This is a genomic window from Massilia sp. 9096, assembly GCF_000745265.1.
Lineage (GTDB): Bacteria > Pseudomonadota > Gammaproteobacteria > Burkholderiales > Burkholderiaceae_D > Telluria.
Window position 1 is genome coordinate 2,004,026 of record NZ_JQNN01000001.1, and the last position, 461,373, is coordinate 2,465,398.

Consider the following 461,373-nt stretch of genomic DNA (forward strand, 5'->3'; position numbering starts at 1 on the left):
AACGGCGCCGATCCATTCATAGCGGGCGGCAAGCAAGCGGGTCGCGCGCCCGAACAGCGCGCAAAACCCCAGCTCTCCGATCAGCGGCACCAATTGCTCGCCGATCCGCCGCCAGGGCGCCATCCACTGGCGCACCTCGTCGGCGGGTCCCGAGCCAGGGCCGCGACCGCTCGTTTGCCGCGTGTTCTCGTCTCTTTCCATTCAGGCCAGTGAACTGGTAGTTATTGATGCGGCATTAAAAGTCTGCCCAAAACGGCAGGTGCACGAATTATAGCGAGATCGACAAATACCCGGGTCCCGTTAGACACATTTATTTCGTGACAAGCCCGGCGTCCGTTCACATTTGCCGCGACGCATTCCGGCTGCTACCATCGGGTTTGCCTTGATACAACCACAACCCACCCAATGCCCCCTCTCCGCCCTGCCCGCCTGCCCGTCCTGTCCGCCCTATTCGCCGCCGCACTGCTGACCTGCGCCGCCTACGCGGCCCCGCAAGCCGCCGCAGTCAAACCTGCAAGCGCACCACCCGTCCTGGAAGCGCCGCTGCGCGCCCACCTGGCCTTCCTGTCAGACGACCTGCTCGAGGGCCGCGGCACCGGCCAGCACGGCGGCGCGCTCGCGGTGCGCTATCTCGAGACCCAGGCCGCGGCGGTGGGCCTGCAGCCGCTGCCGGGCGGCGGCTACCGCCAGAAGGTCGAGATGGTCGGCGAGAAGACCCTGCCCGGCTCGAGCCTGCGCTTGATGGCCGGCGGCAAGACGATCGACGCGCGCTTCGGCGCCGACGTCGTGTTCGGCAACGCCAACGGCCAGGCGCAGACGACCGTGGACGCGCCGCTGGTGTTCGTCGGCTACGGCATCGACGCGCCGGACGAGCGCTGGAACGACTTCGCCGGCGTCGACCTGAAAGGCAAGCTGCTGGTGGCGATGGTCAACGACCCGCAGCCGACCAGCGCCGAGCCGAACCGCTTCGGCGGCGAGTCGCTGACCTATTACGGCCGCTGGACCTACAAGTTCGAGGAGGCGGTGCGCCAGGGCGCGGCCGGCATCCTGCTGATCCATACCACTGCCTCGGCCTCGTATCCGTGGACGGTGCCGGCCAACAGCTTCACGCACGAGCAGTTCCACCTGGCCGGCCAGGGCAACGCGCTGCAGGGCTGGATCAGCGAAGACATGGCGCGCACGCTGTTTGCCGCCGCCGGCCAGGACCTGGACGCCTTGCGCGCCCGGGCCGAGGTGCGCGGCTTCCGGCCGGTCGACCTGAAGGCGACGCTGCAGGCCTCGTTCAAGAGCGCGGTGCGCACCATGGTCGAATACAACGTGGCCGGCATCGTGCCCGGCGCCGACCCGGCGCTGCGCGAGCAGGCGGTGGTCTACTCGGCGCACTGGGACCACCTCGGCATCGACCCCGACAACGGCAAGCCGGACCACATCTGGAACGGCGCCATCGACAACGGCTCGGGCACCGCCGCCCTGCTGGCGATGGCGCAGGCCGCGGCCAGCCATCCGGCGCGCCGCACCCAGATCTTCCTGTGGCCCTGCGCCGAGGAACAGGGCCTGCTCGGCGCCGCCGGCTACGTGCGCAACCCGGTCTGGCCGCTGGCCAAGACCGCGGCCGACCTGAACCTGGACAGCCTGAATTTCGTGGGCCGCACGCGCGACATCGGCGTGCCCGGCGCCGAGCGCAGCTCGCTATACGCCACCTCGGAGGGAGTCGCCAGACAGATGGGCCTCACGCTGGCGGCGCCGACCCCGGACCTGGGCGGCTCCTACTTCCGCGCCGACCACTTCGAGTTCGCCAAGGCCGGCGTGCCGGCCTTTAACGTCGGCTCGGCCGTGTTCTCGGGCGACGGCAAGTTCACCTTCGAGCACGACCAGGCCGGCTCCGAGGCGAAGATGCGCGCCTTTACCAAGGATTATCACCAGGTCAGCGACGAGTACCATCCGGAATGGGACCTGTCGGGCATGGTCCAGCAGGCGCAATTCACGCTCAACCTCGGCTACGCGGTCGCCAACGCCCCGGCCATGCCGACCTGGAAAGCCGGCGACGCCTTCGGCAAGGTGAAGCGCTGATGAAGAACCTGCCCATCATGACGCGCGCCATGCTCGCCGCCGCGGTCTCGGCCGCCCTCGCCGTCGCCTTCACCGCGACTCTCCCCGCGGCGCTGGCCCAGCCGGCGCCGGCCGCGAGCCCGTCCACGAACCCCGCCGACGCCCGCTTCCAGGCCATCTACAAGCAGGAATGGAAGTGGCGCGCCGCACAAGGCCTGGCCGACGACGAAGACCTCGAGCCCGAGGCGCGCGCCAATGCCGCATCGACGCTGCCGCACGTGGACGCGCGCACGCAGGCGGCGCGCCTGGCCTACTGGCAGGGCGTGCTTCGCCAGCTCGACGCGCTCCAACCCGCCGAGCTGTCGCCGCCCGAGCAGATCAACTATGCCGTGTACCGCGCCCAGATCGCCGCGTTTGCCGCAGCCCAGCGCTTTCGCGAGTACGAGCAGCCGGTCAACGCCGACAGCGCCTTCTGGTCCGACATCACCTACATCGCGCGCCATCCATTCAAAACCGAGGCCGAGTACCGCCGCTACCTCGCCGAACTGGCCGACATGCCGCGCTACTTCAACGAGGCGCTGGCCAACATGCGCGCCGGCCTGGCGCGCGGCTTCACCTCGCCCAAGGTGACCCTGGCCGGGCGCGAAGCCCCGCTGGTCGCCGTCAGCCAGGCCAAGCCCGAAGACACGGTCTGGTTCAAGCCCTTCCAGGACATGCCGGCGACGATTCCCGCCGCCGAGCAGGCGCGCCTGCGCGAACAGGGCCTCAAGGCGATCCGCGAATCGGTGCAGCCGGCCTACACCGCCGCCCTGGCCTTCTGGCGCGACGATTACTACCCGCACGCGCGCACCGCGCTGGCGGCCGAGAGCCTGCCCGACGGCAAAGCCTACTACCAGTCGAAGATCGTCGAGTTCACCACGACGTCATTGACCCCGGCGCAGATCCACGAACTGGGCTTGTCGGAGATGGCGAAGATCCGCGCCGAGATGCAGCAGACCATGGCGCAAGCCGGCTTCAAGGGCGACCTGCCGGCCTTCCTGGCCTTCCTGCGCAGCGACCCGCAGTTCTACGCCAAGACGCCGGACGAACTCCTGATGCGCGCCGCCTGGATCGCCAAGAAGTTCGACGGCAAGGCCGACCAGTACTTCGGCTACCTGCCGCGCCGGCGCTTCGCGGTCGTGCCGGTGCCGGCGGACCAGGCGCCCTACTACACCTCGGCGCGCGGCGGTCCCGGCATCTACCTGGTCAACACCTACAACCTGCCGGCGCGCGCACTGTATTCGCTGCCGGCGCTGACGCTGCACGAATCGGCGCCGGGCCACGCCTTCCAGATGCCGGTGGCGATGGAGCAGCAAGGCGTGCCGCCGTTCCGCCGCGCCTACATCTCGGCCTATGGCGAAGGCTGGGCGCTGTACTGCGAGCGCCTGGGCAGCGAGATGGGCATGTACGAGACGCCGTACGAGACCTTCGGGATGCTGAGCTACCAGGCCTGGCGCGCCGCGCGCCTGGTGGTCGACACCGGCATCCATGCGATGGGCTGGACGCGCGAACAGGCGCAAGCCTACATGATGGAGAACACCGCCCTGTCCGAGCACGAGATCGAGACCGAGGTCGACCGCTACATCTCCTGGCCCGGCCAGGCGCTGTCCTACTACCTCGGCGAAAAGGCGATCCTCGACGCGCGCCACAAGGCGGAAAGCGCGCTCGGGCCGAAGTTCGACATCCGCAACTTCCACGATACCGTGCTGCAGATGGGCGCGGTGCCGCTGCCGGTGCTGTCAAGCCGGATCGACCGCTTCATCGCCGAGGGTGGGCACAGTCCTTATTCCATCAAGTAGGCGCTCACGCTTGTTCTTCGTGACTTTTAAATACGTGCCGTCTGAATGAAACAAACCCAGTTTAAAAAAAAGAGGTTTTACAAAGGCCGCTCCCAAGGAAGAGGGTCTACTTCCCGCTCTACAGGACATCACTGGGCTCATCCCCAAAAGTACGGCGTTTTTTGTTGGATTGACGGGTTTCGCTTACTACAGCGGATGGCGCGAGGCGGACGCCTACTACTCCACACTGGGTGCTCAGTGGGTTGTCTCAAGTTTGCCGCCTTTTGCATTTCTTGTGCTCAGCGCCGGCACGATCACGACTATCCTTATGTGCTCATTCATCGCGCTACAGTTAATATCGACAAAAAAAGTGTCCGGAAGGTTTGTAGCATTTGCCGGTCTTGCAATCGTTCTCTTGGCTTTAGTCTCTCAGTTTTCCTATAAGCTTCTTCCAGCACGATTCAATACGCCTGCCACTGCATGGGAATTTGAACAAGCGCACGCATCGCTTTTGGCGGTAGCAGCAGGCATATTTTTAGCCGAGGCGGTATCGAAGTTTCAACGAGCAAAACAAGAATGGTCGCACGCCGTCGTCTATACGATGTATCTAGCGCTCCTTTACGGGCTCGACCAAGGCCCTGCCGATCACGGCAGAGACCGGGCACGTTATTATCTGTCGACCTCGTGCGAAGATTTGCCTATCGCAGTTACCAATGAATCCGTCCAGATGAAATGGCGACTAATCGACTTAGTGGGGCAAAATGCCTTGTTAATACAAATACCAATCACGGGAAAGCACCCAATCTTTCGCATGATACAAACTAAAGACATTATCGAGTTACAAACATCACCATCCGAAAAGAACGGCAGCGTGCGGTAAGCGCACCCTGACTTGGTAATGTCTGGTTAGCCGCCATGTGAAAACTTACGCCCGATCGACGACCGATATGGACCAGCGTTCGATTTCTCGTATAGGTTCCTCACGTAGGCACAGTTAACCGACCGCTACCATTGGATACGTGCGCTTTTGGCCGGGTGCGCTCGGTCGTATGGCACAGTACAGGAAAATTTTGCCATTTTAGAAATAAACTTGTTTTGTCAGACACGTTAAAACTACAGCCACCCCGTCCGCTGGCGTTGTCTTCATACTAAAATGATAGCGCCAACAACAATGACGAGGAGATACGATGATCGACAAGAATCGACGCAGTCTGGTCCTGGCCGCCGGCGGCGCGCTGGCGGCGGGCACGATGGGAAGCGCGGGAGCCTGGGCGCAGGCGGCGGGAGGCGGCGCCGAGCGCAAGCTGGGTTACGCGGTGGTCGGCCTGGGCTCGTACGGCCTGGGCATGATCATCCCGCAATTCAAGAACTGCAAGAACAGCCGCCTGGTCGGCCTGGTCAGCGGCGACCCGGCCAAGGCCAAGCGCGTGGCCGCCGAATACGGCGTCCCGGAAAAGAACATCTACAACTACCAGAACTACGACAGCATCCGCGACAACCCGGACATCGACATCGTCTATGTCTGCCTGCCCGTGTCGATGCACGCCGAGTACACGATCCGTGCCGCCAAGGCCGGCAAGCACGTGATGTGCGAGAAGCCGATGGCGGTGTCGTCCGCCGAATGCGAGGCGATGATCGCCGCCTGCCGCCAGGCCGGCAAGAAGCTGATGATCGGCTACCGCTGCCACTTCGAGCCGACCAATCTGGAAGCGATCCGGCGCGCGCGCGCGGGCGAGATCGGCAAGCTGCGCTACTTCCGCTCCGAACACGGCTTCAACTTCGGCAACCCGGACGCCTGGCGCCTCAAGAAGGCGATGTCGGGCGGCGGCTCGCTGATGGACATGGGCATCTATGCCCTCAACGCCTCGCGCTACATGACCGGCGAGGAGCCGGTGGCGGTGTACGCGGTCGAGAGTACCGACAAGAAGGATCCGCGTTTCCGCGAGGTCGAGGACCGCATCGCCTTCGAGCTGGAATTCCCGTCGGGCGTCATCGGTTCGTGCATGTCGATGTACAGCGCGGCCCAGAACCACATCCTGCTGATGGGCGACAAGGGCCGCATCGAGCTCGAACCGGCCACCGCCTACCACGGCAACAAGCTGTGGGTCGGCAACGGCCACGGCGACGACAAGAACGAAGTCACGCCGCCGCCCGGCCCCGGCGCGACCCAGTGGGCCGGCCAGCTCGACCACCTGTCGCAATGCGTGCTGCAGAACCGCGAGCCGATCGTCGGCGGCGAGGAAGGCTTGCGCGACATCCGCATCATCGAGGCGATCTACCGCTCGGCGCGCGAAAAGCGCCGCATCGCGCTCGGGCCGGACGCGCGCATGGTCTGACGCCGAGCATCTAACAAACCCTCAGGGCAAGGCGCGTCGGCGAAGACAGTACGCTAGTACGGCGAGACGATGCAACGCAGCCATGGGGGATTTGTTAGGGCTCAGTAAGGCATGCCGCTGACGGGCAGGTGTATCTGCCACAGGGCGCCGGCGCCGGTGATGTACAGCGTCTGGTGATCGATCCCGCCGAAGGCCGCGTTGGTGACGTTGGCGTCGACGCGGATCGTCGCCAGCTCTTTTCCCTGCGGCGAGAACACGCGCACGCGGCGCGCCGGGTGTTCGGCGATGTAGATGTCGCCGTGGCAGTCGATCGTCATGCCGTCGGCGCTGTCCAGGCCCGCGATCAGTTCCTTGCCCGCCTGCGGCACGCCGTTCACGATCGAATGCGCCAGCAGCTTGCCGTCGCTGGCGTTCACGTACAGCACGTCCCCGGCGGGGGACAGCGCGATACCGTTCGGGTTCTTGCGGGCGCCGTCGACCAGCGTCACCTTGCCGTCGACGCCGACGCGGTAGGTGCCGGTCACCGGCTGCCCGCCGGGCGCCGCGGCCTGCTGGTAGTCGGGGTCGGTGAAGTAGATCGTGCCGTCCTGGGCGATCGCGATGTCGTTGGGCGAATCGAACACCTGGCCCTGGTATTGACCGGCGATGGTGCTGCGGGTGCCGCCCGGCAGCGCGTAGCGGCTCAGCGCCTTGTACTTGTGGGTCGCGGCGACGATGTTGCCCTGGGCGTCGACCGCCAGGCCGTTGCTGCCGCTGTCCTCCAGCGCCGTGCTGACCGTGCCGTCGAGGGCCAGCTTGCGGATGCGCGAGGGGAAGCCGGGACCGAAGCCGAAGTCGGAGAAGTACAGCGCATCCTTGATCCAGACCGGGCCTTCGTACAGGCCGGCCGCGGTGCGCGACGGCTTGACCGCGGCGACGCGTTCGGCCTTCAATTCGCCCGAGGGCGCGGGGCCGCAGGCCGGCGCGGCCTGGGCCGCCATGAACGGAACGTTGGCCAGCGCGGCCAGCAAGACTGCGTTACGAAGAGCGCTCAAAACAACCTCACTTTCAGTTGGACGGAGATGCCGCCATACAGGCGGCCCTTGTAGCTCGGGACGATGCCGACGTTGACGCCGACCCGTTGGTACTCGTAGGTCGCGGTCGGGATCGCGGCCGGGAACCAGCCGCCGCCACGCATGCGCGGGTAGCCGTTGAAGGCCGCGAGCGCCGCGCCCAGCCGGATCGGGCCGAACGCGTACGGCTGCCAGATCACGCCCGCGTAGTCGGACCAGGCGCGGTCGCTGTTGACGAAGCCGCCGGCGCTGAGCGCCGCCGTGGTCGAAACCCGGTATTCGAAGGCGACGCCGCGGTTGCCGCCGTTGAGGTTGCGGCGACGGTTGAAATGCTCGGTGGCGAAACCGCTGTCGAGCCAGAACCCGCTGGCCTGCACGGCGTCGATCTTGTGAAACCCGGCGCCGCCCTCCCCCTGCGCCGGGTCTTGCGCCCGCGCCTGCGCGCACGCACACGCAGCCAGCGCCAGCGCGCAAGTCATGAGCCTGGCGCTCAATCGTCGGCCTTCGGATCGAGGTCGGGGAACATCACTTCGGTGAATCCGAAGCGGGAAAAGTCGCGGATGCGCATCGGATACAGGATGCCCAGCAAATGATCGACCTCGTGCTGCACCACGCGCGCATGGAAGCCCTCGACCTCGCGCCGGATCGGCGCGCCGTACTGGTCGAAGCCTTCGTAGCGCAGGCGGGTATAGCGCGGCACGCTGCCGCGCAGGCCGGGCACCGACAAGCAGCCTTCGAAGCCCTCTTCCATCTCATCCGAGAGGGGCGTGAGGGTCGGATTGACCAGCACGGTCTCGGGCACGGCGGGCGCATCCGGATAGCGCTGGTTCTTGCCGAAGCCGAAGATCACCACCTGCACATCGACGCCGATCTGCGGCGCGGCCAGGCCGGCGCCGTCGACCGCATGCATGGTCTCGAACAGGTCGGCGACCAGCGCATGCAGCTCGGGCGTGTCGAATTGCCGGACGGGCTGGGCGACGCGCAGCAGGCGCCCATCGCCCATCTTGAGGATCTCGCGGATGGCCATGCCGTCCTCCGGTCTGGTTACGGTTTGGGGGAAACCTGCAGGTCGGCGCACAGCTGCGCCAGGAACTCGCGGTAGCCTTCGGCGGTCTCCGGATGCTTCATGCCGATCGCCGCGGTCGCCTTCAGGTAGCCGAGCTTCGAGCCGCAATCATAACGCTGTCCGGCGTAGCGGTAGGCCAGCACGCGCTCCCTGGCCATCAATGCGGCGATGCCGTCGGTCAGCTGGATCTCGCCGCCGGCGCCGGTGCCCAGGTTTTCCAGGTGCTCGAAGATCGCGCCCGACAGCACGTAGCGGCCGACCACGGCCAGCGTCGACGGCGCTTCCTCGGGTTTCGGTTTCTCGACGATGGCGCCGACCAGCTCGAGGTCCTGGCGGTAGGGGCTGGCGCCAACGACGCCGTACTGGCGCGTATGCGCGCGCGGCACGTCCTGCACGGCCAGCACACTGCATTTTTCGTAGGCGTACACGTCGGTCATCTGGGCCAGCACCGGCTTGTGGCCATCCGCCGTGTCCATGAAGTCGTCGGCCAGCAGCACGGCGAAGGGCTCGTCGCCGATCACCGGGCGCGCGCACAGCACCGCGTGGCCCAGGCCGAGCGGCGCCGACTGGCGGATGTAGATGCAGTTGACGTTCTTGGGAATCACCTCCCGCACCAGCTTGAGCAGCGCGTCCTTGCCGGCCGCTTCGAGCTCGGACTCGAGCTCGTAGGCCTTGTCGAAATGGTCCTCGATGGCGCGCTTGTTGCGGCCGGTGATGAACACCATCTCGGTGATGCCGGCCGCGACCGCCTCCTCCACCGCGTACTGGATCAGCGGCTTGTCGACGATCGGCAGCATCTCCTTGGGCTGCGCCTTGGTGGCGGGCAGGAAGCGGCTGCCCAGTCCGGCCACCGGGAACACGGCTTTTTTAATCAAGGTCATTCTCTCTCTTTCCTTATGGTGATTCAAGTCGGCTGACCGGCGCGTTCGAGCACCGCCAGCAGGCCCGCTTCGTCCAGCACCGTCACGCCCAGCGATTCGGCCTTGGCCAGCTTGCTGCCGGCTTCCGCGCCGGCGACGACGTACGAGGTCTTCTTCGACACCGAACCCGAGACCTTGCCGCCCAGCGCCTCGATCATGGCGCCGGCCTGGTCGCGCGACATGGTCGGCAGCGTCCCGGTCAGCACGAAGGTCTGGCCGGCCAGCGGGCCGTCGGAACCGGCAGCATCCTGCGGCAGCTGGTCCAGCAATTCCTTGCGCAGTGCGCCCAGGGCCTCGAGCGAGGCGCGGTGCCCGTCACGGCCCATCCAGTCTTCCAGCGACGCCACCAGCGCCTCGGGCAGGCCGAACACGCTGAACACGCGCAGGTGCGCCAGCTCGTCCAGGGTACGTCCGTCCAGCAGCTGGCGCGCGCGCGGCTCGGTCAGCTTCGGGATGCCGGCCGCCGCCAGCAGCGCGACCTCGTCCAGGCGTTCGCGCAGCGCCGCGCGGGGCGCGTGTTCGCCCTGCGGCGCGACCCCGGCCGCCAGCAGCGCGTCGAGCGCCTGCTGGTTCTTCGGCTCGGCGAAAAAGTCGGCGATGGCTTCGGCCACGGTGCCGCCGATGTCGGGCAGCACGCGCAGCAGCGGCTCGGGCGCGCGCCGCACCAGCGCCAGGGTGCCGAGCCAGTCGGCCAGCGTCTTGGCGGTCGACTCGCCGACGTGGCGGATGCCGAGCGCGAACAGCAGGCGCTCCAGCGGCGGGCGCTTGCTGGCCTCGATCGCGGCGAGCAGGTTCTCGGCCCACTTGGTGGCCACCTTGCCGTTCTTGACGGTTTCCGGCGTGGTGCCGTCGCGCTCGTCGGCGACGCGCTTCATGGCGAGCAGGTCGTCGAGGTTCAGGCGGTACAGGTCGGCCACGCTGTGCACCAGGCTGGCCTCGACGAGGCTGTCGATGTAGCGGTCGCCCAGGCCTTCGATGTCCATCATGCGGCGGCCGGCGAAGTGGCGCAGCGCTTCCTTGCGCTGGGCCGCGCAGCTCAAGCCGCCGGAGCAGCGCGCCACCGCCTCGCCCTCTTCGCGCACCACGTGCGAGCCGCACACCGGGCAGGTCGCGGGCAGCGTGTAGACCGGCGGCGCGGGCGTCGGGCGGCGTTCCAGCACCACCGACAGCACCTCGGGGATGACGTCGCCGGCGCGGCGCACCACGACCGTGTCGCCGACGCGCACGTCCTTGCGCCGCACTTCGTCCTCGTTGTGCAGCGTGGCGTTGGTGACCGTGACGCCGCCGACCGACACCGGCGCCAGGCGCGCAACCGGGGTGATGGCGCCGGTGCGGCCGACCTGCACGTCGATCGTCTGCACGGTCGTCAGCGCTTCCTCGGCCGGGAATTTATGGGCCAGCGCGAAGCGCGGCGCGCGCGACACGAAGCCCAGCTCCGCCTGGTCGGCGATGCGGTTGACCTTGTAGACCACGCCGTCGATCTCGTACGGCAGCGACGGGCGCTTCTGCCCGATCTGGCGGAAATAATCGAGCATGCCGGCGCTGCCCGTGACCACCGCGCGCTCTTTCGAGACCGGCAGGCCGAGCCCCTCGAACCATGCGAGCCTGCCGGAATGCGTCGCCGGCATGTCGGCGCCTTCCAGCACGCCGATGCCGTAGGCGAAGAAGCGCAGTTTGCGCTCTGCGGTGATGCGCGCGTCGAGCTGGCGCAGGCTGCCGGCGGCGGCGTTGCGCGGGTTGGCGAATTCCTTCTGTCCGGCGTCGCGCTGGCGCTGGTTCAGGCGCGCGAAGTCTTCCTTGAACATCAGCACTTCGCCGCGCACTTCGAGCACCGTGGGGATATTCTCGCCATGCAGGCGCAGCGGAATCACGCGCACGGTACGGATGTTGGCGCTGACGTCCTCGCCGGTGTAGCCGTCACCGCGCGTGGCGGCCTGCACGAACACGCCGTTCTCGAAGCGCAGGCTGATCGCCAGGCCGTCGAATTTCAGCTCGGCCGAGTAATCAACCTGGGCAGCCGACGTCACGTCCAGGCCTTCGCGTACGCGGCGGTCGAAATTGTCGATGTCCTCGTCGCTAAAGCCGTTGTTCAGCGAGAGCATCGGCAGCGCGTGCGTCACCTGCGAAAATTCCGGGATCGGCGCCGCGCCCACGCGCGAGGTCGGCGAGTCGATCGAGACCGCCTGCGGGTAGCGCTCTTCCAGCGCCTGCAACTCACGGAACAGCTTGTCGTATTCGGCGTCGGGAATCGTCGGCGCGTCCAGCACGTGGTAATTGTAGATGTGCCGGTTCAGCTCTTCGACCAGCCAGGCCATGCGGGCCAGGTCGTCGGGCGCGTCCTGGGGCGACGCCGCTTGGGACACATTGGTCGCTTCGTTCATCGCTCGGCCCCGCCCTTCAGCTGAACAGGCGCAGCGCGCGGGTCGAACCGGCGGCGATGTCGGCAGCGTCCATCTCCTGGTAGAACTCGCGCACCTGGCCTGCGATCTCTTCCAGTGTCGCGTCCAGCAGCGGCTGGTCGAAGTCGTCGACGATGGCGGCCTCCAGCTTCTGCTCGAGCGACTTGGCGCAGGCCACCATCCGGCCGAAGCCGTCCCTGGCCGGGGCGACGCAGGGCACGTCCAGCAGCAGCGTCAGGCGCGAGGTGGTGTCGGCGCCCAGGGTCACGTTGGTCGATAGCGTAAACAGCACGGCGCCGGCCTCGTCCAGCATCGCGAAGCGGCCGTCCGGGCGTACGTCGAAGCCCTGGTTTTCCAGAGCGGCGATCAGCGTCGCCATTGCCCACGGCGCCCCTTTCGACGCCAGGTTCACGCCCAGCTGGGCGTCGTGGCCGGCGACGAAGCGATGCAGGTTCTTGGCTTCGCTCATCACTTCGATCATGTCCGGCACCTCCGGCTCTGCCTGGATCTCGTCGGCGAGCGCGCGCAGGCGCGTGACCATTTCGGAGTATTCGAGTTCGTTCAGCGCGGTGGTGCGGGTGGCCAGCTGGACGCCGGCCTGCAGCTTGGTGTACACGCCGCCGTGCACGATCGGTTCCCAGTCACCGTTGACGGCCAGGCCGACGAAGTGCACCGGCTTGTTGCCGACGCGGCGCAGCTTGAGCAGGACCGGCAGGATGCGCTCGCCGCGCAGCGCGCCTTCGATGTTCAAGGGGATCAGGCAATCGATCAGCGGGTCGACCAGGTTTTCGGCCAGCTGGGCCGGCGGGGTGTCGCGCGTGGCGCCCGGCAGTGCGGCGACCGGATCGAGCGCCGCGGCGGCCGCGCCGGCTGCCGCTCCACCCGGGGAGACGGCTGCGGCTGCGCCACCGACGGCCACGCCGGCCGGCGCGATCGCGTCGTGCTGCGCCGGATCGTGCGCCACCGGCTCGTGCAGCACCGGCTCGGCCAATGCGTCGCTGCCGACGTCGAACACTGGCTCGTGGCGCATCGCGGTCAGGTCCAGCGAGGGCTCGACCGGCTCGGTGACGCCGGCGGGCGCGGCGCCGCTCTTCATCAGCACGTCGTCGTGATCGGACGAGAAGGCGCGCTCGACGCTCTTCCTGGCCTTGTACTCCTGCCACTTGTTGTAACTCAGGACGCCGACGACGAAGACGCCGCCGGCAGCGATCAGGCTCATTTGTAAATCAGTCATGCTGCTTGTGCCTCAGTAGCGAAATTCGCGGCGGACTCCATGTCCACCGCCACGATGCGCGATACGCCTTGTTCCTGCATCGTCACACCGATCAGTTGATTGGCCATCTCCATCGCGATCTTGTTGTGCGAGATGAAGAGGAATTGGGTATGGTCCGACATCCGCTTGACCATGCGGCAGAAGCGCTCGGTATTGGCGTCGTCCAGGGGCGCGTCGACCTCGTCGAGGAGGCAGAACGGCGCGGGGTTCAGGCGGAACATCGAAAACACCAGCGCGGTCGCGGTCAGCGCTTTTTCGCCGCCGGAGAGCAGGTGGATGGTCGCGTTCTTCTTGCCGGGCGGCTGGGCCATGACCTGCACCCCGGCATCGAGGATTTCGTCGCCGGTCATGACCAGCTTGGCGGTGCCGCCGCCGAACAGGATCGGAAACAGTTCCGAGAAGTGGCTGTTGACCCGGTCGAAGGTGTCCTGCAACAGGTCGCGCGATTCGCGGTCGATGCGCCCGATCGCGCCTTCCAGCGTGGCGATCGCTTCCTGCAGGTCGGCGTTCTGCGAATCGAGGAAGCGCTTGCGCTCGGTGGCCTGGGCCAGCTCCTCGACCGCCGCCAGGTTGACCGCACCCAGCGCGGCGATGGCATTGGTCAGGCGCGTGACCTCGCCCTGCAGGTATTGCGGCTTCATCTCCGGGTTCAGCTTGGCGGACAGCGCGGCGATCGCCGCGCTGTCGGCGCCGGTGGCCGTGAGCGCCTCGTCGAACTGCTCCTGGTTCAGGCGCGCGGCCTGCTCCTTGAGCTGCATCTCGGTGATGCGCTCGCGCTGCGGCTGCAGGCTGCGCTCGGCCGCCATGCGCGCTTCCTCGGCCGCGCGCAGCTGCTGCGTCAGCTGGTCGAGTTCATGGCGCGCGTCGGACAAGGCCTGCTCCTGCCCGGTGCGGCGCGCCAGCAGATCCTGCAAGCCCTCGGCGGCGGCGCCCGATTCGAGCGAGGCCAGCTCCGCCTTGGCCGCGTCGATGCTGCCGGTGACCTGGAAGGCCTGCTGGCTGGCGGTGGCGATCGTGCGGCGCAGCTCTTCGATGCGCGAGCGGCCGGTCTTCTCGGCGAACACGGCTTCCTGCGCCGCGCGCTCGAGCACGCGCAGGCGCTCGCGCGCGTCCGCGAGGCCGCGCTCCTGCTCCTGGAACGCCGTCTGGCCATCCTCGTGCGCGCCCTGCAGCTCGGCCAGCTCGAGGTCGAGCTCTTCGAACTGGGCCTCGGCCTCCGCCCTGGCCTGGCGCTGCTCGGCTTCCTGCGCGGCGATCTCGTCCAGCTCGAGCCCGATCTGGCCGCTCCTCTGGTTGAAGCGCGCCTCGACTTCGCCCTGCCTGACCACGTCGATCTGCAGGGCGTGGGTCTCGCGCTGCAGCGTGGCGACGCGCTGGCGCCCTTCCTGCAGGCGGCGCTGCAGTTCGGCCACGGTGGCGTCGGCGCGGGCCGAACGCGCGCGCGCCTCCTCCAGCAGCAAGGCTTGCGCGCGCAGCTGCTTGCCCAGGTTGTCGATCTCGTGCTGGCGCGCCAGCACGCCGTCCTGCTCGGCGTCGGCGGCGTAGAAGCGCACGCTCGAGGCGCTGACGATGTGGCCGTGCGGCGTGACGAAGCAGCCGCCTTGCGGCAGGCGGGAACGCTGGGCCAGCGCGGTGCCCGGATCGTCGACGGCGAACACGCCGTGCAGCCAATCCTCCAGCAGGCCGCGCAGGCCGGGATCGTTCAGCTTGAGCAGGCTGGCGAAGGGTTTCAGGCCATGGTTGTCCGGCGCCCCGCCGCTGCCCGAAGACGGCGTGTACAGTGCCATCCTGCTGGGTGGCGCATCGCCGAAAAAGCCGCGCGCCCAGTCGAGGTTCGAGATTTCCAATGCGCCGGTACGCTCGCGCAGGACGGATTCCAGCGCGGTCTCCCAGCCGGCTTCGATGTCGAGCTTTTGCCACAGGCGCGGCAGTTTATCCAGTTCGTGCTTGTGCAGCCAGGGCTGGACCTTGCCCTGGGTCTGCACGCGCTCCTGCAGCTGGCGCAGCGCCGCCAGGCGCGCTTCCAGCTTGGCGTTGGCGCTCGCTTCCTGCTGGACCGCGGCCTGCGCCTCGCGCCGCTCCTGTTCGCTCGAGGCCTGGCGGCTGGCGGCTTCTTCCAGCATCAGGTTGTGCTCTTCCAGCTGCAGCTGTTTTTCTTCCAGCTGCGTGCGCAGGTTGTCGAGGTGGCCCGGGTCGGGCAGGTTCAGGCTCGATCTTTCCTGTTGCAGGCGCTCGCGCCGGGTGGCGAGCGTGGCCAGGATACTGGCCGCGTTGCGCTGGTGCGCCGAGGACAGTTCGATGCGCTGGTGGATCTGGGCGATGCGCGCGCGCGATTGGGTCGACTGCTCCTGCGCCGCGCGCCAGGCCGCTTCCAGGTCGGGCAGGCGCTCGTTCTGGGCTTCCACCGCGATCTGCGCGCCTTCGACGCGTACGGCCAGTTCCTCGGCCTGCATCTCGGCTTCCTCGATGCTTTCCTGGGTCGCGCTGGCCTGGTTCAGCCATTGCTCGCGCTGGGCGGTGAGCGTGCCGATCTGGTTTTGCAGGCGCGTGCGAGATTCGACCACGAACTTGATCTGCGCTTCCAGGCTGCCGATCTCGGAATTGGTCTGGTACAGGGCGCCCTGGGCGGTGTGCAGGCGGTCCCCTAGCTCGAAATGCGCCTGGCGCATGCGTTCGAGTTCGAGTTCGAGGTGGCGCAGCTTGGCGGTCTGCTCTTCGAGTCCGGTCTGGGCCTGCTCCATCTCGAGGGACCAGCGCGCCTGGTCGGCCTTGGCCTCGTTCTTGCGCAGCAGCCAGAGCAGCTTCTGCTTTTCTTCCTGGTCGGACTGCAGCTCGCGGTAGCGGTTGGCAACCGCCGCCTGCGCTTCCAGCTTTTCCAGGTTGGCGTTCAGTTCGCGCAGGATGTCTTCGACCCGGGTCAGGTTCTCGCGCGTGTCGGAAAGGCGGTTTTCGGTCTCGCGCCGGCGCTCCTTGTACTTCGAGACGCCGGCCGCTTCCTCCAGGAACACGCGCAGCTCTTCCGGGCGCGATTCGATGATGCGCGCGATCATGCCCTGGCCGATGATGGCGTAGGCGCGCGGGCCCAGTCCGGTGCCGAGGAAAATGTCCTGGATGTCGCGCCGGCGCACCGGCTGCGAATTGATGAAGTAGCTCGAGGTGCCGTCGCGCGTGAGGGTGCGCTTGACGGCGATCTCGGCGTACTGGCCCCACTGCCCGGCAGCCTTGCCGGCATTGTTGTCGAACACCAGCTCGACCGAGGCGCGCCCGGCCGGCTTGCGGTGCGTGGAACCATTGAAGATCACGTCCTGCATCGACTCGCCGCGCAGCTCGGACGCTTTCGATTCGCCCAGCACCCAGCGTACGGCGTCGATGATGTTCGACTTGCCGCATCCGTTCGGGCCGACCACGCCAACCAGTTGCCCCGGCACCTGGAAATTGGTGGGATCGACGAAAGACTTAAATCCCGACAATTTGATGGAGGATAGACGCACGTTTGCTTACGGTTGCAGGAAGTGTTAAGAAAGGCTGAATGATACCATCTGTTGCTTGCTTTCCAACCAAGATTTGCCCCGTCACGTACAGAGGTAGTCGAAGCGCACCCGCGCGCTCGCGCAGGGCGGTACGTACGGCCCCTGGGCCGGACCCCATTGCTCGCGCAGGTAGACCCGGTCGCGCCCGGACAGCTTGAGCGCGGCGGCGGTCAGCCACTGGTGCGCATCGAGCGGATCGGCGACCGGCAGCAGGATGGTGGCAGCCAGCAGCCCGAGCAGCAGCGGCTGCGGCGAAAAAAAGTCGCGCGCGGCGCGCGTGCGCGCGACGAACAGGCCGGCGGCGCCCAGCCCCAGCAGGCAGCCGGCCACGGCTTCGCTGGGCGTATGCGCGCCAACTTTCACCCGCGCCAGCGCCACCGCCACCGCCAGCAGCGCCCCGGACAGCAGCGCAAGGTAGTGCCAGCGGTCACGCACGCCGTCGGCCCGGCGGGCCCCGCCCCGGTCCGCCAGCAGGTACAGCGCCACCGGGAACACCGCCGCGGCGCGCGCCGCATGGCCGGAAAAGCCGGTGAAGGCGAGCGATCGGATGCCGACACCCCAGCCGATGAAGGCCATCTGGCTGGCCGCCGACAGCGCCAGCGCGGCGCCGAACAGCAGGCACCAGGCCAGCGCCAGGCGCCATGAGCGCGCGCCGACCAGCCAGGCGCCGATCGCCAGCGCCAGCAATGCCGTGACGTTGAGTCCGCCCAGGGCGGAAAGATGGGACCACCAGACCATGGTTGAAGTCGAGCTTGAACGGCGAGCTCGGTAGTCGACGGGGCTTGTCGGCTCGACTATAGCAGCTGGCCGGCGCGCGGCTGCGCACGCATCGACGCGTCGTTCGATGCCGGATCTGCCGCGCCCTGGGCCATCGCTTCGAGCAGCACCTGGCCGACCACGCCGTCGATCGCCAGCACGCGCGCGCGCCCGGCATGCAGCGCCTCGACCAGCTTGTCGGCGGCCAGCGAGAACGCTTCGCGGCGCCCGGCGCCGGAAAAGATGAACAGCGTGCGCAGTGGACTGACCCAGGCCAGCTTGACCTTGCGCGGCCCGTCGGCATGGCGAAACTCCAGCCACACGCCGCGCTCGAGCCCATCCAGCGGCGACAAGGCCTCGCGCTGGGCCTGCTGCTCGGCCTCGGCGCGTTTGGCGGCGGCGTTTTCCAGCTCGACCTGGCGCAGCGCGTCCTGCTGGGCCGCCTCGACCGCCAGTTCGAGCTGGCGCTCGGGCGACAATTCGATCGGCGCGCGCACGATCGAGGCATGGCACTCGGCCAGGCGGGCGAAGAATTGCAGGCGCTCGGCGTCCTGCCACTTGATCGCGTCCAGCCATTTGTTGAGCGTACCCAGCAGGCGTGGCAGGCGCGCGATCAGGCTCTTGCGCTGCTCCTGCGTGGGCTTGGGCTTGACGCTCCAGATCAGGTCGTCCATGGCGCGCGTGGCGTTGCCGACCGCGCCCGGCTTTTGCGCTTCGATGCTGTAGGCGAAGGTCATCACCGTGGTCCAGCGCTGCTCCAGGAAGCCGCTGACCACGTCGAACATGCCGGCCGCAGCGGCGGCCTCGATGCGCAGCGCCACGGCGTCGCGCGCCGCGCGCGTGGCGACGGCGAGGTTTTCCTGCTTGAGCGCGCTGGCGACCGGCGCGGAGATGGCGCGTTCGAGTGCGCTGTCTTCGAATGCCAGGCTGGCTTCGAGCTCGGCGACCGCGGCGCTGAAGCCCGCCAGCCTGCCTTCGGCGCCGGCGCCGGGCTCATGGCGGCTGGCCTGTTCGACGCTGCGGCGCATGGCCTGGAAGGTCGGGTCGGCATCGGGATCGGCCGCATCCGGGTGCTGGTCCCAGCCCATGCGCGACAGCAGGTCGACCAGGCGCCGCGCCGGGTGCGCTTCCTCGAAGAAGAAATTCTTGTCCAGCAGCGCCGCCTTCAGCACCGGCACCTGCAGCAATTGCAGCAGCTCGCGCGTGCGTGCCGGGATGCCGTCGTCCAGCAGCACGGTCTCGAACACGCGCGAAAGCAGGTCGAGCGTACGCTCGTCGCCGCGCGAGAGCGTCCCTTGCGGCAGGCTTTGCTTGAAGCGCGGCAGGTAAAACACGTTGGCGGCGGGCGCGAAAGCGGCGCCGCCGCTGGTGGCGCTCATGGCGGCGGTGGCGCCGGCCGGGCCACCCGCATGGGCCGGGGCAGTCAGCGTGGCCGGGTCGATCTGCGCCAGCAGCTCGAGCAGCGGCGCGGCCACGCCGGGGCGCAGGCCGGCCAGCATCGTATTCAAGGCAGCTTGTGCGGGGTCGGGCGCGGGGACGGAAGCGTGCAGCGGAGACTGCGCCGTGGGGGCGGCCCCGGCAAGGCTGGATGCCGCGTGGACGGCGCCCGCCTGTTCCGGATTTACGCCATGCATGGGCTGCGCCGCACCCGGCGCGGCCGGCGCGAAGCCGGGACCGGGATGCGCGGCGCCGGGTGCGCCGGCCGCGAAGCCAAGGGCGGCCGGCGCCACGCCCGCTGCCGCCCGGGCTGCACCCTGCGTTGCGTACAGGACGCCGCCCTGCCCCGCCTGCGCGCTGCCGGCCTGACCTGCGCCGCTCGCGCCAACCGCCCCGGCCGGCGCACCGCTGCCGGCTGGCGGCTGGCCCGCCTGCGGCGCGAGCGCAACGCCCTGTGCCTGGGCAGGCGTGCCTGGGGCGACGCTCGCCGTGGACGGCTCGGCCGGCGCAGCAGCGGATTCGAATCCCGCCACCCCGCTCGGGCGCCATCCGCCGCTCCCGGTCGGCAGACCCGGCAGATCAGGGATCAGCGGCACGCCATCCTCGCCGCCGTCGTCGCCGAACAGCTTGCGCAGCTGCTCGGCCAGCGCAGCGCGGCCGGCGGCGCGCGCCGCCTTGGCCGCCGCACTGTCGTCGGTTTTCTGGATGCGGTAGCTCTCGAGCGAGCCCGGCTGCCCTTCCTTGCGCATCAGCGCGGCGATGACGGCCTCGTACAGCGGCGCGAGATCGAACAGCGTCTCGGGCGTCAGCAAGCCCTGCACCAGGCAATGGGCATCGGGGTCCGGCTCGAATTCGCGCCAGGCGGCGTCGAGCGCGCGCAGGAAGACTTCCGGGCGGAACGGCTGGCTGTCGGCGCGCAGCACGCCGCGCCCGAGCAGCATGCCAAGGCGCACCGCCAGCGTGGCCAGGGCCTCCGAATACGCGATGTCGAACGGACGCGCCAGGGCGGCAAACGCGAGCCGGGTGTCGATTTCCTCCAGAGGCACCAGGCTGAGCGCTTCAGGTGCAACGCGGCGCGCACCGTGGGTGGGCAGCAGGCGCGCAAGTTCCTCGTGCAACGCCGCCTCGAGCGTCTTCGACGCCAGGTGCACGAAGGCGTAGCCGTTTTCCTTGAGCAGCTTGCCGGACTTGACGCGCCGGTAGACTTCCCTGGCTTCCAGCCCGGGCGCGCTGACGTCGACCAGCAGCCCGGCGAAGCTGGCGACGAGCGCCGGCAACTTCGCTTCTGCCTGCTTGACGGCGACTGCGACGAGCGCATCCAGCGTCGCCTGCTGCGACGGTGCGGCCGAACGTGCGGCCGGACTCTGGACGGGACTAGCTGACATGGTGTGGACGGGACTGGAAGACGCTACCGCTATTGTGGCACAGAATTTCTACATAGCAATAGGATTTTGCCGTGGCCTGATGAAGGCCGGAAAGACGCGAGCACAACGCGAAACGTTGCTTTAAGCCAGATTCTCAGAAGAACGTTCATTCTATTGCAGAGCTATCTCGACAGTAAAATCGAGCATTTGCACCGTCAATGACCCGCCGAGCGGAATATTATCGTTAAATTTAGCCGCCAACTAAGTAAATATATTTTTTGATACTAAGGTTCAGTCCTACAACGCTCCGGCTTGTGGTCCGATACACGCAAAACTGCCGGGCTCGCATGATTGCATCACTGGAACGCAACTGATCACAATGATTCAGCGAGTTTCTAGCAAGCAGGACATTTCCAATTTCACTGAAAGGAATGATCATGACTTCGAGCAAAAAAACCCAAGGCGGCACCCCGGAACAACACGCAGCGGCTGGTCGTCAATCGTCCGGCAACAAGCAATCCGCATCGTCGGGCTCCGGCTCGCGTTCGGGCGGCGGCGTCCAGGGCGGCACCCACGAGCAGCACGTGAAAGCCGGCCAGCAAAGCCACAAGAACGACGGCAACAAGCAGTCGGGTTCGGGTTCGAGCTCGCGTTCGAGCGGCGGCACCCGCGGCGGCACGCCGGAACAGCACGCCGAAGCCGGCCGTCAAAGCCACAAGAACGACAAGAAGTAAGATTGGCGCGCACTGGCCGGTAGTGGCGTCGGCGTCAGACGGCGGCGCCAGTACCGGCGGCAGTGGCAGCCATTCGAACCGTCCTTGAGCGTTCCCCGACAGGGCCCATGCGTGATGCGCACGGGCCCTGTCGCTCATTGTTCGCTGATCGGTGACTGGATGGCAGGCGCGGGCGTATCGCCGCATTGCCCTGGGTGCGTACGCCGGCGCGAAACGGTGTCCCGCCGCGCCGGCGCAGCCCGTATCAGATATTGCGCAGATACGCGCCGCGCGGCGGCGCAAAGTCGGCCACGTCGTTGACCAGGCCGGCTACCTTGGCGTCGCGCGCGTTCAGGTGCAGGTCGCCGTACTGGTGCACGCCCCACTGCTCCGGAGTCAGCTCGACGTGCTTGCGCAGGATCGACTCGGTGCGCGAATCGTCGGCGCGCAAGCCCTCGACGATGATGTTGAGCGCATCCGGGCGCGAACCCGGCGACGCGGTCGCGTGCGATTTGTGGATCATGAAGCGCGCGGTCTCGCTGGCGTAGCGGCGGGTGCCGGCCAGGAACAGGATCACCGCGATCGAGGCGACGGCGCCGCCGTTGTACATCACGAATTCGACCGGGGAATTGGCCATGAAGTTGTACAGGCACAGGCCGTCGCTGACGTAGCCGCCGTTCGACTGCACCAGTACGTGGGCGGTTTCGATGCCGTCCTCGGTCATTGCCGCGACCGCTTCGAAAACACGGTGCACCATGTCGCTGTTCACGTCTCCGGACAGGGTGAAGTACCCCTCCTTCTGCTGTTTTGCTTGGTCTTCGCTCATAGTGGCTCTCTTAAGTCACAAAGGTCGTAAGACAAGTGTAACAAATCACGCCCTCCACGCCGCATGGCTGCACTGCAAGAGTGCGCGCCCCCGCCGGGCGGCCAGTCGATTGACTTCCTGTGGCCTCTGGCATATCCTTCGCAGTCTTGACCGGGAGAGCGCAGCGCAAGGCTGCCGCCGAAGGGGCATCACCCAAAAACTCTCAGGCAACCGGACCGGTCAAGGGCGCGGCATTGCGATCAAACGCAGGCTGCGCTCAACTCTGGAGAGCGGCCCCGGCGGGGCCCACCGAAGGGGCAGGCGGCGCGACCGCTATCTCTCAGGTACCGAGGACAGAGGGGTGCGAACGGCATGCGCCGCGTGATCAGCACGCGCGTGTGCGCGACCCTTTTTGCTGTGCCTACCGTGCCCGAGGATTCTCCATGACGCTCAAAGCGACCCCGCTCAATTCCGTACACCGCGCCCTGGGCGCCAAGATGGTCGATTTCGGCGGCTGGGACATGCCGGTCAACTACGGCTCGCAGATCGCCGAACACGAGGCCGTGCGCGGCGACGCCGGCATGTTCGACGTGTCGCACATGTGCGTGGTGGACCTGCAGGGCGCGAACGTGCGCGCTTTTCTTCGCGGCCTGCTGGCCAACAACGTCGACAAGCTGCAGGCCGCCGGCAAGGCGCTGTACTCCTGCATGCTCAACCCGCAAGGCGGCGTGATCGACGACCTGATCGTCTACTTCTTCCGCGAAGACTGGTTCCGCCTGGTGGTCAACGCCGGCACCGCCGAGAAGGACATCGCCTGGATCCGCCAGCAGAACGACGCGACCAATTCGGGCCTGACCATCACGCCGCGCCGCGCCGACCTCTCGGACGACGGCATCGCGCTGATCGCCGTGCAGGGCCCGAACGCGCGCGCCAAGGTGTGGCAGACCGTGGCGCAGACCCAGGCCCCGTCCGAGCCGCTGAAACCCTTCAACGCCGTCATCGTGCCCGACACGGCCTTCGGCGAACTGATGGTCGCGCGCACCGGCTACACCGGCGAAGACGGCTTCGAGATCGGCGTGCCGGCAACACAGGTCGAAGCGCTGTGGAATGCGCTGGTCGCCAATGGCGTGAAACCGGCCGGCCTGGGCGCGCGCGACACGCTGCGCCTGGAAGCCGGCATGAACCTGTACGGCCAGGACATGGACGACGCCGTCTCGCCGCTGGACGCTGGCCTGGCCTGGACCGTCGACCTGGTGTCCGAGCGCGACTTCATCGGCAAGGCCGCGTTGCAGGCCCAGGGCCAGCAGCAGAACTTCGTCGGGCTGATCCTGCGCGAAAAAGGCGGCATCCTGCGCGCCCACCAGAAAGTCGTCGCCGCCTCCGGCAACGTCGGCGAGATCACCAGCGGCACCTTCAGCCCGACCATGCAGCAGGCGATCGCGATCGCGCGCGTGCCGATGGACGTGGCGATCGGCGACACCGTGCACGTCGAGATCCGCGACAAGAAGCTGGCCGCCTCGGTGGTCAAGCTGCCGTTCGTGCGTCACGGCAAAATCATGGCCGCTTGAGGCCCGCTCCGATCGCTGCACCGCAATAAGAACAAACTATACTAACGCCTCATCCCTCACTCGACACCAGGAGTCACGCATGAATATCCCAGCCGACCTGAAGTACACCGAATCCCATGAATGGGTCCGCCAGGAGGCCGACGGCACCCTGACCGTGGGCATCACCGAATACGCGCAGGACGCGCTGGGCGACATCGTGTTCGTCGAGCTGCCGCAAGTCGGCAAGACCTTCGGCGCCGGCGACGACGCCGCCGTGGTCGAGTCGGTCAAGGCCGCCAGCGACATCTACGCCCCGGTCGCAGGCACCGTCACCGAAGTCAACCAGCCGACCGCCGACGCGCCGGATTCGATCAACGCCGACGCCTACAGCGCCTGGCTGTTCAAGCTGCAGCCGAGCGATCCGAACGCGATCAACGGCCTGCTCGACGCCACCGCCTACGGCCAGAAGACCGCGGACTGATCGCTGACCCGGGCGCGTCCCGCTTACCGAGCGCGGCGCGCCTTGTTTTTCCCGAGTTGCACCCTATTTCCCTGGCTTCTTCCATCGGTTCCGGCGATCCCGGCGCCGGCACCCTTCCCCAGCCTTTGTCCAAGCCCGCTACCATGACCCGCACCAGCCTGACCCAACTCGAAGCACGCGACGGCTTCATCCCCCGTCACATCGGCCCGTCCGCATCCGAACAAGCAGCCATGCTGTCCGTCCTCGGCTACGATTCGCGCGCCGCGCTGATCGACGCCGTCGTTCCCGCCAACATCCGCCGCAAGGACAAGCTGGACCTGGGCCAGTTCTTCGATCCGCTGCCCGAAAGCGCCGCGCTGGCCAAGCTCAAAGGCATCGCAGAGCAGAACAAGGTCATGAAGTCGGTGATCGGCCAGGGCTACTACGGCACCACCACGCCGCCGGTCATCCTGCGCAACATCTTCGAAAACCCGGCCTGGTACACGGCCTACACCCCGTACCAGCCGGAGATCTCGCAGGGCCGCCTGGAAGCGATCCTGAACTTCCAGCAGGCCATCACCGACCTGACCGGCATGGGCATCGCCAACGCCTCGATGCTGGACGAAGGCACCGCCGCCGCCGAAGCGATGACGCTGATCCAGCGCGTCGGCAAGTCGGCCTCGAAGGTGTTCTACGTCGCCGACGACGTGCTGCCGCAGACGCTGGAAGTGGTGCGCACGCGCGCCGAGCCGATCGGCGTCGAAGTGCGCACCGTCGCCGCCGCCGATATCGAGAACCTGGCCGACGGCGGTTTCGGCGTGCTGCTGCAGTACCCGGGCGTGAACGGCGACGTGCGCGACTACCGCGCAGCGGTCGAGAAGCTGCATGCGCAGGGCACGATGGTCATCGTCGCGGCCGACCTGCTGGCCCTGACCGTCCTGACCCCGCCGGGCGAATGGGGCGCCGACGTCGTGGTCGGCAACAGCCAGCGCTTCGGCGTGCCGCTCGGCTTCGGCGGCCCGCACGCGGGCTACCTGGCCACGCGCGACGAATTCAAGCGCTCGATGGCGGGCCGCCTGGCCGGCGTCACCATCGACGCGCAGGGCAACCCGGCCTTCCGCCTGGCGCTGCAGACGCGCGAACAGCACATCCGCCGCGAAAAGGCGACCTCGAACATCTGCACCGCGCAGGTGCTGCTGGCCGTGATGGCCTCGATGTACGCGGTCTACCACGGGCCGAAGGGCCTGGAAAACATCGCGCGCCGCGTGCACCGCTACACCGGCATCCTGGCCGCCGCCGTCAAGCAGGCCGGCCACCGGATCGCCAACGCCACCTACTTCGACACGCTGACCGTCAGCGTCGCCGATGCGGAAAGCATCCATGCGAAAGCCGTCGCCAACGGCGTCAACCTGCGCCGCATCGACGCGCGCAGCGTCGGCCTGTCGCTGGACGAGACCACCACCCGCGAAGACCTGGCGCTGCTGGCCGACATCTTCGGCGCCGCGCTGGACATCGACAGCCTGGATAAGGACGCCGTCGACGCCTTCCCGGCCGCCCTGGCGCGCACCAGCGCCTACCTGACCCACCCGACCTTCAACCGCTACCACGCCGAGCACGAGATGCTGCGCTACCTGCGCGCCCTGGCCGACAAGGACCTGGCGCTGGACCGCACCATGATCCCGCTCGGCTCGTGCACGATGAAGCTGAACTCGACGTCGGAAATGATCCCGGTGACCTGGCCCGAGTTCTCCAACATCCACCCGTTCGCCCCGGACGACCAGACCGTCGGCTACCGCGAGATGATCGGCCAGCTCGAAGCGATGCTGCGCGCCGTGACCGGCTATGCCGGCGTGTCGCTGCAGCCGAACGCCGGCTCGCAGGGCGAGTACGCCGGCCTGCTGGTGATCCAGAAGTACCACCAGTCGCGCGGCGAAGGCCACCGCAACATCTGCCTGATCCCGTCCTCGGCGCACGGCACCAACCCGGCATCGGCCAACATGGTCGGCATGAAGGTCGTGGTCACCGCCTGCGACGCCAACGGCAATGTCGACCTGGCCGACCTGCGCGCCAAGGCCGAGCAGCACAGCGCCAACCTGGCCTGCGTGATGGTCACCTACCCGTCGACCCACGGCGTGTTCGAGGAAGGCATCAAGGAACTGTGCGAGATCGTGCACGCGCACGGCGGCCAGGTCTACGTCGACGGCGCCAACATGAACGCACTGGTCGGCGTGGCCGGCCCCGGCCTGTTCGGCGGCGACGTCAGCCACCTGAACCTGCACAAGACCTTCTGCATCCCGCACGGCGGCGGCGGCCCGGGCGTCGGTCCGGTCGCGGTCGCGGCCCACCTGGTGCCGTTCCTGCCAAACCAGCGCTCGGTCGGCTACCAGCGCGGCGAGCAAGGCATCGGCGGCGTCAGCTCGGCCCCGTACGGTTCGGCCTCGATCCTGCCGATCTCGTGGATGTACATCGCGATGATGGGCGCCGACGGCCTGACCGCGGCGACCGAGACCGCGATCCTGAACGCCAACTACATCGCGCGCCGGCTGGCGCCGCACTACCCGGTGCTGTACACCGGCCACGACGGCCTGGTCGCGCACGAGTGCATCATCGACCTGCGCCCGCTGCAGGATGCCACCGGCATCAGCAACGAAGACGTGGCCAAGCGCCTGATGGACTTCGGCTTCCACGCGCCGACCATGTCGTTCCCGGTGCCGGGCACCCTGATGATCGAGCCGACCGAGTCGGAGTCCAAGGCGGAGCTGGACCGCTTCATCGAGGCGATGATCTGCATCCACGCCGAGATCGTGAAGGTCGAGCGCGGCGAATACGACCGCAACGACAATCCTCTGAAGGGCGCGCCGCACACCGCCGAGGTGGTCACCAGCGACGACTGGCAGCACGGCTATTCGCGCGAAGTGGCGGCCTTCCCGGTGCCGTCGCTTCGCAAGAAGAAGTACTGGCCGCCGGTCGGCCGCGCGGACAACGCCTACGGCGACCGCAACCTGTTCTGTGGTTGTGCCCCGATCGAGGCTTATGAGTAAAAACCCAAGGGCCCTCGAGAAACCGTAGCGAGCGGCCGCAGTGGTGGTCGAGAAGCGCAGCCGTACTCACGGTACGGCCGGTCCGCCGTAGCGGAGCATCGTAGACCGCCACTGCAACGCGCAGCAGGTTTATCGAAGGTCCGTTCGGCTGCTCGCCAAACGCAGGTAGGGATGTCTGGCCCCGCCGTCACGCAGATCATGCGTGCCGGGCGGGGCTTTTTCTTGGGCGGTGTCGGGCGCCGCCAGCACCGCTTCGTCGAGCCGGAACGCCGACACCGCGCGCGACAGCGTCAACGCCTGCTGCTGCAGCGTGCGCGCGGCCAGCGCGGCTTCCTCGACCATGCGCGTGCCCTGGCGCGTCATCTCGTCCATGCGCACGATCGCCTGGTCGATGCCGTCCAGCTCGTGCGCGCGCGCGGCGCTGGCGCAGCCGATGCGCTCGACGATGTCGTCGACGGCCTGCACCGAACCGGCCAGGTCGGCCATGCTGGCGCCGGCCTGGGCGGCCCAGGCGCTGCCATGCTCGATGGTGGCCACCGCGTGGCGCGCCAGCGCGCGCGCCTCCTGCGCCGCCACCCCGGCCTGGCGCGACAGGCTGCGCAGCTCGCAAGCCGCGGCGGCGAAGTCCGCGCCCTGCTCGCCGGCCTGGGCCGCACGTACCGCCGCCGCCAGCGCCACGCGGCCGGCACGCTCCAGCGTCAGGTCGATCGCGGCCCCGATCTCGTCCAGCCGCTGCGCCGAGCGGCGTACGTTCTCCATCGTCGTCACCAGGCGGTGCACGGTGTCGCCGCCCTGCTCGGCCGCCAGCGCCGCGCCGGTGGCCAGCCGATGCGCCGCCTCGGCGCCGTCGGCCGCCCCGCGCATCACGCCGGCCAGTTCCTGCATCGACGCGCTGGTGCGTTCGACCGCCTCGCGCACGCCGGCGCGCGCGGGCAGCCCGGCGCGGTGCAGCGCGATCTCGCGCGAACTGGTGCCGATCGAGCGCGCCGACTCGAGGATGGTGCGCAGGTTGCCGTTCAGGTTGCGGATGCCGGCGTCCAGCGCGCGTGAAGTCGCGGCCAGCTCGTCGTTGCCGTAGACGCGCGGGCGGATCGTCAGGTCGCCGCTGGCCAGGCCGCTGGCGGCGGCTTCGATCGCGCCGAGCTCGGCCAGCAGCGCGCGCCGCACCGCCATCGTGATCGCCAGCGCCGCGGCGATCGACAGCACGATCACCACCGGCATCAGCGTCGCGGCCAGTTTGAGGTCCCCGGCGGCGTCGCTCGAGGCCCGCTCGGACAGCGCCTGCTCGTACAGGGCCAGCTCGGCCAGGCGCTGCGCCACCACGCCGAACGCACGCTCGGCCTTGGACATGGCGCTGGCGCTGACCGAATGGTCATGGCGCGCCAGGTCCATCACATCCTCCACTGCCGGCACATACATGCGCCAGGCCTCGCGCGCGCCCTCGACGAAGCGCAGTTCCTTCGGATTGGCGGCGGTATCGCGCTGGAGTATGGCCAGCGCGCGCTCGACGGCCGCGTGCTGGATGCGCACCTCGCGCACCAGCGGCTCGACGCGACGCGATGGAAAGCTGCCGCTGACCCAGGCCAGCACCTGGTAGGCGCCGGTCTGGGAGCGCTGGCTCGAGGCGACCAGGTCGGCCGCCGCGCGCATGCGCGCGGCACGCTCCTGCACGATCAGGTCGAGCGATCCATTCTGGCGTACCATGACGCGGTAGGCGCCGCAGGACAGCAATACCAGCAGCACGAGCACGACGCCGGGCGCCAGCAAGAGTTTGGGGCCGATACGCAGGCGGGACAGCATGTCAGGCCCTACCGTTCAGGTTGCGCGGCGTGCGTATTGCGGCGACGATAGCGGCGCTGACGGCAGCTCGGGTCATGGTGTTCTCCTGGTGATTGGATATTCCGGACGCGCCTGCTATATTTCCGGCGTGCATTAAATCAATGTACGCCCTTGCCCATGCCGGTCATTGCGACGTATCAAGCATGAATGCGGCCTGGGACAGGCTCACTCACAAGGAAACATGGATGAAGCGTAAAGGTGTCGCGGCCGCGCTGTCGGGCCTGGTGTTCCCCGGCGTCGGCCAGTATTACCTGGGGCGCAAGCTGCGCGCCCTGCTGTTCGTGGCGGTCGCCGCGGTATGCGGCATGATTTATTTTAATTACCAGCTGGACACCGCCAGCGCGATGGCCGAGCAGATCATGAGCGGCAGCGTGGGGCTCGATCCGGCCGCGATCGAAGCCAAGCTCGCGGCCCAGCCCGCCCCGCTGCGCGTCACGCTGGCCGGCATCGTATTCCTGCTGTGCTGGGCCGGCAGCGTGCTCGAGGCCTGGCTCGTGCCCCAGCGCTGACGCGGCACTGCCGACCTCGCGCCCCACCCGGCGCCATCCCGTGACGCGCGTACGCTCCGGCTCCGCCCGCTACTCTCGCGTGCAGGCATGAACCACCCCGACGCCCGGTCCGATCCAGCGTCGCAGGAGCGCTCACCGGATCGAACTCAGTCGAGCTTGGCCGCGTGCTCGCGGGTGGCGTGGAACTGCAGCTTGGGCCAGCGCTCCTGGGTCAGGCGCAGGTTGACGCCCGAGGTGGCCAGGAAGGCCATGTTGCCGGCGGCGTCGTAGGACACCTGCGGCGCGAGCGCGGCTTCGAAGTCCGACAAGGCCTTCTTGTCGTCGCTCGAGACCCAGCGCGCGCTGCTGATGCTGGACGATTCGAACACGGCGTCGACGCTGTATTCGTTCATCAGGCGGCTCGCCACCACCTCGAATTGCAACACGCCGACCGCACCCAGGATCAGGTCGCTGCCGATGACCGGCTTGAACACCTGCACCGCGCCCTCCTCGCCCAGCTGCTGCAAGCCTTTGTGCAGCTGCTTCATCTTGAGCGGGTTACGGATGCGCACCGTACGGAACAGTTCCGGCGCGAAGTACGGGATGCCGGTGAACCGCAGCATCTCGCCTTCGGAGAAGCTGTCGCCGATCTGCATGTTGCCGTGGTTCGGCAAGCCGATGATGTCGCCGGCGTAGGCTTCTTCGACCTGCTCGCGCGTGGAGGCCATGAAGGTCACCACCGAAGCCAGCTTGACTTCGCGCCCCAGGCGCAAGTGCTTGACCTTCATGCCCTTTTCGAAGCGGCCCGAGCACACGCGCAGGAAGGCGATGCGGTCGCGGTGCGCCGGATCCATGTTGGCCTGGATCTTGAAGACGAACCCCGAGAACTTCTGTTCCTGCGGCTCGACTTCGCGCACGGTGGCGTCGCGCCCACGCGGGGCCGGCGACCAGTCGACCAGTGCCGACAGGATCTCGCGCACGCCGAAGTTGTTGATCGCCGAGCCGAAGAACACCGGGGTCTGCATGCCGGCCAGGAAGCGCTCCAGGTCGAACGGATGCGAGGCGCCGTGCACCAGCTCGACTTCCAGCTTGAGCTGTTCGATCTCCAGCGGGAACATCTCGGCCAGCTTGGGGTTGTCGATACCCTTGATGATCTCGTAGGCGCCGTCGGCCTTTTCCTCGCCGGCCTTGAACAGCATGATCTCGTCGTTGATCAGGTGGTACACGCCGCGGAAGTTCTTGCCCATGCCGATCGGCCAGGTCACCGGCGCGCACTCGATCTTGAGCACCGATTCGACCTCGTCGAGCAGCTCGAGCGGGTCGCGCGTCTCGCGGTCGAGCTTGTTCATGAAGGTGACGATCGGCGTATTGCGCATGCGGCAGACGTCGAGCAGCTTGATGGTCTGCTCCTCCACGCCCTTGGCCGCGTCGATCACCATCAAGGCCGAGTCGACCGCCGTCAGCACGCGGTAGGTGTCTTCCGAGAAGTCCTGGTGGCCCGGGGTGTCGAGCAGGTTGATGACATGATCGCGGAATTCGAACTGCATCACCGAGGACGCGACCGAAATGCCGCGCTGCTTCTCGATTTCCATCCAGTCCGAAGTGGCATGGCGGCCGCTCTTGCGGCCCTTGACGGTGCCGGCCAGCTGGATCGCGCCCGAGAACAGCAGCAGCTTCTCGGTCAACGTGGTTTTACCGGCGTCGGGGTGGGAAATGATGCCGAAGGTACGGCGGCGCTGCACTTCGCGCGCGACCAGGGCGGCCGGCTTGGATGCGTTGGCGCCGTCGGCGCCGCTGGCGTCCTGGGCGTCGTTGTAGTCTGAATTGATGTCTGCGGTTTCGTTGGACATGGTCTCGCCCTTGCGGCGCTTGCAAAACTCTCGATTTTACCGGCTCCGGGCCCGCTTGTGTGAACCGCCTGCATCGCTCGATTTGCGACGCTTTTCGCGCCAGGGAACCGAGGTTTCGGTCCCGTTTGCGGCTGGCTTATGTACGCTAACCTGTAGGACGGTTCTGTAAGAACGGCTCAGTTCGCTTATCAGGCGCGTCGGATTACGGCTGAGCGGATAAGGTTTTTGTCGGGAAATAGCGGACGATATCGCCGCGTTGCGCGCATATGTCCGTGTAGAGTGGAATCTTAATGAACAGTCACAGAAACCGTGATTTTTCGCGATTTTCTCTAGTAGGACTGGACTGACAAAACATCATGCATCGAACCTACATGGGGGCGACAGCTAGTCTTATGTTCGGCAAGACACTATGGCATTAATGTACACACATCGCGATGAGGAAACCCATCCAAGCAATCGCCCAGTGATGTAAGTCAGAGATAAAGAGGAAATAAAATGAACAACGCTCAACTCGGTGTGACCGCACAAAAGAAGATGCAATCGGTTAACCAGATCTCGGCAATGACCGAAGAGTCGAAAGCGGTGCGACCGGTTGTCAGCTACAGCGGCACCCAACAGAACGAGCTGCTGGCAGCCCTGCCGCGCCCGGATCTGGAAACCCTGGTTGAGCACCTTGAGCTGGTTCCGCTGCCTTTCGGCAAAGAACTGTTCGAATTCGGCAGCAAACTCGAATACGTGTACTTCCCGACCACCGCGATCGTGTCGCTGCTGTACGTGATGGAAGACGGCGCCACCACCGAAATCGCCGTCATCGGCCACGAAGGCGCAGCCGGCGTGTCGCTGTTCATGGGCGAGCGCGCCACCTGCAGCGCGGTCGTACAGAGTGCCGGCTATGGCTACCGCCTGAAAACCCAATACCTGCGCGACGCCTTCACCAAGGGCGGCGCCCTGCCGCAGCTGCTGATGCGCTACACCAACGCCCTGTTCGCCCAGATGGCGCAGAACGCCGTCGGCGGCCGTCACAGCTCGATCGAGCAGAAACTGTGCCGCTGGCTGCTGGACCGCCTGGACCGCTCTGCCAGCAACGAGCTGAAAGTGACCCAGGAACTGATTTCGATCATGCTGGGTGTGCGCCGCGAGAGCATCACCGCCGCCGCCGGCAAACTGCAGGACGAAGGCCTGATCCAGTACCGCCGCGGCAACATCACCGTGCTGAACCGCCAGGGCCTGGAAGACTACGCCGGCGAATGCTACAAGGTCGCTAAAAGCGAGTATGACCGTCTGCTGATGGACGTCGCACGTGCATGATCGGCGCAGCGCCGCCCTGGGCCGATTGCGGCGCCTGGGCGGCCGAAGCGCCGTTCGCAACACCCGCCTCATCCGTTTGACCCGTACCACCTGCCTGGCCCAGCGCCGGCAACGGCAAGACCAGGGCGCCGCCTGACGCGGCCCCTGCAGTCCCTGCAGCCCCGAGCGTTTCGCCGCCCGGCGCCGCCAGCGGCACGCAAGCATGCACGCTGGTGCCGATGCCGTTCACACCGCGCCCCACCTGCAAGCTCCCACCCAACAGCAAAGCGCGTTCACGCATCCCAAGCAAGCCGTGCGATTTCGGGCGCCGCATCGCGTCGGCCGCAATGCCCACGCCATCGTCGCTGACTTCCAGCGCGAGCGCCTCGCCTTCGCGCGCCAGGTGCACGATCGCATGCCTGGCCTTGGCGTACTTGGCGATGTTGTTCAAGGCTTCCTGGGTGATGCGGAACAGCGCGATCGCCTGCATCGGACCGGCATCGTCGACGTCGTCGTCGATCAGCGCTTCGCAGTCGATGCCGGTCACGCGCGCGAAATCCTCGCAATAGCTCTGCAGCGCCGCCGACAGGCCGAGGTTGTCGAGCAGGCTGGGGCGCAGGTCCTCGACGATACGGCGCTTCAGTTGCACGGTCTCGACCAGGGTCGTGCGCGCGCCCGCGAGGCTGGCGGCCAGTTCCGGACGGCTGGCCTTGAGCTGCTCGCCGACCGTCGCCAGGGCCATGCCGATCGCGGTGAGGTTGGCGCCCATCTCGTCGTGCAGTTCGCGCGCCAGGCGCGCTTTTTCATCTTCCGACACGCGGATCAGGTGGCGCGACAGCACCGACAGCTGCTCGGTGCGGGCCGCCACCAGGCTTTCCAGGTGGTCGTTGGTCTGCTGCAGGGCGCGTTCGGCCTCGAGACGCAGGCGGAAGCCGCGCCGGATCAGGTTATAGAACAGCACCAGCACGAAGATCGCCGCGACGTTGATGCCGATGCCGAGCAAGGCAGTGCGCCGCACGTGCTCGTAAAAAGCGGCGCCGCGCGCAGCCAGCAGCTCGTTCTGCTCGCCGGCCATGATCACGACCTGCATGCGGATCTCGTCCATGCGGGTACGGTCTTCGCCCGCCCGCGCGATCGCGACGATGTCGTCCAGGCCGCCCTCGCGATACACCTCGAGTCCTTGCTGCATCAGCCCCAGGCGGCGCCGCACCAGCTCGTACAGCTGGGCCAGGTTCTTCGATTGCCCGGGGTCGTCGGCGACCAGGCCCTTGAGCTCGGCGAACTGGCCGTCGATTTCCCGCTGAGCCGTGCGCAAGGGGCCGAGATAGGTGTCCGAACCGGACAGGTAATAGCCGCGCAGACCGCTTTCGGCATCGGTCACGAGCAGGTTAAGGTATTGAAGCTTGGCGGCGACCCGGTCGGCGCGCGCCTGGTGGCTGTTGGCGGCATTCAAGTCGCCGAGGTTGCGCAACAGGCTGATGCCGTTGACCACGAGGATCAGGACGCAGACGATACAAAGCAGCGTCTGGTACGGCGGAAGGCTGCGTACCGGCCTGGAGGTGGGGTCGGTGGAGAAATACATCCTCTTCCTTTCGCGCGGCAAGTCAATCAGGGCCGATTATATGCCCGTGACATTGCCATGGAGCCGCATTGGCGCCCGAATCGCGCGAAACCGGGATAAATGTGGCAGAGGGACTACGCGCGACACGATCATCGCAATTGGATGACGACGCGGCAAAGGAGCATACCCGTCAGGGCATGCCGCCGGACACGGCTGCTCTCAGTCGAGCAGGTTGTTTTTCATGGCGTAATAGGTCAGGTCGCTGTTGGACTGCAGCCCCATTTATTCCATGATGCGGGTACGGTAGGTCGACACGGTCTTGATCGACAGCGAAAGCGCGTTGCCGATGTCCGAGACGGTCGCCCCCTTGGCCAGGCGCAGGAACACCTGGAATTCACGGTCGGACAGCTCGGTATGCAAAGCCGTGTTGGGGTCGCGGTCGAAGCTCTGGGCCAGCAGTTCGCCGACCTGGGAGCTGACGTAACGGCGGCCCTGGAAGACGGTGCGCACTGCGGTCTTGAGCTCGTCGGCGTCGCATTCCTTGTTCAGGTAGCCGTTGGCGCCCATCTTGAACAGGTTCAGTGCGTACTGCTGGGCCGGATAGCCGGACAGGATCAGCACCGGCAGGTTGGGCTGGCCCTGGCGGATCGTGCGCAGGATGTCGATGCCGCTTTGGTCGGGCATCGCGATGTCCAACAGCAGCACGTCGCAAATCTCGCGACGCGCGATATCGAGGGCTTCACGCCCGGTAGCGCCTTCGGCGACGACTTCGAATTCGCCCGACGAAGAAAAAATCTGTTTGAATCCTGCTCGAACTATCTGGTGATCGTCACAAATGGCAACGCGTATCATTGTCTTCCCTTAAATTTTCCTGGTACAGGAAAGAGCTGAGGCTGACACCTCACACCCCCGTTAGGTCATGCGTTTGAGTCAGCGACATTCGCAAGTGACATTCTAGCACCTCCGAGGTGCAGAACAACAGGAGCACGAACGCCTGAGCTCGCCGAGACGCCCCGCAAACCTACGGTTTTCGAAGCGGCTCTTTAAGTTGATTCAGGCGGCCTGGGAGCCGTGCTTGAGCAGGTCGAGGATCGCATGCAGCTCTTCGCGCAGCTGTTCGGGCGCGATGGTCGGCGCCGGCGGCGTGGGGGGTGCGACTTCGGCTTCTTCCACCGAAGCGCCTCGGCCGTCGAGGCGGTTGCGCGCGCCGCTGATGGTAAAGCCCTGCTCGTACAACAACTCGCGGATCCGGCGGATCAGCAACACCTCGTGATGCTGGTAATAGCGTCGGTTCCCACGGCGTTTGACAGGCTTAAGCTGGGTAAATTCCTGTTCCCAGTAACGCAATACATGCGGCTTGACCCCGCACAATTCACTGACTTCCCCGATCGTAAAATATCGCTTGGCCGGAATCGGCGGCAGCACGGTCAGTTCGGTCTTGTTCGGTCGGTCGGTCATGGGTCGTTACGGGCTGGTCAGGCTGCACGCGCCAGGGAATGGCTATCGGGGCTGTCCGGCTTGGCCGGATTCGCCTCTTCGACCATGCTTTTCAGCTTCTGGCTGGCGTGGAAGGTCACGACGCGGCGCGCCGTGATGGGGATTTCTTCCCCGGTTTTCGGGTTGCGGCCGGGACGCTGCGGCTTGTCGCGCAACTGGAAGTTGCCGAAGCCGGACAGCTTGACCGCCTCACCGCGCTCGAGCGCGTTGCGGATTTCGTCGAAGAAGGTTTCGACCATGTCCTTGGCTTCGCGCTTGTTCAGGCCGACCTGCTCGAACAGCAGCTCGGCCAGCTCCGCCTTGGTCAGGGTCGGCAACTCCTTTTGCGCTTCCTGACGTACCCGGTGGGCGGCCAGCGCCTCCTCGAGCACGGCAGAATTCAAGTCGTTGTTATTAATTTTCATCCCTCTATCGGTGGGAGCTCGATAAACCTGCTGCGCGTTGCATTTCGGGTCTGCGATGCTCACCGTACCGTAAGTACGGTTGCGCTTCTCAACCCGAACTGCGGCCGCTCGCGACGGTTTCTCGATGCTCCGTTACGCACGTAGCCTTTCGGCCAGCGACGTTTTTAACCACGGAGTTTGGCACCGTGTTTTTGTTGCGCGGCAGCAGCGATCGCGGCCATGATTGCGTCCACGGATTCGTCCTGCAGCGTCGATTGAGTATCTTGCAAGCTAAAGCGGAAAGCAAGACTTTTTTCATCCTGCTCCAACCCTTTGCCGCGGTATTCGTCAAACAAAACAACGGCTTGCACGAGATTGCCGTTGGCGTTCGACGCCAGCTCATTGTTAAATGCATCGAGCAAGGCTTGGGCCGGAACGTCCTGCTTCACCACCAGCGCCAGGTCGCGCGTGGCGCCCGGGAACTTGGAAATCTCGGTGTAGCGCGGCAGCGCGCGCGCGCGCAAGGCATCGGCGTCGACTTCGAACAGCACCGGCGCTTGCGGCAGCTCGTACTTTTGCAGCCAGCGCGGGTGCAGCTCGCCGACGAAGCCGATCTGCTCGCCGTCCAGCACGACCGCGGCGCAGCGGCCGGGGTGCAGCGCCGGGTGCTCGGTCTTCTCGAAGCGCAGCTGGCGCGGTGCGAACAGCGCTTCCAGGTCGCCCTTGACGTCGAAGAAGTCGACGGCGCGGCTGGCCATGCCCCACTGCTCGTCGGACGCCGGACCATAGGCGATCGCGGCGACGCGCTTGGGCTGGTCGAAGCCGGCGACCGCGAGCGGGCCGTCCTGCGCCTGCGGATTGCGCAGGAACACGCCGCCGACTTCGAACACGCGCACGCGGCCGGCCTTTCGGTTCAGGTTGTAGCGCACGTTGGCGACCAGGCTGCCGACCAGCGTCGAGCGCATCACGCTCATCTGGCTGGCGATCGGGTTCTGCAGGCGGATCGGATCGACGTTGTTGGCGAAGTCCGCCTCCCAAGCCTGCTCGACGAAGCTCATGTTGACGACTTCCTGGTAGCCCAGGTCGGCGAGCTGATGACGGATCGCAAACAGCGAGCGGGTGTTTTCCGGCTCGATCAGCATCGCGCTCGGCGCGACCGGCGGCAAGGTCGGGATGTTCTCGAAACCGTAGACGCGCGCGACTTCCTCGATCAGGTCTTCCTCGATCTCGATGTCGAAGCGGTACGAGGGCGAGGTCACGAAAAACTTGCCCGGCTCCTGGGTGAACGGCAGGCGCAGGCGCGTGAAGATGTCGGCGATCTGGGCGTCGCTCAGCGCCACGCCGATGACCTTGGCGGCGCGCTCGGTGCGCAGCATCACGGGCTGACGCTGCGGCAGATTGGCGATCTGGTCGTCGATCGGGCCGACCAGGGTCTCCGGCGTGCCGCAGATCTCGTTGATTAGCGAGGTGATGCGCTCGATGTGATCGACCGTGGTTGCATAATCGACGCCGCGCTCGAAACGGTGCGCGGCATCGGTCGAGAAATTGTAGCGGCGCGCACGGCCCTGGATCGCGTTCGGCCACCAGAATGCGGCTTCCAGGTAGATGTCGGTCGTGTCGAGCGTGACGGCGGTCGAGTCGCCGCCCATGATGCCGGCGAGCGATTCGATCTCTTTCTCGTCAGCGATGACGCCGACCCATTCGTCGACCTCGACAGTGTTGCCGTTGAGCAGCTTGAGCGATTCGCCCTTGCGGCCCCAGCGCACGTCCAGGCTGCCGTGGATCTTGGCCAGATCAAACACGTGCGACGGACGGCCCACTTCCAGCATGACGTAGTTCGAGATGTCGACCAGGGCCGACACCGAACGCTGGCCGCTGCGCTCCAGGCGGCGCTTCATCCATTCCGGCGTCGCGGCGCGCGCGTTCAGGCCGCGGATCACGCGGCCGGTGAAGCGCCCGCACAGGTCCGGCGCCGAAATCTTGGCCGGCAGGATTTCGTCGGTGCTCACAGCCACCTGACGGAAAGACGGCAGGCTCATCGGCGTGCCGGTGAGCGCGCTGACTTCGCGCGCCACACCCAGCACCGACAGGCAGTCCGCCTTGTTCGGGGTCAGCTTGATCGTGAATTTCAGGTCGTTCAGGCCCAGGTAATCGCGGATGTTCTGGCCGACCGGCGCGTCTTCCGGCAGCTCCATCAGGCCGCTGCCCTCTTCCGAGATCTTCAGTTCCTTGGCCGAACACATCATGCCTTGCGACTCGACGCCGCGCAGCTTGCCCAGCTTGATCTCGAACGGCTTGCCGTCCGCGCCCGGGGGCAGGACGGCGCCGACCTTGGCGCAGATCGCCTTCATGCCGGCGCGCACGTTGGGGGCGCCGCAGACGATGTTGAGCAGCGTACCGGTGCCGGCGTCGACCTGGCAGACGTTCAGGCGATCGGCGTTCGGGTGCTTGACCACTTCCTTGACTTCGGCCACCACCACGTTCGAGAACGGCGGCGCCACGGCCTCGACTTCTTCGACCTCGAGGCCAGACATCGTCAACAGGTGGGCCAGTTCGTCCGAATTGATCTTCGGATCGACCATGGAACGGAGCCAGTTTTCGGAAAATTGCATATTCGTTTGCCTTGTTGGGTTCGCGTTGTTCTTATTAGTTGAACTGCTTCAGGAAGCGCAGGTCGCCCTCGTAGAAGAGACGAAGGTCGTTGATGCCGTAACGCAGCATGGTCAGGCGCTCCAGGCCGGAACCGAACGCGAAGCCGATGAATTTTTCCGGGTCCAGGCCGAAATTGCGCACGACGGTCGGATGCACCTGGCCGGCGCCCGAGACTTCCAGCCAACGGCCCTTGAGCGGACCGGAACCGAAGGCGATATCGATCTCGGCCGACGGCTCGGTGAATGGGAAGTACGACGGGCGGAAGCGCACTTGCAGGTCGTCGGTCTCGAAGAAGGCCTTGACGAAATTCAGGTAGACGCCCTTCAGGTCGGCGAAGCTGATGTCTTCGCCGATCCACAGGCCTTCGACCTGGTGGAACATCGGCGAGTGGGTGGCATCGCTGTCGACGCGGTAGGTGCGGCCCGGCGCGATCACCTTGATCGGCGGCGTATGCGTGCGCGCGTAGCGCACCTGCATCGGGCTGGTGTGGGTGCGCAGCAGCAGCGGCTTGCCGGTGCTGTCGTTGCCTTCGATATAGAAGGTGTCCTGCATCGAACGGGCCGGATGGTTTTCCGGGCTGTTCAGTGCGGTGAAATTGGTCCAGTCGGTCTCGATTTCCGGGCCGTCGGCCACGTCGAAACCGATCGAGCGGAAGATCTGCTCGACGCGCTCCCAGCTGCGCATGACAGGATGGATGCCGCCGATCGAGCGGCCACGGCCCGGCAGGGTGACGTCGATGCTTTCCGCATTCAGGCGCGCCAGCAGCTGGGCATTGGCCAGCGCCTCGCGGCGAGCCGTCAACGCCTGTTCGATTTTTTCTTTGGCGGCGTTGATCAAGGCGCCCTGCGCCTTGCGCTGTTCGGGGTCGAGCTTGCCGAGGCCCTTCATCAGGTCGGTCACCTGGCCGGTCTTGCCGAGGTATTTCGCTTTTGCGTTTTCCAGCGCGGCTGCGTCTTGTGCGGCGCCAAAGTCCGACTGTGCCGAAACGACGAGTTCTTCGAGCGCGGGTTGTGCTTGCGGATCCATGCTTGTTCTGTTCCTGTTTTGAGGGCGCGGCTCATCGAGCCAACTGGGCGATCGGCGCCACAATCAAAAACGGGGCATAAGGTGATTAACCCTCTGCCCCGTCCTTTTTGCGCCCGGCGATGGCCGGGCGCTGTACTGCTGTGCAGTTCGCTCGCTTGAATTAAGCGGCAGCGACTTGCGCCTTGACGGTGTTCACGATAGCGGCAAATGCCGGCTTGTCGTTCACAGCCATGTCGGCCAGGACTTTACGGTCCAGTTCAATCGCGGCTTTCTTCAGGCCGTTCATGAATACGCTGTAGGTCATGCCGTGCGAACGCGAAGCCGCGTTGATACGGGTGATCCACAGTGCGCGGAAAACGCGCTTCTTGTTGCGGCGGTCGCGGTATGCGTACTGGCCAGCGCGCATGACGGCTTGCTTGGCAATACGGAATACTTTGCTGCGGCGGCCACGATAGCCTTTGGCAAGCTCAAGAACCTTCTTGTGACGGGCACGTGCAGTAACCCCACGTTTTACTCGAGGCATATTCGCTCCTTAGTGTGAGATTAGACGGCCGACGGCATCATGCGGTAGACGCTGGTGACGTCCGACGCATTGATGTTACGGGTGCCACGCAGCTGGCGCTTGTTTTTGGTGGTCTTCTTGGTCAGGATGTGACGCTTGAACGCCATACCCGATTTGACGGTACCACCCGGACGCACGCGAAAACGCTTCTTCGCGGAGCTTTTGGTTTTCATTTTCGGCATAGTCATCTGCCCTTTTATGGACAGCCTCATATGTAACAGGATTGCAGGTGGCAGCAACGCTGCTCTTGGATGCCTGCTTTCACTTGTTTCTGCAGCAGAAGCGAGTCCACTACAGTCTTGCAGCCCGCATCATGAGACACGGGAACCGAGGATTCTAGCACAGTTTTCATAAAATGTGCCCCCTCGGAGACTGCCCGGCGACACCGGACGGTGCCGGACGTTAAGAATATTCAAGGCGAAAAGGGTCGAGCCCGGGCCGCAGGACGCACCTGGGACCCGGGCTCGACCCGGCTCGACTGTCACGACCGGCGCGCCGCCCGTTGGGCAAGCGCGCGCGAGGCGAAGCGAAGAATTACTTCTTCTTCTTGGGCGCGACCACCATGATCATCTGGCGGCCTTCCAGTTTCGGGAACTGCTCGACCTGGCCATACGGCTCGAGGTCGCCGCGCAGGCGTTCCAGCATGCGTGCGCCGATATCCTGGTGGGCCATCTCGCGGCCACGGAAACGCAGCGTGATCTTGGTCTTGTCGCCTTCTTCCAGGAACTTGATCAGGTTACGCAGCTTGATGCTGTAGTCACCTTCGTCGGTACCCGGACGGAATTTGATCTCCTTGACCTGGATGATCTTCTGCTTCAGCTTCGCTTCGTGCGCTTTCTTCTGTTCCGAATACTTGAACTTGCCGTAGTCCATCAAACGGCACACCGGCGGGACCGCGTTCGGCGCGATCTCCACCAGGTCGACGTTCGCTTCTTCAGCCAGACGAAACGCCTCGGCCAGGCTCACAATGCCCAGCGGCTCGTTGTCCACCCCGTTCAGACGCATTTCCGGGTGGGTGATTTCGCCATTGATGCGATTCTGCGACTTGTCAGTAGCTATGTTGTTTCCTTTGAAAGTTAGGTAAATAGGGCCGTCTCAAGGCGAACCATGCAGGTTCTACGCTTACTTCGCCTTGGTTGCCACCTCGCCTTGGAGGCGCTCCAGCAATGCATCGATCGACATCACGCCGAGGTCGACATTGCCACGTGCACGAACGGCCACAGTATTGGCATCCCGTTCCTTGTCGCCAACAACCAGTATGTACGGCAGTTTTTGGACGGAGTGCTCGCGAATTTTATAGGTAATCTTCTCATTCCGCAAATCAGCGTGAACACGCAGTCCGGCCGCCTTGAGCTTGGCTTCGATCTGTTTCACGTAGTCAGCTTGCGCATCGGAAATATTCAAGATTGCGACCTGGACCGGCGCCAGCCACAGCGGCAGCGCGCCCGCGTAGTTCTCGATCAGGATGCCGATGAAACGCTCCATCGAACCGACGATCGCACGGTGCAGCATCACCGGCACCTTGCGGGTGTTGTCTTCGGCGACGTACTCGGCGCCCAGGCGGCCCGGCATCGAGAAGTCGACCTGCATGGTACCGACCTGCCACGGACGGCCCAGGCTGTCCTTCAGGTGGTACTCGATCTTCGGGCCGTAAAAGGCGCCCTCGCCCGGCAGTTCGGTCCACTCGACGCCGCAGCCGCGCAGCGCGGAGCGCAGCGCCTCCTCGGCCTGGTCCCAGACTTCGTCCGAGCCGATGCGGTTTTCCGGGCGCAGCGCGATCTTGACGTCGATGTTTTCGAAGCCGAAGTCGGTGTACACCTGCATCGCCTGCGCGTGGAAAGCCACCACTTCCGGCGCAATCTGCTCTTCGGTGCAGAAGACGTGACCGTCGTCCTGGGTGAAGCCGCGCACACGCATCAGGCCGTGCAGCGCACCCGACGATTCATTGCGGTGGCACTGGCCGAACTCGCCGTAGCGCAGCGGCAGGTCGCGGTACGAGCGCAGGCCGGCGTTATAGATCTGCACGTGGCCCGGGCAATTCATCGGCTTGAGCGCGTAGGTGCGGTTTTCGGACTCGGTCGTGAACATGTTTTCACGATAATTGTCCCAGTGACCGGTCTTCTTCCACAGGCTGACGTCGATGATCTGCGGCGCCTTGACTTCGTTGTAGCCGGTGATCTGGTAGGTCTTGCGCATGTATTGCTCGACCTGCTGCCAGATGGTCCAGCCCTTCGGGTGCCAGAAGATCAGGCCCGGCGCTTCTTCCTGGAAGTGGAACAGATCGAGTTGCTTGCCGAGCTTGCGGTGGTCGCGCTTTTCGGCTTCCTCGAGCATGTGCAGGTACTGCTCCTGCTCTTCCTTCTTGGCCCAGGCGGTGCCGTAGATACGCTGCAGCATCTCGTTCTTGGCGTCGCCGCGCCAGTAGGCGCCGGCCAGCTTCATCAGCTTGAACACTTTCAGCTTGCCGGTCGACGGCACGTGCGGGCCGCGGCACAGGTCGGTAAAGCCGCCTTCCGAATACAGCGACACGTCCTCGCCCGCCGGGATCGAGGCGATGATCTCGGCCTTGTAGTCTTCGCCGATCGACTTGAAGTAGGCCACGGCCTCGTCGCGCGGCAGCACCTTGCGGGTGACCGGCTCGTCCTTCTTGGCCAGCTCGGCCATTTTCTTTTCGATCTTTTGCAGGTCTTCCGGCGTGAACGGGCGCTTGTACGAGAAGTCGTAATAGAAACCGTTGTCGATCGTCGGGCCGATCGTGACCTGGGCTTCCGGGAACAGTTCCTTGACGGCGTAGGCCAGCAGGTGGGCGGTCGAGTGGCGGATCACGTCCAGGCCTTCGGGATCCTTGTCGGTGACGATCGCCAGGTCGGCGTCGCTCTCGATCAGGAACGAGGTGTCGACCACCTTGCCGTCGACCTTGCCGGCCAGCGCCGCCTTGGCCAGGCTCGGGGCGATACTCTGCGCCACCTGGGCGACCGTGACCGGGCCTTCGAATTGACGGCTGGAGCCGTCGGGGAGCCGCACGTTCAGCATATTGATCTCCATGTCGGCGTGTTCTTCGCCAGTGAGTATTAAAAAAATTGAAATATAAAGAGTCGGGACGAAAAAAAACGCGCACCAGGCGCGTTTCTTTCAGTGTTGTCGATCGATTGTTTACGACAAAAGCACACCGTACCGCGTCTAGCGATTCCCCCACAACATCGTTGTAGTTCGCGGTGTCATAACCGTACTGTGCCTTTCTCGCTCTTACAAAAGTATTCTGGTGGGCGGTGCAGAATTCGAATCTGCGACCCCTTGGATGTCGACCAAGTATTCTAACCAGCTGAACTAACCGCCCGTGTCCGAACATTATAGTGAGTTGGCGCCGCTTATGCAAGGCACGTCCGTGTTCCGCCGTGGAATCAGGTGCATGTTCATAAAGTCAGCAAAATCAGACAATAGAATCGGAAAATTCAGCAATAAAATAATTTCCTCAGTATAATCAACAAAAACAATCCAGCCTACCCATGAAGATCGCGCGCCTCGTCATACTCGGACAGTTCGCCGTCCCCACCTTCCCGCTCGCCGCGGGCGCACTGCTGCTGGCCAGCGCGACGCTCATGCTGTCGCGCTGGCTGCTCGGACTGGACGTCAGCCCGCCCGCGCCCCTGCACGGCGCCCAGATGCAGATGAAGGCGAATGCCGCTTTCGGCTTCGCCTGCCTGGCCTTGGGGCTGGTGCTGCTGGCGCGCCGCACGGCGCCGGCGTTGCCCATCGTGTTCGCGCTCGCCGCCGTGGCCGGCTTGACCGGCGCCCTGACCGGGGCCGAATATCTGTTCGACCGGAATCTCGGCATCGATTGCCTGCTGGCCGCCGACCCCGGCGCGATGGGTCCGCCCGGCCGCATGGCGCCGCTGGCCGCGCTCACGCTGGTGCTCGCGGGCGCCGCCCTGGCCTGCGCCAACGGCGGCGTGCGCCGTTTCGTGATCGCGTCGCAAGCGCTGGCGATCGCCTTCGGCAGCGCCGGCATGGCCACCCTGCTCGGCTACCTGTACGGCGCGCCGCGCATGCTGTTCCACGCCTACGAGCCGATGGCGCTCAGCACCGCCATCGTCACGCTGCTGCTGGCGCTGGCCATCCTCGGCCTGCATCCGCACGCCGGCGTGGCCGCGCCGATCTGCAGCGGCACCGTGGCGGCCAGGATGGGCCGGCGCATGCTGCTGTCGGTGTCGATCACGATGCCGCTGTTCGCCTGGATCCGCCTGCGCGGCGAAGCCATGCACCTGTACAGCACCGAATTCGGCGTCAGCCTGGTCGTCACCTGCTCGCTGCTGCTGATGATGGCGCTGATCGTGGCGCACACGGCGATCACCAACCGCGCCGAAACCCGCATCCATTACCTGAACCGCGTGTATTCGGTCCTCAGCGAAGTCAACGCGCTGGTGGCGCACGTCGATGACCGCGCCGCCCTCTTCGAGGAAGCCAGCCGGATCGCGGTCGAGCGCGGCGGCTTTCCGCGCGCCTGGTTCGGCGTGCTCGACGCCCGCGGCGAGGCGATCGAGCTGGTGGCCGGCATCAATGCGGCGCCGGACGCCGCGCTGCTCCAGCGCCTGTCGCTGTACCCGGCCAACGGCCGCCCCGGGCCGATCGCGCGCGCGTTCGGCTGCGCCCGTCCGATCGTGTCGAACGACGTCTCGCGCGAGCTGGACGACCCCTCCCACGCCGACATGCTGGCCCAGGGCATCCGCTCCTACGCGGTCTTCCCGCTGATCCTGGACGGCAAGGTCATCGGCATCTTCAAGCTGCATGCCGAGGTGCCGAACTTCTTCCACGCCGAAGAGCTGCGCCTGCTGAACGAACTGGTGGGCGACATCGTGTTCGCCATCCGCCACCTCGAGCAGCGCCGCCAGCTCGACTACCTGGCCTACTTCGACGCCCTGACCGGCCTGGCGCACCCGCGCCTGCTCGAGCAGCGCCTGAACCAGGCCATCGCCCAGTCGCGCCGCCGCGGCGAAGGATTGGCGCTGGCCGTTCTCGACCTGGCCGCGTTCAAGCAGATCAACGACGCCTTCGGGCGCGCGGTCGGCGACGACGCCCTGAAGCAGTTCGCGCGCCGCCTGTCCGAGGCCGCCGGCGAGGACCAGTGCGCGCGTCTCGGCTCGAACCTGTTCGCGCTGACGATGCCGGGGCTGGCGCTCGAGACCGAAGCCGCGGCCGCCTACGAACGCATCGCCGAACACTGCTTCGGGCGCGAGTTCGAGGCCATCGGCCAGCGGTTCGCCCTGTCGGCGTTCGGCGGCATCGCCATGCTGCACGATGACGACGCCAAGACCATGCTGGCCAACGCCGAGACGGCGCTCGAGCGCGCGCGCGCGCTGGGCCAGCGCTGCCGCTTCCACGACGACGACGGCGACGCGCGCGTGGCCGAGCGCATCAAGCTGCACTACCAGCTGGCGCAGGGCCTGGAGCGCGCCGAGTTCGCGCTGCACTACCAGGCCAAGATCGACGCACGCAGCGGCGAGATCAGCGGCGTCGAAGCGCTGCTGCGCTGGCACAATGCCGAGCTCGGCAGCGTCTCGCCGGCCCGGTTCATCCCGGTGCTCGAGGAAACCGGCTTGATCGACAAGGTCGGCGACTGGGTGCTGCGCCAGGCCGCCGCCGCCAGCCGCCACCTGCGCCAGAGCGACCCGGCGCTGCGCATCGCGGTCAACGTCAGCGCCGCCCAGCTGCTGCGCCCCGACTTCGTCGCGCGCGTGCGCGCCGCGCTCGGACCCGACCCGACCGAGGCAGGCATCGACCTCGAGCTGACCGAATCGCTGCTGATGACCGACATCGACGGCGCCATCGACAAGCTGCGCCAGCTGCGTGCGCTCGGCCTGCGCATCGCCCTCGACGACTTCGGCACCGGCTACTCGTCGATGGCTTACCTGGCGCGCCTGCCGCTGGACTACCTGAAGATCGACCGCGCCTTCGTCACCGGCTTGCCGGACGACCCCGAGAGCCGCACCATCATCTCGAGCATGATCAGCCTGGGCCACGCGCTCGGCCTGAAGATCATTGCCGAGGGCGTCGAGACCGGCGACCAGGCCGGCCTGCTGACCGCGCTCGGCTGCGACCAGCTGCAGGGCTTTTATTTCGCCCGGCCGGAGCCGCGCGCCGCCCTGGAAGAGCGCCTGCGCGCGCACGAGCACGCGCTGGTGTAAGGCGCCGCCGTCCACGACGAGGGCGGCGACGGCGGCGGCGAATTCAAGTACACTTCGGCGCTGCACGTTTTACGACCATCCGCCATGCCTGAACCGACCTCGCCTTCCGCCCACCTGCACGCCCACCTCGACGGTGACGCCCGCCACGCCCACACGATCGAAGGCCGCAGCCAGAAGGCGATGGGGATCGCGCTGGCGCTGGTGCTGGTGTTCGCGGCGATCGAGGCGGTCACCGGGGTGACCTCGAACTCGCTGGCGCTGATTTCCGACGCCGGCCACATGCTGACCGACGCCGCCGCCCTCGGCCTGGCCCTGATGGCCCAGCTGATCGCGCGCCGGCCGCCCTCGAGCCAGCATTCGTTCGGCTTCGTGCGCGCCGAGGCGCTGGCGGCCTTCGTCAACAGCCTGGCGATGCTGCTGCTGGTGTGCTGGATCGTGTACGAGGCCGCGCACCGCCTGCTGCATCCGCAGCCGGTGGCCGGCGCCACCGTGTTCATCGTGGCCGGCATCGGCCTGTGCATCAACCTGCTCACCGCCTGGGTGCTGTCGCGCGACGAGCAGAGCATCAACACCCGCGCCGCGCTGGTCAACGTGCTGGGCGACCTGCTCGGCTCGGTGGCGGCGATCGCGGCCGGCGCCATCATCTACTACACCGGCTGGCTGCGCATCGACCCGATCCTGTCGATCTTCGTGTCGCTGCTGATCCTGAAGTCGACCTTCGGCATCCTGCGCGAGTCCTACCACTTCCTGATGGAAGGCGTGCCGCACCACGTCGACTACCTGCAGGTCGGCGCGGACCTGGCCGCGATCGACGGCGTGCATTCGGTGCACGACCTGCACGTGTGGGACATGTCGCCGGGCGAGCCGGCGCTGATCGGCCACCTCGAGATCGAGGAGATGGGCGCCTGGCCGGAGGTGCTGCGCGCCGTGAAGGCGATGCTGCTGGCCAGGCACGGCATCGACCACGTGACGCTGCAGCCGGAACCCTACGGCGGCCAGCGCGACCTGCACTGCTGATCCTGCAGCTACGATTTACAGCTGAGTGTAAGCCTGCTCCCACCTGCCCGCGGCGCGCGCGCCGATAGGCCGTCCATACGGCGCTTGCCGATAATCGGATCATGCCTATCCAAGACCACGTGTACGACACCCTCATCATCGGCGGCGGCCCTGCCGGCCTGACCGCCGGCATCTACCTGCGCCGTTTTACCCGCAACGTCGCCCTGGTCGACAAGGGTCACAGCCGGCTGCGCCTGATCCCGGTCTCGCACAACTACCCCGGCTTTCCGGACGGCGTGCCCGGCCACACCTTGCTGGGCAACCTGACCGTGCAGCTGGAACGCTACGGCGGCCAGGTGCTCGCCGGCGAGATCGTCGCGCTGCGCATCGAGGACGGCCTGTTCGTCGCCGACTACCGGCCCAATCTCGAGCCCGAACTCGACGGCGGCGCGGAAGGTGCGGCGGGCGCCGCGCCGGTTGCCGAGCCGATGCGGATCCGCGCCCTCACCGTGCTGCTGGCCACCGGCGTGGCCGACATCGGCTTGCCGATCGAGAGCTGGCGCGAGGCGATCGCCTACGGCTCGGTGCGCCTGTGCCCGGTGTGCGACGGCTTCGACGTGATGGACAAACGCATCGCCGTGGCGACCTCGGACACCAATCCGGTCGGGCACGCGATGTTCATGCGCAGCTTCAGTTCGGACGTCACGCTGTTCGAGCGCAGCGCGCCGTCGGCCTTGAGCGACGAAGACCGGCGCCGCCTGGACGCCGCCGGCGTGCGCGTCATCGATTCGCCGCTGGTCTCGGTGACGCTGGACGCGTCGATGAAGCCGGTGCTGCACACCGCCGACGGCGAGGACCATTCGGCCGACACGTTTTATCCGATGCTGGGCGAAAAGGCGCGCTCGAACCTGGCGGTCGAGCTGGGCGCCAAGACCGCGCACTGCGACGAGATCGTGGTCGACGACCATTACGCCACCAGCGTGCCCGGCCTGTACGCGATCGGCGACGTCACGGTCGGCCTGAACCAGATCGCGGTGGCCACCGGCGGCGCCGCCAAGGCGGCGGTGCGCATCCACAACCAGCTGCCGCCGGCGCTGCGCCAGGTGCCGGTTCGCCCCGGCCAGGCCGCCTGGACCGCATCCTGACGCCGCAGTCCTGAAGCGCCCCGGCGCCGTCTCAGCCCTGCCGGGTCCTCCTCGGAAGCAATTCGCGCATGATCCGGGGCAGGAACAACCGGTCGATTTCGACCTGCCGGCCGCGCGACCGGCATTCAGGACGCGTCGATGCGTCGACGCGCCGCCGCCTTGCCGCGCCTGGCCAGCCGGGATCAGCTGTCGCCGCGCTCCATGCCGGCGCCTTCCGACGAATTCACGCCATAGCGGCCATCCTCGGCCGGGGTGCCGGGCACGCCGCCCTGGGCCGGCGCGTCCTGGCTGGCCTGCTGGTTGCGGCTGGCCTCGATCTGGCTGGCGACGCCGCCCGGGATCTCGTCACGCTCCTTGCCGGCGATGCTGCCGGCGCCGCTCTGCGGGGCGCCCGGCGCGTTCACCATGCTCTCGGGCGAGGCGTGGGCGAAATTGCTCTGGATGCCGCTGGTGGCTTGGCGGCTGCCCTGCTGGTTGCCGCTTTGGTCAGCACTTCGCTGGTTGCTGGCCTCATCCATGGTGAAGCCGACGCCGCCCTGGTCCGGCACGTTCTGTGCGCCATCTTTATTTCCACTCATCATTTTCTCCTTGTGATGGATAACAGTACTTCGATGGTAGCGTCCCAGCGCGCGCCACCAATAGGAGCACGGATGGCAGCCCTGTAGGACTACTCGCCCACCAGCGCGCGGCGGCGCCGGATCTGCTCGGCAGCAGCGACGTCGCCGGCGGCCTGGGCGCGCTGCTCCTGCACGCCGAGCCAGGCCAGCAGCGGACGGCGCCAGCCCTGCGCCGATGCGGTGTCGACCGCGGCCGCGATGTCGCCCGGTACGATGCGCCCGGCCTTGAGCAAGGCGCCGGCCGCGGCCAGGCGCGCCAGCGGATCGGCGACGCCGGCCAGGCTGCCGCTGGCCACCACGCTGCGGTGCTGCTCGGGCAGCAGGCTGGCGTCCAGCCCTTGCCAGCGCCCGTCCAGGTAGGCCGCGTAGGCGCGCTGGGCGGCGGTGGCGTCGCCGGCGAGCGCGGCATAGCCGGGGCAATCGTAGTCGAGCGCGGCGACCCGGGCCGCGCAGCGCACCAGCTCGGCCTGGGCGACCAGGTCGAAGCGGCCGGTGGCGGCGGTGGCGCGGCGCGCGCGCGCGAACTCGGCGTCAGCGGCGAGCGTGTCGCCGTGCAGCCAGGCATCCATGAAACCGTCCAGGCTGCTTCTGGCATCGGGCTGCCAGCTCGGGACCGGCGGCTTGCTGGCGCAGGCGCACAGCAGCGCTGCGGTGCAGGCGGCGGCCAGCCAGGCGCGGGCGGGCGCATGCGTACGCGCGGGTGCGCGCGTGGGCGAGAGTCGGGTCATGGCAGCTTGATCTCCGTGTCCTGCTTGAACGGCCACTTGCGGTTGATTTCGTCGACCAGGCGGTTCACCTTGCGCAGGCTGGCGTCGACCTCGCCGCGCAACCGGCCCAGGTCGGCGGTCGCGCCGCGCGCGTTGGCGCCCACCGCCTGGGCCTCGGCCAGCACGCCGTCGACCTTTTGCAGCGTGCCGCGCGCATCGCTCAGCAAGCCGTGCAATTCCCGGACCGAGGCCTGGGCGTCGTCCATCACGCCGTTGCGGCCGAACACGCGGCGGTCGGTCTTGGCCAGCAAGGCGTCGACGTGGTCCAGCGTCTGCAGCAGCTTGTGCGCCTGCTCGTCGCCGCCGAGCGCGGTGCCGAGCACGCCGTAGCGGCCGTTCAGCTTGCCCGTGAGGGTCTCGACGTTGGCCAGGCTGTTGCCGATGTGCGAGTCGGCGCGGGTCATGGTCTCGAGGTTTTCCAGCAGCGTGCGCGCCGTGGTCAACAGGCGCGGAATCTCGGCGCTGGCGTCGCCGCGCAGGACCGGACGGCGCACGCCGTCGGGCAGCGGCGGATCGGACAGCACGCCGCTGTAGGCGCGCAGGCGGGTTTCGCCGACCACGCTGCGCTCGAGCGTGTACACGCTGGTGGTGCGCAGCCAGCGGGCGTCGGCCTTCGGGATGTCGACCACGATGCCGACCTTGCCGTCGGCGGTCAGCTCGACCTGGCGCACGCGCCCGATCGGAAAGCCGGCGAAGGTCATGTCCATGCCCGGGATCACGCCTTCGGAATCCTCGGCGACCAGGGTCAGGCGCTGGGTCTGCTCGAACACGCCGCGCGCATACATCACGTACAGCACGAAGGCGACGATCAGCGCGCCGATCCCGATCAGGAGCAGCAGTGCCTTGGCTTCGACGTGGCGCGGCTCGTCGGGTCGCGGGTTCATTTCCTCGGGGCGCAGCGGGTCGGGCGGGGTATCGGGCATGCGGGATTCCTTCTCAAACTAGATGTAGCGGACGGCCAGGGAGCCGGCTTCGATCATCAACAGCACGAACAGCAGGCGCAGTGCGCCCGGCTGCACGTTCGAACGCATCTGCTTCGGGTGGCGCAGCAGCTCGAGCACCGCGCTGCTCGGGATCACGGCCACGGCCAGCCCGAACAGCACGGTCTTGAACACGAAGCCGATGGTGACGGTCGGATCGAACACCCGGCCCACGGTGCGCGTGTAGTCGGGCAGGCCCCAGTGCGACAGCCCGTAGACGTTCAGGTAAGCCAGCACCAGCACGATCACGCTGCTGACCATCGCCAGGCTGAGCACGGCGAAGGCGTTGGCGGCCACTTGCGGCACCAGGTCGCGCCGCAGCTTGTCCAGCGTTTCCGCGGTCGCGGCGCGGGCCGAGGTGATGCCAGGTGCGCCGCTGCGCGCCAGCCCCATCGCGTCGGCGTCGAAGGCCATGCCGGCGCGCAGCGCGGCGAACATCGCGGCCGACAGCGGCAGCAGTTCGAGCACCAGCACCCGCACCACCATCTCCAGCGCATAGCGCGACAGGCCGTAGCTCTGCGCCGTGACCAGCACGATGCGGATGATGACGAGGCTGAGCAGCGCGGTGAGCAGCGTGAACCAGGGCAGCACCTGCCAGGTGCTGGCGTAGATGTAGCGCGAGGTGGCCAGGCGATTGGCGCGGCTGTAGGTCGAGGGCGACATCGCCATCACCAGCGCGACCGCGCCCAGGTGCAGCATGCGCCACCAGCTGGCGGCGTAACGCACGGCGAGGCGGCCCCAGTGGCGCGGCTTGACATAGACGAGCGAAGTGAGCGGCATATTTACATGATACCGTGTCCGGCAGAGCTGGGGCGGTACGGTTGACCGCGTCGCGCCGGCGCAGGTCAGGTCCTGCGCGCTTCCATCACCCCGCCCACCTCGGCAATGGCCGCCAGCGCCCGCTGCAGCTGCCCGGTCGAACTGATCTCGGCCGTGAACACCATGCGCGCCTGGCCCTTGGCCGACTGGGTATTCACCCCGGTCACGTTGATCTTGGCGATCGTCAGCACTTCGGAAATGTCGCGCAGCAGGCCCTGGCGGTCGCTCGCCAGGATGAAGATGTCGACCGGGAACACGGTGTCCGTCCCGCTGCGGCCCCATTCGGTCTCGATCACGCGCTCCGGGTTCTTGGAGGCCATCTCGGCGAAGTTCTTGCAGCTGGTGCGGTGGATCGAGACGCCCTTGCCCTTGGTGACGAAGCCGACGATCGGGTCCGGCGGCGCCGGCTTGCAGCACTTGGCCAGCTGGGTCAACATGCCCTCGGACCCGACCACCAGCACGCCCGACTTGGCGCCCTGCTCGACGCTCGAGGCGCGGCTCTTGTTGACCACCGCCGTATCCTGCGGCGGCGCCGGCGGCGCGTCGGCCGGGTCGTGCAGCGCGGCCTCGACGTGGCGCAGGCTGAATTTTTCCTTGCCGACCGCGATGAACAAATCGTCGAGCTTGGCAAAACCGAGCTTGTGCGCCAGCGCTTCCAGGTTGACCGCGGTCTTGCCTTCGCGCTGCAGCGACTTCTCGACCAGCGCGCGCCCGTGCGCCAGGGTCTCGGCCAGTTCCTGCGCGTGGAACCAGGCGCGGATCTTGGTGCGCGTGCGGCTCGACACCGTGTAGCCGGGGCTGAGCCAGTCGCGCGACGGACCGGCACTGCCGGCCGGACCCTTGGCGGTGATGATCTCGCAGGTCTGGCCGTTGCGCAAAGGGGTGTTCAGCGGCACCATCACGCCGTCGATCTTGGCGCCGCGGCAGCGGTGGCCGACCTCGCTGTGCAGGTGGTAGGCGAAGTCGATCGGCGTGGCGCCGACCGGCAGCTCGAGCACGCGCGCCTGCGGCGTCAGCACGAAGATGCGGTCGTCCAGCGTGGTGGACTTGAGCTTTTCGACCCATTCGCGCTGCGCGTCCTCGTCGCCGCTGCCGGTGACGGCGTCGGCCACTTCGCTCTTCCAGGCCAGCAGCTGGCGCAGCCAGGCGATCTTCTCGTCGTACTTCTGGCTCTTGAAGTTCGAGCCGCCCTCTTCCTTGTAACGCCAGTGCGCCGCCACGCCGTACTCGGCGAAGCCATGCATTTCCTGGGTGCGGATCTGCACTTCGAGCGGACGCCCGTCCTCGGCCGTGACCACCGTGTGCAGCGACTGGTAGCCGTTGGCCTTGGGACGCGAGATGTAGTCGTCGAATTCCTTCGGGATCGGGGTCCAGATGTTGTGCACCAGGCCCAGCACGGTGTAGCAGGTCTTCACGTCGGCGACGATCACGCGGAACGCGCGCACGTCGTACAGGCCGCTGAAATCGAGCTCCTTGCCGCGCATCTTCTTCCAGATGCTGTAGATGTGCTTGGGCCGCCCGCTGACCTCGGCCTTGACGCCGGCGGCCGCCAGTTCCTGCTCCAGGCGCTCGATCGACGATTGCACGAAGCTCTCGCGCAGCATGCGCTTTTCTTCGAGCATCTTGGCGATGCGCTTGTAGGTCTCGGGCTCGATCATGCGGAAGGCCAGGTCTTCCAGTTCCCACTTGAGCTGGAAGATCCCGAGCCGGTTGGCCAGCGGCGCGTACAGGTCGAGCACCTCGCGCCCGTAGTCGTGCGTGACCGCATCGAACCGCTTCTGCTCGGCGAAGAAGCGCAGCGTGGTGACGCAGGACGCCAGGCGCACCAGCACCACGCGCATGTCGGTGGCCATCGCCAGCAGCATCTTGCGCAGCGTTTCGAGCTGGGCCAGCGCCTGCTGGGCGGCGTTCTTGCCGCGCCCGACCGGCGCCTGGCTTGCCGTCAGGTCGCGCAGGCGGATCAGCTGCTGCACGCCGCGCACCATGTCGCTCACTTCCTTGCCGAAGCGCTCCTCGATCCGGTCGATGGCGCCGGGCTCGAGCAGCCCCAGCTCGAACAGCAGGCCGGCGATGCGCGTCTCGGCGTCGGCGCGCAGCAGCGCCAGCGTGCCGCCCACGCCGAGCGAAAACTCGAGCGCATCCTGGCCGCGCCGGGTCTGGCGCTCGCCGTAGACCGCGGCGGCGAAGTCGAGCGCGTCGTGCACGCGGACGCAATCTTCGCGCCCGAGTCCGAAGATCAGCTGGGACGTGACGTCGCCGAGCGCGGCAATCGATACCATGGCGCCTCTACTATTGAAACGAAACGAAAACGGACATCAAGGCAGCGCCGCGACGACGACGATCTCGACCAGGCAGGCGGGATTGGCCAGCTTGGCCTCGACGGTGGCGCGCGGCGGGGTGTGGCCCGGGGTGACCCAGGTGTCCCAGACTTCGTTCATGCCGGGGAAGTTGGCCATGTCGGAAATGAAGATCTGGCAGCTCAGGATGCGCGTCTTGTCGCTGCCGGCCTCGCCCAGCAGGCGGTCGACGTAGCCCAGCACTTCGCGCGTCTGGCCGACGATGTCCTGGCTGGTGTTCTCGGCGATCTGGCCGGCGAGGTAGACGGTGCCGTTGTGGATGGCGATTTCGGACAGGCGCTTGCCTACGTGCAGTCGTTTGATTTCCATGGTGTTCCTGGTTGATGTGAAAAAGGTGTCGGGCCCGGGCCCGGTCGAGTACGCAGTCGAGACCTCAACCGAGCAGAAACGCGCGCGCCGCGGCGATCTGGTCGGGCTGCACGAAGGTCGGCGCATGGCCAACCCCGGCGAATTCGACCAGGCGGGGCTTCGGACCGCGCCGCGTCATCTCCTCGGCCGTGGCGCGCGACAGCAGGTCGGACTGGCCGCCGCGCACCAGCAGCGTCGGACAGCGGATCGCATCGAAGGCCTGCCACAGCATCTGCTGGTCCTGGGCCGCCTGCTGCGGCGTGATCGCGGCGAAGGGCTTGGCCAGGCCCAGGTCGTAGTGGCGCGTCCACTGGCCGTCGGGCTGCTGCACCAGCACGTCGCGCGCCAGCTTGTCCCATTGGGCGTCGCTGTGCGGGCCGAACGAGGCGGACACGTCGCGCACGTACCGCGCGCCGGCCTCGAAGCTGGGAAAGCGCACGTCCTGGCCGATGTACTCGCCGATGCGCGCCATCGCCGCCGGATCCAGCGTCGGGCCGATGTCGTTCAGCACGAGCCTGGTGATCGGGCTGTCCGGCAGCGAGGCCAGGATCAGGCCGATCAGGCCGCCCATCGAGGTGCCGAACCAGTGCACGCTGCTCTCGTCGCCCACCGCGGTGACGCGCGCGACCAGCGTGACCATGTCGGCGACGTATTGCGGCACCGTGTAGTGCGACGGGTCGCGCAGGCGCTCGGAACGTCCGCGTCCGGCCACGTCGGGGCATACCACGCGGTAATCGCCGCACAGCGCGCGCGCGAGCTCGTCGAAGTCGCCGGAGACGCGCGTGACGCCGTGCACGCACACCAGCACGCGCGGGTTGGCGGGATCGCCCCACTCTTTGTAGGCCATGCGGTGCAGGCCCGCGGGCGAGCTGCATTGCACGGTTTTCAGCCTCGGTTCGGTCACATGCGGCTCCATTCGACGCTACCACGGTTCGATTACTAAAGACGCTCGCGCGCTGCACGGCACGGGCGTGCGCCAACATTTTACCCGCCGGCGCGATTAGAATTCTACCAAGAGAACGCCTCCGCCACCCGGGCGGCCCACCATTCCAGAAAGGCAATCCATGCAATCGAAGATTTTGAGCGGCAAAACCGCCCTCGTCACCGGCTCGACCTCGGGCATCGGCCTGGGCATCGCGCGCGCGCTGGCCGAGGCAGGCGCCAACATCGTGTTCAACGGTTTCGGCGACGCCCAGCAGATCGACAAGCTGTACACCGACATCGGCCATGAATTCGGCGTGCAGACCGCCTACCACAACGCCGACATGTCCAGGCCCGAGCAGATCGAGGCGATGATGGCCTTCGCGGCGGACAAGTTCGGCGCAGTCGACATCCTGGTCAACAACGCCGGCATCCAGTACGTGGCCAACGTCGAGGACTTCCCGGTCGAGAAGTGGGACGCGATCATCGCCATCAACCTGTCGTCCGCCTTCCACACCACGCGACTGGCGCTGCCCGCCATGAAAAGCCGCAACTGGGGCCGGATCATCAACCTCGCCTCGGCGCACGGACTGGTCGCATCGAGCGGTAAATCGGCCTACGTCGCGGCCAAGCACGGCCTGGTTGGGCTGACCAAGTCGACCGCGCTCGAATGCGCCGCCACCGGCGTCACCGCCAACGCGATCTGCCCGGGCTGGGTGCTCACGCCCCTGGTGCAAAAGCAGGTCGACGACCGCGCGGCGCGCGCCGGCATCCCGAACGAACAGGCCAAGAAAGAGCTGCTGATGGAAAAACAGCCCTCGGGTGAATTCGTCACGCCGGAAGAACTCGGCGCGCTGGCGGTGTTCATGTGCAGCCCCGCCGCCAACCAGGTGCGCGGCGTGGCCTGGAACATGGACGGCGGCTGGGTGGCGCAGTGAGCTATCCGACCGACGACCCGATGGACGACCCGATGAACGACCCGATGAACGACCCGATGCGCGACGATGACGACGGCGAGCGCATCCACGCCCCCGGCCTGCACGAAGCCTGCGTCGAGCTGGCGCACGTGGTATTGGCCTCGGGCCAGCCCGACGTCTCGCGCGACATCCTGGAGACGCTGGCGGACCGCTTCGAGCGCGAGGCGCTGGATTTCGCGCTGCTGGTGGCCAATGCCGGACGCGACCCGGCCCTGCTCGGGCGCGCCGTGCACTACCTGACCGACGCGCATGCGCTGCCGCTGATGGGCACCGACATGGAATGGTTCCGCCAGGCGCTGGGCTGCCTGATCGAACTGGCGGTGCCGGGCATCGCGCTGTCGGCCAAGGGCGGCGCCTTCCTGCGCGACCTGCAGGTCGGGATCGAGCAGTCGCTGCAGGATATGGAGGAATAAATACGCAGGGAGGAATAATACGCAGCGCGGCACTTTGGTCGTCCGGCAAGTCCATGGGTTAAAATATGAGGCTCATTATTAATCCATGCCAGATGCCCGATCGTCCATCGATGCCCGCGCCGGCGAGCGTACGGGAAGCCGAGCTCCAGGCTGAAAACGAGGCCTTGCGCCGTGTATTGGCCGCCTACGAACGCACGCTCAACCCGGCGTCGAGTCCGGCCGCCAGCGATTCGCCGCTGTGGGCGGCGTCGCCCGATCTGCTCGGGGTCACCGACCTCGAAGGTATCTGGCTCGAGGTCAATCCAGCCTGGACCGATCTGCTCGGCTGGCCACCGGAACGCATCCTCGGCCGCACCTCGGACTGGCTGGTGCATCCCGACGACCTGGCCGCCAAGGCCATGCATCAGCAGCACCCTGCCCACGACGATCCGGATGCACGCGTCGAATACCGCTGCCGCACCGCCGGCGGCGAGTACCGCCTGATCAGCTGGGCGCGCGTGCAGGCCGGTGCGCGCTGGCATCACGCCGGCCGCGACGTCACGATCGAACGCGCGCGCGAGACGGCGCTGCGCGATTCGCTCGACTTCGCCCGGCTTGCCTTGTCCGCGGTCTCGGGCGTCGGGGTGTGGACCTACGACGCGGCCAGCGACCGCTTCTTTTGCGACGCCGGCATCGCCGAGCTGTACGGCATCGACCCGGAACAAGGCGCGGCCGGCATCCTGCGCACCGGCTTTCTGGCCAACGTGCACCCGGACGACCTGGCTGCGCTGCGCGCCACCATGGCCGGCGGCCTGGTGCGCAGCGGCGACCTCGAACTCGAATACCGCATCTGCCATCCGGACGGCTCGACCCGCTGGGTGCTGTCGCGCGGCCACACCTATTTCGACGACGCCGGCATACCGCTGCGCCGCACCGGCGTCGGTATCGACACGACGCGCCAGCGCCAGCTCGAACAGCAGCTGCGCCAGAGCCAGAAAATGCAAGCGGTCGGCCAGCTGACCGGCGGTATCGCCCACGACTTCAACAATATGCTGCAAGGCGTGATGGGGCCGCTCGACATGCTGCGCCTGCGCCTTGGCCAACTGTCCGATGACGCGATCCTGCGCTACGTCGACATGGCGCTGGCCGCGTCGCGCCGCGCCGCCACGCTGACGCACCGGCTGCTGGCGTTTTCGCGGCGCCAGCCGCTCGCCCCGCAGCAGGTCGACGTCAAGCTGCTGGTGCAGGGCCTGGCCGACCTGTTCCAGCGTACGATCGGCGAAAAGATCGAACTTGCGCTGGCCGTCGACGCCGCCGGCTGCCGCGCGCGCTGCGATGCCAACCAGCTCGAGAACGCCGTGCTGAACCTCGTCATCAACGCGCGCGACGCCATGCCCGACGGCGGCGTGCTGACCATTCGCACCCGCCTGGTCGAGATCGGACCCGAGCTGGCGCTGCAGCATGGCGCCCAGGCGGGCCCGTATGTCTGCCTGACGGTCGGCGACAACGGCGTCGGCATGACGCCCGCCGTGGTCCAGCAGGCCTGCGAGCCGTTCTTCACCACCAAGCCGACCGGCCAGGGCACCGGCCTGGGCCTGTCGATGGTGTATGGCTTTGCCGGCCAGTCCGGCGGCTTCGTCACGATCCACAGCAGCGTCGACAGCAGCGTCGGACGCGGCACCACGGTCGCCATCCACCTGCCCACCAGCGCCGACCTTGCCGAGACGATAGCGCCCGCCGCGCCGCCCTCCAGCGCGCGCAGCGGCGCCGGCGCCACGCTGCTGCTGGTCGAAGACGACCCATCGGTCATGGCGGCCTTGTGCGACCTGTTCGACGGCGCGCATTACCGCGTGCGCACCGCCACCAATGGTTTCGAAGCCCAGGCCGGCATCGAGGCCGATGCCGCCATCGATCTGCTGATCACCGATATCGGACTGCGTGGGATGAATGGCCGCCAGCTGGCGGAGGCGGCGCGCCGCGTGCTGCCGGATCTTCCGGTGCTGTTCATGACCGGCTACGCCGAGCTGGCCGCCGCCGCCAACGGCTTCATGGAACCCGGAATGGCGCTGATCGCCAAGCCCTTCGATCTCGAGGCGATGCTGGCGCGCGTGCGCACCATGCTCGACGGCGCGGGGCAATAGTTGGGCTGACAAGGCAAGCGCTTCAAGCTGCCAGATCAACCGATCGCGTTCTTTGCAACCAATCCGACGCGCCCTCGCGCGCGCAGGTACGTCCGCGCGCGAGGGCCTGCGCCGCGTGCGTACCTTACGCGCGTGCGCCCGCGCGGCGGCGGCGCAGCAAGGCGGCCGCGCCGCCGATGCCGAACAGCGCCAGGCTGGCCGGTTCCGGCACGGCGCTGGTAGCGCCGATCTGCACCGCCCCGTCGATGGCGGTGACGGCGATGTCGGCAGCGCTGCTGTCCAGGAACAGCAGATTGGTAAAGCCCAAAGCGGCGCTGCCGGCGGCCAGGGTATCGAACGTCAGCGTGGCCAGCACGCCGTCGCCACTGGCGCCCGATTGCACGCCGATGCGGCTGTCGAAGACGAAGTCCAGCGTACCGTCGGTCGGATCGGCATCGTAGAAACCGAACACGCTGGTGTCGCCGCCGGCGAGGAAGCTGCCGGTGACGACGTTATCGAACCGCAGCAGCGCCTTGTCGAAGTTGACGCCGAACTGATACGAGTAAAGGTCGCTGATGCCGCTGACACGCACGTCGACGGTCACAGGCGAACCGAGCGCAGCCGGGGCCGAAGCCGTCGAGAAGCTCAGGGTGGGCACGGCCCAGGCTTGGGCGCAGGCCAGGGTCAGCGCGGCGGCGCCGGCGAGTTTTTTCCATCCAATCATTGCATTGCTCCTGAAAACAAGGGTGTCCGGCCAGGCACCCTGCCCGGCCGGGAATTACTTATCAATTGCAGCTCATGCCCTTCGGCATGTGCTGGGTTTCGTAGGTCAGGTCGCGCACGTCGATCGCGCCATCCTTGTTGTAGTCGGCGCGGGCGTCGTAGCCGGCCTGGCCGCTGCGCTTGCCGAAGGCCGCCTTGACGATGCCGAGGTCGGCGCAGCCCACCTGGCCGTCGCCGTCGAGGTCGCCCACCAGGCGGATCGTGAAGTTGGCGTTCGAGACGTCGAAGAAGACGTTGCCGACCGCCGCCACCATGATGCGTGCGCTGCTGCTCGCGACCGCCGGCAGGACGACGCTGGCGCTGCCGTTGTTCGGCACGCTCTCGGCCAGCACGATCGGCCAGGTCTGACCGCCATCCGTCGACAGCGTGATCCTGACGTTGGCGGTGCTCACTGGCGCGACGTTGGTGTTGGCCACGCTCCAGGTCACCGTCTGGGCCGAGCCGGAGTCCAGCGTCACCGCGGTGTTGGGCGAGGTGACCAGGAACGGGCCGGCGCCGGGGGCCAGCACCAGCTGGGTGTTGGCGCTGCCGACGCCCCCGTGGCCGTCACGCGCGGTGAGGCGGAAGTTCAGCGAGGCCGGGCTGGCGTTCACGCCGGCGGCGCCGACATAGGCGGCGGTCGGCAGGTACTCCGAAAAGCAATCGATCTGGGCCGCGGTCGGCGTGCTCGATGCGGTCGGGCAGACCCCGGTCTCGGCGTTGGTGTTGTTGGCCAGGATCTGCGCCATGTCCGGGAAGGTGCGGCTGGAATCGGCGGTGGTGTGGTTTTCGCCGGGCGAGCCGTATTGCAGCGTCGCCGTGCTGCTGACCACGGCGCGGGTGCCGAACTGGCGGAACAGCGGGCCGTTGGTCTTGACGTTGCTGACCAGGCCGGTGCCGTTGCTGGTGCCAGTGGCGCCGCGGTCGTTCTGTTCCCACATGTAGGCCAGCGCCTCGCCGTCCGGGTCGAGCGCGCCGCCGGTCAGGACGAACGGGGTGCGCACCGGGATCGTGTAGCCGGCCGGGGTGGTGACGACCGGCGCGCTGTTGCCGGTGCCGGTGACGGTGCCATGGCGCGTGGTCGGGCCGCCGGCGGCGATCTCGCCGACGTAGCCGCTGCAGCTGGCGCAGTTGAGCAGTTGCAGCAGCGAGGTCTTGACGTTGGCCAGCGTGCCGCCATAGGTGACCGTGAACGCCGTGTCCGACACCGACGTGACGCTGACCGTGCCGCCGGCCGGCCAGCCCGGGATGGCCTGGATCGCTGCCGCGATGCCCGCCGCGGTGTAGTTCGAGCCGCGCACGATCGGCGCCGACAGGCTGCCGTTGTAGCTCAGCTGGAACGACTGGCCGTTGGTGGAAAACCCGGTCAGCACGCCCATCTGCACTTCGGCGATGCTGGTCTCGGCGCCCGAGGTGTAGGCGGTGATTTCATCGAAGCTACGCTGCGACCAGTAAGGATCGCTGTGGGTCTGCAGGTCGTCGGTGCCGCAGATGCCGGCATAGGCCATGACGGAGGAGCCGCTGCCCGGCTCGACCGAGGTGCCGGCGTTGCGGTTGCTGGTCGAGCAGTTCGCCTGCGTGCCGTTGAAGGTGTGGTTGCCGCCGAACTGGTGGCCCATCTCGTGCGCGACGTAGTCGACCGCGTAGAAGTCGCCGACCGGGGTCGGGATGCCGGTGCAGCCCTGCGCCTTGCTGTTGGCGCCGACCACGCCCAGGCTGGCGATGCCGCCGCCGTCCAGGCCCAGTGCGATGTGGCCGATGTCGAAGTTGCCGGCGCCGGCCAGCAGGCCCGCCACCACGCGGTTGCGGCTCAGGGTGCTGCTGCCGCAAGTGGCGGCCTGGGCCGCCGTGAAGCAGGCGCTGCCGCCGCACGGGCCGTTGGCGCCGGTCATCGCGGCGCTGGTGGCCAGGTTCAGCTTGTCGGTGGCGTCGATCAGCACCAGGCGGATCGAGGTCTCGCTCTCGTACACCTGGGTCACGCGGTTCATCAGCGTGACCTTGGCCGCCGTCACGTTGTTCGCGCCGAAGTAGCTGGCATACGACGGGTCGCTCACCAGCGCCACGCGGTAGGTGCGCAACTGGGTGCCGGTCGAGGTGTTGTTGGCCACCAGCGATGCGTCCAGCACCTGGAAGGCCGTGGTACTGCCCTTGGCGCCGTCGCTGGCGGTCACGTCATAGCTGCCCTCGCCGACACTGCCGGCGGCCAGGGTGACGGCGACGTTGCCGTCCTGGTCGGCGGTCGCGCCGACGGTCTGGACGGTTGCGCCATCGGACTCGGCGCGCACCTCGACGGTGATCGCGGCGCCCGGGGCGAAGCCGGAAGCGCGCACATCGATCGCATCGCCGGGGCCGTAGAAGCTGCGCGCCAGGCTCACTTGCGGATCGTCGACGGCGCCTTCGCGCAGCGCGCCATGGACGTTGACCAGGTCGGTGCGCGCATAGCTGGCGTAGGTGGTGGTGTCGTTGCGGTAGTACGGGTCGACGTAGTAGCCGCCGTTGGGCGAGCGCACCGAGGCGTGCAGGCCGAGCGGCGTGATGTCCATGCGCACGGTCGCGGCCGGGTCGTCGACGCCGACACCTTTATAGGTCTTGATCTCCGGGTGGGCGGCAGCCAGGCCGGGTTCCATGATCGGGCTTTCGACCAGCAGGAAACGCTGGAAGCCGCCATCCGGATGCGGCAGCGCGATGCTGAGCGTGCCCGGCTCGCGCGCGATGCTGGCGCCGATCCGCTCGCGCGGCGCGTCCGCGGTGAAGGCGCGCATGCCGGCCAGGTCGAGCGAGGCCGCGCGCAAGCGCTTGAGCTGCAGGGCGGGACTCTTGACGCCCGCCGCCAGCGACTGGGCCGCCAGCGTGCGCGTGGTCGTGCCGGCTGCGCTGGTGGCTGCCGCCGCGGCGGGTTCGGGCAGCGTCACGCTCTGCCAGAACGGCGCGGCCGCCTGGCTGGCCGCCGGCGCGGCCGCCGTCTGGGCCTGGGCGGCTGGGGTGGCGGCCGCCAGCGCCAGGCACAGACCGGCCAGGGTAAGGCTGGAAAGCTTGGTTCTCATGGGTTTCCTCGTTATTCACTGCGTATGAAGTGATCGTCGACGCCGCTTGCGCGGGCCATTCCTCGACGTGCCGAACACGACGGGAACCCATGGATACTATTAACAATATTTTATTAACACAAGACAAATATTTTAATACAACGAAATCTAATTCGGCGTTATGCGCTAGGCATCAACGATTTGTTTTGATGATGCACACAATGCACCGCAATAGTTCGGCTCACCAGGACGGTGCATGTCGAGTTGCCAAATGCACACCCATGGGCATGACTGTCCGCTATCATGTGAGTATCACGACGTCACCCTCTATATAAGAAGGAAGATTCATGCGGACCCGTTTCACGCGACTTGCCCTCACTCTTTCCCTGCTGCTCGGCGCCGTGCAAACGGCCGCGACGGCGACAGCCGCCGATGCCCCGGCCTCCGCGCGTCCCGTATTGATCACGCCCGAACGCGTCTGGACCGGCGACGGCGCGGCGCACACCGGCTGGAGCGTGCTGATCGAAGGGGGCCGGGTCCAGGCAGCCGGGCCGAGCGCCACGCTGGCGGTCCCGGCCGACGTCGAGCGCATCGCCCTGCCCGGCAAGACCCTGATTCCCGGCCTGATCGAACTGCACTCGCACCTGCTGCTGCACCCCTACAACGAGACCACCTGGGACGACCAAGTGCTCAAGGAAGCCCCGAGCTACCGCACCGCGCTGGCCGTGCGCCACGCCCAGGACACGCTGCTGGGCGGCTTCACCACCATCCGCGACCTCGGCACCGAAGGCGCGGACTATGCCGACGTCGGCGTCAAGCGCGCCATCGACGAAGGCCAGGTGCCGGGTCCGCGCATGTTCGTCGCCACGCGCGCGATCGTCGCCAGCTTCAGCTACGGTCCGGCCGAGCGCACTTACCGCCCCGACCTCGACATCCCGTACGGCGCGCAAGGCGTGACCGGGGTCGACGAGATGGTCAAGGCGGTGCGCGAGCAGTCGGCCCACGGCGCCGACTGGATCAAGCTGTACGCCGACTACCGCAGCGGCCCGGATGGCGCTACGCGCCCGACGCTCACGCTGGAAGAGATGAAGGCGGCGGTGACCGCGGCGCACGCCAGCGGACGCAAGGTCGCGGCCCACGCCAGCAGCGACGACGGCATCCGCAACGCGGTGCTGGCCGGCGTCGACACCATCGAGCACGGCTACGGCGCCAGCGACGCCACGTTCAAGCTGATGGCCGAACGCCATATCGCCTACGTGCCGACCCTCACTGCGCCGGAAGCGACCTCCGAATACTTCCAGCACTACGTGCGCGGCGGCGCGCCGACGCCGTCGTTGCAGCAGGCCGAACGCGCCTTCCGTCTGGCGCGCAAGCTCGGCGTCACGATCGGCAACGGCAGCGACGTCGGCGTGTTCGCGCACGGCACCAACGAGCGCGAACTCGAGTGGATGGTGCGCCTGGGGATGACGCCGGTCGAGGCCCTGCGCGCCGCCACAACGGTCGCGGCCGGCATCCTGGGACGACCTGAGCTCGGCCAGATCAAGCAGGGCGCGCTGGCCGACGTGGTCGCGGTCGACGGCGACCCGACCGCGGACATCGCGGCACTGCGCAAGGTGGGGTTCGTGATGAAGGGCGGGACCGTCTACAAGCATCCCTGAGCGGTTCGTCGCGGCGCCGCCTGTTACGTTTCGTTGCGGTTTTCCACAATAGATGGCCCAGATATTTTGCGCAATGATGACGGTATTACTGTTAGCGCATGAAGCCTCGTGATGAAAAAACCATTCTATAAAGTCCTTTATGTCCAGGTATTGTTCGCGATTATTATCGGTGTCCTGCTGGGCATCTTTGATCCGGGCATCGCCACCGCGATGAAGCCGCTGGGAGACGGCTTCGTCAAACTCATCAAGATGATCATCGCGCCGGTGATCTTCTGTACGGTGGTCGCCGGTATCGCCGGCATGCAGGACGTCAAGAAGATCGGCCGTGTCGGCGGCAAGGCCCTGCTCTACTTCGAGATCGTGTCGACCTTCGCGCTGGCCATCGGCCTGCTGGTCGCCAACATCATCAAACCGGGCGCCGGCTTCAACGTCAACCCGGCCACCATCGACACCCACTCGATCGCCGAGTACACCGCCAAGACCAAGGGCCTGTCGACCGTCGACTTTCTGATGAACATCATCCCGAACACCTTCGTGGATGCGTTCGCCAAGGGCGACATCCTGCAGGTGCTGCTGATCGCGATCCTGTTCGGCTTCGCGTTGTCGCTGCTCGGCGAGCGCGGCCGTCCGGTCACGCGTTTCATCGAGGACCTGTCGCACGCGATCTTCGGCGTGGTGAACATCATCATGAAGGCGGCCCCGATCGGCGCATTCGGCGCGATGGCCTTCACCATCGGCAAATACGGCATCAAGGCGCTGATCCCGCTGGCTTCGCTGGTCGGTTCGTTCTATCTCACGAGCGCGCTGTTCGTGGTGGTCGTGCTGGGCCTGATCGCCCGCTTCACCGGCTTCTCGATCTTCCGCTACCTGAACTACATCAAGGAAGAGCTGCTGATCGTGCTGGGCACCAGCTCGTCGGAGTCGGCGCTGCCGGCCCTGATGCGCAAGCTGGAAAAGCTGGGCTGCCCGAAATCGGTGGTGGGCCTGGTGGTCCCGACCGGCTACTCGTTCAACCTGGACGGCACCAACATCTACATGACGATGGCGGCCCTGTTCGTGGCCCAGGCGACCAACACCGACCTGACCCTGACCCAGGAACTGACCGTGCTGCTGGTGGCGATGCTGACCTCGAAAGGCGCTTCCGGCATCACCGGCGCCGGCTTCATCACGCTGGCCGCGACCCTGGCCGCGGTGCCGACCATCCCGGTGGCCGGCATGACGCTGATCCTCGGCATCGACAAGTTCATGAGCGAATGCCGCGCGCTGACCAACATCATCGGCAACGGCGTGGCCGCGATCGTGGTGTCGAAGTGGGAAGGCGAGCTGGACAAGGACCGCATGACGGCCGAACTGCGCAACCCGAGCCCGGACCTGGATGCCTCGCTGCGCACCGAAGCCGCTCACGAAATCGCCTGATTGACGACGGATTGATCCGATTCTCGTTCACGACGCCGGGTTCGCCCGGCGTTTTTTTTGGCAGAATGGGACTTTGGCGCTGCATCTATGCGATTCACGTATAGAATTGCCGCACGGTCATATCCCGGAACATCATGAAAAACTGGATCAAAGGCTTGATCGGCACCGACGGCGCCGCGGCCAAAGGCGCCCCTGCGCCGGCCCCGGCGGGCCCGGCGGCCGACGCGCCCGATTACCGCGCCGAGACCGAGGCCGCGTTCTACCGCTGGCTGACCGCATCGAACGGCTACGACGCCCCGAGCGAGGTCGAGCGGCGCATCCTCGACCTGGTGACGCGCCTGGCCGGTCAACCCGGCGAGGCGGCCAACCTGGTGCCGCGCGTGCCGGAAGCGATCCCGCGCATCCTGGCCAGCCTGGGCGACGAGGACGCCTCGGTCGGCGAGCTGTCGCGCCAGGTGGCCGAGGACGTGGTGCTGGTGGCGGAAGTCATCCGCGAAGCCAACAGCGCGTATTACCGCCCGATTTCGCCGGTCAAGAACGTCGAGGCGGCGATCATGATGCTGGGCCAGAACGGCCTGCGCATGCTGCTGGCCCGGATCGCGTTCCGGCCCCTGATCCGCCTGCAGGGCGAGGGCTTCGCGCGCCAGGCCGCGCCGCCGCTGTGGAATCAGTCGGTCGGCTGCGCGCTCGCCGCCAGCCTGATGGCGCCGGGTCTCTCGACCGGCGTGTTCGAATCCTACCTGGCCGGGCTGATGCAGAACGTCGGCCTGATGGTCGCGCTGCGCCTGTCGGACCGCGTCTGCGAAGCCCATCAGACGGGCGGCAAGGTGCCGGGCTCGCGCGAGTTCGGCGCCGCGCTGTTCGCCGCCAGCCGCGCTCTGTCGGGCGCGATCGCCGACTACTGGGCCTTCCCGCCCGAGGTCGGGCGCGCGATCGCCGCTGCCGCCGCGCCGGGCGACATTGCGGACAGCCAGCTGGCCCAGGCGCTGGCGCTGGGCGACCGCATTGCCAAGCTGCGCATCCTGATCGACGCGCGCGTGCTCCAGGAAGACGACGCGCTGGTGGCCGACGGCCTGGACGCCTTCCAGCGCCGCTGCCTGGGCAAGCTGGCAAATATCGACGCTTAGCCCTCGACGATATCGTATTCGTGCGTGTCGATGACCTTGCCGTCGACCGCGACGGTGACGCGGTAGTGGCCCGGCTCGAAATCGGCGCCCGGGATACGCCAGCTCAGCTGGGCCGGGCTCTTGTCGAATTTGAAGTTGCGCTTGCGCTGAGCGACCAGCTTGTCGCCGGTATACCAGGTCCACTCGACCGCGTGGCGGCCGCCGTCCGCATCCGCTGGCTCCCACTTCAGGTTGGTGACGACGACCACGGCATTGCGCCGCCTGACTTGTGTCACCGGCGTCGGATCGAAGGGGTAGCCGACGCGGGCGCTGGCGATCATGCCGTTGGTCACGACCATCTGGTCGGGGCCGATGGTCGTACATGCCTGCAATGCGCCGATGACCGTCACCGCCGACAACATCGCCAATACGCGTTTCGTGAACATGGTTGTGTCTCTATCCAGGGTTAGCCAAGCTTCACTCTAAGGTCGGCATTGCCTCAGAGACAAGTTAACATTTTGTTAGGAAGCGCGCCTGATGCCTAGCCGGCCGACGCGAACCGGCGCTGGCGCATCCACTTGGTGACGATCCACTTCTCGCCGCTGAGCGGGGTGGCGCCGGCATGCAGCGATTGCGGGTCGAGCTGGCCGGCCGCGTTGCAGTACTCGAACCAGAGCGCGCTGCCCTCGCGCGGGCTGGCCGCGAAACCGCTTTCCGGGAACACCGTTTCGCCGCCCTCTTCGACGTCGTTCAGGTACATCACCAGCGTCGCCACGCGCTGGCCGCTGCGGCTGACCGAAGCGCGGTTGGCGGCGTTGGACGGCATCAGGAAGTCGTAGTGCGGCTGGCTGGCCGCGCCGGGCGGGTAGCGCAGCACCTGCAGGCCTTCGCCGTTCTCGAGCGGCAGGCCCATCAAATCCGAGACGCGGCGGTCGATGCACGCCACCAGTTCATTTTCCTCGAGCCGGAAGAACATGCCCTCGCTGGTGCGCGCCGTGCTGACCGTGTCCTTGCCGCTGCCCGGGTCGACGATGGTCGATCGGGCCAGGCGCGGGCGCGCCAGCGCGATCAGCTGGGCGCACTCGTCGGGGTCGAGCACGCCGTCCAGCACCGCGCATGCGGGCGCGCCAGCATGCGGATCCAGGCGCGCGGCCACGCGCACGCGGCGCCCGCCGGCGTGCAGGGTCTGGCCCGGGCCGATACGCGGCGCGTCCGGCACGTAGCGCGCGGCGGCGACCTGCGCCGCCGTGAAGCCGCGCTCGGGAATCGCGGCGCCGGTCGCGCGCGCCATCCAGAAGGCGTGGATCAGGGCGTCGGCCAGGCGCGCGTCGAAGCCCTGCTCGACCATCGCGCGCGCCAGCGGCGCCGGCGGGATGCCGCGGTCGATGTTGTGCAGCGCCCAGTCGCGCAGCTGCGCGCTGAACGGGACGTCAGGCGGATTCGATGACGGGTTCGACGGCTGCGTCACAGGTCGCGCGCCTCCCAGCCGTTCGCGCCCAGCACCATGGTTTCCTTGAGCTGCAGGGTGCCGGCGCCGCGGATCAGCATGTCGACCATCGGGAACACCGCGCGCGCCGCCTGATCGGCAGTCCAGGGCGCCGGGTCGATCTTGTAGGTGTAGCTCACCACCGTCTGGTCTTTGACACCCTGCGCCGGCGCTTCCCAGCCGACCACCTTATCGAGCGACAGCCGGGCGGCGCAGAAGTCGTGGTCGGCATCGGCGAAGCGGTTGCCGGTCGGCCGTTTGTGCGGCGCGCGCGCCAGATAGTATTTCTGGCCTTCGGAGGTCAAGGCATAACGGCGTGCGTGCACCTTTTCCTTCTCGCCATCCTTGTTGTCCTGCTCGACCTTGGCGTCGCTGCCGGTGACGAGACCGAGGTGCTCCAGCACCGGCATCTGCAGGGCATTGCGCGAGCCGGCCTTCGACTCTTGCTCGGTGACGAACACCGGCCAGCTGTTCTTGGCCAGGCACAGGTCGCCGCGCTTGGCGAGATAGTCGTTCATCGCGCGCGTCATGTTGGCCCCGTTGAGATCGCGCTTGTGGTCGGAGCAGCCGGCAAGCATGGCCAGCGCGGCGAAGGGAATGGTGCAGAGGATCAGTCGTTTCATGGTTCGGTTCAGGTGCGGAAAGTCATGCTCAGGACGTCATTCGACGCAGGCGCCGGTCTTGGCCTGGGTCGAAGGCTGGTAGCCGTCGGTCAGCGTTTTGAGGAAACAGATCAGGTCCGCGATCTGGGCATCGGTCATCGGCGGCTTGCTGCCCGGCTTGCGCCCGTCGAGCGGCAGCTGGGTGTCGATGTTGCCGTGGAAGCGGGCCGGGAGGTCGTTGAACTTCTGGACCGTGCCGCCCACGTACTGGGTGGTGATCAGGCCATAGGTCGGGAAGTCCGGGTCCGGGGTCGCCTTGGGCGTGCCGCCGACGGTCGGATACCAGATCTCGGGGTTGGTGTCGCGCGTGTTGTAGAAGCGGATCACCTGCTCCAGCGAGTGCATCACGCCGTTGTGGAAAAAGCTCGTGCGGGTGGCGACGTTGCGCAGGCTGGGCGCCTTGAACATGCCGCAGAACGGGTTGCTGCCGTCCGCCGCGTCCGGATGGTCGGTGCGGTCCGGGCCGCACAGGCCCATGTCGAAGTAGTCCGGATTCTGGTTGGCGGCGATGCCCATGTTGCGCGGCACGCTGATCGCTTCGTACGAGAAGTCGGTGAACAATGCCGAGCTGCCGTTCAGGCCCGCGCCCTGGTAATGGCACGAGGCGCAGTTGGCGCCGTTGGCGTCCGAGAACAGCTTCAGGCCGCGCGTTTCGGCTGCGGTCAGCGTGCCGCCGATCTTGTTGCCGGCGTAAAGGTCGAACTTGCTGTCGTAGGGATGGAAGCTCACGTCTTCCAACTGGAAGGCTTGCAGGGCCTTGGCAGCGCTGGCGAAGGCCGTGCTCGGGTTGTCGAGCGAGTTGGCGCCGAAGGCCTGGCGGAACAGGTCGGCGTAGGCGCCGGCGCGGATCTTGGCGACCACGGCGTCGCCGCTGACGTTGGCCATCTCGTTCGGATCGAGCAGCGGCACGCTGGCCTGGTCGGCCAGGCTGGTCGCGCGGCCGTCCCAGGTCAGGCCGCCGCCGGGACCCGGGGCGCTGATGCCGTCCGGATTGTCGAGCAGGTCGGCGTAGGCCGGCGTGTATTCCTTGTAGCGCAGCGACGGGACGGCGCGCTGGCCCTGGGTCTTGAGATCGAGGCCGCCGAGCTGCACCGACAGGTCGTTGGGCGGACCGTAGGCATGGTCAGGGTCGTGGCAGCTGGCGCAGGACTGCTTGCCCGAGCCGGACAGGGTGATATCGAAGAACATCTTCTGGCCCACCTGGGCCGCCAGGCTGAGCTTCGACACCGGCGTCGCCGGGACCGCCGGGGCCGCCGGCGTGCTGCCCGTGCCGCTCGTGCCGGCGGAACCGGCGCTGGTGCCCGCCGGGGCGCCGGCCGCTGCCGAGGCGCCCTGGCCGGCTGCGCCGTCCGAAGAGCCGCCGCAGCCGGCCAATCCGAGCACCGCTGCCAGCATGGCGGCGCCGAGTCGTTTGAAGGATGTCGTCATGATGTCTCGAGGATGTGAAAAAGCGGCCCGCACCTCCCGGCGCGGGCCGCGTTGCGGCTCAAACGCTTACTTCTTCACCGCCCACAGGTTGGTCTGGGTGGCGTCCGGGCCGACTTGCGGGACCACGCCCGGCGCGATGTCCGACGACTGCTTCTGGACGTAGCCGGCCGGGATCACGTAGGCGTGATTCATCGGACGCACCGCGTCGAAGTGGGTGTCGGCGCTGCCCGCGTATTCCGGCAGGTTGGCGATGTTCTGCACGATGAAGCGCTCGGTGTACTTGGAGCGGTTCATGTACGAGGCGTCGACCTTCGGATCGGCCAGGCCGAACATGTCCTGCAGCGTACGCACGAAACTGAAGTGGCTGTAGGCGTCGCTGTCCGACTGGCCCTTGGGCGCGGCGGCCTGGTTGGTCAGCACGCCGTAGATCGACTCGCCGTGGCCGCGGTTGCCGCGGGTGTAGTTGACCACCGAAGTGTCCGGCGACCAGGTGCCGTCGGCGTTGCGCTTGAGCGGGTTGGCGATGGCCTTGCTGGCGGACGGGTTCCAGCCGCAGCACGAGTTCATGCCCGAGGTCGCGGTGCCTTCGTCGAACATGATGACGATCGCGACCTTCTTCTGCGGGTTCATCCAGTCCTTCGAGGCCTGGATCTTCTTGACCACGTAGTCGACGTAGTTGTCGCCGCGGGTGAGGATGGTATTGCCGCCGCAGTCGCTGGCCGCGACGCCGGTCTTGCCCGCGCCGTTGGTGCCGCTGACGGTGATGCTGTGCATGTCGTCGCACTGGTCCGGCACCACGAAGTTGATATTGCCCACCTTGCCCGAAGCCAGGTCGGTGCCGAACTGGTCGACGTCGTAGCCGGCCGGGACCGCGTACGCGCTGCTCTTGAGCAGCTGGGCATCCCACTGGCCGCCGCCCATGGTGCGGTTGCTGTACTTGAATTCCGGTGCGCTGCGCACGTTCTGGTAAGCCATGCCCGGGTGGTGCTTGGTCTTGTACAGGCCGGCCGGCATCGGCAGCTGCAGGGAGGCGTCGCCGATCGCGGCGCTGTTGCTGTTCAGGGTGCCCGGCGCATACACGTGGTCGGCGGCGACCACGGCGGCGTCGGCCACGCTGTCGGTGCGGAAGTCCTGGCCCGGGTTCATCGACTCGCTGTAAGTGCGCCAGGTCAGGCCCTTGGCGGTGAGCGCGTTGAACAGGTTCGGCGAATTCTTGATGTTGTGGTTGACGGCGGCGGTCTGGGTGCAGGTCGCGGCAAACGGCGATCTGGCCAGGCCCGGCTGGGTCTTGTCCGGCAGCGGCAGGTCTTCCGGTGCGTTGGCGCCGGTGGCGTCGCAGTTCCACTGGCTGTCGTCGGTGATGCCGAAGTCGTCGGCGCCGCCCAGCGCGGTGTAGTTCGGCTCGGACGGGTTGCCGGTCGCGTAATAGCTGGTGAACTGGTTGCCGGCCTTCAGGTAGGCGTTGATCTTCGGTGCGTACGGCGAATTCAGGATCGTCTGCGTGCCTTTGTTTTCCAGCATGACGATGAAGATCTCGTCGTAGCGCGGGATGCCTTCGATCTCGAACGCGGCCTGCTGCGACTGCTGGAAGGTGATCGCCTTGCGGGTTTCCTTGCCGCCGTTGGTGGCGGCGGTCACGCCGTTCACGCCGACCAGCTCCGGGTCGCCGCCCGGGTTGGTCAGCGCGTCCGGGTACATGTCGCCGCGGTCCAGCTTGGTGATCGCGTATTCGAAGCGGTTGCCCAGCGCGTTGGTCTCGGTCAGCATCGCCGCCCTCAGGCCGGCGTCGGCCACGCCGTTGACGTCGCTCAGGATCTTGTCGGCGCCGGTCGACAGGCGCGCCGCCAGGTTGGCCTTCTCGGTGGCGTAGGTCGAGCCGTTGGCTTCCATCATGCGCGTCACTTCCGAGGACAGCGGGCTGATGACGATGGCTTTGCCCTGCTCGGTGACCTGGTCGCCCGAGGCGCGCAGCACCGTGCGGGTGGCGACCTTGGCGCCGGTGGCGGTGTTGGTGGCGCCGGTACCGATGTCGGCGATCAGCGCGCCCATGCTGGCGGCGGTCAGGGAGAACGCGCCCTTGGCGTCGGTGGTCGCCTGCGCTTCGCCGCTGTCGCACTTGCCGTTGTTGTTCGCATCGATGCACACCACGGCGTTCTGGTAGTAGCCGCCGCTCAGGGTCGGATCGGTGGCGCTGCCCGGGGTGTAGCCGCTGGCGACCACGACGCCGGCCATGGTGACCGTTTGCGCGGCCTGCGCGGCCGGAGCGGGCGACGGCGAATTGTTGTCGGAGCCGCCGCACGCCGCCAGCAGGGCGGCAGCTGCCGCCAGGCTGGTCAGGACGAGTGCGTCGGTACGGAGGGTGTGGCGAAAGCCGGTCATAGCGATCCTTGATGGGGGTAGGAAGGGCTGAAACTGGCGGGCAGTGTCGCTGTTCCGTATGACCGGTTTATGACATTCGAGGCAACAAAATATGTCGCAATGTATCGTTATGTATCCACCTGCCCGCTCGACGATGCGGCCGCGCTCCATCACGGCGATCGCGTCGGCGTCCAGGATGGCGCCGCGGCCATTGCTGGCGGCGCCGGGTCGGGCGGGCGTTGCGGGTCCATCCCCTTTGGACAGGGATGGCCGCGCCGGGCTCCGTGACACCGCGCGCGGATTACTTGCGTTTGGCCGGGACCGGGCCCTCGATGCGGAAGATCGCGTCGACCGGCTGGCGCAGCTTGATCGCCTGGACCATCAGCAGCGTGTCAGGATCGGCGGCGTCGGCGCTCCGCGCATTGCTGGTGTTGCGCTGGTAGCGGAACTCGCCGCGGTCCAGCCCCATCGCGGTGCTCAGGTTTTTCAGTTCCTGCGGCGTGGCCCCCGCCAGCGCCCCCACCTTGCGGCCGTCGGCGCCGGCGATCACGGCGGCGCGGCGGCGCGCGTCCTGCACGGCTTCGGTCACGAGCTGGTCGGTGACCTGGTCCATCGCGCTCAGGTCGAACGACGACGCGAAACCGTCCAGGTTCGGCTTGCCGAGCAGGCCGCCGGCCAGCGCGCGCCAATTCGATACGTTGCGCACCTCGATGTGGACGTCGGCGCGCAACTCGTAGACCGGGCCGCCGGTGGCCGGCTGCCTGTCCTTCGGCTGGCTCTGGCGCACCTCGCGCACGATCACGTCTTCCGGATCCATGCCGAGCTGCTGCATGAGCGCGCGCGCCTCGCCCACGCGCGCGTCGAGCACGGCGCGCGCCGCGGCCGGGTCGGCGTCCAGCGCGACCGCTTCGAAGTCGAGCGCGGCGATGTCCGGCATCACCTGCTGGAAGGCGCTGCCGGTGACGTGGATGAAGGGATAGGCGGGCAAGGACTCGGCCGCGGCCGGCACGCAGAAAGTCGACAGGGATGCGGCCACGAGCGCGGCGCACAGCAGGGTACGGGACAGCGGGTGTTGTGGCATGGTGACTCCAGTTCAGGTCAGGTGGGGTATTCGGACAGGCGCGATCAGTCGCGCAACACCAGCGCCGGCGGCAGGCGCATCGCGCTGATGGCCTGGCGCAGGCAGGCGGCCAGCGCCGTCGCGCCGACGCCGAGCACGGCCAGCACCAGCGGCCAGGCGCCCATCGGCGCGCGCTCGACGAAGGGCGCCAGGTAGCGTTCGCTCCAGAGCCAGGCCGGGCCGCATGCCAGCGCCGCGCCCAGCGCCAGCAGGACCAGCCATTCGCGCGCGACCAGCAGGCCGATCTGGCGCCTTGATGCGCCGTGCAATTTGCGCAGCACGAACTCGCGCGAACGGCGCCGGATCGTGTAGCTCGACAGAACGAAGATGCCGCAGCCGGCCAGCGCGGTCGCGACCAGGCTGGACAGCGCCAGCAGCTTCGCCTGGCGCAGATCGTCGCTGTAGTTGGCGGCGAACACCGAGGTCGCCGTCTCGATCGACGCCACCTCGTCCGGGAAGTGGCGCTGCCACAGTGCCTCGGCCCCCTCGCGCGCGGGCGCGAGCGGCCCGCGCACGCGCGCGACCACCACGTTGCGCTCGTTCTCCTGCATGTACACGATCGGCCCGGGCTTCTCGCGCAGCGACTGGTAGCGCAGGTCGGGGGCGATGCCGATGATGCGGTTCTCCCGGTCGAGCATCTGGCCGACGGCCGCCTCGGGCGTCGCGAAGCCAAGGGCCAGCGCGCCCTGGGCGTTCAGCACCACGCCCGGCTCGCGCACGCGCGCGAACAGGCGGCCGGCCAGCGGGTGCAGGCCGAAGACCTCGAAGAAATTGGCGTCGACCGCCTTTTGCTCGATCTTCACGTTCTCGCCGCCGGGACGCTTGAAATTGCGGATGATCTTCATGCCGTCGCGGCCGGCGGCTTCGGACATCGCGGTCACGCCGTCGACGCCGGGCAGGTGTGCCAGTTCGGTCTTGAAGGCGTGGATGGCAGCCGGCCTGGCCTTGTCCGGCATGGCCAGCACCAGTTGCCGGCTGGCGTCGAAGCCCGGGTCGATGTGGCTGGCATAATCCGCTTGCCACCACACGGCCAGGCTGGCGGCCACCAGGCCGATCGCGGCGGCGAACTGGGCCACGCTCAAGACGCGGCGCATACGGTAGCCTTCACGCGTCTCGCCGGCGCGTCCGCCGAGCGCGCTGCTGGCCGGCACGCGCGCCGCCAGCCAGGCCGGATAGGCGCCCGCCAGCAGGCCGGTCCCGAGCCCGATGGCGGCCATCGTCAGCCAGGCGCTCCAGCCATCATCCGGCGGTGTGGTGGATCTCGAACCGCATCCGGCTGGAGCGCGAACAGATCGCCGACGATTTCGCCGCGCGCCACCTGGGCGAACCGCGCCGGCTGGCGCTGGCGCTGTCGGAACTGGAGCGCGTGCAGTTCGGCGCCGCCCGCCTGGCCCAGGCGGCCAATGGCGGCGACCTGCTGTTGCGTGTGCGCCGCCTGCTGCGTCCAGGCCCGCAGGCGATCGCCTGGCAGGCTGCGATTCCCGTGCTGGGCCTGGCGATCGCCTGCGCCACCCATGCGCATGTGAACGCGCACGCGGGCGCCGCACCGGTGCTTTCCGCGCTGGCGCAGGCGTCGACGGCGCGGATCACGCAAAGCGCCGTTGTCGATTTCGACACCTGCCGCAAGCCCGAGTATCCGCAGGCCGACCTCGACGCCGAACATGTGGGAACCGCGACGCTCGCGTTCGTGCTGGATGAGCGCGGCACCGTGCGGCAGGCGACCGTCTACAAGTCGAGCGGCTACGCCGGCCTGGACGAGGCGGCGCGCGGCGCCATCGCTCGCTGCCGCTTCCACCCGGCGCTGGCGGGCTCGCAGCCGGTGCCGACGACGGCCAGGGTGCAGTACGTCTGGACGCTGCAATGACGCCGGTTTGATGTCGCAAGCGGTGCCCTAGCCCACTGCAACCCTGCGCCCTCCGCTGTTCTTATCCGTGCCCGGCGCCATGGGCAGGGACGTGTTCACCCTTGACTTTTCAATGGAGGAAAATCATGTCACGTATTACCGCACGCCATACTGTCCGCAATGCCGCCGGCAAACCCGCCCAGCGCGCCATCCCGGCCCGTTCCCTGCCGCGCTGGCTCGCCGCCCTGCCCCTGGCCGGGATACTGGTCGCCTGCTCCAGCTTCGCGCAAAGCAACAACAGCGCCGACGCCGACCGCAGCGCGGTGGTCGACTTCAACAGCTGCGCCAAGCCGATGTATCCGCATGACGAACTCGCAGCCCACCACGAGGGGACGGTGTCCATGAAATTCCTGGTCAACGTCGACGGCACGGTCGGCGCTTCGCGCGTCGAGCGCACCAGCGGGTTCCCGGCGCTGGACCAGGCCGCGCTGGAGGCGCTGAGCAAGTGCCGCTTCACGCCGGCACGCAAGGCCGGCCAGCCGGCCCAGACCTGGCAAGGCATCCAGTACGTCTGGACCACCGAATAGCGCTGGCGCATCCGGGCCGGCGTGTCCGGCCCGGACATGAAAAGCGGCGACGCGGCGCTCACCGCGCACGGGCCGCCGCTGTCGGTTCCGCGGCTGATTCGGCTGCCGATCAGATTTGGATCACAGCGCCGAAACGTCGAGTTCGGCCGTGCTGGCCGCCACCACCTCTTCCTTGGTGACGCCCGGCGCCAGCTCCACCAGCTTGAGGCCGGTGTCGGTGACGTCGACCACGCCCAGGTCGGTGATGATGCGGTCGACCACGCCGACGCCGGTCAGCGGCAGGTCGCATTTCTTGAGGATCTTATGGCTGACCGAACCGTCCTTGGCGACGGCGACGTGCTCCATCACCACCACCACACGCTTGACGCCGGCCACCAGGTCCATCGCGCCGCCCATGCCCTTGACCATCTTGCCTGGAATCATCCAGTTGGCCAGGTCGCCCTTTTCCGACACCTGCATCGCGCCCAGGATCGCCAGGTTGATCTTGCCGCCGCGGATCATGCCGAAGGAATCGGCCGAGCTGAAGTAGGCCGAGCCCGGCAGTGCGGTCACGGTCTGCTTGCCGGCGTTGATCAGGTCGGCGTCCACCTGGTCGTCGGTCGGGAACGGGCCGATGCCGAGCAAGCCGTTTTCCGACTGCAGGAACACTTCGATGTCGTTGGGAACGTAGTTCGCCACCAGGGTGGGCAGGCCGATGCCCAGGTTCACGTAAAAGCCGTCCTGCAGTTCCTTTGCCGCGCGCGCGGCCATTTCATCACGAGTCCATGCCATGTTCTGTCTCCGGTCGTGTCAGGCTTGACGCACGGTGCGCTGTTCGATGCGCTTTTCCGGCGTGGGGTTGTGGACGATGCGGTGCACGAAGATGCTCGGGGTGTGCACGTGGTCCGGATCGATCTCGCCGACCTCGACCAGCTTTTCGACTTCGACGATGCACACCTTGCCCGCGGTGGCGACGTTCGGATTGAAGTTGCGCGCGGTCTTGCGGAACACCAGGTTGCCGGCGCGGTCGGCCATGTAGGCCTTGACCAGCGACACGTCCGGGGTCAAGGCACGTTCCATCACGTACATCTCGCCGTCGAACTCGCGGGTTTCCTTGCCTTCGGCGACGATGGTGCCGTAGCCGGTCTTGGTGAAGAAGGCCGGGATGCCGGCGCCGCCGGCGCGCAGCTTTTCCGCCAGCGTGCCCTGCGGCGTGAATTCGAGTTCGAGTTCGCCGGCCAGGTACTGGCGCGCGAATTCCTTGTTCTCGCCGACATAGGACGCGATCATCTTCTTGATCTGGCGCGTGGTGAGCAGCTGGCCGAGGCCGAAATCGTCGACGCCGGCGTTGTTCGAGATGGCCGTCAGGTTGGTGACGCCGGAGTCGCGCAGCGCCAGGATCAGCGCTTCCGGAATCCCGCACAGGCCGAAGCCCCCCACGGCGATGGTCTGGCCGTCCTGGACCACGCCTTCGAGTGCGGAGCGCGCATCTGGATAAACTTTATTCATACCCGTCCCTTTGATAGTTAAGCCGCGTCCGCAACCGGACGCCCTTTCTGTACAGCAGAGTAGAATTCGAGAATAAAATACCCCCTATAAAGCACAATACCGTAGAACTACCGGTGGGCGAGCCTTCGTGGAGACACTCGATTTGCATCAGAAGAACGCATCATACGCGATTGATTACGAGACGATTTTCCAGTATGCGCCGGTGGGCATGTGCATCTCGGTCGACCGTGTGATCCAGGCGTGCAATCACGCGCTGGCCTCGATGTTCGGCTACGACTGCGCCGCGCTGAACGGTCAATCGTTCGCGGTGCTGTATCCGACCCGAGACGAGTTCGTGCGCACCGGCGACCGCATCATCCCGATCATGAACGCCAAGGGGCGCTACTCGGACGAGCGCATCATGCGCCGCTTTGACGGCGAGCTGTTCTGGTGCCACGTGAGCGGGCGCGCGCTCGACCCGCAAGAGCCGCTCGGCGCCGGCGTCTGGACCTTCGAGGACGTCAGCGAAAAGCGCCCTGTGACGGCCGCGCTCACCCCGCGCGAGCGCGAGATCGCCGCTTTATTGGTGGAAGGGAAAACCAGCAAGATGATCGCGCGCGAGACCGACCTCTCGCCGCGCACGGTGGAGATGCACCGGGCCAAGCTGATGAAGAAGTTCTCGGCGTCGACCTCGTCGGAGCTGGTGCACAAGCTGGTGGGGGTCGTGCGCTGACGGCACCGAGGGACCACCTGTATAAAAACGATGCGCCGGGCTCGGGGCGCGGCGCATCGTCATGGCTACGACAGGGTCAGTTCGCGCGCGCGTAGGGACCGACCGGGATCGAGGTCGGCTCCATCGTCAGCACCTGCAGGTTGGCGCTCTGGGCCAGCGGCATGTAGTTCGGCTTGGCGCGCTCGAGCGCGGCCGAGACCGCGGCGGCGACCAGGTTGCCGATCACGCTGCCGGTATTCTGCTGCTGCGGCGTATACTGCATCTTCTTGTTCGCCTTCCACAGTTCGGTACCGTCCTTGGACACCAGGCGGTAGTCGAAATCGACGGTGACCGTGGTCGACACCACCGCGTACTGCGCGTCCCAGCGGTTGATCGTCACGAACAGTACGGCGTCCGCGCCGAACAGGCGGGCCAGCGCTTCGGGCGGCTGTTTCTGCACCTGGTCGCCGTCGTAGAACCCTTCCTGCTCGAGCACCGTCTTGGCGGTATGCACCGGGAACACGTAGTAGCCACGCTCGGCCAGTGGTACGGTCAGGGTGGTCAGCAGGTAGTTGGGCGCGTCCACGTCGAGCGACTTGTTGGCGGCCGGCACCACCAGGATCGAACGCGGCTTGGCGGCGTTGAAGGCGCTCAGGTCGCGCTTGGCCGCCGGCTGGGTGGCGCAACCGGTCAGCAGGACGGCCGCAGCCATGACAGCCAGCGCGGCCGCCTTCGAGACGAGTGCTCTCATGATTTCGCTTCCTTCGCTTTCGGCATCGCGCCGTTGTTGATCAGCGCGTCCATCAGGCTGGCGCTTTCCGGCCACAGCTCACGCTCCTTGCGGAAGTTGGCTTGCGCCTTTTCCTTGTCGCCGGCCTGCAGTTCCAGCGTGCCGAGATCGGCGTACAGCCCCGGCGGCACCTTTTGCTTGCCCAGCTCGAGCGCGCGGATATGCGCTTCGAGCTTTTGCATGTTGGCGGCGACCGTGGTCGGATCCTTGTACGAACCGTACAGCATGGCGTCATAGCCGCCCCAATCGTACAAACCCTTGTTCTGGGTGGCGCAGCCGCTCAGGACCAGCGCACACGCCGCCAGGCAAATCAATCGCATGGCATTCTCCTAGTTAGCGGTGATGTTGAAGGGACGGACGACGCCGTCGCCCAGGTAGGCGCGTTCCATCAGCAGCACATTGCCGCCAGCCTGCACCTTGACCACGTGGGTGCCCGGCAGGACACGCAGGCTGGCCTGGCCTTCCAGGTAATCCTGCACGGCGCCGACGTCGAGTTCGTCGACCAGCACGCGTGCGCCGGCCACGCGCTGGGCCTGGCCGTTGACGTGGAAGGTGATTTGCGGACGCTGGTCGACCACCGTCTGTTTTTCGGTCGGCATCTGGACGCAGCCGGCCAGCGCGGCCAGCATCGCGGCGCACAGCGCGCCGCTGGCCTTGTTCTTGAACGTGATCACATCGCCTCCTTTTCACGGACCGTCAATCCGTCGATCTTCAGTCCCTGCAAGGAACCGCTGACCACGCTGGTCGCCGCGCCTTCGCTCATCTCGGTGTCGCCGAACAGCGCGTCGACGCGGATCTGCGCGACTTCCTTGCCCGGCAGCGTGATTTCGAAACCGGTCTGGGGCGATTTGACTTTCTGGCCGACGGTCTGCACCGAGAACACCATGCCCGGCTTCAGGCCTTGCGCCTTGCCGCCGGAAATGAAGTAGCGGCCCTGCTCCATGCCGACGATCGAGGTCTGCCACGGCCGGCGGCTGAACTCGTTGGTGAGGCGGTTGACGACTTCCGAAATCGCCTGGCGGATCGAAGAATCGTTGAGGGTGCCGTCGTAGCTGGCCTGCGATCCGAAGCCGAAGGTGGACGCGGTCTGGGTCGACGATTCGCCCGCGCCCGCGGTGGCGAACAGGCTCTGGCCGCTGGCCACGTCGACCACGCGCAGGTCGATCTTGGCGAACGCCACCTGCTTCTTGCTCGACGAGACGAAGCCGGTCTCGCCGACCGTCTTGCGGCCGAACTCGGTCAGGGAACCGAGCACCAGCGCGTCCACGCCAACCAGGTCCTGCTTGACGCCGGTCAGCCGGTTTTCATCCTGGAGTTTGGACACATCGGTGCGCTCGAGCACGACGAAGGCGCCGGATTCGGTCAACGCCTTGCTCAGCATGTCGGCGATCTGTTTGCCGACCGGATCGCCGGCATTGTCGCGCAACAGCGACTTGCCGTAGGCGGTCTCGTTGGTGACGCGTCCAAGCGCGATCTTGCGCTTGAGGACAGGTTTGGTCGTGGCGGCGAGCGCCACGTCTTGTTGCATCTGCTTCTGGACTTGAGCCGATTGCGGCGCTTCCTTGACCACGAGCGGGGCCTGCTGTGTCGCGCATCCGGCCAGAGCCAGCGTCGATACCGCAGCCACCCACGCGGCCGTCGAGCGTACGGTTGATCCCATAGTTTCTCTCTCTTATATTGCCATTTTTAAATGGACATTTCCTAAGCTCAACGTTCGAGCCTGGACGCCACTGTATAGCTTTTGAGAAAGACTAAACTATCGAATTGTCACAATCACTAATTTGCCCGACGTAAACTTATAAGCGAGAATATTGCTGTCGCGCAACGGCAACAGCAACCGGGTCGGCGATCTCTCAGGCGTCCAGCGCCAATGCCTTCAGCGGCTCGGGCAAGGGCACCGACTTCTCGGCCGCGTAGTTGACCCAGACCACTTTCGCACCGCCTTCGGCATGGACCACCTCGGCCGCGCCGGCCTCGTCCACCAGGCGGATCTCGTGGGTGATTTCGACGCTCGAGCGGCCCGGCGCGCCCATGAAGGTGCGCACCTCGATCTGGCCCGGGTACTTCAGCTGCTTGGCGAAGGTGCAGTAGGCGGTGACGATCACCGGGCCTTCGGCGCCGACGTCGGTCGGGCCGGCGGCCTGTTCCAGGAAGGCGATGCGGGCGGTTTCCATGTAGCGGAAATAGACCGTGTTGTTGACGTGCCCGAAGGCATCCATGTCGCCCCAGCGGATGTCCTGGCGCATCGTGTGGACCAGCTTGCGCGGCTGCGCTCCGGTTTGCTTCTGTTCGCTCATACGCTTCGCTTCTCTGCCAAAAAGCCGCGATTCTAGCAAACCTCGCCGTCGACGATTTTTTCCAGCAGCGCGCAGAACGCGGCCGGGTCTTCCAGAATCATCAGGTGCCCGGCTTTCGGCTGCACCATGCTGGCGCGCGCCAGCGCCAGCACCCACTCCGGGATGTCCCAGCCACTGGCCGACAATTCGCCCCCGAGCAGGAACAAGGGTGTGCCGCGCGCCAGCACGCGCCGCACGCATTCCAGGTAGCCGGGCGCGCCGGTCACGTCCAGCACCGACTGCGCCATCGACGCGATCGTCGTGTAGGGCTGGTTCTGCAGGATTTCGCGTGCAAAAGCGATGCGTTCGTCGCCGGCCTCGATGCCGCTACGCTCCAGCCAGGCGGCCGGGTCGTCTTCCATCGCGCCGTATTCCGCCGCCCACTCCGCTTCCGGCAGCGCGGCGATGCGCCCGCACCAGAACGCGTCCTTGAGGGTGAAATTGCCCTCCACGCTGACCAGGCCGGCGACCAGCTCGGGCGCGCGGTCGGCCGCCAGCATCATCACGGCGCCGCCGACGCTGTGGCCGACCAGCCAGGCCGGCCGCCCGATGTCCTCGCGCAGCACGCGCACGATCTCGTCGGCTTGCGCGTGCAGGTCGATGCCGGCGTCGATCGAGCGCTTGGCGCCGTAGCCGAGCAGGTCGGGCGTGCGCACCTCGAACCGCGGCAGGTAGCGCTGCGGTTCGTAAAAGCCGCTCGAGCCGAGCAGGCCGTGGATCAGCGCCAGCGGCGTGCGCGCATCCGAAGCGCCACTCGTTGCGCCACCGAGTGCGCCACCGATTGCGCCACTCACTGCGCCGCTCATTGCGCGGTCATGCCGTCGTCGGCGGTGATGATGGCGCCGTTGATGAAGTGCGCTTCCTCGGCCGCCAGCAGCAACAGCAGCCCGTCCAGGTCTTCCGGCTTGCCGGTGCGGCGGCGCGGCAGCATCTCGATCAGCTTGCGGCCCTGCTCGGTCTCGAAATAATCCTCGTTCATCTCGGTGGCGATGTAGCCGGGACAGATCGCGTTGACGTTGATGCCGTAGCGGCCCCACTCGACCGCCATCGCCTTGGTCATCTGCACCACGCCGGCCTTGCTCATGCAGTAGACGCCGATCTGCGGCAGCACGCGCAGGCCGGCAACGGAAGCGATGTTGACGATGCGGTGCTGCTTTTTCGGGTCACCCTTGGCGCGCTGGATCATGCGCCTGGCGGTCTGCTGGGCCATGAAGAAGGCGCCGCGCAGGTTCGTGTCCATCACGTAGGCATAGTCGTCCTCGCCCACGTCGAGCAGGCGCTGGGTGGTCGACACGCCGGAATTGTTGACCAGGATGTCGATCGGGCCGGCTTCGGTCTCGGCGTGGGCGATCGCGGCCTTGATGCTGGAGAGGTCGGTCACGTCGAGCTCGACCACGTGGGCCGCGCCGCCGTCGGCCTCGATCTCCGCGCGCAGCTCCTTGAGACGCTCGATCCGGCGCGAGGCCAGCACCACTTGCGCGCCCGCACCCGCGAGCGCCTTGGCGAACCGTGCGCCCAAGCCGCTGGACGCACCCGTGACCATTGCGATCTTGCCTTCGAAATTGACTTCAATACCCACCTTGCGCTCCCAAGCCGTTTGTGGACCGGATACTATTCTGTTGCGACGACATAATGATTACACATTTCAGCTAATTCACGAGTTTAGATCGTGGGGTCTAATTGTTGCCCTACAATGGCGCATGACATTGCCAAGCGTCGCAAAAAAGTGCACACTCGTGCTTAAATTTTTTTACCATCATAAAACATGACCGAGACCAATAACCTCCTCGAAGAATACGGCCCGCGCGAGGCAATGGAATACGACGTGGTGATCGTCGGCGGCGGCCCGGCCGGCCTGTCGGCGGCGATCCGACTCAAGCAGCTCGCGGGTGAGCAAGGCAAGGAAGTGTCGGTCTGCGTCCTGGAAAAAGGCGGCGAGCTGGGCGCGCATATCCTGTCCGGCGCGGTGATGGACCCGCGCGCGCTGAACGAACTGTTCCCGAACTGGAAGGAACTCGGTGCACCGCTGAACACGCCGGTCAGCGAGGACCGCGTGCTGTTCCTGACCGAGACCAAGTCGTACGCCACGCCGCACGCGATGGTGCCGAGCGCCCTGAACAACACCGGCAATTTCGTGGTCTCGCTTGGCAATGTGGTGCGCTGGCTGGGCCAGCAGGCCGAGGCGCTGGGCGTCGAGATCTTCCCGGGCTTCCCGGCCGCCGAGGTGCTGTACAACGAGGATGGTTCGGTCAAGGGCGTCGCCACCGGCAACATGGGCGTGAACCGCCACGGCCAGCCGACCGAGAACTTCCAGCTCGGCATGGAGCTGCACGCCAAGTACACGCTGTTCGCTGAGGGTTCGCGCGGCCACCTGGGCAAGCAACTGATCGCCAACTACGCGCTGGACAAGGGCAAGGATCCGCAAACCTACGGCATCGGCATCAAGGAATTGTGGGAAATCAACCCGGCCAAGCACCAGCCGGGCCTGGTGATCCACACCGCCGGCTGGCCGCTCGACGCGGACACCTACGGCGGCTCCTTCCTTTACCATCTGGAGAACAACCAGGTCGCGGTCGGCTTCGTGGTCGGACTGGCTTACCAGAACCCCTACCTGTCGCCGTACGAGGAATTCCAGCGCTACAAGACCCACCCGGCGATCCGCGGCTTTTTCGAGGGCGGCAAGCGCATTTCCTACGGCGCGCGCGCGATCACCGCGGGCGGCCTGCAATCGCTGCCCAAGACCGTGTTCCCGGGCGGCGCGCTGATCGGCTGCGACGCCGGCTTCCTCAACGTGTCGCGCATCAAGGGCAGCCACGGTGCGGTCAAAACCGGCATGCTGGCCGCCGACGCGGCGTTTGCCGCGTTGCAGGAAGGCCGCCAGTACGACGAGCTGTCCAGCTATCCGGCCGCGTTCGAGCAATCCTGGCTGCGCGAAGAGTTGTATGTGGCGCGCAACTTCAAGCCGTGGATGGGCAAGGGCCTGAAACTGGGCACGGTCATGACCGGCATCGACCAGATCGTGTTCAAGGGCCGCGCACCGTGGACCCTGCACCACCAGCACGCCGACCACGAATGCCTGCGCCCGGCCGCCGACTACAAGCCGATCGTGTATCCGAAACCGGACGGCAAGCTGACGTTCGACCGCCTGTCGTCGGTATTCATCTCGAACACCAACCACGCCGAAGACCAGCCGGTGCACCTGCTGCTCAAGAACCCTGCCGTGCCGGTCGAGATCAACCTGCCCAAGTTTGCCGGTCCCGAGCAGCGCTACTGCCCGGCCGGGGTGTACGAATACGTCAAGACCGACGAGGGTAACGACCGCCTGCAGATCAACGCCCAGAACTGCGTGCACTGCAAGACCTGCGACATCAAGGATCCGACCCAGAACATCGTCTGGGTCACGCCGGAGGGCGGTGGCGGTCCGAACTATCCAAACATGTGATGCCTCCTCCGCGCGCGCGCATCATGCGCGCGCGCGGATCGGCGTGCTTGCCGGCGCCGTTGTCATTGCATCCTCTCGTCTGCGCGCAAGGTCAGCACGCGCACGCCGTGCCGGGTCACGGCCACCGTGTGCTCGAACTGCGCCGACAGCTGGCCGTCGCGCGTCACCACGGTCCAGCCGTCATCCTCGGTGCATACCGCTTCGCGGCCCTGGTTGAGCATTGGCTCGATCGTAAACACCATCCCCTCGCGCAGCGTCAGGCCGGTTTGCGGGCGGCCCCAGTGCAGCACCTGGGGCGGTTCGTGCATCTCGCGCCCGATGCCGTGGCCGCAATACTCGCGCACCACCGAGTAGCCGTGGCGGCGTGCGTGGCGCTCGATCGCGTGGCCGACGTCGCCCAGCCGGGCCCCCGGACGCACCGCGCGGATGCCCTTCCACATCGCCTCGTAAGTCACCTGCACCAGCCGCCTGGCGGCCGGGGCGACGTCGCCCACCATATAGGTCTTGCTGGAGTCGGCGATGTAGCCGTTCTTTTCCAGCGTGATGTCGAAGTTGACGATGTCGCCGCTTTCCAGGACGTCGGCGGGCGACGGCACGCCGTGGCAGACCACCTGGTTGCGCGAGGCGTTCAGCGCGTATGCATAGCCGTACTGGCCCTTGCTGGCCGGGCGCGCGCCCAGCGTTTCGACGATGAAGCGGTCGACCAGGTCGTTGACCTGCATGGTCGACATGCCGACTAACGCCAGACCGTCGAGCCGGGCGAAGACGTCGGCCAGCAGTTTGCCGGCCGTGGCCATCAGGGCGATCTCCTCCGGACGCTTGGTCATGCGCCCACCGCCTTCAGGCCTGCCGCCAGGTTTGGGCCGGAGCCCGGGGCGGCGACCCCGGCGGCGCGCAGTTCTTCCGCGAGGATTTCGCTGAAGCCGCGGGTCGGATTGAGTTCGCACAGCATGCCGATCTTGATCCAGAAGGCGGCCTGCGCATTGATCGAACGGCAGGACACGCCGCTCGCCTTGCGGATCTGGTCGTGCAGTTCGTCATCGATGTTGACAATACCCATTGATATGCTCCATATACGATTCGTACATGTAGTATATACCCAAGCCGGAAGCCAAGGCAAGACGAGGCAGATATGCGTTCGCAAAATATCTGATCCCGTTCCAAAACGTTGATCGGCTCGACAAGATATCGGTAAATTTTATGACGGTGATTGGAAATCAAAATTTGATCTATATCTCTTGGCGGCGTAAAGTGTCTTCATCGACGAACGAAAACACATTTGAGGATAAAGACCATGAACACCGCAACCATCGCCAACACCACCGTCACCACCGACAGCGCTTTCCGCCGCGCCCTGCGCGCTTTCCTGAGCGGCCTGCGCACCTCGCTCGAATTCACCGGCCGCGCTTACATGAACGGTCATCGTCCGCTGTAATCGGGCGCCAGTCGCACAGCGCGGCGGCTTAGCATCAGCCGCGCACCAATCGAAGGGTCAGCTCAGGCTGGCCCTTTTGTTTTCTGGGCCCACTGTTGTCGATGCGCGCTCGAAACGGCGCTCGAGGCGCCGCTGAGCGCCTTCGAACAACAGGCTCAGCCCCCAGTAGATGGCGGCGGCGTCCAGATACAAGGGCAGCGGCCGGAAGGTGGTCGAGATCAGTTCCTTGGTCACCAGCATCAGCTCGGTCACGGTGATCTGCGAGACCAACGAGGTGTCCTTGGCCATCGAGGGAACGGCAAACAGCACCGTGGGGCCGGCGCCGCGCAGCAGCTTCGACGCGGCGTCCTGGAACAGGACCAGCAAATCGACCAGTTGCGCCCGCAGTGGCTCCAGCTCAATGCCGGCTCAGGGCGCCCGGCTGGCGTCGACGCCGAACCACTTCATCGAAATCTGCTTCAGGCTGCCGTCGGCGCGTGCGCCGTCGAGCGCCCCGTCGAGCGCGGCGTGGAATTTCGGATTGCCTTTCTGGAAGGCGATGCCCGTGCGCGCCACAGCGCCCACGCGCGCGCCCGCGCGGATCGGCAACTGCGAATTCTTCAGCAGATAGGCGACCATCAGGCTGTCGTTCAAGGCCGCATCGATGCGCCCGAACGCCAGGTCCTGCAGGTTTTCCGGCGCCGCCGGGTAGCTGCGCACGTCGATGCCGGGCACCGCACGCACCTGCTGCTCGAACACGCTGCCCTGCCCCACGCCGACCTTCTTGCCCTTGAGGTCGTTCAAGCTCGTGTACTCGGCGGTCTCGTTGCGGCGCACGATCAGTTGCGGCGCTGAATAAGTGTAGGGGTGGGAAAAATCGAAGGCTTGCTGGCGCTTGGGCGTGATGCCGACCTGGCTGACGATGACGTCGTACTTGCCCGCGCCCAGGCCGGCCAGGATCGCCGACCATTCGGTGATGACGAAAGCGGGCTTCAGGCCGAGCCTGGCGGCGATCAGTCTGGCGACGTCGACGTCGTACCCGTCCAGCTCGCCCGTACGGGCATCGCGGAAATTGAACGGAGGGTAAGTGCCTTCGAGGGCGATGCGCAGCGTGCCACGCGCCCTGGCGGCATCGAGCAGGTCCGCCGCCTGGACCGGCAGCGTGCCCAGCGTGCAGGCGGCGACCACGAGCCAGGCACAGATGCTACGGCGATTGGAGTTCGGACCAGGTGTCGGACGGCGAATTCGCGCAGGATTCATGGCGTTCCAAATCAAACGGCAGAGTCTGATTTATAACCCAAACGCCGGCCGGCGCAAAGAACATTGCTATTAAAAAATACGCCGACCGTATTTGCCAAAGTGATGACCGGTGACGATCAGGCTCGAATCGATCAGCGTCGACAGGCCCAGCATCAATTGCACCAGCTTGTTGTCGGGCAGTATCCAGTAATTGCCCTCCGGCTGCTCGGCGCCGGTCGCGGCCATGACCAGCGGGGCGATCCAGGCGGCATCCGGCTCGACCTCGAGGATCACGGCATCGTCGGTGGTCTGCAGGTAGACGTCGCCGCCGGCCACCAGCGTGAAGCGCACGCCGACGCCGGTTTCCTGCGGCTTGATCATTTCCTGCATCGTGGCGTTGTGCTCGGCGATCCAGAGCTCCACGTCTTGCGGGGTTTCCAGCGGGGTCCAGGGAACCGGGCGGAAGCGCGGGCGTTCTTCTTTGTTATCTAGCGTCATGGCATGCAAATGGAATGGATTCTGGCGCGTATGCTAAGACATTTCCTATGTCGAGGCCAGCACTCATGCCAGCGTCACCAGGCGCGCACGTACCTGGCCCGCCTCGATCAGCAGCTCGCCGACGGCGATCGGCAAGCTGAAGCGGCGCCGGCCCGCGCTGCCCGGGTTGACGTACAACACGCCGCCGCGTTCGCTGCAAGCCGGTTTGTGCGAGTGGCCCGACACCACCACGCGCACGCCGAGCGCAGCCGGATCGGGCCCGAGGTGCGGGCGCAGCGCCTTGAGGTCGTGGATCGCGAACAGCGCGATGCCGCCGATCTCCAGGCGGACGGTTTCGGGAATCGACTGCGCCCAGACCGCGGTGTCGTTGTTGCCGCGCACGACGCTCACCGGGGCGATCGCACCCAGCCGTTCGAGGATGTCGGGGCCGCCGATGTCGCCGCCATGGACGATATGGTCGACCCCTTGCAGGAAGTCGAGCGCTTCCGGACGCAGCAGCCCATGCGTGTCGGATATCAAGCCGATGCGCAGCGGCGCCGCCATCCCGGCCTTAATGGTGATTGCGGCCCATCTTGGCCGCGGTGTAGATCGAATACAGCGCCGACAGGCCGACCAGCACGTAAATGATGCGGCTGACCGGGCTGCCCGGGCCGAACACGCTGGCGACGACGTCGACGTCGAACAGGCCGACCATCGCCCAGTTCAACCCGCCGATGATCAGCAAAGCCATGGCGATGTAGTCGACCGCCGACATCGCCGATTGCCCCTCTCGCACGGCGGCCCGCCGTTCGGGCAGGTGCCTGCGTTCCATGCTGGGTGGGTTCATGGTTGCCATCATGTCCTCCTTGGAAAGGTTGCTACGATCCGGCGCATGCGGTCGGATTTAAGATAGCAAATTCCCTTGGAGAGGTGCGCCGCCTATCCGTTCGGGAACGCGTTCAGCCTTTCCAGGTCCGGTTCAGGCCGGTGTCGGTGTGGATCCAGCCGCCTTTCGGACCGGAGCGGTAATAGAAACCGACGCCGCCCTTGCGGAAGCTCTGCACCAGGCCGCCGAGCACGTCCTCGGTCAGGCCGGCGATGCGCACGTCGGCCGCCTTGCCCGACATGTGCAGCGACTGGCGCGCCGCCGGCACGCCCTGCTCGCGCAGGTGCTGGTTCGAGGCCGGGGTGCGATAGCCGGACAGGATCTCGAGCGGATGGTCGAGGCCGTAGCGCGCGACGAAGGCCTGCGAGGCCCACAGCGTCTCGAGCAGCTTCGGATCGATCGGGATCGACGCCTTGCCATTGACGTCGCGCAAAATGTGACACAGTTCCTGGTAAGCGGAATCGATCACGTCGCCGTCTTTCCAGTACAGGACGCTGGTGCGCTCGCCGCTTTGCGGACGGATCAGGTTAAGGGTGCGCGGTTTGACCCAGAAGTCCATGTCGACCACCTGGGCGTCGAACAGGTCGGGCGGCGGCTTCAGGTTGGCGCCGTCGTTGTCCTGGGTGGAAATGTGGGCGTCGGCGTGCGCCGCGGCATCGGCCAGCGGCACCGCGACCAGGCCGAGCGCCGTCAGGCGCAAACCGTGGTGTAAGAAATCTCTGCGGGAAGCCATATCGAACTCATCGTTGCAAGCGGCATACTATATCGCAAGGATGGCCCGCACAAAAGAAGCGTTCATGTTACGTAATGTTTCACGCAACAAACGCACTGTAATCGCCTTATTGACTGCAGTTGCAGAAGCGCCTGCGCGCCGGCGGTGCGGTGGCGTCGACGGGTTTCCACAGGAAATCGCATTCCAGGCCGAAACAGGCGCGGTCCTTGCCCGAGTTGACGTAGCCGAGACGCTCGAAGAACGGGCTGGCCGAGGCTGGACTGTGCATGTGCAGCTTGCTGATGTTCCAGGCGCGCGCCTGGGTTTCGATCGCGTCCAGCAGCGCGCTGCCCACGCCATGGCGCAGCCAGGCCGGGTCGACGTAGCACAAGGCCAGGCGGCCGGCCTGGTTGACCAGCGCCAGGCCGATCAGCTCGATCACGCCATGGACCTGGGCTTGCGCGACGACCGCGTGATTGGTGGGCGAACCGAACCAGCTCGCCACGTTCTGCGGCGTCTTGTTGCCGAGCCAGGTTTGCAGGATTTCCGGACGCTCGGCGTGGTCGGCCGCGCACCCGTGTTCGATCGAACGGCGCAGCAGGGAGCAAGCCGCTGGCGCGTCGTCCGGTGTTGCCTGGCGAATTTCAAATCCCATGTATTTCAACTATATGACGGTGATGCAGCAGGCCGGACTATAACCCAAAGCGAACAGTTCTGCTTCATGTGGTGACGCAAACATCGGTTCCTTGGCGCAATCGCCTAGACGCCATGTTCGGAGCGCTGGCGCGACGCTTGCCGGAAGCCCGGGAAGCATCTAAACATATGATTAAAATGTACTTTTATTCTGGCATCGGTTCACTGATGATGCCATGGATTTCGCCCGGCTGCTTGGCCACTCAACTATTTACAGGAACAAAAACATGAACAATTCCCTGCCCTCCTTCGTGCGCCGCGGCCTGTTGGCGCTGGCGCTCGGCGGCGCGGTGTTACCCGTGCTGCCCGCGTTTGCCGCTCCGGCCGAACTGCTCAACGTTTCCTACGACGTCGCGCGCGAGTTGTACAAAGACATCAATCCAGCCTTCATCGCCGACTGGAAGAAGACCACCGGCGAAGACGTCGTCATCAAGCAATCGCACGGCGGCTCCAGCAAGCAGGCGCGCGCCGTCGCCGACGGCCTGGACGCCTCGGTCGTGACGATGAACCAGGCCAACGACATCGACATGCTGGCCGACCGCGGCCTGGTCGCCAAGGACTGGGCTAAAAAGTTCCCGAGCAATGCGGCACCGTATTACTCGACCATGGTGTTTCTCGTACGCAAGGGCAACCCGAAAGCCATCCACGACTGGGCCGACCTCGCCAAACCGGGCGTGCAAGTCGTGATCCCGAACCCCAAAACCGCCGGCAACGGCCGCTATACCTACCTGGCCGCCTGGGGTTCGGTCATCAAGACCGGCGGCAACGAAGCACAGGCGCGCAACCTGGTCGCCCGCATCTTCAAGAACGTGCCGGTGCTCGACACCGGCGGGCGCGCCGCCACCACCACCTTCACCACGCGCCAGATCGGCGATTGCCTGGTGACCTTCGAGAACGAGGTCAACCTGGTGCGCGCCGAATTCGGCGACAACTTCGAAGTCGTCTATCCGAAGATCTCGGTACTGGCCGAGAACCCGGTGGCGGTGGTCGACAAGGTGGTCGACCGCAAGGGCGTGCGTAAGCAAGCCACGGCTTACCTGAACTTCCTGTATTCGCCAGTCGGCCAGACGATCGGTGCGAAACACTTTTTGCGCGTGCGTAATGAGCAAGTCATGAAACAATTTTCCAGCAATTACAAGCCGATTCAGCTGTTCAGTGTCGACGACGTCTTCGGCGGATGGCGTGCCGCCCAGAAACGCCATTTCGACGATGGCGGCGAATTCGACAAGATTTACCAATCAAAATAAGCGGCGCATAAATGCTGTATAGGCATACAGGTGAATACTCAGCAGTATTGAAGTTGAGTGACTTTTTTGAGATTTCACCTTAAGTTTTTCTAAATTTCCGTTCATAAATAAGGCCTTGCGTCAACGCGTGGCCTTTTTTTCTTGTAGAATCTTGCCGTTGGTTTCGATTTTTCTCGAAAGACATTGATATATGTCAATCAGGATGCGCGGCCAATGGAAAAGTGGCCATATCGCCTGACGCGATCGTCCCCCACGTTTTGATGCTCCGCCGCCATTCGGCGCCCGACCATTAACCGTACCCATATAAAACCCATGATCAAGAAATTTCTTGCAGCCGTGCTGATGACTGTTTCCAGCGCGGCCGCCCTGGCTGTTCCTTTTGGTTCGCAATCGGTGCTGGTCGTCGAAGACCAGACCGGCAAGGTCTTGTTCGAAAAGAACTCCGCTCAATTGATGCCGATCGCTTCCCTGACCAAGCTGATGACGGCGATGGTCGTGCTGGACGCGCACCAGGACATGAACGAGCCGATCGAAATCGAAAAGCAGGACGTCGACATGCTCAAGCACAGCAGCTCGCGCGTGCCGGTGGGCGCCAACATTCCGCGCCGCGACGTGCTGCAGCTGGCCCTGATGTCCTCGGACAACCGCGCCGCCGCCGCGCTGGCGCGCACCTACCCGGGCGGCATCGAAGCCTTCAAGGGCGCGGTCAAGCGCAAGATCGTGGCGCTGGGCATGAACCAGACCGTGATCGAGGAGCCGACCGGCCTGAACCCGCAGAACCGTTCGACCGCCGCCGACCTGGTCAAGATGGCAACCGCCGCGTCGCAGTATCCGGAAATCACGCGCATCACGACCTCGCGCAAGGACTTGATCAACATCAAGGGCCACGAAGTCGAGTACCACAATACCAACCGCCTGGTCGGCGCCAAGGGCTGGGAGATCGGCCTGTCCAAGACCGGCTACACCCAGGAAGCCGGGCGCTGCCTGATCATGCGCGTGAAAGCGGCCGGCAAGAACGCGACCATGGTGCTGCTCAACGCCGGCGCCTCGTCGGTGCGCGTGCTGGATGCGCTCAACATCCGCCGCCACGTGCTGGGCGACGCGACCCCGATGTCGACCAGCGCCGCGGTCGCCCCGCGCGTGCGTGCCTCGGCCGCGGCGGCCCCGCGCATCCGCGCATCCGTCGGCGAGCGCGCCCACGCCTCGAACGGCCACGTGCGCACCCATGCGCGCCACGTGGTGCTGACGCGCCATCACCGCCATCACTGATCCGATCGCTTCAAGCGGATAGTCAAAAGGCCGGCACGGGTTTCCCCGTCCGGCCTTTTTTCATGCCCGCGGAACGGGGCGAGCTGCTGCGCTTCAGGCGCGCGCGTGCGCCTGCGCGCCCGCGACGCGCGCGAGCAGGTCCTGCAGCGCGCCCAGATCGGCCGGCTTGGTCAGGTGGTGGTCGAAGCCGGCGCCGGCAGAACGCATCCGGTCGTGCTCGGCGCCCCAGCCGGTCAGCGCCACCAGGCAGGGCTGGCGCACGGCGGGCAGTTTGCGGATCGCCTCGGCGGTCTGGTAACCGTCCATGCCGGGCATGCCGATGTCGAGGAACACCACGTCCGGCTGCAGCTCGCGCACCAGGCCGAGCGCTTCGCCGCCGCTGTGCGCCACGCGCGCCCCGTGGCCATCCATCTCGAGGATCATGGCCAGCGTGACCGCGGCGTCGACGTTGTCGTCGACGACCAGGATGCACAGGCCACCGGGCGCCGGCGCCGGGACGACAGCCGGAGTGCCCGCTGAACCTGACAGCGGCGCGCCGGGTGCGCTCGCGCCGGCCAGCGGCAGCCGCACCGTGAAGCGGCTGCCCTGCCTCGCGCCGGCGCTGGCCGCCGCCACGCTGCCGCCGTGCATCTGTACCAGCTGGCGCACCAGCGACAGCCCGATGCCCAGGCCGCCCTGCGAGCGGTCGATCTCGCTGCCGACCTGGCTGAACATGTCGAACAGGCCGCCCAGCGCGGCGGCCGGGATGCCGATGCCGGTGTCGAGGACCTCGATCAGCGCCAGGCTGTCGACGCGCCGCAGCGACAGCGCGATGCGCCCGCCGGCCGGCGTGTACTTGGCGGCGTTGTTGAGCAGGTTGGCCACGACCTGGGCGATGCGGGTCGGGTCGGCATCGACGAACAATTCCTCGGACGGCACGTCGATGTCCAGCGCGTGACGTCCGGCCTCGATCAGCGGCAGGCTGGTCTCGACCGCGTTGCGCAGCACGTCCGACAGCGCCACCCGGGTCTTGCGCAGGTTCAGCTTGCCGCCGCTGATGCGCGCGACGTCGAGCAGGTCGTCGATCAGGTGCACCATGTGCGTCACCTGGCGCTCCATCATCTCACGCACGCGCGCCATGGCCGGCGACTCGTCGCGGTTCAGGCGCATCACGCCCAGGCCGCTGCGGATCGGCGCCAGGGGATTGCGCAGCTCGTGCGCCAGCGTCGCCAAGAAGTCGGTCTTGCGGCGGTCGGCCTGGGCCAGGTCGTCGGCGAAGCTGCGCAGCTTGTCCTCGGCGGTGCGGCGCTCGGTAATGTCGCGAAACAGCGCCGCCACCTTGCGGCTGCCGGGACCGCCGACCCGCGTCAGGTACATGTCGTACCAGCGTCCCAGCGCCTGCGACACGTGCTCGACGCGGTGGTCGCCCCCGTCGCGCACCACAGCGCCCATGACTTCGAGCCACGAGCGGTCGCCGTCCGGCAGCATGTCCGAGCGGCGCCGGCCTACCGCATCCGGCAAGCCGGTATGCTCGGCAAACGCCGAGTTGGTCTGCAGGTACACCCAATCGCACGCCCGGCCTTCCGCATCGAACTCCAGCTCGATCAGGCAGAACGCCTGGTCCATCGAATCGAACAGCGTGCGGTAGCGTTCCTCGCTGGCGCGCAGCGCCTCGGCGTCGCGCTTGCTGGCGGTGGTGTCGAGCACGATCGCGACCAGGCCATGGCACTCGCCGGCGGCATTGCGCAGCGCGTTGACGCTCGAGGTGGCGGACATCAGCGTGCCATCGCGGCGCCGGTAATGCTTGTCGATGACCTGGCCTTCGCCAAGGGCGATCGTCCTGCGCACCGTCGCCAGGGTCTTCTCGACCGAATCGGGCGCGGTCACGTCCAGGATGCTGTTGCCGACCAGCTCGGCCTCGTCGTAGCCCAGCATCTGGCAGAAACGCTTGTTGACCAGCGTGACGCGGCCGTCGATGTCCATCTCGACCACGCCGGTGGCGGCCTGGCTGACGATCTTCTGGAAGCGCTCGCGGCTCTCGTGCAGCTCGATGCGCGCGAGCACGCGCTCGGTAATGTCGATATGCACGCCGACCCACTCGGCGACACTGCCGTCGTCCTCGAAGATCGGCACCGCGCGCACGCACATGTGACGGTATCGCCCGTCGGCGCGGCGCAGCCGGTGCTCGTGCTGTACGGTCTGGCAGCTGGCCAGCACCTGGCGCCAGCCCGTGACGGTGGCGGCGCGGTCGTCGGGATGGACCGCATCGAGCCAGCCAAAGCCGCGATACGCCTCGAACCGCTGGCCGGTGAAGGCTTCCCATCCGGGCTGTTCGGTTTCGAACTCGCCCGCCGCCGAGCAGTGCCAGACCATCGCGCTGGCGGCCGTGACCAGCGAGCGGAAACGCGCTTCGCTGCGCTCGATCTTGCGGCGCGCGTGATGGGCCTCGGTGACGTCGTGCGATACGGCGACCAGGCGCTCGAGCGCGCCGTCCGGCCCGCGTAGCCCGCTGAGCACGATACGCCACCACTTCGGCACGCCGCCGAGCGTCGGGCACATGGCGCTGAAGCGCACGGTCTCGCCGCGCCGGGCCGCATCGAGCGCCGCATCGACGGCGGGACCATACTCGTTCGGAAACAGCGCGCGCCAGGCCTGGCCTTGCAAGGCGTCCGGATCCTCGATCTCCATGCTGAAGCGCCCGCTGGGATTGATTGCGACGATGCAGCCGTGCGCGTCGAGCAGTTTCATGCAGTCGGGGCTGTTCTCGAACAGCTGCCTGCCAAGCATTGCCGCGTTTTCCGCGGACAGGAGTTCATCGATGTCCATCATGAGCGAGTGCGCTGCGCGCGCCAATATATAAACAGAATCGCAGGAAGTCCAGACCAGCCCTCCCCGTCAGATTCGTCATTTTACGCTCACTCTGGTTGATTTCAAGCAATTTTGTGAATTGTGTTGCTCAAATTGCCCAATTCATTGGTGCTAGCGCTCGATCATCCCGCGCAAGCCGCTGGCCCGGTGCGTGCGGCTCAGGATCGCCTCGCCGAGCACGGCCGGGGCCGGCGTCGTGAGGGTGAAGCGCCGGCTGGCGCGCGTGATGCCGGTGTAGACCAGCTCGCGCGCCAGCACCGCGCCGCCTTCTTTCGGCAGCGCCAGCACCGTGTGCGCGAATTCCGAACCCTGCGATTTGTGCACCGTCATCGCGTAGGCGGTCTCGACATGGCGCAGGCGCGTGGCCAGGACACTGCGGACCTTGTCGCCCTCCAGGAACCAGACGCGCAGCGAGCCCGGGCGCGCCGGGTCGGGCAGCGTCAAGCCGATGTCGCCGTTGTAGACGCCGGTGGCGTAGTCGTTGCGCGTGACCATGACCGGGCGGCCGACGTACCATTCGCCGCTTCCCAGCACCAGGCCGGCGTTTTCCAGCCGCCCTTCGATCGCGCCGTTCAAGCCTTGAACGCCCCACTCGCCCTCGCGCAGGGCGCACAGGATGCGGAAGGCCTCGAACTCGCGCAGCACCCGGCACACCCAGTCCTCGTGCGCCTGCCCAAGCGCTCCGGCGCGCAGCAGTTCCAGGTAGGGGCGGTAGCCTTCGACGGCCAGCGCCAGCAGCTGGGCGGGCTGGGCATGCTCGATCCAGCGCACGGCGGCATTGTCTGGCGCATTGTCGCGATGCGATGCGCCCTCGCGCAGAACCGCCACCGCCGCGTCGACGTCGCCGGCGTTCACCGCCAGCGCCAGACGCCCGATCGGGCCGCCGAAGCGCCGGCTGTGGCGCAGCATCACGGTCTGCTGGGCCAGCGGGCCGCCCTCGCCCAGGTACTCGGGCGGGACGATCTCGCCGCTGGCGGCGCGGATGTAGTCGAGCGTCTCGGCATCGTAGTTGCCGGCCTGGGCGCTGTGGCACAGGTCGCCCAGCACGGCGCCGGCTTCGACCGAGGCCAGCTGGTCCTTGTCGCCGAGCAGGATCAGCGTCGCAGTGGGCGGCAAGGCGTCCAGCAGCGAAGCCATCATCTCCAGGTGGACCATCGAGGCTTCGTCGACGATCAGCACGTCGACCTCGAGCGGATTGCCGCGGTGGTAGGCGAAGCTGCGCGTGTCGGGGCGCGCGCCCAGCAGACTGTGCAGCGTGCGCGCCGCGCCCATGCGGCCGGTCAGTTCGCGCAGCGGCAAGGCATCGCCGACGCGCTCGGCCAGCTCGCTCAAGGCCTTGTCGATCGACTGCTTCAGGCGCGCCGCGGCCTTGCCGGTCGGCGCGGCCAGGGCCACGCGCTGGCGCGCCGGGTCTTGCGCGGTGGCGAACAGCAGCGCCAGCAGGCGCGCCACCGTGTAGGTCTTGCCGGTGCCGGGGCCGCCGGTGATGATCGCCAGCGCCCCGCGCAGCGCCACCGCGCAGGCCAGCTTCTGCCAGTCGGGCTGCGCCGCGGCGCCGGCCAGGTCCGATTGCGCCGGGGATGAGAACAGCAGGTCGAGCCAGCGGCGCACGGCGGGCGTGTCCACGTCGCGCCGCTCGAGCGCGCGCGCGCGCACCGAGCCGGCGATCAGGGTCTCGTCGCGCCAGTAGCGGCGCAGGTAGAGGCGGTCGCCGTCCAGCACCAGCGGCTGGTCGTAGTCGAGCTGGCCGACCTGCCAGACCTGCTCGCAGGCGCCCAGTTTCTCGAGCCAGCCCTTGAGGCTGCGCGGCAGGGGCTTGGCGCTCCTGGCCAGGGCCTTCCAGTCATCATCCATCCAGTTCAGCAGCGCGTTGGCGTCGCCGGCCAGGTCGGACAGCAGCAGGCAGCTGTGGCCCCGCCCTTCGAGTTCGGACAGCACCAGCGCAGCCAGCAGCAAGGGCATGCCAACGCTGCCCGCCGCCGGGCCGAGCGTGGCGATGAAGCGCGCGAAGGCGCCGGACAGGCGGCGCAGCTCGCCGGCCTCGGTCAGGCGTTCGACCTCCATCCAGAACGCGGCCTGGCTCTCGTCCGGGTGGTACATCGATGGCGCGTTCATCGCGATTCTCCGTCGCCGAGCAGGCGGTCCATGCCCGCCAGCAGGGCCGGTTCCGGTTCGATCAGGTAGCAGCCGCGCGTGGCCGGATTGGCGATCCCGCGCAGGAACAGGAATACCGCGCCGCCCAGCTGTTCTTCCGGTCGATAACGTTCGCCCAGGCGCGCGCGCAGCAGGCGATGCAGCGCCAGCAGGTAGATCGCACCCTGGATGTCGTAGCGGTGCGCGGCCATGCCGTGCGCCATCGCGGTCCTGGTGTAGGCGGCGTCGCCGGGACCGAGCGCATTCGATTTGTAGTCGAGCACCCAGTAGCGTCCGTGGCACTCGAACACCAGGTCGGTAAAGCCTTTCAGCATGCCGTGCAGCTGGCGCTCCGGCAAAATCGGACGCGCCGTCTTGCCCAGCAAATGCTGGCGGCACAGCCGGTCGAGGGCGCCGACGTCGAGCCGGCGGCTGGGGAACCAGAATTCCATCTCGGGCAGCAGCGCCCCGCCCTGCGCGACCTCGGCCAGCGAGCAGCCGACCGGCGGCAACTCCGTCGTGACCAGCATGCGCAGCCAGGCCAGCGCGTCGTCCAGGCGGTTGCCCCAGCCGGCGCGCCCGATGCGCTGGGCCAGGCGCGCCTGCCAAAGCTCGTCGTCGATGTTGTCGAAACCTTCCTGCGCCATCCACTCGAGCTGCTCGTGCATGAAGTTGCCGGGCGTGGAGCCGCGCGGGAAGCGGTGCCAGGGCGCGTCCTCGGCCCGCTTGTCCTCGACCGTGCCGGGTTCCTCCTCCTCGAGCAGGTTCTCGTCCTGGGCGCGCGTGGGCGGCGCCATCGTGTGCCGGGTCAGCGAGGTGAACGAGCCGACCGCCCAGTTGCGCTCGAACTGGCCGTCGAACTGCGGCGCCTCGACCAGCTCGGGACGCACGTCTTCGCGCCGCAGCATCGTCCTGCCCTCGGGTTCCTCGAGCGTGTGCAGCTCGATCGCGTCCAGGCTGCCGCGCAGCTGTTCCCAGCGCTCCTGCATGAAGGCCGCCGGCAGCGGCTGGCCGCCGGTGAGCAGGTAGCCCAGCGCCGACTCGTGCAGCATGTTCTCGCCCTTCTTGCGCGCAGCCACCGCGGCCACGCCCAGCCACAGGAAGTGGCGCGCGCGCGTCAGCGCCACGTACAGCAGGCGCAGGTCTTCCTCGATACGCGCGCGGTCGACCGCGGCCTGCGCGTCTTCGGTCAACGCCAGGTCGATGTGGCGCGAGCCATCGTCGCCGACGTACTCGAAGAAGGCCCGGTTGCGCTTGTCGGTCTTGCGCGCGGTGACGGCGAACGGCAGGAACACCAGCGGGTACTCCAGGCCTTTCGACTTGTGCACGGTGACGACTTTCACCAGCTCGGCGTCCGATTCCAGGCGCAGCACGCGCTCGCTGTTGTCATCCCCTCGGCCTTCGCCCATGCCCTCGACCTGCTCGGCGAACCAGCGGATCAGCGCCTGCTCGCCGTCCAGTTCGCGGCTGGCCTCCTGCAGCAGCTCGGCCAGGTGCAGCAGGTTGGTGAGCCGGCGCTCGCCGCCGGCGGCGGCCAGCAGCTTGGACGGCAGCTGCAATTCGTGGATGAAGCGGCGCAGCATCGCCAGCACGCCCTGGCGCTGCCACACCGCGTGCAGCGCCTTGAGCTGCTCGACGCGGCGCTCCCATTCCAGCTCGTCGCCCGCCAAGCGCGCCAGCTCCGCGAGCGGCAGCGCGCAGGTCGCGGTCGCGAAGGCGGCGCGCGCCAGGCCGCCGTCGAGCGGATTGGCGACCGCCTGCAGCCAGCGCAGGACATCCTGGGCCTCAAGGCTCTCGACCACCGAGTCCTGGTCGGACAGGTAGACGCTGGCGACCTTTCTTTGCACCAGCGCGCGCCGGATCGCCCACGCTTCCTTGCGGTCGCGTACCAGGATCGCGATATCGGCCGGTTTCAAGCGCGTGAAGCCGCCATCCGGATGGCGAAAGCCGACCTGCGGGTCGTTCAGCAGGCGCACGATGTGCTCGGCGCAGTGGTGCGCGAAGAACTCGCGGTAGTCCTCGAGGCGCATGTCCTCGCGCGGGGTCGAGCACACGGCCAGCGCCTGGAACGGCCCCTCGACGCCGATGAGCTGCTCCTTGCGCCCGGCCGCATCGACCGCGTCGAACGGCAGCGGATTCTCCTCGCCGCGGCGGAAGCGGAAGGCGCCGGCCGCGTAGCCGGGATGGGCGCCATCGCCCTCGGCGTAGCTGAACAGGCGGTTCACGGCTTCGACCACCGCATGCGTCGAGCGGTAATTGGTGCCGAGCTGGTAGTGTCTGCCCGCGGTCGCGCGACGGGCCGACAGATAGCTGTGGATGTCGGCGCCGCGAAAGCCGTAGATCGATTGCTTGGGGTCGCCGATCAGGAACAGGCCATGCCCGGCATCGTTGTCGGCCACCCGGTACAGCAGGTCGAAGATCCGGTACTGGTCGGGCGAGGTATCCTGGAATTCGTCGACCATCGCGACCGGATACTGATCGAGGATGCGCTGGCGCAGCGCCGGCCCGTTGTCGCCTTCGAGCGCGTTCTTCAGGCGCACCAGCATGTCGGCGAAACCGAACTGGCGGTTGCGGCGCTTGAGCTCGGCCATGCGCCGCGCGATATGGCTGGCGGCGTGGCGCAGCAGCGCGTGCGCCAGCGGTTCGATCGCGTCCAGGCCCGCCTTCAGGGCGCGCGTGTGCTCGAAGGCGTCGGGCACCTGCGCGCTGAAGTCCTTGCTGAACGCATCCTCGATGCCCTCGGGCGTCAGGCGCTTCCAGGCGGTGTCGTTCAGGTCCGGCAGGTGCAGCGACGGTTCGTTGGCCCAGGCGCGCAAGGCGTCGAACCATCTGGCCAGCGACTCCGGCTTCATCTTGACACCGTTGAACGGCTTGGCGTGGCGCTCGCGCTGGGCCGCGATCCAGGCTTCCATCGCGTCCGCGCGCGCATGCCAGCCGTCTTTCAATGCCGCCAGCTGCGCCTGCTGCGCACGCTCGACCCTGGCGATCAGCGCGGCCAGGGGCCCATCGCCGTCGGCGCCGAGGCGCTCGGCGCGTTGCACCAGCTCGCGCACGGCGCGCTTCAGGGCGTCGACGTCGGCGAAGCTGTTCAGCAGGATCTTGAGTGCATGGCCATTGAGTGGATAGACCTGCTGGCGCCAGTAATCGTGGGCGGCATCCTCGAACAGCGCGCGCTCGTCGCTGACCAGTTCCTCGTCGAACAGGCTGCCGGAATCGAAGGCGTGCTCGCGCAGCATGCGCTGGCACCAGGCGTCGATGGTGAAGATGGCCGCTTCGTCCATCGTCTCGGCGGCCAGCACCAGGCGGTAGGCGGCGACCAGGCGCGCTTCCTCGGTGTCGTAGCTCTCGGCCAGCGACTCGAGATACGGATCCGCCTCGTACGTTTCGCCGCGGAAGTAGGCGGCCGCTTCGACCAGGCGCTCGCGCACGCGGTTGGACAGCTCGCGCGTGGCCGCGCGCGTGAAGGTCATCACCAGGATTTCCGGCGGCAGCAGCGGGCGTACGAAACCGGACGGCGCGCCGTCCCCGGTCGCGCCGCCATGCCCCAGCACCAGGCGCAGGTAGAGCGCGGCGATGGTCCAGGTCTTGCCGGTGCCGGCGCTGGCCTCGATCAGGCGCGAGCCGTGCAGCGGAAAGTGCAGCGCGTCGAGCAGCTGGCTCATGCCGCCGCCCCCAGGTCCGGGCCGAATCCGGCTTTGGAGGGGTCGCCGTGCTGGGTGACCGTCACGCCTTCCTTCAGCCAGGCAGCCAGCGGGCCGTACAACTGCTCGGCCACCGCCGGCCAGCCGCCCGATGCGCGCAGCGCCGAGAACTCGGGCCACAAGCGCGCCAGGCAGGCGTCGCTCTCGACTTCGCCGCGCAACTCGAAGCCGCCGTCGTAGATCTCGCGCGCGTCGTTGCCGGCCAGGTGCGCCAGCGCGGTCTTGCAGGCCACCGGCAGCGGTTGGTCGAGGTTGGCCTTCCACAGCTTGACCAGCTGGCGCAGCCCGTACAGCGCGGCTTCCTGCGGCAACGGCGCCATCTCGACCGTGGCGTCGCGCGCCACCAGGTAGCCGGTCACCGGCACGCCCATCGCGGCCGCCGCCAGCTGGCGCAGCCAGGGCGCGATCAGCTTGTCGCCGCGCGGCGCGCCCTTGCGGTCCAGCACGCGCGAGGAGATCTGCACCAGCCACACGGTTTCGACGGCGTTGCTGCGCAGGCGGTCGATCCAGTCTTCCAGCGCGACGCCGGCCAGATCGAGGCTGACCGCCAGCTTGGGCGCACTGTCCGGAAAGCGCGCGCCCAGCTCCAGCCAGCTCGAACGCACCGGCACCAGGTCGTCGACCAGCTGCTCCTGCCACTGCTTGCCGATCAGGCCGATCGGCAGCACGCCTTCGCGCGTCAGGCGCTCGGCGCGCGCGTTGAGCACGCGCCGCACTTCATGGCGCGGCTCGGGCGCGCCGCTGTCGTCGAGCAGCGTGTCTTCCAGCAGGTAGCGCTCGAGCGCGTCGAGCGCGAACGGCTCTTCGTCTTCGCCGACCACTTCGAGGTCGTTGAACTGCACCGCCAGGCGGCGCCGGAAGAAGTAGCGCGCCGGCTGGCGCAGGAACGAGGCCAGCTCGCCCAGCTTGAGGGTGGCGTCCAGCTCGAGTTCGAACGGCGGCAGGTCGTCGGTCACCTCGACTGCGGCCGCGTCCAGCGCGGTTTCCGGATCGCCTTCGACGCCTTCGCCGCCTTCGCCGCCTTCGTCACGATAGGCCGAGCGCCATTCGCCGGCATAGGTCAGCAAACCGCCCTCCTCGAAATAGCGGCGCGAGAACGGCTGCAGCGCGTGTACCGTGGTGCGCTCCTGCAGGTCGAGGTCCCAGCCCGCCGCCAGGTAGTCGCGCAGCTGCGAGACCAGCACCGAGGCCGGTTGCTCGGTGTTGTCGCGCACGTTGCGCCCGACCCAGCTGACGTACAGCTTGTCACGCGCGGCCAGCAGCGCTTCGAGCATCAGGTAGCGGTCGTCGTCGCGGCGCGAACGATCGCCGGGACGGCCCATGCCCGGCATCATCAGGAGGTCGAAGTCGGACGGCTGGCTGCGGCGCGGGAAGTCGCCGTCGTTCATGCCGAGCAGGCACACCACGCGGAACGGCACGGCGCGCATCGGCATCAGCGTGCAGAAGGTCACGCCGCCCGAGACGAACTGCTGGGTCAGCGCCGGCTGGTCGAGCTCGCCCAGCCAGGCTTCGCGCATCACCGCGAGCGGCACCGGTTCCTCGAACAAGGCGTTCTCGCAGATCTCGAGCCAGCATTGCAAGGCCTCTTCCAGCTGGTTGAGCATCATGCGGTCTTCGTCGTCGGACGCGCGGAAGAAGCGGCTCACCAGCGCACGCGCGCGTTCGCCCCACTCCACCGGGGTGAGCGTCGCGTCGAGCAGTTCGCGCCAGGCCAGCAGCGCCTCGACCAGCTCGGCCAGCGAACCGGCCAGCGCCGCATCCAGCCCGCCGACTTCGGCATACGGCTCGATGCCCGCGAAGCTGTTGCCGGCGCCGCTGGCATAGCCCAGCAACATGCGCCGGATGCCGAACAGCCAGGAGTTCTGTTCGCCGGCCGAGCCCAGGCCCAGGCCTTCGCGGTGCTTCGCGTCCAGGCCCCAGCGCACGCTGGCGCCTTCGATCCAGTGGCCGAGGATGGCCAGGTCGTTTTCCTCGACGCCGAAGCGGTGCGCCAGCGCAGGCACGTCGAGCAGGTCGCGCACCTCGCTCTGGCGGCAGCGCTGCTGCGGCAGGCGCAGCAGCCATTCGAACGCCACCAGCAGCGGGTTGACGCTGCGGTCCTTGACGTCGCCGATCTCGAACGGGATGTAGCGCGCATCGTTGCGCCGGTGCTGGTCGAACACCGCGTGCACGGCGGCCGAGAAGGTGTCGATGTCGGGCACCATCACGACCACGTCGCGAGGACGAAGCGGGTTTTCAGTGTCTTCTGCGAACCAGGACAGCAGCTGGTCGTGCAGCACCTCGACCTCGCGCTGGGCGCTGTGGGCGATGTGGAATTCGATCGAGCGGTCCTCTTGCGGCGGCGCGAAATGCGGATGCTCGGACAGCGGCTGCAAGTCGCGGATCGCCGCCTGCACCTGGCCGAGCAGCGTTTCGCCGGGATCCTCGTCGAACAGGTCGACGCGCATGTTGGCGTACTGCGCGCCTTCGCCGTTGTCGAATTCGTCGAGCATGCGCACGAAGTCGCGCCCCTGGCGGCCCCAGCTCGCCAGCAGCGGATGGCTGTGCGCGTGCAGCTGCTCGACCGGCACGTCGGCCAGTTCCTTGCCCTCGCGCGGCTTGTGACGCTTGGACGCCGCCTTGAGCAGCTCGCGTCCTTCGATGATGTCGCCCCAGTAGAACTGGCACGGGTTCGGCACCGCCAGCAGCACCTGCGTATGGCGCGACAGGCCGGCCAGCGCCTGGATGGTCTGGTAGGGCAGCGTCGACATGCCAAACAGGATCACGCGGCGCGGCAGGCGCAGCACCGGCTTGCGGTCTTCCTCGACCGCGGCCATGAACTGCTGGTGGATCGTGGCGCGGCCCGACCAGCGCCGCTCCGGCGGCAGGCTGGCGTGGATCTCGCGCCACAGGCAGGCCTGCCAGCACTGGTCGTGCGTGAGCGCGACCGGGTCGCCGCTGGGCCGGCGCAGCTGGTCGCGGCCTTCGGCCCAGTCGGTCAGCCAGTCGGCGCGGTAGACCTGGTACTGGTCGTACAGGTCGGCCAGGCGCTCGGCCAGCTGCAGGCGCCGCTCGGGGTCGGGGTCGCGCAGGAAATGGCGCAGCGGCTCGAATTTTTCCTTCTGCAGCAGTTCGGGCAGCAGGCGCATCAGGCGCCAGGTCAACGCGTCCTTGTCGAACGGCGAACGCTTGGGCACCCGTTCCGGCCCCAGCATGCCGCGGTAGGCCTCCCACTGGAAGCGCGCCGGCAGCGCCACGCGCGTGGCCGCGCACACGCCGAGGTCTTCGGCCAGTGCGATCTTGAGCCACTCGGCCACGCCGTTGGACTGCACCAGCACGATTTCCTCTTCGAGCGGCCCGAGCGGATGCTGGCGCAGCCAGTCGAACACGGCGGCGCGCAGCAGCTCCATCTGGTTGCCGTGCAGGATGAGGAGACCGGGGGTGATGGTGGTAGGCATGACAGGAGATGACGCATCCGGGGAGACTCGCGCAGGATACACCGGGCGGCAGCGAAAAGGTAGGCACATGGCTGAGTAATCGGCATGAATTCGCGGCTGCTCCACGCGCGCGGGTGCATGCGGGCGCGGGCGCGCGCGGGATCGTTGCTAAGATGACGCATTCATCACGCATTCATCACATCGTAGCGGCACATATTCACGAGGAAGCAGCATGCAAGAACAACAGGATCCGAACCTCTGGCTGGAAGACATCGACTCGACCCGCGCGCTCGGCTGGGTCGGCGACCGCAACCGCGAGGCCGAGGCCGAACTCACGGCCGATGCGCACTACGCGCCGCTCAAGACCGAACTGAAGACGATCCTCGATTCCAAGGAGCGCATCCCCTACATCGCCATGCACGGCGACTGGTATTACAACTTCTGGAAAGATGCCGAGCACCCGCGCGGCCTGTGGCGCCGCACGACGCTGGACGAGTTCCGCCGGAGCGAGCCGCGCTGGGAGACCGTGCTCGACCTCGACGCGCTGGCGGCAAGCGAAGACGAGAACTGGGTCTGGGCCGGCAGCCAGAAACTGCCGCCGCGCGGCGACCGGGCCCTGGTCTCGCTGTCGCGCGGCGGCGGCGACGCCCACGTGGTGCGCGAGTTCGACCTCACCACCTGCGCCTTCGTGCCGGCCGAGGAAGGCGGCTTCGCGCTGCCGGAAGCCAAGTCGAGCGTCGGCTGGATCGACCACGACAGCATCTTCGTGGCCACCGATTTCGGCGAAGGCGCGATGACCACGTCGGGCTATCCGCGCATCGTCAAGCAGTGGCGGCGCGGCGCGCCGCTGGCTGCCGCCGTCACCGTGTACGAGGTGGAACCGGACGATTTGTCGGCCTCGGCCTGGCAGGATGCGACGCCCGGCTTCGAGCGCCAGTTCGTGCAGCGCCAGATCGACTTCTACAGCAGCGAGATGTTCCTGCGCACCGCCGCGGGCGAGCTGGTCAAGATCGACAAGCCCGAGGATGCCAACGCTTTCACGGTGCGCGACCAATTGATCGTCGAGCTGCGCTCGGACTGGCAGGTCGATGCCGCTGCCGGCGGGCATACCTACCCGCAGGGTGCGCTGCTGGCGATGGATTTCGAGCGCTTCATGGCGGGCGAGCGCGCGTTCGAACTCCTGTTCGTGCCCTCGCCGACCACGTCGCTGGACGGCGTCGCCGCCACGCGCAGCATGCTCCTGCTGACCATCCTCGACAAGGTCAAGAACCGCATCGTCGAGCTGCAGCATGTAAACGGCGCCTGGCAACGGCGCGAGGTCGAGGCGCCCGGCATCGGTTCGCTCGACGTTTCCGCTGTCGACGAGTTCGAGTCCGACCACTACTTCCTGAACGTCACCGATTTCCTCACGCCGAGCAGTTTCTACCTCGCGCACGCGGGCAGCGACCGGCGCGAGCTGCTCAAATCGATGCCGGGCTTTTTCGACGCCGGTCCCTACGCGGTGCACCAGCACGAAGCGGCGTCCGCCGACGGCACCAAAGTCCCCTATTTCGTGGTGATGCGCAGGGATGCGCAGCCCAACGGCACGAATCCGACGCTGCTGTACGGCTACGGCGGCTTCGAAGTTTCGCTGACGCCGTTCTACAGCGGCGTGACCGGCAAGGCCTGGCTGGACCAGGGCGGCGTCTACGTGCTGGCCAACATCCGCGGCGGCGGCGAATTCGGCCCGCGCTGGCACCAGGCGGCGCTCAAGGAAAACCGCCAGAAGGCGTTCGACGACTTCATCGCCGTGGCCGAAGACCTGGTGCGCCGGCGCATCACCAGCGCTCGCCACCTCGGCATCATGGGTGGCAGCAATGGCGGCCTGCTGGTCGGCGCGGTCCTGGTACAGCGGCCGGAATTGTTCAACGCGGTCGTGTGCCAGGTGCCGCTGCTGGACATGCAGCGCTACCACCTGCTGCTGGCCGGCGCATCGTGGATGGGCGAGTACGGCGACCCCGACGACCCGGCGGAGTGGGAAGCGATCGAGCGCTACTCGCCCTACCAGAACGTGTCGAGCCAAGGCCGCTACCCACGCGTGCTGTTTACCACCTCGACCCGCGACGACCGTGTCCACCCCGGTCACGCACGCAAGATGGCGCAGCGCATGCGTGACCAGGGCCACGACGTGCTGTATTGGGAAAACACAGAAGGGGGTCATGCCGGTGCGGCAAATAACGAACAAACTGCGAAAATGTGGGCCCTGACATACACCTTTCTATTGAGGCAGCTCAAATAAACATAGCCTATGCACGGCGGTTCCCTAACCGGCGTGCAATCATTCCTCCGGGAACTAGCAGTATTGCTAGGCGTCTAAATGAATGATGCATGGAATACTTGTTTTCCACACATCTTTTTACGGAGGAGCGGCGATGGCTAATGATTTCGTTACCGAAGCAACCCTGCAAGAACCCGCACTGAACGCGGTCAAGCTGCAGGTGTCGTCACTGGCGCTCTCCGTCAGCGACCTGAAGAAATACCGGATCAGCAAGCGCGAAAGCCAGGAAAAGTTCTGGGGACGCTTTGGCGTCACCCAGTCGAGCGGCAGCCGCTTCGAGACCGGCCTGGCGATCCCGGCGCCGGTTGCGCTGCTGTTGAAGCTTTACGTCAACGGCAAGCTTAACGATGGTGATCTTCTGGAGTGATCAGGCCGAGGGAAATCGCCCTCACCACCGCCTGTTGCCGAGTGTTGACGTTGAACTTCTGCCGGATATTTCCCATATGGAAGTTCACCGTCGCCTCGGAACAGCCGGTAATTTTTGAAATTTCCCACGACGACTTGCCTACCATGACCCAATTGAGCACTTCCAGCTCGCGCGGGGTCAGGCGTGGGGCCGGCTCGGTCGATGCCGTCGGGCAGAATCGCACGCCCGAAGCGAAGGCATAGTCACGGATCAAGGCCAGTGTCGGCAGGATCGCGGCGACCGTGCGCAAGAACTGCGCATCGGGCTCCTGGTCGACCGCAAAGTTCAGCAAGCCAAACTCCCCGTTCGGCCCGTGCATCGGGAAGGTCACGCCGGCGCGCACGCCATGGCTGCAGGCTTCATCATATAGCGCACGCTGCGGAACACTGCGGAACAATTCCGGCTGCCAGATCAGCGGCAGCGTGCTCGTCATGCAATGGCTGACGACCGGGTCGACGTGGGCGAAGCGCTCGGTGTCGTAGCGCTCGCGCCATTTCGGGGGATAGTTGGTCTGGACAAAGGCATTGTCCAGGCGCGAATGACGCGTGCCCGACATGCCGAACAACACTTTGTCAAAACCGTGCTGGCGTCCCAGCGCGAACAAGGCTTCGCCCCAGCTGGACGCTGTCTCTTGTTGCAGCAACTCGCCCACTTCGACTGTCGTCGCCATGTATGCCTCGCGCTGTTGTTGTAATGACACCCACTATGCTAGTTGAGTTGTAACCGAATAGCACGAGAAATTATCAAAATATCCACCATGCTTACGCTGGACCATTTGAATAGTTGTCGCGCCGACACAACTCCTTTGCCGCCGAACGTCAATCGTGCGCGTCTCGCCGTCGATTTTCGTTATGCTCGCCCGGATTGTCCGTTCAAAATTGCAAATATGCAAGTTTATGCATGCAGCGGTAACACCCGTGTTGCATTACGCGCCTCGATGCTTGACTTGAACCGGCACAAGAGTATCTTTGCGGCTTTGCCGCATGCGCCTCAAAAAAATACCAAGCAATCAACAAAAAGCGTCCGTCCAGATCATCCCCCGCACGTGACTACCTTACCGTTCGCCAGCAATTCCTTCACGGCAGCCATGCGGCCGACGCAGCGCCCTCCTCATCTATTTAATTTCCAAGGACTCCAAGTCAATGAACAACATGACTGACATGGCTGAACAGCTGGATGTCAAGCTCCTGCTGTCCACCCTGATGGCCCTGAAAAAAGGCGACTTTTCCGTACGCATGCCATCCGAGTGGACTGGCGTGTCCGGCAAGATCGCCGACACCCTGAACGACATCATCGAGACCAAGCAGAAGATGGTCGAAGCGGTGACCGAGGTGTCGCGCGTGGTCGGCCGCGAAGGCCACCTGACCCAGCGCGCGGTCGTGCCGGGCACGGGCGGCGGCTGGAGCACCATCATCAGCTCGGTCAACACGCTGATCGACGACCTGGTGCGTCCGACCACCGAGATGGCGCGCGTGATCGGCGCGGTGGCGAAAGGCGACCTGTCGCAGACGATGGCGCTGGAAGTCGACGGCCACCCGCTCAAGGGCCAGTACCTGCGCGCGGCGATGACCGCGAACACCATGGTGGAGCAGCTGTCCTCGTTCTCGTCCGAGGTGACGCGCGTGGCGCGCGAGGTGGGTACCGAGGGTAAGCTGGGCGGCCAGGCCTACGTGCCGGGCGTCGCGGGTACCTGGAAGGACCTGACCGACTCGGTGAACTCGATGGCGGGTAACCTGACGTCGCAGGTGCGTAACATCGCGGAAGTGACCACCGCGGTGGCGAACGGCGACTTGTCCAAGAAAATCACGGTGGACGTGCGCGGCGAGATCCTGCAGCTGAAGGACACCATCAACGTGATGGTGGACCAGCTGCGTTCCTTCGCATCCGAAGTGACGCGCGTGGCGCGCGAGGTGGGTACCGAGGGTAAGCTCGGTGGCCAGGCTTACGTGCCGGGCGTCGGCGGTACCTGGAAGGACTTGACCGACAACGTGAACTTCATGGCCTCGAACCTGACCGGCCAGGTGCGTAACATCGCGGCGGTGACGACCGCGGTGGCGAACGGCGACCTGTCCAAGAAGATCACCGTGGACGTGAAGGGCGAGATTCTAGAACTGAAGAACACCATCAACGTGATGGTGGACCAGCTGTCCTCGTTCGCATCCGAGGTGACCCGCGTCGCCCGCGAAGTGGGTACCGAGGGCAAGCTGGGCGGCCAGGCGCAGGTGAAGGGCGTCGCGGGTACCTGGAAGGACTTGACCGACTCGGTGAACTCGATGGCGGGTAACCTGACCGGCCAGGTGCGTAACATCGCGGACGTGACCACCGCGGTGGCGAACGGCGACCTGTCGAAGAAGATCACCGTGGACGTGAAGGGCGAGATTCTCGAGCTGAAGAACACCATCAACGTGATGGTGGACCAGCTGAACTCGTTCGCATCCGAGGTGACCCGCGTGGCACGCGAAGTCGGTACCGAGGGCAAGCTGGGCGGCCAGGCGAACGTGCCGGGCGTCGCCGGTACCTGGAAAGACTTGACCGACGGCGTGAACTTCATGGCGTCGAACCTCACCGGCCAGGTGCGTAATATCGCCGAAGTGACCACCGCGGTGGCGAGCGGCGACCTGTCCAAGAAGATCACCGTGGACGTCAAGGGCGAGATTCTCGAGCTGAAGAACACCATCAACGTGATGGTGGACCAGCTCTCGTCCTTCGCGTCCGAAGTGACCCGTGTGGCGCGCGAGGTGGGTACCGAAGGCAAGCTGGGCGGCCAGGCCTACGTGCCGGGCGTCGGCGGCACCTGGAAGGACCTGACCGACAACGTGAACTTCATGGCCTCGAACCTGACCGGCCAGGTGCGTAACATCGCGGCGGTGACGACCGCGGTGGCGCGCGGCGACCTGTCGAAAAAGATCACCGTGGACGTCAAGGGCGAGATCCTCGAACTGAAAGACACCATCAACGTGATGGTGGACCAGCTCTCGTCCTTCGCATCCGAGGTGACCCGCGTGGCGCGCGAGGTGGGTACCGAAGGTAAACTCGGCGGCCAGGCGAACGTGTCCGGCGTGGCCGGCACCTGGAAGGACTTGACCGAGAACGTCAACCAGCTGGCGGCGAACCTGACCAACCAGATGCGCGCGATCGGCGAGGTGGCGACCGCGGTGACCCGCGGCGACTTGTCGCGTTCGATCCAGGTGGAAGCGCGCGGCGAGGTGTCCTACCTGAAGGACAACATCAACGAGATGATCCGTAACCTGCGTGAGACCACGCAGAAGAACGCGCAGCAGGACTGGCTGAAGACCAACCTGGCGCGCTTCACCCGACTGCTGCAGGGCCAGCGCGACCTCGAGGCCGTGACCAAGCTGATCCTGTCCGAGCTGGCCCCGCTGGTCTCGGTGCACCACGGCGTGTTCTACATGATGGATGCGGAAGGCGCCGATTCGCGCCTGCGCATGATCGCCTCCTACGGCTACCGCTCCTCGCGCAAGCTGCCGACCTCGTTCCTGCCGGGCGAAGGCCTGGTGGGCCAGTGCGCGCTGGAGAAGACCCGCGTCTGGCTGACCGACGTCCCGCGCGACTACATCGCGGTGTCCTCGGGCCTGGGCGCGGCGCCGCCGAACAACATCGTCGTGCTGCCGATCCTGTTCGAACAGCAGGTCAAGGCGGTCATCGAGATCGCGTCGCTCGACCGCTTCACCGAAACCCACCTGTCCTTCCTCGACCAGCTGATGGAATCGATCGGCGTGGTCTTGAACACGATCGAGGCGAACAGCCGTACCGAATCGCTGCTGACCCAGTCGCAGTCGCTGGCGCAGGAACTGCAGCAGACCAACCAGGAACTGGCCGAGAAGGCGCGCCTGCTGTCCGAACAGAACATCGAGGTGGAACGCAAGAACCGCGAGGTGGAGCAGGCCAAGCTGGCGCTGGAAGAAAAAGCGACCCAGCTGGCGCTGTCCTCCAAGTACAAGTCCGAGTTCCTGGCGAATATGTCGCACGAACTGCGTACACCCTTGAACTCGCTCCTGATCCTGGCGCAGCAGCTGTCGGACAACCCGGAAGGCAACCTGTCGAACAAGCAGGTGGAGTTCGCCAAGACCATCCACGGCTCCGGCTCCGACCTGCTGACCCTGATTAACGACATTCTCGACCTGTCCAAGATCGAGTCGGGCACCGTCACGCTGGACGTGTCGGAGTACCGCTTCTCGAACCTGCGCAACTACGTCGACCGCACCTTCCGTCACATGGCCGAAGCGAAGCACCTGGGCTTCGGCGTCGAGCTGGCCGACAACCTGCCGACCGCGCTGATGACCGACACCACGCGATTGCAGCAGGTCTTGAAGAACCTGCTGTCGAACGCGTTCAAGTTCACCAGCCACGGCCAGGTCTCGCTGACCATCAGCCTGGTGACCTCGGGCTGGACCGCCGACCACCCGCACCTGCTGCATGCGGACGCCGTGCTGGCGTTCTCGGTGCAGGACACCGGCGTGGGCATCCCGTCCGACAAGCTGCAGCTGATCTTCGAGGCGTTCCAGCAGGCCGACGGCTCGACCGCGCGCAAATACGGCGGCACCGGCCTGGGCCTGTCGATCTCGCGCGAACTGGCGCGTCTGCTGGGCGGCGAGATCCGCGTCGAATCGACCATCAACGTCGGCTCGACCTTCACGCTGTACCTGCCGTACAACCGCGCCGGCTTCATCAACTACGAGCAGACCCGCCAGCCGCAACCGGCGCGCCTGGCCGCGCCGCAGCCGGCGCCGAGCGCCCAGCCGGCGCCGACCGCGCTGCTCGAGTCCGAGCTCGAGGCCGACACCGTGGTCACCACCACCGCGATCGCGGTGCCGGACCCGGCGACCGGCGTGGTCGAATACGCCAGCATGCTGGACGACCGCGGCCTGATCGTGCCGGGCGACCCGTCGGTGCTGATCGTCGAGGACGACGAGCGTTTCGCCAAGACCCTGCTCGACTTCGCGCGCGAAAAGAACTTCAAGGGCGTGGTCACGCATCGCGGCGACTCGGCCCTGTCGCTGGCGCGCGACTACCTGCCGTCGGCGATCCTGCTCGACATCGACCTGCCGGACATCGACGGCCTGACCGTGCTGGACCGCCTGAAACGCGACCCGAGCACGCGCCACATCCCGGTGCACGTGATGTCGGCCCTGCGCGAGCGCGAGCGCGCGCTGCGCCAGGGTGCGATCTCGTACATCAACAAGCCGGTCAGCCGCGACATGCTGCAGGAAGAATTCAAGCGCATCCAGAAGTTCCTGATGGGCGGCAAGCGCTCGCTGCTGGTGGTCGAGGACGACATGGCCCAGCGCGAATCGATCGTGTCGCTGATCGGCGACTCGGACGTGCGCATCGTCACGGTCGAAACCGGCGCCGCCGCGCTCGACGCGCTGGCCGGCCAGCACTTCGACTGCATGGTGCTGGACCTGACCCTGCCCGACGTCTCCGGCTTCGACCTGCTCGACCAGATCGGCAAGCTGCCGGCGGTGCGCGACCTGCCGATCGTGATCTACACCGCGGCCGAATTGAGCCGCAAGGAAGTCACGAAACTGAAGCGCTACGCCAAGACCATCGTGGTGAAGGACGCACGCTCGCCCGAGCGCCTGCTCGACGAGACGGCGCTGTTCCTGCACCGCTCGCAGGCCAGCCTGCCGGAAGTGCAGCGCAAGATGCTGGAAGAGATCCACGCCCTCGACGGCGGCCTGGCCGGACGCAAGGTGCTGATCGTCGACGACGATTTGCGCAACATCTTTGCCCTGTCCTCGCTGCTCGAGCGCCAGCAGATGCAAGTGCTGTTCGCCGAGAACGGCCGCGACGGCATCGAGGTGCTGGAAAAGGATCCGGGCATCGAGATCGTCCTGATGGACATCATGATGCCGGAGATGGACGGCTACGACACGATGCGCGCGATCCGCCGCATCCCGAAGTTCAAGTCGCTGCCGATCATCACCCTGACCGCGAAAGCGATGAAGGGCGACCGCGACAAGTGCATCGCCGCCGGCGCGTCGGACTACATCACCAAGCCGGTCGACGTGGCGCAGCTGCTGTCGATGATGCGCGTCTGGCTGCATTGATGGCTGCATCGATGCGCACGTCAAAGGTGAATGCATGAACGCCTGGACCGGCCTGGCGGCCGGGCTGGCGATCGAGGATCTGGAAACCGAGCTGCTGCTCGAAGCGCTGTTCCAGCGTTTCGGCCACGATTTCCGGGCCTACGACCGCCCCGCCCTGCGCAGCAAGTTCGCGGGCGTGATGCGGGCGCGCGGGGCCGCGACCCTGTCCGGCCTGCAGGAAAAGGTGCTGCACGACGCCGAGGCGGCGGCCGGTGTGTTGCGCGCGCTGTCGGTGGCGCCTTCGGCGCTGTTCGACAACGTCGAATTCGCGGCGCGCCTGCGCGGCGTGCTGGCGCCGGCGCTGCGCGGCTGGCCGCTGCCGCGGGTCTGGATCGCCGAATGCGCCGGCGTGGGCGATGCCTGGACGCTGGCCATCGTGCTGGCCGAGGAAGGCGTGCTGGGCAAGCTCGACATCCACGCCACGCTCGCCAACGAAGAGCTGGTGGCGCAGAACCAGGACGCCTGGCTGCCGCTGGCCGAGCTGGAAGCGGCCGAGGCGCGCTACCGCGAAAGCGGCGGCGCCGGCACGCTGCTGTCCTACTTCGAGGTGCGCGACGGCATGGCGCGCCTGCAGGCGCAGCTGCGGCGGCGCATCACCTGGTCGCAGTACAGCCTGGTGACCGACGCCTCGTTCAACGAGTTCCAGGCCATCCTGTGCTGCCACGCGCTGTCCGACTTCGGTCCGGTGCTGCGCCAGCGCGTGCTGCGCCTGTTCCACGACAGCCTGGCGCGCTTCGGCGTGCTGTGCCTGGACCGGCCGCTGTCGGTGTCGGACGCGCACGCCGGGTCGTACCAGGGGGTCGAAGGGGATCGGCCTTGGTACAAGCGGGTGGGCTGAGCCCAGTTCACTTCACATCGCCTGCGCGCTCGGCCTTTCCGCGATCCGGTCGCGCCAGGCCTGCAGGTGTTCCATCCCTTCCCGCCCCGGCTGGAATTTCATCAAGCCGCGCGCGAACTCGAGCGCGCAGAACGCCGTGATGTCGGCGATCGTGAAGCGTGCGCCGGCCACGTAAGGCTGACTGGCCAGCACGCCGTCCAGCCAGCGCGCAGGTTCCCTCATCTTTTCTCCCTGCGACGCGCCGAAGTCGGCGAACTGCGGCTGCTCCAGCGCCGCCAGGCCAGGGTGGGTGTGGCGAACGGCGTTGGCGATGCGCAAGGTCAGCTGCAGCTCGCAGCGGCGGTCCATCATCTCGATGAAGGCGCGCTCCTCGAACCCCTCGCCCATCAGGTTCGGCTGCGGCTGCAAGCCTTCCAGGTAGGTGCAGATCGCCCGCGATTCGGCCAGCTGGCGGCCATCGTCGAGTTCGAGCAGCGGCACCTGGGCCATCGGATTGAGGCCCACGAAGCCCGGCGCACGGTGCTCGCCCCTGGACAGGTCGACCTCCACCATCTCGATGCCTGCGATGCCTTTCTCGGCGATGAACATGAGCACGCGGCGCGGATTGGGCGCGCGCTGCCGGGTGTAGAGCTTCATGGTGTCTCCTCGTGCTTGCGGTGTGTGGACAGGACGCGCTCGATGATAGCCGATCGCGGCCGATCGAAGCGGCGGCCTCGGCCACATTGCCGCATTGACATGGATCCCGTTTTGCCCGTAGATTCTCAGGCTGGCCTTGCGCGACCCGCCGCAAGTTCCGCGTACCGACCCACGTACATACAAGACAAGGCAACCCATGCAACGTAGTCTGCTTTCCGCCGCCGTCGCGCTCGCGCTCGCGGCGCTCCCCGCCCTCCACGTCCAGGCCGCACCGGCCGCATCGGCCAGCGCCGCCGACGCCAGGACCCAGGAAGCCACGACCCAGCTGCCGCGCGGCGTGATCCCGAGCCATTACGACATCTCGCTGACGCCCGACGCGACCGCCGGCAGCTTCGCGGCCAAGGCCGCGATCACGATCAACGTGACCAAGGCCACCAGCAGCATCACGCTGAACGCGGCCGACCTGCAGTTCGCCAACGCCACGTTGACGCCGGCGGGCGGCAGTTCGGCAGGCGCGCAAGCGGCCAAGGTCACGGTCGACGCGGCCAACCAGACCGCGACCTTCGCGTTCGCGCAGCCGGTCAAGCCCGGCATGTACCGCCTGGCGATGGATTACACCGGCAAGATCGGCACCCAGGCCGTCGGCCTGTTCTCGCTCGACTACCCGGACAAGGACGGCAAGCAGAAGCGCGCGCTGTTCACCCAGTTCGAGAACTCGGACGCGCGCCGCATGATCCCGTCGTGGGACGAGCCGGCCTACAAAGCCACCTTCACGCTCGACGTCACCGCCCCGGCCGGCCAGCTGGCCGTGTCGAACATGCCCGCCGCAAAGACGGAAACACTGCCGGACGGCCGCCAGCACGTCAGCTTCGCCGCCACGCCCAAGATGTCGACCTACCTGCTGTTCTTCGGCATGGGCGACTTCGAGCGCGCCACCGTCAAGTCGGAAGGCACCGAGATCGGCGTGATCGCGCGCCGCGGCGCCGTCAACCAGGCCGACTTCGCGCTGAAATCCGGCGCCGACATCCTGCGCGACTACAACGACTACTTCGGCGTGAAGTTCCCGCTCCCCAAGCTGGACAACATCGCCGGTCCGGGCCAGAGCCAGTTCTTCGGCGCGATGGAAAACTGGGGCGCGATCTTCACCTTCGAATACTTCCTGCTGCTCGACCCGGCGATCTCGACCCAGCGCGACCGCCAGGGCATCTTCTCGACCGCCGCGCACGAGATGGCGCACCAGTGGTTCGGCGACCTGGTCACGATGCGCTGGTGGGACGACCTGTGGCTCAACGAAGGCTTCGCCTCGTGGATGGAAAGCCGCACCACCGCGCGCCTGCACCCGGAATGGAACACCAAGCTGTACGCGGTCGGCGTGCGCGAAGGCGCCATGCGGCGCGACTCGGTGGCGGCGACCCACCCGGTGGTGCAGCACATCGAGACCGTCGAGCAGGCCAACCAGGCCTTCGACGAGATCACCTATTCGAAAGGCGAGTCGGTCATCCGCATGCTGGAGGCGTACGTCGGCGAGAACGCCTGGCGCAACGGCGTGCGCGCGTACATGAAGGCCCACGCCTATGGCAACACGGTCTCGGACGATTTGTGGAAGCAGGTCGAGAAGGCGGCCGGCAAGCCGGTCACGGCGATCGCGCACGACTTCACGCTGCAGCCGGGCATCCCGCTCATCAAGGTCGGCGAGCCGGTGTGCAAGGGCGGCAACACCACCGTCACGCTGACCCAGGAAGAGTTCTCGCGCGACCGGCCGGACAAGAAGCCGCTGGCCTGGCGCGTGCCGGTGATCGCCCAGATCGGCAACGGTAAAACCGCGAATGCCCTGGTCTCCGGCGGCAAGGGATCGATCGCGATCCCCGGCTGCGGCGCGGTGGTCGTCAACGCCGGCCAGACCGGCTACTTCCGCACGCTGTACGCGCCGGCGCAGTTCGCCCAGCTGGCGCAGAACTACGCCAGCCTGGCCCCGATCGACCAGATCGGCCTGCTGGCCGACGTCAGCTCGCTCGGCTGGGCGGGCCTGCAGCCGGCGACCGACCAGCTCGACTTGGCCAAGGCCGCCCCGCTGAGCGCCGATCCGGTGCTGTGGTCGAGCATCGCCGGCCAGCTGGCCGGTATCCACGAGCGCTACAAGGGCGACGCGGCACGCCAGCGCCGCTTCGACGCCTTCGCGATCTCCCGCCTGGCGCCGGTGATGGCGCAGATCGGCTGGAGCGCGCGCGACGGCGAGAACTCGAGCGTGGCCAACCTGCGCGAGCAGCTGATCGATGTGCTGGGCGACCTGGGCGACACCGGCGTCATCGCCGAAGCGCGCCGCCGCTACGCCGCCATGAACAGCGACCCGAGCGCCGTGCCGACCGCGCTGCGCAAGGCGGTGCTGGCGGTGGTCGCGAGCCACGCCGACGCCGCCACCTGGGACCAGCTGCACGCCAGCGCAAAGGCCGAGAAAAATCCGCTGGTGCGTGACCGGATGTACGGCCTGCTGGCCGCGCCGCAGGACAAGGCGCTGGCGCAGCGCGCCCTGCAGCTGGCGCTGACGGACGAGCCGGGCCTGACCAACAGCGCCGCGATGATCTCGCAGGTCGCCAGGGAGCATCCCGACATGGCGTTCGACTTCGCGCTGGCCAACCTGTCCAAGATCAACGAGCGCGTCGACGCCAGCTCGCGCAGCCGCTACATCGCGCGTCTTGCCAACGGCTCGTCGGATCCGGCCATGGTCGACAAGTTGAATGCCTACGCCGGCGCCAACCTGGCCGCGACCTCGCGCGGCGACGTCGAACTGGCCATCGCCGCGATCAAGGACCGCGTCAAGGTCAATGGCGCACGCCTGCCGGAAATCGACGCCTGGCTGGCCAAGAACGGCGGTTGATTCTCGGCCTTCCCGGCCGGTCGGCAGGGCTTGCTGCATGCCCATGTCGGCCGGCTGGGTTCAGGTGGCGGCCGAAGCCGCCGGCGCTGGTGCGCATGCGGTCGGCGTGCTGGCCCCAGCCGGTCAGCGCGATGGTGCGGATGCCGTCGTAGCGCTACGGGCGCGGCTCGGGCAGCGCACTGCCCTCTTCGATCGGCCCTGGTGTTGAACCAGGACCCGCGAAGCCGTCCGGAGACGCCGGCGCCTCGGTGGAGCGCTGCAACGGCGCCCACGCTTGCTCTTGTTTGTCCACGCAAACCGGTACCTCGGAGACTCGTCCGGCTGCTGCAATAACGACAATCGTGTGATGGAACGGTCCAGAACAACGTGTCGTTTTGTCGTTACGGCGCAAAAATTCCGGCAAATTCGAAACGCATCCGTTTCAAAAATCGGGAGGTCCTTCTCAACCGCGCGCCGCGCTTGTACCATTGGCTTCATGCAGTTCGACTGCAGCTCGACCCTTCAAAGGCTTCCATGACCGTCTCCCTTTTCCCGCGCGCCGCCTGCCTGGCGCTGCTGGCCGGCGCCTGCGCCCTGGCTTCGATTCCACCGGCCCATGCCGACAGCGCCGTCTCGTCGGCGTCCAGCGCCGGCTCGGCATCCTCGGGCAGTATTTCCGATTCGATCGGCGCATCCAGCAACAGTTCCAACAACGACCGCCGCGTCGCCGCCGGCCCCTACCGCGTGATCCAGGTGGCCCAGGCGCCGAACAAGCCGGGCGCGACCCGCATGGTGCTGCGCGCAGCGCTCGAACCCGGCCGCGAATTCACGCTCGACGTGCCCGACCGCGCCCTGGCCGCGCGGCGCGTGCTGGCCGGCGACACCGTCCAGGTCAGCGAGCGCGTGTATGGCTACGAGTTCGCCTACGCCGACACCGCCCAGCCTTTCTTCCTGGCGCTGCAGGACGACTGGTATCGCGAGCTGACCTCGCGCAAGGTCGCGATCTGAACCCCATCCACCGGTTTTTTCGGCGCTCGCTGGCGGGCGCGCTCGGCCTGGCCGCCGTCTTCGCCTGCGTCGACGCGCACGCCGGCCTGCCGGTGCTGTGCGAGCGCGGCAAGGAGATCAGCGCCGCCGAGCAGGACCGCGTGCTGCGCTTCGCCGGCGCCGTCAAGGCCGAGCTCGACCGTTCAGGCGCTTCGGTCGCACTGGTGGCGCGCTCGGGCCTGGACCTGAGCCGCTTCAAGCTGCTGTATTCGCACGCCGGCATCGCGCTGGCAGGCAACCCGGGCGGCCGCTGGGCCGTGCGCCAGCTGTATTACGCCTGCGACGAGTCGCGCCCGCGCCTGTTCGACCAGGGCATGGCCGGCTTCGTGCTGGGCGCCGATTCGCCCGCGCGCGGCCACATGGCGCTGCTGTTCCTGCCCGAGGCCGATGCGGCGCCGCTGCAGCGCGCCGCGCTCGACGACCGGCTGGCGCTGTCGCTGCTGGCCGCGCGCTACAGCGCCAACGCGTATGCCTTCGGCACGCGCTACCAGAACTGCAACCAGTGGGTGGCCGAGCTGCTGGCTGGCGCCTGGGGCGGTATCGATCCTGTTCCCGATGGTGGCCCCGGCGCCGGCGGCGCGGGGGCCCTGCGCGCCCGTGCGCATACGGACGCGCGCGCGCAGGCGCAGGCGTGGCTGCGTGCCCGGGGCTATGACGCCGCTCCGGTCGAGGTACCTTCGCACTGGATGATGTTCGCCGGCCAGTTCGTGCCGCTGGTCCACCTGGACGACCACCCGCTCGATGATATCTACGCGCTGGCCCTGCATACCAGCGTGCCGGCCACGCTCGAAGCCTTCGTGCGCGCCCGTGCGCCCGCCGCGCGCCGGGTCGAACTGTGCCACGACGCCAGGCGCATCGTGGTGCACCGCGGCTGGGAGCCGCTCGGCGTGGAATGTGAGCCGCTGCCGGGTGACGAGCTCATCGACCTGACGCGCTGAGCGATCAGGATGCCGCCACGCTGCCGCGCCGTTGCCCGGCCCGGCGCGCGGCCAGCCAGGCATCGAGCCGCAATGCGGCGCCCGGCGCCAGGTGCAGGCCCAGCTTGCTGCGCCGCCACAGGATGTCCTCGGCTTCGAGCGCCCATTCCTGGCGCACCAGGTAATCCGCTTCGACCTCGAACAAGCCCGGCACGATCTCTTCGCCCAGATCGGCCGGCGCGCGGCAATGCGCCAGCATGGCGCCGAGCCGGGTGCCGTAGGCGTGCGCCCAGCGCGCCAGCAAGCCAGGGGGCAGCCAGGCGTACTGGTGCTGGCGCGTCTTGAGCCAGGCGTCGAACTCGAGCACGGCGCGCGCGCTCGGCGCCTTGCCGTAGACGTCGCCGCCGGGCAGGCAGGCTTGCGCGGTCCAGCCCGCGACCGGCCGGCCCAGCTTCGAGGCGATCCAGTCGACCGCGTCCTCAGCCAGCTTGCGGAAGGTCGTCACCTTGCCGCCGAACACCGACAGCAGCGGCGCGCCGACGCTGTCGGTGGCGAGCCGGTAGTCGCGGCTGGCGCCGGATGCGCTGGACGCATCCGCGGCGCCGTCGTCGCCGATCAGCGGACGCACGCCGGCATAGCTCCACACCACGTCGTCCGGTCCGACGCGGCGCGCGAAGCAGCGATTGACGGCATCGATCAGGTAGGCGGTCTCGGCAGGGTCGATCGCCAGGCGATTGCGGCCGAGCTCGCCGACGAACTCGACGTCGGTGGTGCCGACCAGCGTGAATGCGCCCTCGAACGGCAGCGCGAACACGATGCGCCCGTCGGGCTGCTGCAGGATGTAGGCCCGGGCGTGCTCGAACAGGCGCGGCAGCACGATATGGCTGCCTTTCACCAGGCGCAGTCCCCCGTGCCGGCGCTCGGGCGGCAGCGCGCTGCTCTCGCCCAGGAAGCGCGCGGCCCAGGGCCCGGCGGCGTTGACCAGGCAGCGCGCATGCACCAGGCGCTCGCCGCCCGGGCCGGCCAGGCGGGCCGACCAGCGCCCGTCCTCGCGCCGGGCCCCCGCGCAGCGCGTGCGCGTGAGGACGGTGGCTCCGCGTTCGCGCGCGTCGAGCGCGGCCAGCACCACCAGGCGCGCATCGTCGACCCACGCGTCGGAATAGGCAAAGGCGCGCGTGAAATGCGGCTGCAGCGCTGCCCCGGCCGGGTCCGCTCCCAGGTCGAGCGCGCTCGAGCCCGGCAGGAAATCACGCCGCGCCAGGTGGTCGTACAGGAACAGGCCGGCGCGCAGCATCCAGGCCGGGCGCTGGCCGCGCGTGCGTTCGGCCGGCGCATACGGCATCACGAAGCGCAGCGGGCGCGTGATGTGGGGCGCGCTGCGCAGCAGGATCTCGCGCTCGGCCAGCGCCTTGCGCACCAGGCCGAACTGGTACTGCTCGAGGTAGCGCAAGCCGCCATGGATCAGCTTGCTGGATGCGGACGAGGTATGGCTGGCCAGGTCGTCCTGTTCGCACAACAGCACGCGCAGGCCGCGTCCGCTGGCGTCGCGCGCGATGCCAGCGCCGTTGATGCCGCCGCCGACCACGAGTACGTCACAGTCGAACCGTTTCGGAATGTCGCTCATTGCAGCTCCTCATTGCAGCTCCTCATTGCAGCGCCTCATTGCAGCGCCTCATTGCAACTCTGCCTCGATCCGCATCCAGTCTAGCGGTGCACGCGCGGCCGATGTTCGGCCATGTCAATTCGGCGGAGCCCGGCGCGACCAGGCGTGCGGCTGGACGGCGGCCGCGTGTAGAATCGCTGCATGACGATTTCCAGCGCATACCGTTAAATGGCGCCCGAGTTGCGCGCCTGGGTCCGCATGCCCTCCGGCAAGCGACTCGACCTGCTCGATCCGACTCCGTTCGACTGGGACGACGCCGACCTCGCGCTCGGCCTGGCCCGCACCTACCGCTGGGGCGGACACTCGGCCTGGCCGCTGCCGCTGTCGGTGGCCCAGCATTCGATCGCGGTGATGCTGCTGCGCCGCGCGGCGGCGCCGGCGCCGCTCGATCCGATCGTCGAGCTGCGCGAACTGCTGCACGACGCCGAGGAAGGCTTGCTCGGCTTCGACGCGGTGTCGCCGATCAAGCCCTTCCTCGGCAAGGGTTTCGCAGCCCTCACCCGCCGCCTCGAGCAGGTCGTGTTCCTGCGCTACGGCTTGCCGGCCTGGACCCCGGCCGAACACGCGGCGCACAAGCGTGCTGACCGCCTGGCCGCCGCGAGCGAGGCGGTGCACGTGGTCGGCTGGAAAGTCGACGAAGTGCGCAGCACGCTCAAGATCCGCTCGGCCGTGCTCGAGCGCGACCCGCTGGCCGCGCTCTACGATTGCACCCCATGGGAACCGTGGCCGCCGCTGCTGGCGGCCGAGCGTTTCCTGGCGATGCTGGAAGCGACCAAGCGGCGCATCGACGGCGGCGCGGCGGCATGACGATGGATCGCGGCCCGGACGCCGCCCTGGCCCATGCCGCCGCCGTGCTGCGCGACGCCGATGCCCTCTTCATCGGCGCCGGCGCCGGCATCGGCGTCGATTCCGGCCTGCCGGACTTTCGCGGCGGGCATGGCTTCTGGAAGGCCTATCCGCCACTGGCCCGGCTCGGTATCCGCTTCGTCGAGATCGCCAACCCGCGCAGCTTTGCCTCCCACCCGGGCCTGGCCTGGGGCTTTTACGGGCACCGCCTGGCGCTGTACCGCGCCACGGTGCCTCATGAGGGCTTTTCCATCCTGCGCGAGATCGGCGCGCGCATGGCGCATGGCGCGTTCGTCTTCACAAGCAACGTCGACGGCCAGTTCCAGCGCGCCGGTTTCGACGACGCCGGCATCGTCGAGTGCCACGGTTCGCTGCACCACCTGCAATGCACGCGCCCGTGCAGCGACGCGATCTGGCCGGCCGACGCGCTCGTTCCCGACGTCGATCCCGCCACCTGCCTGATGCGCCCGCCACTGCCCACCTGTCCCCGCTGCGGCGCCCTGGCGCGGCCGAACGTGTTGATGTTCAATGACGGCGCCTGGATCGATACCCGCACCGAAGCACAGTATGCCCGATTGGCAAGGTGGCGTGCACGGCCCCGGCGCCTGGCTGCGATCGAGCTCGGCGCCGGCGTCGACGTGCCGTCGGTGCGCTGGATGTGCGAACGCCAGGATGCTCCCCTGATTCGCATCAATCCGCGTGCACCGGAAGTGCCATCCGACCGGGATGTCGGCATCGCGTCCGGCGCGCTCGACGGCTTGCGCCGCTTGCGCGCTCTGCTGGCTTGAAACATGCGCCATGCATGGCGTACTGATCCAGCAAGAAACTGATTGCTGGGCCAACGCAAACCTTGGCTGCATGAAAAATCTAGAGCCGAGATCAAGTTGATGACCTAAGGCATTGATTCCACGACGTTTATTTTAATATCCACAAGAAATGTGGATAACTGTGTGGACAAGTGCCTCTTGACAAGCCGGAAGCGCAGTACTGATGCGGGTTCCAACAAAATGCCCATTCAACAGGCAGATTTCCAACCCTTTATGAATCAAGGACTTGCATGCATACGGCATCAGTGTGAAATTTGGCCACGCGGCAAAATCCTACAAAACAGCTTGGACGGGGATAACTCGTCACGGCGGAGGTTGCATATATGTCATTCCGCCGCTTTTGTGCCGCGATTCCGGCCCGCCTGGCGGGTCGCCGCATGCGCGGCTCAGTGCTTCGTGCTCAACCATATCGGCTGGCGGCCAGGCCGACTGGAGTACGGAGGCGGGGCCGCAGTCTTCATTTCCAGGCATTGCGCGCCCGCTCGCGCACCAGCATCCGTACGCTGTCCGGCATCGGCTTGCGGCTGTGCGGCGTTTCGGCGTCGATCCACACGCACTCCTCGTAGTGCTTGAGCATCGCCGGGGTAACGAAGCGGCTGCGCTGGGCGTACACGTGGCGGTCGCCCATCTGCGCCTGCTGCTTGATGAAGAAGCGGTTCGGCACGATCAGGTGCAGGTGCTCCTTGGCGCGCGTCATGGCCACGTACAACAGCCGACGCTCTTCCTCGATCTCTTCGCCGCTGCCGGTCGACATGTCCGACGGAATGCAGCCGTCGACCACGTTCAGCACGTGCACCGCCTTCCATTCCTGCCCCTTGGCCGAATGGATCGTCGACAGGATCAGGTAATCCTCGTCGAGCAAGGGCGGGCCGGCGCGGTCGCTGGTCGCCTCGGGCGGGTCGAGCGTGAGTTCGGTCAGGAAGGACTCACGCGAACCGTAGCCGCCGGCCAGCGCCACCAGCTGCTCGAGATCGGCGGCACGCACCGGCGCATCGTCATGCAGCCGCTCCAGGTGCGGCAGATACCAGTCCTTGACCAGTTCGACGTCCAACGGCCAGCGCAAGCCCGGTGTGCGCAAGGTGCGGAACAGGCCGACGAATGGATCCCAGTCGCCACGCGCGCGCGCGGGCACGTCGAAGGCCTCGAGCGCCGCCACCGGCTCGGCGCTGGCCGCCACCGCGTCGAGCAGGCGTGCCGCCGTGGCCGGGCCGATGCCGGGGATCAGTTGTGTCACACGAAAGCCCGCCAGGCGCCCGCTCGGGTTCTGGGCAAAGCGCAGCATCGCCAGCAGATCCTTGATGTGCGCCGCCTCCAGGAACTTCAGGCCGCCGAACTTCACGAACGGGATGTTGCGCCGTACCAGTTCGAGCTCCAGCGCCGCGCTGTGGCTGGCGGCCCGGAACAGCACGGCCTGCTGGGTCAGCTTGATACCGGATTCGCGCTGCTCGAGCACGCGGTTGCAGACCCAGCGCGCCTGCTCGGCTTCGTCCGGGATCAGCACCAGTTGCGGCTTGGCGCTCGACACCTTGTCGGTCCACAGGTTCTTGGCGTGGCGTTCCAGCGCCCCTTCGATCACCGCGTTCGACGCGTCCAGGATCGGCTGCGTCGAGCGATAGTTGCGGTCCAGCGTGACGATGCGCGCCGGCTGCGAGAACTGCTGCGGGAAGTCGAGGATGTTGCGCACGGTCGCGCCGCGGAAGGAATAGATCGACTGGGCGTCGTCGCCGACCACCATCACGCCGCGCCCGTCCGGCTTCATGCCCTGGATGATCGCAGCCTGCAGGCGGTTGGTGTCCTGGTACTCGTCGACCAGCACGTGGTCGAACAAATCGCCGAGCGCCGGACCGAGCTCTGGATCGGCCGCCATTTCAGCCCAGAACAGCAGCAAATCGTCGTAATCGAGCACGTTCTGTTCCTGCTTGGCGTCGACATAGGCGCCGAACAGTCGTTTCAGCTCGCCTTCCCACTCGCTGCACCAAGGGAAATTTGACTGCAGCACCTGCTCGAGCGGCGCGCGGCTGTTGACCACGCGCGAATAGATCGCCAGGCAAGTGCCCTTCAGCGGAAAGCGCTTCTGGCCCGCGCTCGTCTGCGCGCCCGCGCCCAGGCCGATATCCTGGCGCACCATGCCCATCAGGTCTTCGGAATCGGCGCGGTCGTGGATCGTGAACGAGGCTTCCAGGCCGATCCGTCCGGCATGCTCGCGCAGCAGGCGCGCCCCGATGCTGTGGAAGGTGCCTGCCCACGGCAGGCTGGCGACGGCCTGGCGCGACACGCCGAAGATGCGTTGCAGGACGCCGGCGGCGCGATGTCCCATTTCGCCCGCGGCGCGGCGCGAAAAGGTCAGCAGCAGCAGGCGCTGCGGATCGGCGCCGGACTGGATCAGGCGCGCCACCCGGTGCGCCAAGGTGTTGGTCTTGCCCGATCCCGCCCCGGCGACCACCAGCAGCGGACGCGGCGCCGCCACGCCGATATCGTGTTCGACCGCCGCGCGCTGCTCGGGATTGAGGCTGTCGAAAGGATCGACGCCGGTGGGGGCCGGGTGGTCGGGGATCGGGTCGCGGGTGGTGGCGGCGGCGGACATGGATGAGTTAAGGACAATGTGGCTCAACTGTACATTTGTCCAGTATCCCGGCGCAAGGGGTAACCGGCCCGCGTTTGCGCGCTGTCGCGAAACGACATCAAGCCATCCGTCGCCCACGTTATGTGGGCTTGGTTTGATAAAAATCAGCGCGTATCAAAGCGTTATGAGATATCCACAAAACTTGTGCATAAGCTTGTGGAAAAGCACCCCCTTGACATGCCGGAACCCGGCTGGAATGCGGCTTTCAACACATTGCCCATCGGGTGAGCAAGGCCGGAATTATGCAAAATCAATGGCTTACGGCGCTTACCCAGCACGATTGGGATCCGGCCCGCCCGCTTACCCGGCCCAGGAACGCCTGCGGCCGGGCTCAGTCAAAACGCGTTCGATGACATCGTGGCCGACGTCTTGCGAACGCAGGTATTCGACGGCTGACATGGTATTGCTGCGCTGCTGCAGGGCAATACCGAGGTCGACGACGTCGCGCCGGTGTGTATCGCGCCGTTGGTAGGAAATAAGGAGTTCACCGTCGGCTTGGTCGAGAGTATCTTGATTCATCGCAGTCCTGACTTTGATGGAAGATAAGGGGATACCGCTACAGGAGTATTTGCCAGCACGAGCTAAAGTCAAGCAAATTTCTCATGAATGCATGAAATGCCGATGACAAACATGGCAGGTCCAGGCGGGAGCCTCGCGTCCGGACGTGCGCCACGGCCACGCGGCTCGGCCTAGAATGGCTGCGTGATCCTATCGAACGAGGCAGCCATGAGCGCATATCCCGATCCAGACCTGAAGCCCGGCGATGAAGCCGAACCGGGGACCCCAGGCGCAGGCGAAGACCTGTGCGAAACCTGCGGCGGCAGCGGCAAGCTGGCCGGCGGCAAAACCTGTCCGGAGTGCGAAGGCTCGGGCCGCGTGATGCGCGGTATCGGCGGCGGCTGACACCTGTCCATGGACAGTGGACCGGCCACGGCGCGATAATCGCCGGATGACGCCTGCTTCGCATTCCGCTTCCGATACCGTCCCGCCATCCGAACATCCGCGTCCGGCTTCGTTGACCGACTTGTTTGTCTCGTTCACGCTGCTGGCCCTGCAGGGCTTTGGCGGCGTGATGGCGGTCGTCCAGCGCGAGCTGGTCGACCGCAAGCGCTGGCTGACCCAGGAAGAGTTCATCGAAGACTGGGCCGTCGCGCAGATCATGCCGGGGCCGAACGTGGTCAATTTGTCGCTGATGATCGGCGGACGCTACTTCGGCCTGCCCGGTGCCCTCACGGCCCTGGCCGGCCTGCTGGCCGCGCCGCTGGTCGTGGTGCTGACGCTGGCCGTGCTGCGCGACCGCTTTGCCGACAACACGGCGGTGGCCGGGGCGCTGCGCGGCATGGCGGCCGTGTGCGCCGGCCTGATCGGCGCGGCCGGGCTGAAGCTCTCGAACACATTATGGAAAAGTCCGCTGCCGCTGGCCTGGTGCATCGCCATCGCCGCGCTCGGCTTCATACTGGTGGCGCTGTTGAAATGCCCCCTGCCCTACGTGCTCTTCGGCCTCGGCGGATTGGGCTGCGTGCTGACTTATCGAAAGTTGAAAGCATGAGCGCTCCGGCACAGATGATCCCGCCAGCGGCGCTGCACCTTGCACCGCATCTCGTCTTGAGCTGGCAGGACTGGCTCAACCTGTTCGGCCATTACCTGCTCCTGTCCGCGATGTCGCTCGGCGGCGCGATTTCGACCTCGTCCGAAATGCACCGCTTCCTGGTCGAGCAGCATCACTGGCTGACCCAGGACCAGTTCAACCAGTCGATCACGCTGGCCCAGGCCGCCCCCGGCCCCAACGTGCTGTTCGTGGCGCTGATGGGCTGGCACGTGGGCATGAACGCCGGCAGCACGGGCGCGGCGCTGTTCGGGGTGCTGGTGACGATGGTCGGCATCATGACGCCGTCGACGGCGATCACCTACACCGCCGCGCGCTGGGGTCACCGCAACCGAGACCTGCGCACCGTGCGCGCCTTCAAGCAAGGCATGGCGCCGGTGGTGATCGCACTGCTGCTGTCGACCGCGTGGATCCTCGGCACCAGCAGCAGCGGCGGCGGCGGCGGCAATGGCGGCAGCCTTGCCGAATGGCGCCTGTGGCTGCTGTCGGTGGCGGCCTGCCTGCTGATCTGGCGCACCCGGGTGCACCTGCTGTGGCTGCTTGCCGTGGGCGCAGTGCTGGGCGCGTTCGGACTGGTATGACGCCAGATCGGGCATGCGCTGGCGGCGAACCTGCCGAACGGGCATACTTGTGTCCTGGTTAACAATACGGATTCCGCCATGTCTGAACTCCTCAGCGAGCACGCCTGTTTCGGCGGCGTGCAGCGTTTCTATCGATTCGACTCGGCCGCGATCGGCCTGCCGATGCGCTTTTCGGTCTACCTCCCGTCCGGCGCCGAAGGAAAGCGCCTGCCGGTGCTGTTCTATCTCGCCGGCCTGACCTGCACCGAGGAGACGTTCATGATCAAGGCCGGCGCCCAGCGCGTCGCCGCCGAGCTGGGCGTGATCCTGGTCGCGCCCGACACCAGCCCGCGCGGCGCCGACGTGCCGGGCGAAGCCGACAGCTGGGACTTCGGCGTGGGCGCCGGGTTCTACGTGGACGCGACCCAGGAACCATGGTCGCGCCATTACCGCATGTACAGCCACATCCTCGAGCTGCGCGAGCTGGTGCTGGCCGAGCTGCCCGCCGACGGCGCCCGCGTCGGCATCTTCGGCCACTCGATGGGCGGCCACGGCGCCCTGATGCTGGCGCTGCGCAACCCCGAGCTGTTCCGCTCGGTCTCGGCCTTCGCGCCGATCGCCGCGCCGATGCGCTGCCCATGGGGCCGGAAAGCGTTTGGCGGCTACCTAGGTACGGACGAATCGGCCTGGCGCGCCTATGACGCCACCGAACTGGTTGCACGCGCCGGCCAGGCCGTCTTCCCCAAGGGTATCCTGATCGACCAGGGCCTGGCCGACAAGTTCCTGTCCGAACAGCTGTACCCGGAAGCCTTCGAGGAAGCCTGCAGCGCCGCCGGCCAGCCGCTCGAACTGCGCCGCCACCCGGGTTACGACCACGGCTATTACTTCATCTCGACGTTTGTCGAAGACCACCTGCGCTTCCACGCCGAACGCCTGGCCTGACGCGCGCTCCACAAATGCTGCTCACCGGATCAGACGCCGGTGCGCAGCGTAAATTCCCCTGATCGAAACGCGAACTGGCCTGGATCAAACATCGGTTCGCCAACGCGCACCAGAAGCGGGACGCCGCTTGAAATCGGTTCGGCGCTGCCGTCCTGGCGCGGTGGAGGATCAGTTCGGCCGCATGGTCGAGAACATATTCCAGGACTTCTTCAGCCCGGTGGCGCAGGGCAGCCTTTGGCGCGACGACGGGCTGGGCATGCCGCGCCTGGACGTGCGCGAGACCGAGAAAACCTTCGAAATACAAGCCGATCTGCCGGGCGTGCGCAAGGAGGACATCAAGGTCTCGATCGACGGTCCGCGCGTCACGATCGAAGGGGAATGCCAGCAGGCAAACGAACAGCGCGAGGGCGAACACGTGGTGTATTCTGAACGCTCGACACGCCGCTACCAGCGCAGCTTCAGCCTGCCGTCCGAAGTGGACGATGCGTCGGCCGAGGCCAGGCTCGAGGACGGGGTGCTGAAACTGACCCTGCCCAAGAAAACCGGTGGTTCGGCGCGCCGGCTGACGATCCAGTAGGACGTGAACGGACGGTTCAAGGACCGCGCCCAAGCCGGCGAGCTGCTGGCCGGCCAGCTGGGCCGCTACGCGCGGCAGGCCGACGCGATCGTGCTGGCCCTGCCGCGTGGTGGGGTCCCGGTCGCCATGCCATCGCGCGCCGGCTCGGCATCGCACTCGGCGTCCTGGTGGTGCGCAAGCTCGGCACGCCCGGGCAGGCGGAATTCGCGACGGGGGCGGTCGGCAGCGGCGGCGTGCGCGTGCTGCAGCCGGGCGTGCCCGGCCTGATGGGCGTGACCGCGCGCGACGTCGATGCCGTCGCCGCGCGCGAGCTGGCGGAACTGGCGCGGCGCGAACAGGCTTACCGCGGCGTGCGTGCGCCGCTGGCGATCCCGGTGACGCCGCCCGAGGCCGTGCGCGCTGGCGGCGCACGCTGGTCTGCCTGCTGGCGCCGCCGCGCTTGCGCTCGGTCGGCCAATGGTACGACAGCTTCGACCAGACCGACGACGCGCAGGTACAGCACCTTTTGGCCGATGCCTGGCGCAGCCGGCAGGCCATGAAGACTCAACCTGGAGGACCCGATCATGAAACAGACGACCGAAGCAGGCTTTGAAACAGGGGTTGACGCAGGCCTCGAACTGGCCATGTGGCTGGGCGCCGCCGCCGCTGGCGCGCTGCTGATGTACATGCTCGACCCCGACCGTGGCGGCGCGCGCCGCGCGCAATCGGCGGCTGCGGTGCGCGGAGCCGGTTCACGCACGTCGAGCGCGCTCGGCAACGTCTGGCGCGGCGCCGGCGCACGTGTGGGCGGGCTGGCCTCCGCCAAGCCCGACGGCGCGGCCGGCAAGCTCGGCTCGGCGCTTTCACGCGTCGGCCAGGCCGCCGGCAGCATGCTGGACGACACCGTGTCCAAAGCCAGGAGCGCGATCGGACGCGCCGGCGAAGCCGCCGAGGACAGCCGCTCGCAGGCGAAAAGCGCGATCGCGCGCGCCAGCGACAGCGCAGCCGAGGCCTACGAGCAGGCCAGCCGCGGCGCAGGCCGCATCGGGGGCAAGGTCTCCGAGGCCTGGCGCGACGGCGCGAGCGGTCCGGACGCCTGGACACCGGCGCTGCGCAATTCGGCCCTGATCGGCGGCGGCCTGCTGGCCCTGACCGGCCTGATGCGCCGTTCCCCGATCGGCCTGGCGCTCGGCCTGGCCGGCGCGGCGCTGCTGGCCCGTGGCGCGAGCAACCGGCCGCTGGGCAAGCTTGCCGGCGGCCTCGCAGGCGGCCTGACCGGCGGGCGCAGCTTCAACCTGGGCACCGGGCTGGGCCTGAACCAGACCATCGACCTGGAAAAATCGATCCACATCGATGCCTCGCCGGAAGAGGTGTACGACCTGTTTGCCAACCACGAGAACTTCCCGCGCTTCATGTCGCACGTGGTCGAAGTGCGCGACCTGGGCCGGCGCCGCTCGCATTGGACCGTGCGCGGCCCGGGCGGCAGCGCGTTCGAATGGAACTCAACCATCACGGAACAGAGCCGTCCGCACCGCCTGGCCTGGCGCAGCGAACCCGGCGCCGAGATCCCCCAGACCGGTTCGATCCAGCTCGAGCCGCACCACGGCGGCACCGACGTCACCGTGCGCATGTCCTATACCCCGCCGGCCGGCGCCCTCGGCCATGGGCTGGCGACGCTGCTCGGCGCGGATCCGAAGTCCCGGCTGGACGAAGACCTGGCGCACATGAAGGCGTATATCGAGCGCGGGTCCGATTCGGACGAGACGGGTCGCGGCGTGGCGCGCGGCGGCGCCCAGCCGCGCAGTGGCAGCCGCTTCCTGCACTGACTTATCGCATCGAGGATTGCATCGACCATGGCAGACAAGGATCCGATCAGCGCCATCCGCGCAGGCGCGCGCCCGCTCACGGGCGGTGCGCGCGACTACGACGACCTGCTCGAGCTGGTCGGCGACGCCCGCTTCGTGCTGCTCGGCGAAGCCACCCACGGCACCCACGAGTTCTACCAGGAGCGGGCGCGCATCACGCAGCGCCTGATCGAGGAAAAAGGCTTCCATGCAGTCGCCGTCGAGGCCGACTGGCCGGATGCGTATCGCGTCAACCGCTACGTGCGCGGCCAGGGCGCGGCGGGCGATGCGGCTTCGGACGCGGACGCCGATGCCGGCGCGGCCCTGTCCGGCTTCACCCGCTTCCCCAACTGGTTGTGGCGCAACACCGACGTGGCCGCCTTCGTCGAATGGCTGCGCGGCCATAACGGGCGCACTGCCCAGGGCGGACGCCAGGTCGGCTTCTACGGCCTGGACCTGTACAGCCTGTTCACCTCGATGCAGGAAGTGCTCGGCTATCTCGACAAGGTCGACCCGCAGGCGGCCAGCCTGGCGCGCGAGCGCTACGCCTGCTTCGACCACTACCAGGAGGACAGCCAGCACTACGGCTATTCGGCCAACCTGAACTTGTCGGCGTCGTGCGAGGAAGGCGTGATCGAGCAGCTGCACCAGCTGCACCGGCGCCACTACGATTACGTGCAGAAGGATGGCGGCGAGGACGCCTTCTTTTACGCGCAGCAGAACGCGCGCCTGGTCAAGAACGCCGAAGAGTATTACCGCACCATGTTCCGCGGCCGGGTCTCGTCGTGGAACCTGCGTGACAGCCACATGGCCGAGACGCTCGACGCGCTGGCCAAGCACCTGTCGAAAGACGGCGAGCCGGCCAAGATCGTGGTGTGGGAGCACAACTCGCACATCGGCGACGCCCGCGCCACCGAGGTCGGCGAGCTGGGCGAGTGGAACGTGGGCGAACTCGCACGCAAGGCCTACGACGGCCAGACCCGGCTGATCGGCTTTTCGACCTACGAAGGCTTCGTGACCGCTGCCTCGGAATGGGATGGGCCGGCCGAACACAAGCGGGTGCGTCCCGGCATGCCGGGCAGTTACGAGGAATTGCTGCACAACACCGGCATCGAGCGCTTCCTGCTGCCGCTGCGCGGCGACAACCCGGCGCGCGAGGCGCTCATGACCCGCAGGCTCGAACGTGCGATCGGCGTGATCTATCTGCCGCGCACCGAGCGCCAGAGCCATTATTTCTCGGCGCAGATGGCGGTCCAGTTCGACGCCGTGATCCACATCGACCGTACCACCGCCGTGACGCCGCTCGATCCGGGCGGCGGCTGGCATGGCGACGAGCCGCCGGAGACTTATCCGGGCGGGCTCTGAACTTGACGTCGGCGTGCGGCCAGCCCAACGGCCCGCGCCGCCGCAGCAACCGGACGTCCTTCATCGCCGCCGGGCGGCCAGCCCCCGCCTCGTACCTCACGCGCTCGCACACGCGCGCTGCGCACCTGCGCGCCCGAGCACTCGATCACCTGCACAACTGAGCACCTGAGCACCCGCGCACCCGCGCCACAAGAACGCCTGCACGCAGGCGTCAGCGCATCGCCCGGGGCGCCTGGGGGACGCGTACGTGGTTTCCCAAGCCCGACGATGCATACAAAACACACAATCGGGCGCACCAAATTCACAAAATGCTTGGTCTTGACGACCCGCTTTGGTTTACGATGTGCATCGTTGAGTTTTTGCAAGAAATTCCTAACCTAATCCGGCCACCGCGTCGGCGCGACTGCATCAACGATGAGTAAATACAATCTGAACATCAACGGCAAAGCCCATGCCGTCGACGTCGAAGCGGACACGCCGCTGCTGTGGGCGCTGCGCGATTCCATGGGCCTGGTCGGCACCAAGTATGGCTGCGGCATCGGCGCCTGCGGCGCCTGCACCGTGCACCTCGACGGCCAGCCGGCGCGCGCCTGCCAGTTGCCGGTCTCGAGCGTCGGCAAACGCAAGATCACGACCATCGAAGGTCTCGACGCCCACGCCATGCACCCGCTGCAGCAAGCCTGGCAGGAACTCGACGTGCCGCAATGCGGCTATTGCCAGGCCGGCCAGATCATGAGCGCCTGTTCTCTGCTCAAGCAGCATCCGCGTCCGACCGACGCCCAGATCGACGAGGCGATGGCCGGCAACCTGTGCCGCTGCGCGACCTACACCCGCATCCGCGCGGGCATCCATCGCGCCGCCGAAATTTCCGCCACGGGCGCCGCCAACGGAAAGGCCAGGAAATGAAGCGCGACGATCCGACCATCGCCACGACCATGGACGCAATCCCGGCGCGCCGCCGCTTCCTCAAGCAATCGGCCGGCGTGGCCCTGGTGCTGGGCGTGCAGGCCAGCGGCCTGGTCGCCGCGGCGCCCGACGCCGCCTCGGCCGGCGGCACAGGCAATGCCGAATTCGCGCCGAACGCCTTCATCCGCATCGGCCAGGACGGGCGCGTGACGCTGGTATCGAAGCAGCCGGAGATCGGCCAGGGCATCAAGACCTCGCTGCCGATGGTGATCGCCGAGGAACTCGAGGTCGACTGGAAAGACGTGCGCATCGTCCAGGGCGACCTGAACCCGATCTACGGCTCGCAAGGCGCCGGCGGCTCGACCTCGACCCCGACCAATTACGAACCGTTCCACAAACTGGGCGCGACCGCGCGCGCGATGCTGGTCGAAGCGGCGGCCCGGACCTGGCAAGTGCCGGCCGCCGAATGCCGCGCCGAGCATGGCCAGGTCGTGCACGACGCCAGCGGCCGCAAGCTCGGCTATGGTGCGCTGGTCAAGGTCGCGGCGACCCTGCCGGTGCCCGATGCCGCGACGGTGCAGCTGAAGGATCCGTCGACGTATCGCCTGCTCGGCACCCGCGTCGGCGGCGTCGACAACGGCCTGGTAGTGGCCGGCAAGCCGCTGTTCGGCATCGACACCCAGCTGCCGGGCATGCTGTACGCGACCTACGTCAAGTGCCCGACGCTGGGCGGCCGCCCGGTCGGCGCCAACCTGGACACGATCAAGGCGATGCCGGGCGTGAAGGACGCCTTCGTGATCGAAGGCACCGACAACCTGAACGGCTTGCGCCCGGGCGTGGCGATCGTCGCCAACTCGACCTGGAACGCGTTCCGCGCGCGCAAGCAGCTGCAAGTGCAGTGGGACGAAGGCGACGGCGCGCAGCACAGCTGGGCCGGCTTCATGGCGCAGGCCCAGGCGGCCAGCAAACAGCCGGGCGCGGCGATCTTGCGCAAGGATGGCGACGTCGAGTCCGCCCTGGCCGGCGCCGCCCGCACCGTCGAGGCGGCCTACACCTACCCGTTCATCTCGCATGCGAGCATGGAGCCGCAGAACTGCACGGCCTGGTTCAAGCCGGCCGATAACTCGGTCGAGCTGTGGGCGCCGACCCAGAACCCGGGCGCCGGCCAGGCGCTGGTCGCCTCGACCTTCAATATCCCGAAAGAGAAGATCCTGCTGCACATCACGCGCAGCGGCGGCGGCTTCGGGCGCCGGCTGTCGTCCGACTTCATCGTCGAGGCGGTGGCGATCGCGCAAAAGGTCAAGGCCCCGGTCAAGCTGACCTGGATGCGCGAAGACGACCTGCAGCAGGACCATTTCCGCGCCGGCGGTTTCCACTTCCTGCGCGGCGGCGTCGACGCCCAAGGCAAGCTGCTCGCCTGGCACGACCATTTCGTCACTTTCGCCAATCGTGTCGAGCGCAAGGCCCAGGATGGCTCGAGCGAAGGCAGCGTGCTGCAGCCCGGCAGCGGCGCGTCGCTGTCCGGCGACGAGTTCCCGGGGCGCTGGCTGCAGAACTGCCTGCTCGAGCAGACCCCGATCGAGTGCCGCATCCCGATGGGACCGTGGCGCGCACCGGGCAGCAACGTGTTCGCCTGGGTATTCCACAGCTTCATCGACGAGCTCGCGCATGCGGGCGGGCGCGACCCGGTCGAGTTCCGCCTCGAGATGTTGGGCGACAAGGACAGCGTGCCCGGCACCGGCGAGCGTGGCGTTCCCTACAACGTGGCGCGCATGCGCGGCGTCTTGAAAGCCGTGGCCGAGAAGTCCGGCTGGGGCCAGAAGAAGTTCACGCGCGGGCAAGGCGCCGGCGTGGCCTTCCACTTCAGCCACCGCGGCTACGTCGCCGAGGTGGCCGAGGTCACCGTGACCAGGGACGGCCGCCTGAGCGTCGACCGCGTGGTGGTCGTCAGCGACATCGGCGCCCAGATCGTCAACCTGTCCGGCGCCGAAAACCAGGTGCAGGGCGCGGTGATCGACGGCCTGTCCACCTTGATGTACCCGGTCCTGGACGTCGAACACGGCCGCATCGTGCAGACCAACTTCCACGAGTACCCGCTGCTGCGCATGCCGGACACGCCGCCCAGGATCGAAGCCCACTTCCTCAAGACCGACTATCCGGTCACCGGCCTGGGCGAGCCGGTGTTCCCGCCGCTCGCGCCGGCCGTGTGCAACGCGATCTTCGCCGCCACCGGCAAGCGCGTGCGCGAGCTGCCGCTGTCCAAGGCCGACCTCAGCTGGAGTTGATGGCCGACGTCGATGACGAACGTTGATGACTAAGGCGAACGCCCTGCTCCAGCAAGCCGTGCACCTGCACCAGCAGGGCCGGCTTGAACCCGCCCAGGACCTGTACCGCCAGGTGCTCCTCCTCGAGCCGCGCCAGTTCGACGCCCTGCACCTGCTGGGCGTGATCGAACGCCAGCGCGGGCGCGCGCGCGAGGCCGTGGCGCTGATCGAGGCGGCGCTGCAGGTCGATGGCAAGCAGGCGCGCGCCCACTGCAACCTGGGCGCGGCGCTGCAAGACCTCGGCCAGCCCGAACGGGCGCTGGCCAGCTACGACAGCGCGCTGCGCCTCGATCCGCACTACGCGCTGGCCTGGAACAACCGCGGCAACACGCTGCGCCGCCTGGGCCGCCCGCAGGAAGCACTCGACGCCTACGAGCGTGCGCTGACGCTGCGCGCCAACGACCCCGATGCCTGGTGCCACCGCGCCATCGTGCTGCTGGAACTGGGCCGCCCGGCCGACGCCGCCGCCAGCGCCGAGCGCGCCCTGGCCGCGCGTCCCGACTGGCCGGAAGCCTTGCTGGCGCTGGGCAATGCGCTGCAGGCGCTGGACCGCCTCGGCGATGCGGTCAAGGCCTACGACCGCGCTCTGGCCCAGGACAAACAGGACGAGCGCGCCGACCTGTGGTGCGCGCGTGGCGCGGCGCTGAAGAAATCCGGCCGCCTCGACGATGCGCTGGCCAGCTACGACCGGGCGCTGGCGGCGCGCCCCGACTATGCGCTGGCCACGCACTACCGCGCCAACGTCCTGCGCGCGCTGGGACGCCGGCAGGAGGCGGTCGACAGCTACCGGCGCGCGCTCGAGCTGGGCGCCGATGGCGACGAGATCCGCTTCGCGCTGGCCGCCCTGGGCGAAGCGGATGCGCCGGCCGGCGCGCCGCAGGCATATGTGAAGGAATTGTTCGACCAGTACGCCGGCCACTTCGACCGCCACCTGGTCGAGGTGCTGGGCTACCGCACGCCGGCCCTGCTGGGCGCGCTGCTGGCGCGCCACGGCCTGGCCGCCGGCGAGCTTGATGTCAGCGGCACGCTCGACGTGCTCGACCTGGGCTGCGGCACCGGCCTGTGCGCGACGATGCTGCGCCCGCTGGCGCGCCGCCTGGGCGGGGTCGACTTGTCCGGCAAGATGCTGGACAAGGCGCGCGAACTGCAGCTTTACGATCAACTCGACTGCGCCGAGATCGGCGCCTATCTCGACGGCCAGCAGGCCGCCTGGGACCTGATGGTGGCGGCCGACGTGCTGGTCTACTTCGGCGACCTGGCGCCGCTATTCGAGCAAATCAGAAAAGCGCTGCGTCCGGGCGGCCGTTTCGCCTTCTCGTGCGAGACGCCCGAGGCCGCCTCGAGTGCGGGCGACGGCACGGCTGGCAAGACCAGCCCGGCCGGCGCCCCGCGCGGCTACGCCATCACGGCCTCGAACCGCTACGCCCACGCGCGCGCCTACGTGGAAGCTACCGCGCACGCCGCCGGCTTCGATCTCATCGAGGCCGAGGCCGCGGCGCTGCGCCGCGAACACGGCGTCGAGGTCGCCGGACAGCTGTTCCTGCTGCGCGCGCGGTCCGCTTCGTAGCCGTCCCGCTCAGGCCACCGACAGCGCCGTCATCCCCAGCTCGCCCAGCCGCACCGGCACCGCGCCGCGCGCCACCATGCGGTCCTGGGCGCGCGTACCGTCACCCGGCTCGACGTCGACCGCGCGCATCGCTTCCGGCACGATGATCGTGTCGAAGCCTTCTTCCAGCGCGTCGGTGACGGTGTTGAGCACGCAGTAGTCGGTCGCCAGGCCGCACACGGTCACGCGCATGACCTCGCTCGCGCGCAGCTGGTTCGACAAATCGGTGCCGGCGAAGGCCGAATAGGCGTCGACCGCCGCCGTGTCGGCCTTGGAGATGATCACGGCGTCGTCCGGCAGCGCCAGCTCGGCCGAGAATTCGGCGCCCGGCGTGCCGGCCACGCAGTGCGGCGGCCATGGCCCGCCCTGCGCGCCGAACGAGCAGTGGTCTTGCGGGTGCCAGTCGCGCGAGGCGAACACCGGCAAGCCCTGCTCCCTGAACAGTTCGATCAGGTGATTGATCGGCGCGATGACTTCATGCCCGTTGGTGACGCCGAGCGCGCCGCCCGGCAGGAAATCGACCTGCATGTCGATCACGAGCAGCGCGTCGCCCTGCTCGAGGTGAATTGCACTCATTTGCTGTCTCCACAAATCCGAAAATAGCCGCGGCGCCGCTGACCGCTCGCCGGCCGCGATCGCCTATTGTCGCGCAATTCGCTTCTTTTCGGCAGCAATCAGTGCGGCAACTGCGAACCGCTGCGCGCGGCGGCGGCGGCGGCCGGGTCGGGATTGAAGCCGCCGTGGCGTTCCAGCACGGCGGCGATGCGCTCGGCCTGGGCGTCGTCGGACGCGTTGACCGTCAGCTGGCAATCGCGCACGTCGTCCTGCGCCACCGGGGCGTAGGTATGGGTGTAGGCGGTCTTGCCTTCGACCTCGGGGCTGTCGCCGACCGTGAAATTACCCTGCACCGGGCCGGTTTCGTCGATGCGCACGTTGATGTCGACCGCGTCGGCCGGCACGCCTGCGGCGAGCAGCTCCGCGCGCGCCTGTTCCGCGCTGGTCACGTGTTTGAAGGTGCGAATGATGGGGGTTTGCATGACTGCCTCCTGCTAAAAATGGGTCAGGTCCACCGTAACAGAAACCGCGCCGGGGCGGCGCTCAGGTGTCCAGCCCGGCGGTGGCGCGCACGATTGTGACGCGGAATGCATGTTTCTGTGAAATTAGTACAATTAGGAAACATTGCGTCTTATCAAGCGTAGCCCCCCTGTTTCGGTCATTCAGCCATCACGAAAGAAAACAGCAATGAAAATATCAGCCCGGATCGCCAAGTCGCGCCCGCTCGCCACCACTGCCATGCATGGCCGCGTCGAAGCCCTGCGCAACGAAGGACGCGAGGTGATCGACTTTTCGATCGCCATCTCGCACTTCTCCGCCCCCTACACGGTGCTGGATGCGGTCGCCGCCGCGGTCGAGCGCCAGCGCACCATGCCTTATACCAGCGTGGTCGGGGCGCTCGACGTGCGGCGCCGCCTGGCCGCCAAGCTGCGCCGCGAAAACGGGATCGAGGCCGCGCCCGACGAGATCATCGTCACCAACGGCGCCAAGCAGGCCTTGTACGAGACGCTGTACGCGCTCAGCGATCCGGGCGACAGCGTACTGGTGTTCAAGCCGCACTGGCCGGCCTACGTGGCGACCTCGCAATTGCTGGGCCTGCACCCGATCCTGGCCGACCTGCCCGGCGAGATAACGCGCGCATGGCTGGATGGCCTGGGGCGGCCGAAGCTCGTCATCATCAATAACCCGCACAATCCGACCGGCAAGGTGTACACTCGCCGGGAGTTGGAAACCTTGTGTGCATGGGTGCAAGACATCGAGGCCCGGGTGATCGTCGACGAGAGTTACGAACATCTGGTGTTCGAGGGCGAGCACACCAGCCTGGCCGCCCTGTGCGACTGGCGCAGGATCGGCGCGGTCACGATCTTCTCGGCCTCGCAGAGCTACGCGATGATGGGCTGGCGCATCGGTTTCGCGCTGGCGCCGGCCCAGGTGGTCAATGCGATGCAGACGCTGCAGGGGCCGATCACGGCCGCGGCGCCGCACTTGTCGCAGGTGGCGGCGATGGCGGCGTTCTCAGGGGAAGGCAGCGAGTACGCGGCGCACATGATGCGCGAATACCGTACCCGGCGCGACCTGGCCGTGCGCGCGTGCGCCGAGGCGCCGTGGATGGTCATGCAGGCGCCGGATTCGGGACCGTACCTGTGGGGGGACGTGCGTGCCTTGACGCTGGACACGGTCGGCTTCGCCGAGGCGCTGCTGGAAGAACAGAAGGTGGCGGTGATGCCGGGCGATGCGCTGGGGGTGCCCGGGTTCATCCGCCTGGGCTATATTTGCGACGACGTGGCGACGCTGCGCGAAGGCATCCGCAGGATCGTCGAGTTCGGAAAAAATAAAAAGTTATAGACAAGTCGACAATGAAATCCGGTTTAGCCCGCGGGTCGGGCCGCCTCAAGCTCAACAGCCTGCGCAGCCGGCTGATGCTGCTGGTGGCATTGGCCATCACTCCGCTCGCGGTGATGACGATCCTTTCCGGGATCCGCGAGCGCGAGCACGCGATCCACCAATCCGAAGACAACCTGCGCCGCCTGACCGGCATGGCGGCGGCCAACGAGGCCCAGTCGATCGAGGGCGCGCGCCAGATCCTGGTCGACCTGGCCAGCGTGCCCGACCTGATGGGCGACACCGCCAAGTGCACCTCGGTGCTGTCCGACGTGCTCGACCGCAACGACGGCTTCGTCAACTTCGGCCTGATCCAGCTGAACGGCGACGTCACCTGCTCGGCCGTGCCGCTGCTGCACCCGGTCAACCTGGGCGACCGCAGCCACTTCCAGCGCGCGATCTCGGAGCGCCGCTTCATCGCCGGCGACTACGTGTTCGGGCGCGTGATCAAGAAGCACACGATCAACCTCACCTACCCGGTGATCGACCGCACCGGCAAAGTACTGGCGGTGGTGTTCGCGGCCATGGACCTGGAAGGCCTGGACACCTTCATCAACGACATCAGCCTGCCGCCCGGCTCGGTGCTCGCCACCGCCGACGCGCGCGGCACCATCATCTCGCGCCGGCCCGATCCCGAGCGCTACTTCGGCACCCGGCTGTCGAACGCCACGCTCGAGGCGCAGGCCAGCGCCGGCCAGCGCGCGGTGACGATCCGCGACGAGGACGGGGTCGAACGCCTGCACACCTTCGCGCGCGTGGGCGGGCCCGGGCTGTCCGAGTACACGGTCACGATCGGCATCCCGCTCGAGGACATCCTGCGCGCGGCGCGCCACGACCAGATCATGTCGCTGCTCGGGCTTGGCGCGACCACGCTGCTGGCCCTGCTGGCGGCCTGGCTGGTCGGCGACGTGCTGATCGTGCAGCGCGTGCGCAAGCTGATGGGCACCGCCGAGCGCATCGCCGCCGGCGACCTGGAAGCACGCACCGGGATCGACTACGGCAGCGAAGAGATGGGCAACCTGGCCCAGGCGCTGGACCGGATGGCGGCCGCGCTGCAGAAAAAGGAAACCGCGCGCTCGCTGGCCGAACGCGAGCTGCGCGCCGCCGACCAGCGCAAGGACGAGTTCCTGGCCATGCTGGCGCACGAGCTGAGAAATCCCCTGGCGCCGATCAGCACCGGCGCTCACCTGCTCAAGCTGCTCCACTCGGACAATGCCCAGATCACCCAGACCTGCTCGATCATCGTGCGCCAGGTCGACCACATGACCAGCCTGGTCGACGACCTGCTCGACGTCTCGCGCGTCACGCGCGGGCTGGTGTCGCTGTCGACCCAGGTGCTGGACATCAAGCGCGTGATCGACGACGCCACCGAGCAGGTGCGCCCGCTGGTCACTGCGCGGCGCCACCGCGTGGTGCTCGAGCTGCCGCCCGGCGCGGCCTGTGTCAAGGGCGACCACAAGCGGCTGGTGCAGGTGGTCGCCAACCTGCTCGGCAACGCCACCAAGTACACGCCTGAAGGCGGCAACATCCAGCTGCATCTGGAAGCCGACGGGCTTGACTACGTCCTGAGCGTATCGGACGACGGCATCGGCATGGAAAGCGGCCTGGTCGACCGTGTGTTCGACCTGTTCACCCAGGCCGAGCGCACGCCGGACCGCTCGCAGGGCGGCCTGGGGCTGGGCCTGGCGCTGGTGAAAAGCCTGGTCGAGCTGCACGGCGGCCGCGTGAGCGCCTACAGCGCGGGTCTGGGACGCGGCTCGACCTTCACGGTGCGCCTGCCGCGCTTCACCCAGGACGTGGCGCCGGCCAGGGAGCCGCAGGTCGCGTACGCGCGCGCGGACGGCGCGCCGCTGCGCATCCTGCTGGTCGACGACAACGTCGACGCGGTGCACACGCTGCAGCTGTTCCTGCGCTCGGGCGGGCACCAGGCCGAAGTCGCCTACTCGGCCGGCGACGGCATCGAGCTGGCCAAGGTGCTGGTGCCGGAAGTGTGCCTGCTCGACATCGGCCTGCCCGACTTCGACGGCAACGAGCTGGCGCGCCGCCTGCGCCAGCTGCCCCAGACCGCCGGCGCCACGCTGGTCGCGATGACCGGCTACGGACGCCAGCAGGACCGCGACGCGGCGACCGCCGCCGGGTTCGACCATTACATGGTCAAGCCGGTCAGCACCGCCCAGCTGGCCGACATCCTGGCGGCGGTGGCCGACGCCGGGGTCAAGCGCTGAGCCGAGCCGCGGCCGCCGGCAAGGCGGCCGCGGCATCTTCCGCCATCTCGTCTATACATCGTATAAAACGCGCTCTTCTTTACATTCCCTATATCATCGGGTTTTGATTGCGGGGGGTATGGATGGAGACAGTGGAACTGGTGCTGGCGATGTTGCTGGCCGTGATCGTCAGCGGCTACGCGGGCCGGATACTGCCGATCGCCATCCCCCTGCCGCTGATCCAGATCGTGCTGGGCGCCGTGCTGGCGGGCGTGTTCGGCCACGGCGTGCAGCTCGAACCGGACATCTTCTTCCTGCTGTTCCTGCCGCCGCTGCTGTTCGTCGACGGCTGGCGGATTCCCAAGATCGGCCTGTTCCGCGACAAGCTCACCATCCTCGAGCTGGCCCTGGGCCTGGTGATCTTCACCGTGGTCGGCGCCGGCTTCCTGCTGCACTGGATGATCCCGGGCATGCCGCTGGCGGTGGCCTTCGCGCTGGCCGCGATCGTGGCGCCGACCGATCCGGTGGCGGTGTCGTCGATCACCGAACGGGTGCCGATGCCGCCGCGCCTGATGCACATCCTCGAGGGCGAGTCGCTGCTCAACGACGCCAGCGGCCTGGTGTGCTTCCGCTTCGCGGTGGCGGCCGCGCTCACCGGCCAGTTCTCGCTGGGCAAAGCCAGCCTGACCTTCGTCTGGCTGTTTGCCTCCGGTATTGCCATCGGGGTGCTGGTCACCTTCGCCATCACGCGCATCCACGGCATCCTGCAGCGCCGCTTCGGCGAAGCCGACGGCGTGCCGATCCTGATCAACGTGCTCACGCCCTTCGCCGCCTACCTGGGCGCCGAGCACGTCGGCGGCTCGGGCATCCTGGCGGCGGTCGCGGCCGGCGTCACCATGAGCTACCTGGAGCTGAGCGGTTCGGCCTCGCCATCCACCCGCATCCGCCGCAACGTCATCTGGGACACGCTGCAGACCACGCTCAACGGCATCATGTTCGTGCTGCTGGGCGAGCAGCTTCCCGAGATCGCGCACGGCGCGCTGCACACCGACGCCAACGGTCCGGCCTTCGATCCGTGGTGGCTGGCCAAGGTCGCGCTGGCGTTCGCCTTCGGCCTGGTGCTGCTGCGCTTCGTGTGGGTATACATCTCGCTCCAGCTGACGCTCCTGAACCGCAAACGCCTGGGCAAGCAGGTGTTCAAGCCGCGCATGCGCCTGATTTTGGCAGCCTCGGTGGCCGGCGTGCGCGGCACGCTGACGATGGCCGGCATCTTCACGCTGCCGCTGGCGATGCCGAACGGCGGCCCGTTCCCGGCGCGCCAGCTGGCCATTTTCCTGGCCAGCAGCGTGATCATGGTTTCGCTGATCCTGACCAGCGTCGCCCTGCCCGCCCTGCTGCGCAACCTGGAAACGCCGGAGGAAGACGAGCCGGAGGGACGCTACACACCCGACCAGGCGCGCCACCAGGCGATGCTGTCGGCGATCGCGGCGCTGGAAAAGGCAAAGCGCGAACTCGACGACCACCCGCCTGCGGATGCGCACGAGCGCGATATCCGCGACCAGGCCATCGCCCACGTGCTCAAGCTGTACCAGCACCGCTTGCCGATCGCCGGCGAGGGCGCCGACCAGCCCGCCAGGCGCGGCGCGCGCAAGGCCGAGCGCGACGTGCGCCTGCTGGCCCTGGGCGCCGAGCGCGACACGCTGCTGCGCATGGCGCGCCGCATGCGCATCTCGGACGAGGCCGCGCGCCGTCTGCTGCGCAACGTCGACCTGCTGGAAGCGCGCTACCGCCAGGATTGACGGGGCCATGCCCGCACGATGCCGCGCACAACGTGCGGTCCCGTACGGTGCGCCTGCCGCATGCGCGTACACTGGCTCGACGACATGCCAAGCCCGCCCATGACCACGGTGACACCATGAAGAACGACCTTCCAGCCGCACCCACCGCGATACCGAACGCCGACCCGCCCGCCGCCGCCCGCGCGGCCGGCCTGCGCTACGTGCACGACGACCGCCCCGGCATCCGGCGCGAACCGGCCGAGGGCGTCGACGGGGGCTTCCGCTACGTCGACGCGCACGACCAGCCGGTCGAGGACGAGGCCACGCTCAAGCGCATCCGCGCGCTGGCGATTCCGCCCGCCTACACCGACGTCTGGGTCTGCCCGCAGGCCAATGGCCACCTGCAGGCGACCGGGCGCGACGCGCGCGGGCGCAAGCAGTACCGCTACCACGCCAAGTGGCGCGAGGTGCGCGACGAGGTGAAATACGAACGCATGATCAAGTTCGGCAAGGCGCTCCCGCAAATCCGCAAGGAAGTCGACCGTGCGCTGTCGCTGCCCGGGCTGCCGCGCGAAAAGGTGCTGGCCACCATCGTCTACCTACTGGAAGCGACCATGATGCGCATCGGGAACGACGAATACGCGCGCGAGAACAAGTCGTACGGCCTGACCACGCTGCGCAACCGCCACGTCAAGATCCAGGGCAGCGACGTCGAGTTCCGCTTCCGCGGAAAAAGCGGCGTGCACCACGACGTCAAGGTGCACGACCGGCGCGTGGCGCGCATCATCCAGCGTTCGCGCGACCTGCCCGGCCAGCACCTGTTCGAATACGTCGACGAGCACGGCCAGCCGCACACGGTCGACTCGGGCGACGTCAACGACTACCTGCGCGAGATCACCGGCGAGGAATACACCGCCAAGGATTTCCGCACATGGTCCGGCACCGTGCTGGCCGCGATCGCGCTGCACGAATTCGAGAAGTTCGATTCCGAAGCCCAGGCCAGGAAGAACGTCGTGCGCGCGATCGAGTCGGTCTCCGAAAAGCTGGGCAACACGCCCTCGGTGTGCCGCAAGTGCTACGTGCACCCGGCCGTGCTCGAGGCTTACCTGGACGGCGCCATGATCGAAGGCTTGCTGGCCAGCGCCGAGCAAGAGCTGGCCGAAGACCTGCACGAGCTCGAGCCCGAGGAAGCGGCCGTGCTGGCCATGCTGCAGCAGCGGCTCGAACACGAAAGCGCCGCCGCGCGCAACGAGCTGAAGGTCAAGCGCAAGGCGGCCTGATCCAACAGGTCCCACAACGACAAGGAACGACGATGACAGCCTCACCCACTTCCCTTGCCCGGGCCACCCGGCCGGGCGCCTGCACCATCGAACTGGTGGCCGAATTCGGCCATCAGGTGACTGGCAACTCGGTGTCCGAGACCGGCCGCATCTTCGTCAACTTCCCGCGCTGGACCGAGGACAGCGCGGTCTCGGTGGCCGAACTGGTCGACGGCGAGGTCAAGCCTTACCCGGACGAGGAATGGAACGCCTGGCGCAACGCCAAAAAGGACGATGTCACGCCGAACGACCACTGGGTCTGCGTACAGAGCGTCGTGTGCGATGGCCGCGGCAGCCTGTGGGTGCTCGATCCGGCCGCGCCGGCCCAGGCCCACCTCGTGGCCGGCGGCGCCAAACTGGTGCGCATCGACCTGGCCACCGATAAAGTGACGCAGACGATCGCCTTCGACGAGGACGCCGCGCCGCAGGGCTCGTACCTGAACGACGTGCGGTTCTCGCCGGACGGCAAATACGCCTACATCACCGATTCCGGCGTGGTCGGCGCGCTGCTGGTGGTCGACATCGCCGCCGGCAAGAGCGCGCGCGTGCTCGACGGCGACCCGTCCACGCAGATGAAGAAAGGCTTGAACGTGACCGCCGACGGCAAGGTGCTGCGCCGCCCGGACGGCCGCGGCGTCGAGTTTTCCGCCGACGGCATCGAACTGTCCGGCGACGGCCAGTTCCTGTACTGGCAGGCGATCAAGGGCGAGGACCTGTACCGCATCCCCACGGACGCGCTGACCTCCGCCCTCGGCGAAGCCGGCAAGGACCTGTCCGGCCAGGTCGAACCGTTCGGCAAGAACGGCCCGGCGGACGGTCTGCTGATCGGCCGCGGGACCGAGCTGATGTACCTGACCTCGCCGCAGGACGATGCGGTCAAGGTGCGCGACCTGGCCGCCGGTCCGGACGCCCAGCCGCAGATCGTCGTGCAGGATGCGCGCCTGCGCTGGCCCGACACCTTCAGCCAGGGGCCGGACGGCACGATCTACGTGAGCACCTCGCACATCCAGGATTCCGCCTTCTTCAAGCCGGAGGCGCCGGCGGCGCTGCCGACGCAACTGTGGAAGCTGAAATTCGAGAACTGATGCGCTCGCGCGGCTATACTGAGGCGATCGCCATCACCGGAGACCGCCCATGCTAGAGGACCGCAGCGCCGACTCGCACGCCCACGAACGCCAGGTCATCGGCCTGATCGGCGGCATGAGCTGGAAAAGCTCGGCCGAGTACTACCGGCTGATCAACGAAGGCGTGCGCGGCCAGCTGGGCGGCCTGCATTCGGCGCGCTGCCTGATGTGGTCGTTCGACTTCGCCGACATCGAAGCCTTGCAGCGCACCGACCGCTGGGTCGAGGCGGCGCAACTGATGGTCGACGCCGCACGGCGGCTCGAGCGCGGCGGCGCCGACTTCCTGGTCATCGCCACCAATACGATGCACATCGCCGCGCCGCAGGTCGAGGCGGCGGTGCAGCTGCCGCTGCTGCACATCGCCGATCCGACGGCCGAACGCATCCGCGCGGCCGGCCTGCGGCGCGTGGCGCTGCTCGGCACCGCGTTCACGATGGAAGGCGATTTCTACAAGGGCCGCCTGATCGAGCGGCACGGCCTGGATGTGCTGGTGCCGGACGCCGACGACCGCGCGGTCGTGCACCGCATCATCTACGAGGAGCTGGTGCAGGGCCGCATCGTCCAGGCCTCGCGCGAGGCTTACCGGGCGGTGGTCGCGCGCCTGGTCGCGCGTGGCGCCGAAGCGATTATCCTGGGCTGCACCGAGATCATGCTGCTGCTCAGGCCGGAAGACAGCCAGGTGCCGCTGTTCGACACCACGGCCCTGCACGCCGAAGCAGCGGTCGCGCGCGCCTTGGGCGCACGCGCATGAGGGCGTTGGCGCCCTCATCCACGATGAGAGGCTGACGCCTTACGCGGCGTAGAACGTCAAGCGCCCTTCGATCGAATCGTCCAGCGTCTTGCCGATCATCGCGCCGACCGCGACCTTGGCGCCGGCTACCAGGTTGCCGTGCTTGTTGTCCCAGTAATAACCGGCCTGCGGCGTGAAGCGGATTGCGGTGATGCGCGGGTCATCCTCGCCTTCGGTGAACCAGGTTTTCAGCATCGGATTCCACAGTTCGTGGATGCGCACCTTGTCGCGCGAGACTTCGGCGCGGCCTTCGAGCTCGAGGAAGCCGGCATGGTGGCCGACCTGGAAGTACAGCTTGACGTCCGGGTTGGTCGCCAGCTCGTGGTTCTTGTGGCTGTCGTCGGCGCTGAGGAACCAGACGTTGCCGGCGTCGTCGGTCTGGCGCACGCTCATCGGGCGCACCCCGTTGGTTTCGCCGGTCTTGGCGGCGGTCACGAAAAAGCAGGACTCGGCGGCGTCGGCCATGTCCTTGACGCGCTTGACGGCGTCCGCGCCGCTCAAGTCCTTGCGGTTGTTTTCGGGTTGGTTCTTGTTGATGGAATCCATGGTCATCTCCGATGGAAGGCCAGCTGGCCGATGCTTGCCACTTTAACCAGCCGCGTGCGCGCCGACTGTGCGTCGACGCACCCCGCGCAAGCGATTCCCGTTCGAACCCGGGTCAACCGGAGCATGGCCGTATCACGCATCCGACCGGATGTTGTGGTTCAGGCGGAACATGTTATGCGGTTCGTAGCGCCGCTTGGCCTGCACCAGGCGCGCGCAGTTGGGACCGTAGGTTTCCTGGTTGCGCGCGTCGTCGGCCGTGTCGTTCCAGCGGCCATGCACATTCATCGCGAACTGGACGTCGCGCTGCGGGTAGGCGGTGGCGTCCGGCAACGGCAGGTTGGCGCGCCCGCCGAGCAGGCCCAGGAAGATCTCGCACTGCGGCGTCGGCAGCGACGCGGCATAGCGCAGCACGACGTCGGTCGCCTCGTCGGATAGCGCCGTGAAATTGTGCGATTTCCAGTAGTTGCGTGCGCCCGGCGCCAGCAGCGGATCGAAGATCTTTTGCCAGGCCGCGTACGGCATTGCATCGACGTGCTCGCCGAGCACGGTGCCGAAGCCGCGCAACAGACTCAAGATTGGCATCGCACGGTCCGGCGGCATGGGCGAGAACACCGCCAGCGCGACGATGTCCTGGCCGTGCACGTCGGCCGGGAGGAACGGCAGTGGCGGCGCGCGGCGCAATACCGCCCACACCGCCAGCTCGTCCGGCAAGCGGGCCGCGAGATCGCGGTACTGGCGCATCACGGCGCGCGCCTGCGCCGCCGGGAACACGACCAGCCCGGCCGTGACCATCGGCCCGACCGGATGCAGCGCGAACTCGAACTGCGTCACTACGCGAAATTGCCGCCGCCACGGATTGCCCAGAACAGTTCGGGCTCGCGCGTGGGGCCGATGCGGCGGCATTGACCGTCGGCGGTGACGATCTCGGCGCCCACCAGGTTGTCAACGCTCAAGCCATGCATGCGGCTGAGCCAGCCGAAGCCGCCGCCCAGCGTCAGCCCGGCCACGCCGGTGGTCGAGCTGATCCCGAGCGGGACCGCCAGGCCGAACGCCTGCGTCTCGTGGTCGACGTCGGGCAGGATCGCGCCGCCGTCGACCCACGCCCGGCGCGTCGCCGGATCGATGTGCACGCCGCGCATGGCGGACAGGTCAATCACCAGCCCATCGTCGCAGATCGCGCTGCCGGCGCAGCGCGCAAGCAAGGCCGGACGGCGTTCGATCATCGCGTTCCAGATCCGGCGCGCTTCGTCGTAGCCGAGGTCGGCCGGCTGCAGCACCGGTCCGCGCAAGGCCGACCGCAAGCCGGCGACCACTTCGCTCCTCATGTCCGTCATCGTGCACCTCCACAGGCTGGCCCGTTCAATGCAGCATAGGCGGCGGCGCGCGATGTGCAAGCTAGCTCGGCCTTGCGCGCGCGTCACGCGGGCGCACGCGCGAGGCTCACGGCCGGGTCATCCGGCGCTCACTGCACGAAATAGCCCGAGACGCGCCAGCTGCCGTCCGGCGTGCGCATCGGAATCACGGTCTCCAGCGCGCTGCCGTTGGCGAACTCGGTGTCGTACTGCAGCACGACGTAGTCGCCATCCGGCGCGCCCGGCATCTTGTGGGTGAAGGTGACCGAATGCGGGTGGCGCGCCGTCATCTTGCCCAGTTCGTTACGCACGGTGTGCAGCGAGTCGGCGAACGCGTCCCTGGCGATCTGGCCTTTCACGGCCGGCGCCAGCGCTTCCCAGCAGGCGTCCCAGTTGTCGGCATCGTCCAGCGCCAGCCAGGCCTGGGCCGCCTGGCCGGCGGCGTCGGTGGCGGCCTTGACCGCCGGGTCGGACGCATTGGTGACGTTGCCCGCGCGCGGCGCGCGCTGCGCCTGGCCCGGCGCTGACGAGGGCGACGGCGACTGGTTCCGGGCCTGGGCGGCGAACGAGGCCGCGGCAGCGGCGGCCAGCATGAGGACAGCGATCGGTTTCACATGGACTCCTTTGCGGGTGACGAACTTGGATGCGGAGTCTACACCCCCAAGCACGGCCGTGTCGGCCACTTGGCGGCGCGGACGCGGGGCCGCTTACAGCCGGGCGAGCCGGCCGCCGTCGACGCGCAGCTCGGCCCCGCACACGAAGCGCGCGTCGTCGCTGACCAGGAAGGCGACCGCGGCGGCGACGTCTTCCGGCTTGCCGACGTCGGCCTTGTCGATCTTTTCGGCGCCCGACTTGACGTTCGGGTTATCCCACAGCATCGGCGTGTCGATCGCGCCGGGCAGGATGACGTTGGTGCGGATGCCTTTCGGACGGCCTTCGATCGCCGACGAGCGCGTCAGCGACAGCAGCGCGGTCTTGGCTGCCGCGTAGGGCGCGACCAATGGCTCGGTCTCGACCGCATGCACGCTCGAGATGTTGACGACCGCCCCGCCCGGCTTCATCTGCAGGAATGCCTGCTTGATGAAGTAAAAGGCGCCCATCAGGTCGACGTTGAGCACGCTGAGCCAGTCGTCTCCGCTTTGCTGCTCGAGCGGCTTGAAGTCCATCAGGCCGGCATTGTTGACCATGATGTCCCAGCCGTCGAAGCGCTTTTGCGTGGCCTGAACGGCGGCAATTACCTGGTCTTCCTTGGAGACGTCGCACTCGACCGTGGCGATGCGCTGCGCGTCGAATTCCTTGACGAGCTCCGCGCTGACGGCGTCGAGCTTGTCCTGGTGGTGCCCGGCCAGCATCACGCTGGCGCCGTCCTGCAGCAGGCGGCGCGCGGTGGCCTTGCCGATGCCGCCGGAGGCGCCGGTGACGATGGCGATACGTTGATTCAGCTTCATGTGCGTTCTCGCTACGTTAATGATGAAGTCAGCATACCGCTTTCCGGAAACGAAGCTCGCCCGCCTCGAACGTATCGGCGCCCCGCACAACCGCAGCGAGCGGAAGGCATGGTGTTCGCGAAGCGCAGCCGGTTGGGCGGGGTTCCCTCAGATATGCTGATCGAACACCTGGCGCAAATACGCAATAAAGGTCTCGTCGGTCGAGAACCCCTTGCCCGGCGAATCGGACAGCTTGGCCACCGCCTGGCCGTTGCAGCGGGTCAGCTTCATGACGATGTTGAGCGCCTCGTTGCCGGTGTCGTTGGTGAGCTGGGTGCCGATGCCGAAGCCGGTCATCACGCGGTCGGCGAAGTGGCGGTACAGGCTCAGGGCCTTGGGCACCGTCAGTGCGTCCGAGAACACCAGGCGCTTGGTGCGCGCGTCGATGCGCAGCTTGGCGTAGTGCACGATCGCCTTCTCGCCCCACTCGACCGGGTCGCCCGAATCGTGGCGCAGGCCGTCGAACAGCTTGGCGAAATACAGGTCGAAGTCGCGCAGGAAGGCATCCATGCCGACCACGTCGGTCAGCGCGGTGCCGAGGTCGCCGCGGTATTCCTGCACCCAGTCCTCGAGCGCCTTTTTCTGGAAGTCGCGCAGGCGCACGTCGAAGGACTGGAAGGCCTGCATGTACTCGTGCGCCATGGTGCCGATCGGGACCATCCTGAGTTTCTTGGCCAGGTAGACGTTCGAGGTGCCGCGGAAGAACTGCGGCAGCTCGCGCCCCAGCGTGGCGACGACTTCCTCGTGCCACTCGCCGGAAAAGCGGCGGCGCACGCCGAAGTCGAAGAATTCGAAGGGGTTCAGGCGCGTGGGTTCCTGCTCGAAGGCGCGCAGCTCGTCGATCTTGCGCTGCAGGCGCACGCGCGCCTCGGCAATCGCGGCCTGCTGGTCGAAGCGGCGGAAGTGCAGCTCGTTGACGATGTACAGCACGAAGATCTCGAAGCCCATCACGTGCACGATCGGGCCGGTGGCGCGGATGCGCAGGTGCGGGCCGTCGGTGTCGACGTGGATGAACTTGCGCTGGAAGCGGAACAGGGTCAGGAAGTCCGCGAAGTCGCTCTTGATGAAGCGCAGGCTGCGCAAGTAGTCCACCTCGTCCTCGGTAAACATCATCTCGCACAGGTGGTCCAGCTCGCGCTCGACCTCGTCCTTCAGCTCGGCCAGCGGATAGGCCGGCGTATTGCGGCACTTGAATTCGTACTCGCCGATGGCGTTCGGGTGCATGTGCAGGAAAGCCTGCCACATGGTGAATTTATAGAGATCGGTCTCGAGCAGGCTGCGGACGACGGGTTTCATGGGCGCGTACATGTTGTTGTTGGACATCGACATCTTACCGGGCGCCGCGGTTTCGTGCTTACACCGGATGCCGGGCCGCGGCGCGCTTGCGGCGCTTCGGGGCCAGCATGGTGCCGCTGCAGGACGGCGCGCCGCAGCGGCAGGCGAACAGGCGCTTCAGGGCCGGCGTGTGGCGCTCGTCGTAGATCAGCGCGTAGTCGTAGTTGAGTTCCTCGCCGGCGTCGATGTCGCGCAGCGCGTGGATGTAGACGCGGCCTTCGTCCTCGTAGGCTTCGCAGTTCGGCTCGCAGGCATGGTTAATCCAGCGCGCGTCGTTGCCGCGCTTGCCCCCGTCGATCACCTGGCCGTCGGCCAGGCTGAAATAAAACGTGTGGTTGACCGGACCGCCGCGCTCCTCGGCGCGCCGGGTGGCGTCCGGCCAGCTGATGCGCTCGCCGCGATATTCGATGATGCGTTCTCCCGCCGCGATGGGGCGCAGGGCGAACACGCCCTTGCCGTGGACCGGGGATTGCCTGACTTCGTACGGTGCTGCCGTTTTTGCGGATGGGCTCATTAGGCTCGGGACTGGGTGGGGTCGATGGAAGGTTGCTGATCCAACCTATTATTGCCCGAATTGCAGCATGGCCGCCGCACCGGACCCTGGCCACTGCCGAAGCGTGGGAGCGAGCCGTGCGACCGCGGCGGCGCCAGCCGGGCATCATGGCATGACAACCATCAGCGAAAGGGCTCTGCCATGAAACGAACCAACTTGCGCGTCGTGATCACCGGCGCATCGAGCGGCATCGGCGCCGCCACCGCGATCGCGTTCGCGCGCGAAGGCGCCAGCCTGGTGCTCGGCGCACGCGGCCAGGAGGGACTGGAAGACGTGGCCCGGCGTTGCCGCAAACTGGGCGCCGATGCCGAAGTGCGCGTGGTCGACGTGACCGACGCCGACGCGGTCGCCGCCTTCGCGCGTGAAGCCAACGCGCTGCTGGGCGCGATCGACCTGTGGTTCAGCGACGTCGGCATCGGCGTGGTCGGCAAATACGCCGACGTGCCACTGGAAGACCACCGCCGCGTGATCGAAACCAACTTGATCGGCCACATGAACGACGCCCATGCGGTGCTGCCGATCTTCCTCGAACAGGGCCGCGGCACCTGGGTCAACATGATATCGCTCGGCGGCTACGTCACCACGCCGTTTTCGGCCGCCTATGCCGCCAGCAAGTTCGGCCTGCGCGGCTTTGCCGCGGCCTTGCGTGGCGAGCTGTCGCGGCATCCGGACATCCACATCTGCGACGTCTACCCGACCTTCGTAGACACGCCCGGCTTCGCCCATGCGGCCAACTACACCGGCGCCAGGCTGTCCTACCCGCCCGGGGTGCTGGCGCCGGAAAAGGTGGCCGACGCCGTCGTCAAGCTGGCCTACCAGCCGCGCGCGACCACGGTGATCGGCATGCCCTCGCCGCTGCTCAAGCTGATGGCGCTGGCGAACCCGGTCAACGCCTCCCTGATGAACCGCTTCCTCGAAGCCTGGTCGAAACGCGCACAGCGCGTGCCCGATACCGAAGGCGCGCTGTATGCGCCCGCGCCGGGCGCGAGCGGCGTGCACAGCCACGGCGACACCAACGGCGGCGCGCGGCCCGCTCGCCAGGCGCATCCGGCGCTGCTGCTGGGCGTGGCGGTGGCGGCCGCGGCGGTCGGCCTGCAGCTGTTCCGCAAGCGCTAGCCGGGCAGGTCTTCCTCGCGGTATTCGATGCCGGCGCGCGCGCCGGCCGCCTCCAGCCGGCGCAGCTCGACGCGGCGGATCTTGCCCGAGATCGTCTTGGGCAGTTCGGCGAACTCCAGCCGGCGGATGCGCTGGTACGGCGCCAGTCGGGCGCGCGCGAAGGCCAGGATCGCCCGCGCCAGCGCGGGGGTCGGCTCTACGCCCTGGCGCAGCGCGACGAAGGCCTTGGGCACGGCCAGCTTGACCGGATCGGGACTGGGCACGATGGCCGCCTCGACCACGTCCGGATGTTCGATCAGCACGCTCTCCAGCTCGAACGGGCTGATACGGTAGTCGGACGACTTGAACACGTCGTCGTTGCGGCCGACGTAGAAGTAGTAGCCGTCGGCGTCGACCAGCGCGCTGTCGCCGGTGTGGTAATGCCCGGCGCGCATCGCCTCCGCGGTCTTGGCGGCGTCGTTCTCGTAGCCGAGCATCAGGCCCAGCGGCGCCTGGCCGTCCAGCGCCAGCGCGATCTCGCCCTCTTGCGCCGGACCGTCGTCGAGGTCCAGCAGCGCCACCCGGTAGCCCGGCAAAGGACGGCCCATCGAGCCCGGCTTGATGAGTTGGCCAGGCGAATTGCCGATCTGGCAGGTGGTTTCGGACTGGCCGAAGCCGTCGCGGATGCGGATGCCCCAGGCGCGCTCGACCTGTTCGATGACTTCCGGGTTGAGCGGCTCGCCCGCGCCGACCAGTTCGCGCAGCGGCAGGCGCCAGCCGGACAGGTCTTCCTTGATCATCATGCGCCACACGGTCGGCGGCGTGCACAGCGAAGTCACGCCGCAGCGCGCGATCGTCTCCAGGCAGGCGCGTGCCGAAAAGCGCGCATAGTTGAAGATGAACACGGTGGCGCCGGCGTTCCAGGGCGCGAAGAAACAGCTCCAGGCATGCTTGGCCCAGCCGGGCGAACTGATGTTCCAGTGGACGTCCCCTGGACGCAGCCCGATCCAGTACATCGTCGAGAGGTGGCCGACCGGATAGCTCTGGTGGCTGTGCAGCACCAGCTTCGGCTTGGCCGTGGTGCCGGACGTGAAGTACAGCAGCAGCGGGTCGGTCGCGCGCGTGGGCGCGTCGGGCACGTATGCCTGCGCGGCCGCGTGGCTGGCGGCGAAGTCCTGCCAACCTGCGGGGATGGCGGCGCCCTTGTCATCCGCGCCGACCGCGATGCGGGTGTAGTCGCCGGGCAGCTGAGCAAACTTGTGCGCCTCGCCCGCCTGGGCGATCACGTGCTTGACCTGGCCGCGCTGCAGGCGGTCTTGCAGGTCGCTGCTGGAAACCAGCATGGTGGTCGGCACCAGCACCGCGCCCAGCTTGATCCCGGCCAGCATCGCCTCCCACAGCTCGACGCGGTTGGGCAGCATCAGGAGTACCCGGTCGCCGCGCCGCACGCCCAGCCCGCGCAGCCAGTTGGCCACCTGCGACGAGCGCGCGGCCATGTCGGCGTAGCTGATCTTGCGCTCGCTACCGTCTTCTTCCACCACCCACAGCGCGGGCGTGACGTTGCTTTCGGCCTGGACGTCGAAATAGTCGAGCGCCCAGTTGAATTCGTCGAGCTCGGGCGCGCGGTAGTCGCGGTAGGCGGTGTCGTAGTCGCTGCGGTGCCGCTGGAGGAAGTCGCGCGCCTGGACGAAGCGCTGGTAAGGCGACGGCTGCGGCGATGCATGAGCGGATGCGGTCATCGGTGTCTCCTGAACGTGGTCGGCGGAACTCTGCGGTTCCTGGGATGCGGAGACATTCTGCCACGGGGCGCGCCAGCGCGCCCCCTCGGCACGTGCGCCAGCTCAGGGTTTCAGCATGGCGGCGAGCACCTCGCCCGTCGACATCGAACGGCGCCCCCCGAACGCGACATGGGCTCGTCCACCAGCGCGCGCGGCCGTCATCGCGGCGCGGGCCGGAACGGGCGGCCAGGCGGAGCCGTCCGGACCGGCGCCGAAGATCAGAAGCGTTTCAGCTCGTGCACGCCGCCGCCCGCCGGGGCCGCGCTCACCCGGTCCTCGTCCTGCAGCATCATGTCGACCACGCGGCAGTCGCCGCACATGCGCATGCGGTCCAGGTGGCCGGCAAACGCCGGGTGACCGGCCAGGCGGCCCAGCATCGATTCGACCATCTTGAGCGTGCCGAACGGCTTGTCGCAGCGGATGCAGTGGAAGGGCTGGGTCTCGCTGACCACTACGGGCTGCTTGCGCGACTCCAGGAAGGACAGGCGCGGGATCAGGGTGATCGCGTTTTCCGGACAGGTGTCGGCGCACAGGCCGCACTGCACGCAGTTCTTCTCGATGAAGCGCAACTGCGGCGCGTTCTGGCCGTCGTTCAACGCCGCCGCCGGGCAGGCGCCGACGCAGGCCATGCACAGGCTGCAGTTGGCGTTGACGTCGACCGCGCCGAACGGGCTGCCGGCCGGCAGCGCAATCTCGTCGACCGGCGTCGGGGCATGGCGCGACAGATGGTCGAGCGCATAGTCGAGCGTGTTGCGCTTTTCGGTCGAGACGTTGAACAGCGCGCGCTTGCTTGGGGCCTCACCGCGCGGCGCGAGCTGCAAGGCCAGCGCCAGCTCGTCCGGCGTGGTCGCGCGCAGCAGCTGGAAATGCGGCCCGGCGTAACCGAGCCCGCTCATCACCGCCTGCGCGATGCCCATCTGCGCGTCGAGCGCGGCCGCGTATTGCGGCGCCTCGGCCTCGGTCATCAACACGGTGACGCCGCCGGCGCCGTAGGCCAGCGCCGCCAACCACAGGTCGATGCCGGTCGAGGCGGTGTGCTGCAGGCCGAGCGGCAGCAGGCGCGACGGGACGCTCCCGCCCAATGACTCGAGCAGCGCCGCGCCTTCCGCACCGTGCAGCAGCAGCACCGGGTCCTGGCCGCCGCCTTCGAAGTAGGCTTGCAGCGCGGCCTTGACGCGCGCGCCGTTGTGGGTGACGGCCGGGTAGACGTAGCGCATCGCGCCGGTCGGGCATACGGTCGAGCAGGCGCCGCAGCCGGCGCACAGGTAGGGGTTGACCTTGACCAGGTCGCCGTTGCCTTCGATCGCGCCGGCCGAGCAGATGTCGATGCAGGCGTTGCAGCCGGTGCGGCGGTTGCGGCTGTGGGCGCAGATGTTTTCCTTGTAGGCGAAGTACTTGGGCTTTTCGAACTCGCCGGTCATCTCGCACAGCGCTTCGAGCGCTTCGGCGCGTGCGGCTTCAGTCACGCCCGGCGCGTAGTAGCCGTGCGGCTTCTGGTGGTGCACGATCTGCGGGCTGGCGCCCAGGTCCAGCACCAGGTCGAAGTTACCATGCTCCGGCGCGCGGCCAGGGGCTTGCCAGGTGGCCTTGAAGGCGCCCAGCCAGCCGCTCACGACCACGGCGCGCGCGTGCATGACCGGATACAGGCGCAGCGCCGGTGCGGCGCCGGATTCGCCGGCCTCGTCGGCTACGGCGTCGTCATACAGCAGCGCGGTGACCGGCAGCACGGCCGCCAGGCGGTCGGCCCAGGGAAGTACGTCGGCCGGGCTGCCGATGACCAGCGTGTGGCCGGCCGAGCGGTAGCCGACCGTGTCGAGCGCTTCGTGCGGTTCAAAGGCGGCCAGCGCGGCCAGCGCGCCGGACTTGGCCAGCAGGTTGCGCGCTTCCTGGTCGGGATCGGCGCCCTGCCCTTCGATAAAACGGATATTCATCGTGTCTCGGTTTCAGGTGGATATTGTTGGTATGTGTCCGCGGCAGGCGGGTGCGGCGGCATATGGGGCACCGGCTGCGGCGCCGCCTGCTGCAGCGTCTGCGGCTGGCGATCGCTCTCCGGCGCGGACAGATCTTGAATGGGGTGCGCTTCGAGCGGCGGCGCTTGGGTTTCCAGGACGGCCGTGTCGTGCGCAACAGCGGCAGCGGTATCGGCAGCGGCGGCGTCGACCGCGGCCTCATCGTCCTGGTCCAGGTGGCGAAACACGCTCTTGGCATGGCGCAGCGAGGCCAGCATGGCGTCCGACATCGGGCTCGGCTTGTTGTAGTCGTCGATATAGATGTCGAGCCGGTCCATGGTGTTGAAGTGCGGATCGGTGAACAGTTTTTTCAGCGCCGTGCGGCGCACGTCGGCGTCGACGCCCTGGCGCACGAAGGCCGAGAAGTCGGACTCGGGCGTGAGCAGGGCGACGTCGGCCATGGTCGGCGGCGGGCCGGCTCGGCTCCGTGCGCGGGCGCCTGCGCGTCCGCCGGCACGCGCGTGGGCGCGTACCCATCCACACCCGCGCGGGCGTAGACCGGCGCCGGCGCAGGCTCGGCGGCAGGCGCCGGCTCAGGGACGACCTCTGCGACCGGCTCCGGCGCCGGCTCGTGCCCGTGGTCGGCCTCGATCTTGCGCCGCGACCAGCGCTTGAAGAATCCTTCCTCGGCCATCGTCATCCGTGCTGCCGGCCGCGGCGCGGCTTGGGCTGGTAGTGCTGGCGCAGGTAGTCGGCCAGCCAGGTGTAGATCTCGGCCGGCATCATCACGCCGTCGGCATCCTCGCCCGAGTCGAACATGCGCGTGCCTTCGACGTAGCTGACCGAGGCGCGCACGGGCATCGCGCGGCCGTCCTGCATGCGCCAATGGACGAACACCTTCGATTCCGGCGACATCGCGTTCTCGTAATAGCCCTCGTTCTCGTCGCGGTGCAGTTCGAGTTCGAGGCCGGACACCATGTAGTAGTCGCGTTCCGGCGACGTGCTCAGGACCTGCAGCGGCGGCAAATTGCCGCGGTCGGGGATGACGCCGACCGCCGACCAGGCTTCGTCGGCCCAGCGGTGCTGGACGGTGCGGCGCTGCATCAGCACCGCGATCGGCATGCTGGCCAGTTTCATTTGTTCTTCACCTTCGGCGTACCCTTTTGCACGGTCGGCGGCGTGCCGGCCGGGAGCGTCGGCGTCGGGCCGGCCTTGACGTCGGCGCTGGCCGGCGCCGTGCCGAATTTTTCGCTGGTCTTGGGCGCGTTGGCGCCGGCTTCGGTCAGCTTGCCGTTCGGCTGGCCGGCCGGTCCTTCGTTGTTGGCGGCGCTGGTGATGCCGCCGGCGCCTGCCGCCGGTTTGGCCGGCGCGGCGGCGATCGCCACCGCCGGGTGGGTGGTCCAGCCCTGGGCCTTGGCGCGCACGCGGTAACGCGCGGCGATCGCGTCCATGCTGTCCGACAGCGACTGCTTGTCCTTGGCGGCCTGGGCGTCGTCCTTGACCTTTTTCTCGGCCGCGGCCTGCTGCTGGGCCGGGGTCTTGGGCGGCAAGGCGGCGTGCGCCGCCCCTGCGGCGAAGCCCGCCAGGCCGACAGCCAGCGCGAGCGCGCGGCAAATGCGTGGATGGTTCATCGTTCCTCCTGTCAGCGTCCGGGCGCCGCGCTGTGGCTCGGGTCGCGGTGCGCGGCCTCTCTCTCGGCGCCCTGGGCGGTCGGCGAGCCCGGCGGCGGCGGCTTGTTGTCGCCCGACTGGCTCTGGTTGGCGCCCTGGGCCGCGGCGGCGGCGCCGCTCGGCGCGCTGACGCCCTGGGTCGGGCCCTGGCCTGATTCCTGGGTGCTGCCGCCGATGCCGGCGCCAGAACTGTTGCCGCCGGCGCCGCCGGCGATGCCCGGGGTGCCGCCGGCATACGTGCCGTCGGTCTTGCCGCCGCCATTGGCCGCCATCACTTCGCCGCTGGTATGGCCGCCGGCCGTCACCATGCCCGGGAAATGGGTCTTTTGCTGCTGGGCGTCGCCATGCGGCTTGCAGCCGGCAAGGGCGAGCACCAGGGCCACGGCGGCCGCCTGGATCGATACGGTATGTGCTTTCATCTCATGAGCCTCTTGATCGGTCCGTTCAGCGCGCCGGATCCGGCTGCGCACCCGGCGGCCTGCGGCCCGGCGCCGATCCACCCGGCGGATCGCGCGGCGGCAGGTGGCTGGGCGGCGGGCGGTCCTCGAAGGTGCCCGGCTTCACGCCGGCCTTGGCTTCCTCGTACCACAGCGCGTGGTGCGCCTTGGCCCAGGCTTCGTCGACTTCGCCGTCGCGCATCGCCGCATACGCGCCCGGGGTGCCCCAGGTGCCGATGTAGATGTGGCCCATGGCGGCGGCGATGTAGGCGGTGGCGCCCAGCAGGTGCAGGATGTTGGCGACCTGCAGGACGTAGCGGGTCTGGCCGAAGGTGATGAAGTCCAGCACCAGGCCGCTGATCGACATGATCAGGCCCAGGATGGTCACGCCGAACCAGAACCAGCTCTTCTCGCCGGCGTTGAAAAAGCCGGCCGGCACGTGCTTGTGCGATACCAGGCCACCGCCCTGCTTGATCCACTGCCAGTCGATCCTGCGGAAGAAGTTACGGTGCAGGAAGGTGAAGAACATCGCCACCGAGCACAGGATGAACAGCGGTCCGACGAAGTTGTGCAGGTATTTGAAGATGTAGGCGACGAAGGCGAATACGTCGTGGCCGAGCAAAGGCAGCAGGAGGTCCTTGCCGAACAGGATCACCAGGCCGGTGATGGCCAGCACGATGAAAGTGACCGCGGTCGCCCAGTGGATGAAGCGCTCCCAGCCTGTGAAGCGGCGCAGCTTTTTCCCGGTGTCCGGCTGCTCGGTCGAGGCCGGGCCGACGATCTTATAGAAGGCGAAGATCGCCAGCAGCACGATCACCAGCACGGTGCCCGACAGCGTCGCGATCGGGCCGTTGCGCCACACGCGCCACAGGTTGCCGCCGCGCTGGACGATGACCGTGCCTTCCTTCTGGCCGTACTGGCCGAGGTAGTGGCGGTCGATGTGCACCCGGCCGGAATTGGCGTTGGCCAGGCCGGGTTCGGGAACGCGCGCATCCTGCTCGGCCTGGAGCATGGTCTGCTCCTGGGCGTAGGCAGGCTCGGCGCGGTTGTTCGGCACGCCGGCGTGGGCGCCCTGCAAGCTGGCGAAGGCCAGCGCGAACGTCAGCAACAGCGCGCGCAGGAAGGTCTGGAAATGGCATCGCGACATGTCGTGTCTCCTACGGGTTCGCCCGGTTGTACTCGTTCTGGTACTGGTTGCGGTTGCTGTTCGCACCCCACCAGGCCAGCTTGTCGTTGTGGAACATGACCTTGTACTGGCGGTCGTCGGGCTTGCCGGCGTATTTGCCGTTGATCCAGACCGGGTGCTGGTCGACCTCGAGGCAGCCGGCCAGCAGGGCCAGCGGCAACACCGCCGCCAGGTATTTGAAGAGCGTCTTCATGTCGGCAGCCTCCCCGCGTCGTTTTGCGAATCCTTCAGGTTCTGGTTCTCGCGCGGCGCGTTGCCGGTGGCCTTGATCTCGCCGCCGCGCTTCGGTTTGCCGTAAGCGATCTTCCAGCCCCACAGTTCCGGGCCGTAGCCGCGCGTCTCGACGCGCTGGCGGTAGATGTCGGCGATGGTCTCGGCGTCGCCGCCGATCAGCGCCTTGGTGCCGCACATCTCGGCGCAGGCCGGCAGCTTGCCTTCGGCGATGCGGTTGCGGCCGTATTTCTTGAACTCGGCTTCCGAGGTGTCGGGTTCCGGGCCGCCGGCGCAGAAGGTGCACTTGTCCATCTTGCCGCGGTGGTTGAACAGGCCGCTCTCCGGGAACTGCGGCGCGCCGAACGGGCAGGCGTAATAGCAGTAGCCGCAGCCGATGCACTGGTCCTTGTCGTGCAGGACGATGTCGTCTTCGGTGTGGTAGATGCAGTTGACCGGGCACACCGCCAGGCACGGCGCGTCGGTGCAGTGCATGCAGGCCATCGAGATCGAGCGCTCGCCCGGATGGCCGTCGTTGATCGTCACCACGCGGCGGCGATTGACGCCCCATGGCGTTTCGTTCTCGTTCTTGCAGGCGGTGACGCAGCCGTTGCAGTCGATGCAGCGCTCCGTATCGCAAATAAACTTCATCCTTGCCATATCAATCTCCGATCACGCTTTTACCAGGCGGCACAGCGATACTTTGGTTTCCTGCATCATCGTCACGGCGTCGTAGCCATAGGTCCAGCCGGTGTTGACGGCTTCGCCGCGCACGGTCGGCGCGCCGCCCTCGGGATAGTGCTTTTCCAGATCCTCGCCCATCCACCAGCCGCCGAAGTGGAACGGCATCCACACCAGGCCTTCCGGCACCCGTTCCGTCACCATCGCCATGATCTTCAGGCGCGCGCCGGTCGGGGTCTCGACCCACATGAAGTCGCCGATCTTGACGCCGACCCGCGCCGCGTCGGTCGGGTGCACCTCGCAGAACATGTTCTGCTGCAGCTCGGCCAGCCACGGGTTGGAACGGGTCTCGTCGCCGCCGCCCTCGTACTCGACGATGCGGCCCGAGGTCATGATCAGCGGGAAGTCCTTGGCGAAGTCGATCTGCTGGACCGACTTGTACAGCGTCGGCAGGCGCCAGAACGCGGCCTTATCGTCGTAGGTCGGGTACTTCGCCACCAAGTCGCGCCGCGGCGAGACCAGCGGCTCGCGGTGCACCGGGATCGGATCGGGGAAATTCCAGACGTTGGCGCGCGCGCGCGCGTTGCCGATCGGCGAGCAGCCGTGCGCGATGACGACGCGCTGGATGCCGCCCGACAGGTCGGTCTTCCAGTTCTTGCCTTCGGCCTGGACCTTTTCCTCGGGCGTGAGGTCTTCCCACCAGCCAAGCTTTTTCAGGAAGACGTGGTCGAACTCGGGGTAGCCGGTGTCCAGTTCCGAGTCCTTCGTGAACGAGCCGTCGGCCGCCAGCAGCGACACGCCGTTGTGCTCGACGCCCCAGTTGGCGCGGAAGGCCATGCCGCCTTCCGACACCGGCACGTCGAGCCGGTACAGGATCGGCGTGCCCGGGTGCTTCATCTCCGGCGTGCCCCAGCATGGCCACGGCAAGCCGTAGTAGTCGCCCTTGCACGGGCCGGATTCGGCGCGCAGCGTGGTCGGGTTGAAGGTGCGCTTGTGCTCCATGTGGAGCTTGAGGCGCTCCGGCGAGCAGCCGGTGTAGCCGATGGTCCAGCACGAACGGTTGATCTCGCGCAGGATGTCTTCGATCACCGGCTCGTTGTGCACCACCTTGATGTTCTTGACCAGCTGTTCGCCGAAGCCGAGCTTCTTGGCGAACAGGTACATGATCTCGTGGTCGGTCTTGCATTCGAACAACGGCTGGATCACGCGTTCGCGCCACTGGATCGAGCGGTTCGAGGCGGTGACGGAACCGGTGGATTCGAACTGCGACGCCGCCGGCAGCAGGTAGACGCCGTCCTGGCGGCCGTGCATCGCCGCGGTCATGCTCGGATACGGGTCGACCACGACCAGCATGTCGAGCTTTTGCATCGCCGCGCGCATGTCGGGCAGGCGCGTCTGGCTGTTCGGCGCGTGGCCCCAGTAGATCACGGCTTTCAGGTTGCTCGGCTGGTCGACGTACTGGTTTTCCTCGAGCACCGCGTCGAACCAGCGCGACACCGTGATGCCGGGCTTTTCCATCAGCTCCTTGGAGCCGAAGCGCGATTTCAGCCAGTCGTAGTCGACGCCCCAGACGGTGGCGAAGTGCTTCCACGCGCCCTCGGCCAGGCCGAAGTAGCCGGGCAGCGAATCGCCGTTCGGGCCGACGTCGGTCGCGCCCTGCACGTTGTCGTGGCCGCGGTAGATGTTGGCGCCGCCGCCCGGCACGCCGATGTTGCCCAGCGCCAGCTGCAGGATCGACAGCGCGCGCACGTTGGCGGTGCCGACGTGGTGCTGGGTGATGCCCATGCACCAGACCACCGACGACGGCTTGTTGGTGGCCAGCATCTCGGCGGCCATGCGCACCGAGGCTTCCGGCACGCCGGTAACCTCGGTCACCTTGTCCGGGCTCCACTTGGCGACTTCCTTGCGCACGTCGTCCATGCCGTAGGTGCGCGCGGCGATGTAGGCCTTGTCTTCCCAGCCGTTTTCAAAGATGTGCCACAGCATGCCCCACACGAAGGCGATGTCGGTGCCCGGACGGATGCGCACGTAATGGTGGGCGAAGCGCGCGGTGCGGGTAAACCGCGGGTCGACCACGATCATCTTCGCGCCCAGCTCCTTCGAGTGCAGGAAGTGGAGCATCGAGATCGGGTGGGCTTCGGCCGGATTGGAGCCGATGAACATCACCGCCTTGCTGTAGTGCAAGTCGTTGAACGAGTTGGTCATCGCGCCGTAGCCGTAGGTCTGGGCCACGCCCGCGACCGTGGTCGAGTGGCAGATGCGCGCCTGGTGGTCGCAATTGTTCGAGCCCCACATCGAGACCCATTTGCGCAACAGGTAGGATTGCTCGTTGCTGTGCTTGGAGGAGCCGATCAGCATGACGGAATCGGGGCCCGACTGCTGGCGCAGCTGCAGCATCTTGTCGCCGATCTCGTTGATCGCCTGGTCCCAGGAGATGCGCTCGTACTTGCCGTTCACCAGCTTCATCGGGTAGCGCAGGCGGTGCTCGCCGAAGCCGTGCTCGCGCACCGAGGCGCCTTTGGCGCAGTGCGCGCCCATGTTGATCGGCGAATCAAAGGCCGCTTCCTGGCGCACCCAGACCCCGTTGCTGACCACCGCCTCGACCGAGCAGCCGACCGAGCAGTGGCTGCAGACGGTGTGCTTGATTTCGGTCTTGACGGTGGCGCCCGGGGCCGGGTCGGCCGCCGTCGCGGGCTGGATCACGTTCAGCGGCAGGTGACGCGCGAGCGCGCCCGCGCCCGCGGTGACGCCGGCTCCCACCAGGAACTTGCGTCGTTTCAGGCCGCTGTCACGCGACTGTTTTACCAGGGTCATACGATGCTCCTCGTTCGCGTCACCGTCACCAGTAGGCGGCGGTGCGGTAGTAAGTACGGATGTGCTCGGTTTCGTGATAGCCGCTCGGCTTGGCTTCCGGCTCTGGCGCCGCCGGAGCCGCAACCGGCGCGGCTTCGGCGCGGCCGGTCGCAGCGGCGGCCACGGCGATCGCGCCCAGCGGCGCGGCCCTCAAGAGGCGGCGGCGCGCCAGGTCGGGCTGTTGCTGCGCGGGCTGTTGCTCGTCGGGCTTGTGTTGTTTGTCCATGATGGTCCTCATGCTGCGATCGGATCGAGCGCGTCCAGCACCGCAAAGGCCTGGGCTTCGATCGACAGGAAGGCGTCGACCACACGGGCCACGACGCGATAGAAATTGGCCGGCTCGGCCGCGGCGAGATCCGCCAGGCAGGCCGCATACCAGGGGCGGATGTGCGCTTCGAAAAACTGCTTCTGGGCCGCCAGCGGACGGCGTGAGATGCCGGGCGCGCCCGCGACCAGCACGCGCATCGTCTCGCACACGGCGCCGAGATGGTCTTCGAAGTCGCCGACGCCGGGGGCGCGCGCCAGGCCGAGACGCATCAGGTCCTGGCGCAGTTTTGCCAGCGGCACGTCGTTCAGGTGGCCGGTCAGGTACCAGGAACCGTTCAGGTTGAGCAGCGGGTTGCCGATGCCTTCGAACAGGGCCGAGAACTCCTGGCGCACGGCGTCTTCGTCGACCACCGAGGCGGCCTGGGTCAGCGCCAGCCAGGCGTCTTCGAGCGCGAACTCGCCCACGGCCGAGATCGGCTCGGCCTGCCCGAGGGCGCCGAGCAGCGCGGCATCGGGCGGCGCCAGCAGCAGACGTGCGAACAGCGCGTAAAAGTCGGCGCGCGCCTGGTCCTCGTCGGCCAGGGGCAGGCTGACGGTCGCCAGCACCGGCTCGGATGCCGGCTGCCGAGCCGAATCGCTCTGCTGATTGTTGTCCTCGGAAAACTGCTGGACTGACATGACTCTCCCATTAGCAAATTCTTATGGAAAGTGTAGTGCCTGGCGGCCCAAAGGGCGCGCACGCTTGGCGGTAATGACGCCCGAGCTACCGGCAGGTACGCAGCCCGGCCCCCCTCGTCGCAGCCGCCGCAAGGCCGGCGCGACCAGGCCAACCACAGTCCGGACATCGCTTCCTGCCGAGTGCTTGTGTGTCGAATCCTACAGCACGACGAGCCGCGCACGCTTGCCGCGAGCGGGTCGGGCCATGCACACTGGTCGGCTCAGGTTGCAGAACGGGAAGCGCCCCAACGCTACCTGAACAGTGTTCGTACAGCCCCCACCTTCAGGAGAATCAGATGGATTTTGCACTCAAGGACGTCATGCAGGCGGTCGGTCCCAACGCCTCGCTCGTGTTCGCCTCATGGATCTTCATGAGCTTTCTTCAGACCCGCTACAGCAATGCCTATCAGCTCTACCGCAAGATGATCGACGACCTGCGCGAAGGCAAGGTCGACGGCCAGCGCAGGACCACCATCCACGACGAGATCGTGCTGTACCGCGAACGCCTGAACCGCATGCGCCTGGCCACCAACCTCGGCCTGTATGCGGCGATCCTGCTGCTGTCGACGCTGATCCTGAGCGGCCTGGATGTCGTGTTCGGCAACCCCGGCTTCCTCAAATACATCTGCGCCGTGTGCGTGGTGCTGGGCCTCGGCCTGATCATCTGGTCGGCCTCCCTGGTCATCATCGAGAACAAGATGCTCAAGATGGCGCTGGACCGCGACGGCGACGACCTGGCCGAACTGCGCGACGCGGCCAAGGCTGCGCAGTCGCGCCAGAAGCAGGTCGCTTAGGTCCCCTGCCTCGGCGGACCGGCCAGGGCGGCGCCGCTCAGCGCCGGATCTCGGCGCACAGCTTGTCCCAGGTGCCGCTGGCGATCGCCGCCTGCCGGGCCGGGTCCAGCCCGGACTCGGCCAGGAAGCGCCGCGCGGCGCCATCCTTGAAGGTCTGGTACGGATAGTCGGTGGCCATCATGATGCGCTCGGCGCCGATCGTCTCCGCGCTCCAGCGCAGGTAGCGCTGGCTCAGGATGCCGCCGGGCGTGATCCAGAAATGCTTGCGGAAGTACGCGGACACCGGCTGCGGCAGTTCGGCGCCGGCCATCGCGGCGTCGATGCGCTCGAGGTAGAACAGCACCACCTCGCCCCAGTGGCCGAGCACGATGCGCAGGTCGGGCAGGCGCTCGAACACGCCGGACAGGATCAGGCGCAGCGCCTGGATGCCGGTCTCGAAGTGCCAGCCGATGCCGGCGGTGGCGAACATCGCCTCGACGCCCTCGCCCAGGCCCGCGTAGTAGGCCCGGCGCACGCCCGCCTGCGGCGTCTGCGGGTGAATGTACAGCGGCGCGTGCAGCCGGGCCGCGGTTTGCAGCAGCGGGAAAAAGGCCGGATGGTCGAGGTTGCGCTCGCCGGTGCGCCCGCACAGCATGGCGCCGTGCAGGCCGAGTTCGCGGATCGCCCGCTCCAGCTCTTGCGCGGCGGCCTCCGGCGCGGGCGTGGGCAGCGTCGCAAAACCCTGGAACCGGTCGGGCCGCGCACGCACGCATTCGGCGACGCGGTCGTTGGCCTCGCGCGCGAGCGTGAGCGCGGCCGCGGGCGCGAGCACCTGGGTGCCGGGCGTGGTCTGCGACAGCACCGCGACGTCGATGCCGGCCGCGTCCATCGCCGCGATGCGCGCGGCGCCGAAGTCGCGCAGCTTGTCCTCGAGCTGCGTGCCGCTCGACCTCGCCTCGGCCAGGTCGCGCTCTTCGAGCGGCAAGCCGTGCCAGGCCTGGACGATGCCGGGCGTGGCGAAATGCTCTTCGAGTGCGACGATCTTCATGGGGTCTCCCGCTCGGTTCGATGAGGGGGACCGTATCACGATGGCCGCGCCCGACAGCGCACGGCTGGAGGCGCGTCCGGCCGTGCCCAGGCGTGTTTACGCTGCCGTTCGAACGGCGACCCAGCGCTCGATCACCTGCCCCAGCACGTCCAGCGGCACCGAACCGTTCTTCAGCACCACGTCGTGGAAGGCCGGCAGCGAGAACCGGCTGCCGAGCGCGGCCTGGGCCTTGTCGCGCAGCTCGACGATGCGCAGCATGCCGATCATGTAGGCGCAGGCCTGGCCCGGCCAGGCGACGTAGCGCTCGACCTCGGTCGCCGGGATGCCGTAGTCGATGCCCTGCTGGCGCGTCCAGCCCAGCGTGTGGATGCCGGTGTCGACCACCAGCCGGCGCGCGCGGAACAGCTGGGCGTCCAGCGCGCCGAGCAGGCTTTGCAGGTCGGCAGTGGTATCGCCGCCCTTGTACCAGCCCTGCTCGATCGCCAGGCGCTCGGCGTACAGGCCCCAGCCCTCGCTGTGGGCGCTGCCGCCTCCGAAAATGCGCTGGGCGCGGTACTTCGGCAGGCCGGTCTGCTCCTGCTGGATTGCCAGCTGGAAGTGGTGGCCCGGCACCGCCTCGTGGTAGGCCAGCGTGCGCATGCCGGCGATCTCGAACTCCGGCCCGCGCAGCGGCACCCAGAAGATGCCCGGGCGGCTGCCGTCCGGCGCCGGCAGCGTGTAGTGGGCCGCCGCCGAAGCCTCTGTCAGCGGCGGCTCGCGCCGCACTTCGACCGGGGCCGATGGCTTGAGGTTGAACAGCGGCTCGCTGCGTTTCAAGGCGTCGGCGACGATCTCGGCATAGCGCTGCAGCAGCGCCGGGCGCGGATCGGGTTCTTTCGGCGGCTGCAATCTGGCGTCGAGCGCCTTCATGCGCGTTTCGATGCCGCCCTGGTCGTAGCCGAGCGTGCGCAGGTGGCGGTCCATCTCGCCTTCGATGCGCGCCACTTCGCGCAAGCCGATGGCGTGGATCTCGGCCGCGCTCAAGGTCGTGCTGGTATAGGTGCGCAGCGCCTGCTGGTAGGCCTGGGCGCCGTTCGGCAGGCGCGAGATGCCGGCCGCATCGCCGGTCTTCGGATACAGCCCGGCCATGAAGCTTCGTACGCGGACGTAAGCCGGGCGGATCCTGGCGTCGACGATGCGCGCGGCCTCCTGCGCCGCCCGGGCGCGGCGCTCGGCCGGAAGGTCCGCCAGCTTGGCGGTGCGCGCCTCCAGCGAGGTCACCAGCACGTTGTGCGCTGCGTCCGGCTCGAGGAAGGCGTCGACCTGGGACTGGGCGCGCTCGAGGATGAAGCGCGGCGGGATGAGGCCCTTCGCGCTCGCCGCACGCGCACGCGCGAGGGCTTCGTCGATGCGGGTCGACACCTGGTCCAGGCGCGCCAGGTAGCTGTCGACGTCCGTGGAGCGGCGCAGCGGATGGGTGTTGGTCATGAAGTTGACCAGGCCGACCTGCACGCCGCTGAACTGGTTGAAGATGAAGCTGTAATCGTCGTACGGCGCGCTGGCGATGGCGTTGGCCAGCGACCAGCGCATCACGAGGGCCGAGGTGCGCTGGTCCTCGCTCAGTTGATCATGACCTGCGGGGCCAGCGAGGAACTTGTCGAGCCGGGCGACGCCGGTCCTGGCCAGGGCGACCGTCTTCTGGCGCTGGGCCGTGGTCAGCGGGGTCAGCTGGCGGTCGAGCGCGTCCTGTTCGGCGCCCGCGAAATACTGGGTCGAGGTGGCCGACTGCGGGCTCAGGCGCACCCAGTCTTCGGCGAAGCGCCCGGCCCAGGCGTCGAAGGCCGGACTGGCCGTGGCGGCCGCCGCTGCGGCGGCTGGCCTGGCTTGCCCGGATTGCTCGGCCGCGGCCAGGGCAAGCTGCGGCAAGCCGGCGCTGGCGGCCAGCGGCAGGCCGAGGGTGGCCAGGACGGCGCGGAGGGTGGCGCGGCGGCGGGTGCTGACGGCGCCGGTGGCATCGGGGGTCGTATGGGTGCTGGCGCCGAGGTCGGCGCGGAGGTCGTGAGTGAGGGTGGCGCGGCTGGCTGCGCGGGGGCGATTCGACGGCATCGTTCTCTTTCGTTGAGGGTGGCGCCAGCCCGGCGGAACGCTCGGCTTGGCGCTAGGAAATTTACCACGGAAAAGAGCATTCCGAATGTCTGACCCGGCAGCAAGGTAGCGCAGGTTCCTGCCGCAATCGACTATGCTGTGGCCACGATGCCGTGACCCGTCATGAACCCGAACGATAGGATCCCCCATGCCCATTTCAGCCCAGCTGCACGAAGAAATCGGCAAGCGCCTGCGCCAGAGCCGCGAAGCCGCACTGGCCAGGCCGACGGTCCAGACCTGCGTGCAATGCCAGGAACGCATCGAGCAGGAACAGGGCGGTGGGCGCGGGCCGACGATGTGAGCCGTTTCGCGTCCGGATGCGCCGATAGCGCTCGAACAAGCCAGTCACGTCGTGGATCAGCCGCCGGACCTTGCCGGTAACGCCGATCTATTGTCGACCGATACCGACCGATACCGACCGTCATCGACCGAAGCGCCGCGCCTCGACTGGGCCGGAACGAGCACGCCGATGCCGAAGCTGCGCCGGTCACGCTCTGCCCGCCGAGGCCGGACGCCGGGCGCGCACGCCTGCGCACCATTGTATTCAGCCAGCTCAGCACCCATCTTTGCACCATGCCAATAGCCCGTGTGACCCATATTCCGCTCTGTAACGACACGGAATACGCCTCTAGGAAACACAAAAATGATGTACTCTGCGCGCATGTGCCTGCCTAACATTTTTTGCTGCCGTCGATGAACGATATTTCCACCCCGACACGGCACGCCGACGTCCTGTATGGACCGCACCAGCCCGAGCTGCTGCGCGACGAAATCCTGGCCGATCTGCTGGAGGCCAGCGCGCGCCGTGCGCCCGACCAGCTGGCCCTGATCGCCGGCGATCGCCGGCTGACCTACCGCGAGCTCGACCAGCAGGCCGACCTGGCGGCCTCGCGCCTGATCGAAGCCGGCATCCGCCCTGGCCACATCGTCGGCCTGTGGATGCCGCGCGGCATCGACCTGCTGGTGATGCAGGCCGCCATCGCCAAGGCCGGCGCGGCCTGGCTGCCGGTCGACGAAGACACGCCGTTCGAACGCCTGCTGGTCTGCATGGAAGACGCCGGCTCCCCTGCCCTGGTCAGCAGCGAACGCATGCGCGAACGCATGGGAGACGTCGGCAGGCCGATCCACATGGCCGAGGGCCTGCTCGCGCCCGCTCGCGCGGGCGAGACCCGGCTTCGCCGCGGCGCGGTGCCCGGCGATGCCCCGGCCTACGTCATCTACACCTCGGGCTCGACCGGCAAGCCGAAAGGTATCCTGATCGACCAGCGCAGCATCTGCCATTTCCTGCGCAGCGAAAACGAAGTGCTGGGCGTGCGCGCGGACGACCGCGTGTACCAGGGCTTTTCGGTCGCGTTCGACATGTCGTTCGAGGAAATCTGGATTTCCTACCTGGTCGGCGCCACGCTCTGGCTCGGCCCGAAGGAAACCGCGGGCGACCCGGAAGCGCTGCCGCGTCTGCTGCTGGAGAACGGCGTCACCGTGCTGCACGCGGTGCCGACGCTGCTGGCGCTGTTTGCCGAGGATGTCCCGAGCCTGCGCATCATCAACCTGGGCGGCGAAATGTGCCCGGAAACCGTGGTAGAGCGCTTCTCCAAGCCCGGCCGCCAGATGTTCAATACCTACGGCCCGACCGAGGCCACGGTCTCGGCGAGCCTGGCGCGCCTGGAACCCGGCAAGCTGATCACGATCGGCACTCCACTGCCGAACTACGGCTTGCTGGTCATCGCGCTGGAAACCGATCCTAACAACTTGCAAATCTTGCCGCGCGGCGATACCGGCGAGCTGTGCATCACCGGCCCCGGCTTGTCCGCCGGCTACCTCGGCCGTCCGGACCTGACCGCCGAGAAATTCCTGCCGAACCCCTGGGCCTCCGGCCCGGACGACGCGCGCCTGTATCGCACCGGCGACCTGGCGCGCATCGAGCCGGACGGCCAGGTGGTCTGCCTCGGCCGCACCGACGACCAGGTCAAGATCCGCGGCTTCCGCGTCGAACTCGGCGAGATCGAAGCCGTGCTGGCCCAGCAGGACGGCATCGGCACCACGGCCGTGCTGCTTCGCAAGGACGACGGCATCGACCGCCTGGTCGCCTACCTGGTGCCGGCGCTTGGGGCCAGCGAAGAACAATTGTCGGCCGCGACATTGCGCCGCGCGCTGTCCGGCCGCCTGCCGCCGTATATGGTGCCGAGCCGCTTCGAGCGCCTGGACGTGATGCCGCGCCTGACCTCGGGAAAGATCGACCGCAAGGCGCTCAAGGCCATGGCCCTGTCCGCCCCGCTGCCGAGCGATCCGGCCGAGTCCGACCACCCGGAGACGCCCGGCGAGGAAGCCCTGTTCGCGGCGCTGTCCGGCCTGTTCCCCGGACAGGTGTTGCGACGCGAGCTCGATTTCTTTTCCGACCTGGGCGGCCACTCGTTCTTTGCCGCGCGCCTGGCCACGGCGCTGCGCCAGGATGCGCGCTTCGCCCACGTGACGGTGCGCGACATCTACCAGCAACGCCAGATCGGCGCGATTGCCTCCGGCCTCGACCAGGCCGCCGGCAACACCGTGCTGGAACAGGATTGGACACCGCCCAGCCGCGCCAAGCGCTGGGCCTGCGGCATGGCCCAGCTGGCGACGCTGCCGGTGCTGGTCACGCTGCGCATGGCGCAATGGCTGGCCCCGTTCTTCACTTATCACTTCCTGACCGGCGACCCGGGCGACTCGGTGACCCGGGCGATCGCTGCCTCGATCGGCGTGTTCCTGATCGCCACGATCCTCGAGTTCGTGTTCGCCTGGGCCGGCAAATGGCTGGTCGCCGGCCGCCTGCAGCCGGGCGTGTATCCGCTCTGGGGCCGCACGTATTTCCGCTGGTGGCTGGCCGACCGCCTGGTCGAGGCCGCACCGACCTATCTGCTGGCCGGCTCCTCGCTGTACACCTGGTGGCTGCGCATGCTCGGCGCCAAGGTCGGCCACGACGTCGTGATCGGCTCGATGACGCTGCGCACGCCGGACCTGCTGCACATCGGCGACAACGTCAGCATCGGCAATGCCGTCAACTTCGAGAACGCACGGGTCGAGCGCGGCCGCCTGCTGCTGGGCCGCATCACGCTCGAGGACGACGCCTTCGTCTCCTCGTACGCCATCCTGGAAGGCAATACCCGGGTCGAGCGGCGCGGCCACCTCGAAGGCCAATCGGCGCTGCAGGACGGCATGATCGTGCCCGAAAACCGAATTTGGAGCGGTTCGCCCGCGCGTGACGCCGGCGCCTTCGACCCGTCGACGCTGCCGCCGCGCCCGGTCGCAAGCGGCGCCCGCCTGACCGGCGAGGCGCTGTTCTTCATGTTCGGCATGCTGCTGGTGGCGACGCTGTTCTTCATGCCGGTGTTCCCGAGCTTCGTGCTGATCGACTGGTTCGACGAGCGCGGCGCGCTGTCGGTGCTGCAAGCGAACACCATCAGCGGCCAGCTGGTGCGCTACTTCGTGCTGGCGCTGCCGGCCAGTGCGGTGCTGATCGCGCTGACGATGCTGGTCTCGGCCGGCATCCGCTGGGGTTTCCTGCCGCGCCTGGAGCCGGGCCGCTCGGCCGTGCACAGCAACACTTACTGCAAGAAATGGCTTGTCAGTCATATCCAGGAATCGAGCCTGCAGGTGCTGCATGGCATCTACGCAACCGTGTTCGCCCCGTTCTGGTACCGCCTGCTCGGCGCCAAGGTCGGCCGCGACGCCGAGATTTCGACCGCGATGGGCGTGGTGCCCGACATGCTGACGCTGGGCGACGAGACCTTCATCGCCGACGCCGTGATGCTGGGCGACGAGCAGATCGACGGCGGCTGGATGACGATGGAGCCGACCGTGGTCTCGAACCGCAGTTTCGTGGGCAACGGCAGCTACATCCCGGATGGCACCACCCTGCCGGAAGGCGTGCTGGTCGGCGTGCACACGCACGCGCCGAACAACGAACGCATGACCAGCGGCGACACCTGGCTCGGCTCGCCGCCGATCCACCTGCCGGCGCGCGAACAGGTCAGCGGCTACCCGGAGCACCTGACCTACCATCCGTCGCCGATGCGCCGCCTGGGACGCACGCTGGTCGAGGCCTTCCGCATCGTCTCGCCGCACGCGGTGGTGATCGCGGTCGGCTACACCGTGGTGCTGGACCTGATGCCATATGCCGGCGCCGGGCGCTGGGGCCTGGTGGTCTGGTACATGGCCCTCACCGGCCTGGCCTATGGCGTCGGCAACTACCTGTTCGTGCTGGTGCTGAAGTGGCTGCTGCTGGGCCGCTACAAGAAACGCGCCGACCCGATGTGGACGCCGTTCGTGTGGCTGTCCGAAGGCGTGACCAATATGTACGAGGGCATCGCGGTGCCCAACTTCATGCGCTACCTGCGCGGCACGCCGTGGTTGCCGATCGCGTTCCGCCTGCTCGGCTGCAAGATCGGGCGCGGGGTTTACATGGACACCACCGACATCACCGAATTCGATTGCGTGACCATTGGCGACCACAGCGAGATGAATGCGCTGTCGTGCCCGCAGACCCACCTGTTCGAGGACCGCGTGATGAAAATCGACCAGGTCGAGATCGGCAGCAAGGTCTACATCGGCCCGCGCAGCGCCGTGTTGTACAGCGCGCGCGTCGGTCACAACGCGCACATCGGTCCCTTGACCCTGGTGATGAAGGGCGAGCACATCCCCAACGCCACCAGCTGGAGCGGCTTGCCGGCCGCGCCGCAGCGCCCCTGAGCACCACCATGCCGTCCACGCCGCCCATGCCGCCAGCAGCCCCATCAGCACCACCCGGGCTGGCGCTGGCATGGTGGCGCGCAGACGGCGCTTTCGCGCCTGGCCTGGCGCCGGTGTCGTCACAGGGCCTCCCCCAGGTCTGGCTGGTCGGCATGGCCGGACAGAGCGAGCGCGACGCCGCGCGCCGCGAGATCCGCAATGCGCTGCGCGCCGCACTGGCGGCAATACTCGGGGTCGACCCGGCGGCGATCGACATGCCGGCCGCACCCGGCGACGCGCCGTACGCCCTGATCCGCGCGCCGGCGGGCTCGCAGGCCGCCGCGCCGCGCCGGATCGCCCTTGCGATCAGCCATGACGAGGCGCTGTCGGTGGCAGCGATCGCGCTGCAGGGCGCGGTCGGCATCGACGTGATGCGCATCGCCGACATTCCCGACTGGGAAGCGCTGGCGCGCGATTACCTCGGCCCGGAGGCCGCCGCCAGGCTGGCGGCACTCGATGCGGCGCAGCGCCCCGCTGCCCTGGCCCGCGCCTGGAGCGAGCGCGAAGCGCGCCTGAAATGCGCCGGCCTCGGGCTGGGCGAATGGCGCACCGACGAGGCGCAGGCGCTGTCCTACTCCAGCTGCCTGGCGCTGGCCGTGCCGGACGGCTACGTCGGCACCCTCGCGGTAGCGTCCGCCGCTACCGGCTGATACGGAAACCGCGACTGCAGCGCTCGCCGGACGCCAGGCCGTTTGCTTTCCGGTTAAGATTGCTGGATGGACAATCTTACTCACTCCGTCGTCGGTCTCGGCATCGGCGCCCTGGTCGACCGCAGCCTGCCGGACGAACCCGACACCGAACATCAACGCGTGCGCACGCGCATGCTGCTCGTCATCGGCGCGCTGGCCAGCAACTTCCCCGACCTCGACCTGATCACGACCAGACTGCTCGAGCCGCCGCTTGGCTACCTGCTGCTGCACCGCGGGCACACGCATACGCTGGTCGGTGCGTTGCTGGAGCTGATCGTGCTGCTGGCCGGGACCTGGCTGCTGTGGCCGCGCGCGCGCGCCGTGCTGCGCGTGAGCGCGCGGGCGCGCGGCGCGGCGCTGGTCACCGCCTGCATCGGCCTGCTGCTGCATATCGGCATGGACGGGATGAACGTGTATGGCGTACACCCGTTCTGGCCGTTCGATCCGAGCTGGTATTACGGCGACCTGATCTTCATCGTCGAGCCGGTGTTCTGGATCGGCTTCGGCGTGCCGCTGGCGGCGATGGTGCGGCGCCGTGGCTTGCGCTTGGGCTTGTTCGCGCTGATGGCGCTCGTGCTGCTGGGCGTCACCTTCGCCGGCTTCCTGCAATGGGGTTCGCTGGCCGGCCTGCTGGCGCTGGGCGTGACGCTGGCCACGATCGAGCGTCGCGCACGCCACCGCCCGCGCGGGGCGCGCTCGCGCCTGGCCCTGGCGGCCGGCCTGGCGCTGTCGATCGCTTACGTCGGCGTGCAGGCCGCCGCCCTGCAGCAGGCGCGCACCGCCGTCGCCAGCGAGCTGCGCCGAATCGCGCCGGGCGAGCGCCTGCTCGATACGGCCCTGTCCGCCTACCCGGCCAATCCGCTGTGCTGGTCGTTCGTGACCGTTGCAAGCGGCGCGGACGACGCCAGCGTGCATCTGCGTCGCGGTCTGCTCAGCATCGCGCCCGGCGTCGACGCGGTCAAGGCTTGCCCGGCCGCGCTGGCCGGTGCGGCCGGGCCGGATGCGACGCCACGGATCGCCTGGCAATCGGCGCAGAGCGAAGCGCTGGCGACGCTGCGTACGCTGCGCCAAACCAATTGCCACGTCGACGCATGGCTGCGCTTCGCGCGCGCGCCCGCGCTGACGCCCGCGGACGGCACCGCGACCGATGCGCGCTGGGGTCCGCCCGGCAGCTACAACTTCTCCACGCTGTCGTACGCCGATCTTGCATCGCTGCCCTGCCCGCATGCGGTGCCGGGCTGGGGCTACCCGCGCGCCGACCTGCTGGGCTTGCACTGAACCGGGCGGATCAGCAGGCTTCACATCAGCAGGCTTCACATCAGCAGGCTGCACGGCGCGCCCCTCCCGAGCGTGAGATGACCTCGCGGAAAAACGCCAGCAGCGCCGGCGCATGCGTATCGAAGCAGAACTGCATGCGCCGGCGCCAGCCCTGCTCGCGCAGCTGCGCCATCCGCGCCGGTTCGCGCAATTGCGTCCCGAGCTCGTCGATCCCGCGGTGGAACAGGCCGATATCGAAGGTACGCGCCAACGACTGCGCCGCGACGATGGCGCCGCCGTTGTCGCGCTGAATCATCGGCACGCCGGCCTTCGCCAGGGTCGCGATGCGCGCCGGCAAGGTCAGGTCGTCCCAGTCGGCGCGCCGGATCTCGCCGCCGTTGTAGCTCGTGAAACAGTGCAGCCAGCCGGCGTCGTAGCGCGAAAACTCTCCCACCCAGCGGTCCTGGGCGACGTTGGCGTGCAGGTGCAGGTGGTGCGGCGCCAGTCCTTGCGCCTTGACGATCCACTCACGCCACTGGCCCTGGGTAAAGTCGCCGTAGAAGTGCAGGTGAATGCCCTGCGCGGCCAGCGCGGCCACCGTGTGCGGTGCAGTCCGATCGGCCGTCCCGGCGCCACGGTATGCGGCTCGCCGTCGCGCGCGGACAGCAAGGGCGCGCGCGACGCCCCTAACCACTCGCGCTTGGGCAGGTCGCCGTCGAGGACCAGCGCCGGCGGGCGCGGCGGCGGCGTCCAGCGCCCGGTTCAACGCCCGCCCGAAACCCTCGTTGTGCGGCAGGCGCTGGTAGCGGATGCGCTCATCATCCAGCCAGGGCTCGAGCACCTGGGCCGTATCGTCCTCGGCACCGTCGTCGACGATGATCAGTTCCCAGCGCGTCTGCGCCTGCAGGCTGGCCAGCGCGCGGCCGATGAACGCGGCCTGCTCGAAGGTCGGCATCAACACGCTGACCAGGGGCGCCGGCCCTGCTCCGGCCGCACTGCCGTTTCCTCCCTGGACGCCATGGCCCATCGCTCACGCTCCCGCCGCTGTCAGATGCACCCAGCATAGTCAGCCGCACGGCCCGGCATTTGCGCAGCGTCAGTCGCACGCGCGGAGGGCGAAAATTAAAAATGCGTAAATTCACTTGTGATGAAGATGATTTGTGGTAACAAAACACTATTTCTCTATGGAATGACCTGCTAGACTGCTCGCTTCATCCGCCTGACATCAAACGTCATCAACATTCAGCCAGGCGACGACGGCAGCCGCGCCCAGATGCGGCGCCGTCACATGAGCAGCAAGCAACAACAAGAACTAGGGAAATCACATGAAGAACCAACGGGGCCGCCTGCGCCCTCGTCTGCTCGCGCTCGCCGTTTCCGGCGTCGCTGCGGGAACCGCATACGCACAAGCCTTGCCGCCGTCGGACGGTATCCAGGAAGTAATCGTCACCGCGCAGCGCATCGCCGCGCCGCAATCCAGCACGCCTGTCGCGATGAGCGTGGTCAGCGCCGAGGAACTCGACAAGCTCGGCCTGGACACCCCGGGCGCCCTGTCGGCGCGCCTGCCCAACACCTACCTCGAGAATTCCTACGACGGCCTGCGCATCACCATCCGCGGCGTCTCCAGCAACGACCCGACCGAGAAAGGCGACCCCTCGGCCGCCTTCATGATCGACGGCGTCACCATCGCGCGGCCGCAGAGCCAGAATGCGGCCCTGTTCGACGTCGACCGCATCGAAGTGCTGCGCGGTCCGCAGGGCACGCTGTACGGCCGCAACACGACGGCCGGCGTGGTCAACGTCATCACGCGCGCCCCAGTCGACCGTTTCGAAGGCGCGGCCGCCGTCACGCTGGGCGATTACGCGACGCGCAAGGTCGAAGCCATGGTCAACGTACCGGTGAACGATGCGCTGGCGCTGCGTGCCGCGCTCAGCGCCAACCGGCACGACCCTTATCTGCGCAACGGCCAGGGCAGCGGCTTTCGGCCGGGACTGGACCGCGACGACCGCGCCGCGCGCCTGTCGGCCAAGCTGAACGTCAACCGCGACGCGTCGCTGCTGGTGCGCCTGGACGCCAGCCACGACGACACCAACAACGACAGCGCGGTCCCCGACACCAACTTCTATCGCGGCATCGACGCCGGCCAGCCGGCCTGGTACGGCGACAGCACCAGGAACCGCCTGACCAACCGCTACATCGCGCCCAACATCGCGCCGCAGCAGGGCTTTTCGCACAAGACCACGGCAGGCCTGTCGGCGGAGCTGAACTGGGACCTGGGTCCAGCCACGCTGACCTGGGTCGGCTCGCACCGGCGCTTCGAGCACGACTACCTGTACAACTATTACTACCGGGTCGTCCCCGGCCTGGCGCTGGGCGTGGTCCAGCCATTCCACGGCGACTATGTCCAGAACTCGCACGAGCTGCGCCTGGCCAGCCACGGCGGCGGTCCATTCAGCGTGCAGGGCGGCCTGTACTGGTTCCACGAGCGCACCCGCGACAATTACGACTTCCAGGGCCTGGCCCCGATCGGCCTGCCGCCGCACTACGTGTTCGACGTCGACCCGGTCGTGTCCAGCAGCCGCGCCGTGTTCGGCCAGGCCACCTATGAACTGGTCCCGGGCCTGCGCGCCAGCGCGGGCGCGCGCGCGACCCATGACGAAAAATCGCACGACACCCTGATCGGCTACCAGCAGGCGATCGAGTTCAACCCGGCCACCGACCTGCGCCAGCCGGACGTGGGCACGCTCTCGACCAACAAGACCACCTGGCGCCTCGGCCTGGACTACGACCTGGCCCCGGCCACGCTGCTGTACGGCTCGGTCGCGACCGGCTACAAGGCGGGCGGCTTCAACGACGGTTGCGCGGTCGGCACTACCTCGCGCGGCGCCGCCTGCCTGCCCTCACTGGCGTTGCCGGCCTCGAGCCTGTTCTACCAGCCGGAGACCGTGCGCGCCTACGAGGCCGGCCTCAAGACCCGCTTCTGGCATCGCCGCGCCAGCCTGAACCTGGCGGCTTTCTACTACGACTATCGCAATCTCCAGCTGTCGTCCGAGATCGTGCAGGCCAACGGCAGCCCGGCCTACGAGACCACCAATGCCGGCCAGGCGGCGGTGCGCGGGCTGGAAGCCGACGGCCAGGCGCTGCTCGGCGCCGCCGACCGCATCACCTACGCGCTGACCCTGCTCGACGCCCACTACAGCAGCTACACGCCGGACGGCGTGCATTCCTGGGCCGGCGTCAAGCTCGACCGCGCACCCAGCCGCACCCTGTCGCTCGGCTACGAACACCACTGGATGCTGGCCGGCGGCCGCTTGACGGGCGGCGTTGACACGCGCCTGAGCGGCAGCCACGTGCTGACCATCCCGAGCCAGCTGCTGGTCTACCGCATCCCCGGCCACAGCGCGTCCGACCTGCGCCTGGCGTGGGAACCGGCCGGTACGCGCTGGGGGGTGCAGGCGCGTGTGCGCAACCTGGAAAACGAGGTGCGCCCGCTGACCATCGGCGGCACCGGCTTGACCGTGCCGAGCGACCCGCGCACGGCCGACGTGCGGCTCGATTACCGCTTCTGATCACCCGGGCCCGCGCCGGCGGCGCGCGCGGGCCATCAGGAACAGCGCCGTCAACCGCTTCCGCTATCGACCCATGGAGACCGCATGAACAAGCTGTCGTCCCACCTGCCTCGCCTGTCCGCCGGCCTGCTGGCCGCCTTCCTGCTCGTCCTCGCCGCGCGCGGCTACGGCGAGACCACCATGCTGTTCGTGCTCGGATCGCTGTTCATGTTCGGCCTGTGCTGGACCAGCGCGGCGCACCTGCTGGGCGGGCGCGCCGCCGCGCGCTTCGTGCTGGCGGCGCTTGGCATCGGCTGGCTCGCCGAACAACTGGGCGCGACCCGCGGCTGGTTTTTCGGCAGCTACGACTATACCGAGGTGCTCGGACCGCGCATCGGCGCGGTGCCGGCGATCATTCCGCTGATGTGGTTCGCGCTGTCCTACGCCGGCTACGTGATCGCCAACCTGATCGTGTGGCAAGCCCCGCGCGACGTGCGCGCCGGAGCGGCCCGCGACGGCCTGATGGCCCTGGTCGGCGCGACCGTCGTCACCTGCTACGACCTGGGCGCCGATCCCTACATGGTGTACAAGGCCAAGGCCTGGATCATGCGCGACAAGGACGGCTGGTGGTTTGGCGAAACGGTGCAGGGATTCGCCGGCTGGATGCTGGTCGCGTTCGCGATCCTGTTCGTGTTCCGCATGGCCACGCGCGCGCCCGCGCACGCGCCGACAGTGGACGCGTTGCCGTTCCTGCCGCGCCACGTCGCGACGCCGCTGGCGATGTACGCCGGCCTGATGCTGTTCCAGGTGTTCCTCGGCTATCCGGTCGAGACGCGCTCGATCGCCCTGTTCGCGATGGGCTTTCCGCTGCTGACGGCGCTCTGCGGCCTGCTGCGCTGGCGCCAGGCGCACCGTGCAGGCGCGGACGAGGCCGGATCGGCCGCCGTCACGTACGCCGAGGCCGCACCGACGCTGCAGGAAGCGGCATGAAACGCGACGACCTGCCCGGCGCATTCCCATCCCCGTCCCTGGCCAGCCTGCGCGCCGATCCGCTGGCCGACGCCGTCATCGCCCGCATCCTCGGTGCGCCCGGTCCGCAGGCCGGCCCCGACCTGGCAACGATCGACCGCATCAATGCCGAGATCGCGTCCTGGCAGCTGAACGGCGACCTCGACGCCTGGCGCGCCAGCCCCGCTGCCCCCGCGCAGATGGCGCAGGCGCTGGAAGAGTACGTGCAGGCGGCGCGCGCCCTGCCCGACTGGGCCGATCCGGTCCGGATCGCGCGCGCCGAACGGGTCTTCATGGACATCGGCATGCTGTCCTGCACCCTGCTGTTCTGCGCCAGCCTGCCGCAATGCTATTTGATCCCGGACCTGGCCGCGGTGCTGCACGTGGCTGGCCAGCTGGAACAGCACACCGACTACCGGGTGCGCGCCACCGCCGCCATGATCTTCCCGGTGATGATGCGCGGCGGCTTGAGCCATGCCGGCGGCGGCGGCGTGGCGCAGGCGCTCAAGGTGCGCCTGATCCACGCCACCATCCGCTGGCTGATCCTGCGCGGCGCCGTGCCGGACGCCGTGCCCGACGGCGCGCCCGAGGCAAGGTCCGATGGCGCGTCCGCACCCGCGCTGGCGCCGCAAACGCCGGCCGGCCCGTCGCTGCACGACCGGCTGTATGCGCACGGCTGGGACAGCGCACGCCAGGGCATGCCGTGCAACCAGGAAGAGCTGGCATACACGCTGCTGACCTTCGGCTACGTGTTCCTGGACGCGCTGCGCCGGCTCGGCGTCGGACTCGCGCGCGCGGACGAGGAAGCCTTTTTGCACACCTGGAACGTGCTCGGCCACCTGCTCGGCATCGAGCGCGCGCTGATGCCGGACACGATGGACGCGGCGCGCCTGTTGTTCGAGGACATCCAGGCGCGCGGCCGCCTGCGGCCCCGGCACCCCGACGTGCGCCCGGCACTGGCCGCGGCCCTGGTCGGCAATCTGCAGCGCTACATCCCGCTGCGCCTGCTCAAGCCCTTCCCGGCGCTGCTCATGCGCACGCTGTGCGGTCCGGCGTCGTCGCGCGACCTCGGGCTGGACACGCGCGTCGCCTGGCCGGCGCGCGCTGCGTTCGCGCTGTCCCTGGGCGCCACGCGCGCGCTCGATGCCACGGTGCGCCGCGTGGTTCCCGGCTTCTCGCTGGCGCGCCTGGCCGGACGCCTGCTCGGCTACCGCCTGACGGTGACGATGCTGATGGACCAGACCCGCCCGCTGAAGCTGCCCGCCGCCCTGCTCGGCCAGATCGACGAGGCGGTCAGCGGCTGGCACGACGATCCCGCGGCGCCGCGCTGGATCAACGCGCTCGAACGGCGTGTCAACCGGCGCTCCATGACCATCCCGACCACCCCGACCACCCCACCAGGATAAGCCCATGCAGCGACATCGATTCCCAACGCCTGTTTTCCTGCAGTGGGTCTGCATGCTGTGGCTGGCGCTGGCGGCCATGCCCGCGCTGGCCTCGCCCGCCCCGCTGGTGCTGGACGACGCCAAGCCCCAGGTCGAAGGATGGCCGGCCGCGACCATCCTGCACGACCCGGCCGGCACCCTGCTGGCCGAGGCGCTGGTGCCGGTGCCGGAACGCTTCGCCATCCCGCAAGGCGCGTATGCCACCGCCGGCATGCACCCGGGCGCCTCCTGGCTGCGCGTGCCGGCGCTGGTGGCGGCGGGCGGCGGTGACGGCAACTGGATCTTGCGCATCAATTTCGGCGTGCTCAAGCGCGTCGACTTCTTCCTGATCGCCGACGGCCGCATCGTCCAGCGCGGCGTGTTCGACCGCGTGCAGGGCAGCCAGGGCGCACTCGGCGGGCCGCGCCCGGCTTTTGCCATGCACCTGGTCCCCGGGGTGCGCTACGAAGTGCTGCTGCGGGTGGAAACGCTCAACGCGATCATCCTGCCGATCAGCTTCGAAAAACCGGAGCCGTTCTACGCCGAGACGATGGACGAACAGCTGGTGCAGGGCCTGTTCGCCGGCCTGACCCTGGTGCTGCTGCTGTACAGCCTGGCCCAGTGGATCAGCCTGCGCGACAGCCTGTTTGCGAAATACGCGCTGCTGGTCGGCGGCCTGGCGGTGTACAACCTCACCTGGTTCGGCTACGACTACCGCTACCTGTGGCACTACAACGCCTGGGCCGTCATGCACATGCCGGGCGTGATGACGCTGCTGACCGCGGTCGGCGGCTACCTGTTCGTCGAACACGTGCTGGCCCGCCCCGGCCGCGACCGCATCTTCTCGCGCCTGATGAAGAGCGGCGCCACGGCCTGCCTCATCAGCGCGCTGGCCTGGAGCTTCGACCTGATCGAGATGCACACCGTGGTCAACATCATCATCACGCTGGGCGTGCTGCCGATGCTGCTCGGCCTGCCGGGCGCGTTCCGCCGGGCGCGCCAGGGCGATGCGGTCGGCATCTACTTCCTGGTCGGCTGGACGGTCAGCTTCACGGGGTCGGCGGTGGCCGGCCAGATGTGCACCGGGGTGCTGCCGTTTAACTATTGGACCAACCACCTGGTCGAATTCAGTTCGACGTTCGACATGCTGGTGTTCATGCGCATCCTCGGCCTGCGCACCAAGGACATCCAGGACGCCATGGTGCGCGCCGAAGCGGCGACCCGCCTGAAGTCCGAGTTCCTGGCCAACATGAGCCACGAGATCCGCACGCCGATGAACGCCATCATCGGCATGAGCCGCCTGGCGCTGATGGGCAATCCCGAGCCGAAGCTGCGCAACTACCTGAGCAAGATCCTCGGCGCGGGCGAGCACCTGCTGGGCATCATCAACGACATCCTCGACTTTTCCAAGATCGAAGCCGGCCGCCTGGCGCTCGAGAAGACGCCGTTCGACCTCGGCGAGCTGCTCGAGCACCTGTCCAGCGTCACCGCCCTCAAGACCGACGCCAGGCGCGTCGAGCTGGTGTTCAGCGTGCCGCGCGGGGTTCCCACGCAGCTGGTGGGCGACCCGTTGCGCCTGGGCCAGGTGCTGATCAACCTGACCAACAACGCGGTCAAGTTCACCGACGAGGGCGAGATCGTGGTTGCCGTCGACCTGGCCGAGCGCGACGCCGCGACGGGCGAGGTCGTGCTCGAGTTCTCGGTCAGCGACACCGGCATCGGCATGGACGCCGGCCAGCTCGGCCACCTGTTCGAATCGTTCACCCAGGCCGACAGCTCGATCTCGCGCAAGTACGGCGGCACCGGCCTGGGCCTGTCGATCTCGAAGCAGCTGGTCGAGCTGATGGGCGGGCGCATCGAGGTGGCCAGTACGCCGGGCGTGGGCAGCCGCTTCAGCTTCCGGGTGCGCCTGGGCGTGCAGGATGCGCACGCCGACGCCGCCGCAACGCCGGCCGCCGCGCTGGCGCGGATGCGCGTGCTGGTGGTCGACGACAGCGCCAGCGCGCGCCAGGCGCTGCTCGAGATGCTGTCGGCGTTCGGCGTCAGGGCCGAGGCCGTGGGGTCCGGCGACGCCGCGCTGGCGCGCCTGGCGCAAGCCACGGCGGGCGGCCAGCCCTACCACGTGGTGCTGATGGACTACCTGATGCCCGGCATGGACGGGGTCGAGGCGATCCGCCGCATCCGCGCCGATGCCCGCCTGCACGCGCCGCCGGCGATCCTGATGGTCAGCGCCTGCACGCGCGACAGCGTGCTGCAGCGCGAAAGCGAGCTGCAGCACCAGCTGCCGCTGTCGGGCTTTCTCACCAAGCCGGTCGGACCGGCGCTGCTCTACGACAGCCTGCTGCAGGTGCTGCGTCCCGACCTGGCGCACGCAAACGCCCCGGCCAGGAGCGCGCCGCAGGACCTGGCGCGCCTGGACGGGGCGCGCATCCTGCTGGTCGACGACAACGCCAACAACCGCGAGGTGGCGCTCGACTTCCTGGCGGCCGCGCGCATGCAGGTCGACAGCGCGAGCGGCGGCCAGGAAGCGGTGCAGATGGCCGCGCAAGGCGACTACGACCTGGTGCTGATGGACATCCAGATGCAGGAGGTGGACGGCTTCGCCGCGACGCGCCTGATGCGCGCGCTGCCGCATTGCGCGCAACTGCCGATCGTGGCGATGACGGCGCACGCCATGGCCGGCGACCGCGAGAAGAGCCTGGCCGCCGGCATGAACGACCACGTGGCCAAGCCGATCGATCCGGAGCTGATGTTCCGCGCGCTGCTCAAGTGGATCGATCCGCAGCGCCTGGTCGGCCGTGCGCTGCCCGCGCGCGCAGCGGCCGAGGAGCGCACCGGTGCCGCCCCCGATGGCGTGCAAGGCGCACTGCCGGCGCCGCTGCGCGGGGTCGACTGGGAACGCGCGCTGGTCAACGCCGGCAGCCGTCCCGAGCGTCTCGAGCGCCGCATCGACAGCTTCGTGCGCGAGTACGCCAGTGCGCCGCAGCGCATGCGCGAAGCGCTGGCCGACGGTAACGACGCACTGCTGCACAGCCTCGCGCACAACCTGAAGTCGGGCGCCTCCTACCTCGGCGCCGAGCCGCTGGCGGGCGCCGCCGGGACGCTCGAACTGGCGCTGCGCGCCGGCCGCCGCGAGCACCTGGCGCTGCTGGTGCCGGACCTGATCGTGGCGCTGGAAGCGATCCTGGCCGGACTCGCGCGCGGGGCCGTCCCGGCCGGCGCCGCAGCCACGGCCCCCGCAACGGCGGCCCGACCCGCGCCGCTGCTCGCCCCGCTGCTGGCGCGCCTGGATGCTTACCTGGTCGCCGACGATGCGCGCGCCGAGGACGCGCTGGACGAGCTCGAAGCGGCGCTGCCGGACGCGGTGCGGACCGCGCACGGGGCGCGCATCGGTGCGCTGCGGCGCGCGGTGCGCGAGATCGAATACGAGGCGGCGCGCGCCCACCTGGGGCAACTGGTGCGCCAGCTCGAGGACACAATGGAAACGCAGGCATGAACCACGAACCGCAAAAAGTCCTGGTGGCCGACGACGACGCCATGAACCGCCAGGTGCTGGCCGAGCTGCTCAAGCCGGAATACACGGTGCTGCTGGCAAAGAACGGCGAGCAGGCGCTCGAACGCGCCCAGCGCCATGCCCCCGACCTGGTGCTGCTCGACGTGATGATGCCGGACATGGACGGCTACGAAGTGCTGCGGCGCCTGCGCGCGGATCCGCACACCGCCGCCAGTGCCGTGATCTTTGTGTCCGGGATGGACCGTCCCGAGGACGAGGCCAACGGCCTCATGATGGGCGCCGCGGACTACATCGCCAAGCCGTTCAACGCGACCGTGGTGATGGCGCGCGTGGCGCTGCACCTGCAGCTGGTGCGCCAACGCCGCATGCTCGAGCGCCTGGCCAACATCGACGGCCTGACCGAGCTGGCCAACCGGCGCCGCTTCGACGAGGTCTACGCGACCGAGTGGCAGCGCGCGCGCACGACCGGCGCGCCGCTGTCGCTGGCGCTGCTCGACGTCGACGCCTTCAAGCAGTACAACGACCGCTACGGCCACCCCGCCGGGGACCGCGTGCTGCGCGCCCTCGCGCGTGCGGTGACGGCCTGCCTGCGCCGTCCCGCCGACCTGGCCGCGCGCTACGGCGGCGAGGAAGTGGTGCTGCTGCTGCCCGACACCGATGCCGTTCAAGCACGCGCGCTGATGGACCAGGTCGGCAGCGCAGTGGCGGCGCTGCAGATCCCGCACGCGGCCTCGCACGTGGCTTCGACACTGACCGTCAGCATCGGCGGCGCGACGCTGGGGGCGTCGGCGTTCGAAACGGCCGAGGACCTGTTCGCGGCCGCCGACCGCCATCTCTACCAGGCCAAGCAGGACGGACGCAACCGGGTCGTGTGGCGCGCGCCGGCTTGAGCCGGCTCTGCCTATAATGAAAGCGACCCACCAACACACGAGAGGATCGCCATGAACACCAAGATCACAGCCGCATTCCTGGCCTTGAGCCTTACCACCGGCGCCACCATGGCCGCGCCGGGCTGCCTGAAAGGCGCCGCGGTCGGCGGCGTCGGCGGCCACCTGGCCGGCCACCACGGCGTCATCGGCGCAGCCGTCGGCTGCGCGGTCGGCCACCACATGGCCAAGAAGCAGGCGCGCCAGCAGGCTGCCCAGCAGGCCGCGCAACAGCAGCAGCTGCAGCAACAGCAGGCCGCCAACCGCGCGGCCCAGGCGCCCGCACGCGGCAGCCGGTAACCGGCGTGCGCCGCCCTCGCCAGGGCGGCGCACCGCGTTTCGATCGCCCCCACCGATCGCAGGCATAATAGCGGCATGCGACTCCAGCTCTTCTCCGACCTGCACCTCGAACGCGATCCCAGCTTCGTTCCGTACATCGCCCCCGACACCGACGTCGTGATCCTGGCCGGCGACATCGGCTCGTATCAATCGCATTCGCGCCTGCCCGGCGAGGATTTCGGCCTGGCGCGCTTTTCGCCGCTGCGTGCCGATGCATCGCGCGCACGCGTGCTGTTCATCCCCGGCAACCACGAGTTCGACGGTCTGGATTACGACCAGGCTTACGCGCGCCTGCGCGCGACCTGCGCGCAACTGGGCATCGAGTGGCTCGACCGCGAAGTCGTGACGATCGGCCACGTGCGCTTCGTCGGCACCACGCTGTGGGCCGACTTCGATGCGCTGGCGATGCAGCAAACGGACTTGACGCGCCAGCTGGCGGCGCGCAACAAGGCCTTTCGGGCCGCCAACTATTACCTCAGCAAGAACACCACGCTCAGGGATGGCGAGCCGGTGCTGGCCGAGCAGCAGCGCGAGATGTCGCTCGATTGCCAGGCCTGGCTGCGCGCGGCGCTGGACGCGCCGTTCGACGGCGCCACCGCCGTGGTCACGCATTTCGCGCCGAGTCTGCGCAGCGCCGACCCGCGCTACGGCTTGACGCCGGGGACGGCCGGCTTCTGCAATGCGATGGACGATTTCTTCCCGGGCGCCGACCTGTGGATGCACGGCCACCTGCACTGCGCCAACGATTACCTGGCCGAGGGCGTGTTTGATACGGGCCGCGCCTGGTCGTGCCGCGTGGTCGCCAATCCGCTGGGGTATGCGAACAAGGGCGAGCAGGCGGCTTTCCGGCCCGATCTGGTGATCGAGCTGTGAAAAGCGGTCGGTAAAAGGAACGGCGGGCCTGTAACCGACCCCGCCGGTGGATTGACCGTGAGGGCGTCCTTCGAATCGGGATCCGGCGAGGTCAGTTTGCGTCCGCATATCCTTGATCTGAAAGGAATTATCCGCTCTTGATAGTCCGGTAGAGTCCGCGTTAATGCAGTACGGGCGGCTATGTTTACGCGGGCAGGAATTGGCAGGGACCGTCGAAAAGCCGAGTGCGCTGGCGTGCGGTGGACGGCTGAGCCCCTATTACAGCGACGGCGGCGGTTTATGCCTGCAGGTGTCCAAAGCGGGAACGAAGAGTTGGATCTTCCAATACACGCTGAGCAAGAAGCCGCGCGAGATGGGCCACGGCCCACCGCACACCAGGACCGCAGCCAAACTGGCTGTGACGCTCGAACGAGCGAAGACGGTCACGTTCGACCACTGCGCATGAGAATATATCTCGACGCACCGCAACAACTGGAAGCGGGAAAAGCACGCGGCGCAACGGGAGGCATCGCTCCAAAGTCACGTAAGCCCGGGCATCGGCGAACTGCACCTTAGCTCCCTAAACCACCGTATGCACATACGGTGTGACAAGGATGGTTTTGACACTTAATCAAGACCAGAAAAGTGCCTATAATCAATATTTATTGACTCTCAGTATTTCCCAGTGAAATCCTGTCGGTATTCTTTACACGATCGCGAGCGCGTTGCCGGTAAATTGATCGAATCTTTATATTCATCAACGACTTACGATCAGTGGCACAACACTTGCTTATTACTGGGCTCAACTGTAGTTTTCGAAATCAACTGAGAGATTAATATGCACGCTGTTGTCAAAGCACTGGTAGGTACCGCAATCACCGTGGCAGCCATTTCGGCCCATGCAGATTCACAGCTGTTTAACTGGAACCTGAATCTGTCCACGCTCGGCGGGCAAACCATCACTGGCATCAACCAGCTCGGCTTCAACGGCGACAGCTACGTCAAGAACAACTTCAGCAACGGCGCCGACGCGTTTACCTTCACGGACAATGGCATCTTCAACATCACCACGAAGAATGCTGGCACCTCGCTGTTTGGCACCGTTGGCCAGCTGACGGGCAACTACTACGGCGGCACCGGCACCGGTAGCCTGTCGGGTGGCCATATCAGCTTCAACAGCACCGGCACGCTGGACATCTACTACAGCGCGAGCCAGGCTTACGACAGCACCGCCAACGGCGCCACCGCCATCAACCGTGACGGCGCGGCCACCGGCACCCTGATCGCCAGCTTCCGCCAGGTGGCGGGCGGGGGCGGCGCAATCAACGCGGACGGCACCCCTAACAATAACGGTACGCTGACCCTGAACTTCGTGTCGACCTACTTCCAGCCGGGCGTGTTCACCGATGCGATGGGCAACTCCCTGTCGGCTGGCTACACCTTTGGCGTCGTGACCTCGAACGCTTCGCAAGACCTGGGCAATGCCTCGAACGCGACGGCACGAGAAGCTTTGAGTGGCTCGCCTGACACCATCAACAACCCGCCGGCCTATTTCTATGTCAACAACGGCGGCCAGATCAAGCTGCAAACCAACGCCGTCCCGGAACCGGCATCGCTGGCTATCTTCGGCGCCGGCCTGCTGGGCCTGGCAGCTCTGCGTCGCCGCAAGTCGTAATACATCGACAGCGTTCTAGAGAAAGCACTAGCCCGGCTCTTACGCCGGGCTTTTTTACGACTGATGACCTTGAATTCCTCGCTGATCGTCAGCTTTTAATCGTGGGTGCCGGCTTAACGTGGGACAATGGTCGGTCGACCGTCGACCACGCGCATCACCAGCTCAGGCGCGCTGCCGGGATGAGGACGTGCGGGCCTACCAAGCCACTGCGGCCGGGTCTGGTTTCCAGTGTGCCCCCCCCCCCCCGCCAATCCCTACGCGTGCGTACATCAGCACCGCCTTCCAACGTGGCACGCCGGCAGGCAGGCCTCGACAGCGCGCCGCTGGTCGCGATGGCCTGCCACGAGACCTACGACGCGCACTGCGTCGGCTGGCTGATGAACCAGCTCGGCGCTGGCAACAACATTGCCCTGCGCCCGAGCGTGCGCAGCTGCACCAACATCCGGAAAGTTCGCTTGGTCGGCGCGCAGCACAAACCTTCGAGGAGACCCTGCCGTGACCAGCACCCATAGCGCCACAGGGGCGCGACAAACAGGAGCCGGTTACAGCGCTACTAATGGGCTGGATGAGCGTCGATCCAGCTGCGCGCCCTCTTTCCCGCAGTCTGGCGCGCCAACTCGGCCGTTTCGCAAGTAACTGCCGAGCTGATGCCCTCTTGGTAGGCGATAGGTGACTGAACACCCAATCCTCGCGACGCGTGTCTACGAATGATAAAAGCGCTGTAGTAGCGATTACAAGGCGCAGCCAAGACATTCACCGCAACTGCATAGCCCATGTAGTCGATGGAGGGCATTGTTTGCATGGCGACTCCAGTAATTACCGAAAAGGCATCGTAGCATGATCGAACGCAAAGTCATCTGCCACAGGTGCGGCCCGCTCGACTCGCCGGTGGCCGGTCAGTGCCGGCATGCGTACTAGCGCCGCGGTACGGTGCCCGGGAAGCGCCACCAACGCGCGAGCAGCAGCTGTACTGAGATCGGCGGCTGCAGCTGGGCGCAGGATTAGCGTAAGCAGAAACCCAATGGATACGCCTCGAGGCTTTTTGCGCCTACCGGACGTCATGAACATGGTCGGCATCAAGCGCACTGTCATTTATGAACGAATCAAGGCCAGGACGTCCCCGGCTCCGTCGGATCGGCGCGCGCAGTCGGGAGGGACGAGGCCGAGCTGGCGAAATGGCAGACAAACCTGCCCCGGGGCGTCAAAACTGAGCCGATTTAGGGACGTGGGTAGAAGTGTGGGTAGACGCTGATATCAGCGCCACCCACATAGTGGAGTCATCAGGCGAGGACAGGAGTCGAACCTGTCTGGGCGGCGTTGCAAGCCGCCGCATAACCGCTTTGCTACCTCGCCGAGAATGATAATGCGCTTTTTGACGGGTTCGTTCTCTGCGCCGGCTCAACACCAGCCCCCTTGACGGGGCCGGCATCGTCGAGCATCACACCTTGGCCGTCACGCCAGGCTGTTCCGCGCGCGCCAGGAAGGCTTGCGTCACCTGCGGCAGGTGTTCGAGCAGCCAGGCGGCCATCGCCTTTTCCTGCACGATGATCTGCTCGCAGGCGGCCTGGGTCGCGCTGTCGCCGACCGCCTGGGCGCCGGCGATCAGCGTGGTGTAGGTCGCGATCTCGATGTTCTCGAACACGTAGCCGGCCATCGCGCCCTTGACCACTTCGTCGCTGACCGTCATGCCGCCGACCGCCTGGCCCATTGCCATCAGCTTGCCACCCATGTCCTTGATGACCGAGTTGCTGATGCCGCGCCGCGCCAGGCATTCGTCGAGCACGCTCTGCTGCCAGCGCGTTTCGTCGATGTGCTGGACGATGCGCGCGCGCAGGTCCGGGTAGTGTTCGAGGCGCTCGGCTTGTGCACTGAGCATTTTTTCGGCCTGCTGTTCCATCGCGTGGGCGTCGCGCAGCCAGTCGTTCAGGTTTTCGTCTGCCGTGGTGGTCATGGTTTCTCCGCTAAAGTTGTATTCACGAAATGTATTTACGATTGCAGTCCGCGCCAAGCGCAGCTTGCATTAAGCATGCTTCACTTTGGCAGACCCGGTCGACACTGTTTGTTAGGTCCGGCACATATGCGGACGATCTACTCAGCCACGAATTGTTGCTCAAGGACAGCGCACGGCTGAAAAGAATTTGCCTAACTGCAACTTACGACCTATAGTGGCAATCTCGCATCTAGAACCGGTTCGGCCGAGGATTGTCACAAGAATGAAACTCAATCGCATCGGCATCGCCCTGATCGCGAGCGCTCTGCTCGTGATCGCGCTGGTCGTGAGCCTGCTCGTGATGCGTCAGCAGGACAGCCGCCTGGCCGAAGTGCGCGTGAAAGGCGCGGCCGTCGCGCGCTCGCTGAGCAGCCTGCCGATCGCCGCGCTCAAGGGTGGCGCCGGCAACGGCTTGCTGGGCACCCTGTTCGCCTACCATGACAATGGCGATTTCGCCTATGCCGCCGTGACCGATGCCGGCGGACGCACGCTGACCGACGTCGCCGGCCGCGGCACGCTGGTGCCGGGCGCGCCGCTGCCCGTCGACGCCGCCGGCTTCAACGAGCGCCTGCTCCCGGCAGCGGGCGGCATGCGTGCCATCCACGAATTCTACGGACCGCTGCTCGACCGCAGCCAGGGCGCGGCGTTCGTGCGCGTCGGCTTCTACCAGCCGGCCTATGCGCTGCTGCCGCGCGACGTCTCCTTCCTGGCGCTGCTGGCGCTGATGATGTTCATGCTGGTGCCTCTGATCTATATGGTCGTCAAGCGCGAAATGGCGCCGCTCGATGCGCTCGGGCGGCAGCTGCGCCAGCTCGCCGTGGAACAAAACAGGCAAAACGCACAGAACGCGCGGGCGCCCGGCCTGGAAGCCGCATGCGACGTGCGCGAGCTGGCGCACAGCCTGCAGTCCTGGCTGCAAACGACCGGCGCGCGCATCGCCGAACTCGAACACGCCAGCCTGAACGCCACCGCCGACAACCGCGTCCTGCAGTACGGCAGCAAGAAGCTGACCGCGGCCCTGCAGTCGCTGCCCGACGGCCTGCTGATGCTGGCGCCCGGCGGCGTGGTCAGCTTCGCCTCGGACAAGATCGAGCCACTGCTCGGCGTGCCGTTGAAGGACATCCTCGAGCAGCCGTTCGAGTTCTGGTGCCGCGACCCGGCGCTGCGCGCGCTGCTGGCGCGCTACGACGGCGAAGGCATCGAGGCCAGCCACGCGCTGCGTCCGGCCAGCGTCGATTTCACCTCGGCCAACGTCGAAGGCAAATACCTGTCGGCGACCGCCCAGCCGCTTACCGCCGCGCATGGCCAGATGGCGTTCGGCACCCTGGTGGTGGTGCGCGACGTCACCCGCGAGCAGCTCGCGCGCCAGGCCGGCAACGACTTCGTTGCCCACGTCTCGCACGAGCTGAAGTCGCCGCTGAACGTGATCGGCATGTACGCCGAGACGCTGGCCGACGCCGACGACGAGTCGCTGCGGGTCGAATCGCTGAACGTGATCCAGGACGAGATCGAGCGGATGAACGCCCTGGTCGGCAACCTGCTCAACGTCAGCAAGCTCGAAACCGGCAGCATGAGCCCGGAGCGCAACCGCGTGCGCCTGGACGACCTGCTGCGCGACGCCTACGACAACGCCCTGCCGCGCGCCACCGGCAAGCAGCTGCGCATGGCGCTGGACCTGCCGCGCGAACTGGAAGCGGTGGCGATCGACAAGGACCTGTTCCGCATCGCCCTGAACAACCTGCTGACCAACGCCATCAAATACAACCGCCCGGGCGGCAGCGTCACGCTGAGCGCGCACAACGAAGAGCACGAGATCGTCATCAAGGTCACCGACACCGGCATCGGCATCGGCCCGCAGGACCGCGAGCACGTGTTCGACAAGTTCTACCGCGCCGCTGAAACCGATGCCAGGACCGCGCGCGGCGGCCATGGCCTGGGCCTGTACCTGACCGCGCAGATCGTCGAGCTGCACCACGGCCGCGTGAGCGTGGACAGCGAGCTGGGAACCGGCAGCACCTTCTCCATCCACCTGAAGATCGCGCCGGCCGCCGCTGGTGTCGCGACACTATGACGCACCATATCCTGCTGGTCGATGATGAGCCCCACGTCACGCGCGTGCTGCGCCTGACGCTGGAAAAACAAGGGTATTCGGTGACCGTCGCGCACGACGGCAACGCGGCCCTCGAGCGCATGAAGGAGCGCCTGCCCGACGTCCTGATCAGCGACATCCAGATGGACGGCATGGACGGCCGCACGCTGTGCCCGATCGCGCGCAAGACCTACCCGGACCACGATTTCCTGATCCTGGTGATGACCTCGATGACCGCGCTCGAGGAACGCAGCTGGGCGCGCGAATTGCCGAACACCGAGTTCCTCGAAAAACCCCTGAGTCCGCGCCAGCTGGTCGCGCGCCTGTCACGCCACTTCGGAGAATCATGAGCTTCCCATCCAATCTCGAGTTCGCGCGCTACGCGCGCTGGCTGGGCCGCAGCGTCGGCCGCACCGACGGCATGGATGCGCTTGCGCTCATCGTCTGCGACGCCGCCGGACAAGCCGGCTGGAGCGCGCCCGAACACGCCGATCTGCCGACCTGGCTGGCGCAGTTGACGGCCGCCGGCTTTGCCTGGCCCTGCAACGGCGACGGCATGCAGCGCCACGATGCGGCGGACGCCACGCTGCTGTACGCGCCGGTGCACGCCAAGGGTCAGCGGATCGGCTACGCCGGCGTGCGCGTCGCGCGCGCGGACGCGGACGCGGAAGCGCCGTTCGCCTGGGATGCGCTGGCCGAAGGCCTGGAAGACGTGGCCGCGGCGATCGGCGACGAAGCGCGCATGCAGGGCGAACTCGACGCGATGGCCGGCGAGCTGTCCGACCGCTACGAAGAGCTGCACCTGGTGTATGCGATCGACCGCCAGATCCAGGAAATGCCGACCGGTGAAGACCTGTTCGGCAACCTGCTCGAGAGCTGGGCCGACCACATGAACGCCGACGTCGCCGCCTTCATCAAGCCGGGCGAGAACCTGTGCGTGTCGGCCACCAACCTGTCCAAGCCGATCCACAACCTCGACCTGGTGCTGGTCGAGATGCGCGGCGACTTGTACCGCTTCGCGCACTCCTCGCGCCAGCCGATCGTGCTGAACGAAGCCGACGATCCGCGCCGCGCCTACATCTTCACCGACATGCCCTTCAAGATCCTGTGCTGCCCGGTGTTCCAGGACAAATCGGTGGTGGCGATCCTGGTGCTGCTGAACCACGCCGACAAGGAAGACTTCAGCAACAGCGACCGCAAGCTGGGCCAGGTGCTGGCCAATCACCTGTCCAGCCTGTCGCGCATGCACGGCATGCTGGCCGAGACCAGCAAGTTCAACCAGCAGATGGCGGCCGCGCTGATCGAGGCGGTCGAAGCCAAGGACCCGTACACGCGCGGCCACTCCGAGCGCGTGCACCACATCGCGATGGAGCTCGGGCGCGCGCTGCGCCTGCCCACTCGCGAGCTCGACAACCTGTTCTGGGGTTCGCTGCTGCACGACGTCGGCAAGATCGGCATCCCGGACGCGGTGCTGTGCAAACCGGGCCGCCTGACGCGCGACGAATTCACCTTCATCATGGTGCACCCGGAGCGCAGCTACGAGATCCTGCGCCACATCGACCGCCTCAAGGGCGCGGTGCCGGGCGCGCGCCACCACCAGGAAAAGTTCGACGGCAGCGGCTACCCGCACGGCCTGGCCGGCGAGGACATCCCGTACGCGGCGCGCATCATCGCCGTGGCCGACACCTACGACTCGATCACCAGCTCGCGCGCCTACCGCGCCGGGCGCAGCCACGAAGTGGCGATGGCCGAGATCGTGCGCTGCGCCGGCACCCAGCTCGACCCGGACGTGGTCGCCGTGTTCGAGGCGATGTGCGCCAGGGAGCCGGACTGGATCGAACGCTTCGGCATCCAGCGTACCCCGGCGGCGGCCGAAGCCGCATGAGAGACAGCGCGGCAAGCGGCGGCGGCGCCGACATCACGCGCAGCCGCATCGGCGCGATGACCTACCTGGCGCCGGCGGCGGCCCTGGTGGCCGACGACGCCGTCACCGGCCTGCGCGAGGCGCTGGGCGAATGCATCGCGCGCCACCAGGTCGCGATCGTGATCGACCTGGCCAAGGTCACGCTGCTGTCCGGGCGCGCGCTGGAGATGCTGGTCGATTGCGCCGAGCGCCTGGCTGGCCTGGGCGGCTGGTTGAAACTCGCCTATCCGAGCCCGCTGCTGCAGGAAGTCCTGGCGGCCACCGGCCTGCAGGACCAGCTGCCGCTGTTCGAAGCGAGGGCAAGCGCGCCGAAGCGCGCGCACGCGCCCGGGGCCAAGCTGGGCGACCTGCTGGTCGAGCGCGGCGCCGCCACCGCCGAGCAGGTGGCCGAAGCCTTCCGCCTGCAGGACCAGACCGGCAAGCGCATGGGCCTGATCATGGTCGAGAAGAAGTGGATCAGCGAAGCCGTGCTGTACGGCGCGCTGGCCGACCAGCTCGCCCTGCCCTACGCCAGCCTGCGCGCCGGCCTGTATGATCCGGCCGCGCTGGCGCTGCTCGAGCGCGACGTGGCGCGCCGCCTGAACGTGCTGCCGCTGTTCCTGGTGCGCGGCACGCTGACCGTCGCCACCGCCGAGCCGCAGGCGATCCATGCCTTCGACGAGCTGCGCACCCGCACCGGCCTGAAGATCCGGGTCGCGGTGGCGCCGCCGACCGACATCCGGCGCCTGTCCGACGATGCCTATGGCGGCACGCTGCCCGAATTCATCTCGAGCGAAGCCAGCGACCTCGAGCTGATCGCCTCGACCATCCCCGACGACTATACCCAGATCGACGAGATGGCCGGCGCCAGCCCGGTCATCAACATGGTCAACGCGGTGATCCAGCGCGCCATCCGCGACAGCGCCAGCGACGTCCACATCGAGATCTCGCGCAACCGCGCGCGCATCCGCCTGCGCATCGACGGCATCCTGTACGAGGTGATGTCGCCGAAAGTCGACCAGCACCCGGCGATCGTCTCGCGCCTGAAGGTGATGGCCAACCTCGACATCGCCGAACGGCGCCTGCCGCAGGACGGGCGCATCCAGGTCGCCACGCAGGGCCGCACGGTCGACCTGCGCTTCTCTTCCCTGCCCGGCATCTACGGCGAAAAGGTGGTGTTGCGCGTGCTCGACAAGAACCAGTCGATCCTCGACGTCGACAAGCTCGGCATGAACGACGGCGCCGTCACCGGCTTCAAGCGCCTGCTGGGCCGCAGCCACGGGCTGATCCTGGTCACCGGTCCGACCGGCAGCGGCAAGACCACCAGCCTGTACGCGGCGATCAGCCATCTCAAGAGCATCGAGAAGAACATCGTCACGATCGAGGACCCGGTCGAATACCAGCTCGACATCATCAACCAGAACCAGGTCAACGACGCCATCGGCCTGAGCTTCCCGAAGATCCTCAAGCACGTGCTGCGCCAGGACCCCGACATCATCATGATCGGCGAGGTGCGCGACCGCCAGACCGCCGAGATCGCGGTGCAGGCGGCGCTGACCGGCCACCTGGTGCTCACCACCCTGCACACCAACGACACCCTGGGCGCGGTTTCGCGCCTGGTCGAGATGGGCGTCGAGCCCTACCTGCTGTCGTCGGCCCTGATCGGCGTGGTGGCGCAGCGCCTGGTGCGGCGCGTGTGCCAGGGCTGCCGCACCAGCTACCTGGCCACGCCGGAGCAGGCGCAGGCCTACCGCTGGCGCGGCGCGGGCGACCTGCGCCTGGTGCGCGGACGCGGCTGCCCGGCCTGCTACGACTCAGGCTACAAGGGCCGCATGGGCATCTACGAGATGCTCGAGGTCGGCCCCGAGCTGCAGCGCATGATCGTCGCCAACGCCAGCAAGGACCAGATGAGCGCCCATGTGACGGCCTGCGGCCACCACGACCTGTACGCCGACGGCATGGCGCGCGCTTTCGACGGCCACACCACGCCCGAAGAAATCGCGCGCGTGGTCCATTCGCTGTAAGCCCACCGAGGAGCGCGCACCATGCCGATCGAACTCGACGTATCCAGCGACGCCGCCACGGGCGCGCGCGCGGGTGGGCCCGTACGCGCGGGTGCGCGCCTGACGCTGGGCGAACGGGCGCCGGGCGTGCGCGAGCGCATGCTGTTCACGGAGCGCCTGGCGCTGCTGCTCGACACCGGCGTGCCGCTGCACACCGGCCTGCAATCGCTGCTCGAGCAAATGAAGCCGAACGAACAGCCGCGCCTGCGCGCGATGATCGCGGCCATGGCCGACGACATCCTGGCCGGCGAGCGCTTCTCGCATGCGCTGGGGCGGCATCCGCTGTTCCCGCCCACCTACGTCAACCTGGTCGCGGCCGGCGAGGCCGGCGGCTTCCTGCCCGACGTGCTGACCCAGCTGGTCGACATGGACGAAAAGGAGGATCGCCTGCGCCGCACCGTGGTCTCGGCGCTGTCCTATCCGCTTTTCCTGCTGGCCTTCTCGGTGATCGTCGTGCTGTTCATCCTGATCTGGGTATTCCCCAAGTTTGCCGTGATGTTCGAGCAGATCCGCGACCAGCTGCCGATCACCACGCGCATCCTGCTGTCGATCAGTACCTCCCTCACCCAGCACGGCACGCTGGTCGGCGCGGGCGCCGCCGCCCTGGTCGTCCTGGGCTGGGTGCTGGCACGCCGGCCGGACGTGCGCGCCGCGCTGGACCGCGCCACGCTGCGCGTACCGGTACTGCGCGACATCTTCGCGCAAATCTACCTGACCCGGCTGCTGCGCGTGATGGGCATGTCGCTGGAGCGCGGCGTCACCATCCTGGCCACGCTGGAGGCCTGCCGCGGCATCGTCAGGAACGCCGACGTGCAGCGCTTCATCCTCGAGCTGGAAACCGACGTCACCGAGGGCAAGGGCATCGCCGCCGGTTTCCAGAAAAGCCCGTTCGTACCACCCTCGGTGCGCCAGATGGTCGCGACCGGCGAAGCCACCGGCACCCTCGGCCGCGTGATGGGCCGGGTGGCCGATTCGTTCGACCGCGATTTGACCAAGAAGCTCAACCAGCTGTCGAAACTGGCCGAACCGGTCATGCTGATGGTGATGGGCGCGATGGTCGGCACGCTCGTGAGCTCGCTGATTTTGCCGATTTTTAAGCTGTCGCGCGCCGTCCACTAAGTTTTCTGTGAGAAATCAGCCACAGTTGGCACAGCGCTTGAGAATTCAGCAATTTTGACACAGGCTTTGTGTTACCCTGCGGAATTAATAAATTCCTTTAACAAAGTCCTCCCCGGCTTTGTCACCCACGAGAGAACAAACCAGCCATGACCACCCTGTCCATGCGCCGCAGCCGCGGCTTTACCCTGATCGAATTGCTGATCGTCGTCATCATCATCGCGATCCTGGCGGCGATTGCGATTCCGCAGTTTTCGTCGAGTACGTCGGATGCGCAGTCCGCGGCGCTGGATGCCAATCTGGCGACGCTGCGCACCGCGATCGAACAGTACAAGGTCCAGCACAACAATACTTACCCGGGCGCGACCACTTCGACCGGTACATGCCCCGGAACGTCCAAAAACTATAAAGGCGACCTCGACTCCGGCGACGCATTCAGCGCCCAGCTGCAGTACTATACGAATGCCGCTGGCGTAGCCTGTGACGTCGCCAACGCCGATTTCAAATACGGTCCTTACCTGCGCCAAGGTGTACCGGCCGAGCCGGTCAAGAGCCAGGTAGCCGTCAGTGTCAAAAACACGGGCGCAGTCCTCACCGCCGACAACAGCACCGGCTGGATGTTCGACGACAAGTCCGGTCAGTTCATCATGAACAACAGCGCGATGGACACCAACAGCCCACAGCGCGCCTGGTCGGCTCACTGATCGACCGACGTCCTCGTATGCCTTGCCGCCGCGACGGGTTCACCCTGGCCGAAATGCTGGTCACCTGCGCCGTGCTGGCCGTTGCCGCGGCGGTCGCGCTGCCCACCAGCCAGCCGGCCGTGGAGGTCCGCGCCGGCGCGGCCGCCAGCGAAGTCGCGCGCGCGCTACGCTTCGCGCGCGAGGACGCGATGCGCACCGGCGTAACGCGCATGGTCAAATGCGACATGGCGAACAACACGCTCACGGTCTACGTGCCCGACACCAGCGGCAACGTCGCCACCGCGCTGAACGATCCCTTGACCAAGATGAACTACGCGCTCGCGCTCGGCCAGCCGCGCGCCGGCGTGAGCGCGACGCTGCGCACTTGCAGCTTCCAGTTCAGCGACAACACCCAGGCCGCCGCGGTCGCCTTCGACCCCAGCGGCAATCCGGTGCGCGGCATCGCTACCACCTCGGCGCCTGCCCCGGCCCGACCCCGCCCGCGCCGCCCCCCGCGCCTGGCGCGACCAACGTCGCGACGCTCAACAGCGGTTCCATCCAGCTGATCCTGGGCAGGCTGACGCGTACGATAACCATCGACGCCATCGGCCGGGTGACCGCGTCCTGACCATGGTAAATCTGGCATGGCGTGGGCCTGCGCGGCGCTCGCAATCGGGCTTCACGCTGTTCGAGGCGCTGCTCGCAATACTCCTGCTGGGCACCTGTTTGATCCCGGCCTCGTATGCGCTGCGCGACGCGCTGCACGGCCCGGCCGACAACGCCGCCGCGGCGCGCAATCTCGATTGCGTCACCAACCTGATGGAAACCGTGCTGGCCTCGCCCTATAGCATGCTGTACGGCCTGGCCACGTCCGATGGGGCCTCGGCCTACCCGATCCCGAACGAGACCGGCTGCCCGGCGCGCCAGGTCAAGATCCAGCTCTACGGCAACGCCGTGACCAAGGTGATCGGCCCCGGTGGCACCAGCCCTTACCTGCTGTACGTCAGCGTGTCGCTGGCCGATCCCGCCGACGGCAACCCGTACACGCTGAGCACGCTGGTAGCGCGATGAAGCCCACCGTGCGCCGCTGCGACCACGGCTTGAGTCTGGTCGAACTCTTGATGGCGCTGGCGATCAGCGCGGTGCTGCTGCTGCCGCTGGCCGCGCTGCTGCAGGACGCGATGGAGAGCGGCGCCGTCGGGCGCAGCGCGCTCGATCTCAACGGCGACCTGCGCTTCGCGCTCGACCGCGTCGCCGCCCGCGTGACGACCGCGGCGCGGCCGGCGCAGTTGCAGCCACAGGCACCGCCGCCGCAATTTCCACCCTATGGGGACACGCCGGCCGTCGCCGCCTGGATCGCGCCGTTCGCCTACAGCGTGTCGGGAACCAGCCTGGTAGAAACCGACCCGGGCGTGACGCCCACGCGCACCAGCGTCATCGCCGCCAATGTCGCCTCCTTCAAGCTGTCGGCCGTCGATACCACCTACGGCCAGGGGCTGGTCAGGATCGAGCTGACGCTGGCTGCCAACGGCGCGAGCGCCAGCGGCGCGCGCACGGTGCGCCTGTGGGGTCCGCAATGATGCGTACACCCGTACGCCACCCCATGCGCCACCGCGCGCCTCGCCTGGCGCGCCGCCAGTCCGGCGCTCTGCTGCTGAGCGTGGTCCTGGTGCTGGCGATCCTGGCCGCGCTGGCCTTCACTCTCAGCCGCGGCGCCGGCGCCGGCGCGCACACGGTCGCGTCGGATTACGAGCGGCGCCGCATCGCCTACCTGCTGCAAGCCGGCACCGAAGCGTTCAAGTGGAGCAACGAGGTCAAGTGCGACACCAAAGCCGTCAGCTTCGCCCTGGACGGCGTCACGGTCACCACCGGAACCGGCACCAAGGGCAAACCGGCCAATTACGTCACCGTGACGGCGAATGCCTTTATCGGCGACGGCCTCAAGGGCGTGAACACGAGCACGCCCACCAGCCCGGGCGGCAGCCTGACGCGCACGGTCGCCCTGTATGACCTGAGCAGCAGCAACTTCGAAAACAAAGATGCGGTCAACGCATCCGACACGACGCTCTCGTATGGCAACATGGTACCGGTGGGCGGCGCTTTCACGCTGGGTTTGTCGTCAGGTACGCTGGGAACACAAAATGCGCTGCTCTCGTGGACACTTGCCGAAATCCCTCAGAACTTGCAGATCATGTCGGCGCTGCTGACCCTGACGGCCAGCGGCACCGCCGCGCCGACGGTCAACGTCCACCGCATGCTGACTCAATGGACCGAAGCGAGCGCCACCTGGACCGTGGCGCGCGGCGCATTGCTGACCGGGTACACCGGCTGGAACAGCCCGGGCGGCGACTACGCCGCCACCCCGGCCGCCAGCGCCACCCCGGTCGTCGCCGGCGGCAACTCGACCGTCCAGTTCGACGTCACCGCCCTGGTCGACGGCTGGATCAGTGGCCTGTACTACAACGACGGTCTGGTACTGCGCCTGCCCATTGCCGACCAGAGCATGACCTTCAACAGTTACGAAGCGCTCAATACCAAGACGCGCCCGACCCTGCACGTGAGTTTTGCCAAAGCATGCGGATGATGAACACACACCTGCAGCGCACATGCACATGCGCGCGACACTCGGGAGACGCCGCATGAGCCTGCGCAACCTGAGCGTCCGGCTGCGCGCCGGCTTTCCGGCACGGCGGCCCGGCCGCGCCATGCCGCCGATCGGCGCCGACTTCGCCGCCCAGTCGCTGAACCTGGTGCAGGCCACGCCCGTCGAGGGCGGCTGGCGCCTGCAGGCGGCCGCCTTGGCGCCCTACCCGATCCCACGCGCCGAGCTGCTGGCGGCGCCGAACGAGCTGGCGCGCTTCGTCGCGGGCGTGCTGGCGTCCGCACCGTTCCAGGGGCGGCGCGTGGTGTCGGCCCTGCCGCCGGGCGAAGTGCGGATCCTGCCCTTGAGCGTGCAGCTGGCGCAGGGCCAGTCGGAAGCCCAGGCGGTGGCCAAGGCGGCCGTCGAACAGCTCGGCGTCGCCCCGAGCGGCACGGTGCTCGACTACTACCAGGTGCGCGGCGCCGACGGCGAAGGCGCGAGCCGCCAGGTGCTGGTCGCGGCCGCCCAGGAGGCGCGCGTGCTGGACTACCTGGCGATGCTGGAAGCCGCGCGCCTCACCCCGGTCGCGCTCGACATCGGCCCGGCCGCGATCGCGCGCCTGCTGGCCACGCTGCACGGGGCCGACATCGGCCAGTCGACGATGCTGCTGAACTTCGGCTCGGCCAAGAGCTACGTCACGGTGATCTGGGGGCGGCGCCTGATGCTGGATCGCGAGATCGACTTCGGCGAGGAGCAGCTGGCCGACGCGGTCGCGCGCGCGCTCGAACTGCCGCGCGCCACCGCGACCAGCCTGCTGCGCGAGCACGGCATCGGCGCCCGCGCGGCCGAGGGCGCGCATGCGGAGCTGCGCCGCGCGATCCACGAAGTGCTGCACCCGGCGTGCCTGGCGCTGGCCGACGAGCTGGCCCACACCCAGGTGTACGTCGCCTCGCGCACGCGCGGCAGCACGGTCAGCCGGGTGTACCTGAACGGCAGCCTGGCGCGCTATCCCGGCATCCAGGCGCGCATCGGCGAACTGATCGACGTGCCGGTGCACCTGCTCGATCCGTTCGCCGCCTTCGGGGGTGCGGGTGCGGACAAGGACGGCATCGGCCGCGCGCTCGCGCTGGCGGCCGGCCTGGCATTGCGGAGCGACGCGAATGGCTGACATCGACATGATCCCGCGCAGCTACCGCGAGGCGGTGCGCGTGCGCCGCACCGTGCGCCGCGCCGGCGCCGCGCTGGCCTGCGTGGCCGTGCTCGGCATCGGTGCGGTCGGCGGCGTGCGTTGGCGTGGCGCTGCGCTCGAGCGCCAGGCGGCGGCGCTGGAAGCCGCGGCCAGCCGAGCCCAGGCGGACCGTACGCGTGACGCCACGCTGCAGGCGGCCGGCATGCGCCTGCAGCGTGGCGTCACCGCCTTGCACGCGCTGCGCCGCGAGGGCGAACTCGAGGCCTTCAGCCGCGCGCTCGACGCGGCGCTGACCGACCAGGTCTGGCTGACCAACTTGACGCTGCAGCGCGATGCCCAGGGTACGCCCGCCAAGGACGCGCCGGCCGATCCGGCGGTCGAGCAGGTGGCGCCCGCCGATGCCGCCGACGGCGCGCCGACCTGGCGCCTGGCCAGCACGATCGAGATCAGCGGCGAGGCGACCGACTACGGTGCCGTCACCGCCTTCCTGGCCACCCTCGCCCGCCAGAACGGCGTCAGCGGTTTGCGCCTGGTCGGCAGCAGCGCCGGCGCCGACGGCGGGGCAATCCAGTTCCAGGCCACGGGTTTCCTCGCGCGCCCCAAAGACACCATGAGCATGCCATGAGCCTATCGAACTTCCAGCGCAGCCTGGCCGCGATGCCGGCGCGCCAATTGAACCTGGTGGCCGTCGGCGCGGTCGCGATCGTCGCCGCGCTGGCCTTGAGCGCCCTGCGCGCGCCGCTGTCCAACCTGCGCGCGCAGGGGGCGCGCCTGGCCGCATTGAAAGCCGCGCCGCAGTTCGCGTCGAGTACGCCGCCGGCGCCGGCCGCACCGCCGAGACCGGTCGTGATGCCGACGCCACTGGCCCTGATCGCTGCAGTGAGCGCGAGCGCGCGCGCGGCCGGCGTCACCGTCGCCAGCGCGGTACCGGGCGCGCAAAACACGGTCGCCGGGCTGCGCCGGCAGACGCTGGACGTCGAGGCCAGCGGCGGCTACGGCGCTATCCTGGACTGGATCGCCGCCATTGAAGCGAAGCAGCCGGCGGTCGGCGTGGTGCGCCTGGAGCTCAAGCCTGCGCCGGACCAACCACGGCGCCAGGTGCACCTGCAGCTGGCCGCGTATTCGACCGGGAGCCAGCCATGATCCGCGCCTTGAGCACGGCCGCGCTGCTGTGCGCCTGCGCTGCGCCAGCAGCCGGCGCCAATACCGCCAATGCGGCCGATGCGGCCGGCGCGCACGCCACGGCGCGGCGCGATCCATTCGCGCGGCCGGCGGCCTCGATCCCAGCGGCGCCCGCGCCGGCCGCCGCCGAAGACGCCGCGCCGCCGCCGCCGCCGGCCCCGTTGCACCTGCGCGCGTTGATCCTGAACGGGGCGCGCTCGCTGGCCAGCATCGATGGCGACGTCGTCGCCGCCGGCGAGCGCGCACGCGACTACCAGGTGCTGCGCATCGACGCACGTGGCGTGCTGGTCGCGCGCGCAGGCAAGCAGGAACTGCTGTCAATGAACGAAAAGGAAAAGCAATGAAGGTTTGGCGAACACTCCTGGCCGGCTGCCTGCTGGCGCCGGCCGCTCATGGGGCGGGCGCAGACGCGGTCCAGAGCGTGGCCCAGGCCGCCGCGGCGCCTGCGGTCGCGGTGGCAGTAGCGACCGCACCTGCAGCGGCCACCGCAGCCGCGGCGGACACGATGTCGTACACCTTCCGCGACACGCCGATCGCCGAGCTGTTCAACATGCTTTCGCGTACCGGTCACGTCAACATCGTGCTGGCGCGCGGCGTCGCCGGCAACGTCTCGATCAACCTGTACGACCTGACCGTGCGCCAGGCGATCGAGGCGGTCGCCGAGGCTGGCGGCTACGTCGTCACCGAGCGCGCCGGCGGCTTCTTCATCGCCGACCCGAAGGCGATCCAGAAGGACAGCGCGGCCCCGGGACAGCAGGTGCGCTCGCTGAAGGTGCGCTACATCGACCTGAAGAAAGCCGGCGAGATCCTGGCGCGCCAGCTCGGTCCCGGCGGCACCGTCACCACGCTCGACCAGAGCCGCACGCTGGTGGTGGAAGCCAACGAGGCTGGCCTGGCGCGCGCGGCGGGCGTGCTGCGCGAAATCGACCGGCCGCCGCAACAGATCCTGATCGAAGCGAAGATCCTGGAGATCACGCTCAACCAGGACGAGAACTTCGGCGTCGACTGGAACCGGATCGTCCATTCGGACGGACCGGTCACGGTCGGCGCGACCGGCCTGGCGGCCAGCACCGGCCCGCGCTTTTTCGCAAACGTCATCACCAACAGCCTGGAAGCGCACCTGACGGCGCTGTCCAACAAGGGCCGCGTGCACACGCTGGCCACGCCGCGCCTGCTGGCGCTGGAAGACCAGGAAGCGACCACCAACGTCGGCGACGAGATCGGCTACAAGCTCACCACCACGATCAACAACGTTACCACCGAGTCGATCCAGTTCCTGCAGACCGGCGTGATCCTGCGCGTGACGCCGTCGATCGACGTCGACGGCCGCATCCTGATGCGCGTGCACCCGGAAGTCAGCTCGGGCTCGATCGCCTCGGGCATCCCATCCAAGAACACGACCGAGGTCAGCACCCAGCTGGTCGCGGCCGACGGCCAGGCGGTGCTGATCGGCGGCCTGCTCAAGGCCAGCAGCAACTACCAGCGCCAGGGCGTGCCGCTGTTGTCCGACATCCCGCTGGTCGGCCGCGTGTTCTCGAACACCGCCGACACCGGCGCCTCGACCGAGACCATCGTCGTGATCACGCCGCACATCGTGCCGGCCGGGAGCGCCCTGATCGACGCCGCCAGCGCGCAAAAGGTCGAACAGAGCGAGCGCGTGCTCGGCCTGCGTAACGACGTCCTCGACCGCAAGATCGAGCTGATCGCGCCGCCGCGCACCGAGTCCGTGCGATAAGGCGCCTGGAGCGGCGCCGCGCCGCGCCGATGGCGCACACCCGCGCGCATCTGTGCGGCGCAGTACGGAACGCGGCGGCCGCAGCGTTATAATGACCTCATCATTTCCGGCCGCGCGCGCCACCCAGGCTTGCGGGCAATCCAGACCATGCACTACGCCCTCGCGCCGCGCACCTTCCTGTTCAGTCACTATTTTTATACCGGCCTGCGGATCGCGTTCGGCATCGTCGGCCTGGCTTACTTCACGTACGCGGTCGCCAGCCTGCCGGCCGCGATGGCGGTCGCGATCGGCGCGCTGTGCACCAGCCTGATGGACATGCCCAGTCCGCTGCGCCATAAGTTCAACGAGATGCTCTCGGGCGTAGTCATGTGCTCGCTGACGGCGCTGCTGGTCAGCCTGTGTTCGCCCGTGCCATGGCTGCTGCGCACGGCGATCGTGCTGGTCTCGTTTTTGGCCAGCATGATGGTCGTGTACGGCAAGAAGGCGATGCCGCTGCAGTTCGTGGCGCTGTTCGTGATGATGCTCTCGAGCGAGGACGCAGCCACGCCGCTGGAAGCGCTGCGCGAAGGCGGCCTGTTCTTCCTGGGCGGCGCCGGCTACATGGCCTACGCGATGGTGGTGGTGTGGTTCCTGCGCCGGCGCCTGAAACAGCAGGTGCTGGCCGAGGCGCTGTACGAGCTGGCCTCGTACACCAGCACCAAGGCCGGCTGCTACGACCTCGAGCTGGCGCTGCCGGCGCAGATGGAAAAGCTGGTGCGCCAGCAAAGCGTGCTGGCCGAACGCCAGCAGGCTTCCCGTGACCTGATCCTGCGCGGCCGGCCGCGCGCGGACGAGGCGATCCTGGTGCAGGTGCACTATGCCATGTTCGACCTGTACGAGCTGGTGCTCTCGACCCACACCGACTACGTGCTGCTGCGCCAGCATTTCGCGCAGGGCGCCGGCGGCCACCCGGTGCTGCCGCTGCTGGCCGACCTGACCGGCAAGGCCGCGCTCGACATCGAGTCGGTGGCCTACGCGATGACGCGCGACCGCGCTTCCTACGCCGCCATGGATTACCACGCCGAGCTGAGTGCACTCGACGCCGTCCTGGCCGCGCTGCCCCTGCAGGAAGGCGAAGCCGCCGAAGCCCAGGCGCTGCTGCACGCCACTTCCAACAAGATCCGCGACGCGATCGCGATGATCCGCCGCCTGCACGCGGCCACCCAGGCGCAGCAAGGCCCGCTGCCGATCGCCCCCGGCGCCGACATGACGCCCTTCCTCACCCAGCAGCGCTACAACATCGGCATCCTGCTGGACAACCTGCGCTGGACCTCGCCCACCTTCCGCTATTCGCTGCGCGTGGCGATGGCGATCTCGCTCGGATTGGTGTCGGCCGCCTGGCTGCCCTGGAAGACGCACGGCTACTGGACCGCGCTGACCATCGCCGTGGTGCTCAAACCCAGCTTCAGCATGACGCGCCAGCGCCGCGCCGACCGCCTGGTCGGCACCCTCGTCGGCTGCCTCTTGACCGCCGTGATCCTGCATTTCGTGCACGCGCCGGCGCTGCTGTTCGGCTTCCTGTTCGTGGCGACCGCGGCCGGCCCGACCTTCCTGTACGTGAAATACCGCTACACGGCGATCGCCGCCAGCATGCAGGCGCTGCTGCTGATCGGCCTGACCGTGCCGCACGGCGCCAGCGCGATCGGCGAGCGCCTGCTCGACACGCTGGTCGGCACCTTCATCGCCACCTTCTTCAGCTACGTGCTGCCGAGCTGGGAGTACCAGAACCTGCCGCAGCTGGTCGACAACGTGCTCGACGCAAACCGCAAATACATCGACGCCGCCATCGACCTGCTGCTCAAGCGCCCCGACGATTTCCACTACCGGATCGCGCGCAAGGGCTTCATGGACAGCCTGGGCACCCTCAGCGGCGCGCTCGGACGCATGCTCGACGAGCCGGCCGCCAAGCGCCGCGCGCCCGAGGAGCTGAACCGCTTCACGGTGCAGAACTACCTGCTGGTGGCGCACATGGCGGCGCTGCGCCTGCTGCTGCAGCGCTATGCCGACAAGCTGCCGCGCGCCGAGGTCGACGCCGCGCTCGAGGCCATGTTCGCCGAGCTGCGCGCGACCCTCGGCCTGGCCGCACAGCCTGCGGCGCCGGCGGCGGGCGCGCAGACCGTGTGGATCGCCGAATGGCCGGGCTGGGCGCCGCTGCAGCGCCGCCTGCGCCTGCTGCAGCAGGACGCCGCCCAGGTCGCGCTCAGCCGCGAGGCGATCGACCGGGCGTTTGGACGCACGCCCCAGCCCGCCGCAGGGCACGCGATGGCGCCGGGCGTCCTGCGCTGACGGCAGCCCCGGGTCCAGCCCGGGAAGCCATCATCGACGCCGGGTGCAAGGTCAGTACGGGCTCAGTCCGGCGCCACCGTCCATTGCCAGCGCACGCCGTCGCTGCCGTCCGGCCGCGGGCCGGGACTGTCGACGCGCAGGGCGCCGCTGGCCGGGTCGACGCGCAGGAAGCGGTGGGTGGCCAGCGACATCAGCGCCAGCTCGCCGGTCGGCGTCTCGATCCACTGGAAGTCCCGGGCCGCGCCGTCGTCCTCGCCAGCGTTCCCCTCACGCAGGATGATGCCGCCATCGGCGTCCACGCTCAGCCAGCGCGCGCCCGCGCGCAGCGCGACGCGCCCGAGACCGCGGTCGACCACCAGGAACGGCGAGGCCATCGCATCGGCGCGCGCGCCGGGCCGGTTCGCCTGGCTCAGGCGGATGCGCTGGCCGTAGGGGATGGCGCGCGTCCGCCCGCGCGGGTAAGGCTGGTAGACGTCGATGCTGTCGAAGTCGGCGTAGCCGCCGTCGTGGCCGTCGCGGTTGTAGTTGAACAGGGCGTAGCGCACGCCCTGGAAGGTGGTCAGCTGGAACACCATGGTGAAGGGCGCGCCGATCGGGGCGAAGGCCACGCCGTCGCTCGACCAGGAAAAGCGCGCCTGCTCGGCGAGGAAATCGCAGTCGGCGCGCAGCCAGACGCGCGTGGCGCCGGCCGGCAAGGCGGCGCGCAGCGTGCGCCCGCTCGACTGGTCGAACAGCGCCAGCGCCAGGCCGTCGGCGCTGCGTTCCACCGCAAGCGTCGCGTACGGAAAGTTCAGCAGACCGAGGCCGGCCACGTCGCCTTGCTTCAGACCGGCCAGGTCGAGCGCCACCGTCGGCGTCGACATCGGCCCGACGGCGCGCTGGGTCAGGCTGTTGCGCGCCTCCCAGAAAGAGGCCGCCGGCAGCGCGTGCAGGCGCAGGAAACCGGGCCGCTCGGACAGCGACCATCTGGCGTCGACCGGCGCATGGTTCCACTGCCAGACCGGCGCCAGGACGGTGCTGGAAAAATCGTCGCTGCGCGCGAATGGCGCATGGGACTGCTGCGGCTCGGCAGTCTTCGGCTTGACCCAGGTCCGTGGATTGCGTCCCAGGTTGCCGGGCAAGCCGAACCAGGGCCAGCCATCCTTCCAGGTGACCGGCGCCAGCCCGAGCAGGCGTCCGACCGCGTTATAGTCCATCATCGAGAAGCCCCACCACTCCCCGGCCGGCGTCAGTACGATGCCGCCCTGGTGCAGCGAATCGGCGTTCGCGGCCGAGCGGTCGGGCGGCAGGATCGTCGATGGGTCCTTGGCGTCGCGCAGGCGGTGGCCGGCGGCCATGCCGAAGTTTTCATCCTTGCTGACGGCCGGGTTGACCTCGTACGGTCCGTCGACCCGGTCGGCGCGCGCCGCCGACATGCGAAAGCCGCCGGCGTAGTTGGCGCTCAGGATGTAGTAGCGGCCACCGATCTTGTAGAAATGCGCGCCCTCGCCCATGCCGGCGTCCTTCGTGAACAAGACCTTGTCGGTGCCGGGCACGATATCGCTCAGCTCGGCGTTCAACTGCGCCAGGTGCATGTCCTGGTAACCCCACACCACCCAGGTCTTGCCGTCGTCGTCGAACAGCACCGACAGGTCGTGCAGGCCGCGCTTCATCTCGCGGTGGGTCCACGGGCCGCGCGGGTCGGTGGCGGTATAGATCTGCGTGGCGCGCCCGTTGACGTTGCTGAAGATGTAAAAAGTACCGTCGCGCCAGCGCAGGCTCGGCGCCCAGATGCCGCGGCCGTAGATGTTCTTGCCGTCTTCCAGCCTGTAAGCCGGCACGGCGTCGAGCCGGTCCATGGCGTAGCCGAGGAATTCCCAGTTCACCAGGTCTTTCGAGCGCAGCAGCGGCAGGCCGGGCATCGCGTGCATCGTCGTGCCGGTCAGGTAGAACCAGTCGCCCACGCGGATCAGGTCGGGGTCCGAGAACTCGTCGTAGAACACCGGGTTGGTGAAAGTGCCGTCGCCATTGTCGGCGGTCCAGGTCCGGGTCGACAGGCCGTGCGCGGGGCGCGGTTCGGGCTGGGCGCCGGCCGAAACGTGGACGACAGCCGCCATCAGCAAGGCCAGCCGCAAGACAGGACGGCGCAGGACGGGACGGCGCAGGATGGACAAAACCATGGCAAACCTCGGAATGGGAGGCGCGTGCGCGCCCAATGACTGCAATGTAATTGCCTGTGGACACAGAAAACAAATGGTTTTTGGCAGCGCTGCGATACCGAAACCGGTATCCCACGCTGTCCCGGCGGCCGCGCGCCAGGGCGGCTTCGGTGCAGCACCGCACCGAGATCATCCACACCTGCGCGTATCGTCGATCTCGCAGATCAACCGTCTATTCAATATTCCAGGGGAAACACATGCAAAAGTACAAGGCAGCCATCGTCGGTGGCGTCATCGCCGGGATCGTGACCACGGCCGTCATGCAGCTGGGCCGCAGGACCGGCCTGCTGACCAAGACGCTCGACCGCGACGCCGTCGACTGGATCGACCGCTTGACGGACTCGCGCGAGGTCATCGGCGACGCCGGCACCAGCGCGGTCGAATTCGTCAACCACCTGGGCGCCTCGGCAGCCTTCGGCGCGGCGGTGCCGAAGCTGCGCGAACTCGCGCCCGAGCTATCGCCGGTGGCGCTGGGTGCGCTGTACGGCACGGCGCTGTACGCGGTGAACATCGCCGGCATCGCGCCGGTGCTCGGGATCACCGAAGGCGAGGTCCAGGCGGGACCGCGTAAGGCCGCCGAGCGCTGGGGCATCCACGTGCTGCAGGCGGTCGTGACCGCGGTGCTGGCCGAGCGCTTGACCTCGCCCTCGGAGGACTGAGCGGCGCGCGTCGACGAATGACCGATTGTGGCGTACGCTTGATTCGCGATTTCACAAACTCCCGCAATTAGGACGATTGCATAGTATTATTGTGCAAACAATAACGAGTCCGATGCCCTTGCAGGTATCGATCATGATCATCCGTCCAGCCCGCCTCCCCCGTCCCACGGCGCCACGATCCACAGAGCATGGACGGGGCGCCGCCGCGCCTGCGCATCGCCATAAAAACGAACTCCGAGACAACCATGACAATTGACCAGGCAAGCGTCGAGACGCTGATGCAGGGCGACCACCACGATCCCTTTTCGGTGCTCGGCATGCACCGCGTTGAAGCCGCGCTGGTCGTGCGCGCACTGTTGCCGGGCGCCCTCAAGGTCGACCTGATCGAGGCTAAGACCGGGCGCAAGCTGTGCAAGCTGCAGCGTTCGTACGGCAGCGAACTGTTCAGCGCGACCATCGCGCGGCGCAAGAATCCCTTCGCCTACCGCCTGCGCGTCGATTGGGGCAGCCACCAGCAGGACATCGACGACCCGTACCGCTTCGGCCAGGTGCTGGGCGAGATGGATGTCTGGCTGCTGGCCGAGGGCACGCATGCGCGGCCCTACGAAAAGCTCGGCGCCCATCCGGCCGAGGTCGAGGGGGTGGCCGGGGTCGCTTTTGCGGTGTGGGCGCCGAATGCGCGCCGGGTGTCGGTGGTCGGCAGCTTCAACAACTGGGACGGGCGGCGCCACATGATGCGCGTGCGCGGCGCCTCGGGCGTGTGGGAGATCTTCATCCCGCAGCTGGTTGAAGGCGACCTGTACAAATTCGAGATCAAGGCGCAAAGCGGCGAAGTCCTGCTCAAGGCCGACCCGTTCGCCTTGCGTGCCGAACTGCGCCCCAACACCGCGTCGATGGTCGGCCGCCTGCCGCCGCCCTTCCCTGCTTCGGCAGCGCGCCGCAGCGCCAACGGCCTGGGCGCGCCGGTCAGCATCTACGAGGTGCATCCCGGCTCCTGGCGCCGCGTGCCGGAAGACGGCGGCCGCTGGCTCAGCTACCGCGAACTGGCGGACCAGCTGATCCCCTATGTGAAGGAACTCGGCTTCACCCACATCGAGTTCATGCCGATCAGCGAGCACCCGTTCGACGGCTCCTGGGGCTACCAGCCGATCGGGCTGTACGCGCCGACCTCGCGTTTCGGCACGCCGGAAGACTTCCGCCATTTCGTCGAGACCGCGCACGCCAACGGCATCGGCGTGCTGCTGGACTGGGTGCCGGGCCACTTCCCGTCCGACATCCACGGCCTGGCGCGCTTCGACGGCAGCCACCTGTACGAGCACGCCGATCCGCGCGAAGGCTTCCACCAGGACTGGAACACGCTGATCTACAACTACGGCCGCAAGGAAGTGCTGAACTACCTGGCCGGCAATGCGCTGTACTGGGTCGAGCGCTTCGGCATCGACGGCCTGCGCGTCGACGCGGTGGCCTCGATGCTGTACCGCGACTACAGCCGCAAGGAAGGCGAATGGGTCCCTAACGAGCATGGCGGGCGCGAGAACCTGGAGGCGATCGCCTTCCTGCGCCGCGCCAACCAGCTGGTGTGCGCCGAGCGCCCGGACGCGGTGATGGTCGCGGAAGAATCGACCAGCTTCCCGAACGTCTCGCGGCCGCTGGAATTGAACGGCCTGGGCTTTCACTACAAGTGGAACATGGGCTGGATGAACGACACGCTGCGCTACATGCAGGAAGATCCGGTCAACCGCAAGTACCACCACGACAAGATGACCTTCGGGCTGGTCTACGCGTTCACCGAAAACTTCGTGCTGCCGCTGTCGCACGACGAGGTGGTGCACGGCAAGGGTTCGATCCTGGCGCGCATGCCCGGCGACGACTGGCAGCGCTTCGCCAACCTGCGCGCCTACTACGGCTTCATGTGGGGCCATCCCGGCAAGAAGCTGCTGTTCATGGGCAGCGAGTTTGCCCAGAGCGCCGAATGGAACCACGATCGCAGCCTCGACTGGCACCTGCTCGAGCACGCGCCGCACCAGGGCGTGCAGCGCCTGGTGCGCGACCTGAACGCGGTCTACCGCCACTACCCGGCCCTGCACGAGCTCGACGTCGACGCGCGCGGCTTCGAATGGATCACCCACGAAGACCGCGACAACTCGGTGTTCTCGTTCATCCGCAAGGCCGGCAACGGCGATTCCGTGATCGTGCTGGCCAACTTCACGCCGGTGCCGCGCCACGGCTACCGCATCGGCGTCGACCGCCCGGGACGCTACGTCGAGATCCTCAACAGCGACGCCGCGGTCTACGGCGGCAGCGGCCTGCACAACGGCGCGCTGCAGACCGAGCCGGTCGCCCTGCATGGCCGTGACCTGTCGCTGGTGGTGACCGTGCCGCCGCTGGCGACGATCATGCTGAGACTGGAAACTGAATCGGAGAGTGCGCAATGACGGCGCCGCAACGCTTGCGCGCAGGCGCCGCCTACCCGCTCGGTGCGCATTGGGATGGCCATGGCGTGAATTTCGCCCTGGTCGCGCCGCATGCGCAGGCGGTCGAGCTGTGCCTGTTCGATGCCGTGGGCAAGCAGGAACAGGCGCGCCTGGCCCTGCCGGCCTGCACGGATGGCGTCTGGCACGGCTATCTGGAAAGCGCCGAACCGGGCCTGGTGTATGGCTACCGCGTCAGCGGACCGTATGCGCCGCAGCGCGGCCAGCGCTTCAACCCGAACAAGGTGCTGCTCGACCCGTACGCGCGCGCGATCGTCGGCGACTACCTCGGCCAACCCGGGTTCGCGGGCCAGGCCGGCGATGCGCCGGAGCAGCCCGACCCGTTCGATACCGCCGCCATCGCACTCAAGGCGCAGGTGGTGCACGAAGACTACGACTGGGGCGGGGATGCGCCACCGCGCGTGGCGCCGCTGGACACCGTCATCTACGAAGTGCACGTCAAGGGCTTCACCCGGCTGCATCCCGAGGTGCCGCAGGCCTTGCGCGGCACCTACGCTGGCCTGGCCCAGCCGGCCGTGCTGGACGCCTTGCAGAAGCTCGGCGTGACCACGCTCAGTTTGCTGCCGGTGCACGCACGCGCGGACGAGATGCGCCTGCAGCACATGGGCCTGTCGAATTACTGGGGGTATTCGAGCATCGGCTTTTTCGCGCCCGAGAAGCGCTACTGCTCGAACCAGGCCGGCAGCACGCCGATCTCTGAATTTCGCGACATGGTCAAGGCCCTGCACGCGCGCGGCATCGAAGTCGTGCTCGACGTGGTCTACAACCACAGCGCCGAAACCGACCAACACGGCCCGACGCTGAGCTTGCGCGGCATCGACAACGCCCTGTACTACCACCTGCAGCCTGACAATCCGGCGTTGTACGAGAACTGGACCGGCTGCGGCAATTGCCTGAACCTGGCCGAGCCACGCGTGCTGCAGCTGGTGATGGATTCGCTGCGCTACTGGGTGCAGGAGATGCACGTCGACGGCTTCCGCTTCGACCTCGCGCCCGAGCTGGCGCGCGACGCCCGCGGCTTTTCCAGCGCCTCTGCCTTCCTCGCGGCCGTGCGCCAGGATCCGGTGCTCTCGACCGTGAAACTGATCGCCGAGCCCTGGGACATCGGCCCGGGCGGCTACCAGCTCGGCCAGTTCCCGGCCGGCTGGCTGGAATGGAACGACAAGTACCGCGACGCCATGCGCGCGTTCTGGCTCAGGCCTGGCAGTGGTAACGGCGGCGGCAGCGGCGCGCTGGGCGACTTCGCGCGCCGCTTCGCCGGCTCGAGCGACGTGTTCCGGCACGATGGCCGCAGCCCCACCGCCAGCGTCAACTTCATCGCCGCCCACGACGGCTTCACGCTGCGCGACCTGGTCAGCTACGGCCACAAGCACAACGAAGCCAACGGCGAGGACAACCGTGACGGCACGGGCGACAACCACAGCTGGAACTGCGGCGTCGAAGGCCCGAGCGACGACGCGGCGATACTGCAGCTGCGCGCGCGCCTGCAGCGCGCGCTGATGGCGACCCTGCTGCTCTCGCAAGGCACGCCGATGCTGCTGGCCGGCGACGACATCGGCCACTCGCAGCAGGGCAACAACAACGCCTATTGCCAGGACAACGCCTTGAGCTGGCTCGACTGGCCGCACGCCGACGGCGCCCTGGCCGATTTCACCGCGCGCCTGATCGAAGCGCGCAAACGCCATCGCGCGCTGCGCCACGCCAGCTGGTACGACGGCGCCGTGCAAAGCGATGGCCATCCCGACATCGCCTGGCTGGGAACGGACGGCACGCCGCTCGACGACGCGGCCTGGAGCGGCGGCCAGCGCTGCATCGGCATCCGGCTGGGCGCCCCGGCGCTGGCTGAACAGGATGGCGCGCAGGCCGGCGACGCCGCCTGCCTGCTGCTGGTCAACGCGCAGGCGCAGGCGCGCGACTTCGTGCTCCCGCAAGGCGCCTGGCGGGTGCTGATCGACAGCGCCGACCCGTCCGTGCAGCCGCACGAGGTCAAGGACGGCATCGCGGTGCCGGCGCATGCCGTCGTGCTCCTCGTCGATGCATCCACAGAGGAATCCGCAGAGCGGCCGGCGCCCCGGAGCGAACATCGAACCGCGTGACATTCAACATAAGAAACAGGAGGCATCATGATCGATCATCTCATCACCCGGGGTCCTGAAAGAAGAAAAGGCTATCCCTCGCACCGCCTGCCCGAACGCGCCATCGCCCTGGTCCTGGCCGGCGGGCGCGGTTCGCGCCTGCAGCAGCTGACCGACCGGCGCGCCAAGCCGGCCGTGTACTTCGGCGGCAAGTTCCGCATCATCGATTTCGTGCTGTCGAACTGCATCAACTCGGGTTTCCGCCGCATCGGCGTGGTGACCCAGTACAAATCGCACTCGCTGTTGCGCCACCTGCAGCGCGGCTGGAGCTTCCTGCGCGGCGACCAGAACGAATTCATCGACCTGCTGCCGGCCCAGCAGCGCATCGACGAAGAGCACTGGTACCGCGGCACCGCCGATGCGGTGTTCCAGAACATCGACATCCTCGACTCGCACGATCCGGACTACGTGGTGGTGCTGGCCGGCGACCATATCTACAAGATGGATTATTCGCTGATGCTGCAGGACCACGTCGCCACCGGCGCCGAATGCACGATCGGCTGCATCGAAGTGCCCAAGGCCGAGGCCTCGGCGTTCGGCGTGATGGCGATCAACGAGCGCCGCAAGATCACCGAGTTCGTCGAAAAGCCGGCCAATCCGCCCACCATGCCCGGCAAGCCGGACATGGCGCTGGCCAGCATGGGCATCTACATCTTCAACGCCGACTACCTGTACCGCCTGCTCAACGAGGAAGTGGCCAACTCGGCCACCACCCACGACTTCGGCAAGGACATCATCCCGCGCGTGGTGGCGGAAGGCGGCGCGGTGGCGCATCCGTTCAGCATGTCGTGCATCCCGAGCGGCGACGGCGTGCCGGCCTACTGGCGCGACGTCGGCACGGTGGACGCGTTCTGGTCGGCCAACCTCGACCTGGCCTCGATCTCGCCGGAACTGAACATCTACGACGCCGACTGGCCGATCTGGACCCACCAGGAACAGCTGCCGCCGGCCAAGTTCGTCCACGACCGCAACGGCGAACACGGCATGGCGGTGAACGTGCTGGTCTCGGGTGGCTGCATCGTGTCGGGCTCGCACGTCGCGCTGTCGGTGCTGTTCTCGGACGTGCGCGTGCATTCGTTCTGCCACATCGACCAGGCCGTGATCCTGCCGCATACCGAGATCGGCGAAAGCTGCCGGCTGACCAAGGTCGTGATCGACCGCGGCTGCAGGATCCCGGCCGGCACCGTCATCGGCGAGGATGCGGTGCTCGATGCGCAGCGCTTCTACCGCACCGACAGCGGCGTCGTGCTGGTGACGCAGGACATGCTGGACAAACTCTGAGCCGACTGGAATCCCCATGCGCGTACTGCACATCTGTTCTGAAATCTATCCGCTGCTGAAAACCGGCGGCCTGGCCGACGTCGCCGGCGCCCTGCCGATCGCGCAGGGCCGCCTGGGATGCGAGGCGCGCGTGCTGGTGCCGGGCTTCCCGCGCCTGCGCGAGGGCATCCTCGAGCAGACGCTGGTGGCCGAATTCGGCCCGCGCTTCGGCGCGCAAGCGGTGCGCCTGTACCGCGGCGTGCTGCCCGGAAGCGACATCGTCGCCTACGTGATCGACGCGCCCGACCTGTACGACCGCCCCGGCAATCCCTACGCCGACGCCAGCAACCACGCCTACCCGGACAACCACCAGCGCTTCGCCCTGCTCGGCTGGATGGGCGTGCGCCTGGCCGAAGGGCTCGACCATGCGTGGCGGCCGCAGGTGCTGCACAGCCACGACTGGCATGCCGCGCTGGCGCCGGCCTACCTGAAGGCGCTGGAGCAATCGACCGGGCGGCGCGTGGCCGGCAGCGTGCAGACCATCCACAACCTGGCTTACCAGGGCAACTTCCCGAGCCATGTGTTCGGCTACCTCGATCTGCCGGCGAACTTCTTCGACATCAACGGGATCGAATTCCATGGCCAGTGCTCGTTCCTGAAGGCCGGGCTGTACTTCGCCGACAAGATCACCACCGTCAGCCCGACCTACGCGCACGAGATCCAGCAGCCGGAACAGGGCTGCGGCCTGGACGGCCTGTTGCGCGCCCGTGTGCGCGACCTTTCGGGCATACTGAATGGCGTGGACGACACGGTATGGAATCCGGCGACGGACACCCTGCTCGCCGCCGGCTACGAGGCGCGCGACCTGGCCGGCAAGCTGGCCTGCCGGACGGCGCTGCAGCGCGAGGCCGGCCTGGCGGTACAGCAGGACGGCCCGCTGTTCTGCATCGTCAGCCGCCTGACCGAGCAGAAAGGCCTGCACCTGGTGCTGGCCGCCCTGCCCGAGATCGTGCGGCGCGGCGGCCAGATGATGGTGCTCGGCAGCGGCGACGCGCCGCTCGAAGCCGCGTTCGCGGCCGCCGCCGGCGCGCATCCGCAATCGATCGCGGTGCGCATCGGCTACGACGAGCAGCTGTCGCATCGCCTGATCGCCGGCGCCGACGTGATCCTGGTGCCGTCGCGCTTCGAGCCATGCGGCCTGACCCAGTTGTACGGGCTCAAATACGGCACCCTGCCGCTGGTGCGCAAGGTCGGCGGGCTGGCCGATACGGTGGTCGACGCCTCGCTCGAGAACATCGGTGACGGCGTGGCCACCGGCTTCGTCTTCGAGAGCTTCGACGACACCGGCATCGACGCCGCGGTGCGGCGCGCGTTTGCCCTGTACCAGCGCCCGGGCGACTGGAAGGCGGTGCAGGCGCGCGGCATGGGTCAGCGCTTCGACTGGGATGCGGCGGCCGCGCAATACCTCACGTTGTACCAGCAAATCGGAACATAACGCACTAAAAACACAGTAACCATTATCGAGAACGCAGAGAAGCAATGAACCTCAACGACCTACACCAAGACGATTCGGCCAACCAGGTGGCCAACCTCAAGCGTTCCATCGCAAGCAAACTGGTCTACGCCCTCGGCAAGGACCCGGCCGCGGCCGCCCCGCGCGACTGGCTGCAGGCCGCCGCCCTGGCGGTGCGCGAGCGCCTGGTCGAGCGCCAGATGAAGCTGGACGGCGTGCAAGCCGGCCAGGACGGCAAGCGCGTCTACTACATGTCGATCGAATTCCTGATTGGCCGCACCTTCACCAACGCCCTGCTGGCGCTGGGTCTGCACGAAGACGTGCGCCAGGCGCTCGACGAGCTGGGCGTCGACCTCGAACAGCTGCCCGAACTCGAACCGGACGCCGCGCTCGGCAACGGCGGCCTGGGCCGCCTGGCCGCCTGCTTCCTCGATTCGATGGCGACGCTGAACCTGGCCGGCATGGGCTATGGCATCCGCTACGACTACGGCATGTTCAAGCAGGAGATCGTCGACGGCCGCCAGGTCGAAGCGCCGGATTACTGGCTGACCGGCGGCAACCCGTGGGAAGTCGCGCGCCCGAACGTGCAGTTCAAGGTGCGCTTCGGCGGCCGCATCGAAACGCAGGGCGAGGCCGCGGATGGCACCGCGAACATGACCGTCAAGTGGGTCGACACCCAGGACGTCATCGCCATGGCCTACGACACCATCATCCCCGGCTACGCCACCGACGCCACCAACACCCTGCGCCTTTGGTCGGCCAAGGCCGTCGACGAATTCCACCTGCAGACCTTCAACGGCGGCAATTACGTCGGCGCGGTCGAGGAAAAGAACGCGGCCGAGAACATCTCGCGCGTGCTCTACCCCGACGATTCGACCCAGGCCGGACGCGAGCTGCGCCTGCGCCAGGAATACTTCTTCTGCGCCGCCAGCCTGCAGGACATCATCGCGCGCTACCTGGCCAAGCACGACGACTTCGACGCGCTGCCCGACCACGTCGCCATCCACCTGAACGACACCCACCCGGTGCTGGCGATTCCGGAACTGATGCGCATCCTGATCGACGACCACGGCCTGGAGTTCGCGCGCGCCTGGACCATCACGCAAAAGGTGTTCTCGTACACCAACCACACGCTGATGCAGGAAGCGCTCGAGACCTGGCCGGTGGACATGATGGGCCACTTCCTGCCGCGCCACCTGCACATCATCTTCGACATCAACAAGGCCTTCATCGACGCCACCAACGAGCAGTTCGGCATCGACGTCGAACGCATGCGCCGCGTGTCGCTGATCGACGAGGCGGGCGAGCGCCGCGTGCGCATGGCCCACCTGGCGGTCGTGGCCAGCCACAAGGTCAACGGCGTCTCGGCGCTGCACTCGGACCTGATGACGCGCTCGATCTTCGCCGACTTCGCCAAGCTGTTCCCCGAGCGCTTCAACAACAAGACCAACGGCATCACGCCGCGCCGCTGGCTGTCGCTGGCCAACCCGTCGTTGTCGAAGCTGATCGACGCGCGCATCGGCCCGGACTGGCGGCGCGACCTCGAGCAGCTGGGCCGGCTGCGCGACCTGGCGGGCGAGCAGGAGTTCGCCCAGCAGTTCCGCGCCGCCAAGCTGGTCAACAAGGAGCGCCTGGCCAGCTACATCCAGGAGCACCTCGGGATCACGGTCGATCCGACCTCGCTGTTCGACGTGCAGGTCAAGCGCATCCACGAGTACAAGCGCCAGCTGCTCAACGTGCTGCACGTGATCACGCGCTACAACCGCATCCTGGCCAATCCGGACGCCAACTGGGTGCCCCGCACCGTCATCTTCGCGGGCAAGGCGGCGTCGGCCTACCACATGGCCAAGCAGACCATCAAGCTGATCAACGACGTCGCCGAGGTGGTCAACAACGACGCGCGCGTGGGCGACAAGCTCAAGGTCGTGTTCATCCCGAACTACAGCGTCAGCCTGGCCGAGATCATCATCCCGGCCGCCGACCTGTCGGAACAGATCTCGACCGCCGGCACCGAAGCCTCGGGCACCGGCAACATGAAGCTGGGCCTGAACGGCGCGCTGACCATCGGCACGCTGGACGGCGCCAACGTCGAGATGCGCGAGAACGTCGGCGCGGACAACATCTTCATCTTCGGGAACACCACCGAGGAAGTCGAGGCGCTGCGCGCCCAGGGCTACAACCCGCGCGAGATCATCGAGCAGAACGAGGAACTGCGCCAGGTGCTCGAGCAGCTCCGCGACGGCCTGTTCTCGCCGGACGAGCCGGCGCGCTTCCACGACGTCTACAAGGTGTTTGCCGAATGGGGCGACCACTACCTGCTGCTGGCCGACTACGCCAGCTACGTGCAGACCCAGGACGCGGTCGACGAGCTGTTCCGCCAGGGCGACGAGTGGAACCGCAAGGCCATCCTGAACGTGGCCGGCATGGGCGTATTCTCGTCGGACCGCACGATCGCCGAGTACGCCGAGCAGATCTGGAACGCGCAGCCGGTCAAGCTGTGACGCCCGTGCGGCGCGCTGCTCCAAGCGCGCCGCACCTGTGCGGTCTTATTTGACTGCCGAGGCAGGCGCCCAGCCTGCCTTCACGCTGCCGTACCAGGCGCCGTAGGGCGGCAGCGTGATGCGCCCCTTTCCTTCGTGGCTGCCGCTCAAGCCGTGACCGCCCAGGTCCGACGCCTCGAGCGCCTGCGGCCATTCGAACGCCACTTCCCCGTCCGACAAATTGAAAGCCGCCAGCACGGCCGGCATCCCGTCCAGGCTGCGCGTGAACGCCAGCACCGGTTCCGGCGCGTCGAAAAAGGCGATGGCGCCGCGCGTGAGCTGCGGCTGCGTGCGGCGCCAGGCGATGAAGCGGCGCGCGAAGTTGAGCGGCGAGTCGGCCTCGCCTTCCTGCTTCGCCACGGCGCGAGCCAAGTGCGGCGCCGCCACCGGCAGCCACGGCGCGCCATCGGTGAAGCCGGCGTTCGGCGCCTCAGGCGTCCAAGGCATCGGCGTGCGGCAGCCGTCGCGGCCCTTGAACTCGGGCCAGAAGGCGATGCCGTACGGGTCCTGCAGCAGTTCGAACGGCACCTCGGCTTCGCTGAGAGCCAGCTCGTCGCCCTGGTACAGGCAAGGCGTGCCGCGCAGCGAACACTGCATCGCCAGCACCAGCCTGGCCAGCGCCGGCGAAGGCTGCTCTCCGCCCCAGCGCGTCATCACGCGCACGCTGTCGTGGTTCCCGACCGACCACGATGCCCAGCCGCCCTGCACGCGCGCTTCGAAATCCTCGACCTGCTGGCGGATGTGCGCGGCCGAGAAGTCGGGCGTCAGCAGGCTGAAGCTGTAGGCCATGTGCAGCTTGTCGCCGCCCGAGGTGTACTCGGCCATGACCGCCAGCGCATCGTCCGCCCCGACCTCGCCGATCGCGATCGCGCCGTACTCGTCCAGCAGCGTGCGCACCCGGCGCAGGAAGGCGATGTTGTCCGGCTGGGTCTTGTCGTACAGGTGCGACTGCATGCCGTAGGGGTTCACGGCCGTGGTCAGGCCCGTGTCGTGCGCCGCCGCCGGCGGGTTGCTGCGCAGCTGGCGGTCGTGGAAGTAATAGTCGCAGGCGTCCATGCGCGCGCCGTCGACCCCGCGTTCGAGCCAGAAGCGCAGCACGTCGAGCTGGGCCTGCTGCACCTCCGGGTTGTGGAAGTTCAGCTGCGGCTGGCTGACCAGGAAGTTGTGCATGTAGTACTGGCGCCGCCTCGTATCCCACTGCCAGGACGAGCCGCCGAACACCGACAGCCAGTTGTTGGGCGGGTTGCCGTCGGGGAGCGGGTCGGCCCAGACGTACCAGTCGGCCTTCGGGTTGTCGCGGCTCGCACGGCTTTCGGCGAACCACGGGTGCGCCTCGGCCGTGTGCGACATCACCTGGTCGATCATGATCTTCAAGCCCAGCGCGTGCGCGCGCGCGACCAGCGCGTCGAAGTCGGCCAGCGTGCCGAACAGCGGGTCGACGTCGCAGTAGTCGGAAATGTCGTAGCCGAAGTCCTTCATCGGCGACTTGAAGAAGGGCGACAGCCAGACGATGTCCACGCCGAGGCTGGCGATGTAGTCGAGCCTGGCGGTGATGCCCGGCAGGTCGCCGACGCCGTCGCCGTCCGTGTCGAGGTAGCTGCGCGGATAGACCTGGTAGATGATGGCGTCGCGCCACCAGTCGGTGGCCGCCGTGGCCGGCGCAGACGGGGCGGCCTGGGTTGCCGAAATAGCTGGGGTGTTGATCATTGCGTTCGATGTCCGGGAAAGCCATAGGATCGCACGTCCCCTGCCGGGTCGGCGCGCGAACCGGCGCCTGGCTATAATCGTCCGCTCGACGCCACGAAGGACAGCCGATGCTGAACACGATCCAGGACCTGATGCGCCCGCCGGCCGGCATGGACTTCGATTTCAGCCAGCCGCCGGGCGAGCCCGCCCTGACTCCGGCCGATGGCGTGTCGTGGCGCGTATTCGCCAATCCCGTGGCCCTGTTCATCGGCGGCGTCGCGGCGGTGCTGCTGGAACTGGCCGAGCCGTCGGTGCGTTCCGGCGTATGGGACCACACCGGCTTTCGCGTCGACCCGGTCACGCGCCTGCGCCGCACCGGCTTCGCGGCGATGATGACCGTCTATGGGCCGCGCACGGCCGCCGAGGCGTTGATCGCGCGCGTGACGCGCATGCATGCGCGCGTGCAGGGGGTCACGCCGGACGGCCTGCCCTACCGCGCCGACGATCCACGCCTGCTCGACTGGGTCCATGCGACTGCCACATTCGGTTTTACATCGAGCTACCATCGCTACGTGCAGCCGCTGTCGGCACACGAACGCGATCGGGTTTTCGCCGAGGGCCGGGCCTCGGCCCGGCTGTACGGGGCCACCCATGCGCCGCGTTCATGGGCCGAGTGGGAGGCGCTGCTGGCGCGCACCGCGCCTACGCTGGAGGCGTCGAACATCCTCGCCGATTTCTTGCGCATCATGGCCAATGCGCCGATCGTGCCCGCGCCCTTGCGATTGCTGCAGCGCCTGCTGGTGCGCGCCGCCGTGCAGATCGTACCCGAGCCGGTGCGCTCCCTGCCGCAACTGCGCGGGCAGGGCTTGCGCGCCGGCGAAGCGGCCGTCGTGCGCGCGCTCGCGCGAGGCGGCGCGCTGCTGCCGCTGGGCGACACGCCGCCGCGGCAGGCCGTGCGCAGGATGGTCACGGCCAGGTAGCGTTTCAATGGCCTGCGCCGGGGCGCTCGACCCCGGCGCCGCCGGATGAATCACTCCGCCGACTTCGGCGCGGCGTTGTCCCCCAGTTCCGAATGGCGCTGCAGGTGCTGCACGATGAACCAGCTTTGCAGCTCGTTGGTGCGCACGATCTCGCTGACGATCAGGTCGTTGGTGCCGTCGTCGCCGGCATCGTCGGCCTCGCGCGCGAGCGGGCGCGCGTCGAGCAGGATGGTTTCGTGGGCGTCGGCCAGGCGGTCGAGCTGGGCGCGTGCCGACTCGCGGCCGCGCGGGGCGCGTGCGATCGACGATTCGCTGGCGATGTCGCCCGGCAGCGCGATGGTGACGCCGCCCAGGTTCTGGATGCGCTCGGCGATCGAGTCCATCAGCGTGACCTGTTCTTCGTAGTGCTTGTCGAACAGCAGGTGCAGTTCGTAGAAGGTCGCGCCGGCGGTCTGCCAGTGGGCCTTCTTGTAGGCGTCGCGCAGGGCCATCGTGTGGGCCAGCAGGTGGTTCAGGGCGCGCACGCTTTTCGAGCGCACGTCGGCGGCCAGGCCGATGCGCACCGGCGCCAGGGCGCCGAATTCCTGGATAACATCATCTTTCTTGTCGGTCATATCAGTCTCGCGAAAAGGGTTAATGGATGGGAGTGCCGCTCGCTGCAAGCCGTGCAGGCGTGCACGAGCAAACACGAACAACTTACACTGCGGCGCGATTTGATGGCGCTCGTATTGATTGACGATGATGCAAGGCAAGCGCGCGCCGTCCTGCTCGACAATTGTCTAAAGTGCATGCTTATTGAGTCGCGATCCCTCGGTTGCAGGGCCTTTCGTCACGGAGCGATGGTATGCACATGCCCAAACGCCAGCGCGGTTTTACGCTGCTGGAACTCACCACGGTGGTCGCGATCGCCGGGACCCTGTCGGCCGTCGCCCTGCCGCGCTACGCCGATACGATCCGCAGCGCGCGCGTCGCCAAGATGGATGTCGCGCGCCATGCCGTGAACGAAGCGGCGCAGGTGTACCACCTCAAGTGGATGCTGGCCGGCTCGCCGGCGGCCGGCAGCGTGCTCGACGAGGTGCAGATGAACGCCAACGGCTATCCGACCAGCGCCGGCATCGTGGTCGCGGCCGGGCTGGCAGAGGGCTACGACACCCGCGTGGCCGGCGTCATCGCGGCCGATGCCCAGCATCCCGAGTGCAGCCTGGCGTACCTGCCCGACACAGGGACCAGCGTGAATCGTTACGGCGACGGCGCTGGCTGCTAGGCGGTGCCGGCTGCCAGGCGGCGCCGGCGTGTCATCGCGCTGACATGTTGGCGCGCTACGATGTTCCGGTCTTCTTCTATCTCTTCACAGGGTAGTTCGATCCGTCGGCCTCACGGTCGTCGGATCTTTTTTTGCCTGTAGGACTTCGCTTAAGTCGGAACAGGAATGCGTCCATTCCCAGCCCCATGTCATACGATTACATTCACAAGCAAAGCCTGAGTACGACATCGGCTCCACTCGACCAAGGACGTCCCATGGAAACGCAACAAGTTGACCGCCGCTCGCAGGCGTCGCCGGCAAGCCCGGCGCTGGATCATGACATCGACAAGGCCGGCATCGTACGGCAAGGCATGCTGATCCAGGCATGCCTCGGCACCATCGGCGCCGTGGAATTCCTCAAGGCGCACGACGTGGGCGCTGCGGTGATCCACAGGGTGCTGACCAGCCAGCAGGTGCGCGCCGACGACCTGTGATCATTTCAATCCGGCGCGATGCCGGTGGATGATCCGCCCTGACACCATGAAGGTGCCGTCGCCTTTGTAGTGCAGGGTTTCCGGGTGCGCCGGCGCAGGCCGGGCACGCGCGGCGACGACTTCCCAGACGAAGAAATTGTAGCGCTCGACCAGGCTGTCGTCGTGCAGCCTGCACTCGAACTGCGCGTGGCATTCGGCGATCGCGGGCGCGCCGACCTGTTCGCAGGCCTCGGGCGTGAGGCCGAAGGCGTCGAACTTGTCGAGGTCGGCGCCGCTGGTCGAGCCGATCCCGAGCACCGCGTCCAGCAGCGTCGTCGTCGGCAGGTTGATGACGCACTCGCCGCTGGCGCGGATCAGCTCGAAACTGTGGTTGCCGGCGGCGATCACGCAGCCGACCAGCGACGGCGTGAATTCCATCACCGTGTGCCAGCCCATCACCATGATGTCGCGCTCGTCGCCGTGACGCGACGACACCAGCACCACCGGTCCGGGTTCCAGGTAGCGCCGCACCCGGTCCAATTCGATTGCGGCCATGCGCGCCATCGCCTGCTCCTTGTCGTGGGTCGTGTTCGGCATTGTCGCCGGACGCGGCCGGCAGCGGCGGACGACTGGCGGCGTTATCACGGCGACGGTCGCGGCCATGCTGTGGCCTCATACCGGTAGCAATCTGGCCTCTTTGCCCTGTTGAGATTTTCTCCTTCCTAAACAATCGCTTACAGCACCGCGTCGGCCAGGCGCAACGGTGACGATGCGGCAGCCGGAGATACCAGTTAAAGACCTGTTGACATTGGGATATTGCCAACCTATAGTGTGTTGAAAGTTGACAGCTCATCAATCACCAGGCGGTTCAATGATCGACTCTCTCATCGGCGGCGACCCCATCGGAACCCACGCAGGGCTGGCATCATGAACGCCCTCGACCAGCTCGCCGGCTTCCGGCCCGATGCCCACAGCGGCACGCCGCTTTACATCCAGGTCGCGAACAAGCTCTCCAGCGGCATCATCAGCGGCGACTGGCGCGCCAACGAGGCGCTGCCGTCCGAGCGCACGCTGTCCGAGATGCTCGACATCTCGCGCGTGACCGCGCGCAAGGCGATCGACATGCTGTGCGAACGCGGCATGTTGACGCGCCGGCGCGGCTCCGGCACCTACATCACGCCCAAGCTCGAGCAGCCGCTCTCGCGCCTGACCAGCTTTTCCGAAGAGCTCAAGCAGCGCGGCTTCACCGCCGGCTCGCGCTGGCTGCAGCGCGAGATCGGCGTGGCGACCCCGCTCGAACTGCTGTCGCTGGGCCTGTCGCCGAGCATGCCGGTGGCGCGCCTGAAACGCCTGCGCACGGCCGACAACGTCGTCATGGCGATCGAAACCAGCACCATCCCGACCGTCTACATGCCCGATCCGCATGGCGTGGCCAATTCGCTGTACGGCTACCTGGAAGAGCGCGGCGCCGTGCCCTCTCGCGCGCTGCAGCACATCCGCGCGGTCAACGCCAGCGCCGAGCAGGCGCGCCTGGCCGGCATCGAACCGGGCGCGGCGATGTTGCACATTACCCGCGTCAGCTACCTGGAGAGCGGCGCCGCGGTCGAGCTGACCCACTCGTACTGCCGCAGCGATTATTACGAGTACGTGGCGGAGGTACGCCGATGAGTGCGCCGATGAGTGAGGCGATGAGCACCGAGCTGAAGCAACTCGCCGGCCGGATGATCATGATCCGCTTCCCTGGCACGACGCTCGACGAGGAAACCGCCACCTTCCTGCGCGCCTACCGGATCGGCGGGGTCTGCCTGTTCCGCCAGAACATGGTCGATGCCGGGCAGCTGGCGCAACTCACCGCCGACCTGCGCGCCGCGATGGGGACGCACGCTCTGATCGGCATCGACCAGGAAGGCGGCGCCGTGGTGCGCGCGACCTGGCTGCCGCAGCCGCCGGCCGCGATGGGGCTGGGCGCAGCCGACGACCCCGGGCTGGCGCGCGAAGTCGGCGTTGCGGTCGCGCGCGGGGTGCGTGCGCTCGGCTTCAACTGGAACTTCGCGCCGGTACTGGACCTGAACAACAATCCGGACAACCCGGTCATCGCCGAGCGCTCGTTCGGCGCCGACCCCGCGCGCGCGGCCGAGCTGGCGCTGGCCTGGATGGCGGGCAGCCTGGCGGAGGGCGTGGCCTGCTGCGTCAAGCACTTCCCCGGCCACGGCGACACCCACGTCGACTCGCACCGCGACCTGCCGCGCGTCGACAAACCGCTGGCGCAGCTGGAAGCGTTCGAGTTCAAGCCCTTCCGCACGGCCGCGCCGCATGCGCCGGCCCTGATGACGGCGCACATCGTCTACCCGGCGCTCGACGCCGACATGCCGGCCACGATGTCGCGCCGCATCCTGCACGGCCTGCTGCGCGAGGAATGGGATTACCAGGGCGTGATCATCACCGACGGCATGGACATGCATGCGATCGCCGGCCGCTACGGCGCCGGACAAGCCGCCGTGCGTGCGCTGCAGGCTGGCGCCGACATGGTAATGGCGCTCGGTACCAGGGCCACGCAGATGGAAACCATCGACGCGATCGCCGCGGCTCTCGCCGACGGCACCCTGCCGCTCGCGGGCGCGCACGCGCGCGTGGCGCGCCTGCACGCGCTGGCGCGGCGCTTTCCGTCCAAGGGCTCGCCCTACCCGCAGGAGGAAGCCGACCGCGCGCTGATGGCGCTGGCCTGGCGGCGCGGCTTGACCGCGTACCGGGACCCGCAGCGCCCGCCGATCGGCAGCCGGGTGCGCCTGGTGGCGCGCGCGGACGTGGTCAGCGACGGCGTCTCGGAAGCCGGCGTGCCGGCGGCGAGCGTGGCCGACCTGCTGCGCCGCCACTTCGACGTCGACCTGGTCACCTTCGACGACGAAGACCGCTTCGACTGGGCGGCCCTGCCCCCGGACGGCCGCCTGACGATCCTGGCATCGACCAGCCGCATGCGCTACGGCGCGCACGCGCGTTCGAACTGGACGCCCGACCTGCACCTGGCGCTGTGGAACCCCTACCAGGCGCTCGATTTCAACACGCCCGCCCTGCTCACCTACGGCTTCGCGCCGCCCGCGCTGGACGCCGTCGGCGCCTGGCTGGCCGGCGAGATCGAGGCCGCAGGCCGCATCCCCGTGCCCGGGTTCGACTGAGGAGTTCATCATCGACATGCACACGCCGACGCTTGCACCCGCGGCCACGCGGCCCGCCACCCGGCGCAGCCCGCTGGCCTGGGTGCCCAGCCTGTATTTCGCCCAGGGCCTGCCGTTCTATGCGGTCGCGATCGTCGCCGGCCAGATGTTCAAGAGCATGGGCGTGGCCAACGACGACATCGCCCACTGGACCGCGGCCATCATGTCGGCCTGGATCTTCAAGCCGCTATGGAGCCCCTTCCTCGAACTGGCTTCGAGCAAGAAGCTGGTGGTGGTGAGCTTCCAGCTGATCGGCGGCGCCTGCCTGGGCCTGGTCGCGGCGGCGCTGCACCTGCCGTTCTGGTTCGGCGCCTGCGTGGCGATGCTGACCCTGGTCGCGATCTGCTCGGCCACGCACGACGTGGCCTGCGACGGCCTGTACATCGCCAGCCTGGACGAAACCGGGCAGGCGCGTTACGCCGGCTGGACCGGCACCTTCTTCAACGCCGGCCGCTTCATCTCGGCCGGCGGCCTGCTGCTGCTGGCCGGCTACCTGGAAAAGACGGTGGGCGCGGTGTCGGCCTGGACCATCGTGTTTTGCATCGTCGCCGCGATGCTGGTCGGCCTGGGCCTGTACAACAGCTGGGCGCTGCCGCTGGCGCCGAACACGCTGGCGCTCGGCCATGATGCCGGCGCCATCGCACGCACGCTGTGGCAAGTCATCGTCGATTATTTCCGGAAGCCCGGCATCTGGGTCTCGATCGTCTTCATCATCCTGTTCCGTGCCTGCGAGGCCCAGGTGCAGACCATCGGCCCGCTGTTCCTGCGCGAGGCGCGCAACCTGGGCGGCCTGGGCCTGTCGACTTCGGAAGTGGGCGCGGTATACGGCACCGTCGGCACGGTCGCCTTCATCGTCGGCAGCATCGCGGGCGGCTACTTCACCGCCAGGCTGGGCCTGAAACGCGCGATGCTGGCGCTGATCCTGGCGGTCAACCTGCCGAATGCCGTGTTCTGGTATCTGTCGATGACCCAGCCGACCGACCTGACGGTCATCGGCGCCGGCCTGTGCATGGAGATGTTCGGCTACGGCTTCGGCTTCGTGGGCCTGATTTTATACATGATGCAGGTGGTCGCGCCGGGCAAGTACCAGACCGCGCACTACGCCTTCTCGACCGGCATCATGCAGCTGGGCTTCTCGCTGTTCAAGTACGTCAGCGGCGACATCCAGCTGGCGCTGGGCTACCGCCACTTCTTCCTGTGGGTGATGCTGGCGGCGATCCCGGTGGCGGTGCTGTCACAGGTCATTCCGATGCAGGCGCGCCGCGCGCTCGACGACGGCGCGGACGCCCCGCGCGCGGACGCGTAAAAAACCGCTAGCGCTCCTGCGACAGGATGGCCTCGAACGCGCCGGCGGCGGCATCGACGCCGCTGCACGAATCGCTGGCGGCGCTCACTGGTTTGCCGCAGGGTTTGTCGCGCCCCAGCGACCAGTAATGCACCCCGGCCAGCTTCAAGGTACGGGCGCCTTCGATCATGGTGCGCGCATCCGCGACCGAAAACACGTTCGAGACCACGTCGTTCATGCCGATCATCGCCGTCAGCGCGATGCGCTCGTACGGGATGCCGTATTTGGCGTGCACGTTGCGCGCCGCCTGCAGGCTCGACGCCCCCATGTCGCACACGCCATCCGTCACCACGCAGGCTTTCGGCGAAGCCGGCCCGTAGTCCATCACCATCAGGTTGAACACGGCATCCCGCACGCCGTGGCGCTCGATGGCGGCGAGGATGCTTTCGCCCAGCGGGTTCAGGCTGTCCCGGCTGCCGTCGCTGGCAGCGTGGGTCGCGACCGTGAAGCTGTAGCGCAGCTTGGGATGGCGTTTCTGCGCGTCCTTGATGGCGGCCATCAGCGCATCGACCTGGGCCGGGGTCTGCTTGTCCTCGATGTCGAAATCGACGCCGACCAGCTGGGGCGAATCGTAGCGCTGCAGGAAGCGCTCCATGCCGGCGCTGCTGGCGCAGATGAACATGTGTTCGGCGCCGCCGGTCGAGACGATGTAGGGCCGCCCGGCTTTCGCGAACGCCGCCACGTTCCTGGCCACCTCCTCGGCGCTGCGGTCGAACCAGACCTCGTCGCCGCATTCACCCGAGGCGAAGGCCCAGGTCAGGGTGCCGTGCGCGAGGATCCGGGCGGCGCCCTGGGTCAGCGGCAGATACTGGTAGGGACCGGCGACGAAGGCCGGGGCGGCGTGGGCCTGCACGGCGGCGCCGAACAATCCGGCATGCAGCAATGCGGCAAGGAAGGTTTTTTTCATTGCGGTCTGACCTTGGTGAGCACACCGTGGCGGTGCGCGGGAAGATGGGCGGCCGGATCGACGCCGGCATCGAACACGTAATGGCCGAACATGGCGGCCCAGGCCTGGCGCTGCGCCGGGGGCATGGCGCGCAGCGCATCCATGGCGATGGCCAGCGCCTGCATCGGCGTGCGCTCGCCGTCCACGGCCTGCACCGCCTTCCACCAGTAGTTGACCAGGATGTTCAGCGGTCCGGTGGACTGCACGTGGTGCCACCACAGCGAGGGGATGTAGATCGCGTCGCCCGGTCCGAGCTCGGCCACCAGCGCGCCTTCCATCGCCCGGGCGAAGCGCGGGAAGCGCGCCAGGTCGGGCGCGTTGAAATCGACCATGCTGATCGGCGTGGGCGTGGGCGCGTAGTCGAGCGGGCCGATGTACAGGTTGCCGACCTGCTCCGGCGCGAACAGCGTGAAACGGCGCCGGCCGGCGACCACGCAGGCGATGTTTTCCGATTCGTCGAAGTGGGCCGGCGTGACGATCGCATTGCCGATCCAGATGCGCGCCGGCGCGTCGACGATGTCGATCGCCGCGAGCCTGTTCTCGCGCCCGAAGCGCGGCAGGCACGCGCCGACGGGCGCGCTCTGCACCGCCACCGACGGCGGGTCGGCGAACTGCGAATAGCGCGCCAGCTGCTCGATCACGTGCGAGACCGGCAGCCGGCGCCGTGCGAAATTGAAGCCGTTCATGTCGGGCGCGTAGAACAGGCGCCCCCTCTCTTGCGGCGGCAGCAGCAGCGCGTCGACCGCCTGGCCGCTGTCGCAGTCCAGCAGGTAGCGGCAGATGGCCTCGGGCGACGCGCGCGCGTGCGCGACCGCCGGCCAGCCGGACACGAAGCCGCGCAGCAGCGCCGGCGCGCCGCAGCTCAGGATCTCGTCGTGCAGCAGCGCGGCGTCGACGTGGTTGTATTCGCGGATGGGTTGGCTCATGGGCGCAAGGACAAGCACAAGGAACGACGCGCCGCCTCCGCCGGCTTGGCGGGGGCGGCGCAACAACGTATCAGGCGGCGCGCGTCAGTACTTGATGCGCACGCCCAGATAATACTGCGCGCCGTTGACGTAGAAGCTCCTCGGCTGGTCCTTGTTGTAGACGTAGTTCTTCAGCACCGGGTTGTTGAGGTTCTGGCCGCTGAAGGTCAGGGTCACGTACTTGGTGATGTTCCAGTTGGCCGAGGCCGACAGCTGGCCGACGGCGTCCTGGTACATCGGCGTGCCGCGGTCCTGCGCCGCCAGGTAGGACGAACGCCAGGCGTAGCCGATGCGCGCGTTGAACACGTCGTTCTCATAAAAGGCGCTGGCATTGGCGGTGACCTTGGACGCGCCCAGCATGTCGCACGGGTCCGAGCTGGTGACGGTGGTGAGCGCCGGGCAGCTGCCGAAATTCTGCTTCGAGTCGGCCAGGGTCAGGTTGGTGTCCGCGCCGAAGCCCATGCCGATCGGCAGCTGCAGGTTGAACTCGGCGCCCTTGACGCTGGCGTCGACGTTGATCGGCGCGGTGATCGCATAGGTCGCGAACACGCCACGTCCGGTCTGCTGCGAAGCGCGGCTGTCGATAAACACGCCGCTGGTCGTGCCGTAGCCGACGTAGTTGCGCAGGTCCATGTAGAACAGGCCGGCCGACGCCAGCGCGCGCGGGGCGAAGTACCACTGCACGGTCGCGTCGATGTTGTTCGAGATGACCGGCTTGAGCCTGGCGTTGCCGCCGTTGCCGGTGTGGTTCTCGTCGGTCAGCGTGACGGTGCCGCCCAGCGCGCCGAAGTCCGGACGGGTCATGGTGCGCGACACGCCCAGGCGCGCCACCACGTCCTTGTTGACGTCGAACTTCAGGTTGGCGCTCGGCAGCGCATACGTGCTGTTGTTCTCGACCGCGGTCTGCTGCACGAAACCGCCCCACGGGAAGGCCGGCAGGTTGCCGCCCGGCGGCTGGTTCGGCAGGATCTGGTAGCCGTTCGAGGTGCCCTCGGTGCGCACGATGCGCACGCCGGCGTTGCCGCTCCACATATCGCCCTCGAAGTCGCCCGACAGGTACAGCGCCTTGGTCTTTTCCGTCAGGTTGAACATGTCCGGATAGTAGGTGCGGCTGACGTCGCGGTTCGAGTGCAGGTCGCCCCAGGCGCTCAGGATGTTGGGGTCGAGCTGCCAGACGTTCTTCGGAAAATCGCCGCCCAGGTCGCTGGCGAAGTCGCCCGGATAGGTGCTGCCGTTCCAGGCCGGGTTGGTGCTGCTCGAGCCCGGATTGGTGTTGGCCCAGTTCGGGCCCTGCGACACTTCCAGGTTGCTGCGATGGTGGTCGGTGCCGCGGAAACCGAACTTGATCTGGCGTAGCGGGCCGGCTTCGAGGCGGTAGGCGGCGTCGATCTGCGCGTACTTCTCTTCGTCGAAGGTCGATGCCGGCGACGCGCCGAACACCCAGTCCAGCGGCGTGCCGGTGAAGTTGGCCGTGTTAATGCTCGGGAAGTGGACCGTGGCCGGGTTGCCCAGGCCGTTGAGCTGGTAGTTCACGCCCGAATTGTTGATGTCGCCCTCGTACACGCCCTGCGCCGGGGTGGCGCCGGTGCCGCGCGTGATGCCGGCCTTGGCGCTGAGATCCAGGTCGTTCGTCACGCGCCAGCGCCCGTCCAGGTCGAGGAACTGGGTCTTGGCGTAGGCGCCCGGGCGATTGATGTTGTCGACGATCCCGTAGCGCAGCGGCGCCGCCGCCGTGCCCGCGTTGGCCCAGGACGCCGCGGTGAGCGTGCCGTTGCGCACCGCGTACGAGTCCGGCGCGACGTCGCCGCCGATCACGCCCGAACCGAGCATGTCGGTCATGTAGTTGCGGTTGTAGTTCGAGGCTTTCAGCAGCGAGCTGAAATAGGTCGCATCGAATGACAAGTCGCGGCTCGGCTTGAACTGCAGGTCGAGCAGGCCGCCCTTGCGCTGGCGTTCCTGCTCGAACAGCGAGGAGCCGATCAGGCGCGGGTACCAGACATTGGCCAGGTCCGGATGGGCGGTGGCGATCTTGCTGGTCGGGGCGATCTGGGCCCACTGGAGCAGCTCCTGGCCGTCGCGGCGCAGGCTGCGCTTTTCCGAAAAGCCCTGGACCATCACGCCGAAGGTGTTGGTCGGATCCTTCCAGTTGGCCAGCACGCTGTATTGCGGATCGTTCTTCTTGGCCAGCGTCGAGCGCACGGCCTGCGCCGAGGCTTCGAACGACAGCGGCTGGCGGAAGTCGAGCGGCTTGCGGGTGATGATGTCGACGGTGCCCGACACACCGCCTTCGATCAGGTCGGCGGTCGGGGTCTTGTGGACCACGACCTGGCCGACGATCTCGGACGGCAGCAGCGAATAGCTGGCGCTGCGGCCGACCGCGCCGCCGACCTGGTCGAGCACGAACCAGTCGCCCGAGGACAGCGCGTGGCCGTTGATGGTGGTCTGGGTCAGGCTGGGCGCGGTGCCGCGAAGGCTGACGCGGTCGTTCTCGTCGAAGCCGCCGGAACCGGCCGCCGACGAGCTGATGTTCACGCCCGGCAGGCGCTGCAGCGAGTCGGCCACGTTCTTGTCCGGCATCTTGCCGACGTCTTCGGCGGTGATCACTTCGACGTTGCTGTCGGCGTTGCGCTTGACCGCCAGCGATTGCTGCAGGGAGGCACGGATACCCGAGACGATGACGGTATTGGTCCGCGTGTCGGCGCTGGCGCTGTCGGGCACCGGGTTCTGGGTCGCATTCTGCGCCGACGCGGCGTTGGCGACGCCCAGGACCAGCAGCGCGACGGCATGGGCCGCCGGCGTCAGCCTGGTATCGGAAAGTGGTTGCTGACGCTTGCCCGCTGCTGCCTTCGGATCTTTCATGTGCTTCCCCTTGGTTGGCTTGTAATGACGTCTTGTGTGTGAGGTGGTGTCTGCCGCGCCGGTCACTCGTCGATAGAACCAGTACTTGTCAATATACAAGGGCTCGATACCAGATTACTACCAATTTCTTGCTTATTTTGTACGCAATCCACCTTGCATAGACCCGCGTGGAACCGTTTCCAGTAGTGGTATGCTCGAATAAGCTCATGTTATGGGCGCATAAGGGGCTGCCACTTCCCGCGGTCCAGTATTGGTATCTAGGCCATGCAGGATGGATAGTTCCAGCGGCTGTGGTAAAAGCGCAAATGGGTGGTATTGATGTTGCGTTTTGAATACGCCGCGCGCGCGCTTCAAAAGCGAAGGGCCGGCCCCGGCAGCGCAGGAACCGGCCCTCCCCCGCCGCGGCGTTTTACAAGCCGAGATCGGTGATGAAGCGGTTGGCGAAGCCCCAGTTGCCGGCCTGGCCATAGCTGTTGCAGGTCGGCAATGCGTAACCCGGGGCGCAGTCGGTGTCGCGGTCGAGCGACCAGTAATGGATGCCGGCCAGGCCGTTGGTCTTGGCCCAGCTGGTGATCTTGTCGGCGTCCGCCAGCGAGAAGATTTCATCGGTCGCGTCGTTCCCGCCGATCATCGGCGTCAGCTCGATGCGGTTGTACGGCACGCCCCAGTAATTGTGCAGGCTGATCGCGGCCTGGATCGCCGATTGACCCATGTCGCATTTGCCGCTGCTGCCCAGCGTGCACACCGAACTGCCGGCGCTGCCGTAATCCATCACCATCAGGTTGATGTAGTAGTTGGTCAGCCCTGCCGCCTTGATCGCGTTCATGGTGTTCACGCCGATCGTGCCCAGGCTCTGCGCCGAATTGCCGCCCAGGGTCGCCAGCGTGAAGGAAAAGCGCAGGCCGGGATGCTTGGGTTGTGCTACTTTCACGCGCTGGATCAGGTTGTTGATCACGTCCTGCGATTGCCCGGCTTCGATGTCGAAGTCGACGCCGCGCAGGTTGGCGCTGTTGTAGCGGCCGATGAAGGTTTCGAAACCGGCGTCCGAGCCGCACGAGAATGAGCCGGCGGCGCCGCCGGTCGACAGGATGTAGGTCTTGCCGGCGTTGACGAAATTCTGCACGTTGGCGCCGGCCAGCGCCGCGCCCTGCACCCCGCCCCAGTTTTCGCTGCCGCACTCGCCGGTCGCGAACGCCCAGGTAACGGTGTTGAGCTTGGACGGCATCACGCTGAGCAAGGGCTGCAGGCTGCCGGTCACCTTGGTCGACAGCACATTGGTATTCCAGTTCAGGTTGACCGTGACGTCCTTGTAGGGACCGAACGAGAAGCCGGTCGGGGCCGGGGTCGGGGTCGGGGTGGGCGTCGGGGTCGGGGTCGGCGTGGGGGTAGTGCCGGTGCCGGTCAGTGCCCAGGGTCCCCATTGGTCGGCGGTGCCGGGCACGTTGCCCTGGCTCCAGTAATTGGCGGTATAGGTGTTGCCGCCGTAGGTGACGCACATGCCGGCGGTATACACCGCGCTCGAGCTCCAGCCCGGACACGAGGCGCTCGACGTGGCGAGCTGGTGCGCCGAACGCGCGCTCACGGGGTCCGGATCGTTGCCGGCGCCGCAGCCGGCCAGGGTACTGGCGATCAAGGCAGTGATAAGACCGCCCATGTTGGGATTTCTCATTATCATCTCTCCTATTTCCGTTGAGTGTTTTCCGCAACTGGCCCCAGGACTAACGCTCATTGATCTTTATCAAAAAGTTTCGTCAAATCAAGGATTTGCGATCGCTCAGCGCGCAGCGATAGCCAGCCGGTACTTACATTCTCATTGGAAAAATAGGCGGTCAAGTGGTTTCAAGAATTGGTTTTCTTTGTAATACCAATGACCGCGGGGATGACATGCATACCTGGACGCGGCGCAAAACAAGAGCCGACGTTGCAATACCAATCCGTCGTTCAGCACGCACTGGTATGGTGGCGCGAGCGACGGGTCCAGCATCGCGTTCAAACGCTTCAATCGACGGTGGTCACGTCGACACGATCCGGATAGAACGCCAGGTGGTTGGCGATCGGGGCCACCGCGTCGTGGGGATGCTCGTAGGTCCACACCGCGTTTTCGCCGCGCGCGCCGGCCGAGGGGATGCTGAAGTAATTACAGTCGCCCTTGTACGGGCAATAGGTGGTGTGCTGGCTGCGGATCAGCAGGTCCATCTGCACGTCCGCGCGCGGGATGTACAGCACGGCCGGGTAAGCAGCTTCCTTGAGCGACAGCGCGTGGCGGGTGTCGGCGACGACGGTCTCGCCGAGGGTCACCATGACGCGCTTGGCGGACGGCATGACGGCGATCGGGTGATCCGGACCCGGCACTTTGACGATTTTGTCCATGCGTGGACTCCTTTCGATGATGAGCGTATCGCGATTGTGCCGCAGCGCCGCAAAACCTGCCGGACGCGCGCGCGTCCGGCGCCGGCTCACACCGGGCGCGCAATGTCCGGCAGCGGCCAGTCCAGCAAGGCCGCGACGCGCCGCACGACCCAGCGCAGCAAGGGCGGCTCGCCCCAGCCGAGCGCCTCGACCAGGCGATAGGATTTGAGCAGGATGTCGACCGGGCGCACCGAGCGGTCGCTTTCCGCCTGCACGCGCGCGCATTCGCCCGCCAGGTGCAGCGCCAGCTCCTCGCAGACATTCCAGTCCAGGCAGCGGTTCGAAGGCGTGCCGCCGGCTTCCTGCGGAAAATCGAGCGGAACGGTGGTGTAGTCCGCCGCTGTCGTATTTTGTGTGCTCATGCCCCACTTCTCGTCGATAACCGGATAGTGGACATAATACTGTATAGATGTACAGTATAGGGGTTCGACATGAATGCGGCGGCCCCGCCCCGGCGTTGTGGGATTTCCACATAGCCGTTTCTGTTCCAAAGATATTGATGCGGCTCAAGTAAAATCATGTCCGCCCGAGTTTGTGACTGTCGGGTCCCGACTCGATGCCGCCCGCTTTGTCACCGCCCTCCCCTTACCGTTCTCCTCATTTACCCATGCGCGACACCCGGCCGTCCAGCCCCCGTCAAGACCTGCAGGACATCGTCGATGCCTGCGCGGCGATCATCTGGATGGCCGACCCCGCCGGCGTGTGCACCTACCTCAATCCCGACGCCGCGCAGCGCCTCTCGAGCGGCAGCGGCGCGGTCACGGTCGACGACTGGTCCGCGTTCGTGCACGAGGACGACTGGGGTGCCATCCGCGATCTGCTGAGGCAAGAACGGCGCGGCCAGCGCGAGTACAAGGTCGAGTACCGCCTCAGGAAGTCCTGCGGCGCGGTGCGCTGGGTGCTCGAGAGCGCGGCGCCACGCTTCAACCAGGCCGGCGCCTTCGAAGGGCACGTGGGCAGCATCGTCGACATCAGCGCGCACAAGAGCGCGATCGACTCGCTGGCCAGGAGCGAGGCGCAATACCGCCTGCTGGCCGAAAACAGCAGCGACCTGATCGCCCACCTCGACGCGGACGGCCGCTACGTCTACATCTCGCCTTCGTACGCGGTCATCCTCGGCTACACGCTCGAGGAGCTGCGGCACCGGCACGCCTACGACGTGGTGTACCCGCATGACGTCGACCTGATCCGCGCCGACGTGGACTGCCAACTGCGCGACGGCGCCGCGGCCCAGGCGCTCGAGATCCGCAAGCGCACCAAGGGCGGCGCGTACCAATGGTTTTCGGTGAAGGTCAAGGTCATGCTCGAGCCCGGCACCCGGCGCAAACTGGGCTCGATCATCGTCTGCACCAGCATCGAAGCGCAGAAGGCGGCCCAGGATGCGCTGCAGGCGCACATGCTGCGGCTGGAAAGCTGGGCGCTGGTCTCGACCGACCTGATCTGGGAAGTCGACCTGCGCACCGGCACCGTCTGGCGCAGCGTCCAGGCCAGGGCCCTGTACGACCTCAAGTCGGACACGACGCGGCTGTCCGATCGCAGCTGGGAAGAGCGCGTCCATCCCGACGACAGCGCCTGGGTCATCCCCGGCTTCCTGCGGCTGCTGGACGGCAGCGTCGAGCGCTGGCAGGCCGAATACCGGCTGCGCCTGCCCGACGGCTACTACACGCACGTGTTCGACAAGGGGGCCGGGATCCGCGACCGCGACGGCCGGCTGGTCTCGGTGGTCGGCAGCTTCATCGACCTGGCCGAGCACAAGAAGACCGAGATCGAGCTGTCGCGCCTGAACCGCGCGCTGAACCTGCGCAGCGCCTGCAGCCAGCTGCTGGTGCGCGTCAAGGACCGCCACGAACTGCTCGACGGCATCTGCCGGCTGGCGCGCAACGTGGGCGGCTACATCAATGCCTGGGCCGGCTTCGCCGACGACGACGCCGGCAAGCACGTGCGCGTAGCCGCCAGCTCGGCCAACGCGGCCGACGCTTCGCTGTTGCGCGACATGGAGATCAGCTGGGACGCCGACGCACCCGGCGGCACTGGCCTCGGTCCGGCCGGCGTGGCGATCCGGACCGGCACCGTGCAGGTGATCGAGAATATCGACCGCTCGCCCGCATTCGACCGCTGGCGCGCCGTCGCCGAGCGGTTCGGCGGCAGGGCGGTGATCTGCCTGCCGCTCAAGGACGAAGGCCGCACCACCGGCGTCATGTCGCTGTACGCCAGCGAGCCGCGCCGGCCGTCGGAGGACGAGTTCCAGCTGCTGCAGGCGCTGGCCGACGAGCTCAGTTTCGGCATCGCCCACCTGCGCGTCCAGGCCGAGAAGGGACGCATGCGCGCGGCCGTCGCGACGCTGGCGGCGGGCGTCTCGTCGCATACCGATCACCGGTTTTTCGAACAGGTCGCGGTCCACATGGCGGAAGCGGTCAACGCCGATGCCGCCTTCATCTCGCTGTTCTCGCCGGCCTCGCAGCAGGGCGAGATCGTCACCGCCGTGGTGCACGGCCAGGTCATCGGCGGCTTCGCCTATGCGCTCGCGGGCACGCCCTGCGCGGCGATGTTCGCCAGCCCGGTCTGCGTGGTGAACGACGGCCTGGTCGAGCGATTTCCGAACACCCGCTCGTTCGGCGCGGCCTCGTTCCAGGCCTGCGTCGGCGCGCGCCTGGAAAACAGCGCCGGCGAGTTGATCGGTTCGGTCTTCGCGCTCTACGAGAGCAAGATCTCGGACACCGACCTGATCGAATCGAGCATGCGCATCTTCAGCGCGCGCGTGGCTTCCGAGCTGGCCAACATGCAGCACATCGCCAGGATCCGCTCGCTGGCGTATCACGACCAGCTGACCGGCCTGCCCAACCGCCAGGCGCTGCTCGAACGCCTCGAACACGACATCGGCGGCGCCACGCCCGCGCGCGCGCAGGGCGCCCTGCTGTTCATCGACCTGGACAATTTCAAGGCCCTCAACGACACGCGCGGGCACGATATCGGCGACCAGCTGCTGCAGCAGGTGGCGCAGCGCCTGCGCGCCAGCGTCCAGGGCGGCGACCTGGTCGCGCGGCTCGGCGGCGACGAATTCGTGGTCCTGCAGAGCAGCGCCGGCGAGTCCGCCGACGCCACGCGCCAGGTGGCGTGCGCGCTGGCCGAAGGCATCCGCGCGCGCTTGAGCGAGCCCTACCAGATCGGTTCCTACCAGCACCACACCACGCCCAGCATCGGCATCGTCCTGTTTTCCGACGAAGACATGACCGTCAGCGAAACGCTGAAACGCGCCGACGTGGCGATGTACCGCGCCAAGGGCATGGGCAAGAACCGCATCTGCCTGTTCGATCCGGTCATGCAAAGCGAGATGCTGGAACGCGCGCAGCTCGAATCGGACTTCCGCGACGCGCTGGCCGGCGGCCAGTTCACGCTCGAGTACCAGCCGCAGATGCACGCGCAGCGCGGCGTGTTCGGGCTTGAGGCGCTGGTGCGCTGGCGCCATCCGCACAAGGGCCTGGTCGCGCCTGGCAAATTCATTCCGTTTGCCGAAGAGTCGGGGCTGATCGTGCCGCTCGGCCTGTGGATCCTGGAGGCGGCGTGCCGCCAGATCGGCGCGTGGCAGGGCGACCCGCTGCTGGGCCGGGTCGTGGTGGCGGTGAACATCTCGGCGCGCCAGCTGCGCGATGCCGGCTTCGTCGAGGACGTCCTCGCCATCCTCGCGCGCAACGGGGCGCCGCCGGCGCGGCTCAAGCTGGAGCTCACCGAGAGCATGCTGGTCGAGAACATCGAGGACACGATCGTCAAGATGCGCGCGCTGTGCGCGGCCGGCATCTCGTTCGCGCTGGACGATTTCGGGACGGGATTTTCGTCGCTGTCCTACCTGAAGCAGCTGCCGATCGACACGCTCAAGATCGACCGCTCGTTCGTGCGCGACATCCTCACCGACAGCAACGACACCGCGATCGCGCGCACCATCGTCGCCCTGGCCCGGAGCCTGAACCTGGACGTGATCGCCGAAGGGGTCGAGACCGAAGGCGCGCGCGACATGCTGGTCAGCTTCGGCTGCGACTGCCACCAGGGCTATTTGTACAGCAAGCCGGCGCCCCCGGAGATGATCGAGGACTGGCTGCGCGCGCAGGCGCTGCAGTCAGCCTGAGCGGGCGACCCGAGCGGACGACCTGAGCGGGCGGCCGCTCAGGTTTTCGCGCGCGCCGGCTTGCCATGGCCGAGCCTGGCCGGGTCCGGCTCGTCCTTCCAGCCGCCGCCGAGCGCCTTGTACAGCGACACCGTGGCTTGCAGGCGCCTGAGCTTGAGGATGCCCATGTCGTTCTGCACGTCGGACAAGGCACGCTGGGTGTCCAGGACCGTCATGAAATCCTCTGCGCCCGACTTGTAGCGGATCTCGGACAATTCGTAGGCCTGGCGCGCCTGCTCCAGTTCGAGCGTCTTGAGGCGCTGCTGCTCGTCCAGGCTATGGATCTGGCCGAGCGCCGTGTCCACTTCCGACAAGGCCGAAATCACGGTCGCGCGGTACACCTGCACCAGTTCCTGCTTGCGCGCGATGGCGATGTCGCGTTCGCGCTTGAGGCGGCCGCCGTCGAAGATCGGCGCCATCAGCGAGGTGCTGACGTTGGCGACCAGGTTCGGGGCGTTCAGGATCGACATCAGGGCGCTGCTTTGCGCGCCCATCGATCCGGTGAGATTAATGCTGGGGAACAGGTTGGCGCGCGCGACGGCGATGTTGGCATCGGCGGCGGCCAGGTCGGCCTCGGCGCGGCGGATGTCGGGCCGGCGCCCCAGCAGTTCGGACGGCAAGCCCGGAGACACCTCGGGCAAGCTGATCGTGTCCAGGCCTTTCGGGCCGATCGAAAAAGTCTGCGGCGTCTTGCCGAGCAGGATCGCCAGCGCCGCCTGCGCTTCGCGCTCCTGCTGCATCAGGTCGGGGATCTCGGCTTTCTGCTGCGCCACGGTGGAGCGCTGGCGCGCCAGGTCGAGCGGCGAGGCCGAACCCACGCCCGCCTGCACCTCGACCAGCTTCAGGACGTGCTCGGCATTGGCGACGTGCTCGCGCGCCACGGCCAGGCGGTCGTGCAGCGACAGCACCTGCAGATAGGTCGAGACGATGCCGCTGGTAACCGTCAGCGCCACGGTCTGGCGGTCGAACCGGTTGGCTTGCAGCGAGGCCTCGGCGGAGGCCACGCTGGCCTTGTTCTTGCCCCAGAAGTCGACCTCGTACGACACCTGCACCCCGCTGTCGGCCGAGGTGCTGGAACTGCCGCGGCGGATCGGCATGGCGCGGCTGGCGTCGGTATAGACGCTGGCGGTAGGCAGCAGCGACACCCCGGCGATGCGCGCCTCGGCCTCGGCCTGCTTCACGCGCGCGAGCGCGCCCGCGAGCTCGAGGTTGCTGGACTGGCCTTCATCGACCAGCCGGGTCAGCTCCGGGCTGCCGAAGCGCTGCCACCAGTGCTTGTCGGGCCACTCCTGGTGCTCCGGCGCGGCGGCGCCGGCCCAGCCGGCCGGCAGGTCGACCTTGGGTGGCGGCTCGACGACCGGGGCATGGCTGGCGCAGCCGGCCAGCATGGCGCAGGCCAGGCCGGCCAGCAGCGCCGCTGCGCTCTGGGAATGGGGAAACTTCCGCTTCGGGGTGCGATGCGTCATGCGGGCGCCTCAGGGAGCCGGGGCCACGGCGGACGCCACCGGCGGCCTGGCGACGGAACCCGGAACCGCGGCCGGAACCGCCGGCGCCGCCAAGCCCTTGGGCACAGGACCGATCAATACCTTGTCGCCCGCGGCCAGGCCGGACAGGACCTGGGCCTGCTGGGCGTCGTGCAAGCCGATCTTGACCTTGCGCGCGGCGACCTGGGGGCCGGCCTCGACCACGTTGACCTCATACTCGCCGTCCTCGTCCGGCGCGCCCAGCGCCCTGGCCGGCAGCAGCAGCGCGTCGCGCGCCTGCGCGACCACGAACTGCACTTGCGCCGTCATGCCGCTCATCAGTTCGCGGTCCGGATTCTTGACTTCGAACAGGACCGTATAAAACGCTTCCTTGCCCTGCTCGCCGGTGCCGTCGGCCGGGATTGGAATCACCTGGCGCAGCTTGCCCGACCAGCGCTTGCCGGGATAGCCCGGGGTCGTAAAGCTCGCCGCCATGCCCGGCCGCAAGCGCGTCACGTCGCTTTCGGCCACGCGCGCCGCCACCGTCATGTCCGACAGGTCGGCGATGCGCAGCAGCGGCGCCGCCGGCTGCGAGGCGGCCACCACCTGACCCGGACGGACCGCCAGCGACACCACGGTGCCGCCGATCGGCGCCTTGACGTGGGTCTGCGCGCGCGCATCCTCGTCGATCTTCATGGTCGCTTCCAGCTCGCGGATCTGGGCCGTGATGGCGTCGACGCGCGCGCTCGCCGACGCCGCACTCATGCGCGCCGATTCGAACGCTTCCTGGCGCGTGGCGTTCTGCTCCTTGAGCTGGGTCTGGCGCTGGAACTGCAGCTGGGCAAAGTCGAGCTGGGCGCGCTGGTCGGCCAGGTCGGCCTGCAGCCGCGCCATCTGGGCGCGCGTGCTCTCGAGCTTGGCAGGCTGCTGGTTCGGGACGATTTCGAGCAGGACCTGGTCGGCCTTGACCGTGTCGCCGACGGCAACCATCACGTCCTTGACCTGGCCGCCGATCTGGGCGTAGGTATCGGCCCATTTGTGCAGCTGCAGCTTGCCGGCGGCGGCGACGGTATGTTCGATGTCTCCGCGGCGCACGGTGACGGTGTCGAGCTTGGGCGGCGCGGGCGGGGCCGTCGGTGCGAGCGGCTTGGGCGCAGGAACCGGCGGCGCGACCGGGCCGGCCAGCGCCGGCACCAGAACGGCGGCCAGCGACAGCAGTACCGCGGCGACGTCGCGCGAGGTGCGGCGCAGGTGCTCCGTCAAGGGAGAAATTCTGTATTGTTGATCAGCAGCCATGGGACTACAGCAGAAATGTGCTGAGTATACACGTTAATGGCATGCCGTTCATGGCATTGCGGAACTGTAAGAAAGCCGGCGACGCCGGCTTGCCAAAGTCGTAAGCGCTTGCGTGCTTTGCCGACAGCGTCCGGCGCCGCAAACCGCACGGCGCCGGACGCGTCGGAGTCCGCCTGACTCAGTAGGTCGCGACCAGGGTCACGCCGCTGGGCGCGGCGTAACCGTAGACCATGATGTAGTAGGTGCCGGCCGCGGGCGCCGAAATCGTGATCGTTTCCGCGGTCGTGCTGCCGGTCGAGGCCTTCAGGTACGACGAGGTGGTCGGGGCCGAACCGAGCTTGACGTACAGGTCGGCGTCGCCGCTGCCGCCCGAGGTCTTGATGGTGAGGCTGGAGCGGCCGGACGGCACCGTGATCGTGTACACCGCGGAGGCGTTCGTCGCCAGCGAGATGCCGCTGACCGGCACGCCGCTGGTCAAGGCGTTGCTCGGCGCTGTCGAGCCTCCGCCGCTGCCGATCACCGAGGCGAAGTTGGCCACGTTCAGGCTGCCGTAGCCGCTGGCGTAGTCCCAGCCCGTCTTGGCGCTGTAGCCGCCGTTGCTGCCCGAGGTAACGTCGTGGAACATCGAGGGATTGGCCGCCGCCTTCTGGTAGATCGCGCTGGCCGGGAAGCCCAGGGCGTTGCCGTTGGCCGACTGGACGCGCGCCCAGAAGCCGGTAAACAGCGGCGCCGCCAGGCTGGTGCCGCCGATCTGTTCGGAAGCGCCGCGCACCAGCACCAGCGCGCCGCTGTTGGGCGACGCGTCGAAGGCGATGTCGGGCGTGCCGCGCTTGGTCGACGAGCCGAGCACGCCGGCCGAGGTCTGCCAGCTCGGCGCGTTTTCCGTCAGCGACGGTCCGCCGCCGGCGCCGCCGCTGGCGCTCTGCTGGCAGGTGCTGGCCGAGGTGCAGGACCATACGGTCTCAGAAGTCCAGGTCGTGCCGGAGGTGTTGAGCGTCGTGCCGCCGACCGAGATCACGTACGGCGAGACCGATGGATAGCTCTGCGAGGTGGTGCTGCCGCCGCATTCATAGGCGCCGGAGTCGCCCGAGGACACCGAAAAGGTCTGGCCCTGGGCCACGGCGGTCTGGAAGATCTGGTCGTTACTGGCCAGGACGCCCGAATTCTTCGCGTCGGTCTCGCATTCGCCCAGCGACACGTTGATCACCTTGGCGACGTTGTCGGTCACGGCGCGGTTGTAGGTGCTGGTCAGGTTGGCGTCGCTCAGCGTGGTGGCGGTGTACAGGATCATCTGCTTGATGGTGCCGCCGGCGGCCGCCAGCGAATCCTGCGTGTCCATGTTCCACTCGTCGATGCCCGAGGTGTCGGAGCTGGCCGAGCCGACCGTCACGGTGGTGACGTTCGGGGTCGGATAGCCGGCCTTGCTGGCAAAGCTCTTCAGGTCGGTGATGGTGCCGGTCATCGAGCCCTGGGTGATGATGCCGATGGTGGCATTGGTCGCGCTGGGCAGGCTGGCGGCGTTGTAGATCAGCGGGAAGTCGGTCGGGTTGTGGCCGGTGGTGGCCAGCGGGTGCGCCAGCGGCTTGGCCATCGTGTGGTACATGTGGATGGTCTGCAGGCCGTGCACGGCCAGGACGATGTCGCCCAGCGACGCCGGGACGCTGACGTCGCTGGCATTGGCGAACGCGGTGCGGCCGTCGACGTCATAGCTGTGCAGCTCGGTGTTGAACGCCGTCTTGACCGCGCCCGCGCTGCCGTCGGCGGTGACGAACAACTTGTTGTCCGACACGGTGATGTTGATGAAGCCCTGCTTGCTCAGGTAGTCGGTGACGGCCTTGACCTGGGCATCGGTCGGCGAATAGTTCTGCTTGAACGCCGCCGGCGTCAGTGGCTGCGCCCTGCCCGCCATCACCTGCGCGGTGACGTTGTCCAGGTCGGCCTTGTTGCGCAGTTTCAGCGCGACGACCACCTGCACCTGCGTGCCCGCCTGCAGTGCGGCGATATGGACCGCGTTGACGACAGCGGCCTGTGTCGTGGCCACCTTGTCCGTGCTCACCAGGCGCGGCGCCTTGGTCGCGGTGGCGACCCATTGCTGTGCCTGTGCTGCAGTGCCGACGGTGGCGAGAACTGCGGCGGTCAAGGTCAATACAGTGATTTTCCGAGTGCTGATCATTATTATCCTCAATCTTTTTTAATAAAACTGATGGAGTTACGTGAGTTACAGCGTTTTGCCTCGGCAGGACGATCGGTCCTCCGGTGCTTTCCGGCCAAGTCGTCGATTGCCCTCCGGGCCGGATCGGAGAATGACGTGCATATATCGCAAACGGCCGACGAGCCACTCTACGCTTATCGATTTAACGATTACAACTTTAAAATTGTAAAGATGAGTGGATGTAATTTTTCCGCAACATAAAGAATCGGCACTTATCCAGGCCAGATTAATTAATGCGTTAAAGAAACTAAATTTTTTAACGAGCCAATTTGGCCAGAGCTGCAGATATGCTTTGCATTGCGCCGATAGTATCCACCTGGCGCAGCAAGGCGTTCGCAGCTGCTTCCCCCCCACGACTTCTGATGCTGCTGTTGAATGCAAACGCGGCGAAACATGCGATGCAGGGGCTGGATCTGCCCCAAACATTTACCCTCACGATTTGTCGGATGTGCCGCACCACTTATCAAAACCGGACGGTGTCGAAGTCAGGATCGCTAAAATACGGGAACAGCCCAACCACGAACCGGTGGCTCTGAATGGCAAAGAAAATTCTGGCGAAGTAAATACAACTCAAACCATCGTCAATACATTCAGCTCATATTGGGACCGAATTGGTTTTACTGGACGGAGATGTTCAGATAATAGATGACGGCTTTCCGCCACCTGAAATTTCTAACAAAATACCAATACTGCATTGCCTGGATCGATTTTGTTCCGGGCGACGCCTCTTTCGATTCCAAAGGAAAAACCACATCGACGGCGGGCACCGGCATATCGCATCTGGCGCTTGCCCGTCCCGATCGGCCCGCGCTTCGGACAAGCGAGGCGTCGGCAGTCTGCTAACATAGCGCTAACCCTGTATCCGGAGTTCATCGCTTGTCCCCTACCGCACGAGAAACAGCAAACTTGCTCGACCTGATCCGCACTGAATCGCGCACCTGTTCGAGGTAGGCAGCCATGGCCGTCAAATCGCCCTGTGTCGAGCTGTGCCAGTTCGACGGCAAGACCGGGCTGTGTACCGGATGCATGCGCACGCGTCTCGAAGCGCGCGAATGGAAGAAGATGACCGACCACCGCCGGCACCAGATCATCAACGAACGCGCGCGGCGCGAGAAAAAGCTGGCCGAGCGATAGCGCGGCCGGTGGAGGCAACCCATGCAAGATCCGACACGCCCTTCCCCTCCTGTGCAGCGCCGTTTCGCACAGGCGCTGACGGTCGCGCTCGGCCCGGTGGCGGTATCGTGACCTGGATCGTCACCAAATACCTGATCACGGCCGCTGTCGTGGTGCTGGTCTCCGAGTTTGCCAAACGCAGCGACAAACTGGGCGCGCTGGTCGCCGCGCTGCCGATGGTCACGGTGCTGACGCTCATCTGGCTGCATGTCGAGCGCCAGCCGGTGTCCAGGGTTGCGAACCACGCCTGGTACACATTCTGGTACGTGATGCCGACGCTGCCCATGTTCCTGGTCTTTCCGGCGCTGCTGGAACGCTTCGGCTTTTGGCCTGCCCTGGCTGCGTGCGTGGTCCTGACCGTCGTGTGCTTCGCGCTGTTTGCCGCGCTGGTCAAAAAGTTCGGCATCGACCTGATGTAGCTTGGCGCACTAGCGCGACGCCCGGACCACGCGGCCCTTGGCCAACAGCTGCGCCTTGAACCATTGACGCACGCGCGGCGTGTTCGCTTCGAATGGGAGACTGAACCAGTAAGCGCCCGCTACGAGCACCAGGTAACTGGCGCAATACACCAGGAAATCGGACAGCCGGTACGGCGAGAGCTGGCCGATGCCGAACAGCGACCACAGCAGATGCCCTATCACCAGCATCATCGGCACGTGGGCCACGTACAGGGTGAACGAGAAGTTCGCAAAGAAGCGGCCGATCCGGTCCAGCCGGTCCAGCATCGGCGTCGCGCGGCGCTTGAACTGCATGCTCGACAGGAACAGCACGAAAACCAGGCTGAACAGCAGGTACTGGAGATAGCTGTCCGGCGCGATGTCGCCCTTGCCTTTCATACGGATCGCCAGCGCACTGCAGGCCAGCAGCAGCGTCAGCCCCCAGCGCCAGACCGGTCCGGCCTCGATCCGGATGCGCGAAAACAGCACGCCCAGCAGCCAGAGCGAGAAGTACAGCAGGATGGCCGCGGGCACCAGCCGGGCGATGACGGCGATCGCCAGCAGCGCGGCGATGCGCGTTGCGCCCGGCCGCCCGGGAAACGCCAGCACCAGCAGCGGGAACAGCACGTAGTACCAGGTCTCGTTGGCCAGGCTCCACAAAGGGAAGTTGCCGCCGAACGGCGGCACGACGATGGTCTGCAGCCCGAGCAGGTTGCCGGCGAAGACGCTCGCCGAGTACGGCTCGCCTGCGTCCAACGACAGCTGCGAACGGTCGAGCAGGCCGAGCACGGCGCCCGCCAGCAGCACCACCGCGAAGGTCGGCGCCAGCACCACCCACAGCCGCGAGACCCGGTCGACCGCATAATGCTGGAACGCATGCTCCGCGCCCAGCTTGTTGAGGAAGCTGCCGCCCACCAGCCAGCCGCTGAGCACGAAGAAGACGATCACGGCCAGGTAGGCGAACCCGGTGCCGAACACCAGGCCCTGGAACAGCAAGGGTGGGCTCGTCACGGTGCCGAAACCGGGATACATCTGCGCGCGCAGGTGCGCCGCCGCGACCTGCAGCGCCGCCAGGCCGCGCAGCAAGGAAATCAGCATGGAATGCCAGGCGTCCTCCTGCAGGTTGCTCTTCCCGAGAACAGTGATCTTCGGCATACATCCCCCGTCGTGAACGATTCCGATTGACGATATAAGCCAAATGCGCTTGGCATGCTGACCCGCCCCAAGCCAAGTGGCCTGCCGCTTGCCGGGCGCTTGCGCTACGTCGCGCCGCCACGGCCGGGACGCCGAGAGCAACGGCCTGCCGATTTCCACCGGCGCGAGGGGGACGATCGGTTCCTGACGGCGGACCTGGCATCGAGCATGGCCGCGTCATGCCATCGTCATAAAGCCGCACTAGCATACGTCTGTCCGCTGCACCGGAACGGTGTCGCGACAGCCCCAGTCCGGTCGGCTCGAGCACCGGCACCATTTTCAAGGGTTTGCGCACGCAAGCCCGGGACGCCTGCGAAGGAAGCCGGTTTTGGCTTACGACGACGACACGCTCGGCGACATCCTGCGGCGCATGGCGGACCACAAGCCAGTGAACAGCCGATGCGGAAATGCTCGGCATGGCGCATCGCCGGCCGTCGACGGAGGAAGAAGATCGCAGTGAAAACCAACTATGACATGCGCGCCGTACGCCTGCTCGCGGAAGACGCCCGCTTGCGGCCGCTCACGCGGCACGTGCTCGTGACGCTGGTCTGGGCCACGCCGGTCGCGTTGCGCGGGCACGCCACCATGATTCCGCTGTCCGAACTGCTGCGCCGACTCAACACGGAAGCCGACGACCCCTGGCGCGGCACGGCCGAGCCCGAGGTGCTGAGCGCCATCGACGAACTCGACGAGGCGCACTGGAGCATGCCTTCGCTGGAAGGCGCCGCGATCGGCAGTTTTCTGAACGGCCATACCTTGTCCGAAGCCTCGGGCTTGCTTCACTTCCAGATCGACAACAACCTGATTGCGGCGCTCGATCAGATCAGCCAGCAACTGCAGGCGGATTCGGATGGTCCGCCGGAAACACGGCACTGAGCCAGGCGCCGGGCTGCGGCAATAAAAAAGCCCGCAGGGGCCGTGTGCGCCTGCGGGCCTTGGCCTGGATAAGCGGATCAGAAATTGACTTTGAATTGCAGGCCGTAGGTGCGCGGCTCGTTCAGCATGCCGGTCAGGTTGTCGAAATCGATCGCGCCGGTGACCTGGATGCGGTTCGTGATGTTGCGCGAGTACGCCGCCAGCTCGTACTTGCCATTATCCCATTTGTAGCCGACCCGCAGGCCGCCTTGGGCCAGCGGCTTGGCCTTGTATTCCCTGGCTTCGTACAGGAACATATTGTAGGTGCTGCGGTAGTCCCAGTCGGTCATGGCGTACAGGTCGCCATCCTTGTACGGCACGCTGTAGGTCAGCGTAAAGTTGCCCTGCCACGTCGGCGCGCGCGGCAACGGATTGCCGTTGATGTAGACCGTGCCCGGGAAAGGTCCGGCGGGATTGGTCACGGTACAGCCGGCCACGCCGTTGGTATTGGCGTAGTTGCCGCAGTACTGCACGAACAGCTTGCCGTCCTTGATCTCGGTCTGGTTGTAGCTGCCGCCGAGCGTCATGCGCAGGTTGTCGGTCAGGATCGCCTGCGCATCCAGTTCGACGCCCTGCCCGGTCACCTTGTCGGCGTTGATCAGCTGGTTCATGTTGACCGTGCCGCTGCCTGCGGTCAGCTGCTTGTCCTTGACGCGGTACTGGAACACGCTGGCCGACAGGCGCGCGCGGCGGTCGAACAGGTCTTCCTTGATGCCGGCCTCGTACGACAGCGCCTTTTCCGCGCCGGCGAAGGACGGTCGGTCGCTCAGGCCGCTCAGGCGCCCCTGCATGCTGGGTGCGCGGTAGCCGGTGGCGACGCGTGCGAACAGGTTGGTGTCCTTGTCCAGCGCGTACATGGCGCTGGCGTCCCAGCTGACGTTGTGGCTGGTGTTGTCGATGACGAAGGGCCCGGCCGTGGTCGCCTCGACGCGCTTGGCCGAGAAATCCTTGCTGTCGGTCGTGTAGCGCAAGCCGCCGCGCAGCTTGAGCTTGTCGCTGACCGCGTAGTTCAGGGTGCCGAAGGCGGCCCAGGAACGGGTGTCCTGGGTCTGGGTCGAGTAGAACGGATTTTGCGGATTGCCGGCGCTGAGCGAATCGAAGGCGATGCTGTCGATCTGGATGTGCTCGCGGAACAGGAACACGCCGCCGATCCATTGCAGCGGGCCGGCGTAGTTCGATTCGGCGCGGAACTCCTGCGTGAACTGGTGGTGGTTCGGCAGCACGTCGGCGGTTTCGACGGCGAACGGGATGTAGCCAGGGCCCATCGGCGGGGCGTACACCGCGCCGTAGCCGCCGTCGACGTCGGCGCGGCTGTAGAAATGCGCCGATTCGTAGCCCGTGATCGAATGCAGCGTGACCTCGCCCAGGTTCCAGTTCAGGCGCATGTTGGCGCCCTTGGTGCGCAGGGTCTGCTTGTTGATGCCGTCGGTCGGGTAATTGCCGTAGTCGAAGCCGTCGACCAGCTCGTTCGTGCCCTGCTTGATGATGTTGGCGCGGAACAGGGTCGCATTGTTGCCGAGGTCGCGCGCGTGCACGTTGAACAGCGCGCTGAAATCCTTGTTCGGCTGCACCAGCACCTGCAGGCGCAAGGCGTTGTCGTGGTAGCCCTCGAGGTCGCGGGTGCCGGTCGGACGCGGGTTGTGCACGCGGTCGTCGCGGTTCTGCGTCTGCACCGACAGGCGCGCCGCCACCGTGTCGCTCATCGGCAGGTTGTAGACGCCTTCGGCATTCTTCGCGCCGTAGTTGCCGATCCCGAGGTTCAGGTAGCCTTCGGTCTTGAACTGCGGCTTGACCGAATCGAACTTGATCACGCCGGCCGGCGAGTTACGCCCGAACAGCGTACCCTGCGGTCCGCGCAGCACCTCGATCTGGTCGACGTCGAACACCGGGAAGCCCTTGAGCATCGGGCTTTCCTGGACGATGTCGTCGACCACCAGGCCGACCGGCTGCGACGCGTTCAGGTCGAAGTCGGTATTGCCCTGGCCGCGGATATAGAAACGCGGGAACGAGCGGCCGTAATCGGATTCGACGCTGAGGCTGGGCGTGCGTCCCGACAGGAAGCGGATGTCGTCGCCGCCGGCGATCAAGGCGTCCAGGTGGTCGCCCTTCAGGGTGCTGACCGACAGCGGCACTTCGCGGATGTTCTCGGAGCGGCGCTGGGCCGTCACGATCACCGATTCCAGGCGCTGCGGCGCCAACGCGGCCTCGGGCGTGGTGTCGGCGCTGTCCTGGGCCAGCACGCAGGTGGGAAACGCGCCCGCGACGGCGAGCGCCAGGATCGACAGCGCCGGGTACAGCGAGATGGTAGGTGTCTTGGTCATCATTGTTATCAAGTCAAAAGGAAAGACTGCCGGGACGGCCCGGGGTCACCCGGGCTTGTCGATACAAATTACCTTAAGGAAATGATATCAAACGACAATTTGGTGACAAAGGGATATTTACGATATCGGGGCAAGGGTGTCCGATTCGGCGTGTTTACACGACGAGGCGATCGGCGATTCGCGGATGGCGCCAGTCACGCATGCGAGCGCCGTCCGATATGCAGGTGAAATCCCAGGTGCGCGATCCGGTCCCAGTTTCCGAAATGGGACGCAATCCGCCCCTCGGGAAGCGCGAGCCAGACCAGCGCCAGGCCGAACAGCACGCTCGCCACGTCGGCCCTGCCCTGATGCCCCGGCAGCAGCCATGGAACGGCGATCAGCCAGGCCCCGAAGGCGATGTTGGCCAAGCGCAGCGGCCGCGCCACTTCGCCCCAGGCCATGATCGAGAACGTCACCACCAGCGAGCCGACGACGTGGTCGCTGGCGGCGGCGGGTCCGCCGGTGTCGAACAGCAGGCGCGAGCACATCAGTACGACGCCGATGGCGGTGCTGACCAGGAGCGTCCAGGGCAGCGTCACGCCAGAGGTCAGCATTTCGCGCAGCACCGCGCGCGCCGGCTTTTCGAAGTCGTCCGAGTCGTCGGCGCTGCCGCCGTCCATGGTGTCGCCATGCAGCAGCAGGTACAGGAGCGGCCTGCCCTGCGCCCGCCGCGCGCGCAGGAACTGCAGCGTGGCGACGATCTCGTCGAACGAATACGGTATCTGCAACAGCATCGCGAGGGCGCCGGCCAGGCACAGCGTGCACCAGGTACCGATCACGATCGGCTGGATGATGATGAAGAACACGCTCACCGCGCCCAGCGGAACGATCAGGATGCCGAATAGCAGCACCAGCCACGGCATCGTACGCCAGCGGCGCTTGTCGCCGATCACGCCGGTCACGATTTCCAGCACGTAGACCGAGGCGCCGAGCCCGGCGTCGGCGACCGGCCAGGCTTCCGAAACCGATGATGTGACGATCCGTTCGCTGCCGCTGCCGAAGAACGGGTCCCAGGCCGCGTCGATGTGGCCGAGCTGGTAAGCCGCCAGGTAGCGCGAGATGAACAGGCCGACGAAGGCCAGCGCGATGATCGGGATGCGGTTGGTCCAGCCCGACGGACTGTAGTCCCATCCCGGCGGCGCATCCGGTCCCGTCATGCGCGCCGCCGGGCCGATACCCGGCGTCGGCGCGACCGCGACGGCCAGCGTGATCACGAGCGCGCCCACCAGGGTGTCGTTGGCGTAGGCGGCAGCGTTCGGCGTCCAGAACAAGAGCGGCGCGAACAGCAGCCACAGTCCGAGCCCGGCCACCGTCCAGCGCGCGAAGCCCGCGTCGCGCGCGAGCGACCACAGCGCGAACGCGACGATCAGGCCGCCGGTGACCACGTCGTTCGCCGCCATCCAGGTGTCCGAGAATGGCAGTCCGCGCCCGGTCGGCGTGGCCGGCTCGATGCGCTGCATCCAGTTCCGGGTCAGCCCGAACACGAACGGACTGCTCATCAGCCAGGCCCCCAGCGCGGCATTGGCGAAGTGGCACCACAGCGTGCGCTGGTGTTCGGTGCGTTCGAGCGCCCGGCAGTCCGCCAGCAGCGCCGCGCCTGCCGGCCCGCCCTGCCCGGCATCCTCCATCCAGAGCGGCAACGCGATCCGGTTGCGCCGGTACCAGGCGGCCGGATCCTGGCGCAGCCTGCCGACGATGGCGGGCAGGCTGCGCCGCAGCGCATGCAGCGGGCGCCACCCGAGCAGCTGTTCGGCCCGTGTAATGTCCAGCTCATAATGGTCGTCCGCCAGCTCGACCATGAAGGGGCGCACGAACGGCTTCTGTCCACCATCGAGGGCATCCGGCACGATGTCCTCCAGCTTGTCCTGAAGCCAGGCGCCGCCGGTGGCGACCGGTTTCGGGATGCGCCGGGTGTCCCAGGGTTCGCCATGGATCAGGTGGCCGAGCAGGTTCTGCAAGGCCGCGTAGCTTTCGGTGACGGGCTCGCCGACCAGGATCGCGGTTTCCTGCGGCAAGGCGGCGCGCCGGTCGACCGCTGCCCGGAACGCGCGCGCGACGTCCTCGATGTGCACCAGGGCCTGGCCGTGCGTGGGGTCGCCGGGAAACACGCGACTTTGCATCTGGCGCTCGTGGATGCGCTGGATCTGCCAGGCCAGCGACGGCAGCTCGCAGTCGTCCGTGTACACCCCGGCGATGCGCACGACCAGCGCCGGGATCGCGCCGCGCGCCCCCGCAACCACCTGTTCGGCCGCCAGCTTCGAGCGCGGATACGGCCATGCCGGCGCCAGTGGCGCGTCTTCGCGGATCGACCGTCCGGGCGCCGTCGGCGCGTGCACCAGCATCGTGCTGGCATACACGAACTGCTCGACCTCGAACGATTGCAGCGCACGCAGCAGGCGCCGGGTGCCTTCGACGTTGATCGCGTCGTAGGCGGGGTTCTCCTCGCCCGAGAAATCGTAGAAGGCCGCCAGGTGGATCACCGACGCGATCCGGTTCCCGTAACGTTCCTGCAAGAGGGCGCAAGCCCTGTCCAGCGCCGCATCGGAACCGATGTCGGCGTCGATGCAGTGTTCGCCCTGGCAGCGGCGCTCCAGGCCGACGACGGTGTAGGTGTCCGCCAGCGCGGCGCCGATCGCACTGCCGAGCCTGCCTTCCGAACCCGTGATGAGCACTACCGGCTTCGACGATTCCATGTCGTTCTCCCTTGCTGGTCCTCGCTTGCGCGAGCGCGCAACCCTTGTGGACTCAGACCACGCGTGCGGCGGAAAGATCGAGCTTGATTGCGTTTCGGTGTAGCCCAATTCGTCGCATTGACACACGTCTATGTTACGGTCAAGATGCAGAGCGCGCTGGAAAGCTTTCCATATCCATCCGCATAGCCGAGCCAGACATTACAAAGAGATGGAGACACAGATGACGATCCCGTTCCACCGCACCGCGATCGCCCTCGCGCTCGGCCTGCCCCTCGGCTTGGCCGCAGCGACGGCATGGGCCGAGCCACAGGCTGACGCGCCTGCAGGGGCAGCGCTGACCGAGTGGCCGCGCATCAAGAGCGCTATTCGAACGGACGCGGCCCTCGAGGCGCGCGTCGCCGAGATCCTCAAGCAGATGACGCTGGCCCAGAAGCTCGGCCAGATGACGCAGGCCGAGATCAAGAGCGTCACCCCCGACGACGTACGCAAGTACTACCTCGGCTCGATCCAGAACGGCGGCGGCAGCTGGCCGGGCAACGACAAGCACGCCTCCACGGCCGAGTGGGTCAAGCTGGCCGACGCCTTCTACGACGCCTCGATGGCGACCGACATGGCGATCAAGGTGCCGGTCATCTGGGGTACGGATGCGGTGCACGGGCATAACAACGTCTACGGTGCGACGCTGTTCCCCCACAATATCGGCCTGGGCGCCATGCGCGATCCGGCGCTGGTGCACGACATCGCGGCCGCGACCGCGCGCCAGGTGCGCGCCACCGGCATTCCCTGGGCGTATGCGCCGACCATCGCCGTGGTGCGCGACGACCGCTGGGGGCGGACCTACGAAAGCTTCTCGGAAGACCCGCTGCTGGTCAAGGGTTACGCCGCCGCTTACGTGGACGGCATGCAGGGCAGCCTCAAGGGCGACGGCAACGTGCTGGTCACGGCCAAGCACTTCATGGGCGACGGCGGCACCGAGAACGGCAAGAACACGGGCGTGACCAAGGCGTCCGAGCGCGACATGATGAACATCCATGCCCAGGGCTACTATGGCGCGCTGGGTGCGGGCGCGCAGGTCGTGATGGCCTCGTTCAACAGCTGGAACGACACCACGGCCGGCCAGGACCATGGCAAGGTGCACGGCAGCCGCTACATGCTGACCACGATCCTCAAGGAGAAGATGGGCTTCGACGGCTTCGTCGTCAGCGACTGGAACGGGCAAGGCGAAGTGCCCGGCTGCCGCGTCGACAGCTGCGCGCAAGCGATCAACGCCGGCATCGACCTGATGATGGCGCCGGAACAATGGAAAGCATTTATCGCCAACACGACGGCGGACGTCGAGGCCGGACGCATTCCGATGTCGCGCATCGACGATGCCGTGACCCGCATCCTGCGCGTCAAGCTGCGCGCCGGCTTGTTCGGCAAGCGGCCGTCGAGCAACCCGTACGCCGGCAAGGACAAGGCGCTCGACGCGCGCGACCTGGCGCGCCGCGCCGTGCGCGAGTCCTTGGTGCTGCTCAAGAACGAAGGCCCTGCCCTGCCGCTGCGCAGCGGCAAGCGCATCCTCGTGGTCGGCAAGGCCGCCGACAGCATGTCCAGCCAGACCGGCGGCTGGACGCTCACCTGGCAAGGCACCGGCAATACCAACGCCGACTTCCCGAACGGCGTAACGATCCTGGCCGCGCTGCGCGCCGCCGCCGGCAGCGCGAACGTGACTTACAGCGCGGACGCGAAGGACGTCGACCCGTCCGCATTCGACGCCGTGGTCGCCGTCGTCGGCGAAGCGCCGTATGCGGAAGGCGACGGCGACATCGGCCTGTCGTCGACGTTGCGCCACAGCGCCCGCTATCCGGACGACCTGGCCGTGCTGCAGGCCGTGCACGGCAAGGGAAAGCCGGTGGTGACCGTGTTCCTGTCCGGCCGCCCGCTGTGGGTGAACGACCTGTTGAACCTGTCCGATACCTTCATCGCGGCGTGGCTGCCGGGCACCGAAGGGCGCGGCGTGGCGGACATGCTGGTGAGCGCCAAAGGGGCGCCCTCCCCCGACTTCCGCGGCACCTTGTCGTTCTCGTGGCCCAAGAGCGTGTGCCAGACGCCGCTGAACGTCGGCGACGCCGGGTATGCGCCCCTGTTCGCGTATGGCTACGGCCTGCGCAAGGGGTCGCGTTCGCATCTGGGCATGCTGGACGCGACCTACCCGGCAGGCGGCTGCGGCAACTCGACGACCTATCCCGTCTTCGGCCAGGCCGACCGCGCCAGCTTCCCGTTACGGCTGCGTGCCGGCTCGGCGGTGCTGCCGCTGGGCGCCGACCTGAACGCGACGTTCGCGCTGCCGGGCGTGAAGGCCAGCACCGCGCAGGTGACGCAGCAGCAGGATGCCAAGCTGGTCATCTGGACCGGACCAGCCGTGTTCGAAGCCCACGGCGAGCGTCCGCTGGCCTTGTCGCAGGCGGCGCTGAAGGATGGCGCGCTGCAGTTCGAGACGCGCGTCGAAACGGCGCCGTCCGGCCGCGTGTTGCTCGGGATGACGTGCGCGGCACAGGCGTGCGGGTCGCCCCTGGATGCGACCCGGCTGTTCACCGGACTCGTCGGCAAGGGCCGCCAGGTGGTGAAGGTGCCGCTGGCATGCTTCACCGGGCGCGGCGTCGATCTGGCACGTGTCGACACCCCGTTCGCGGTCGAGAGCACGGGGACGTTCTCGGCGGCGTTCGCGGCGGTCGACGTGGTGGGTGGCGCGGCGCGGGATGGCGATGCGGTGCGCTGCGAAGACCTGCGTTAGCATATTGCATGAGGCGCACAACGCGAAGCGACGCGGCGGCTGCGCCGCCGTCCTTCGCTCGTGCGGCCTGTTCTTGAATGTGTTGCCGATCTTTTCGATAGACTCGAGCCGAACTCGCGGTCAGCGTCGGAAGTATTCGCGGGCAAGCCGCATCAGTCGCGCTTGTAGCGCAGCCATACTCCGCCGCCGTCCTGGATTTCCGCAGACGCGAGCTTGAGATAAGCGGGCGTCGTCCAGGCATCCTTGGCGATTTCGAACGATGCCGGGTGCTCGCCACGGCCATCGATGAGCGGCAATATCAATACGCTCACTTCGTCAATCAGGCCTGCGTTGACGAACGATCCGCTGACGTGAGGACCGCCTTCCACGATCAGGCGTTTTGTGCCGAACTCGTCGGCCAGAGTCTGGAGGACATGCGCCAGATCGATCTCGGTCTTGCCGCCGAAGATATACGACACCTGGATCGATTGCAGATAGGCCAGGTAATCGTCGGCGACCGCCTCGGTGACGACGGCGACCACGTGCGAGCCCAATGCCTCGTTGCTCTTCCAGGCCACCTTGCCGTGCCCGTCGATCGAAATGGCGTAGGACTGCGCGTCGCGCTTTGCGATATACGGCGAACGTGGAATAGGCTCACGCGCCAGCCCTTTCGGATAATCGTCACCATGGGCGATTTCCTGCATGGTGGTTCGGCCACAGATCCAGCCATCGAACGCGAAGGTCTGCGCCAGTTTTTCATACAGATCGCCAGCGGCTTTCTTGAACGGCCGGTCCCACCCGTCGGTCAGGGCATGCCCATCGATCGACGACATCATGTGGCAAATTACGTAAGGTTTCATCCAACTCTCCAAAAGCGAACGGTAAGTCATGCATCAACGCCGGCGACACCTGATTGCACGAGGGCCTGACGTTGCGCTGCACGCCGATCGTAAAGCGACCCATTCATGCGACCCAGTTTGCCTGATTGACGACAATCATGGCACGCGCCACGAACCCGACCTTCGCCGTCCATGGCTTGATGAACCGGCGGTCGGGCTTGGCCCCTACCCAACTGGCCTTGCTATCGGCGCCTCGATGATGAGCACGCTGACCGAGTCGCGAATCGTCGATCCAGCTGGGCGTATCGAAAGCGGATGCCGCCGATATCGCGGCATATTTGATGGATCCGGACAGCGCGAATCAACGCGGCGGCTCGGCCGGCATCCTTCGCTTGTGCATCGTGCGGGTATAGGCCGTGACGATCTTGTCGAACGCGTCCTGGCCGATTTCCTTCCCTTCGAGAAAATCGTCGATTTCATCGTAGCTGCAGCCGAACGCTTCCTCGTCCGGCTTCTGCGGGGCCAGGTCTTCGAGGTCGGCAGTGGCCTGTTTTTGCGCCGTGCTGTCCGGCGCGCCAAGTTCGCTGGCCAGCGCGCGCACCTGGCGCTTGTTCAGATGGGCCAGGGGCGCGATATCGTAGCCGCTGTCGCCGTACTTCGTGAAAAAGCCCATCACGGCTTCGCCCCCGTGATCGGTGCCGACCACCACCCCGCCGGTGGCGCCGGCCAGGGCGTACTGGGCCACCATGCGCTGGCGCGATTTGATGTTCCCGAAAATAAAATCGCGCTCGCCGGGGTCGTCCGTGCCCAGGTGGTTGCCGAGCGCCGCCAGCATGGCTTCCGACGCCGGTGCGATGTCGACCGTGACCACGCGGTCGGGCCGGATGAACGCCAGCGCGCGCTGAGCATCGTCCTCGTCGGCCTGCGCCCCATGCGGCAGACGCATGGCGATGAAACTGGCCTCGCCGCCCTGCGCGCGGATGCGCTCGACGGCCAGTTGCGCCAAGCGGCCGGCGGTCGCCGAATCGACGCCGCCGCTGATGCCCAGCACGTAAGTGCGCCCGTGGTGCTCGGTCAGATAGCGTGCCAAAAAGTCGACGCGCCGCTCCACTTCCGCCGCTGCATCGATGTGCGCTTGCACGCCAAGGTCGGCGATGATCTCTTTTTGCTTCTGTAGTTGCTCGTCGTGCATCGTATTCCCTCACAATTGCGATACCGGTCGTGGCAGATTCTTGCACACTCCAGCAGCCTGAGCACGCACGTCACCACTCTCCCGAGGCGACGGAGGGAAGCACTGATTGGTTCGGTGGGACGTGGTTCCATCGGTGCGCCGACCTGAGACAAGATCGACATTTCACACTACGTCGAAGACGTGCAAGGCGCTTTTCCGACCTCGAACATGCTGCCCGCGCGACGGGCCATTTCGACCTGTCGGAGACCTTCCTGATTGAATTTCACACAAGCGCGCTCACGGGCAAGGAATATCACCTGCCCTGTACCCCAATGATTCGGCGCTTGCGATGGTCAAGGCGATGGGCAGCTTCAGGCGCAGGCTGACGAGTGAAATCAATGGTTGGTAGGAAACAGCCGTACACGTGCCGGCACTCGCTCCTTCCTGACAGATGCGGGCCTGGACGGCACGGATACAGCTCGCGCTATTGGGGTCATTCATGCAGTTGACCCGATTTCTTGCCGGGCAGCTCGGCATGGACCCAGGTGAAATGCGCTGCAATGCCAATCCATTTGCAGGCAGGTACAGGTAGTCGATCCGGACGTTCCGGTAGGTGATTGGACTGCCGAATGGCAAATTCCCGCTTTCCTCATCAAGGACTGCGCGCTTACGCGCAAGGTTCAGCGCATCCGCGTCGTTGAACGAGATATTCGCTGCGGCGTGTGCCGCGCTCCGGGTCACCTCGGCCATGGTGTTATACATATACATTGCACGAGCAAATTCGATAATCCCGAACACGACCGTGAAGAATAACAAAGCGACAAACGCGAACTCGACGGAAGCTACCCCTTTCTGATTGAACCTTTGTCTGAACCTGGGCTTGATGGGATGCGCTTTAGTTGCCGACATAATAACTTCTCCCTGTCGCATCGATCTGAATTGCGATCGGGCCAGTATCCCCGGTGAACATCGATGTGAGCGGAGACAGGAAAGGGTCTTCAACGGTCATTTCCACGTAAACAGAAACCATTTTCGGCAGGACCGCTGTTTTACTTGTCAGACATGGACCTGAGTCGCAATACACAAATGCCACAGGAAAATTAGTCCCTGGATTGAGCTCCTCCAACTCCGAGACAGCGATGGCCCTCGCCGCCTCCACGACAAATGCATTACCGGTGGGTGATTGCGTTTTCAATTCTGTTGCACTTGCGGAAGCAAGAAACCTCGCGGCATCGTGCGCAGCCTTTTCGGCCACCGTGTAATGCCACATGAACCGGCAGACAAACAGTGAGCCCGCGAGCAATGGGAGAAGTATCCACAGCATGACCGTAGCAAATTCGACGGTGACCGAGCCCAGCTCTCTCCGCTCGATACGTGGAAGCCTTTTCATAAAATTAACTCCACAGGACCAGAGACCGTTTCTTGTGAGGTGGCGCCCGCAAACTCTCCGTAGACACCATTCGCGTCCGCGACAACCGTCATGAAAAACTTCCCGATTGCCACCACTGTCCCAGGGGAGCCAGCCACAGGACAGCTCAGTAAGGGGACGTTAAGCACCCGACGGTACTTGATGCCAGGTGGATGAACTGTAGGGGCCGTGGTCTGGGTAAAATACGGCGGCGACTGTGCTCCGGTCTTGGCGTCTGTCGGGTAAGAACTTACACCCGGGCCTGGACGGTACAACGATTGCCATACCATGGCGGCCGCCTGAAACGGAACGTAACCCGCTGGAGGTTCGGATTGCCCCGCCGTGTAAGAGGACCAGGGAACCGCCATGGCAAAGGTCCATAAAGGTCCATAACGCGTCGGCGTCTGATCGGCCGTCGGAGCCAGGTCGGCAATTGTCTGCAGCCTGTTTGCGGAGCTTGCGGGGTCGGCAACCTGGACCACCGGTTTAGTCATCCAGCCAATGCTTCCGAAGGGGTACTGCCTGATGTTCGAATCCGGCGGTGCCGAAATGGCATTGCACTGTCCATTGGACGCGTCAAAGCGGGAATTCAGCTGGTTGGCGAACTGGCTGATCGTGAAGCTGCTCAGCACCTTGACCGATTGGCCGATGACTTTTGGAAGCTCCACTGTCCCGGTACACATGTATGCCCCGACGACATCCACTGCGGAACCCGCACTATTGGACGATTGACTGACGGGGTCGATGACATAGCTCTGGCCCGTCGCTGTGTTCGGGCTCAGCTTCAGCAGGTTATATCCGACCCCGCGCCGAAAACCGTACTCTCTCAACTCCGAATACGCCGCCCCATTCAGGTTCTCCCTGCGGTCGATCGGATTGCTCGGATCCTGAGACATTGCGCATATGGCAAACGGCACGACATTGAGCCTGCGCCTGCCTGCTACTGCCGTGTGCGATATCTGCAATTCCTTCTTATTTCCCAGTAAACCTTTGAACCAAAGGTCCATGGTTCCGTATTGAGGGTTTAAATCGTCCGTGTCTATCTTCACGTATGCGATTCCCCCTGGCGACGCTTTTGCTGATTCGGCAGCCAGCCATTCTGTGCTACCGTCTGGCGATGTGGAAAATTTCAGCGCACTATCGGAAAAGACCATCGTGCTCTGATATTGATAGTGAGGTCGCGTCAACTCATACCCGCCTTCCACTACATCATGCGCGGCGATGACTGCGTTGCTGATGCCGTTCGCGGTACCATCGAGTTGTTTTGCCGCGGAGAGCGCAATGGCATCGGCAAGGGAATGCATCTCGGCCTTCCTGTTGTAGATTCGCGCTGACTCGATAGCGAGCGCCAGGAGGCCAATAATCACGGGTAGCAGCACGGCAGTCATGATGCCAACCGCTCCATGCTGCCGACGTGTGTGGCGGTACCGTACAACCCGATATGGTGTCGACACCGGCTCGTTCGCGTTGTCCAACGCGGTGTGTCTTGATCTTTGAGCTGTTTTCCTCATCGGCCCTCCGCACGTCCACAGACAGGCAAGCCTTGTAGCAACGCAATTGCCAACGAGAAAATATTAGTGTGCGCTGCTGCCAGGCCTTTGAGCGGCCACAAGCTAATGGCGCCGTATCTGAAGGGATAAAGCCTAACTGAAACAGCTATAGAGGGTAGTTAAGGAGTATCAAGGTTTCGCAGCCATTATGAATGCGAATTCTTCACGAGCCTTCGACTTCAGAACTCACCTGGAAGCCTTTACGCAAAACCTGCCCGCAACGTGTCAGCTATTCGTATGCCATCCCACGAGCGAGCTGCGGACACACCTAGGACCTTGCATGTCCCTTGAGCAAGCCCGAAATGATCGACAGCAGCCGGTCGCCCGCTCCAGGCGCCCGGCTTTATCGCCCCGCCGCGCCATGCTCTGCAGGTCGAGCGGGCGCGTAAGCCGGTGGCGCGCCAGCGCCGCGCCGCCTACCGCGACCACGTCCGCGCCGAAGCGCGACGTGCGGATTTCCGGCGCGGTCAGCATCGCGGCATCCGCGTACTCGCCCAGCACCCGCCGCGCCGGCGCGATCAGCGTGTCGCCCAGCCGCACCGCCGGTCCGCCGATGACGATCGCCATCGGGTCGAACGCAGCCCACAAATTGTTCAGCAAGATCCCAAGCTGCTCACCCGCCACGGTCACCGCCGCGCAGGTTTGCGGATGGCCCTGTGCCACCTTCTCGAACAGCTGATCGAGGGCGGTATGGCTCGGCTTCTCCGTCCCCAGCAGCGATCCCAGTCCGATCAGCGCATCCGCACAGCCACGCCGTCCGCACGAGCACAGCGGCCCGTTGGCCTGCAGGATCGCGTGCCCCACTTTGCCCGCGAAACCTTTCTGGCCGGTGAGCAGGTTGTCGCCGACGATCACGCCGGCGCCCACGCCGTAGCCTATCGACAGATAGACCAGCGGGTCCGTGCCGGCCTGCCCGGTGAATTCGAATTCGGCCAGCGCCGAGACGTTCGCCTCGTTCTGCAGGTGCAGCGGCAGCCCGGCCAAAGGCGTGCCGGCAAATTACGAACGGAGCTGACTGTCCACATGCACGTTGCGCCAGCCGAGGTGAGGCGCGTAGCGCAGCAGCCCCAGCGTTTCGTCGCCCCCGCCATGCAGGCCGACACCGACGCCCAGCAGCTGGCGCACGCCGGCGACGCCGTTCGCGCGTCCCAGCCGGTGTGACATACCGACCAGCCGGTCGGCCACCAGCTGGATGCACGACGCCGGAACGTCGGTGTCGTCATAGGTAACGATGCAAGTGTCAAGCACTTCGCCCAGCAGATTGGTGGCGACCACGCGCGCTTCATCGACGCCGATGTCCGCACCCAGCAAGGCCAGGCGGTCCGCGTCGAGGTGCAGCGGCGTTGCGCGTCGCCCCACTTCGCCAGTTGCGATCAGCTCGCTTTCGGTCAGCCGCCCCTCGTCCATCAGGTCGCGCACCAGCATGCTGACCGTTGATTTGGTCAGTCCCAGCACGTCCGCCAGGGATGCGCGCGACAGCCCGGGTTGCGTGCCGACCTGGCGTACGAGGGCCATGCGGTTGAGTTGTTTGAGCAGCTGAGAGTCACCTGTAACTGGCATAAATGAACCGGGATGAGTGTGATGATTGCGCAACACCAACATGTTCATCTTAAACAATTTTTTCATCTGAGTGGCCGGAGAAATACGGCACGCAGCCGTCACCTAGAGCAACCATGGCGATCAGCGCAAGTCCGAAGTCCTTGATATTTCGATGCAATCGATTTCAGGTGAGGTGTTAGCTCAATGCATGGCCCCCTTTCCAACACCTGTGAACAAGGCCGCCTTATGCACCTCGGGTTGTTCAGCGTCGTTTCATCGTACGTGCATCGATATTTTGTTTGTTCGACGAATTGACTAATCTGTATTTACGAATTAGCCTCGAGGAAATATATAGAGTCCGAATAGCAGATATTCATAAATCATACGGACGCCGTTCCACTACAAAAATCACGATGCGGTGCTTTTCGGCACGGCCACCAGAGGTACCTCCCCGTATGGGTGGTGCCATATTTGTAGAAGAGAGAGGAGACATAGTGTTGAACCAAAACAAGAAGGGAAATTCGCTTCATCTGGAGACCAGGCAAAGGCTGATCACCCTGGCCGTGGCGAGCGCCTGCGCCCTGCTCGGTCAAGCCCACGCACAGGAAGCGAACAACGGGGCTGATTCAACGATGGCGAACACGGTGGTCGTGACGGGTATCCGTGCCAGCATGCAGTCGACGCTGAACCTGAAGAAGAACTCCGACGGTATCGTCGACGGTATCGTCGCTGAAGACATCGGCAAATTCCCGGACACGAACCTGGCCGAGTCGCTGCAGCGCATCACCGGCGTGTCGATCGACCGTCAAAATGGCGAGGGCCAGAAGATCACGGTGCGCGGCATGGGCCCTGACTTCAACCTGGTGCTGTTGAACGGCCGTCAAATGCCGACGGCCGACCTGAACGACGCGAACGGCCGTTCGTTCTCATTCGATAACCTCGCGTCGGAAGCCATTTCGCAGCTCCAGGTCTACAAGACCAGCCGCGCCCAGGATCCGTCAGGCGGCATCGGCGCCACGGTCAACATCATGACGGCACGTCCTTTCGACCAAAAGGGCACCGTGGCGAGCGTTGGCGTCAAGGGCGTAGTGGACCAGTCGAGCCAGAACCTGCCGGACTTGCTCAAGGGTAAGCGAGTGACGCCTGAAGTTTCCGGTATCTTCAGCACCGTCAGTCAGGATGGCATGTGGGGTTTCGGGGGCAACGCCAGCTACTCGAAGCGTGACTCGGGCTTGAATCGCGCCCAGATCGCCAATGGCTGGATCGGACCCTACAAAGGCTCGGACGTCATCGACGGCTCGACCTTGCCCCAGCCTGGCGCCCCGGTCGGCAGCGTGACGAATCGTCCAGGTCCGAACGATCTGTATGAGCGCCCGCAAAACTTTGGTTACCAAGTGAACGGTCTCGAGCGCGAGCGTATCAATGGCCAGGCCGTGCTGCAATTCCGCCCGATCAAGGAACTGACCTCGACCCTCGACTACACCTACGCGCAGAACAAGCTGCACACCCGCCGCGCCGAGATGAGCGTCTGGTTTGCCCAAACCCCGACCTCGACCAGCACCTGGCCGGGCGGCAGTAACCAGGCGCCGTTGACTTACTCGGAAGTGTACAACGCGCCGCAGGATATCTCGGTCATCTCGGCCGACTATGCCACCAGGAACACCCTGAATTCGGTCGGCTTCAACACGGTCTGGAAACCGCAGTCCGGCCTGAAGTTCACGCTCGACGCGCACTCGTCGAGCGCCGAATCGAAAGCCGACAGCCCATGGGGCAGCAGCAATCAGCTGAGCAACGCCAGCTTCAGCCGCGGCAGAACCTCGATCGACTTCACCCACGAGCTGCCGATCCTGGGCATCGACGGCGCCAACGTGGCCGGCGAGCCTCTCCAGGCAACCGGTTCGCAGTTCTACAACACCTACGTCAAATCGACCGTCAAGCAGTTGCAGTTGAGCGGCGAGTGGAAGGTAGCCGAGGCGTCGAACCTGAACTTCGGTGTGGGCATGACCGACGTGAAAAACCGTTCGACCCAATCGCTCGTGGGGAACAATGGATGGTCGGGCTTGACCAACAAGAATGACTATCCCGCCAGCCTGTTCTCGAAGAGTGACACGGCCAGCTACTTCGACCAGTTCGGTGGCAACGGCGCGGCGGGCATGTTCAGGGACTTCTACACGGCCGATTTCGGCGCGCTGCGCACAGCAACCGCCAGCGCCGCGACCAAGCCCGGCTATGTCTCGAACGACGGCCCGAAGACGCAAGCCGACTTCCTGCCGAATTTCGCCACGACCGACAGCGATCAGCGCCTGGAGGAAAAAACCAAGACGGCCTACGTGGCCTTGAGCCAGGACTGGGAGTTTGCCATTCCGGTCCACACCTCGGTCGGCCTGCACTTTGAAAAAACCGATATCACTTCAGTGGCCCAGGTGCTCCCGGCGACGGGCGTGACCTGGACTGCGCAGAATGAGCTGCCGCTGACCTTTGCCGGTACCGCCTACTCGACCACGCATGGCTCCTACAGCAACGTGTTGCCAAACCTGAATCTCGACTTCGACGTGACCCCGGACTTCAAGGTGCGCGCCGGCGCCGGCACCACCATCAGCCGCGCCCGTTATAACGAGCTGCAGGGCGGCCTGACCATCGGCACCGGTTCCGACTACTATCTGGGCGGTACGGCTTCGACGGGCAATCCGAACCTGAAACCGGTGAAGTCGAAGAACCTGGACCTGTCCTTCGAGTGGTACTTCACCAAGCACAGCGTCGCCTCGCTGGGTCTATTCAACAAAAAATTGACTGACTACACTGCCCAGAACCAGATCCTCGAAAACCAGTACGGCATCCATACCCCGATCGGCGGCGGGTACTATAAAGCCGCCCTCGCGAATGGCGGTTGCACCGTTGCCGACACCAATTGCATCCGTAACTACATCCTCAACAACTACAACGGCCAGCCTGGCGTCACCAAGACCGGCGTGAACTCGGTCGGCAATGCCACGGGTACGATCACGGGCATCGCAAGCGACCCGCTGATGCAGTTCAGGACGTCCAGCTTCGTGAACTCGCAACCGGCCAGCTTGCATGGCGCCGAGTTGAACGTTCAGCATATGTTCGGCGAGTCGGGCTTTGGCGTTCAGGCGAACTACACCTACGTGACTTCGCCGCTGAAATACAAGAACGACCAGACCACCGATCAGTTCGCAATCCTGGGTCTGAGCAATTCGGCCAACCTGGTGGGTATCTATGAAAACTTCGGTTGGACGGTGCGACTCGCCTACAACTGGCGCGACGCGTTCCTGGCGTCCAAGACCGACGGCGGCGGCCACCTGGATCCGGTGTACACCGGTGCGTATGGTCAGACCGACCTGAGCGTGGGCTACGCCTTTACCAGGAACCTGAACCTGGTGTTCGAAGGGATCAACCTGACCAATGCGACGCAACATCAGTACGGCCGGACCAGGGGCCACTTCCTGAACGCAACCCAGACCGGCCCGCGTTACATGGTGGGCGCACGTTACACGTTCTGATTGCTGAAGCCGGCATTCGGACTGTGAGCAGGTCCTGAAGCAGGCCGTGGTGGCGATCACGGCCTGCTTTTTCCTTGCTACACTGAATCGCTATAAGGACTGACCATGATGGACCATTCGTGTGGCTCCGGTGGGCGTCGGCGCAATGCCAATCAGGTAGTCAATGAAATTCAAACGAAGAGACAAGCAATGACCCACCGCGTTTTGTTAAACAACGTCGAACACAAAGACCTGAAAATCATGCTTGGCCGCGGCATCCGGTTCGGTGACGGCGAGACGATCTGCCCGACCTTCCCGGCCGAGTTTCGCAACGTGCTGGCCCACTATCCGATTGTGTTGCGCGAGACCGGCAACGAACAGCGCTACGAACCGGTGGCACTGTTCGGCTTTGTCGAGGGCGAAAACCTGTTCGCCAGCGCCGATGCGTGGGATGCGCTCTACGTGCCGATAGCCGTGGCGCGCCAGCCCTTCTCGATGGGACTGTACGGCGACGATCTGCTGGTACATGTCGACCTCGATCATCCAAAAGTCAGCACGACCATTGGCCATTCGCTGTTTCTCGAATATGGCGGCCAGAGTGAGCTGCTGGAACAGGTCAACAGCCTGCTGCTGGCCTTGCACCAGGGGCTGCAGAGTAACGCCGGCTTTGTCGCCGCGCTGCTCGAACATGACCTGATCGAGCCGTTCACGCTCGATATCGAACTGAACAACGGCTCGCAAAACCAGCTGCTTGGTTTTGCGACGATCAACGAGGAAAAGCTCGCCGCGCTCGACGCTGCGGCGCTGGCGCGTCTGCATCGGCACGGCTACCTGATGGCGGCACACCTGATGGCCGCATCGCTCGTCCAGCTGCGCGAGCTCATCGAGCGCAAAAACCAGCGCCTTGCGATCGATGGCTAAGCCGATGCGCGAGATCAGCGGCGCGACGCCTGCCGCGCTGACTGACGCCATCCTCACCGCGACCGAGCCGCTGGTGCTGCGCGGCCTGGTCGCAAGCTGGCCGCTGGTCAAGGCTGGCCTGCGCTCGCAGCGCGAGGGCATCGCCTATCTGCGCCGCTTCTACCAGGGCGAGGTGGTCCGCGCACTGATCGGTCCACCCGGCATCGCGGGGCGCTATTTTTATAACGACGACATCAGCGGGTTCAACTTCGACGCCGTCAACGCCACGCTCGACGCGGTCCTCGATCGCGTGCTCGAACACCTCGATGATCCCTGCCCACCGACTTTTTATGTCGGCTCGACAACAGTGGACACCTGCCTGCCTGGATTCCGTGACGAAAACGATCTCGACCTGGGCGATCGCGATCCGCTCGTCAGCGTGTGGACCGGCAACCGTTCGCGCATTCCTGCACACCAGGACCTGCCCGATAACGTGGCCTGCGTGGCCGCCGGGCGTCGGCGATTCACCTTGTTTCCTCCTGAGCAGTTGAGCAATCTGTACATCGGGCCGCTCGAATTCACGCCGGCCAATCAGCCCATCAGCCTGGTCGACTTTCATCAGCCGGACCTGGTGAAATTTCCCAGGTTTGCCGAGGCCATGGAACAGGCGCAGGTGGCCGAATTGCTGCCGGGCGACGCCATCTTCATGCCCAGCATGTGGTGGCACCATGTCGAAGGGCTCGACAGTTTCAACGTCCTGATCAACTACTGGTGGCGTCAATCGCCAGGCTATATGGATGCCCCGATCAACACGCTGATGCACGCCATCCTGACGCTGCGCGAACTACCGCCGGCCCAGCGCCTGGCATGGCAGGAGGTTTTCCGTCACTACATATTTGAAGCGGACGGTAGAGAAGCGGCGCATGTTCCGGAACATGCGCGTGGGGTCCTCGGTGCGCTCGATCTCGACAAGGCGCGGTCCATGCGCGCAGCCATCATCCAGAAACTCAAACGCTAGCAGGAGACACCCGATGCAAAAAAGCAACCAGGAAACAATCGGCAGGCAGCCGGTGCGGCGCGTCGTCATCGCCGGCGGCGGCACGGCCGGCTGGATGGCCGCCGCGGTCATTTCCAAGATCCTGGGCAAGACGCTGGACATCACCCTGGTCGAATCCGACGAGATCGGTAGCGTCGGGGTGGGCGAAGCGACCATTCCCAGCTTGATCCGGTTTCACCAGCTACTGGAACTGAACGAAGCCGACTTCATGCGGGCGACCCAGGCGACCTTCAAGTTGGGCATCAGTTTCGAGAACTGGCGCGCGCCCGGCGAGGACTATATCCACTCGTTCGGCTTGACCGGCATCGACCACTGGACCGCCGGCTTCCAGCATTTCTGGCTCAAGGGCCGCGAGCGCGGCCTGGCCGGCGACTTCGGCGACTATTGCCTGGAATTGAGGTCGGCCCAGCTTGGCCGCTTCGCGCATCTGCCGAACGACGTCATGAATTACGCTTACCATCTCGACGCGACCTTGTATGCCAGGTTCCTGCGCAAGTTCAGCGAAGGCTTCGGCGTCACGCGGATCGAAGGCAAGATCGGCGAGGTGATGCTTGACGCCGCCAGCGGCCACGTGACCGGGCTCAAGCTCGATCACGGCGCCGTCGTCGAAGGCGATTTGTTCGTCGACTGCACCGGCTTTCGCTCGCTGTTGCTGGGGCAGACCATGGGTGTGGAATACGAGGACTGGTCGCAATGGCTGTTCAACGATACCGCCATTGCGGTGCAGACCGAATTGATGGGCGAACCCGTGCCCATGACGCGCGCGATTGCGCACGGCGCCGGCTGGCAGTGGCGGATCCCGCTGCAGCACCGGGTCGGTAATGGCCACGTGTTCTCCAGCAAGCACATGGACGGCGAGGAAGCCATGCAGATCTTGCTCGGCAATCTGCAAGGCGAGCCACTCACGCAGCCGCGCGTGATCAAGTTCAAGCCGGGCCAGCGCAAGCAATCATGGAAAGGCAACGTCGTCGCCATCGGCCTGTCGGGTGGCTTTCTGGAACCGATCGAGTCGACCAGCATCCACTTGATCCAGCGCAATCTGATCCGTTTGATGCAACTGTTCCCGTCCAACGGCATCCGCCGCTCCGACATCGACGAGTTCAACACCCAGGCGCGAAGCGAGATCGTCCACATCCGCGATTTTCTTATCCTGCACTACAAAGTGACCAGGCGCGCCGATACCCCCTACTGGGACGCTGCCAGGAACATGGAGGTGCCGGCATCGCTGCAACACCGTATCGACCTGTTCCGCGAAACCGGACGGGTGTTCCGCACCGAGGGTGAGTTGTTCACCGAATCGTCCTGGCTGCAAGTGATGCTGGGCCAGGGATTGACGCCCGAGCAGCATCACCAGTCGGCCGACCTGATGGGCGACGCCGAGCTGTCGCAGTTCCTCAACTCGATTCGCCAGAAAATCGAAAGGACGGTCCAGCAGTTGCCGCCGCACCAAGCTTACATCCAGCGGTTCTGCCGCGCGCCGCGGCCGACTTAACCTTCTTGTCCAAAACGCCTTATGTTCAATCCCAATCCCTCGATCAAGCGAGTCGCGCTGGGCGACGGTCGTTCTTATGTGGTCGTCGACAATATCCTGCGCGACCCCATGCAATTCGTCGCCCATGCCGTCGCGCGGCGCGCCGATTTTTCGCAGGAAGATTCTCACTACTATCCTGGGCCGGAATTGCGGCTGCCCCAAGCCGCGCACGGCGCCTTCGAAGCGTTCTTTTCACAATATATCCGGGGCCAGCTTGGCGCGCGGCGCACCCGCAGCACCTTGTGCAGGATGTCGATGGTGACGCGCAAGCCGGAAAATCTGGAACCATTCCAGAGAATTCCGCATGTCGATGGCGGCCCGTTCCAACCGGGCGAAGGCAATTTCGCCATGGTCCTGTATTTGTTCGAGGATGAACGGCTGGGTGGCACGAGTTTTTTTCGACCGCGGGTCGACCACGCGACATTATTTGCCATGATGGCGCGCGCGCAGCACATGGACCGTGACGCATTCTCCATCTTGATCGACAGCGCCCCCGCCTATCCGACCCGGACCAACGCGTATTTTGAAAAGCTGGCGACCGCCCCGGCGGCATTCAACCGCGCGGTGTTCTACGATGGCACGATCTACCACAGCGGCGACATCCGCCATCCGGAGCTGCTCAGCGCCGATCCGGAACAAGGGCGGCTGACCGTCAACGCCTTCTTCGGGGTGCGCCTGAACGCCCGTTGAAGCGCGGCGTCTAGAAACTAGCGTGCTTTCGCATGGTCGATGTTAAACGCGATGGCGATGCGATCCTCATCGGTCAGGTTGGGGCCGACGTGATGTTCGACCCAGCTTGGAAACATGACCAGCTTGCCCACTTCGGGCAGCACCGATACCGCCTCGGCCTGCACATTGCGGTAAAAGCTGCGGGTAAAGGTGCGCGCGAGGATCGGATCACGAAAGCCGAGCGAACCGGCACATTCTTTCGCGGCCGGCACTTGCGGGTAATACACGCCGCTGATCCAGCTCCCCGGATGATTGTGGGGGCCATTGGCGTGCCCTTTGCCATTGATAACACCCCACATGGCGCTGAATTGCGCTTCCGTGACCTCCGGCTCCGCAAACCATGCGCCTTTGACCATGCGTTCGTTGAGCACCCCCAGCACGAGTTGCTTGAGCTGTTCAAACCCCGGGAGCCGCAACAGATCATAGCTACGGAAGCCGCCATGGTTCGACAGGCCAGTCTTGTCGGCGATGCCGGCCGCGACTTCCTGGTCGCGAATCGCATGGATCTGGCGCGCCAGTTCCTTGTTGTCTACGCCTTGGGTCTGCAAAATGAAAACCGGCGTCGGAAATAACTCCAACACCTGCATGGACGCTTTCATGTTACTCATGGACCTGCCCAGGTTACGCCCTCGCTCGCGAATCCGAGGACGGGAGTTGTCGAGGTCTAAATTATGGCATAAGTGTCGAGCGTGGCTGCAGAGGGCCGGTTCAGAATTTCAACTGGAAGCGCTCGTTGGCGACTGTCCCTGCCAGCCTCCGGTCGCCAATGAGGTCCGAGCACCACGCAAATCCGGTCGTCGGTGATTCAGCGATTGATGGCGCTCTTTCTTCTTCCCAACCTGCGTTTGCTGGTGACCGCCGGGGCCAACGGCATCGGCGCCGCCATGGCGCGCGCCTTCCATGCCGCCGGCGCGCGCGTCCACGTGTGCGACGTCGACCGCAGCGCGCTGGACAAGCTGATGGCGGAAGCGCGCGGGATCACCGGCAGCATCGCCGATGCCTCGATTGAAGCCGAAGTGGACGCCGTGTTCGATGACGTGCGCAGCCACCTCGGCGGCCTGGACGTGTTGATCAACAACGCCGGCATCGCCGGCCCCACCGGCGCCATCGAGGATATCGACGGCACGAGCTGGGAACGCACGCTGGCGGTCAACATCAACAGTCAATATTACTTTGCGCGCCGCGCCGTGCCGCTGCTTAAGGCGTCCGCCGCCAACCCCTGCATCATTTCCATGAGTTCAGTGGCCGGGCGCCTCGGGTATGCGTTCCGCACCCCGTATGCGGCGAGCAAATGGGCGGTGGTCGGCCTGACCAAGTCGCTGGCCATCGAGCTCGGGCCCCAGGGCGTGCGCATCAATGCGATCCTGCCGGGCGCGGTCGAGGGTGAACGGATGAACAACGTGATCGCCGCGCGCGCCGCGACCACCGGCATCGGCGTCGATGCCATGCGCCAGCAGTACCTGGACAAGATTTCATTGCGGCGCATGGTCAGCGCGGACGACGTCGCGGCCATGGCGCTGTTTCTTTGTTCGCCTGCCGCGCGCAACCTGTCCGGCCAGGTCATCAGTGTCGATGGCAACCTCGAGTATCTGTGACGTCAAGTCCGATACTGCGACTAACTCAGCAGTATTTCGTGTACGCTTTACATTTTCATACCGACTCTAGGTTACACTTTGTAACACCATTCCCGTCCGTAATCTCGTAAGCTGCGAACTTTCCAGCAGGCATAACTGCTGGCAGGAAATCCAGCTAACGAGGACATCTCATGCAAAAGCTGCTCAACGCTGCAACGACCATCACTTCCCTTTCTATCTCGCCCCTGGCCGCCGCAATGTTGATTTCGTTCGCCGCCGTCGGTACCGCTTCCGCCGCCACCACCCGTTCGGTCGGCCCAGGCAAGACCTATTCCACCCCGTGCGCCGCCTTCAATGCCGCCCAGGACGGCGACACCGTCGAAATCGCCGGCGGCAACACCTACAGCGGCGACGTCTGCGGCATCTACCGCAACAACCTGACCATCCGCGGCGTCAACGGCCGTCCGGTCATCAACGCCAATGGCGCAGCTGCCATGGGCAAAGGCACCTGGGTGGTCGACGGCAACAACGTCACCGTCGAAAACGTCGAGATGCTGGGCGCGCGCGTGAGCGACCGCAACGGCGCCGCGCTGCGCCTGGAAGGCACCGGCTTCACGCTGCGTGGCTCGTACCTGCACGACAACGAGAACGGCATCCTGTCGAACCCGAACACCTCGAGCGACATCCTGATCGAGACCACCGAGTTCAGCCACAACGGCAACGGCGATGGCCAGTCGCACAACCTGTACATCGGCAACAACCGCAGCCTGACCTTCCGTTACAACTACTCGCACGACGCCAACGTCGGCCACAACCTGAAGTCGCGCGCGATCACCAACACGATCGTGTATAACCGCTTCTCCAGCAGCGGCCTGGGCCAGCCGAGCTACGAGATCGACCTGCCGAACGCCGGTACCTCGTACATCATCGGCAACGTGATCGAGCAGCCGTCGGCCAACCAGAATCCGAACATCGTCGCCTACGGCGAGGAAGGCGCGAGCAATCCGGCCCAGGATCTGTACGTGGTCAACAATACCTTCCTGAACGACTACGGTTCGGGCGGCACCTTCGTGATGATCGGTTCGGGCGTGAGCAAGGCGGCGCTGATCCAGAACAACATCTTCGCCGGTGTCGGCAGCATCACCAACCAGGGCACGGCGGTCCTCAAGACCAACTACGCCAACGCGGCCCCGGGCTTCGTGAGCCGTGCGAACTACGACCTGCACCCGACCGCGAACGCGCAAGTGATCGACGCCGGTTCGGCGCCGGGCAATTCGGCCAGCGGCTTTGCGCTGGCCCCGGCCGCGCAGTACGTGCACGTCGCGTCGAGCCAGACCCGTACGGTAACGGGCGCACTCGACATCGGCGCGTACGAAGCCGTGACGACGACCACGCCGACGCCGACGCCGACGCCTACCCCGACGCCTACCCCGACGCCAACGCCTACCCCGACCCCGACCCCGACGCCTACCCCGGCGCCGGCCCCGGTCACCTGGAGCGCATGCGCCATCCAGGGCGGCACCTGCAACTTCAGCGGCACGCGCCAGGTCCGTTTCGGCGTCAATGGTGTCTACGTGACCAAGACGGCAACCCGTTCGATCGCCTGCACCGTGGCCGCATTCGGCGCGGATCCGGCGCCGCGTTCGGTCAAGCTCTGCTACTACTCGAGCGCCGTCCAGTAAGCGGCCGCCCGTCGTCTGCCGACGACAAACAAAAAGCCCTCGCGCCGGTAGCGGTGCGAGGGCTTTTTTTCATGCCGGCGATATGCTTTACCGGTACGCTTCCTTGTTGGCGAATATAGCGCGCTTGTCGGTGCCGTGATCGGTCAGCGACAGCACACCTGGTCAATGCCGACGTTGATCAGGTCGAAGGCTGGGGTTCTGGCGTCTTGGGATCTCGTCGCTGCGCGTCTGAGCGATGCCGCACAGACGCAAACCGGCATGGGGGTCAACGTTGCTTCGATTAGTCTTCGGTAAATGTTCGCGGGATCGATCCCTCTAGGAAAACAAGATGCCAAATGATTTCAACGACTTGCTTCCAACGCGGCTACTCCGTGCTGCCGCCCCACCCCGGCCCATGGACGGTTTCGACAGCGTCCAGATCGATGACGTGCGGCTGGCTGATGTACTGTCGCCGAATGCCCAGCTCATCGTCCTTTATCAGGGAACGGTACATGCAGAGGGGCCGGCCTGGCAAGATTCGCAGCGGCGCCTGGTATGGTCGGACGTGCCCAACCGCCGCTTGCTGGGCTGGTATCCGGACGGGCATGTCGAAGTGTTGATCGATGGCACCTGGTTCATGAATGGCAACGCCGTGCAGGCTGACGGTACCCTCGTTCACTGCGAACACGGTCGGCGCTGCATCAGCCGCGGCGGCGACTACGACAATCTGCCCGAGCCGATCGTCACCCACTACCAGGGCAAACGGCTCAACTCTCCGAACGACGTTGCGGTAGCACCCGACGGCGCGATCTGGTTTACCGACCCCTGGTTCGGCATCCTCATGCCGAACCAGGGTGCTCTGGCCGAACCGGAACTGGACCACTGCAGCGTCTACCGCTTCGACCCGCAGAGCGGCGATCTGCGACGTATGGCTGATTTCGAGCAACCGAACGGCATCGCGGTGTCCAACGACGGCGCAACGCTGTATGTCTCCGATACGTCGCTCTCGCTGGGCGATGTGCCCGGTCAGCGCGCCGGCGCCAAGCACGAGATTGTCGCCTTCGATGTCGCGCAGGACGGCGCGCTCTCCAACCGACGCTTCTTCTGTCACACCGATCACGGTGCGCCCGACGGTTTTGCGGTCGACAGGCGGGGCTGGGTCTGGACCAGCGCCAGTGACGGCATCCACATCTGGTCGCCCGATCGCTGCAAACTGGGCTTCATTCCGACCCCGACCTCGGTCGCGAACTGCACGTTCGGTGGAACGGACGGGCGCCGCTTGTTCATCACCGCGAAAGAGTTTCTGTTCTCAATCGATCTGCTCGGCTGAACTGGTGAAAGTGGCCGTCCGGGTCGCGCATCAGCGCGTCATGCGCCGAGCGCCAGACGATGCGGGTGGCGGCAATGTCATTGACCGCCAATTGCCCGGTATCGCTGACGCGGTCGCGATATCCCAGCAGTTCGATATGCGGTGGCGCTGTCGCCGGCTGCATCGGCACGATGTCGACCACGATACCGTCGATGCCATCGAGCACTACCTGGGTTGGGCCCTGGTTGAGCATCGGTTCGCCTTCGACCATGCCATGATGGCTGTAGAAGCGACGGCTGGCGGCCAGGTCGCGCACCGCGATGGCACTATGGTCGATTCCCAGGATGCCGCTCCCTCGCCAGTCCGGATTGGCACCACGCGGAAATTGCGTGAACTCGAGCGGATGACCTTCAGGGTCGCGCAGCTTGACCGCGGTGACGCCTCCAGAGGACTGCGGAAGCGTGACCGGCCGCTCCCGGCTGATCGGCGTGGCGCCGGCGTCGCGGGCACGATTCCACGCCATGTGCGCGTCGTCGGTGACGAGTGCGAAATGCTGGAAGATCCGGTCTGACGCGCTCCGCTCAGTCGGGTACGGACGTCCGGACAGGGCGTAGCAATCCAGGTCGACGCGGCTGGTGCCGAGCGACATTTCAATGCGCATGCCGGTGCCGGAGATGCCCAGCAGCGCCATTTCGGCCGTAGATATCGGCATGGGGTCGCCGATGTCGAAACCGATTGCGCGGTAAAACGCAGCGAGGCGAGTCAGGTCCGCGGTGACCAGCCGAAAACCGGCGATGGCGCCAAACTTCAGGTCAGATGACATGGCACACGCTCGGGAGGCACATGACACTGCACCGTCATCAGGCAACACGGTTCGTCGCCGACGGTGCCGGAGCGGTGGCCTTTCTTGCCGCCAGTGTCGACGCAACCCTGGTCCTCGCCGAACGAGAATTCACCGGGTCCCTGTTCGACGCGAGTGCCGTCCATACTTTCGACCCACCAGCGACCGGACAGCACGACGATCCATTGCGGGGCCGGATTCTCATGCCACTCGCCGACCCAGCCGGCCGGTTGCACGGTAAAGACGACGGTCGCCTCGCCACGCGCCAATGCATTGATCCACTGCGGGGCCGAGGAACCGATGCCCTTCAGGCTGTAATTGGTCAGCGCACAACGCGTTTGATGGCTTACACCCTGTTCATCGACATACAGGTGCGAATAACTTACGGAAGGCTTGGGACCGGGATTGGAAGTTTGATTGCTCATGAATGTGACCGGTAAGGTTGGCTGGAAGCCAGCGGCGAATGGAGAAACGGCGCGAGTCCGCTGCCATCGGTGCCGACCACGATCAGCAGGAAGGCGCCGGCAAGCGACAGATTCTTCATGAAATCCCAAAACAAGGTACGGCCGTGGCCATCGGGATCGGCCCAGAAATCGCCCTGCGCCCAGAAGCGCTTGTAGAGAATGGCCGTCAACATGCAAAAGCCGGCGATGACGAACGCACAGGCACGGTCGGCCACGCCGGTCAGGACGCCAAGCGAACAGCCCAATTCGACGATAAGCCCGACCAGGATAGCGCCAACTCCCAGCACTCGCGGCTTGAAGACCTCCTGCGCCTGCCGCACTGCATGGTCAAAGCCAAACGTCTTGTCAATGACGCTGGATGGCATGAACAGCGCCACCAGCATCAAGCGCGCGACGAGTGCAACTCCAGCCGCCGCCGTCACATGCGCTCCCGGATGATGTCAGCGACCCGCAGTGCATTGGCAATGATCGTCAACGTCGGGTTCACTGCGCCAATCGAGGGGAAAAAGCTGGCGTCGGTCACATACAGGTTGTCGACCTCGTGGGCGCGGCATTCGAGGTTCAGGACCGAGGTCGCCGGGTCGCTGCCGAAGCGGCAAGTCCCGGCCTGGTGCGCCGTGCCGGATAGCGGGATGTCCTTGCTCAGGTACAGCGTGCGCTCCAGCAAGACGGCGGGCTGGCCGATCGCCGACAGGGTTTCCTCGAGCTTGCGTTTCAGTCGCTTGAGCGCCTCGGGATTGGTTTTCACGTAGTCCAGATGGACCTTGCCGTCCTTGTAGTAGACGCGGTTGTCGGGGCGCGGCAGGTCTTCGGCCTGCAGCCAGAAATTCATGGAATGGCGCGCGATCTCGGCAAATGGCATGTCGGGCAGCCACTCCAGCCACTCCGGTACGGCCTCGCCCTTGACCTGGTCGGCGTCGATGCCCGCGTTCATCTGGATCATGCCGAGCGGGTACTCCCAGTCGTCGCTCCCAAAATAAAAGTCGCTCAAGGCCATGGTCTTCTGGAATACGGTGTCGTTGGGGTGGCGCGTCACTGCCATCACGGCGCTCATTTCATGGCGCAGGTAATTGCGGCCGATCTGGTCGGAGCCGTTGGCGAGTCCATTCGGATGCTGCGGGCTGGCCGAACGCAGGAGCAGCAGCGCGGAAGACAGCGCGCCGCACGCGACCACGACCACATCGGCGCTATAAATTTCCTGCTGCCCCTTGCGCTCTACATGAACGGCGTCGACACGTCGCCCGCTCGCATCAGTGCCAAGTCTGGTGGCGTAGGCATTCGTCAGCAGCGTAACGTTTTTGTGACGCGCCAGCATTGGATCGATGCAGACGACCTGGGCGTCGGCCTTGCCATTCAAAAGACATGGAAAACCATCGAATTTGGAGCACCTTATGCAGGTACTGGTGGGGGTCGCAAAACCATCTTCTTTCTGGTCAAGCAGGATTCCCAGTGGCAGATGAAATGGCTTCAATCCGATGCCGGTCAGCTTGTCGCAAAACTCGGCCACGTGCGGTTCATGCTTGACCGCTGCATAGGGATAGGGCACAGCACTTGGCGGATCGAGCGGATCCTCGCCGCGCTGGCCATGAACGTGGAACAGTGCCTCGGCCGCATCGTAATACGGCGCGAAATCGGCATACTTCAGCGGCCAGGCAGGCGAGACGCCGCCGGCATGGATGACTTCCTCGAAATCGCGTTCGCGCAGCCTTAACAACGCAGCACCGTACACCTTGGAATTGCCGCCGACGCAATAATGCAGCTGCGGACTAAAGACCTTGCCCTCGACGTTTGTCCAGGTCTCGTTGACCTGATACTTGCGTTCGACGAAGACGGCCTGGGAACTCCAGTTCGCCTCTTCGCGCGGCAGGTAATCGCCGCGTTCGAGGATCAAGATGCGCTTACCGGTCGGCGCTAGCGCATGTGCGAGCGAAGCGCCGCCCGGACCACTACCAATAACGATCAGATCATAATGCTCAGCCAATCTTTTTCTCCCAGCGGGAAATGTGGTTGTCCTCGGCACCCAGCGTCATTCTCGGTCGGCATCAATACAGATAGAAATGCTGCTTAGAAGGATACAGAGTCCAGACGGTATCACATCGTGATGGCGGACGATTCCGCAGTTGAACCCGGCACAGCAACTTGGTAACCTGCAAAAGTCGTGGATGTCTCGACAGGCAGCCTCCGACCGGCTCCAATATAAATTACGAACAGGGATGAACTGAATTGGCCAGCCGCATTGCCGACTCAGGCATCCGGAATATTTGAAAAGATTTCGGGGATGTTAAATGCGCGCCAGCCTGCCACCATCCACCAGCACTGAAGCACCCTGAACAAACCGCGACTGTTTCCACACCAGGAACGCAACCACGTCTGCAATATCGTCGGGCTCACCGACGTCACGTTTTTCGATAACCTCGATCCCGGCCTTCACGTTTGGGTTATCCCACAGCATTGGAGTGTCGATAGCGCCCTGCGGGATCGCATTTACCCGGATACCCTTGGGCTTGCCTTTTATTGCAGCCGAGCGCGTCAACCAGAGCAGCGCCGCTTTTGCAGCCGCATACGGCGCCACCATGGGTTCGGTTTCGATAGCATGCACGCTAGCGATGTTGACAATCACGCCGCCCTCCTTCATGCGCAAAAACGCCTGTTTGATGAAATAAGAGCTCGATGAGGTCGACGTTGAGTATGCGCATCCAGTCTTCACCACGCGCTGGTCCCGCCGCGAAGCAGCCGCCGAGCAATGGAGAGACCGATGCCGCCTGCAGCACCAGCGACGATAGCGACCTTATTTTCCGAATCATGGGCCTACTCCGTATTTTTGGGTGCGGCGGCGGAGGCAGCTTCGCTGCCTCCATCGGTTGCGGCCGGCGCCGCCATGGGCACCGTGTCCGGGTAGTCGTTCGGAAGCGCGATCGGCACTTGCAAGCACGCGCTCTGGGTTGGCAGCACCTTGCCCCAGGCGCGGATCAAGTCGCGATAGGCTACGCCAACAGGACGAATATTTCGGTCCAGGTCGAACAAGCCAAGGGGATTGACCCTGCCATTGTTTTCGCGCAGAGCGGTATCCCAGTCGACCTGATCCGTCAGTGAATACCATGTGAAACCAACCACTGGTACGCCGCTGTTGCGGATGCTGAGCACATTTGCCCATTCCTTGCGCAGCCAGCGCACGGCTTCATCGCCGGCCGGCCCCTGAGCCAAGTTGGTTTCCGTATGCATCACGGGAAGCCGGTAGCGGTCGAAGTACTGCTGGGTGATCGTGGCGTAGCCGAATATCTCGCCGGACGCAGATGTGCCACCGTCCGCGTTCACGTGATGTTCATTAGTTTGGTAGTAGTCATTGCCCATAATGCAATGATGCTTGAGATTGTTGTCGAGGAAAAAATGGTACTCCTCGCGCGTCATCCCGTTGTCCATCAGATACTCGTACATCTGGGAATCGACCCGGCGACCATAGTTGAGGTCGAGCGAAAGAAATCGCGTGGCGTTTTTGATTTCGGCCATGCCAATGGCCTCAGGGCTCTCGGCGTGAAAGTACTCGCTGGATTCGCTTTGCACGAACAGGGCATCCGGCCGAACTTCCAGGATTTCGCGCATTGCAACGATATTTGCCTTGACGATGTACTTGAGCGCCGTCACGAATGCGCGATCGGTAGTCATTTGTTCGTTCCACCAGCCATACAAGGCCGAGAAGATCGCGCAAATCGACATCTCGTTAACGGGTGTGTAGAGCTGTACCCAAGGAAAACGCTCGGCAAAGGCTCGAGCATAGTCCGCGAACAGCGCAGGAAAGTCCGGGTTCTGGAAGTTGCCGATCCAGTCGGGCACACCAAAATGGCATAAGTCGACGATAACAACCATGTTTCGACGGCGCAGATCGCCGAGGGTCTCGTCGGCGAAAGCCCAGTCGTAGCGATTCGGCCCACGCCATGTCAGGTGCAGCGGTGGCCCGTAACGCAGGACGCGGATGCCGAGTTCCTGCACGAGGTCGAAATCTTTACGCCAATACTTGTAATGACCGCATTTCGCCATCTCGTCGACACGGATTTTCCCATCGCCGATGGTGGGAATGCTGTTCTCAATACCGGTCGCGAACATAAATCCCGTGTACAAACTGCTCTCCTCAAGCTGATCACAAGGCCAGCATACCGGAGCACGGAGGAACTCAACATTGCAAGCTGTCCATCCAGGAGCGTCGAGCGCAACAGTATGATCGCGACCGCTTTCGCCAGTCAGGTTGGTGATTTGCGAACGCAGCATCTCATTGGTCGCCCTGTCGGATATTCAAAACACACATATCAGGTAGTCAGGTATAGACGACGCACGTTCTTTCCCCTGTGACAGAATCGCATTTACAAACTGTCTGAGCTCGGGGTAACCCGGCTATAGGACGGGTAAACAGGAGACATACGATGCTGAGCAGTACAACGGACGCCAAGGCGATCGAACGCACGACGGTGCGGCGCTGGTATAAACAGTTATGGATTCAAGTGCTGGTCGCGATGGCGCTCGGCATCCTCACCGGCCACTTCTTCCCCGACCTGGGCACCAAGCTGCAGCCACTCGGCGATGGCTTCATCAAGCTGATCCGGATGTTGATTGCGCCGATCATCTTCTCCACCGTCGTTCTGGGCATCGCCAAGATGGACGACATGGCGCGCGTCGGGCGCGTGGCCATCAAAGGCTTGCTTTACTTCGAGGTCATGACCACGATCGCCCTCGTCATCGGCCTGGTCGTCGTCAACATCTGGCAACCGGGCGCCGGCATGCACGTCAACGCCTCCAACCTGGACACGCATTCGATCAAAGGCTATGTGGCGCAAGGCCATGAAGCCGGCATCATCCCCTTCCTGATGAACATCATCCCGACCACCATGGTCGGCTCGCTCGCGGAAGGCCAGATCCTGCAAGTGCTGTTGGTCTCGGTACTGCTCGGGTTTGCGCTGGTGCGCTTCGGCGCCGCCGGCAAGCCGGTGATCGACCTGCTCGAAGCGCTGTCGCAAGTCTTTTTCGGCATGGTCGCCATCGTCATGTGGGCGGCGCCACTTGGCGCGTTCGGGGCGATCGCCTTCACGGTGGGAAAATACGGCGCCGGCGCCCTGCTCTCGCTGGGCAACCTGCTGCTGTGCTTCTACGTCACCTGCCTGATCTTCATCTTCGCGGTGCTCGGTCCGATTTCGCGCCTGTGCGGCTTCAGCCTGTTCAAGCTGATGCGCTACCTGCGCGAGGAAATCCTGGTCTGCCTGGCCACCACTTCGTCCGAAAGCGTACTGCCGCGCATGCTGATCAAGATGGAGCAGCTCGGCTGCAAGTCCAGCGTGGTCGGCCTCATCATCCCCACCGGGTATTCGTTCAACCTGGACGGGACCTGTCTCTACCTGGCCAGCGTGACCGTATTCCTCGCGCAAGCGACCAATACCCCGCTCGACATCACCCAGCAGATCATCCTGCTCGGCGTGCTGCTGTTGACCTCCAAGGGTGCGGCCGGCGTGGCCGGTGCCGCCTTCGTCGTACTGGCCGCCACGCTGTCGACGGTCGGCACCATCCCGGTGGCAAGCGTGGCCCTGATCCTCGGCGTGCACCGCCTGCTGTCCGAGGGCCTGACGCCGACCAACCTGATCGGCAACGCCGTCGCCACCATCGTGATCTCGAAGTGGGAGAACGCGCTGGACAGCGACCAGATGCACCGCGTTCTCAACCGCGAATAAATGCCAACGGGCAGGGCTAGGCGCCCTGCTCTCTTCTGGCTACGGAGCACCAAGAGTCCGGGCCTTCATAATAATCAGGAGACACCATGAGCAGCCCTGTCCCTACGGCCGCAGGCCGCGCCTTTGCCTGCGCGCTAGGCGGTACCATCCTTTGCTGTGCTGCAGCCTCGGCACAGGCACAGACCAACGTCCAGGTCTACGGCCTGGTCGGCAGCTACTTCGGCAGTATCAAGCGCAGCGACAACGTCGACCGTACGACCGTCGTCGGCTCCGGCGGCCTGACGACTTCCTGGTGGGGCATTCGTGGCAGCGAGGACCTGGGCGACGGCACCAAGGCCATTTTCCAGCTGGAGCAGTTCTTCCAGCCCGACACCGGTGGCGCCGGCCGCAGTCCCACTGACCCGACCGGCTTCTCGCGTAGCGGCTGGGTCGGCCTGTCGGGCAGCTATGGCCAACTGACCATCGGACGCCATACCTCGCCGTATTACGTATCGATGCAAATGGTGAATCCGTTCGGCTCGTCGGTGGTGTTCTCGCCGCTGGTGGTGCAAAGCTACGTGGCGTCGTTCAGCAACACCGTGATCGGCGATACTGTGTGGAACAACGTCATCCAATATGTCGCGCCGACGGTCGGCGGGCTGAGCACGACCATCGTCTACGCACCCGGAGAGGTGGCCGGCAACAGCAGCGTCAACAATGCGGGCGTCCATCTGCGCTACGTACACGACAAGTTGACCGCCGTACTGTCGGCACAACGCGTACGCACCGCCGCGGTCGCTCCATCGACCGGACAGGAAGCCTATCTGGCAGGCATGGCCTACGATGCCGGCTGGGCCAAGCTGTACGCCTCGGCGCAGGCCACCGACAATGCCGTCACCAACATCCGGTCGCGCACCTGGCAGCTGGGCACTTCGGTGCCGGTCACGGCAGGCGGCTCGATCCTGGTCTCATGGGCCCATACCACGCAAGACAATCCGAAGGCCGTGGTGGGCACGCACGACACCGCCGGTCTGGGTTACGACTACTTCATGTCGCGCCGCACCGACGTGTACCTTACTTACCTGTACGACCATATCGAAGGCAAGGTCAAGGGCAACAGCTACGCGCTTGGCATCCGCCACACTTTCTAAGCCAAGCCCGGTTCAGGCCAGGTAAGCGTCGGCGCTCTGCTGGCGCGCCGCGTATTGGGTAAGGATCACGCTCTCCAGCATGGCCGTTGCCTTCGTCCCCAACCGCGACATCGGATGCTGGTTACTGGTGGCGAGTGCCATGCGCGCGGACAAAGCGGGATCGGTGATGCGCGTGCAGTGAAAGCGCCGCCGGCGCGCATCGGCCAGGATTGCGTTCAGTGGCAGTAGCGCATGGCCGTAGCCTTCATCGACCAGGTCGAGGATCGGGGGTACGGCATCGATCTCGAGCACGATGTTGAGATGAATGCTGTGTTCGGACGCGACCATTTCGACCAGCGTGCGGATCGCGTGCAGCCGGCCTGGAATGATGAGTGGGTATTGCGGCAGCTCGCGCAATGCGATCGTGGACGGCACCTTCGCCTCGGGTTTGCTGATCAAGAACATCTCTTCGCCGAACAGTATCCGTTTGTCCACCAGCGGCGTCTCGCCGGTGTCATACAAAATTGCCGCGTCGATGCGCCCCATCGCCAGCCATTCTGCCAGATAGCTCGACAGCCCTTCCGAGACGCTGATGTTCGCCTGCGGGAACTGCCCCTGGAAGCCGCGTACGAGGGCCAGCGTGGCGACCCGAGCCACGCTTGGCGCCAGCCCGACCTTGAAATTGCCGTCGAGCGTACCCTGCAGATTTTTCAGCGCATTTCTTGCGCCGTCGACCTGATGCAGGATGCCCTTGCTGTGCTCGAGCAGTACCTTGCCGGCTTCGGTCAGCACGACGCCACGCCCGTTGCGGCGCAACAGGTTCTGGCGCAGGTCCACCTCGAGCTGGCGCACCAAGCGGCTCAGCGCCGGCTGCGTGCGGCCAAGGATAGCGGAGGCGCGCGTGAAGCTGCTCAGTTCGGCAACGTGAACGAAAGCGTCGAGCTGTTCGAGGTTCATATTCTGGTATGCAAAAATCGCATAGGAGCTAGTCGGATATGACCATTGTATAGGTGCACACCCCTCGGCACAATCGGCAGCATCCGTCAACCGAGAATCTCCATGAATCATCAACGCAATTCTGACCTGAGACCGATACCCTGCATGCTCATGCGCGGCGGCACCTCGCGAGGCCCGTTCTTTCTCGAGTCCGAGCTGCCGAGCGACCGTGCGCTGCGCGACCGCGTGCTACTGGCTGCGATGGGCTCACCGGATAAGCGCCAGATCGACGGCCTGGGAGGCGCCCACCCGCTTACCAGCAAGGTCGGCATCGTGCGCAGGAGCGCGACCCCGGGCGTTGACCTTGATTTCCTGTTCGCCCAGCTCCAGCCGGACAATGACACGGTCGATACCACGCCCAATTGCGGCAACATGCTGGCCGCAGTACTGCCCTTCGCGCTCGAGCGCGGCCTGCTGCCGATCGCATCCGGCACAACCACCGCGCGCGTACTCACGCTGAACACCGGCATGCAATGCGACGTGACGGTCCAGACCCCGAACGGGCGCCTTTCCTACCTGGGCGACGCGCGCATCGACGGCGTCCCCGGCACCGCCGCGCCGATCAGCATCAATTTCCTCGACACCGCCGGCTCGGTCTGCCCGTCGCTGCTGCCCAGCGGTCATGTGCTGGACCGCATCCAGGTCGAGCATGACGCACAGAAGTTCGAAGTCGACGCCACGCTGATCGACAACGGCATGCCGATGGTGCTGGTGAAAGCCGCCGATTTCGGCGTGACCGGCTACGAAAGCGTGGCCGAGCTGAACGCCAACGAAGGCCTGCGCGCCCGGCTCGAAGCGCTGCGCCTGAGCGTCGGGCCCCTGATGGGCCTGGGCGAGGTTGCCTGCAAGAGCTACCCGAAGATGTGCCTGATCGCGCCCCCGCGTGCGGGCGGAAGCATCGCTACGCGTTGTTTCATTCCGCACCTTTGCCACGAAGCGATCGGCGTGCTGGCGGCGGTAACCGTCGCCACCGCCTGCGTACTCGAGGGCTCGGTCGCCGACGGCAACGCCGAGGTACCACCGGGCACGAGCAAGACCATTTCGGTCGAGCACCCGACCGGAGAATTCAGCGTCGAACTGGGCCTCGATCCGGCCGGTCCGCAAAAGGTGGTGCGCGCCGCCCTGCTACGCACCGCGCGCCCGATCATGCGCGGCGAAGTGCTGGTTTCCGAAGAGCTCTGGACCGGCAACGTCTAATTTTCACAGGAGTCTGCGTGACCGAATCGACCGTAATGAAAACGCCGGGTTGGCTCGACTGGTATGCCAACCCGACCAAACCCGAGTTCGTGTTGCCTCCCGGCGCAGTCGACGCGCATTGCCATGTGTTCGGCCCCCACGACAAGTTCCCTTATGCGCCGGAACGCAAGTACACGCCGTGCGACGCCAGCAAGGAGCAGCTGTTCGCCCTGCGCGACTTCCTCGGCTTCTCCCGCAACGTGATCGTCCAGGCAACCTGCCATGGCGCCGATAACCGCGCCCTGGTCGACGCCTGCCGCGCTGCGGCCGGCCGCGCGCGCGGGGTCGCCACAGTGCGCCGCAGCGTCACCGACGACGAGCTTCACGCCCTGCACGTCGCCGGGGTGCGTGGCGTGCGCTTCAACTTCGTCAAGCGCCTGGTCGACTTCACGCCCAAGGAGGAACTGCTGGAGATCGCCGGGCGCATCGCGAAACTGGGCTGGCACGTAGTGATCTACTTCGAGGCGCAGGACCTGGCCGAGTTGTGGGACTTCTTCACTGCGCTACCTACCAAGGTCGTGGTCGACCACATGGGCCGGCCAAACGTCGACAAGGACATCGACGGTCCCGAGTTCGGCCTGTTCCTGAAGTTCATGGAACAACACGACAACGTGTGGAGCAAGGTCAGCTGTCCCGAGCGCCTGAGCGTGACGGGTCCGGCGGCCCTCGACGGCGAACGTGCGCCTTACCGCGACGTGATCCCGTTCGCCCGCCGCATCGTCGAGCGCTTCCCGGACCGCGTCCTGTGGGGCACCGACTGGCCGCATCCGAACCTGAAGGACCACATGCCCGACGACGGCCTGCTGGTCGACATCATCCCGCACATCGCGCCCACGCCCGAGCTGCAACGCAAGCTGCTGGTCGACAATCCGATGCGCCTGTACTGGCCGGAAGAGACAGCGCTCGGCACCCGCTAAAAAGAAAAGGAACACGTCATGAGACAACCATTGGTCATCGACTGCCACGGCCACTACACGACCGCCCCGAAAGCGCTGGAGAACTGGCGCAACGCCCAGGTCGCCAACCTGAACACGCCAGAACTGGGTCCGAAAGCCTCCGACCTGAAGATCAGCGACGACGAGCTGCGCGAATCGATCGAAGCCAACCAGCTGCGCCTGATGCGCGAGCGCGGCTCGGACTTGACCATCTTCTCGCCGCGCGCCAGTTTCATGGCTCACCACATCGGCAACTTCGAGACGAGCGCCACCTGGGCAGCGATTTGCAACGAACTCTGTTACCGCGTGTCCCAGCTGTTCCCGGACAACTTCATCGGTGCGGCCATGCTGCCGCAATCCCCTGGCGTCGACCCGGCCACCTGCATTCCGGAACTGGAACGCTGCGTCAAGGAGTTCGGCATGGTCGGCATCAACCTGAACCCGGACCCCTCGGGCGGCCACTGGACCTCGCCCCCGCTGTCCGATCGCCACTGGTACCCGATCTACGAGAAGATGGTCGAGTACGACATCCCGGCGATGATCCACGTCTCGACCAGCTGCAACCCATGCTTCCACACCACCGGTGCACACTACCTGAACGCCGACACCACTGCCTTCATGCAGTGCCTGACCAGCGACCTGTTCAAGGATTTCCCGACCCTGAAGTTCCTGATCCCCCACGGCGGCGGCGCCGTGCCCTACCACTGGGGTCGCTTCCGCGGCCTGGCGCAGGAGATGAAGAAGCCGCTGCTCGAGGAGCACCTGCTGAACAACATCTTCTTCGACACCTGCGTCTACCACCAGCCGGGCATCGACCTGCTCGCCAAGGTCATCCCGACCAAGAACGTGCTGTTCGCCTCGGAGATGATCGGCGCCGTGCGCGGCATCGACCCCGAGACCGGCCACTACTACGACGACACCAGGCGCTACATCCAGGCCGCAGCCTTGATCGACGAAGACCGCTTCCAGATTTTCGAAGGCAATGCACGCAAGGTCTATCCGCGCCTCGACGCCGCCCTGAACAAGAAAGGCCTCTGACCATGACCACTCCCCTGATGAACCAGCTCGGCATCGTCAAGCGCAACATCGAGCGCGCTGACCGCGCGGCCGTCGATCAGCTGGCCACTTTTGGCGCTGCGACCGTGCACGAGGCGATGGGCCGGGTCGGCCTGATGAAGCCTTACATGCGTCCGATCTACCCCGGCGCGATGGTCGGCGGCACTGCCGTGACAGTGCTGCTGCACCCGGGCGACAACTGGATGCTGCACGTGGCCGCCGAGCAGATCCAGCCGGGCGACGTGGTCGTGGCCGCGCTCACCGCCGAGTGCACCGACGGCTTTTTCGGCGACCTGCTGGCCACCAGTTTCGTCGCCCGCGGCGCCAGGGCGCTGATCATCGACGCCGGCGTGCGCGACGTGCGCGTGCTCAAGGAGATGGGTTTTCCGGTGTGGAGCCGCGCGATCAGCGCCAAGGGCACGATCAAGGCGACGCTCGGCTCGGTCAACATCCCGGTGGTCTGCGCCGGCGTCCTGGTCAACCCGGGCGATGCGGTGGTAGCCGATGACGACGGCGTGGTCGTGGTCCCGGCGCTCGAGGCCGCACGCGTCGCCGCGGCGGCGCACAAGCGCGAAGACCTGGAAGGCGAAAAGCGCGCCAAGCTGGCCGCCGGCGTCCTCGGCCTGGACATGTACGGCATGCGCGAGCCGCTGGCCAAGGCCGGCTTGAAGTACGTCGATTAATAGTCCGACCATACAGGCGTGGGTGTGGATGGCCTCTTCGAAACCCTGGCGCAGCAGGTACTCGCGGCTTTCCGGCGCCGTGATGGGGCGGTAGGTGCCCAGCACGATGTTGTTGGCCGCCAGCGAGTTCGAGGTCACGAAGAAGCCCAGGTTGCGCTTGACGATGACAACCATGGGTGTCTATCCTGCCGGTTAACGTCTGCTCCTGGAAGATTCCGGCCGGTCGATTCAGCATAACAGGCTGCCAATGCGAAAAGCTCGGCAACCGTCACGACAGACAGCGTCGGACGCAGTCAATCCGATCCGCGGCAACTCCTCAGTCAACGCAACATAAGCAAGAAATTCTGCTGTGGCCAACGCACGTCCGGCAGCCAACGCCGCTACACTGGTCATTTCCATTCACGGCATGCCTGCCGGCGCCATCGCAGGTAGCGACTTCTTACGGAAACCGATCATGCACCGCACCCGCTCGCGCAGTTGTCGCACCTCCCGCCGTACCCTATCCATCCTGCTGGCCTGCCTGTCGGCTCTTACGCTGCTGTCATCCGCTCATATCGATGCTGCGGCACAGGCGGCGGCCGCCGATACGCGCTATGAACGCGTCGTACCCAGCCCGGATGGCATCGGCAAGCGCTACATGGGCCGCGAGATCGCCGGCGTGATGGGTTGGGAGGGCGCGCAATGGCTCGAGCGCGAAAGCCGCGCACGCGAGGAGCGGCCGGAATTACTTCTGCGCGAACTGGCGCTGGCGCCCGGCATGACAGTGGCCGACATCGGCGCCGGGACCGGCTACTACACCTGGCAGCTGGCGAAACAGGTCGGACCTGACGGACGTGTGTATGCAGTTGACGTCCAACCGGAAATGATCAGCATGCTCGACAGCCAAATGGCAAAGCGCGGCGTGCGCAACGTGGTCTCGGTACTGGGCAGCGAAACCACCGTCAAACTGCCGCCAAACAGCGTCGACTTGGCAATCATGGTCGATGTCTATCACGAGCTCGCCTATCCCTCGGAGGTCCTCGACAGCATTGTCAACGCCTTGAAGCCGGGTGGGCGCGTGGTCTTCGTCGAATATCGGGCCGAAGATCCGGCAGTCGCGATCAAGCCGCTGCATAAGATGAGCGTGGCGCAGGTACGGCGTGAAGCCACGGCGCATGGCCTGAAGTGGGAACGCAGCATCGAATCGCTGCCGATCCAGCATGCGATCGTTTTCCGGAAACCCTGAGCGCAGATTTCGTGCGGTTGCTAACAATGAGTAACGGCCCGGGAGCTGAAGCGGCACATGCGCGGGAGCTCACCATTCGAAACGTGAGAAATCACAATGGCCCATGGCCAAGCGGGAGCAGTCCAATCGGTTCGCTAGACCGTAGCAGGCTGACAGGCTAACCAACGGCTTATCGATTCAGCGCATGGGCGACGCGAACGACGACAGATAGGTACCTGAGCAGGATCAGAACTTGGGTGTATGCGAGGAGATAGGATGGAGGCGAGGACGGGAGTCGAACCCGTCTAGACGGCTTTGCAGGCCGTTTCGTCCTCTATGAATCAATGAGTTAGCCCAGCACCACACTTTAGCACCACATCGGTTCGCTTGGATGAAGCAAACCAGTGGACTAAGTCCCTTCCCTAACGCTGTTGCCTGCAGAGCAACGAGCGAATTTTTTAGGCGTTCTCAGCCGGGTCTTTCATTAACCAGCGGCTTTTCGAGTGACCATGGATATAAGATATTCGAAACAATGTAACTACGGTAAAGTGCCGCTAACGTCGGTCTGCTCTAGGCAACGGCATGATCAAGGCTGCAGATCACCGCGCTCAAAGCGGTCGTGCAATATCCGGCGCCGGCCAGTTCAACAAGGATGCAACACGCCGCACCACCCTTCTCAGTAAGGGCGGGTCGCCCCAGCCCAGGGACTCGACCACGCGATACGATTTCAACAGGATGTCCACTGGCCGCACGGACCGGTCTGCCTCAACCAAGAGCCGGGCGCACTCGCCGGCAAGGTGCAAGGCCAATTCTTCGCATACATTCCAGTCCAGGCAGCGGTTCAGGAAAGTCGCGTCTGTTTGGTGAGGAAAGTCGACGGGAACGGCGGTATAGTCCGTACCCGTTTCGCGTTGTGTACCCGTGCCACTTCTCGTCAATAAGCCAATAGTGGACATGATACTGTATAAACGTACAGCCATAAGATACGTCAGCGATACTGAGAATCCCGGGCGCGCTGCGCCAAGCCGAACAGTGGCGGCCGGACCCATGCCTGCCCAGAAAGCCGCCGTCGACAAGGGCAATGTGAAGCCCTGCGGGCCGTTCAATCGCCTGTCACCTGCCCGCTGCAGAATCCGAAGCCGATCCCGACAAATCCATCGCGTTCGCAGCGCGCGGTGAAGGTGATCTCGTCCCCGTCCTCGAGCCAGCTGCGCCGCTCGCCGTTGGCGAGTTCGACCGGCTCGGCACCGCCACGTGTCAACTCGAGCAAACTGCTCAATTCTGCGCGCTCCGGTCCCGAGATCGTGCCGCTTCCGATCAGGTCGCCCGGCATCAGGTTGCATCCTCCGCTGGTATGGTGCGCCACCATCTGCGCCGGCGTCCAGTACAGGTGACGCGCGTTCGAGCGGATGATGCGCTGCGCCTCGGCGCCGGCCTCGCGCATGCGCGCCGTGCGCAGCCATACCGCCAGCTGGATGTCGATGCTGCCTGCGCGCTGGTCGGAGGCGTCGTGCAGGTAGGCCAGTGGCGCCGGGTCCCCGGTGGGCCGCTCCATGGCGGCGCAGCGAAACGGCGCCAGCGCTTCCGGCGTCACGATCCAGGGCGAAATCGTGGTGCTGAAATTCTTGCCGAGGAAGGGGCCGAGCGGCACCATTTCCCAGAACTGGAAATCGCGCGCCGACCAATCGTTGAGCAGGCAGTAGCCCGCGATTTGTTCGTGCGCCGCCTCGATCGGCACCGGCTCTCCCAGCGCGTTGCCGGGCCCGACGATCATGCCCAGTTCAAGTTCGAGGTCAAGGCGCTCGCACGGACCGAACACCGGCGCCGCACCGTCGCTGGCCGGACGGCGCTGTCCGCGCGGACGGCGCACCGCACCTCCGCTGATTCGCACCGACGATGCGCGGCCATGGTAGGCGATCGGCACCCACTTGTAGTTCGGCGGCAGCGGATTATCGGGCATCATGAGGGCGCCTGCGGCGCGCGCATGATGGATACCCGCATAGAAGTCGGTGTAATTGCGCACCTCGACCGGCAGTAGCAATTCGCATTGCGCGGCCGGGTACAGCAACTTGGCCGCGCTGGCGCTGGCGCGCCGGCCGAGGCTGCTGTCCGCGTCCAGCAAGTCGCTGGCCTGACGCCGCAGCGCACGGCGCGGACCGGCGCCGAGCGCCAACAGAATGTTCAGGCGCCCGCCGGCGGCCGCCGTCACGGCCAGCGCGGCCTCCCCGTCGAACAGGCCGGCGGCGTCGGCTGCCGCCAAGTCAAGGATCATGTCGCCGATCGCGATGCCCGCGCGCGGCGCCGCATCTGCGCCGGTCCGGAACACACCCAGCGGCAGGTTCTGGATCGGGAAGTCGGCGCCGGGCCGGTTGGCCGAAACGACCCAGCTGCGCTTGCGCGGGGAATGGGTGTCGTCAATCTCGTTCATGCATTCTCCTTCATTCGGCAAAGTCGGCCGGCAATGGCGGTCCCCACTGGTAGAGCGTGTCCAGGCTCTGCGCATAATGCTGGGTCGGCTGGTCGGCATCGAACACGTCGCCATCGGCGTAGTGCTCGACGTTATTGCCATACGGGTCGCGCCAGTAGTCGAATATCTGGCCACCCAGCAGGTGGCGCCCGACACCCCACAGCCGCTGGTAGCCGCGCATCTCCATCCACTTGCCGCCGGCACCCACCTCGTCCAGGCCCTGTACCTCGAACGAGATGTGATGCGGCTTGGTGTCACCGCCGCCAGCCAGTGCGATCACGTGGTGATCCGCATGTTGCGGGCCCAGATCGCAACGCAAAAAGGCCGTCACCGGCAATCCCGGGTCGCCTTCGTGGATCGAGTCGGACACGCGCAGCCCGAAGCGCTCGCGATACCAGGCGGCGGTCGCGGCGACGTCGCGCACCTTGAGGGCGACATGGCCGAGGCGCAGCACGACCGGGGGGCGCGGCGGCACCAGGCGCATGGCGTTCAGGCGGGTTTTATGGGTACCGTGGTTGAACACCGCCGGTTCTTCCGGCTGCGGACCCGGCGCTGCGGCGCGCGACGCCAGCAGGTCGAATTCGTAGCCTTCCGGCGCACGTACGGTGACCGCGCCGTCGCCGGCGAAGCGCGGCGCGTCGCCGCGGCGCACCGCTTCCGGCCAGGCCGCGGCCTCGGCAAGGACGTCGGGGTCGAACACGACGCCGATCGACAGCAGGCGCGAATCCGGCCCTTGCTGCGCGATGTATGCGCTCGGATAACCGAAGGCGCAGCGCATGTGCAGCAGCCCGTCGTCCTGCTCGACCTCGACCAGGCCGAAATCGGTCAGGAAGCGGCGCATCACGTCGAGATCGGGATGCTGGTAGCGCACATAGGCGATATCGAGCATCGGCCCGCTCATGGCGCTTCCCGCACGACCGCGTTGCGCACCAGGCCGACGCCCTCGACCTCGACTTCGACGGTATCGCCTTCCTTCATGAACAGCTGCGGGTTGCGCGCCGCCCCTACCCCGGCCGGCGTGCCGGTGACGATCACGTCGCCGGCTTTCAGCAGGAAGGCCTCGCTCAGGTAGGCGATGATGCGCGCGACGTCGAAGATCAACTGGCGCGTGTTCGACGATTGCACCACCTCGCCGTTCAGGCGGGTGGTGATCGCCAGGCCCGCGCCCAGCGGCGGCAGTTCGTCGGCCGTGACCAGCGCCGGTCCCATGGCGCCGCTGCGATTGAAGTTCTTGCCCATGGTCCACTGCGGACCGCGCTTGAGCTGGTAGTCCCGGATCGAACCCTCGTTGGCCACGCTGTAGCCGGCCACGCAGCCGGCGGCGTCGGCTACATCGATGTAGCGCCCACCGCGTCCCAGCACGGCCACCATCTCGCCCTCGTAATCGAAGGCCGACGAGCGCGCCGGCAACACCAGGGGCTGGCCGTTGCCGACGAAGCTGTCGTAGGTGCGCAGGAACACGACCGGGAACTCGGGCTTGGCCATCGCGCTTTCCTCGGCGTGGTCGGCGTAGTTCAGGCCCACGCAAAAGATGCGCGCATTCGGCGAGATCGGCGGCAACAGGCTCTGCCCGTCCAGGTCGAGCGCCGCCGCTGCGGCGCCCTGCACCTTGTCGGCGATCGCGGCGCGTTCGGCCGCACCGAAGCCGGCCACGTCGTCGGCGCCGCAGGCGAAGCCGAGATGCAGGTCGGCCAGGTCGAACCAGTCCTTGCCGCCCTGGACGGCGACGCCGATGGCGCCTGCCTTGTCGAAGTATGAAAATCGCATGCTGTGTCTCCTTGATGTTGGGTGTCAGGCGGCGCGCGCCAGGGGGTATTCGCGGGAAGCGCCGCGCAGGGTGTCGAGCAACGCACGCGGATCGCCGGGCAAGGCATCGCCGCGCCATGCGACGTGCTGGTCCGGCCGGATCAGGATCAGATTGGCGCCGTACAGTTCGCGCAAGCCGGCGTCCGGCAGCGCCAGCACGGTGAGCGGCATGTCGACGGCGCGCGCGGCCTCCGCCAGCGCATCGGCCTGGCCTGGCGCGCCGGCGGTGACCAGCAGCGTGTAGCCGGCGCCGAAGTGGTCGAACAGGGCGTCGTCCTCGCCCAGCCAGGCGTGCGGCGCACGGCAGCCGGGGTGGGCCGACGGCACGTAGTCGCTGTAATGCTCGGGCGGGGGTGCGCTGCCGTCGGGGACGACGATCGGCGAACCCGCGTAGCGGTAGCCGAGCACCACGCCGAGCGTGCGAAACTCGCGCTGCTTGGTATCGGCGATGCGTGGCCCGGCCTCGCGGCGCAGCGCGTCGCCTTCGGCGCCGGGCTGCTCGAGGCCGCTGCTGGCCATGCGTTCGGAAGCAGTCGCGTAATTGATCACCGCCTCCTGGATGAAGCGGTCATGGACCGGACGGCGCTCGGTCTCATAGCTGTCGAGCAGGGCCGGTCCGCCCCAGCCTTGCAGCGCGGCCGCCATTTTCCAGCCCAGGTCGACCGCGTCGCCGATCCCCAGGTTCATCCCATAGCCACCATACGGCGGATGCAGGTGGCAGGCGTCGCCGGCGAGGAACACGCGGCCGGCGCGGTAACGCTCGGCGACCAGTTCATGCGCGGTCCAGTCGCCGCCGGTCAGCACCTCGGGTTCGAGCGGCAAGCCCGTCGCTTTCCTCAGCATCTCGACCGGATCGTCGTCGTCGCGTTTGGGGGTGAAGCTGAAATACCAGCGGTCGTCGCGGTCCAGCGGCCCCAGCACGGCCGGCACCTCGGCATTGAGCAGCCAGTACATCACCGCCGGGCCAAAGTCGTGCATGTCGGCCAGGCCCGGCATGCGGAAGATCAGCATGCGGTGGCGCGCCAGCGCGCCGCGCCCGTGCATGTCGATACCCAGCGCGCCGCGCACCGCACTGTGGGCGCCGTCCGCGCCGACGACGTAGCGCGCGCGGATCGTGTGCTGGCCGTTGCCGTCGCTGACCACCGCGTCGACGCCATCCTCGTCCTGCGCCAGGCTCTCGAAGCGGGTGTTGAAGCGCAGGTCGACCTGCGCCAGGGTCGCGACATGCGCGCGCAGCGTCTCTTCCAGCAGATATTGCGGCACCCACTGCGCATGTTCGGCGTACAGCGGATGCGCTCCGGGCTTGCAAAAGAAGGCGTTCTCGATGCGCGCCAACGGATAGCCGTTCATGCGCGTCGCGAACTGGATCGTCGACGGATAGTCGACGCCGAGCGGTGCGCGCTCGCGCAGGGCGCCGGCGATGCCCCAGCGGCGCAGGTGCTCGCAGGTGCGCACATTGGTGGTCTTGGCGCGCGGCGCATGGCCGACGCGGTCGTTCTTTTCGATGACGATGCAGCGCACGCCGCGCTGCCCCAGTTCGATCGCAGCGGCCAGCCCGACCGGCCCGGCGCCGACGATCAATACGTCGCACTCGCGCGCTTGCGAGGTCTGTACGGTCTCCATGGTGCTCCTTTTTTTTGTTGACGCAAAAAAGCATAGCTCGCATACTCGGCCCCGAACAGATCATGGAGGTCATACGCGGTATGAGCGAATTTCATGCAGGTTTGGGCCAGATGGATTTCCTGCTGGTGATCGACGCCCTGTTCAAGCACCGCAACGTGAGCCGCGCCGCGCAGGAACTCGGGGTCAGCCAGTCGGCCTTGAGCCATTCCTTGAACAAGCTGCGCGCGCGCTTTCACGACCCGCTGTTCGTGCGCGCCGGCGCGCAGATGGTGCCGACCCCGCTGGCCGAGAAATTCGCCGATCCGATCGCGCGCTCGCTGGCGATCATCCGCAACGACATCTTCAACGCGATCGCGTTCGATCCGGCCACGACCACCCGCACTTTCACCGTCTGCGTCAGCGAGGTCGGTGCGATCGCGATGGTACCGCGCATCCTGGCGCGCCTGCGCCAGGCGGCGCCGCACGCGCGCCTGGCCCCGCGCTCGCTGCCGCCGGAGCAGATCTCGGACGCGCTCGAATCCGGCGCGGCCGACCTGGCGGTGGGTTATTACCCAATGCTCAAGGCCAGCACCTATCAGCAGGCGCTGTGCCAGCGCACCTATGTCGGCATCGTGCGCAACGACCATCCGGAAGTCGGCGCCACCTTGACGCTCGAGCAGCTGTACCACATTCCGATGATCCGCACGACCAGCGTCCACGCCATCAATACGCTGCTCGACGCCCACATGGCCGAGCAAGGCATTAAACCGGTCATCGCGCTCGAGACCTCGTACGTGATGGCGCTTGCCTTCCTGACCGCCGACTCCGACTGGCTATCCCTGATTCCCGAGGAGCTGGTCGCCACCATGCAGGCACTGGCGCCGGTACGCCCGGTGGCGATCCCGCTGGCGCTGCCGCCGATCGCGATCAAGCATTACTGGCACCAGCGCTACAAGGACGACGAGGCCAACCGCTTCCTGCGCCAGACCGTGTATGAGGCATTGGTTGAATAAGCCATGCAAATTTTTCATTCCGTCTATGAACAAGCCCTGGATTGACTCATACCTTGCAGCTCCCTAGCATGATTCCAGACGTGGCCGGATGAGCCGCGCACATAACGGAGACTGCAAGATGAATCGTCTGATCCTGGCCGCGGCGCTGTGCGCCCTCGGCAGCGCCCCCGCGTTCGCGCAAAATGGCGTCACCATCTACGGCGTGCTCGACGTCGGCGTGCAATACATGACCAACGCCGACGCTGCCGGCCACTCGCAGACGGCGGTGGCCTCGGGTTCCTACCAGCCATCCCGCCTCGGCTTCAAGGGCCAGGAAGACATCGGCGACGGCTACAAGGCCTTGTTCGTGCTGGAGAACGGGTTCAACGCCGACACCGGCGCGCAATCCAGCGCCAGCACCCTGTTCAACCGCTTTTCCTTCGTCGGCCTGCAGACCCCGGCCGGTACGTTCACGCTCGGCCGCCAGGGCAGCATCCAGTTCGACAAGACCGTCTTTTACGAACCGCTCTACTACAGCACCTACTCGATGCTGTCGCTGAACGGCGCGCCGATCCAGACCTTCAAGGTCAACAACATGGTGAAGTACCAGTCGCCGTCCTGGCAGGGCTGGAACGTCTCGGCAGGTTATTCGACCGGCCAGGAACTGGCGGGCAACGCACATGCGGGGCGCTACGTGGGCGGATCGCTCGAGTACGTCGACGGTCCGCTCTCGGCACGCGTGCTGCAGGAAACGACCTGGGGCAACGCCGGCCCCGGCGTCGTCGACCAGAGCCAGCTCTACGACCGGCGCACCAGCGCCGCCGCGGTCTACAAGCGCGGCCGCTGGACCCTGTTCGGCGACTGGATCCACGTGGCCGGCAAGCTGCAGATCTCACCGCGCGGCGACCTGGCGATGGCCGCGGTCGCCTACGACATCAACCCGTGGCGCTTCGTGCTGGAAGCCGGACGCTACCGCTTCTCGGACAACCCGGGCCGACCGCAACTGGTGACCGGGCTGGTGCAGTATTCGCTGTCGCGCCGCACCGCCCTGTTCGCGGCCTACGGCGACCTGATCAATGGTGGCGGCAGCAACTTCGGCATCGTCTACCCAAGCACCACCGCGCGCCCCGGCGAAAGCCAGGCCGCGGTCACGCTCGGCATCGACCACCGCTTCTGACCGCCAACGACCGTACGGAGACATCATGCAACCGACCCTCGACCTCACCCGGCTGATCGACGAGCGCCCGCTCGGCCGCTTTCAGCTGCTTACCATCGCGCTGTGCGCACTGATCGCCTTCCTCGATGGCATGGACACGCAATCGATCGGCATCGCGGCGCCCTTCATCGTCGCCGGCCTGCACCTGCCGCGCGCCATGCTCGGCACGGTGTTCTCGGCCGCGATCCTGGGCGCCATGATCGGCGCCTTCCTGATGGGATCCGCAGGCGACCGCTTCGGCCGCAAGCGCGTGCTGCTGGTCTGCATCCTGGTGTTCGGCCTGGGCACGATCGCGACCAGCATGGCCAACACCTATGCCAGCCTGCTCGCGATCCGTTTCGTGACCGGCATCGGACTGGGCGGCGCGGCGCCCTGCTTCCTCACCCTGGCCTCGGAGTACGCGCCACGCCAGCGCCGCGCCAGCGTCAGCAGCATCCTGTGGGCCGCGTTCCCGCTGGGCGGCATGGCGGGCGGTTTCCTCAATTCCTACCTGATCGCGCGCTACGGCTGGCACTCGATCTTCCTGTTCGGCGGCGTGCTGCCGATCGTGCTGGTCCTGGTGCTGGCCGCGCTGCTGCCCGAGTCGCCGACCTTTCTCGCCGGCGCAGGCCGCCAGCACGCGTTGGCGCAGGTCGCCGCACGCCTGCTCGGCAGCGCGGTCACGCCCGGCACGCAGTTCACGACCAGCGAGGAACGCGTGCCCGACGCCTCGTTCCGCGTGCTGTTCCAGGATGGGCGCGCCCGCACCACCCTGCTGCTGTCGATGCCGTTCGTGATGGCCTTCGGCGCACTTGCCGTGCTGGTCCTGTGGACCCCCTCGCTGCTACGCGACAACGGCATCCCGCCGGCACAGACCGCGATCGTGATCGGCTTCCACGGCCTCGGCGCCTTGATCGGCATGGGCTCGGCCGGCCGCATGATCGAGCGCTTCGGCGCCGGCCGGGTGCTGGCGCCCGCGCTGCTGCTGGGCGCGGGATGCACGGCGCTGGTCGGCATCGGCGCGACCTCGGTCGCCTCCGCCTCGCTGGTGCTGGCGCTGGCCGGCGTGTTCGTCGGCTTCGGCGCCTCGGGCGGCATCGCGCTGGCCATCATGTCCTATCCGCCGGGCATTCGTGCGACCGGCATCGGCTGGCAGATGGGCATGGGACGCCTGGGCCAGGTGCTGGCCCCGGTGCTGACCGGCGCCCTGCTCGCGGCCGGCGTGAACAGCGCGCAGACGTTTTATGTGGTGGCGATCGCGCCGCTGATCGCGGCGCTGTTCGTCATCCTGGCCACGCGCGGTGTGGCGCGACCCCTGGCTTCGCCGCCCGTTGCGGCAACCGGGCGCGTCCACTGACCGCACGCCTATCACGTGCCGGCCGGTGAGCCACCGGTTTTCAGGGCTCACCAGGCTTGCAACCATTGGCGCGATAGGCTCGAGCATGTCGGTCAGGGACGCGGCATGCCATTCCGCGCCAAGCTAACTCGACGGGTATCGAGCGATGCGGTGAATGGCCTACTTTCGCCGGATGTTGGCCAATGACTTCGGACTAGACGGGAACACAGCATCAAGCTTGCCCGGCTCGAGCATCCACAGGTAAAGTATTTGTGGTCGGTTCGCAAGCACTGCGGCCGACTGTTGTAGAACTTCTTACGATAGGTGCCGAAATTCGAATCGAGCCTCCAGGTAGCCGAGGAAAACAAAGATGAATGCACAAAGTTGTTCGGCAGCGTTTGCGCGGCCCATGCAAGCGCGATGCCGGCGCGGCGCGAGACTTGCACGACAGCGTGGAGTCGAGTTGTCATGGAAAGCCCGGACATCGTCCGGTATGTCGCGTTTGGGGTAAAGAGGCAATCGTAGAAGGAATTCGACAATGTGGTTGCCGCTTGCCGATTTCATTCCAAACTCATCCGATTTCCTGACACTTTGGCGCGTCGGGCGGCGCTAGAATGTCCCCGGCCTGCCACAACAGCGATAACGCGAGGGGACACATGAGCAACGAGACCAGGGCCTATTCCCGCAGACGATTCCTCGGACAGGCAGGCGGCGCCCTGCTGGCGTCCACCCTGCCCTATGCCACGCTCGCGCAAAATCGCTCCGTGAACGACCGGATCCAGGTCGCCGCGATCGGCATGGGCATCATGGGTTTCAATAATTGCGGCACGACGGTCAAGGTGCCCGGCGTGAAACTGGTCGCGGCCTGCGACCTCTACACGGGGCACCTGAAACGCGCGAAGGAAGTCTACGGCAACGACCTGATGACGACCCCGCACTTCGAAGACATCCTCGACAACGAATCGATCGATGCGGTCACCATTTCGACGACCGACCATTGGCACGACAAGATCGCCATCGCAGCCATGAAAAAGGGCAAGGCCGTGTATTGCGAGAAACCGATGGTGCACCGGCTTGAAGAAGGCCTACCGATGGTCGCGGCCCAACAGCAGACGGGCGCCATCTGCCAGGTCAGCAGCCAGCGCGTCAGCTCGGCCACCTATTTGAAAGCGAAGGAATTGTACGAGGCGGGTGCCATCGGCCAGTTGGTCATGGCGGAAGCATTCTGGGACCGCCAATCGGCAAACGGCGCTTGGCAATACTCGATTCCGCGCGACGCGTCACCGCAGACGGTCGATTGGATCGCTTCCTCGGCGACGCGCCCCACCGCGCGTTCGACGCCGAGCGCTTTTTCCGCTGGCGGAACTACCAGGATTACGGCACCGGCATCGCCGGCGACCTCTTCGTGCACCTGTTCTCGGGCCTGCGCCTGATTACCAGCTCGCTCGGACCGACGCGCATCTACGCGTCCGGCGGCACGCGCTACTGGAAGGATGGACGCGACGTGCCGGACGTGATGGCCGGCGTCTACGACTATGCGGCGACCGATAGATCCGGCCCATTCAACCTGCAGGTGCGCGTGAATTTCATCGATGGCGGCGGCGGCGGCGAACAGATTGCGCTGGTCGGCACCGAGGGAAAGATGATCGTACGCGGCAATTCGGTGGAGGTCCTGCGCAGCAAGATGGCGCAGGCGCCGGGCTTCGGCGGCTAGGACACTTACAACACCTTCGACAAGCAGAACCAGCAAGACTTCAAGGCCTGGTACGAGCAACACTACGCTGGCGAGACATCGAAGAACGAGACCAGCCGTTCGGAAGGGAAGGCGACGGCTGGCTACAGCGACCATTTCGACCACCACGCCAATTTCTACAATGCGATCCGCACCGGCGGCAAGGTAAGGGAAGATGCGGCCTTCGGTTTCCGCGCGGCCCCCGCAGGGCTGGCGTCGAACAAGAGCCTGTTTGAGCAGAAGATCGTGTTATGGGATCCGGTGAACATGAAGCTGGCGGGTTGACGACACCACAGCGTCAGAACCGTGGTGTCCATTCCTACACGGGCACCACGCCCGGTGTCTAGTTGGCCGTTTCCAGCTCCCGCACCCACGCATTCCTGAAGCTGACCAGATGCCCGTGGTCCTGCAGCTTGACAGGCGTACGCCCGTGCTTCGTGTACGTCGGCTTGCCGATGTACACGGTCTCCCCGCGCAGCGCCACGTGATTCTGTACCAGCACGCCGTTGTGCAGCACCGTCACGTACGCGGGCGACGCCAGCGAACCGTCGTCGGCAAAGCGCGGCGCCGTCCAGATCACGTCATATGTCTGCCATTCCCCGGCGCAGGCGCACGCGTTCACCAGCGGGATCGACTGCTTGTAGATGCTGGCCGCCTGTCCGTTCACGTAAGTCTTGTTGTTCACGCAGTCCAGGATCTGGAGTTCGTAGCCGCGGTCGCCCGCTCCGGTGGAGGCAAGAAACAAACCGCTGTTGCCACGGTCCTGGCCCATGCCCTTGATGTCGGCCGGGATGCGCCATTCCAGATGCAACTGGTAATCGCCGAACTGGCGGCGGGTCTGGATGCTGCCGCTGCCAGGGCGAACGGTGAAGACGCCGTTGGCGACGGTCCAGGGGGCGGGTTTGTCGGGCACGGCGGTCGACACCCACTCGTTCAGGTTGGCGCCATCGAACAGCACTACCGCATCCGATGGCGCGTGTGTGGCCGTGGCCGGGGTTACACGCGCCGGTTCCGGACTCCAGACCTCGGTCTCCTCTGGTTTGGTTTGTGCTTGAGCACCGATGGAACACAGCAACATGGCCAACAGGCCGGCAGTGCGAGCTCGATAGGTGAAGATCATTCGCAAGTCTCCTTTTTTTGAAATTGATCGCAACATGATTTGAATCACGGATGCAGGCAAAGTCAATTTCCATATCTGGCCTGGATGTCATCATGGTACTAGCCACGCTGGTGCTGCACGGGACACCGATGGTACTGAATGAGATATTTTTCGGGCGCCCCGAGTTTCTGCAAGGAAACCTCTGGATTTAGCTGTCAGCTTGCACCAGCCTGCTGTACCCACTGCTGTTCTGCGGCGCAGGCACATCGAGCCTTTGTGACTCCCCTTCCAGAACGCCACGGGAAGCAAAAAGCCTCCTAGAGTGAAGCCATTTGAATCGCTATGAGTGTCGTTGACACCTTCGAGCCATGAGCAAGTGCAGCAACTCACCGTCCGGAACTTGAGACATCATGAATCGGGCTTTGCGTAGCAGAGCACAATCCCAACAGCATAAGAGCATTACGAAGCTTCGCAATGGGACTGCTGGTATCCGCAAAGTAAAAGGAGTATCCGCCTGACTTAGCTCAAGAGATAGCGCTTTAATGAAGATAGGATGGAGGCGAGGACGGGAGTCGAACCCGTCTAGACGGCTTTGCAGGCCGTTTTGATCTTTACGAATCAATGAGTTAGCTTAGAACCACACTTTGCACCACATGACTTCGCTGATTGACGGTCGTTTGCGAACCCGTAAGTTCCGGCGAATTCTACAAGTATCAAACCGCGTCAATCGCAATCGGTCACATGCAGCAACTAAGGTGTGTTGCCCACTCTAGTGAAGCCTGCGCAATAGTTTGCAGATGGATCGACTTATAATCGAATCCTAGGCAATTCAGTCTATAATTAATATACGAAATTAGCCTTTCGATTGGATCACGAATCAAATAAAGCAGAATCACCAAATCGCTTACATGCGACTTATGTAATTTTAACGGCATGCCCCCTACTGCTCACTTAGCACATTCTAAAGGGTTCAAGTCCGCTACTGAAGTTTTTTCAGCATCGCTAACGTCGGAAATAGATTGTATGCACTCGGCACCCTTGAATTCAAACAGCACTAAATATTGATGTCCAACCTTAGGAGTAAATTGCTGCGTGAAAGGTCCACACTTGCCCCATGTCCTTACGTTCCCAGATTTATCAGACCATACAGCCTTACCTGACACTTGCAGTGGGATATTCGACTTGACAGCTGTATTTACTTCGGGGTAGATACTCATTAGAGCACGTGTTTTCTCTTGTAGTCTAGCGATGAACGGCAAAAGCTTTTCACGCAGCAAGTTTGCGTCGTAGACCCCGGCCACTTTAGAAAACCCTTTGCATGGCTGTTCACTTGTGCTTGTTTCAAAGACGACATTCATAGCGTCGCCCTTGGACCTGAATACCACAGTCGCCACTTCTTCTAATGCTTGCTGCGCACTCGATAGAATCGGCAATGAAGCAATAAAAGCACATAAGATAAATTTTTTCAAAATCAATATCCCAAACACGTTTTTATTTTCTTTGAACTCACAATAACACCCATGAATAGCTCGCGGAATTCCGACTTAATAATTAGTATTCGCAGGCAACAACGCCAGCGAAACGAAAAATACTTTGTATTTTTCTACTTGCATCAAAAACGACAAATACTTGTACCAAATTTACCGACGATCAATGCAAATCATTCGCTTATCTTTCGAAGCAATCTATTTTTAGCGCCCTAAAGTCGCGCAAGAACTCACTTCGCTCATCATCTGGAAGGTTTGATAGTAGCGCATCAAGGTCATTCTTTTTTAAGATATTTATTATCTGATTTTTATGCCACGAAAAAGATTGACTACTTTCCCTTCCAGCCGTTGACGTAAGGAAAATTACTTCGACCATAAGTCGTTCAATGTCGAAATATTCTGCTGTAAAATTTGCTTCCTCATAAGCAGCCGCATATTCGCTTTTGGGCGGAAGCTTTTCAGCTTTATTCTCCCGATAAAGTTTTCCCATCTGACGAGAGTACGCATACACGTCGTTATAAAAACGAATGCGCAACGTCAAATAATCTCGTCGACCTTCCTCATCCCAACCACACTTCGCACAGAAATTCAACGTTTGTTCCCTTTAACATAATCCTGAAATTCTTGCATGTGATTGCAGACGGGACACCGCGTTCTGAAACCGTGCTACGTTCCGTTTTTTCGAACGGGATAGCGCGAAGGCTTAACCGGAATGACCTATCGCACTCTATTGAACCAGCCGCTCTCCATCAATTTCGCCCTATAAACTTCGTCCGCAGTAAACGAGGTTCCAATCTTCAGCGCATCTATAGCTTCGATGTATTCTGTCGGTGGCCGGTAATTGTGAACCTCGATATAGTGCAGAATCGCAATTGGCGCAGCGTAAATCGTCTCACCTGCGGGAATCCAAAGTTCTGCGCTTGGCAGCAACTTGCCTGTAGCATCAGCCAGGTTCAACGCCCCACATATTTGGCAGGTCGGCGATTCTCTAATGGGCTCTACAAGTGGCTGAAATCCGTCGAGCCCCCCAACAATGCTCCTCAACTTCTGAAGCGTCGCCGGGGGCACACCGCCTCTCGGGAATGCTGACTCGATGTCTAGCCAACCCACATTCTTTACCCCAGCCAACGTAAACGGAGCAATTTGATGGGAGTAGTTTGTTAAATCATCAAACTGGATTAATTCAGACATCGGCATTACCTCGTAGGAATGAATGGCAAAGCTTGGGTACAAGCTGCCCAGAAGACGCAGCCCATGTTCGGCTCCAAAAAGTTGGAAAGCTGCGTTGGCATATTCGTTGTCGTTGATTTGCTAAAAATATTCAGCGGCTTGTTCTGGAAGCTAGGATTAAGCAGCGTGTAGTTATAGCCAGTCTCCCCTGGAGCAACCACATTATAGCCCGCGAGGTCTATAAAGTTTCGCGGCGCGAGAATTTGACCATTTGGCCCAATCCCACTGCTTAAGATATTTTCCAGATGTTCTACCGACGTGACGTTTTCCAGAATGCGGCCTGTCGAATCGGCAATCGTTATGCCTGGTCGAGGGGTAACAACCCAAGTTCCCGATGGTGACACATATTGGCTAGTGCCGAGTGCTACACTAGTGCCGTCCATGGCACCGTGGCCAGCCAGTGCTTGTCCGCTCCCGCCCTCGGTTACTGTCGCGGCAAATTCATGTCCACTCGTGCTTCCAAGGCCACGTTCAACTACTGAGCTATTTGCCCCCGCCTTGGCGGCCGTAGCTTCTACTGCCACGGCACCAGCCAAGCTAAGCGCCGTGTCTCGCCAATACTCGGGAGACGTTACCACAGCTCGCGCAGCCTCGGTCGCCTTGTCCGTATTTCCTGCAATGCCGTAGATTACGACAGAACCCATGTCCAACGAATACTGAGGCGACTGCGACTTCATCAGCGCTTGCACACCTGCCGGAGCGTTGCGGAACACTTCAAATTCGGCCGGTTCCATGATCAAGGCCGGTTGATTGGTGGCCTTGTCGAGGATTGTGTAGCTAACCACCTGCCCGTTGGCGTCGGTATTGACCGCCACATTAGAGGTCGCGGTTGCCATGAAGTCGATCACCCGCGAAGTGACGCCTCCCATCTTGTTGATCGTGGCACAGCCCGCCCCCTGCGGATCCTTTTTGCAACTCGCCGTCTCATTGAGGTAGTTTTTCTAGTGAAACTGCCGATTGTTGGCATCGGTTGCAATTGCTGCAGCAGAGCCAGCCCCCCCACCTACGACACTCCCTATTCCGAGAGACGTTATCTCCCCGAACGCCTGAGCTGCCGCTTTTGCCGCTTGAGGGCTCAAACCTTGCTCTACCAGACTAGCTTCCGCATTCGTCTGCAAGAGGTCCAACTGTTTCGCTGAACCAGCAACTACGCCGGAACCTAATGCACCGCCCAAGCCGCCAAGTAGTCCCCCACTAACCGTATGCAGCGCTACCCGATACTCTCCACCTTCCTCCCACTTGGCGATTTCTTCTGGGCTTGCGTGCTGTTCAGTCAGCTCCTTGATCTTGTCATCTGCGAACTTGGCAATCGCCTTTGGCGCCTGCACGCTGAATGCTTGCGTGATGGCCACTTGTGCATCGACGTCTTTCTGAAGCTGCTGCGCGTCCCAATCTTTCGTCAGCGCACTTGCGGCATTTTTGGAAGAATCTGTGGTCACGCTGCGGTCGACACTGGCCAGCACGGCATCTGCATCCTTGCCCGTTGCCAGCTGCTTTGCCTGGTCGTTAATCACGACGGCCCCGCCGCTGATACCGCTCGCGGTAACGCTGCCTTGACTACCGCTGACTGATCCAAAACCGCCACTTGCACCAGGCTTACCGTCAGCCCGCGCAGCGTCCCGTTGTGCTTCCGTCAGCTTGTCCGGCAAAGTCGTCTGGCCGCCGAGCGTTGCGCTAACGGAGCCGGAAAGCGAGAGGCCACTGGCGCTGTGTTCATCCTTGTTTTGCAGATCCGACGAAGTCAGGCTGCCGGTATTCAGCAAATTCTTGTTCTGATCGATCGCTGCCTGAGTACTGCTCAGTACACCACCTATCAAATCGGTGTTGCCAGCAACGGCAACCTGGAAGCCCCCATCGCCAGTCTTGATACCACTCTGCTCTAGCACAGACAGGTAATTGCCGTTCACATTCGACTTGCTGAAACTGCCTCCGACAGTGCTGACGCCAAAGCACATTGGTGGGATACACAAGCTCGCATTCAAACCGGCGCTAGTCTGTTTGCTCTCGTAGGTACTGCGATCCTGCAGGCTTTCAATGTTCAGGTTGCCGCCGATATCGGCAGTGACGTTGTTACCCGAAATCACCCCGCCTCTCAGGGTCGTATCGCTGCCGCTCAGGAGGCTAACTTTGTTGCCGGCACTGACGTGGGTGTTCGTATAGCTTACGTCATCGCCATCCGCATTACCCCGACCTCTGCTGACCGCGAGATCGATCGTAAAACCGTTCGACGTGCCGCCGACACCAAAACCGACACCGATGCTATTGCCGCTCGACTTGTTCGTGCTGTGCTGGCTATCCGTGTTTTGCGCAGCGAGCAGATTGACCGCGTTGTCCGCGCTCAGGCTGACGTTGTTGCCGGCACTGATGTCGCTGCCGATGGCGGTCAGGTTGCTTTGCTGGCCAGCGCCTGTTGCGACGATGCTGACATTGCCACCCGCCTTGACCTGCGCCCCGACCGCTGTCGTGCTGCTCGTCACCGTATCGCTTTCGCTTTTCGAACTGCCGAGACTCAGGCTTACGCGTACGCCGGTCTGCTCGATCGCGTCGATCGACGTCGGCGCATCCTTGATTGTCCCGGCCGCATTTAGTGCCGCCAGCGCCTTCATACGGGTATCGCTGGTGTTCTTCGCTGCCTGAACCATGCCGGAGACGCTCTTGAGTGCGTCGACGACTGGAACGTCGACGGTGGCGCCGATGGCGGTCTTGCTGTAACTGGCGTGCTCGGTGCCGTGAGTCGTGTTGTCGGAGGTATTGATCAGCACATCCTTCGCAACGATACCGATGTCTCCGGCTTGCGCCAACACGTCGCTTGCGGTCTGCGTGTATTTGTTCCCTGCTGTCAGCGTCGCGTTCCCGCCGAGACTCGCCATCTGGCTGCCGACCTGGGTTACCCCGTCCTGCGTACCATCCTGCGTTGTCTTCGTGGTACCAATCGCAGGCTAGAAGAAACTGCCCATCATCCCGGACTGCTTGCTGCTGGACGCCGACGTGTCCTTGCTGCTGTTTTCGGCGCTCACGATCGACAGGTCGCGACCCGCGTCGATCGAGATGTCCCTGTCCGCGACCAGCGTGCTGCCCTGCACCAGCGTGTCCCGGCCACTCGTCGCAGTGACCGAACCCGCACTGACCGTGCTGGCAACCTGGGTGACCGTCGTACCGTTGCTGAGCTGACTCTGTTCCGCCTTGCTGTAACCGATGACGCCGGCACCAAACGCGAAGCCGCTTTTCTTCTCTTCGCTTGTGTGGTTCTCGACATCGGTGGACGCGACGCTCTTGATACTCAGATCGCGGCCGGCATTCAAGGTCAGCGCATCCGTAGCGGTCAGCGAACTGGCGGCGAGGGCAATATCGTTGTCCGCCTTGACCGTTACCTTGTCGCCGCTCACGCTGCTGCCGACCACCTGCGTACTGGCGCTGTAATCCGTGCCGCTCGAACTACTGCTCTTGAAGAGGCTACTCGACTCACGATGAATCGCCGTGTCCGACAAATGAGTTTCGGTCGCGTTGGCGATGTTCACGTCATTGGTCGCCGAGAGCTTGACGTTGCCAGCGCCTGCCAGCTCACTACCGGTCACGTTCAGGTCGGCCTTGGAAAGAAGGCCAGCCGCAACGGTCAGGTCGCCTGCTGCAGCCACCCCTGCCCCCACCACCGTCTGGTTGTCATGCACCTGCTTGTCATACTGCTTGCTGGACGGGTCGTTCATCACCGAGGACTTGACCTCGTCGGTCACGGCCGCGATGTTGATCGCGCCGCCGGCCAGCAGCTTGCCCGTGCCCGCGCCGTCGGTGCCGATCGCGACCTGGGTGCCGGTCAGGTTCAAATTGCCGGTGGCCGCGATCTTCAGGTCGCCGTCCGTGCTGATCTGGCTGAGCTGGTGCGTGACCGTGCTGTCGTTTTCGGTGTAGCCGCTGATCTGCGACTGGTAAGTGCTGCCGGTCTGCAGGGTATTGAAACTGATGTCGCGGCTGGCGCCCAGGGTAGCGCTGCCGGCGCTGATCTTGCCGGCCAGGTCGCTCAGGTCGCGGCCGGCCATCATGTCCAGCGTGCCGGTGGCGGCGATGGTCGCCACGTTCGACAGCGACGTGTTGCTGCCGCTGTTCTGGCCGAAGTCGTAGGTCTGCTTGACCGTCAGCGATTCGTTCTTGATGTCGTTGGCGGCGGTCAGGGAGACGGCGCCGCCCTTGATCGTGCCCCCCTGGTTGACGATGTCCTGGCCCGCGACCAGCAGCGTGCGGCCATTCCCGCCATCGATCAGTCCGCCCTTGTTGGTAATGCTGTCGGTGACGTCGATGCTGACACCGTCACCAGTCACCAGCGCCCCACTCGCCTTGACGGCATTGGGACCGACGTGCGCCAGGTAGACCTGCGGCACCAGCACGGTGTCGGTGCTGCCGTCGGGGAGCATGACGTTTTCGCTCACCATCCAGACGATGTCGCTGGTCAGCTGGCTGACCTGTTCCGGGCTGAGCGCCACACCCGGACGCAGGTCGAATGCCTTGGCGGCGCTGACGGCGTTCGTCAGCAACTGCTTGTACGCGCTGTCGTCGCTTGCGCCGGCGTCCAGTGTGTGGCCGGTCAGCTCGGACAGCTGCTCGCGCACCATGCGCTGTTCGTAGAAGCCGTCGCCCAGGCGCTTTTGCGTGACCGCCGGGTCGAGCGCCAGCTGGTTCAGCAGGTAGTCGCTGCTGGTCCACTGCTGCTGGTTGGCGAACTGCGGACGGGTCTCGAACACGTAGCTGCCATTCGGGTCCGGGTTACGCAGGAACAGGCCGCTGGGCGCGACCTTGACCACGCCTCCCACGGCCGTGCCCTGCACCGCCGCCGCCTGCTGTCCGGCGGCGGCGCCACTGGCACTTTGCAGGCCGTCCATATGCGTCTGGTTGCCCGTTGCGGCTACCGCTCTGGCCAAATGACCGGGACCGGAGGCGGCGCCGGCGTCTGTCATGCCCAGCGTCGCCAGGCCATTGGCCGCGCCACTGGCTGTACCCGCGTCGCCCGCCACGCTCCCGTTGCTGTAGCCGCTGCCGCTCACCGCGGCGCCGGCGTGCTGGCCATTGACGGCGCCGCTGGCGCTGGCGAACAAGTTGGCGAGCGGCCCGCTGCTCCCGCCGATTGCGTTCGCCATGCCGGCCAGGCCTGCGTGATTGCCGGATGCGCCAGCGGTGGCCGCCGTGTTCATGGCCCCGCCGCCGCTGGCGTTTGCCGTCGCATGCGCGCCCGCGCTCGCGGCCCCGCCGACACCACTGCCGATGACGTTGACCGCATCGCGGATATTCCCGACCGTGCCGGCGGTGACGTCGACGTTGCTGAAGCTGCGCCCCGTGATGCTCACGCCCTGCCCGCCATGGATCACGCCGACGAGCGAACCGATCACTTCGGAGATCGAGGGCTGCGTGTAAGCGACGACATTGCTTCGGTCGTCCGTGGTCCAGGTGCCATCGAAGTTGTGCGTGCGGTACAGCGTCGCGCCGACGTTGTTGATGGGAGCACTTCCGCCGATGTTCAGGACGCCCTGCGCCTTGATGTCGGCGTATTGGTTGTTGAGGGCACTGCCGACGGTCAGGTTCATGTTGCCACCGGCCAGGATCTGTGCGACCGCGCCCGCTCCCGCTGCCAGCTGGTCTTCGACGGCGGTGTGGTGGGCGTCGCGCGAGACCTCCAGTTTTTCCTTGACTGGTGCGAGTGCTCGGACTGTGTCACGGATGATCGTGGTACTCGGGTCGTCATAGCCAGGCTGCGTAACCAGCCGAATACAGTCACTGCCGCAGTTGCCGTACTGGTTTGAAAAACTGATGGTCGAGGTCCAGTGCGTGACCTGAGGTTCCATTGCACTGATACTGTTCGAGCCACCCTGGTCTGGGTTGGCCGCAGTACCGCCGCTTGTGTAATAGATGACGCGCGTGCCTTCGGATAACGTCAGACGCTGCTGCGCACCGTAAGCCCCATACAAGCCGGTCGCAGCCACAAAAAAGGCCGAGTCGTTCCCATGGGTCTGGATGACTGCGCGGTGGATAGTGTACCCGTCCGGCGTGACATAAACCTGGTCCTCCAGGATGTCGGACGGCTTCACGAAGTACACCTCGTGCGGAGAATAGTTGGCCGCACTGGTCTCGTAGGAGTTATGGTTGTCGCCGTGGTGATACCAGCTCGGCAAGGTCATGTGCACGGTCTCGTCGACCGTCTTGACCTGCACGATCTGTACGTTCTCGCGGATGTTGTTCAGCGTCGTCGCGTTCAGCGTCAGGTTGGCGCCGGCTTCGATGGTCGAGGACCGGTTGTTGACGGTGTCGGTTGCGCCGCCGTTGCGCCCGCCGATCGTCATGTCGCCGCTGCTGTACAAGGTCGCGCCGCCGGTGTTATTCAGGGTGCCGTCGACGCCGAGCGTCAGGCTGCCGGTGGCGCCCACCAGCGCCGCCGCGCCGCTGTTGTCGAGGTTGCCGGTCGCGACGTTGACGTTGCCGCCGACGATCCCGCCGCTGTTGCCGACGCTGACGGCGTTGATGTTCAGGGCGCCGTTGGCATCGATCTCGCCGGCATTGGCCAGGTTGCCGCCGGCGTTCAGCACCACGGCGTTACCTTCGAGCGTGGCGCCGGCCTGGTTGCTGATCTGCTGGCCCGACAGGGTCAGCGTGCCTGTCGCGCCAAAGGTCGCGGTGTTGGTGATGCTGCCGGTGACGCTCAGGCTCAGGTCCCGGTTCGCGTGCAGCAGCTGGCCGCCGCTGCCCTGGACGAAGTCGCCGTCCATGCTCAGCGAGAGGTCGCGCCCGCCGAACAGTTCGCCCATCGCCGTCAGCGAACGGGTCGTCATCGCCAGGTCGCGGCCGGTGGCGATGCGTCCGCCCTGGTTGCTCAGCTGGTCGCTGCTCAGCGCCAGGTCGGCGCTGGAATTGCCGCCGGTGCCGAGCTGGCCGCCGTCGTTGTTGACCACCCTGGCGTTGATGGCGACGTTCCCGCCGGCCAGGATCTTGCCGCTGTTGCTGAAGGTCGCACCAGCCTGGTTGAAGGTGAGTGCGCCGCCGCTGTCGATCTTGCCCTGGTTGGCCATTTGCTGGGTCACGGCCAGCGTCATGTCGCCGTCCGACGCGATGGTCGCGCCCGCGTTGTTCTGCAAGGTCTGCCCGGCGAGCACGAGATTGCCCGCCGCCTCGATGGTACCGCCGTTGAAGATGCCGGCCTGGCTGCTCAAGCGTGTATCGCCGCGACCCAGGTTCGCGATACGGCCATTGCCGTTGTCGATGCTGGCCCCGTCGACGCTCAGGGCGCTTGCGCCGCCGACGGCTTCGATCACGCCGCCGCCGTTGCTGACGGCGCCCGACGAACTCAAGGTCAGGTTGCGCCCGGCGTGCAGCGTACCCTGGGTGTTGTCGGCGCTGACTGCGAAGGACAGCGTGGCGTCGCCATCGGCCACGATCGTGCCGTTGTGGTTGCTCAACGCCGGTGCGGTCACGCGGATCGCCGCGCCCGAGCCGGCGACGGTGGCGATGTGGCCGCCATCATTGTTGAACGACGCTGCATTGAAGATCGCGTCGCCGGCGGCATTGATCGTGCCGCTGTTGCTGAACGATGCCCCGGCCTGCTCGAAGCGAAGCGTGCCACCGCTCGTGATGGTGCCGGCATTGCCCAGTTGCTGGTGCACGTCCAGCAGCATCGCACCGCCGGAAGCCACTTGTCCGCCACTCTGGTTTTGCAGCGTGGCCGCATGCACGTCGAGCGCACCGTTACCGGCAATCGACCCGCTGTTGACGATGCTGCCCTGGCTGCTCAAGGTCGTGGCGCCGCCACCGGCGTTGACGATGCGTCCGCTGCTGGCAATCGATTGCGCACTGACGTCCAATGCGCCGGCGGCCGTCTCGATCGTACCGCTGCCGTTGGCGAGTGCGCCACCAACGTGGACGCTGGTGCCTTGACCGCCGTGCAGGGTGCCTTCGTTGACCAGCATGCCGCTTACCGAGTCCTGCAGCAAGCCATCGGCCGCAACGGTACCGCCGACGTTGCTCATGGTGCCGGCTTGCAGCGCGATCGAGCCGCCCGAGCCAATGACCGTGTATAGCTGGCCGCCGTCGTTGGTGATCGACGCAGCGTGGATATCGACCGCGGCACCGGCGCCGATGTGGCCGCTGTTGGCGAAGCTGGCGGCGGCCTGGTCGAAATGCAGGGTGCCGCCGGCGCTGATCGTGCCGCCTGCGTTGTTCAGTTGCTGGCGCACCGCCAGGTCGAGTGCGCCCATCGCGCCAATCGTGCCGCCGGTCTGGTTGACAAGGCTCAGGCTGTTGATGTCGAGGGCGCCGTTCCCCGCCAGCGTGCCGCTGTTGACGATGCTGGACGCGCTGCCGACGCTGGTCAGGCCGTTGCCCGCGTTGACGATGCGGCCGGCCGTGTTGTCGATCGAGGCGGCTTGCACATCGAGCGTGCTGCCCGCCCCGACCGCCTCCAGCGTGCCGCCATTGTTGACCAGCGCGCCGCCGGCGCTCACCTGCAACCGGCCCTGGGCCTGGACCGTGCCCTGGCTGTTGTCGTAGCCGCCGGCCGCGTGCAGTGTCGCGTTTCCAGCTGCGGCGATACTGCCGCTGCTGCGGTTGCTCAAGGTCGACGCGCTGTCCAGCACCAGGTCGGCTCCGGCCTGGGTGGCGATGTGGCCGCCGTCATTGTCGATCGATGCACCGCGCAACACGATGGCACCACCGGCCGCGATGTCGCCGCCGTTAGCAATCCGTGCGCCCACCTGGTCCAACGTCAGGGCACCGGCTGCGCTGGCCGTGCCGCCATTTTCGAATGCCTGGCCAGCATGCAGGTCGAGCGCTGCGCCGGCCGAGAGCGTCCCGCCGGCCGCGTTGCGCAGCGTCGCTGCACTCACGTCAAGCGCGCCATTGCCCGTCAGCGTGCCGCTGTTGAAGATGTCGCCGGTAGCGACGATGTGGGTGACGCCGCTGCCGACGTTGTTCAGATGCCCGCTGCTGTTATCGATCGACGCCGCGTGCACGTCGAGCGTCGCGCCGTTACCGATGACTTCGATCACGCCGCCCTGGTTGCCGATCGCGCCGCCGGCATTCACGGCCAGCGCACCGTTGGCATGCAGGGTGCCGCCGCGATTGTCGAAGGCGCTGTCTGCGGTCACGCTGGCGCTGCCGTCGGCGACGATGGTGCCGCCGACGTTGGCCACGCTGCCGGCATGCAGGGCGATCGCGCCTGCGCTGCCTTGCGCGCTGGCGAGCTGACCGCCACCGTTGTCGAATGCCGCCGTGTCGATGGTCACGCTGGCGCCGGCGATCTGGCCGCTGTTGCGCACGGACTTGGCCGCGTCGAGCGCAAGCGCATCGTGGCTGGCGATCGAGCCGGCGTTGGCGACGCCGCCTGCGGCTGTCACGGCGAGCGCGGCGCCGGCCGTGATTTTGCCGCCCAGTTGGTTATCCAGGCCGGCTACGCGCAGCTCCAGAGCGCCATTACCCGCAACCGTGCCGGCGCTCGACAGGGTGCCGTCGGTCGTGATGCTGGTCGCGCCGGTGCCTACGTTGACGATGCGTCCGCTGCCGTTGTCGACCGTGCCGGCATGCAGCGTGAGCGTGGCATTTGTATCCAGCGCTTCGATCGCGCCGCCGTTGTTGCCAACCTGCCCTGTCGCGTCGAGGTGCAGCGAACCGCCTGCCTGCAGCGTGCCGCCGGCATTATCGACGCCGGCGGCACTGGTCAGCTGGGCATCGCGATCGGCCTGGAGGGTACCGCCACGATTGCTGATCGATGCTGCATCGACGCGCAGATCCGATCCGGAGCCTTTCGCCGTCGCCAGTTGACCGCCATCGTTGTTAAAGGCGCCTGCCTGCAGCGTCAGCGCACCTTGCGCCACCACCGTCCCGGCGTTGCCGACCGCCGCGCCGGCAGCCGCGACGTCCAGCGCCGCCCGGCTGTTGACGGTGCCGGCATTGTTCATGCGCGTGCCGATGTCCAGGGTCATGGCCGCGCCCGATGCGAGGGTCGCACCCGACTCGTTGTCGAGCGTGGCGGCGCGCAGGTCCAGACGACCGTTGCCGCCCACCAGGCCCCGGCTCTCCAGCCCAGTGGTGGCGACCAGCGTCGTGGTCCCGTTGCCGACGTTGGTGATATGGCCATCGCCGTTGTGGATGGCATTGGCCTGCAACGCCAGCGTGGCGCCGGCGCCGACCGCCTCGATGGTGCCGCCGTCGTTGGTGAGCGTGGCGCCGCTGCTCAGCTGCACCGCGTCCATCCCGTGCAGCGTGCCGCCGCTGTTGTCGATGGCGCCGTCGATGCCGAGGGCAAGTACGCGCTCGGCCACGATCTGGCCACCGTGGTTGCTCAGGCTGGCGCCTTGCACAACGAGGCTGGCGCCGGAACCGCTGGTGGTGGCCAGCGTCCCGCCGGTATTGTCGATCGCACCCGCGCGGATGGCGACCTCGCCGTTGGCGACGATGCTGCCGTGGTTCGTGAGCGCGGCGCCGGCCTCGTCCATATTCAACGTGGCGCGGCTGGCGATACTGCCGGCGTTGTCCAGGCTCGCGTGCGCGCGCAAGGCCAGCGCGCCGCCAGATGCGATGCTGGCGCCGGCGGCGTTCGTAACAGCTTGCGCTTCCACGCTCAAGGCCCCGTTGGCGGCGATCTGGCCGCTGTTGGTCAAGCCCGTGTCGGCGCGCACGGAGGTGTCGCCCGTGCCGACGTTGACGATATGACCGCCTGCGCTGACTATCGAGCCTGCATGCAGTTGCAGCGTGCTGTCGGCGGACAAGGTCTCGATGTCGCCGGCGCCCGTGTCGAGCTGGCCGCCGGCGTCGAGCCGCAGTTGCGCCCTGGCCTGCAGCAGGCCGCTCGCGTTATCGATGCCATCCTGGGCCGCAAGGTCGAGGTTGCGGTCGGCCATGATGGAACCGCCATGGTTGCCGATGCTCTGCGCGCGCAACAGGACATCCGCGTCCGAGCCCTGGGCGGTCGCTAGCTTGCCGCTATTGTCGAGCGATGCGAGGGTCAGCGCGAGCGTGTCGCCGGCCTCGATGGTGCCGCTGTTGCGCACGCTGGCGCCGAGCTGGTCGACGTGCAGCGCGGCGCCGGCGCTGATCGTGCCGGCGTTGTCCAAGGCCTTGCCGACAGCGAGTTCGATCCCGCCCATCGCACTGACCGTGCCGGCGTTGTGCATCGTGTCCGCAGCCAGGTCGAGCCGGCCATTGCCGGCGATCTGCCCCGTGGTCTCGATATGACCGCGCACGTTGACCGAGGTGTTGCCGTCGCCGGCGTTCACGATGCGGCCACCCGTGCTGTCGAGCGCCGCCGCGTCGAGCGCCAGCGCAGCGTGCGCGCCGAGCGCTTCGATCACGCCACCCTGGTTCCCGAATGCGCCGCCCGAATGCGCGTCGAGCGAACCCGCAGCCTGCAGCACGCCGCCGGCGTTGTCTGCATCGCCCGTCACGCTCAGGCTCAGGTTCGCCCCGGCGGTCATCTGGCCGCCCCGGTTGGCCAGCGTGTTCGCCGTGACCGTCAGGCCAGCGCCCGGCAGCGTGCCGATCGCGCCGCCGCTGTTGTCGATCCGGTCGAAGTTCAACCGGGTCTCGCCGGCTGCGGTGATCGCGCCGGCGTTGACGAGCGAAGCGCTGCCCTGGTCGGCGCTCAGCGTGCCGCCGCTGCTGATGGTGCCGCCCTGGTTGCTCAGCAGGTCGCGCAGCGCCAGGTCGAGGTTGCCGGTGGCGCTGACCGTGCCGGCGCCGTTGATCAGGGTGTTGGCCTTGAGCGTCAACGCACCGTTCGCGCCGATCATGCCCCCGTTGTCGATGGTCCGGTCGGCGTCGATCGACGACACGGCGTTGCCGGCGGCGCTGATGGTGCCGCCGCCGTTGCCGATCTCGCCGCCGTGCAGGCCGAGACGCCCGGCCGCTTCGATCGTGCCGTTGCCGTTGTCGATGCGTCTGCCCGCCGTGAGCATCAGATCACCGCCGGCTGCGATGCGGCCGGTCGCATTGTCGAGGGCGCCGCGCACGCCGATGTTGGCGCCGGCGTCGGCCTGGATCGTGCCGCCGCGGTTCGACAGGTCGGCGGCATTCAACGCGATCGTGCCGTTGCTGCCTGCGGCGGTGGCGATCGTGCCCTGGCCGTTGTCGAGCGCCGCGGCATCGATCTCGATCGCGCCTTGCGCGCGCATGGTCCCGTGGTTGTCCAGCCGCGCGCCCGGCTGCGCCATGCGCAAGGTGCCGCCCGCACCGATGTCGCCGGCATTCGACAGCGCGCCGTTGACCTGCAAGTCGATCGCGCCCACCGCGCTGATGCGCGCGCCCGCGCCATTGGCCAGCGTGGCCGCGCCAATCGTCATGTCGCCATTGCCGCCGAGTTGGCCACCGTTGGTCACGGTGACTGCGCTGATGATGGTGTTGCCGTCGCCCGCATTGACGATGCGGCCATCGCTGTCGATGGCGCTCCCGCCGACGTTCAGGCGACTGTGGCTGGACAGGGTTTCGATGGCGCCGGCGTGGTTGCCGATGGCGCCGGTCGCCGTCAGTTGCAGGTCGCCGGACACCTGGATGGTCCCGCCGGTGTTGTCGACGGCGCCGGCGGCCGTGATCGTGGCGTCCGTGCCCGCAGTGAGCGTGCCGCCGGCGTTCGCCAGCGCCCCCGCGCTCACCACGAGCGGCCCCGCCGAGGAGATCGTGCCGCCACCGTTGTCGAAGGCGCCGGTATGGAAGGTGGCCGCGCCCCCCGCCACCCATTTGCCCAGCACCGTGCTGGTCGTGCCGCTGTCGACCGCCAGGTTGCCGCCTACATTGACGCTGCTGCCGCTGCCGCCGATCGAACCGGCGGTCAAATGCAAACCGGCCGCTACGTCGAGCGTGCCCTGATCCATGCCGAGCTCGCCCCCGACCTTCAGCACCGCATCCGCGTCGCCGAGTTGGCGCAGCGTGCCGCCGCTGTTGTCCATGGCGCCCGTCACCTCGGCCGTGAGCTGACCCGCTTGCAGCAGGCCCTGGCGATTGCTGAACTGTCCGACGTTGGCATCGAAGCCGGCGCCGACCAGCAGCTTGCCCTGGTCGTTGACGAAACTGTCGGACCGCACCGTCAAGCCGCGCTGGATATCGAGCGTGCCGGCGCTGTTGTCGAAGGTGGGGCCGGTGACGGATAGGCTGTTCAGCGTGGCATGACCGGCGCGATTATCGAAGGCGCCGGTGTGCAAGGTGATGTCGCCGTTGGCCGTGATGACACCGTTAGTGTTGTCGGCCAATCCGGTCTTGAGCACGCCGTCGGCCAGTACCGACTGGGATACGGCGGTACCGTTACCGCTGCTGCCGGCGGCAGCGCCATCCGCCGCTACGGCGCCGGCGGCGGCGCCTGTGGACCGGGCGCCCGTGCCTGTGCCTGTGGCTGTGCTTGCGCCTGTGCCTGCAGTATCGCTCGGCTGGGTGGTCGCGGCGCCGGCACCGGCACCGGCATCGCCAGTGCCCTGCGCCGCCTGCCGGCCCAATGTGCCGCCGGCATTCACGACCTTGTCGGCCTCGATGTTCAAGGCCGAGGTCCCGGTCTGCGTAATCTTACCGCCGGCATTGTGCAGGCTTGCGCTGGTCAGCTCGAGTCGCGGCGCCTCGATCGCGCCGCCGCTGTTGTCGATGTCGCCCTGCACCGTCAGCAGCGTTTGAGCCGCGCTCTGGATCGATCCGGCGTTGCGCAGGCTGTCGGCCTGCAGCGCCAGCGTACCCGTGGACTGAATGGCGCCGCTGTTGTCGAGCGCTGCGGCTTGCGCCTTCAGGCTTTGCGAGGCCGACAGCGTGCCGCTATTCTCTAGCCGGCCGCTGGCCGTGACGACCAGGTCGCCGGCGGCAGCGCCGATGTTGCCGGCGTTGCGCACGCCGACGCCCGCTTCCGTGCCCACCAGATAAATCTGGTTGGCGTACATCCCGCCCAGTTTCGCGACGTCGATCGCATACAGTGGTGCGGCGTCCGACGCCTGGCGCGCCTGCACGGCCGGGCTGTCGGCGCTTACGGTGACGTCATTGACCCCCGCGACCACGTCCAGGCGCTGCGCCCAGATACCTGCGTTGACCTGGACCGCGCGTGCGATCAGCGCGGTGTAGTCGGTCTTGCTGGCGTCCAGGCCGGCGCCGTCGATCACGATCTGCCCGCGCTGGACCGCATACCCCGTCAGCTTGCCGTCCTCCAGACGCGGCGTGCCGGTGCTCAGCGTCGCGCGGCTGACGTTGATGAAACCGCCCCCGCTGACGACGATGCCGGCCGGGTTGGCGATGACGGTCTCGGCGCGGTCGCCGGCCACTTCGATATAGCCTTGCAGGCGGCTTGGATTGCTGGAGTTGACTTCATTCAGGATGACCTTCGCAGTGCCCTGCGTCATCCAGGGATTGGCTTCGACCCATCCCCCCAGCTGACTCTGCGTGTTGGTGCGCGAATTGTTCAGGACGACGCCGCCTTGCGGCACGTCAAACTGCGAGTAGGTGTTGTGCGACACCCCGGCGGCGCTCGGCGTCTGGATGTTCACCTGGATCACGCCGTTGGCGGTGCTCAAGACGGTCGGCCGCTGCTGGCCGGGTGCGGTGCGGTCGGCCAAGACCTGGGCGGCGCGACGCTGCCCAGACTTAAACTACCCAGTCCAACCCCGAGCAACACGACCAGGCGGCGCAACGCAGGCAAGCGCAGCGTAGCCGGCGCCATGCCATCGGCGGGACCACAGGCGCCTTGCGCCGCGCCTTTACCCTGGCTGCGGGCGGTCTCCGCCACGGCCATGCACATGCCGCGGGCCTTGTTGAAAACGATGCGGTAGCGGAGTTTGTTCATGGCGATCAGTACTCGTAGTTGAGGTTGAATCCCGTTGCCACACGGGCGGTCTGGAAGCCGTCTGGCTTATGCACCGGGACGCCGGCGAACAGGTCGAGCTGCAAGTGGCCCAGCTGGCCACGCCAGCCGAGGGCGACGCCGCCCAGGCTGGTGCCGAGCAGGCGCGGCGCGGTGGGACCGGAGACGTGGCCGTAATCGAAGGCGGCGTACAGCTGGCCGGCGCTACCGACGCTCCAGGCCAGGTCGTTGCGCACCAGCCAGCCGCGCTCGGCCGACAAGCTGGCTTCGCCGTCGAAGCCGCGTACGGTGTAGCGTCCGCCGATCGCGAAGCGGTCCTGCGGAATCAAGGGGCTACGGTTCCACTGCCCGCGCCATGCAGCCTGGTAGTTCAGCACGCGCGACAACGGCATCGAAAAGTTCAGGTCGAGATTGAACAGGCGTGGCCGCGACGTGCCTTCGCCATAGGCCTCCTCGGGCGCAGGCAGTGTGCCGAAGTCGGAGGTGCCGCGTTTCCAGGCCAGGTTGGCGTCCAGCGTGGCACTGCCGATGAATTCGCGGTGCGAGATCTCGAGCGCGAAGCCACCCATGCGGCGGCGCTGCACCTCGACCTCGGTATCGTCGATGTAGTTGCGGCTCAGGCGTTGGTAAGCGCGCACGGCCAGCGTGGTCTTGCGCAAGGCGTCGCGGTACACCAGGCGCGCCAGCTTGGCTTCGCTGTTGGTGCTGGTACCGCCGTAGACGTAGTCCTGGTTGGCGCCCGCGACCGTCTGGTGATAGCGGTAGTCGTTGACCTGGAGCGTGGTCATCCAGTAACCGTAGGGGACCGAGTAATGCAGCGCGTAGCCATGCGTGCCGTGCACGCTCTCGCGATGCTCGACCGGCAGGCTGTGGTTGAGCGTGGCGTAAAACATGTCCTGCAGCCCGGCCGGATTGTCGAGCGAGAGCGTGATGCCGCCCTGATAGGTTCCGGTCGCGCTGCTGCCGCTGTCGTCCGCCGACAGGCCGATGCGGTAGCCGCGGCCACCGCGCCATTTGATGACGAGGTCGCTTTCGCCGGGCTGTGCGCCGGGAACGATCTGGATGTCGGCGTCCGTCCCCGGGAGACGCTTGAAGTTTTCCATGCCTTGCTCGATGGCGCGCAGGTTGAGCACCTCGCCTTCGCGCGCCGGCAAGGCACTGGCATACCCGCCGCGCGGCCCGGCCCCGTCGAAACGGATCGCGCGGATCCGTCCCGGCACCAGTTTCAGGTGCAGTTCGCCGCTACGCAGGTCCTGGGGCGCGGCCAGCACCCGGCTGGTCACGTAGCCGCGTTCCACCAGGGCGTTCTGGACCGCTCCCACCAGCGTGTTGACGCCCTTGCTCCCCAGGCAGCGTCCGAGTCCCGGGCGCGCGGCGCCCAACGCCCACTGGAAGCGTTCGGCCTGATCGCCGTCGAGCTGCACGTTGCGAATCACGAAGCACGGTGTCTCGGCTGGGTAATTGCTGTCGAAAGCCGGCGGTGCTGCTTGCAGGCGGACATCGGGTACGGCCTCGTCCTGGCGACGCTGGGCTTGTTCGCGCTGCTGTTGTCGCTGCAGTTCGTTGGTGGCGATTCCGTTGATGTCTTGGGCAGCGACAGGGACTGCAAACAGGCAGCCGAGGATCGGAAGCCAATGAGATCGTGCTAACTGGGAGTACATTAATATTTCCATGTGGAAACGATTCGGCGCAAGTATAGCGACCGAAAGTCCCAGTGAAAATATGTTTTTAGCGCTTCGTCAGCAGCGACGATGCGCTGTACTTACGCAGCTTCGCGATCAGCTGCTTAGGCGAGAATGCGTGAGAATCGCGATTTGATGGTGAATTGCATATAAATGGGTATACACGCTGAGTTTCAGCTCACGTCAGCCCGCAACTACGCCATCAGTGCCGTTTCTACGAATAAAATTCCCCAACGTGAGAATCGACGTATATTGCAACTACGACAAGCACAAGTTATGACGGATGTATGTCAGGCAATGCATTGTCGTGTTTGGCCCACACTCGTGCTGAGTTGAACTGACAGCGGAATCACGTCGTAAACTAGTCTACTCCGTTACGTGATGGTAACCACCCACGACAGGGAGACCCGGAAACGTACCATCGCCAAATTGCGATGCCAGGTTGCGATATCACTGTGCTATAAGCCTGAAAGGTAAGCACTAGCCCATGGACAAGCAGAAGCAGTCCACCCGGTTCGCCAGACCGCAGCAGGCTGACAGGCTAACCAACGGCTTATCGATTCAGCGCATGGGCGACGCGAACGACGACAGATAGGTACCTGAGGAGAATCAGAACTTGGGTGTATGCGAGGAGATAGGATGGAGGCGAGGACGGGAGTCGAACCCGTCTAGACGGCTTTGCAGGCCGTTTCAGGCTTTACCAATCAAAGAGTTAAGCTAGCACCGCAGTTTTGCACCACATGAGTTCGCTAATTGCGGCGTTTCCGAGGGCACAAGCGGAGTCAGCATCCTGCCGGCGCAGTCACCACCCCGGCTTCATCGACGACTACGGGAGATAAAGGTAAGCCGTCATGTCGCGCGCCTCCGCCCGGGTAACGTCCAGCTCCGGCATGGCGCTCTTCGGATTGATCGCGCGCGGATGCATGATCCACTGCTCCAGGTTGGCCGCGCTGTTGGGCAGCATGCCGCCGACGAAGCTTCTTTCGCGGATGTCCTTCAGCGACGGACCCACCTGGCTGCGCTCGTGTGTGACACCCTTGATCACGTGGCAGGCGGCACAGCCGTAGCGGTCGAGCAGCTGCTGGCCAACCCGCGGGTTGCCGCCGCTGAGCGGTTCGAACGCGGGTGGTTTCGAGCAGCCGCCCAGCGCGGCGATGAAAACGATCGCGAGCAGCCGCTTCATCGTTGCGCTCCCAGCGCCGTCGCGCGGCGTTGCGGCGCCTGCCCCAGCCAGCGCGCGCACAGCACCAGGCCGGCCGCGACGTACGACAGGCCGCCCGGGATCCACATGATCAGGCCGCCGAGCTGCTGGTCTTCCAGCGCGGTGAGGCCGAATGCCTGGGCTTTGCTGCCGTAGTACGGATACCAGACCGCTTCCGACATCGTGAACAGCGCCCCGAGCGCGCCGGTGTGCATCATGGTCGTGAACAGGTAGACGATGGACGCGCCGCGCGAATTGTGCACGCCGTGCCTGCCCAACACCGCCCACCAGAACAGCAAGGCGGAAAACAGGAAGCAGAAGTGCTGCAGCGCGTGGATGCCGTTACTGGCCAGCGCGTACTGGAAGGTCGCCGGCACGTGCCACATCCACAGGGCCGCGAAGTGCAGCAGTCAGGCGCTGAGCGGCCGCGTGAGGCTGCCCCAGGCCGCCGTCACGGCGCCGTTGCGGGTCGCGCTGCCAATGCGCCGGCGCCAGGCGTGCGGGAAGGCTGCCGATGTTCGACGCCACCTGGGTCACCTGGTTGCTGTTGTCGTTGTGCTTTTCGTCGTGGTAGCCGGCGAAGCGCTCGGTGTCGGAAACGACCACCTTGGCCACCGCCTTGTCGTCGCTCTTGTTGGCGTTCTGTGCCGTGTCCTGCGCGCTGGTGATGGTCAGGTTGCGCGCCGCGCTGATCGACAGATCGTCTTCCGACACCACGTTGGCGCCCTTCAGGGTGATGTTGCCGGTCTGCGTTGCCAGGGTGGCGCTGCCGCCCACCGACAGCTTGGTGCCGGTCACGGTGTCGGTCGCGCCGCTGCCGTCGCCCTTGTTGTGCAAGGTGCCGACCATCATCGCAGAGCGGTTGTCGAAGCTGAAGCCGGACTCTTTCGAATCCCGCGACTTGCTTCCCGTGGTCAGGTCTTCCGCAGCGGCGAGGTCGGAAGCCACCACTTGCAGCGTTTCGCCGGGCTTCAGTTTCGCGCTGCTGTTCTATGCGGAGGGAGACGGTGGGGCTTTGTTGCGTCACCGCTTCTTCGCTTCTTTTCGCGGTGCTGCTCGATTTGCGCTAGCCGATACTAAGCATAGGCTCACCGTGAGGCAGCCGGTCAGCCAATATCGATTCTTCTACATCCCTAACTTGCCCCCCATCGCCAAATAACTATCTAGCGCCATTTCGCCCGAGGTTTCAAACTCAACCTCAAAGGTCTCGGGTGGCTGTGACGGGTCACCAAGGTCAGCGGTCAAGAATGCAGAATAGTTTTGCAGGGCCTCAGCAATCTGTGCTCGAGTTAGGAACACCTTCATGTTCTCATCAAATTCACATTCAATGTACACATGCTCACCAATTGCTCGCACATGGTGGGCGTTACCAGTGCCAAGGTATCCACCGTCCAATTCGCCCGTCGCCACAGCATTGAATTGTGCAAGCCAATCGTTAATTGAATCTTGTCCTCGCGTTAGATCGTCTGACATCCACGCCGCAATTTCCTTTGCCCCCTCGACGGTGCTTCCTATCCCATGTCGATTCAACATAGGATTCCAAATAACTGCAATTCTAGTTTTCATTTTTTCCTCGGATTGTATACTGACCAGGCAGTAGCTCCTGTGCCGGCGGGCTTACCATAATATCCCATGATCGGAACCCCGCTTGGCGATGTTCCCATCCATTGACTCGAATTAGCGGGATTGGGGACAGAATTCTTGAAAGCCCCCTCAATTTCCAAAGTCACCTGACGCTTACTCCAAGTCTCAGGGTAAAACGATGTTTCGGCCTTTTTCGGAACCCATTGACCAGTGTCAGGATCTCGCACTTCGATCCTTCCAACGCTAACTCCGTTTGCGTCCGCTTCGCCAATAACCTCAGTTACTCGCACCGACGATGAACGAAGATAGTGCCCGCCAGTTCCAACTTTCGAACCATCCTTAAGCGTATTTACTTCGCCGTCCAAAATATGATCAAAACGAACATCAGCGGTGACTGTAGGCTTTCCTGCCTGTTCCTGCACCAGTTCAAATGGCGTAGGAGACGGCTTAAATGACTCGAGGTATTGCCCAGGAACGTAATCATCTCCAAGCGGAGACAAGACGTTACCATTTGACACATTCTTAGTTGTCGCCGCCGGAATTTTGATCACTCCATTGGACAGAGCCGCTTCGGCAGCCCACGGAGTCATCCCGAGCACACCGTTGAGCATCTCGCCCATTCCTGGCGACACACCCATAATGTTCGACACCAGTTTGCCCCCAAGCGTTGCTGTCGAGCGCCCGGTCCATACAGTTGTGGTCCCGGCTGCCAGCTGGTCGGCACTCCAGCCTGCCCCCATCAAGCCAAGAGCAGCGGCACCACATCCCAAGCCAAATGTTTCAGGGCAAGCGGCTCCGCCTGCAGCAATCAAGCCGCTACTTGCTGTGCCAACCGCTAATCCGCCAAGCGCTTGTCCCCCACCGGCGAGGCGCGTGGTGATGCCATAGGTATTATTCCAGCGCTTGAGAGCATCAATACCAGCGTCACCGCCCAGATAGTTGGAGTCGTAGGTAAATAGGCGCATGCCCCGTGCTCCGACTTGCTTCGACAACAAATCTCGCTCCGCCTTGAACGCATCACTATTGCCAAGATCCTCAAGCGCCTTGGTTTCAATATATTCTTTGCTTCCGATAGCGAACTCAGCAGAACATTGGGTCAAGGCACAGGACGCAATCAGCAGACGGCCTTCCTTTTTAGTGTCGTTCTTCGCAAGCTCGTGAATGCGCGCTTTCTCGTTGTCATGCAACTGACGATTGAATGTGTCGACCGTGTTTGCAGCACCTCCACCTTGGGCCGCCGCCAATAGCCCATCTCCGCTTGCCGTTTGGCCAAGCGCGCTGGCAGCGGCGGCGCCTGCCAGCATGCCGCCAACAACCGCACCTGTGTTTTGGTACGCATTAACAAATGCTGCGCGCTTCTCGCCTGTCAACCCCAGCTTATCAGCTTCCGCATTGCCCAACTGCGCGGCCAACTGCTGGCCCAGATTGCCACCAACAACGCCGGCGGCACTGTCCACCGCACCGGCCTGGCCATTGGCCAAGCTGCCCAGCATGCCCTGTGTGGCTGCATGCAGACCGACTCGAAAGATGCCATTGTCTGCCCAATTGGTAACTGTTGCGGCTGCGTCCTTAGCCTTGGCCGTATATTCGGCCTCGGCGGCAGAGTCATTGTTTTTATGGGCATCCTCCGCCAGCTTGGTGTATTTCAGCACGTCATCCGACGCCTGGCCTGCCAATCGATTGGCGATGTCGTCGACGGTCTTCGCAACCGCTGGTCCGGCCGCGTTGGCCGCAATTGTGCCGCTGTTTTGTCCGGCCAAACTGCCGACCAGAATTTGAACACCGGCATTCAACGCAAGGTTATACGTGCCACCAGGAGCCCAGCCTTGCAGCGTCTTGTCAGCATCCGCTTTCGCTGTTGTTGCGGCGGCCTTTTGCTCGGCCGTGCTGTTTGGATTGTCCAGAACCTCTTGCGCAGCCACTTTATCGCTTGCGGCCGACTTGCTCGCGCTGTTCGCCCAGTCGCCAATCGCTTGCTTGCTGGTCGCGATCACGGTGCCGGCAGCGGCCGACATGGCTTGCTGCTCTTTCAGCATCTTCTGCAGGTCAGGCAGCTGGTCGAGGCCGGTGTTGGCCTTGCTTGCGTCGGTGTTGATGCCCAGGTCCTTGACCGAATTGGTCGTCACGCCGCCGATGGTGATCTTCCCCTCGGTGACGGTGGCGTAGGTGGTGGAGCTGTCGCTGCCATTCTGGATCAATGGCAGACCTGGGGTCACGTTGCCGCTGGTGCGGGTGCCGAACAGCTGCTGCTGGTCGTTAGGCTTGGTGTTGCCTTTGGAGTCTTTATCGCCTTCACCACTGCCGCCTCCGATACTGCCGGCCAGGCTGACGTTGCTGGCCGAGTAGTTCATCTTGTTTTCGATGTTGGACGTGGTCAGCTTGTTGGTCGTCAGTTCGGAGTCGACCTTATTGGTGCTTGCGATGGCGCCGCCCTTCAGGTCGACCGTGTCGGCCTTGACGTGGTAACCGCCGTCGCCGGCGAACAGGCCCGATTGCTGACCGACCACGGCGGAACTGCCGCTGCCCTTTTGCTGCGACACGTTACCCGAGGCGTCCCACGCCGTGCCGAACGAGACCTGCACGCGCGCGCCAGCCGAGGTCTGGCTGCTCTCCTCCTTCGTAGTGTCCTGCAGGCTTTCAATGGCCAGTTTGCCACCCACATCCGCATCGATGGTGTTGGCGGTCGCTGTGGCACCTTTCAGCGTGGTGTCGCCTTTGCTGTGGAGGTTGATCGTGTCAGCCTTGAGCTGGGTGGTGTTGTTGGTCGTGGCATCGCTGTTATTGTGGCCATTGGCGACGCTGACCGTGGCATACGCATACACACCGGTCCGTTCGCCGATTTCGTAGCCGCCCCCCACTTCCGCTCCGGCGCTGTGGTTCTTGCCGTCGCTGTGGGTGGTGCTCTGGCTGGCGTCCAGCAGGATGTTCTTCGCCGCGTCCAGGCTCAGGGTCTTGCCTGCACCCAGCGTAGCGCCGGTGGCGTGGATATCGCCTTCGGTGGCGGTCAAGTTGACGTTGCCGCCACCGCTGATCGAGCTGCCTGCAGCGGTGCTGCCATTGCTGTTGTTGGAGCTATTGCTGCTTGCGAAGCCGATGCCTGCTTCGCCCTTGATCAGCTCACCCTTCGCACCTTCGCCCGTCAACCCCATCGCAGCGGCGGCCTGGTAGCCGTTCGATGCCGCGGCCATGCCCTGCATCGCTTTCAGGCGATCGTCGGATTTGCGTGCTGCCTCCACGTTGTTGACCAGGTCGATCAGCGGCGAGCTGACTCGGGCGAAGACCCCGACCTTCAGGCTGCTGTCGGCGCTCTGGTTGCTGCCGGTATTCTGCAGCGCCGTGATGTCGATCGATTTGGCGGTGATGTTGACGTCATTTTTTGCCAGCACATTGCTGGCGGCCTGGGTGTATTTATCGCCCGCCGTCAGCGTCACGTCGCCGTTAAGGCTGGAGACGTTCGACGCCACCTGGGTGACCTGGTTGCTGTCATCGAGGTGCTTTTCGTTGTGGTAGCCGGCGAAGCGCTCGGTGTCGGACACGACCACCTTGCCCACCGCCTTGTCGTCGCTCTTGTTGGCGTTCTGTGCCGTGTCCTGCGCGCTGGTGATGGTCAGGTTACGCGCCGCGCTGATCGACAGATCGCCTTCCGACACCACGTTGGCGCCCTTCAGGGTGATGTCGCCGGTCTGCGTTGCCAGGGTGGCGCCGCCGCCCACCGACAGCTTGGTGCCGGTCACGGTTTCGGTCGCGCCGCTGCCGTCGCCCTTGTTGTGCAAGGTGCCGACCATCATCGCAGAGCGGTTGTCGAAGCTGAAGCCGGACTCTTTCGAATCCCGCGACTTGCTTCCCGTGGTCAGGTCTTCCGCAGCGGCGGGGTCGGAAGCCAACACTTGCAGCGTTTCGCCGGGCTTCAGTTTCGCGCTGCTGTTCTATGCGGAGACGCTGGGGCTTTGTTGCGTCACCGCTTCTTCGCTTCTTTTCGCGGTGCTGCTCGATTTGCGCTAGCCGATACTAAGCATAGGCTCACCGTGAGGCAGCCGGTCAGCCAATATCGATTCTTCTACATCCCTAACTTGCCCCCCATCGCCAAATAACTATCTAGCGCCATTTCGCCAGAGGTTTCAAACTCAACCTCAAAGGTCTCGGGTGGCTGTGACGGGTCACCAAGGTCAGCGGTCAAGAATGCAGAATAGTTTTGCAGGGCCTCAGCAATCTGTGCTCGAGTTAGGAATACCTTCATGTTCTCATCAAATTCACATTCAATGTACACATGCTCACCAATTGCTCGCACATGGTGGGCGTTACCAGTGCCAAGGTATCCACCGTCCAATTCGCCCGTCGCCACAGCATTGAATTGTGCAAGCCAATCGTTAATTGAATCTTGTCCTCGCGTTAGATCGTCTGACATCCACGCCGCAATTTCCTTTGCCCCCTCGACGGTGCTTCCTATCCCATGTCGATTCAACATAGGATTCCAAATAACTGCAATTCTAGTTTTCATTTTTTCCTCGGATTGTATACTGGCCAGGCAGTAGCTCCTGTGCCGGCGGGCTTACCATAATATCCCATGATCGGAACCCCGCTTGGCGATGTTCCCATCCATTGACTCGAATTAGCGGGATTGGGGACAGAATTCTTGAAAGCCCCCTCAATTTCCAAAGTCACCTGACGCTTACTCCAAGTCTCAGGGTAAAACGATGTTTCGGCCTTTTTCGGAACCCATTGACCAGTGTCAGGATCTCGCACTTCGATCCTTCCAACGCTAACTCCGTTTGCGTCCGCTTCGCCAATAACCTCAGTTACTCGCACCGACGATGAACGAAGATAGTGCCCGCCAGTTCCAACTTTCGAACCATCCTTAAGCGTATTTACTCCGCCGTCCAAAATATGATCATAACGGACATCAGCGGTGACTGTAGGCTTTCCTGCCTGTTCCTGCACCAGTTCAAATTGGCCTTCCCCCATCGTCACGGACACTTCCGTTAGGCGCATTTTAGATTTTCAAACTGTACCGGGCTGATGTAGCCGATAGTGGAATGACGCCGGCGTGGATTGTAGAACCTTTCGATATAGTCGAACACATCGGCACGTAAATCATCCCTGGTCCGGTAGTGCTTTTTGCTTAAGCGCTCAGTCTTGAGCGTCGAGAAGAAACTCTCCATTGCAGCGTTGTCCCAGCAATTACCGCGTCGACTCATGCTGCAAACGATGCCGTGAGACTCGAGCAAGCGCTGGAAATCCTCACTCGTGTATTGCGAGCCCTGGTCGGAGTGATGCACCACTGCACGAGGACGGCCGCGTCGGAAAATTGCCATTAGCAGAGCATCCATCACCAGTTGTGCCGTCATCGTCGGCTGCATCGACCAGCCCACCACACGCCGCGAATACAGGTCGAGGACAACAGCGACAAACAGCCAGCCTTCGCCAGTCCACACATAAGTAAAGTCGGCCGCCCATTTCTGGTTCGGCCCTGTCGCTTCAAACTGCCGGTCCAACAGATTCGGCGCGATGGCGTGGACTGGCGAATCGAGCTGTCCTGGCGCACGACGTCGCTTGTGGCGGGCCTTGATGCCGGCCGCTTTCATCAGTCGCGCTACGCGGTTCTCGCTGCAGGACAAACCGGCGTCGATAAGGTCTCGCACTACCCGCGGTGAACCATATGTGCCATCGCTGGCATCAAAGCTGTGCTTGATTGCCTTGAGAAGCTGGGCATTCTCGCGTTCATGCGCACTTGCAGGCCGTCCAAGCCAGTCGTAAAAACCGCTGCTCGATACGCCGAGTAGACGGCACATCATTCGCGTTGGCCAGATGGTTCGATATTTGGCGATGAAGCCGTACTTCACTTGAGGTCGGCTGCGAAGTAGCCGAGCGCCTTTTTTAATATGTCGCGCTCCGTCTTGACCTTCGCCAGCTCGCGTCGCATACGCTCGTATTCCTGGGCCGACACTTTCTCGCTCCGGAAGGCGACCTCTGCATCGACGTCGGCATCTCTGCACCACCGTCCCAGCAAATTGGCGCCAATGCCAAGGTCACGGGCTATCGCCGCCTTGCTCGCACCAGGCTGGCCTACCAGCTTGACTGCTTCGCGCTTAAACTCTTCTGAAAATACCCGTCTTTCACGTGCCATGTAATACCTCCGATAGGGACATCATACCTATCGAAAGTGTCCGTCGTGGTGGGGGAAGGCCACCCATGGCCAAGCAGGAACAGTCCACCCGGTTCGCCAGGCCGTAGCAGGCTGACAGGCTAACCAACGGCTTATCGATTCAGCGCATGGGCGACGCGAACGACGACAGATAGGTACCTGAGGAGAATCAGAACTTGGGTGTATGCGAGGAGATAGGATGGAGGCGAGGACGGGAGTCGAACCCGTCTAGACGGCTTTGCAGGCCGCTGCATAACCGCTTTGCTACCTCGCCCGAGGTGAACTTTGACGATGCTGACATGGCGGGTTATCGACCACATCAACATGAGAAGGCTGGGCTTCTCTGAATCTGGAGCGGGAGAAGAGTCTCGAACTCTCGACCTCAACCTTGGCAAGGTTGCGCTCTACCAACTGAGCTACTCCCGCTTAGGAGTACTACCAATCACTGCATGACGACCATTGGAGCGGGAGAAGAGTCTCGAACTCTCGACCTCAACCTTGGCAAGGTTGCGCTCTACCAACTGAGCTACTCCCGCTTAGGAGCGAATCGCCATTTCGTAAAACACTGGAGCGGGAGAAGAGTCTCGAACTCTCGACCTCAACCTTGGCAAGGTTGCGCTCTACCAACTGAGCTACTCCCGCATTGGAGTCTTACCTTTACTACGCCTTACTGCTTTGCGCCAGCATCGACCTGCATCGAGTGGAGCGGGAGAAGAGTCTCGAACTCTCGACCTCAACCTTGGCAAGGTTGCGCTCTACCAACTGAGCTACTCCCGCTTCGCTGGAACTTGAGATTATCTCAGAATTCTTATTATTTTCCAAGACAACCTTTTTGTCGTATCGACCACAGCCTGGCAAACGCTGGAGCGGGAGAAGAGTCTCGAACTCTCGACCTCAACCTTGGCAAGGTTGCGCTCTACCAACTGAGCTACTCCCGCTTCGTTTGCTTGCTGCGCTGTGTCTCGCAACAGGGGGGCATTATAGAGATGCTGAGCAGTGTGTCAAGGATGACTTAATTGAACTCAGCAATCGTTTTACATGGGCCCCGCCTTCTCCTTGATCAGCGGCCAGGCGCGGCGCAGGTAGTAGAACATCGACCAGACCGTCAGCACGCCGGCGATCCACAGCAGGATGGTGCCGGACAGCTGCATGTCGATCACACTGAACAGCCTGTCGTGGAACAGCAGCATCGGGATCGCGACCATCTGCGCGGCGGTCTTGATCTTGCCCAGCGAGCTGACCGCGACCGACTTGCGTGCGCCGATCTCGGCCATCCATTCGCGCAACGCCGAGATCGTGATCTCGCGGCCGATGATGATGAAGCTGATGATCGCATCCACCCTGCCCAGCTGCATCAGCACCAGCAGCGCGCCGGCCACCATCAGCTTGTCGGCGACCGGGTCGAGGAAGGCGCCGAAGGCCGAGGTCTCGTTCCAGCGCCGCGCCAGGTAGCCGTCGAACCAGTCGGTGACGGCGGCGACGATGAAGATGACGGTGGCCGCCAGGTTGCGGTCGGGCTCGGCAAGCACGTGGTCGGGCAAATAGAAAATGCCGACGACCAAGGGAATGAGCGCGACGCGCAGCCAGGTCAGGAGAATCGGGATGTTGAAAGGCATGGATGGGAACGTGAAGCGTGATCGGCGAAAGCCCATGTTGTTGAGTTGCTAGCGCCGCTAGTCTACATGGCTATTGCCGTTTAAACCAGTTGAGCCCAGCCGCGCGCGCCTGCGTAAACATACGGGCAGAAACGGAGATGGTTCTAACGAGCCCCCACGGGCTCGTTAGTCCCCGGACTCGTTAGCCCGCTGACTCGTTAGTGCAGCTGCCGGTAGATCTCTTCCGCCAGCGTGCTCGAGATGCCCTCCACCGACATCAGGTCCTCGACGCTGGCGTCGATCACGCCGCGCAGGCCGCCGAAGCGCGCCAGCAGCTTCTGGCGGCGCTTGGCGCCGATGCCCTCGATCTCTTCCAGCCGCGACGCCTGGCGCGCCTTGGCGCGTTTGGCGCGCATGCCGGTGATCGCGAAGCGGTGTGCTTCGTCACGGATCATCGCCACCAGCATCAGCGCCGCCGATTCCTTGCCGAGTTCCTGCGCCGGACGGCCATCGGCGAAGATCAGCGTCTCCAGGCCGACCCGGCGGCCCTCGCCCTTGGCCACGCCGACGATGTTCGACACGTCCAGGCCGAGCTCGGAAAACACCTGGCGCGCCATCTCGACCTGGCCCTTGCCGCCGTCGATCAGCGCGATGTCGGGCATCACGCCCTCGCCGCCCGCGACCTTTTCGTAGCGCCGCATCAAGACCTGGCGCATCGCCGCGTAATCGTCGCCGGGCGTGATGTCGTTGATGTTGTAGCGGCGGTATTCGCCGTTCTGCATCTGGTGATGGTGGAACACCACGCACGAGGCCTGGGTCGCTTCGCCGGCCGTGTGGCTGATGTCGAAGCACTCGATGCGGATCGCCTCGAGGTCTTCGCTGTCCAGGCCGAGCACCTCCGCCAGCGCGCGCGTGCGCGACTGCTGCGAACCCTGCTCCGACAGCAGTCGCGCCAGCGAGATCTCGGCGCCCTTCTGCGCCAGCTCGAGCCACTGGCGGCGCTGGCCCTGCGGCTGGAACACCAGGTTGATGCGGTGGCCACACTGCTCGGTCAGCGCCATGACCAGTTCGGGCATGTCGAAGTCGATGTTCAGGATCAGCGTGCCCGGGATGAACTTGTCGGCGTAGTGCTGGGCCAGGAAAGCCGACAGGACGTCGACTTCGATCGCGCTTTCCTTCAATTCCTCGCCCAGCGCCGTGGCCTGGCTGGCAGCCTCGCCGATGCCCTCGCCGACCTGGGTCGGGAAGTAGGCGCGGTCGCCCAGGTGGCGTCCGCCGCGCACCATCGCCAGATTGACGCAGGCGCGTCCGCCCTGCACCACCACGGCGATGACGTCGACGTCGGCGTCGCCGACCGTCTCCATGCTTTGCGCGTGCAGCACTTTCGACAATGCCTGGATCTGGTTACGCACCGCCGCGGCCTGTTCGAACTTCAGGTTCTCGGCGAACACCAGCATCTTCTTTTCCAGCTCGGCCATCACCTCGCTCTGACGCCCGCGCAGGAACTTGGCGGCGTTGTCGACGTCGCGCTGGTAGTCCTCGTTCGAGACCAGGTCGACGCACGGTCCGCTGCAGCGCCCGATCTGGTGCAGCAGGCAGGGCCGCGTACGGTTGTGGAATACGCTGTCCTCGCAGGTGCGCAGCTTGAACACCTTCTGCAGCAGCTGCATCGATTCCTTGACCGCCCAGGCGCTCGGGAACGGCCCGAAGTACTGGTTCTTCTTGTCGAGCGCACCGCGGTAATAGGCCATGCGCGGGAAGTCCCCGCCCGACAGTTTCAGGTAGGGGTACGACTTGTCATCACGGAACAGGATGTTGTAGCGCGGCTTGAGCGTCTTGATCAGGTTGTTTTCCAGGATCAGCGCTTCGGCCTCGCTGTGCGTCACCGAGGTTTCCAGGCGCGCGATCTGCGACACCATCATCGCGATGCGCGGGCTCGACAGGTTCTTCTGGAAGTAGCTCGAGACCCGGTTCTTGAGGTTGCGCGCCTTGCCGACGTACAGGACCCGGTCCTCGGCGTCGAAATACCGGTACACGCCCGGCAGGCCCGGCAACTTGGCGACCGTCGCCAGCACCTGTTCGCGCGCCCCCTCGCTGGGGCGCACTGGGGATTCCGCATCCTTCGTCATCGTCGCGATCAACTCCTCTCTGACGGCACGCCGGGCGTCCGGACGCAAGCGCGGCCGGATCTGCGGCGGCGGGGTCGGCGCCGGCTGGGCGCGCGGCGTGGACCTTGTCCGGGCGCGCGGCTTGCCGTTCTTGCTAACTGTTTTGCCAACTGCGTTGTCGTTCGTGGTGGTGGGCGTCTCGAATCCGGCTTCCTGGTGCAATCCTGCTTCGACTTCCTTGCTCACTTGCCTCGCTCACTCACCACATGCAACCGCAATCGACTACGTGGACCCATCCTCCGGCGCCTGGGTGACGATCACGAAGGCGACGCCGTAGTCGGCTTCGTCGCTGATCGTCACCTGGGCGGACAGGCGATGGGTCCGCATGAATTCTTCCAATGCCCCGCTGCACACGATCACCGGCTTGCCGCTCGGCGCGTTGAGCATCTGGGCCGAGCGCCAGGTCATGGGCATGCGCATGCCCAGCCCGATCGCTTTCGAGAACGCCTCCTTGGCGGAGAAGCGCGTGGCCAGGAAACGCAGGCCGCGCACTTCATTCTTGGCGCGGCGGGCGTGGTATTTCACCAGTTCTTCCGGACCGAGGATCTTTTCGGCGAAGCGCTCGCCATTGCGCGCCAGCGCCGCCTCGACGCGCGAGATCTGGACGATGTCGGTGCCGATCCCGTAGATCATCTCAGCCACCGTTCTTGGCGCCGTACTGGACGCCCAGGCGCGCCGCCACCATGATCGCCTTCATCTCGCGCACCGCGTTCTCGAAGCCGGCGAACAGCGCGTGCGCCACGATCGCGTGGCCGATGTTGAGCTCGTGGATCTCGGGGATCGCCGCCACCGGCTGCACGTTGGTGTAATGCAGGCCGTGGCCGGCGTTCACGCGCAGGCCGTGCCTGACGCCGGCGCGCACGCCGACCTTGATACGTTCCAGTTCGTGCGCCAGTTCGGCCTCGTGCTCGGCTTCGGCATAGCGGCCGGTGTGCAGCTCGATCACCGGCGCGCCGACCTGGGCCGCGGCCGCGATCTGCGTCTCGTCCGGATCGATGAACAGCGACACGCGGATGCCCTCGCCTTTCAACTGCTTGATGGCCGCTTCGATTTCCTTCTGGTAGCGGATCACGTCCAGGCCACCCTCGGTGGTGACTTCCTCGCGCCGCTCAGGCACCAGGCACACGTCCTGCGGCTTGACCTTGCAGGCAAAATCGACCATCTCCTGCGTCACGGCCGCTTCCAGGTTCATGCGCGTGGCCAGGGCCGGGCGGATCGCCAGCACGTCGGCGTCCTTGATGTGGCGGCGGTCCTCGCGCAGGTGCAGCGTGATCAGGTCGGCGCCGGCCTGCTCGGCCAGCAGCGCGGCGCGCAGCGGGTCCGGGTAGACGGTGCCGCGCGCGTTGCGCACGGTGGCGATGTGGTCGATGTTCACGCCCAGGTCGATGACGGAACCGATCGGTTGCAGGAAGCTCATGGCGGTATTCTTTTTAAAAGATTGTTTCAAAATGGTCAGGGCCAGGCGCAGCGACGAAGACAGTGCATTTCGCACGGCGAGGAGCTGCAACGCCGCCATGGCCATTTTGAAGCAATTTTAAAGTTGGGACAGGTCGATGAGGATCTGTCTCGTGTTCAAAGGCGCGCCGCCCAGGTGATAGGCCAGCAGGAAGCGCATCAGCTGCTTGCTCTGGGCCTGGGTCTGCGGGTCGCTGTAGTCCTCGCGCTCCATGTCGAGCAGGGTCTTGCCAGACACCACCGGCCAGTTCTCGCCCGGCCCGGCCGTGCGCGCGCCGCGCTCCGGATCGACCACGTACTGGCCGCCGCCTTCGACACGCGCACGGGTGGTGGTGCAGCGGGTCAGGTCGGCGGCGACCCCGGTTTCCTTAAGTAAGGCCCGTTCGAACTTTCGCAAGGTGATCGGTGCAGGTTCGCCGTGGGCCAGTTCGTTCAGCGTCGAGACGTAATGGTCGAACAGCTTCGGATGCGCGTCGTCGCGCGCCAGCAGCTTGACCAGCAGTTCGTTCAGGTAAAAGCCGCACAGCAGCGCCGTCTTCTCCAGCGGCAGCAAGCCGCCGACCCATTCGGCGTCGATCAGCGTGCGCAGCTCGGACTTGCCGGAAAACGACAGCGACAGCGGCTGGAAGGTCTGCAGCACGCCGCGCAGCTTGGACAGCGGCCGCTTGGCGCCCTTGGCCACGACACCGATACGCCCGAAGTCGCGCGTGAACACGTCGACGATCAGGCTGGTTTCCTTGTACGGATAGCTGTGCAGCACGAAGCCGGGCTGGCCAACGATCTTGCCGCCCTCGCGCACGGGCGCGCGCTTGCGTTCCGCGCGCGCAGGCGCGGGCGCGCTCGGCGCCGATGCCGGGGCGGACACGGCGACGGGCAGTGCAGGCGCCGCGGTGTCAGGCTGGTCTTGCGGGAGGTCGTCCGGGCCGGCCATGCGTTGGGTTGTACCTTGAATGGTTGGCTTACTCGTAGCCGTAGGCGCGCAGGCCGGCTTCGTTGTCGGCCCAGCCCGATTTGACCTTGACCCAGATCTCGAGATACACCGGGCCGCCGAACAGCTTTTCCATGTCCAGGCGCGATTGCGTCGAGATCTCTTTCAGGCGCGCGCCCTTGTTACCGATGATCATCGACTTGTGCGTGTCGCGCTCGACCAGGATGGCGGCGAAGATACGGCGCAGATTGCCTTCCTGGATGAACTGCTCGATCACCACGGTGCTGGTGTAGGGCAGCTCGTCGCCCAGCAGGCGGAACACTTTTTCGCGCACGATCTCGGCGGCCAGGAATTTCTCGCTGCGGTCGGTGATGTCGTCCGGGCCGAAGACCGGCGGATTTTCCGGCAGGTGCTTGCGGATTTCGCCCTCCAACGCGTCGACCTGGAAGCGGTGCTTGGCCGAGACCGGCACCACGGCCGTGAAGTCGCGCAGGCCCGCGACCTTGGCGGCGAACGGCATCAGCTCGGCCTTGTCCTTCATGCGGTCGGACTTGTTGATCACCAGGACCACCGGAACGTTCTTGGGCAGCATGTCGAGCACCTGCTGGTCGGCGGCGCCGAAGGTGCCGGCTTCGACCAGGAACAGGATCACGTCGGCCGCGGTCAAGGTGTTCGAGACGGTCTTGTTCAGCGTCTTGTTCAGCGCATTGGCGTGGCGGGTCTGGAAGCCCGGGGTGTCGACGTAGATGAACTGGGCGTCGTCGCGGGTCTGGATGCCCGTAATGCGGTGACGCGTGGTCTGGGCCTTGCGCGAGGTGATCGACACCTTGGCGCCGATCAGCACGTTCATCAGCGTCGACTTGCCGACGTTCGGCCGGCCGACGATGGCGATGTAGCCGCAACGGAAGCCGGCGGGGATGGCCTGCGCTTCGGTGCTCGCGTCGCCTGCGTCGTGGCCGGCCGTTTGCGGTGCTGCCTGGGATTCGTCGGCGCCTTCGGCCGGGGTGTTGGAGTGGCTCATGACTTGCTTTCTGCCTGGTTCTGTTCGGATTGCTGTGCGGATTGCTGCGATGCGCCTTGCGCCACGGCCTGGTCGGCGCTCTGGTCGGTGGCGATCCCGGCCAGCTTCAGCTGGGCCGAGCGCGGCTTCTGTTTGCGCGCGGCGGACGGACTCTTTTGCATGGCCTGCTCGGCCACGTCGAGTGCCAGGCGCGCCGCCGCCTGTTCGCCGGCGCGGCGGCTGCCGCCGCGGCCGTACACCTGGATGCCCAGCTTGGGCACCAGGCACTCGATCTCGAATTCCTGGCTGTGCGCGGCGCCATGGGTGGCCACGACGTTATAGGTCGGCAGCGAGATTTTTTTGCTCTGCAAGAATTCCTGCAGCAGCGTCTTGGCGTCCTTGCCCAGCGTGCGCGGATCGACCGAATCGAGCAACGGGATGTAGAAGGCGCGGATCGCCTCGCGCGCGTGCTCGAAGCCGCCGTCCAGGAAGATCGCGCCCAGCAGCGCTTCGAGCGTGTCGGCCAGGATCGAGGGACGGCGGAAACCGCCCGACTTCAGTTCGCCCTCGCCCAGGCGCAGGAATTGCGACAGCTCGAGCCGGGTGGCGATCTCGTACAGCGATTGCTGCTTGACCAAATTGGCGCGCAGGCGCGATAAATCGCCTTCGGTGAGCGCGCTGAAACGCTCGAACAGGATCGACGCGACCACGCAGTTCAGGATCGAGTCGCCCAGGAATTCGAGGCGCTCGTTATGCAGACTGCTGTGGCTACGGTGGGTCAGCGCCTGCTGTAGCAGGCCGGGGTCCCGGAAAGTGTAACCGAGGCGAGTTTGCAATAACTGAAGATTCATTGTCGTTTCAATCTGGTTGGTCGGCGCCCGCCGGGGTCCCTCCCGCGCTGCCGGTATCCGACCGTTCGACAAAACCCCCATGGCTGCGTTGCATCGTCTCGCCGTACTGGCGTACTGTCTTCGCCGATGCGCCTTGCCCTGAGGGTTTTGTCAAACGCTCTTACTTTGGTGCTGTGTCGGCCTTCTCGACGACACCGCTCGGGTCCGTGGTCCCGGCGAAATCGATCAGCAGGCTGACGTTGCCGGCCAGCGGGATCCGCTTCTCGTATTCGAAGGCGACCTGGGCCTGGCCGCCATCGCGCGTGATCATCAGGTCGGTGCCCTTGATGGCGTCGACGTTGTTGATTTCGGCGTTCTTGTCGAACGATTGCTGGATCTCGCGCACGGTGCCACCCTCGGCCTTGGCCTTGGCGATCGCGTTCTTGACCGCGTGGTACTCGATATAAGCCGGCACCACCTTGATCACGACCAGGGCAATCGCGCCGAGCACGATCAGCACCACGATCAGGCCGGACAGCGAGACACCGCCCTCCGCGTTGATCCGGTATTGCTTGTTACGTAAAAACTTCTTTCCTGAGACCATCGACGCCTCCAGTCATCCTCAATGGATACCGCCGATGCGCTTCGGATTGCCGAGGTTCATCCAAACAAACACAGCCTTGCCGACGATGTTCTCGTCCGGCACGAAGCCCCAGTAGCGGCTGTCTGCGCTGTTGTCGCGGTTATCGCCCATCATGAAATAATTACCCTCCGGCACGATACAGGTAAATTTATCGTAGGAATAGGTGCAGTTTTCGTGATGAGGGAAATCCTCCACGGCATTCAGGTTGATCGTGCGCTGCGACTCCATGTTGAGGATGCGGTGCGGCGCATTCGGCAGCTTTTCCAGGAACTGCTTGTTGTAGACCAGGCTCTCGTCGCTCAGGTAGTCGTCCATCGCTTCGTACTGGACCGGGACGCCGTTCACCGTCAAACGCTTGTTGTCGTAGGTGATTCTATCACCGGGCACGCCGATGACGCGCTTGATGTAGTCCTGGCTCGGATCCTTCGGATACTTGAACACCATCACGTCGCCGCGTTGCGGGTTGCCGACCTGGATGATCTTCTTGTTCACCACCGGCAGGCGGATGCCGTAGTCGAACTTGTTCACCAGGATCAGGTCGCCCACCAGCAGGGTCGGCACCATCGACGAGGACGGGATCTTGAACGGCTCGAACAGGAAGGAACGCAGCACGAACACCAGCGCGATCACCGGGAAGAAGCTGCCCGAGTATTCGACCCAGGTCGGCTGGCGCACCAGCGTGGCTTCCAGCATCGCGCGCTTGGCGGCGATGTCGCCGTCGGGGCGGATGCCGTCGCCGACCAGGCGCTTCTGGTTGGCGTCGAATTCGGCCAGGGCCGCGTTGGCGCGTGCGCGGCGCTGGCCGGCCAGCACGAACACGTCGAGGCACCAGATCACGCCCGTGATCACCATGGCCACGAACAGGATGAGAGCGAAATTACCCAGGATCAGTTGCAGATTCATCGCGTGCGGTTCTTTCCTTACTTGTCTTCGACTTGGAGGATGGCCAGGAAGGCTTCCTGCGGAATCTCCACCGAGCCCACCTGCTTCATGCGCTTCTTACCGGCTTTCTGCTTTTCCAGCAGCTTTTTCTTGCGGCTGATATCGCCGCCGTAGCACTTGGCCAGCACGTTCTTGCGCATCGCCTTGACGTTTTCGCGCGAGATGATGGTGGCGCCGATCGCGGCCTGGATCGCCACGTCGAACATCTGGCGCGGGATCAGTTCGCGCATCTTGGCCGCCACCTGGCGTCCGCGGTACGGCGCGTTGGCGCGGTGCACGATGATCGCCAGCGCGTCGACCTTCTCGCTGTTGATCAGCATGTCGACCTTGACCACGTCGGCGGCGCGGTTTTCCTTGAACTCGTAATCCATCGACGCATAGCCGCGCGAGGTCGACTTCAGGCGGTCGAAGAAGTCCAGCACGATCTCGGCCATCGGGATCTCGTACACCAGCTTGACCTGGCGCCCGTGGTAGCTCATGTCCATCTGCACGCCGCGCTTGCTGGTGCACAGCGTGATCACGGCGCCGACGTAATCCTGCGGCATGTACAGGTTGACGGTGACGATCGGCTCGCGGATCTCCTCGATCTTCGACACTTCCGGCATCTTGGAAGGATTGTCGACCCGGACCATGGAGCCGTCGCGCAGCAGCACTTCGTAGACCACGGTCGGCGCGGTGGTGATCAGGTCCTGGTCGAATTCGCGCTCCAGGCGCTCCTGCACCACGTCCATGTGCAGCAGGCCGAGGAAGCCGCAGCGGAAGCCGAAGCCCAGCGCCTGCGAGACTTCCGGCTCGAACTGCAGCGCGGCGTCGTTGAGCTTGAGCTTTTCGAGCGAGTCGCGCAGCGCGTCGTACTGGTTCGATTCGACCGGGAACAGGCCGGCGAACACCTGCGGCTGGACTTCCTTGAAGCCCGGCAGCGGTTCCGGCGCCGGCTTGGCGGCCAGGGTCACGGTGTCACCCACCTTGGCGGCGGTCAGTTCCTTGATGCCGGCGATGATGAAGCCCACCTGGCCGGCGGTGATCTGCGGCAGCTGCACCGAGCGCGGCGTGAACACGCCGACCTGCTCGACCAGCTGCTGCGAGCCGGTGGCCATCATCAGGATCTTGTCTTTCGGGCGCAGCGTGCCGTTTTTCACACGCACCAGCATCACGACGCCGACGTAGCTGTCGTACCACGAGTCGATGATCAGCGCCTGCAGCGGGGCGTCCGGATCGCCCTCGGGCGGCGGGACCTTGGCGATCAGGGTTTCGAGCACGTCTTCCACGCCCAGGCCGGTCTTGGCCGAGCAGGTGGTGGCATCCGACGCGTCCAGGCCGATCACGTCCTCGATCTCCTGCTTGGCGTTGTCCGGATCGGCGTGCGGCAGGTCGATCTTGTTCAGGATCGGCACCACTTCCACGCCCAGGTCGAGCGCGGTGTAGCAGTTCGCCACGGTCTGGGCTTCCACGCCTTGGCTCGCATCGACCACCAGCAGCGCGCCTTCGCAGGCCGACAGCGAGCGCGAGACTTCGTAGGAAAAGTCGACGTGGCCTGGGGTGTCGATCAGGTTCAGGTTGTAGGTCTGGCCATCGCGCGCCTTGTAGCTCAGCGCCGCGGTCTGGGCCTTGATGGTGATGCCGCGCTCGCGCTCCAGGTCCATCGAGTCGAGCACCTGCTCGTCCATTTCACGTTCGGTCAAGCCGCCGCACAGCTGGATGATGCGGTCGGCCAGCGTCGATTTACCGTGATCGATGTGGGCGATGATGGAAAAGTTACGTATGTTTTTCATTAACAAACTCAAAACCAATAAGAGCGGCATGCAGCCATGCCGGTGCGGCTCACATGGAGCCGCACCGGCGGAATACGGGAACAGCGCGGCGAGCGGCCGGCGCCGATGGTGCCTTCGCGATCGCATCCATATGGACGATCGCCGCACCAAGCCGCTCATTTTACCGGATTTCGGGTCAGAAAGCCCGGGTTAAGGCGACATGCATTCATGCCGCGACATTGTTAGCCCGGCAATCTCACAAAAAGACGACTTAGCTGTCGTCAAGTATTCGCCGGCTCAGCCGTTAAACAGGTATCGCCGCCCGTCATCGACACACCCATGATCGTCACCACCGTCCCGCAGCAATGGACTGCACTCCAGCAACGCCCGCTCCTCGAGCGCATCCTGCCCATGCCGGCCGAGGTGTGCGACTTCGTGCGCCAGGTGAACCAGGCCAGCGGCCTGGACGCCGAGCCGGCCGCGTTTGAGGCGGACGCGGCCCTGCACGCCGACCTGCAGGAGGCGCTGCGCGGCATGCCGGACTTCCTGCTCGGCGCCGTCGAGCCGCTGCTGCTGGGCGTCTGCCTGGGATGCGACATCGGCTCCTCGGGCGTGACCGACATCGTGGTCGACCAGAGCGACGGCCGCATCCTCGGCTGCGTGGTGCTGCTCGACGCCGACGCGTTTGCCGGCCACACCGCCAATTCCTGGGCCAGCTGGAAGGAAAACCTGCCGTTCGAGATGGAAGGCGGGATCGCGCTCGACGTCGTCATCGCCGAACCGCAACAGGATACGCGCGCGGGCGCGCTGCAGTTCTTGCTGCTGCACGAGTTCGCCCACGTGCTCACCGCCGATGCGGGCTTCCTGCCGCCGTGGTGGGCACAGGCGCCGGATGCGCCCTTCCCTTTCCTCGACCTGAGCTGGGAGACGACACCGCTGGGCCGTTTCGCGCCGCGCCCGGGCCGCGATTTTACGCTGCGCGCCGAGGTCGACTTCTACGGCAACAACAAACTGCCCAACGAGGCCATCCTGACCGCCTACTCGGGCCTGGAAGCCTCGGACTTCCCCAGCCTGTACGGCGCCACCAACCCCTACGACGACTTCGCCGAATGCCTGGCGACCTGGGTGCACGGCGAAATCCTGGGCAAGCCGTTCCGGCTGCAAGTCGCCTTCGACGGCGTGCCGCAGGCGACGCTGGAGCGCTTCTGGGCCAGCCCGAGAAGCAGCGCCAAGCGCGCGTTCATGCGCGCCCTGTTCGAACAGCCGGCGCCGGCCTGCGAAGCGCTGGCCGCCTGAGCGTCGATCGGTTCAGGTCTTGCCGGCGGCGCGCGCCAGCATCGCCGCGAACGCCGTGAACACCTTGTCCATCGCCGGGCGCTTGTACGGATACTTGCCCGGGTCGTCCATCGCGTGCACGACCATCGCGTTGTCGACTTCGAAGATCAGCAGCTCGCCATCCTTCGTCTCGGCGCAATCGATGCCGAGATAAGGCAGCCCGATGCGCCGGTCGATGTCGGCCAGCGCGGCCGCGTGGCGCACGGCGAAACCCGCGTCGAAGTCCAGCATCCCGCGCGCTTCCTCGGCGCGTTTTTCAACGCTCTCGTCCATGCCGGCGTTCAGGTAATGCACCATCCAGTGCGAGGAAATCGCCAGGTGGCAGAGGTAAGGCACGCCATCGATCAGCACGATGCGGTACTTGCGGAACTGGCCGTCCGGGCCGGAATAGTCGACGAAGGCGGACAGGTAGAAACCCGCGGCCGGCTGCTGCGCCAGGTAGGCGGCCAGCGCGGCGGCATCGTCCACCTTCAGCAGATCGTGGCCGGCGTGCGAATCGATCGGTCGCACGATCAGCGGGAAGGCGGCGCCGTCGAGCAGCTCATGCAGCAACTGAGCCGCCTCCAGCGTGCCCGCCGCCAGTTGCTCGGCCACGTCGCGCTCGACGCGGCGGGTGCGCGGCATCACGGTGCCGACGGCGCCCGTCAACGCGGCCCAGGCGCCGTCGCGCGACAGGTGCGCGATCTGCTCCGGCCGATTGATCACCGGGCGCGGCCAGCCTTCCAGCATCTGCATCACGTCGCGCAGCAGCGGCGCGTTGGCGTCGGACTGCGCCAGCGCCACGAACAGCACGTCGTGGTCGGGCACCTGCTCGGGCAGCGGCAGGTCGAGCGTCAGGTATTGCACGCTGGCGTCGATATTGGCCGTCTCGAGCAGGAACTGGATCGGCGTGTTGGCCATGAAGTCGCCCGGGCCCATCAGCACCAGCAGGCGCAGCGTCGGCTCGCTGCCTTGGCTGCGCCCGGGCGCCGGCAATTCATACAGCGATTTCAAAGCCAGCGCCTGGTGCTGGACCTCCAGGCCGGCCTCGCGCTGGCCGATCAGCTGCAGCACGAAGCTGGCGTCGAGCCAGGCGTTGGCGTCGTCCGCATTGGCCTGGGTGCGCGCCAGCAGCAGCTCGCCGATCGGGCGCAGGTTCTCGTTGCGGAAGGCGCAGCGCATCAGCGTGGCCGCGCCGATCAGCGGGGCGTACGGGGTGGCGGCGGCGTCGATCAGGCTGGCGTCGATCATGCGGATTCCTGGTGGTTGGGTGATGAAAGGCGCCGGCCTAGGCGCAGCACGGCCTCGGCCAGCGCGTCGACGTCGTCCTCGCGGGTGCGGTGGTTGACGATGGCGGCGCGGATCGCGTAACGGCCGGCCAGTTCGGTGCTCGAGGGTGCAACGCGGCCTTCGTCGTACAGCGCCAGCACGATCTCGCGGTTGATGCGATCAAGGTCCAGCGCTTCGGCGTCCGCGCCGGCGTAGCGGAAGCACACCACGTTCAGCGCGACCGGCGCGAGCAGCTCGAGTTCGGGCTCGGCCTGCACGCGCGCGCACAGGCGGCGCGCGAGCGCGCAGGTGTGCGAGATCGCCGCCCCGATCGCATCGGCGCCATAGGCCTGGAAGGTCAGCCAGGTCTTCAGGGCGCGAAAGCCGCGCGACAGGTCGGGGCCGAGGTCGCACGGCCAGGCGTCGCCGGCGGCCAGGCCGCGTTCGGCGCGGCGCAGGTAGGCGGCCGGGGCGGCGAAGGCGTCCAGCATGTGGGCGCGGTCGCGCGCCATGAAGTAACCGGCGTCGTAGGGCACCTGGCCCCATTTGTGGAAGTCGAAGGCGAGCGAGTCGGCGCGTTCGATGCCGGCCAGCAGCGGCGCCACGTCGGGCGCCAGCATGCCCAGCGCGGCATAGGCGCCGTCGACGTGCAGCCACAGGTCTTGCTCCCGGGCGAAGTCGGCCAGTTGCGGTAGCGGGTCGATCGCGCCGGTGTTGACGGTGCCGGCGGTCGCGACCAGCAGGAAAGGTTTGAAACCGGCGCGGCGGTCAGCCTCGACCTGGGCGCGCAAGTCGTCCACGCGCATGCGCCCGTCGCCATCGACGTCGATGCGGCGCAGCGCGTCGCTGCCCAGGCCCGCCATCTCCATCGCCTTGGCGATGCAGCCGTGCGCTTCGCTGGACGTGTAGGCGCGCAATTTGCCATGCCCGGGGTCGCCCGCCAGGCCGCGCGCGCGCACTTCGCGCCCGAGCAGCGCGGTGCGCGCCACGACCACGCCCATGAAGTTGGCGATCGAGGTGCCGGTGACGAAGATGCCGCGCGCCGCTTGCGGGAAACCGAACAGGCCGGCCATCCAGTGCGAGACCTGGTGTTCGAGCTCGACCGGCGCCTGGTTGCGCCCGCCGACGTTGGCGTTGAGCGCGCCGGCGATCAGCTCGGCCAGCATGCCGACCGGCGTGCCGGCGCCCTGCACCCAGCCCATGAAACCGGGATGCGGATTGCCTGCGGTGTAGGGAATCACGGCGTCCTGCAAGGTCTCGTAGGCTGCCTCCAGGCTGCCGGGGGCGCGCGGCAGCGGCTGGCGCAGCGCTTCACGCGCTTCCGGCGGCATCGGCTGCCACACCGGACGCGTGCGCAGGCCGGCCAGGTGGTCGACCATGTCGTCCAGCATCCGGTGCCCGAGCGCACGCACGGCGTCCCAATCGTCCGGGTCGAGCGTGGTCGCGGGGCGGTCAGCCATGGTGGTTCGAGGTGTACATGACCGCGATTATCGCAGGCCCGGCGCCCGGGCGGTCGAGGGAATACCGGCGCGAACCGGCCGCAATTCGCGATGACGATCCAGCTTAGCCGACCTCGGCAGTGTCGAACGGCCGTGCGCTGCTGCACGCCTGGCCATGCGCCGGCCCGTCTCCCAGACGGGCCGGCAACCATGCGTACAGGCGCGCTTCGTCCAGCACGTAATGGCACAGCTCCTGGCCGCCGGCAAACAGCACCGGCACCAGTTCGTCGAAGCGCGCCACCAGCGCCGCATCGGCATCGACGTCGACCACGTCGAGCGTGTACGGCAGGCCGGCGCGCGCCATGCAGGTGCGCAGCGCGGCCAGCATGTCCTCGCACAGGTGGCACCAGCTGCGCGAGTAGAGCGTCAGATGCGCAACGAAATGCGGCGCGCTGTGCTGCATTACTGCTTCGGCTTGATGACGATGTACTGCGACACGCTCTCGCGCTGCACCAGCAGGGCCACCGGCTTTTTCGGGTCGAGCTTGGCGACCAGGCCGTTGAACTGGGCGGCGCCGGTGATCTCGACGTTGTTCATCTGCAGCACCAGGTCGCCCTGGCGGATGCCGGCCGAGGCCGCGCGTCCATCGGCGAACTCGACCATGACGCCGGCGTTTACCTTCAAGTCGCGCTTCTGCTCGGCCTTCAGGTCCGACACCTGCAAGCCGAGCGCATTGGTGGTCTGGTCCGGCGCCGGCTTCCTGGGCGTTTGCTTGCCCTTCGGCGTGGCGTCGTCGTCCTTCAGCTCGACGACGTTGATCGGCAGCTCGATCTGGTTGCCGCGGCGCCACACGGTCACCGAGGCGCGGCTGCCGACGCTGGTCGCGCCGACCAGGCGCGGCAGGTCGGTGCTCTTGTCGATGTCCTGGCCGTTGAATTTCAGGATGATGTCGCCGACGCGCACGCCGCCCTTGTCGGCCGGGCCGCCCGGCTCGACCATCGCGACTTCGGCGCCGTGGGCACGGCCCAGGCCCAGTGATTCGGCGACGTCGCGCGTGACTTCGCTGATCTGCACGCCGATCTTGCCGCGCGTGACCCTGCCGGTCTTCTTGATCTGGTCGGAGACGCGCAGCACCTCGTCGATCGGCACGGCGAACGAGATGCCGTTGTAGGCGCCGGACAGCGTGGCGATCTGGGAGTTGATGCCGATCACTTCGCCGCGCATGTTGATCAGCGGACCGCCCGAGTTGCCCGGGTTGACCGCGACGTCGCTCTGGATCAGCGGCAGGTATTCTCCGGTGTCGCGCGACTTGGCCGAGATGATGCCGGCGGTGACCGTGTTTTCCAGGTTGAACGGCGAACCGATCGCGATCACCCACTCGCCGACGCGGATCTTGTTGGAGTCGCCCATGCGCAGGCTGGGCAGGTTGCGTGCGTCCACCTTCAGCAGGGCGACGTCGCTGCGGCGGTCGGCGCCCAGCACCTTGGCCTTGAACTCGCGGCGGTCGGTGAGCGTGACGATGACCTCGTCGGCGCCCTCGACCACGTGGGCGTTGGTGAGCACGTAGCCGTCGTCGGAGATGATGAAACCCGAACCCACGCCACGCTGCACTTCCTCTTCCGGCTGCTGCTGGGGCGCGCCGCGGCGTCCGCGCGGGGCGCCGGGCACGCCCTGGCCGCCACCGCCCGGGGCCGCGCCGCCGAAGAAGCGGCGCAGGAATTCCTGCATTTCCTCGTCCTGACCACCCTCGCCCGCGCGCACGTGCTCGGTGGTGCGGATGTTGACGACGGCCGGGCCGACCTTGTCGACCAGGTCGGCGAAGTCGGGCAACCCGGTGACGGCCGGGGCGGCGATGGGGGCGGCAACGGGAGCGGCGATGGACGCCGCTGGGGAGAACAGGGTGCCGGCGCCCGCAAACAGCAGGGCCGACAGGAGCGTGCTTCCGGTTTTGCTTGTCATATGTTCATTGGATGAGGGCTTTGTAATTGTTCTAATGGTAAGGCAAAAGGCAAAGCTTGTCGCGTCCTCGGCCATTGGCGTGCGACCTCGCGCGGGTGGCGCCGCCCATCGGGCGCGCGAAACTCAGCGCGGCCCGGCGGCGAGCGGGGTCGAATCGGCGCCTTCGCTGGCCGTGGCCGGGCGCTTGCCGGGCATCGGCTCGTCGGCCAGGCGCGCGGCGAGGCGCTCGGCAAAGCCGGGCGAAAGCTCGGGCGTGGGTTCGGCGCGCAGGATGTCACCGATGTGGTGGTAATTGGCCCACGCAGCGTGGCCGTCCGGGCTCTCGAGCGCGGCCATGGCGAGCTCGCGGTCGATGTCGGGGAGTTCGCCGTCGCTCAGCGCGGAGATGAATTCGCGATTTTTCTTATTGGCATGCATGATGTCGTCACGTCGGGGGTGTGCGTTCTCTTCCAGTATTGATCATCGCTACCTTACCGACGTTTGTCAGCCGGAATATCGAGCAAAGGCCTCAATTTCTCGGCGATGACTTCGCGTGCCCGGAAGATGCGGCTTCGTACCGTACCGATTGGACACGCCATCACTTCGGAGATTTCCTCGTAGCTTAAACCTTCGATTTCGCGCAGGACGATCGCGGTCCGCAGCTCCAGCGGCAGCGCTTCCATCGCGGCATTGACCGTAAAGGCGATCTGCTTGCTGGCCAACATCGATTCTGGTGTATTAATGTCGCGCAAGCTGTCCGCGTCGTCAAATCCTTCGGCGCGCTCGGCGTCGGTTTCGGTCGAGGTCGGCGCGCGCCGGCCTTGCGTGACCAGGAAATTCTTGGCCGTATTGATCCCGATGCGGTACAGCCACGTGTAGAACGCGGAATCGCCGCGGAAATGGCGCAATGCCCGAAAGGCCTTGATAAAGGTCTCCTGCACCACGTCCTCCGCTTCGGCCGGATCGTGCACGAGGCGCGAGACCAGCCGCATCAGGCGCCGCTGATACTTCGCCACCAGCAGGTCGAACGCCCGGCGATCGCCAGCCTGGACGCGCTCAACCAGCAGTTGATCAGATTCGCGTTCGGTCGTCACTGGACATGGTCCCGTTGGCTGCGGCGGCGTGCACGGCAGGCGCCTGCTGCAATGAGTTCATCGATTCCTGCACCGGTCGCGGCGCGTGCGGCCTGCCGATCACGCCGAGCGCCACCGACAACGCGCGCCACGTGGCGGCATCGACGCTGTCGCGCCAGACTGCCAGCACCCGCGCCGGCGCCGTCGGGTGCATGCTCGTCGTACCAAGCCGCAGGAACATGACGAGCGGCGACAACGTGGAGCCAGGCAGGAGCATGAGCGGCGCCGACGGTGACGAATTGCTGTCGTCGGCGGGCCGGTCCGCGCGGCACCGGGTTCGACGCGGCGTGCGCACACCCTGTTGTACCGTCACGCGTAGCTCGCCGGTTCCAGAAATATCAATCTGGTGCGTCTTTGGCGGACGCGCCGCCGTCCATGCCAGGACCATGCCCGCCGCGCCCAGCACGGCCGCAATCCACGGCCCGGCGCCGAAGCGCAGCGGCAGCGGCGCCGCAACGATGGCGCCGGCGGCGGTCAGGTGCGCCAGACATCCGAGCAGCAGCAGGCGGCGCGCCGTGCGCGATGGACGAACGAAGGCGGAAACCGCAATCGACATGGCGGCAATCGGATGGATTGATTGGAAGAAAGATTAGACAAAAAAACGCCCGCTCCTTTGACAGGAACGGGCGCCTTTTGGTTCAGATTCTTTTTGCAGGCCGGACCCGGCCCGCGGAATCAGACTTTCGCGAACACCAGGGTGCCGTTGGTGCCGCCGAAACCGAACGAGTTTTTCACCGCGTAGTCGATCTTCATCTCGCGCGCCTGGTTGGCGCAGAAGTCCAGGTCGCATTCCGGATCCTGGTTGATGATGTTGATCGTCGGCGGCGAGACCTGGTTGTGGATCGCCAGCACGGTGAACACCGACTCGAGGCCGCCGGCGCCGCCCAGCAGGTGGCCGGTCATCGACTTGGTCGAGTTGACCACGATCTTGCGCGCATGGTCGCCGAAGGTGCGCTTGATGCCCTTCACTTCAGCGACGTCGCCGACCGGGGTCGACGTGCCGTGCGCGTTGACGTAGCTCACCTGGTCCGGGTTGATGCCGGCGTACTGCATGGCCGAGACCATGCAGCGCGATGCGCCACTGCCGTCCTCGAGAGGCGCGGTGATGTGGTTGGCGTCCGCGCTCATGCCGAAGCCGACCACTTCCGCATAGATCTTGGCGCCGCGCGCTTTCGCGTGCTCGTACTCTTCCAGCACCATCACGCCGGCGCCCTCGCCCAGCACGAAGCCGTCGCGGTCGCGGTCCCAGGGACGCGATGCCGTGGACGGGTCGTCGTTGCGGCTCGACAGCGCGCGCGCCGCGGCGAAACCGCCCAGGCCCAGCGGCGACATGGTCGACTCGGCGCCGCCGGCGATCATCACGTCGGCGTCGCCGTACTCGATCAGACGAGCGGCCGCGCCGATGCAATGCAGGCCGGTGGTGCAGGCGGTGACGATCGCCAGGTTCGGGCCGCGCAGGCCGAACTTGATCGACAGGTCGCCGGAAATCATGTTGATGATCGACGCCGGGACGAAGAACGGCGAGATGCGGCGCGGGCCGCGGCTGTCGTACTCGGCCTTGGTGTCTTCGATCATCGGCAGGCCGCCGATGCCCGAGCCTACCATCGTGCCGATGCGGTCAGCATTTTCCTCGGTGATGACGATCCCGGAATCCTTCAACGCCTGGATGCCGGCGGCCATGCCGAAATGGATAAAGGTATCCATGTGACGGCCTTCCTTGCCCGGCAGGTACTCCTCGACGTTGAAGTTCTTCACTTCGCCCGCGAAACGGGTCGAGAACTGCGATGCGTCAAACTTGGTGATGTTGGCGATGCCCGACTTGCCCGCCAAGGCTGCGTCCCACGCCTCGGCAACCGTATTGCCGATCGGAGAGATGCAACCCAGGCCGGTAACGACGACACGACGGTTGCGTGAACTCAAGCGCTTCTCCTGAAATCCTGAAACGGCTTAGGCCTTGACGTGTGCCTGGGCGTACTCGATCGCCTGGCGAACGGTGGTGATCTTCTCAGCCTGCTCGTCCGGGATTTCCATTTCGAATTCGTCTTCCAGTGCCATCACCAGTTCCACGGTGTCCAGCGAGTCGGCGCCGAGGTCGTCAACGAACGAGGAATCAATTTTGATGTCTGCTTCGGCAACGCCCAGTTGCTCAGCGACGATTTTTTTAACGCGTTGTTCGATATCCGACATGTTATGGCTCCATTAGGTATGTGTTTCGGAAAGTGCGCGCATTTTATCAGGGTTTGCGCGTTGAAAAACTATTTTCAGCGTGTGACGTCAACTTGGCTGAAAGTACTGCTAAAAACTGAGAATTTCCTCGGGTTTCGCGGGTTTTACTCCGCGTTTAGCCCGTTAATTCATGTACATGCCGCCGTTCACGTGCAGTTCCGTGCCGGTGATGTAGGCCGCTTGCGGACCGGCCAGGAACGCCACCGCGTAAGCGATGTCTTCCGGCTGGCCCAGGCGGCCCAGCGGAATCTGGGTCAGCAGCGCTTCGTGCTGGCCTTCGCCCAGACCCTTGGTCATGTCGGTATCGATGAAGCCCGGCGCGACGCAGTTGACGGTGATGTTGCGGCTGCCGATCTCGCGCGCCAGTGCGCGCGTCATGCCGGCCACGCCTGCCTTGGCCGCCGCGTAGTTCATCTGGCCCGGATTGCCGCTGGCGCCGACCACCGAGGTGATATTAATGATACGCCCATGCTTGGCCTTCATCATCCCGCGCAGCACGGCGCGCGACAGGCGGCCGACCGCGGTCAGGTTGGTGGCGATCACGTTGTCCCATTCCTCGTCCTTCATGCGCATCGCCAGCTGGTCCTGGGTGATACCGGCATTGTTGACCAGGATCGCGACGGCGCCGACGTTCTTGGCGATGTCGTCGATCACGGCGGTGCACTGCTGGGCGTCGGTGACGTTCAGGACCATGCCCTTGCCGCCGAATTCGGCCAGGTATTCGCCGATCGCCTGCGCGCCGCTTTCCGTGGTGGCCGTGCCGACCACCTTGGCGCCCTGGCGCGCCAGTTCGAGCGCGATGGCCTTGCCGATGCCGCGCGATGCGCCGGTGACGAGGGCGACTTGGTTCTGCAGGTTCATGTTTGACCTCTATATTTATTGTTGAATCGCCGCCAGCACGCGCTCGAGCGCGGCCTGATCGACCAGGGCGTCGCCCACCAGCACCGGATCGATGCGCTTGGCCATGCCGATCAGCGTCTTGCTGGGCGCGCATTCGATGACTTGCGTCACGCCAATCGCCGCCATCTTCTGCATGGTCTCGACCCAGCGCACCGGGCCGGCGGCCTGGCGCACCAGCGCATCCTTGATCTGCGCGGGGTCGTTCAGGATAGCCACGTCGACGTTGTTGATCAAGTCGATCTGCGGCGCCTTGAATTCGATGTTGGCCATGTACTCGCGCAGGCGGTCCGAGGCCGGTTTCAGCAGCGACGAGTGGAACGGCGCCGACACCGCCAGCTTCATGGCGCGCTTGGCGCCCTTGACCTTGGCGATCTCGCAGGCGCGCTCGACCGCGGCGGTGTGGCCGGCGATCACGATCTGGGTCGGCTCGTTGAAGTTGACGGCTTCGACCACATCGCCTTGCGCGGCCTCGGTACAAACCGCTTTGACATCGTCAGCCTGCAGGCCGAGGATCACGGCCATGCCGCCCTGCCCCACCGGCACCGCGTCCTGCATCGATTGCGCGCGGAAACGCACCAGCGGCACCGCATCCTTGAAGTCGATCACGCCGGCGGCGACCAGCGCCGAGTATTCGCCGAGGCTGTGACCGGCGACAACGCTGGGCGCCGGACCGCCGGCGGCGATCCAGGCGCGGTACACGGCCACGGCCGCGGTCAGCATCACCGGCTGGGTGTTGGTGGTCAGGTCCAGCTCTTCCTTCGGACCGTCGGCGATCAGCTTGCCGATGTCCATGCGCAGCGCATCGGACGCTTCGAGCACGGTTTGCTCGACGACCGGGTTGCCGGCAAAGCCGTTCAGCATCCCGACGGCCTGGGCGCCCTGGCCCGTAAACAAAAATGCGAATTTGCTCATCTGGTATTCCCTTCTATTCTTATATGCCCAGAGAAATTACATGCGCGCTAAAACAGCGCCCCACGTAAAACCGCCCCCCACGCCTTCCATCATGACGTTGTGGCCGGGCTGGATGCGGCCGTCGCGCACCGCCTGGTCGAGCGCCAGCGGGATCGAGGCGGCCGAGGTGTTGCCGTGTTCGTTGACCGTGACCACCATCTTCTCGCCCGGCAGGCCGAGCTTCTTGGCGGTGCCGTTCATGATGCGCAGGTTGGCCTGGTGCGGGATCAGCCAGTCGATCTCGGAGGCCGCCATGCCGGCATGCGCGAGCGCTTCGTTGGCGACCTTTTCCAGCACCGTCACGGCCAGCTTGAACACCGCCTGGCCATCCATGTACAGGTGCTTCGGACCGGCCACCGCGGCGGCGGTCGGATTGGCCGGGCCGCACAGGATGTGGCCGTGGCTGCCGTCGGCGTGCAGCTTGACCGCCAGCACGCCCGGCTCCTCGGACGCCGAGAGCACGACGGCGCCGGCGCCGTCGCCGAACAGCACGCAGGTGGTGCGGTCGTTGAAGTCGAGGATGCGCGAAAACACTTCGGTGCCGATCACCAGCACGTTCCTGGCGTTGCCGGCCTTGATGAAGGCGTCGGCGGTCGAGAGCGCGTAGACGAAGCCGCTGCAGACGGCGGCGACGTCGAAGGCCGCGCTGCCGTTGCGCAGCTCCAGCTTGTTCTGGACGATGCAGGCGGTGCTGGGGAAATTGCCGTAGAAATCGGGCGTCGAGGTCGCCACGATGATCATGTCGATCTGCTCGGCGGCCAGGCCGGCCGCTTCGAGCGCCTTGCGGGCGGCCTTGACGGCCAGGTCGGAGGCGTTTTCGTCGCTGGCGGCGAAGTGGCGCGCCGAGATGCCGCTGCGGCTGACGATCCAGTCGTCCGAGGTCTCGATGCCCTTGGCCGCCAGCTGGGCCGCGAGTTCGTCGTTGCTAACGCGCTGGGCCGGCAGATAGCTGCCGGTACCGATAATTTTGCTGTACAAAGTCATTGCTTAACCCTGCTGAATGGTTGAGCCCGGCGCTTCGACGGGAGGCGCACTCGGCATCATCTCGGCGATCAGCGTCGAGAGTTGCTCTTGCACATTATATTTCGCCGCATCGAAAGCGCGGCGAATGGCCCACTCGTAAGCGAAAGCGTTGGCGCCGCCATGGCTCTTGAACACCAGGCCCTTGAGGCCCAGCAAACCCGCGCCATTGTAGCTTTCCGGATTCAACTTTTTCAGCGATTTCATCGCCAGCAAGGCGCCGATCTTGGACAGCGTGGTCTCCATCAGCGTCGCCTTGAAGAAGCGCGACACGCCTTCGATGGCTTTCAGCGTCACGTTGCCGACGAATCCGTCGCACACGATGACGTCCACCGTGCCTTTGAAGATGTCGTTGCCTTCGACATTGCCGTGGAAATCGAGCTTGCCGCGTTCGTGGTCGGCGCGCAGCAGGGGCGCGGTCGCCTTGACCACTTCGTTGCCCTTGATTTCCTCGGTGCCGACGTTGAGCAGGCCGATACTGGGACGGCGATGCTCCATCGCCTCGAACAGCACCGCGCCCATGATCGCGAACTGGTGCAGGTGATGCGGCTCGCAGTCGACGTTGGCGCCGAGGTCGAGCATGTAGGTCGGTCCGCCCTTCTGGTTAGGCAGGATCGAGCAGATGGCCGGACGGTCGACGTCGGCCATGGTCTTGAGCACGTAGCGCGAGATCGCCATCAAGGCGCCGGTGTTGCCGGCGGAGACGCAGGCCTTGGCCTTGCCTTCCTTGACCAGTTCGATCGCCACGCGCATCGACGAATCCTTCTTGCGGCGCAGCGCGACTTCGACCGGGTCGTCCATGGCGACGACTTCGGAAGCGTTGCGCACGCTCAGGCGCGGGTTGTCGAGCGCGTGATGTTTCTTGAGTTCGGCGCGGACCTGGTCTTCCAGGCCGACAAGAATCAATTCGACTTCGGGTTCGCGCTTGAGGAATGCGAGGGCTGCCGGGATGGTCACGGACGGCCCGTGGTCACCACCCATGCAGTCGATGGAAATTGTAATTGTCATTTGTCGGGATGAACCGCAGGCTCACAGGCGGCCGACGGCAGCGTGTCCTTGCGCGGCGCGGTGCCGGGCGGGGTCAGCGGGATTGAAAATGACGGTGTGCAAGCTTGGGTTGCAGCCGGCGATACGAAATAAAAAGCGGCGCCACGCATTGACATACGTTGCACCGCTTTCATGGAACAAAACAGCAAGACGTCGATTACTCGTCGTTCTTGGTCTTGATCACTTTACGACCACGGTAGAAACCGTTCGGGCTGATGTGGTGGCGCAGGTGGGTCTCGCCAGTGGTCGGCTCGACGGCCAGGTTCGGTGCAACCAGGAAATCGTGCGAACGGTGCATGCCGCGCTTGGACGGGGACTTCTTATTCTGCTGAACTGCCATGATGACTCCTAAACATAAGTTCTAAAATTCTAACACATTCGACTTGCAAAACAATGCAGATCGAGTATCCCAGCGGCAATTTCACGGGCGTGAAGCTGCCGACATGTTTAACGCTGCCTTACAACGATGACTCCATACTCGAGCTGCACGCGTTTGACACGTTTTTGATGTGATGCGGATGCTGCCACAAGGCGTTCCACATCGCAAATCTTTAAGGTCCCGCTCAACCTGCTGCGCGTTGCAACCTGGGTTTGCGATGCTCACTGTACTTGCGTACAGCTGCGCTTCTCAACCCAACCTGCTGCCGCTCGCTACGGTTTTTCGAAACCTTCCTATTCTGATTTGAGGCTCTTCAGTGCCGCGAACGGCGATACCTTCTCGGACTTCAGCGAGTCCAGCAGCTTGGTATCGGGGCACACCTCGTGTTTCGGTGCCTGCGGCAGGGCCAGCAGGGCTTCATCTTCCAGCAACTGCATGATGTCGCAGGTCTGGCTGCCGACGATCACGTCGATGCTCTCGTCGTCGAGGACTTCCTCGATCTCGTCCGCATCCGCGTCGTTCTTGCCCAGCACCAGCATGGTCGACGAATCGACGTGGTAGCCGAACGGCTGCAGGCAGCGCTGGCACACCAGGTTCACGTCGCCCTGGACCGACAGGGTCATCGACGGGTAACCCTGCGGGGTATGGCCGCCGTCGATTGCCCAGACGATCCGGCCGGATGGATCGGCGCACTCGGCCGCCAGGCGAGACATATCGGCCACCGGCGTGTCGCCTTCACGATGGCCGTTGTTCCGACAAAATTCGAAGGCGTCGATGACAAAAGCGCTCATTTGGAAAACATCCCCGGAAAACCTGCGATAATAACAGGCTTCTCCCCGCCCAGTCAAAGAATCCGTGCAGTTTTTTCGGGTCTTGTCGCACTGGGGCGCATTTACCCGCGCCCACTCCGCAGGGAGCAGCTAAATCTCTGTTTTATTTGCAAATATTCGACCGGGCGCCATGATAGCAAGGACCAATCCCAACAGCACGCCGCGCCTGATCCTGGCGTCCAGCTCGGCCTACCGGCGCGAGCTCCTGCAGCGCCTGCAGCTGCCGTTCGAGGCGATCGCGCCGCACATCGACGAAACGCCGCTGCCGGGTGAAACCCCGGACGCGGCCGCGCTGCGCCTGGCGCGCGAAAAAGCCGCCGCGATCGTTGCGCGCCATCCGGACGCGCTGGTGATCGGCTCGGACCAGGTCGCCACGCTGGACGGCGCGCAGATCGGCAAGCCCGGCGACCACGCGCGCGCGCTGGCCCAGCTGCAGACGATGCGCGGGCGCCAGGTCGTGTTTCATACCGCGCTATGCCTGTGGGACGGCCGCGAAGGCACCCATCAACTGGAAAACGTCCAGGCCTTCGTTACCTTCCGCGATCTGCCGGACGCCGAACTGGACGCCTACCTGCGTATCGAACAGCCCTACGATTGCGCCGGCAGCGCCAAGAACGAGGGCCTGGGCATCGCGATCCTGGAACGCATCGACAGTTCCGATCCGACCGCCCTCACCGGCCTGCCGCTGATCGCCTTGACCACGATGCTGCGCCGCGCCGGCGTCTCTTTTTTCAATCAACAATAACAATATGCCTGCAACTCCCGGAACCCTCTATCTGATCCCGAACACGCTCGGCGCCACCGAGCCCGCCCCGCACGCGCTGTCGCACATCCTGCCCGAGCAGGTGCAGGACATCGCCAGCAAGCTCGGCTACTTTGTCGCCGAGAACGCCAAGACGGCGCGCGCCTTCCTGAAACTGGTCGCGTTCGACCATCCGCTGGCGCGCCCGCTGCAGGACATCCAGATCGCCGAGCTGAACGTGAACACGCCCGCGCAGGCGCTTGCGGCGCTGCTGCAGCCGCTGCTGGACGGGCTTGACGCCGGCCTGGTCTCGGAAGCCGGCGTGCCGGCGGTGGCCGATCCGGGCGCCGACCTGGTCCGCCTGGCGCACCAGCACGGCGTGCCGGTGCGGCCACTGGTCGGGCCGTCGTCGCTGCTGCTGGCCGTGATGGCGAGTGGCCTGAACGGCCAGAGCTTCGCCTTCAACGGCTACCTGCCGACCGACGCGGCCCAGCGCGGCAAGCGCATCGCCGAGCTGGAAAAGCGCTCGCGCGCCGAGAAACAGACCCAGTTGCTGATCGAGACGCCTTACCGCAACGGCCAGATGCTCGACGCGCTCGTGGCCAGCTGCCAGCCGGGCACCCTGATCTGCGTCGCCACCGATCTCACGCTGCCGAGCGAATCGGTGCGCACCTTGACGGCGGCCAAGTGGAAAGCCCAACTGGCCGCTGGCCGCACGCCGGACTTCCACAAGAAGCCGACCGTGTTCCTGTTCCTGGGCCAGTGATCACGGCGATATTCGAAAAGCGCATACGCTAGTCCGAAATCCTACGTTCCCAAGTTGGCTGATTGTTCTTAGTCTATGCCTGACTACAACAACCCATTTGGGAAATCATGCTCAAAAAGACCCTCGCCGCCCTGTTCGCTAGCGTCGCGCTGATCCAGCCGGCCCTCGCCGCCGACCTCACGCTGACCAACGTCTCGTACGACCCGACGCGCGAGCTGTACCAGGACGTGAACGCCGCTTTCGCCAAGCAGTGGAAGGCCGGCGGCGGCGACACCGTCAAGATCAAGACCTCGCACGGCGGTTCGGCCAAGCAGGCGCGCTCGGTGCTCGACGGCCTGGAAGCCGACGTCGTCACCCTCGGCCTGGCCTATGACATCGACGAACTGAGCCGCCGCGGCCTGATCCAGAGCAACTGGCAGTCGCGCCTGCCGCACAACGCGTCGCCGTACACCTCGACCATCGTGCTGCTGGTTCGCAAGGGCAATCCGAAGGGCATCCACGACTGGGCCGACCTGGTCAAGCCGGGCGTGTCGGTGATCACCGCCAATCCGAAGACCTCGAGCGGCGCGCGCTGGAACTATCTGGCCGCCTATGGCTATGCGCTGCGCCAGCCGGGCGGCAACGACGCCAGCGCACGCGACTTCCTCAAAAAACTGTACAAGAACGTGCCGGTGCTCGATTCCGGCGCGCGCGGCTCGACCACGACCTTCGTCGAGCGCGGCATCGGCGACGTGCTGGTCGCCTGGGAAAACGAAGCCCTGCTGGCGGTCAAGGAACTGGGCCCGGACAAGTTCGACATCGTCACGCCGTCGGTCAGCATCCTGGCCGAGCCGCCGGTGGCCGTGGTCGACAAGAACGTCGACAAGCACCACACGCGCAAGGTGGCCGAAGCTTATCTGCAATACCTGTATTCGGATGAAGGCCAGGCGCTGATCGCCAAGAATCACTACCGCCCGTCGACGCCGAAGGCGGCCAAGCAGTACGCCGGCCAGTTCCCGCAGGTGAAGCTGTTCACCATCGCCGACGTCGGCGGCAACTGGGACAAGGTCCAGAAGACCCACTTCAACGATGGCGGTGTGTTCGACCAGCTGTATCAGCCGAAGTAAGCAGCCGAAACAGGCGCCCGGAGCCCGCCGCCGGCCGCAATGGCCGGTGGCTGGTTGTGCTTCAGCCAGCCTGGACGCGCTTCAGTGAACTTCCGTGCCGCTCAGCTCGCGCACCCAGCTGAAGGCAGCCAGCTCGATCTCGCGCACCTGCTTGACCGACAGGCCCAGCTCGGCGAGCGCAGCCGACAGCGTCAGGCGCGAATGCGGTCCGCCGGAATGGCGGCCTTCGAGGTCCTCGGCCACGCGCAGCATCGCGCCATACTCGCCGCTGCGCTCGAGCAGCGCCGCGCGCACTTCGTTCGAGACCTCGACGCGGTCGAGGATCTCGCGCATCGGCACCGAAAACAGCGCATCCATCAGCGACATGATGCCGACCGTGAAGGCGTTGTTGGCGCCGGCGCTGTCGCCGGGGCGCAGCGTCAGCGTCATCAGTTCGAGCAGGCGCCCGCGCGTCGTCGCCATCTGCAGCAGCGGCGACTTGAATTCGATGTGGCCGTCGGGCCCGCTGTACAGCAGGATCTGGATCCAGCGCTCGAGCTGGCTGCGACCCAGGCGGCTCAACGCTTCGGAGACCGATACGACGTGGCCGGCGCCGGTCCCGGTCAGGTGGCTGTTGACCAGGCGCAGCAGGTTCAGGCTCAGCAGCGGGTCGCGCTTGACCGCTTCCTCGATCGCATCGTTGCCGGCGTTGGCGTGGATCAGATCGATCACGCGCAGCAGCACCATCTCGGACGGCGTGATCTTCTTGCCCGACAAGATCGCCGGACGCGCGAAATAATAGCCCTGGAAATATTCGAAGCCGAGCTCGAGGCAGAGCTCGAACTCTTCGATCGTCTCGACTTTTTCAGCCAGCAGTTTCTGGCGCGGGTTGCGCAAGGTGCAGGCCAGCCGGACCAGTTCGTCGTGGCCGATGCCCTTCAAGTCGATCTTGATGACGTCCACCAGATCGATCAACTTGCGCACTTGCTCGGAATCGCCTATAACATCGTCGAGTGCGAACTTGAAGCCCAATTGCTTCAATTGCGCGATCCGCGCCAGCAAAGGCGGGGTTGGCTCGACGGTTTCCAGGATTTCGAGGATGACTTTGTCAGGAGGCAAGAACCGGACGAAATCGCTCATCAACACCACCTCGTCCACGTTGACGAAGGCCAGCTGCTCGCCCACGACCTGTTGCATGCCAAGCTGGGACGCGTGGGAAATCACCGCGGCGGTGGCCGTAGCGTAATCGGTCAGTTGCGCATCCTCGTGTTCAGGCGCAGCACGAAACAACAGCTCGAACGCAACCAAACGCTGATCGCGTCCGAGGATGGGTTGTCGCGCTAAAAAGAACTCTTCGGACTGCAAAGGGTCTGCCGCTACTACCGCATGCATGTAAACTCCTGGGAAACATACGACGCGCACAGCGCGCCGGCGCCCGGCTGACCCGGGATACTGTGTCGACTATACTACAGACTCATAGTCTTTACATTTCGACATCGTATCAAAACGTTTCAGACGGGGGCCGGCGCTACGCTGCCGTTGGATTGCGCCAGTCAGCCGCGGCCGGGGCCGTTGCGCTTGAGAGGCTTGCGCGGGCCGTCGCCCTGCCTCCCGCCAGCGCTGCTCGCGCCGGCCGGACCGCGCGAGCCGCCAGGTCCGCCTGCCGGACGCGCTGGACTCCTGGCGGGGCCGCTTGACGGCGCGGCGTCGCGGCTGCTACGCGCGCCGCTGCGGCTGTCGCCACGGGTATCGGGGCCACGTGCATTCCCGCCAGCATCGGCATTTCCCGCCGGGCCCGACTGCGTCCCGTAGAACTTGCGGCGCGCCTCGCGCTTGGCCGGGTCGGCTTGGCCGCCCGGCTTGTCTTCGCCTTGCGCGCGCGCGGGCGACTCGTAGGGCTGGCCCGGCAGTCGCAGGCTGCCCTTGCCGGACAGTGGGCTGGCACGGCGCGCATTGCCGACCGGCATGCGCGGTCCAGCGCCCTGCGCACCTGGGCGTGCCGCCGATGCGCCCGCGCCCTGCGGGACCGCCCGTCCAGCCGACCCACCCGCACCGTGCGTACCCGGGCGTGCGGCCGCGGCGCCCGTCCCCAGCAGGCCGGTGCGCCCTGTCAGTGCGCCGGTCTGCTGGGTGCCGGTCTCGATGCGGAACGAAGCGCCGCTGTCGACGCCGAGCACCTTGACCAGGTAAGGCAGGGTCTCGCGCAACGTCGCTTCGAGTGTGTACGGAGGATTCAGGATGAACATGCCGCTGCTGTGCATGCCGGTGCCGTCCGGGCCGGGCGTGGCCACGGTCAAGGTCACGTGCAGCCACTCCTTGGCCGGCAGGCGCTTGAGGCGATCGGCGAACTGGCGCGATTCCATCCGTTGCAGCACCGGATACCAGATCGCATACATGCCCGAAGGGAATCGGCCCAATGCCTCGTTGAAGGCGTCGTAGACGTGCTTGTAGTCGAGCTTGACTTCGTAGGGCGGGTCGCACAGCACCAGCGCGCGGCGCGACGGCGGCGGCAGCAACGCTTTCAGGCTCTGGAAGCCGTCGGCGCGATCGACGATGATGCGGCGCCCGCGCGCGCGTTCGCCCTGCTCGGCCTTGTGCGCTTCCAGCTTGCGCACGTTCTGGTCCAGCAGCTTGACGTCGGCCGGGTGCAGCTCGAACAGGCGCAAGCGGTCTTCGATGCGCATCGACTGGTCGGCGACCCAGGGCGAACCCGGGTAATAACGCAGCTTTCCGCTCGGGTTCAGTGAGCGCACCACGTCGACGTACTCGGCCAGCGCCGGCGGCAGATCGTCGCGCTCCCACAGGCGCGCGATGCCGCCTTCGTATTCGCCGCTCTTGAGCGCCTGGGCGCTGTCGAGCGCATACACGCCCGCCCCCGCGTGGGTATCGACATAGGTATAAGCCGTGTCCTTTTGATTCATGTACTTGTGCAACTGAACCTGGACAAAGTGCTTCAGGACGTCGGCGTGGTTACCCGCGTGGAAGGCGTGGCGGTAGCTAAACATAATGGATTCCGGTGACTGCTAAATAAGGCGCCATTATCGCCCAGATGGCGTTGGCTGCCCAAATCGCCGGGAATTAAAGACAATAAAAGCCGCAGCGGCTTCTGCACGCTGCGGCTTAATTCGTGGTCCAGGTTCAGGTTCAGGCGACCTTCTTCTCTTGCGAATCGAAGAATTGTTCGTCTTCGGTCGATCCATGCAATGCGGTGGTCGAGCTCTGCCCCTGCTGGATCGCCTGGGTCACGGCATCGAAGTAGCCGGTGCCGACTTCGCGCTGGTGCTTGACGGCGGTGAAGCCCTTGTCGGCGGCGGCGAATTCGGCTTCCTGCAGCTCGACGAAAGCCGACATGCCGCGCCGCGCATAGCCGTGCGCCAGGTTGAACATGCTGTAGTTCAGCGCGTGGAAGCCGGCCAGCGTGATGAACTGGAACTTGTACCCCATCGCGCCCAGCTCCTTCTGGAACTTGGCGATGGTGGCGTCGTCCAGGTTCTTCCTCCAGTTGAACGAGGGCGAGCAGTTATAGGCCAGCATCTTGCCCGGGAATTTCTCGTGGATGGCGTCGGCGAAGCGCTTGGCGAAGGCCAGGTCCGGCTTGCCGGTCTCGCACCAGACCAGGTCGGCGTACGGCGCATACGCCAGGCCGCGCGAAATCGCCTGCTCGACGCCCGGCTTGACGCGGAAAAACCCCTCGACGGTGCGCTCGCCGGTGCAGAACGGCTTGTCGTTGGCGTCGACGTCCGAGGTCAGCAAATCGGCCGCTTCGGCGTCGGTGCGCGCCACCACCAGGGTCGGGGTGCCCATCACGTCGGCGGCCAGACGCGCCGCGTTCAGCTTTTCGACCGCTTCGCGGCTCGGCACCAGCACCTTGCCGCCCATGTGGCCGCATTTCTTGACCGAGGCCAACTGGTCTTCGAAGTGCACGCCGGCGGCGCCTGCCTCGATCATCGACTTCATCAGCTCGAAGGCGTTGAGGACGCCGCCGAAGCCGGCTTCCGCATCGGCGACGATCGGGGCGAAGTAATCGAGGTCGCCCTTGCCCTCGGACCACTGGATCTGGTCGGCGCGCTGGAAGGCCTTGTTGATGCGCTTGACCACCATCGGCACCGAATTGGCCGGATACAGCGATTGGTCCGGATACATTTCACCGGCCAAATTGGCGTCGCCGGCGACCTGCCAGCCGGACAGGTAGATCGCTTTCAGGCCGGCCTTGACCTGCTGCATGGCCTGGTTCCCGGTCAGCGCGCCCAGCGCATTGACGTAGGGCTCGTCGTTGATCAGCGTCCACAGCTTCTCGGCCCCGCGGCGCGCCAGCGTGTGATCGATCTGCACCGAGCCGCGCAGCCGGATCACGTCCTCGGCGCTGTAATTGCGGACCACGCCCTGCCAGCGCGGGTTGCTCTCCCAGTCGTGTTGCAAGGCGGCGATTTGTTGTTCACGAGTTGCCATGATGTCCTCCTGATTGAAAAAGCTGAGTTGATGTGAAAGCCGTTAGAGAAATCATAGGCCTGTTCGCACATCGCACCACCACTCTTATATAAGACACAGGAGGATTTTTATTTCTTTACGAATCAATACCTTGTGTTTCTTTTTTCATGATGCGGGAGACTGTTTCTCAAAATGGGAGGGTCGGTACATGGTATCTTCGCGCACGTTTCATGCTGGCGAATTACATTTCGCGATATGGAAAATGGATGAGCGACCGCGGCCGGAAGCGCGGTCTTCATCGTCAGGTATCGCTGCGCACATCGATGCCATGGGCATGCGTTCGCAGCGCTGACTCGAGCACCGAGCGATGACGGTCGAGGGCGAAAAAAAAGGCTGTGTTCGCGTTAGTTAAGTGAACCAAACGGCGTTGCCGAAGTCTTACGCATTGTCGAGTTAGCCCATCGGGAGTGACGATGCAACGGCCCACCTTCAGCGAATTGTTCGCCCTGCTTTCTGGCGCAACATTGTCCAGCAGCGAGCTGGCGCAATTGCGCGCCTGGATCGCCGGCATCCGCGACCCGACCGAGTGCCTGGCGCTGGTCGAAGCAGCCGCGGCAGGCCGGGCCTGTCCGCATTGCAGCGCTGTGCGGCTGCACCGCTGCGGCCGCGCCAGCGGCTTGCAACGGTTTCGCTGCCTCGGCTGTGCCCGCTCTTTCAATGCCCTCACCGGCACGCCGCTGGCGCGGCTGCGCAAGCGCGAGCGCTGGCTGCCCTATCTTCAGTGCATGCTCGAGTCGCGTACCGTACGCCAGGCCGCGCGCGACACCGGCGTGCACCGAACCACGAGTTTTCGCTGGCGCCACCGGTTGGGACCGGGCGCCGCGCGCCATCGGCCGTCGACGTTGTCGGCGATCGTCGAAGCCGACGAAACCTATCGCCTCGAATCGCAAAAGGGCGCGCGCCAGTTGACGCGACCGCCCCGGCGACGCGGCGGCGCGGCCAGCCGGCGCGGCATCAACCGCGAGCACGACTGCCTGCTCGTGGTGCGCGATCGCAACGGCCTGACGCTGGATTTTCATACCGGCCGCGGTCCCGTGACGGCAGCACAATTGCGCTCGCGCCTGACACCCGTGCTTTCTCCCGACGTGCTCTTGATCAGCGACAGTGCAGCGGCGTATGCCCGCTTCGCCGCGGAGACCGGGATCACGCACGCGCCCGTCAACCTGCGCGCGGGCCGGCGTGCACGCGGCGCCATTCATCTCCAGAACGTCAATGGCTGGCACAGCCGTTTCAAAAGCTGGCTGATGCGCTTCAAGGGTGTCGCCAGCCGTTACCTGGCGAACTATTCCGGCTGGCAGCGGTTACTCGATGCACACGAATTGGAGACACCAGCGCAATGGCTGTGTGCTGCGGTACGTCAAGCTCAGTAGAGGCATCCGCAAACGTCGACTTAACGCGAACACAGCCAAAAAAAAGGCTGTGTTCGCGTTAGTTAAGTGAACCAAACGGCGTTGCCGAAGTCTTACGCATTGTCGAGTTAGCCCATCGGGAGTGACGATGCAACGGCCCACCTTCAGCGAATTGTTCGCCCTGCTTTCTGGCGCAACATTGTCCAGCAGCGAGCTGGCGCAATTGCGCGCCTGGATCGCCGGCATCCGCGACCCGACCGAGTGCCTGGCGCTGGTCGAAGCAGCCGCGGCAGGCCGGGCCTGTCCGCATTGCAGCGCTGTGCGGCTGCACCGCTGCGGCCGCGCCAGCGGCTTGCAACGGTTTCGCTGCCTCGGCTGTGCCCGCTCTTTCAATGCCCTCACCGGCACGCCGCTGGCGCGGCTGCGCAAGCGCGAGCGCTGGCTGCCCTATCTTCAGTGCATGCTCGAGTCGCGTACCGTACGCCAGGCCGCGCGCGACACCGGCGTGCACCGAACCACGAGTTTTCGCTGGCGCCACCGGTTGGGACCGGGCGCCGCGCGCCATCGGCCGTCGACGTTGTCGGCGATCGTCGAAGCCGACGAAACCTATCGCCTCGAATCGCAAAAGGGCGCGCGCCAGTTGACGCGACCGCCCCGGCGACGCGGCGGCGCGGCCAGCCGGCGCGGCATCAACCGCGAGCACGACTGCCTGCTCGTGGTGCGCGATCGCAACGGCCTGACGCTGGATTTTCATACCGGCCGCGGTCCCGTGACGGCAGCACAATTGCGCTCGCGCCTGACACCCGTGCTTTCTCCCGACGTGCTCTTGATCAGCGACAGTGCAGCGGCGTATGCCCGCTTCGCCGCGGAGACCGGGATCACGCACGCGCCCGTCAACCTGCGCGCGGGCCGGCGTGCACGCGGCGCCATTCATCTCCAGAACGTCAATGGCTGGCACAGCCGTTTCAAAAGCTGGCTGATGCGCTTCAAGGGTGTCGCCAGCCGTTACCTGGCGAACTATTCCGGCTGGCAGCGGTTACTCGATGCACACGAATTGGAGACACCAGCGCAATGGCTGTGTGCTGCGGTACGTCAAGCTCAGTAGAGGCATCCGCAAACGTCGACTTAACGCGAACACAGCCAAAAAAAACGCCCTGCCAGGATTGCCTGACAGGGCGCTTCTCGACACCTGCCCCCGGCCTATTGCCGGGGCGACAAGCGTCTGGCTGACGTATCTGGTAAGTTACTTGGCCAGTTCCACCGTCGCCTCTTCGCCGAAGGTCAATTGACCGCCATTCACGCCGACGCGGATCGTGTCCTTCGGACCGAAGCGGCCCGACAGGATCGCCTTCGACAGCGGATTCTCGATCTGCTGCTGGATCGCGCGCTTGAGCGGGCGGGCGCCATACACCGGATCGAAACCGGCTTCCGCGATCTTCTGCAACGCCTCCTCGCTCAGGTCGAGCTTCATCTCCATCTTCTCGAGACGGCCTTCCAGGTTGCGCAGCTGGATGCGGGCGATCGATCCGATGTTCTTCTCGTCTAAGGCATGGAACACCACGATCTCGTCGATACGGTTGATGAACTCGGGGCGGAAGTGGCCGCGCACCTCGGCCATCACGGCCAGCTTGACCACCGCCGGGTCCGATCCTTCCATCGTCTGGATCTTGCCCGAACCGAGGTTCGAGGTCATCACGATCACGGTGTTCTTGAAGTCCACCGTGCGGCCCTGGCCATCGGTCATGCGGCCGTCGTCGAGCGCCTGCAGCAGGACGTTGAACACGTCCGGATGCGCCTTCTCGATTTCGTCCAGCAGGATCACGCTGTAGGGCTTGCGGCGCACAGCCTCCGTCAGGTAACCGCCCTCTTCATAGCCGACGTAGCCCGGGGGGGCGCCGATCAAGCGCGCCACCGAATGCTTCTCCATGAATTCGCTCATGTCGATGCGGATCAAGGACTCTTCGGTATCGAACAGGAAGCTTGCCAGCGCCTTGCACAGCTCGGTCTTGCCGACGCCGGTCGGGCCCAGGAACATGAAGGAACCGTACGGGCGGTCCGGATCGGCCAGGCCCGCGCGCGAACGGCGGATCGCGTCGGACACGGCTTCGATCGCCTCGTCCTGGCCGACCACGCGCTTGTGCAGCTCGTCCTCGATGTGCAGCAGCTTGTCGCGCTCGCCCTGCATCATGCGCGCCACCGGAATGCCGGTCGCGCGCGACACCACCTCGGCGATCTCTTCGGCGCCGACCTGGGTGCGCAGCAGGCGCGGTTTTTCAGCCTCGACCTTGTCGCCGGACTCCTCGGCCTGCTTGAGCTGCTTTTCCAGCTCGGGCAGGCGGCCGTACTGCAGTTCCGAGACCTTTTGCCAGTTCGACTGGCGCTTGGCCTCTTCCATCTGCTGGCGGATGCGCTCGATCTCTTCCTTGATGTGGGTCGTGCCCTGCACGGTCGCCTTCTCGGCTTTCAGGATCTCCTCGAAGTCGTTGTATTCGCGCTCGAGCTTGGCGATTTCTTCCTCGATCAGCTCCATGCGGCGCTGCGACGCCTCGTCGGTTTCCTTGCGCACGGCTTCGCGCTCGATCTTGAGCTGGATCAGACGACGGTCGAGCTTGTCCATGACTTCCGGCTTGGAGTCGATCTCGATCTTGATCTTCGAGGCCGCCTCGTCGATCAGGTCGATCGCCTTGTCGGGCAGGAAGCGGTCGGTGATGTAGCGGTGCGACAGCTCGGCCGCGGCGATGATCGCCGGGTCGGTGATCTCGACCTTGTGGTGCAGCTCGTACTTTTCCTGCAGGCCACGCAGGATGGCGATGGTCGCCTCCACGCTCGGCTCGTCGACCAGGATCTTCTGGAAGCGGCGCTCGAGCGCAGCGTCCTTCTCGACGTACTTGCGGTACTCGTCCAGCGTGGTCGCGCCGATGCAGTGCAGCTCGCCGCGCGCCAGCGCCGGTTTCAGCATGTTGCCGGCGTCCATCGCACCCTCGGCCTTGCCGGCGCCGACCATGGTGTGGATCTCGTCGATGAAGACGATGGTCATGCCTTCGTCCTGGGCGAGTTCCTTGAGCACGGATTTCAGGCGTTCTTCGAATTCGCCGCGGAACTTGGCGCCGGCCAGCAGGGCCGCCATGTCGAGCGACAGCACGCGCTTGCCCTTGAGCGAATCGGGCACTTCGCCGTTGACGATACGCTGGGCCAGGCCTTCGACGATGGCGGTCTTGCCCACGCCCGGCTCGCCGATCAGCACCGGGTTGTTCTTGGTGCGGCGCTGCAGCACCTGGATCGCACGGCGGATCTCGTCGTCGCGGCCGATCACCGGGTCGAGCTTGCCCATGCGGGCGCGTTCGGTGAGGTCGAGCGTGTATTTTTTGAGGGCTTCGCGCTGGCCTTCGGCGTCCTGGGAATTCACCGATTCGCCGCCGCGCACGGCGGAAATCGCCGACTCGAGCGCCTTCTTGGTCAAGCCGTGTTCGCGCGCCAGGCGGCCGGCGTCGGATTTATCATCCACCAGCGCCAGCAGCACGATTTCGCTGGACAGGAACTGGTCGCCGCGCTTTTGCGCTTCGCGGTCGGCCAGGTTCAGCAGCTGCACGAGTTCGCGGCCGACTTGCACGTCGCCGCCGTTGCCCGAGACTTTCGCCAGGCGCTCGAGGGCGCCGCGCAATGCATTCTGCAAGCCGCCGACGTTGACGCCGGCGCGCTGCAGCAGCGAACGGGCGCCGCCGTCGTCCTGGTTCAACAGGCCCGACAGCAGGTGCACAGGTTCGATGTATTGGTTGTCGTTGCCGACCGCCAGGCTCTGGGCATCCGCCAGCGCTTCCTGGAGCTTGGTCGTCAATTTATCTTGTCGCATATTCTTTGCCCCTAGTTATTAGGTTGGATTTTCGATTGCAACCAACGTAGGGGTGAAGTACCACCTTTTCAAGATCGGAAACATGACCCCAGCTTAGGGCAGGCTTAGGTTTTGGATCATCAGTTGCCTGGGCTATAATATTCAAAGGAGATGGCAATCGCCGGCGCATCGCATGACCAGGGTTCCCATCCCGGTTTGTCATCAAAAGGACATGCATGAGCGCTTCGTCTCTCCCGTTGTCTATTCCGTTTTATGTCGCCAAGTGGCTGCTGCTTGCCCTGCTGGTCGGCGCGCTGGCCGGCAGCGCTTCCGGCCTGTTCCTGTGTGCCCTCGACTGGGCCACCGCGACGCGCATCGCCAACCGCTGGCTGATGCTGCTGTTGCCCCTGGCGGGTTTTGGCGTCGGTTGGCTCTACCTCAAGTTCGGCAGCAGCGTCGAAGCCGGCAACAACCTGCTGCTCGACGAAATCCACGATCCGAAAAAAACCATCCCGCTGCGCATGGCGCCGCTGGTGCTGGGCGGGACCGTGGTATCGCACCTGTTCGGCGCCTCGGTCGGGCGCGAAGGTACGGCGGTGCAGATGGGCGGCGCGCTGGCCGACCAGCTGACCCACCTGCTCAAGCTCAAGAACGAAGACCGGCGCATCATCCTGATGGCCGGCATCAGCGCCGGTTTCGCCTCGGTGTTCGGTACGCCGCTGGCCGGCGCGATCTTCGGCCTGGAAGTGCTGGCGATCGGACGCATGCGCTACGACGCGCTGCTGCCCTGCGTGGCCGCGGCGCTGCTGGGCGACCAGGTATGCCTGCTGTGGGAGCCGATCCTCAACGTTCATCACACGCATTACGCCATCGCCGCCGTCCCTGCCCTGGCGCCGTGGCCGCTGCTGGCGGTGCTGGTGGCGGGGGCGCTGTTCGGCCTGGCCGGACGCTTGTTCGCGGAATGCACCCACGCGCTGGGCGCCTGGATGAAGCGGCATATCGTGTATGCGCCACTGCGGCCCTTCGTCGGCGGCATCGTCGTCGCGGGCCTGGCCCTGGGTTTGCACGCCGAGCGCTACATCGGCCTGGGCATCCCGACCATCCAGGCCGCTTTCCTGCAGCCGCTGGCGCCCTACGATTTCGCCGCCAAGATGGCCTTCACCATCGCTTCGCTCGGCAGCGGCTTCAAGGGCGGCGAGGTCACGCCGCTGTTCTACATCGGCGCGACGCTCGGCAATGCGCTGGCGCCGCTGCTGCATCTGCCGTTCCCGCTGCTGGCGGGCCTGGGCTTCGTGGCGGTGTTCGCAGGGGCGGCCAACACGCCGCTTGCATCGACGCTGATGGCGATCGAACTGTTCGGCGGCGAAATCGGCGTGTACGCGGCGCTGGCCTGCGTGGTCAGCTACCTGTGCTCGGGACATACCGGCATCTACCGCTCGCAGCGGATCGGGCGAGGCAAGCTGGGCTACCGGCATGCGGCGCCGGAACATCTCAGGCTAGGTGAGTGGGCGGCGCAGCAGCGCCAGCATCGGCAGGGCAAATGAGGCGGCGCGCCATCGCGGCGGATGGCGCGCCGGGTGCATGGCCGCGGCGGGCCACGCTTCTCAAGCTGGATCGGCGCTGCGCGCGAGCGGGGTGTCGATTGCGGCCAGGTCGCGCACGTTCTTCTGCACCGTCGTGATGGCGAACAAGCCGAGCACGAAGGACATCGCGTAAAAACCTTTTTCGCTGAGCGTCAGGCCGGCGTTGACCAGGCCGATCGCCAGCAGCAGCACCGAACCGATCAGCGAAACCCAGCACAATCCCATGTACATGCCGGTCACGTGATGGCCTTCGGCACGGTCGCGCAAGGTCTTTTGCAGGGAGACGGCAGCGAAACTGCCGTACAGCAGGATGGTCAGGTAATACCCTTTCTCGTTGAGCGCCATCGCGGCGTTCCACAAGCCGATCAGGTAGGCCCCCAAGCCGGTGACCAGGGCCGCCCAGGCCGCGCCGACGAAGGCGCCGCTCGGGCGTTGTACTGCGATAGTGCGCTGCTCGCTCATCTGACCCTCCTGTTAAAAGAAAGCCAGCGTGTCGCGCGAACGCCGGACTGCGGTTTTGATGCGAGGCAGCAATATTCAAGCGAAGAAAGCCCGGCTTGCGCCAGTTCGCTTCAGGCCGAACCTCGAACCGATGCCCATTTCGCCTTGGCGCTGTCGTCGCTGGTGCGCGCATCGACCCAGCGGGCGCCGCCGGGCGTTTGTTCCTTCTTCCAGAACGGCGCGTCGGTCTTGAGGTAATCCATGATGAATTCGCAGGCGGCAAAGGCTTCGCCACGGTGCGCGGCGCTGACCGCGACCAGCACGATCTGCTCCATCGGCTTCATCGGCCCGATGCGGTGGATCACGAGCGCGCCGTACAGCGGCCAGCGCGCACGCGCCTGCGCGACGATGTCTTCCAGCGAACGCTCGGTCATGCCCGGATAATGCTCCAGCTCGAGCTCGGCAACCGAGTCGCCGTCGTTCATGTCGCGCACCGTGCCGACAAACGAAACGACCGCGCCCACGCGCGCGTCACCCGCGCGCAGGCGTGCGAGCTCGGCGCCCAGGTCGAAGTCGGCGGCCTGGACCCGGACCTCGTTGAAGGCCGGCGTAAGCGCTTGCGTCACCGCTTGCATGACGGGTTGAACGGACGCTTCGGTCATTTGGCCTCCCTGCCCAGGCGCAGCACCAGTTGATCGATGCGCGACGCGGTGCGCGCGTCGACCAGCGCCGGCGTGGCGCACAGCGCGCGCAGCTGGGCCGCCGGGCCGCCCTGCTCGGCTTTGCCGCCGCTGCCCTTCTGGCCCGACTTCAAGGAAGACTGCAGCACCTCGACCTGCAGCTTGAGACGTTCGCGCGCGAACTCCGGACCGCTGTCGATACCGGCACCGATCTCCATGCGCAGCAGGTCGTGCAGCAGCGGCGCGCGGTTACGCTCCAACAGCTGGGCGTAGGCCTCGCGGCCTGCCTGCAAGGCGCCGAGCGCTGCATCGAAACGGGCGCGCAGGACGCGCTCGAGTTCGGCATCCGGGGCCGGCAAGGCGCGCCAGCGCGCTTCCCAGTCGGTATCCTGCGGCGAGTCGGGCGCGGCGACCGCCCCCTCGAGCTCCTGCACCAGGCGCAGCTTGTCGCGCACCAGACCGGCCTGGGCCATGCCGGCAGCGCGGCGCGCCTGGTCGAGCTGCTGCTGGACCGCCGCCACGGCGGCGTGGTAACGCTTCTCGACCCGGGCTTCGTGCGCGCGCGGGACCGGGCCGATCGCCTGCCACTCGGCGGCCGCATCGCGCAGCAGCTTGCCGGCGGTGGCGGCGGTGACGTCGGGCGCGGCCGCTTCCAGGCGCGCGCTGATCGCTTCCTTGGCGGCCTCGTGCGCGCGGCGCTCGATGTCGGCTTCATGCATGGTTTCCTTGCGGCGCTGGAACACCCCGTCGCAGACTGCGCGGAAGCGTTGCCACAGCGCCTGCTCGGCCTTGCGCTCGAGCGGCAGCGCACGGGCCTGCTCCTGCCAGCGTTGCTGCAGCGCGCGCATGGTGTCGATCGCGTGGCGGTCGTGCGGATCGATCGCCGCGGCCTGCTCGATGATCTCCTCGCGCTTGGCCATCTCGGTCTTGCGTTGTTGCTCGAGCGGCGCCTGCAGCACGTTCAGCGCATCGGTGAACAGGCCGTCCAGACGTTTCTTTTCCTTGCGATCGATGGCGCCCAGGTGGCTCCAGGCCAGGCGCAGCCGCTGCACGGTGCCGGCCACGTGCTTCCAGTCGGCTTCGCCCGATTGCAGGCGGGCGATTTCGTTGCGCGCTTCCTCGACCAGCTTCTCGCCGCGCGCGGCGTTGCCGTGGCGCTCATCGGCCAGGTGCTTGAAGTGGGCCGCCGCCGGCGCATACGCCGTGGTGCAGGCTGCGTCGAAGCGTTCCCACAGGCTCTTGGGCGCGGCGCCGGACAGGCTGTCGAGCGCCTTCCAGCGATCGCGCATGCTGCCGACCTTCTTGGCCAGCTCGCTCATCGCCAGGTTCTGGGTCGGCAAGGCTTCGACGTTCTTGATCAGTTCCTCGCGCGAGACGTTGCCGCCCCAGCGCGCCCAGTCCGACAGGCGCTTGAGTTCGGCGCGCAGATGGGCCAGGCGGTCGGCCTGCTGCGTCGTCAGGCGCACGCCGTGCCCATGATCCTTTTCGCGCGCTTCCTTCAAGGCCTTGTCGAGTTCCGCCGCCGTGCCCAGCGAACCCTGCTGCAGGGCCGCTTCCATCGCATCCATGTTGTCGATGAACTGCTGGTCGGCGCCGCGCTGGCGAGTCCCATCCTGGCGCGCGTCGTCCGGTCGCGATCCCTCCTGCGCCGGCCGCGCCGGCTTGGGTTCACGCGGCTCTTTCGGCTCTTTCGGCTTGCGCGGCTCGGGCTGGGGCAGGCTGGCGAGCAGCTCGTCGAAGCGGCGCTGCAGGGCGCTCGAAGCATCGCCGGCCGCGCCGGCCGCGCCGCCAGCCGGCAGCGCCGGCAAGCGGTTCCATTCCCGGCGCAGCGCGTCGGGCTGCAGCTCGGCCACCGGCTTGCCCTGCTGCTCGGCCAGGAAGGCTTCGCGCGCGGCCTGCGCCGCCTGGCCGGCCTCGATCGCATGCAGGCTGGCCAGCAGCTTCTGGTGCTCGAGTCCGAACTCGGCCACCAGCCCTTTCGGCAGCGACGCACGCTCGGGCGCGCGCAAGGCCTCGGCTTGTTCGCGGGCCAGCGCTTCCAGGCGCGCAGCCAGCTCGTTCGCCGGCAGCGACTCGAGCGGCAGCCGTCGCAGCGCGGCCAGACGGTCGATCATGGCGCGCTGCAAGCCCACCTGCGCTTCCAGGCGCTGGCCCAGCGCGGCGCGCGCCGCCTGGTACGTTCCGTCCAGCTCGGGCGCCGTGATCACCGACCACCTGCGGTCGAGGTCGGCGACGTGGTTCGGGGTCAGCAGTTCGTCCTGCACCATCGCCTGGGCCTGCTCGACCGCGGCCTGGGCACGCCGCAGCTCGGCTTCGTGATGGCGGTACGCATCGAGGCGCGATTGCATCAGTTTGGCGACGCGGCGATCGGTGTTGCGCATCGCCGTATGGACGCGTTCGAGCAGGTCGGGACGATGGATGAACTCGGCGGCGGTCAGCCGCAGTTCGGAGAACTCGCATTGCAGGATGAATTCCGCCGCGGCCCCCTCGTCGCCCTGGATATGGCTCAGCCGTTCGGCTTGCAGCGCGCGCTGCGAAGCGGATGCGGGCGCCGCCGGTTCGGCTTGCGCTCCCGCGCCGGCTCCATCCGCGGCCGGCTTGTCGCCGGGCTTGTCGCCCGGCCGCTTGAATAGGAACTCGAACATGATGAAATCGCACTTCCAAAATCGCCATCATAACAAAGAACCCTGATGGCCTCGCGCCGCCGGACGGGCGCGTGCGGGAGGCGATGTCCGCGTCACACATCCCTTGCCGATTGCTAATTTACGATCGACAAGTTTGGATGACGCCACCCGTCCGGATGCGGCGAATCGCGCTCGAAACGCGCGCCGCCGTCGGCCACGCCATGGCGTCCGCGTGCCTGCCTGGCCGGCACAGGCACGCCATGCGCGCCATGCCCGCCGCGGGCGCCGTGGCCGCGGCGTTCCTGTGCATGGGCGTCGTGCGCCAGCATCTGGTTGGCGATCGCGAACCAGGCATCCCCGCCGACCGTGCCGCGCGCCAGCGGGAACAGCTCATCCTCCTCGCGTTCGAGACGCAAACGCAAGGCCGCGATACAGGCCTCGACCGCGCCGCAAAAGCGTTCGCGCTCGACCGGACGATCGCCGGCGCCAACGCAGGCTTCGGCCTGCGCCATCGAGGCCGATGCCCCCGCGGACAAGCTCTCGAGATCCTGCAGCAGGCTTTCCGCGGCGCGGCTGCTGTTGCGCAACACGGGCACTAGGAACTTGTCGAGCTTGCGCCAGTGGCAATCGTCGACGGCGCGTCTCAGCGCGGCGCACAGCTGGGCCGCGCGGCCGGCCGCCACGGTAGCGTAGTCGCCCGGCAGCGCCCGCAATTCGTCAGCCAGTGCCTGCAGCGCCGCGCGCACGGCGGTCTGCTCGATCGAGAGGGCGACCAGGGTGTACGTCGATGTCAGCATTCCGTCTCCACACAATTGTTCCGCCAACAAAGCACGACCGTACGGCATGCACGGTGCAGGCACCTGAAGGGACATGTTTGAACAGGCCTGAGGGGCGCACCGCACCGTAAAGATACCGATGGGCACTCGGATTTTGCTTGTCGTCGGCCTGAAGGAAAAGCTAGTGTAAGGAGGGGTGCCGGGGCGGCGTTTGATCTAGCACAAACCGGGGGCCAAGGCGTCCAGGGCCACCTGCAGGGCCGGGCGCACGCCGTCGGGCGTGGTCCGGGTCAGCTCGACCTGTCCGCAGCCATGCCAGCGCGCGCAGCGCAGCACCGCGCCGGCCAGGTCGCGCAGCAGCCCTTCGCTCACGCGCACGCCGGGCTCCAGCGTCACCGAGATCAGTTCGAACACGCCGCGCTTGCGATGGGCCTTGGCGTCGACACGCCCGACCAGCGCGCCGCGGCGCAGGATCGGCAGCGTGAAGTAGCCGTAGCGGCGCTTTTCCGCTGGCGTGTAGCACTCCAGCCGGTAGTCGAAATCGAACAGCTCGAGCGCGCGCCTGCGGTCCCAGACGATCGGATCGAACGGCGACAGCAGGCTGGTCACGGTCGGCGTCAAGGCGCCAGCGGCGGCGCGTTCGAGCAGGCCGGCGTGTTCGGGATGCACGAACACCGGCGCGCTCCAGCCGTCCACGCGCGCGCGCAGCAGCGAGCCCTCATCCACCAGCTGCTGCGGATCGAAATGCGGCGGACGGGTACGGTGGTAGTCGGGGATCCAGGCCGCCTTGGCCAGGCTGAGCGCGCGCACCGCGCGCAGCACGAATTCGCGCCGCACTGTCTCGATCGGCGGCGTGCGGCTGTCGTCCCAGTCCGGCAGCACGCGCTCGGCCAGGTCGTACACGCGGTGGAAATTCTGGCGCCGCGCGATCATCAGCCGGCCGGACGTGAACAGCACTTCGAGCGAGCGCTTTTCGGGCTTCCATTCCCACCAGCCGCCCGCTTTTCCATCGACGCGCTCGAAATCGGCCGCGCGCACCGGGCCGTTGGCGCGAATGTGCTCCAGCACCTGCTCGACGTGCCCGGGCTGGGCGCGCGCCCAACTCGACCCCGCCTTCCAGCCGAGCGAACCCGCATCGACCATGCGGTGCCGGTACAGGCCATAATCCTCGATCGGGATGAAGCAGGCCTCGTGCGCCCAGTATTCGAACAATTTGCCCTCGGCCAGCAGCTGCTCGAGCCAGGCCGGGTCGTAGTCGCCGAGACGGCTCCACAGCACCAGATACGGACTGCGCGCGACCACGCTGATGGTGTCGATCTGCAAAACGCCCATGCGCCGGATCGCCGCCAGGACGTCGGATATGGTCGCGCGGGCGCGGCGCGTCTGCAACATCCCTTGCGCGGCCAGGTGCATGGCGCGCGCGGCATTGTGCGTAAGGATTGGTTCGCTCATTACGACATTCTAATGACGTTGCATCAACATTTGGATGCAAAGCCGAGAAAAACACTGGTTTTTTTTACAGTATCGCGGCCAGCTGCGCTATATTTGGCGCCCTGGCCCACCCACTTCGTTGCATTAACTTAATCAGATATGCGGCTGCTGCACACTTCCGACTGGCATCTCGGCCAGACCCTGCACAATTTCGAGCGGACCTACGAGCACGGACGCTTCCTCGACTGGCTGCTCGACACCATCGTGGCCGAGCGGGCCGACGCGCTCCTGATCGCCGGCGACGTGTTCGACAACAGCAACCCCTCGGCCGCCTCGCAGCGCCAGCTGTACCGCTTCCTGCGCGAAGCGCAAGCACGCTCGCCCGGGCTGGACATCGTGATCATCGCCGGCAACCACGATTCGCCCGGCCGCCTGGAGGCGCCGGGGCCGTTGCTCGAAGCGCACGGCACGCGGGTGGTCGGCCACGTGGTGCGCGACGCGGACGGCACGATCGACCTGGAGCGTTTCCTGGTGCCTTTGAGCGGCCGCGACGGCGCAGTGAAAGCCTGGTGCGTGGCGATTCCCTTCCTGCGTCCGGGCGACGTGCCGCGCGTGCCGCAGGCCCAGGGCGCGCAAGGGGCGCCGGGCGGCGACGTGTTCGACGCCTACCTGCATGGCATCGCCCTGCTCTACAGCCAGGCCTATGCCCTGGCGCGCAGCAAGGCGACCAACGGCGAAGCGATCCTGGCGATGGGGCATTGCCACATGGTCGGCGGCGATTCCTCGCCCGACTCCGAGCGCCGCATCGTGATCGGCGGCACCGAAGCGCTGCCGGCCTCGATGTTCGACCCGAGCATCGCCTATGCGGCGCTGGGCCACCTGCACCTGGCCCAGCGCGTCGGCAAGCAGGAACACCTGCGCTACTGCGGCAGTCCCCTGCCCTTGTCCTTTGCCGAAGTCAACTACCAGCACCAGGTGCTGCGCATCGACCTCGACGGCAGCCGGGCGAGCGCGATCACGCCGCTGCCGGTGCCGCGCGCGGTCGATCTGCTGCGCGTGCCCGCCAGCCCGGCGCCGCTCAAGCAGGCGATCGCCGAGCTGGTCGGGCTCGATCTGCCCGAACGGCCGCTGCACGAGCAGCCTTACCTCGAAGTGCGGGTGCTGCTGGATGGCCCCGAGCCCGGACTGCGCGCCCAGGTCGAGGCGGCGCTGGAAGGCAAACCGGTGCGCCTGGCCAAGATCGAGCCGACCCGGCGCGTGCAGACCGCGCCCGGCATCGAACCGGCGCTGAGCCTGGACCAGCTGGCCCAGCTGCAGCCCGACGACATCTTCCGCCGCCTGTGGCAGCAGCGCTTCGGCGAAGGCGCCCCGGACGACCAGATGGCGGCGTTTGCCGAGCTGCTGCTGCCATCGGACGGCAAGCGGGAGGCCGCATGAGGATCCTGCGCATCGGCGGCAAGAACCTGGCCTCGCTGGCGGGCGAGTTCGAGGTCGATTTCGAGTCCGAGCCGCTGGTTTCCTCCGGCCTGTTCGCGATCAGCGGGCCGACCGGCGCCGGCAAGAGTACCTTGCTCGACGCCCTGTGCCTGGCGCTGTACGACGCCACGCCGCGCCTGATCAAGGGGCCGCGCGTGGGCAACTACCTGCCCGACGTGGGCGACGAGACGCTGTCGGTGGGCGACCGCCGCACCCTGCTGCGCCGCGGCGCCGCCGACGCCTTCGCCGAAGTCGACTTCGTCGGCAACGACGAGCGCCGCTACCGCGCGCGCTGGAGCGTGCGCCGATCGCGCAACCGCGCCGCCGGCGCCCTGCAGCCTTCCACCATGAGCCTGCACCAGCTGCCGGAGCTGCAGCCGCTGGGCGGCACCAAGACCGAGGTGCTGGGCGAAGTCGAACGGCGCATCGGCCTCTCGTTCGAACAGTTCACGCGCTCGGTGCTGCTGGCCCAGAACGAGTTCTCGGCCTTCCTGCGCACCGACGAGAATGAACGCGGCGAGCTGCTCGAAACGCTGACCGGTAGCGCCGTCTACAGCGACATCTCGCGCCGCGCCTTCGAGCGCTGGCGCCAGGAACAGGAAGCGATGCGGCGCCTCACGTCCCGCCTGCAGGACGCCGCGCCGCTGGCGCCTGACGAACGCGCGCTGCTGGACGAGCAGCACGCGGCCGCGCAGGCCGAGCTGTCCAGGCTGGAGGCGCAGCGCGCCGAACTGGAGCGCGCCTTGCGCTGGCACCAGGACCTGGAACGCCTACGCGCAGCGGAAGGCCAGGCCGAGGGCGCGCTGGCCGGCGCCGTGGCTCGGCTTGACGCCGCCGGCGAGCGGCGCCGCCACCTGGCGACGCTGGACGCGGTGCAGCCGGCCAGGACCCTGTTCGCCGATCTGAACCGCCTGCAGGGCGAGCTGCGCCAGGTGCAGGCCCAGCTTGCAGCCGGCGAGCACGACCTCGCGCGCGCTCTCGAGGCCCAGCGGCAGGCCGCGCAGACGCTGATGGAGGCGGAGCGCAGGTTCGAGGCCGCCGAAGACGCGCAGCGCTCGGCGGCGCCCCAGCTCGACCAGGCCAAGGCGCTCGACGCCACCCTGGCGACGCTGGCCCCCGCCCACGCCAAAGCGGCGCAAGGCCTGGACCTCCTGCGCAAGGAAGCCTTGCAGGCGCGCACGGTATCGCAGGCCAAGAGTGCGGAGCTCGAGGCCAGCCGGCGCGCCCTGCACGAGGCCGGCGCCTGGCTCGATGCGCATCGCGCGCAGGAAGCGCTGGCGACGCAATGGTCGCGTTGGGAACAGCGCCTGGCGCAGGCGCACGATGCGGCGCGCCAGGACGCGGCCAGCGCCCAGGCCCTGCATGCGGCCCAGGCCGGGGCCGAACAGGCGGCCGGCTCGGCGCAGCGCACCGCGCACGCGCTGGCCGCCTCGATCGCTTTGCTGGAAACGCGCGAGGCCGCGCGCCGCGACGCAACGGACGCGCTGGCCCAGATCGACGCCGACGCCCTGCGCAGCGAGCGGCGCGCCCTCGACACACGGCGCGAACGGCTGGCTTCGCTCGACCACACCTGGCAGGCGCTGCGCACCAGCCGCGCCCGCATCGCCGAGCTGGATGCGCAAGCGGGACAAGCCACGCAGGCGCGCTCCAGCGCGGAAGCCGCCCTGGACGCGGCGCGCACGGCGGGCATGGCCCTTGATGCCACCGTGGCCCAGGCCGAGCGCTCGCTCAAGGTCGCCCAGCTGGCCTGCGCCGATGGTGTCGAGAAAATGCGGGCGACCCTGGTCGACGGCGAAGCCTGCCCGGTGTGCGGCGGGCTCGAGCATCCCTACCGCCACCAGGACGACCGCCTGCACGCGCTGCTCGAGGAACTGTCGGCCGACCTGGGGCAGCGCCGCCTCGATCAGCGCGCCAACCTGAACGCCCAGGCCGACGCGCGCGCCGCCTTCGAATCTGCCGGCGAGCGCCTCACGATGCTGGCGCGCGAGCGCGAAGGCACCGCCGGCGCCCTGGACCAGCTCGAAGCCGAGTGGGACGAGAACCCGCTTGCTGCGCAAGCGCCCGGCGACGACGATGGCGAGCGCGAGCGCGGCGCCTGGCTCGCCGCCCAGCAAACGGCGCTGCGCGGCGCATTCGAAGCGCTGGAGACGCGCGACGCGCAACTGCAGCGCGCGGTGCTGGCGCGCGACGCCGCCCAGCAGGCCTGGGACCAGGCCAACGCCGAGCACGCACGCCTGCTCGATGCTGCGCAAACAGCGCAGACCTTGCTCGCGCGCACCGAAGCCGACATCGCCGCCCTCGGCGCCCGGCGCGAGGCGGCGGCAGGCGCGCTGGCCGCCCTGCTGGCCGAGCTCGACGCGGTACTGTCGAACTGCTGCGGCGACGGCTGGCAGGCCCACTGGCAACGCGATCCTTCCGGCTGGCGCGACGCGCGCGCGGGCGAGGCGCGCGCCTGGACCGCGCAAGCCACGCGCCTGGCCCAGCTGCAGGGTGCGATCGGCACGCTCGAAGCCGAACACAGCGCCCTGCTCGCGCAGGTCGAGCAAGCCGGTGTGCGCCTGAGCGAGGCCGAGACCGAATTCGCGCGCCTGGACGCCGGCCTGGCCGAGCATCGCCAGGCGCGCGCCCAGCTGTTCGAGGGCCGTCCGGCGCGCGATGTCGAACAAGGCCTGCTCGCGGCTGTGGCCGTGGCGCGCGACGGTGTCCACGCTTGCCAGGCCGCCGGCTTGCAGGCGGCCCAGACCGAGGCACGGGTGCGCGCCGCCCAGGCCCAGGCCACCGGCCGCATCGGCGACCTGCAGGGCGAGCTCGCCACGGCCGGCGAGCGCCTGGCGCAGTGGATCCTCGACTTCGAGGCCGGTCCCGAGCTGGAAGCGGTCGACAACGAACAGCGCCTGGCTGCCTTGCTGCAGGTCGGCGCCGGCTGGATCGCGCAGGAACGGGCGGCGCTGCTCGAACTCGACGCCGCGGCGCGCCAGGCCGGGGCCGTGCTGGCCGAACGGCGCGCCCAGCGCGAGCGCCACGAAAGCCAGGATGCGCCGCCGCGCCGGGAGGGCGAGAGCGCCGGCGCCGCGTCCGGTGTTGAGGCTGCCGCGCTGGCCTTGCGCAGCGCCCAGGCCGAACGCGACGCCGCCAACGGCGCGGCGACTTCGCTGGCGCTGCGCATCCGCGAAGACGACGGCCGGCGCGAACGCGCACGCGCGATGATGGGCGAGATCGAGCGCCAGCGCGCGATCGAAGACCGCTGGGCCAAGCTGGCCGAGCTGATCGGTTCGGCCGATGGCAAGAAATTCCGCAACTACGCCCAGCAATTCACCCTCGACGTGCTGCTCGGCTATGCCAACACCCACCTGGCCCAGCTGGCGCGCCGCTATCGCCTGGAACGCGTGGCCAGCAGCGCCGGCCCGTCGCTGGCGCTGATGGTGCGCGACCAGGACATGGGCGGCGAGGTCCGCTCGGTCAATTCCTTGTCCGGCGGCGAATCCTTCCTGGTCTCGCTGGCCCTCGCCCTGGGCCTGGCGTCGCTGTCGTCGAACCGGGTCAAGGTCGAGTCGCTGTTCATCGACGAGGGCTTCGGCAGCCTCGACAGCGAAACGCTGGGTGTGGCGATGGACGCGCTGGACGCGCTGCAGTCGCTCGGCCGCAAGGTCGGCGTGATCTCGCACGTGCAGGAAATGACCGAGCGGATCGCGACCAAGGTGCTGGTGCGCCCGGCCGGCGGCGGCAGCAGCGCAATCACGGTGCAGTGCTAAAATGCGCGCCTTTCCCAAGCATTGACCATTCAATACGACCATGTCCAAACCCGCCCGCTTCCTGACCTTCAAGTGCGCCAAATGCGCCAAGCCGGTCAAGGTCACCCTGCAACAAGCCTCTGCCTGCTCGCACATCCTGCCTTACCAGGGCATCTGCGCGTGCGGCGAAATCAAGCGTTACGCAACCGGCAACCCGGACGCCGTGAAGGCCTTCGTCGAGTCGAACGAGCTGCACTCGCACCACCACCATTGATCGGCGTCCGATGACGAACGACGTGAGCGCCGGCGCGGCGCGCATCCACTGGATCGAGGACGGCGAGCAGCGCTCGGCGCGCTGGCGCTCCGAGAGCGGCTGGCCGGCGCCGAAAAAAGTGGTGGTCGCCGACGACACCATGACCGCCGATGCGGCCTACCGCCTGGCGCTGGACGGCACCGCCCTGCTCTGGCGCGGCGATTTCCACAATGCGCGCCAGTTGCTGCAGGCGCTGGTGCGCCGGATCGATCACAAGAGTCCCCGCGGCAAACGCAAGGCCGGCAAGCCGGCCGGCACGCTCACCGAGCAGTTCCACCGCCACCGTCTTGCTCAGCTGCAGCGCGCGCGCACGCTGGCGATGCTGCTGATTCCGTTCCAGGCCGACCACACGATTCCGCTGCGCCGGGCGCCCGACGTGCGCGAAGCCTGTCTCGAAGCCTACGGCGCCGCCGCACCCGGACACGACGATGCCCAGGACAATGCCCGGTCCGGTGCGCACGACGGCGCCGCCGGGAGCGCCCACGGCGAGGCCTACGTGGCGTCGCTGCGGGAACTGCTCGGCCTGGTTGGCGCGCACGAATGGCGCCGCAAGGGCGTGTTCATTCCAGCGCTCGACGAGCGTATCCATCCCTGGTACGGCGTGTTCTCGCCGGTGCGCGGCGAATACGTCGAGCTGGTCGCGCAGGCGCCCGTGCCCGCGCGCGCGACGCTGGCCTTCGACGTCGGCGCCGGCACCGGCGTGCTGTCGGCGGTGCTGGCGCGGCGCGGCCTGCAGCGCGTGGTCGCGACCGACATGGACGCGCGCGCGCTGGGCTGTGCGCGCGACAATATCCAACGGCTCGGGCTTGCCGCCCAGGTCGAGGTGGTGCGCGCCGATTTGTTTCCGGAGGGTCGCGCCGGCCTGGTGGTGTGCAATCCGCCGTGGCTGCCGGGCAAACCGAGCTCGAGCATCGAATACGCGATCTACGATCCGGATAGCCGCATGCTCAAGGGCTTCCTGGCCGGACTCAAGGACCACCTGCTGGACGGCGGCGAAGGCTGGCTGATCCTGTCCGACCTGGCCGAGCACCTCGGCCTGCGCTCGCGCGAACAACTGCTCGGCTGGATCGAAGCGGCCGGGCTGGCGGTGGCGGGACGTCACGACATCCGCCCGGCCCATCCCAAGGCGAGCGATCCGGACGATCCGCTCGCCGCGGCGCGCATGGTCGAGCTGACCTCGCTGTGGCGGCTGCGCGCGGCGGCGCCCGAAGCCGGCTGAGTTGCCGGCTGGGTTGCCGCCTGAGCTGCCCGCTGAGCGCTCATGCAACGCCGATTTGCGCTCCCAGCCGATTCGCGTTACAATACGTTCCTCAGACGCGGGGTGGAGCAGTCTGGCAGCTCGTCGGGCTCATAACCCGAAGGTCACAGGTTCAAATCCTGTCCCCGCAACCAGATACAGTACGATGAAAGCCCGACTCGAAGGAGCCGGGCTTTTGTTTATTGGGCCGACGCAGCACAGCGCATGAGAGACAAGAAAGACAACGCGACCATCGACCTCCTCGGCTTCGAGCCGGCCGAGCGCGTCGACAGCGACCCCGTCTCGCCCTCTCCTCAGCCAGCCGCGGAAACCAAACGCCGTCCACGCCGTGCGGCGCCCAAGCAGGAACAGCTGCAATTGCTCGACCTGGCCGACACCGACGTGACCGGCCTGCCGATGTGGAAGCACGATCCCAGCCTCGACCTGACAGGCCTGCCGATCTGGCAGCCTGCCAAATAAATAAGCTGCCCCGAACCGTGCATGGCGCCGTTGCAGCGCCTCGCGGTGCAAAAGGCACTGTCTTCGTCGCCGTGCCCAGCCATGCCCACTTTGGAGCAGCTTTACAATCATGATGCCCGATACCGCCTTTTCCTCGCTGCCGCTCGCGCCGCGTTTCCTCGACAACCTCGCCCAACTGGGCTACACGCAGATGACGCCGGTGCAAGCCGCGACCTTGCCGCCGGCGCTCCAAGGCCGCGACCTGATCGCACAGGCCAAGACCGGCAGCGGCAAGACGGCCGCGTTCGGCATCGGCATGCTGCAAAAACTCAACCCGACGCTGTTCGCGGTGCAGGGGATGGTGCTGTGCCCGACCCGTGAGCTGGCCGACCAGGTCGCCAATGAGCTGCGCCGCCTGGCGCGCGGCATCGGCAACGTCAAGGTGGTGGTGCTGACCGGCGGCGTGCCGATGCGTCCGCAGATCACCACGCTCGAGTTCGGCGCGCACATCGTGGTCGGCACGCCTGGCCGGGTGCGCGACCACCTGTCGAAGCGTACGCTCGACCTGTCGCGCCTGCGCACGCTGGTGCTGGACGAGGCCGATCGGATGACCGACATGGGTTTCTACGACGAGATCGCCGCCATCGTGCACGCGTGCCCGACATATCGCCAGACCTTGTTGTTTTCCGCCACCTACCCCGACGATATCCGCGCGGCCACCGCACGCTTCCTGAACGATCCGCTCGAGGTCGCGGTCGAGTCCGCCCAGGCGCACGCACAGGACCAGATCGAGCAGCGCTTCTACGAGATCGGTTTCGACGGCCGCTTCGATGCGGTCGCGCGTCTCCTGCGCACGTATCAGCCGGCCTCGGCGATTGCTTTCTGCAATACCAAGGCGCGCTGCCGCGAACTGGTCGAGCATCTGCGCGCTCAGGGCTTCGCGGCGCTGGCGCTGTACGGCGAGATGGAACAGCGCGAGCGCGACGAAACGCTGGTGCTGTTCGCCGGCCGCAGCGCGACCGTGCTGGTCGCGACCGACGTCGCGGCGCGCGGCATCGACATCGCTTCGCTGGCGGCCGTGATCAACGTCGACGTCCCGAAGACGCCCGACGTCTACGTGCACCGCATCGGCCGCACCGGCCGCGCCGGCGAACAGGGGCTGGCCCTGACCCTGTCGGCGCCGAACGAAAAGCGCTTCGTGCGCCTGATCGAAGACTTGCAGGATCAAAACGCCGACTGGCACGCCCTGCCCGAAGCCGTCGACGCGGCCTCGGTCGCGCCGGCCCCGATGCGCACCCTGTGCATCGCCGGCGGCAAGAAGGCCAAGCTGCGCCCGGGCGACATCCTGGGCGCGCTGACCGGCGACGCCGGCCTGGCCAAGGACCAGGTCGGCAAGATCCAGGTGTTCGAGTTCGCCAGCTACGTCGCGCTCGAGCGCAGCGTGGCCGACGCCGCGTTCGCGCGCCTGAACGCCGGCAACCGGCTCGGGCCGGACTTCGGCAACTTCAAGGGGCGCAGCTTCAAGATGCGCTTCGTCGACATCCAGGACGCCAACCCGGCGAGCCCGGGCGATGCCTTCGAAGACGACCACGACGACGGTTTCGCGGACGCCGCCCGTGAGTAAGCCGACCCGCGCGCCTGTAACAACTGTAACAGGCGCGCACGGTTGAGTTCACACCGGGCATCGCCCGTGTAAATCTGGCATGATTTTGGCAACAACGAGCCTACGAAGTCGTGCCAACATGACCAGCCTATCTACGATCGGAAACGAACCACAAAGCCTCGAGGGCCGCAGCGTGCGCGACATCGTCGAGTACAGCCCCGAGCTCGTCAACGAGGTCTGGTGCCGGAAGATATTCCGCCAGATCCTGCAGTCGCTCGAGCTGCAATACGCGATGCAGATGCCGCACCGCGCCATTACGCCCGACACCATCGTCTTCCACGACAATGGCGAGCCGCTGCTGGCGCCGGACCTGGCCGACGACGATGCCGTCAAGAGCGAGGCCGACGATCTCACCGCGCTGGCCAGCGTCGTCCACTACGCGATCACGAGCGAGCTGCTGCCGGGCGGCCCCTTGCGCGGGCGCGCGCTCGAGGGCTACAGCGATTCGCTGCTCACCGCGGTCGACCGCTGCATGGCGCCCGACCCGGCCGAGCGGCCGCAGAGCATCGCGCAGCTGCGCGAGATCCTCGGCATCGTCTCGCTGAGCGCCTCGGCGGGCGCCAAGCCGGCCGCACCATTCCTTGATGACGCGGCTTCGAGCGCGGTTCCAGGACCGGCGGCGCCAGCTGCGGCCACCCCCGGCACAGCCGGCACAGCGCCCGGAACTGCGGCATCATCCACAACTGCGGCGGCACCAGTAACGGCGGCGGCGCCCAGCGCTGCCGCCGAACCGTTCGCCAGGCGCAGCCCCGGCCTGGGCCGTCGGCAGCGCTGGGCAATCGCCGCCGGCGGCGCCGCCGTGCTGGTGGCGATCGCGCTGGTGATGTTCGCCGACATGCGCGACTCCGGCTCGTTCGACCACATCGTCCTGAACCAGCCGCAGTCGGACGCGCAGGCGCCGGGGCCGGCGAGCGCCGCGCCGGCCGCGCCGCAGGCCGCCGCCGGGGCTGCCGTGGGCGCCGCGCCAGGCGGGCCGGGCGCATCCGCCGCCTCGGCCCCAGCCACGTCGCCGGAGGCGAATGCTGGCGCCGGCACCACGGGAGCGGACGGAACCTCCGTCTCCGGTCCGGACGGCGCCGGCAGCGCCTTGCCCGTCGACCCGACCCGGCCGCCGGCGGATGGGGGCGTCGCCAACGCCGCCGCGGGTGCCGGCGCCACTTACCGCCTGCGCATCCAGCCCTGGGGCGCGGTCTACGTGGACGGTGTCGACCGCGGCATCAGTCCGCCGGTCAAGCGCCTGGTCCTCGCGCCCGGCAAGCACACGCTGCGCGTGACCAACCCGGCCTTCCCCGACCGTGTGCTCGAAGTCGACACCGCGCGCGGCGGCGGCCAGGTCATGGTCGACTTCAACGACGCACGCTGACCCCGTCGACGCACCCCATCGACAAGAACCAGAAGATTACGGAGAACGATGAAACCCCAGCGCCCGCCCCGTCCCGCCACCGCACGTTCTGTTGCCGGCCGGTCTGCCTCCGTGGCCGCGCTGCTGCTCGGCGCCGCCACCCTGATGGCCGGCTGCGCCGATGCGCCGATGTTCCAGCAGCGCCCCGCACGCACCGCCAGCCATCCGAAGGCCACGGCCGTGCTCGAACGCGAGGCCGCGCCTGCGCGCGAGTCGGCCAGCCGGCGCGAGCCGGACGCGCCGCCGCGCGAATCGTCGGGCCTGCGCGAAGGTATCCGCCTGTACAACGAGGGCGACTTCGATGGCGCGATCCGGCGCCTGTCCGCGCGCGACCTCAACAATGGACCGCTGGCGACACGCCTGACCGCCATCAAGTACACCGCGTTCAGCTACTGCGTGACCGGCCGCACTGCGCAATGCCGCCAGAGCTTCGACAAGGCGCTGCGCCTGGACCCGTCGTTCGACCTCGACGCCGGCGAACAGGGCCACCCCTTGTGGGGACCGGTGTTCGCCAAGGCCAAGCAGGCCGCTGCGACGCGGCAATAAGGTCCGCGGCGCTCGCCCGCGAGCGTACGCGGCCGAACAGACAGCCGCAGCGGGTACACGCATGCTCGCAGCCATGACATCGCCGCACCCACTTCCCCGGCGCGAGGCCCGCGCATGAGCAACTTGCCCAGCGACTGCGACCGCGCGCTCGCGGCAAGCGGTGCGCCTGCGCAGCGCGAGGCACAGCCCGAAGCGCGGCCGGCGGCACATCCGAACCTGGTGCTGTGCACCTCGATCCTGTCGAGCAGCCTGGCGTTCATCGACGGTTCGGTGGTGAACGTGGGACTGGCATCGATCGGGCGCGACCTGGCGGGCGGCGGCGCCGATCTGTCGTGGGTGGTGAACGGCTATCTGCTGCCGCTCAGTTCCCTCTTGCTGCTGGGCGGGGCGATGGGCGACCGCTACGGACGCAAGCGCATCCTTCTCACCGGCATCGCGGTGTTCGCACTGGCCTCGCTGCTGTGCGCCCTGGCGCCGCAGCTGTGGCTGCTGGTCGGCGGGCGCGTGCTGCAAGGCGTCGGCGCCGCGCTGCTGCTCCCGAACAGCCTGGCGATCCTGGGCGCCACCTTCGAGGGCAAGACGCGCGGCCGGGCGATCGGCATCTGGGCTGCGGCCGGGGCCGCCGCCGGCGCGATCGGGCCGCTGCTGGGCGGCTGGCTGATCGACACCGTCGGCTGGCGCGCGATCTTCTACATCAACCTGCCGATCGCGGCGCTGGCCATCTTCATGGGCTGGCGCTTCGTGCAGCTCAAACCGGGCGGCAAGCCGGCCGCGCTCGACCCGTTCGGGGCGCTGCTCGCCAGCCTCGGCCTGGGCTGCGTCACTTGGGGCCTGGCCGACGCGTCCGCGCAAAAGCACCTGACGCTTGCCGCCGGACTGGCGCTCGTGGCCGGCATCCTGATCTTGCTGGCTTTCCTGTGGACCGAGCGGCGCGCCGGCGAGCACGCCATGCTGCCCCTGAAACTGTTCGGTTCGAGCGGCTTTTCCGGCCTGAACCTGATGACCTTCCTGCTGTACGGCGCACTCGGCGCACTGATGCTGCTGGTGCCCTACGTGCTGATCCAGGCGCTCGGCTATTCGGCCAAGCAGGCCGGGGCGGCGCTGCTGCCCTTCCCGATCGTGCTGGCGATCGGCTCGCCGCTGATGGGACGCGTGGCCGGCAGCCACGGTTCGCGCCTGCCGCTGTCGATCGGCTCGCTGATCGTCGCCGCCGGCTTCCTGCTCGCGACCCGCATCGGTGACGGCGGCTATGCCGCGACCGTGCTGCCGGCGATGCTGACCATCGCACTCGGCATGGCTTGCGTGGCGGCGCCGCTGACCACCGCCGTGCTGTCCTCGGTGGATGGCAGCCATACCGGCATCGCGTCCGGCTTCAACAGCGCTGTGGCGCGGGGCGGCGGCCTGATCGCGACCGCGCTGCTGGGCGTCGTGCTCACCGCGCGCGGACGCGCGCTGCTGCCGCCCTTCCATGCGGCGCTGCTGGTGTGCGCCGTCAGCGCCGCGGCCGCGGCGGTGTGTGCCTTCATCTGGGTCAGTCCGACCAATGGCGGGCCGAAGGCGGATGGGCGCTGAGCTGGTGGCCGGGTGTGGGACTGTTGCACGACGCATGTCGGTTAGTTGCAAAAAGCTTGACGAGGTGGGGCCGCCGATGCGCGACGCCGCTCGCCCGTTATCCGCACACATCCAACCACACGTACGCAACTACAAGTGCGCGACTATAAGTGCCGGCTACATGCGCGTAGCTACAAGTGCGTAACAACGCTGACGCTCCCACGCGATCGCATCCGCGCCCACGCGTCACCCACCCACGCGCGCGTACGTGCAACTGCATGCGCGCGCGTACGCCCAGGTGCACGCGCGCCGGCGAATGCGATCTGCATGCGCGCACGCCCGCACATCACAGCCGCACTCGCCTGCGCGCCTTCTCACGCCTTGACGTTGACCGTCGCCGGAAACGTCGGCGCCTTGCGGCGCTGGCTGGCCTGCTCGTAGGCGTAGGCCATGCCGATCAGCGTCGCCTCGCTCCAGGCGCCGCCGACGAACGAGATGCCGACCGGCAGCCCGTGGACGTAGCCGGCCGGCACCGTCACGTGCGGGTAGCCGGCCACCGCAGCCGGCGAGGAGAAGCTGCCGCCGTAATGGTCGCCGTTGATGTAGTCGGTCAGCCAGGCGGTGCCGCCGGTCGGCGCGACCAGCGCGTCGAGCTTTTGTTCGCGCATGATCTTGTCGATGCCCTCCTCGCGCGCGAACTTGTGATTGGTGGCCAGCGCCTCGCGATAGGCCTGGTCGTCCAGGCCCGGCTTCTTATGCGCCGCGACCAGGTGCTCCTGGCCGAAGTGCTGCAGCTCGCGCCCCGGGTTCTTGTCGTTGAAGGCGATGACGTCCGCCATGGTCTTGACCGCGGCATGCGGGGCATAGCCGGCCAGGTAGGCTTCCAGGTCGGGCCTGAACTCGGACAGCAGCACCTCCAGCTCGGTGTCGCCGTATTTGTCGGCGTTGGGCAGTTCGACGTCGACCAGCACCGCGCCCTGCGCCTTCAGGACCGCCAGCTCCTGCTCGATGATGGTGTCGATCGCCGGGCTGCTGCCGAAGAAATTGCGCGTCACGCCGATGCGCTTGCCTTGCAGGCCGTCCTTGCGCAGCGCGGCCGCGTAATCGCCTGCCTTGCCCTGGCCGTCCCTGGTCGCCGCGTCGCTCGGATCGACGCCGGCGATCGCGCCCAGCAGCAGCGCCGCGTCGGCGACGCTCCTCGTCATCGGGCCGGCCGTGTCCTGCGAGTGCGCGATCGGGATGATGCCGCTGCGGCTGACCAGGCCCAGGGTCGGCTTGATGCCGACGATGCCGCAGGTCGAGGACGGCGAGACGATCGAGCCGTCGGTCTCGGTGCCGATCGCCACGGTCGCCAGGCTGGCGGCAATGGCGGCGCCCGAGCCGGAGCTGGAGCCGCTGGTGTTGCGGTCGAGCGCGTACGGGTTGCGGGTCTGGCCGCCGCGGCCGCTCCAGCCACTGATCGAATGGGTCGAGCGCATATTCGCCCATTCGGACAGGTTGGTCTTGCCGAGGATGACGGCGCCGGCTTCACGCAGCTTTTGCGCCACGAAGGAATCGCGGCTGGCGTGCACGCCGTCCAGCGCGAGCGAGCCAGCGCTGGTGCTCATCTTGTCCGCGGTGGCGATGTTGTCCTTGATCAGGACCGGGATACCGTGCAGCGGACCGCGCAGCTTGCCGGCCTTGCGTTCGCGGTCCATCTGGGCGGCGATGGCGGGCGCGTCGGGATTGAGTTCGATGATGGCGTTGATGCGTGGCCCGGCCTTGTCGAACGCGGCGATACGCGCCAGGTATTGCTGCACCAGCGCGCTTGACGTCAGCTTTCCGGCTTGCATCTCGGCTTGCTGGGCCTGCACACCGGCTTCCAGGATCGATGCGCCTGTACCCGAAGCTGAGGTCGGCGCCGCTTCGGCCAGCGTCGCCGCATCCATGCCCGCCGCAGCGCCGGCAGCCAATCCAAGTCGAACGAAATCCCTGCGTTTCATACAACCCTCCATGTCAAATGATGGATGAGTATAAAACGAACGGCTATCTCGAAGGATACTTATTGTGTACTATTTGGAAACTTTTTCGACTACCCGCGCAGTGCGGGCGAAAAAAACGCCACCCGCAGGTGGCGGCGTTCATGAGAGGGAGCTGCGCTTGCGGGCGCAAGGCTCAGGCAAATTGTGGCGTCTCGCGCCGGGCCTGCTGGGGAAACGCAGCCTCCGAAGCGGCAGGTGCAACGCTCGACGGTGCCTGGCCGGCACCCTCCCCTTGCGCCGGCGGTGCGCTTCTGGCCGCGCAGCAGGCGGCGATGCGCGCTTTACGGTAGCGGCAGAACATGCAGGTTTCGCTGTTTTGCATGGCTTTTCCTTTCGAAACACCAACGGATTGAACGAGCGGCCGCCCACTGGTCGAGCAAGATCTGCTACCATCACAAAGCGGAACGCGATTCCGAATTATATCCGGAATATCGTTCCGTTTAATAGAAGATTTATATGAGCACTGGAACAAATAAAGAATATGGCGGCAAAGATGCGACAACGACGCCGTCGCAAGGACGCCCCAAGCGCGTGGACGCCGCGCGCAACCTGCGCTCGCTGCTGCAGGCAGCCCTGGAAGTGTTCAACGAGTCGGGCTTCGAGGCGCCGGTACGCGAGATCGCCGAGCGCGCAGGCGTCGGCGTCGGCACTTTCTACCGCCATTTCCCGCAGCGCGCCGACCTGATCGTCGCCGTCTTGAAGTCGCAGATCGACGATTGCGCCGACGGCGCCGCCCGCATCATCGCCGACCATGCGCCGGGTGAGGCGCTGGAGCGCTGGGTCGAAGGCTACGTCAACTTCATCATGACCAAGCGCGGCCTGTCGAACGCACTGCAGGCAGACGCCGCCACGCAGACCTCGCTGCACGATTATTTCTACGGGCGCCTGCGCCCTCCCTTGAGCGCGATCCTCACGGCGGCGGTCGAACAGAAGGTGATCCGTCCCGGCTACGAGGCCGACGAGTTGCTGCGCGCGGTGGCGACCTTGTGCAAAGCCTATCCGGACGGGTCGCCGGAAGAAACGCGCAAGATGGTCGGTCTGCTGATCGACGGGCTGCGTTGCCGGATCTAGGTGCTTTGCGTCCGGGCGCGCGCGCCGACTTATTTGGCGCCGGTCCTGATCCATATTCTGATCTGCGGACCGTCATCAAACGAGTCGTCGACAGGCACATAGCGACCGTCAGCCAGGGTTCGCGCGATCAGCTTGTCGTGCAGGTAAAAATCGACCTGGCGCGATTTGCCATTCACACAATGGAACCATTGGCCAAAGTGCTTCATCATGGCCGCCCTGGCACCTGGTGCGATGCCGTCGAACAGCGGCGCCCAGCGGAAATCGGCACCCTGCTTGCCATCGCGCCAGGTGCCGAAGCCCTGCATGCTTGCCCGTTCCGATTTGACGACCTCGGGATCGCACGCTGCCTGCGCTCGGGCGATCCCGACACACAACAATGTGCCGGCTATCGCAACATGCCGTATGCGCATGGCGCCTCCGGGTGGGATAAGGAGGTTCAAGCATAGCAGGCTGGCATGTCCACATAATCTCGCTTTGTCACGCGAAGCCTCGTGGCACGGCCGATGACGCAAAAAAAAACGCTGCCCTCGGGCAGCGTTTTTCGTCGAGCTCGGTAAAAGCTCGCTACAAACTTAGTTGCGCACGACGCGCTTGTACTCGGCGGTACGGGTGTCGATCTCGATGGTGTCGTCCTGGTTGACGAACAGCGGCACCTGGATGGTGAACTGCTTGCTCTCGATCGCGTTTTCGATCTTCGCTTCCTTCAGGACGTTGCCCGAGGTGTTGCCCTTGACGGCCGGCTCGGTGTAGACGATCTGGCGCGCGATGGTGATCGGCAGTTCGACCGAGATTGCCTTGCCGTCGTAGAACACGGCTTCGCATTCCATGCCGTCTTTCAGGTAGTTCAGCGCATCGCCCAGGTTTTCTTCTTCGATTTCGTACTGGTTGTACTCTTCGTCCATGAAGACGTACAGCGGATCGGCGAAGTACGAGTAGGTAACCGGCTTCTTGTCCAGCACGACCACGTCGAACTTGTCATCGCCGCGGAACACGTTTTCCAGCGGTGCGTTGGTCAGAAGATTCTTCATCTTCCATTTGTAGGTGAAGCCCGTGCGGCTCGAGCCGTTGACGTCAGAGCGCAGCACGATGAAAGGCTTGGCATCGACCATGATGATGTTGCCGACACGAATTTCTTTTGCGGGTTTCATAGGAAATTTTGGATAAAAAATAAGTTGCAATAATCAAGCATCATACCACGTTCCAGACCCGTCGCCTACCGGAGCGCCCGGGCGAAATTCAGCAGATTGCTCACCAAGTCGCCGTTTGCCAACATGTGCGCTTGCCAGTCTTCGGCCTGCTGCGCGAGCGTCGGCAGAGCGGCTTGCAAGGCCGTCCACAGCGCCGGCCAGTCGGCGACCGGCGCATTCTCGGGCGCGGCGCCATTCCAGGCCAGGGAAAAATCGATCAGACTTTCCTGATTTTTAGCGTACTTTTGCAGGAAAGCGCGGAGTTTAACATGGTGCAAGTTTTCATCTTGCGGATAAATGTGCCAGATGAAGGGCCGGCCGGCCCACTGGGCGCGCACCCAGGAATCCTCGCCGCGCACGAAGTTCAGCTCGCACGCCCACAGCAGGCGGTCGTAGTCGTCCTGGCGCATGAACGGGATCGCGCGCACGCGCAGGCGCTCGCGCGTCAGGCATGCGCCCGCGCGCGCGCGGGCCGGGTCGACGCCCAGCCAGGCGGCCACCTGCTCGCGCGCCACGCCCTCGGGCACCAGACAGGTCACGTCGCGGTCGCCCCGCGCCCAGGCATCGAACAGTTCCGTCACCGGCGCATGCGGATAGCAGAACAGGCTGACCTTGAGCGTGTCCAGCTCGGCTTCCTCCACGCCGAGCCCGCGCAGGAACGCAGCCTGGGCGCCGCGGTCGGCCTGGAAGGCGGCGCGCGCTTGCACCAGGCCGCGCTCGCGCAGCAGCCCACCGGTCTTGTCGGTGAAGCCGGGAAAAAAGAAATGCTTGGTCAGCTTCAAGCGCGGATGCATCGACGGGAGCGCGTGGCAGCCTTCGACCCATTCCTCGGCGCTCAAGCCTTCGTAATTGATCCAGACCGGACGCGGCTCGCACTGCGCCATCGCGGCGACATAACCAGGGGGGAGTTCGACGCCGAAGAATTCGATCACGATGTCCGCCACGTCGCCGGGCGCGAACACGCCGTCCTGGCCGGCCCAGTGGCGCACCGTGACGCCTTCGACCTGCTGGCGGTCGGCACCCACGAGAACGGACGGCCAGATACGCTGGAAGCTTGCGAGGTCGTCGACCCACAGGGTGACGTCGAGACCGTGTTCGGCATGGAACTGGCGCGCCAGGCGCCAGCAAATGCCGATGTCGCCGAAGTTGTCGACCACCTTGCAGAAGATGGCGAGCGTGCGGGCGCGGTTGGAATCGGAGGAATCGATGGCCATGCTTGATAAGCCAAAATGTAAAACCGGGGCACCTCTGGCGCGCATGCGCGTTGGTCTACCCCGGTTTTTTGACTGGCGTCCCCACGGGGATTCGAACCCCGGTACTCACCGTGAAAGGGTGATGTCCTAGGCCTCTAGACGATGGGGACCTATGGAACCTTGGTGGAGGTAAGCGGGATCGAACCGCTGACCTCTTGCATGCCATGCAAGCGCTCTCCCAGCTGAGCTATACCCCCAAGTACTACACAACTATGGCAATAAAAAAGCCGCTCAAGGCGGCTCCTTGCACTGCCTACTACGACAACCTGGCGTCCCCACGGGGATTCGAACCCCGGTACTCACCGTGAAAGGGTGATGTCCTAGGCCTCTAGACGATGGGGACCTAAAACTTTACTGGTACTACTCTAGCCTATCCTGCGCCGGTATGCCACACACATGCGCCGCAAAGCCGAATTCTTGGCGTCCCCACGGGGATTCGAACCCCGGTACTCACCGTGAAAGGGTGATGTCCTAGGCCTCTAGACGATGGGGACCCTGGACTGCCATAACAACTATCTTCCGAACTTGGTGGAGGTAAGCGGGATCGAACCGCTGACCTCTTGCATGCCATGCAAGCGCTCTCCCAGCTGAGCTATACCCCCGTTCAGGGAAGACAATATCATAACATACTGCTTTTACTTCTCACAGCGCCGTTTTCACAACGCTCCACAACTTGGCGTCCCCACGGGGATTCGAACCCCGGTACTCACCGTGAAAGGGTGATGTCCTAGGCCTCTAGACGATGGGGACCCTGGACTACCTTATTACTACCTTGCCGCACACTTCAGAACGTGGTGGAGGTAAGCGGGATCGAACCGCTGACCTCTTGCATGCCATGCAAGCGCTCTCCCAGCTGAGCTATACCCCCGCAGTGCTGAAGTGCGAGCATTATAGCGGACGCACTTGCATTTCGCAAATACCCACAGAGAAGCTTTATAAGCCGTTCTGAATGCGCGCCAGCACGGTCTCGCGGCCGAACAGCTCCAGTACCGCGTCGATCGCCGGGGTCTGCAGCTGGCCGGTGACGAGCAGGCGCAGCGGCATCGCCAGTTGCGGCATCTTCAGGCCGTTGGCCGCCAGCACTTCCTTCATGGCGGCGGCCAGGGCCGGCTTGGTCCACTCCGCCGTCTGCAGTTTCTCGGCAAACTGGGCCAGGGCCGGACGCACGGCATCGGTCAGGTGCTGCGTCTTCAAGGCCTGGTATTGCGCATCCGCGGGATTGGGCGTGCGGAAGAACAGCATGGCCGCATCGGCCAGTTCGTTGATGGTCTGGACGCGTTCCTTCATCAGGCCGAGCACGGCGGGTAGCGCTGGCGCGCCGTCGAAATGGGCGCCTTCGCGCTCCAGGATCGGGCGAGCCAGCTCGGCCAGGCGCTCGTTGTCGGCCTGCTTGATGTAGTGGTTGTTCAGCCAGCCCAGCTTTTCCGGGTTGAACTGGGCCGCCGAGGCGGTCAGGTGCTCGAGGTTGAACCACTCGGTGAACTGCTGCATCGAGAAGATCTCGTCGTCGCCGTGGCTCCAGCCCAGGCGCGCCAGGTAATTCAGCATCGCTTCCGGCAGATAGCCCTGCTCCGGGTACTGCATCACGCTGACCGCGCCGTGGCGCTTGGACAGCTTCTGGCCGTCCGGCCCGAGGATCATCGGCAGGTGGCCGTACTCCGGCAGCTCGGCGCCGAGCGCGCGCAGGATGTTGATCTGGCGCGGGGTGTTGTTCACGTGGTCGTCGCCGCGCAGCACGTGGGTGATCTTCATGTCCCAATCGTCGACCGACACGCAGAAGTTATAGGTCGGGGTCCCGTCCGGACGGGCGATGATCAAGTCGTCGAGTTCCTTGTTGGCGATCGTGATCGGCCCTTTCACGACGTCGACCCAGGTGACTTCGCCGTCGAGCGGATTCTTGAAGCGCACCACCGGCTTGACGCCTTCCGGGACCGGCGGCAGGGTCTTGCCCGGCTCCGGGCGCCAGGTGCCGTCGTAGCGCGGCTTTTCGCCCGCGGCGCGCATGCGCTCGCGCATCGCCTCGACTTCCTCCGGGGAGCAATAGCAAAGGTAGGCGGTGCCGGCGTCCAGCATGCCCTTGACCACGTCGCGGTAGCGGTCCATGCGCTGCATCTGGTAGAACGGACCTTCGTCGTGGCTCAGGCCCAGCCATTGCATGCCGTCCAGGATCGCCTGCACCGCTTCCGGGGTCGAGCGCTCCAGGTCGGTGTCTTCGATGCGCAGGATGAACGTGCCGCCGAAGTGGCGGGCATAGGCCCAGGAATACAGCGCGGTGCGCGCGCCGCCGAGGTGGAGATAGCCGGTCGGGCTGGGAGCGAAGCGAGTACGGACAGGAGTACGGACGGTCATGGTCGGTAAATGGAACGGTCACACAATAATAAAGCGGCTATTCTACAGCCTCGCCACAGGCTGGGCGCAACGCCGGGCCTTGACATGCCGCCGTGTCACAAATTACTTTACAGAAAATAAAAGCTTGGTTACAGTCCTGGCTCGATTCCGCACAGTCAACACTCCCCCCTTCCATGTCGAACGATCCGAGCATCGTCCCCATTGCGCGCCTGCGCGGTGAATTCGCTTGCGCCAGCACCGAACTGCGCTTCCTCAACCAGCAGGGCGACGCGATCCTGCGCGACCTGCGGCGCGCGCTGGCGCTGTGCTCCTTGTTCTACGTCGGATTCGGCGTGGCCGACATCCTGGCGCTGGGCTGGCGCGGCGCCATCCCTTCGATCCTGGCGCGTCTGACCTGGCCGCTGCTGGCCTTCCTCGGCCTGCGCCACGCACAACGCGCGCCGATGCTGGCCAAGGGCGCGTTCCAGGCCGCCAGCGTCTGCACGGCGCTGGGCATGTGCAGTTACGCCGTGGTCGTCGTCAACCGTCCAGGCGACATCCTGCTGCACGGCATGTCGATTTCGCTGATGAGCGTGGTGACCCTGATCTTCATTCCGAACCGGCTGGTGAACGCGCTGGCGATCGCGCTCGGCTCCAGCGTCGGCATCCTGCTGCTCGGCTGGTACCAGCACATGGTCAGCACGCGCCACCTGATCTCGATGTCGCTGCTGATCCTGTTCGCCAACCTGTTCGGCGCGATCGCCGCCAACCGCCACGCGCGCCTGTGGCGCGAGCAGTACCTCACCCAGCAGGTGCTGACCAACCTGTCGATCCGCGATCCGCTGACGGGCTGCTTCAACCGCCGCCACCTGAACGCCGCGCTGCTCGACGGCGAACTGGCGCGCGCGCGCCGCTACCGCCTGCACCTGTCGCTGATCATGTGCGACCTGGACGGCTTCAAGAAGATCAACGACACCCACGGCCACCACGCCGGCGACGAGCTGCTGCGCGCTTTCGCCGAACTGTTGCGCTCCATGACGCGCGAACCGGTCGACACCGTGGTGCGCTACGGCGGCGAGGAATTCCTGATCATCCTGCCGGAGACCACGCTGGACGGCGCGGTCGAACTGGCCGAGCGCGTGCGCGTGGCCTTCGCGCAGCTCGCGGTCGAGTGCGGCGGCGCGACGCTGTCGACCACCGCCAGCTTCGGCGTGGTCGGCGCCGACTTCGCACGCCACCAGGCAGTCACGCCGCATGCGCTGATCGCCGAAGCCGACCAGCTGATGTACGACGCCAAGCACGGCGGGCGCAACCAGGTGCGTGGACGGCAGTTGGGACAAAACGGCGGCGAGTTCGCCCAGCGTGCGGCCTGAGTCGCCGCCGCGCGGCCACGGGCCGGCCTGTTCCGGTATTCGCCTGTCCTAGGCCGCCGCCAGCGGAATCACTTTTCCCGCGCGTGCGCGCAGCTGCCCGCACCCCCCATCGACATCCTGCCCGGCCGAATCGCGCAGCTTGGTCAGGATGCCGCGCTCGAACAGCCAGGCGGCGATGGCGCGCGCCTTGTCCCAGCTCGGCCTCTGGTAGGGCAAGCCTTCGTTGGCGTTGTAGGGGATCATGTTGAGCACGGCGTACTTGCCGCGCAAGAGTTCGGCCAGCGCCTCCAGCTCGTCCTGGCCGTCGTTGACCCCGTCCAGCAGGGTCCACTGGTACTGGATCGGATAACCGGTCAGGCGGGCGTAGCGCTCGCCCTCTTCCACCAGCGCGGCCGGGTCGATGCGCGGTGCGCGCGGCAGCAGCTGGACGCGCAGGTCCGGCCTGGTGGTGTGCAGCGACAGCGCCAGCGCGGGCTTGACGCGCCCGAGCGGCAGGCGCTCGAACACGCGTGGGTCGCCGACGGTCGAGAACACCAGGTTCTTGTGGGCGATGTCGCCCTCGACCCCCAGCAGCTCGATCGCTTCGAGCACGTTGTCGAGGTTGTGGGCCGGTTCGCCCATCCCCATGAACACGACCTTCTTGACCGGCCGCTGGCGCCGCGCCAGCACCACCTGGGCGACGATCTCGCCGCTGGTGACTTGCCGGATCAGGCCGGACTGCCCGGTCATGCAGAAGCGGCAGCCGACCGCGCAGCCGACCTGGCTCGACACGCACACGCCGTCGCGCGGCAGCAGCACCGATTCGACCGTCTGGCCATCCGCCAGGCCGACCAGCAGGCGCGCCGAGCCGTCCTCGCCCGGATGGGTGCTGAGGATGCGCGCCATGGCATCGAACTCCGCATCCAGTGCCGGCAGGCTTTCGCGTACCGGCTTGGGCAGGAAATCGTCGGGCCGGCGCCGGCCATGCTCGTGGCCGGTGTTGCGCACCCAGTCGCGCAGCACGCGGTCCTCGTGCAGCGGACGCGCGCCGAGCGCGCGCAGGCGGGTGCGGATGTCCTGGAGTCGCAACGCTGCGGCTTAGTCGTTACGCACCACGATGGTCGGGAACTTGGCGCTCATGTCGCGCGCCTTGTCCGCCACCTTGATCGCCACCTTGCGCGCGATCTCCTTGTAGGTCTTCGCGATCGCGCCGTCCGGATCGGCGACCACGGTCGGCATGCCCGAGTCGGTCTGCTCGCGGATCGACAGCTGCAGCGGCAGCTTGCCGAGGAAGTCGACGTTGAAGTCCTGGCACATCTTCTGGCCGCCGCCCGAGCCGAAGATGTCTTCGACGTGGCCGCAGTTCGAGCAGATGTGGGTGCTCATGTTTTCCACCACGCCCAGGATGGGGATGCCGACTTTCTCGAACATCTTGAGGCCCTTGCGCGCGTCCAGCAGCGCGATGTCCTGCGGCGTGGTGACGATCACCGCGCCGGTGACCGGCACTTTCTGGGACAGCGTCAGCTGGATGTCACCGGTGCCCGGCGGCATGTCGATCACCAGGTAGTCGAGGTCTTTCCAGTTGGTCTGCTCGAGCAGCTGCTGCAGCGCCTGGGTGACCATCGGGCCGCGCCAGACCATCGGCTCGTCCGGATCGATCAGGAAGCCGATCGAGGACACCTGGATGCCGTGGCCTTCGAGCGGCTCCATGCTCTTGTTGTCCACGCTGATCGGACGGCCCGACACGCCCAGCATCATCGGCTGCGACGGACCGTAGATGTCGGCGTCCAGCAGGCCGACGGTGGCGCCTTCGGCGGCCAGGGCCAGGGCCAGGTTGACCGCGGTGGTCGACTTGCCGACGCCGCCCTTGCCCGAGGCGACGGCGATGATGTTCTTCACGTTCGGCATGACCTTCAAGCCGCGCTGCACGGCGTGCGACAGGATCTTGCTGGTGACGTTGACGCTGACGTTGCCCAGGGTCGGATTAAATGCGGGCACCGCGCGCACCGCATTCACGACCAAGGCGCGGATAGAGGAGACCTGGCTCCTGGCCGGGTAGCCGAGTTCGATGTCGAGCGCGACGCTGTCGCCGTCGACCTGGATGTTCTTGACCGACTTGGTACTGACGAAGTCTTTATTGGTGTTCGGGTCGATGACTTGCGCCAGGGCGGCCTTGACGTCTTCTGCAGTGATGCTCATTGGGTTCTCCGGAGGTAATGCGCGCAAGTTTAACGCAAAATGCCTTTACCATCCCGGGCGGACCCTGCCGTTGACACGATGGCAGGCCCCTGGCAAAGCCGCAATGACCCCTGCGCATTTGGGGTCATCCACTGGTAAAATGCTTTTTTTCACCAATCCACCCCCAGTTCCGACCATGACACGCCAGCTGTTCGTCACCACTGCCCTGCCCTACGCCAACGGCGCTTTCCACATCGGCCACATCATGGAGTACATCCAGGCCGACATCTGGGTCCGCTTCCAGCGCATGCAACGCGAAGCGGGCAAGGGACGCGTGGTGCACTTCGTCGGCGCCGACGACACCCACGGCACGCCGATCATGATCGCCGCCGAGAAGGAAGGCGTGACGCCGCAGGAATTCGTGGCCCGGATCGCCGCCGGCCGCGCCCAGTACCTGGACGGCTTCCACATCGCCTTCGACAACTGGTACTCCACCGATTCGCCGGAAAACGTCGAGCTGTCGCAGGACATCTACCGCCGCCTGCGCGACGACGCCCGGCTGATCACCACCAAGACCGTCGACCGTTTCTACGATCCGACCAAGGGCATGTTCCTGGCCGACCGCAACATCAAGGGCGAGTGCCCGGTCTGCCACGCCAAGGACCAGTACGGCGACAACTGCGAAGTCTGCGGCGCCGCCTACCAGCCGACCGAACTGATCAATCCGTACTCGGTGTTCACCGGCTCGACCCCGGTACTCAAGCCCTCCGAACAGTATTTCTTCAAGCTGTCCGACCCGCGCTGCTTCCAGTTCCTCAAGGGGTGGCTGAACACCCCGGGCCGCCTGCAGCCGGAGATGGTCAACAAGGTCTCCGAGTGGCTGGGCGAGGACGGCGAAAAGCTGGCCGACTGGGACATCTCGCGCGACGCGCCCTACTTCGGCATTCCGATCCCGGATGCGCCGGGCAAGTTCTTCTACGTCTGGCTGGACGCGCCGGTCGGCTACCTGGCCTCGCTCAAGAATTACTTCGGCAAAATCGGCGTCGATTACGATGCCTTCCTGCGCGACCCGGACACCGAGCAGGTGCACTTCATCGGCAAGGACATCGTCTCCTTCCACCTGCTGTTCTGGCCGGCGATGCTGAACTTCTCGGGCCACCCGGTGATTGACAAGCTGAAGGTCAACGTGCATGGCCACCTGACCGTGAACAACGAAAAGATGTCGAAGTCGCGCGGCACCGGCATCTCGCCGCTGCGCTACCTCGAGCTGAAGATGAACCCGGAGTGGCTGCGCTACTACCTGGCGTTCAAGCTCAACAGCAAGGTCGAGGACCTCGACTTCTCCGGCGACGACTTCGTGGCGCGCGTGAATAGCGACCTGATCGGCAAGTACGTGAACATCGCCAGCCGCTGCGCCGGCTTCATCGCCAAGAAGTTCGACGGCAAACTGGCCGGCGAATTGTCGCCCAAGGCGCACGAGTGGATTACCCGCGCCCTCATTGGGGATAACGGCGAGCGCCAGGCCGCGATCGCGGCCAATTACGAAGCGCGCGAATTCGGCAAGGCGCTGCGCGAGATCATGGCGATCGCCGACGTCGCCAACCAGTACGTCGACGAGAACAAGCCGTGGATCCTGGCCAAGGACGAATCGAAGGTCGCCGAACTGCACGAGGTGTGCACGGTCGCGCTGATCCTGTTCCGCCAGCTGTCGATCATGATGTCGCCGGTGCTGCCCTTGGTGGGCGCGCGCGTGCGCGAGTTCCTGAACGACGCTGAGTGGAGCTGGGACGATACCCGGGGCGAGAACGTCTTCAACACCATGTTGGGACGCACGATCGGCGCCTACAGCCACCTGATGCAGCGCGTCGACGCCAAGATGGTCGAGGACTTGTTCGACAAACCGGCCGCCCCGGCTGCGCTTGCCGCGCCTGCCGCCGCTGCGCCGGCCGCCCCTAAGGCCGCCGCTTCGGCCGCCGATGCTCCGGCAGCCGGCGACATCGAAGAACTGGCGCCCGAAATCTCGATCGACGACTTTACCAAGATCGACCTGCGCGTGGCGAAGATCGTCAATTGTGAGCATGTCGAAGGCTCGAGCAAGCTGTTGCGCCTCACGCTGGACGTGGGCGAAGGCCGCTATCGTAATGTCTTCTCCGGCATCAAGTCGGCGTATGAGCCAGAGCAATTGATCGGCAAACTGACCGTGCTGGTCGCCAACCTGGCGCCGCGCAAGATGAAGTTCGGCGTGTCCGAAGGCATGGTGCTGTGCGCTTCTAGCAAGGACGAAAAGGCGAACCCGGGCTTGTACGTGCTGGAGCCAGTTGCAGGCGCACAACCTGGCATGCGCATTCGTTAATAATTCCGCTAAACAAGTGGGGTTATAATGCGCTGTTTTTTTAGCAGCGCAGTTTTTACAAGACAAGTACAAGGCGCCGGCCTCGACCGGGCGCCAGTCCAACCTCTTTTGAGTGGTAATAAAAATGACCGAATACAAAGCCCTGAGACACATCCCGACCGCGAACCTGTTCCGTCAAGGTGACGTCTTCGTCCTGTTCGGCGAACTGTTCGGCCGTGGCTATGTCAACGGCCTGATCGACGAGGCGCGTGCCGCCGGCATGACCATCCTCGGCATCACGGTGGGCCGCCGCAACGACGACGGCAGCCTGCGCGCCTTGAGCCCGGAAGAGCACGCCGAAGCCGAAGCCAAGCTGGGCGGGCGCATCGTCAACGTGCCGCTGATGGCCGGCTTCGACATGGATGCTCCGGCCGGCGAGCAGAACCCGACCGAGATGCTGTCCGGTGTCACCCTCAAGAGCTGGCAGGAAGACAAGCTGGACTGGGAAAAGGTCGAGCGCTGCCGCCAGGCCGGCGTGGCCCGCTTTACCGAGTCGGCGCGCAGCGTCATGGCGGAAATCGACAAGTCGATCCCGGACGGCGCCAACGTGCTCTTCGCCCACACGATGGCCGGCGGCATCCCCAGGATCAAGGCCTTCCTGGCCATCGCCAACCGCATCTACAAAGGCCGCGGCGACCGCTTCATGTCCTCGCGCGCGCTGCTCGAGAGCGACCTGGGCAAGCTGATCCTGATGAACTTCGACGAAGTCTCGGCCAACACGCTCAAGTACCTGATCGACGCCTCGAGCGCGATCCGCACGCGCGTCGAGTCGACCGGCGGCCAGGTGCGCTACACCGCCTACGGCTACCACGGCACCGAAGTCCTGATCGACGACGAATACACCTGGCAGACCTACACCAACTACACCCAGGGCTACGCCAAGATGCGCCTGGAATCGATCGCCGAAGCGGCCTGGAAATCGGGCGTCGCCGCGACCGTGTTCAACTGCCCGGAAATCCGCACCAATTCGTCGGACATCTTTGTCGGCGTCGAACTGTCGCTGTTCCCGCTCCTGACCGCGCTCAGGAAGGAAGGCGGCGCGCAGGGTCCAAATTCGTGGGCGCAGCAACAGTGGGACGCTTGCCAGGCGCTGCTGGGCGACGGCGTGTCGCTGCAGTCGATCCTCGACAAGCTGCAAACCTATCTGAAGACCGAGACCAGCGCCGGCTTCCGCAACTTCGAAGCCTGGCCGATGGACAACACCCCGGAACTGGCCGACCTGATGATCGGCACCTCGGACGAGATCACCGGTCTGCACATGGACAAGAAAGCGCTGATCACCGACCACCTGTCGGCTCTGGTAGTGGAAGGCACCGGTCCGCTGATGTTCCACGGCGCCGCCGAAAAGATTGCGCCGGTGCTGTGGCTGAACCACGACATCATCGCGCGCCAGCTGAACGCACTGCACAAGTAAACGCAAGACCAACGCGCAGTCGGCAGTATGATTGCGCGTTTGCACAAATATCTTACTTAGCCAAAGAAAGACCATGGGCCTGTTCAACAAACACTCGAACTACGAATCCGACCACACCAAGTTCATCAAGGAACTGAAGGAAAAAACCCCGGGCATGGATGAGCGCCAGCAAGAAGGCCGTTCCCTGCTGTGGGACAAAGCGCCGACCTCGCTCGACGAGCAGCGCCGCATCGCCGAATCGCGCGTCCGCCAGCAGGCTTACGTCTACCAAAACAAGGTCTGAACGACCCAAGGCCAGGCGTTAAAGACAAGGGCTGACGATGGCGCCCGAGCAGGCGGCGGGGCACGCCGATAACGGCGAGCCCGCGCCGCGCGACGGCGCCACGGCGCCGCCTGCCGGCACCGCGCAACCGGCCGAATCGGCTGGAGCGGCTGCGCAGGACGGCGGCGCGACTGCCGCTGCCGGCGATGACGCCGCGACGGACCCCGTCGTGGATGCGATCGCGCGCTTGTACGGCGAGCCGCTGCTGCACCTGCCCACCGACCTGTACATCCCGCCCGACGCGCTCGAAGTCTTCCTCGACGCCTTCGAAGGTCCGCTCGACCTGCTGCTCTACCTGATCCGCAAGCAGAACTTCAATATCCTCGACATCCCGATGGCGCAGGTGACCCTGCAATACCTGAAATACGTCGAGCAGATCCGCAAGAGCAACCTGGAATTGGCCGCCGAGTACCTGCTGATGGCGGCGATGCTGATCGAGATCAAGTCGCGCATGCTGCTGCCGAAGCGCCAGGACGATCTGGTCGAGGACGTCGGCGACCCGCGTGCGGAATTGGTGCGGCGCCTGCTCGAGTACGAGCAGATCAAGCTGGCGGCCCGGCAACTGGGCGCCCTGCCCCAGCTCGACCGCGACTTCGTCCGTCCTTCGCTGCCGGTCGAGCAAGGCGTCGCGCCGGTGTGGCCGCACGTCGATCCGCACGACTTGCAGCGCGCCTGGATGGACGTGCTGCGCCGCGCCAAGCTGACCCAGCATCATCGCATCGGCCGCGAAGAACTTTCCGTGCGCGAGCACATGTCGGCGATCCTGCGTACACTGCAATCCGCGCGCTTCGTCGAGTTCTCCGAGTTGTTCGCCGGCCAGGAAAGCAGGCCGGTGGTGGTGGTCCACTTCGTCGCGATGCTCGAGCTGGCCAAGGAAACGCTGATCGAAATTACCCAGGCCGAACCGTTCGCGCCGATCTATGTGCGGCTAGCCTATTCGCCGGCCTGAACCGCACCTTTTTTAGAACATCATGAAAATCATCTCCACCATTGAGGGACTGCGCGACCAGCTGAGCGGTCAACTGCGCACCGCCTTCGTCCCGACCATGGGCAACCTGCACGAAGGCCACCTGTCGCTGATGCGCCTGGCGCGCAGGCACGGTGACCCGGTCGTCGCCTCGATCTTCGTCAATCGCCTGCAGTTCGGCCCGAACGAAGACTTTGACAAATACCCGCGCACCTTCCAGGCCGACGTCGAAAAGCTGGAAAAAGCCGGCGTCTACGTGCTGTTCGCACCGACCGAGAAAGACCTGTACCCGGAACCGCAGGAATACCGCGTGCAGCCGCCCGACAATCTGGGCAATATCCTGGAAGGCGAATTCCGCCCGGGCTTCTTCAATGGCGTGTGCACGGTGGTGACCAAGCTGTTTTCCTGCGTGCAGCCGCGCGTGGCCGTGTTCGGCAAGAAGGATTACCAACAGCTGATGATCATCCGCAATATGGCGCGCCAGTTCGCGATGCCGACCGAGATCATCGGCGCCGAAACCTGGCGCGCCGAAGACGGCCTCGCGCTATCCTCGCGCAATGGCTACCTCTCGAGCGAAGAACGGGCCGAAGCGCCCTTCCTGTACCAGACGCTGCAATACGTCGCCGAGCAGGCGCGCAGCCTGACCACCGACCTGGCGGCGCTCGAACGCGACGCGATGGCCCGCCTGGCCGAGCGCGGATGGAAACCGGACTACGTCTCGATCCGCAAGCGCATGAACCTGCAGGCGCCTACCCGTGAGGAATACGCCGGCGCCGAACCGCTGGTGGTGCTGACTGCCGCCAAGCTCGGCAACACGCGCCTGATCGACAATCTCGAGATCTAAAACAACAGGACAAGCACAGACTTTCGTTTGTGCAAAATTGTTATAGAAATTAACAACTGTTCTTGCTAGACTCTCGGGTGTGAACACCTTGACCGACCTCGCATTCGCGCCCATGCGCAAGGGACCGCCCAAGCCTTCGGACGCGGTCGACCGCATCACGCTGACCAGCGCAGCCCATGAGATGCGCGACCCGTTCGACATCGGCGAAGCCCTGTCGATGCTGGCCCAGACCGGCGAGCCGGTCACCGTCTACCCCCACGGCCACGACCTGGTCGTGGCGCGCATCGACCGCGTCGACAGCGAGCGCAAGCGCTTCGGGCTCGACATGGTCGGCGACGCCGTGCTGGCCGAAGGCCGTGCGGTGTTCGTCGCTTCGCTCGGCGGCAACGCCAAGATGCAGTTCGAGCTCGACGCCGACTGGGCCATCCTGCCCGGCCAGCCGGACCTGGTCGAACTGCCCTTCCCGACCGGCTGCATGGTGCTCAACCGCCGCGCCGAGGCGCGCCTCGACATCCCGGTCGGCATGGACTACGGCGCCCGTTTCACGATGATGGGCAAGGTCTTCGAGATGCCGCTGTACGATTTTTCGCGCGGCGGCGTCGGACTGCGTGCCACGCCCGACCAGGCTTATGAACTGTACGTCGGCAAGAAGCTCGAAGGCGTCCAGCTCGACCTCGGTCCGACGCTGCGCATCACCGCCGACCTCGAAGTGCGCCTGATGCGCCCTTTCCGCACCTTCCTGCTGGGCCAGCAGGTGCAGGTCGGCTGCCGCATCTCGAACATCGCCATGCAGATGCGCCAGACGCTGGACCGGGCCGTCAGCAAGGTCGAGCGGCGCAAGTAAACCGCTGAACCAGCGCCTGACGATTCGCCATCAGGCCGGCGCGTCTGGCCGTGCGTCGGGCCGCGCATCCGGCCGGTACAGCATCGCCACATCGCACCGTTCGTACCGTGCACCGTAGCGGGCCATGATCCCGGCATCGTGCTGGAATCCCAGTTTTTCGTACAGGTGCACGGCCGCCGCGCAGCGCTTGTTGCTGAGCAGGTACAGCGGCTCGGCGCCGATCGCGCGCGCGCGTTCGAGCACCGCCGCCAGCAGGAATTCCCCCGCCTTCAGGCCGCGCGCCGATGCGCGCACCCCCATCTTGGTCAGCTCGAAACTGCGCTCGCCGGTCTTTTGCAGCGCACAGGTGCCGACGATGCCGAGCCCGCGCGCCTCGACGAACAGGATCACGCCGCCGCCATCGATGATCTTCGTGCGCGGCGATTGCAGGACTTCCCGGTCGGTGTCTTCCAGCTTGAACATCGCGCCGATCCACTCGGCATTGATGTCGTGAAAATGGTGCGCGAGCTCGTCGCTGAATTCGCGGATCGTGAGCAGCGGCAAGTTGGCGCGCCGCCAGCACCTCCAGCGGCGTGGCGTCCAGCGCATTTTCCAGCGCGGCGATCTGGTCGATGAAGCCTTGCGGCTGCCCACCGAACAGTTCCAGCACCGCCGCTTCGACCTGCGGCCAGACCTGCATCTTGGCCCGCGCCAGCGTGGCGGCGCCGGCCGGCGTCAGCGAAATCGTGCGCTGGCGCCCGTCCTCGCCTGGCTCGGATTGCACCAGGCCGAGTTCGAGCAGCTGGCCGATCGCGCGCGTGACGCCCGGCTGGCTGATGCCGACGGCGTCGGTCAACTGGCCGATCGTCATCGGCTTGCCCTCCAGGGCGCCGAGAAACGACATGTGCGCCGGCTGCACCGGCAGGCCAGCGTCCGCAGTGACTTTGGCGGCGCCGGCCTGCATGCGTTCGCCAAGGCGCTTGAGGCGGCTGCCCAGGAACAGCGGGCCATAGTCGCGCAAGATATCCGTCATCCCGACTTCCTCCATATCAAGTTATATAACATGATATGAATTAGTTTCGGAACGGTCAAGGAAGCGAACTGCAGCGGTAGGAAGCCTACCGCAAGCCCTGCAAGCTTACACCGCCACGTTCTGCGCCCATGCCAGCGCCGACAAATGCGCCTTGTTGACGTCCAGCGGACTGATGTCGAGCGCGGCCGCCATCGAGCCGACCAGGTTGGAATTGAGCTCGCAGGCTTCGGCCAGCGCCAGGTAAGGGCCGTACACGCCGTCGCGCTCGAGCAAGGCGCGCACCACCGGATCGGGCAGCTGGACCGTGTCGAGCACCTCCTGCATCGGCAGGCCGAGCAGGCGGTCGAGCAAGGAAAACATGCCGGCCACGAACAGGTATTCGCCGTCGCTTTTCGGCAGGGCCTTCTGGCCGAGCAGCTCGCACAGGCGCGCGCGCACGACCGCGGTTTCCATCAGCACCGGCGAATAGCCGCTGCTGCTCGCGGTCGCCAGCAGCAGCACCAGCCAGCGGTACAGCGGCGCATAGCCGAGCATGGAGATGGCCTGGCGCAGCGATTGCACTTCGCGGCCGGCGCCGAAGCCGGCCGAGTTGATGAAGCGCAGCAGCTTGTAGATCAGCGCCGGATCGCGCTTGAGCACGGCTTCGATCTTGGGCACGTCCTCGTTGGCCTGCACCATCTGCATCAGCTGCAGGATGATGGTCTGGGCCGGATTCATCCCCTTGACCGGGTTGCCCGGGCGCGGGGTCAGGTGCAGCTTGCCGACGATGGCGTCCAGGCCGAGCGCGGCGCAGGCGTCGAAGTCCTGCCAGGTCGAGACCGGACGGCCGACCAGGCGCAGCGTCGATTGCTTGGCCGCCGCGTAAGTCCGCGCCTGCGTGGCCACGTCGGCGCCGGCGAAACGCACTTCGGCGAAGTTGGCCAGCGAAAACAGGTTACGGCCCAGCAGGTCGGTATTGGCGCCGCGGATCGAGATGCCGACGCCGCCGGCACGCAAGCCCTGCACGGCGGCGCGGATGTCGGGGTTGGCCAGGTCGCGCGTGCGCACCGACAGCACCGTGCGCTCGGGCGGCAGCGCATGCAGGGCATCCAGCGACAGCATGGCCGGCACCGCATCGAGGAACAGCAGCTTGTCGCGCATCAGCCAGCCGAGCTGCTCGTCGACCAGGTGTTCGGCGACGAAGCCGACCAGCGCTTCGAGGTCGGCATCGGCCACCGTCGCCCCGTCCTGCTGCTGCCAGCAGAGCTCGTATCCGATCACGCGCTGCTTCGGGTCCAGCAAAGGTTCACGGACGATGAAGTTGGTCTGATGCATGGTATGTCCCGAAGCGCCGGGGGTGAGACTTCAAAAACTCTTCAAACCCGTCAAGAACGCGTCAGAAGCCGAGACTGTCGAGCAGGTCGTCGACCTGGCCCTGGTCGGCCACGACGTCGCTCTTGCCTTCCGGGTTGATCTGCGGGCCGTTCAGCAAGCCGTTGTCGAGCTCGCGCCGGATTTGCTCCGGAGCGAAGTCGACCAGCATCTGGACCAGCTGCTTTTCCAGGTTCTGCGCGATGCCGGTGATGCGCTTGATCACCTGGCCGGTCAGGTCCTGGAAATCCTGGGCCATCATGATGTCCATCAGCTGGCCCTTGGTCGCAACCGCGGCCTTGCCCGAATCCTCCAGGCCGGCGATCGTGCGTTCGGCCAGGGCGCGCCAGGCCTCCGGCAGCGGCTGACCGCCGCCATCGGCGAGCAGCGCCCGCCAGGCCTGCGACAGCTCGCCCGCCGACGCCTCGATGCCATCCTGCAGCGGGTTGGCGGCATCGGTCGCGTCGAGCACGCGCTTGGCGGCATCTTCGGACAGGCGCGCCACGTAATCGAGACGGTCGCGCGCGTCGGGGATGTCGCTGGCCGCTTTTTCGATCAGCTTGTCCAGGCCCAACCCGCGCAGGTTCTCGTGCAGCGCGCGGGTCATGTGACCGATCCGTCCCAGCACCTCGTCGTGCGAGCTCACGTCGGGAGTATGCTCCGCCATTTTCAGGCCTTTTCCATCTTCTCGAAGATCTTGTTCAGCTTCTCGTCCAGCGTGGCGGCCGTGAAAGGCTTGACCACGTAGCCGTTGGCGCCGGCCTGGGCCGCCGCGATGATGTTTTCCTTCTTGGCTTCGGCGGTGACCATCAGCACCGGCAGCTTGGACAGTGCGGGATCGGCACGGATGTTCTGCAGCATGGTCAGGCCGTCCATGTTCGGCATGTTCCAGTCGGACACGACGAAGTCGAACGACTCGCTGCGCAGCTTGGCCAGGCCCTGGACGCCGTCTTCGGCCTCGTCGACGTTGGAGTAACCCAGTTCCTTCAAGAGATTCTTGACGATGCGGCGCATCGTCGAGAAATCGTCAACCACTAAAAAACGCATTTTTGGATCAGCCATGAAAAAGCTCCGTAATATCTTTTCGATCTGGGGTGGGCGCCGACCTGCTGGATGCGATGTCGGCTGCCCTGGTGTTGGTCGGATTCGGCGCTGCGAAAACAGGCCTAAGCATAGCATTTTTGTTGCTCTACGGCGATAAAACCCGCCCTAAAGCCACGCATACGGATCAAACGCGCAACGCCCGGCCGCCATGCGTTGCAAGATGGCCAAGAACCAGGCCCGGCAGCGCCTGCAAAGGCGCCACTTCGTGGGTGGCGCCGATGGCGATCGCTTCGCGCGGCATGCCGAACACGACGCACGAGGCCTCGTCCTGGGCGAAGTTATGGGCGCCGGCCTGCTTCATTTCAAGCATGCCCTGGGCGCCGTCCTTGCCCATGCCGGTCAGGATCACCCCGACCGCGTTCTTGCCCGCCGCCTGGGCGGCCGAGCGGAACAGCACGTCCACCGACGGACGGTGCCGGTTGACCGGGTCGGTCTGCTCGATGCGCGTCATGTAATTGGCGCCCGAGCGCACCAGCAGCAGGTGCGAGTGGCCCGGCGCGATGTAGGCGTGGCCGGGCAGCACGCGTTCGTTGCCCTGGGCTTCGCTGACGCTGATCTTGCACAGCGAATCGAGGCGCTTGGCGAAGGAACTGGTAAACCCTTCCGGCATGTGCTGGGCGATCAGGATCCCCGGGCAGTCGGACGGCATCTGCATCAGGAATTCGCGGATCGCCTCGGTGCCGCCGGTCGAGGCGCCGATGATGATCAGCTTCTCGGACGAGGTCAGCGGGCTGCGCAGCTGGGGCAGCGGCGCCGTGGGCTGGCCGCCCGCAGCCGGGGCGTGCACGGTGCGCGGCTTGATGCGCGCGCGCGCGGCGGCGCGGATCTTGTCGGTGATGAGTTCGGTGTACTCGCGCATGCCGCTCTGGATTGAAATCTTGGGTTTGGTGACGAAGTCGACGGCGCCCAGTTCCAGCGCGCGCATGGTGATCTCGGAGCCGCGCTCGGTCAGCGAGGATACCATCAGCACCGGCATCGGGCGCAGGCGCATCAGCTTTTCGAGAAAATCGAGGCCATCCATCTTGGGCATCTCGACGTCGAGCGTCAGCACGTCGGGATTGACGCGTTTGATCAGCTCGCGCGCAACCAGCGGGTCGGGCGCGACGCCGACGACTTCCATGTCGGGCTGGGAATTGACGATCTCGCTCATCACGCTGCGAATCAGCGCAGAATCGTCGACGATCGCCACTTTGATCTTGTTGATAGCGGTCATAAGTAGGGTCCTCCGTCAGAACAGGTCGATGGCGCCGGCCACCGGCGCGACCTTGAGGCGGCTGGCATAGTCGAACTCGCGCTTGGCCAGCGTGTCGTTTTGGGTCTGCATCAGCTTCTTGACCAGCACCTTGCCGGTGCGCGGGAAGAAGTACACCTTGCGCGGGTAGATGTCGTTCAGGTCTTCGGCCAGGACCGGGATGCGCTCGGTCTTGAGGAAGTTGATGACGAAGGCGGCGTTGCGCTCGCCGACGTTCATCGCCGAAAAGCCGCGCAGCACGGCGCCGCCGCCGAACACCTTGGCTTCCAGGTGTTCGCGCCGGGCGCCGGCCTTGAGCAAATCGTTGATCAGGATTTCCATCGCGTGGGTGCCGTAGCGCATCGAGGCCGACACCGGGCTGCCCGGATCGCCGCCGTCGGGCAGCATGAAATGGTTCATCCCGCCCAGGCCGAGCGTGCGGTCGCGGATGCAGGCCGACACGCACGAGCCGAGCACGGTCACGATCAGCATGTCCTTGGCGGTGTAGTAGTACTCGCCGGGCAGGATCTTGGCGGCGTCGCAGTCGAAGGTGCGGTCGTAATAGACGTTGGTGGCGAAATGGCTATTGGTAGGCATGGTGCGCCGATGTTCCGGCCTTTAATTCAGCTGCGACCCAGTTCGTACACCGTCTTGCCGCGCAGGCGCAGGGCATCGGAGACGTACAGGAAGTTTTCGGAGTGGCCGGCGAACAGCAGCGCGTCCGGCTTCATCAGCGGCACGAAGCGCGACAGGATCTTGCGCTGAGTCGGCTTGTCGAAGTAGATCATCACGTTGCGGCAGAAGATCGCATCGAACGGGCCTTTCACGTCCCAGCCGTCGGCCAGCAGGTTGAGCTGGCGGAAGCTGATCAACTGGCGCAGTTCGGGGCGCACCCGCACCATGCCCTCCTGGGCGCCCTTCCCTTTCAGGAAAAAGCGGCGCAGGCGCTCGGGTTCGAGCTTGTCGACGCGCTCGAGCGGATAGACGCCGGCGGCGGCCGTGGCCAGCACGTTGGTGTCGATGTCGGTGGCAATGATCGACACCGGCGGCGTGAGCGTGTTGAAGGCTTCGCACAGCGTCATCGCGATCGAGTACGGCTCTTCGCCGGTCGAACTGGCCGAGCACCACACGGTCAGCTGCCCGCCGTGCGCGCGGCGCGCCTTGAGCGCGTGTTCGGCCAGCAGCGGGAAGTGATGCGACTCGCGGAAGAACGAGGTCAGGTTGGTGGTCAGCGCGTTGACGAAGGATTCCCATTCGGCCGGCATGCGCCCGGCTTCGAGATCGTCGAGGTAGCGCGCGAACGACTCCAGGCCGAGCGCGCGCAGGCGCCGCGCCAGGCGGCTGTAGACCATTTCCTGCTTGCTGTCGGCCAGCGAGATGCCGGCGCGCTGGTGGATCAGGCCACGCACGCGCTCGAAATCGGCGCGCGTGAAATCGAATTCCTTGCCGGCGTCCGACTTGGACGCGGGCCTGGCGGTGTCTCTGCTACTGAGCGGCAGGTTCATGATTCTATGGATTCCATCTGGTTGCGAACCGGCCAGCGGCCCGCTTGAATGACCGCGCCGCTGCGTGCCTGCCTTATGCCGCCATCCGATCGATCAGGCCCATCTCGCTGGAGGACATCAGGCGGTCGATGTCGATCAGGATCAGCATGCGCTCGTCGATCGTGCCCAGGCCCATCAGGTACTCGCCGTTGAAGGCCGAGCCCATTTCCGGCGCCGGCTTGATCTGCTCCGGGGTCAGGGTGGTGACGTCCGAGACGCTGTCCACCACCATGCCCATGATGCGGCCACCGATGTTCAGGATGATCACAACGGTGAACTGGTCGTACGTGGGGGTGCCCAGGTTGAACTTGATGCGCATGTCCACCACCGGGATGATGATGCCGCGCAGGTTGATCACGCCCTTGATGAATTCGGGAGCGTTGGCGATGCGGGTCACCGCTTCGTAGCCGCGGATTTCCTGCACCTTCAGGATGTCGATGCCGTATTCCTCGGAGCCGAGGGTGAAGGCCAGGTATTCGCTGCCGCTGGCGTCGGTCTTGTTGGTCGCTTGGGTTGACATATCGGTTCCCCGTGGTTGGTTGTTACGTTCAGTGTTGTGTTGATGGGTCGAGGACGACGCTGTCGTCGGCCAGCTGGCGCGACGAGCGCAGCAGCGCCGCGACGTCCAGGATCAGGGCCACGCCGCCGTCGCCGAGGATGGTGGCGCCGGAGATGCCGGCCACCTTGCGGTAGTTGGCCTCCAGGTTCTTCACCACCACCTGCTGCTGGCCGACCAGTTCGTCGACGAACAGCGCGGCCTTGCGCCCTTCGGTCTCGAGGATCACCAGGATGCCCTCGCACGGATCGACGATGCGCGGCTCGATGTTGAACATCTGGTGCAGCGGAATCAGCGGCAGGTATTCGCCGCGTACCTTGACCACGCGGCCCTGGCCCGAGATTTCCTTGACGTCGGCGCGCGCCGGCTGGAGCGATTCGACCACGAAGCCGAGCGGCAGGATGTAGATCTCCTCGCCGCAGCGGATCGACATGCCGTCCAGGATCGCCAGCGTCAGCGGCAGCGAGATCAGCATGGTGGTGCCGAAGCCCTTGGCCGAGCGGATGTCGATCGTGCCGCCCATCGCGGTGATGTTGCGCTTGACGACGTCCATGCCGACCCCGCGCCCGGACACGTCGGTGACCACTTCGGCGGTCGAGAAGCCCGGCGCGAAGATCAGCTGCCAGACTTCGGCATCGGTCATCGTGTCCGCTACCGGCAGGCCGCTCGAGAGCGCCTTGGCCAGGATCCGTTCGCGATTCAGGCCGCCGCCGTCGTCGGCGACTTCGATCACGATGTTGCCGCCCTGGTGGGCCGCGGACAGGAACAGGCGTCCCGCTTCCGACTTGCCGGCGGCGCTGCGCGCGGCCGGCAGTTCGATGCCGTGGTCGATCGCGTTGCGCACCAGGTGCGTCAGCGGATCGACGATGCGCTCGATCAGGCCCTTATCCAGTTCGGTGGCGGCGCCGTGGGTGATGAAGTCGACCTTCTTGCCCAGCTTGGACGCCAGGTCGCGCACCATGCGCGGGAAGCGCGAGAACACGAAGTCCATCGGCATCATGCGGATCGACATCACCGCTTCCTGCAGGTCGCGCGTGTTGCGGGTCAGCTGCGACACCGACTGCAGCAGGCGCTGGTGCAGCATCGGGTCGAGCCCGTCGCTGCGCTGTTCGATCATGGCTTGCGTGATCACCAGTTCGCCGACCAGGTTGATCAGCTGGTCGACCTTTTCGATCGAGACGCGGATCGATCCGGCCTCCGCGTGCGCCTGCGCGGGTGCGCCATCGGCCTTTTTCGCCGCCTTCTTGTCGGCGGCGCCATCGAAGCTCTCGGCCGGCTCGGCGCGCACGGGCGCCGCCGGCACGGGCGGCGTCTCGGCGACGATGCCGGCTTCGCGCCGGATTTCCTCGATCGGCTGGAAGAAACCGTAGCCGAGTTCGTCGTCGGACGGCTCGGATGCCGGTGCAGCGGCGCCGTCGTGCGTGTCGTTCAGGTCGAAGAAGCCGTAGCCCTGCTCGTCCTCGATGCGCGCACGCTCGGCCGCTTCCTTGGCGCGCTGCTCGGGCGTGAGCGGCGGCGCTTCAAAAATCCTCAGGTCGTCCGGGTCGAGCACGAACGAGCAGATCGCGACGATGTCGTCGATGCTCTCGACCGTCATGATGACCAGCGCGGTGCGCCCGGCCGGCAGCGGCGTCACCGAGACCCGGCCCAGCAGGCCGAGTTCGTCGACCAGCGCGTTGATGTCGCGCTGCGGGATGTCGGGCAGCTCGATCTTGTAGCGGTGTGCGCCCTCGCCCGCGTGCGCGTGCGCATGCGGCGCGGCCTCGGCGCGCAGAAAACTCGGCAGCGCCGGCTGCTGTGCCGCGACGACCACGCCTTCGGACAGTTCGTGCAGCATCATGCGCACGTTGGCGACCGCTTCCTGGTCGACCGGCGCCGCATGGCGATGGCCGTCCAGCTGCATCTTGAGGATGTCCTTGGCGGCGAGGAAGGCGTCGACGTGCTGCGCCGTGAGCGCCATTTCGCCCTTGCGGATGCGGTCGAGCAGCGACTCCAGCACGTGGGTCACTTCGCTCATGTCGTTCAGGCCGAAGGTCGAGGCGCCGCCCTTGATCGAGTGGGCGGTGCGGAAGATCGCGTTCAGGTCTTCCGGATCCGGCGATGCGATATCGACGGCCAGCAGCAACCGCTCCTTCTCGGCGAGCAGCTCCTCGGCCTCGTCGAAAAAGACCTTGTAAAACTGGCTGATATCGATGGTCATGGTGCGCTCGTCGGCCGGGAAATCAGCCGATCACCTTCTTGACCACCTCGATCAGCCGTTGCGGATCGAACGGCTTGACCAGCCAGCCGTTGGCGCCCGCCGCGCGGCCCTTCGACTTCATGTCGTCGGAGGATTCGGTGGTGAGCATCAGGATCGGCACCTTCTGGTACGCCGGCAGGTCGCGCAGCGCCTTGATCAGCGACAGGCCATCCATCTTCGGCATGTTCTGGTCGGTCAGCACCAGGTCGACGCTCTGCTGCCTGGCCTTGTCGAGGCCATCCTGGCCGTCGACGGCTTCGACCACCTGGTAGCCGGCGGCCTTCAGGCTGAACGCCACCATCTGGCGCAACGAGCTCGAATCGTCGACTGCGAGAATTGTTTTAGCCATCTTTTGCTCCTGCTTTTTTACGGGTGCCGGTTGCGCCGGCGTGTATGTTGAATGGATCGGGCGTCAGAACAGCTCGATGTCGCCGCTTTCCAGATGCTGCTGCTCGACCGACTTGCGCAGCATGCTGCGCAGTTCGAGCGACTGGATCGCCAGGGCCATGCTGACCTTGCCGAGGCGCTCGACGATTTCCTCGCTGTGGCTGTCCGGGGCGATGTCGGCGCCGTGTTCGGACAGCGTGGTCAGGAACTCGCGCAGGCCGGATACCCGGCGCAGCGTGCGGTCCAGCAGCTGGCTGGTCATGTCCTGGAACTGCATGCTGGTGATCGCGCTGTTGACGTGCTGGCCGATCTCGCCCGACATGCCGGACAGGCGTGCGCTGTCGACCTCGGTCGGCGCTTCGCCCGCCAGCAAGCGGTCGATCGCGTCCTGGCGCTCGCCCACCGCCTGGTGGATCGCCATAAAGCTGCCGGTCAGCTTCTCGATCGCTTCCTCGAGCAGTAGGTTGGTCTGCACCAGGTCGGTCTCGACCTCTTTCAGGTGACGGCGGCCGTGGTCCGACACGCCCGACAGCAGGCGCTTGACGTGAGACCCCAGAATCTTTTTTCTTGTCATTGATTGCTCCAGAACGTTCCGTCGTCCTATGGCTTTTCCGTAGACGCCTGCGGCGTCTGCCCGCTCCCAACCGGAGGCGCCACCCCGCCTCCGGTTGCCCCTGCGACCGCCTTGGCCGCCGCATCCGGATCGTCGCCCGACACGTCCAGGCCGCTGCCGTCGCGCTGTACCGATTGCTCGGTGCGCTTGTTCATCACCAGGATGCTGATGCGCCGGTTGATCGGGTTGAACGGGTCCTTGACGTCCAGGTTGGCGGCCGAGGCCAGCCCGACCACGCGCAGGATCTTGTCCTCGGACAGGCCGCCGTGGATCATCTCGCGGCGCGAGGCGTTGGCGCGGTCGGCCGACAGTTCCCAGTTGCTGTAGCCGGCCTGGGTCGAATACGGCGTCGAATCGGTGTGGCCGGACAGGCTGATCTTGTTAGGCACGTCGTTCAGCACCAGCCCGAGCACGTCGAGGATGTCGCGCGTGTACGGCTGCAGCTCGGCGCTGGCGCTGGAGAACATCGGCCGGCTCTTCTCGTCGACGATCTGGATGCGCAAGCCTTCGTTGGTGACGTCCAGCAGCAGCTGGCTCTTGTACTTTTTCAGCTGCGGATTGGCGTCGATGGTCGACTCGATCTTCTGCTTGAGCTTGGCCAGGCGCTCGGCTTCCTCGTGCTCGAGGGCGGCGCGCGCGGCCTTCAGGTCGTAGGTCTTCTTGTCGGCCGGGGTGTCGCCTTTCTTGACCTGGCCGTTGCGGCGCGTCAGGTCCTGGCCGCCGCCCTGCAGGATCGAAGCACTGTCGCCGCTGCCCGAGCCGCCCTGCATGGCGACCTTGAGCGGCGTCTTGAAGTAGCTGGCGATGCCTTCCATGTCACCCTTGGTGGTCGAGCCGAGCAGCCACATGAGCAGGAAGAAGGCCATCATCGCCGTCACGAAGTCGGCGTACGCGATCTTCCAGGCGCCGCCATGATGGCCATGGCCGCCCTTCTTGATGCGCTTGACGATAATGGGCTTCTGGCCGTCGTCCGCCATTTACTTGCTCTTCGCTTTCTTGATGTGGTCTTCGAGTTCGGCAAAGGTCGGACGCTCGGTCGAGTACAGCACCTTGCGGCCGAATTCCACCGACAGCGCCGGGGCATAGCCGTTCAGGCTGGCCAGCAGCGTCACTTTCACGGTCTGGAACATCTTGCTCGACTCTTCCAGCTTCTGCTCCAGCAGCGCGCCGAGCGGACCGACGAAGCCGTAGGCCAGCAGGATGCCCAGGAAGGTGCCGACCAGCGCGTGCGCGATCAGCATGCCCAGCTCGGCCGGCGGCGCGCCCACCGATTCCATCGTGTGCACCACGCCCATCACCGCGGCGACGATGCCGAACGCCGGCAAGCCGTCCGCCAGCTTGTTGATGCAGGACGCGGGGACGTGGCCTTCGACGTGGTGGGTCTCGATCTCGTTGTCCATCAGGTTCTCGATCTGGAAGGCGTCCATGTTCCCCGACACCATCAGGCGCAGGTAGTCGGCAATGAATTCGATGATGTGGTGGTCGGCCAGCACCAGCGGGTATTTCGAGAACACCGGGCTCTGCTCCGGGCTTTCGATGTCGCCTTCGATCGACATCAGGCCTTCCTTGCGCACCTTGGACAGCACGTCGAACAGCAGCGACATCAGTTCCATGTACATGTCGCGGGTGTATTTGGAACCCTTGAACAGCGTCGGCAGCGCGCCCATGGTGGCTTTCACCGCCTTCGGGGTGTTACCGACGAAGAAGGCGCCGATCGCGGCGCCGAAAATCATCACCAGTTCGAGCGGCTGCCACAGTGCGGCCAGGTGCCCGCCCGCCATGGCGAAACCACCGAATACCGATGCCATGACGACGATGTAACCAACTATAACAAACACGGAAACCCCGACTGATGAATCTTAAGAGAAATATTTACGTACGGAACTAGATTAACTGGAGAATAGCCTACGGGCAAGTAAATGTGACTGCTTGTGGCTCAAATGTGCCAGACGAAGAGCGTTTTGCCGGTATTCGTAGTTACAAAGCGACGGTCGGGGGCGCGTTCGGCGATGACGAATTCGTAACTGAGAAGCAGGCTGCCGGGTTTCATCTCGGCCTGGGCCTTGCGCCAGAGGGCGCTCATCGCGGCCGGCGACAGGTAGGCGAACACCACGTCGTAGTGACCGAGATTCAAACGCTCGTAGTCGCCGCGCAGGAAACGCGCGCGCGAACCGCCCAGCGCGGCGCGCACGCGCGCAGCGAGCCAGGGCAGCGGCGCCAGTTCGATCCCGGTGACGTCGCAGTCGGGGCGCAAGCGCGCCAGCTCGAGCACCAGCCCGCCCACGCCGCTGCCGATGTCGATCACCGCCAGCGGCCGCGGCGGCAACAGGCCGGCGACCAGGTCCCAGGCTTCGCGCCCGGACAGGAACAAAGGCACCTGGGTGCGGAAGGTTGACCAGAAGATCAGCAGGAGGACGACGAACACGCCCAGGAACACGGCGGGTGGCAAGGCGGCGGCGTCGGCCATGCCGCGCGCCAGCAGCAGCGCGGGCGGGAACAGGAACTGGATCGCGCGCCACCACGGCGCCAGCGCCATGCGCCAGGCCAGCAGCGCGGCCCAGCCACCCTGCAGCAGCGCGACTTCCAGGTAGCCCATGCCGGCGCCGGCGCGCGCCAGGCACCAGGTCGAGGCCAGGGTTAGCGGGAAGGCGGCGATCTGGCCGAGCAGCGCGCGCAGCGCCGGCGCTTGCAGGATCTGGCGCGCGAACGCATGCCACAAGCGGCGCGGGGCAGGCCCGGTCATGGCCTGCCCCGCTCGAAATCAGGGAGAGTCGTCACGCGAAGGGGTAGAGAATCAGGCGGCGGCCAGCGCGGCGGCGTCCTTGGCCTTGCGGGTCTTGCCGGCGCGCGAAGGCATGTTGCACAGGCCGCACTGGTAGCCGGCGTTCAGGTCGAGGGCGTTGACCACGTACTTGCCGTGGCACTTGGAGCAGCCGGCCAGCATCAGCATATTGCCCTGGAAGAAACGCACCAGGGTCCAGGCGCGCGTCAGCGACAGCAGCGGCTCTTCGCCCGCTTCCGGCGGCATTTGCTCGAGGTAGAGTTTATAGGCCTTCATCACGGCTTCGATGCCGTTGGCGCCGGCGTGCTCGACCAGGAACTTGTAGATGTTGATGTACAGCGAAGCGTGGATGTTCGGCTGCCAGGTCAGGAACCAGTCGGTCGAGAACGGCAGCATGCCCTTCGGCGGCGACATGCCCTTGAGTTCCTTGTACAGCTTGATCAGGCGTTCGCGCGACAGCGAGACTTCGCTCTCGAGCAGCTGGAGACGGGCGCCCAGCTGGATCAGCTCGATGGCCAGCTGGATTTCCTGGGCTTCCGACACGACGCTTTTCTTGCTCATCCTTGACTCCGCAACCTGTAGAGATCGATCTTATTGATGCAATCGTTTGACGAACCGGGCTTGTATTAAGCGATTTCTTCGGCCGGCTGGCCGGCCATCAGGATCGCGGCGTGCGACTGGGCCAGGGCGCGGTCCTTGCTGTGGCTGGTCAGCATCGACAGGATGGCGCTGTCGTCGAAGCGGAAGCGGGCCAGCATCATGTTGCCGCCGGCGAGTTTCAGGATCTGGGCATTGCTCATGCCTTCGATCAGGTCGGCGATGTCCGCCGAGATACCCAGGCGGAAGATCGCGGTAACTTTGTCGGCGCGAATCATCTGCTGGGCGAGCATCAGGTAGCTCAGGTTCGCATCACGAATTTCAGCCATCATGTCGTTCACAGTCATTTGTTCTCTCCGTTGATCTATCTAGCGTCGGCGCTGTCGTCAGTGCCGTTGTGTGTTGCTGTTGGGATAGATTCTGACTGTGAGGCAACTTTTCGTGTATTGGAGATCGTCTGTATTTTACGCCCGGTAAACACGAAAGGGAACGTAGGAGTTTGTCTGACAAACCCCTTGCGTTCCCTATGGAGACCCCGTCAAAACAGGGCGAAAAATGCGGTATCGATTCTGCGGATTTGCTGCCATCGGCGACGCCAACAATCTGCTGATGTGTTGGTTATCGTCAACCTTTTTGAGAACTTTAGGCCTGTTTGCACATTTTTTTCAGGTCCGAAGCGCTCGTTGCGGCGTCCTTGATGAGCTTATCGGCCGGTTTTTCCCCGACTTTAGGGTGATGGACAACTTTTTTTTCGACCCTTTCCGGCGCATCTGGTTCCGTTATCGGACGGGCTTTAGAGAACTTTAGGGTTTTCCCGAAAATTTTTTAAAATATTTTTGGGTTGGCTTATTTGCTACACTGCGCAGCATGACCGCTACCCGCCCTCCCGCCCTCTCCGCCACCTCCCTTGCCGTTGCCGCCACGCGCGACGACTGCCTGGCGCTCGACGCCCGCGATCCGCTCGCCTCGCTGCGCGAACGCTTCGACCTGCCCGACGGCGTGATCTACCTGGACGGCAATTCGCTGGGCGCCCGCCCGCGCGCCGCGCTCGCGCGCGCACAGGAGGTGGTGGCGCGCGAATGGGGCCGCGACCTGATCAAGAGCTGGAACACGGCCGGCTGGTTCGAGATGCCCAAGCGCCTGGGTGACCGCCTGGCCCCGCTCATCGGCGCGCGCCCGGGCGAAGTCGCGGTAACGGACACCACGTCGCTGAACCTGTTCAAGGCCCTGGCCGCCGCGCTGGCGATGCAAGCCGAGCGCAGCCCCGGGCGCAAGACCATCGTCACCGAGCGCGGCAACTTCCCGACCGATATCTATATGGCGGACGGCCTGGCGCGCTGGCTCGACCGCGGCTATCGCGTGCGCCTGGTCGAAGACCTCGACAAGCTGGAAGCGGCGGTCGACGCCGACTGCGCCGTGCTGATGCTGACCCACGTGAATTACCGCACCGGGCGCCAGCACGACATGGCCGCCCTGACGCGCCATGCCCACGCCAACGGTGCGCTCGCCGTATGGGACCTGGCTCACTCGGCCGGGGCGGTGCCGCTCGACCTGCATGCGGCAGGCGCGGACTTCGCGGTCGGCTGCACCTATAAATACCTGAACGGCGGCCCCGGCGCGCCGGCCTTCATCTGGGTGCCGCAGCATCACCAGGCCGCGTTCCGCCATCCTCTGACCGGCTGGTGGAGCCACGCGGCGCCGTTCGCGATGTCGCACGGCTTCGAAGCGGCCGACGGCATCGGGCGCGCGCTGTGCGGCACCCAGCCGGTCGTGTCGCTGGCGCTGGTCGAGTGCGGGCTGGAGGTGTTCGAGGCCACCGGCATGGAGGCGATCCGCGCCAAGTCGCTGCAGCTGACCGACCTGTTCATCGCCCTGGTCGAGGCGCGCTGCGCGGCCCATCCGCTCGGCCTGGTGACGCCGCGCGAGCACGAGCGGCGCGGCAGCCACGTCAGCTTCACGCATCCGCACGGCTATGCGGTGATGCAGGCGCTGATCGAGCGCGGCGTGATCGGCGACTACCGCGAGCCGGCCATCATGCGCTTCGGCTTCACGCCGCTGTACACGCGCTTCGTCGACGTCTGGGACGCGGTCGAGGTATTGCGCGACATCCTCGACAACGAGACCTACGACAAGAACGCCACACGCAGCGCAGTGACCTGAGCGCACGGAGGCCGGGGATGAACGACGAACCCAAAGACCCACGATGGCACGGCGCGCAGATGGACTTCAGCGCGTCCATGAGCTATGGCGACTATCTCGGCCTGGACCAGATCCTGTCGGCCCAGCATCCGCGCTCGCCCAACCACAACGAAATGCTGTTCATCGTCCAGCACCAGACGAGCGAGCTGTGGATCAAGCTGATGCTGCACGAATTGCAGGCGGTGCGCGCGCACGTGCGCGCCGACGACCTGGCGCCCGCCTTCAAGATGCTGGCGCGCGTGGCGCGCATCATGGACCAGCTGGTGCACGCCTGGGACGTGCTGGCGACCATGACCCCGCCCGAATATTCGGCGATCCGGCCCTACCTGGCCTCGTCCTCGGGCTTCCAGTCGTTCCAGTACCGCGAGCTCGAATTCATCCTCGGTAACAAGAACCCCAGCATGCTGGCGGTGCACCAGGCCACGCCGGCGCAGCACGCGCTCCTGGCCCGCGAGCTGCACGCACCCTCGATCTACGACGAGGCGGTGCGGCTGCTGGCGCGCTCGGGCTTCGCGATCGCGCAGGCGCGCCTGGACGCCGATCCGACCCGGCCGACCGTGCACGACGACTCGGTGCAGGCGGCCTGGCTGGCCGTCTACCGCGATCCCGAGCACCACTGGGCGCTGTACGAACTGGCCGAAAAGCTGGTCGACCTGGAAACAGCGTTCCGCTTCTGGCGCTTCCGCCACGTGTCGACGGTCGAGCGCATCATCGGCTTCAAGAGCGGCACCGGCGGCACCGCGGGCGTGAGCTACCTGCGCAAGATGCTGGATGTCGTGCTGTTTCCGGAGCTGTTCGCGCTGCGCACGGCGCTGTAGACGGCCGCCCCGCCCTATTTGTTATCATCGATTTATTTTGGCGGAGCAGTCATGAAGTGCGACATCCTCATCGTGTCCGGCCTGTGGAACTCGGGCCCGCAACACTGGCAGACCCTGTGGCAGCAAAAATACCCGGCCTGGACCAAGGCCCAGCACCGTGACTGGAACCAGCCGCAGCGCGACGAATGGGTGGCCGAGCTGGACGCCGCGATCGCCGCCTGCAACGGCCGGCCGATCCTGGTCGCGCACAGCCTGGGCTGCATGGCGGTCGTGCAGTGGGCACGGACGGCGTCGCACCTGAACGTGGCCGGCGCCTTCCTGGTCGCGCCGAGCGACGTCGAGGCCGCGTCCTACCCGGTCGATCCGAACGCGTTTGCCCCGGTGCCGATGGCGCCGCTGCCCTTCCCCTCCATCGTCGTGGCCAGCACGGACGACCAATACGCCACGCTGGAGCGCTCGCACGCCTTCGCGCGCGCGTGGGGCAGCCAGCTGGTCGAGATTGGCGACGCCGGCCACATCAACGGCGACAGCGGCTACGGCGCGTGGCCCGAAGGCGAAGCGATGCTGGAAGAATTCTGCCGCGAGTTGCAGCCCTAGGCTTGTGCGTCGGCCGCCAACCGGCGCCGCAGGTCGTCGAGGAGCCAGCGGCCGGCGCGCCCGAGCGGCCGCTGGCGCGGGTGCGCGGCGTGGATCGTCAAGCCTTCGCGCGGCGTCGGGTCGTCTTCGATCGTGAATGCGACCAGCTTGCCGGCATCGACCAGGCCGGCGACCAGGTGATCCGGCATGCGGCACCAGCCGAATCCGGCCAGCAGGAAGTCGAGGCGCCGCGCCAGATCGACGAAACGCCACAGACGCGCGCTCGCCAGGCCGTAGTTGCCGGCGCCGGGATCGACCGGGTCCGACAGCACCAGCTGCACATGGGGCGCAAGGTCGGCCTGCGTGGCCGGCCGTTCCAGCGCAGCCAGCTGATGGCCGGGCGCCACCACGGCGCGCATGCCGACGCGCAGCAATGGATACGCTTCGAGATCGTCCGGTACCGCAGGCAGCAGCAGGCAGATGCCGAGCGCCGCGTCGCCGCTGCGCAGGCGCCGCAGCGAGCCGCCCAGTCCTTCGGTCGAGAACCTGACCGGCAGGCTGGGAAACGTGGCGCTCAGGGCAGCCAGGCTGGCGATCAGGGGCTCGGTCGGCGCCAGCGGGTCGATCGCAATCACCAGCTCGGGCTCCAGGCCAGTGCGCGTGCCGGCGGCCACCGACTCGAAGCGCGCGGCACTGGCCAGCACAAGACGGGCCTGGTCAGCCAGAACGCGGCCGGTGTCGGTCAGGCGCGGGCGTCGACCGTCGCGCTCGAACAGCGTCACCCCCTGCACCTCCTCGAGCGTGGCGATGGCCTGGCTGATGGCCGATTGCACCCGCCCCAGTTTGCGGCCGGCCGCCGAAAAACTACCGCTGTCGACGATCGTCACCAGTACGCGCAGCTGGTCCAGGGTCAGGCTTCCGATCATGGCGCTCCTCTTGACGTTAACCCATCTGCAAAACCGATGGGTTTCATCATATTTTAATCGCTTCCGCCGAAGTGTCACACTGCGTATCGTTGCTACGGCCAGCCATCCCGGGCTGTGCTTTTTCCGTGCAAGGAGATTTGGATGACAACTCTTTTGGTCGTGGAGACCAGTCCACGCGGCGCGCAGTCGATCTCGCGCAACATGACTCGGCGTTTCGTCAAGGAGTGGCGCGCCGCCCATCCCGGCGGCAACGTCGTCGAACGCGACCTGGCAACGACGAGCCTGCGTTTCGTGGATGCGCCATGGCTGCAGGCCTACTTCACGCCGCCGGCCGACCACAGCAGCGCGATGAAGGACGAATTGCGGCTGTCGGACGTGCTGGTGGCCGAGCTGCTGGCCGCCGACCACGTCGCGATCGCCACCCCAGTCTACAACTACAATGTGCCGGCCGCGCTCAAAGCGTGGATCGACCACGTGGTGCGCAAGGGCCTGACGCTCGGCTTCGACGGCAAGGGCCTGTTGACGGGCAAGCGCGCAACCCTGCTGGTCGCCTCGGGCGGCGTGTACACCGAGGGCTCGCCGATCCGCGAGCGCGACATCGCCACCCGCTACCTGCAGCTGATCTTGAATGTGCTCGGCATCGGCGACGTGGACGTGGTGGCGGGCGGCGGCGCCAAGGCGGTCGACCTGGGCGAGCAGACCATGGACGGGTTCGTGGACCGTCTGGCGCCGGCGCTCGCACAGGCCGCGCGGGCGGATCAGGCGTAGGTGCTGAGCGTGTTGACGATGCCCTGGTCGAAGGCGTAGCCGACCGCCACGCCGGTCAGTTCCGGGCGCGTCTTGAGGATGCTGGCCCAGTTGGCGGTGACGTCGGTGCCGGTGGTGGGCGCGCTGGCCGACGGCGTGGAGGCCGTGCTGCCGCTCGATGCGGCGCTGCCGTCCGCGCTCGAACCGCCGGCCGTGCCGGTTGCCGACGTTGCCGACGTTGGAGATGATGTCGCCGACGAAGCCGCGGACGAAGAAGCCGACGCATAAGCCGCCGCGGCGGCGTCGCCCGCCGCCTGGATCTGGCGGATCTGGCTCAACAAGCCGCTTCCGTCATACACCTGCAGCGGGCTGCTGCCGCCACCCAGCGTGGCGACGATCGCCGCCTGCGACGCGTACGCCGCGCTGCCGGCCGCGCCGCCCGCCGAGGTGGCGCTGCTCGATGCCGCGCCGCCGGCGGCGCCGGTGGACGTGGCGGCGCCGCTCAATGCATAGATCGAGGACGCCGTGTTGGTCATGCTGGTGACTGTGATGGACATGGGGTGGCCCCTAAAATTGCCGCACGTCAATTGTACACTTTAAATCGAGACAGGCCCGGCATCGGAAATAATCCTGTTGCGAGGACAGCATCTTCCTATGTGCGCGCGCATGAAAAAACGGCCGGGCATCGCTGCACCGGCCGTTTTCATGGGCGCTTTGCGCTTACCTGGCAGTCGCCAGCAGCATCTCGTTCATGCGCTTGACGAAGGCCGCCGGGTCGGCCAGGCTGCCGCCCTCGGCCAGCATGGCCTGGTCGAACAGGATGTTGGCCCAGTCGGCGAAACGGCCGCTGTTGGCGTCTTCGTACTTCAGGCGCGTCACCAGCGGGTGGTTCGGGTTGATCTCGAGGATCGGCTTGCTGTCCGGCGCGCTCTGGCCGGCGGCCTTGAGCATGCGCACCAGGTTGGCCGACAGCTCGTTCTCGTCCGCCACCAGGCAGGCCGGCGAGTCGGTCAGGCGGAAGGTCACGCGCACGTCCTTGGCTTTATCCGCCAGCGCGCCCTTCATCTGCTCGACCAGGTCCTTGTACTGCGTTTCGGTCTCTTCGTGTTCCTTTTTCTCGGCTTCGTCTTCGAGCTTGCCCAGGTCGAGGCCGCCCTTGGCCACCGAGACCAGTTCCTTGCCGTCGAAGTCGTTCAGGAAGGACAGCATCCACTCGTCGACGCGGTCGGTCAGCAGCAGCACTTCGACGCCCTTCTTGCGGAAGATTTCCAGGTGCGGGCTGTTCTTGGCTGCGGTGTAGCTGTCGGCCGTGACGTAATAGATCTTGTCCTGGCCTTCCTTCATGCGCGCCACGTAGTCGGCGAACGAGACAGTCTGCTCGGCCGAATCGCCGTGGGTCGAGGCGAAACGCAGCAGCTTGGCGATGCGCTCCTTGTTGGTCGAATCCTCGCCGATGCCTTCCTTGAGCACCTGGCCGAATTCCTTCCAGAAGGTGACGTACTTGTCTTTTTCGGCCTGCTCGTCCGAGTTGGCCAATTCTTCCAGCATCGACAGCACGCGCTTGGTCGAGCCTTCGCGGATCACGCGCACGTCGCGCGATTCCTGCAGGATCTCGCGCGAGACGTTCAGCGGCAGGTCGCTCGAGTCGATCACGCCTTTCACGAAGCGCAGGTAGACCGGCATCAGCTGCTCGGCGTCGTCCATGATGAATACACGCTTGACATACAGCTTGATGCCGCCGCGCTTGTTGCGGTCCCACAGGTCGAACGGCGCGGCGCTCGGGATGTACAGCAGCTGGGTGTATTCGCTGCGGCCTTCGACGCGGTTGTGGGTATAGGTCAGCGGCGCCTGGAAGTCGTGCGAGATGTGCTTGTAGAACTCTTCGTACTGTTCCGGGGTGATGTCGGATTTGGAGCGGGCCCACAGCGCGCTGGCCTGGTTGACCGTCTCGAATTCGTCCTTCACGACGTTTTCGTTCTTCTCGGCGTCCCACTCTTCCTTCTGCATCACGATCGGCAGCGAGATATGGTCCGAGTACTTGCGGATGATGGACTTGAGCTTCCAGCTGGAGAGCAGCTCGTCCTCGCCTTCGCGCAGGTGCAGGATGATGTCGGTGCCGCGGGTCGGCTTGTCGATCGCCTCGACGGTGTAGTCGCCCTCGCCGCCCGACTCCCAGCGCACGCCTTCGCTGGCCGGCGCGCCGGCGCGGCGGGTCTCGACGGTGACGCGGTCGGCGACGATGAAGGCCGAGTAGAAGCCCACGCCGAACTGGCCGATCAGCGCGGCGTCGGCCTGCTGATCGCCCGACAGCTTGCCGAAGAATTCCTTGGTGCCCGACTTGGCGATCGTGCCCAGGTGCGAGATCACCTCGTCGCGGCTCATGCCGATGCCGTTGTCGGAGATGGTGACGGTGTTGGCCGCCTTGTCGAACGCGACCTTGATCTTGAGTTCGTGGTCGTCGCCGTACAGGGCGTCGTTGTTGATCGCTTCGAAGCGCAGCTTGTCGGCCGCGTCGGACGCGTTCGAGATCAGTTCGCGCAGGAAGATTTCCTTGTTCGAGTACAAGGAGTGAATCATCAGTTGCAGCAGCTGTTTTACTTCTGCTTGGAAGCCAAGGGTTTCTTTTTCGGCGACAGCCATCTTTTGTCCTCGTGGAATGAAGGTTGGTTGAACAGACCGGGCCGATATTGGGACTGGGTAAAAGATTTCAAGAGGTCTTTTTGATAAGCAATGCTTTGCTAGGATGCGTATTGACAAAATCTGCTCGACATTTGATACAGGTCGACATACGGTATCGTTGCGGCAGTCGCCGTTCATGCCTCGCTGTCCAACCCCACCACACCCAAGGAGACACAGCATGCAACAAGCATCCCGGTCCTCGGTGCATCCGATTCCCGAGGGCTATCACAGCGTCACCCCGCACCTGGTCTGCGCCGGCGCCGCCCAGGCCATCGCGTTTTATACGCAAGCGTTCGGGGCGGTCGAACTCGGCCGCATGGCCACGCCCGACGGCCGTATCGCGCATGCCGAAATCCGCATCGGCGATGCGCGCATCATGCTGGCCGACCATTTTCCCGAATACGGTTCGCGCGATCCGCTCGCGCTGCAGGGCACGCCGGTCTACCTGCACCTGTACGTGCCCGACGCCGACGCGGCCTGGGACCAGGCCATCGCCGCCGGCGCCGCGCCAACCATGCCGCTGGCCGACGCCTTCTGGGGCGACCGCTACGGCCAGGTGCAGGATCCGTTCGGGCACCGCTGGTCGATCGCCATGCGCCAGCGCGAAGTTTCCATCGACGAGATGCAGCAAGCCATGGCCGCCATGGCGGGAGGACAACCATGAAATTCATCGTCATATTAAAAGGCAATGCCGAGTACGAGGCCGGCGCCATGCCGGGCGAAGCGCTGATCGCCGCCATGACGCGCTTCAACGAAGAGATGGCCCAGGCCGGCATCCTGCGCGCGGCCGAGGGCCTGTTCCCGAGCGCCCGGGGCGCGCGCATCCGCATCGACGGCGACGGCGACGGCGACGAGCGCAGCATGGCGCGCGGCCCCTTCGACGATGCGGGCGCGCTGATGGCCGGGTTCTGGGTGATCGACGTCGCCACGCTCGACGAAGCGATCGACTGGATGCAGCGCTGCCCGCATCCGTTCGAAAAAGGCGCGGCCGAGATCGAAATCCGCCAACTGTTTTCGGGCGACGATTTCGGCGAGGCGTTCACGCCCGACCTGCGCGCGCGCGAGCAACAGTTGCGCAGCCAGGTCGATGCGCCCTGATCTCAACCATCTTGCATCAAGCTGAGCGCGCGCAGATGTTGCCTACTCATTCCGGGTAATCATCGGGACTCCCACCCACTCCGGAGGACCGATATGATTTCGCGTACGCGTATGACCGCCGTGGCTGCCGCCGCAGCGGCTTGCCTGCTGGCCGGCGCATCGAGCGCCCACGCCGATCCGCTTTACGCGCTCAGCTTCCTGCCGGCCGGCTTCGACGCCTCGGCCATCAACGATGCCGGCCAGGTGGTCGGCAGCGCGGGCGGCGCTGCGGCCATCTACGCCGGCGGCACGCTGTCCAGCCTGGCCGGCGCCCTGGGGCCGGGCACCGGCCTGGTCATCAACAACGCCGGCGACGTGGCCGGCAGCCTCGGCCCGCAATTCGGCGGCAGTGCCTATGCCTACCGCGGCGGCACGCTGACCAATATCGGCGCCCTGCTGCCGGTGGATTACCCGAATTCCTACGCACCGGCCATCAACAATGGCGGCGCGGTCGGCGGCACCGCCCTGCCGCCGGTCGGCGAAGGCTTGCGCGGCTTCGTCTACGCCGGCGGCGGCTTCCAGACCATCGGCACTTTCGGTGGCGACTACAGCGTGCTCACCGGCTTGAACAACCACGACGCCGCCACCGGCTATGCCTCGCTCAACGGTCCGGCGCTGAACCAGCCGACCCATGCTTTCTATTACCAGGGCGGCAGCCTGCAGGACCTGGGCACGCTGGGCGGCACCAGCAGCGAAGGCAGCGCCCTGAACGATGACGGCGACGTGGTCGGCTGGTCGCAGCTGACCGGCGACGCCGCCCGGCACGCTTTTCTGTACCGTGGCGGCAGCCTGCTCGACCTGGGCTCGCTCGGCGGGCTCCAGGCCGAGGCGCTCGGCATCAACAACCTGGGCGCCGTCGTCGGCAACTCTTACCTGGCCGACGGCAGCACGCTGCACGCCTTCCTGTACCAGGGCGGCGTGCTGGTCGACCTGAACGGCTTGATCAGCCTGGGCGGCGGCTGGCAGCTGACGGATGCCTACGACATCAACGAAGCCGGCCAGATCCTCGGCACCGCCTGCCTGGGCGGCAGCTGTTCGTCGGTGCTGCTGTCGCCGGTGCCGGAACCGCCCACCGGAGCGATGCTCGCCGCCGGGCTGGCCGTGGTGGCGGCCGGCCGGCGCCGTGCTGCGCGTACGCATACGCGCGCGCGGGTGGCTTGACGATGCGGGCATGGCCTTGCGGACTTGAATCGGACCGCGCCGGCGCCTCCAGGCCGGCGCAGTGGGCAGCGCGGCTGGCAAGTCGTACAATACCGGCTTTCCTTTCACGCATCCCTGGGGATTCCATGTCCGTCTACGACAAACTCAAAGAACTGAACATCACCCTGGCCGCGCCGGCAACCCCGGCGGCCGCCTACGTCATGTACGTGCAGACCGGCAACCTGGTCTTCATCTCCGGCCACATCGCCAAGAACGCCGACGGCTCGATCAACGGCGGCATCCTGGGCAAGGACAAGACCACGGCCGAGGGCCAGTCGGCTGCGCGCGACGTCGCCATCGACCTGATCGGCACGCTGCAGGAAGCGGTCGGCGGCGACCTGACCCGCGTCAAGCGCATCGTCAAGGTGATGAGCCTGGTCGCCTCGATCCCGGACTACAACGACCAGCACCTGGTCACCAACGGCTGCTCGGAACTGCTGGGCGAAGTGTTCGGCGACGCCGGCAAGCACGCGCGTTCGGCCTTCGGCGTGGCGGCGCTCCCGCGCGGCGCCTGCGTCGAGATCGAGATGATCGTCGAGGTCTGAAGGGGGCGCGCAAACCTGCTGCGCGTTGCATTTTCGCTCTGCGATGCTCGCCGTACCATAAGTACGGCTGCGCTTCTCGAGCGAAACTGCCGCCGCTCGCGACGGTTTTCGCATCCCCCGGTACTATATTAATAGTCAAGATATTCCGAAGGCGGGTCCACAAAGCGCGCCTTTTCGTCAAGCGGCTCATCCAGCTGCCTTATAATGGCCGACGCACCACGCCGTCCTTCCTGTGAGACTTGTAATGAAAATCGAAAATCCCAATCCCATCCAGTGGCAGTTTTCGGAACGCGCGCAGCAGCTGCAAAGCTCGGCGATCCGCGAAATCCTGAAAATCACCCAGCGCCCGGAGATCACCTCCTTTGCCGGCGGCCTGCCTTCCCCGGCCACCTTCCCGGTCGACGTCATGAAGGCCGCCTACGACAAGGTGCTGAGTGAGGCCGGTAAGCAGGCCCTGCAGTACGGTCCGACCGACGGCTACGCGCCGCTGCGCGAATGGATTGCGGATTCCCTGTCCACCCCGGATTGCAAGATCCTGCCCGAGCAGATCCTGATGGTGTCCGGCTCGCAGCAGGCGCTCGACCTGCTCGGCAAGGTCATGATCGACGAAGGCAGCCGCGTGCTGGTCGAGACCCCGAGCTACCTGGGCGCGCTCCAGGCGTTCTCGGTCTACCGTCCCGAATTCAAGTCGGTCGAGACCGACGACCACGGCCTGGTGCCGTCCTCGCTGGAGGCCGTGGCCAAGGGCGCGCGCCTGCTGTACGCGCTGCCGAACTTCCAGAACCCGACCGGCCGCTCACTGTCGCTCGAGCGCCGCCGCGAACTGGTCGAGACCTGCGCGCGCCTGGGCCTGCCGCTGATCGAGGACGATCCGTACGGCGCGCTGTCGTACAAGGGCGAGCCGATGCCGCGCATGCTGAACATGAACCCGGACGGCGTGATCTACATGGGTTCGTTCTCGAAAGTGCTGACCCCGGGCATCCGCCTGGGCTACGTGTGCGCCCCGCTGCCGCTGGTGCGCCGCCTCGAGCTGGCCAAGCAGGCCGCCGACCTGCACACCGCGCAGCTGACCCAGATGGTCGTGCATGAAGTCGTCAAGGACGGCTTCCTGCAGCGCCACATCCCGACCATCCGCACGCTGTACGCCAACCAGTGCCAGGCGATGCTGGACGCGCTGGACGAGCATTTCCCGGAAGGCGTGACCTGGACCCGTCCGGAAGGCGGCATGTTCATCTGGGTCAACCTGCCCAAGCACATGGATGCGCAAGCCCTGCTCGACCAGGCGATCGCCGCGCGCGTCGCCTTCGTGCCGGGCGCGCCGTTCTACGCCAACGAACCGGCCATCAACACGCTGCGCCTGTCGTTCGTGACCGTGCCGCCGGAACGCATCCGCGAAGGCATCGCGGTGCTCGGCAAGCTGATCAAGGACCAGCTGTAATTCCCGCGCGCGGGCCGACCGGTCCGCGCCGCCCGTCCCGTATCATCGCGTCCGGTCAGCGGCATCACCCTGGCCGGACCGCCCTCCCGCATCGCCTCGCCACCGCCCTTCCACAGCGTCTTCCTCCAGCGCCAACATTTGTCGAACGCAGTCGACAAATGCAAGTTGCATCCGCGTCACAACGTTTTCTGTTCACAAAGTAATTAATTGCGCGCCGGCACGGTTCTGAGGTGTATCATCTTGTTCGCTTACTCATTGTACGGCCCCGAGTTACCGAATGACCAACCTCCTGAACGCGCTGTCCGTCGCCTCGCGGCGACCTGCCATCCTGATCGTCGACGACGCACCGGACAATCTGGGCGTACTGCGTTCGATGATGGTCCGGCAAGGCTACCAGACCTTCGTTGCGACCTCCGGCGAACGCGCCGTCGACATCGCCCAGCGCGTCAAGCCCGACCTGATCCTGCTCGACGTCGTCATGCCCGGCATTGACGGCCTGGAAGCCTGCCGCCGCCTGAAGGCCCACCCCGCCACCGCGCGCATCCCGGTGATCTTCATGAGTGCGCGCGGCGAGACCGACGACATCGTGGCCGGCTTCGACATCGGCGCGGCCGACTACATTCCCAAGCCGCTGCGCATGGAAGAAGTCTGCGCGCGCGTGCGCGCCCAGCTGCGCCTGTCCAACGGCACCCGCACCCAGCGCGAACAGGCCGACCGCCTGCGCATGATCGTCAACAGCATGGACCAGGGCCTGCTGATCGTCGAGCGCAGCGGGCGCATCCAGTACGCCAACCCGGCCTGCGACCGCTACCTCGGCCATGCGCCGGAACAGCTGGTCGGGCGCCTGTTGTCCGACCTGCTGTCGCTCGAGGATGGCGCCGACGTCCCCATCGGCATCGAGGAGCTGGGCGGTCACGGTACGCGCGAAGTCCTGATCCGCCAGCGCGACGGCGGCCTGCGCGCGATGGACCTCACGATGACGCCGATGCACGCCGACGACGGCCTGTTCGTCGCCCTGCTGCACGACATCACCCATCACAAGCAGTCCGAGGACGCGCTGCAGCGCGCCGCCCTGCTCGACCCGCTGACCAAGATCGCCAACCGGCGCCACTTCGACGGCTTCCTCGAGCGCGAATGGCAGCGCGCGATGCGCAACGCCCAGCCGCTGTCGCTGGTGGTGCTGGACGTCGACCACTTCAAGCTGTACAACGACACCCTCGGCCACGCCGCCGGCGACGCCTGCCTGCAACAGGTGGCGCAGGCGCTGGCCGGCCACGCGGCGCGCCCGACCGACCTGGCGGCGCGCTACGGCGGCGAGGAGTTCGTGCTGCTGTTCGGCGAGACGCCGCTCGAGCATGCGGCGCGCCTGGCCGAGACGATCCGCGCCGCGATCGAGGCGCTCGAGGTGCCGAACCCGCGCTCGCCGACCTCGCCCTGGATCACGGTCTCGGTCGGCGTGGCGACCATCGTCCCGACCCAGCTCGACGAGATCGACAACCTGTTCGTGTGCGCCGACCGCGCCATGTACGCGGCCAAGGCGGCCGGACGCAACCGCGTCGAGACCGCGCGCGTCGGCACCGCCTGGGATGCGGTCAAGAACGCGGCGCTGCACTGATCGTCCCGTCCGACCCGCGGCCGGGCCGGATTGGCCAAGGCGGCAGCAACCGCCCGGCATGGCTATAATTGACGTTCTTCTGACGTTCTTTCGCATCTCGACCAGCCCGGACCCGCCGTGAATCCACATCTCGACAGACTGCACCCCTACCCGTTCGAAAAGCTGCGCCAGCTGTTTGCCGGCGTCACGCCCAATCCCGACCATACCCACATCAGCCTTGGCATCGGCGAGCCGAAGCACCCGACCCCGGCCTTCATCCAGAAGGCGCTGACGCATGCCGTGGCCGGCCTGGCGAACTATCCCAGCACCCATGGCGGCGATCCGCTGCGGGCGGCGATCGCCGGCTGGCTGGAGCGCCGCTACGGCGTGCCGCCGCTCGATGCGGCCACGATGGTGCTGCCGGTGAACGGCTCGCGCGAGGCGCTGTTCGCGATCGCCCATTGCGTGATCGATTCCAGCCGCCCGGGCGCGCTGGTGCTCAGCCCGAACCCGTTCTACCAGATCTACGAAGGCGCAGCCTACCTGGCCGGCGCCGAGCCGTACTTCGTGAACTCGCAGCCGTCGCGCAACTTCGCCTGCGATTATTCCTCGGTGCCGGCGGACGTGTGGGAACGCGTGCAGCTGCTGTATCTGTGCTCGCCGGGCAACCCGACCGGCGCCGTGCTCTCGCTCGAGGACTGGAAGGAACTGTTCGCGCTGTCCGACCGCTACGGTTTCGTGATCGCCGCCGACGAGTGCTATTCCGAGATCTACTTCGGCGCCGAAGCGCCGCTGGGCGCGCTGGAAGCAGCGCACCAGCTCGGCCGCAGCGCCGGTCCACGCCCCTACGCCAACCTGGTCGTGTTTTCCAGCCTGTCGAAGCGCTCGAACGTGCCGGGCATGCGCTCGGGCTTCGTCGCCGGCGACCCGGACGTGCTCAAGAAATTCCTGCTGTACCGCACCTACAGCGGCGGCGCCATGTCGCCGGTGATCCAGGCCGCCTCGATCGCCGCCTGGAACGACGAGGCCCACGTGCAGGAGAACCGCAACCTGTACAGGGAGAAGTTCAACCTGATCACCCCGCTGCTCAAGGGCGTGATGGACGTCGAGCTGCCCGACGCCGGCTTTTACCTGTGGGCCGACGTGCGCCGTACCGGCCTGTCGGACACCGAGTTCGCCAAGGGCCTGTACGCCGAATATAATGTCACGGTCCTCCCCGGCAGCTACCTCGCGCGCGACGCGCACGGCACCAACCCGGGCCGCGACCGCATCCGCATGGCGCTGGTCGCCGAGGTCGACGAAGGCCTGGAAGCGGCCAACCGCATCGTCGAATTCTGCACGGACCTGAAACGCAACTGAGAGCGTCCGCGCCAGAAGACGCCGCATCCGCATCCCATCGATCCAACCCTGAAACGTAGACATATCATGACTCAACAACTCCAGACCATCATCGACACCGCGTGGGAACAGCGTGCCGAGATCAGCCCGTCCAGCGCTTCCGCCGAAGTGCGCGACGCCGTCGCCCACGTCCTGGCCGGCCTCGACGACGGCAGCCTGCGCGTCGCCCAGAAGGACAGCGGCAGCTGGGTCGTCAACCAGTGGATCAAGAAAGCCGTCCTGCTGTCGTTCCGCCTGGAGAACAACGTGCCGATCGCTTCGGGCGACGTGCAGTTCTACGACAAGGTGCCGACCAAGTTCGCCAACTACACCCCGGAAGATTTCGCCAAGGGCGGCTTCCGCGTGGTGCCGCCGGCGGTCGCGCGGCGCGGCTCCTTCATCGCCAGGAACGTGGTCCTGATGCCGTCCTACGTGAACATCGGCGCCTACGTCGACGAAGGCACCATGGTCGACACCTGGGCCACCGTCGGCTCCTGCGCCCAGATCGGCAAGAACGTGCACCTGTCGGGCGGCGTCGGCATCGGCGGCGTGCTCGAGCCAATGCAGGCCAACCCGACCATCATCGAAGACAACTGCTTCATCGGCGCGCGCTCGGAGATCGTCGAAGGCGTGATCGTCGAAGAGAACTCGGTCATTTCCATGGGCGTGTACATCGGCCAGTCGACCAAGATCTACAACCGCGAAACCGGCGAAGTCACCTACGGCCGCGTGCCGTCGGGCTCGGTGGTCGTGTCGGGCTCGCTGCCCTCCGCCGACGGCAAGTACAGCCTGTACTGCGCCGTGATCGTCAAGCGCGTGGATGCGCAGACGCGCTCGAAGACCGGCATCAACGAGCTGCTGCGCGGCGTGTAAGCGATGTTGTTGGGCGGGTACGCCGGCCTCGGCGGCCCCGCCCGACAAGCAACACCGGCACCCGCTGGCATCGGCCGCAAGGTAGAATCCCCCGAACGCTAAAATTACCGCGCAGCAAGGGAGAGAAGCCATGGCCATGGAACGCCTGTTCCAATTGATGAAGGAAAAGAACGCGTCAGACATGTTCTTCGCGGTCAATTCCCCGGTGCATATCAAGATCAATGGGAACCTGATCCCGATCAACCAGCACAAGCTCGAGCCGGAAAACATCGAGTCGCTGCTGTCCGAGATCGCGACGCCCGGGCAGATGACCGAGCTCCAGCGCGAGAACGAACTCAACATGGGACTTTCGGTCCCGAATCTCGGCCGCTTCCGTTTGTCCGCGTTCCGCCAGCGCGGCACCATCTCGGCGGTGTTCCGCTTCGTGCCGGCGACGATCCCGCCGCTGGGCGAACTGGGCCTGCCCCCGGTGCTGTCCGAACTGATCATGGAAAAGCGCGGCCTGCTGCTGGTCGTCGGCGCCACCGGCTCGGGCAAGTCGACCACGATCGCCTCGATGCTGGACCACCGCAACGAACAGCGCCCCGGCCACATCCTGACGCTGGAAGACCCGATCGAATACCTGTTCAAGAACAAGAAGGCGATCGTCAACCAGCGCGAAATCGGCAGCGACGCCGCCAGCTTCGAGGTCGCGCTGAAAAATTCGATGCGCCAGGCGCCGGACTGCATCCTGATCGGCGAAATCCGCGACAAGGAGACCATGGCCGCGGCGCTGGCCTATGCCCAGTCCGGCCACCTGGTGCTGGCCACGCTGCACGCCAACAACAGCTACAACGCGCTGAACCGCATCATCAGCTTTTACCCGATCGAGAACCGTCCGGCGCTGCTGCAGGACCTCTCGTCCGCGGTCAAGGCGATCGTCTCGCAGCGCCTGGTGCGCGCCAAGGGCGGCGGACCGCGCCAGGCCGCGGTCGAGATCATGGTCAACACGCGCTACATCGCCGACCTGATCGAAAAGGGAGACATCGGCCAGATCAAGGACGCGATGGACAAGAGCCTCTCGCCGGGTTCGCAAAGTTTCGAAAAGGCGCTGCTCGAGCTGGTGCAGGCCGGGCTGGTCACGCAGGAGGAAGCGCTGGCCAACGCCGATTCGGCCACCAACCTGCTCTGGCTGATCAACAACGGGCCGGACAGCCTGGCCAGGCAGGAAGAGCCGCCACCGGCCATGGCGCAGGAGCCGGCCGGGCCGTCGTTCACCGAGTTCACGCTGGACAACTGAACGGCCGAACGTCAGTGTTTGTCTCAGGGCTTGTATTTCGGCCCGTTGTTGAGGAACACCCCACCCTGGAAGAAGGTCGTGATGTCGTCGGCCGGCGGGAAGCTCATCGCCGCCGGCAGCTTGTGCGCGAACTGGGCCGAGCTGTCCTTCGGCCGGTAGCACAGGAATGCCGCGTGGCGGTCGTCCCACCACTTGCCCGGGTTGTCCGAGATGCCGAAGGTGATCGTGTGGCCCACGCGCGGCGTGGTGAGCGAGCGGTGCAGCAGCTGCACCAGGTCGTCCAGGCTGAGCCAGGTGCACATCTGGCGGTAATTGGTCGCCTCGGGCCAGCAATAGCCGATGCGGATGCACACGGTCTCGACGCCGAAACGGTCCCAGTAGTAGCGCGACACCTGTTCGCCGAACACCTTCGACAATCCGTAGTAGCCGTCGGGCCGGGTCGGCATCGTCGCGTCGACCAGGTCGGTCGACTTGTACATGCCCATCGTGTGGTTGGTGCTGGCGAAGATCACGCGCCGGACACCGAGCTTGTGCACCGCCTCGTACAAATTGACGACGCCGAGGATGTTGGCCTGCATGATCGGCGCGAACTCTTCCTCGGTCGAGATGCCGCCGAAGTGCAGGATGGCGTCGACGCCGTCGCACATGCGCAGCACGGCGTCGCGCTCGGCCAGGTCGCACCGGACGAACTCCTCGTGCGCGGCCAGGGGGCCGATGTCCCCGATGTCGGACAGCCGCACCACGTCGGCGAATTCGTGCAGGCGCGCGCGCAGGCGGCGGCCCAGGTTGCCGGCGGCGCCAGTGAACAGGATGCGTTTGAACGGTTTGGTCATCGTCGTATCTCTCTACCGCGCCGGCTCAGCGCACCAGGCACGGCCGCTTGTTGTCGAAGGTCCAGCCCGGGATCAGGAACTGCATCGCGACCGCATCGTCGCGCGTGCCCAGGCCCATGTTCCGGTACGCCTGGTGCGCCTTCTCGAGCTCCGCCTCGTCCAGCTCGATGCCCAGGCCGGGTTTGTCGGGCACGCGGACCATGCCACCCTCGATCTTCAACGGTTCGCGCGTCAGGCGCTGGCCGTCCTGCCAGATCCAGTGGGTATCGATCGCGGTGACCTTGCCCGGCGCGGCGGCGCCGACGTGGGTGAACATGGCCAGCGAGATGTCGAAGTGGTTGTTCGAGTGCGAGCCCCAGGTCAGGCCGAACATCTGGCACAGCTGGGCCACCCGCACCGAACCCTGCATGGTCCAGAAGTGCGGGTCGGCCAGCGGGATGTCGACCGATTGCAGCTGGATCGAATGGGCCATCTGGCGCCAGTCGGTGGCGATCATGTTGGTCGCGGTCGGCAAGCCGGTGGCGCGGCGGAATTCAGCCATCACCTCGCGCCCCGAAAAACCGTTCTCGGCGCCGCACGGGTCTTCGGCATAGGCCAGGATGCCGTGCTTGTCGCGGCATACGCGCACGGCCTCCGCCAGCGACCAGGCGCCGTTCGGGTCGAGCGTCACGCGCGCGTGCGGGAAGCGCTCGTGCAGGGCCAGCACCGCGTCCATCTCCGCATCCGCGCTGAACACGCCGCCCTTGAGCTTGAAGTCGTTGAAGCCGTAGCGCGCGTGCGCCGCTTCGGCCAGGCGCACCACGGCCTCGGGCGTGAGCGCGGCCTGGTCGCGCAGGCGCAGCCATGCGTCCTCGGCGTCGGCGTCGCCTCGGTACGGCAGCGTGGTCCTGGCGCGCTCGCCGATGTAGAACAGGTAGCCCAGCATCTCGACCGCGTCGCGCTGCTGGCCTTCCCCCAACAGCGCCGCCACCGGCACGTCCATGAACTGGCCGAGCAGGTCGAGCAGCGCCGACTCCACCGCCGTCACCGCGTGGATCGTGGTGCGCAGGTCGAAGGTCTGCAGGCCGCGCCCGCCGGCGTCGCGGTCGGCGAAGCGGCTGCGCATCGCGTTCAGGATGGCGTTGTAATCGCCGATGGTCTTGCCGACCACGAGTTCACATGCGTCTTCGAGCGTCTTGCGGATCGCCTCGCCGCCCGGCACTTCGCCCAGGCCGGTGCGCCCGGCGCTGTCGGTAACGATGACGACGTTGCGCGTGAACCAGGGGCCGTGCGCGCCGCTCAGGTTCAGCAGCATGCTGTCCTGGCCGGCGACGGGCACGACGCGCATCGCGCGCACGACCGGGGCGCCGGCGGGGTTTGCTGCAGCTTGCTTGTCCAATGCTGTCTCCACGTTGGCGGGCAGGCCAACCTTAGTTGTACGATGTCTTACAAGACCCATTTAGTATAGGCCGGGCCACTCAAAATGACAACGGAGTGTACACGCCGTCGTTATAATGAGAGGCATGACCACTCCAGCCACCCTCCTGCCTCAGGTCCGCAAGAAACCCCGCAACCTCGCGCAAGGCGTGGTCGAAGCGCTCAGCGGCCGTATCCGCGCCGGCGAATACAAGCCGGGCGACAAGCTGCCGCCGGAAGCCGCGATCATGGAGGAGTACGGCGTCAGCCGCACCGTGGTGCGCGAAGCGATCTCGCAGCTGCAGGCCGGCGGCCTGGCCGAGACCCGCCACGGCATCGGCACCTTCGTGCTCACCCCGCCCCAGCCCAGCCTGGGCATCGGCGCCGACAGCGTGGTCACGGTGCGCGACGTGCTCGCCATCCTCGAGCTGCGCATCAGCATGGAGACCGAGGCGGCCTGGCTGGCGGCGTCGCGCCGCAGCGAGGAGCAGGCCACGCAACTGGGCGAGGCGCTGGGCGAGATGCAGCGCGCGCTGCGCACCGGGCGCAGCTTCGTCGATGCCGACGTGCGCTTCCACCGCCTGATCGCCGAATCGACCTGCAACCGCTATTTCGTCGACCTGCTGGGCCAGCTCGGCAACGCGATCATCCCGCGTGCGCGCCTGAACACGCCCGAGCTGGGCGCCGACAAGCCGGCCGACTACCTGGAACGCGTGAACCGCGAACACGAAGACATCTACCGCGCCATCCTGCGCCAGGACCCGGAAGCGGCGCGCGCGGCGATGCGCACCCATTTGTCCAACAGCCGCGAGCGCCTGCGCGACGCGCAACAACGCCTGCAGGACGGCGCGGACTGAGGGCCAGTTTTTTCTTGCGGTTTCATGAAAGCGGTCGTACGATGACTGACAACATCAGTCATACATTGCCGCATCCTCATCCCTGGAGCCCTCCAATGAATCCGCAAGAACTCAAGCAAACCCTGTCGCATGGCCTGCTGTCCTTCCCGATCACCGACTTCGACGCGAACGGCGACTTCCGCCCGGACACCTATGCCGAGCGCCTCGAATGGCTGGCCCCGTACGGCGCGACCGCGCTGTTCGCCGCCGGCGGCACCGGCGAGTTCTTCTCGCTGACGCATGACGAGTACTCGCAGGTGATCAAGACGGCGGTCGACACCTGCGCCGGCAAGGTGGCGATCCTGGCCGGCGCCGGCGGCCCGACCCGCAGCGCGATCGCCTTCGCCCGGGAAGCCCAGCGCCTCGGCGCCAAGGGCATCCTGCTGCTGCCGCACTACCTGACCGAGGCCGGCCAGGACGGCCTGATCGCGCACGTCGAAGCCGTCTGCAAGTCGGTCGAGATCGGCGTGGTCGTGTACAACCGCGCGCAGTGCCGCTTGACGCCTGCCTCGCTGGCGATCCTGGCCGACCGCTGCCCCAACCTGATCGGCTTCAAGGACGGCCTGGGCGACATCGAACTGATGATGCAGATCTGGCGCCGCATGGGCGACCGCTTCAGCTACCTGGGCGGCCTGCCGACCGCCGAAGTGTATGCCGCGGCCTACAAGGCGCTGGGCGTGCCGGTGTACTCGTCGGCCGTGTTCAACTTCCTGCCCAGGCTGGCGATGCAGTTCTACCAGGCCATCGCCGCCGACGACCACGCCGCCCAGAACCGCATGCTGGACGAATTCTTCTTGCCCTACCTGGAGATCCGCAACCGCAAGCCGGGCTACGCGGTCAGCATCGTCAAGGCCGGCGCGCGCCTGGTCGGCCACGACGGCGGTCCGGTGCGCGCGCCGCTGACCGACCTGACGCCGGAGGAATGCGACATGCTGCACAAGCTGATCGTCGCCCAGGGCGCGCAGTAAGCGGCTGCCTGTCCCGTGGATCAAACGGGCCGGCAACGGAGACGCCGGCCCGCATCGTCAGCACAACACAATCAAAGGCCTGACCATGAACCGCCACCGCATCGGCAACTACCGCTGGGCCATCTGCGCCTTGCTGTTCTTCGCCACCACCGTCAACTACCTGGACCGCCAGGTCCTGAGCCTGCTCGCGCCCTCACTGTCCAAGTCCTTCGGCTGGTCCAACAGCGACTACGCCGACATCGCCGCCGCCTTCCAGTTCGTGTATGCGATCGCGCTGCTGTTCGCCGGGCGCATCGTCGACCGGCTCGGCACCAAGCTGGCGTACGCGCTGGCGATCAGCGTGTGGTCGCTTGGCGCCGTGCTGCACGCGTATTCGCTCGAATTCGGCGACGCCCTGAAGGCGCTGCTGTCGCCGCTCGGACTGGGCACGGCCTCGGCCTCGGTGCTCGGCTTCATCGCCGCGCGTTCGATCCTGGCGATCGGCGAGGCCGGCAACTTCCCGGCCGCGATCCGCGCCAGCGCCGAGTACTTCCCCAGGCGCGAGCGTTCGCTGGCGGTCGGGATCTTCAATTCCGGCGCCAACATCGGCGCGATCCTGGCGCCCTTGAGCGTGCCGCCGATCGCCGCTCTGTGGGGCTGGCGCGCGGCGTTCGTCTGGATCGGCGCGATCGGCTTCCTGTGGATCGTGTTCTGGTTCCTGTACTTCGACGACCCGGCGCGCCAGCGCCGCCTGTCGCGCGCGGAGCTCGACTACATCCGCGCCGACGACGCGCCGTCATCCGCGCCGGGCCGCCAGGCTGCACGCGACTGCAACGACGCCCCCGCCGTGGCCACGCCGCCGCGCACCGGCTGGCTGGCGCTGCTGCGCCTGCGCCAGACCTGGGCCTTCGTGGCCGGCAAGTTCATGACCGACGGCGTGTGGTGGTTCTTCCTGTTCTGGCTGCCCAAGTACCTGACCGACAAGTACGCGATGGCCGCAACCGACATGGTGCTGCCGCTCGCGGTCCTGTACAGCATGACGATGGTCGGCAGCATCGGCGGCGGCTGGTGGCCGGCGGCGTTCATGAAGCGCGGCCACGGCGCGTTCGAGAGCCGCATGAAAGCCATGCTGCGCATCGCCTTCTTTCCGCTGCTGGTGCTGCTGGCGCAGCCGCTGGGCGAACACGGCTACTGGGCGCCGGTGCTCCTGATCGGCATCGGCGCGTCGGCGCACCAGGCCTGGTCGTGCAACCTGCTGACGATCAGCTCGGACCTGTTCCCGCGCCATTGCGTGGCTTCGGTGGTCGGCATCGGCGGGCTGGCCGGCGGTATCGGCGGCGTGCTGGTCACCAAGATCGGCGGCCTGCTGTTCGACCATTACGGCGCGCTCGGGGACATCCAGACCGGCTACATGATCATGTTCGCCTTTTGCGCCCTGGCCTACCTGGTCGCCTGGGCCATCATGAGAATCCTGGTGCCGGCCCGCCTGGGGGCGGCCCGCATGCCCGAGGAGCTGGTCAATGCCTGAGCCATGCATCGAATTGCTGGAGGTGCGCTGCGCGGTCGGCGAAAGTCCGGTGTGGCACGCGCAGGAAGCGGCCTGGTACTGGGTCGACATCCCGGCGCGGCGCATCTGGCGCCTGGACCATGCCAGTGGCGCGCTACGCCACTGGACGGCCGCCGAAATGGTCGCCTGCATCGCGCCGCGCGCGCGCGGTGGGCTGATCGCCGGCATGGAGACGGGCCTGTTCGCCCTCGACCTGGACGATGACGGCAGCGTCGCCGCCACGGGCCTGGCCACGCCGCCCGAGCTGGAACCCGGCATGCGCTTCAACGACGGCCGCACCGATCGCCAGGGCCGCTTCTGGGCCGGCACGATGTGGCTGGACATGGCGGCCGCGCGCCCGGCCGGCAAGCTGTACAGCTACTCGCGCGAGGCCGGGCTGTCGGCGCCGCTGGTGGACGGGCTGGTCACGCAGAACGGCCTGGCCTGGTCGCCGGACGGACGCACGATGTACCTGTCCGACTCGCATCCGAGCCGGCGCATGGTCTGGGCCTACGATTTCGACGTCGACGCCGGCATCCCGGGCAACCGCCGCGTGTTCGTCGACATGGCCGCTTACGTCGGCCGCCCCGACGGCGCCACGGTCGACGCCGACGGCTGCTACTGGGTCGCCGGCAACGACGGCGGCAGCCTGCTGCGCTTCACCCCGGCCGGCAAATTGGACCGCGAGCTGCCGCTCCCCTTCGCCAAGCCGTCGATGCCCTGCTTCGGCGGGCCGGACCTCGACACCCTGCTGGTCACCTCGATTCCGGCGCCGGGGCGGCAGGACGATCCGGACGCCGGCGCAGTGGTGTTGCTGCGCCCTGGCGTGCAGGGCCTGCTTGAAACCATGTTCGCCGGCTGAGGCGCGCCCTGCGCCGCGCGGGGCCGGGCGGCATGTCGATCGGTCAGGCGAAGCGGCGCGCGCCGCGCCTGCGCGCGAATCCTTCGGCGATCGGCAAGGGCAGCAGTTTGAGGAGGGTGTGCAGCGCCAGGGGAACCAGCACCAAGTCGTCGACCACGCCCAGGGCCGGGATCGCCAGGTTGAACGGCGCCAGCGCGTAGAGCAGCAGCGCGCCGGTGGCGGGCAGCAGCCAGCCGGGACGCTGGTCGTGCCGCAGCGCGAACCACAACAGGCGCAAATCCACTTTGCTCATACGCCAGACCAGCAAGAACAGTTTTTTCACCGCGATCTCCAGGCAATCGGCCATCAGGACACCGATGTGCGGGCGAAAGCGGTGGCTGCAAGAGCGAATGAAAGTCGCTCGGCTAGCGCTGGTAGAAGAACAGCGCAACCGTCCCATAAAACAGCAAGGGCGTCAGCGCCAGCAGACACAGGCCCAGAAACACGGACCTGTTCAATTTGCGCCGCCCGGATTTGTCGCGTTCAGCGCGATTCGTCATCGTAGAGTTCATGGCTGTCTCCTCGGATATTTTGTGTCATCGGCATATCGATGACGTCTCACAGCTGACTGAGCAATCGCCATGCCAACACGACACGTCCCTTTGTATTCAACGACTTATGCGCACAAGTCACAAACGAGCCCGCACGACTGTAAAGTTTCCCGCCACCCGCGCCGCGGCCCGGCTCGACGCGCGTATCATCCTCTGAACGGTTTTCCCGTACCACAACAAGATAACGAGACATGCCCATGACGACCCGCCTGCCATCCAGCGCCCGCTTGCCGGTGCTGCCCGCCGCCCTCTTCGTGGGCCTTGCCATGTTGTCCGCCTGCGGCACCACCGGCGCCGATACCAACGCCGCTACGAACGCCGCTACGAACGCCGCTTTCAGCGCCATGCCCGCGCCGGCAGCGACCGGCGCCGATGCCTTGGCGCCGGCCGCGGTGCTGGCGACGATGGAACGCGTGGCCGACTGGCAGCTCGCCCACCCGAGCAGCCACGCGAGCGACGACTGGACCCAGGGCGTCGGCGACGCCGGCTTCATGGCGCTGTCCAACCTGGCCGGCACGCGCAAGTATCGGGACGCGATGGTCGCCATGGGCCGGCGCAACGGCTTCAAACCCGGCCAGCGCCCCTACCACGCCGACGACCACGTGGTCGGCCAGACCTACCTCGACCTCTACCTGCAGCTGCGCGAGCCGGCCATGATCGCGCCGCTGCGCGCCCGCTTCGACGAGATCCTCGCGAACCCGAGGAGCGGCACGCTCGACTTCAAGGCGCCCGGCAACCAGGATCGCTGGTCGTGGTGCGACGCCCTGTTCATGGGACCGCCGGCCTGGACGCGCATGAGCGTGGCCACGGGCGATGCGCGCTACCTCGACTACGCAATCAAGGAATGGTGGCAGACCTCCGACTACCTGTACGACCGCCAGGAGCACCTGTACTACCGCGACTCGACTTACTTCGGCCAGAAGGAAGCCAATGGCGCCAAGGTGTTCTGGGCGCGCGGCAATGGCTGGGTGATGGGCGGCCTGGCGCGCACGCTGCAGTACCTGCCGGCCAAGCATCCGGCGCGCGCGCGCTTCGAGACCCAGTTCCGCGAGATGGCGGCCAAGGTCGCGACGCTGCAGCAGCCGGACGGCCTGTGGCGCGCCAGCCTGCTCGATCCGAACGCCTACCCGGCGCGCGAGACCAGCGGCACCGGCCTGTTCACCTATGCGCTGGCCTGGGGCGTGAACCAGGGCCTGCTCGACCGCGCCAGCTTCGAACCGGTGGTGCGCAAGGCCTGGACGGCGCTGGCGGCGAGCGTCCAGGCCGACGGCAAGCTGACCCACGTGCAGCCGATCGGCAAGGCGCCGGACGGCTTTCCCGAAGATTCGACCGAAGTGTATGGCGTCGGCGCCTTCCTGCTGGCCGGCAGCGAAGTGCTTCGCATGGGCGTGCAGGCGCGCGCGCCCGCGCGCGTGGTCGACGTCGCCAACCCGGGCGCTTTTTACCGCGCCGAGGAGACCATCGAGATGGAGGCGCCGCGCGCGCCGGTCGTCGTGATGGAAGCCGACACCTCGCGCATCGTGCCGACCCAGCGCCTGGACGACAAGCTGCTGTTCCAGGCCGACTTCAGCCCGAACCAAAGCCGGCGCTTCCTGCTGTTCCCGGCCGCCGCGCTGCCGCCGCTGGCCGCGCCCGACGTCAAGGTGCACGCGCGCCACGTGCCCGAGCGCTTCGACGACTTCGCCTGGGAGAGCGACCGCATCGCGCACCGCCTGTACGGCCCGGCGATCCTCAAGGCGCCGGGTGAACACGTCGGCAGCGGCATCGACGTCTGGGTCAAGCGCGTGCGCACTCCAATCGTCGACCTCTGGTACAAGCGCGGCGAGTACCACACGGATCACGGCGAAGGCCTGGACAATTACGACGTCGGCACCGGACGCGGCTGCGGCGGCGAAGAGATTCTCGCCGGCGGCAAGGCCTTCGCCGCGCCGGTCTACGCCAGCTGGACGCTGCTCGCCGACGGCCCGCTGCGCGCCGCCTTCGAGCTGCGCTACGACGGCTGGAACGCGGATGGCCGCCACGTCGCCGAGACCAAGCGCTTCTCGATCGACGCCGGTTCCAATTTCACGCGCGTCGAGAGCGTCTATGCGGCGAGCGGCGGCGCGCCGCTGGAGGTCGGCGTCGGCATCGCCCAGCGCAAGGACGCCAAAGGAGATGGCCGCCTGACCAGGAACGACGGCGCCGGCTGGATGAGCTACTGGCAGCCGGAAAAATCGCCCGACGGCCACACGGCCTGCGCGGTGCTGATTCCTGGCCAGCGCACCCGCAGCGCGATGCTCGGCGACGACGCCCTGCTGGTCGGCCACGCGACCCCGGGCCGGCCGTTGGTGCACTACCTGGGCGGCGGCTGGAGCAAGAGCGGCGACTTTCCGGATGCGCAGGCCTGGGAAGCCAAGGTGGCCAACGTGGCGGCGCGCGCGGCGCTGCCGTTGAAGGTGAGCGGCCCGCGCTGATCAGACCGGCGCATCGAGCGCGACCTCGTGGCTCGCACGCTCCCGCTCGAGCTGCCGATGCAACAGCTCGGCGATGCGCTCCGGCGGAACCGGTGCGCTGAACAGGTAGCCCTGCATCTCGTCGCACTCGTGCATGCGCAGGAAGTCACGCTGTTCATGCGTCTCGACGCCCTCGGCGATCACGCGCAAATCCATCCGGTGGCCGAGCGAAATCACGGCCAGCACGATTGCCTGGTCGTCGGAGCTGGTGGCCAGATCGCGCACGAACGACTTGTCGATCTTGAGTGTGCTGATCGGGAACGACTTCAGGGCGGACAGGCTCGAATAGCCGGTTCCGAAATCATCGATCGACAGCGAGACACCCATCGACTTGAGCTCGCCCATGCGCTCGATGGCCTGGTTCAGGTCGCGCATGATCAGGCTCTCGGTAACCTCCAGTTCGAGCGCTGACGCCGGCAAGCCCGTATCGTCCAACGCAGCGGCGATGCGCTCGACGAGGTGCCGCTCCTCGAACTGGCGCGCCGACACGTTCACCGATACGATCAGCGGATCCAGGCCGGCGTCGCGCCACGCCATCGACTGCGCGCAGGCGGTGCGCACGACCCATTCGCCGATCTCGACAATCATGCCCGAGTCCTCGGCCAGGCCGATGAAACGCGCTGGCGACACCAGGCCGTGCTCGGGATGATGCCAGCGGATCAGCGCCTCGACACCGAAAATGCGTCCGGTGCGCAGATCGACTTTCGGCTGGTACAGCAGGTGGAAGCGGCCGTGCGGCCAGTCGAACAGCGCGTCGCCGCCCTGCAGGCGCACATTGCTCAGCGTGGTTTCGAGCGCCTTGGGCAACCCCTCCAGCAGGATCAGCTTTTCCTCGACACTGGCGTTCATTTCTCCCTGGTAGAACTGGAAATTATTGCTGCCCAAGTCCTTGGCGCGGTACATCGCAGCGTCGGCGTTCATCATCAGCGTGGTCGGATCGGCGCCGTCGCGCGGATAGGTCACCACGCCCATGCTGCAACTGACGCGCACCGCATGGCCTCCGATCAGGACCGGCTCGTTGACGGCCCGCCGGATGGTTTCCAGCATCGCCGTCAGCGTCTCCTGGCTTTCGCTCACGTCAGGCACCAGGATCACGAATTCGTCGCCGCCCAGGCGCCCCAGCGTGTCGTCGGGGCCGAGGCACGACTGCATGCGGCCGCCCACTACCTGGAGCAACTCATCGCCGGCGCTATGGCCGAGGCCATCGTTGACGAGCTTGAAGTCGTCCAGGTCGACGAAGGCCAGCATCACCTGGCCGTCGTTTTGCCGGGCCGCGCCGATTGCATGGTCGAGCCTGTCGCGGATCAGGCTGCGGTTCGGCAGGCCGGTCAGCTCGTCGTGCAGGGCCATATGGCGAATACGCTGTTCCGCCTGCTTGCTCTTGGTGATGTCGCGCACCGTGGCCACCGCCCCGCCCTCGACCGGCACGATCTGCCGCTGCAGCCAGCATCCAGCGTGCGGCCCTTCGGTGGCTTCCCATTCGGTCTCCAGGGCGCAATGGTCGCTGACGACCTTCAGCAGTTCATCGTGGATCCCGTCGATGCGGTGAAACGCCAGCAATTCATTCAGGGTCCGGCCCAGCATCTGTTCACGCGCGACGCCAGTGAACTGGGCCGCGCGCGAGTTGGCTTCACGCACCACGAAGCCGTCGACAACGCCGTCTGCTCCGCGCACGGCGCGCAATACGAACAGGGCGTCCAGGCTGGCTTCGGTGGCGGCGGCATACGTTTCCTGGGCCTGGCGCTCGCGCCTGCGCACCCTGGCGAGCTGCCACGACCAGGCGCTGACGAGTCCGACCACGAGGATCAGCAGCGCGCTGCCGCCAAAGGCTGCGGTCATGTAGTTGGCCCGGTGCCGCTCGAAGCCGTCCATCTGCTCGTCGCGCGACAGGCCGACCACGGCCGACAAGGTAAAGCCGTGCAGCCTGCGCGTAGCGGTGTAACGCGGGATCCCGTCGATCCCTAGCGTATGCGGCTCCGTTACCTCGCCACCCGGAGCCTGCAGCTTGACGGTCTGCCCCCACGATACGGTATCGCCGATGCGAACCGCCCGTGCCACCCCGTCGTCGCCTGCCAGCGCCAGCAGACCCGCGTCGCCATCGCGGGCGCGGTCATACACACTGGTGAAATAAGCCGGGTCGACTTCGACCGCGACCACCCCTTCGAAGCGGCCCGCGGCATCGTCGACACGGCGCGAGAACACCAGGTGCGGGTCGGATCCGGCCATGTCGGCCATCGTCTGGCTGACATACGGAGCGCGGCCCGCGTCGTCCCGCGGCTTGGCGAAATAGGCCTGGCCGGCCACGTTGCGGGCCGGGAGCACAGGATTGCTGGCCACAACGTTGCCGTCGCGGTCTACCAGGCTGATCTGGAACACCAGTCCGGGCGGCAGCAGGCCCTGGTCGCGCAGCGCCGGCAGCGCGCGCTCGATGCCATTCATCTTGATCGCGTACCTGAGGACCTTGAGCGTCTGGTCGATCGCGTTCAGATTGCGCACCATTTGCGCTTCGTAGGTGTCGAGCTGTTCGCGTGTCTCTTCGCGCGCGGCCCCTTCGGCCGCATTGCGCTCCATATGGATGAAATGGAGGGTCGCGATCCAGATTGCCGCCAGCGGCAGCAAGGCAAACAGCGGCAACGAAATGTGGGTTTCGAGCACGCGCCCGAGCCATTTGATGCCGCGCCTGCCTTGCGCCGCGGCGGTGACCGGCCTCAAGGAAGTGTGCATCATGGCCTCACGAGAACTGAACGTACGCTGTCATCCAGGGCGCTGCGGTCGATGTAGCCGATCAGCTCCGGGTTGTCCGCTACCTGGCGCCGCACCGCCGCGTCGTCGATGGCTTCGCATGGTGGCTGACCACGGCCGGTGAACACCATCTTCGACCAATACGCCTTGAGCAGGGCCGCGGACTTGCCCGTGACCCTTGAATAGAACATGTCGCGCAGGGGCGAGCCCACGCGCTGGTCGATAGGTACCGCTTCGCTGCCGTCCGGGAAGCGCGCAGTCTGGCCGAGGAAGATCGCGGCCACCTGGTCCAAGCGCAGGACGGAGACGGGGCTTTTTGCCGAGACGATCACCACCATGTCGGCGGCGCCGGCGGTCGCGCAGAGTATTGTCAGGGCGATGAGGAGCGTTGCGCGGCCCAGGTGGCACATGTTGAAGGGAGTATGCATCTCAGTACACGAAATCCAGAGTGACGCTGGTGACGCCGATCGCATGATCGGAAACGAAGCCGGGCGTCGTGTGGATCAAGGTGCCGACCGAGCCGTGATGCGGCGTCACGCGATCGTATTGCAACTTGAGCGCGATGTTGTCGTGCACGTCCCAGCGCAGGCCCGTGCTGATCGTCGATTGTTGCGGAATCGATGCCGCGATCGTCGCGTCCAGGCCCGCATTGAGGGCGGCGGCCTGTTGCTGGTAGCCTGGCGGCAGGGCGCCGAGCGCGAGACCGTCCGCCTTGACCGGGCCGGTCGAACGCACCTGGGAGTAGGTCACATACGGCGTGAACGCACGGCTGCGCAAGCCCGCGGTGACATAACCGCTGCGGGTCTGACCGAGCAGCGATTGGGTATGCGTGCGGCTCAATTCGCCCATCACAAACCAGGCGCCCGGGTCGTAGCTGGCGCCGATATTGGCGATGCTCACGTATTTGTGGTCGATCGCATAGTCGGCGCTGATCGCTTCTCCTTGTGCGCCAAAGGCATCGAAGCCGGCGAACAGGGGTGCGCCGATGTCCAGTGTCAGTTCCGCCCCGACGACGGTGGCGTGGACCGTCAGCGCGCCCCAGTCGCTGGTGTTGCTGATGCCGACGATACGGGTGGCCTTGCCCTTGACCGGCGCGACCTGGGCCAGGCTGTCATGGCCGAACAGGAACTGCGAGGCGTTGTGAACCGGACCGGCATTCCAGCGCAGGGTCGCGTCGATGCCGTCGCTGCTGCTGATCGGCATGCCGCCATAGCTCTCGACCGGCGGCCGCACCCACGGATAGGCGTAGCCGACCTGGCGATAATCGGCGCACAGGAACACGGGCAAGGCGATGCGCCCGAGACGCAACGCGAGCTCCGGCGTCGCCTGGAATTTGAGATTCGCCCACTCGACACGCGGACGATAATTATTTTCCAGGTTCTGCTCGCTCACCACTTGCAGGACGGCCGACCAGCGTTTGTCGAAGGTTGCGTCGAGCTGCGCGCCAAGATGGCTGTCGACGTCGGGACTCCAGGCACTGGTCTTGCCGGCGCCGCCGTAGCGCAGTGCGCTCGACGTGTAGTCGGCGTTACGCTCGTTCGAGTGCGCAAGGCCGACCGTTCCGTATCCGGACAAGGCCCAGGTCGGCGTATCGTCGGCGCGGGCCAGGCCCGCGGCGCCCAATCCGACCGCGAGTAGCGTAGTCAACAATCGTGAGTTCAGACATCGTCGCTGCATTATTGTTCTCGATAAGTTCAAGCCGGCGCGGGACCGGACCGGCTACGAGGCGTACGCAATGGCATGAGGTCGAGATCTTTTGACGATATGTCGCCCCCCGCAGCATAGATACGACAGACCTCGTTATAAAATTATTAAATATATCAAAAATGATGAATTTGATTGATTATACATAATAGTTTCTTTTGGAAAATTTAGATTGTCAGCCGAACACAACACCTGCCAGGGCCGGATAGCCCGCTCGCCGGCCTGCCTGATGCTGCCGGCGGGTGCGTGGGGATGGGAAAGGTCGTGACGACGTCCGGCAGACGCAGGGCGAAGTGCTTGTCGCCTCAGGCGTCGAGTCCGTACTGACCGAGCTTGCGGTACAGGAGCTGGCGGTGGATGCCGAGCCGGCGGGCGGCCTCGGTGCGGTTCCCGTGCGCCTCGTCGAGTGCGCGCTGCAGCAACAAGCGCTCCAGGCGCTCCACCGCCTGCGGCAGCGGTCGGCCGAACCAGTCGTCCGGCAGCGCGTTGCTCGAGCCGCCCTGCTCCGGCGCGCTTGCCTGCGGCGCCAGCACGGCCTCGAGATCGGCGGCGGCAAGATGTCGAGCGGACGGTCGCGCAGGGCCGGCAAGTGAATCGACAGCACGTCGAGCCGGTATGGCAGGTCGGCGCGAAAGCGGCCGTCGCGCAGGGCAACCGGGATGGCCAGGCGCATTGTCCGGCAACCGGACGGATGCCGTCTCCGAAGCGGACGGGCAATTATCAAATAACGCAGAAAGCTCCAATTTTTCTCCACATTCGATCGGCATGCTGTTTGCACGATGTGACGAACATCATTCAAGGAGATTTACTATGACGATCAAGCAACTCATTCTCGCGGCCGGAATCGCCGCTACCTTCAATCTGGCCCATGCCCAGTCGACCATGACCCCACCGGCGCCGCATCCGGGCGACGCACCGCCGCCGGCGGGCGCCGAGGCGCCGCCACCTCCGCCACCTCCGCCGGCTGCCGCCGGCCCGGGCATGCAACCGGGTGCGCCCGGCATGCGTCCCGCCCCTGCGGCGCCGGGCCAGGCCAAGACGCGCGGTCCTGCGCCGCGTGCGGGCAAGCGTCCAATGGCGCCGCGCGCACCCGGCGACGCCATCCGCACGCCGGCCCCGCCGGCGCCTGACGGACGCCAACCGGCGCCCCCGGCCGGCGCCTGAAGCCCGTCCATGCAGCCGGGCCGGCGCCGGCGCCGGCTCCCCCTGACAGTTCCGTTACCTCCAGGTGTCCGACGACACCGGGAGTTTTCGATTTTTTTACGAGGCAATATGAAACACGAACCAAGCAACAAGAACGACAAAGGCCACCAGGACCACCGCGTGTGGTCGATCGAGGGCCGCTACGAGCATCCGATCTACAGCCCCGAAGGCGGCATCGAAGGCGTCATGATCGATGCCGACGGCGTGGCGGCGCAGTTCGTATTCGGCCACGGTCCCGATGATGCGACCCCGTTCGGCAAGGTGAAACCGGGCCAGCGCGTGACGCTCGAGGGCGTCGAAGCCAAGCCCTGGCCGGAAGGCGAGGACGCGCACGCGGTCTACCAGTTCAAGCGCCTGGCCGGTATCGACGGCAAGGATGTCCGCGAAGGCGGCAAGCCAGCCCACGCCAAGGGCAAGGCGATCCGCATGAATTACGCGCGCCACGGTGAAGCCAACGGCGTGCTGCTCGATTCGGGCGACTTCATCCACGTCCGCCCGGATCGCTTTTCCGGACTCGGCATTGCCATCGGCGACCAGATCGAGGCCTCGGGCCCGGGCCGCCCCCTGACCGACGGTAGCGGCCACGTCATCGACGCCGTCGAGCTGAACGGCAAGCGGGTGGAGAAGAAGCCGGACTGACGGCAACGATCCAGCTTTGTGCTGCCGATTTCGAATCCGGCCAACCTCGTCCTGTTCACTGCGCGCGCACGCCCCCGCGCAGGCGCGGCTGCTCCAGCCCGGTGATCGTGACGTCCCGGTCCGCGAGCGCTCGCTGGTCGAACTCGAAGCGCGGCGGGCCGTCCTGGCCGGGCCGTCCTGGCGTGTGGACATGGCGTCCCCCGCCTTCCCGCGCGTCAGACGGCGCGCGCCAGGAGTCTTGCCGGCCTTGCTAAACTACCCGCAAGCCGAAGCCGCTATGCTATCCTTCGCGCCTTCGTATTCAGCAACATTTTTCAGCAACATCTTCAGCACGGCCTGAAGCCCATTCGCCGGCCCGCGCGGCCGCATCGATTCGTCATGAAAACAACCCTCTACGGTATTCCGAACTGCGACACCGTCAAAAAAGCGCGCACCTGGCTGGCCGATCATCGCCGCGACGTCGAATTCCACGATTTTAAAAAGCAGGGTCTTACACGCGAGATCGTTGCGGCCTGGCTGCAGCAGCTCGACTGGGAGACGCTGGTCAACCGCAAGGGTACGACCTGGCGCAAGCTGTCCGACGAACGCCGCGCCCAGGTGGTCGACAAGGCCAGCGCGCTCGAACTGATGCTGGAGAACCCGTCGGTGATCAAGCGCCCGGTGCTGGCCGGCGCCGGGCCGCTGTCGGTCGGTTTCTCGGATGAGCAGTACGGCCGTATTTTCGCTGCCGATGCCGGCAAGGAGGCCGCATGATGGCCAAGGCATCGCGTACCCAGAACCTGACCGAAGCGCTGATCGCGCTCGACTCGGTCACGCCGCACGACAAGGGCTGCCAGCGCACCCTGATCGAACTGCTCGAGCCGCTCGGTTTCCGCTGCGAGACCATCGAATCGAACGGCGTGACCAACCTGTGGGCGCGCCGCGGCACCGAGTCGCCGGTGTTCGTGTTCGCCGGCCACACCGACGTCGTGCCCTCCGGGCCGGTCGACCAGTGGTCATCGCAGCCGTTCGCGCCCACCATCCGCGAGGGCAAGCTGTACGGCCGCGGCGCCTCCGACATGAAGGCCTCGATCGCGGCGATGGTGGTGGCGGTCGAGGAGTTCGTCGCCGCCCATCCGGGCCACGCCGGCTCGATCGCCTTCCTGATCACCAGCGACGAGGAAGGCCCGGCCACGGACGGCACCGTGATCGTCTGCGAGCAGCTGGAAGAACGCGGCGAGACGATCGACTACTGCCTGGTCGGCGAGCCGACCTCCAGCCACGTGCTGGGCGACATGATCAAGAACGGCCGCCGCGGCTCGCTGTCGGGCTGCCTGGTCGTCAAGGGCGTGCAGGGCCACATCGCCTACCCGCACCTGGCCAAGAACCCGATCCACCTGGCCGCGCCGGCGCTGGCCGAACTCGCCGCCGAAAAATGGGACGACGGCAACGAGTACTTCCCGCCGACCAGCTGGCAGGTGTCGAACATCGCCGCCGGCACCGGCGCCACCAACGTGATCCCGGGCCAACTCAAGGTCGACTTCAACTTCCGCTTCTCGACCGCGAGCACGGCCGACGGCCTGGAAGCGCGCGTGCACGCGATCCTCGACAAGCATGGCCTGGACTACGACCTGAAGTGGACCCTGTCCGGCCACCCCTTCCTGACGCCGAAGGGCACGCTGTCGGACGCCATCTGCGGCAGCATCCGCGACGAGCTGGGCGTGCAGACCGAACTGTCGACCACCGGCGGCACCTCGGACGGGCGCTTCATCGCCCGCATCTGCCCCCAGGTGATAGAATTCGGGCCACCCAACGCCAGCATCCACAAGATCGACGAGCACATCGAGGTGCGCTACATCGATCCGCTCAAGAACATCTACCGCCGCACGCTGGAACGCCTGCTGACCATCCCGTCTGCGGACTAAACTACTCTTGCGAGGCACGACCATGACCACCAATTTCTCGACCCCGCGCGACCTGCTGCGCTACGCCGTCACCCGCTTCAACGGGGCCAAGCTGTTCTTCGGCCACGGCAGCGCCGAAGCCTTCGACGAAGCCGCCTACCTGATCCTGCACACCCTCAAGCTCCCGCTCGACAAGCTCGACCCGTTCCTGGATGCGCGCCTGCTGCCCGAGGAAGTGCTGCAGGTGCTGGCCGTCGTCGAGCGCCGCGTGACCGAGCGCGTACCGGCCGCCTACATCACCAACGAAGCCTGGCTGGGCAGCTACAACTTCTACGTCGACGAGCGCGTGCTGGTGCCGCGCTCCTTCATCGCCGAGCTGATCCCGAGCCAGTTCAGCCCTTGGGTCAGCGATCCGGAAAGCGTCGAGAACGTGCTCGAGCTGTGCACCGGCTCGGGCTGCCTGGCGATCATGATGGCCGACGCGTTCCCGAACGCCGTGGTCGATGCGATCGACATCTCGCAGGATGCGCTGGCCGTGGCCGAGCGCAACATCCGCGACTACAAGCTCGAAGGCCGCGTGAACCCGATCGGGTCCGACCTGTACCAGAACGTGCCGTTCAAGAAGTACGACCTGATCGTCACCAACCCGCCGTACGTCAACGCCGATTCGATGGGCAAGCTGCCGCCGGAATACCTGCGCGAGCCGCAGATCGCGCTGGCCGGCGGCGAGGACGGCATGGACCTGGTGCGCAAGATCGTCGACGGCGCCGCCGAGCGCCTCACGCCCGAAGGCATCCTGGTGGTCGAGATCGGCAACGAGCGCGAATTCGCCGAAGCCGCGTTCGGCCATCTCGGCCTGACCTGGCTGAGCACCAGCCAGGGCGACGATGCGGTGTTCCTGCTCACCGCCGAGCAGCTGGCCAAGTAACCGACTAAGTGACCAGGTAAGAGATGATCCGATTTACCCACGTCAGCCTGATGCGCGGCACCAAGCCGCTGCTGGAAGACGCCGACCTGACCCTCAACCCCGGCGACAAGATCGGCCTGATCGGCGCGAACGGCGCCGGCAAATCGAGCCTGTTCGCCATGCTGCGCGGGGAACTGCATCCGGACGGCGGCGAGATCGATTTCCCGCAGCGCTGGCGCATGGCCTACGTGGCCCAGGAAACCCCGGCGCTGGACCGCGCCGCCATCGAGTACGCAATCGACGGCGACGTCAACCTGCGCAAACTCCAGGCCGAGCTGGAGCAGCTCGAAGCGATGCCCCACACGCTTGATAACGGCATCGCCATCGGCGAGGTGCACTCGCACCTGGCGGACGCCGACGCCTACACCGTGCAGTCGCGCGCCGAGCAGCTCCTGATCGGCCTGGGCTTCTCGCTCGAACAGATGCAGCAGCCGGTGGCGAGTTTCTCGGGTGGCTGGCGCATGCGCCTGAACCTGGCGCAGGCGCTGATGTGCCCGTCCGACCTGCTGCTGCTGGACGAGCCCACCAACCACCTCGACCTGGACGCCATCATCTGGCTCGAGGACTGGCTCAAGCGCTACCAGGGCACCCTGATCATCATCTCGCACGACCGCGACTTCCTCGACGAGATCGTCAACGTGATCGTGCACATCGACGAGCGCAAACTCAAGCGCTACTCGGGCAACTACAGCGGCTTCGAACGCCAGCGCGCCGCGCACATGGTGCTGGCCGCGGCCGCGTTCGAGAAGCAGCAGCGCACGCGCGCGCACCTGCAATCGTTCGTCGACCGCTTCAAGGCCCAGGCCACCAAGGCGCGCCAGGCGCAAAGCCGCATCAAGGCGCTGGCGCGGATGGAAGAGCTGGCGCCGCTGCGCGCGGCGGCCGAGTTCTCGTTCGAGTTCCGCGACCCCGTCTCGGCGCCGAATCCGCTGCTGGTGATGGAAGACGTCGACGCCGGCTATCCGATCCTCGACGCCCATGGCGACAAGGTCGACGGCAAGGTGATCGTCAAGCGCGTGAACTTCTCGCTGCAGACCGGGCAGCGTATCGGCCTGTTGGGCGTGAACGGCGCCGGCAAGTCCACGCTGATCAAGACCATCGCCAACGAGCTCGCGCCCCTGACCGGCAAGGCGACGCTGGGCAAGGGCCTGGTGATCGGCTACTTTGCCCAGCACCAGGTCGAGATGCTGCGCCACGACGAATCGCCCCTGTGGCATCTGCAAAAGATCGCGCCGACCGTGCGCGAGCAGGAGCTGCGCAACTTCCTGGGCGGCTTCAACTTCCCGGGCGACATGGTAAGCAGTCCGATCAAGCCCTTCTCGGGCGGCGAAAAGGCGCGCCTGGCGCTGGCCCTGATCGTGTGGCAGCGCCCGAACCTGCTGCTGCTGGACGAACCGACCAACCACCTGGACCTGGAAACGCGCGAAGCGCTGACGCTGGCGCTGGCCCAGTTCGAAGGCACGCTGGTCGTGGTCTCGCACGACCGCCACCTGCTGCGCGCCACCACCGACCAGTTCATCATCGTCGCCGACGGCCGCCTGCAGCCTTTCGACGGCGACCTGGACGACTACAAGAACTGGCTGTTCCAGACCAAGCTGGCCAAGGATGGCGCGGCAACGCCGCTGCCGTCCGGCGACGCGGCGGCGCCAAACAAGCCGGCCGGCGTGGCGGCAGCCCCGGTCCCGGCCGTGGACCGCAAGGAACAGAAGCGCCTGGAAGCCGAGGAACGCCAGCGCATGGCGGCGCTCAAGAAGCCGCTCGAGAACCGCATCAAGCGGCTGGAAGAGCAGATGGCCAAGCTGAACGCGAAGAAGGCGGACGTCGACGCACGCCTGGTCGAACCCGGCATCTACGAGGCCGACAAGAAGGACGAGCTGAAGAACCTCGTGGCCGACCAGGCTTTCCTGACGCGCGACCTCGGCAAGCTGGAAGAGGAGTGGCTCGAGCTGCAGGAACAGTTGGAGACGCTCTAGCCTACTGCGCGTTGCATCCCCAGAAAAAACACGTTAGGCCACCTGGCGCGGCTCGTCGGCCGGCCGCTTGACCGACATCAGCCGGTCGATGTCGAGCAGGATCAGGCGCCGGTTGCCGCTCTGGCCAAGGCCGATCAGGTAATCGACGCTGGCGCGCTCGGCGCCCTGCGCCCCCGGCACCGGCGCGATCTGCTCGGGCGTGAACGACACCACGCCGGTCACGCCATCCACCACCATCCCCATCAGGCAATTCGAGAGCTTGACGATGATCACGTCGGTCATCGGGTCGGGCGCGTCAGGACTGGCGCCGAAGGCCGCGCGCATGTCGACCAGCGGCATGATCACGCCGCGCGAGACGGCCACGCCGCCGATGATTTCGCCGCCGGCCCTCGGGCTTGCCGCGAAGCGCTCCAGCGCCTTGAGCACCCGCAGCTCCTGCACCTTGGCGAAGTCCAGGCCATATTCGAGGCCTCCGAGGGTAAAGCTCAGGAACTGCATCGTACGGGTCGGTCCGTGGCTGTCGGCATGCATGGCGAATCCTTTGTGTGAGACTGCCATGCTAAAGCTGTCACGCCCGAAAACCGTTGATTGCAGTCAACATTTTACAAAGGCCACGATTTTTGCAATCGATTGCAACAAACGTACAATCGGCTGTGTTTTACGCGAACGTAAGGATCGACGATGTACCGCCGGCTGCACCGCCTGCTCGCCGGCCGGCCTCCGCATGCGGCGCAGTGTGCGCTGCGGGAGGCTGGCCGCGAGCGGGCGCAGAGCGCGTCATTGCTTCAGCGCGCGCGCAAATACGCCAGCACGCGCTCTTCCTGGCCGGCGTCGACCAGCTGGGCCGGCGTCTTGCCGTCGAACTCGGCCAGCGCCGCGTTCATCCAGTCGTTGGCGGCATCGTCGCCGCCGGCGATGCGGCGCGCTTCGTGCATCACGTTGTAATAGCCCTGGGCGCGGCGCGACTGCGCCTGGAAACGCGCTTGCAGCGCGGCCATGGCGTCGGGATTGAGGGGGTCGATGGTGCTCATGGCCGCATCATACACTCAAGACTCGGCGCGGATCGTGTTGCGGATGATGCCGATGCCGGTGATCTCGGTTTCCATCACGTCGCCATTCTTCATGAATTCCGGCGGCTTGCGCGCGAAGCCCACGCCCGACGGGGTGCCGGTGGCGATGATGTCGCCCGGCTCGAGCGTCATGCCGCGCGAGAGTTCGGCGATGATGCGCGGGACCTTGAAGTACATCTGCTTGTAGCTGGCGTTCTGCTTTTCGACCCCGTTGACGCGGCAGATCACGCGCGCGTCGTCCAGGTTGACGCCGGCCGCGGTGACGATCCACGGTCCCATCGGGCCATGGCCATCGATGCTCTTGCCCTTGAACCACTGGCCGCCATGGCGCTTTTGCTGGATGTCGCGCTCGGTGGTGTCGTTGTAGACCGAGTAGCCGAACACGTAGTCGAGCGCGCGCTCTTCCGGGATGTTCTTGCCGCGCTGGCCGATGACGATCGCCAGTTCCGCTTCCCAGTCGGTCTGGGTCGAGTTGCTGGTGTCTTGCGGGATCGGGTCGAACGGGCCGTTCATGGTGTGCGTGCCCTTGGTGAAGAACACCGGGTGGTCGGGCAGCGTTTCGACGTGCTTGTCGGCGCGCGCGTTCTTGCCTTCCTCGAAGTGGTCGAGGTAGTTCCAGCCGACGCAGTAGATGTTGCGGTCCGGGCGCGGGATCGGCGACAGGAAGCGCGCCCCTTCCAGCGGCAGCAGGCCGGCCTTGTCGTGCGCGGCGCGCTGCGCCAGCGCGCGCAGCTTGTCGAAGCCGGCGTTGCCGCTCTTGATCAGCTCCAGCATCGAGCCCGGGTCGAAGCCCAGGCCCAGCTTCTGGCGCGCGGCCTCGGCGCGCAGGTCGACCAGCTTGCCGTCGTCCAGCACCAGTACCACGCCCGGCGTGCCGTTCGGGCCGAGCGCGCAGGTGGCCAGGCGCATGCCGACCTTGGCGGCCAGCGGCGGCACCGACTTGATCTGGGCGCCGTTGATCTGCGGTCCGGCGGCGCCGTCCTGCGCGCGCGCGTTGGCGCCGATGCCGGTCATCAGGCTGCCGACCGCGGCCGAAGCGCTGGCCTTGAGCAGGTTGCGACGATTGCTGTCCATCTTGTCTCCTTGCTGTGAATGAGGTGCGTGGGTCATGTTCCGTTACTGATTCTACCAGCGCATAGCCCTTCCCTACCTTAGCGATAGGAAATGTCGATGGGCTGTGATAAGATGCGCGCCTTCATTGGGGAGTAGCCTCCTTCCCGCCTCGGGAAGGGCTGACGTCAACATACTTGGCCACCATCGGCCATGGCGTCCGCGGTTCGATACTTGGCAAGACCTTTGATCATGACGCCTTCCTTGGCCGGACGGGCGCCCTGGTCATCGGTATGCGTCCGGCCTCGAATCGATGACATGCACCTGACTCTCACCATCTTCCTGCTCCTGCTGTCCGCCGCCGCCATCTACTGGTCCTGCGAATATTTCGTCAACGGCGTCGAATGGATCGGCCAGCGCTTCGGACTGACCCAGAACGCCACCGGCACCGTGCTGGCCGCCTTCGGCACCGCGCTGCCGGAAAGCGTGGTCACCTTAGTTGCGGTCGCCTTCGGCAAGAACCCGGCCTCCCAGGACATCGGCGTCGGCGCCGCGCTCGGCGGGCCGCTGGTGCTGGCGACCATCGCCTACGCCGTGGTCGGCCTGACCTACCTGAGCCTGGGCCCGGGCCAAAAGATGCGCTGGCCGGCGGTGATGCGCTCGACCGGCGACATGCTGGCGCGCGACCAGCGCTGGTTCATGTGCATCTTCGTGTTCAAGCTGGCGCTCGGCCTGGTCGCGTTCGCATTCAAGCCCTGGCTCGGCATCGCCTTCCTGCTGGCCTACGGCGCCTACGTGCGCAAGTCGATGTCGGCCGAAGGCGAATGCGCCGCGCCCGAAGA

Annotated in this window: 381 protein-coding genes, 16 tRNA genes, 6 pseudogenes and 3 riboswitches (2 of these 406 only partly in view); of the genes and pseudogenes, 172 read left to right on the forward strand and 231 right to left on the reverse strand. The window is 66.2% G+C overall.

Annotated elements, in window-relative coordinates:
• A protein-coding gene (locus FA90_RS08525) for a hypothetical protein (RefSeq protein WP_239700600.1) crosses the window boundary here: on the reverse strand, positions 1-123 show its beginning. It extends 216 nt beyond the left edge of the window; 123 of the gene's 339 nt are visible here — the first part of the coding sequence; it begins with the start codon at positions 121-123; the stop codon falls past the left edge of the window.
• A gap of 282 nt (positions 124-405) precedes the next feature.
• Between FA90_RS08525 and FA90_RS08530 the strand changes: the two genes are divergently transcribed.
• The 4 genes from FA90_RS08530 (at position 406) to FA90_RS08540 (ending at position 6,202) form a co-directional block, all read left to right on the forward strand.
• Positions 406-2,070: a M28 family peptidase gene (locus tag FA90_RS08530; RefSeq protein ID WP_036167946.1), complete on the forward strand. Its 1,665-nt coding sequence runs from the start codon at positions 406-408 to the stop codon at positions 2,068-2,070.
• The gene (locus FA90_RS08535; protein ID WP_239700602.1) at positions 2,070-3,887 is read left to right on the forward strand and encodes a DUF885 family protein; all 1,818 of its coding nucleotides are present in this window, start codon (positions 2,070-2,072) and stop codon (positions 3,885-3,887) included. The genes FA90_RS08530 and FA90_RS08535 overlap by 1 nt, the downstream gene beginning before the upstream one ends.
• A gap of 169 nt (positions 3,888-4,056) precedes the next feature.
• Positions 4,057-4,746, forward strand: a complete 690-nt coding sequence (locus FA90_RS26280; RefSeq protein WP_156116636.1) for a hypothetical protein — start codon at positions 4,057-4,059, stop codon at positions 4,744-4,746.
• 307 nt (positions 4,747-5,053) lie between these two features.
• Positions 5,054-6,202 carry a Gfo/Idh/MocA family protein gene (locus tag FA90_RS08540; RefSeq protein WP_036167949.1) on the forward strand — a complete coding sequence of 383 codons (1,149 nt, stop codon included), beginning with the start codon at positions 5,054-5,056 and terminating at the stop codon, positions 6,200-6,202.
• A gap of 101 nt (positions 6,203-6,303) precedes the next feature.
• Here FA90_RS08540 and FA90_RS08545 read toward each other — a convergent pair whose 3' ends face one another.
• The 9 genes from FA90_RS08545 to FA90_RS08585 all read right to left on the reverse strand — a co-directional run bounded on the left by FA90_RS08545 (position 6,304) and on the right by FA90_RS08585 (position 20,020).
• Positions 6,304-7,236 (reverse strand): SMP-30/gluconolactonase/LRE family protein, encoded by a 933-nt coding sequence (locus FA90_RS08545; RefSeq protein WP_036167952.1) that lies wholly within the window; start codon positions 7,234-7,236, stop codon positions 6,304-6,306.
• On the reverse strand, positions 7,233-7,748 hold the full coding sequence (locus FA90_RS08550; RefSeq protein ID WP_239700604.1) for a hypothetical protein: 516 nt from the start codon (positions 7,746-7,748) through the stop codon (positions 7,233-7,235). Before FA90_RS08550 ends, FA90_RS08545 begins: the two co-directional genes overlap by 4 nt.
• Positions 7,745-8,281 carry a peptide deformylase gene (gene def / locus FA90_RS08555; RefSeq protein WP_036167955.1) on the reverse strand — a complete coding sequence of 179 codons (537 nt, stop codon included), beginning with the start codon at positions 8,279-8,281 and terminating at the stop codon, positions 7,745-7,747. Before def ends, FA90_RS08550 begins: the two co-directional genes overlap by 4 nt.
• 17 nt (positions 8,282-8,298) lie before the next feature.
• Positions 8,299-9,201: a UTP--glucose-1-phosphate uridylyltransferase GalU gene (galU, locus tag FA90_RS08560; protein ID WP_036167956.1), complete on the reverse strand. Its 903-nt coding sequence runs from the start codon at positions 9,199-9,201 to the stop codon at positions 8,299-8,301.
• 23 nt (positions 9,202-9,224) lie between these two features.
• Positions 9,225-11,621, reverse strand: coding sequence for an NAD-dependent DNA ligase LigA (gene ligA, locus FA90_RS08565; protein WP_036167959.1), 2,397 nt, complete (start codon positions 11,619-11,621; stop codon positions 9,225-9,227).
• A 16-nt stretch (positions 11,622-11,637) separates the two neighbouring features.
• Positions 11,638-12,873: a cell division protein ZipA C-terminal FtsZ-binding domain-containing protein gene (locus tag FA90_RS08570; protein ID WP_036167961.1), complete on the reverse strand. Its 1,236-nt coding sequence runs from the start codon at positions 12,871-12,873 to the stop codon at positions 11,638-11,640.
• Complete coding sequence (smc, locus tag FA90_RS08575; RefSeq protein ID WP_081933741.1) at positions 12,870-16,403, reverse strand: chromosome segregation protein SMC; 3,534 nt, start codon at positions 16,401-16,403, stop codon at positions 12,870-12,872. Before smc ends, FA90_RS08570 begins: the two co-directional genes overlap by 4 nt.
• 81 nt (positions 16,404-16,484) lie before the next feature.
• Complete coding sequence (locus tag FA90_RS08580) at positions 16,485-17,180, reverse strand: phosphatase PAP2 family protein (RefSeq protein ID WP_036167964.1); 696 nt, start codon at positions 17,178-17,180, stop codon at positions 16,485-16,487.
• Positions 17,181-17,236: 56 nt separating this feature from the next.
• Positions 17,237-20,020: a DUF1631 family protein gene (locus FA90_RS08585; protein ID WP_051971592.1), complete on the reverse strand. Its 2,784-nt coding sequence runs from the start codon at positions 20,018-20,020 to the stop codon at positions 17,237-17,239.
• A 416-nt stretch (positions 20,021-20,436) separates the two neighbouring features.
• Between FA90_RS08585 and FA90_RS08590 the strand changes: the two genes are divergently transcribed.
• On the forward strand, positions 20,437-20,733 hold the full coding sequence (locus tag FA90_RS08590; RefSeq protein WP_036174871.1) for a hypothetical protein: 297 nt from the start codon (positions 20,437-20,439) through the stop codon (positions 20,731-20,733).
• Positions 20,734-20,977: 244 nt separating this feature from the next.
• Here the strand turns inward: FA90_RS08590 and FA90_RS08595 are convergent, their stop codons facing one another.
• Entirely contained in the window at positions 20,978-21,538 is a 561-nt protein-coding gene (locus tag FA90_RS08595; RefSeq protein ID WP_036167967.1) for an ATP-dependent Clp protease proteolytic subunit, read from the reverse strand.
• A 141-nt stretch (positions 21,539-21,679) separates the two neighbouring features.
• Positions 21,680-21,766: riboswitch (glycine riboswitch) on the forward strand.
• A 24-nt stretch (positions 21,767-21,790) separates the two neighbouring features.
• A riboswitch (glycine riboswitch) is annotated at positions 21,791-21,884 on the forward strand.
• Positions 21,885-21,960: 76 nt separating this feature from the next.
• Here FA90_RS08595 and gcvT point away from each other — a divergent pair.
• From gcvT to gcvP, 3 genes are all read left to right on the forward strand, one after another.
• Positions 21,961-23,085 (forward strand): glycine cleavage system aminomethyltransferase GcvT, encoded by a 1,125-nt coding sequence (gene gcvT, locus FA90_RS08600; RefSeq protein ID WP_036167968.1) that lies wholly within the window; start codon positions 21,961-21,963, stop codon positions 23,083-23,085.
• A 79-nt stretch (positions 23,086-23,164) separates the two neighbouring features.
• Positions 23,165-23,545: a glycine cleavage system protein GcvH gene (gcvH, locus tag FA90_RS08605; RefSeq protein WP_036167971.1), complete on the forward strand. Its 381-nt coding sequence runs from the start codon at positions 23,165-23,167 to the stop codon at positions 23,543-23,545.
• Between the two features lie 143 nt (positions 23,546-23,688).
• Positions 23,689-26,565 carry an aminomethyl-transferring glycine dehydrogenase gene (gene gcvP, locus FA90_RS08610; RefSeq protein ID WP_036167972.1) on the forward strand — a complete coding sequence of 959 codons (2,877 nt, stop codon included), beginning with the start codon at positions 23,689-23,691 and terminating at the stop codon, positions 26,563-26,565.
• A 129-nt stretch (positions 26,566-26,694) separates the two neighbouring features.
• Here the strand turns inward: gcvP and FA90_RS08615 are convergent, their stop codons facing one another.
• The gene (locus tag FA90_RS08615) at positions 26,695-28,365 is read right to left on the reverse strand and encodes a methyl-accepting chemotaxis protein (protein WP_036167973.1); all 1,671 of its coding nucleotides are present in this window, start codon (positions 28,363-28,365) and stop codon (positions 26,695-26,697) included.
• Between the two features lie 224 nt (positions 28,366-28,589).
• Here FA90_RS08615 and FA90_RS08620 point away from each other — a divergent pair, with 224 nt between their 5' ends.
• Positions 28,590-28,913: a hypothetical protein gene (locus FA90_RS08620; protein WP_156116637.1), complete on the forward strand. Its 324-nt coding sequence runs from the start codon at positions 28,590-28,592 to the stop codon at positions 28,911-28,913.
• A 146-nt stretch (positions 28,914-29,059) separates the two neighbouring features.
• Here the strand turns inward: FA90_RS08620 and FA90_RS08625 are convergent, their stop codons facing one another.
• Entirely contained in the window at positions 29,060-30,742 is a 1,683-nt protein-coding gene (locus tag FA90_RS08625; protein WP_036167980.1) for a peptide chain release factor 3, read from the reverse strand.
• Between the two features lie 495 nt (positions 30,743-31,237).
• On the opposite strand from FA90_RS08625, the gene FA90_RS08630 reads away from it, so the two are divergent.
• Entirely contained in the window at positions 31,238-32,050 is an 813-nt protein-coding gene (locus FA90_RS08630; protein ID WP_036167983.1) for a Crp/Fnr family transcriptional regulator, read from the forward strand.
• Here FA90_RS08630 and FA90_RS08635 read toward each other — a convergent pair.
• The 11 genes and pseudogenes from FA90_RS08635 to FA90_RS08685 all read right to left on the reverse strand — a co-directional run bounded on the left by FA90_RS08635 (position 32,004) and on the right by FA90_RS08685 (position 43,047).
• Positions 32,004-33,611 carry a CHASE3 domain-containing protein gene (locus FA90_RS08635; protein WP_081933742.1) on the reverse strand — a complete coding sequence of 536 codons (1,608 nt, stop codon included), beginning with the start codon at positions 33,609-33,611 and terminating at the stop codon, positions 32,004-32,006. The two genes, FA90_RS08630 and FA90_RS08635, sit on opposite strands and share 47 nt — an antisense overlap.
• Before the next feature lie 198 nt (positions 33,612-33,809).
• Positions 33,810-34,442 (reverse strand): annotated as a pseudogene (locus FA90_RS08640) (response regulator).
• A gap of 201 nt (positions 34,443-34,643) precedes the next feature.
• Positions 34,644-35,048: a MerR family transcriptional regulator gene (locus FA90_RS08645; RefSeq protein ID WP_036167986.1), complete on the reverse strand. Its 405-nt coding sequence runs from the start codon at positions 35,046-35,048 to the stop codon at positions 34,644-34,646.
• A gap of 17 nt (positions 35,049-35,065) precedes the next feature.
• Complete coding sequence (locus FA90_RS08650) at positions 35,066-35,491, reverse strand: integration host factor subunit alpha (RefSeq protein ID WP_051971594.1); 426 nt, start codon at positions 35,489-35,491, stop codon at positions 35,066-35,068.
• Between the two features lie 164 nt (positions 35,492-35,655).
• The gene (pheT, locus tag FA90_RS08655; RefSeq protein ID WP_036167989.1) at positions 35,656-38,082 is read right to left on the reverse strand and encodes a phenylalanine--tRNA ligase subunit beta; all 2,427 of its coding nucleotides are present in this window, start codon (positions 38,080-38,082) and stop codon (positions 35,656-35,658) included.
• Positions 38,083-38,116: 34 nt separating this feature from the next.
• The gene (pheS, locus tag FA90_RS08660) at positions 38,117-39,148 is read right to left on the reverse strand and encodes a phenylalanine--tRNA ligase subunit alpha (protein ID WP_036168005.1); all 1,032 of its coding nucleotides are present in this window, start codon (positions 39,146-39,148) and stop codon (positions 38,117-38,119) included.
• A 160-nt stretch (positions 39,149-39,308) separates the two neighbouring features.
• Positions 39,309-39,671: a 50S ribosomal protein L20 gene (rplT, locus tag FA90_RS08665; RefSeq protein ID WP_036168008.1), complete on the reverse strand. Its 363-nt coding sequence runs from the start codon at positions 39,669-39,671 to the stop codon at positions 39,309-39,311.
• A gap of 20 nt (positions 39,672-39,691) precedes the next feature.
• On the reverse strand, positions 39,692-39,892 hold the full coding sequence (gene rpmI, locus FA90_RS08670; protein ID WP_005667419.1) for a 50S ribosomal protein L35: 201 nt from the start codon (positions 39,890-39,892) through the stop codon (positions 39,692-39,694).
• A 352-nt stretch (positions 39,893-40,244) separates the two neighbouring features.
• Positions 40,245-40,796 carry a translation initiation factor IF-3 gene (gene infC / locus FA90_RS08675; RefSeq protein ID WP_275041328.1) on the reverse strand — a complete coding sequence of 184 codons (552 nt, stop codon included), beginning with the start codon at positions 40,794-40,796 and terminating at the stop codon, positions 40,245-40,247.
• 36 nt (positions 40,797-40,832) lie between these two features.
• A complete protein-coding gene (gene thrS / locus FA90_RS08680) occupies positions 40,833-42,743 on the reverse strand; it encodes a threonine--tRNA ligase (RefSeq protein ID WP_036174883.1) in 1,911 nt (636 codons plus the stop codon).
• A 227-nt stretch (positions 42,744-42,970) separates the two neighbouring features.
• Positions 42,971-43,047: transfer RNA gene (locus tag FA90_RS08685), tRNA-Val, on the reverse strand.
• 169 nt (positions 43,048-43,216) lie between these two features.
• Here FA90_RS08685 and FA90_RS08690 point away from each other — a divergent pair.
• The 3 genes from FA90_RS08690 to FA90_RS08700 all read left to right on the forward strand — a co-directional run bounded on the left by FA90_RS08690 (position 43,217) and on the right by FA90_RS08700 (position 48,033).
• Positions 43,217-45,892 carry a bifunctional diguanylate cyclase/phosphodiesterase gene (locus tag FA90_RS08690; RefSeq protein WP_051971595.1) on the forward strand — a complete coding sequence of 892 codons (2,676 nt, stop codon included), beginning with the start codon at positions 43,217-43,219 and terminating at the stop codon, positions 45,890-45,892.
• Between the two features lie 84 nt (positions 45,893-45,976).
• On the forward strand, positions 45,977-46,909 hold the full coding sequence (locus tag FA90_RS08695) for a cation diffusion facilitator family transporter (RefSeq protein WP_036168020.1): 933 nt from the start codon (positions 45,977-45,979) through the stop codon (positions 46,907-46,909).
• A 101-nt stretch (positions 46,910-47,010) separates the two neighbouring features.
• The gene (locus tag FA90_RS08700; protein ID WP_051971596.1) at positions 47,011-48,033 is read left to right on the forward strand and encodes an NAD(P)/FAD-dependent oxidoreductase; all 1,023 of its coding nucleotides are present in this window, start codon (positions 47,011-47,013) and stop codon (positions 48,031-48,033) included.
• Between the two features lie 182 nt (positions 48,034-48,215).
• Here the strand turns inward: FA90_RS08700 and FA90_RS08705 are convergent, their stop codons facing one another.
• From FA90_RS08705 to FA90_RS08735, 7 genes are all read right to left on the reverse strand, one after another.
• Positions 48,216-48,611 carry a hypothetical protein gene (locus FA90_RS08705; protein ID WP_156116638.1) on the reverse strand — a complete coding sequence of 132 codons (396 nt, stop codon included), beginning with the start codon at positions 48,609-48,611 and terminating at the stop codon, positions 48,216-48,218.
• An 89-nt stretch (positions 48,612-48,700) separates the two neighbouring features.
• Positions 48,701-49,378 (reverse strand): hypothetical protein, encoded by a 678-nt coding sequence (locus tag FA90_RS08710; protein WP_051971597.1) that lies wholly within the window; start codon positions 49,376-49,378, stop codon positions 48,701-48,703.
• Positions 49,375-50,340 (reverse strand): MlaD family protein, encoded by a 966-nt coding sequence (locus tag FA90_RS08715; protein ID WP_239700606.1) that lies wholly within the window; start codon positions 50,338-50,340, stop codon positions 49,375-49,377. The genes FA90_RS08710 and FA90_RS08715 overlap by 4 nt, the downstream gene beginning before the upstream one ends.
• Positions 50,341-50,358: 18 nt before the next feature.
• Complete coding sequence (locus FA90_RS08720) at positions 50,359-51,177, reverse strand: ABC transporter permease (RefSeq protein ID WP_036168027.1); 819 nt, start codon at positions 51,175-51,177, stop codon at positions 50,359-50,361.
• A 65-nt stretch (positions 51,178-51,242) separates the two neighbouring features.
• A complete protein-coding gene (locus FA90_RS08725; protein ID WP_036168029.1) occupies positions 51,243-53,495 on the reverse strand; it encodes a bifunctional (p)ppGpp synthetase/guanosine-3',5'-bis(diphosphate) 3'-pyrophosphohydrolase in 2,253 nt (750 codons plus the stop codon).
• A 36-nt stretch (positions 53,496-53,531) separates the two neighbouring features.
• Positions 53,532-53,882, reverse strand: a complete 351-nt coding sequence (locus FA90_RS08730; protein WP_036168032.1) for a RidA family protein — start codon at positions 53,880-53,882, stop codon at positions 53,532-53,534.
• 64 nt (positions 53,883-53,946) lie between these two features.
• Positions 53,947-54,825 (reverse strand): alpha/beta fold hydrolase, encoded by an 879-nt coding sequence (locus FA90_RS08735; RefSeq protein WP_036174895.1) that lies wholly within the window; start codon positions 54,823-54,825, stop codon positions 53,947-53,949.
• 160 nt (positions 54,826-54,985) lie between these two features.
• On the opposite strand from FA90_RS08735, the gene FA90_RS08740 reads away from it, so the two are divergent.
• The 3 genes from FA90_RS08740 to FA90_RS08750 all read left to right on the forward strand — a co-directional run bounded on the left by FA90_RS08740 (position 54,986) and on the right by FA90_RS08750 (position 58,352).
• Complete coding sequence (locus tag FA90_RS08740) at positions 54,986-55,780, forward strand: 3-hydroxybutyrate dehydrogenase (RefSeq protein ID WP_036168035.1); 795 nt, start codon at positions 54,986-54,988, stop codon at positions 55,778-55,780.
• On the forward strand, positions 55,777-56,232 hold the full coding sequence (locus FA90_RS08745; RefSeq protein ID WP_036168037.1) for a hypothetical protein: 456 nt from the start codon (positions 55,777-55,779) through the stop codon (positions 56,230-56,232). The genes FA90_RS08740 and FA90_RS08745 overlap by 4 nt, the downstream gene beginning before the upstream one ends.
• Positions 56,233-56,324: 92 nt before the next feature.
• On the forward strand, positions 56,325-58,352 hold the full coding sequence (locus tag FA90_RS08750) for a PAS domain-containing sensor histidine kinase (protein ID WP_197065263.1): 2,028 nt from the start codon (positions 56,325-56,327) through the stop codon (positions 58,350-58,352).
• Between the two features lie 124 nt (positions 58,353-58,476).
• Here FA90_RS08750 and FA90_RS08755 read toward each other — a convergent pair whose 3' ends face one another.
• A complete protein-coding gene (locus FA90_RS08755; RefSeq protein WP_036168040.1) occupies positions 58,477-59,055 on the reverse strand; it encodes a cohesin domain-containing protein in 579 nt (192 codons plus the stop codon).
• A 61-nt stretch (positions 59,056-59,116) separates the two neighbouring features.
• The gene (locus FA90_RS08760; RefSeq protein WP_051971599.1) at positions 59,117-62,137 is read right to left on the reverse strand and encodes a M12 family metallo-peptidase; all 3,021 of its coding nucleotides are present in this window, start codon (positions 62,135-62,137) and stop codon (positions 59,117-59,119) included.
• 326 nt (positions 62,138-62,463) lie between these two features.
• On the opposite strand from FA90_RS08760, the gene FA90_RS08765 reads away from it, so the two are divergent.
• From FA90_RS08765 to FA90_RS08775, 3 genes are all read left to right on the forward strand, one after another.
• Positions 62,464-63,774 (forward strand): amidohydrolase family protein, encoded by a 1,311-nt coding sequence (locus FA90_RS08765; RefSeq protein WP_036168045.1) that lies wholly within the window; start codon positions 62,464-62,466, stop codon positions 63,772-63,774.
• 108 nt (positions 63,775-63,882) lie between these two features.
• Entirely contained in the window at positions 63,883-65,190 is a 1,308-nt protein-coding gene (locus tag FA90_RS08770) for a dicarboxylate/amino acid:cation symporter (RefSeq protein ID WP_197065264.1), read from the forward strand.
• Positions 65,191-65,324: 134 nt separating this feature from the next.
• Positions 65,325-66,317 (forward strand): HDOD domain-containing protein, encoded by a 993-nt coding sequence (locus tag FA90_RS08775; protein WP_036168047.1) that lies wholly within the window; start codon positions 65,325-65,327, stop codon positions 66,315-66,317.
• Here the strand turns inward: FA90_RS08775 and FA90_RS08780 are convergent.
• The 7 genes from FA90_RS08780 to FA90_RS08810 form a co-directional block, all read right to left on the reverse strand.
• Entirely contained in the window at positions 66,314-66,742 is a 429-nt protein-coding gene (locus FA90_RS08780) for a hypothetical protein (protein ID WP_036168050.1), read from the reverse strand. The genes FA90_RS08775 and FA90_RS08780 overlap by 4 nt on opposite strands.
• A 95-nt stretch (positions 66,743-66,837) precedes the next feature.
• Positions 66,838-67,764, reverse strand: a complete 927-nt coding sequence (locus FA90_RS08785) for a 2OG-Fe(II) oxygenase (protein ID WP_051971601.1) — start codon at positions 67,762-67,764, stop codon at positions 66,838-66,840.
• Positions 67,761-68,405, reverse strand: a complete 645-nt coding sequence (locus tag FA90_RS08790) for a hypothetical protein (protein ID WP_036168053.1) — start codon at positions 68,403-68,405, stop codon at positions 67,761-67,763. Before FA90_RS08790 ends, FA90_RS08785 begins: the two co-directional genes overlap by 4 nt.
• A gap of 36 nt (positions 68,406-68,441) precedes the next feature.
• Positions 68,442-69,872 carry a cytochrome-c peroxidase gene (locus FA90_RS08795; RefSeq protein WP_051971602.1) on the reverse strand — a complete coding sequence of 477 codons (1,431 nt, stop codon included), beginning with the start codon at positions 69,870-69,872 and terminating at the stop codon, positions 68,442-68,444.
• 66 nt (positions 69,873-69,938) lie between these two features.
• Entirely contained in the window at positions 69,939-72,251 is a 2,313-nt protein-coding gene (locus FA90_RS08800; RefSeq protein WP_051971603.1) for an alkaline phosphatase family protein, read from the reverse strand.
• 280 nt (positions 72,252-72,531) lie between these two features.
• Complete coding sequence (locus FA90_RS08805; RefSeq protein ID WP_051971604.1) at positions 72,532-73,311, reverse strand: SIMPL domain-containing protein; 780 nt, start codon at positions 73,309-73,311, stop codon at positions 72,532-72,534.
• A gap of 44 nt (positions 73,312-73,355) precedes the next feature.
• Entirely contained in the window at positions 73,356-74,567 is a 1,212-nt protein-coding gene (locus FA90_RS08810; protein WP_051971605.1) for an FtsX-like permease family protein, read from the reverse strand.
• A 32-nt stretch (positions 74,568-74,599) separates the two neighbouring features.
• Between FA90_RS08810 and FA90_RS24910 the strand changes: the two genes are divergently transcribed.
• Complete coding sequence (locus FA90_RS24910; protein WP_051971606.1) at positions 74,600-75,214, forward strand: M56 family metallopeptidase; 615 nt, start codon at positions 74,600-74,602, stop codon at positions 75,212-75,214.
• 125 nt (positions 75,215-75,339) lie between these two features.
• On the forward strand, positions 75,340-75,780 hold the full coding sequence (locus tag FA90_RS08820; protein WP_051971607.1) for an energy transducer TonB: 441 nt from the start codon (positions 75,340-75,342) through the stop codon (positions 75,778-75,780).
• Positions 75,781-75,900: 120 nt separating this feature from the next.
• Here FA90_RS08820 and FA90_RS08825 read toward each other — a convergent pair whose 3' ends face one another.
• Both FA90_RS08825 and FA90_RS08830 read right to left on the reverse strand, forming a co-directional pair.
• Entirely contained in the window at positions 75,901-76,551 is a 651-nt protein-coding gene (locus FA90_RS08825; protein ID WP_036168056.1) for a 3-oxoacid CoA-transferase subunit B, read from the reverse strand.
• 18 nt (positions 76,552-76,569) lie between these two features.
• Positions 76,570-77,268: a CoA transferase subunit A gene (locus FA90_RS08830; RefSeq protein WP_036168059.1), complete on the reverse strand. Its 699-nt coding sequence runs from the start codon at positions 77,266-77,268 to the stop codon at positions 76,570-76,572.
• Positions 77,269-77,410: 142 nt separating this feature from the next.
• On the opposite strand from FA90_RS08830, the gene FA90_RS08835 reads away from it, so the two are divergent.
• The gene (locus tag FA90_RS08835) at positions 77,411-77,980 is read left to right on the forward strand and encodes a PAS and helix-turn-helix domain-containing protein (RefSeq protein WP_036168061.1); all 570 of its coding nucleotides are present in this window, start codon (positions 77,411-77,413) and stop codon (positions 77,978-77,980) included.
• 76 nt (positions 77,981-78,056) lie between these two features.
• On the opposite strand, the gene FA90_RS08840 is transcribed toward FA90_RS08835, so the two are convergent.
• The 7 genes from FA90_RS08840 to FA90_RS08870 all read right to left on the reverse strand — a co-directional run bounded on the left by FA90_RS08840 (position 78,057) and on the right by FA90_RS08870 (position 82,664).
• Positions 78,057-78,710: a GNA1162 family protein gene (locus FA90_RS08840; RefSeq protein WP_036168063.1), complete on the reverse strand. Its 654-nt coding sequence runs from the start codon at positions 78,708-78,710 to the stop codon at positions 78,057-78,059.
• Complete coding sequence (locus tag FA90_RS08845; protein WP_051971608.1) at positions 78,707-79,069, reverse strand: DUF4810 domain-containing protein; 363 nt, start codon at positions 79,067-79,069, stop codon at positions 78,707-78,709. The genes FA90_RS08840 and FA90_RS08845 overlap by 4 nt, the downstream gene beginning before the upstream one ends.
• Before the next feature lie 9 nt (positions 79,070-79,078).
• Positions 79,079-79,423 carry a hypothetical protein gene (locus tag FA90_RS08850; protein WP_051971609.1) on the reverse strand — a complete coding sequence of 115 codons (345 nt, stop codon included), beginning with the start codon at positions 79,421-79,423 and terminating at the stop codon, positions 79,079-79,081.
• Positions 79,420-80,409 (reverse strand): CsgG/HfaB family protein, encoded by a 990-nt coding sequence (locus tag FA90_RS08855; RefSeq protein WP_036168065.1) that lies wholly within the window; start codon positions 80,407-80,409, stop codon positions 79,420-79,422. The genes FA90_RS08850 and FA90_RS08855 overlap by 4 nt, the downstream gene beginning before the upstream one ends.
• A gap of 193 nt (positions 80,410-80,602) precedes the next feature.
• Positions 80,603-81,046, reverse strand: a complete 444-nt coding sequence (locus tag FA90_RS08860; RefSeq protein ID WP_036168068.1) for a thioesterase family protein — start codon at positions 81,044-81,046, stop codon at positions 80,603-80,605.
• A gap of 32 nt (positions 81,047-81,078) precedes the next feature.
• Positions 81,079-81,879, reverse strand: coding sequence for an alpha/beta fold hydrolase (locus FA90_RS08865; RefSeq protein WP_239700608.1), 801 nt, complete (start codon positions 81,877-81,879; stop codon positions 81,079-81,081).
• Between the two features lie 8 nt (positions 81,880-81,887).
• The gene (locus FA90_RS08870; RefSeq protein WP_036168070.1) at positions 81,888-82,664 is read right to left on the reverse strand and encodes an SDR family oxidoreductase; all 777 of its coding nucleotides are present in this window, start codon (positions 82,662-82,664) and stop codon (positions 81,888-81,890) included.
• Positions 82,665-82,850: 186 nt separating this feature from the next.
• Here FA90_RS08870 and FA90_RS08875 point away from each other — a divergent pair, with 186 nt between their 5' ends.
• A complete protein-coding gene (locus FA90_RS08875) occupies positions 82,851-84,527 on the forward strand; it encodes an electron transfer flavoprotein-ubiquinone oxidoreductase (RefSeq protein WP_036168071.1) in 1,677 nt (558 codons plus the stop codon).
• A 62-nt stretch (positions 84,528-84,589) separates the two neighbouring features.
• Here FA90_RS08875 and map read toward each other — a convergent pair whose 3' ends face one another.
• Together map and FA90_RS08885 are read right to left on the reverse strand one after the other, a co-directional pair.
• Positions 84,590-85,354: a type I methionyl aminopeptidase gene (map, locus tag FA90_RS08880; RefSeq protein WP_036168074.1), complete on the reverse strand. Its 765-nt coding sequence runs from the start codon at positions 85,352-85,354 to the stop codon at positions 84,590-84,592.
• Complete coding sequence (locus FA90_RS08885; protein WP_051971610.1) at positions 85,351-85,587, reverse strand: ParD-like family protein; 237 nt, start codon at positions 85,585-85,587, stop codon at positions 85,351-85,353. Before FA90_RS08885 ends, map begins: the two co-directional genes overlap by 4 nt.
• A gap of 234 nt (positions 85,588-85,821) precedes the next feature.
• On the opposite strand from FA90_RS08885, the gene FA90_RS26285 reads away from it, so the two are divergent.
• Positions 85,822-85,962, forward strand: a complete 141-nt coding sequence (locus FA90_RS26285) for a hypothetical protein (RefSeq protein WP_156116639.1) — start codon at positions 85,822-85,824, stop codon at positions 85,960-85,962.
• Positions 85,963-86,019: 57 nt separating this feature from the next.
• Here the strand turns inward: FA90_RS26285 and FA90_RS08890 are convergent, their stop codons facing one another.
• From FA90_RS08890 to FA90_RS08920, 7 genes are all read right to left on the reverse strand, one after another.
• Positions 86,020-86,328: a hypothetical protein gene (locus tag FA90_RS08890; protein ID WP_051971611.1), complete on the reverse strand. Its 309-nt coding sequence runs from the start codon at positions 86,326-86,328 to the stop codon at positions 86,020-86,022.
• 42 nt (positions 86,329-86,370) lie between these two features.
• The gene (locus tag FA90_RS08895; RefSeq protein ID WP_051971612.1) at positions 86,371-87,201 is read right to left on the reverse strand and encodes a cystine ABC transporter substrate-binding protein; all 831 of its coding nucleotides are present in this window, start codon (positions 87,199-87,201) and stop codon (positions 86,371-86,373) included.
• Between the two features lie 69 nt (positions 87,202-87,270).
• Entirely contained in the window at positions 87,271-87,678 is a 408-nt protein-coding gene (locus tag FA90_RS08900) for a hypothetical protein (RefSeq protein WP_036168077.1), read from the reverse strand.
• 63 nt (positions 87,679-87,741) lie between these two features.
• Positions 87,742-88,221 carry a metallophosphoesterase family protein gene (locus FA90_RS08905; protein WP_036168079.1) on the reverse strand — a complete coding sequence of 160 codons (480 nt, stop codon included), beginning with the start codon at positions 88,219-88,221 and terminating at the stop codon, positions 87,742-87,744.
• 7 nt (positions 88,222-88,228) lie between these two features.
• Positions 88,229-88,504 carry a DUF378 domain-containing protein gene (locus tag FA90_RS08910; protein WP_307171049.1) on the reverse strand — a complete coding sequence of 92 codons (276 nt, stop codon included), beginning with the start codon at positions 88,502-88,504 and terminating at the stop codon, positions 88,229-88,231.
• Positions 88,505-88,616: 112 nt separating this feature from the next.
• The gene (locus FA90_RS08915; RefSeq protein ID WP_036168084.1) at positions 88,617-89,276 is read right to left on the reverse strand and encodes a DUF882 domain-containing protein; all 660 of its coding nucleotides are present in this window, start codon (positions 89,274-89,276) and stop codon (positions 88,617-88,619) included.
• A 106-nt stretch (positions 89,277-89,382) separates the two neighbouring features.
• Entirely contained in the window at positions 89,383-89,910 is a 528-nt protein-coding gene (locus tag FA90_RS08920; protein WP_036168087.1) for a GNAT family N-acetyltransferase, read from the reverse strand.
• Between the two features lie 265 nt (positions 89,911-90,175).
• On the opposite strand from FA90_RS08920, the gene FA90_RS08925 reads away from it, so the two are divergent.
• Positions 90,176-91,195, forward strand: coding sequence for a sulfate ABC transporter substrate-binding protein (locus FA90_RS08925; RefSeq protein WP_036168090.1), 1,020 nt, complete (start codon positions 90,176-90,178; stop codon positions 91,193-91,195).
• 312 nt (positions 91,196-91,507) lie between these two features.
• Positions 91,508-92,464, forward strand: a complete 957-nt coding sequence (locus tag FA90_RS08930) for a serine hydrolase (protein WP_051971613.1) — start codon at positions 91,508-91,510, stop codon at positions 92,462-92,464.
• Positions 92,465-92,557: 93 nt separating this feature from the next.
• Here the strand turns inward: FA90_RS08930 and FA90_RS08935 are convergent, their stop codons facing one another.
• The 4 genes from FA90_RS08935 to recC all read right to left on the reverse strand — a co-directional run bounded on the left by FA90_RS08935 (position 92,558) and on the right by recC (position 104,582).
• Positions 92,558-95,272, reverse strand: coding sequence for a PAS domain S-box protein (locus FA90_RS08935; RefSeq protein WP_051971614.1), 2,715 nt, complete (start codon positions 95,270-95,272; stop codon positions 92,558-92,560).
• Positions 95,273-95,422: 150 nt separating this feature from the next.
• The gene (recD, locus tag FA90_RS08940; protein ID WP_239700613.1) at positions 95,423-97,426 is read right to left on the reverse strand and encodes an exodeoxyribonuclease V subunit alpha; all 2,004 of its coding nucleotides are present in this window, start codon (positions 97,424-97,426) and stop codon (positions 95,423-95,425) included.
• On the reverse strand, positions 97,423-101,106 hold the full coding sequence (gene recB, locus FA90_RS08945; protein WP_036168093.1) for an exodeoxyribonuclease V subunit beta: 3,684 nt from the start codon (positions 101,104-101,106) through the stop codon (positions 97,423-97,425). The genes recD and recB overlap by 4 nt, the downstream gene beginning before the upstream one ends.
• Positions 101,103-104,582 carry an exodeoxyribonuclease V subunit gamma gene (gene recC, locus FA90_RS08950; protein WP_051971615.1) on the reverse strand — a complete coding sequence of 1,160 codons (3,480 nt, stop codon included), beginning with the start codon at positions 104,580-104,582 and terminating at the stop codon, positions 101,103-101,105. The genes recB and recC overlap by 4 nt, the downstream gene beginning before the upstream one ends.
• Positions 104,583-104,793: 211 nt before the next feature.
• Here recC and FA90_RS08955 point away from each other — a divergent pair, with 211 nt between their 5' ends.
• A complete protein-coding gene (locus FA90_RS08955; RefSeq protein WP_081933747.1) occupies positions 104,794-106,839 on the forward strand; it encodes a prolyl oligopeptidase family protein in 2,046 nt (681 codons plus the stop codon).
• 133 nt (positions 106,840-106,972) lie between these two features.
• A complete protein-coding gene (locus FA90_RS08960; RefSeq protein WP_036168099.1) occupies positions 106,973-107,245 on the forward strand; it encodes a helix-turn-helix transcriptional regulator in 273 nt (90 codons plus the stop codon).
• Here the strand turns inward: FA90_RS08960 and FA90_RS08965 are convergent.
• Positions 107,220-107,984, reverse strand: coding sequence for a LuxR family transcriptional regulator (locus tag FA90_RS08965; protein ID WP_239700615.1), 765 nt, complete (start codon positions 107,982-107,984; stop codon positions 107,220-107,222). The two genes, FA90_RS08960 and FA90_RS08965, sit on opposite strands and share 26 nt — an antisense overlap.
• A 57-nt stretch (positions 107,985-108,041) precedes the next feature.
• Here FA90_RS08965 and FA90_RS26290 point away from each other — a divergent pair, with 57 nt between their 5' ends.
• From FA90_RS26290 to FA90_RS08975, 3 genes are read left to right on the forward strand one after another with little or no spacing between them, the layout of a single operon-like run.
• Positions 108,042-108,443: a hypothetical protein gene (locus tag FA90_RS26290; protein ID WP_156116640.1), complete on the forward strand. Its 402-nt coding sequence runs from the start codon at positions 108,042-108,044 to the stop codon at positions 108,441-108,443.
• Positions 108,427-113,355, forward strand: coding sequence for a HAMP domain-containing protein (locus tag FA90_RS08970; RefSeq protein ID WP_036168107.1), 4,929 nt, complete (start codon positions 108,427-108,429; stop codon positions 113,353-113,355). The genes FA90_RS26290 and FA90_RS08970 overlap by 17 nt, the downstream gene beginning before the upstream one ends.
• A 34-nt stretch (positions 113,356-113,389) precedes the next feature.
• Positions 113,390-114,232 (forward strand): CheR family methyltransferase, encoded by an 843-nt coding sequence (locus FA90_RS08975; protein ID WP_036168110.1) that lies wholly within the window; start codon positions 113,390-113,392, stop codon positions 114,230-114,232.
• Between the two features lie 12 nt (positions 114,233-114,244).
• On the opposite strand, the gene FA90_RS08980 is transcribed toward FA90_RS08975, so the two are convergent.
• The gene (locus tag FA90_RS08980; RefSeq protein WP_036168113.1) at positions 114,245-114,868 is read right to left on the reverse strand and encodes a glutathione S-transferase family protein; all 624 of its coding nucleotides are present in this window, start codon (positions 114,866-114,868) and stop codon (positions 114,245-114,247) included.
• A gap of 196 nt (positions 114,869-115,064) precedes the next feature.
• Between FA90_RS08980 and FA90_RS08985 the strand changes: the two genes are divergently transcribed.
• The 3 genes from FA90_RS08985 (at position 115,065) to FA90_RS08995 (ending at position 119,707) form a co-directional block, all read left to right on the forward strand.
• Positions 115,065-117,743: a M1 family metallopeptidase gene (locus FA90_RS08985; protein WP_036168116.1), complete on the forward strand. Its 2,679-nt coding sequence runs from the start codon at positions 115,065-115,067 to the stop codon at positions 117,741-117,743.
• A gap of 513 nt (positions 117,744-118,256) precedes the next feature.
• Positions 118,257-118,730 carry a hypothetical protein gene (locus tag FA90_RS08990; RefSeq protein ID WP_036168119.1) on the forward strand — a complete coding sequence of 158 codons (474 nt, stop codon included), beginning with the start codon at positions 118,257-118,259 and terminating at the stop codon, positions 118,728-118,730.
• Positions 118,731-118,822: 92 nt separating this feature from the next.
• On the forward strand, positions 118,823-119,707 hold the full coding sequence (locus FA90_RS08995) for a DUF2145 domain-containing protein (RefSeq protein WP_239700618.1): 885 nt from the start codon (positions 118,823-118,825) through the stop codon (positions 119,705-119,707).
• A 4-nt stretch (positions 119,708-119,711) separates the two neighbouring features.
• Here the strand turns inward: FA90_RS08995 and glpD are convergent, their stop codons facing one another.
• Positions 119,712-121,310, reverse strand: a complete 1,599-nt coding sequence (glpD, locus tag FA90_RS09000; RefSeq protein WP_036168122.1) for a glycerol-3-phosphate dehydrogenase — start codon at positions 121,308-121,310, stop codon at positions 119,712-119,714.
• 207 nt (positions 121,311-121,517) lie between these two features.
• Here glpD and FA90_RS09005 point away from each other — a divergent pair, with 207 nt between their 5' ends.
• Both FA90_RS09005 and FA90_RS09010 read left to right on the forward strand, forming a co-directional pair.
• Complete coding sequence (locus FA90_RS09005) at positions 121,518-122,156, forward strand: hypothetical protein (RefSeq protein WP_036168125.1); 639 nt, start codon at positions 121,518-121,520, stop codon at positions 122,154-122,156.
• Positions 122,153-122,983, forward strand: a complete 831-nt coding sequence (locus FA90_RS09010) for a Sir2 family NAD-dependent protein deacetylase (RefSeq protein WP_307171061.1) — start codon at positions 122,153-122,155, stop codon at positions 122,981-122,983. The genes FA90_RS09005 and FA90_RS09010 overlap by 4 nt, the downstream gene beginning before the upstream one ends.
• A 496-nt stretch (positions 122,984-123,479) precedes the next feature.
• On the opposite strand, the gene FA90_RS09015 is transcribed toward FA90_RS09010, so the two are convergent.
• Together FA90_RS09015 and FA90_RS09020 are read right to left on the reverse strand one after the other, a co-directional pair.
• Positions 123,480-125,606: an ATP-dependent helicase gene (locus FA90_RS09015; protein ID WP_036168131.1), complete on the reverse strand. Its 2,127-nt coding sequence runs from the start codon at positions 125,604-125,606 to the stop codon at positions 123,480-123,482.
• 339 nt (positions 125,607-125,945) lie between these two features.
• On the reverse strand, positions 125,946-126,164 hold the full coding sequence (locus FA90_RS09020; protein WP_036168134.1) for a hypothetical protein: 219 nt from the start codon (positions 126,162-126,164) through the stop codon (positions 125,946-125,948).
• 207 nt (positions 126,165-126,371) lie between these two features.
• Between FA90_RS09020 and FA90_RS26915 the strand changes: the two genes are divergently transcribed.
• From FA90_RS26915 to FA90_RS09070, 11 genes and pseudogenes are all read left to right on the forward strand, one after another.
• Positions 126,372-126,548 (forward strand): hypothetical protein, encoded by a 177-nt coding sequence (locus FA90_RS26915; RefSeq protein ID WP_197065265.1) that lies wholly within the window; start codon positions 126,372-126,374, stop codon positions 126,546-126,548.
• Between the two features lie 46 nt (positions 126,549-126,594).
• The gene (locus FA90_RS09025; protein WP_036168137.1) at positions 126,595-127,194 is read left to right on the forward strand and encodes a chromate transporter; all 600 of its coding nucleotides are present in this window, start codon (positions 126,595-126,597) and stop codon (positions 127,192-127,194) included.
• Positions 127,191-127,832 carry a chromate transporter gene (locus FA90_RS09030; protein ID WP_239700620.1) on the forward strand — a complete coding sequence of 214 codons (642 nt, stop codon included), beginning with the start codon at positions 127,191-127,193 and terminating at the stop codon, positions 127,830-127,832. Before FA90_RS09025 ends, FA90_RS09030 begins: the two co-directional genes overlap by 4 nt.
• A gap of 78 nt (positions 127,833-127,910) precedes the next feature.
• A complete protein-coding gene (fghA, locus tag FA90_RS09035; RefSeq protein ID WP_036168140.1) occupies positions 127,911-128,753 on the forward strand; it encodes an S-formylglutathione hydrolase in 843 nt (280 codons plus the stop codon).
• A gap of 181 nt (positions 128,754-128,934) precedes the next feature.
• A complete protein-coding gene (locus tag FA90_RS09040) occupies positions 128,935-129,330 on the forward strand; it encodes an Hsp20/alpha crystallin family protein (RefSeq protein WP_081934075.1) in 396 nt (131 codons plus the stop codon).
• A gap of 3 nt (positions 129,331-129,333) precedes the next feature.
• A pseudogene (locus FA90_RS27670) lies at positions 129,334-129,922 on the forward strand (phosphoribosyltransferase).
• Entirely contained in the window at positions 129,894-131,135 is a 1,242-nt protein-coding gene (locus FA90_RS09050; RefSeq protein WP_081933748.1) for an SRPBCC family protein, read from the forward strand. Before FA90_RS27670 ends, FA90_RS09050 begins: the two are co-directional and overlap by 29 nt.
• A 27-nt stretch (positions 131,136-131,162) precedes the next feature.
• On the forward strand, positions 131,163-132,518 hold the full coding sequence (locus FA90_RS09055) for an erythromycin esterase family protein (protein WP_036168148.1): 1,356 nt from the start codon (positions 131,163-131,165) through the stop codon (positions 132,516-132,518).
• Positions 132,519-132,932: 414 nt separating this feature from the next.
• On the forward strand, positions 132,933-133,424 hold the full coding sequence (locus tag FA90_RS09060; protein ID WP_036168151.1) for a (2Fe-2S)-binding protein: 492 nt from the start codon (positions 132,933-132,935) through the stop codon (positions 133,422-133,424).
• A complete protein-coding gene (locus FA90_RS09065) occupies positions 133,421-135,709 on the forward strand; it encodes a molybdopterin cofactor-binding domain-containing protein (RefSeq protein WP_197065266.1) in 2,289 nt (762 codons plus the stop codon). Before FA90_RS09060 ends, FA90_RS09065 begins: the two co-directional genes overlap by 4 nt.
• A 25-nt stretch (positions 135,710-135,734) precedes the next feature.
• Entirely contained in the window at positions 135,735-137,315 is a 1,581-nt protein-coding gene (locus FA90_RS09070; RefSeq protein ID WP_051971619.1) for a tetratricopeptide repeat protein, read from the forward strand.
• A gap of 9 nt (positions 137,316-137,324) precedes the next feature.
• On the opposite strand, the gene FA90_RS09075 is transcribed toward FA90_RS09070, so the two are convergent.
• Together FA90_RS09075 and FA90_RS09080 are read right to left on the reverse strand one after the other, a co-directional pair.
• The gene (locus tag FA90_RS09075) at positions 137,325-137,930 is read right to left on the reverse strand and encodes an isochorismatase family protein (RefSeq protein WP_036168154.1); all 606 of its coding nucleotides are present in this window, start codon (positions 137,928-137,930) and stop codon (positions 137,325-137,327) included.
• A gap of 98 nt (positions 137,931-138,028) precedes the next feature.
• Positions 138,029-138,391 (reverse strand): hypothetical protein, encoded by a 363-nt coding sequence (locus FA90_RS09080; RefSeq protein ID WP_051971620.1) that lies wholly within the window; start codon positions 138,389-138,391, stop codon positions 138,029-138,031.
• Between the two features lie 205 nt (positions 138,392-138,596).
• Between FA90_RS09080 and FA90_RS09085 the strand changes: the two genes are divergently transcribed.
• From FA90_RS09085 to FA90_RS09110, 6 genes are all read left to right on the forward strand, one after another.
• The gene (locus tag FA90_RS09085) at positions 138,597-139,754 is read left to right on the forward strand and encodes a pyridoxal phosphate-dependent aminotransferase (protein WP_036168157.1); all 1,158 of its coding nucleotides are present in this window, start codon (positions 138,597-138,599) and stop codon (positions 139,752-139,754) included.
• An 11-nt stretch (positions 139,755-139,765) separates the two neighbouring features.
• A complete protein-coding gene (locus FA90_RS09090) occupies positions 139,766-142,015 on the forward strand; it encodes an ATP-binding protein (RefSeq protein ID WP_051971621.1) in 2,250 nt (749 codons plus the stop codon).
• 122 nt (positions 142,016-142,137) lie between these two features.
• Positions 142,138-143,793, forward strand: a complete 1,656-nt coding sequence (locus FA90_RS09095; protein ID WP_036168160.1) for a Na+/H+ antiporter — start codon at positions 142,138-142,140, stop codon at positions 143,791-143,793.
• A 116-nt stretch (positions 143,794-143,909) separates the two neighbouring features.
• Positions 143,910-145,052: a DNA topoisomerase IB gene (locus FA90_RS09100; RefSeq protein ID WP_051971622.1), complete on the forward strand. Its 1,143-nt coding sequence runs from the start codon at positions 143,910-143,912 to the stop codon at positions 145,050-145,052.
• A 32-nt stretch (positions 145,053-145,084) separates the two neighbouring features.
• Positions 145,085-146,176, forward strand: a complete 1,092-nt coding sequence (locus FA90_RS09105) for an L-dopachrome tautomerase-related protein (protein ID WP_051971623.1) — start codon at positions 145,085-145,087, stop codon at positions 146,174-146,176.
• Positions 146,177-146,225: 49 nt separating this feature from the next.
• Positions 146,226-146,966, forward strand: a complete 741-nt coding sequence (locus tag FA90_RS09110; RefSeq protein ID WP_051971624.1) for an aspartate/glutamate racemase family protein — start codon at positions 146,226-146,228, stop codon at positions 146,964-146,966.
• A gap of 39 nt (positions 146,967-147,005) precedes the next feature.
• On the opposite strand, the gene FA90_RS09115 is transcribed toward FA90_RS09110, so the two are convergent.
• The 6 genes and pseudogenes from FA90_RS09115 to FA90_RS09140 form a co-directional block, all read right to left on the reverse strand.
• Positions 147,006-147,551 (reverse strand): pyridoxamine 5'-phosphate oxidase family protein, encoded by a 546-nt coding sequence (locus FA90_RS09115; RefSeq protein WP_036174996.1) that lies wholly within the window; start codon positions 147,549-147,551, stop codon positions 147,006-147,008.
• Between the two features lie 132 nt (positions 147,552-147,683).
• Positions 147,684-148,885: pseudogene (locus FA90_RS09120) on the reverse strand (FAD-binding oxidoreductase).
• Positions 148,886-149,013: 128 nt separating this feature from the next.
• A complete protein-coding gene (locus FA90_RS09125) occupies positions 149,014-149,517 on the reverse strand; it encodes a DUF4019 domain-containing protein (protein WP_156116641.1) in 504 nt (167 codons plus the stop codon).
• A gap of 93 nt (positions 149,518-149,610) precedes the next feature.
• On the reverse strand, positions 149,611-150,351 hold the full coding sequence (locus FA90_RS09130) for an SDR family NAD(P)-dependent oxidoreductase (RefSeq protein ID WP_036168163.1): 741 nt from the start codon (positions 150,349-150,351) through the stop codon (positions 149,611-149,613).
• Between the two features lie 147 nt (positions 150,352-150,498).
• Positions 150,499-151,686 (reverse strand): nicotinate phosphoribosyltransferase, encoded by a 1,188-nt coding sequence (gene pncB, locus FA90_RS09135; protein WP_036175001.1) that lies wholly within the window; start codon positions 151,684-151,686, stop codon positions 150,499-150,501.
• 58 nt (positions 151,687-151,744) lie between these two features.
• Positions 151,745-152,239: an SET domain-containing protein gene (locus FA90_RS09140; protein WP_036168165.1), complete on the reverse strand. Its 495-nt coding sequence runs from the start codon at positions 152,237-152,239 to the stop codon at positions 151,745-151,747.
• Between the two features lie 180 nt (positions 152,240-152,419).
• Between FA90_RS09140 and FA90_RS09145 the strand changes: the two genes are divergently transcribed.
• Complete coding sequence (locus FA90_RS09145; protein ID WP_036168168.1) at positions 152,420-153,394, forward strand: SDR family oxidoreductase; 975 nt, start codon at positions 152,420-152,422, stop codon at positions 153,392-153,394.
• Here FA90_RS09145 and FA90_RS09150 read toward each other — a convergent pair.
• The 12 genes and pseudogenes from FA90_RS09150 to FA90_RS09205 all read right to left on the reverse strand — a co-directional run bounded on the left by FA90_RS09150 (position 153,391) and on the right by FA90_RS09205 (position 165,082).
• Positions 153,391-155,112, reverse strand: coding sequence for an AMP-binding protein (locus FA90_RS09150; RefSeq protein ID WP_036168171.1), 1,722 nt, complete (start codon positions 155,110-155,112; stop codon positions 153,391-153,393). The two genes, FA90_RS09145 and FA90_RS09150, sit on opposite strands and share 4 nt — an antisense overlap.
• A 257-nt stretch (positions 155,113-155,369) precedes the next feature.
• Positions 155,370-157,082: a 4Fe-4S binding protein gene (locus FA90_RS09155; protein ID WP_051971626.1), complete on the reverse strand. Its 1,713-nt coding sequence runs from the start codon at positions 157,080-157,082 to the stop codon at positions 155,370-155,372.
• Positions 157,079-157,591 (reverse strand): annotated as a pseudogene (locus FA90_RS24915) (DUF3306 domain-containing protein); the annotation flags it as partial. The gene FA90_RS09155 and the pseudogene FA90_RS24915, both read right to left, overlap by 4 nt.
• A gap of 205 nt (positions 157,592-157,796) precedes the next feature.
• Positions 157,797-158,237 carry a DUF3305 domain-containing protein gene (locus FA90_RS09165; protein ID WP_051971628.1) on the reverse strand — a complete coding sequence of 147 codons (441 nt, stop codon included), beginning with the start codon at positions 158,235-158,237 and terminating at the stop codon, positions 157,797-157,799.
• Positions 158,234-158,731, reverse strand: a complete 498-nt coding sequence (locus FA90_RS09170) for a hypothetical protein (RefSeq protein ID WP_036168174.1) — start codon at positions 158,729-158,731, stop codon at positions 158,234-158,236. Before FA90_RS09170 ends, FA90_RS09165 begins: the two co-directional genes overlap by 4 nt.
• A gap of 11 nt (positions 158,732-158,742) precedes the next feature.
• A complete protein-coding gene (locus FA90_RS09175) occupies positions 158,743-159,189 on the reverse strand; it encodes a hypothetical protein (protein WP_036168177.1) in 447 nt (148 codons plus the stop codon).
• A 25-nt stretch (positions 159,190-159,214) separates the two neighbouring features.
• Positions 159,215-160,354: a formate dehydrogenase subunit gamma gene (locus FA90_RS09180; RefSeq protein ID WP_051971629.1), complete on the reverse strand. Its 1,140-nt coding sequence runs from the start codon at positions 160,352-160,354 to the stop codon at positions 159,215-159,217.
• A 10-nt stretch (positions 160,355-160,364) separates the two neighbouring features.
• Entirely contained in the window at positions 160,365-160,586 is a 222-nt protein-coding gene (locus FA90_RS09185) for a hypothetical protein (RefSeq protein WP_036168181.1), read from the reverse strand.
• The gene (fdh3B, locus tag FA90_RS09190; protein ID WP_197065267.1) at positions 160,583-161,263 is read right to left on the reverse strand and encodes a formate dehydrogenase FDH3 subunit beta; all 681 of its coding nucleotides are present in this window, start codon (positions 161,261-161,263) and stop codon (positions 160,583-160,585) included. Before fdh3B ends, FA90_RS09185 begins: the two co-directional genes overlap by 4 nt.
• Before the next feature lie 12 nt (positions 161,264-161,275).
• A complete protein-coding gene (locus FA90_RS09195) occupies positions 161,276-164,098 on the reverse strand; it encodes a formate dehydrogenase subunit alpha (protein ID WP_036168186.1) in 2,823 nt (940 codons plus the stop codon).
• A 25-nt stretch (positions 164,099-164,123) separates the two neighbouring features.
• Positions 164,124-164,363 (reverse strand): formate dehydrogenase, encoded by a 240-nt coding sequence (locus FA90_RS09200; RefSeq protein WP_036175009.1) that lies wholly within the window; start codon positions 164,361-164,363, stop codon positions 164,124-164,126.
• A gap of 8 nt (positions 164,364-164,371) precedes the next feature.
• Positions 164,372-165,082 (reverse strand): molecular chaperone, encoded by a 711-nt coding sequence (locus FA90_RS09205; protein WP_081933749.1) that lies wholly within the window; start codon positions 165,080-165,082, stop codon positions 164,372-164,374.
• Between the two features lie 335 nt (positions 165,083-165,417).
• On the opposite strand from FA90_RS09205, the gene FA90_RS09210 reads away from it, so the two are divergent.
• Positions 165,418-165,915 carry a DUF2721 domain-containing protein gene (locus tag FA90_RS09210; RefSeq protein ID WP_036168189.1) on the forward strand — a complete coding sequence of 166 codons (498 nt, stop codon included), beginning with the start codon at positions 165,418-165,420 and terminating at the stop codon, positions 165,913-165,915.
• A 37-nt stretch (positions 165,916-165,952) separates the two neighbouring features.
• Here the strand turns inward: FA90_RS09210 and FA90_RS09215 are convergent, their stop codons facing one another.
• Positions 165,953-166,942 (reverse strand): amidohydrolase family protein, encoded by a 990-nt coding sequence (locus FA90_RS09215; RefSeq protein ID WP_036168191.1) that lies wholly within the window; start codon positions 166,940-166,942, stop codon positions 165,953-165,955.
• A gap of 96 nt (positions 166,943-167,038) precedes the next feature.
• The gene (locus tag FA90_RS09220) at positions 167,039-169,027 is read right to left on the reverse strand and encodes a DUF885 family protein (RefSeq protein WP_081933750.1); all 1,989 of its coding nucleotides are present in this window, start codon (positions 169,025-169,027) and stop codon (positions 167,039-167,041) included.
• Positions 169,028-169,214: 187 nt separating this feature from the next.
• Between FA90_RS09220 and FA90_RS26295 the strand changes: the two genes are divergently transcribed.
• From FA90_RS26295 to FA90_RS09235, 4 genes are all read left to right on the forward strand, one after another.
• On the forward strand, positions 169,215-169,367 hold the full coding sequence (locus FA90_RS26295) for a hypothetical protein (RefSeq protein ID WP_156116642.1): 153 nt from the start codon (positions 169,215-169,217) through the stop codon (positions 169,365-169,367).
• Between the two features lie 392 nt (positions 169,368-169,759).
• Positions 169,760-173,788, forward strand: a complete 4,029-nt coding sequence (locus FA90_RS09225) for a Pls/PosA family non-ribosomal peptide synthetase (RefSeq protein ID WP_036168194.1) — start codon at positions 169,760-169,762, stop codon at positions 173,786-173,788.
• Positions 173,789-173,796: 8 nt separating this feature from the next.
• The gene (locus FA90_RS09230; RefSeq protein ID WP_156116643.1) at positions 173,797-174,477 is read left to right on the forward strand and encodes a 4'-phosphopantetheinyl transferase superfamily protein; all 681 of its coding nucleotides are present in this window, start codon (positions 173,797-173,799) and stop codon (positions 174,475-174,477) included.
• Between the two features lie 66 nt (positions 174,478-174,543).
• The gene (locus FA90_RS09235) at positions 174,544-175,794 is read left to right on the forward strand and encodes a metal-dependent hydrolase (RefSeq protein WP_036168199.1); all 1,251 of its coding nucleotides are present in this window, start codon (positions 174,544-174,546) and stop codon (positions 175,792-175,794) included.
• Positions 175,795-175,834: 40 nt separating this feature from the next.
• Here FA90_RS09235 and FA90_RS27235 read toward each other — a convergent pair whose 3' ends face one another.
• A complete protein-coding gene (locus tag FA90_RS27235; RefSeq protein ID WP_036168203.1) occupies positions 175,835-176,800 on the reverse strand; it encodes a glycosyltransferase family 2 protein in 966 nt (321 codons plus the stop codon).
• A gap of 298 nt (positions 176,801-177,098) precedes the next feature.
• On the opposite strand from FA90_RS27235, the gene FA90_RS09245 reads away from it, so the two are divergent.
• The 9 genes from FA90_RS09245 to pepA all read left to right on the forward strand — a co-directional run bounded on the left by FA90_RS09245 (position 177,099) and on the right by pepA (position 189,059).
• A complete protein-coding gene (locus tag FA90_RS09245) occupies positions 177,099-179,342 on the forward strand; it encodes a TonB-dependent receptor (RefSeq protein WP_036168205.1) in 2,244 nt (747 codons plus the stop codon).
• 84 nt (positions 179,343-179,426) lie between these two features.
• Complete coding sequence (locus FA90_RS09250; RefSeq protein WP_081933751.1) at positions 179,427-180,311, forward strand: carotenoid biosynthesis protein; 885 nt, start codon at positions 179,427-179,429, stop codon at positions 180,309-180,311.
• Positions 180,308-181,735: an oxygenase MpaB family protein gene (locus tag FA90_RS09255; RefSeq protein ID WP_051971631.1), complete on the forward strand. Its 1,428-nt coding sequence runs from the start codon at positions 180,308-180,310 to the stop codon at positions 181,733-181,735. Before FA90_RS09250 ends, FA90_RS09255 begins: the two co-directional genes overlap by 4 nt.
• 4 nt (positions 181,736-181,739) lie before the next feature.
• Positions 181,740-185,249 (forward strand): hybrid sensor histidine kinase/response regulator, encoded by a 3,510-nt coding sequence (locus FA90_RS09260; RefSeq protein WP_036168207.1) that lies wholly within the window; start codon positions 181,740-181,742, stop codon positions 185,247-185,249.
• The gene (locus FA90_RS09265; RefSeq protein ID WP_036168210.1) at positions 185,246-186,157 is read left to right on the forward strand and encodes a diguanylate cyclase domain-containing protein; all 912 of its coding nucleotides are present in this window, start codon (positions 185,246-185,248) and stop codon (positions 186,155-186,157) included. The genes FA90_RS09260 and FA90_RS09265 overlap by 4 nt, the downstream gene beginning before the upstream one ends.
• 51 nt (positions 186,158-186,208) lie before the next feature.
• Complete coding sequence (locus tag FA90_RS09270; protein WP_051971632.1) at positions 186,209-186,493, forward strand: hypothetical protein; 285 nt, start codon at positions 186,209-186,211, stop codon at positions 186,491-186,493.
• 75 nt (positions 186,494-186,568) lie between these two features.
• Complete coding sequence (locus tag FA90_RS09275) at positions 186,569-187,405, forward strand: metallophosphoesterase (protein ID WP_036168212.1); 837 nt, start codon at positions 186,569-186,571, stop codon at positions 187,403-187,405.
• A gap of 163 nt (positions 187,406-187,568) precedes the next feature.
• Positions 187,569-187,850 carry an Arm DNA-binding domain-containing protein gene (locus FA90_RS27675; RefSeq protein ID WP_036168215.1) on the forward strand — a complete coding sequence of 94 codons (282 nt, stop codon included), beginning with the start codon at positions 187,569-187,571 and terminating at the stop codon, positions 187,848-187,850.
• A gap of 372 nt (positions 187,851-188,222) precedes the next feature.
• Positions 188,223-189,059 (forward strand): flocculation-associated PEP-CTERM protein PepA, encoded by an 837-nt coding sequence (gene pepA / locus FA90_RS09285; RefSeq protein ID WP_081933752.1) that lies wholly within the window; start codon positions 188,223-188,225, stop codon positions 189,057-189,059.
• A 1,282-nt stretch (positions 189,060-190,341) separates the two neighbouring features.
• On the opposite strand, the gene FA90_RS09295 is transcribed toward pepA, so the two are convergent.
• Together FA90_RS09295 and FA90_RS09300 are read right to left on the reverse strand one after the other, a co-directional pair.
• Positions 190,342-190,412, reverse strand: a tRNA-Cys gene (locus FA90_RS09295).
• A gap of 85 nt (positions 190,413-190,497) precedes the next feature.
• A complete protein-coding gene (locus tag FA90_RS09300; protein WP_036168225.1) occupies positions 190,498-191,010 on the reverse strand; it encodes a ferritin-like domain-containing protein in 513 nt (170 codons plus the stop codon).
• A gap of 262 nt (positions 191,011-191,272) precedes the next feature.
• Here FA90_RS09300 and FA90_RS09305 point away from each other — a divergent pair, with 262 nt between their 5' ends.
• The 16 genes from FA90_RS09305 to FA90_RS09380 all read left to right on the forward strand — a co-directional run bounded on the left by FA90_RS09305 (position 191,273) and on the right by FA90_RS09380 (position 207,915).
• Positions 191,273-193,120, forward strand: a complete 1,848-nt coding sequence (locus FA90_RS09305; protein WP_036168228.1) for a sensor histidine kinase — start codon at positions 191,273-191,275, stop codon at positions 193,118-193,120.
• Positions 193,117-193,488, forward strand: coding sequence for a response regulator (locus tag FA90_RS09310; protein ID WP_051971633.1), 372 nt, complete (start codon positions 193,117-193,119; stop codon positions 193,486-193,488). Before FA90_RS09305 ends, FA90_RS09310 begins: the two co-directional genes overlap by 4 nt.
• The gene (locus FA90_RS24920) at positions 193,485-195,023 is read left to right on the forward strand and encodes an HD domain-containing phosphohydrolase (RefSeq protein WP_051971634.1); all 1,539 of its coding nucleotides are present in this window, start codon (positions 193,485-193,487) and stop codon (positions 195,021-195,023) included. The genes FA90_RS09310 and FA90_RS24920 overlap by 4 nt, the downstream gene beginning before the upstream one ends.
• Positions 195,020-197,065 (forward strand): ATPase, T2SS/T4P/T4SS family, encoded by a 2,046-nt coding sequence (locus tag FA90_RS09320; protein ID WP_051971635.1) that lies wholly within the window; start codon positions 195,020-195,022, stop codon positions 197,063-197,065. The genes FA90_RS24920 and FA90_RS09320 overlap by 4 nt, the downstream gene beginning before the upstream one ends.
• 21 nt (positions 197,066-197,086) lie before the next feature.
• Positions 197,087-198,223 carry a type II secretion system F family protein gene (locus FA90_RS09325; protein ID WP_036168231.1) on the forward strand — a complete coding sequence of 379 codons (1,137 nt, stop codon included), beginning with the start codon at positions 197,087-197,089 and terminating at the stop codon, positions 198,221-198,223.
• Positions 198,224-198,384: 161 nt separating this feature from the next.
• Positions 198,385-198,924, forward strand: coding sequence for a prepilin-type N-terminal cleavage/methylation domain-containing protein (locus tag FA90_RS24925; protein ID WP_197065269.1), 540 nt, complete (start codon positions 198,385-198,387; stop codon positions 198,922-198,924).
• 17 nt (positions 198,925-198,941) lie between these two features.
• Positions 198,942-199,469: a Tfp pilus assembly protein FimT/FimU gene (locus FA90_RS09335; protein ID WP_036168234.1), complete on the forward strand. Its 528-nt coding sequence runs from the start codon at positions 198,942-198,944 to the stop codon at positions 199,467-199,469.
• A 64-nt stretch (positions 199,470-199,533) separates the two neighbouring features.
• Entirely contained in the window at positions 199,534-199,974 is a 441-nt protein-coding gene (locus FA90_RS09340) for a type II secretion system protein (RefSeq protein ID WP_036168251.1), read from the forward strand.
• Positions 199,971-200,483, forward strand: a complete 513-nt coding sequence (locus FA90_RS09345; RefSeq protein WP_036168254.1) for a prepilin-type N-terminal cleavage/methylation domain-containing protein — start codon at positions 199,971-199,973, stop codon at positions 200,481-200,483. The genes FA90_RS09340 and FA90_RS09345 overlap by 4 nt, the downstream gene beginning before the upstream one ends.
• Positions 200,480-201,487 (forward strand): DNRLRE domain-containing protein, encoded by a 1,008-nt coding sequence (locus tag FA90_RS09350; protein ID WP_156116645.1) that lies wholly within the window; start codon positions 200,480-200,482, stop codon positions 201,485-201,487. Before FA90_RS09345 ends, FA90_RS09350 begins: the two co-directional genes overlap by 4 nt.
• A gap of 55 nt (positions 201,488-201,542) precedes the next feature.
• Entirely contained in the window at positions 201,543-202,652 is a 1,110-nt protein-coding gene (gene pilM / locus FA90_RS09355) for a pilus assembly protein PilM (RefSeq protein ID WP_036168259.1), read from the forward strand.
• The gene (locus FA90_RS09360) at positions 202,645-203,298 is read left to right on the forward strand and encodes a PilN domain-containing protein (RefSeq protein WP_036168262.1); all 654 of its coding nucleotides are present in this window, start codon (positions 202,645-202,647) and stop codon (positions 203,296-203,298) included. The genes pilM and FA90_RS09360 overlap by 8 nt, the downstream gene beginning before the upstream one ends.
• A complete protein-coding gene (locus tag FA90_RS09365) occupies positions 203,295-203,816 on the forward strand; it encodes a GspMb/PilO family protein (protein WP_036168264.1) in 522 nt (173 codons plus the stop codon). Before FA90_RS09360 ends, FA90_RS09365 begins: the two co-directional genes overlap by 4 nt.
• Positions 203,813-204,199: a hypothetical protein gene (locus tag FA90_RS09370; protein ID WP_036168265.1), complete on the forward strand. Its 387-nt coding sequence runs from the start codon at positions 203,813-203,815 to the stop codon at positions 204,197-204,199. Before FA90_RS09365 ends, FA90_RS09370 begins: the two co-directional genes overlap by 4 nt.
• Entirely contained in the window at positions 204,196-205,590 is a 1,395-nt protein-coding gene (locus tag FA90_RS09375) for a type II secretion system protein GspD (protein WP_036168268.1), read from the forward strand. The genes FA90_RS09370 and FA90_RS09375 overlap by 4 nt, the downstream gene beginning before the upstream one ends.
• A 147-nt stretch (positions 205,591-205,737) precedes the next feature.
• On the forward strand, positions 205,738-207,915 hold the full coding sequence (locus FA90_RS09380; RefSeq protein WP_051971637.1) for an FUSC family membrane protein: 2,178 nt from the start codon (positions 205,738-205,740) through the stop codon (positions 207,913-207,915).
• 62 nt (positions 207,916-207,977) lie between these two features.
• Here the strand turns inward: FA90_RS09380 and FA90_RS09385 are convergent, their stop codons facing one another.
• Positions 207,978-210,074, reverse strand: a complete 2,097-nt coding sequence (locus FA90_RS09385) for a glycoside hydrolase 43 family protein (RefSeq protein WP_051971638.1) — start codon at positions 210,072-210,074, stop codon at positions 207,978-207,980.
• A 236-nt stretch (positions 210,075-210,310) separates the two neighbouring features.
• Here FA90_RS09385 and FA90_RS09390 point away from each other — a divergent pair, with 236 nt between their 5' ends.
• The 6 genes from FA90_RS09390 (at position 210,311) to FA90_RS09415 (ending at position 220,673) form a co-directional block, all read left to right on the forward strand.
• Complete coding sequence (locus tag FA90_RS09390) at positions 210,311-210,772, forward strand: hypothetical protein (RefSeq protein WP_036168270.1); 462 nt, start codon at positions 210,311-210,313, stop codon at positions 210,770-210,772.
• 245 nt (positions 210,773-211,017) lie between these two features.
• Positions 211,018-213,207 carry a 1,4-alpha-glucan branching protein GlgB gene (glgB, locus tag FA90_RS09395; RefSeq protein ID WP_036175039.1) on the forward strand — a complete coding sequence of 730 codons (2,190 nt, stop codon included), beginning with the start codon at positions 211,018-211,020 and terminating at the stop codon, positions 213,205-213,207.
• Positions 213,204-215,360 (forward strand): glycogen debranching protein GlgX, encoded by a 2,157-nt coding sequence (gene glgX, locus FA90_RS09400; protein WP_051971640.1) that lies wholly within the window; start codon positions 213,204-213,206, stop codon positions 215,358-215,360. Before glgB ends, glgX begins: the two co-directional genes overlap by 4 nt.
• Before the next feature lie 27 nt (positions 215,361-215,387).
• A complete protein-coding gene (gene glgC / locus FA90_RS09405; RefSeq protein WP_051971641.1) occupies positions 215,388-216,680 on the forward strand; it encodes a glucose-1-phosphate adenylyltransferase in 1,293 nt (430 codons plus the stop codon).
• 10 nt (positions 216,681-216,690) lie between these two features.
• Positions 216,691-218,154, forward strand: coding sequence for a glycogen synthase GlgA (gene glgA / locus FA90_RS09410; protein ID WP_197065366.1), 1,464 nt, complete (start codon positions 216,691-216,693; stop codon positions 218,152-218,154).
• 44 nt (positions 218,155-218,198) lie between these two features.
• Positions 218,199-220,673: a glycogen/starch/alpha-glucan phosphorylase gene (locus FA90_RS09415; protein ID WP_036168278.1), complete on the forward strand. Its 2,475-nt coding sequence runs from the start codon at positions 218,199-218,201 to the stop codon at positions 220,671-220,673.
• 45 nt (positions 220,674-220,718) lie between these two features.
• Here the strand turns inward: FA90_RS09415 and FA90_RS09420 are convergent, their stop codons facing one another.
• The gene (locus FA90_RS09420; protein ID WP_051971642.1) at positions 220,719-222,419 is read right to left on the reverse strand and encodes an alpha-glucosidase; all 1,701 of its coding nucleotides are present in this window, start codon (positions 222,417-222,419) and stop codon (positions 220,719-220,721) included.
• 107 nt (positions 222,420-222,526) lie between these two features.
• Between FA90_RS09420 and FA90_RS09425 the strand changes: the two genes are divergently transcribed.
• Complete coding sequence (locus FA90_RS09425; protein ID WP_051971643.1) at positions 222,527-223,378, forward strand: oxygenase MpaB family protein; 852 nt, start codon at positions 222,527-222,529, stop codon at positions 223,376-223,378.
• 50 nt (positions 223,379-223,428) lie between these two features.
• Here FA90_RS09425 and FA90_RS09430 read toward each other — a convergent pair whose 3' ends face one another.
• Entirely contained in the window at positions 223,429-223,992 is a 564-nt protein-coding gene (locus FA90_RS09430) for a Dps family protein (protein WP_051971644.1), read from the reverse strand.
• A 230-nt stretch (positions 223,993-224,222) separates the two neighbouring features.
• Between FA90_RS09430 and FA90_RS09435 the strand changes: the two genes are divergently transcribed.
• Entirely contained in the window at positions 224,223-224,642 is a 420-nt protein-coding gene (locus tag FA90_RS09435; protein WP_036168280.1) for a type II secretion system protein, read from the forward strand.
• Between the two features lie 254 nt (positions 224,643-224,896).
• On the forward strand, positions 224,897-225,115 hold the full coding sequence (locus tag FA90_RS09440; protein ID WP_036168282.1) for a hypothetical protein: 219 nt from the start codon (positions 224,897-224,899) through the stop codon (positions 225,113-225,115).
• Here FA90_RS09440 and FA90_RS09445 read toward each other — a convergent pair whose 3' ends face one another.
• Complete coding sequence (locus FA90_RS09445; protein ID WP_373994600.1) at positions 225,116-225,691, reverse strand: flavin reductase family protein; 576 nt, start codon at positions 225,689-225,691, stop codon at positions 225,116-225,118.
• 330 nt (positions 225,692-226,021) lie between these two features.
• On the opposite strand from FA90_RS09445, the gene FA90_RS09450 reads away from it, so the two are divergent.
• From FA90_RS09450 to FA90_RS09460, 3 genes are read left to right on the forward strand one after another with little or no spacing between them, the layout of a single operon-like run.
• Complete coding sequence (locus tag FA90_RS09450; protein WP_036168285.1) at positions 226,022-226,762, forward strand: GntR family transcriptional regulator; 741 nt, start codon at positions 226,022-226,024, stop codon at positions 226,760-226,762.
• A gap of 20 nt (positions 226,763-226,782) precedes the next feature.
• Positions 226,783-228,267, forward strand: a complete 1,485-nt coding sequence (nagZ, locus tag FA90_RS09455) for a beta-N-acetylhexosaminidase (protein WP_239700623.1) — start codon at positions 226,783-226,785, stop codon at positions 228,265-228,267.
• Between the two features lie 16 nt (positions 228,268-228,283).
• Positions 228,284-229,612 (forward strand): MFS transporter, encoded by a 1,329-nt coding sequence (locus FA90_RS09460; protein WP_051971645.1) that lies wholly within the window; start codon positions 228,284-228,286, stop codon positions 229,610-229,612.
• Positions 229,613-229,619: 7 nt separating this feature from the next.
• Here FA90_RS09460 and FA90_RS09465 read toward each other — a convergent pair whose 3' ends face one another.
• From FA90_RS09465 to FA90_RS09490, 6 genes are all read right to left on the reverse strand, one after another.
• Positions 229,620-230,558: a glycosyl hydrolase gene (locus FA90_RS09465; protein ID WP_156116646.1), complete on the reverse strand. Its 939-nt coding sequence runs from the start codon at positions 230,556-230,558 to the stop codon at positions 229,620-229,622.
• Positions 230,555-231,523 carry a cupin-like domain-containing protein gene (locus FA90_RS09470; protein WP_036168289.1) on the reverse strand — a complete coding sequence of 323 codons (969 nt, stop codon included), beginning with the start codon at positions 231,521-231,523 and terminating at the stop codon, positions 230,555-230,557. Before FA90_RS09470 ends, FA90_RS09465 begins: the two co-directional genes overlap by 4 nt.
• 84 nt (positions 231,524-231,607) lie before the next feature.
• Positions 231,608-234,421 (reverse strand): TonB-dependent receptor, encoded by a 2,814-nt coding sequence (locus tag FA90_RS09475; protein WP_051971647.1) that lies wholly within the window; start codon positions 234,419-234,421, stop codon positions 231,608-231,610.
• 409 nt (positions 234,422-234,830) lie between these two features.
• Complete coding sequence (locus FA90_RS09480; RefSeq protein WP_156116647.1) at positions 234,831-236,090, reverse strand: carbohydrate-binding protein; 1,260 nt, start codon at positions 236,088-236,090, stop codon at positions 234,831-234,833.
• A 329-nt stretch (positions 236,091-236,419) separates the two neighbouring features.
• Entirely contained in the window at positions 236,420-236,791 is a 372-nt protein-coding gene (locus FA90_RS09485) for a DUF427 domain-containing protein (protein ID WP_036168293.1), read from the reverse strand.
• Positions 236,792-236,877: 86 nt separating this feature from the next.
• Complete coding sequence (locus FA90_RS09490) at positions 236,878-237,192, reverse strand: hypothetical protein (RefSeq protein ID WP_036168296.1); 315 nt, start codon at positions 237,190-237,192, stop codon at positions 236,878-236,880.
• A gap of 245 nt (positions 237,193-237,437) precedes the next feature.
• Between FA90_RS09490 and FA90_RS24930 the strand changes: the two genes are divergently transcribed.
• Positions 237,438-240,950 carry an EAL domain-containing protein gene (locus tag FA90_RS24930; protein ID WP_051971648.1) on the forward strand — a complete coding sequence of 1,171 codons (3,513 nt, stop codon included), beginning with the start codon at positions 237,438-237,440 and terminating at the stop codon, positions 240,948-240,950.
• Positions 240,951-240,988: 38 nt separating this feature from the next.
• Here FA90_RS24930 and FA90_RS09500 read toward each other — a convergent pair whose 3' ends face one another.
• The 3 genes from FA90_RS09500 to FA90_RS09510 all read right to left on the reverse strand — a co-directional run bounded on the left by FA90_RS09500 (position 240,989) and on the right by FA90_RS09510 (position 245,888).
• The gene (locus FA90_RS09500; protein WP_051971649.1) at positions 240,989-242,455 is read right to left on the reverse strand and encodes an efflux transporter outer membrane subunit; all 1,467 of its coding nucleotides are present in this window, start codon (positions 242,453-242,455) and stop codon (positions 240,989-240,991) included.
• 9 nt (positions 242,456-242,464) lie between these two features.
• The gene (locus tag FA90_RS09505) at positions 242,465-243,715 is read right to left on the reverse strand and encodes an efflux RND transporter periplasmic adaptor subunit (protein WP_051971650.1); all 1,251 of its coding nucleotides are present in this window, start codon (positions 243,713-243,715) and stop codon (positions 242,465-242,467) included.
• 211 nt (positions 243,716-243,926) lie between these two features.
• On the reverse strand, positions 243,927-245,888 hold the full coding sequence (locus FA90_RS09510; RefSeq protein WP_051971651.1) for a protease pro-enzyme activation domain-containing protein: 1,962 nt from the start codon (positions 245,886-245,888) through the stop codon (positions 243,927-243,929).
• Between the two features lie 717 nt (positions 245,889-246,605).
• Between FA90_RS09510 and FA90_RS26925 the strand changes: the two genes are divergently transcribed.
• From FA90_RS26925 to FA90_RS09520, 3 genes are all read left to right on the forward strand, one after another.
• Positions 246,606-246,803, forward strand: a complete 198-nt coding sequence (locus FA90_RS26925; RefSeq protein ID WP_197065270.1) for a hypothetical protein — start codon at positions 246,606-246,608, stop codon at positions 246,801-246,803.
• 114 nt (positions 246,804-246,917) lie between these two features.
• Positions 246,918-247,094 carry a DUF1289 domain-containing protein gene (locus FA90_RS09515; RefSeq protein WP_036168302.1) on the forward strand — a complete coding sequence of 59 codons (177 nt, stop codon included), beginning with the start codon at positions 246,918-246,920 and terminating at the stop codon, positions 247,092-247,094.
• Positions 247,095-247,201: 107 nt separating this feature from the next.
• A complete protein-coding gene (locus tag FA90_RS09520) occupies positions 247,202-247,552 on the forward strand; it encodes a DUF3147 family protein (RefSeq protein WP_036168305.1) in 351 nt (116 codons plus the stop codon).
• 9 nt (positions 247,553-247,561) lie between these two features.
• Here the strand turns inward: FA90_RS09520 and FA90_RS09525 are convergent, their stop codons facing one another.
• Positions 247,562-248,725 (reverse strand): acyltransferase, encoded by a 1,164-nt coding sequence (locus tag FA90_RS09525; protein ID WP_036168307.1) that lies wholly within the window; start codon positions 248,723-248,725, stop codon positions 247,562-247,564.
• Between the two features lie 495 nt (positions 248,726-249,220).
• On the opposite strand from FA90_RS09525, the gene FA90_RS09530 reads away from it, so the two are divergent.
• Positions 249,221-249,640 carry a hypothetical protein gene (locus FA90_RS09530; RefSeq protein WP_036168311.1) on the forward strand — a complete coding sequence of 140 codons (420 nt, stop codon included), beginning with the start codon at positions 249,221-249,223 and terminating at the stop codon, positions 249,638-249,640.
• A gap of 77 nt (positions 249,641-249,717) precedes the next feature.
• Here FA90_RS09530 and FA90_RS09535 read toward each other — a convergent pair whose 3' ends face one another.
• Together FA90_RS09535 and FA90_RS09540 are read right to left on the reverse strand one after the other, a co-directional pair.
• Positions 249,718-252,000, reverse strand: coding sequence for a TonB-dependent receptor (locus FA90_RS09535; RefSeq protein WP_036175067.1), 2,283 nt, complete (start codon positions 251,998-252,000; stop codon positions 249,718-249,720).
• 194 nt (positions 252,001-252,194) lie between these two features.
• A complete protein-coding gene (locus FA90_RS09540; protein ID WP_051971652.1) occupies positions 252,195-254,732 on the reverse strand; it encodes an NAD-dependent epimerase/dehydratase family protein in 2,538 nt (845 codons plus the stop codon).
• 220 nt (positions 254,733-254,952) lie between these two features.
• On the opposite strand from FA90_RS09540, the gene FA90_RS09545 reads away from it, so the two are divergent.
• The gene (locus FA90_RS09545; RefSeq protein WP_036175070.1) at positions 254,953-257,508 is read left to right on the forward strand and encodes a glycoside hydrolase family 3 protein; all 2,556 of its coding nucleotides are present in this window, start codon (positions 254,953-254,955) and stop codon (positions 257,506-257,508) included.
• 152 nt (positions 257,509-257,660) lie between these two features.
• Here the strand turns inward: FA90_RS09545 and FA90_RS09550 are convergent, their stop codons facing one another.
• The 7 genes from FA90_RS09550 to FA90_RS24940 all read right to left on the reverse strand — a co-directional run bounded on the left by FA90_RS09550 (position 257,661) and on the right by FA90_RS24940 (position 264,081).
• Positions 257,661-258,347 (reverse strand): dihydrofolate reductase family protein, encoded by a 687-nt coding sequence (locus FA90_RS09550; protein WP_036168313.1) that lies wholly within the window; start codon positions 258,345-258,347, stop codon positions 257,661-257,663.
• 340 nt (positions 258,348-258,687) lie between these two features.
• Positions 258,688-259,518 (reverse strand): ammonia-dependent NAD(+) synthetase, encoded by an 831-nt coding sequence (gene nadE, locus FA90_RS09555; protein ID WP_036168316.1) that lies wholly within the window; start codon positions 259,516-259,518, stop codon positions 258,688-258,690.
• Positions 259,519-259,794: 276 nt separating this feature from the next.
• The gene (locus FA90_RS09560) at positions 259,795-260,406 is read right to left on the reverse strand and encodes a TadE/TadG family type IV pilus assembly protein (RefSeq protein ID WP_036168319.1); all 612 of its coding nucleotides are present in this window, start codon (positions 260,404-260,406) and stop codon (positions 259,795-259,797) included.
• Positions 260,393-260,887, reverse strand: coding sequence for a TadE/TadG family type IV pilus assembly protein (locus FA90_RS09565; protein ID WP_036168322.1), 495 nt, complete (start codon positions 260,885-260,887; stop codon positions 260,393-260,395). The genes FA90_RS09560 and FA90_RS09565 overlap by 14 nt, the downstream gene beginning before the upstream one ends.
• The gene (locus tag FA90_RS09570; RefSeq protein ID WP_081933758.1) at positions 260,884-262,416 is read right to left on the reverse strand and encodes a TadE/TadG family type IV pilus assembly protein; all 1,533 of its coding nucleotides are present in this window, start codon (positions 262,414-262,416) and stop codon (positions 260,884-260,886) included. The genes FA90_RS09565 and FA90_RS09570 overlap by 4 nt, the downstream gene beginning before the upstream one ends.
• Before the next feature lie 264 nt (positions 262,417-262,680).
• Positions 262,681-263,439 (reverse strand): ROK family protein, encoded by a 759-nt coding sequence (locus FA90_RS24935; RefSeq protein ID WP_051971654.1) that lies wholly within the window; start codon positions 263,437-263,439, stop codon positions 262,681-262,683.
• A gap of 15 nt (positions 263,440-263,454) precedes the next feature.
• A complete protein-coding gene (locus FA90_RS24940) occupies positions 263,455-264,081 on the reverse strand; it encodes a winged helix-turn-helix transcriptional regulator (RefSeq protein WP_156116648.1) in 627 nt (208 codons plus the stop codon).
• Between the two features lie 326 nt (positions 264,082-264,407).
• On the opposite strand from FA90_RS24940, the gene FA90_RS09580 reads away from it, so the two are divergent.
• From FA90_RS09580 to FA90_RS24945, 5 genes are all read left to right on the forward strand, one after another.
• A complete protein-coding gene (locus FA90_RS09580) occupies positions 264,408-267,515 on the forward strand; it encodes a TonB-dependent receptor (RefSeq protein ID WP_239700625.1) in 3,108 nt (1,035 codons plus the stop codon).
• A gap of 105 nt (positions 267,516-267,620) precedes the next feature.
• Positions 267,621-268,415, forward strand: a complete 795-nt coding sequence (locus tag FA90_RS09585; RefSeq protein ID WP_239700628.1) for a SapC family protein — start codon at positions 267,621-267,623, stop codon at positions 268,413-268,415.
• A 4-nt stretch (positions 268,416-268,419) separates the two neighbouring features.
• The gene (locus FA90_RS09590; protein WP_239700631.1) at positions 268,420-269,412 is read left to right on the forward strand and encodes a cupin-like domain-containing protein; all 993 of its coding nucleotides are present in this window, start codon (positions 268,420-268,422) and stop codon (positions 269,410-269,412) included.
• 13 nt (positions 269,413-269,425) lie between these two features.
• A complete protein-coding gene (locus FA90_RS09595; RefSeq protein ID WP_036168328.1) occupies positions 269,426-270,943 on the forward strand; it encodes a tryptophan halogenase family protein in 1,518 nt (505 codons plus the stop codon).
• A 21-nt stretch (positions 270,944-270,964) separates the two neighbouring features.
• Entirely contained in the window at positions 270,965-271,672 is a 708-nt protein-coding gene (locus tag FA90_RS24945; RefSeq protein WP_051971658.1) for a DUF6445 family protein, read from the forward strand.
• A gap of 17 nt (positions 271,673-271,689) precedes the next feature.
• Here FA90_RS24945 and FA90_RS24950 read toward each other — a convergent pair whose 3' ends face one another.
• Positions 271,690-272,310: a TIGR02466 family protein gene (locus tag FA90_RS24950; protein WP_197065271.1), complete on the reverse strand. Its 621-nt coding sequence runs from the start codon at positions 272,308-272,310 to the stop codon at positions 271,690-271,692.
• Between the two features lie 216 nt (positions 272,311-272,526).
• Between FA90_RS24950 and FA90_RS09610 the strand changes: the two genes are divergently transcribed.
• The 3 genes from FA90_RS09610 to FA90_RS09620 all read left to right on the forward strand — a co-directional run bounded on the left by FA90_RS09610 (position 272,527) and on the right by FA90_RS09620 (position 276,276).
• Positions 272,527-273,306 carry an SDR family oxidoreductase gene (locus FA90_RS09610; RefSeq protein WP_036168331.1) on the forward strand — a complete coding sequence of 260 codons (780 nt, stop codon included), beginning with the start codon at positions 272,527-272,529 and terminating at the stop codon, positions 273,304-273,306.
• Positions 273,307-273,476: 170 nt separating this feature from the next.
• Positions 273,477-274,967, forward strand: a complete 1,491-nt coding sequence (locus tag FA90_RS09615; RefSeq protein ID WP_036168334.1) for a hypothetical protein — start codon at positions 273,477-273,479, stop codon at positions 274,965-274,967.
• A gap of 394 nt (positions 274,968-275,361) precedes the next feature.
• Positions 275,362-276,276, forward strand: a complete 915-nt coding sequence (locus FA90_RS09620; protein WP_239700633.1) for an SMP-30/gluconolactonase/LRE family protein — start codon at positions 275,362-275,364, stop codon at positions 276,274-276,276.
• Here FA90_RS09620 and FA90_RS09625 read toward each other — a convergent pair.
• The 6 genes from FA90_RS09625 to FA90_RS09645 form a co-directional block, all read right to left on the reverse strand.
• A complete protein-coding gene (locus FA90_RS09625; protein ID WP_051971660.1) occupies positions 276,233-277,078 on the reverse strand; it encodes a VOC family protein in 846 nt (281 codons plus the stop codon). The genes FA90_RS09620 and FA90_RS09625 overlap by 44 nt on opposite strands.
• Positions 277,063-277,521: a cupin domain-containing protein gene (locus tag FA90_RS25575; RefSeq protein ID WP_081933761.1), complete on the reverse strand. Its 459-nt coding sequence runs from the start codon at positions 277,519-277,521 to the stop codon at positions 277,063-277,065. The genes FA90_RS09625 and FA90_RS25575 overlap by 16 nt, the downstream gene beginning before the upstream one ends.
• Entirely contained in the window at positions 277,518-277,982 is a 465-nt protein-coding gene (locus FA90_RS09630; protein WP_036168340.1) for a DoxX family protein, read from the reverse strand. The genes FA90_RS25575 and FA90_RS09630 overlap by 4 nt, the downstream gene beginning before the upstream one ends.
• A complete protein-coding gene (locus FA90_RS09635) occupies positions 277,979-279,541 on the reverse strand; it encodes a GMC oxidoreductase (RefSeq protein ID WP_036168342.1) in 1,563 nt (520 codons plus the stop codon). Before FA90_RS09635 ends, FA90_RS09630 begins: the two co-directional genes overlap by 4 nt.
• 300 nt (positions 279,542-279,841) lie before the next feature.
• The gene (locus tag FA90_RS25580) at positions 279,842-280,270 is read right to left on the reverse strand and encodes an SDR family NAD(P)-dependent oxidoreductase (RefSeq protein WP_197065272.1); all 429 of its coding nucleotides are present in this window, start codon (positions 280,268-280,270) and stop codon (positions 279,842-279,844) included.
• 98 nt (positions 280,271-280,368) lie between these two features.
• Complete coding sequence (locus FA90_RS09645) at positions 280,369-281,823, reverse strand: family 1 glycosylhydrolase (protein WP_239700636.1); 1,455 nt, start codon at positions 281,821-281,823, stop codon at positions 280,369-280,371.
• A gap of 152 nt (positions 281,824-281,975) precedes the next feature.
• Between FA90_RS09645 and dctA the strand changes: the two genes are divergently transcribed.
• Both dctA and FA90_RS09655 read left to right on the forward strand, forming a co-directional pair.
• Positions 281,976-283,271: a C4-dicarboxylate transporter DctA gene (dctA, locus tag FA90_RS09650; protein WP_036168345.1), complete on the forward strand. Its 1,296-nt coding sequence runs from the start codon at positions 281,976-281,978 to the stop codon at positions 283,269-283,271.
• Positions 283,272-283,357: 86 nt separating this feature from the next.
• Positions 283,358-284,401, forward strand: coding sequence for a porin (locus FA90_RS09655; protein ID WP_051971662.1), 1,044 nt, complete (start codon positions 283,358-283,360; stop codon positions 284,399-284,401).
• A 12-nt stretch (positions 284,402-284,413) separates the two neighbouring features.
• Here the strand turns inward: FA90_RS09655 and FA90_RS09660 are convergent, their stop codons facing one another.
• Positions 284,414-285,337, reverse strand: a complete 924-nt coding sequence (locus FA90_RS09660) for a LysR substrate-binding domain-containing protein (protein WP_036168348.1) — start codon at positions 285,335-285,337, stop codon at positions 284,414-284,416.
• 144 nt (positions 285,338-285,481) lie between these two features.
• Between FA90_RS09660 and FA90_RS09665 the strand changes: the two genes are divergently transcribed.
• Genes FA90_RS09665 through ligK form a run of 4 tightly spaced genes read left to right on the forward strand, consistent with a single transcriptional unit; the run spans position 285,482 to position 289,286 of the window.
• Positions 285,482-286,573: a 4-oxalomesaconate tautomerase gene (locus FA90_RS09665; protein ID WP_373994601.1), complete on the forward strand. Its 1,092-nt coding sequence runs from the start codon at positions 285,482-285,484 to the stop codon at positions 286,571-286,573.
• Between the two features lie 35 nt (positions 286,574-286,608).
• Positions 286,609-287,529, forward strand: a complete 921-nt coding sequence (locus FA90_RS09670; protein ID WP_036168352.1) for an amidohydrolase family protein — start codon at positions 286,609-286,611, stop codon at positions 287,527-287,529.
• Positions 287,530-287,559: 30 nt separating this feature from the next.
• Entirely contained in the window at positions 287,560-288,585 is a 1,026-nt protein-coding gene (locus tag FA90_RS09675) for an amidohydrolase family protein (protein WP_036168354.1), read from the forward strand.
• 17 nt (positions 288,586-288,602) lie between these two features.
• Positions 288,603-289,286, forward strand: a complete 684-nt coding sequence (gene ligK, locus FA90_RS09680) for a 4-carboxy-4-hydroxy-2-oxoadipate aldolase/oxaloacetate decarboxylase (protein WP_036168356.1) — start codon at positions 288,603-288,605, stop codon at positions 289,284-289,286.
• A gap of 15 nt (positions 289,287-289,301) precedes the next feature.
• On the opposite strand, the pseudogene FA90_RS27240 reads toward ligK, so the two are convergent.
• A pseudogene (locus FA90_RS27240) lies at positions 289,302-289,451 on the reverse strand (ribonucleotide-diphosphate reductase subunit beta); the annotation flags it as partial.
• A 289-nt stretch (positions 289,452-289,740) separates the two neighbouring features.
• Between FA90_RS27240 and FA90_RS09685 the strand changes: the two are divergent.
• Entirely contained in the window at positions 289,741-290,511 is a 771-nt protein-coding gene (locus FA90_RS09685) for a class I SAM-dependent methyltransferase (protein ID WP_081934077.1), read from the forward strand.
• A 1,081-nt stretch (positions 290,512-291,592) separates the two neighbouring features.
• Here FA90_RS09685 and fahA read toward each other — a convergent pair.
• The 4 genes from fahA to FA90_RS09705 are packed head-to-tail and all read right to left on the reverse strand — an operon-like array spanning position 291,593 to position 296,386.
• Entirely contained in the window at positions 291,593-292,918 is a 1,326-nt protein-coding gene (gene fahA / locus FA90_RS09690; protein ID WP_036168358.1) for a fumarylacetoacetase, read from the reverse strand.
• A 10-nt stretch (positions 292,919-292,928) separates the two neighbouring features.
• Positions 292,929-293,858: a VOC family protein gene (locus tag FA90_RS09695; protein ID WP_051971663.1), complete on the reverse strand. Its 930-nt coding sequence runs from the start codon at positions 293,856-293,858 to the stop codon at positions 292,929-292,931.
• Positions 293,855-294,724: a fumarylacetoacetate hydrolase family protein gene (locus FA90_RS09700; RefSeq protein WP_036168360.1), complete on the reverse strand. Its 870-nt coding sequence runs from the start codon at positions 294,722-294,724 to the stop codon at positions 293,855-293,857. The genes FA90_RS09695 and FA90_RS09700 overlap by 4 nt, the downstream gene beginning before the upstream one ends.
• 24 nt (positions 294,725-294,748) lie before the next feature.
• Entirely contained in the window at positions 294,749-296,386 is a 1,638-nt protein-coding gene (locus FA90_RS09705) for an FAD-dependent oxidoreductase (protein WP_036168362.1), read from the reverse strand.
• 80 nt (positions 296,387-296,466) lie between these two features.
• Between FA90_RS09705 and FA90_RS09710 the strand changes: the two genes are divergently transcribed.
• From FA90_RS09710 to FA90_RS26935, 5 genes are all read left to right on the forward strand, one after another.
• On the forward strand, positions 296,467-297,378 hold the full coding sequence (locus FA90_RS09710; protein ID WP_197065274.1) for a LysR family transcriptional regulator: 912 nt from the start codon (positions 296,467-296,469) through the stop codon (positions 297,376-297,378).
• Between the two features lie 118 nt (positions 297,379-297,496).
• A complete protein-coding gene (locus FA90_RS09715; protein WP_036175082.1) occupies positions 297,497-298,534 on the forward strand; it encodes a porin in 1,038 nt (345 codons plus the stop codon).
• A gap of 25 nt (positions 298,535-298,559) precedes the next feature.
• A complete protein-coding gene (locus FA90_RS09720; RefSeq protein ID WP_051971665.1) occupies positions 298,560-299,909 on the forward strand; it encodes an MFS transporter in 1,350 nt (449 codons plus the stop codon).
• A 635-nt stretch (positions 299,910-300,544) separates the two neighbouring features.
• Complete coding sequence (locus FA90_RS26930) at positions 300,545-301,321, forward strand: Gfo/Idh/MocA family protein (protein ID WP_051971666.1); 777 nt, start codon at positions 300,545-300,547, stop codon at positions 301,319-301,321.
• Positions 301,294-301,602 carry a hypothetical protein gene (locus FA90_RS26935; protein ID WP_051971667.1) on the forward strand — a complete coding sequence of 103 codons (309 nt, stop codon included), beginning with the start codon at positions 301,294-301,296 and terminating at the stop codon, positions 301,600-301,602. Before FA90_RS26930 ends, FA90_RS26935 begins: the two co-directional genes overlap by 28 nt.
• Positions 301,603-301,963: 361 nt before the next feature.
• Here FA90_RS26935 and FA90_RS09730 read toward each other — a convergent pair whose 3' ends face one another.
• The 33 genes from FA90_RS09730 to lepA form a co-directional block, all read right to left on the reverse strand.
• Positions 301,964-302,740: a DUF1080 domain-containing protein gene (locus FA90_RS09730; protein ID WP_036168366.1), complete on the reverse strand. Its 777-nt coding sequence runs from the start codon at positions 302,738-302,740 to the stop codon at positions 301,964-301,966.
• 926 nt (positions 302,741-303,666) lie between these two features.
• Positions 303,667-304,188, reverse strand: coding sequence for a hypothetical protein (locus FA90_RS26310; RefSeq protein WP_156116649.1), 522 nt, complete (start codon positions 304,186-304,188; stop codon positions 303,667-303,669).
• Between the two features lie 199 nt (positions 304,189-304,387).
• Positions 304,388-304,747: a hypothetical protein gene (locus tag FA90_RS26315; protein ID WP_156116650.1), complete on the reverse strand. Its 360-nt coding sequence runs from the start codon at positions 304,745-304,747 to the stop codon at positions 304,388-304,390.
• Between the two features lie 176 nt (positions 304,748-304,923).
• Positions 304,924-305,397: a hypothetical protein gene (locus FA90_RS26320; protein ID WP_156116651.1), complete on the reverse strand. Its 474-nt coding sequence runs from the start codon at positions 305,395-305,397 to the stop codon at positions 304,924-304,926.
• A gap of 5 nt (positions 305,398-305,402) precedes the next feature.
• Positions 305,403-306,305, reverse strand: coding sequence for a putative adhesin (locus FA90_RS26325; protein WP_239700639.1), 903 nt, complete (start codon positions 306,303-306,305; stop codon positions 305,403-305,405).
• A gap of 72 nt (positions 306,306-306,377) precedes the next feature.
• Positions 306,378-308,369, reverse strand: a complete 1,992-nt coding sequence (locus FA90_RS09735; RefSeq protein ID WP_373994634.1) for a hemagglutinin repeat-containing protein — start codon at positions 308,367-308,369, stop codon at positions 306,378-306,380.
• A 6-nt stretch (positions 308,370-308,375) separates the two neighbouring features.
• Positions 308,376-319,979, reverse strand: coding sequence for a filamentous hemagglutinin N-terminal domain-containing protein (locus FA90_RS09740; RefSeq protein ID WP_036168370.1), 11,604 nt, complete (start codon positions 319,977-319,979; stop codon positions 308,376-308,378).
• Complete coding sequence (locus FA90_RS27680; RefSeq protein WP_081933766.1) at positions 319,934-320,206, reverse strand: ESPR domain-containing protein; 273 nt, start codon at positions 320,204-320,206, stop codon at positions 319,934-319,936. Before FA90_RS27680 ends, FA90_RS09740 begins: the two co-directional genes overlap by 46 nt.
• A gap of 5 nt (positions 320,207-320,211) precedes the next feature.
• On the reverse strand, positions 320,212-321,660 hold the full coding sequence (locus FA90_RS09745) for a ShlB/FhaC/HecB family hemolysin secretion/activation protein (RefSeq protein ID WP_239700641.1): 1,449 nt from the start codon (positions 321,658-321,660) through the stop codon (positions 320,212-320,214).
• A gap of 1,072 nt (positions 321,661-322,732) precedes the next feature.
• Entirely contained in the window at positions 322,733-323,089 is a 357-nt protein-coding gene (locus FA90_RS09750) for a cytochrome c family protein (protein ID WP_036168372.1), read from the reverse strand.
• The gene (locus FA90_RS09755; protein ID WP_197065276.1) at positions 323,086-323,484 is read right to left on the reverse strand and encodes a cytochrome c oxidase assembly protein; all 399 of its coding nucleotides are present in this window, start codon (positions 323,482-323,484) and stop codon (positions 323,086-323,088) included. Before FA90_RS09755 ends, FA90_RS09750 begins: the two co-directional genes overlap by 4 nt.
• Positions 323,450-324,055: a hemagglutinin repeat-containing protein gene (locus FA90_RS24965; RefSeq protein WP_197065277.1), complete on the reverse strand. Its 606-nt coding sequence runs from the start codon at positions 324,053-324,055 to the stop codon at positions 323,450-323,452. Before FA90_RS24965 ends, FA90_RS09755 begins: the two co-directional genes overlap by 35 nt.
• Positions 324,056-324,232: 177 nt before the next feature.
• A complete protein-coding gene (locus FA90_RS26330) occupies positions 324,233-324,673 on the reverse strand; it encodes a hypothetical protein (RefSeq protein ID WP_156116653.1) in 441 nt (146 codons plus the stop codon).
• Positions 324,670-328,575 carry a hemagglutinin repeat-containing protein gene (locus tag FA90_RS24970; RefSeq protein ID WP_156116654.1) on the reverse strand — a complete coding sequence of 1,302 codons (3,906 nt, stop codon included), beginning with the start codon at positions 328,573-328,575 and terminating at the stop codon, positions 324,670-324,672. Before FA90_RS24970 ends, FA90_RS26330 begins: the two co-directional genes overlap by 4 nt.
• 173 nt (positions 328,576-328,748) lie before the next feature.
• Entirely contained in the window at positions 328,749-329,189 is a 441-nt protein-coding gene (locus FA90_RS26335) for a hypothetical protein (RefSeq protein ID WP_156116653.1), read from the reverse strand.
• The gene (locus tag FA90_RS25595; RefSeq protein WP_239701007.1) at positions 329,186-329,653 is read right to left on the reverse strand and encodes an EndoU domain-containing protein; all 468 of its coding nucleotides are present in this window, start codon (positions 329,651-329,653) and stop codon (positions 329,186-329,188) included. Before FA90_RS25595 ends, FA90_RS26335 begins: the two co-directional genes overlap by 4 nt.
• Positions 329,654-329,670: 17 nt before the next feature.
• A protein-coding gene (locus FA90_RS09775) for an IS3 family transposase (protein WP_156116655.1) occupies positions 329,671-330,815 on the reverse strand; the annotation gives its coding sequence in 2 pieces (ribosomal slippage) (positions 329,671-330,557 and positions 330,557-330,815; 1,146 coding nt in all).
• A gap of 218 nt (positions 330,816-331,033) precedes the next feature.
• Positions 331,034-331,107, reverse strand: a tRNA-Cys gene (locus tag FA90_RS09785).
• Between the two features lie 76 nt (positions 331,108-331,183).
• A tRNA-Gly gene (locus FA90_RS09790) sits at positions 331,184-331,259 on the reverse strand.
• A 34-nt stretch (positions 331,260-331,293) separates the two neighbouring features.
• Positions 331,294-331,369: transfer RNA gene (locus FA90_RS09795), tRNA-Gly, on the reverse strand.
• Between the two features lie 30 nt (positions 331,370-331,399).
• Positions 331,400-331,475 (reverse strand) — tRNA-Gly (locus FA90_RS09800).
• Between the two features lie 59 nt (positions 331,476-331,534).
• Positions 331,535-331,610 (reverse strand) — tRNA-Gly (locus FA90_RS09805).
• A gap of 85 nt (positions 331,611-331,695) precedes the next feature.
• Positions 331,696-331,771, reverse strand: a tRNA-Gly gene (locus tag FA90_RS09810).
• Between the two features lie 96 nt (positions 331,772-331,867).
• Entirely contained in the window at positions 331,868-332,449 is a 582-nt protein-coding gene (pgsA, locus tag FA90_RS09815) for a CDP-diacylglycerol--glycerol-3-phosphate 3-phosphatidyltransferase (RefSeq protein ID WP_036168379.1), read from the reverse strand.
• 197 nt (positions 332,450-332,646) lie between these two features.
• Complete coding sequence (gene uvrC, locus FA90_RS09820) at positions 332,647-334,557, reverse strand: excinuclease ABC subunit UvrC (protein ID WP_051971672.1); 1,911 nt, start codon at positions 334,555-334,557, stop codon at positions 332,647-332,649.
• A 261-nt stretch (positions 334,558-334,818) separates the two neighbouring features.
• On the reverse strand, positions 334,819-335,229 hold the full coding sequence (gene acpS, locus FA90_RS09825; RefSeq protein ID WP_036168381.1) for a holo-ACP synthase: 411 nt from the start codon (positions 335,227-335,229) through the stop codon (positions 334,819-334,821).
• A gap of 1 nt (position 335,230) precedes the next feature.
• A complete protein-coding gene (gene pdxJ / locus FA90_RS09830; protein ID WP_036175092.1) occupies positions 335,231-336,013 on the reverse strand; it encodes a pyridoxine 5'-phosphate synthase in 783 nt (260 codons plus the stop codon).
• Between the two features lie 117 nt (positions 336,014-336,130).
• Positions 336,131-336,982 (reverse strand): DNA repair protein RecO, encoded by an 852-nt coding sequence (gene recO, locus FA90_RS09835; protein ID WP_036168383.1) that lies wholly within the window; start codon positions 336,980-336,982, stop codon positions 336,131-336,133.
• Between the two features lie 28 nt (positions 336,983-337,010).
• Positions 337,011-338,000 carry a GTPase Era gene (gene era / locus FA90_RS09840; protein WP_239700644.1) on the reverse strand — a complete coding sequence of 330 codons (990 nt, stop codon included), beginning with the start codon at positions 337,998-338,000 and terminating at the stop codon, positions 337,011-337,013.
• Positions 337,997-338,830 (reverse strand): ribonuclease III, encoded by an 834-nt coding sequence (gene rnc, locus FA90_RS09845; protein ID WP_036168385.1) that lies wholly within the window; start codon positions 338,828-338,830, stop codon positions 337,997-337,999. Before rnc ends, era begins: the two co-directional genes overlap by 4 nt.
• A 160-nt stretch (positions 338,831-338,990) precedes the next feature.
• The gene (locus tag FA90_RS09850) at positions 338,991-339,413 is read right to left on the reverse strand and encodes a DUF4845 domain-containing protein (protein ID WP_051971673.1); all 423 of its coding nucleotides are present in this window, start codon (positions 339,411-339,413) and stop codon (positions 338,991-338,993) included.
• A gap of 18 nt (positions 339,414-339,431) precedes the next feature.
• Positions 339,432-340,355 (reverse strand): signal peptidase I, encoded by a 924-nt coding sequence (gene lepB, locus FA90_RS09855; RefSeq protein ID WP_197065279.1) that lies wholly within the window; start codon positions 340,353-340,355, stop codon positions 339,432-339,434.
• 17 nt (positions 340,356-340,372) lie between these two features.
• Positions 340,373-342,166, reverse strand: a complete 1,794-nt coding sequence (gene lepA, locus FA90_RS09860) for a translation elongation factor 4 (RefSeq protein ID WP_036168387.1) — start codon at positions 342,164-342,166, stop codon at positions 340,373-340,375.
• A gap of 318 nt (positions 342,167-342,484) precedes the next feature.
• Between lepA and FA90_RS09865 the strand changes: the two genes are divergently transcribed.
• Complete coding sequence (locus FA90_RS09865; RefSeq protein WP_036168389.1) at positions 342,485-343,441, forward strand: hypothetical protein; 957 nt, start codon at positions 342,485-342,487, stop codon at positions 343,439-343,441.
• 12 nt (positions 343,442-343,453) lie between these two features.
• Here the strand turns inward: FA90_RS09865 and FA90_RS09870 are convergent, their stop codons facing one another.
• The 15 genes from FA90_RS09870 to FA90_RS09940 all read right to left on the reverse strand — a co-directional run bounded on the left by FA90_RS09870 (position 343,454) and on the right by FA90_RS09940 (position 356,552).
• Positions 343,454-344,710 (reverse strand): RimK family alpha-L-glutamate ligase, encoded by a 1,257-nt coding sequence (locus FA90_RS09870; protein ID WP_051971674.1) that lies wholly within the window; start codon positions 344,708-344,710, stop codon positions 343,454-343,456.
• Complete coding sequence (locus FA90_RS09875) at positions 344,707-346,188, reverse strand: aminotransferase class V-fold PLP-dependent enzyme (RefSeq protein ID WP_036168391.1); 1,482 nt, start codon at positions 346,186-346,188, stop codon at positions 344,707-344,709. The genes FA90_RS09870 and FA90_RS09875 overlap by 4 nt, the downstream gene beginning before the upstream one ends.
• A gap of 103 nt (positions 346,189-346,291) precedes the next feature.
• Positions 346,292-346,630: a glutaredoxin family protein gene (locus FA90_RS09880; protein WP_051971675.1), complete on the reverse strand. Its 339-nt coding sequence runs from the start codon at positions 346,628-346,630 to the stop codon at positions 346,292-346,294.
• On the reverse strand, positions 346,630-348,126 hold the full coding sequence (locus FA90_RS09885) for a Do family serine endopeptidase (RefSeq protein WP_036168393.1): 1,497 nt from the start codon (positions 348,124-348,126) through the stop codon (positions 346,630-346,632). Before FA90_RS09885 ends, FA90_RS09880 begins: the two co-directional genes overlap by 1 nt.
• 123 nt (positions 348,127-348,249) lie before the next feature.
• Entirely contained in the window at positions 348,250-348,543 is a 294-nt protein-coding gene (locus FA90_RS09890; protein WP_036168395.1) for a sigma-E factor negative regulatory protein, read from the reverse strand.
• 53 nt (positions 348,544-348,596) lie between these two features.
• Positions 348,597-349,199 (reverse strand): RNA polymerase sigma factor RpoE, encoded by a 603-nt coding sequence (gene rpoE / locus FA90_RS09895; RefSeq protein ID WP_036168397.1) that lies wholly within the window; start codon positions 349,197-349,199, stop codon positions 348,597-348,599.
• The gene (locus FA90_RS09900) at positions 349,177-349,794 is read right to left on the reverse strand and encodes a protein YgfX (protein WP_036168398.1); all 618 of its coding nucleotides are present in this window, start codon (positions 349,792-349,794) and stop codon (positions 349,177-349,179) included. The genes rpoE and FA90_RS09900 overlap by 23 nt, the downstream gene beginning before the upstream one ends.
• A 119-nt stretch (positions 349,795-349,913) precedes the next feature.
• The gene (gene fabF / locus FA90_RS09905) at positions 349,914-351,158 is read right to left on the reverse strand and encodes a beta-ketoacyl-ACP synthase II (RefSeq protein WP_036168400.1); all 1,245 of its coding nucleotides are present in this window, start codon (positions 351,156-351,158) and stop codon (positions 349,914-349,916) included.
• A 27-nt stretch (positions 351,159-351,185) separates the two neighbouring features.
• Positions 351,186-351,425, reverse strand: a complete 240-nt coding sequence (acpP, locus tag FA90_RS09910; protein WP_036168404.1) for an acyl carrier protein — start codon at positions 351,423-351,425, stop codon at positions 351,186-351,188.
• A 162-nt stretch (positions 351,426-351,587) separates the two neighbouring features.
• Positions 351,588-352,325 (reverse strand): 3-oxoacyl-ACP reductase FabG, encoded by a 738-nt coding sequence (gene fabG, locus FA90_RS09915; protein ID WP_036168407.1) that lies wholly within the window; start codon positions 352,323-352,325, stop codon positions 351,588-351,590.
• A 15-nt stretch (positions 352,326-352,340) separates the two neighbouring features.
• On the reverse strand, positions 352,341-353,276 hold the full coding sequence (gene fabD, locus FA90_RS09920) for an ACP S-malonyltransferase (protein ID WP_036168409.1): 936 nt from the start codon (positions 353,274-353,276) through the stop codon (positions 352,341-352,343).
• 36 nt (positions 353,277-353,312) lie between these two features.
• Positions 353,313-354,299 (reverse strand): beta-ketoacyl-ACP synthase III, encoded by a 987-nt coding sequence (locus FA90_RS09925; protein ID WP_036168410.1) that lies wholly within the window; start codon positions 354,297-354,299, stop codon positions 353,313-353,315.
• Between the two features lie 3 nt (positions 354,300-354,302).
• Positions 354,303-355,343, reverse strand: coding sequence for a phosphate acyltransferase PlsX (plsX, locus tag FA90_RS09930; protein WP_036168413.1), 1,041 nt, complete (start codon positions 355,341-355,343; stop codon positions 354,303-354,305).
• A gap of 196 nt (positions 355,344-355,539) precedes the next feature.
• Positions 355,540-355,722, reverse strand: coding sequence for a 50S ribosomal protein L32 (gene rpmF / locus FA90_RS09935; RefSeq protein WP_036168414.1), 183 nt, complete (start codon positions 355,720-355,722; stop codon positions 355,540-355,542).
• 332 nt (positions 355,723-356,054) lie between these two features.
• A complete protein-coding gene (locus tag FA90_RS09940; RefSeq protein ID WP_036168417.1) occupies positions 356,055-356,552 on the reverse strand; it encodes a DUF177 domain-containing protein in 498 nt (165 codons plus the stop codon).
• A gap of 169 nt (positions 356,553-356,721) precedes the next feature.
• Between FA90_RS09940 and FA90_RS09945 the strand changes: the two genes are divergently transcribed.
• From FA90_RS09945 to FA90_RS09955, 3 genes are all read left to right on the forward strand, one after another.
• Positions 356,722-357,336 (forward strand): Maf-like protein, encoded by a 615-nt coding sequence (locus FA90_RS09945; protein ID WP_081933771.1) that lies wholly within the window; start codon positions 356,722-356,724, stop codon positions 357,334-357,336.
• A 4-nt stretch (positions 357,337-357,340) separates the two neighbouring features.
• Complete coding sequence (locus FA90_RS09950) at positions 357,341-358,099, forward strand: SAM-dependent methyltransferase (protein ID WP_036168420.1); 759 nt, start codon at positions 357,341-357,343, stop codon at positions 358,097-358,099.
• Positions 358,100-358,206: 107 nt separating this feature from the next.
• A complete protein-coding gene (locus tag FA90_RS09955; protein WP_197065280.1) occupies positions 358,207-359,205 on the forward strand; it encodes a sulfate ABC transporter substrate-binding protein in 999 nt (332 codons plus the stop codon).
• An 81-nt stretch (positions 359,206-359,286) separates the two neighbouring features.
• On the opposite strand, the gene FA90_RS09960 is transcribed toward FA90_RS09955, so the two are convergent.
• The 3 genes from FA90_RS09960 to aceA all read right to left on the reverse strand — a co-directional run bounded on the left by FA90_RS09960 (position 359,287) and on the right by aceA (position 363,633).
• Positions 359,287-360,576, reverse strand: a complete 1,290-nt coding sequence (locus tag FA90_RS09960; RefSeq protein WP_036168424.1) for an EAL and HDOD domain-containing protein — start codon at positions 360,574-360,576, stop codon at positions 359,287-359,289.
• Between the two features lie 161 nt (positions 360,577-360,737).
• Complete coding sequence (rlmJ, locus tag FA90_RS25600; protein WP_081933772.1) at positions 360,738-362,189, reverse strand: 23S rRNA (adenine(2030)-N(6))-methyltransferase RlmJ; 1,452 nt, start codon at positions 362,187-362,189, stop codon at positions 360,738-360,740.
• A gap of 139 nt (positions 362,190-362,328) precedes the next feature.
• On the reverse strand, positions 362,329-363,633 hold the full coding sequence (gene aceA, locus FA90_RS09970) for an isocitrate lyase (RefSeq protein WP_036168426.1): 1,305 nt from the start codon (positions 363,631-363,633) through the stop codon (positions 362,329-362,331).
• Between the two features lie 452 nt (positions 363,634-364,085).
• Between aceA and FA90_RS09975 the strand changes: the two genes are divergently transcribed.
• Together FA90_RS09975 and FA90_RS09980 are read left to right on the forward strand one after the other, a co-directional pair.
• On the forward strand, positions 364,086-365,042 hold the full coding sequence (locus FA90_RS09975) for an IS1595 family transposase (protein ID WP_036168428.1): 957 nt from the start codon (positions 364,086-364,088) through the stop codon (positions 365,040-365,042).
• Positions 365,043-365,169: 127 nt separating this feature from the next.
• A complete protein-coding gene (locus FA90_RS09980; protein ID WP_036168428.1) occupies positions 365,170-366,126 on the forward strand; it encodes an IS1595 family transposase in 957 nt (318 codons plus the stop codon).
• Between the two features lie 138 nt (positions 366,127-366,264).
• Here the strand turns inward: FA90_RS09980 and clpB are convergent, their stop codons facing one another.
• A complete protein-coding gene (gene clpB / locus FA90_RS09985; protein ID WP_036168430.1) occupies positions 366,265-368,871 on the reverse strand; it encodes an ATP-dependent chaperone ClpB in 2,607 nt (868 codons plus the stop codon).
• A 215-nt stretch (positions 368,872-369,086) separates the two neighbouring features.
• Here clpB and FA90_RS09990 point away from each other — a divergent pair, with 215 nt between their 5' ends.
• Positions 369,087-370,394 carry a voltage-gated chloride channel family protein gene (locus FA90_RS09990; RefSeq protein WP_036168432.1) on the forward strand — a complete coding sequence of 436 codons (1,308 nt, stop codon included), beginning with the start codon at positions 369,087-369,089 and terminating at the stop codon, positions 370,392-370,394.
• 60 nt (positions 370,395-370,454) lie between these two features.
• Here the strand turns inward: FA90_RS09990 and yiaA are convergent, their stop codons facing one another.
• The 5 genes from yiaA to FA90_RS10015 form a co-directional block, all read right to left on the reverse strand.
• Positions 370,455-370,895: an inner membrane protein YiaA gene (gene yiaA, locus FA90_RS09995; protein ID WP_036168434.1), complete on the reverse strand. Its 441-nt coding sequence runs from the start codon at positions 370,893-370,895 to the stop codon at positions 370,455-370,457.
• 110 nt (positions 370,896-371,005) lie between these two features.
• Positions 371,006-371,509, reverse strand: coding sequence for a molybdopterin synthase catalytic subunit MoaE (gene moaE / locus FA90_RS10000; protein ID WP_051972151.1), 504 nt, complete (start codon positions 371,507-371,509; stop codon positions 371,006-371,008).
• 23 nt (positions 371,510-371,532) lie between these two features.
• On the reverse strand, positions 371,533-374,199 hold the full coding sequence (locus FA90_RS10005; RefSeq protein WP_036168436.1) for a DUF349 domain-containing protein: 2,667 nt from the start codon (positions 374,197-374,199) through the stop codon (positions 371,533-371,535).
• Between the two features lie 113 nt (positions 374,200-374,312).
• Positions 374,313-374,975: a hemerythrin domain-containing protein gene (locus tag FA90_RS10010; protein WP_051971676.1), complete on the reverse strand. Its 663-nt coding sequence runs from the start codon at positions 374,973-374,975 to the stop codon at positions 374,313-374,315.
• Positions 374,976-375,170: 195 nt separating this feature from the next.
• The gene (locus tag FA90_RS10015; RefSeq protein ID WP_036168437.1) at positions 375,171-376,406 is read right to left on the reverse strand and encodes a winged helix-turn-helix domain-containing protein; all 1,236 of its coding nucleotides are present in this window, start codon (positions 376,404-376,406) and stop codon (positions 375,171-375,173) included.
• 138 nt (positions 376,407-376,544) lie between these two features.
• On the opposite strand from FA90_RS10015, the gene FA90_RS10020 reads away from it, so the two are divergent.
• From FA90_RS10020 to FA90_RS10065, 10 genes are all read left to right on the forward strand, one after another.
• The gene (locus FA90_RS10020) at positions 376,545-377,822 is read left to right on the forward strand and encodes an exonuclease SbcCD subunit D C-terminal domain-containing protein (RefSeq protein ID WP_036168439.1); all 1,278 of its coding nucleotides are present in this window, start codon (positions 376,545-376,547) and stop codon (positions 377,820-377,822) included.
• Entirely contained in the window at positions 377,819-381,613 is a 3,795-nt protein-coding gene (locus FA90_RS10025; protein WP_036168440.1) for an AAA family ATPase, read from the forward strand. Before FA90_RS10020 ends, FA90_RS10025 begins: the two co-directional genes overlap by 4 nt.
• Before the next feature lie 40 nt (positions 381,614-381,653).
• Positions 381,654-381,866: a hypothetical protein gene (locus FA90_RS10030; protein ID WP_036168441.1), complete on the forward strand. Its 213-nt coding sequence runs from the start codon at positions 381,654-381,656 to the stop codon at positions 381,864-381,866.
• 10 nt (positions 381,867-381,876) lie between these two features.
• Positions 381,877-383,124 carry a class I SAM-dependent methyltransferase gene (locus tag FA90_RS10035; protein ID WP_036168443.1) on the forward strand — a complete coding sequence of 416 codons (1,248 nt, stop codon included), beginning with the start codon at positions 381,877-381,879 and terminating at the stop codon, positions 383,122-383,124.
• 96 nt (positions 383,125-383,220) lie between these two features.
• Positions 383,221-383,297 (forward strand) — tRNA-Met (locus tag FA90_RS10040).
• 70 nt (positions 383,298-383,367) lie between these two features.
• Complete coding sequence (locus FA90_RS10045) at positions 383,368-383,622, forward strand: hypothetical protein (RefSeq protein WP_036168444.1); 255 nt, start codon at positions 383,368-383,370, stop codon at positions 383,620-383,622.
• A gap of 112 nt (positions 383,623-383,734) precedes the next feature.
• Positions 383,735-385,225: an ATP-dependent RNA helicase DbpA gene (dbpA, locus tag FA90_RS10050; protein WP_081934078.1), complete on the forward strand. Its 1,491-nt coding sequence runs from the start codon at positions 383,735-383,737 to the stop codon at positions 385,223-385,225.
• Positions 385,226-385,343: 118 nt separating this feature from the next.
• On the forward strand, positions 385,344-386,627 hold the full coding sequence (locus FA90_RS10055; RefSeq protein ID WP_036168445.1) for a hypothetical protein: 1,284 nt from the start codon (positions 385,344-385,346) through the stop codon (positions 386,625-386,627).
• A gap of 48 nt (positions 386,628-386,675) precedes the next feature.
• A complete protein-coding gene (locus tag FA90_RS24980; protein WP_051971677.1) occupies positions 386,676-387,212 on the forward strand; it encodes a TssQ family T6SS-associated lipoprotein in 537 nt (178 codons plus the stop codon).
• A gap of 114 nt (positions 387,213-387,326) precedes the next feature.
• A complete protein-coding gene (locus FA90_RS10065; RefSeq protein WP_036168446.1) occupies positions 387,327-388,784 on the forward strand; it encodes an MFS transporter in 1,458 nt (485 codons plus the stop codon).
• A 353-nt stretch (positions 388,785-389,137) separates the two neighbouring features.
• Here the strand turns inward: FA90_RS10065 and FA90_RS10070 are convergent, their stop codons facing one another.
• Positions 389,138-390,745, reverse strand: coding sequence for an amidase (locus tag FA90_RS10070; RefSeq protein WP_036168447.1), 1,608 nt, complete (start codon positions 390,743-390,745; stop codon positions 389,138-389,140).
• A gap of 172 nt (positions 390,746-390,917) precedes the next feature.
• Positions 390,918-391,106, reverse strand: coding sequence for a hypothetical protein (locus tag FA90_RS26340; protein WP_156116657.1), 189 nt, complete (start codon positions 391,104-391,106; stop codon positions 390,918-390,920).
• 134 nt (positions 391,107-391,240) lie between these two features.
• On the opposite strand from FA90_RS26340, the gene FA90_RS10075 reads away from it, so the two are divergent.
• A complete protein-coding gene (locus FA90_RS10075; RefSeq protein WP_036168449.1) occupies positions 391,241-391,855 on the forward strand; it encodes a TetR/AcrR family transcriptional regulator in 615 nt (204 codons plus the stop codon).
• Between the two features lie 29 nt (positions 391,856-391,884).
• On the opposite strand, the gene FA90_RS10080 is transcribed toward FA90_RS10075, so the two are convergent.
• The 11 genes from FA90_RS10080 to gltX form a co-directional block, all read right to left on the reverse strand.
• Positions 391,885-392,265, reverse strand: coding sequence for a hypothetical protein (locus FA90_RS10080; RefSeq protein WP_156116658.1), 381 nt, complete (start codon positions 392,263-392,265; stop codon positions 391,885-391,887).
• Positions 392,266-392,427: 162 nt separating this feature from the next.
• Positions 392,428-393,003: an elongation factor P gene (locus FA90_RS10085; protein ID WP_036168452.1), complete on the reverse strand. Its 576-nt coding sequence runs from the start codon at positions 393,001-393,003 to the stop codon at positions 392,428-392,430.
• Between the two features lie 65 nt (positions 393,004-393,068).
• The gene (earP, locus tag FA90_RS10090; RefSeq protein WP_036168454.1) at positions 393,069-394,256 is read right to left on the reverse strand and encodes an elongation factor P maturation arginine rhamnosyltransferase EarP; all 1,188 of its coding nucleotides are present in this window, start codon (positions 394,254-394,256) and stop codon (positions 393,069-393,071) included.
• A gap of 73 nt (positions 394,257-394,329) precedes the next feature.
• Positions 394,330-394,405, reverse strand: a tRNA-Glu gene (locus FA90_RS10095).
• 11 nt (positions 394,406-394,416) lie between these two features.
• Positions 394,417-394,492: transfer RNA gene (locus tag FA90_RS10100), tRNA-Ala, on the reverse strand.
• Positions 394,493-394,562: 70 nt separating this feature from the next.
• Positions 394,563-394,638 (reverse strand) — tRNA-Glu (locus FA90_RS10105).
• A 75-nt stretch (positions 394,639-394,713) separates the two neighbouring features.
• Positions 394,714-394,789 (reverse strand) — tRNA-Glu (locus FA90_RS10110).
• Positions 394,790-394,821: 32 nt separating this feature from the next.
• Positions 394,822-394,897 (reverse strand) — tRNA-Ala (locus FA90_RS10115).
• A 72-nt stretch (positions 394,898-394,969) separates the two neighbouring features.
• Positions 394,970-395,045, reverse strand: a tRNA-Glu gene (locus FA90_RS10120).
• A gap of 42 nt (positions 395,046-395,087) precedes the next feature.
• Positions 395,088-395,163: transfer RNA gene (locus tag FA90_RS10125), tRNA-Ala, on the reverse strand.
• Between the two features lie 65 nt (positions 395,164-395,228).
• Positions 395,229-396,644 carry a glutamate--tRNA ligase gene (gene gltX, locus FA90_RS10130; RefSeq protein ID WP_036168455.1) on the reverse strand — a complete coding sequence of 472 codons (1,416 nt, stop codon included), beginning with the start codon at positions 396,642-396,644 and terminating at the stop codon, positions 395,229-395,231.
• A 173-nt stretch (positions 396,645-396,817) separates the two neighbouring features.
• On the opposite strand from gltX, the gene FA90_RS10135 reads away from it, so the two are divergent.
• Entirely contained in the window at positions 396,818-397,996 is a 1,179-nt protein-coding gene (locus FA90_RS10135) for a GGDEF domain-containing protein (RefSeq protein WP_036168456.1), read from the forward strand.
• Positions 397,997-398,044: 48 nt separating this feature from the next.
• Here FA90_RS10135 and FA90_RS10140 read toward each other — a convergent pair whose 3' ends face one another.
• On the reverse strand, positions 398,045-399,064 hold the full coding sequence (locus FA90_RS10140) for an RNA methyltransferase (protein ID WP_036168457.1): 1,020 nt from the start codon (positions 399,062-399,064) through the stop codon (positions 398,045-398,047).
• Between the two features lie 9 nt (positions 399,065-399,073).
• A complete protein-coding gene (apbC, locus tag FA90_RS10145) occupies positions 399,074-400,174 on the reverse strand; it encodes an iron-sulfur cluster carrier protein ApbC (protein WP_036168458.1) in 1,101 nt (366 codons plus the stop codon).
• Positions 400,175-400,349: 175 nt separating this feature from the next.
• Between apbC and metG the strand changes: the two genes are divergently transcribed.
• The 6 genes from metG (at position 400,350) to FA90_RS10175 (ending at position 406,936) form a co-directional block, all read left to right on the forward strand.
• Positions 400,350-402,506 (forward strand): methionine--tRNA ligase, encoded by a 2,157-nt coding sequence (gene metG, locus FA90_RS10150; RefSeq protein WP_036168460.1) that lies wholly within the window; start codon positions 400,350-400,352, stop codon positions 402,504-402,506.
• 124 nt (positions 402,507-402,630) lie between these two features.
• Complete coding sequence (locus FA90_RS10155) at positions 402,631-403,959, forward strand: hypothetical protein (protein ID WP_036168462.1); 1,329 nt, start codon at positions 402,631-402,633, stop codon at positions 403,957-403,959.
• A gap of 73 nt (positions 403,960-404,032) precedes the next feature.
• Entirely contained in the window at positions 404,033-404,242 is a 210-nt protein-coding gene (locus FA90_RS10160) for a DUF3460 family protein (protein ID WP_036168464.1), read from the forward strand.
• Positions 404,243-404,279: 37 nt separating this feature from the next.
• Positions 404,280-405,230, forward strand: coding sequence for a ScpA family protein (locus tag FA90_RS10165; RefSeq protein WP_081933773.1), 951 nt, complete (start codon positions 404,280-404,282; stop codon positions 405,228-405,230).
• Between the two features lie 22 nt (positions 405,231-405,252).
• Positions 405,253-406,092 carry a pantoate--beta-alanine ligase gene (gene panC / locus FA90_RS10170; protein WP_036168466.1) on the forward strand — a complete coding sequence of 280 codons (840 nt, stop codon included), beginning with the start codon at positions 405,253-405,255 and terminating at the stop codon, positions 406,090-406,092.
• An 88-nt stretch (positions 406,093-406,180) separates the two neighbouring features.
• Complete coding sequence (locus FA90_RS10175; RefSeq protein ID WP_239700648.1) at positions 406,181-406,936, forward strand: PilZ domain-containing protein; 756 nt, start codon at positions 406,181-406,183, stop codon at positions 406,934-406,936.
• A gap of 30 nt (positions 406,937-406,966) precedes the next feature.
• Here FA90_RS10175 and FA90_RS10180 read toward each other — a convergent pair whose 3' ends face one another.
• The 17 genes and pseudogenes from FA90_RS10180 to flhD form a co-directional block, all read right to left on the reverse strand.
• Positions 406,967-407,479: a GNAT family N-acetyltransferase gene (locus FA90_RS10180; RefSeq protein WP_036168468.1), complete on the reverse strand. Its 513-nt coding sequence runs from the start codon at positions 407,477-407,479 to the stop codon at positions 406,967-406,969.
• A 220-nt stretch (positions 407,480-407,699) separates the two neighbouring features.
• Positions 407,700-407,963, reverse strand: a pseudogene (locus FA90_RS27685) (MarR family transcriptional regulator); the annotation flags it as partial.
• A gap of 90 nt (positions 407,964-408,053) precedes the next feature.
• Complete coding sequence (locus tag FA90_RS10190; RefSeq protein WP_036168471.1) at positions 408,054-409,262, reverse strand: EAL and HDOD domain-containing protein; 1,209 nt, start codon at positions 409,260-409,262, stop codon at positions 408,054-408,056.
• Between the two features lie 61 nt (positions 409,263-409,323).
• On the reverse strand, positions 409,324-409,965 hold the full coding sequence (cheZ, locus tag FA90_RS10195; protein WP_036168473.1) for a protein phosphatase CheZ: 642 nt from the start codon (positions 409,963-409,965) through the stop codon (positions 409,324-409,326).
• A 2-nt stretch (positions 409,966-409,967) separates the two neighbouring features.
• Positions 409,968-410,360: a chemotaxis response regulator CheY gene (gene cheY / locus FA90_RS10200; protein ID WP_036168475.1), complete on the reverse strand. Its 393-nt coding sequence runs from the start codon at positions 410,358-410,360 to the stop codon at positions 409,968-409,970.
• A 166-nt stretch (positions 410,361-410,526) separates the two neighbouring features.
• Positions 410,527-411,615: a chemotaxis response regulator protein-glutamate methylesterase gene (locus tag FA90_RS10205; protein ID WP_036168476.1), complete on the reverse strand. Its 1,089-nt coding sequence runs from the start codon at positions 411,613-411,615 to the stop codon at positions 410,527-410,529.
• 15 nt (positions 411,616-411,630) lie between these two features.
• Complete coding sequence (gene cheD, locus FA90_RS10210) at positions 411,631-412,230, reverse strand: chemoreceptor glutamine deamidase CheD (protein WP_036168478.1); 600 nt, start codon at positions 412,228-412,230, stop codon at positions 411,631-411,633.
• A 26-nt stretch (positions 412,231-412,256) separates the two neighbouring features.
• Complete coding sequence (locus tag FA90_RS10215; RefSeq protein ID WP_051971680.1) at positions 412,257-413,138, reverse strand: CheR family methyltransferase; 882 nt, start codon at positions 413,136-413,138, stop codon at positions 412,257-412,259.
• Positions 413,139-413,211: 73 nt separating this feature from the next.
• Complete coding sequence (locus FA90_RS10220) at positions 413,212-413,697, reverse strand: chemotaxis protein CheW (protein WP_036168480.1); 486 nt, start codon at positions 413,695-413,697, stop codon at positions 413,212-413,214.
• A 28-nt stretch (positions 413,698-413,725) separates the two neighbouring features.
• Complete coding sequence (gene cheA / locus FA90_RS10225; RefSeq protein WP_036168482.1) at positions 413,726-415,933, reverse strand: chemotaxis protein CheA; 2,208 nt, start codon at positions 415,931-415,933, stop codon at positions 413,726-413,728.
• A gap of 22 nt (positions 415,934-415,955) precedes the next feature.
• Entirely contained in the window at positions 415,956-416,321 is a 366-nt protein-coding gene (locus FA90_RS10230; protein WP_036168484.1) for a response regulator, read from the reverse strand.
• Between the two features lie 63 nt (positions 416,322-416,384).
• Positions 416,385-416,933: a hypothetical protein gene (locus tag FA90_RS10235; protein WP_036168486.1), complete on the reverse strand. Its 549-nt coding sequence runs from the start codon at positions 416,931-416,933 to the stop codon at positions 416,385-416,387.
• A gap of 26 nt (positions 416,934-416,959) precedes the next feature.
• The gene (gene motB / locus FA90_RS10240) at positions 416,960-417,949 is read right to left on the reverse strand and encodes a flagellar motor protein MotB (protein ID WP_051971681.1); all 990 of its coding nucleotides are present in this window, start codon (positions 417,947-417,949) and stop codon (positions 416,960-416,962) included.
• Positions 417,950-418,810 (reverse strand): flagellar motor stator protein MotA, encoded by an 861-nt coding sequence (motA, locus tag FA90_RS10245; protein ID WP_036168488.1) that lies wholly within the window; start codon positions 418,808-418,810, stop codon positions 417,950-417,952. It abuts the gene before it with no gap.
• 98 nt (positions 418,811-418,908) lie between these two features.
• Positions 418,909-419,715 carry a cyclopropane-fatty-acyl-phospholipid synthase family protein gene (locus FA90_RS10250; protein WP_051971682.1) on the reverse strand — a complete coding sequence of 269 codons (807 nt, stop codon included), beginning with the start codon at positions 419,713-419,715 and terminating at the stop codon, positions 418,909-418,911.
• 51 nt (positions 419,716-419,766) lie between these two features.
• On the reverse strand, positions 419,767-420,315 hold the full coding sequence (gene flhC, locus FA90_RS10255) for a flagellar transcriptional regulator FlhC (RefSeq protein ID WP_036168491.1): 549 nt from the start codon (positions 420,313-420,315) through the stop codon (positions 419,767-419,769).
• Between the two features lie 65 nt (positions 420,316-420,380).
• Complete coding sequence (gene flhD, locus FA90_RS10260; protein ID WP_036168493.1) at positions 420,381-420,698, reverse strand: flagellar transcriptional regulator FlhD; 318 nt, start codon at positions 420,696-420,698, stop codon at positions 420,381-420,383.
• Positions 420,699-421,218: 520 nt separating this feature from the next.
• On the opposite strand from flhD, the gene kynU reads away from it, so the two are divergent.
• Genes kynU through FA90_RS10275 form a run of 3 tightly spaced genes read left to right on the forward strand, consistent with a single transcriptional unit; the run spans position 421,219 to position 423,965 of the window.
• Positions 421,219-422,511, forward strand: coding sequence for a kynureninase (kynU, locus tag FA90_RS10265; RefSeq protein ID WP_051971683.1), 1,293 nt, complete (start codon positions 421,219-421,221; stop codon positions 422,509-422,511).
• 17 nt (positions 422,512-422,528) lie between these two features.
• Complete coding sequence (gene kynA / locus FA90_RS10270; RefSeq protein ID WP_036168495.1) at positions 422,529-423,368, forward strand: tryptophan 2,3-dioxygenase; 840 nt, start codon at positions 422,529-422,531, stop codon at positions 423,366-423,368.
• A gap of 51 nt (positions 423,369-423,419) precedes the next feature.
• Complete coding sequence (locus tag FA90_RS10275; protein WP_036168497.1) at positions 423,420-423,965, forward strand: alpha/beta hydrolase; 546 nt, start codon at positions 423,420-423,422, stop codon at positions 423,963-423,965.
• Here FA90_RS10275 and FA90_RS10280 read toward each other — a convergent pair.
• Entirely contained in the window at positions 423,962-424,870 is a 909-nt protein-coding gene (locus tag FA90_RS10280; RefSeq protein WP_036168499.1) for a LysR family transcriptional regulator, read from the reverse strand. The two genes, FA90_RS10275 and FA90_RS10280, sit on opposite strands and share 4 nt — an antisense overlap.
• A gap of 141 nt (positions 424,871-425,011) precedes the next feature.
• Here FA90_RS10280 and FA90_RS10285 point away from each other — a divergent pair, with 141 nt between their 5' ends.
• Positions 425,012-425,638 (forward strand): FMN-dependent NADH-azoreductase, encoded by a 627-nt coding sequence (locus FA90_RS10285; RefSeq protein ID WP_036168501.1) that lies wholly within the window; start codon positions 425,012-425,014, stop codon positions 425,636-425,638.
• Here FA90_RS10285 and FA90_RS10290 read toward each other — a convergent pair.
• Positions 425,629-426,174, reverse strand: a complete 546-nt coding sequence (locus tag FA90_RS10290) for a hypothetical protein (protein ID WP_036168503.1) — start codon at positions 426,172-426,174, stop codon at positions 425,629-425,631. The genes FA90_RS10285 and FA90_RS10290 overlap by 10 nt on opposite strands.
• A gap of 163 nt (positions 426,175-426,337) precedes the next feature.
• Positions 426,338-428,257 (reverse strand): molecular chaperone HtpG, encoded by a 1,920-nt coding sequence (gene htpG, locus FA90_RS10295; RefSeq protein ID WP_036168505.1) that lies wholly within the window; start codon positions 428,255-428,257, stop codon positions 426,338-426,340.
• A 217-nt stretch (positions 428,258-428,474) separates the two neighbouring features.
• Here htpG and FA90_RS10300 point away from each other — a divergent pair, with 217 nt between their 5' ends.
• The 9 genes from FA90_RS10300 (at position 428,475) to FA90_RS10340 (ending at position 437,739) form a co-directional block, all read left to right on the forward strand.
• The gene (locus tag FA90_RS10300; protein ID WP_036168507.1) at positions 428,475-428,960 is read left to right on the forward strand and encodes a VOC family protein; all 486 of its coding nucleotides are present in this window, start codon (positions 428,475-428,477) and stop codon (positions 428,958-428,960) included.
• Positions 428,957-429,394, forward strand: a complete 438-nt coding sequence (locus tag FA90_RS10305; RefSeq protein ID WP_036168508.1) for a YciI family protein — start codon at positions 428,957-428,959, stop codon at positions 429,392-429,394. The genes FA90_RS10300 and FA90_RS10305 overlap by 4 nt, the downstream gene beginning before the upstream one ends.
• Positions 429,395-429,487: 93 nt before the next feature.
• Positions 429,488-430,594, forward strand: a complete 1,107-nt coding sequence (locus FA90_RS10310; RefSeq protein ID WP_051971684.1) for a PEP-CTERM sorting domain-containing protein — start codon at positions 429,488-429,490, stop codon at positions 430,592-430,594.
• A gap of 125 nt (positions 430,595-430,719) precedes the next feature.
• On the forward strand, positions 430,720-431,178 hold the full coding sequence (locus FA90_RS10315) for a RidA family protein (protein ID WP_036168511.1): 459 nt from the start codon (positions 430,720-430,722) through the stop codon (positions 431,176-431,178).
• A gap of 244 nt (positions 431,179-431,422) precedes the next feature.
• Positions 431,423-432,616 (forward strand): PLP-dependent aminotransferase family protein, encoded by a 1,194-nt coding sequence (locus tag FA90_RS10320; protein WP_036168513.1) that lies wholly within the window; start codon positions 431,423-431,425, stop codon positions 432,614-432,616.
• A gap of 277 nt (positions 432,617-432,893) precedes the next feature.
• Positions 432,894-434,231, forward strand: a complete 1,338-nt coding sequence (locus FA90_RS10325; RefSeq protein ID WP_036168516.1) for a diguanylate cyclase — start codon at positions 432,894-432,896, stop codon at positions 434,229-434,231.
• Positions 434,232-434,348: 117 nt separating this feature from the next.
• Entirely contained in the window at positions 434,349-435,569 is a 1,221-nt protein-coding gene (dapC, locus tag FA90_RS10330; RefSeq protein ID WP_036168517.1) for a succinyldiaminopimelate transaminase, read from the forward strand.
• 66 nt (positions 435,570-435,635) lie between these two features.
• Positions 435,636-436,460, forward strand: coding sequence for a 2,3,4,5-tetrahydropyridine-2,6-dicarboxylate N-succinyltransferase (gene dapD / locus FA90_RS10335; RefSeq protein WP_036168519.1), 825 nt, complete (start codon positions 435,636-435,638; stop codon positions 436,458-436,460).
• A gap of 130 nt (positions 436,461-436,590) precedes the next feature.
• A complete protein-coding gene (locus FA90_RS10340) occupies positions 436,591-437,739 on the forward strand; it encodes a PilT/PilU family type 4a pilus ATPase (protein ID WP_036168521.1) in 1,149 nt (382 codons plus the stop codon).
• A 23-nt stretch (positions 437,740-437,762) separates the two neighbouring features.
• Here FA90_RS10340 and FA90_RS10345 read toward each other — a convergent pair whose 3' ends face one another.
• Together FA90_RS10345 and gudD are read right to left on the reverse strand one after the other, a co-directional pair.
• A complete protein-coding gene (locus FA90_RS10345; RefSeq protein ID WP_036168523.1) occupies positions 437,763-438,572 on the reverse strand; it encodes an NAD(P)-dependent oxidoreductase in 810 nt (269 codons plus the stop codon).
• A 25-nt stretch (positions 438,573-438,597) separates the two neighbouring features.
• On the reverse strand, positions 438,598-439,950 hold the full coding sequence (gene gudD / locus FA90_RS10350; protein WP_036168525.1) for a glucarate dehydratase: 1,353 nt from the start codon (positions 439,948-439,950) through the stop codon (positions 438,598-438,600).
• 124 nt (positions 439,951-440,074) lie between these two features.
• On the opposite strand from gudD, the gene FA90_RS10355 reads away from it, so the two are divergent.
• The 4 genes from FA90_RS10355 (at position 440,075) to FA90_RS10370 (ending at position 444,218) form a co-directional block, all read left to right on the forward strand.
• Complete coding sequence (locus FA90_RS10355; protein ID WP_036168527.1) at positions 440,075-440,824, forward strand: FadR/GntR family transcriptional regulator; 750 nt, start codon at positions 440,075-440,077, stop codon at positions 440,822-440,824.
• A gap of 95 nt (positions 440,825-440,919) precedes the next feature.
• On the forward strand, positions 440,920-441,831 hold the full coding sequence (kdgD, locus tag FA90_RS10360) for a 5-dehydro-4-deoxyglucarate dehydratase (RefSeq protein ID WP_036168529.1): 912 nt from the start codon (positions 440,920-440,922) through the stop codon (positions 441,829-441,831).
• An 85-nt stretch (positions 441,832-441,916) separates the two neighbouring features.
• Entirely contained in the window at positions 441,917-443,338 is a 1,422-nt protein-coding gene (locus FA90_RS10365) for an MFS transporter (RefSeq protein ID WP_036168531.1), read from the forward strand.
• On the forward strand, positions 443,331-444,218 hold the full coding sequence (locus tag FA90_RS10370; protein ID WP_036168533.1) for an SMP-30/gluconolactonase/LRE family protein: 888 nt from the start codon (positions 443,331-443,333) through the stop codon (positions 444,216-444,218). The genes FA90_RS10365 and FA90_RS10370 overlap by 8 nt, the downstream gene beginning before the upstream one ends.
• Positions 444,219-444,261: 43 nt before the next feature.
• Here FA90_RS10370 and FA90_RS10375 read toward each other — a convergent pair whose 3' ends face one another.
• Positions 444,262-444,540 (reverse strand): membrane protein, encoded by a 279-nt coding sequence (locus tag FA90_RS10375; protein WP_036175150.1) that lies wholly within the window; start codon positions 444,538-444,540, stop codon positions 444,262-444,264.
• Between the two features lie 82 nt (positions 444,541-444,622).
• Complete coding sequence (locus tag FA90_RS26345) at positions 444,623-444,769, reverse strand: hypothetical protein (protein ID WP_156116660.1); 147 nt, start codon at positions 444,767-444,769, stop codon at positions 444,623-444,625.
• Positions 444,770-445,005: 236 nt separating this feature from the next.
• Between FA90_RS26345 and FA90_RS24985 the strand changes: the two genes are divergently transcribed.
• Positions 445,006-447,261 carry a glycoside hydrolase family 88 protein gene (locus FA90_RS24985; RefSeq protein WP_051971685.1) on the forward strand — a complete coding sequence of 752 codons (2,256 nt, stop codon included), beginning with the start codon at positions 445,006-445,008 and terminating at the stop codon, positions 447,259-447,261.
• Here FA90_RS24985 and FA90_RS10385 read toward each other — a convergent pair whose 3' ends face one another.
• The 4 genes from FA90_RS10385 to FA90_RS27690 all read right to left on the reverse strand — a co-directional run bounded on the left by FA90_RS10385 (position 447,262) and on the right by FA90_RS27690 (position 452,279).
• Entirely contained in the window at positions 447,262-450,027 is a 2,766-nt protein-coding gene (locus FA90_RS10385) for an EAL domain-containing protein (RefSeq protein ID WP_307171157.1), read from the reverse strand.
• On the reverse strand, positions 450,024-450,470 hold the full coding sequence (locus FA90_RS10390; RefSeq protein ID WP_239700652.1) for a phosphate ABC transporter substrate-binding protein: 447 nt from the start codon (positions 450,468-450,470) through the stop codon (positions 450,024-450,026). The genes FA90_RS10385 and FA90_RS10390 overlap by 4 nt, the downstream gene beginning before the upstream one ends.
• A gap of 1 nt (position 450,471) precedes the next feature.
• Positions 450,472-451,689: a hypothetical protein gene (locus tag FA90_RS10395; RefSeq protein WP_239700655.1), complete on the reverse strand. Its 1,218-nt coding sequence runs from the start codon at positions 451,687-451,689 to the stop codon at positions 450,472-450,474.
• 362 nt (positions 451,690-452,051) lie between these two features.
• Positions 452,052-452,279 (reverse strand): helix-turn-helix domain-containing protein, encoded by a 228-nt coding sequence (locus FA90_RS27690; RefSeq protein ID WP_036168536.1) that lies wholly within the window; start codon positions 452,277-452,279, stop codon positions 452,052-452,054.
• A gap of 277 nt (positions 452,280-452,556) precedes the next feature.
• On the opposite strand from FA90_RS27690, the gene FA90_RS10405 reads away from it, so the two are divergent.
• The 6 genes from FA90_RS10405 (at position 452,557) to FA90_RS10430 (ending at position 458,411) form a co-directional block, all read left to right on the forward strand.
• Complete coding sequence (locus tag FA90_RS10405; RefSeq protein WP_036168537.1) at positions 452,557-452,910, forward strand: hypothetical protein; 354 nt, start codon at positions 452,557-452,559, stop codon at positions 452,908-452,910.
• 108 nt (positions 452,911-453,018) lie between these two features.
• Positions 453,019-453,588 carry a hypothetical protein gene (locus FA90_RS10410; protein WP_051971687.1) on the forward strand — a complete coding sequence of 190 codons (570 nt, stop codon included), beginning with the start codon at positions 453,019-453,021 and terminating at the stop codon, positions 453,586-453,588.
• A 378-nt stretch (positions 453,589-453,966) separates the two neighbouring features.
• Positions 453,967-454,341, forward strand: coding sequence for an ArsC family reductase (locus FA90_RS10415; protein WP_036168539.1), 375 nt, complete (start codon positions 453,967-453,969; stop codon positions 454,339-454,341).
• Positions 454,341-455,492: a succinyl-diaminopimelate desuccinylase gene (gene dapE / locus FA90_RS10420; protein WP_036175169.1), complete on the forward strand. Its 1,152-nt coding sequence runs from the start codon at positions 454,341-454,343 to the stop codon at positions 455,490-455,492. The genes FA90_RS10415 and dapE overlap by 1 nt, the downstream gene beginning before the upstream one ends.
• A 22-nt stretch (positions 455,493-455,514) precedes the next feature.
• A complete protein-coding gene (gene prmB, locus FA90_RS10425; protein ID WP_036168541.1) occupies positions 455,515-456,399 on the forward strand; it encodes a 50S ribosomal protein L3 N(5)-glutamine methyltransferase in 885 nt (294 codons plus the stop codon).
• Positions 456,400-456,422: 23 nt separating this feature from the next.
• Positions 456,423-458,411 carry an ATP-binding cassette domain-containing protein gene (locus FA90_RS10430; RefSeq protein ID WP_036168543.1) on the forward strand — a complete coding sequence of 663 codons (1,989 nt, stop codon included), beginning with the start codon at positions 456,423-456,425 and terminating at the stop codon, positions 458,409-458,411.
• 33 nt (positions 458,412-458,444) lie between these two features.
• On the opposite strand, the gene FA90_RS10435 is transcribed toward FA90_RS10430, so the two are convergent.
• From FA90_RS10435 to FA90_RS10445, 3 genes are all read right to left on the reverse strand, one after another.
• Positions 458,445-458,942, reverse strand: coding sequence for a chemotaxis protein CheW (locus FA90_RS10435; protein ID WP_036168545.1), 498 nt, complete (start codon positions 458,940-458,942; stop codon positions 458,445-458,447).
• Between the two features lie 254 nt (positions 458,943-459,196).
• Positions 459,197-459,442: an MbcA/ParS/Xre antitoxin family protein gene (locus tag FA90_RS10440; RefSeq protein WP_239700658.1), complete on the reverse strand. Its 246-nt coding sequence runs from the start codon at positions 459,440-459,442 to the stop codon at positions 459,197-459,199.
• A gap of 15 nt (positions 459,443-459,457) precedes the next feature.
• The gene (locus FA90_RS10445; protein ID WP_036168547.1) at positions 459,458-460,555 is read right to left on the reverse strand and encodes a fumarylacetoacetate hydrolase family protein; all 1,098 of its coding nucleotides are present in this window, start codon (positions 460,553-460,555) and stop codon (positions 459,458-459,460) included.
• A 114-nt stretch (positions 460,556-460,669) separates the two neighbouring features.
• Positions 460,670-460,843, forward strand: a riboswitch (yybP-ykoY riboswitch).
• Positions 460,844-460,855: 12 nt separating this feature from the next.
• On the opposite strand from FA90_RS10445, the gene FA90_RS10450 reads away from it, so the two are divergent.
• A protein-coding gene (locus FA90_RS10450; RefSeq protein ID WP_036175175.1) for a sodium:calcium antiporter crosses the window boundary here: on the forward strand, positions 460,856-461,373 show its 5' portion. 490 nt of this gene lie beyond the right edge of the window; only the first 518 of its 1,008 coding nucleotides appear in the window; the start codon lies at positions 460,856-460,858; its stop codon lies off the right edge, out of view.

Coding starts and splice junctions, on each gene's coding strand:
- FA90_RS08530 (WP_036167946.1), top strand. CDS start 406: ATGCCCCCTCTCCGCCCTGCCCGCCTGCCCGTCCTGTCCGCCCTATTC.
- FA90_RS08535 (WP_239700602.1), top strand. CDS start 2,070: ATGAAGAACCTGCCCATCATGACGCGCGCCATGCTCGCCGCCGCGGTC.
- FA90_RS08540 (WP_036167949.1), top strand. CDS start 5,054: ATGATCGACAAGAATCGACGCAGTCTGGTCCTGGCCGCCGGCGGCGCG.
- def (WP_036167955.1), bottom strand. CDS start 8,281: ATGGCCATCCGCGAGATCCTCAAGATGGGCGATGGGCGCCTGCTGCGC.
- galU (WP_036167956.1), bottom strand. CDS start 9,201: ATGACCTTGATTAAAAAAGCCGTGTTCCCGGTGGCCGGACTGGGCAGC.
- ligA (WP_036167959.1), bottom strand. CDS start 11,621: ATGAACGAAGCGACCAATGTGTCCCAAGCGGCGTCGCCCCAGGACGCG.
- FA90_RS08570 (WP_036167961.1), bottom strand. CDS start 12,873: ATGACTGATTTACAAATGAGCCTGATCGCTGCCGGCGGCGTCTTCGTC.
- FA90_RS08580 (WP_036167964.1), bottom strand. CDS start 17,180: ATGGTCTGGTGGTCCCATCTTTCCGCCCTGGGCGGACTCAACGTCACG.
- FA90_RS08585 (WP_051971592.1), bottom strand. CDS start 20,020: ATGTCAGCTAGTCCCGTCCAGAGTCCGGCCGCACGTTCGGCCGCACCG.
- FA90_RS08590 (WP_036174871.1), top strand. CDS start 20,437: ATGACTTCGAGCAAAAAAACCCAAGGCGGCACCCCGGAACAACACGCA.
- FA90_RS08595 (WP_036167967.1), bottom strand. CDS start 21,538: ATGAGCGAAGACCAAGCAAAACAGCAGAAGGAGGGGTACTTCACCCTG.
- gcvT (WP_036167968.1), top strand. CDS start 21,961: ATGACGCTCAAAGCGACCCCGCTCAATTCCGTACACCGCGCCCTGGGC.
- gcvH (WP_036167971.1), top strand. CDS start 23,165: ATGAATATCCCAGCCGACCTGAAGTACACCGAATCCCATGAATGGGTC.
- gcvP (WP_036167972.1), top strand. CDS start 23,689: ATGACCCGCACCAGCCTGACCCAACTCGAAGCACGCGACGGCTTCATC.
- FA90_RS08615 (WP_036167973.1), bottom strand. CDS start 28,365: ATGCTGTCCCGCCTGCGTATCGGCCCCAAACTCTTGCTGGCGCCCGGC.
- FA90_RS08620 (WP_156116637.1), top strand. CDS start 28,590: ATGAAGCGTAAAGGTGTCGCGGCCGCGCTGTCGGGCCTGGTGTTCCCC.
- FA90_RS08625 (WP_036167980.1), bottom strand. CDS start 30,742: ATGTCCAACGAAACCGCAGACATCAATTCAGACTACAACGACGCCCAG.
- FA90_RS08630 (WP_036167983.1), top strand. CDS start 31,238: ATGAACAACGCTCAACTCGGTGTGACCGCACAAAAGAAGATGCAATCG.
- FA90_RS08635 (WP_081933742.1), bottom strand. CDS start 33,611: ATGTATTTCTCCACCGACCCCACCTCCAGGCCGGTACGCAGCCTTCCG.
- FA90_RS08645 (WP_036167986.1), bottom strand. CDS start 35,048: ATGACCGACCGACCGAACAAGACCGAACTGACCGTGCTGCCGCCGATT.
- FA90_RS08650 (WP_051971594.1), bottom strand. CDS start 35,491: ATGAAAATTAATAACAACGACTTGAATTCTGCCGTGCTCGAGGAGGCG.
- pheT (WP_036167989.1), bottom strand. CDS start 38,082: ATGCAATTTTCCGAAAACTGGCTCCGTTCCATGGTCGATCCGAAGATC.
- pheS (WP_036168005.1), bottom strand. CDS start 39,148: ATGGATCCGCAAGCACAACCCGCGCTCGAAGAACTCGTCGTTTCGGCA.
- rplT (WP_036168008.1), bottom strand. CDS start 39,671: ATGCCTCGAGTAAAACGTGGGGTTACTGCACGTGCCCGTCACAAGAAG.
- rpmI (WP_005667419.1), bottom strand. CDS start 39,892: ATGCCGAAAATGAAAACCAAAAGCTCCGCGAAGAAGCGTTTTCGCGTG.
- thrS (WP_036174883.1), bottom strand. CDS start 42,743: ATGCTGAACGTGCGGCTCCCCGACGGCTCCAGCCGTCAATTCGAAGGC.
- FA90_RS08690 (WP_051971595.1), top strand. CDS start 43,217: ATGAAGATCGCGCGCCTCGTCATACTCGGACAGTTCGCCGTCCCCACC.
- FA90_RS08695 (WP_036168020.1), top strand. CDS start 45,977: ATGCCTGAACCGACCTCGCCTTCCGCCCACCTGCACGCCCACCTCGAC.
- FA90_RS08700 (WP_051971596.1), top strand. CDS start 47,011: ATGCCTATCCAAGACCACGTGTACGACACCCTCATCATCGGCGGCGGC.
- FA90_RS08705 (WP_156116638.1), bottom strand. CDS start 48,611: ATGAGTGGAAATAAAGATGGCGCACAGAACGTGCCGGACCAGGGCGGC.
- FA90_RS08710 (WP_051971597.1), bottom strand. CDS start 49,378: ATGACCCGACTCTCGCCCACGCGCGCACCCGCGCGTACGCATGCGCCC.
- FA90_RS08715 (WP_239700606.1), bottom strand. CDS start 50,340: ATGCCCGATACCCCGCCCGACCCGCTGCGCCCCGAGGAAATGAACCCG.
- FA90_RS08720 (WP_036168027.1), bottom strand. CDS start 51,177: ATGCCGCTCACTTCGCTCGTCTATGTCAAGCCGCGCCACTGGGGCCGC.
- FA90_RS08725 (WP_036168029.1), bottom strand. CDS start 53,495: ATGGTATCGATTGCCGCGCTCGGCGACGTCACGTCCCAGCTGATCTTC.
- FA90_RS08730 (WP_036168032.1), bottom strand. CDS start 53,882: ATGGAAATCAAACGACTGCACGTAGGCAAGCGCCTGTCCGAAATCGCC.
- FA90_RS08740 (WP_036168035.1), top strand. CDS start 54,986: ATGCAATCGAAGATTTTGAGCGGCAAAACCGCCCTCGTCACCGGCTCG.
- FA90_RS08750 (WP_197065263.1), top strand. CDS start 56,325: ATGCCCGATCGTCCATCGATGCCCGCGCCGGCGAGCGTACGGGAAGCC.
- FA90_RS08755 (WP_036168040.1), bottom strand. CDS start 59,055: ATGATTGGATGGAAAAAACTCGCCGGCGCCGCCGCGCTGACCCTGGCC.
- FA90_RS08760 (WP_051971599.1), bottom strand. CDS start 62,137: ATGAGAACCAAGCTTTCCAGCCTTACCCTGGCCGGTCTGTGCCTGGCG.
- FA90_RS08765 (WP_036168045.1), top strand. CDS start 62,464: ATGCGGACCCGTTTCACGCGACTTGCCCTCACTCTTTCCCTGCTGCTC.
- FA90_RS08775 (WP_036168047.1), top strand. CDS start 65,325: ATGAAAAACTGGATCAAAGGCTTGATCGGCACCGACGGCGCCGCGGCC.
- FA90_RS08780 (WP_036168050.1), bottom strand. CDS start 66,742: ATGTTCACGAAACGCGTATTGGCGATGTTGTCGGCGGTGACGGTCATC.
- FA90_RS08790 (WP_036168053.1), bottom strand. CDS start 68,405: ATGAAACGACTGATCCTCTGCACCATTCCCTTCGCCGCGCTGGCCATG.
- FA90_RS08795 (WP_051971602.1), bottom strand. CDS start 69,872: ATGACGACATCCTTCAAACGACTCGGCGCCGCCATGCTGGCAGCGGTG.
- FA90_RS08800 (WP_051971603.1), bottom strand. CDS start 72,251: ATGACCGGCTTTCGCCACACCCTCCGTACCGACGCACTCGTCCTGACC.
- FA90_RS08805 (WP_051971604.1), bottom strand. CDS start 73,311: ATGCCACAACACCCGCTGTCCCGTACCCTGCTGTGCGCCGCGCTCGTG.
- FA90_RS08810 (WP_051971605.1), bottom strand. CDS start 74,567: ATGGCCGCCATCGGGCTCGGGACCGGCCTGCTGGCGGGCGCCTATCCG.
- FA90_RS08820 (WP_051971607.1), top strand. CDS start 75,340: ATGTCACGTATTACCGCACGCCATACTGTCCGCAATGCCGCCGGCAAA.
- FA90_RS08825 (WP_036168056.1), bottom strand. CDS start 76,551: ATGGCATGGACTCGTGATGAAATGGCCGCGCGCGCGGCAAAGGAACTG.
- FA90_RS08830 (WP_036168059.1), bottom strand. CDS start 77,268: ATGAATAAAGTTTATCCAGATGCGCGCTCCGCACTCGAAGGCGTGGTC.
- FA90_RS08840 (WP_036168063.1), bottom strand. CDS start 78,710: ATGAGAGCACTCGTCTCGAAGGCGGCCGCGCTGGCTGTCATGGCTGCG.
- FA90_RS08845 (WP_051971608.1), bottom strand. CDS start 79,069: ATGCGATTGATTTGCCTGGCGGCGTGTGCGCTGGTCCTGAGCGGCTGC.
- FA90_RS08855 (WP_036168065.1), bottom strand. CDS start 80,409: ATGGGATCAACCGTACGCTCGACGGCCGCGTGGGTGGCTGCGGTATCG.
- FA90_RS08860 (WP_036168068.1), bottom strand. CDS start 81,046: ATGAGCGAACAGAAGCAAACCGGAGCGCAGCCGCGCAAGCTGGTCCAC.
- FA90_RS08875 (WP_036168071.1), top strand. CDS start 82,851: ATGACCGAGACCAATAACCTCCTCGAAGAATACGGCCCGCGCGAGGCA.
- map (WP_036168074.1), bottom strand. CDS start 85,354: ATGACCAAGCGTCCGGAGGAGATCGCCCTGATGGCCACGGCCGGCAAA.
- FA90_RS08885 (WP_051971610.1), bottom strand. CDS start 85,587: ATGGGTATTGTCAACATCGATGACGAACTGCACGACCAGATCCGCAAG.
- FA90_RS26285 (WP_156116639.1), top strand. CDS start 85,822: ATGAACACCGCAACCATCGCCAACACCACCGTCACCACCGACAGCGCT.
- FA90_RS08895 (WP_051971612.1), bottom strand. CDS start 87,201: ATGAATCCTGCGCGAATTCGCCGTCCGACACCTGGTCCGAACTCCAAT.
- FA90_RS08900 (WP_036168077.1), bottom strand. CDS start 87,678: ATGACGCTAGATAACAAAGAAGAACGCCCGCGCTTCCGCCCGGTTCCC.
- FA90_RS08905 (WP_036168079.1), bottom strand. CDS start 88,221: ATGGCGGCGCCGCTGCGCATCGGCTTGATATCCGACACGCATGGGCTG.
- FA90_RS08910 (WP_307171049.1), bottom strand. CDS start 88,504: ATGAACCCACCCAGCATGGAACGCAGGCACCTGCCCGAACGGCGGGCC.
- FA90_RS08915 (WP_036168084.1), bottom strand. CDS start 89,276: ATGGCTTCCCGCAGAGATTTCTTACACCACGGTTTGCGCCTGACGGCG.
- FA90_RS08920 (WP_036168087.1), bottom strand. CDS start 89,910: ATGGGATTTGAAATTCGCCAGGCAACACCGGACGACGCGCCAGCGGCT.
- FA90_RS08925 (WP_036168090.1), top strand. CDS start 90,176: ATGAACAATTCCCTGCCCTCCTTCGTGCGCCGCGGCCTGTTGGCGCTG.
- FA90_RS08930 (WP_051971613.1), top strand. CDS start 91,508: ATGATCAAGAAATTTCTTGCAGCCGTGCTGATGACTGTTTCCAGCGCG.
- FA90_RS08935 (WP_051971614.1), bottom strand. CDS start 95,272: ATGATGGACATCGATGAACTCCTGTCCGCGGAAAACGCGGCAATGCTT.
- recD (WP_239700613.1), bottom strand. CDS start 97,426: ATGAACGCGCCATCGATGTACCACCCGGACGAGAGCCAGGCCGCGTTC.
- recB (WP_036168093.1), bottom strand. CDS start 101,106: ATGAGCCAGCTGCTCGACGCGCTGCACTTTCCGCTGCACGGCTCGCGC.
- recC (WP_051971615.1), bottom strand. CDS start 104,582: ATGCCTACCACCATCACCCCCGGTCTCCTCATCCTGCACGGCAACCAG.
- FA90_RS08955 (WP_081933747.1), top strand. CDS start 104,794: ATGCAAGAACAACAGGATCCGAACCTCTGGCTGGAAGACATCGACTCG.
- FA90_RS08960 (WP_036168099.1), top strand. CDS start 106,973: ATGGCTAATGATTTCGTTACCGAAGCAACCCTGCAAGAACCCGCACTG.
- FA90_RS26290 (WP_156116640.1), top strand. CDS start 108,042: ATGCTTACGCTGGACCATTTGAATAGTTGTCGCGCCGACACAACTCCT.
- FA90_RS08970 (WP_036168107.1), top strand. CDS start 108,427: ATGAACAACATGACTGACATGGCTGAACAGCTGGATGTCAAGCTCCTG.
- FA90_RS08975 (WP_036168110.1), top strand. CDS start 113,390: ATGAACGCCTGGACCGGCCTGGCGGCCGGGCTGGCGATCGAGGATCTG.
- FA90_RS08980 (WP_036168113.1), bottom strand. CDS start 114,868: ATGAAGCTCTACACCCGGCAGCGCGCGCCCAATCCGCGCCGCGTGCTC.
- FA90_RS08985 (WP_036168116.1), top strand. CDS start 115,065: ATGCAACGTAGTCTGCTTTCCGCCGCCGTCGCGCTCGCGCTCGCGGCG.
- FA90_RS08990 (WP_036168119.1), top strand. CDS start 118,257: ATGACCGTCTCCCTTTTCCCGCGCGCCGCCTGCCTGGCGCTGCTGGCC.
- glpD (WP_036168122.1), bottom strand. CDS start 121,310: ATGAGCGACATTCCGAAACGGTTCGACTGTGACGTACTCGTGGTCGGC.
- FA90_RS09005 (WP_036168125.1), top strand. CDS start 121,518: ATGGCGCCCGAGTTGCGCGCCTGGGTCCGCATGCCCTCCGGCAAGCGA.
- FA90_RS09010 (WP_307171061.1), top strand. CDS start 122,153: ATGACGATGGATCGCGGCCCGGACGCCGCCCTGGCCCATGCCGCCGCC.
- FA90_RS09015 (WP_036168131.1), bottom strand. CDS start 125,606: ATGTCCGCCGCCGCCACCACCCGCGACCCGATCCCCGACCACCCGGCC.
- FA90_RS09020 (WP_036168134.1), bottom strand. CDS start 126,164: ATGAATCAAGATACTCTCGACCAAGCCGACGGTGAACTCCTTATTTCC.
- FA90_RS26915 (WP_197065265.1), top strand. CDS start 126,372: ATGAGCGCATATCCCGATCCAGACCTGAAGCCCGGCGATGAAGCCGAA.
- FA90_RS09025 (WP_036168137.1), top strand. CDS start 126,595: ATGACGCCTGCTTCGCATTCCGCTTCCGATACCGTCCCGCCATCCGAA.
- FA90_RS09030 (WP_239700620.1), top strand. CDS start 127,191: ATGAGCGCTCCGGCACAGATGATCCCGCCAGCGGCGCTGCACCTTGCA.
- fghA (WP_036168140.1), top strand. CDS start 127,911: ATGTCTGAACTCCTCAGCGAGCACGCCTGTTTCGGCGGCGTGCAGCGT.
- FA90_RS09040 (WP_081934075.1), top strand. CDS start 128,935: ATGGTCGAGAACATATTCCAGGACTTCTTCAGCCCGGTGGCGCAGGGC.
- FA90_RS09050 (WP_081933748.1), top strand. CDS start 129,894: ATGAAACAGACGACCGAAGCAGGCTTTGAAACAGGGGTTGACGCAGGC.
- FA90_RS09055 (WP_036168148.1), top strand. CDS start 131,163: ATGGCAGACAAGGATCCGATCAGCGCCATCCGCGCAGGCGCGCGCCCG.
- FA90_RS09060 (WP_036168151.1), top strand. CDS start 132,933: ATGAGTAAATACAATCTGAACATCAACGGCAAAGCCCATGCCGTCGAC.
- FA90_RS09065 (WP_197065266.1), top strand. CDS start 133,421: ATGAAGCGCGACGATCCGACCATCGCCACGACCATGGACGCAATCCCG.
- FA90_RS09070 (WP_051971619.1), top strand. CDS start 135,735: ATGACTAAGGCGAACGCCCTGCTCCAGCAAGCCGTGCACCTGCACCAG.
- FA90_RS09075 (WP_036168154.1), bottom strand. CDS start 137,930: ATGAGTGCAATTCACCTCGAGCAGGGCGACGCGCTGCTCGTGATCGAC.
- FA90_RS09080 (WP_051971620.1), bottom strand. CDS start 138,391: ATGCAAACCCCCATCATTCGCACCTTCAAACACGTGACCAGCGCGGAA.
- FA90_RS09085 (WP_036168157.1), top strand. CDS start 138,597: ATGAAAATATCAGCCCGGATCGCCAAGTCGCGCCCGCTCGCCACCACT.
- FA90_RS09090 (WP_051971621.1), top strand. CDS start 139,766: ATGAAATCCGGTTTAGCCCGCGGGTCGGGCCGCCTCAAGCTCAACAGC.
- FA90_RS09095 (WP_036168160.1), top strand. CDS start 142,138: ATGGAGACAGTGGAACTGGTGCTGGCGATGTTGCTGGCCGTGATCGTC.
- FA90_RS09100 (WP_051971622.1), top strand. CDS start 143,910: ATGAAGAACGACCTTCCAGCCGCACCCACCGCGATACCGAACGCCGAC.
- FA90_RS09105 (WP_051971623.1), top strand. CDS start 145,085: ATGACAGCCTCACCCACTTCCCTTGCCCGGGCCACCCGGCCGGGCGCC.
- FA90_RS09110 (WP_051971624.1), top strand. CDS start 146,226: ATGCTAGAGGACCGCAGCGCCGACTCGCACGCCCACGAACGCCAGGTC.
- FA90_RS09115 (WP_036174996.1), bottom strand. CDS start 147,551: ATGGATTCCATCAACAAGAACCAACCCGAAAACAACCGCAAGGACTTG.
- FA90_RS09130 (WP_036168163.1), bottom strand. CDS start 150,351: ATGAAGCTGAATCAACGTATCGCCATCGTCACCGGCGCCTCCGGCGGC.
- pncB (WP_036175001.1), bottom strand. CDS start 151,686: ATGAAACCCGTCGTCCGCAGCCTGCTCGAGACCGATCTCTATAAATTC.
- FA90_RS09140 (WP_036168165.1), bottom strand. CDS start 152,239: ATGAGCCCATCCGCAAAAACGGCAGCACCGTACGAAGTCAGGCAATCC.
- FA90_RS09145 (WP_036168168.1), top strand. CDS start 152,420: ATGAAACGAACCAACTTGCGCGTCGTGATCACCGGCGCATCGAGCGGC.
- FA90_RS09150 (WP_036168171.1), bottom strand. CDS start 155,112: ATGACCGCATCCGCTCATGCATCGCCGCAGCCGTCGCCTTACCAGCGC.
- FA90_RS09155 (WP_051971626.1), bottom strand. CDS start 157,082: ATGAATATCCGTTTTATCGAAGGGCAGGGCGCCGATCCCGACCAGGAA.
- FA90_RS09165 (WP_051971628.1), bottom strand. CDS start 158,237: ATGAAACTGGCCAGCATGCCGATCGCGGTGCTGATGCAGCGCCGCACC.
- FA90_RS09170 (WP_036168174.1), bottom strand. CDS start 158,731: ATGAACCATCCACGCATTTGCCGCGCGCTCGCGCTGGCTGTCGGCCTG.
- FA90_RS09175 (WP_036168177.1), bottom strand. CDS start 159,189: ATGAAAGCACATACCGTATCGATCCAGGCGGCCGCCGTGGCCCTGGTG.
- FA90_RS09180 (WP_051971629.1), bottom strand. CDS start 160,354: ATGTCGCGATGCCATTTCCAGACCTTCCTGCGCGCGCTGTTGCTGACG.
- FA90_RS09185 (WP_036168181.1), bottom strand. CDS start 160,586: ATGAAGACGCTCTTCAAATACCTGGCGGCGGTGTTGCCGCTGGCCCTG.
- fdh3B (WP_197065267.1), bottom strand. CDS start 161,263: ATGGCAAGGATGAAGTTTATTTGCGATACGGAGCGCTGCATCGACTGC.
- FA90_RS09195 (WP_036168186.1), bottom strand. CDS start 164,098: ATGACCCTGGTAAAACAGTCGCGTGACAGCGGCCTGAAACGACGCAAG.
- FA90_RS09200 (WP_036175009.1), bottom strand. CDS start 164,363: ATGGACAAACAACACAAGCCCGACGAGCAACAGCCCGCGCAGCAACAG.
- FA90_RS09205 (WP_081933749.1), bottom strand. CDS start 165,082: ATGTCAGTCCAGCAGTTTTCCGAGGACAACAATCAGCAGAGCGATTCG.
- FA90_RS09210 (WP_036168189.1), top strand. CDS start 165,418: ATGGATTTTGCACTCAAGGACGTCATGCAGGCGGTCGGTCCCAACGCC.
- FA90_RS09215 (WP_036168191.1), bottom strand. CDS start 166,942: ATGAAGATCGTCGCACTCGAAGAGCATTTCGCCACGCCCGGCATCGTC.
- FA90_RS09220 (WP_081933750.1), bottom strand. CDS start 169,027: ATGCCGTCGAATCGCCCCCGCGCAGCCAGCCGCGCCACCCTCACTCAC.
- FA90_RS26295 (WP_156116642.1), top strand. CDS start 169,215: ATGCCCATTTCAGCCCAGCTGCACGAAGAAATCGGCAAGCGCCTGCGC.
- FA90_RS09225 (WP_036168194.1), top strand. CDS start 169,760: ATGAACGATATTTCCACCCCGACACGGCACGCCGACGTCCTGTATGGA.
- FA90_RS09230 (WP_156116643.1), top strand. CDS start 173,797: ATGCCGTCCACGCCGCCCATGCCGCCAGCAGCCCCATCAGCACCACCC.
- FA90_RS09235 (WP_036168199.1), top strand. CDS start 174,544: ATGGACAATCTTACTCACTCCGTCGTCGGTCTCGGCATCGGCGCCCTG.
- FA90_RS27235 (WP_036168203.1), bottom strand. CDS start 176,800: ATGGGCCATGGCGTCCAGGGAGGAAACGGCAGTGCGGCCGGAGCAGGG.
- FA90_RS09245 (WP_036168205.1), top strand. CDS start 177,099: ATGAAGAACCAACGGGGCCGCCTGCGCCCTCGTCTGCTCGCGCTCGCC.
- FA90_RS09250 (WP_081933751.1), top strand. CDS start 179,427: ATGAACAAGCTGTCGTCCCACCTGCCTCGCCTGTCCGCCGGCCTGCTG.
- FA90_RS09255 (WP_051971631.1), top strand. CDS start 180,308: ATGAAACGCGACGACCTGCCCGGCGCATTCCCATCCCCGTCCCTGGCC.
- FA90_RS09260 (WP_036168207.1), top strand. CDS start 181,740: ATGCAGCGACATCGATTCCCAACGCCTGTTTTCCTGCAGTGGGTCTGC.
- FA90_RS09265 (WP_036168210.1), top strand. CDS start 185,246: ATGAACCACGAACCGCAAAAAGTCCTGGTGGCCGACGACGACGCCATG.
- FA90_RS09270 (WP_051971632.1), top strand. CDS start 186,209: ATGAACACCAAGATCACAGCCGCATTCCTGGCCTTGAGCCTTACCACC.
- FA90_RS09275 (WP_036168212.1), top strand. CDS start 186,569: ATGCGACTCCAGCTCTTCTCCGACCTGCACCTCGAACGCGATCCCAGC.
- FA90_RS27675 (WP_036168215.1), top strand. CDS start 187,569: ATGCAGTACGGGCGGCTATGTTTACGCGGGCAGGAATTGGCAGGGACC.
- pepA (WP_081933752.1), top strand. CDS start 188,223: ATGCACGCTGTTGTCAAAGCACTGGTAGGTACCGCAATCACCGTGGCA.
- FA90_RS09300 (WP_036168225.1), bottom strand. CDS start 191,010: ATGACCACCACGGCAGACGAAAACCTGAACGACTGGCTGCGCGACGCC.
- FA90_RS09305 (WP_036168228.1), top strand. CDS start 191,273: ATGAAACTCAATCGCATCGGCATCGCCCTGATCGCGAGCGCTCTGCTC.
- FA90_RS09310 (WP_051971633.1), top strand. CDS start 193,117: ATGACGCACCATATCCTGCTGGTCGATGATGAGCCCCACGTCACGCGC.
- FA90_RS24920 (WP_051971634.1), top strand. CDS start 193,485: ATGAGCTTCCCATCCAATCTCGAGTTCGCGCGCTACGCGCGCTGGCTG.
- FA90_RS09320 (WP_051971635.1), top strand. CDS start 195,020: ATGAGAGACAGCGCGGCAAGCGGCGGCGGCGCCGACATCACGCGCAGC.
- FA90_RS09325 (WP_036168231.1), top strand. CDS start 197,087: ATGCCGATCGAACTCGACGTATCCAGCGACGCCGCCACGGGCGCGCGC.
- FA90_RS24925 (WP_197065269.1), top strand. CDS start 198,385: ATGCGCCGCAGCCGCGGCTTTACCCTGATCGAATTGCTGATCGTCGTC.
- FA90_RS09335 (WP_036168234.1), top strand. CDS start 198,942: ATGCCTTGCCGCCGCGACGGGTTCACCCTGGCCGAAATGCTGGTCACC.
- FA90_RS09340 (WP_036168251.1), top strand. CDS start 199,534: ATGGTAAATCTGGCATGGCGTGGGCCTGCGCGGCGCTCGCAATCGGGC.
- FA90_RS09345 (WP_036168254.1), top strand. CDS start 199,971: ATGAAGCCCACCGTGCGCCGCTGCGACCACGGCTTGAGTCTGGTCGAA.
- FA90_RS09350 (WP_156116645.1), top strand. CDS start 200,480: ATGATGCGTACACCCGTACGCCACCCCATGCGCCACCGCGCGCCTCGC.
- pilM (WP_036168259.1), top strand. CDS start 201,543: ATGAGCCTGCGCAACCTGAGCGTCCGGCTGCGCGCCGGCTTTCCGGCA.
- FA90_RS09360 (WP_036168262.1), top strand. CDS start 202,645: ATGGCTGACATCGACATGATCCCGCGCAGCTACCGCGAGGCGGTGCGC.
- FA90_RS09365 (WP_036168264.1), top strand. CDS start 203,295: ATGAGCCTATCGAACTTCCAGCGCAGCCTGGCCGCGATGCCGGCGCGC.
- FA90_RS09370 (WP_036168265.1), top strand. CDS start 203,813: ATGATCCGCGCCTTGAGCACGGCCGCGCTGCTGTGCGCCTGCGCTGCG.
- FA90_RS09375 (WP_036168268.1), top strand. CDS start 204,196: ATGAAGGTTTGGCGAACACTCCTGGCCGGCTGCCTGCTGGCGCCGGCC.
- FA90_RS09380 (WP_051971637.1), top strand. CDS start 205,738: ATGCACTACGCCCTCGCGCCGCGCACCTTCCTGTTCAGTCACTATTTT.
- FA90_RS09385 (WP_051971638.1), bottom strand. CDS start 210,074: ATGGTTTTGTCCATCCTGCGCCGTCCCGTCCTGCGCCGTCCTGTCTTG.
- FA90_RS09390 (WP_036168270.1), top strand. CDS start 210,311: ATGCAAAAGTACAAGGCAGCCATCGTCGGTGGCGTCATCGCCGGGATC.
- glgB (WP_036175039.1), top strand. CDS start 211,018: ATGACAATTGACCAGGCAAGCGTCGAGACGCTGATGCAGGGCGACCAC.
- glgX (WP_051971640.1), top strand. CDS start 213,204: ATGACGGCGCCGCAACGCTTGCGCGCAGGCGCCGCCTACCCGCTCGGT.
- glgC (WP_051971641.1), top strand. CDS start 215,388: ATGATCGATCATCTCATCACCCGGGGTCCTGAAAGAAGAAAAGGCTAT.
- FA90_RS09415 (WP_036168278.1), top strand. CDS start 218,199: ATGAACCTCAACGACCTACACCAAGACGATTCGGCCAACCAGGTGGCC.
- FA90_RS09420 (WP_051971642.1), bottom strand. CDS start 222,419: ATGATCAACACCCCAGCTATTTCGGCAACCCAGGCCGCCCCGTCTGCG.
- FA90_RS09425 (WP_051971643.1), top strand. CDS start 222,527: ATGCTGAACACGATCCAGGACCTGATGCGCCCGCCGGCCGGCATGGAC.
- FA90_RS09430 (WP_051971644.1), bottom strand. CDS start 223,992: ATGACCGACAAGAAAGATGATGTTATCCAGGAATTCGGCGCCCTGGCG.
- FA90_RS09435 (WP_036168280.1), top strand. CDS start 224,223: ATGCACATGCCCAAACGCCAGCGCGGTTTTACGCTGCTGGAACTCACC.
- FA90_RS09440 (WP_036168282.1), top strand. CDS start 224,897: ATGGAAACGCAACAAGTTGACCGCCGCTCGCAGGCGTCGCCGGCAAGC.
- FA90_RS09445 (WP_373994600.1), bottom strand. CDS start 225,691: ATGCCGAACACGACCCACGACAAGGAGCAGGCGATGGCGCGCATGGCC.
- FA90_RS09450 (WP_036168285.1), top strand. CDS start 226,022: ATGAACGCCCTCGACCAGCTCGCCGGCTTCCGGCCCGATGCCCACAGC.
- nagZ (WP_239700623.1), top strand. CDS start 226,783: ATGAGCACCGAGCTGAAGCAACTCGCCGGCCGGATGATCATGATCCGC.
- FA90_RS09460 (WP_051971645.1), top strand. CDS start 228,284: ATGCACACGCCGACGCTTGCACCCGCGGCCACGCGGCCCGCCACCCGG.
- FA90_RS09465 (WP_156116646.1), bottom strand. CDS start 230,558: ATGAAAAAAACCTTCCTTGCCGCATTGCTGCATGCCGGATTGTTCGGC.
- FA90_RS09470 (WP_036168289.1), bottom strand. CDS start 231,523: ATGAGCCAACCCATCCGCGAATACAACCACGTCGACGCCGCGCTGCTG.
- FA90_RS09475 (WP_051971647.1), bottom strand. CDS start 234,421: ATGAAAGATCCGAAGGCAGCAGCGGGCAAGCGTCAGCAACCACTTTCC.
- FA90_RS09480 (WP_156116647.1), bottom strand. CDS start 236,090: ATGAGAAATCCCAACATGGGCGGTCTTATCACTGCCTTGATCGCCAGT.
- FA90_RS09485 (WP_036168293.1), bottom strand. CDS start 236,791: ATGGACAAAATCGTCAAAGTGCCGGGTCCGGATCACCCGATCGCCGTC.
- FA90_RS09490 (WP_036168296.1), bottom strand. CDS start 237,192: ATGAGCACACAAAATACGACAGCGGCGGACTACACCACCGTTCCGCTC.
- FA90_RS24930 (WP_051971648.1), top strand. CDS start 237,438: ATGCGCGACACCCGGCCGTCCAGCCCCCGTCAAGACCTGCAGGACATC.
- FA90_RS09500 (WP_051971649.1), bottom strand. CDS start 242,455: ATGACGCATCGCACCCCGAAGCGGAAGTTTCCCCATTCCCAGAGCGCA.
- FA90_RS26925 (WP_197065270.1), top strand. CDS start 246,606: ATGACGGCTTTCCGCCACCTGAAATTTCTAACAAAATACCAATACTGC.
- FA90_RS09515 (WP_036168302.1), top strand. CDS start 246,918: ATGGCCGTCAAATCGCCCTGTGTCGAGCTGTGCCAGTTCGACGGCAAG.
- FA90_RS09525 (WP_036168307.1), bottom strand. CDS start 248,725: ATGCCGAAGATCACTGTTCTCGGGAAGAGCAACCTGCAGGAGGACGCC.
- FA90_RS09535 (WP_036175067.1), bottom strand. CDS start 252,000: ATGACCAAGACACCTACCATCTCGCTGTACCCGGCGCTGTCGATCCTG.
- FA90_RS09540 (WP_051971652.1), bottom strand. CDS start 254,732: ATGGAATCGTCGAAGCCGGTAGTGCTCATCACGGGTTCGGAAGGCAGG.
- FA90_RS09545 (WP_036175070.1), top strand. CDS start 254,953: ATGACGATCCCGTTCCACCGCACCGCGATCGCCCTCGCGCTCGGCCTG.
- FA90_RS09550 (WP_036168313.1), bottom strand. CDS start 258,347: ATGAAACCTTACGTAATTTGCCACATGATGTCGTCGATCGATGGGCAT.
- nadE (WP_036168316.1), bottom strand. CDS start 259,518: ATGCACGACGAGCAACTACAGAAGCAAAAAGAGATCATCGCCGACCTT.
- FA90_RS09560 (WP_036168319.1), bottom strand. CDS start 260,406: ATGTCGGCAACTAAAGCGCATCCCATCAAGCCCAGGTTCAGACAAAGG.
- FA90_RS09565 (WP_036168322.1), bottom strand. CDS start 260,887: ATGAAAAGGCTTCCACGTATCGAGCGGAGAGAGCTGGGCTCGGTCACC.
- FA90_RS09570 (WP_081933758.1), bottom strand. CDS start 262,416: ATGAGGAAAACAGCTCAAAGATCAAGACACACCGCGTTGGACAACGCG.
- FA90_RS24940 (WP_156116648.1), bottom strand. CDS start 264,081: ATGAAAAAATTGTTTAAGATGAACATGTTGGTGTTGCGCAATCATCAC.
- FA90_RS09580 (WP_239700625.1), top strand. CDS start 264,408: ATGCGGTGCTTTTCGGCACGGCCACCAGAGGTACCTCCCCGTATGGGT.
- FA90_RS09585 (WP_239700628.1), top strand. CDS start 267,621: ATGATGGACCATTCGTGTGGCTCCGGTGGGCGTCGGCGCAATGCCAAT.
- FA90_RS09590 (WP_239700631.1), top strand. CDS start 268,420: ATGCGCGAGATCAGCGGCGCGACGCCTGCCGCGCTGACTGACGCCATC.
- FA90_RS09595 (WP_036168328.1), top strand. CDS start 269,426: ATGCAAAAAAGCAACCAGGAAACAATCGGCAGGCAGCCGGTGCGGCGC.
- FA90_RS24945 (WP_051971658.1), top strand. CDS start 270,965: ATGTTCAATCCCAATCCCTCGATCAAGCGAGTCGCGCTGGGCGACGGT.
- FA90_RS24950 (WP_197065271.1), bottom strand. CDS start 272,310: ATGAAAGCGTCCATGCAGGTGTTGGAGTTATTTCCGACGCCGGTTTTC.
- FA90_RS09610 (WP_036168331.1), top strand. CDS start 272,527: ATGGCGCTCTTTCTTCTTCCCAACCTGCGTTTGCTGGTGACCGCCGGG.
- FA90_RS09615 (WP_036168334.1), top strand. CDS start 273,477: ATGCAAAAGCTGCTCAACGCTGCAACGACCATCACTTCCCTTTCTATC.
- FA90_RS09620 (WP_239700633.1), top strand. CDS start 275,362: ATGGACGGTTTCGACAGCGTCCAGATCGATGACGTGCGGCTGGCTGAT.
- FA90_RS09625 (WP_051971660.1), bottom strand. CDS start 277,078: ATGTCATCTGACCTGAAGTTTGGCGCCATCGCCGGTTTTCGGCTGGTC.
- FA90_RS25575 (WP_081933761.1), bottom strand. CDS start 277,521: ATGAGCAATCAAACTTCCAATCCCGGTCCCAAGCCTTCCGTAAGTTAT.
- FA90_RS09645 (WP_239700636.1), bottom strand. CDS start 281,823: ATGCTGCGTTCGCAAATCACCAACCTGACTGGCGAAAGCGGTCGCGAT.
- dctA (WP_036168345.1), top strand. CDS start 281,976: ATGCTGAGCAGTACAACGGACGCCAAGGCGATCGAACGCACGACGGTG.
- FA90_RS09655 (WP_051971662.1), top strand. CDS start 283,358: ATGAGCAGCCCTGTCCCTACGGCCGCAGGCCGCGCCTTTGCCTGCGCG.
- FA90_RS09660 (WP_036168348.1), bottom strand. CDS start 285,337: ATGAACCTCGAACAGCTCGACGCTTTCGTTCACGTTGCCGAACTGAGC.
- FA90_RS09665 (WP_373994601.1), top strand. CDS start 285,482: ATGCTCATGCGCGGCGGCACCTCGCGAGGCCCGTTCTTTCTCGAGTCC.
- FA90_RS09670 (WP_036168352.1), top strand. CDS start 286,609: ATGAAAACGCCGGGTTGGCTCGACTGGTATGCCAACCCGACCAAACCC.
- ligK (WP_036168356.1), top strand. CDS start 288,603: ATGAACCAGCTCGGCATCGTCAAGCGCAACATCGAGCGCGCTGACCGC.
- FA90_RS09685 (WP_081934077.1), top strand. CDS start 289,741: ATGCACCGCACCCGCTCGCGCAGTTGTCGCACCTCCCGCCGTACCCTA.
- fahA (WP_036168358.1), bottom strand. CDS start 292,918: ATGAACGAGATTGACGACACCCATTCCCCGCGCAAGCGCAGCTGGGTC.
- FA90_RS09695 (WP_051971663.1), bottom strand. CDS start 293,858: ATGAGCGGGCCGATGCTCGATATCGCCTATGTGCGCTACCAGCATCCC.
- FA90_RS09700 (WP_036168360.1), bottom strand. CDS start 294,724: ATGCGATTTTCATACTTCGACAAGGCAGGCGCCATCGGCGTCGCCGTC.
- FA90_RS09705 (WP_036168362.1), bottom strand. CDS start 296,386: ATGGAGACCGTACAGACCTCGCAAGCGCGCGAGTGCGACGTATTGATC.
- FA90_RS09710 (WP_197065274.1), top strand. CDS start 296,467: ATGAGCGAATTTCATGCAGGTTTGGGCCAGATGGATTTCCTGCTGGTG.
- FA90_RS09715 (WP_036175082.1), top strand. CDS start 297,497: ATGAATCGTCTGATCCTGGCCGCGGCGCTGTGCGCCCTCGGCAGCGCC.
- FA90_RS09720 (WP_051971665.1), top strand. CDS start 298,560: ATGCAACCGACCCTCGACCTCACCCGGCTGATCGACGAGCGCCCGCTC.
- FA90_RS26930 (WP_051971666.1), top strand. CDS start 300,545: ATGAGCAACGAGACCAGGGCCTATTCCCGCAGACGATTCCTCGGACAG.
- FA90_RS09730 (WP_036168366.1), bottom strand. CDS start 302,740: ATGATCTTCACCTATCGAGCTCGCACTGCCGGCCTGTTGGCCATGTTG.
- FA90_RS26320 (WP_156116651.1), bottom strand. CDS start 305,397: ATGTCTGAATTAATCCAGTTTGATGATTTAACAAACTACTCCCATCAA.
- FA90_RS26325 (WP_239700639.1), bottom strand. CDS start 306,305: ATGGGAGGCGTCACTTCGCGGGTGATCGACTTCATGGCAACCGCGACC.
- FA90_RS27680 (WP_081933766.1), bottom strand. CDS start 320,206: ATGAACAAACTCCGCTACCGCATCGTTTTCAACAAGGCCCGCGGCATG.
- FA90_RS09750 (WP_036168372.1), bottom strand. CDS start 323,089: ATGAAGCGGCTGCTCGCGATCGTTTTCATCGCCGCGCTGGGCGGCTGC.
- FA90_RS26330 (WP_156116653.1), bottom strand. CDS start 324,673: ATGAAAACTAGAATTGCAGTTATTTGGAATCCTATGTTGAATCGACAT.
- FA90_RS26335 (WP_156116653.1), bottom strand. CDS start 329,189: ATGAAAACTAGAATTGCAGTTATTTGGAATCCTATGTTGAATCGACAT.
- FA90_RS25595 (WP_239701007.1), bottom strand. CDS start 329,653: ATGGGGGAAGGCCAATTTGAACTGGTGCAGGAACAGGCAGGAAAGCCT.
- pgsA (WP_036168379.1), bottom strand. CDS start 332,449: ATGCCTTTCAACATCCCGATTCTCCTGACCTGGCTGCGCGTCGCGCTC.
- uvrC (WP_051971672.1), bottom strand. CDS start 334,557: ATGACGAAGGATGCGGAATCCCCAGTGCGCCCCAGCGAGGGGGCGCGC.
- acpS (WP_036168381.1), bottom strand. CDS start 335,229: ATGATCTACGGGATCGGCACCGACATCGTCCAGATCTCGCGCGTCGAG.
- pdxJ (WP_036175092.1), bottom strand. CDS start 336,013: ATGAGCTTCCTGCAACCGATCGGTTCCGTCATCGACCTGGGCGTGAAC.
- recO (WP_036168383.1), bottom strand. CDS start 336,982: ATGGCCGGCCCGGACGACCTCCCGCAAGACCAGCCTGACACCGCGGCG.
- era (WP_239700644.1), bottom strand. CDS start 338,000: ATGAGCCACTCCAACACCCCGGCCGAAGGCGCCGACGAATCCCAGGCA.
- rnc (WP_036168385.1), bottom strand. CDS start 338,830: ATGAATCTTCAGTTATTGCAAACTCGCCTCGGTTACACTTTCCGGGAC.
- FA90_RS09850 (WP_051971673.1), bottom strand. CDS start 339,413: ATGGTCTCAGGAAAGAAGTTTTTACGTAACAAGCAATACCGGATCAAC.
- lepB (WP_197065279.1), bottom strand. CDS start 340,355: ATGAATCTGCAACTGATCCTGGGTAATTTCGCTCTCATCCTGTTCGTG.
- lepA (WP_036168387.1), bottom strand. CDS start 342,166: ATGAAAAACATACGTAACTTTTCCATCATCGCCCACATCGATCACGGT.
- FA90_RS09865 (WP_036168389.1), top strand. CDS start 342,485: ATGATCGTCACCACCGTCCCGCAGCAATGGACTGCACTCCAGCAACGC.
- FA90_RS09870 (WP_051971674.1), bottom strand. CDS start 344,710: ATGATCGACGCCAGCCTGATCGACGCCGCCGCCACCCCGTACGCCCCG.
- FA90_RS09875 (WP_036168391.1), bottom strand. CDS start 346,188: ATGGCTGACCGCCCCGCGACCACGCTCGACCCGGACGATTGGGACGCC.
- FA90_RS09880 (WP_051971675.1), bottom strand. CDS start 346,630: ATGCAGCACAGCGCGCCGCATTTCGTTGCGCATCTGACGCTCTACTCG.
- FA90_RS09885 (WP_036168393.1), bottom strand. CDS start 348,126: ATGACAAGCAAAACCGGAAGCACGCTCCTGTCGGCCCTGCTGTTTGCG.
- FA90_RS09890 (WP_036168395.1), bottom strand. CDS start 348,543: ATGCATGCCAATAAGAAAAATCGCGAATTCATCTCCGCGCTGAGCGAC.
- FA90_RS09900 (WP_036168398.1), bottom strand. CDS start 349,794: ATGTCGATTGCGGTTTCCGCCTTCGTTCGTCCATCGCGCACGGCGCGC.
- acpP (WP_036168404.1), bottom strand. CDS start 351,425: ATGTCGGATATCGAACAACGCGTTAAAAAAATCGTCGCTGAGCAACTG.
- fabG (WP_036168407.1), bottom strand. CDS start 352,325: ATGAACCTGCAGAACCAAGTCGCCCTCGTCACCGGCGCATCGCGCGGC.
- fabD (WP_036168409.1), bottom strand. CDS start 353,276: ATGAGCAAATTCGCATTTTTGTTTACGGGCCAGGGCGCCCAGGCCGTC.
- FA90_RS09925 (WP_036168410.1), bottom strand. CDS start 354,299: ATGACTTTGTACAGCAAAATTATCGGTACCGGCAGCTATCTGCCGGCC.
- plsX (WP_036168413.1), bottom strand. CDS start 355,343: ATGACAATTACAATTTCCATCGACTGCATGGGTGGTGACCACGGGCCG.
- rpmF (WP_036168414.1), bottom strand. CDS start 355,722: ATGGCAGTTCAGCAGAATAAGAAGTCCCCGTCCAAGCGCGGCATGCAC.
- FA90_RS09940 (WP_036168417.1), bottom strand. CDS start 356,552: ATGAGCGCTTTTGTCATCGACGCCTTCGAATTTTGTCGGAACAACGGC.
- FA90_RS09945 (WP_081933771.1), top strand. CDS start 356,722: ATGATAGCAAGGACCAATCCCAACAGCACGCCGCGCCTGATCCTGGCG.
- FA90_RS09950 (WP_036168420.1), top strand. CDS start 357,341: ATGCCTGCAACTCCCGGAACCCTCTATCTGATCCCGAACACGCTCGGC.
- FA90_RS09955 (WP_197065280.1), top strand. CDS start 358,207: ATGCTCAAAAAGACCCTCGCCGCCCTGTTCGCTAGCGTCGCGCTGATC.
- FA90_RS09960 (WP_036168424.1), bottom strand. CDS start 360,576: ATGCATGCGGTAGTAGCGGCAGACCCTTTGCAGTCCGAAGAGTTCTTT.
- rlmJ (WP_081933772.1), bottom strand. CDS start 362,189: ATGTTTAGCTACCGCCACGCCTTCCACGCGGGTAACCACGCCGACGTC.
- aceA (WP_036168426.1), bottom strand. CDS start 363,633: ATGGCAACTCGTGAACAACAAATCGCCGCCTTGCAACACGACTGGGAG.
- FA90_RS09975 (WP_036168428.1), top strand. CDS start 364,086: ATGCAACGGCCCACCTTCAGCGAATTGTTCGCCCTGCTTTCTGGCGCA.
- FA90_RS09980 (WP_036168428.1), top strand. CDS start 365,170: ATGCAACGGCCCACCTTCAGCGAATTGTTCGCCCTGCTTTCTGGCGCA.
- clpB (WP_036168430.1), bottom strand. CDS start 368,871: ATGCGACAAGATAAATTGACGACCAAGCTCCAGGAAGCGCTGGCGGAT.
- FA90_RS09990 (WP_036168432.1), top strand. CDS start 369,087: ATGAGCGCTTCGTCTCTCCCGTTGTCTATTCCGTTTTATGTCGCCAAG.
- yiaA (WP_036168434.1), bottom strand. CDS start 370,895: ATGAGCGAGCAGCGCACTATCGCAGTACAACGCCCGAGCGGCGCCTTC.
- moaE (WP_051972151.1), bottom strand. CDS start 371,509: ATGCAAGCGGTGACGCAAGCGCTTACGCCGGCCTTCAACGAGGTCCGG.
- FA90_RS10005 (WP_036168436.1), bottom strand. CDS start 374,199: ATGTTCGAGTTCCTATTCAAGCGGCCGGGCGACAAGCCCGGCGACAAG.
- FA90_RS10010 (WP_051971676.1), bottom strand. CDS start 374,975: ATGCTGACATCGACGTACACCCTGGTCGCCCTCTCGATCGAGCAGACC.
- FA90_RS10015 (WP_036168437.1), bottom strand. CDS start 376,406: ATGAGCGAACCAATCCTTACGCACAATGCCGCGCGCGCCATGCACCTG.
- FA90_RS10020 (WP_036168439.1), top strand. CDS start 376,545: ATGCGGCTGCTGCACACTTCCGACTGGCATCTCGGCCAGACCCTGCAC.
- FA90_RS10025 (WP_036168440.1), top strand. CDS start 377,819: ATGAGGATCCTGCGCATCGGCGGCAAGAACCTGGCCTCGCTGGCGGGC.
- FA90_RS10030 (WP_036168441.1), top strand. CDS start 381,654: ATGTCCAAACCCGCCCGCTTCCTGACCTTCAAGTGCGCCAAATGCGCC.
- FA90_RS10035 (WP_036168443.1), top strand. CDS start 381,877: ATGACGAACGACGTGAGCGCCGGCGCGGCGCGCATCCACTGGATCGAG.
- FA90_RS10045 (WP_036168444.1), top strand. CDS start 383,368: ATGAGAGACAAGAAAGACAACGCGACCATCGACCTCCTCGGCTTCGAG.
- dbpA (WP_081934078.1), top strand. CDS start 383,735: ATGCCCGATACCGCCTTTTCCTCGCTGCCGCTCGCGCCGCGTTTCCTC.
- FA90_RS10055 (WP_036168445.1), top strand. CDS start 385,344: ATGACCAGCCTATCTACGATCGGAAACGAACCACAAAGCCTCGAGGGC.
- FA90_RS24980 (WP_051971677.1), top strand. CDS start 386,676: ATGAAACCCCAGCGCCCGCCCCGTCCCGCCACCGCACGTTCTGTTGCC.
- FA90_RS10065 (WP_036168446.1), top strand. CDS start 387,327: ATGAGCAACTTGCCCAGCGACTGCGACCGCGCGCTCGCGGCAAGCGGT.
- FA90_RS10070 (WP_036168447.1), bottom strand. CDS start 390,745: ATGAAACGCAGGGATTTCGTTCGACTTGGATTGGCTGCCGGCGCTGCG.
- FA90_RS26340 (WP_156116657.1), bottom strand. CDS start 391,106: ATGCAAAACAGCGAAACCTGCATGTTCTGCCGCTACCGTAAAGCGCGC.
- FA90_RS10075 (WP_036168449.1), top strand. CDS start 391,241: ATGAGCACTGGAACAAATAAAGAATATGGCGGCAAAGATGCGACAACG.
- FA90_RS10080 (WP_156116658.1), bottom strand. CDS start 392,265: ATGCGCATACGGCATGTTGCGATAGCCGGCACATTGTTGTGTGTCGGG.
- FA90_RS10085 (WP_036168452.1), bottom strand. CDS start 393,003: ATGAAACCCGCAAAAGAAATTCGTGTCGGCAACATCATCATGGTCGAT.
- earP (WP_036168454.1), bottom strand. CDS start 394,256: ATGGCCATCGATTCCTCCGATTCCAACCGCGCCCGCACGCTCGCCATC.
- gltX (WP_036168455.1), bottom strand. CDS start 396,644: ATGACCGTCCGTACTCCTGTCCGTACTCGCTTCGCTCCCAGCCCGACC.
- FA90_RS10135 (WP_036168456.1), top strand. CDS start 396,818: ATGTCGAACGATCCGAGCATCGTCCCCATTGCGCGCCTGCGCGGTGAA.
- apbC (WP_036168458.1), bottom strand. CDS start 400,174: ATGAGCATCACTGCAGAAGACGTCAAGGCCGCCCTGGCGCAAGTCATC.
- metG (WP_036168460.1), top strand. CDS start 400,350: ATGACACGCCAGCTGTTCGTCACCACTGCCCTGCCCTACGCCAACGGC.
- FA90_RS10155 (WP_036168462.1), top strand. CDS start 402,631: ATGACCGAATACAAAGCCCTGAGACACATCCCGACCGCGAACCTGTTC.
- FA90_RS10160 (WP_036168464.1), top strand. CDS start 404,033: ATGGGCCTGTTCAACAAACACTCGAACTACGAATCCGACCACACCAAG.
- FA90_RS10165 (WP_081933773.1), top strand. CDS start 404,280: ATGGCGCCCGAGCAGGCGGCGGGGCACGCCGATAACGGCGAGCCCGCG.
- panC (WP_036168466.1), top strand. CDS start 405,253: ATGAAAATCATCTCCACCATTGAGGGACTGCGCGACCAGCTGAGCGGT.
- FA90_RS10190 (WP_036168471.1), bottom strand. CDS start 409,262: ATGCATCAGACCAACTTCATCGTCCGTGAACCTTTGCTGGACCCGAAG.
- cheZ (WP_036168473.1), bottom strand. CDS start 409,965: ATGGCGGAGCATACTCCCGACGTGAGCTCGCACGACGAGGTGCTGGGA.
- cheY (WP_036168475.1), bottom strand. CDS start 410,360: ATGGCTGATCCAAAAATGCGTTTTTTAGTGGTTGACGATTTCTCGACG.
- FA90_RS10205 (WP_036168476.1), bottom strand. CDS start 411,615: ATGACCGCTATCAACAAGATCAAAGTGGCGATCGTCGACGATTCTGCG.
- cheD (WP_036168478.1), bottom strand. CDS start 412,230: ATGCCTACCAATAGCCATTTCGCCACCAACGTCTATTACGACCGCACC.
- FA90_RS10215 (WP_051971680.1), bottom strand. CDS start 413,138: ATGAACCTGCCGCTCAGTAGCAGAGACACCGCCAGGCCCGCGTCCAAG.
- FA90_RS10220 (WP_036168480.1), bottom strand. CDS start 413,697: ATGTCAACCCAAGCGACCAACAAGACCGACGCCAGCGGCAGCGAATAC.
- cheA (WP_036168482.1), bottom strand. CDS start 415,933: ATGACCATCGATATCAGCCAGTTTTACAAGGTCTTTTTCGACGAGGCC.
- FA90_RS10230 (WP_036168484.1), bottom strand. CDS start 416,321: ATGGCTAAAACAATTCTCGCAGTCGACGATTCGAGCTCGTTGCGCCAG.
- FA90_RS10235 (WP_036168486.1), bottom strand. CDS start 416,933: ATGACAAGAAAAAAGATTCTGGGGTCTCACGTCAAGCGCCTGCTGTCG.
- motB (WP_051971681.1), bottom strand. CDS start 417,949: ATGGCGGACGACGGCCAGAAGCCCATTATCGTCAAGCGCATCAAGAAG.
- FA90_RS10250 (WP_051971682.1), bottom strand. CDS start 419,715: ATGACCGGGCCTGCCCCGCGCCGCTTGTGGCATGCGTTCGCGCGCCAG.
- flhC (WP_036168491.1), bottom strand. CDS start 420,315: ATGAGCAAGAAAAGCGTCGTGTCGGAAGCCCAGGAAATCCAGCTGGCC.
- flhD (WP_036168493.1), bottom strand. CDS start 420,698: ATGACTGTGAACGACATGATGGCTGAAATTCGTGATGCGAACCTGAGC.
- kynU (WP_051971683.1), top strand. CDS start 421,219: ATGACCGCTACCCGCCCTCCCGCCCTCTCCGCCACCTCCCTTGCCGTT.
- kynA (WP_036168495.1), top strand. CDS start 422,529: ATGAACGACGAACCCAAAGACCCACGATGGCACGGCGCGCAGATGGAC.
- FA90_RS10275 (WP_036168497.1), top strand. CDS start 423,420: ATGAAGTGCGACATCCTCATCGTGTCCGGCCTGTGGAACTCGGGCCCG.
- FA90_RS10280 (WP_036168499.1), bottom strand. CDS start 424,870: ATGATCGGAAGCCTGACCCTGGACCAGCTGCGCGTACTGGTGACGATC.
- FA90_RS10285 (WP_036168501.1), top strand. CDS start 425,012: ATGACAACTCTTTTGGTCGTGGAGACCAGTCCACGCGGCGCGCAGTCG.
- FA90_RS10290 (WP_036168503.1), bottom strand. CDS start 426,174: ATGTCCATCACAGTCACCAGCATGACCAACACGGCGTCCTCGATCTAT.
- htpG (WP_036168505.1), bottom strand. CDS start 428,257: ATGGCTGTCGCCGAAAAAGAAACCCTTGGCTTCCAAGCAGAAGTAAAA.
- FA90_RS10300 (WP_036168507.1), top strand. CDS start 428,475: ATGCAACAAGCATCCCGGTCCTCGGTGCATCCGATTCCCGAGGGCTAT.
- FA90_RS10305 (WP_036168508.1), top strand. CDS start 428,957: ATGAAATTCATCGTCATATTAAAAGGCAATGCCGAGTACGAGGCCGGC.
- FA90_RS10310 (WP_051971684.1), top strand. CDS start 429,488: ATGATTTCGCGTACGCGTATGACCGCCGTGGCTGCCGCCGCAGCGGCT.
- FA90_RS10315 (WP_036168511.1), top strand. CDS start 430,720: ATGTCCGTCTACGACAAACTCAAAGAACTGAACATCACCCTGGCCGCG.
- FA90_RS10320 (WP_036168513.1), top strand. CDS start 431,423: ATGAAAATCGAAAATCCCAATCCCATCCAGTGGCAGTTTTCGGAACGC.
- FA90_RS10325 (WP_036168516.1), top strand. CDS start 432,894: ATGACCAACCTCCTGAACGCGCTGTCCGTCGCCTCGCGGCGACCTGCC.
- dapD (WP_036168519.1), top strand. CDS start 435,636: ATGACTCAACAACTCCAGACCATCATCGACACCGCGTGGGAACAGCGT.
- FA90_RS10340 (WP_036168521.1), top strand. CDS start 436,591: ATGGCCATGGAACGCCTGTTCCAATTGATGAAGGAAAAGAACGCGTCA.
- FA90_RS10345 (WP_036168523.1), bottom strand. CDS start 438,572: ATGACCAAACCGTTCAAACGCATCCTGTTCACTGGCGCCGCCGGCAAC.
- FA90_RS10355 (WP_036168527.1), top strand. CDS start 440,075: ATGACCACTCCAGCCACCCTCCTGCCTCAGGTCCGCAAGAAACCCCGC.
- kdgD (WP_036168529.1), top strand. CDS start 440,920: ATGAATCCGCAAGAACTCAAGCAAACCCTGTCGCATGGCCTGCTGTCC.
- FA90_RS10365 (WP_036168531.1), top strand. CDS start 441,917: ATGAACCGCCACCGCATCGGCAACTACCGCTGGGCCATCTGCGCCTTG.
- FA90_RS10370 (WP_036168533.1), top strand. CDS start 443,331: ATGCCTGAGCCATGCATCGAATTGCTGGAGGTGCGCTGCGCGGTCGGC.
- FA90_RS26345 (WP_156116660.1), bottom strand. CDS start 444,769: ATGAACTCTACGATGACGAATCGCGCTGAACGCGACAAATCCGGGCGG.
- FA90_RS24985 (WP_051971685.1), top strand. CDS start 445,006: ATGACGACCCGCCTGCCATCCAGCGCCCGCTTGCCGGTGCTGCCCGCC.
- FA90_RS10385 (WP_307171157.1), bottom strand. CDS start 450,027: ATGATGCACACTTCCTTGAGGCCGGTCACCGCCGCGGCGCAAGGCAGG.
- FA90_RS10390 (WP_239700652.1), bottom strand. CDS start 450,470: ATGCATACTCCCTTCAACATGTGCCACCTGGGCCGCGCAACGCTCCTC.
- FA90_RS10405 (WP_036168537.1), top strand. CDS start 452,557: ATGACGATCAAGCAACTCATTCTCGCGGCCGGAATCGCCGCTACCTTC.
- FA90_RS10410 (WP_051971687.1), top strand. CDS start 453,019: ATGAAACACGAACCAAGCAACAAGAACGACAAAGGCCACCAGGACCAC.
- FA90_RS10415 (WP_036168539.1), top strand. CDS start 453,967: ATGAAAACAACCCTCTACGGTATTCCGAACTGCGACACCGTCAAAAAA.
- dapE (WP_036175169.1), top strand. CDS start 454,341: ATGGCCAAGGCATCGCGTACCCAGAACCTGACCGAAGCGCTGATCGCG.
- prmB (WP_036168541.1), top strand. CDS start 455,515: ATGACCACCAATTTCTCGACCCCGCGCGACCTGCTGCGCTACGCCGTC.
- FA90_RS10430 (WP_036168543.1), top strand. CDS start 456,423: ATGATCCGATTTACCCACGTCAGCCTGATGCGCGGCACCAAGCCGCTG.
- FA90_RS10435 (WP_036168545.1), bottom strand. CDS start 458,942: ATGCATGCCGACAGCCACGGACCGACCCGTACGATGCAGTTCCTGAGC.
- FA90_RS10440 (WP_239700658.1), bottom strand. CDS start 459,442: ATGAGCACCATCGACCCCCTCAATCCCGACGCCATGGCCGCGCTGCAA.
- FA90_RS10445 (WP_036168547.1), bottom strand. CDS start 460,555: ATGGACAGCAATCGTCGCAACCTGCTCAAGGCCAGCGCTTCGGCCGCG.